Annotated in this window: 411 protein-coding genes, 11 tRNA genes, 6 rRNA genes, 3 pseudogenes and 1 riboswitch (2 of these 432 cut by a window edge); of the genes and pseudogenes, 268 read left to right on the forward strand and 163 right to left on the reverse strand. The window is 39.3% G+C overall.

Annotated features, from left to right (window positions below; translation table 11 throughout):
- Together dnaK and grpE are read right to left on the reverse strand one after the other, a co-directional pair.
- On the reverse strand, nt 1-988 hold the 5' portion of the coding sequence (gene dnaK / locus CQZ96_RS13750) for a molecular chaperone DnaK (protein ID WP_004719012.1). 956 nt of this gene lie to the left of the window's left edge; the window shows 988 of its 1944 coding nt (coding positions 1-988); its start codon is at nt 986-988; its stop codon lies off the left edge, out of view.
- 166 nt (nt 989-1154) lie between these two features.
- Nucleotides 1155-1694 (reverse strand): nucleotide exchange factor GrpE, encoded by a 540-nt coding sequence (gene grpE, locus CQZ96_RS13755; RefSeq protein ID WP_004719014.1) that lies wholly within the window; start codon nt 1692-1694, stop codon nt 1155-1157.
- A gap of 845 nt (nt 1695-2539) precedes the next feature.
- Between grpE and CQZ96_RS13760 the strand changes: the two genes are divergently transcribed.
- Nucleotides 2540-2806, forward strand: coding sequence for a hypothetical protein (locus tag CQZ96_RS13760; RefSeq protein WP_004719017.1), 267 nt, complete (start codon nt 2540-2542; stop codon nt 2804-2806).
- 76 nt (nt 2807-2882) lie between these two features.
- On the opposite strand, the gene CQZ96_RS13765 is transcribed toward CQZ96_RS13760, so the two are convergent.
- On the reverse strand, nt 2883-3890 hold the full coding sequence (locus CQZ96_RS13765; RefSeq protein ID WP_105714720.1) for a putative solute-binding protein: 1008 nt from the start codon (nt 3888-3890) through the stop codon (nt 2883-2885).
- 373 nt (nt 3891-4263) lie between these two features.
- Between CQZ96_RS13765 and tauA the strand changes: the two genes are divergently transcribed.
- From tauA to CQZ96_RS13830, 13 genes are all read left to right on the forward strand, one after another.
- Nucleotides 4264-5253: a taurine ABC transporter substrate-binding protein gene (gene tauA / locus CQZ96_RS13770; RefSeq protein WP_056515465.1), complete on the forward strand. Its 990-nt coding sequence runs from the start codon at nt 4264-4266 to the stop codon at nt 5251-5253.
- Nucleotides 5254-5271: 18 nt separating this feature from the next.
- Entirely contained in the window at nt 5272-6096 is an 825-nt protein-coding gene (tauB, locus tag CQZ96_RS13775; protein ID WP_105714721.1) for a taurine ABC transporter ATP-binding subunit, read from the forward strand.
- Complete coding sequence (tauC, locus tag CQZ96_RS13780) at nt 6096-6938, forward strand: taurine ABC transporter permease TauC (RefSeq protein ID WP_105714722.1); 843 nt, start codon at nt 6096-6098, stop codon at nt 6936-6938. The genes tauB and tauC overlap by 1 nt, the downstream gene beginning before the upstream one ends.
- A 101-nt stretch (nt 6939-7039) precedes the next feature.
- Nucleotides 7040-7903 carry a taurine dioxygenase gene (gene tauD / locus CQZ96_RS13785; protein WP_105714723.1) on the forward strand — a complete coding sequence of 288 codons (864 nt, stop codon included), beginning with the start codon at nt 7040-7042 and terminating at the stop codon, nt 7901-7903.
- 298 nt (nt 7904-8201) lie between these two features.
- Nucleotides 8202-10103 (forward strand): 5'-nucleotidase C-terminal domain-containing protein, encoded by a 1902-nt coding sequence (locus tag CQZ96_RS13790; protein WP_105714724.1) that lies wholly within the window; start codon nt 8202-8204, stop codon nt 10101-10103.
- 535 nt (nt 10104-10638) lie between these two features.
- The gene (locus CQZ96_RS13795) at nt 10639-12762 is read left to right on the forward strand and encodes an AAA family ATPase (RefSeq protein WP_105714725.1); all 2124 of its coding nucleotides are present in this window, start codon (nt 10639-10641) and stop codon (nt 12760-12762) included.
- Between the two features lie 587 nt (nt 12763-13349).
- Nucleotides 13350-14888: ribosomal RNA gene (locus tag CQZ96_RS13800) — 16S ribosomal RNA — on the forward strand.
- 59 nt (nt 14889-14947) lie between these two features.
- A tRNA-Ile gene (locus CQZ96_RS13805) sits at nt 14948-15024 on the forward strand.
- 44 nt (nt 15025-15068) lie between these two features.
- A tRNA-Ala gene (locus CQZ96_RS13810) sits at nt 15069-15144 on the forward strand.
- Between the two features lie 337 nt (nt 15145-15481).
- Nucleotides 15482-18372: ribosomal RNA gene (locus CQZ96_RS13815) — 23S ribosomal RNA — on the forward strand.
- Nucleotides 18373-18539: 167 nt separating this feature from the next.
- Nucleotides 18540-18654: ribosomal RNA gene (rrf, locus tag CQZ96_RS13820) — 5S ribosomal RNA — on the forward strand.
- Together the 16S, 23S and 5S rRNA genes with 2 tRNA genes alongside form the textbook arrangement of a ribosomal RNA operon.
- Nucleotides 18655-18808: 154 nt before the next feature.
- Nucleotides 18809-19207 (forward strand): hypothetical protein, encoded by a 399-nt coding sequence (locus tag CQZ96_RS13825; RefSeq protein ID WP_105714156.1) that lies wholly within the window; start codon nt 18809-18811, stop codon nt 19205-19207.
- Nucleotides 19208-19226: 19 nt separating this feature from the next.
- Complete coding sequence (locus tag CQZ96_RS13830; RefSeq protein ID WP_105714157.1) at nt 19227-19538, forward strand: ankyrin repeat domain-containing protein; 312 nt, start codon at nt 19227-19229, stop codon at nt 19536-19538.
- 266 nt (nt 19539-19804) lie between these two features.
- On the opposite strand, the gene CQZ96_RS13835 is transcribed toward CQZ96_RS13830, so the two are convergent.
- Genes CQZ96_RS13835 through tssH form a run of 6 tightly spaced genes read right to left on the reverse strand, consistent with a single transcriptional unit; the run spans nt 19805 to nt 27374 of the window.
- A complete protein-coding gene (locus tag CQZ96_RS13835; protein ID WP_004723569.1) occupies nt 19805-20788 on the reverse strand; it encodes a M15 family metallopeptidase in 984 nt (327 codons plus the stop codon).
- A complete protein-coding gene (locus CQZ96_RS13840) occupies nt 20785-21381 on the reverse strand; it encodes a hypothetical protein (protein ID WP_105714158.1) in 597 nt (198 codons plus the stop codon). The genes CQZ96_RS13835 and CQZ96_RS13840 overlap by 4 nt, the downstream gene beginning before the upstream one ends.
- A gap of 11 nt (nt 21382-21392) precedes the next feature.
- Nucleotides 21393-22193, reverse strand: coding sequence for a type IVB secretion system protein IcmH/DotU (gene icmH / locus CQZ96_RS13845; protein WP_004723567.1), 801 nt, complete (start codon nt 22191-22193; stop codon nt 21393-21395).
- Between the two features lie 14 nt (nt 22194-22207).
- The gene (tssK, locus tag CQZ96_RS13850) at nt 22208-23572 is read right to left on the reverse strand and encodes a type VI secretion system baseplate subunit TssK (RefSeq protein ID WP_105714159.1); all 1365 of its coding nucleotides are present in this window, start codon (nt 23570-23572) and stop codon (nt 22208-22210) included.
- 6 nt (nt 23573-23578) lie between these two features.
- A complete protein-coding gene (gene tssA, locus CQZ96_RS13855) occupies nt 23579-24682 on the reverse strand; it encodes a type VI secretion system protein TssA (RefSeq protein ID WP_004723563.1) in 1104 nt (367 codons plus the stop codon).
- A 19-nt stretch (nt 24683-24701) separates the two neighbouring features.
- A complete protein-coding gene (gene tssH, locus CQZ96_RS13860; RefSeq protein ID WP_105714160.1) occupies nt 24702-27374 on the reverse strand; it encodes a type VI secretion system ATPase TssH in 2673 nt (890 codons plus the stop codon).
- A 365-nt stretch (nt 27375-27739) separates the two neighbouring features.
- On the opposite strand from tssH, the gene CQZ96_RS13865 reads away from it, so the two are divergent.
- The 13 genes and pseudogenes from CQZ96_RS13865 (at nt 27740) to CQZ96_RS13920 (ending at nt 41666) form a co-directional block, all read left to right on the forward strand.
- On the forward strand, nt 27740-28384 hold the full coding sequence (locus CQZ96_RS13865) for a hypothetical protein (RefSeq protein ID WP_004723561.1): 645 nt from the start codon (nt 27740-27742) through the stop codon (nt 28382-28384).
- 29 nt (nt 28385-28413) lie between these two features.
- Nucleotides 28414-28923, forward strand: a complete 510-nt coding sequence (tssB, locus tag CQZ96_RS13870) for a type VI secretion system contractile sheath small subunit (RefSeq protein ID WP_004723560.1) — start codon at nt 28414-28416, stop codon at nt 28921-28923.
- On the forward strand, nt 28916-30397 hold the full coding sequence (gene tssC / locus CQZ96_RS13875; RefSeq protein ID WP_004823591.1) for a type VI secretion system contractile sheath large subunit: 1482 nt from the start codon (nt 28916-28918) through the stop codon (nt 30395-30397). The genes tssB and tssC overlap by 8 nt, the downstream gene beginning before the upstream one ends.
- A 46-nt stretch (nt 30398-30443) precedes the next feature.
- Nucleotides 30444-30947 carry an Hcp family type VI secretion system effector gene (locus CQZ96_RS13880; protein ID WP_004723558.1) on the forward strand — a complete coding sequence of 168 codons (504 nt, stop codon included), beginning with the start codon at nt 30444-30446 and terminating at the stop codon, nt 30945-30947.
- Between the two features lie 63 nt (nt 30948-31010).
- Nucleotides 31011-31484 carry a type VI secretion system baseplate subunit TssE gene (gene tssE, locus CQZ96_RS13885; protein ID WP_004723556.1) on the forward strand — a complete coding sequence of 158 codons (474 nt, stop codon included), beginning with the start codon at nt 31011-31013 and terminating at the stop codon, nt 31482-31484.
- A gap of 17 nt (nt 31485-31501) precedes the next feature.
- Nucleotides 31502-33310, forward strand: a complete 1809-nt coding sequence (gene tssF / locus CQZ96_RS13890; protein WP_105714161.1) for a type VI secretion system baseplate subunit TssF — start codon at nt 31502-31504, stop codon at nt 33308-33310.
- The gene (tssG, locus tag CQZ96_RS13895) at nt 33274-34266 is read left to right on the forward strand and encodes a type VI secretion system baseplate subunit TssG (protein WP_105714162.1); all 993 of its coding nucleotides are present in this window, start codon (nt 33274-33276) and stop codon (nt 34264-34266) included. The genes tssF and tssG overlap by 37 nt, the downstream gene beginning before the upstream one ends.
- Complete coding sequence (locus CQZ96_RS13900; RefSeq protein ID WP_105714163.1) at nt 34267-35658, forward strand: hypothetical protein; 1392 nt, start codon at nt 34267-34269, stop codon at nt 35656-35658. It begins immediately after the preceding gene.
- Between the two features lie 34 nt (nt 35659-35692).
- Nucleotides 35693-39598 carry a type VI secretion system membrane subunit TssM gene (gene tssM / locus CQZ96_RS13905; protein WP_105714164.1) on the forward strand — a complete coding sequence of 1302 codons (3906 nt, stop codon included), beginning with the start codon at nt 35693-35695 and terminating at the stop codon, nt 39596-39598.
- A 34-nt stretch (nt 39599-39632) separates the two neighbouring features.
- Nucleotides 39633-40029 (forward strand): annotated as a pseudogene (gene tagF, locus CQZ96_RS21915) (type VI secretion system-associated protein TagF); the annotation flags it as partial.
- Between the two features lie 71 nt (nt 40030-40100).
- A pseudogene (locus CQZ96_RS21920) lies at nt 40101-40592 on the forward strand (type VI secretion system-associated protein TagF); the annotation flags it as partial.
- Nucleotides 40593-40596: 4 nt separating this feature from the next.
- Nucleotides 40597-41361: an OmpA family protein gene (locus tag CQZ96_RS13915; RefSeq protein ID WP_392389720.1), complete on the forward strand. Its 765-nt coding sequence runs from the start codon at nt 40597-40599 to the stop codon at nt 41359-41361.
- Nucleotides 41362-41399: 38 nt separating this feature from the next.
- Nucleotides 41400-41666: a PAAR domain-containing protein gene (locus tag CQZ96_RS13920; protein WP_004723549.1), complete on the forward strand. Its 267-nt coding sequence runs from the start codon at nt 41400-41402 to the stop codon at nt 41664-41666.
- 226 nt (nt 41667-41892) lie between these two features.
- Here the strand turns inward: CQZ96_RS13920 and CQZ96_RS13925 are convergent, their stop codons facing one another.
- Nucleotides 41893-42435 (reverse strand): NADPH-dependent FMN reductase, encoded by a 543-nt coding sequence (locus CQZ96_RS13925; protein WP_004723548.1) that lies wholly within the window; start codon nt 42433-42435, stop codon nt 41893-41895.
- A 158-nt stretch (nt 42436-42593) separates the two neighbouring features.
- Here CQZ96_RS13925 and CQZ96_RS13930 point away from each other — a divergent pair, with 158 nt between their 5' ends.
- Complete coding sequence (locus tag CQZ96_RS13930) at nt 42594-43160, forward strand: 5'-nucleosidase (protein ID WP_105714167.1); 567 nt, start codon at nt 42594-42596, stop codon at nt 43158-43160.
- A gap of 103 nt (nt 43161-43263) precedes the next feature.
- On the opposite strand, the gene CQZ96_RS13935 is transcribed toward CQZ96_RS13930, so the two are convergent.
- From CQZ96_RS13935 to ubiG, 14 genes are all read right to left on the reverse strand, one after another.
- Nucleotides 43264-43878 (reverse strand): TetR/AcrR family transcriptional regulator, encoded by a 615-nt coding sequence (locus tag CQZ96_RS13935; RefSeq protein WP_016539535.1) that lies wholly within the window; start codon nt 43876-43878, stop codon nt 43264-43266.
- A gap of 791 nt (nt 43879-44669) precedes the next feature.
- Nucleotides 44670-45467, reverse strand: a complete 798-nt coding sequence (locus CQZ96_RS13940; RefSeq protein WP_105714168.1) for an ATP-binding cassette domain-containing protein — start codon at nt 45465-45467, stop codon at nt 44670-44672.
- Between the two features lie 9 nt (nt 45468-45476).
- Entirely contained in the window at nt 45477-46298 is an 822-nt protein-coding gene (gene ssuC / locus CQZ96_RS13945) for an aliphatic sulfonate ABC transporter permease SsuC (protein WP_004723544.1), read from the reverse strand.
- Nucleotides 46295-47464, reverse strand: a complete 1170-nt coding sequence (gene ssuD, locus CQZ96_RS13950) for an FMNH2-dependent alkanesulfonate monooxygenase (RefSeq protein ID WP_004723543.1) — start codon at nt 47462-47464, stop codon at nt 46295-46297. The genes ssuC and ssuD overlap by 4 nt, the downstream gene beginning before the upstream one ends.
- 22 nt (nt 47465-47486) lie before the next feature.
- A complete protein-coding gene (locus tag CQZ96_RS13955) occupies nt 47487-48419 on the reverse strand; it encodes a sulfonate ABC transporter substrate-binding protein (protein WP_085942780.1) in 933 nt (310 codons plus the stop codon).
- Nucleotides 48420-48513: 94 nt separating this feature from the next.
- Nucleotides 48514-49473: a sulfonate ABC transporter substrate-binding protein gene (locus tag CQZ96_RS13960; protein WP_105714170.1), complete on the reverse strand. Its 960-nt coding sequence runs from the start codon at nt 49471-49473 to the stop codon at nt 48514-48516.
- A gap of 335 nt (nt 49474-49808) precedes the next feature.
- Entirely contained in the window at nt 49809-51164 is a 1356-nt protein-coding gene (gene argA, locus CQZ96_RS13965; RefSeq protein WP_034618293.1) for an amino-acid N-acetyltransferase, read from the reverse strand.
- 420 nt (nt 51165-51584) lie between these two features.
- A complete protein-coding gene (locus tag CQZ96_RS13970) occupies nt 51585-51947 on the reverse strand; it encodes an RcnB family protein (protein WP_105714171.1) in 363 nt (120 codons plus the stop codon).
- 193 nt (nt 51948-52140) lie between these two features.
- Nucleotides 52141-52437, reverse strand: a complete 297-nt coding sequence (locus tag CQZ96_RS13975; RefSeq protein WP_004723538.1) for an RcnB family protein — start codon at nt 52435-52437, stop codon at nt 52141-52143.
- 206 nt (nt 52438-52643) lie between these two features.
- Nucleotides 52644-53045 (reverse strand): RcnB family protein, encoded by a 402-nt coding sequence (locus CQZ96_RS13980; RefSeq protein WP_004723537.1) that lies wholly within the window; start codon nt 53043-53045, stop codon nt 52644-52646.
- A 281-nt stretch (nt 53046-53326) separates the two neighbouring features.
- Nucleotides 53327-53482, reverse strand: coding sequence for a hypothetical protein (locus tag CQZ96_RS13985; protein ID WP_004723536.1), 156 nt, complete (start codon nt 53480-53482; stop codon nt 53327-53329).
- Nucleotides 53483-53697: 215 nt separating this feature from the next.
- Nucleotides 53698-54444 carry a YciK family oxidoreductase gene (locus CQZ96_RS13990; RefSeq protein WP_004723535.1) on the reverse strand — a complete coding sequence of 249 codons (747 nt, stop codon included), beginning with the start codon at nt 54442-54444 and terminating at the stop codon, nt 53698-53700.
- 261 nt (nt 54445-54705) lie between these two features.
- Nucleotides 54706-55380, reverse strand: coding sequence for an HAD family hydrolase (locus CQZ96_RS13995; RefSeq protein WP_166782866.1), 675 nt, complete (start codon nt 55378-55380; stop codon nt 54706-54708).
- On the reverse strand, nt 55377-56090 hold the full coding sequence (ubiG, locus tag CQZ96_RS14000; protein WP_004723533.1) for a bifunctional 2-polyprenyl-6-hydroxyphenol methylase/3-demethylubiquinol 3-O-methyltransferase UbiG: 714 nt from the start codon (nt 56088-56090) through the stop codon (nt 55377-55379). The genes CQZ96_RS13995 and ubiG overlap by 4 nt, the downstream gene beginning before the upstream one ends.
- A 229-nt stretch (nt 56091-56319) precedes the next feature.
- Between ubiG and CQZ96_RS14005 the strand changes: the two genes are divergently transcribed.
- Entirely contained in the window at nt 56320-56937 is a 618-nt protein-coding gene (locus tag CQZ96_RS14005; RefSeq protein ID WP_004723532.1) for a thiol:disulfide interchange protein DsbA/DsbL, read from the forward strand.
- 71 nt (nt 56938-57008) lie between these two features.
- Here CQZ96_RS14005 and CQZ96_RS14010 read toward each other — a convergent pair whose 3' ends face one another.
- Nucleotides 57009-57653, reverse strand: coding sequence for a TetR family transcriptional regulator (locus tag CQZ96_RS14010; protein ID WP_004723531.1), 645 nt, complete (start codon nt 57651-57653; stop codon nt 57009-57011).
- A 174-nt stretch (nt 57654-57827) separates the two neighbouring features.
- Here CQZ96_RS14010 and CQZ96_RS14015 point away from each other — a divergent pair, with 174 nt between their 5' ends.
- Both CQZ96_RS14015 and CQZ96_RS14020 read left to right on the forward strand, forming a co-directional pair.
- Nucleotides 57828-58850: a ferredoxin reductase gene (locus tag CQZ96_RS14015; protein WP_105714173.1), complete on the forward strand. Its 1023-nt coding sequence runs from the start codon at nt 57828-57830 to the stop codon at nt 58848-58850.
- Between the two features lie 119 nt (nt 58851-58969).
- The gene (locus CQZ96_RS14020; RefSeq protein ID WP_105714174.1) at nt 58970-60109 is read left to right on the forward strand and encodes an acyl-CoA desaturase; all 1140 of its coding nucleotides are present in this window, start codon (nt 58970-58972) and stop codon (nt 60107-60109) included.
- A 330-nt stretch (nt 60110-60439) separates the two neighbouring features.
- Here the strand turns inward: CQZ96_RS14020 and CQZ96_RS14025 are convergent, their stop codons facing one another.
- Entirely contained in the window at nt 60440-61000 is a 561-nt protein-coding gene (locus CQZ96_RS14025; RefSeq protein WP_146113220.1) for an immunity 26/phosphotriesterase HocA family protein, read from the reverse strand.
- Between the two features lie 157 nt (nt 61001-61157).
- Here CQZ96_RS14025 and rph point away from each other — a divergent pair, with 157 nt between their 5' ends.
- The 4 genes from rph (at nt 61158) to CQZ96_RS14040 (ending at nt 64824) form a co-directional block, all read left to right on the forward strand.
- Nucleotides 61158-61874: a ribonuclease PH gene (gene rph, locus CQZ96_RS14030; RefSeq protein WP_004723527.1), complete on the forward strand. Its 717-nt coding sequence runs from the start codon at nt 61158-61160 to the stop codon at nt 61872-61874.
- A 219-nt stretch (nt 61875-62093) separates the two neighbouring features.
- The gene (locus tag CQZ96_RS21820) at nt 62094-62222 is read left to right on the forward strand and encodes a hypothetical protein (RefSeq protein ID WP_004723525.1); all 129 of its coding nucleotides are present in this window, start codon (nt 62094-62096) and stop codon (nt 62220-62222) included.
- Nucleotides 62223-62242: 20 nt separating this feature from the next.
- Nucleotides 62243-64423, forward strand: a complete 2181-nt coding sequence (locus CQZ96_RS14035) for a phosphocholine-specific phospholipase C (RefSeq protein ID WP_105714176.1) — start codon at nt 62243-62245, stop codon at nt 64421-64423.
- A 248-nt stretch (nt 64424-64671) separates the two neighbouring features.
- On the forward strand, nt 64672-64824 hold the full coding sequence (locus tag CQZ96_RS14040) for a hypothetical protein (RefSeq protein ID WP_166782862.1): 153 nt from the start codon (nt 64672-64674) through the stop codon (nt 64822-64824).
- 26 nt (nt 64825-64850) lie between these two features.
- On the opposite strand, the gene CQZ96_RS14045 is transcribed toward CQZ96_RS14040, so the two are convergent.
- The 3 genes from CQZ96_RS14045 to nadC all read right to left on the reverse strand — a co-directional run bounded on the left by CQZ96_RS14045 (nt 64851) and on the right by nadC (nt 69061).
- Nucleotides 64851-66728 (reverse strand): LTA synthase family protein, encoded by a 1878-nt coding sequence (locus CQZ96_RS14045; protein ID WP_105714177.1) that lies wholly within the window; start codon nt 66726-66728, stop codon nt 64851-64853.
- Between the two features lie 172 nt (nt 66729-66900).
- Complete coding sequence (locus CQZ96_RS14050; protein WP_105714178.1) at nt 66901-68064, reverse strand: tetratricopeptide repeat protein; 1164 nt, start codon at nt 68062-68064, stop codon at nt 66901-66903.
- Nucleotides 68065-68215: 151 nt separating this feature from the next.
- The gene (gene nadC / locus CQZ96_RS14055; RefSeq protein ID WP_105714179.1) at nt 68216-69061 is read right to left on the reverse strand and encodes a carboxylating nicotinate-nucleotide diphosphorylase; all 846 of its coding nucleotides are present in this window, start codon (nt 69059-69061) and stop codon (nt 68216-68218) included.
- 488 nt (nt 69062-69549) lie between these two features.
- Here nadC and ampD point away from each other — a divergent pair, with 488 nt between their 5' ends.
- Both ampD and murJ read left to right on the forward strand, forming a co-directional pair.
- Nucleotides 69550-70137 (forward strand): 1,6-anhydro-N-acetylmuramyl-L-alanine amidase AmpD, encoded by a 588-nt coding sequence (ampD, locus tag CQZ96_RS14060; protein ID WP_105714180.1) that lies wholly within the window; start codon nt 69550-69552, stop codon nt 70135-70137.
- A gap of 74 nt (nt 70138-70211) precedes the next feature.
- Complete coding sequence (gene murJ / locus CQZ96_RS14065; RefSeq protein ID WP_171066920.1) at nt 70212-71762, forward strand: murein biosynthesis integral membrane protein MurJ; 1551 nt, start codon at nt 70212-70214, stop codon at nt 71760-71762.
- 265 nt (nt 71763-72027) lie between these two features.
- Here murJ and CQZ96_RS14070 read toward each other — a convergent pair whose 3' ends face one another.
- The 5 genes from CQZ96_RS14070 to CQZ96_RS14090 all read right to left on the reverse strand — a co-directional run bounded on the left by CQZ96_RS14070 (nt 72028) and on the right by CQZ96_RS14090 (nt 77416).
- On the reverse strand, nt 72028-72717 hold the full coding sequence (locus CQZ96_RS14070; RefSeq protein WP_105714181.1) for an FKBP-type peptidyl-prolyl cis-trans isomerase: 690 nt from the start codon (nt 72715-72717) through the stop codon (nt 72028-72030).
- Nucleotides 72718-72763: 46 nt separating this feature from the next.
- Nucleotides 72764-73471 carry an FKBP-type peptidyl-prolyl cis-trans isomerase gene (locus tag CQZ96_RS14075; protein WP_004723516.1) on the reverse strand — a complete coding sequence of 236 codons (708 nt, stop codon included), beginning with the start codon at nt 73469-73471 and terminating at the stop codon, nt 72764-72766.
- Nucleotides 73472-73661: 190 nt separating this feature from the next.
- Entirely contained in the window at nt 73662-75857 is a 2196-nt protein-coding gene (locus tag CQZ96_RS14080) for a polysaccharide biosynthesis tyrosine autokinase (RefSeq protein WP_105714182.1), read from the reverse strand.
- A gap of 21 nt (nt 75858-75878) precedes the next feature.
- Nucleotides 75879-76307, reverse strand: coding sequence for a low molecular weight protein-tyrosine-phosphatase (locus CQZ96_RS14085; protein ID WP_105714183.1), 429 nt, complete (start codon nt 76305-76307; stop codon nt 75879-75881).
- Nucleotides 76307-77416 (reverse strand): polysaccharide biosynthesis/export family protein, encoded by a 1110-nt coding sequence (locus CQZ96_RS14090; RefSeq protein WP_105714184.1) that lies wholly within the window; start codon nt 77414-77416, stop codon nt 76307-76309. The genes CQZ96_RS14085 and CQZ96_RS14090 overlap by 1 nt, the downstream gene beginning before the upstream one ends.
- A 482-nt stretch (nt 77417-77898) precedes the next feature.
- Here CQZ96_RS14090 and pseB point away from each other — a divergent pair, with 482 nt between their 5' ends.
- The 16 genes from pseB to galE all read left to right on the forward strand — a co-directional run bounded on the left by pseB (nt 77899) and on the right by galE (nt 94363).
- Nucleotides 77899-78897 carry a UDP-N-acetylglucosamine 4,6-dehydratase (inverting) gene (gene pseB / locus CQZ96_RS14095; RefSeq protein WP_105714185.1) on the forward strand — a complete coding sequence of 333 codons (999 nt, stop codon included), beginning with the start codon at nt 77899-77901 and terminating at the stop codon, nt 78895-78897.
- A gap of 1 nt (nt 78898) precedes the next feature.
- Nucleotides 78899-80059, forward strand: coding sequence for a UDP-4-amino-4,6-dideoxy-N-acetyl-beta-L-altrosamine transaminase (pseC, locus tag CQZ96_RS14100; protein WP_105714186.1), 1161 nt, complete (start codon nt 78899-78901; stop codon nt 80057-80059).
- A 2-nt stretch (nt 80060-80061) separates the two neighbouring features.
- Entirely contained in the window at nt 80062-80754 is a 693-nt protein-coding gene (gene pseF, locus CQZ96_RS14105; protein WP_105714187.1) for a pseudaminic acid cytidylyltransferase, read from the forward strand.
- A 3-nt stretch (nt 80755-80757) separates the two neighbouring features.
- On the forward strand, nt 80758-81855 hold the full coding sequence (pseG, locus tag CQZ96_RS14110) for a UDP-2,4-diacetamido-2,4,6-trideoxy-beta-L-altropyranose hydrolase (protein WP_105714188.1): 1098 nt from the start codon (nt 80758-80760) through the stop codon (nt 81853-81855).
- A complete protein-coding gene (pseH, locus tag CQZ96_RS14115) occupies nt 81849-82364 on the forward strand; it encodes a UDP-4-amino-4,6-dideoxy-N-acetyl-beta-L-altrosamine N-acetyltransferase (RefSeq protein ID WP_105714189.1) in 516 nt (171 codons plus the stop codon). Before pseG ends, pseH begins: the two co-directional genes overlap by 7 nt.
- A gap of 1 nt (nt 82365) precedes the next feature.
- Nucleotides 82366-83418, forward strand: a complete 1053-nt coding sequence (pseI, locus tag CQZ96_RS14120; RefSeq protein WP_105714190.1) for a pseudaminic acid synthase — start codon at nt 82366-82368, stop codon at nt 83416-83418.
- A 14-nt stretch (nt 83419-83432) separates the two neighbouring features.
- Nucleotides 83433-84644, forward strand: a complete 1212-nt coding sequence (locus CQZ96_RS14125; RefSeq protein ID WP_228722812.1) for a lipopolysaccharide biosynthesis protein — start codon at nt 83433-83435, stop codon at nt 84642-84644.
- Nucleotides 84645-84650: 6 nt separating this feature from the next.
- A complete protein-coding gene (locus CQZ96_RS14130; protein WP_105714192.1) occupies nt 84651-86084 on the forward strand; it encodes a capsular biosynthesis protein in 1434 nt (477 codons plus the stop codon).
- Between the two features lie 142 nt (nt 86085-86226).
- Nucleotides 86227-87207 carry an EpsG family protein gene (locus CQZ96_RS14135; protein ID WP_105714193.1) on the forward strand — a complete coding sequence of 327 codons (981 nt, stop codon included), beginning with the start codon at nt 86227-86229 and terminating at the stop codon, nt 87205-87207.
- A gap of 3 nt (nt 87208-87210) precedes the next feature.
- Nucleotides 87211-88017, forward strand: coding sequence for a beta-1,6-N-acetylglucosaminyltransferase (locus CQZ96_RS14140; protein ID WP_105714194.1), 807 nt, complete (start codon nt 87211-87213; stop codon nt 88015-88017).
- A gap of 9 nt (nt 88018-88026) precedes the next feature.
- The gene (locus CQZ96_RS14145; RefSeq protein ID WP_105714195.1) at nt 88027-88857 is read left to right on the forward strand and encodes a glycosyltransferase; all 831 of its coding nucleotides are present in this window, start codon (nt 88027-88029) and stop codon (nt 88855-88857) included.
- Between the two features lie 16 nt (nt 88858-88873).
- A complete protein-coding gene (locus tag CQZ96_RS14150; protein ID WP_105714196.1) occupies nt 88874-89494 on the forward strand; it encodes a sugar transferase in 621 nt (206 codons plus the stop codon).
- 24 nt (nt 89495-89518) lie between these two features.
- On the forward strand, nt 89519-90394 hold the full coding sequence (gene galU, locus CQZ96_RS14155; protein WP_105714197.1) for a UTP--glucose-1-phosphate uridylyltransferase GalU: 876 nt from the start codon (nt 89519-89521) through the stop codon (nt 90392-90394).
- Between the two features lie 14 nt (nt 90395-90408).
- Nucleotides 90409-91668, forward strand: a complete 1260-nt coding sequence (locus CQZ96_RS14160) for a nucleotide sugar dehydrogenase (protein WP_105714198.1) — start codon at nt 90409-90411, stop codon at nt 91666-91668.
- On the forward strand, nt 91665-93326 hold the full coding sequence (pgi, locus tag CQZ96_RS14165; RefSeq protein WP_105714199.1) for a glucose-6-phosphate isomerase: 1662 nt from the start codon (nt 91665-91667) through the stop codon (nt 93324-93326). The genes CQZ96_RS14160 and pgi overlap by 4 nt, the downstream gene beginning before the upstream one ends.
- 17 nt (nt 93327-93343) lie before the next feature.
- Nucleotides 93344-94363 carry a UDP-glucose 4-epimerase GalE gene (galE, locus tag CQZ96_RS14170; protein ID WP_105714200.1) on the forward strand — a complete coding sequence of 340 codons (1020 nt, stop codon included), beginning with the start codon at nt 93344-93346 and terminating at the stop codon, nt 94361-94363.
- A 55-nt stretch (nt 94364-94418) separates the two neighbouring features.
- Here the strand turns inward: galE and CQZ96_RS14175 are convergent, their stop codons facing one another.
- Nucleotides 94419-95789, reverse strand: coding sequence for a phosphomannomutase CpsG (locus CQZ96_RS14175; protein ID WP_105714201.1), 1371 nt, complete (start codon nt 95787-95789; stop codon nt 94419-94421).
- Between the two features lie 416 nt (nt 95790-96205).
- Here CQZ96_RS14175 and CQZ96_RS14180 point away from each other — a divergent pair, with 416 nt between their 5' ends.
- Genes CQZ96_RS14180 through CQZ96_RS14190 form a run of 3 tightly spaced genes read left to right on the forward strand, consistent with a single transcriptional unit; the run spans nt 96206 to nt 101156 of the window.
- On the forward strand, nt 96206-97771 hold the full coding sequence (locus CQZ96_RS14180; protein ID WP_105714202.1) for a TolC family protein: 1566 nt from the start codon (nt 96206-96208) through the stop codon (nt 97769-97771).
- Nucleotides 97768-99903 (forward strand): type I secretion system permease/ATPase, encoded by a 2136-nt coding sequence (locus CQZ96_RS14185; protein WP_105714203.1) that lies wholly within the window; start codon nt 97768-97770, stop codon nt 99901-99903. The genes CQZ96_RS14180 and CQZ96_RS14185 overlap by 4 nt, the downstream gene beginning before the upstream one ends.
- Nucleotides 99900-101156, forward strand: coding sequence for an HlyD family type I secretion periplasmic adaptor subunit (locus CQZ96_RS14190; RefSeq protein ID WP_105714204.1), 1257 nt, complete (start codon nt 99900-99902; stop codon nt 101154-101156). The genes CQZ96_RS14185 and CQZ96_RS14190 overlap by 4 nt, the downstream gene beginning before the upstream one ends.
- 182 nt (nt 101157-101338) lie before the next feature.
- Here CQZ96_RS14190 and CQZ96_RS14195 read toward each other — a convergent pair.
- The 3 genes from CQZ96_RS14195 to CQZ96_RS14205 all read right to left on the reverse strand — a co-directional run bounded on the left by CQZ96_RS14195 (nt 101339) and on the right by CQZ96_RS14205 (nt 101654).
- Nucleotides 101339-101414: transfer RNA gene (locus CQZ96_RS14195), tRNA-Gly, on the reverse strand.
- A 45-nt stretch (nt 101415-101459) separates the two neighbouring features.
- Nucleotides 101460-101535: transfer RNA gene (locus CQZ96_RS14200), tRNA-Gly, on the reverse strand.
- A gap of 46 nt (nt 101536-101581) precedes the next feature.
- Nucleotides 101582-101654 (reverse strand) — tRNA-Gly (locus CQZ96_RS14205).
- A gap of 217 nt (nt 101655-101871) precedes the next feature.
- Here CQZ96_RS14205 and CQZ96_RS14210 point away from each other — a divergent pair.
- From CQZ96_RS14210 to CQZ96_RS14225, 4 genes are all read left to right on the forward strand, one after another.
- On the forward strand, nt 101872-102180 hold the full coding sequence (locus tag CQZ96_RS14210; protein ID WP_004723487.1) for a BolA family protein: 309 nt from the start codon (nt 101872-101874) through the stop codon (nt 102178-102180).
- Nucleotides 102181-102197: 17 nt separating this feature from the next.
- The gene (locus tag CQZ96_RS14215; protein WP_105714205.1) at nt 102198-102590 is read left to right on the forward strand and encodes a SirB2 family protein; all 393 of its coding nucleotides are present in this window, start codon (nt 102198-102200) and stop codon (nt 102588-102590) included.
- An 85-nt stretch (nt 102591-102675) separates the two neighbouring features.
- Entirely contained in the window at nt 102676-103512 is an 837-nt protein-coding gene (locus CQZ96_RS14220; protein ID WP_004723483.1) for a ParA family protein, read from the forward strand.
- 13 nt (nt 103513-103525) lie between these two features.
- Nucleotides 103526-103939, forward strand: coding sequence for a hypothetical protein (locus tag CQZ96_RS14225; protein WP_004823650.1), 414 nt, complete (start codon nt 103526-103528; stop codon nt 103937-103939).
- Between the two features lie 66 nt (nt 103940-104005).
- Here CQZ96_RS14225 and CQZ96_RS14230 read toward each other — a convergent pair whose 3' ends face one another.
- Complete coding sequence (locus CQZ96_RS14230; protein ID WP_096735384.1) at nt 104006-104656, reverse strand: DedA family protein; 651 nt, start codon at nt 104654-104656, stop codon at nt 104006-104008.
- Between the two features lie 196 nt (nt 104657-104852).
- On the opposite strand from CQZ96_RS14230, the gene CQZ96_RS14235 reads away from it, so the two are divergent.
- The 4 genes from CQZ96_RS14235 (at nt 104853) to CQZ96_RS14250 (ending at nt 108844) form a co-directional block, all read left to right on the forward strand.
- Nucleotides 104853-105269 (forward strand): DoxX family protein, encoded by a 417-nt coding sequence (locus CQZ96_RS14235; protein WP_105714206.1) that lies wholly within the window; start codon nt 104853-104855, stop codon nt 105267-105269.
- Nucleotides 105270-105393: 124 nt separating this feature from the next.
- Entirely contained in the window at nt 105394-106020 is a 627-nt protein-coding gene (locus CQZ96_RS14240; protein WP_105714207.1) for a hypothetical protein, read from the forward strand.
- 120 nt (nt 106021-106140) lie between these two features.
- The gene (gene guaA / locus CQZ96_RS14245; protein ID WP_004823655.1) at nt 106141-107709 is read left to right on the forward strand and encodes a glutamine-hydrolyzing GMP synthase; all 1569 of its coding nucleotides are present in this window, start codon (nt 106141-106143) and stop codon (nt 107707-107709) included.
- Between the two features lie 214 nt (nt 107710-107923).
- Nucleotides 107924-108844: a restriction endonuclease gene (locus CQZ96_RS14250; protein ID WP_056518304.1), complete on the forward strand. Its 921-nt coding sequence runs from the start codon at nt 107924-107926 to the stop codon at nt 108842-108844.
- 147 nt (nt 108845-108991) lie between these two features.
- Here CQZ96_RS14250 and CQZ96_RS14255 read toward each other — a convergent pair whose 3' ends face one another.
- The gene (locus tag CQZ96_RS14255) at nt 108992-109759 is read right to left on the reverse strand and encodes a putative porin (RefSeq protein ID WP_004723476.1); all 768 of its coding nucleotides are present in this window, start codon (nt 109757-109759) and stop codon (nt 108992-108994) included.
- A gap of 485 nt (nt 109760-110244) precedes the next feature.
- Between CQZ96_RS14255 and prfB the strand changes: the two genes are divergently transcribed.
- The 5 genes from prfB (at nt 110245) to CQZ96_RS14280 (ending at nt 115282) form a co-directional block, all read left to right on the forward strand.
- Nucleotides 110245-111340, forward strand: a protein-coding gene (prfB, locus tag CQZ96_RS14260; RefSeq protein ID WP_096735380.1) for a peptide chain release factor 2 whose coding sequence is annotated in 2 segments (ribosomal slippage) — nt 110245-110316 and nt 110318-111340 — 1095 coding nt in all. Because the reading frame shifts where the segments join, the coding sequence is not laid out codon by codon here.
- A gap of 140 nt (nt 111341-111480) precedes the next feature.
- Nucleotides 111481-111780: an ArsR/SmtB family transcription factor gene (locus tag CQZ96_RS14265; protein WP_034614967.1), complete on the forward strand. Its 300-nt coding sequence runs from the start codon at nt 111481-111483 to the stop codon at nt 111778-111780.
- Nucleotides 111781-111818: 38 nt separating this feature from the next.
- Complete coding sequence (locus CQZ96_RS14270; RefSeq protein ID WP_105714208.1) at nt 111819-112877, forward strand: alkene reductase; 1059 nt, start codon at nt 111819-111821, stop codon at nt 112875-112877.
- Nucleotides 112878-113227: 350 nt separating this feature from the next.
- On the forward strand, nt 113228-114508 hold the full coding sequence (locus CQZ96_RS14275) for a 3-deoxy-D-manno-octulosonic acid transferase (RefSeq protein WP_004823664.1): 1281 nt from the start codon (nt 113228-113230) through the stop codon (nt 114506-114508).
- Between the two features lie 60 nt (nt 114509-114568).
- Nucleotides 114569-115282 (forward strand): 16S rRNA (uracil(1498)-N(3))-methyltransferase, encoded by a 714-nt coding sequence (locus tag CQZ96_RS14280; RefSeq protein ID WP_105714209.1) that lies wholly within the window; start codon nt 114569-114571, stop codon nt 115280-115282.
- On the opposite strand, the gene CQZ96_RS14285 is transcribed toward CQZ96_RS14280, so the two are convergent.
- Nucleotides 115265-116248, reverse strand: coding sequence for a mechanosensitive ion channel family protein (locus tag CQZ96_RS14285; protein WP_373868811.1), 984 nt, complete (start codon nt 116246-116248; stop codon nt 115265-115267). The genes CQZ96_RS14280 and CQZ96_RS14285 overlap by 18 nt on opposite strands.
- 146 nt (nt 116249-116394) lie before the next feature.
- Nucleotides 116395-116976 carry a DUF805 domain-containing protein gene (locus CQZ96_RS14290; protein ID WP_105714210.1) on the reverse strand — a complete coding sequence of 194 codons (582 nt, stop codon included), beginning with the start codon at nt 116974-116976 and terminating at the stop codon, nt 116395-116397.
- A 293-nt stretch (nt 116977-117269) separates the two neighbouring features.
- Between CQZ96_RS14290 and acs the strand changes: the two genes are divergently transcribed.
- Nucleotides 117270-119213 carry an acetate--CoA ligase gene (acs, locus tag CQZ96_RS14295; protein WP_105714211.1) on the forward strand — a complete coding sequence of 648 codons (1944 nt, stop codon included), beginning with the start codon at nt 117270-117272 and terminating at the stop codon, nt 119211-119213.
- Between the two features lie 168 nt (nt 119214-119381).
- Nucleotides 119382-120566 (forward strand): acyl-CoA dehydrogenase family protein, encoded by a 1185-nt coding sequence (locus tag CQZ96_RS14300; RefSeq protein ID WP_105714212.1) that lies wholly within the window; start codon nt 119382-119384, stop codon nt 120564-120566.
- Between the two features lie 214 nt (nt 120567-120780).
- On the opposite strand, the gene ampC is transcribed toward CQZ96_RS14300, so the two are convergent.
- The 3 genes from ampC to msuE form a co-directional block, all read right to left on the reverse strand.
- A complete protein-coding gene (ampC, locus tag CQZ96_RS14305) occupies nt 120781-121905 on the reverse strand; it encodes a class C beta-lactamase (protein WP_416377034.1) in 1125 nt (374 codons plus the stop codon).
- A gap of 347 nt (nt 121906-122252) precedes the next feature.
- Nucleotides 122253-123371 carry a dimethylsulfone monooxygenase SfnG gene (sfnG, locus tag CQZ96_RS14310; RefSeq protein WP_004723462.1) on the reverse strand — a complete coding sequence of 373 codons (1119 nt, stop codon included), beginning with the start codon at nt 123369-123371 and terminating at the stop codon, nt 122253-122255.
- Nucleotides 123372-123417: 46 nt separating this feature from the next.
- A complete protein-coding gene (gene msuE / locus CQZ96_RS14315) occupies nt 123418-124155 on the reverse strand; it encodes an FMN reductase (protein ID WP_004723461.1) in 738 nt (245 codons plus the stop codon).
- A 378-nt stretch (nt 124156-124533) separates the two neighbouring features.
- On the opposite strand from msuE, the gene CQZ96_RS14320 reads away from it, so the two are divergent.
- The 4 genes from CQZ96_RS14320 to CQZ96_RS14335 all read left to right on the forward strand — a co-directional run bounded on the left by CQZ96_RS14320 (nt 124534) and on the right by CQZ96_RS14335 (nt 130270).
- On the forward strand, nt 124534-125187 hold the full coding sequence (locus CQZ96_RS14320; protein WP_004823671.1) for a response regulator: 654 nt from the start codon (nt 124534-124536) through the stop codon (nt 125185-125187).
- Between the two features lie 234 nt (nt 125188-125421).
- A complete protein-coding gene (locus tag CQZ96_RS14325; protein WP_105714214.1) occupies nt 125422-126642 on the forward strand; it encodes an MFS transporter in 1221 nt (406 codons plus the stop codon).
- Nucleotides 126643-126908: 266 nt separating this feature from the next.
- Nucleotides 126909-129314, forward strand: a complete 2406-nt coding sequence (locus CQZ96_RS14330) for a YgiQ family radical SAM protein (RefSeq protein ID WP_004723458.1) — start codon at nt 126909-126911, stop codon at nt 129312-129314.
- A 431-nt stretch (nt 129315-129745) separates the two neighbouring features.
- Nucleotides 129746-130270 (forward strand): DUF2726 domain-containing protein, encoded by a 525-nt coding sequence (locus tag CQZ96_RS14335; RefSeq protein ID WP_004723457.1) that lies wholly within the window; start codon nt 129746-129748, stop codon nt 130268-130270.
- A 58-nt stretch (nt 130271-130328) separates the two neighbouring features.
- On the opposite strand, the gene CQZ96_RS14340 is transcribed toward CQZ96_RS14335, so the two are convergent.
- From CQZ96_RS14340 to argS, 7 genes are all read right to left on the reverse strand, one after another.
- Nucleotides 130329-130685: a RidA family protein gene (locus CQZ96_RS14340; protein WP_056518324.1), complete on the reverse strand. Its 357-nt coding sequence runs from the start codon at nt 130683-130685 to the stop codon at nt 130329-130331.
- 59 nt (nt 130686-130744) lie between these two features.
- The gene (locus CQZ96_RS14345; protein WP_105714215.1) at nt 130745-130969 is read right to left on the reverse strand and encodes a hypothetical protein; all 225 of its coding nucleotides are present in this window, start codon (nt 130967-130969) and stop codon (nt 130745-130747) included.
- A 69-nt stretch (nt 130970-131038) separates the two neighbouring features.
- Nucleotides 131039-132451 carry a cell envelope integrity protein CreD gene (gene creD, locus CQZ96_RS14350; protein WP_105714216.1) on the reverse strand — a complete coding sequence of 471 codons (1413 nt, stop codon included), beginning with the start codon at nt 132449-132451 and terminating at the stop codon, nt 131039-131041.
- Between the two features lie 113 nt (nt 132452-132564).
- A complete protein-coding gene (gene creC, locus CQZ96_RS14355; protein WP_105714217.1) occupies nt 132565-134028 on the reverse strand; it encodes a two-component system sensor histidine kinase CreC in 1464 nt (487 codons plus the stop codon).
- Between the two features lie 3 nt (nt 134029-134031).
- The gene (gene creB, locus CQZ96_RS14360; RefSeq protein ID WP_004723451.1) at nt 134032-134751 is read right to left on the reverse strand and encodes a two-component system response regulator CreB; all 720 of its coding nucleotides are present in this window, start codon (nt 134749-134751) and stop codon (nt 134032-134034) included.
- Between the two features lie 445 nt (nt 134752-135196).
- The gene (locus CQZ96_RS14365) at nt 135197-135790 is read right to left on the reverse strand and encodes an SPOR domain-containing protein (RefSeq protein WP_004723450.1); all 594 of its coding nucleotides are present in this window, start codon (nt 135788-135790) and stop codon (nt 135197-135199) included.
- 145 nt (nt 135791-135935) lie between these two features.
- Nucleotides 135936-137726: an arginine--tRNA ligase gene (gene argS, locus CQZ96_RS14370; RefSeq protein WP_105714218.1), complete on the reverse strand. Its 1791-nt coding sequence runs from the start codon at nt 137724-137726 to the stop codon at nt 135936-135938.
- Between the two features lie 222 nt (nt 137727-137948).
- Here argS and CQZ96_RS14375 point away from each other — a divergent pair, with 222 nt between their 5' ends.
- Nucleotides 137949-138218 carry a DUF2798 domain-containing protein gene (locus CQZ96_RS14375; protein WP_004723447.1) on the forward strand — a complete coding sequence of 90 codons (270 nt, stop codon included), beginning with the start codon at nt 137949-137951 and terminating at the stop codon, nt 138216-138218.
- 5 nt (nt 138219-138223) lie between these two features.
- Here the strand turns inward: CQZ96_RS14375 and CQZ96_RS14380 are convergent, their stop codons facing one another.
- On the reverse strand, nt 138224-138820 hold the full coding sequence (locus CQZ96_RS14380) for a hypothetical protein (RefSeq protein ID WP_056518335.1): 597 nt from the start codon (nt 138818-138820) through the stop codon (nt 138224-138226).
- 324 nt (nt 138821-139144) lie between these two features.
- On the opposite strand from CQZ96_RS14380, the gene CQZ96_RS14385 reads away from it, so the two are divergent.
- From CQZ96_RS14385 to CQZ96_RS14405, 5 genes are all read left to right on the forward strand, one after another.
- Nucleotides 139145-140842, forward strand: coding sequence for an NAD-dependent malic enzyme (locus tag CQZ96_RS14385; protein WP_105714219.1), 1698 nt, complete (start codon nt 139145-139147; stop codon nt 140840-140842).
- Nucleotides 140843-141000: 158 nt separating this feature from the next.
- Nucleotides 141001-144375, forward strand: coding sequence for a type VI secretion system Vgr family protein (locus CQZ96_RS14390; RefSeq protein ID WP_105714220.1), 3375 nt, complete (start codon nt 141001-141003; stop codon nt 144373-144375).
- 5 nt (nt 144376-144380) lie between these two features.
- Entirely contained in the window at nt 144381-144917 is a 537-nt protein-coding gene (locus CQZ96_RS14395) for a hypothetical protein (protein ID WP_105714221.1), read from the forward strand.
- Nucleotides 144914-147307 carry a M23 family metallopeptidase gene (locus tag CQZ96_RS14400; RefSeq protein WP_105714222.1) on the forward strand — a complete coding sequence of 798 codons (2394 nt, stop codon included), beginning with the start codon at nt 144914-144916 and terminating at the stop codon, nt 147305-147307. The genes CQZ96_RS14395 and CQZ96_RS14400 overlap by 4 nt, the downstream gene beginning before the upstream one ends.
- Nucleotides 147308-147317: 10 nt before the next feature.
- Nucleotides 147318-147782, forward strand: a complete 465-nt coding sequence (locus tag CQZ96_RS14405; RefSeq protein WP_105714223.1) for a hypothetical protein — start codon at nt 147318-147320, stop codon at nt 147780-147782.
- Between the two features lie 244 nt (nt 147783-148026).
- Here the strand turns inward: CQZ96_RS14405 and CQZ96_RS14410 are convergent, their stop codons facing one another.
- Nucleotides 148027-148947, reverse strand: a complete 921-nt coding sequence (locus tag CQZ96_RS14410) for a Dyp-type peroxidase (RefSeq protein ID WP_105714224.1) — start codon at nt 148945-148947, stop codon at nt 148027-148029.
- A 161-nt stretch (nt 148948-149108) separates the two neighbouring features.
- Here CQZ96_RS14410 and CQZ96_RS14415 point away from each other — a divergent pair, with 161 nt between their 5' ends.
- Together CQZ96_RS14415 and CQZ96_RS14420 are read left to right on the forward strand one after the other, a co-directional pair.
- On the forward strand, nt 149109-149729 hold the full coding sequence (locus CQZ96_RS14415) for a LysE family transporter (RefSeq protein WP_056518349.1): 621 nt from the start codon (nt 149109-149111) through the stop codon (nt 149727-149729).
- 72 nt (nt 149730-149801) lie between these two features.
- Nucleotides 149802-150422 (forward strand): LysE family translocator, encoded by a 621-nt coding sequence (locus CQZ96_RS14420; RefSeq protein WP_105714225.1) that lies wholly within the window; start codon nt 149802-149804, stop codon nt 150420-150422.
- 37 nt (nt 150423-150459) lie between these two features.
- On the opposite strand, the gene znuB is transcribed toward CQZ96_RS14420, so the two are convergent.
- The 3 genes from znuB to CQZ96_RS14435 are packed head-to-tail and all read right to left on the reverse strand — an operon-like array spanning nt 150460 to nt 152534.
- Entirely contained in the window at nt 150460-151260 is an 801-nt protein-coding gene (gene znuB, locus CQZ96_RS14425) for a zinc ABC transporter permease subunit ZnuB (protein ID WP_056518353.1), read from the reverse strand.
- Between the two features lie 3 nt (nt 151261-151263).
- Nucleotides 151264-152064: a zinc ABC transporter ATP-binding protein ZnuC gene (znuC, locus tag CQZ96_RS14430; RefSeq protein ID WP_105714226.1), complete on the reverse strand. Its 801-nt coding sequence runs from the start codon at nt 152062-152064 to the stop codon at nt 151264-151266.
- Nucleotides 152037-152534: a transcriptional repressor gene (locus tag CQZ96_RS14435; protein ID WP_004723431.1), complete on the reverse strand. Its 498-nt coding sequence runs from the start codon at nt 152532-152534 to the stop codon at nt 152037-152039. Before CQZ96_RS14435 ends, znuC begins: the two co-directional genes overlap by 28 nt.
- Before the next feature lie 138 nt (nt 152535-152672).
- Between CQZ96_RS14435 and CQZ96_RS14440 the strand changes: the two genes are divergently transcribed.
- The 10 genes from CQZ96_RS14440 (at nt 152673) to CQZ96_RS14485 (ending at nt 160882) form a co-directional block, all read left to right on the forward strand.
- Entirely contained in the window at nt 152673-153515 is an 843-nt protein-coding gene (locus CQZ96_RS14440; RefSeq protein WP_105714227.1) for a metal ABC transporter solute-binding protein, Zn/Mn family, read from the forward strand.
- Nucleotides 153516-153686: 171 nt separating this feature from the next.
- Nucleotides 153687-154085 (forward strand): ATP synthase subunit I, encoded by a 399-nt coding sequence (locus CQZ96_RS14445; protein WP_004723429.1) that lies wholly within the window; start codon nt 153687-153689, stop codon nt 154083-154085.
- Nucleotides 154086-154188: 103 nt separating this feature from the next.
- Nucleotides 154189-155064: a F0F1 ATP synthase subunit A gene (gene atpB / locus CQZ96_RS14450; RefSeq protein WP_004723427.1), complete on the forward strand. Its 876-nt coding sequence runs from the start codon at nt 154189-154191 to the stop codon at nt 155062-155064.
- Between the two features lie 83 nt (nt 155065-155147).
- On the forward strand, nt 155148-155393 hold the full coding sequence (gene atpE, locus CQZ96_RS14455; protein ID WP_000424060.1) for a F0F1 ATP synthase subunit C: 246 nt from the start codon (nt 155148-155150) through the stop codon (nt 155391-155393).
- A 39-nt stretch (nt 155394-155432) separates the two neighbouring features.
- Nucleotides 155433-155903 carry a F0F1 ATP synthase subunit B gene (locus CQZ96_RS14460; protein WP_004723424.1) on the forward strand — a complete coding sequence of 157 codons (471 nt, stop codon included), beginning with the start codon at nt 155433-155435 and terminating at the stop codon, nt 155901-155903.
- Between the two features lie 11 nt (nt 155904-155914).
- On the forward strand, nt 155915-156451 hold the full coding sequence (locus tag CQZ96_RS14465) for a F0F1 ATP synthase subunit delta (protein ID WP_004823704.1): 537 nt from the start codon (nt 155915-155917) through the stop codon (nt 156449-156451).
- A 60-nt stretch (nt 156452-156511) separates the two neighbouring features.
- Entirely contained in the window at nt 156512-158056 is a 1545-nt protein-coding gene (atpA, locus tag CQZ96_RS14470; protein ID WP_004723422.1) for a F0F1 ATP synthase subunit alpha, read from the forward strand.
- Between the two features lie 88 nt (nt 158057-158144).
- Complete coding sequence (atpG, locus tag CQZ96_RS14475; RefSeq protein ID WP_004723421.1) at nt 158145-159014, forward strand: F0F1 ATP synthase subunit gamma; 870 nt, start codon at nt 158145-158147, stop codon at nt 159012-159014.
- A gap of 26 nt (nt 159015-159040) precedes the next feature.
- On the forward strand, nt 159041-160435 hold the full coding sequence (gene atpD, locus CQZ96_RS14480; RefSeq protein ID WP_004723420.1) for a F0F1 ATP synthase subunit beta: 1395 nt from the start codon (nt 159041-159043) through the stop codon (nt 160433-160435).
- A 27-nt stretch (nt 160436-160462) separates the two neighbouring features.
- Entirely contained in the window at nt 160463-160882 is a 420-nt protein-coding gene (locus CQZ96_RS14485) for a F0F1 ATP synthase subunit epsilon (RefSeq protein WP_056518359.1), read from the forward strand.
- Nucleotides 160883-160981: 99 nt separating this feature from the next.
- Here CQZ96_RS14485 and CQZ96_RS14490 read toward each other — a convergent pair whose 3' ends face one another.
- Nucleotides 160982-161755: a tRNA(His) guanylyltransferase Thg1 family protein gene (locus CQZ96_RS14490; RefSeq protein WP_105714228.1), complete on the reverse strand. Its 774-nt coding sequence runs from the start codon at nt 161753-161755 to the stop codon at nt 160982-160984.
- A 96-nt stretch (nt 161756-161851) separates the two neighbouring features.
- On the opposite strand from CQZ96_RS14490, the gene CQZ96_RS14495 reads away from it, so the two are divergent.
- Nucleotides 161852-162151 carry a hypothetical protein gene (locus CQZ96_RS14495; RefSeq protein WP_105714229.1) on the forward strand — a complete coding sequence of 100 codons (300 nt, stop codon included), beginning with the start codon at nt 161852-161854 and terminating at the stop codon, nt 162149-162151.
- 8 nt (nt 162152-162159) lie between these two features.
- Here CQZ96_RS14495 and CQZ96_RS14500 read toward each other — a convergent pair whose 3' ends face one another.
- Complete coding sequence (locus CQZ96_RS14500; RefSeq protein WP_105714230.1) at nt 162160-162597, reverse strand: ATP-binding protein; 438 nt, start codon at nt 162595-162597, stop codon at nt 162160-162162.
- Between the two features lie 95 nt (nt 162598-162692).
- Here CQZ96_RS14500 and CQZ96_RS14505 point away from each other — a divergent pair, with 95 nt between their 5' ends.
- On the forward strand, nt 162693-163163 hold the full coding sequence (locus CQZ96_RS14505; protein WP_105714231.1) for a hypothetical protein: 471 nt from the start codon (nt 162693-162695) through the stop codon (nt 163161-163163).
- A gap of 15 nt (nt 163164-163178) precedes the next feature.
- Here the strand turns inward: CQZ96_RS14505 and CQZ96_RS14510 are convergent, their stop codons facing one another.
- From CQZ96_RS14510 to CQZ96_RS14530, 5 genes are all read right to left on the reverse strand, one after another.
- Complete coding sequence (locus CQZ96_RS14510; RefSeq protein WP_105714232.1) at nt 163179-163793, reverse strand: hypothetical protein; 615 nt, start codon at nt 163791-163793, stop codon at nt 163179-163181.
- A gap of 279 nt (nt 163794-164072) precedes the next feature.
- A complete protein-coding gene (locus CQZ96_RS14515) occupies nt 164073-164618 on the reverse strand; it encodes a glutathione peroxidase (protein ID WP_004723411.1) in 546 nt (181 codons plus the stop codon).
- Between the two features lie 154 nt (nt 164619-164772).
- Entirely contained in the window at nt 164773-165297 is a 525-nt protein-coding gene (locus CQZ96_RS14520; RefSeq protein WP_004723410.1) for a hypothetical protein, read from the reverse strand.
- Nucleotides 165298-165485: 188 nt separating this feature from the next.
- The gene (locus CQZ96_RS14525; RefSeq protein WP_105714233.1) at nt 165486-166232 is read right to left on the reverse strand and encodes a helix-turn-helix domain-containing protein; all 747 of its coding nucleotides are present in this window, start codon (nt 166230-166232) and stop codon (nt 165486-165488) included.
- A 12-nt stretch (nt 166233-166244) separates the two neighbouring features.
- Entirely contained in the window at nt 166245-167483 is a 1239-nt protein-coding gene (locus CQZ96_RS14530; protein ID WP_227515188.1) for an MFS transporter, read from the reverse strand.
- Nucleotides 167484-167632: 149 nt separating this feature from the next.
- Here CQZ96_RS14530 and CQZ96_RS14535 point away from each other — a divergent pair, with 149 nt between their 5' ends.
- On the forward strand, nt 167633-168277 hold the full coding sequence (locus tag CQZ96_RS14535; protein WP_004823720.1) for a TetR/AcrR family transcriptional regulator: 645 nt from the start codon (nt 167633-167635) through the stop codon (nt 168275-168277).
- Nucleotides 168278-168419: 142 nt separating this feature from the next.
- Nucleotides 168420-169313, forward strand: a complete 894-nt coding sequence (locus tag CQZ96_RS14540; RefSeq protein ID WP_004823721.1) for a DMT family transporter — start codon at nt 168420-168422, stop codon at nt 169311-169313.
- Between the two features lie 620 nt (nt 169314-169933).
- Here CQZ96_RS14540 and CQZ96_RS14545 read toward each other — a convergent pair.
- Genes CQZ96_RS14545 through CQZ96_RS14555 form a run of 3 tightly spaced genes read right to left on the reverse strand, consistent with a single transcriptional unit; the run spans nt 169934 to nt 172852 of the window.
- Nucleotides 169934-170503 (reverse strand): L-threonylcarbamoyladenylate synthase, encoded by a 570-nt coding sequence (locus tag CQZ96_RS14545; protein ID WP_096735350.1) that lies wholly within the window; start codon nt 170501-170503, stop codon nt 169934-169936.
- 46 nt (nt 170504-170549) lie between these two features.
- A complete protein-coding gene (gene dprA, locus CQZ96_RS14550; protein WP_105714234.1) occupies nt 170550-171677 on the reverse strand; it encodes a DNA-processing protein DprA in 1128 nt (375 codons plus the stop codon).
- A gap of 23 nt (nt 171678-171700) precedes the next feature.
- On the reverse strand, nt 171701-172852 hold the full coding sequence (locus CQZ96_RS14555; protein WP_034618195.1) for a LysM peptidoglycan-binding domain-containing protein: 1152 nt from the start codon (nt 172850-172852) through the stop codon (nt 171701-171703).
- A gap of 123 nt (nt 172853-172975) precedes the next feature.
- On the opposite strand from CQZ96_RS14555, the gene def reads away from it, so the two are divergent.
- The 4 genes from def to CQZ96_RS14575 all read left to right on the forward strand — a co-directional run bounded on the left by def (nt 172976) and on the right by CQZ96_RS14575 (nt 176507).
- Nucleotides 172976-173506 carry a peptide deformylase gene (gene def, locus CQZ96_RS14560; RefSeq protein ID WP_004723400.1) on the forward strand — a complete coding sequence of 177 codons (531 nt, stop codon included), beginning with the start codon at nt 172976-172978 and terminating at the stop codon, nt 173504-173506.
- A gap of 69 nt (nt 173507-173575) precedes the next feature.
- A complete protein-coding gene (locus tag CQZ96_RS14565) occupies nt 173576-174073 on the forward strand; it encodes a DUF2946 family protein (RefSeq protein ID WP_411909884.1) in 498 nt (165 codons plus the stop codon).
- 70 nt (nt 174074-174143) lie between these two features.
- The gene (locus CQZ96_RS14570; protein ID WP_105714236.1) at nt 174144-176222 is read left to right on the forward strand and encodes a TonB-dependent copper receptor; all 2079 of its coding nucleotides are present in this window, start codon (nt 174144-174146) and stop codon (nt 176220-176222) included.
- Nucleotides 176223-176264: 42 nt separating this feature from the next.
- A complete protein-coding gene (locus CQZ96_RS14575) occupies nt 176265-176507 on the forward strand; it encodes a hypothetical protein (protein WP_004823727.1) in 243 nt (80 codons plus the stop codon).
- Between the two features lie 122 nt (nt 176508-176629).
- On the opposite strand, the gene CQZ96_RS14580 is transcribed toward CQZ96_RS14575, so the two are convergent.
- Nucleotides 176630-177838, reverse strand: coding sequence for an oxygenase MpaB family protein (locus CQZ96_RS14580; RefSeq protein ID WP_105714237.1), 1209 nt, complete (start codon nt 177836-177838; stop codon nt 176630-176632).
- Between the two features lie 86 nt (nt 177839-177924).
- Between CQZ96_RS14580 and CQZ96_RS14585 the strand changes: the two genes are divergently transcribed.
- From CQZ96_RS14585 to CQZ96_RS14625, 9 genes are all read left to right on the forward strand, one after another.
- A complete protein-coding gene (locus CQZ96_RS14585) occupies nt 177925-178539 on the forward strand; it encodes a TetR/AcrR family transcriptional regulator (RefSeq protein WP_004723394.1) in 615 nt (204 codons plus the stop codon).
- 868 nt (nt 178540-179407) lie between these two features.
- Nucleotides 179408-180946: ribosomal RNA gene (locus CQZ96_RS14590) — 16S ribosomal RNA — on the forward strand.
- A 59-nt stretch (nt 180947-181005) separates the two neighbouring features.
- Nucleotides 181006-181082 (forward strand) — tRNA-Ile (locus CQZ96_RS14595).
- 44 nt (nt 181083-181126) lie between these two features.
- Nucleotides 181127-181202: transfer RNA gene (locus CQZ96_RS14600), tRNA-Ala, on the forward strand.
- A 337-nt stretch (nt 181203-181539) separates the two neighbouring features.
- A 23S ribosomal RNA gene (locus CQZ96_RS14605) occupies nt 181540-184430 on the forward strand.
- Nucleotides 184431-184597: 167 nt separating this feature from the next.
- Nucleotides 184598-184712 (forward strand): 5S ribosomal RNA (gene rrf, locus CQZ96_RS14610).
- Nucleotides 184713-185161: 449 nt separating this feature from the next.
- Complete coding sequence (locus CQZ96_RS14615; RefSeq protein ID WP_105713780.1) at nt 185162-186304, forward strand: PQQ-dependent sugar dehydrogenase; 1143 nt, start codon at nt 185162-185164, stop codon at nt 186302-186304.
- Nucleotides 186305-186442: 138 nt separating this feature from the next.
- Nucleotides 186443-186838 (forward strand): tautomerase family protein, encoded by a 396-nt coding sequence (locus CQZ96_RS14620; protein WP_004725218.1) that lies wholly within the window; start codon nt 186443-186445, stop codon nt 186836-186838.
- A 228-nt stretch (nt 186839-187066) separates the two neighbouring features.
- Nucleotides 187067-188311 carry an esterase-like activity of phytase family protein gene (locus tag CQZ96_RS14625; RefSeq protein ID WP_105713781.1) on the forward strand — a complete coding sequence of 415 codons (1245 nt, stop codon included), beginning with the start codon at nt 187067-187069 and terminating at the stop codon, nt 188309-188311.
- Between the two features lie 86 nt (nt 188312-188397).
- Here the strand turns inward: CQZ96_RS14625 and CQZ96_RS14630 are convergent, their stop codons facing one another.
- Together CQZ96_RS14630 and CQZ96_RS14635 are read right to left on the reverse strand one after the other, a co-directional pair.
- Complete coding sequence (locus CQZ96_RS14630) at nt 188398-189165, reverse strand: hypothetical protein (RefSeq protein WP_034612732.1); 768 nt, start codon at nt 189163-189165, stop codon at nt 188398-188400.
- Nucleotides 189166-189606: 441 nt separating this feature from the next.
- Nucleotides 189607-193098 (reverse strand): PAS domain-containing hybrid sensor histidine kinase/response regulator, encoded by a 3492-nt coding sequence (locus tag CQZ96_RS14635; protein WP_105713782.1) that lies wholly within the window; start codon nt 193096-193098, stop codon nt 189607-189609.
- 185 nt (nt 193099-193283) lie between these two features.
- Here CQZ96_RS14635 and CQZ96_RS14640 point away from each other — a divergent pair, with 185 nt between their 5' ends.
- The 4 genes from CQZ96_RS14640 (at nt 193284) to CQZ96_RS14655 (ending at nt 198367) form a co-directional block, all read left to right on the forward strand.
- The gene (locus tag CQZ96_RS14640; protein ID WP_004725226.1) at nt 193284-193616 is read left to right on the forward strand and encodes a DUF485 domain-containing protein; all 333 of its coding nucleotides are present in this window, start codon (nt 193284-193286) and stop codon (nt 193614-193616) included.
- Between the two features lies 1 nt (nt 193617).
- Entirely contained in the window at nt 193618-195333 is a 1716-nt protein-coding gene (locus tag CQZ96_RS14645) for a cation acetate symporter (protein ID WP_004816490.1), read from the forward strand.
- 218 nt (nt 195334-195551) lie between these two features.
- On the forward strand, nt 195552-196232 hold the full coding sequence (locus CQZ96_RS14650) for an ion channel (protein ID WP_105713783.1): 681 nt from the start codon (nt 195552-195554) through the stop codon (nt 196230-196232).
- 167 nt (nt 196233-196399) lie between these two features.
- The gene (locus CQZ96_RS14655) at nt 196400-198367 is read left to right on the forward strand and encodes a BCCT family transporter (protein WP_105713784.1); all 1968 of its coding nucleotides are present in this window, start codon (nt 196400-196402) and stop codon (nt 198365-198367) included.
- Between the two features lie 74 nt (nt 198368-198441).
- On the opposite strand, the gene omp33-36 is transcribed toward CQZ96_RS14655, so the two are convergent.
- On the reverse strand, nt 198442-199326 hold the full coding sequence (omp33-36, locus tag CQZ96_RS14660; protein ID WP_105713785.1) for a porin Omp33-36: 885 nt from the start codon (nt 199324-199326) through the stop codon (nt 198442-198444).
- 878 nt (nt 199327-200204) lie between these two features.
- Here omp33-36 and blaOXA point away from each other — a divergent pair.
- Nucleotides 200205-201044: an OXA-274 family carbapenem-hydrolyzing class D beta-lactamase gene (blaOXA, locus tag CQZ96_RS14665; RefSeq protein ID WP_105713786.1), complete on the forward strand. Its 840-nt coding sequence runs from the start codon at nt 200205-200207 to the stop codon at nt 201042-201044.
- Between the two features lie 285 nt (nt 201045-201329).
- Nucleotides 201330-203042, forward strand: coding sequence for a GGDEF domain-containing protein (locus tag CQZ96_RS14670; protein WP_004725238.1), 1713 nt, complete (start codon nt 201330-201332; stop codon nt 203040-203042).
- 79 nt (nt 203043-203121) lie between these two features.
- On the opposite strand, the gene CQZ96_RS14675 is transcribed toward CQZ96_RS14670, so the two are convergent.
- Together CQZ96_RS14675 and uvrA are read right to left on the reverse strand one after the other, a co-directional pair.
- Entirely contained in the window at nt 203122-203691 is a 570-nt protein-coding gene (locus tag CQZ96_RS14675; RefSeq protein WP_105713787.1) for a hypothetical protein, read from the reverse strand.
- A gap of 254 nt (nt 203692-203945) precedes the next feature.
- Complete coding sequence (gene uvrA / locus CQZ96_RS14680) at nt 203946-206777, reverse strand: excinuclease ABC subunit UvrA (protein ID WP_004816511.1); 2832 nt, start codon at nt 206775-206777, stop codon at nt 203946-203948.
- 479 nt (nt 206778-207256) lie between these two features.
- Between uvrA and CQZ96_RS14685 the strand changes: the two genes are divergently transcribed.
- Together CQZ96_RS14685 and CQZ96_RS14690 are read left to right on the forward strand one after the other, a co-directional pair.
- On the forward strand, nt 207257-208021 hold the full coding sequence (locus CQZ96_RS14685) for a hypothetical protein (protein WP_105713788.1): 765 nt from the start codon (nt 207257-207259) through the stop codon (nt 208019-208021).
- A gap of 100 nt (nt 208022-208121) precedes the next feature.
- Nucleotides 208122-208475 (forward strand): GlpM family protein, encoded by a 354-nt coding sequence (locus tag CQZ96_RS14690; protein ID WP_105713789.1) that lies wholly within the window; start codon nt 208122-208124, stop codon nt 208473-208475.
- Between the two features lie 112 nt (nt 208476-208587).
- Here CQZ96_RS14690 and CQZ96_RS14695 read toward each other — a convergent pair whose 3' ends face one another.
- Nucleotides 208588-209220 carry a TIGR00730 family Rossman fold protein gene (locus tag CQZ96_RS14695; protein ID WP_004816519.1) on the reverse strand — a complete coding sequence of 211 codons (633 nt, stop codon included), beginning with the start codon at nt 209218-209220 and terminating at the stop codon, nt 208588-208590.
- 373 nt (nt 209221-209593) lie between these two features.
- Here CQZ96_RS14695 and CQZ96_RS14700 point away from each other — a divergent pair, with 373 nt between their 5' ends.
- From CQZ96_RS14700 to CQZ96_RS14730, 7 genes are all read left to right on the forward strand, one after another.
- Nucleotides 209594-211177, forward strand: coding sequence for a TerC family protein (locus CQZ96_RS14700; RefSeq protein WP_004816521.1), 1584 nt, complete (start codon nt 209594-209596; stop codon nt 211175-211177).
- Between the two features lie 182 nt (nt 211178-211359).
- On the forward strand, nt 211360-211827 hold the full coding sequence (locus tag CQZ96_RS14705) for a YchJ family protein (protein ID WP_105713790.1): 468 nt from the start codon (nt 211360-211362) through the stop codon (nt 211825-211827).
- A gap of 61 nt (nt 211828-211888) precedes the next feature.
- Complete coding sequence (locus CQZ96_RS14710) at nt 211889-212533, forward strand: trimeric intracellular cation channel family protein (protein ID WP_004725253.1); 645 nt, start codon at nt 211889-211891, stop codon at nt 212531-212533.
- A 61-nt stretch (nt 212534-212594) separates the two neighbouring features.
- Nucleotides 212595-213098: a GNAT family N-acetyltransferase gene (locus tag CQZ96_RS14715; RefSeq protein ID WP_105713791.1), complete on the forward strand. Its 504-nt coding sequence runs from the start codon at nt 212595-212597 to the stop codon at nt 213096-213098.
- A gap of 54 nt (nt 213099-213152) precedes the next feature.
- A complete protein-coding gene (locus CQZ96_RS14720) occupies nt 213153-214472 on the forward strand; it encodes an MFS transporter (RefSeq protein ID WP_105713792.1) in 1320 nt (439 codons plus the stop codon).
- A gap of 730 nt (nt 214473-215202) precedes the next feature.
- Nucleotides 215203-217422 (forward strand): DNA topoisomerase IV subunit A, encoded by a 2220-nt coding sequence (parC, locus tag CQZ96_RS14725; protein ID WP_105713793.1) that lies wholly within the window; start codon nt 215203-215205, stop codon nt 217420-217422.
- A gap of 149 nt (nt 217423-217571) precedes the next feature.
- Nucleotides 217572-219245 (forward strand): long-chain-fatty-acid--CoA ligase, encoded by a 1674-nt coding sequence (locus CQZ96_RS14730; protein ID WP_004725264.1) that lies wholly within the window; start codon nt 217572-217574, stop codon nt 219243-219245.
- A gap of 91 nt (nt 219246-219336) precedes the next feature.
- On the opposite strand, the gene CQZ96_RS14735 is transcribed toward CQZ96_RS14730, so the two are convergent.
- Nucleotides 219337-219723 (reverse strand): hypothetical protein, encoded by a 387-nt coding sequence (locus CQZ96_RS14735; protein WP_004816535.1) that lies wholly within the window; start codon nt 219721-219723, stop codon nt 219337-219339.
- 106 nt (nt 219724-219829) lie between these two features.
- Here CQZ96_RS14735 and CQZ96_RS14740 point away from each other — a divergent pair, with 106 nt between their 5' ends.
- Both CQZ96_RS14740 and ppa read left to right on the forward strand, forming a co-directional pair.
- Nucleotides 219830-220228: an MAPEG family protein gene (locus CQZ96_RS14740; RefSeq protein ID WP_004725268.1), complete on the forward strand. Its 399-nt coding sequence runs from the start codon at nt 219830-219832 to the stop codon at nt 220226-220228.
- Between the two features lie 121 nt (nt 220229-220349).
- Nucleotides 220350-220874 carry an inorganic diphosphatase gene (gene ppa, locus CQZ96_RS14745; protein ID WP_004725270.1) on the forward strand — a complete coding sequence of 175 codons (525 nt, stop codon included), beginning with the start codon at nt 220350-220352 and terminating at the stop codon, nt 220872-220874.
- A gap of 102 nt (nt 220875-220976) precedes the next feature.
- On the opposite strand, the gene CQZ96_RS14750 is transcribed toward ppa, so the two are convergent.
- Nucleotides 220977-222302, reverse strand: a complete 1326-nt coding sequence (locus tag CQZ96_RS14750; RefSeq protein WP_056517603.1) for an OprD family outer membrane porin — start codon at nt 222300-222302, stop codon at nt 220977-220979.
- Between the two features lie 309 nt (nt 222303-222611).
- Here CQZ96_RS14750 and CQZ96_RS14755 point away from each other — a divergent pair, with 309 nt between their 5' ends.
- Together CQZ96_RS14755 and CQZ96_RS14760 are read left to right on the forward strand one after the other, a co-directional pair.
- The gene (locus tag CQZ96_RS14755; RefSeq protein WP_105713794.1) at nt 222612-223382 is read left to right on the forward strand and encodes a TorF family putative porin; all 771 of its coding nucleotides are present in this window, start codon (nt 222612-222614) and stop codon (nt 223380-223382) included.
- Nucleotides 223383-223903: 521 nt separating this feature from the next.
- Nucleotides 223904-224674: a TorF family putative porin gene (locus CQZ96_RS14760; protein ID WP_056517593.1), complete on the forward strand. Its 771-nt coding sequence runs from the start codon at nt 223904-223906 to the stop codon at nt 224672-224674.
- A gap of 65 nt (nt 224675-224739) precedes the next feature.
- On the opposite strand, the gene CQZ96_RS14765 is transcribed toward CQZ96_RS14760, so the two are convergent.
- The 3 genes from CQZ96_RS14765 to CQZ96_RS14775 form a co-directional block, all read right to left on the reverse strand.
- Nucleotides 224740-225249: a GNAT family N-acetyltransferase gene (locus tag CQZ96_RS14765; protein WP_105713796.1), complete on the reverse strand. Its 510-nt coding sequence runs from the start codon at nt 225247-225249 to the stop codon at nt 224740-224742.
- Between the two features lie 33 nt (nt 225250-225282).
- Entirely contained in the window at nt 225283-226770 is a 1488-nt protein-coding gene (locus CQZ96_RS14770) for a YifB family Mg chelatase-like AAA ATPase (protein ID WP_105713797.1), read from the reverse strand.
- A 71-nt stretch (nt 226771-226841) separates the two neighbouring features.
- A complete protein-coding gene (locus tag CQZ96_RS14775; RefSeq protein ID WP_056517583.1) occupies nt 226842-227069 on the reverse strand; it encodes an accessory factor UbiK family protein in 228 nt (75 codons plus the stop codon).
- Nucleotides 227070-227360: 291 nt separating this feature from the next.
- Between CQZ96_RS14775 and glnK the strand changes: the two genes are divergently transcribed.
- The 9 genes from glnK (at nt 227361) to ftsW (ending at nt 236458) form a co-directional block, all read left to right on the forward strand.
- Nucleotides 227361-227699 carry a P-II family nitrogen regulator gene (gene glnK, locus CQZ96_RS14780; RefSeq protein ID WP_004725283.1) on the forward strand — a complete coding sequence of 113 codons (339 nt, stop codon included), beginning with the start codon at nt 227361-227363 and terminating at the stop codon, nt 227697-227699.
- 67 nt (nt 227700-227766) lie between these two features.
- On the forward strand, nt 227767-229170 hold the full coding sequence (locus CQZ96_RS14785) for an ammonium transporter (RefSeq protein ID WP_105713798.1): 1404 nt from the start codon (nt 227767-227769) through the stop codon (nt 229168-229170).
- Between the two features lie 144 nt (nt 229171-229314).
- Complete coding sequence (gene nrdR, locus CQZ96_RS14790) at nt 229315-229779, forward strand: transcriptional regulator NrdR (protein WP_004725286.1); 465 nt, start codon at nt 229315-229317, stop codon at nt 229777-229779.
- Between the two features lie 33 nt (nt 229780-229812).
- Complete coding sequence (ribD, locus tag CQZ96_RS14795) at nt 229813-230925, forward strand: bifunctional diaminohydroxyphosphoribosylaminopyrimidine deaminase/5-amino-6-(5-phosphoribosylamino)uracil reductase RibD (protein ID WP_004725287.1); 1113 nt, start codon at nt 229813-229815, stop codon at nt 230923-230925.
- Nucleotides 230922-232226, forward strand: coding sequence for a DNA adenine methylase (locus CQZ96_RS14800; RefSeq protein ID WP_004725289.1), 1305 nt, complete (start codon nt 230922-230924; stop codon nt 232224-232226). The genes ribD and CQZ96_RS14800 overlap by 4 nt, the downstream gene beginning before the upstream one ends.
- Nucleotides 232227-232317: 91 nt before the next feature.
- Entirely contained in the window at nt 232318-232977 is a 660-nt protein-coding gene (locus CQZ96_RS14805; RefSeq protein WP_004725291.1) for a riboflavin synthase, read from the forward strand.
- 109 nt (nt 232978-233086) lie between these two features.
- Nucleotides 233087-233632 carry a VTT domain-containing protein gene (locus CQZ96_RS14810; RefSeq protein ID WP_004725292.1) on the forward strand — a complete coding sequence of 182 codons (546 nt, stop codon included), beginning with the start codon at nt 233087-233089 and terminating at the stop codon, nt 233630-233632.
- Nucleotides 233633-233891: 259 nt separating this feature from the next.
- Nucleotides 233892-235238 carry a UDP-N-acetylmuramoyl-L-alanine--D-glutamate ligase gene (gene murD, locus CQZ96_RS14815; protein WP_105713799.1) on the forward strand — a complete coding sequence of 449 codons (1347 nt, stop codon included), beginning with the start codon at nt 233892-233894 and terminating at the stop codon, nt 235236-235238.
- A gap of 23 nt (nt 235239-235261) precedes the next feature.
- Nucleotides 235262-236458 (forward strand): putative lipid II flippase FtsW, encoded by a 1197-nt coding sequence (ftsW, locus tag CQZ96_RS14820; RefSeq protein WP_004725295.1) that lies wholly within the window; start codon nt 235262-235264, stop codon nt 236456-236458.
- Between the two features lie 61 nt (nt 236459-236519).
- Here the strand turns inward: ftsW and CQZ96_RS14825 are convergent, their stop codons facing one another.
- The 8 genes from CQZ96_RS14825 to CQZ96_RS14860 form a co-directional block, all read right to left on the reverse strand.
- On the reverse strand, nt 236520-236906 hold the full coding sequence (locus tag CQZ96_RS14825; protein WP_228722723.1) for a hypothetical protein: 387 nt from the start codon (nt 236904-236906) through the stop codon (nt 236520-236522).
- A 94-nt stretch (nt 236907-237000) separates the two neighbouring features.
- Nucleotides 237001-237915, reverse strand: a complete 915-nt coding sequence (gluQRS, locus tag CQZ96_RS14830; RefSeq protein WP_105713801.1) for a tRNA glutamyl-Q(34) synthetase GluQRS — start codon at nt 237913-237915, stop codon at nt 237001-237003.
- Between the two features lie 4 nt (nt 237916-237919).
- Complete coding sequence (gene dksA, locus CQZ96_RS14835) at nt 237920-238447, reverse strand: RNA polymerase-binding protein DksA (protein WP_004725300.1); 528 nt, start codon at nt 238445-238447, stop codon at nt 237920-237922.
- A gap of 208 nt (nt 238448-238655) precedes the next feature.
- Nucleotides 238656-239465, reverse strand: a complete 810-nt coding sequence (gene cpdA, locus CQZ96_RS14840) for a 3',5'-cyclic-AMP phosphodiesterase (protein ID WP_056517571.1) — start codon at nt 239463-239465, stop codon at nt 238656-238658.
- A 9-nt stretch (nt 239466-239474) separates the two neighbouring features.
- A complete protein-coding gene (locus CQZ96_RS14845; RefSeq protein WP_105713802.1) occupies nt 239475-240095 on the reverse strand; it encodes an NUDIX domain-containing protein in 621 nt (206 codons plus the stop codon).
- A gap of 75 nt (nt 240096-240170) precedes the next feature.
- Entirely contained in the window at nt 240171-242066 is a 1896-nt protein-coding gene (gene thiC / locus CQZ96_RS14850; RefSeq protein ID WP_105713803.1) for a phosphomethylpyrimidine synthase ThiC, read from the reverse strand.
- A gap of 136 nt (nt 242067-242202) precedes the next feature.
- Nucleotides 242203-242336: riboswitch (TPP riboswitch) on the reverse strand.
- A gap of 53 nt (nt 242337-242389) precedes the next feature.
- A complete protein-coding gene (locus CQZ96_RS14855; RefSeq protein ID WP_105713804.1) occupies nt 242390-243442 on the reverse strand; it encodes a hypothetical protein in 1053 nt (350 codons plus the stop codon).
- A gap of 65 nt (nt 243443-243507) precedes the next feature.
- On the reverse strand, nt 243508-244713 hold the full coding sequence (locus CQZ96_RS14860; RefSeq protein WP_105713805.1) for a hypothetical protein: 1206 nt from the start codon (nt 244711-244713) through the stop codon (nt 243508-243510).
- Nucleotides 244714-244975: 262 nt separating this feature from the next.
- On the opposite strand from CQZ96_RS14860, the gene phoU reads away from it, so the two are divergent.
- Entirely contained in the window at nt 244976-245698 is a 723-nt protein-coding gene (phoU, locus tag CQZ96_RS14865) for a phosphate signaling complex protein PhoU (RefSeq protein ID WP_004725313.1), read from the forward strand.
- A 74-nt stretch (nt 245699-245772) separates the two neighbouring features.
- On the opposite strand, the gene CQZ96_RS14870 is transcribed toward phoU, so the two are convergent.
- Nucleotides 245773-247050: an O-acetylhomoserine aminocarboxypropyltransferase/cysteine synthase family protein gene (locus tag CQZ96_RS14870; protein ID WP_004725315.1), complete on the reverse strand. Its 1278-nt coding sequence runs from the start codon at nt 247048-247050 to the stop codon at nt 245773-245775.
- Between the two features lie 241 nt (nt 247051-247291).
- Here CQZ96_RS14870 and CQZ96_RS14875 point away from each other — a divergent pair, with 241 nt between their 5' ends.
- From CQZ96_RS14875 to ettA, 3 genes are all read left to right on the forward strand, one after another.
- The gene (locus CQZ96_RS14875; protein WP_105713806.1) at nt 247292-248866 is read left to right on the forward strand and encodes an esterase-like activity of phytase family protein; all 1575 of its coding nucleotides are present in this window, start codon (nt 247292-247294) and stop codon (nt 248864-248866) included.
- Nucleotides 248867-248935: 69 nt separating this feature from the next.
- A complete protein-coding gene (locus tag CQZ96_RS14880; RefSeq protein ID WP_105713807.1) occupies nt 248936-249808 on the forward strand; it encodes a hypothetical protein in 873 nt (290 codons plus the stop codon).
- Nucleotides 249809-249988: 180 nt separating this feature from the next.
- The gene (ettA, locus tag CQZ96_RS14885) at nt 249989-251650 is read left to right on the forward strand and encodes an energy-dependent translational throttle protein EttA (protein WP_004816581.1); all 1662 of its coding nucleotides are present in this window, start codon (nt 249989-249991) and stop codon (nt 251648-251650) included.
- A gap of 44 nt (nt 251651-251694) precedes the next feature.
- On the opposite strand, the gene CQZ96_RS14890 is transcribed toward ettA, so the two are convergent.
- On the reverse strand, nt 251695-252009 hold the full coding sequence (locus tag CQZ96_RS14890; protein ID WP_228722724.1) for a sel1 repeat family protein: 315 nt from the start codon (nt 252007-252009) through the stop codon (nt 251695-251697).
- A gap of 571 nt (nt 252010-252580) precedes the next feature.
- A complete protein-coding gene (gene hisF / locus CQZ96_RS14895; RefSeq protein ID WP_308464277.1) occupies nt 252581-253342 on the reverse strand; it encodes an imidazole glycerol phosphate synthase subunit HisF in 762 nt (253 codons plus the stop codon).
- Nucleotides 253343-253452: 110 nt separating this feature from the next.
- On the opposite strand from hisF, the gene CQZ96_RS14900 reads away from it, so the two are divergent.
- The 3 genes from CQZ96_RS14900 to CQZ96_RS14910 are packed head-to-tail and all read left to right on the forward strand — an operon-like array spanning nt 253453 to nt 255487.
- Nucleotides 253453-254403, forward strand: a complete 951-nt coding sequence (locus tag CQZ96_RS14900) for a homoserine kinase (protein WP_105713811.1) — start codon at nt 253453-253455, stop codon at nt 254401-254403.
- A gap of 21 nt (nt 254404-254424) precedes the next feature.
- Nucleotides 254425-255063, forward strand: coding sequence for a DUF1294 domain-containing protein (locus CQZ96_RS14905; RefSeq protein WP_034612616.1), 639 nt, complete (start codon nt 254425-254427; stop codon nt 255061-255063).
- A gap of 31 nt (nt 255064-255094) precedes the next feature.
- Entirely contained in the window at nt 255095-255487 is a 393-nt protein-coding gene (locus tag CQZ96_RS14910; protein ID WP_004725331.1) for a DUF4870 family protein, read from the forward strand.
- Between the two features lie 83 nt (nt 255488-255570).
- Here CQZ96_RS14910 and CQZ96_RS14915 read toward each other — a convergent pair whose 3' ends face one another.
- Nucleotides 255571-256506: a DMT family transporter gene (locus CQZ96_RS14915; protein ID WP_105713812.1), complete on the reverse strand. Its 936-nt coding sequence runs from the start codon at nt 256504-256506 to the stop codon at nt 255571-255573.
- 152 nt (nt 256507-256658) lie between these two features.
- Here CQZ96_RS14915 and CQZ96_RS14920 point away from each other — a divergent pair, with 152 nt between their 5' ends.
- On the forward strand, nt 256659-256952 hold the full coding sequence (locus CQZ96_RS14920) for an antibiotic biosynthesis monooxygenase family protein (RefSeq protein WP_105713813.1): 294 nt from the start codon (nt 256659-256661) through the stop codon (nt 256950-256952).
- Between the two features lie 91 nt (nt 256953-257043).
- Here the strand turns inward: CQZ96_RS14920 and hisA are convergent, their stop codons facing one another.
- Together hisA and CQZ96_RS14930 are read right to left on the reverse strand one after the other, a co-directional pair.
- Nucleotides 257044-257775, reverse strand: coding sequence for a 1-(5-phosphoribosyl)-5-[(5-phosphoribosylamino)methylideneamino]imidazole-4-carboxamide isomerase (hisA, locus tag CQZ96_RS14925; RefSeq protein WP_004725338.1), 732 nt, complete (start codon nt 257773-257775; stop codon nt 257044-257046).
- Nucleotides 257776-257852: 77 nt separating this feature from the next.
- Nucleotides 257853-258515, reverse strand: a complete 663-nt coding sequence (locus tag CQZ96_RS14930) for a 3'-5' exonuclease (protein ID WP_105713814.1) — start codon at nt 258513-258515, stop codon at nt 257853-257855.
- Nucleotides 258516-258639: 124 nt separating this feature from the next.
- On the opposite strand from CQZ96_RS14930, the gene CQZ96_RS14935 reads away from it, so the two are divergent.
- On the forward strand, nt 258640-259041 hold the full coding sequence (locus CQZ96_RS14935) for a transcriptional regulator (RefSeq protein ID WP_004725342.1): 402 nt from the start codon (nt 258640-258642) through the stop codon (nt 259039-259041).
- Nucleotides 259042-259082: 41 nt separating this feature from the next.
- On the opposite strand, the gene CQZ96_RS14940 is transcribed toward CQZ96_RS14935, so the two are convergent.
- The 3 genes from CQZ96_RS14940 to hisB form a co-directional block, all read right to left on the reverse strand.
- The gene (locus CQZ96_RS14940) at nt 259083-259619 is read right to left on the reverse strand and encodes a DUF805 domain-containing protein (protein ID WP_105713815.1); all 537 of its coding nucleotides are present in this window, start codon (nt 259617-259619) and stop codon (nt 259083-259085) included.
- Nucleotides 259620-259812: 193 nt separating this feature from the next.
- Complete coding sequence (gene hisH / locus CQZ96_RS14945) at nt 259813-260430, reverse strand: imidazole glycerol phosphate synthase subunit HisH (RefSeq protein ID WP_105713816.1); 618 nt, start codon at nt 260428-260430, stop codon at nt 259813-259815.
- Entirely contained in the window at nt 260430-261023 is a 594-nt protein-coding gene (hisB, locus tag CQZ96_RS14950; protein ID WP_004725347.1) for an imidazoleglycerol-phosphate dehydratase HisB, read from the reverse strand. Before hisB ends, hisH begins: the two co-directional genes overlap by 1 nt.
- Nucleotides 261024-261125: 102 nt before the next feature.
- Here hisB and CQZ96_RS14955 point away from each other — a divergent pair, with 102 nt between their 5' ends.
- The 5 genes from CQZ96_RS14955 (at nt 261126) to CQZ96_RS14975 (ending at nt 264411) form a co-directional block, all read left to right on the forward strand.
- Nucleotides 261126-261503, forward strand: coding sequence for a GNAT family N-acetyltransferase (locus tag CQZ96_RS14955; protein WP_004816597.1), 378 nt, complete (start codon nt 261126-261128; stop codon nt 261501-261503).
- A 302-nt stretch (nt 261504-261805) separates the two neighbouring features.
- Nucleotides 261806-261881 (forward strand) — tRNA-Phe (locus tag CQZ96_RS14960).
- Between the two features lie 133 nt (nt 261882-262014).
- Nucleotides 262015-262090: transfer RNA gene (locus CQZ96_RS14965), tRNA-Phe, on the forward strand.
- A 202-nt stretch (nt 262091-262292) separates the two neighbouring features.
- Nucleotides 262293-263054, forward strand: coding sequence for a class I SAM-dependent methyltransferase (locus CQZ96_RS14970; RefSeq protein WP_004816598.1), 762 nt, complete (start codon nt 262293-262295; stop codon nt 263052-263054).
- Nucleotides 263055-263139: 85 nt separating this feature from the next.
- The gene (locus tag CQZ96_RS14975) at nt 263140-264411 is read left to right on the forward strand and encodes an OmpP1/FadL family transporter (RefSeq protein ID WP_105713817.1); all 1272 of its coding nucleotides are present in this window, start codon (nt 263140-263142) and stop codon (nt 264409-264411) included.
- A gap of 45 nt (nt 264412-264456) precedes the next feature.
- Here CQZ96_RS14975 and CQZ96_RS14980 read toward each other — a convergent pair whose 3' ends face one another.
- Nucleotides 264457-264876 (reverse strand): GNAT family acetyltransferase, encoded by a 420-nt coding sequence (locus CQZ96_RS14980; RefSeq protein WP_004725355.1) that lies wholly within the window; start codon nt 264874-264876, stop codon nt 264457-264459.
- A gap of 213 nt (nt 264877-265089) precedes the next feature.
- Here CQZ96_RS14980 and CQZ96_RS14985 point away from each other — a divergent pair, with 213 nt between their 5' ends.
- Nucleotides 265090-266736, forward strand: a complete 1647-nt coding sequence (locus CQZ96_RS14985) for a GMC family oxidoreductase (protein WP_105713818.1) — start codon at nt 265090-265092, stop codon at nt 266734-266736.
- 104 nt (nt 266737-266840) lie between these two features.
- Here CQZ96_RS14985 and CQZ96_RS14990 read toward each other — a convergent pair whose 3' ends face one another.
- The 3 genes from CQZ96_RS14990 to ompR all read right to left on the reverse strand — a co-directional run bounded on the left by CQZ96_RS14990 (nt 266841) and on the right by ompR (nt 271174).
- Nucleotides 266841-268364, reverse strand: a complete 1524-nt coding sequence (locus CQZ96_RS14990) for an acetyl-CoA hydrolase/transferase family protein (RefSeq protein WP_004816606.1) — start codon at nt 268362-268364, stop codon at nt 266841-266843.
- A gap of 205 nt (nt 268365-268569) precedes the next feature.
- Complete coding sequence (locus CQZ96_RS14995; protein ID WP_004725361.1) at nt 268570-270030, reverse strand: ATP-binding protein; 1461 nt, start codon at nt 270028-270030, stop codon at nt 268570-268572.
- A 379-nt stretch (nt 270031-270409) separates the two neighbouring features.
- Nucleotides 270410-271174 (reverse strand): two-component system response regulator OmpR, encoded by a 765-nt coding sequence (gene ompR, locus CQZ96_RS15000; protein WP_004725363.1) that lies wholly within the window; start codon nt 271172-271174, stop codon nt 270410-270412.
- A gap of 183 nt (nt 271175-271357) precedes the next feature.
- On the opposite strand from ompR, the gene CQZ96_RS15005 reads away from it, so the two are divergent.
- Both CQZ96_RS15005 and CQZ96_RS15010 read left to right on the forward strand, forming a co-directional pair.
- On the forward strand, nt 271358-271777 hold the full coding sequence (locus CQZ96_RS15005) for a hypothetical protein (protein ID WP_105713819.1): 420 nt from the start codon (nt 271358-271360) through the stop codon (nt 271775-271777).
- A gap of 108 nt (nt 271778-271885) precedes the next feature.
- A complete protein-coding gene (locus CQZ96_RS15010) occupies nt 271886-274258 on the forward strand; it encodes a Tex family protein (protein WP_105713820.1) in 2373 nt (790 codons plus the stop codon).
- 49 nt (nt 274259-274307) lie between these two features.
- On the opposite strand, the gene CQZ96_RS15015 is transcribed toward CQZ96_RS15010, so the two are convergent.
- Entirely contained in the window at nt 274308-274685 is a 378-nt protein-coding gene (locus tag CQZ96_RS15015) for a MerR family transcriptional regulator (RefSeq protein WP_004725368.1), read from the reverse strand.
- 99 nt (nt 274686-274784) lie between these two features.
- Between CQZ96_RS15015 and CQZ96_RS15020 the strand changes: the two genes are divergently transcribed.
- Entirely contained in the window at nt 274785-275876 is a 1092-nt protein-coding gene (locus CQZ96_RS15020; protein ID WP_105713821.1) for an SDR family oxidoreductase, read from the forward strand.
- A 38-nt stretch (nt 275877-275914) separates the two neighbouring features.
- Here CQZ96_RS15020 and CQZ96_RS15025 read toward each other — a convergent pair whose 3' ends face one another.
- Nucleotides 275915-276670, reverse strand: coding sequence for an SDR family oxidoreductase (locus CQZ96_RS15025; RefSeq protein WP_004725372.1), 756 nt, complete (start codon nt 276668-276670; stop codon nt 275915-275917).
- Between the two features lie 105 nt (nt 276671-276775).
- Between CQZ96_RS15025 and CQZ96_RS15030 the strand changes: the two genes are divergently transcribed.
- The gene (locus tag CQZ96_RS15030; protein ID WP_004725374.1) at nt 276776-277672 is read left to right on the forward strand and encodes a LysR family transcriptional regulator; all 897 of its coding nucleotides are present in this window, start codon (nt 276776-276778) and stop codon (nt 277670-277672) included.
- 2 nt (nt 277673-277674) lie between these two features.
- Here CQZ96_RS15030 and CQZ96_RS15035 read toward each other — a convergent pair whose 3' ends face one another.
- Together CQZ96_RS15035 and CQZ96_RS15040 are read right to left on the reverse strand one after the other, a co-directional pair.
- The gene (locus CQZ96_RS15035) at nt 277675-278562 is read right to left on the reverse strand and encodes an SDR family NAD(P)-dependent oxidoreductase (protein WP_004725376.1); all 888 of its coding nucleotides are present in this window, start codon (nt 278560-278562) and stop codon (nt 277675-277677) included.
- A gap of 357 nt (nt 278563-278919) precedes the next feature.
- Entirely contained in the window at nt 278920-279273 is a 354-nt protein-coding gene (locus tag CQZ96_RS15040; protein WP_004816626.1) for an SEL1-like repeat protein, read from the reverse strand.
- A gap of 267 nt (nt 279274-279540) precedes the next feature.
- Here CQZ96_RS15040 and CQZ96_RS15045 point away from each other — a divergent pair, with 267 nt between their 5' ends.
- Genes CQZ96_RS15045 through CQZ96_RS15060 form a run of 4 tightly spaced genes read left to right on the forward strand, consistent with a single transcriptional unit; the run spans nt 279541 to nt 285927 of the window.
- Complete coding sequence (locus CQZ96_RS15045; RefSeq protein WP_004725380.1) at nt 279541-280017, forward strand: hypothetical protein; 477 nt, start codon at nt 279541-279543, stop codon at nt 280015-280017.
- A 58-nt stretch (nt 280018-280075) separates the two neighbouring features.
- Nucleotides 280076-281440 (forward strand): TolC family protein, encoded by a 1365-nt coding sequence (locus CQZ96_RS15050; RefSeq protein WP_089605281.1) that lies wholly within the window; start codon nt 280076-280078, stop codon nt 281438-281440.
- 1 nt (nt 281441) lies between these two features.
- A complete protein-coding gene (locus CQZ96_RS15055) occupies nt 281442-282746 on the forward strand; it encodes an efflux RND transporter periplasmic adaptor subunit (RefSeq protein WP_105713822.1) in 1305 nt (434 codons plus the stop codon).
- Nucleotides 282736-285927, forward strand: a complete 3192-nt coding sequence (locus CQZ96_RS15060) for an efflux RND transporter permease subunit (RefSeq protein WP_105713823.1) — start codon at nt 282736-282738, stop codon at nt 285925-285927. The genes CQZ96_RS15055 and CQZ96_RS15060 overlap by 11 nt, the downstream gene beginning before the upstream one ends.
- A 72-nt stretch (nt 285928-285999) precedes the next feature.
- On the opposite strand, the gene CQZ96_RS15065 is transcribed toward CQZ96_RS15060, so the two are convergent.
- The gene (locus CQZ96_RS15065; protein WP_004725389.1) at nt 286000-286800 is read right to left on the reverse strand and encodes a DUF4198 domain-containing protein; all 801 of its coding nucleotides are present in this window, start codon (nt 286798-286800) and stop codon (nt 286000-286002) included.
- A 152-nt stretch (nt 286801-286952) separates the two neighbouring features.
- Here CQZ96_RS15065 and CQZ96_RS15070 point away from each other — a divergent pair, with 152 nt between their 5' ends.
- Nucleotides 286953-287921 carry a cation diffusion facilitator family transporter gene (locus CQZ96_RS15070; RefSeq protein ID WP_105713824.1) on the forward strand — a complete coding sequence of 323 codons (969 nt, stop codon included), beginning with the start codon at nt 286953-286955 and terminating at the stop codon, nt 287919-287921.
- Nucleotides 287922-287961: 40 nt separating this feature from the next.
- Here the strand turns inward: CQZ96_RS15070 and CQZ96_RS15075 are convergent, their stop codons facing one another.
- The 5 genes from CQZ96_RS15075 to CQZ96_RS15095 all read right to left on the reverse strand — a co-directional run bounded on the left by CQZ96_RS15075 (nt 287962) and on the right by CQZ96_RS15095 (nt 290650).
- On the reverse strand, nt 287962-288303 hold the full coding sequence (locus CQZ96_RS15075) for a hypothetical protein (RefSeq protein ID WP_004725393.1): 342 nt from the start codon (nt 288301-288303) through the stop codon (nt 287962-287964).
- A 152-nt stretch (nt 288304-288455) separates the two neighbouring features.
- Nucleotides 288456-288531, reverse strand: a tRNA-Glu gene (locus CQZ96_RS15080).
- A gap of 26 nt (nt 288532-288557) precedes the next feature.
- Nucleotides 288558-288633, reverse strand: a tRNA-Ala gene (locus CQZ96_RS15085).
- Nucleotides 288634-288691: 58 nt separating this feature from the next.
- On the reverse strand, nt 288692-290200 hold the full coding sequence (gene gltX / locus CQZ96_RS15090) for a glutamate--tRNA ligase (RefSeq protein ID WP_004725395.1): 1509 nt from the start codon (nt 290198-290200) through the stop codon (nt 288692-288694).
- 138 nt (nt 290201-290338) lie between these two features.
- On the reverse strand, nt 290339-290650 hold the full coding sequence (locus CQZ96_RS15095) for a hypothetical protein (protein ID WP_105713825.1): 312 nt from the start codon (nt 290648-290650) through the stop codon (nt 290339-290341).
- A gap of 363 nt (nt 290651-291013) precedes the next feature.
- On the opposite strand from CQZ96_RS15095, the gene CQZ96_RS15100 reads away from it, so the two are divergent.
- From CQZ96_RS15100 to CQZ96_RS15145, 10 genes are all read left to right on the forward strand, one after another.
- Nucleotides 291014-292006, forward strand: a complete 993-nt coding sequence (locus CQZ96_RS15100; RefSeq protein WP_004725400.1) for a sulfate ABC transporter substrate-binding protein — start codon at nt 291014-291016, stop codon at nt 292004-292006.
- A 245-nt stretch (nt 292007-292251) separates the two neighbouring features.
- The gene (locus CQZ96_RS15105; RefSeq protein ID WP_004816643.1) at nt 292252-293268 is read left to right on the forward strand and encodes a sulfate ABC transporter substrate-binding protein; all 1017 of its coding nucleotides are present in this window, start codon (nt 292252-292254) and stop codon (nt 293266-293268) included.
- A gap of 99 nt (nt 293269-293367) precedes the next feature.
- A complete protein-coding gene (locus CQZ96_RS15110) occupies nt 293368-293802 on the forward strand; it encodes a GNAT family N-acetyltransferase (protein WP_105713826.1) in 435 nt (144 codons plus the stop codon).
- 173 nt (nt 293803-293975) lie between these two features.
- Nucleotides 293976-294902, forward strand: coding sequence for a 16S rRNA (cytosine(1402)-N(4))-methyltransferase RsmH (gene rsmH, locus CQZ96_RS15115; RefSeq protein ID WP_034615067.1), 927 nt, complete (start codon nt 293976-293978; stop codon nt 294900-294902).
- The gene (gene ftsL, locus CQZ96_RS15120) at nt 294899-295231 is read left to right on the forward strand and encodes a cell division protein FtsL (protein WP_004725407.1); all 333 of its coding nucleotides are present in this window, start codon (nt 294899-294901) and stop codon (nt 295229-295231) included. Before rsmH ends, ftsL begins: the two co-directional genes overlap by 4 nt.
- A 9-nt stretch (nt 295232-295240) precedes the next feature.
- Nucleotides 295241-297076 (forward strand): penicillin-binding protein PBP3, encoded by a 1836-nt coding sequence (gene ftsI / locus CQZ96_RS15125; RefSeq protein ID WP_004816649.1) that lies wholly within the window; start codon nt 295241-295243, stop codon nt 297074-297076.
- A 7-nt stretch (nt 297077-297083) separates the two neighbouring features.
- Nucleotides 297084-298580, forward strand: a complete 1497-nt coding sequence (locus CQZ96_RS15130) for a UDP-N-acetylmuramoyl-L-alanyl-D-glutamate--2,6-diaminopimelate ligase (protein WP_105713827.1) — start codon at nt 297084-297086, stop codon at nt 298578-298580.
- Nucleotides 298581-298589: 9 nt separating this feature from the next.
- A complete protein-coding gene (locus tag CQZ96_RS15135) occupies nt 298590-299999 on the forward strand; it encodes a UDP-N-acetylmuramoyl-tripeptide--D-alanyl-D-alanine ligase (protein ID WP_105713828.1) in 1410 nt (469 codons plus the stop codon).
- The gene (mraY, locus tag CQZ96_RS15140; RefSeq protein WP_056517494.1) at nt 299999-301117 is read left to right on the forward strand and encodes a phospho-N-acetylmuramoyl-pentapeptide-transferase; all 1119 of its coding nucleotides are present in this window, start codon (nt 299999-300001) and stop codon (nt 301115-301117) included. Before CQZ96_RS15135 ends, mraY begins: the two co-directional genes overlap by 1 nt.
- A 70-nt stretch (nt 301118-301187) precedes the next feature.
- Entirely contained in the window at nt 301188-301991 is an 804-nt protein-coding gene (locus tag CQZ96_RS15145) for a putative RNA methyltransferase (RefSeq protein ID WP_105713829.1), read from the forward strand.
- Between the two features lie 60 nt (nt 301992-302051).
- Here CQZ96_RS15145 and ponA read toward each other — a convergent pair whose 3' ends face one another.
- Nucleotides 302052-304595, reverse strand: coding sequence for a penicillin-binding protein PBP1a (gene ponA, locus CQZ96_RS15150; protein ID WP_105713830.1), 2544 nt, complete (start codon nt 304593-304595; stop codon nt 302052-302054).
- A 163-nt stretch (nt 304596-304758) separates the two neighbouring features.
- Between ponA and CQZ96_RS15155 the strand changes: the two genes are divergently transcribed.
- From CQZ96_RS15155 to CQZ96_RS15200, 10 genes are all read left to right on the forward strand, one after another.
- Nucleotides 304759-305817, forward strand: coding sequence for a pilus assembly protein PilM (locus tag CQZ96_RS15155; RefSeq protein WP_004816660.1), 1059 nt, complete (start codon nt 304759-304761; stop codon nt 305815-305817).
- Nucleotides 305817-306458: a PilN domain-containing protein gene (locus CQZ96_RS15160; RefSeq protein WP_105713831.1), complete on the forward strand. Its 642-nt coding sequence runs from the start codon at nt 305817-305819 to the stop codon at nt 306456-306458. Before CQZ96_RS15155 ends, CQZ96_RS15160 begins: the two co-directional genes overlap by 1 nt.
- Complete coding sequence (locus tag CQZ96_RS15165) at nt 306455-307201, forward strand: type 4a pilus biogenesis protein PilO (RefSeq protein ID WP_004725428.1); 747 nt, start codon at nt 306455-306457, stop codon at nt 307199-307201. Before CQZ96_RS15160 ends, CQZ96_RS15165 begins: the two co-directional genes overlap by 4 nt.
- The gene (locus tag CQZ96_RS15170; protein ID WP_034615053.1) at nt 307198-307728 is read left to right on the forward strand and encodes a pilus assembly protein PilP; all 531 of its coding nucleotides are present in this window, start codon (nt 307198-307200) and stop codon (nt 307726-307728) included. The genes CQZ96_RS15165 and CQZ96_RS15170 overlap by 4 nt, the downstream gene beginning before the upstream one ends.
- Nucleotides 307729-307748: 20 nt before the next feature.
- Nucleotides 307749-309926 carry a type IV pilus secretin PilQ family protein gene (gene pilQ / locus CQZ96_RS15175; RefSeq protein WP_105713832.1) on the forward strand — a complete coding sequence of 726 codons (2178 nt, stop codon included), beginning with the start codon at nt 307749-307751 and terminating at the stop codon, nt 309924-309926.
- Nucleotides 309927-309962: 36 nt separating this feature from the next.
- Nucleotides 309963-310505, forward strand: coding sequence for a shikimate kinase AroK (aroK, locus tag CQZ96_RS15180; RefSeq protein ID WP_004725433.1), 543 nt, complete (start codon nt 309963-309965; stop codon nt 310503-310505).
- Nucleotides 310506-310541: 36 nt separating this feature from the next.
- Nucleotides 310542-311621 (forward strand): 3-dehydroquinate synthase, encoded by a 1080-nt coding sequence (gene aroB / locus CQZ96_RS15185; RefSeq protein WP_105713833.1) that lies wholly within the window; start codon nt 310542-310544, stop codon nt 311619-311621.
- A 16-nt stretch (nt 311622-311637) separates the two neighbouring features.
- Entirely contained in the window at nt 311638-312504 is an 867-nt protein-coding gene (locus CQZ96_RS15190; RefSeq protein WP_105713834.1) for a hypothetical protein, read from the forward strand.
- A gap of 425 nt (nt 312505-312929) precedes the next feature.
- Nucleotides 312930-317405 carry a glutamate synthase large subunit gene (gene gltB, locus CQZ96_RS15195; RefSeq protein WP_171287926.1) on the forward strand — a complete coding sequence of 1492 codons (4476 nt, stop codon included), beginning with the start codon at nt 312930-312932 and terminating at the stop codon, nt 317403-317405.
- 90 nt (nt 317406-317495) lie between these two features.
- A complete protein-coding gene (locus CQZ96_RS15200) occupies nt 317496-318917 on the forward strand; it encodes an FAD-dependent oxidoreductase (protein ID WP_004725441.1) in 1422 nt (473 codons plus the stop codon).
- 73 nt (nt 318918-318990) lie between these two features.
- Here the strand turns inward: CQZ96_RS15200 and CQZ96_RS15205 are convergent, their stop codons facing one another.
- Complete coding sequence (locus tag CQZ96_RS15205) at nt 318991-319539, reverse strand: NAD(P)H-dependent oxidoreductase (RefSeq protein ID WP_105713836.1); 549 nt, start codon at nt 319537-319539, stop codon at nt 318991-318993.
- A gap of 90 nt (nt 319540-319629) precedes the next feature.
- Here CQZ96_RS15205 and CQZ96_RS15210 point away from each other — a divergent pair, with 90 nt between their 5' ends.
- The gene (locus CQZ96_RS15210; RefSeq protein WP_056517466.1) at nt 319630-319983 is read left to right on the forward strand and encodes a winged helix-turn-helix transcriptional regulator; all 354 of its coding nucleotides are present in this window, start codon (nt 319630-319632) and stop codon (nt 319981-319983) included.
- A 573-nt stretch (nt 319984-320556) separates the two neighbouring features.
- A complete protein-coding gene (locus tag CQZ96_RS15215; RefSeq protein ID WP_056517463.1) occupies nt 320557-321447 on the forward strand; it encodes a metal-dependent hydrolase in 891 nt (296 codons plus the stop codon).
- A 42-nt stretch (nt 321448-321489) separates the two neighbouring features.
- On the opposite strand, the gene CQZ96_RS15220 is transcribed toward CQZ96_RS15215, so the two are convergent.
- The 9 genes from CQZ96_RS15220 to CQZ96_RS15260 form a co-directional block, all read right to left on the reverse strand.
- Nucleotides 321490-322116 carry a riboflavin synthase subunit alpha gene (locus CQZ96_RS15220; RefSeq protein ID WP_105713837.1) on the reverse strand — a complete coding sequence of 209 codons (627 nt, stop codon included), beginning with the start codon at nt 322114-322116 and terminating at the stop codon, nt 321490-321492.
- Nucleotides 322117-322427: 311 nt separating this feature from the next.
- Nucleotides 322428-322808: a Na+/H+ antiporter subunit G gene (locus CQZ96_RS15225; protein ID WP_034615073.1), complete on the reverse strand. Its 381-nt coding sequence runs from the start codon at nt 322806-322808 to the stop codon at nt 322428-322430.
- A 23-nt stretch (nt 322809-322831) separates the two neighbouring features.
- Complete coding sequence (locus CQZ96_RS15230) at nt 322832-323107, reverse strand: monovalent cation/H+ antiporter subunit F (RefSeq protein WP_004725452.1); 276 nt, start codon at nt 323105-323107, stop codon at nt 322832-322834.
- Nucleotides 323104-323625 carry a Na+/H+ antiporter subunit E gene (locus CQZ96_RS15235; protein ID WP_004725454.1) on the reverse strand — a complete coding sequence of 174 codons (522 nt, stop codon included), beginning with the start codon at nt 323623-323625 and terminating at the stop codon, nt 323104-323106. Before CQZ96_RS15235 ends, CQZ96_RS15230 begins: the two co-directional genes overlap by 4 nt.
- Nucleotides 323626-325428 carry a monovalent cation/H+ antiporter subunit D gene (locus tag CQZ96_RS15240; protein WP_105713838.1) on the reverse strand — a complete coding sequence of 601 codons (1803 nt, stop codon included), beginning with the start codon at nt 325426-325428 and terminating at the stop codon, nt 323626-323628.
- Entirely contained in the window at nt 325428-325793 is a 366-nt protein-coding gene (locus tag CQZ96_RS15245) for a Na+/H+ antiporter subunit C (RefSeq protein ID WP_004725457.1), read from the reverse strand. The genes CQZ96_RS15240 and CQZ96_RS15245 overlap by 1 nt, the downstream gene beginning before the upstream one ends.
- Nucleotides 325794-325796: 3 nt before the next feature.
- The gene (locus CQZ96_RS15250; protein ID WP_105713839.1) at nt 325797-328634 is read right to left on the reverse strand and encodes a monovalent cation/H+ antiporter subunit A; all 2838 of its coding nucleotides are present in this window, start codon (nt 328632-328634) and stop codon (nt 325797-325799) included.
- A gap of 449 nt (nt 328635-329083) precedes the next feature.
- Nucleotides 329084-330457: an ATP-binding protein gene (locus tag CQZ96_RS15255; RefSeq protein WP_105713840.1), complete on the reverse strand. Its 1374-nt coding sequence runs from the start codon at nt 330455-330457 to the stop codon at nt 329084-329086.
- Between the two features lie 92 nt (nt 330458-330549).
- Nucleotides 330550-332043, reverse strand: coding sequence for a UvrD-helicase domain-containing protein (locus tag CQZ96_RS15260; RefSeq protein WP_004725463.1), 1494 nt, complete (start codon nt 332041-332043; stop codon nt 330550-330552).
- Between the two features lie 261 nt (nt 332044-332304).
- Here CQZ96_RS15260 and CQZ96_RS15265 point away from each other — a divergent pair, with 261 nt between their 5' ends.
- Entirely contained in the window at nt 332305-334302 is a 1998-nt protein-coding gene (locus tag CQZ96_RS15265) for a PhoX family protein (RefSeq protein ID WP_105713841.1), read from the forward strand.
- A 59-nt stretch (nt 334303-334361) separates the two neighbouring features.
- On the opposite strand, the gene hisIE is transcribed toward CQZ96_RS15265, so the two are convergent.
- The 7 genes from hisIE to CQZ96_RS15300 all read right to left on the reverse strand — a co-directional run bounded on the left by hisIE (nt 334362) and on the right by CQZ96_RS15300 (nt 342395).
- Complete coding sequence (hisIE, locus tag CQZ96_RS15270; RefSeq protein ID WP_105713842.1) at nt 334362-335147, reverse strand: bifunctional phosphoribosyl-AMP cyclohydrolase/phosphoribosyl-ATP diphosphatase HisIE; 786 nt, start codon at nt 335145-335147, stop codon at nt 334362-334364.
- A 166-nt stretch (nt 335148-335313) separates the two neighbouring features.
- On the reverse strand, nt 335314-336603 hold the full coding sequence (locus CQZ96_RS15275; protein WP_105713843.1) for an FAD-dependent oxidoreductase: 1290 nt from the start codon (nt 336601-336603) through the stop codon (nt 335314-335316).
- A gap of 447 nt (nt 336604-337050) precedes the next feature.
- The gene (locus CQZ96_RS15280; RefSeq protein ID WP_034616390.1) at nt 337051-338133 is read right to left on the reverse strand and encodes a patatin-like phospholipase family protein; all 1083 of its coding nucleotides are present in this window, start codon (nt 338131-338133) and stop codon (nt 337051-337053) included.
- Nucleotides 338134-338263: 130 nt separating this feature from the next.
- Nucleotides 338264-339883, reverse strand: coding sequence for an ABC1 kinase family protein (locus CQZ96_RS15285; protein WP_105713844.1), 1620 nt, complete (start codon nt 339881-339883; stop codon nt 338264-338266).
- A gap of 3 nt (nt 339884-339886) precedes the next feature.
- Entirely contained in the window at nt 339887-340558 is a 672-nt protein-coding gene (locus tag CQZ96_RS15290; RefSeq protein WP_004725474.1) for a ubiquinone biosynthesis accessory factor UbiJ, read from the reverse strand.
- Nucleotides 340559-340590: 32 nt separating this feature from the next.
- On the reverse strand, nt 340591-341535 hold the full coding sequence (gene ubiE / locus CQZ96_RS15295) for a bifunctional demethylmenaquinone methyltransferase/2-methoxy-6-polyprenyl-1,4-benzoquinol methylase UbiE (RefSeq protein WP_004725476.1): 945 nt from the start codon (nt 341533-341535) through the stop codon (nt 340591-340593).
- Between the two features lie 152 nt (nt 341536-341687).
- Complete coding sequence (locus tag CQZ96_RS15300) at nt 341688-342395, reverse strand: FFLEELY motif protein (RefSeq protein ID WP_004725477.1); 708 nt, start codon at nt 342393-342395, stop codon at nt 341688-341690.
- Nucleotides 342396-342595: 200 nt separating this feature from the next.
- On the opposite strand from CQZ96_RS15300, the gene CQZ96_RS15305 reads away from it, so the two are divergent.
- On the forward strand, nt 342596-344014 hold the full coding sequence (locus CQZ96_RS15305; RefSeq protein ID WP_004725481.1) for a hypothetical protein: 1419 nt from the start codon (nt 342596-342598) through the stop codon (nt 344012-344014).
- 116 nt (nt 344015-344130) lie between these two features.
- Here the strand turns inward: CQZ96_RS15305 and CQZ96_RS15310 are convergent, their stop codons facing one another.
- A complete protein-coding gene (locus CQZ96_RS15310) occupies nt 344131-344565 on the reverse strand; it encodes a MarR family winged helix-turn-helix transcriptional regulator (protein WP_004725483.1) in 435 nt (144 codons plus the stop codon).
- A gap of 166 nt (nt 344566-344731) precedes the next feature.
- A complete protein-coding gene (locus CQZ96_RS15315) occupies nt 344732-345769 on the reverse strand; it encodes a 2,5-dihydroxypyridine 5,6-dioxygenase (RefSeq protein WP_105713845.1) in 1038 nt (345 codons plus the stop codon).
- A gap of 229 nt (nt 345770-345998) precedes the next feature.
- Between CQZ96_RS15315 and CQZ96_RS15320 the strand changes: the two genes are divergently transcribed.
- The 7 genes from CQZ96_RS15320 to CQZ96_RS15350 all read left to right on the forward strand — a co-directional run bounded on the left by CQZ96_RS15320 (nt 345999) and on the right by CQZ96_RS15350 (nt 352836).
- The gene (locus tag CQZ96_RS15320; protein WP_004725487.1) at nt 345999-347141 is read left to right on the forward strand and encodes an FAD-dependent monooxygenase; all 1143 of its coding nucleotides are present in this window, start codon (nt 345999-346001) and stop codon (nt 347139-347141) included.
- Complete coding sequence (locus CQZ96_RS15325; RefSeq protein ID WP_004725490.1) at nt 347138-347944, forward strand: alpha/beta fold hydrolase; 807 nt, start codon at nt 347138-347140, stop codon at nt 347942-347944. The genes CQZ96_RS15320 and CQZ96_RS15325 overlap by 4 nt, the downstream gene beginning before the upstream one ends.
- Before the next feature lie 12 nt (nt 347945-347956).
- A complete protein-coding gene (locus CQZ96_RS15330; protein ID WP_004725492.1) occupies nt 347957-348712 on the forward strand; it encodes a hypothetical protein in 756 nt (251 codons plus the stop codon).
- A 10-nt stretch (nt 348713-348722) separates the two neighbouring features.
- On the forward strand, nt 348723-349361 hold the full coding sequence (locus CQZ96_RS15335; protein WP_105713846.1) for an isochorismatase family protein: 639 nt from the start codon (nt 348723-348725) through the stop codon (nt 349359-349361).
- Nucleotides 349362-349546: 185 nt separating this feature from the next.
- Entirely contained in the window at nt 349547-350863 is a 1317-nt protein-coding gene (locus tag CQZ96_RS15340) for an MFS transporter (protein WP_004725495.1), read from the forward strand.
- 56 nt (nt 350864-350919) lie between these two features.
- Nucleotides 350920-352110, forward strand: a complete 1191-nt coding sequence (locus tag CQZ96_RS15345) for a hypothetical protein (protein WP_171287927.1) — start codon at nt 350920-350922, stop codon at nt 352108-352110.
- A gap of 21 nt (nt 352111-352131) precedes the next feature.
- Nucleotides 352132-352836 carry a nitroreductase gene (locus tag CQZ96_RS15350; protein ID WP_105713848.1) on the forward strand — a complete coding sequence of 235 codons (705 nt, stop codon included), beginning with the start codon at nt 352132-352134 and terminating at the stop codon, nt 352834-352836.
- 70 nt (nt 352837-352906) lie between these two features.
- Here the strand turns inward: CQZ96_RS15350 and CQZ96_RS15355 are convergent, their stop codons facing one another.
- Nucleotides 352907-353413: a hypothetical protein gene (locus CQZ96_RS15355; protein WP_004725502.1), complete on the reverse strand. Its 507-nt coding sequence runs from the start codon at nt 353411-353413 to the stop codon at nt 352907-352909.
- A 184-nt stretch (nt 353414-353597) separates the two neighbouring features.
- Between CQZ96_RS15355 and CQZ96_RS15360 the strand changes: the two genes are divergently transcribed.
- From CQZ96_RS15360 to recD, 3 genes are all read left to right on the forward strand, one after another.
- Complete coding sequence (locus CQZ96_RS15360) at nt 353598-357371, forward strand: exodeoxyribonuclease V subunit gamma (RefSeq protein WP_105713849.1); 3774 nt, start codon at nt 353598-353600, stop codon at nt 357369-357371.
- Nucleotides 357372-357373: 2 nt separating this feature from the next.
- Nucleotides 357374-361162 carry a UvrD-helicase domain-containing protein gene (locus CQZ96_RS15365; RefSeq protein WP_105713850.1) on the forward strand — a complete coding sequence of 1263 codons (3789 nt, stop codon included), beginning with the start codon at nt 357374-357376 and terminating at the stop codon, nt 361160-361162.
- Nucleotides 361163-361258: 96 nt separating this feature from the next.
- A complete protein-coding gene (gene recD, locus CQZ96_RS15370) occupies nt 361259-363019 on the forward strand; it encodes an exodeoxyribonuclease V subunit alpha (protein ID WP_178283383.1) in 1761 nt (586 codons plus the stop codon).
- Nucleotides 363020-363653: 634 nt separating this feature from the next.
- On the opposite strand, the gene CQZ96_RS15375 is transcribed toward recD, so the two are convergent.
- The gene (locus tag CQZ96_RS15375) at nt 363654-364952 is read right to left on the reverse strand and encodes a serine hydrolase domain-containing protein (protein WP_105713852.1); all 1299 of its coding nucleotides are present in this window, start codon (nt 364950-364952) and stop codon (nt 363654-363656) included.
- Nucleotides 364953-365221: 269 nt separating this feature from the next.
- On the opposite strand from CQZ96_RS15375, the gene rpsO reads away from it, so the two are divergent.
- The 3 genes from rpsO (at nt 365222) to CQZ96_RS15390 (ending at nt 369206) form a co-directional block, all read left to right on the forward strand.
- Nucleotides 365222-365491: a 30S ribosomal protein S15 gene (gene rpsO, locus CQZ96_RS15380; RefSeq protein ID WP_004725514.1), complete on the forward strand. Its 270-nt coding sequence runs from the start codon at nt 365222-365224 to the stop codon at nt 365489-365491.
- Between the two features lie 255 nt (nt 365492-365746).
- Nucleotides 365747-367834 carry a polyribonucleotide nucleotidyltransferase gene (pnp, locus tag CQZ96_RS15385; protein WP_171066962.1) on the forward strand — a complete coding sequence of 696 codons (2088 nt, stop codon included), beginning with the start codon at nt 365747-365749 and terminating at the stop codon, nt 367832-367834.
- 148 nt (nt 367835-367982) lie between these two features.
- The gene (locus CQZ96_RS15390; protein ID WP_004725517.1) at nt 367983-369206 is read left to right on the forward strand and encodes a magnesium transporter CorA family protein; all 1224 of its coding nucleotides are present in this window, start codon (nt 367983-367985) and stop codon (nt 369204-369206) included.
- Between the two features lie 7 nt (nt 369207-369213).
- Here CQZ96_RS15390 and CQZ96_RS15395 read toward each other — a convergent pair whose 3' ends face one another.
- The 6 genes from CQZ96_RS15395 to CQZ96_RS15420 form a co-directional block, all read right to left on the reverse strand.
- Nucleotides 369214-369483: a YdcH family protein gene (locus CQZ96_RS15395; protein WP_004725519.1), complete on the reverse strand. Its 270-nt coding sequence runs from the start codon at nt 369481-369483 to the stop codon at nt 369214-369216.
- Between the two features lie 122 nt (nt 369484-369605).
- Entirely contained in the window at nt 369606-369944 is a 339-nt protein-coding gene (locus tag CQZ96_RS15400; RefSeq protein ID WP_004725521.1) for a chaperone modulator CbpM, read from the reverse strand.
- Between the two features lie 41 nt (nt 369945-369985).
- Complete coding sequence (locus CQZ96_RS15405; RefSeq protein ID WP_056517643.1) at nt 369986-370954, reverse strand: DnaJ C-terminal domain-containing protein; 969 nt, start codon at nt 370952-370954, stop codon at nt 369986-369988.
- A gap of 347 nt (nt 370955-371301) precedes the next feature.
- Nucleotides 371302-372177 (reverse strand): Hsp33 family molecular chaperone HslO, encoded by an 876-nt coding sequence (locus CQZ96_RS15410; protein WP_004725526.1) that lies wholly within the window; start codon nt 372175-372177, stop codon nt 371302-371304.
- 83 nt (nt 372178-372260) lie between these two features.
- Entirely contained in the window at nt 372261-374156 is a 1896-nt protein-coding gene (locus CQZ96_RS15415) for a monovalent cation:proton antiporter-2 (CPA2) family protein (RefSeq protein ID WP_105713853.1), read from the reverse strand.
- 277 nt (nt 374157-374433) lie between these two features.
- Nucleotides 374434-376659, reverse strand: coding sequence for a primosomal protein N' (locus CQZ96_RS15420; protein WP_105713854.1), 2226 nt, complete (start codon nt 376657-376659; stop codon nt 374434-374436).
- Between the two features lie 168 nt (nt 376660-376827).
- Between CQZ96_RS15420 and gspF the strand changes: the two genes are divergently transcribed.
- The 3 genes from gspF (at nt 376828) to CQZ96_RS15435 (ending at nt 379115) form a co-directional block, all read left to right on the forward strand.
- Nucleotides 376828-378033: a type II secretion system inner membrane protein GspF gene (gene gspF / locus CQZ96_RS15425; protein WP_004725548.1), complete on the forward strand. Its 1206-nt coding sequence runs from the start codon at nt 376828-376830 to the stop codon at nt 378031-378033.
- A gap of 39 nt (nt 378034-378072) precedes the next feature.
- Nucleotides 378073-378510, forward strand: a complete 438-nt coding sequence (gene gspG, locus CQZ96_RS15430) for a type II secretion system major pseudopilin GspG (protein WP_004725550.1) — start codon at nt 378073-378075, stop codon at nt 378508-378510.
- Between the two features lie 269 nt (nt 378511-378779).
- Nucleotides 378780-379115 carry a hypothetical protein gene (locus CQZ96_RS15435; RefSeq protein WP_004725552.1) on the forward strand — a complete coding sequence of 112 codons (336 nt, stop codon included), beginning with the start codon at nt 378780-378782 and terminating at the stop codon, nt 379113-379115.
- Between the two features lie 76 nt (nt 379116-379191).
- Here the strand turns inward: CQZ96_RS15435 and CQZ96_RS15440 are convergent, their stop codons facing one another.
- A complete protein-coding gene (locus CQZ96_RS15440) occupies nt 379192-379455 on the reverse strand; it encodes a DUF2798 domain-containing protein (RefSeq protein WP_034617824.1) in 264 nt (87 codons plus the stop codon).
- Nucleotides 379456-379804: 349 nt separating this feature from the next.
- On the opposite strand from CQZ96_RS15440, the gene CQZ96_RS15445 reads away from it, so the two are divergent.
- Nucleotides 379805-380143, forward strand: a complete 339-nt coding sequence (locus tag CQZ96_RS15445; RefSeq protein WP_105713855.1) for a tRNA-binding protein — start codon at nt 379805-379807, stop codon at nt 380141-380143.
- A 67-nt stretch (nt 380144-380210) separates the two neighbouring features.
- On the opposite strand, the gene lnt is transcribed toward CQZ96_RS15445, so the two are convergent.
- Together lnt and CQZ96_RS15455 are read right to left on the reverse strand one after the other, a co-directional pair.
- Nucleotides 380211-381770 (reverse strand): apolipoprotein N-acyltransferase, encoded by a 1560-nt coding sequence (lnt, locus tag CQZ96_RS15450; RefSeq protein ID WP_105713856.1) that lies wholly within the window; start codon nt 381768-381770, stop codon nt 380211-380213.
- The gene (locus tag CQZ96_RS15455) at nt 381767-382606 is read right to left on the reverse strand and encodes an HlyC/CorC family transporter (protein ID WP_004816763.1); all 840 of its coding nucleotides are present in this window, start codon (nt 382604-382606) and stop codon (nt 381767-381769) included. The genes lnt and CQZ96_RS15455 overlap by 4 nt, the downstream gene beginning before the upstream one ends.
- Before the next feature lie 193 nt (nt 382607-382799).
- Here CQZ96_RS15455 and tusA point away from each other — a divergent pair, with 193 nt between their 5' ends.
- The 5 genes from tusA (at nt 382800) to CQZ96_RS15480 (ending at nt 387927) form a co-directional block, all read left to right on the forward strand.
- On the forward strand, nt 382800-383057 hold the full coding sequence (tusA, locus tag CQZ96_RS15460) for a sulfurtransferase TusA (protein WP_004725563.1): 258 nt from the start codon (nt 382800-382802) through the stop codon (nt 383055-383057).
- A 242-nt stretch (nt 383058-383299) separates the two neighbouring features.
- Entirely contained in the window at nt 383300-386116 is a 2817-nt protein-coding gene (locus CQZ96_RS15465) for a type VI secretion system Vgr family protein (RefSeq protein ID WP_105713857.1), read from the forward strand.
- Nucleotides 386113-387096 (forward strand): hypothetical protein, encoded by a 984-nt coding sequence (locus CQZ96_RS15470; RefSeq protein WP_105713858.1) that lies wholly within the window; start codon nt 386113-386115, stop codon nt 387094-387096. Before CQZ96_RS15465 ends, CQZ96_RS15470 begins: the two co-directional genes overlap by 4 nt.
- Entirely contained in the window at nt 387093-387557 is a 465-nt protein-coding gene (locus CQZ96_RS15475) for a hypothetical protein (protein ID WP_004725569.1), read from the forward strand. The genes CQZ96_RS15470 and CQZ96_RS15475 overlap by 4 nt, the downstream gene beginning before the upstream one ends.
- 13 nt (nt 387558-387570) lie before the next feature.
- Nucleotides 387571-387927, forward strand: a complete 357-nt coding sequence (locus CQZ96_RS15480; RefSeq protein WP_228722725.1) for a hypothetical protein — start codon at nt 387571-387573, stop codon at nt 387925-387927.
- 206 nt (nt 387928-388133) lie between these two features.
- Here CQZ96_RS15480 and CQZ96_RS15485 read toward each other — a convergent pair whose 3' ends face one another.
- The gene (locus CQZ96_RS15485; RefSeq protein WP_004725573.1) at nt 388134-389846 is read right to left on the reverse strand and encodes an electron transfer flavoprotein-ubiquinone oxidoreductase; all 1713 of its coding nucleotides are present in this window, start codon (nt 389844-389846) and stop codon (nt 388134-388136) included.
- 203 nt (nt 389847-390049) lie between these two features.
- On the opposite strand from CQZ96_RS15485, the gene CQZ96_RS15490 reads away from it, so the two are divergent.
- The 5 genes from CQZ96_RS15490 (at nt 390050) to CQZ96_RS15510 (ending at nt 394486) form a co-directional block, all read left to right on the forward strand.
- Nucleotides 390050-390661 carry a DUF1285 domain-containing protein gene (locus CQZ96_RS15490; protein ID WP_105714603.1) on the forward strand — a complete coding sequence of 204 codons (612 nt, stop codon included), beginning with the start codon at nt 390050-390052 and terminating at the stop codon, nt 390659-390661.
- A gap of 47 nt (nt 390662-390708) precedes the next feature.
- Entirely contained in the window at nt 390709-391587 is an 879-nt protein-coding gene (gene murI / locus CQZ96_RS15495; RefSeq protein ID WP_105714606.1) for a glutamate racemase, read from the forward strand.
- 107 nt (nt 391588-391694) lie between these two features.
- The gene (locus CQZ96_RS15500) at nt 391695-392711 is read left to right on the forward strand and encodes a DUF4062 domain-containing protein (protein ID WP_004725578.1); all 1017 of its coding nucleotides are present in this window, start codon (nt 391695-391697) and stop codon (nt 392709-392711) included.
- 99 nt (nt 392712-392810) lie between these two features.
- Nucleotides 392811-393821 (forward strand): ferrochelatase, encoded by a 1011-nt coding sequence (gene hemH / locus CQZ96_RS15505; protein ID WP_105714602.1) that lies wholly within the window; start codon nt 392811-392813, stop codon nt 393819-393821.
- A 20-nt stretch (nt 393822-393841) separates the two neighbouring features.
- The gene (locus tag CQZ96_RS15510) at nt 393842-394486 is read left to right on the forward strand and encodes an MBL fold metallo-hydrolase (protein ID WP_004816786.1); all 645 of its coding nucleotides are present in this window, start codon (nt 393842-393844) and stop codon (nt 394484-394486) included.
- Nucleotides 394487-395148: 662 nt separating this feature from the next.
- Here the strand turns inward: CQZ96_RS15510 and CQZ96_RS15515 are convergent.
- Complete coding sequence (locus CQZ96_RS15515) at nt 395149-395316, reverse strand: DNA gyrase inhibitor YacG (protein ID WP_105714601.1); 168 nt, start codon at nt 395314-395316, stop codon at nt 395149-395151.
- A gap of 76 nt (nt 395317-395392) precedes the next feature.
- Here CQZ96_RS15515 and CQZ96_RS15520 point away from each other — a divergent pair, with 76 nt between their 5' ends.
- The 3 genes from CQZ96_RS15520 to CQZ96_RS15530 all read left to right on the forward strand — a co-directional run bounded on the left by CQZ96_RS15520 (nt 395393) and on the right by CQZ96_RS15530 (nt 397760).
- On the forward strand, nt 395393-396055 hold the full coding sequence (locus tag CQZ96_RS15520) for an SAM-dependent methyltransferase (RefSeq protein ID WP_171287957.1): 663 nt from the start codon (nt 395393-395395) through the stop codon (nt 396053-396055).
- Nucleotides 396045-397250: a TIGR03862 family flavoprotein gene (locus CQZ96_RS15525; protein WP_105714599.1), complete on the forward strand. Its 1206-nt coding sequence runs from the start codon at nt 396045-396047 to the stop codon at nt 397248-397250. Before CQZ96_RS15520 ends, CQZ96_RS15525 begins: the two co-directional genes overlap by 11 nt.
- Nucleotides 397251-397349: 99 nt before the next feature.
- Nucleotides 397350-397760, forward strand: coding sequence for a GFA family protein (locus CQZ96_RS15530; RefSeq protein ID WP_004816796.1), 411 nt, complete (start codon nt 397350-397352; stop codon nt 397758-397760).
- 47 nt (nt 397761-397807) lie between these two features.
- Here CQZ96_RS15530 and CQZ96_RS15535 read toward each other — a convergent pair whose 3' ends face one another.
- Nucleotides 397808-398140 (reverse strand): HopJ type III effector protein, encoded by a 333-nt coding sequence (locus CQZ96_RS15535; protein WP_105714598.1) that lies wholly within the window; start codon nt 398138-398140, stop codon nt 397808-397810.
- A 145-nt stretch (nt 398141-398285) separates the two neighbouring features.
- Between CQZ96_RS15535 and CQZ96_RS15540 the strand changes: the two genes are divergently transcribed.
- Nucleotides 398286-399134, forward strand: a complete 849-nt coding sequence (locus tag CQZ96_RS15540; protein ID WP_105714597.1) for a DUF2071 domain-containing protein — start codon at nt 398286-398288, stop codon at nt 399132-399134.
- Between the two features lie 125 nt (nt 399135-399259).
- On the forward strand, nt 399260-399640 hold the full coding sequence (gene crcB, locus CQZ96_RS15545) for a fluoride efflux transporter CrcB (protein ID WP_034616430.1): 381 nt from the start codon (nt 399260-399262) through the stop codon (nt 399638-399640).
- Between the two features lie 69 nt (nt 399641-399709).
- Here the strand turns inward: crcB and CQZ96_RS15550 are convergent, their stop codons facing one another.
- On the reverse strand, nt 399710-399958 hold the full coding sequence (locus CQZ96_RS15550) for a type B 50S ribosomal protein L31 (protein ID WP_004816804.1): 249 nt from the start codon (nt 399956-399958) through the stop codon (nt 399710-399712).
- 294 nt (nt 399959-400252) lie between these two features.
- Complete coding sequence (locus CQZ96_RS15555; RefSeq protein ID WP_105714596.1) at nt 400253-401551, reverse strand: ABC1 kinase family protein; 1299 nt, start codon at nt 401549-401551, stop codon at nt 400253-400255.
- Nucleotides 401552-401750: 199 nt separating this feature from the next.
- Between CQZ96_RS15555 and CQZ96_RS15560 the strand changes: the two genes are divergently transcribed.
- Nucleotides 401751-401966, forward strand: coding sequence for a DUF1737 domain-containing protein (locus CQZ96_RS15560; protein ID WP_034616427.1), 216 nt, complete (start codon nt 401751-401753; stop codon nt 401964-401966).
- An 81-nt stretch (nt 401967-402047) separates the two neighbouring features.
- Here the strand turns inward: CQZ96_RS15560 and CQZ96_RS15565 are convergent, their stop codons facing one another.
- Together CQZ96_RS15565 and CQZ96_RS15570 are read right to left on the reverse strand one after the other, a co-directional pair.
- A complete protein-coding gene (locus CQZ96_RS15565; RefSeq protein WP_004725601.1) occupies nt 402048-403403 on the reverse strand; it encodes an MATE family efflux transporter in 1356 nt (451 codons plus the stop codon).
- A 40-nt stretch (nt 403404-403443) separates the two neighbouring features.
- Nucleotides 403444-403905 carry a DMT family transporter gene (locus CQZ96_RS15570; protein ID WP_004725603.1) on the reverse strand — a complete coding sequence of 154 codons (462 nt, stop codon included), beginning with the start codon at nt 403903-403905 and terminating at the stop codon, nt 403444-403446.
- Nucleotides 403906-404023: 118 nt separating this feature from the next.
- Here CQZ96_RS15570 and hemW point away from each other — a divergent pair, with 118 nt between their 5' ends.
- Both hemW and CQZ96_RS15580 read left to right on the forward strand, forming a co-directional pair.
- On the forward strand, nt 404024-405178 hold the full coding sequence (gene hemW / locus CQZ96_RS15575; RefSeq protein WP_105714595.1) for a radical SAM family heme chaperone HemW: 1155 nt from the start codon (nt 404024-404026) through the stop codon (nt 405176-405178).
- 76 nt (nt 405179-405254) lie between these two features.
- The gene (locus CQZ96_RS15580; protein WP_105714594.1) at nt 405255-405740 is read left to right on the forward strand and encodes a hypothetical protein; all 486 of its coding nucleotides are present in this window, start codon (nt 405255-405257) and stop codon (nt 405738-405740) included.
- A gap of 212 nt (nt 405741-405952) precedes the next feature.
- On the opposite strand, the gene CQZ96_RS15585 is transcribed toward CQZ96_RS15580, so the two are convergent.
- Nucleotides 405953-407776: an acyl-CoA dehydrogenase C-terminal domain-containing protein gene (locus CQZ96_RS15585; protein ID WP_105714593.1), complete on the reverse strand. Its 1824-nt coding sequence runs from the start codon at nt 407774-407776 to the stop codon at nt 405953-405955.
- Nucleotides 407777-408009: 233 nt separating this feature from the next.
- On the opposite strand from CQZ96_RS15585, the gene CQZ96_RS15590 reads away from it, so the two are divergent.
- The gene (locus CQZ96_RS15590; RefSeq protein WP_105714592.1) at nt 408010-410406 is read left to right on the forward strand and encodes a hypothetical protein; all 2397 of its coding nucleotides are present in this window, start codon (nt 408010-408012) and stop codon (nt 410404-410406) included.
- Nucleotides 410407-410480: 74 nt separating this feature from the next.
- Here CQZ96_RS15590 and aroE read toward each other — a convergent pair whose 3' ends face one another.
- Complete coding sequence (gene aroE / locus CQZ96_RS15595) at nt 410481-411269, reverse strand: shikimate dehydrogenase (protein ID WP_105714591.1); 789 nt, start codon at nt 411267-411269, stop codon at nt 410481-410483.
- 197 nt (nt 411270-411466) lie between these two features.
- Between aroE and CQZ96_RS15600 the strand changes: the two genes are divergently transcribed.
- Complete coding sequence (locus CQZ96_RS15600; RefSeq protein ID WP_035371912.1) at nt 411467-411661, forward strand: hypothetical protein; 195 nt, start codon at nt 411467-411469, stop codon at nt 411659-411661.
- A gap of 286 nt (nt 411662-411947) precedes the next feature.
- Here CQZ96_RS15600 and hemF read toward each other — a convergent pair whose 3' ends face one another.
- A complete protein-coding gene (gene hemF, locus CQZ96_RS15605; RefSeq protein WP_105714590.1) occupies nt 411948-412889 on the reverse strand; it encodes an oxygen-dependent coproporphyrinogen oxidase in 942 nt (313 codons plus the stop codon).
- Nucleotides 412890-413163: 274 nt separating this feature from the next.
- Here hemF and hemN point away from each other — a divergent pair, with 274 nt between their 5' ends.
- Nucleotides 413164-414528 carry an oxygen-independent coproporphyrinogen III oxidase gene (gene hemN, locus CQZ96_RS15610; RefSeq protein WP_105714605.1) on the forward strand — a complete coding sequence of 455 codons (1365 nt, stop codon included), beginning with the start codon at nt 413164-413166 and terminating at the stop codon, nt 414526-414528.
- A 156-nt stretch (nt 414529-414684) separates the two neighbouring features.
- On the opposite strand, the gene ribA is transcribed toward hemN, so the two are convergent.
- Nucleotides 414685-415287 carry a GTP cyclohydrolase II gene (gene ribA / locus CQZ96_RS15615; protein ID WP_016539373.1) on the reverse strand — a complete coding sequence of 201 codons (603 nt, stop codon included), beginning with the start codon at nt 415285-415287 and terminating at the stop codon, nt 414685-414687.
- Nucleotides 415288-415602: 315 nt separating this feature from the next.
- On the opposite strand from ribA, the gene dxs reads away from it, so the two are divergent.
- The 8 genes from dxs to CQZ96_RS15655 all read left to right on the forward strand — a co-directional run bounded on the left by dxs (nt 415603) and on the right by CQZ96_RS15655 (nt 424704).
- A complete protein-coding gene (gene dxs / locus CQZ96_RS15620; RefSeq protein ID WP_105714589.1) occupies nt 415603-417507 on the forward strand; it encodes a 1-deoxy-D-xylulose-5-phosphate synthase in 1905 nt (634 codons plus the stop codon).
- 130 nt (nt 417508-417637) lie between these two features.
- Nucleotides 417638-418468 carry an inositol monophosphatase family protein gene (locus tag CQZ96_RS15625; protein ID WP_004725624.1) on the forward strand — a complete coding sequence of 277 codons (831 nt, stop codon included), beginning with the start codon at nt 417638-417640 and terminating at the stop codon, nt 418466-418468.
- Between the two features lie 657 nt (nt 418469-419125).
- Nucleotides 419126-421063, forward strand: coding sequence for a DEAD/DEAH box helicase (locus CQZ96_RS15630; protein ID WP_016539375.1), 1938 nt, complete (start codon nt 419126-419128; stop codon nt 421061-421063).
- A gap of 412 nt (nt 421064-421475) precedes the next feature.
- Entirely contained in the window at nt 421476-422294 is an 819-nt protein-coding gene (locus tag CQZ96_RS15635; RefSeq protein WP_004725631.1) for an ABC transporter ATP-binding protein, read from the forward strand.
- Nucleotides 422291-423070 carry a lipid asymmetry maintenance ABC transporter permease subunit MlaE gene (gene mlaE, locus CQZ96_RS15640; RefSeq protein ID WP_004725633.1) on the forward strand — a complete coding sequence of 260 codons (780 nt, stop codon included), beginning with the start codon at nt 422291-422293 and terminating at the stop codon, nt 423068-423070. Before CQZ96_RS15635 ends, mlaE begins: the two co-directional genes overlap by 4 nt.
- Entirely contained in the window at nt 423070-423747 is a 678-nt protein-coding gene (locus CQZ96_RS15645; protein WP_105714588.1) for an outer membrane lipid asymmetry maintenance protein MlaD, read from the forward strand. Before mlaE ends, CQZ96_RS15645 begins: the two co-directional genes overlap by 1 nt.
- A gap of 21 nt (nt 423748-423768) precedes the next feature.
- Entirely contained in the window at nt 423769-424389 is a 621-nt protein-coding gene (locus tag CQZ96_RS15650) for an MlaC/ttg2D family ABC transporter substrate-binding protein (RefSeq protein WP_004725637.1), read from the forward strand.
- A gap of 27 nt (nt 424390-424416) precedes the next feature.
- Complete coding sequence (locus CQZ96_RS15655; RefSeq protein WP_004725639.1) at nt 424417-424704, forward strand: anti-sigma factor antagonist; 288 nt, start codon at nt 424417-424419, stop codon at nt 424702-424704.
- 115 nt (nt 424705-424819) lie between these two features.
- On the opposite strand, the gene CQZ96_RS15660 is transcribed toward CQZ96_RS15655, so the two are convergent.
- A complete protein-coding gene (locus tag CQZ96_RS15660; protein WP_004725641.1) occupies nt 424820-425833 on the reverse strand; it encodes a magnesium and cobalt transport protein CorA in 1014 nt (337 codons plus the stop codon).
- 158 nt (nt 425834-425991) lie between these two features.
- On the opposite strand from CQZ96_RS15660, the gene CQZ96_RS15665 reads away from it, so the two are divergent.
- Both CQZ96_RS15665 and CQZ96_RS15670 read left to right on the forward strand, forming a co-directional pair.
- The gene (locus tag CQZ96_RS15665) at nt 425992-426609 is read left to right on the forward strand and encodes a TIGR00730 family Rossman fold protein (protein ID WP_105714587.1); all 618 of its coding nucleotides are present in this window, start codon (nt 425992-425994) and stop codon (nt 426607-426609) included.
- A 77-nt stretch (nt 426610-426686) separates the two neighbouring features.
- A complete protein-coding gene (locus CQZ96_RS15670) occupies nt 426687-427085 on the forward strand; it encodes an NUDIX hydrolase (RefSeq protein WP_171287956.1) in 399 nt (132 codons plus the stop codon).
- A 52-nt stretch (nt 427086-427137) separates the two neighbouring features.
- Here CQZ96_RS15670 and CQZ96_RS15675 read toward each other — a convergent pair whose 3' ends face one another.
- Together CQZ96_RS15675 and recG are read right to left on the reverse strand one after the other, a co-directional pair.
- A complete protein-coding gene (locus CQZ96_RS15675) occupies nt 427138-427767 on the reverse strand; it encodes a ComF family protein (RefSeq protein ID WP_105714586.1) in 630 nt (209 codons plus the stop codon).
- A 220-nt stretch (nt 427768-427987) separates the two neighbouring features.
- Entirely contained in the window at nt 427988-430033 is a 2046-nt protein-coding gene (recG, locus tag CQZ96_RS15680) for an ATP-dependent DNA helicase RecG (protein WP_105714585.1), read from the reverse strand.
- Between the two features lie 59 nt (nt 430034-430092).
- Here recG and CQZ96_RS15685 point away from each other — a divergent pair, with 59 nt between their 5' ends.
- A complete protein-coding gene (locus CQZ96_RS15685) occupies nt 430093-430869 on the forward strand; it encodes an NAD(P)H-binding protein (protein ID WP_105714584.1) in 777 nt (258 codons plus the stop codon).
- A 57-nt stretch (nt 430870-430926) separates the two neighbouring features.
- Nucleotides 430927-431862: an SEL1-like repeat protein gene (locus CQZ96_RS15690; RefSeq protein ID WP_105714583.1), complete on the forward strand. Its 936-nt coding sequence runs from the start codon at nt 430927-430929 to the stop codon at nt 431860-431862.
- A gap of 268 nt (nt 431863-432130) precedes the next feature.
- Here the strand turns inward: CQZ96_RS15690 and plsB are convergent, their stop codons facing one another.
- The gene (gene plsB, locus CQZ96_RS15695) at nt 432131-434716 is read right to left on the reverse strand and encodes a glycerol-3-phosphate 1-O-acyltransferase PlsB (protein ID WP_004725655.1); all 2586 of its coding nucleotides are present in this window, start codon (nt 434714-434716) and stop codon (nt 432131-432133) included.
- 288 nt (nt 434717-435004) lie between these two features.
- Between plsB and CQZ96_RS15700 the strand changes: the two genes are divergently transcribed.
- On the forward strand, nt 435005-435880 hold the full coding sequence (locus CQZ96_RS15700) for an acyl-CoA thioesterase (RefSeq protein ID WP_004725658.1): 876 nt from the start codon (nt 435005-435007) through the stop codon (nt 435878-435880).
- Nucleotides 435881-436031: 151 nt separating this feature from the next.
- Nucleotides 436032-437270 carry a dicarboxylate/amino acid:cation symporter gene (locus CQZ96_RS15705; RefSeq protein WP_004725660.1) on the forward strand — a complete coding sequence of 413 codons (1239 nt, stop codon included), beginning with the start codon at nt 436032-436034 and terminating at the stop codon, nt 437268-437270.
- A 101-nt stretch (nt 437271-437371) separates the two neighbouring features.
- Here the strand turns inward: CQZ96_RS15705 and CQZ96_RS15710 are convergent, their stop codons facing one another.
- The 6 genes from CQZ96_RS15710 to CQZ96_RS15735 form a co-directional block, all read right to left on the reverse strand.
- Nucleotides 437372-438319, reverse strand: coding sequence for a metal-dependent hydrolase (locus CQZ96_RS15710; RefSeq protein ID WP_056512178.1), 948 nt, complete (start codon nt 438317-438319; stop codon nt 437372-437374).
- A 136-nt stretch (nt 438320-438455) separates the two neighbouring features.
- A complete protein-coding gene (gene yihA / locus CQZ96_RS15715; RefSeq protein ID WP_056512180.1) occupies nt 438456-439313 on the reverse strand; it encodes a ribosome biogenesis GTP-binding protein YihA/YsxC in 858 nt (285 codons plus the stop codon).
- Between the two features lie 123 nt (nt 439314-439436).
- Nucleotides 439437-439880 (reverse strand): RrF2 family transcriptional regulator, encoded by a 444-nt coding sequence (locus CQZ96_RS15720; protein WP_105714582.1) that lies wholly within the window; start codon nt 439878-439880, stop codon nt 439437-439439.
- A gap of 94 nt (nt 439881-439974) precedes the next feature.
- Nucleotides 439975-441183 carry an NO-inducible flavohemoprotein gene (gene hmpA, locus CQZ96_RS15725; protein WP_105714581.1) on the reverse strand — a complete coding sequence of 403 codons (1209 nt, stop codon included), beginning with the start codon at nt 441181-441183 and terminating at the stop codon, nt 439975-439977.
- Between the two features lie 307 nt (nt 441184-441490).
- Nucleotides 441491-443050, reverse strand: a complete 1560-nt coding sequence (locus CQZ96_RS15730; RefSeq protein WP_105714580.1) for a helicase HerA-like domain-containing protein — start codon at nt 443048-443050, stop codon at nt 441491-441493.
- 306 nt (nt 443051-443356) lie between these two features.
- Entirely contained in the window at nt 443357-444547 is a 1191-nt protein-coding gene (locus CQZ96_RS15735) for a PLP-dependent transferase (protein WP_105714579.1), read from the reverse strand.
- A 180-nt stretch (nt 444548-444727) separates the two neighbouring features.
- Here CQZ96_RS15735 and CQZ96_RS15740 point away from each other — a divergent pair, with 180 nt between their 5' ends.
- From CQZ96_RS15740 to CQZ96_RS15885, 30 genes and pseudogenes are all read left to right on the forward strand, one after another.
- Entirely contained in the window at nt 444728-445453 is a 726-nt protein-coding gene (locus CQZ96_RS15740; protein ID WP_004725673.1) for a type 1 glutamine amidotransferase, read from the forward strand.
- A 274-nt stretch (nt 445454-445727) separates the two neighbouring features.
- Complete coding sequence (rpsJ, locus tag CQZ96_RS15745; RefSeq protein WP_004725677.1) at nt 445728-446039, forward strand: 30S ribosomal protein S10; 312 nt, start codon at nt 445728-445730, stop codon at nt 446037-446039.
- A gap of 61 nt (nt 446040-446100) precedes the next feature.
- The gene (gene rplC, locus CQZ96_RS15750; protein ID WP_004816868.1) at nt 446101-446739 is read left to right on the forward strand and encodes a 50S ribosomal protein L3; all 639 of its coding nucleotides are present in this window, start codon (nt 446101-446103) and stop codon (nt 446737-446739) included.
- 11 nt (nt 446740-446750) lie between these two features.
- Nucleotides 446751-447353 carry a 50S ribosomal protein L4 gene (gene rplD, locus CQZ96_RS15755; protein ID WP_004816870.1) on the forward strand — a complete coding sequence of 201 codons (603 nt, stop codon included), beginning with the start codon at nt 446751-446753 and terminating at the stop codon, nt 447351-447353.
- The gene (rplW, locus tag CQZ96_RS15760) at nt 447350-447670 is read left to right on the forward strand and encodes a 50S ribosomal protein L23 (RefSeq protein WP_004725684.1); all 321 of its coding nucleotides are present in this window, start codon (nt 447350-447352) and stop codon (nt 447668-447670) included. The genes rplD and rplW overlap by 4 nt, the downstream gene beginning before the upstream one ends.
- Before the next feature lie 11 nt (nt 447671-447681).
- Nucleotides 447682-448506 (forward strand): 50S ribosomal protein L2, encoded by an 825-nt coding sequence (rplB, locus tag CQZ96_RS15765; protein ID WP_004725686.1) that lies wholly within the window; start codon nt 447682-447684, stop codon nt 448504-448506.
- Nucleotides 448507-448525: 19 nt separating this feature from the next.
- Nucleotides 448526-448801, forward strand: a complete 276-nt coding sequence (gene rpsS / locus CQZ96_RS15770) for a 30S ribosomal protein S19 (RefSeq protein ID WP_004281508.1) — start codon at nt 448526-448528, stop codon at nt 448799-448801.
- Between the two features lie 9 nt (nt 448802-448810).
- A complete protein-coding gene (gene rplV / locus CQZ96_RS15775) occupies nt 448811-449140 on the forward strand; it encodes a 50S ribosomal protein L22 (RefSeq protein ID WP_004816873.1) in 330 nt (109 codons plus the stop codon).
- 1 nt (nt 449141) lies between these two features.
- Nucleotides 449142-449958: pseudogene (gene rpsC / locus CQZ96_RS15780) on the forward strand (30S ribosomal protein S3).
- Nucleotides 449898-450311, forward strand: coding sequence for a 50S ribosomal protein L16 (gene rplP, locus CQZ96_RS15785; RefSeq protein WP_004725694.1), 414 nt, complete (start codon nt 449898-449900; stop codon nt 450309-450311). The pseudogene rpsC and the gene rplP overlap by 61 nt, the downstream one beginning before the upstream one ends.
- Nucleotides 450311-450508 (forward strand): 50S ribosomal protein L29, encoded by a 198-nt coding sequence (gene rpmC / locus CQZ96_RS15790; protein ID WP_004725696.1) that lies wholly within the window; start codon nt 450311-450313, stop codon nt 450506-450508. Before rplP ends, rpmC begins: the two co-directional genes overlap by 1 nt.
- A complete protein-coding gene (rpsQ, locus tag CQZ96_RS15795) occupies nt 450505-450762 on the forward strand; it encodes a 30S ribosomal protein S17 (protein ID WP_004725698.1) in 258 nt (85 codons plus the stop codon). The genes rpmC and rpsQ overlap by 4 nt, the downstream gene beginning before the upstream one ends.
- 92 nt (nt 450763-450854) lie before the next feature.
- Nucleotides 450855-451223 carry a 50S ribosomal protein L14 gene (gene rplN, locus CQZ96_RS15800; RefSeq protein ID WP_004725701.1) on the forward strand — a complete coding sequence of 123 codons (369 nt, stop codon included), beginning with the start codon at nt 450855-450857 and terminating at the stop codon, nt 451221-451223.
- Between the two features lie 11 nt (nt 451224-451234).
- Nucleotides 451235-451552, forward strand: coding sequence for a 50S ribosomal protein L24 (rplX, locus tag CQZ96_RS15805; RefSeq protein WP_004725703.1), 318 nt, complete (start codon nt 451235-451237; stop codon nt 451550-451552).
- 16 nt (nt 451553-451568) lie between these two features.
- Nucleotides 451569-452105, forward strand: a complete 537-nt coding sequence (rplE, locus tag CQZ96_RS15810) for a 50S ribosomal protein L5 (protein ID WP_004725705.1) — start codon at nt 451569-451571, stop codon at nt 452103-452105.
- 9 nt (nt 452106-452114) lie between these two features.
- The gene (rpsN, locus tag CQZ96_RS15815; protein ID WP_004725707.1) at nt 452115-452420 is read left to right on the forward strand and encodes a 30S ribosomal protein S14; all 306 of its coding nucleotides are present in this window, start codon (nt 452115-452117) and stop codon (nt 452418-452420) included.
- 13 nt (nt 452421-452433) lie between these two features.
- Nucleotides 452434-452829, forward strand: coding sequence for a 30S ribosomal protein S8 (gene rpsH, locus CQZ96_RS15820; RefSeq protein WP_004725709.1), 396 nt, complete (start codon nt 452434-452436; stop codon nt 452827-452829).
- 13 nt (nt 452830-452842) lie between these two features.
- The gene (gene rplF / locus CQZ96_RS15825) at nt 452843-453376 is read left to right on the forward strand and encodes a 50S ribosomal protein L6 (protein ID WP_004725711.1); all 534 of its coding nucleotides are present in this window, start codon (nt 452843-452845) and stop codon (nt 453374-453376) included.
- 14 nt (nt 453377-453390) lie between these two features.
- Nucleotides 453391-453741, forward strand: a complete 351-nt coding sequence (gene rplR / locus CQZ96_RS15830) for a 50S ribosomal protein L18 (RefSeq protein WP_004725713.1) — start codon at nt 453391-453393, stop codon at nt 453739-453741.
- Between the two features lie 2 nt (nt 453742-453743).
- On the forward strand, nt 453744-454241 hold the full coding sequence (rpsE, locus tag CQZ96_RS15835; RefSeq protein WP_004725715.1) for a 30S ribosomal protein S5: 498 nt from the start codon (nt 453744-453746) through the stop codon (nt 454239-454241).
- A 6-nt stretch (nt 454242-454247) separates the two neighbouring features.
- A complete protein-coding gene (gene rpmD, locus CQZ96_RS15840) occupies nt 454248-454424 on the forward strand; it encodes a 50S ribosomal protein L30 (protein WP_004725717.1) in 177 nt (58 codons plus the stop codon).
- A gap of 3 nt (nt 454425-454427) precedes the next feature.
- Complete coding sequence (gene rplO / locus CQZ96_RS15845; RefSeq protein WP_004725719.1) at nt 454428-454868, forward strand: 50S ribosomal protein L15; 441 nt, start codon at nt 454428-454430, stop codon at nt 454866-454868.
- A 45-nt stretch (nt 454869-454913) separates the two neighbouring features.
- The gene (gene secY, locus CQZ96_RS15850) at nt 454914-456233 is read left to right on the forward strand and encodes a preprotein translocase subunit SecY (RefSeq protein WP_171066869.1); all 1320 of its coding nucleotides are present in this window, start codon (nt 454914-454916) and stop codon (nt 456231-456233) included.
- A gap of 21 nt (nt 456234-456254) precedes the next feature.
- Complete coding sequence (rpmJ, locus tag CQZ96_RS15855; RefSeq protein WP_000867907.1) at nt 456255-456371, forward strand: 50S ribosomal protein L36; 117 nt, start codon at nt 456255-456257, stop codon at nt 456369-456371.
- Between the two features lie 107 nt (nt 456372-456478).
- Nucleotides 456479-456835, forward strand: a complete 357-nt coding sequence (gene rpsM / locus CQZ96_RS15860; RefSeq protein WP_004725722.1) for a 30S ribosomal protein S13 — start codon at nt 456479-456481, stop codon at nt 456833-456835.
- Between the two features lie 19 nt (nt 456836-456854).
- Nucleotides 456855-457241 (forward strand): 30S ribosomal protein S11, encoded by a 387-nt coding sequence (gene rpsK, locus CQZ96_RS15865; RefSeq protein ID WP_001040166.1) that lies wholly within the window; start codon nt 456855-456857, stop codon nt 457239-457241.
- 12 nt (nt 457242-457253) lie between these two features.
- A complete protein-coding gene (rpsD, locus tag CQZ96_RS15870; RefSeq protein WP_004725725.1) occupies nt 457254-457877 on the forward strand; it encodes a 30S ribosomal protein S4 in 624 nt (207 codons plus the stop codon).
- A 17-nt stretch (nt 457878-457894) separates the two neighbouring features.
- A complete protein-coding gene (locus CQZ96_RS15875) occupies nt 457895-458902 on the forward strand; it encodes a DNA-directed RNA polymerase subunit alpha (RefSeq protein ID WP_004816876.1) in 1008 nt (335 codons plus the stop codon).
- 18 nt (nt 458903-458920) lie between these two features.
- Nucleotides 458921-459286, forward strand: a complete 366-nt coding sequence (gene rplQ / locus CQZ96_RS15880; RefSeq protein ID WP_004281488.1) for a 50S ribosomal protein L17 — start codon at nt 458921-458923, stop codon at nt 459284-459286.
- 199 nt (nt 459287-459485) lie between these two features.
- The gene (locus CQZ96_RS15885; protein WP_004725729.1) at nt 459486-460976 is read left to right on the forward strand and encodes a flavin-containing monooxygenase; all 1491 of its coding nucleotides are present in this window, start codon (nt 459486-459488) and stop codon (nt 460974-460976) included.
- 162 nt (nt 460977-461138) lie between these two features.
- On the opposite strand, the gene CQZ96_RS15890 is transcribed toward CQZ96_RS15885, so the two are convergent.
- Nucleotides 461139-461373, reverse strand: partial view of an acyl-CoA dehydrogenase family protein gene (locus CQZ96_RS15890; protein ID WP_004725731.1) — the 3' portion only. The gene runs 938 nt beyond the window's last position; only the last 235 of its 1173 coding nucleotides appear in the window; its start codon lies off the right edge, out of view; it ends in the stop codon at nt 461139-461141.

A 461373-nucleotide genomic window follows, 5' to 3' on the forward strand; every position in this document is an offset into this window, starting at 1 on the left:
TCGAAAGACCTGCATCTTTAAGTGCGATACGGCAAGGCTCAATTGTACGCGCAACTAAATCAGCAACTAAACCTTCTAGTTTGGCACGTGTTACATTCATCACTAAGTGTTTAGGACCAGTTGCATCCGCAGTGATGTATGGCAAGTTAATTTCAGTCGAATTAGATGAAGAAAGCTCAATTTTAGCTTTTTCAGCTGCTTCTTTTAAACGTTGTAATGCAAGTGGATCTTGTTTCAAGTTGAAGTTTTGCTCTTTCTTGAACTCTTCAACCAAATAGTCGATCAATGCATTATCAAAGTCTTCACCACCAAGGAATGTATCACCATTGGTTGACAATACTTCGATTTGTTGGTCGCCATCTAAGTCAGCGATTTCAATGATTGATACGTCAAATGTACCACCACCTAAGTCATATACAGCAACTTTACGGTCGCCTTCTTTTTTGTCCATACCGAACGCAAGTGCAGCAGCAGTTGGTTCGTTAATGATACGTTTAACTTCTAGACCAGCAATACGACCAGCATCTTTTGTTGCTTGACGTTGTGCATCATTGAAGTAAGCAGGAACTGTAATAACAGCTTCTGTTACTGTTTCACCTAAATAATCTTCCGCAGTTTTTTTCATTTTTTTCAAAATTTCTGCAGAGATCTGTTGCGGCGCAAGTTTTTTGTCGTTTACTTCAACCCAAGCATCACCATTATCAGCTTTGATGATTTTGAATGGTGCAATACCGATATCTTTTTGTACTGCTTGGTCTTGATACTTACGACCAATTAAACGCTTGATTGCGAATAATGTATTCTTAGGGTTAGTCACTGCTTGACGTTTAGCAGATTGACCCACAAGAATTTCGCCATCTTTATATGCAACGATAGAAGGTGTTGTACGGGTACCTTCAGCATTTTCAATCACTTTAACTTTATCGCCTTCAAGTACAGCAACACATGAATTCGTTGTACCTAAGTCAATACCAATAATTTTAGCCATAAATCAAATTCCTCTAAATTCTTTTGAATCCCTGATTTCCTCTTTTTGCAAAGGGGAGTTAAAAGGGATTTTCTTGTTATCCGATATGAGAGCCATTCAAAAATTTTCAAGTCATGATTTGTGAAAATTCATGAAAATATTTTTAAAAAGCTCTTATTTATTACGCTTATTGACCAACCATCACCATTGCAGGGCGAAGTAGTCGACCATTTAAGGTGTAGCCTTTTTGCAAAACTGTGCCAATTTGGTTGGCTTGTGCATTTGGATCGATCCCGACAGCTTGATGTAAGTCAGCATTAAAACCATTGGTTGTGTCTGCTTCAACAACACCGAATTTTTCTAAAGTGGTGAGAAGTGATTTCAATGTCAGTTTTACGCCTTCGAGTACAGGTGTTTCTTCATCACCACCCGCAAGAATTGCACGTTCAAGGTTGTCGACAGAATTTAATAATTCTTTCGCAAACTTTTCTAACACGATGTCTTTATGCTTTTCAGCATCACGTTGAATACGTTCTACACTTTTTTGTGCTTCATAAACTGCATTTGCAGTACGTGCTTTTTCGAGTTTTAAGCTCTCTTCAAGATGACTGATTTGAGCCTGTAAAGCTTCAACGGTAACTTCAACCTGTTCATTTTCAGCCTGAGTTTGCTGTTCGGCTTGCTCGTTTTGAATATCTTGGGCTTCTTGATTCTGCTCAGTTGCCATTGATTTACTCCGTTTAAATGGGTTCTTAAACATGTACAGTCCTTATCGGCAGCAGTTTTGCACTGTGTTCATTTTTGAACTGCCATGATCGTTTAATTCATTAATGAATAAGAAATGTGGGCGAGCCGCTAAAATTCAAGCAGTTTTAGACATTATTTAATGAAATTCAGTGAAAAAAGCGGATCTAAGAGAGAAATCTTAAAATTTAAAGATATTTTTGTTGGAATAATCATCAAATCAATGATTATTTTTTAGATTAAAAATTTAAATTTATGAGGAATTGATGCGGTTATTGCTTAAAAATGATGAGTAAATTCAAAAATTAAAATTGAATGAATAGATCAAAATACTTAACTCACATGTAAAACCGATTAAACTTATTGAAAATAAGGCTTTGCGAAAAAGCAATAATTTAATTATCATGCTTCATAGATTCTATGGCTGTAGTTTCTTTTTTTAGTTTGAACAATGTTTTTTTTAGTTTGAACAATGTTTTCATCGCTTATCCAATCTTCTTGGGTAAGCTTTTTTTTATCTTGTAAAAACCATTAACAATGTAAGTAATGCGAAACTTTTATGGTAAAAGTATATCTTTTATTAGATAGACTTTTGCCTAATCGCATTCAATCCCATCAAAAAATCCAGCGAAATGAAACAAGTATAATGAAAAATAAAATCGGTCAATCTAAATCATTGATTTAATAAACTTTGCATAACTTATACGGCAATACCTTAAAAGTCTAACCAAGCTTCAACGAAGTTTGCAGAAAAAATAGCAATCATAGTCAGCACGACAACGCAGTCCTGTGTTGCCGTTTTTTGATAGAGTGATAAAGGAATTTATGATGAAAAAATCAGGTCTTATTTTTATGCTATTGGCTGGTGTTGCGGTCATGAGTACGGCGTGTACATCAAGTGAAACAACACAAGCACCTGAAACGACCCAATCAGCACCAATGAGTTCTGCAGATCAACAACAATCGGCACAAACTTCGACGGTAGATCCGACTCAACAAGGTACTGCTGTTGAGGGTGATGCGACGATTCAGCAATCACAACCTGCTCAAGCAACCAATGACCCAAGTTTAGTTGAACAACCCTCAGCTCAGTAAATTTTAAAATAAAAAATCAGGCAATTTATGGATGCCTCCATTGCCTGATTTTTTATCAATAACTTTTGAAGAGATGTTATTCACCCGCCAAAGAACATTCAAAATTGGTTCGATCTACAGTACAACGTGCCCGTTTAAGCACTGACATCATGGTCGGATCGTAAATACCTTGTCGGGTTAAATCCATACGTCCATCTCGTAACAGCTTTTGATATTTTTCAGTATCTACTTTACTTAAATTCAAACGATATTTAGCAGGAATGCCTTCTTCTAAACGTTTGACCATACTGAATTGACGCGGAAGTTGCTTGATAAACCAGGTTCTAGAATCATTGCCAAAAGTAGCTGGGAATTTTTGAGATCTAAACACCAGATCAGCAGTAACATTAAGCACTGGAAAATTGATCAATGCACCTTTAGAGCCAAGCCCTTTTTCCATTTCTAAAGGTTTAAATGCATAGGCTGGTGCTCCCACCATTGGTACTTCACCTGTATTAAACTTCTTAATAAAATTGGAAATATCGGATGGAATAGGAATTGCTCCAACACGTTCAACCATTGCAATCTGTGCTTTGTCATACGCCAATACCGCAAATTTTTTACCTTTACCTTTTTCAATGGTATTGATGGCTCGATCATTCACAAAGATATAGGCAGGGCCAATTTGACCGATTCCACCAATTTCTATTTCTTCATTGTCTATCTTGGTTTTTAAGCGTTTTACATTACGTTTATCCAAGACAAAGGTAATCGCTTTGAGCGCAATGGCATTGGTTGGAACACCACCCAACGCATCAATAGATCCTGCGAATTTATTGTATTGGCGTGCACGCATTGTGGTGATATAGGCAGCATCACATTTACCATTTTTAAAATCTTTATCGGCAAGCTCTTCATTTTGGTAAGCAATGAGCTGGACATCGGTATTCCATGTTTTTGCAGCGAGTGCCCACTCTTCCATCATTTTATAGGATTCACCAGCTTTCCCTAATAAATCAAAAACACAGATTTCTTGTTTTGCTTGAGAGGTGCTTGATATTCCTAATAATACGATTGTAGTAAGGGCAAGAAATTCCTTTTTCATGTTATATCCTTATACTTAAAACGCGTTTTATTTATACTAAATATAGTAATTTTATTTGAATAAAAATAGAGTTTTTACTCTATTTCCGATGAATAAACCATTGAATAGCTTACTTAATGTGATTTATTTATCTTAATAAAATATTATTGTGATGTTATTTTGATATTGTTGTGATTGTTGGTGTGGGTTTAGTGGCTCCATTAAAATCTTGTTAATTTTGATCGATCTAGAAAAATAAAATAGATTTCAAGTTTTGTTAATCAATAAAACATATAAGTAAATCTAAAAAACGTATTTTTAATAATATACAAAAAAAACGTACCATGAGGCTGATTCCCATCTCTTTTTATTTATTCTAGTCCATACATTGATCATGAAATTTCAGCAACTGATTTTGCTTTGCTCAGCTATAAGTTTATATAGCTATAGTGGTTTGGCAAATGCTCGCCCTATCGTCATTGGTTATCAAACCAACATAGAACCTGCAAAAGTTGCACAGGCTGATGGTGTGTATGACAAAGTGATTGGGGAAAAACTGGATTGGCGCTTATTTAATAGTGGTGCAGAGGTTTTAACTGCATTGGCTTCTGGTTCTGTAGATATCGCACTGATTGGTTCAAGTCCGTTAGGGGCAGCTGTTGCCAATAATTTGCCCATAGAGGTGTTTTTAATTTCTACCGATCTGAAAAGTGCGGAAGCCTTAGTGGTGAGAAATGGCTCAGGAATTAATAGTCCTCAGGACTTGATTGGGAAAAAGGTGGCCACGCCATTTGCTTCGACTTCCCATTACAGTTTATTGGGGGCTTTGCAGCATTGGAATATTAAAACCAATCAAATACGGTTGTTGAACCTAAAACCAGCTGAAATTAATGCAGCATGGCGCAGAGGCGATATAGATGCAGCTTTTGTCTGGTCACCTGCACTTGCCAATATTAAGAAAACCGGCAAGGTCATCACAGATGCAGGGCAGGTTGGGCAATGGGGATCTCCTACATTTGAAGTTTGGGTAGCACGTAAAGATTTTGCACAGAAGCATCCTGAAGTCTTAGCAAAGTTTTCAACAGTAACACTGAACTATTACCAGTCTTATAACCAGAATAAAAGTCGTTGGACTGCCAACTCGGCTGAAGTGCAAAAAATTGCCAAAATTACCGGCGTAGATGCTCAAGATGTGCCAGCGCTTCTTGCTGGCGCCGCCTATCCAGATCGTCAGGCGCAATTAAGCACTCAATACCTTGGTGGGCGGACCACACAAAATATTGTCAACTCAGTGAACTTTTTAAAAGCACAAGGTCTGGTGAGAAAGGTTTCTCCAAATTATCAACAGTTTATTAACACACGTTTTATTCAAACATCGAAATAGAGATCGGAAGTATTCATCATGGCTGTATTGACTGTAGAACATGTACAAGCACAGTATCCGGGTGCTGAACAACCGGTTTTGAAAGATGTGTCATTTCAACTGGGTTCTGAGCAACTGATGGTTGCATTAGGTGCTTCAGGCAGTGGTAAAACAACCTTATTAAATCTGATTGCTGGATTTACTCAGCCACAAGCAGGCACTTTAAAACTGGATGGTGAAGCAATCGTTGCACCTAGCCGAGACCGTGGTGTGGTGTTCCAAGATGATGTTTTATTGCCTTGGCAAAATGTAGAAGACAATATTGCTTTTGGTTTAGAGCTTGCAGGGGTTGATAAAAAAACACGTCAAAACCGTGCACAAGCATTACTCAAATTGGTGAATTTAGAAGGCTTTGGTCAACGCCATATCTGGGAACTTTCAGGCGGGCAACGTCAACGGGTTGGTTTAGCGCGTGCTTTGGCTTCTGACCCTAAAATATTATTGATGGATGAACCTTTTGGTGCTTTGGATGCGTTTATTCGTGAACAAATGCAGTGCTTATTATTAGATGTTTGGAAGAGTACGTCCAAACCTACTTTCTTAATTACCCATGACATTGAAGAAGCTGTTTTTCTGGCTACAGATCTGATTATTCTTGCACCAAATCCTGGGCGAATTGTGGAAAAGCTGGAGTTGGATTTTGCTAAACGCTATGCCAATGGCGAGCCAGCACGAAGTATTAAATCAGATCCCAAGTTTATTGAAATGCGAGAGCATGTGTTGAGTTGTGTATTCATTCAAAATAATCAGGATCAATACCATGTTGCTCAGAGCGACCAAGCTCAAGTGGAAAAGGTGGAGTAATGACAGCACAATTAGACCCTAAATTGATCCCTCGTACAGTTGAATCTCAGACTGTGGCCGTGACGGTTCCACGTGAAGTCAATATTACTTTGATCAGTAGTATCACGATCATTACTTTGATTGCAATTTGGTGGCTGGTCACCACTTTAGGCTGGATTGATGCTTTATTCTTACCATCACCAACCGCCGTGTTGCAGCGTTTCAATGATTTGTTCAGCAATGGCTATATGAGTATTAGCTTGTGGAGTCATATTGGCGCAAGTTTGGGTCGTATCGGCACGGCGTTGATTGCTGCGGTTATCACTGCGATTCCAGTGGGGATTGCGATTGGTCGCAATAAAATTGTGCGGGGTATTTTAGATCCCATCATTGAGTTTTATCGTCCGATTCCACCACTGGCGTATTTACCCTTGATTGTAATTTGGTGTGGTATTGGTGAATTGTCCAAGGTGCTACTGATTTATCTGGCAATTTTTGCACCGATTGTTATCGCAACAGCAACTGGTGTCCGCTCAGTCGACCAAGCCAAAATTCGTGCTGCACAGTCTTTGGGTGCAAGCCCAATGCAAATTATTAAACATGTGGTTTTACCCAGCTCTTTACCGAGCATTTTAACTGGTATCCGTATTGGTCTTGGGGTGGGATGGTCGACTTTGGTGGCAGCAGAGTTGGTTGGTGCTTCTGAAGGTTTGGGCTTTATGGTGCAATCATCTTCACAGCTTTTGGCTACAGATGTGGTGATTGTCGGGATTTTAATTATCGCTGTGATTGCCTTTATTCTGGAAATTGGTTTACGTCGTTTGCAAAAGAAATTAGTCCCTTGGGATAAGCAATCTCAGTAAGTTATTTTTCGCTACATTTTTCGATAGCATATCGCCATATTTAGTTTTAACGTTTTAATGATGCATTGCCTTTAATACATCGTGAGATGATCGAGGAAGAAATGAACGCTGTTGTTTCAAATATTTTTAAAGTTACCCCATTAAATCCAACGATTGGTGCGCTGATTGAAGGTGTGAATTTCAATCAGCCTTTAACACCTGAACAAAAGGCTTTGATTGAAGCAGCTTTATTGAAACATCAGGTGATCTTTTTCAGAAATCAGCCGATGACTGCACAGCAACATGCAGCTTTGGCGCATCAATTTGGTCAGTTACACATCCACCCAATTTACCCCAATATTCCAGAACAACCAGAAATCATGGTTTTAGATACGGAATTAAATGATTTAAGGGATAATGCACTGTGGCATACCGATGTGACTTTTCTTGAAACACCAGCAATGGGCGCAATTTTAAGTGCAAAAAAAGTCCCTGCATGGGGTGGAGATACGCTTTGGTCAAGTGGAACAGCGGCGTTTGAAGCATTATCCAAACCGATGCAAGCGATGTTGTCTGGTTTAACTGCAACACATGATATTGCGCGTTCATTTCCAGTAGATCGTTTTGGTGGTGATCCTGCTGAATTAGAAAAGCTAGAACAGGCTAAGAAAAAACATCCTCCGATTAGCCATCCTGTGATTCGTACTCATCCTGTCACAGGTCGTAAAGCTTTATTTGTGAGTGAGGGTTTTACCACACGAATTAATGAACTCGAAGCCAAAGAAAGCGATGCTGTCTTGAAAATGTTGTTTGAACATATTCAGAAACCAGAGTTTGTAGTGCGTTGGTCATGGCAGGCCAATGATGTGGCATTTTGGGATAATCGTTGTACCTTCCACTATGCTGTTGATGATTACCGTCCTCAGCACCGTGTTATGAATCGAGCCACTTTGATGGGTGATAAACCTTTTTATCAAGCAGATTAAGGTTTAACTTGTTATAAAAACCAATCAAATTTGATTGGTTTTTTATTTTTGAAACAACTGAATTTGAATACAACTTTTTGAAACTTCAATATTTAAAAAATACATTAAAGAAAAAATCATAAAATGAGCTGTTGGTAAAAGTATCGGTATGCTGTGTTTGTCGGTGTTCACAAAACAATTTGAATATTCAAGCTCTGATGAAACCTTGTTGCTGAGCAATAATGTTTAATTATTCATCAAAATTAAACAAATGATCAACATACTAGGCCATAAATATTTATTGCTTGTTGGAAATATCATGTTGATTAATAATAAAAAGCAAATCATTTTGCTGAGTGTACTGTCTACGCTGTTGGTTGCTTGTAATGATGATAATGATCATTCAAATACTGAAAAACCAGTAGAGGCAAAAGCTTTAGAACTGAATATCTTGCATATTAATGACCATCATTCACATTTAGATGAAGAAAGCATTAAATTTAAAAGCAATGTGGGGACAGGGGATGAAGAGTTTAGTGTTGCAAGTGGTGGATTTGCACGTGTTGCAAGCTTAATTAACCAACTTGCAGTAGAAAAGAAAAATGCTTTAAAAATACATGCTGGTGATGCGATCACTGGCGATTTGTACTATAACTTAACGGATGGTAAAGCAGACGCAGATGCAATGAACACCGTTTGTTTTGATACATTTACGCCTGGTAACCATGAGTTTGATTCTAAAGATGATGGATTAAAGAAATTTATTGGTTTCTTGGATCAAAGTTCTTGTAAAGACAAAACCCAAATTTTAACGGCCAATGTCAGTTTTGGTGCATCTTCACCGTTGTATAAAACCAATCGCATTTTGAAGTCACAAGTGTTTGAAAAAGAGGGGGTTAAATTTGCAATCATTGGTTTAACGGTTGCTAAGAAAACCAAAAACTCTTCTCAACCGAATGCTGATACATTGTTTGCAGATGAAATTGAAACAGCACAAAAAGAAATAAATCAATATAAAGCACAAGGTATTAAAAATATTATTCTTCAAACCCATGTGGGATATGACTTAGACCAACAGCTGGCAAAATCACTTACCGATGTTGATGTGATTATTGGGGGTGATTCACATACCTTGTTGGGCCCTGACAGTCTTAAAAAATATGGCATGACACCTGAAGGTGCTTATCCAACACAGCTGAGAAACAAAGATGGTCAATTGGTCTGCGTCGCGCAAGCTTGGCAGTACAGTTATATCGTGGGCGATTTAAATGTGAAGTTTGACAAAAACGGGAATGTCGAAAGCTGTAGTGGAACACCACATGTACTCATTGGAAATAACTTTACCCGTACCGCCAAAGACGCAAAAGCAGTCACCGAAACTGAAAAACAAGCAATTCTGACGCAATTTAAAACAGATCAGGCCCCATTTACTGTTGTAATGCCACTACAAAAGACTTTGGATGTTTTAAAACCGTATAAGGAACAAAAGAAAAAATTTGCTCAGGAAATCGTAGGTCAAGCCACAGATAATCTCTGTTCACGTCGAGTCCCTGGTACACAACGGGATGTAAATCGTTCAACACTCGGCGATATCTGTAATAAGAATACCCATGTCGATCAACATGGTGGAGATATTCAACAAATCATTGCTGAAGCGTTTTTACAACAAGGAAAGACCTTCTTTGGCGCTGATATCTCATTCCAAAATGGTGGTGGTGTCCGTGAAGATGTTGCTTTAGGGGATGTGACAGTTGGTAAAATTTATAATGTCTTACCGTTCAAGAATACATTGTTGCGTTTAGATCTGACGGGTGCTGAAGTTAAAGCCACCTTAGAGGATGCAATAGATGGTGTGATTGCCCAGAATAATACGGGTAGCTACCCATATACTGGTGGTATGCGTTGGAATGTTGACTTTACCAAAGACAAAGGCCAGCGTCTTAACCAAATACAAGTACGTAATGCATCTGGGCAATATGAAAATCTAGATCTCAATAAGACTTACAAAGCGATCACGATTGATTTTCTTGCCAATGGTGGTGACTACTATACTACCCTGAAAACCATTACTGGTGAGCGCCGTGTGAATGTTGGCTTAGACTATGCTGAGGCTTTCCTCAAATATGCCCAAGGTTTGGCTGGTCAGACAGGTCAAAAGAAAATTAATAAATTAGCAACGGCTGAATACAGTACCCAGCTATTTATCGATAAAGCAAAATAAACTGAAACAAACAATCAAAATCCCGCTTCGGCGGGATTTTTTTCGTTGGGTCGTTAATGAAAACTGACAAAATCCTATGTTGGTGATGAATAAATAATTGCAAAAAACCATGCTTAACTTTAAAATGAGCCAAAATTTAGCCACGATGGCTTAAATAATCACAATGACAAACCTAATTTTCTTTTCACTTGCCTCAATTTGATCTTGTAACGTTGCCTTTTGACAAGATTGTTTACAACCACTGACTGGTTGCAGGATAACCATAATATCTTGATTGAACCCATCGTTTTAAGCAGGGTGCTTAAAATGTGATTTGAATCAGCTGTTAAATTCAATATTCGGGAGAAAAATCATGTTGTTTAACGTATTTCTCATTTTGGGCTTTAAATAGACCCTATACATTTTTAATCGTTTAAATTAAACGAAAATAAACCTTATTTTAAAGAATATACATGTTCTGAGGGATGACTTTGCTTGCAGAAAATGCAAATTGGAAAAAGTTTAGCCTTCGGCATGAAAAGAAAAAAGTGAATATATGAACGAATATATTAATCAACCTTTTGCACAAAATATGCATCAGGTTGACGTAGAGGATTTTGCTGAAATTTCTCCGATTGTAAAACTTTGGGCTTTTCGATTTTTGGTCGAGTTAGGTGGTGCAAAAGAATTTATTTCTGATCATTGCTTTAGTCATCAATGGATTGCAAAAAAGTTAGGTTTTTCTGAAGCATTACTTGCAGATAAGTTCGATGAGCAAGCTGCTTATAAGGAACTCAACCATTTGCATAAAAATAGCCAACAGCAAAATTTATTAGATAATTTTCAGTTCAATGCTGAGTTGCAATATAACCTAAAGTTAATACAGCAATTACTGGATTTAAATGCTGTTGAAAGCACGATTTTAGGCTTTATCGTGATGTTAAACAGTGAACAACTTTTAGATGATATTGCGGATACCATCGGTGAATTGACTGCGTCTAAAACCATACGTGCTTTGGCTGTAGTTTTAGATTTGCCTTATGAAGCAATTCGTCAGGCTTTGTCTGTACAAGGGCGTTTACATCGCAGTGGCTTAATCAGTGTTCAACAACACTATCGTAATTATTTACGTGGCAAATTGAATCTGGTGTCAAACCAATTGGCCGATAAGTTATTGGTGAAAACCAATGATGTTATGGATCTGTTTGTTGGAACCATTAATAAAAGTCAGCCTGCTGAATTAACCTTAGGGGATTATCCTCATTTACACACTGAATTGACTTTACTCCTAGCTTATTTAAAGCAAGTCAAAATGAGTAAGCAACAGGGTGTAAATATCTTCCTTTATGGCAGTTCAGGCACAGGAAAGACACAACTGTGTAAGAGCCTTGCAGATGAAATGGCGGTGCAACTTTTTGAAATCTCCTGTGAAGATGAAGATGGTGATGCAATTTCAGCCACAGGGCGTTTATGTGCGTATCGTGCAGCACAATGCATTTTCGACAGTCAATCTGCTTTATTGATGTTTGATGAAGTCGAGGATGTGTTTAATGACACCGAAAATGGTGTGGGGATGAAAAGCACTGCGCAAAGTCGTAAGGCTTGGGTCAATCGTATTTTAGAGCAAAATCGTACACCAACGATTTGGGTGTCTAATTCCGATCAGCTTGATCCTGCGTTTATACGCCGTTTTGATATGGTGCTTGAAATTAAAGTGCCACCTAAAAAGCAACGCAGAAGCTTTATCGAGCAACATTGTGGTCAAGAACTTAATCCTTTGTATCAGGAAGCCTTGGCCAATGTTGAACAATTATCTCCAGCAATTTTACGCCGTAGTTATCGTGTTGCCAAAGCGGCTCAAATGCACAATGAGCATTTAGTGATACAGGAAAGCATGACCAAATTGGTTTCCAATACCTTAAAAGCACAGGGTTACCAAGGTATTAAATTGCAAGATAGTAATGCTTTGCCCAAGTTCTATGATTTGAACTATATCAACTGTAAGGTGAATCTTGCGGAGATCGCATCAGGTATCCAGCAACATGGTTTTGGCCGTTTATGTTTATACGGAGCATCAGGAACAGGTAAAACTGCATTTGCACGATGGTTATCTGAAACCATCAATCGACCTTTACTGATTAAGCGTGGTTCAGACTTAATTTCTGCTTGGGTTGGTGAAACAGAACAGAACCTTGCTAAAGCGTTTCATGAAGCCGAAGACTTACAGGCAATTTTATTGCTGGATGAAGTAGATGGTTTATTACAAGATCGCCGCCAAGCAACCCGCTCTTGGGAAGTTTCGCAGGTAAATGAGTTTTTGGTTCAAATGGAAAGCTTTAATGGCATCGTGGTGGCGACAACCAATCGCTTTGATGAACTTGATCAAGCTGCGTTACGCCGTTTCGATTTTAAAATGCATTTTGATTTTTTAAATTATGCACAGCGTTTGGCTTTATTGGAAAATGTCTGTACACAACTCAAACTTGATGTTCATGAAGCTGATATAAAAGTAAAACTGCAATCTTTAGATCGTTTAAGTGCTGGAGACTTTGCGGTGATTGTACGACAGTCCTGTTTTCATCCTTTTGAAAATGTGGGTTCTATTCTGCAGCATTTAACAGATGAAATGACTGTAAAATATAAAAGTGCACAAAGTATAGGATTTACCGCATCAAATTGATGCGGTTTTTCTTTTTGAATCCTAATTCAGTTGAATAATGCTCAGATTTTGTGATTCGAGAGTGGAAAACAAAGCATAAAAATAACTTTAATATGAAAAAAATAATGAAAAATGCTTAAAAAATAGATAAAAAGCATAAAAAAACACTGATTTTGAGGAAAAAACGCACATCCGATAAAAAAGTTTAAAAAAAGGGGTTGTGTTGGATTGGGAATGCTGTAGAATGCACATCCATCGGCGGTGATGTTAAATAAAACTTCTGATAAATCAGGCACTTGATTAAGTTGTTAAGATTTCGAATTGAGATTTTAAGATGAGATTAGAGTTGGGTTTGTTAGAAAAAATAATTAACATTATTGATTGACTTTTTAGAGATAGAGAGTAGTATAGCCGACCTAGCTTGATGCTGACGAAGCATTGAGAAGATCATTAAGAGAATATGAAGAACAACTTGTGTGGATTTTTACTGATTGATTGATCGAAATATTATCATTGATTGATTGGTTTAAATTACTCGAAGTTTATTTGAGAGAATTTGTCAGTACATTGATGAGCCAGAATTGTGACCTTAAGTCACTAATGATTTTTAACTGAAGAGTTTGATCATGGCTCAGATTGAACGCTGGCGGCAGGCTTAACACATGCAAGTCGAGCGGGGGAGATTGCTTCGGTAATTGACCTAGCGGCGGACGGGTGAGTAATACTTAGGAATCTGCCTATTAATGGGGGACAACATCTCGAAAGGGATGCTAATACCGCATACGCCCTACGGGGGAAAGCAGGGGATCACTTGTGACCTTGCGTTAATAGATGAGCCTAAGTCGGATTAGCTAGTTGGTGGGGTAAAGGCCTACCAAGGCGACGATCTGTAGCGGGTCTGAGAGGATGATCCGCCGCACTGAGCCTGAGACACGGCTAAGCCTACTACGGGAGGAAGCAGTGGGGAATATTGTACAACGGGGGGAACCCTGATCCAGCAAGGCCGTGTGTGTGAAGAAGGCCTTATGGTTGTAAAGCACTTTAAGCGAGGAGGAGGCTCTCTTGGTTAATACCCAAGATGAGTGGACGTTACTCGCAGAATAAGCACCGGCTAACTCTGTGCCAGCAGCCGCGGTAATACAGAGGGTGCGAGCGTTAATCGGATTTACTGGGCGTAAAGCGTGCGTAGGCGGCTTTTTAAGTCGGATGTGAAATCCCCGAGCTTAACTTGGGAATTGCATTCGATACTGGGAAGCTAGAGTATGGGAGAGGATGGTAGAATTCCAGGTGTAGCGGTGAAATGCGTAGAGATCTGGAGGAATACCGATGGCGAAGGCAGCCATCTGGCCTAATACTGACGCTGAGGTACGAAAGCATGGGGAGCAAACAGGATTAGATACCCTGGTAGTCCATGCCGTAAACGATGTCTACTAGCCGTTGGGGCCTTTGAGGCTTTAGTGGCGCAGCTAACGCGATAAGTAGACCGCCTGGGGAGTACGGTCGCAAGACTAAAACTCAAATGAATTGACGGGGGCCCGCACAAGCGGTGGAGCATGTGGTTTAATTCGATGCAACGCGAAGAACCTTACCTGGTCTTGACATAGTAAGAACTTTCCAGAGATGGATTGGTGCCTTCGGGAACTTACATACAGGTGCTGCATGGCTGTCGTCAGCTCGTGTCGTGAGATGTTGGGTTAAGTCCCGCAACGAGCGCAACCCTTTTCCTTATTTGCCAGCACTTCGGGTGGGAACTTTAAGGATACTGCCAGTGACAAACTGGAGGAAGGCGGGGACGACGTCAAGTCATCATGGCCCTTACGACCAGGGCTACACACGTGCTACAATGGTCGGTACAAAGGGTTGCTACCTAGCGATAGGATGCTAATCTCAAAAAGCCGATCGTAGTCCGGATTGGAGTCTGCAACTCGACTCCATGAAGTCGGAATCGCTAGTAATCGCGGATCAGAATGCCGCGGTGAATACGTTCCCGGGCCTTGTACACACCGCCCGTCACACCATGGGAGTTTGTTGCACCAGAAGTAGGTAGTCTAACCGTAAGGAGGACGCTTACCACGGTGTGGCCGATGACTGGGGTGAAGTCGTAACAAGGTAGCCGTAGGGGAACCTGCGGCTGGATCACCTCCTTAACGAAAGATTGACGATTGGTAAGAATCCACAACAAGTTGTTCTTCATTGATGTATCTGAGGGTCTGTAGCTCAGTTGGTTAGAGCACACGCTTGATAAGCGTGGGGTCACAAGTTCAAGTCTTGTCAGACCCACCAAGTCTACTGAACACAGAAGAGCAGATATATTAAGATCTTAAGCTGGGGACTTAGCTTAGTTGGTAGAGCGCCTGCTTTGCACGCAGGAGGTCAACGGTTCGACTCCGTTAGTCTCCACCACTAATTAAAGACTAAGTGATTACAGAACTTAGTAAGCTGATAGCTTATTAAGTTCTGTGATTTATCACAGTTAACTACTCGCTGACGAGGCGGTAGTGAATCATTAACAGAATATATTTGAGTTGAAATAATTGTTTAAACTCGTTTTAGTTGATGTTAGCAAGCAATTGTTAATGTTGAGTGAAATGAGCACTAGCGATAAAACTGAATCAAGCGTTTTGGTATATGAATTAAATTGAAGCTGTATAGTGATTAAATTCACAGGCAACAAATAGAAGTGATTAAGTTCACATTGTTGATCCTCCTTGTAGGGATTAACGACTGTTTGGGGTTGTATAGTCAAGTAATTAAGTGCATGTGGTGGATGCCTTGGCAGTCAGAGGCGATGAAAGACGTAATAGCCTGCGATAAGCTTCGGGGAGGCGGCAAATATCCTGTGATCCGGAGATTTCTGAATGGGGAAACCCACTTACCATAAGGTAGGTATCGCATGATGAATACATAGTCATGCGAGGCGAACGAGGGGAAGTGAAACATCTCAGTACCCTTAGGAAAAGAAATCAATTGAGATTCCCTCAGTAGCGGCGAGCGAACGGGGATCAGCCCATTAAGTTATATGTGTTTTAGCGGAAAGCTCTGGGAAGTGCTACCGTAGAGGGTGATAGTCCCGTACACGAAAGGGCACATATAATGATGACGAGTAGGGCGAGGCACGTGAAACCTTGTCTGAATATGGGGGGACCATCCTCCAAGGCTAAATACTCCTGACTGACCGATAGTGAACCAGTACCGTGAGGGAAAGGCGAAAAGAACCCCTGTGAGGGGAGTGAAATAGATCCTGAAACCGCATGCATACAAGCAGTGGGAGCCGACTTGTTCGGTGACTGCGTACCTTTTGTATAATGGGTCAGCGACTTATATTCAGTAGCAAGGTTAACCGCATAGGGGAGCCGTAGAGAAATCGAGTCTTAATAGGGCGTTTAGTTGCTGGGTATAGACCCGAAACCGGGTGATCTATCCATGAGCAGGTTGAAGGTTGGGTAACACTAACTGGAGGACCGAACCCACTGTCGTTGAAAAGCCAGGGGATGACTTGTGGATAGGGGTGAAAGGCTAATCAAACTCGGTGATAGCTGGTTCTCCCCGAAAGCTATTTAGGTAGCGCCTCGGACGAATACCATAGGGGGTAGAGCACTGTTTCGGCTAGGGGGTCATCCCGACTTACCAAACCGATGCAAACTCCGAATACCTATGAGTACTATCCGGGAGACAGACTGCGGGTGCTAACGTCCGTAGTCAAGAGGAAAACAATCCAGACCGCCAGCTAAGGCCCCCAAATTATAGTTAAGTGGGAAACGATGTGGGAAGGCATAGACAGCTAGGAGGTTGGCTTAGAAGCAGCCACCCTTTAAAGAAAGCGTAATAGCTCACTAGTCGAGTCGGCCTGCGCGGAAGATGTAACGGGGCTAAAACTATATGCCGAAGCTGCGGATGTATACTATGTATACGTGGTAGGGGAGCGTTCTGTAAGCCGATGAAGGTGTATTGAGAAGTATGCTGGAGGTATCAGAAGTGCGAATGCTGACGTGAGTAACGACAAAACGGGTGAAAAACCCGTTCGCTGAAAGACCAAGGGTTCCAGTCCAACGTTAATCGGGGCTGGGTGAGTCGACCCCTAAGGCGAGGCCGAGAGGCGTAGTCGATGGGAAATTGGTTAATATTCCAATACTTCTGTGTAATGCGATGAGAGGACGGAGAAAGTTAAGTCAGCCTGGCGTTGGTTGTCCAGGTGAAAGGCAGTAGGCATGCATCTTAGGCAAATCCGGGGTGCTCTATGCTGAGAGCTGATAGCAAGCTAGTTTACTAGCGAAGTGGCTGATACTATGCTTCCAGGAAAAGTCTCTAAGCTTCAGTTACACAGGAATCGTACCCTAAACCGACACAGGTGGTCAGGTCGAGTAGACCAAAGCGCTTGAGAGAACTCTGCTGAAGGAACTAGGCAAAATGGTACCGTAACTTCGGGAGAAGGTACGCTGCTGACGGTGATAGGACTTGCTCCTTGAGCTATTGGCAGCCACAGAAACCAGGCCCCTGCAACTGTTTATTAAAAACATAGCACTCTGCAAACACGAAAGTGGACGTATAGGGTGTGATGCCTGCCCGGTGCTGGAAGGTTAATTGATGGGGTTAGCGTAAGCGAAGCTCTTGATCGAAGCCCCAGTAAACGGCGGCCGTAACTATAACGGTCCTAAGGTAGCGAAATTCCTTGTCGGGTAAGTTCCGACCTGCACGAATGGCATAATGATGGGGGCGCTGTCTCCAGCAGAGGCTCAGTGAAATCGAAATCGCCGTGAAGATGCGGTGTACCCGCGGCTAGACGGAAAGACCCCGTGAACCTTTACTGCAGCTTGACATTGAACTTTGATCTTACTTGTGTAGGATAGGTGGGAGGCTTTGAAGTAGTGACGCCAGTTGCTATGGAGCCATCCTTGAAATACCACCCTGGTAATATTGAGGTTCTAACTCTGTCCCGTTATCCGGGACGAGGACCATGTCTGGTGGGTAGTTTGACTGGGGCGGTCTCCTCCTAAAGAGTAACGGAGGAGTACGAAGGTGCGCTCAGCGTGGTCGGAAATCACGCGTAGAGTATAAAGGCAAAAGCGCGCTTAACTGCGAGACCCACAAGTCGAGCAGGTACGAAAGTAGGTCTTAGTGATCCGGTGGTTCTGTATGGAAGGGCCATCGCTCAACGGATAAAAGGTACTCTGGGGATAACAGGCTGATACCGCCCAAGAGTTCATATCGACGGCGGTGTTTGGCACCTCGATGTCGGCTCATCTCATCCTGGGGCTGAAGCAGGTCCCAAGGGTATGGCTGTTCGCCATTTAAAGAGGTACGCGAGCTGGGTTTAGAACGTCGTGAGACAGTTCGGTCCCTATCTACCGTGGGCGTTGGAAATTTGAGAGGATCTGCTCCTAGTACGAGAGGACCAGAGTGGACGAACCTCTGGTGTACCGGTTGTGACGCCAGTCGCATCGCCGGGTAGCTATGTTCGGAAGGGATAACCGCTGAAAGCATCTAAGCGGGAAGCCTACCTCAAGATAAGATTTCCCTAGGACTTTATGTCCTCTAAAGAGCCGTTGAAGACTACGACGTTGATAGGTTGGATGTGGAAGTGCGGTGACGCATGAAGCTGACCAATACTAATTGCTCGTGAGGCTTGACTATACAACACCCAAGCAGTTGTATATGAAGCATCATTTGATTCATAAAAGATCAAACATACTTGATTTAGTTGAAAAGCTAGTTACAATACCCAACTCAAATGTTCTGTTAAACTCATTTGGTACGAAGTAAGGCATTTAAATAAGACCCGAACAAGTCCATAACAGTTTGCTGGCGACAATAGCAAGAGTGAACCACCTGATCCCTTCCCGAACTCAGAAGTGAAACCTCTTAGCGCTGATGGTAGTGTGGGGTTACCCATGTGAGAGTAAGTCATCGCCAGCTTTTAAATCTAAAACACCCCGGTCTCTAGAGAGCGGGGTGTTTTTTTATTTACTAATTATTGTAAATATGTTTTTATTAAAATTATTGAATGTACAATTTTAATTGGATCATCTTGGTTGGATTAAGCTTTAACCTACAACAATTTAGGTACTTAATGATTTTAATTGAATATATTACCCCAATTGCTTTACTCTTAAAAAATGCAGCATTATCAAATCAAACGGTAAGTTTTGTAGAGTTTCATTCAGTTTTTCCAAAAAATACTTTTCGAGATAATGATAAGTATGACACTTTAGAAGCTGCATCTCGTGCGATGACAGAGCATGGAATTACTATATATAGTTCACTTTTATCTAAAAAAGATACAGGATGCCCAGGAATAGGCTTTTTTGATGTTTTCCGTATAAAGAAGCGAGAGAAGTATCTTGAATTAGTAGGGGATGTTTCAATTACAGGTTTATCAATTGAAGAGCAGTTGAAAATCACAATGTATGAACGAAAATGTGTGTATCAACATGCCAAGAGTATTTGGGATTTTCAAGAAGTAGGTTAATAATCAAGAGTATTTATCAATGAAACTTAACTCTTTCTCACCACTTCCTGATCATGATGAAGAACTACATCTTCCTGAACTGGTGTATGCTGCATCTTTAGGAGAGTTTGAACAGGTCGAACAACTGTTATCACAAGGTATTGACGTTAATCAAACTGATGATGAAGGCTATAGTGCGCTACAAGCTGCGGCGGAGAATGATCATTTAGATATTGTTAAATTATTGATTTCTAAAGGCGCAGACAAAGACTATAAAAGCGAATTTACCGCATTAGAGCTTGCTGAAATGGCTGAAAATCAACAGATTATTGCGTATTTAAATAGTTTATAGATTCTCAAACAATGTGATGTGAATCAGATATTCTATAGATATAAAAAGAAAACCCCATCATCCTGATGGGGTTTTCTTCGTATTGGTGTGTTAGATCTGACTCCTGTCGAATCTCACGTTCCTGATGCTCAGACGCTTTATTGTTGTTTTATGTCTGGGAAACTTCCTGTTCCCTATAACTACAGAATATAAGACTAGGCTGTGATCGTATAGATGACAATCGCTGTGATTGCTGTAAGCATTTTCCTACAAAGACAACATGGCAATTAATTTACATCAATATTATTTGCCATAAGCCCTTTGCCTTGTGCTTCAGCAATCAAGCGTTCAGCAGATTCACGATTTTTACGCAGTCCTGGCATACGGAACTCAGTATGACCATAGTCATGAATGCGTGTCCAACGTCCACCCCATGTTAAACCTACAGATTCAGCAACAACCCCATATAATTGATAGCCTTTCCATGCCCAAGGATCTCGTTCAGAAATAACAACTTTACCATCTCGTTTAAAGGCAACATCGGCAGCTAAACCAAACTGATGATAGCTTTGATAGGCTTTGGCTAAAGTCGTGGCTGTATTGCCAGATAAACGAGTTTGACGCTCTGGACTACGATAACCTTCTAAAAGCACCATTTCATAACCATGGCGCTCTTTCATGATTTTAAAGACCATCAGTAAACGCTGCTTATAACTTGGGTGCATTTTGTCCCATTTACGGTCAACCATTGCTGTATCGAAGCTGCTACGTTGATCTCCAACCCCTTCATTATCAATAGCTGATGGATTTACACTCGGGAATTGATGATTTGGAACAGGGTTGTCTCTTTCCAATATTTGTGCTTGAACAATCGCAGCATCAATTAAGCTTTCATCCACTGCAGGAGGAGGGGTTAAAACTTCACCATTTAATAGTGCATAAATTTGTGGGTCAGTTTTTCTTAAATATTCTGCTTCAACCTTTGTCGGATCAATTGGTCGTGTAAATGCAAAAACAAGAATGCTGGAAAGTAAAAAGAAACCCGCAATCAAAATCCACCATTGCTGTAAATGCCAATGGGTTTGGGTCTGATTGGCTGAGGCTGCTTGATTCATTTGTTCTGCAAAGTGCTTTGCAGAAGCCAGCTTTCTCTTACCTTGCGGTAAAAGTGCTTTAAGGTAGTCTAAGGTTTTATGTCTAATTTCATAAGACATCAGAAAAGTTAGACCAAGCACCAAAAAGATAAAGCAAATGACAACAAACAAAATCATGGTTTGTTTTCTATGACTTTACGGTCTATCGTCATTTTCACTGTACCTTCAGGGGAAGCTTCTTGCGCTTCCTCTTTTTTAGGTGCGGCTTCTTTTTCAGTAGGTTTAGCAGCAGCTTCTGGCTTTGCTTCTACTTTCGCTTTTGGTACTGGTTTTGCGGTTATTGCCGCTTGTGGTCTGGTTGCAGCTGGCGGTGGCACTGCTGGTTTCGCCTCTGGTTTTAGCATTTGTTCAAACGGAGAGGCATTCGGATTTGGGTTTTTCTGAGCGGCAACCTTATTTTCATGTTTAAAAATCTGATTGAAATCTTTTTCATTGATATGCTGCTTATATGCACCAGCATTTTCATCATGATGATTGGTTGCTGCTTCTTCAGCATGCACGTCACGTAGCTCAGGTTCTTGTGTTGCAACCGAATCTGTATTGGTACTGGCACTTTCTGTTGGGTTCATATTGATAAAAACAAAAAAGAAAATAGCAGAAATAACCATCCCAGCAATTAAACCAAGTAGAAAAACAAATGATTTCCCCAATGTTTTTTTAGCGGGTTTACTTTGTAATATACGAATAGATGTTTGTTTTTCTTGTGTCATAATTCAACCTGTCAAGGCAATTGAATAGTGATATGTGCTTGTTCAGCAGGTGCAGAAATCACATTATTAAATTTCGCAATAGAAGCATTTTCCGTCTTATTCAACATGAATTTTAGGCCAGCGAAAGCCAGTACAGCAAATAACAACAGGAAAATTAAAATCCAAACAAAGGGTAATTCTTTATGAATAATATTTTTGATTTGATCTGGTAAAGCCGCAAAAGGAGAAAAGGCAGTCTTTTTGCCTTTTAAATAATCGATTTCATCACCGACTCGTGCCACAAGATGATTTAAACTTTCAATCGATTCAATACGATACTTACCTTGGAAACCAAGCAATAAGCAATAATGAAAAACTTCGAGTGAAGCCAATCTTTCTTTACCACGAGCACGAATCAGTTCGAGAAACTCAAAGAATCGATAACCTGCAAGTTGTGAACCAAATAAAGTTAATTGAAGTGGACTGATTAACCAATGATTTTGCAGGTTAAAGAATGATGGATCTTGTTGAGTAACAATGGTTTCATCAATTAGGGCACAATATGCATATTTTGCATCATGGATATCTTCAGGAGAAAACTGCAGTTTTTTTGCTTGATGTTCAAAACGATTCAACAAGTCTAAAATTTTGTCTTTAAAGCCGTTTGCATTTTCTGGCACATACTGATTTTTCAATAAGAAAACAATATAAAATCCGTCATGTAGAAGGTCGACTAAATTGGTTGCTTGTGTGATTTTGGATTGTTGCGGTAAAGAACCTCCACCGATTTGTCCATCATCAAACAGTGAGGGGGCAATATTATTCTGGCTCATGACATACTCCTCGCTTAACCATTCATCACTGCAATTAATTCAATACTGATATCTTGGAAACCTGCAGGGACATAAATACAGATGGTCTCAGAATCAAGCATACGTTGATACATTTCATGATGTGGTTCAATTTCAAAATAATTCACACCAGAACGCACCGGGATAGCAGTTGGAATTTGGACTAAATGATGAATTGGGATTGCAGGAAGTGCCGCAACAACACGTTGTTCAACATCGACAGTATTCCCGACTTTGAAACGCAGTGGGACAATTTGAATCAGTTCATGGGTTTGCATCATGCTACTAGAAACAGCGATATAAAGTCTTGATTCTTTAGTGATTTTATCTGTTTCTAAGCTTCCGACCCAATATGATGGGCGAATTTCTTTTAGCGCAATACTGATATAACGACTTGAAATAATCGTATCGAGCAATTCGCGTAGAATTTTATCAAGCTGACTAAAGCTATCTTGCAAGTTATGATGTTGATATTGTGGCAAATGTTCAACTTCATATGCGGTCGAGAATGTCAGCAATGAACCAGTTAAACGCAGAAGTTCAAAAAATAGTTTTTCAGGGTGAATCTGCGGATTTTGTAACAGATGATTCAAGGTCGCATGAGCAGTATTCAGTGCATTGACCAACCAGAATGAAACAATATCACCCGATCTAAATTCAATGAGCTTTTGTTCATTTTCACGGTTATTGGTTTGAATCATTTTAATTTTGGCACGAACAACGTTCAATGTTCGCTTCAAATTTGCCAATAAGGTTTCATTTGACTGAATATGTAAAATTGGTGGGATATATTTTGAATCAATCTCAAAATTCCCTGAACTATGACGTCGAATTTTTCCGATAGCAAGATATAAAAAACCATCTAAATCTTGATTTGGATCTGCTTGAACATCAAAAAGTTTAAATTCAGTTCGGCGTCGAAGAAATGTAATTTCAGCAGGGGATGCATCAGTAAAAAGATCGTGAGTTTCATTCAAATATGAATGGTAGCGAGCAGGTTGTTTATCCTGTTCATCAGAGATGTTCTTTTTATTCGGTTGTAAAATAGGCAATGTTAAGTAGATTAACATTTCCCCACGCAAGTTCAGTTCATCCAATAAAATTGGTTGTGGTAACAGATCTTTGGCCGGCGCTTGGTAAATTTCACCATCCTGCCAAATCATATCGATTTGCTCTAAAGCAAGCACATGTGTGCCCAGTTGTGTTTCGTCAAATCGAAGATTTTTAATTCCATAAGGATAAGGAATCGTTGAACGAATGGTGTGGTTAAGTCGTTGTTCTTGATACGTATCTTGTAATTGGAAGTGTTGTGGTCTTAAAAATAAACCTTCACCCCAAAGAACTTTTTCTGCTTTAAACATAGATGATTACCATTCAGAAGATTCATTATTTTGGTTTACGCCCAATAATTCTTGAATAGAATCAAGGGGATTATCATTTTTAATGACTTGAGTTAACCATTCATGTAAAGGCATTTGGCTCCATTTAATTGTTTTTTGCAGCATATAACTCACAGGACTATGCGGCTCATTGGTTTGAAAGTAATCGGCAATCTCTTGTAAAACCCGCATTGCCTGTTCACGGTTTTGTAAATGGCTTTGTGGTTGAGGTTGAAATGTTTGCGCTTGTGGAATTGGAGCTGAATGCGTTGTTTCTGTTACTGGCATTGTCATTTGAGCTGGGGTATCTTCAACTGCAGCTGTATTGGTGTTGTTTCCAAATGAGTCTGCTTTATAGATTTTTTTCAGGTTCATTTGAATATTTTCAAACTGTGAATCGATACTCGCAAAACTTGGTGCTTCCAGCTCCATTAATGCATCTAATGTTTGTTTGATAATATTCCAATGCTGCAAAATTTCTTGAAATTGCTGATAATTTTGATACTGAAAAGTCCGTGAGGTATTGAATAGCGCTTGATTGAATTGATCTAATTCTAAGGACGCTTCTACACTGTCAGAATCTTCGGCTTGCTTACGACGATTATTCTGTAAATGTAAGAATTTTTCGTATTGGGCAAGTGAATAAAATGGTTGAATGTTGATGAGCGGAACATTCTTTACCAAGCTCGGTAATTGGGTGGTAAAACCTTGCAGTAAGCCTAAGCGTTGATCTAAGTCGTCATCTTCAATTTCAGGATGAATCTTTAACCAGAACTGTTCTAAAACACGGTGACTCAGTTCCAGTCCTTTGATTAAGCCTTCAAAGCCATAGAGGTTTGTCCAAGCTTCTGTAAGCCAGGTTAATAAACGAATATCTTTGGTTTTTTGCGTGAGTAATTGGATTGATTTTTCTGCAACAAATGACCAGTCGGCTTGCTTTGGCTCAGAAATCCAATCACCTTGGTCTAATAAAGGATCATCATGGGTACGTGCTTTTTTGATTTCGTGAAACTCATTGGAAAAAGATAAATCTTCTCCACACGGATGAGCATCAGAAATAGGTTCTAATAAGACGTCTAAATTTATATCCATTTTCTATACTCGTATATATTTAAGCTTCCACAACTTTTGATTTTTTGCTCGACTTTTTCTTTGCTGGCTTCGCTTGTGGATCTAATAGGTAAATGATTTCATCATCTTTAGTATCAATATGAATGACTTTTGGTATTTTTTGTTCAGCCAAAGCCACCAATATTTCAGTGGCCAAAGCAGGTAACACTGAGGCATTTAAAATGTTATCAACATTACGTGCGCCACTATCAACTTCAGTACAACGACTTAGAATTAATTCGATTAAATCATCGCTATATGTCACTTTGGTTTCATACTGCTTTTCGAGTCGTGCTGTAATTTTTCCTAGTTTATGCTCAATAATTCTGACTAATAGATCATCATGTAATGGGAAGTAAGGGACAATTCGCATACGGCCTAAGAATGCTGGCTTAAATTGTTTGTATAAGCTTGGTTTGAGTTGTTCAGTCAGCTCTTCAGCACTTGGCCATTCTTCGACAGGTTGATTTAAGCATGCCTGCATGATGGCATTTGAGCCCGTGTTTGACGTCAGTAATATCGTGGTGTTTTTAAAATCAATCACACGACCTTCACCATCTTCGAGCGTACCTTTGTCAAAAACTTGGTAGAACAGTTCTTGGACATCGCTGTGTGCTTTTTCAATCTCGTCTAATAACACAACGCTATACGGATTACGTCGAACGGCTTCAGTCAAAACACCGCCTTGACCATACCCGACATATCCTGGAGGCGCACCTTTAAGCGAAGAAACCGTATGCGCCTCTTGGTATTCAGACATATTGATGGTGATTAAATGTGACTCACCACCATAAAGTTCATTGGCAAGTGCTAAGGCAGTTTCTGTTTTACCCACACCACTTGGACCGACAAGCATGAAAACACCTTGTGGTTTATTTGGGTCTTCTAAACGTGCTTTTGATGTTTTAATACCTTGAACCAACTGATGTAGGGCATAATCTTGTCCCATCACACGTTTTTCAAGTTTTTCTTCCAGACTGAGAATTTGCTTAATTTCATCATTGACCATTTTACCAACAGGAATACCCGTCCAGTCTGAAATAATTTCATTAATAATTTGGGCATTTACACGTTCAAAGACCAATGGTTGCTGACCTTGTAGCTCAGATAGCTGCTTACGTGTACTGAGAATCTCATCTTTGTTGGAATCAGCCTGTTCAGCAGTTTCTAATGCTTGGATTTTTTGAATCAATGCCAATTCGGCTTGCCATTGTTGTTCTGTTTGCTGAATTTCTTGATCAAGCAATTCCAATGATGATGTTAATTGAGCTAAACGTTCTTCATGAATTGGCTGGTGACGGTGTTCATTTTCAATAATATTGAATTCAAGATTTAAATTATGTTGTTGTGCTTTAAGTTGATCAAGTTTGACCGGTTGAGCATTTTGGGTTAGCGCAACACGAGCCGCAGCGGTGTCAAGCACACTAATGGCTTTATCCGGGAGTTGGCGGCCACTAATATAACGATGTGAAGAATGAACAGCGGTGATAATCGCTTCATCATCAATGCGTAAATTAAAGTGATTGGCCATCACTGGAATCATGGCACGTAGCATATCGATCGCGACTTCTTCAGTCGGTTCTTCTACTTTGACCACTTGGAAACGACGACTTAAAGCAGCATCTTTTTCAAAATATTGTTTGTATTCAGCCCAAGTTGTTGCTGCAATTGTGCGTAATTCACCGCGCGCAAGTGCAGGTTTTAATAAGTTCGCAGCATCATTTTGCCCAGCTTGGCCGCCCGCACCAATCATGGTGTGAGCTTCATCAATAAACAAAATAATTGGATGAGAAGACTGTTGTACTTCTTGAATCACTTGTTTTAAGCGGTTTTCAAACTCACCTTTAACACTTGCACCCGCTTGTAACAGGCCCATATCCAAAGAGTGTAATTGGACATTTTTTAACGCATCGGGCACTTGGTTCTGTGAAATTTTTAATGCCAGACCTTCTACAACAGCCGTTTTTCCCACACCAGGTTCACCCGTTAAAATAGGGTTGTTTTGACGACGACGCATCAAGATATCAAGCATTAAACGGATTTCATATTCACGACCAATGACTGGATCAATCCCACCTTTTTGGGCTTTTTCAGTCAAATTAATGGTGAACTGATCTAATGCAGGTGTCTTTTTGCTCGAAGCGGAATTGTCTGTTGGCTGATTCTTAAGTTCAGCTTCTTGTTCTTGAGAATTTGTTGGAATATTTTCGGCGCTGTTTACACAAATTTCCAAAAATTTATGCTTCATCGTATCGATTGGAAACAGATCAAATAAGCTCGATGCTCGAATAGCAATTTGGTAAAGATCAGATGCTGTTAAAAGTGCAATCAATAAATGACCGCTTCGGATCACTGGGTCTGGTTCAGCCGAAGCAAGTAACCAAGCTTGTTCAAGAAGTCTAACAATTGATTTGGAAAAAATAGGTGTACGGGTATTTCCTTTAGGAAGTTGAGAAATACACTCTAATAAATCCGTTAAAAGTGCATCTTTTGAAATTTTGTATTTATTAAGTAGAATTTCAAGATCATTGGATTGTTGTTCTAATAATTTGACAAAAAAATGTTCGATTTCGATTTCAAAATTTTGATGGTTTACACATAAGTTGGCGGATTGTTCTAAAGATGTACGTGAAGATGCTGATAACTTTTTAATCAAAACTTTTAGATCTGTCATTTTCTGTCTCTCTCAAAAAACTTTATTTCTAGGCAAATAAATTCTAAATTTTCTAGCCTATAAATTTGGCATTAAAATTAGTATATTGAAATCAAATATTTAATAATTTTTTAAAAATCACTGGAAATATTTTACATAAAAAAAAACTTTTGTGAAGACAGGATATTATGTATATTATGCAACCAATTAAAAAAGTCATTTTTATCAAACGGTTAAAATATTGATACGAAATTTAACTTGACGAGGGTACGTTTTTTTAGTCTTATTTTTAAGTCTTTAACGAAATTGCTTAATTATACATATTTATAAAACATCAAAAGTAAATCTATTGAATAACTGAATCAAGTAAATATTGAGGTTGGATTTTGAAGAATTTTATTCCATATATTTTAGTTCTTGGCGCATCATTGGCGACTACATTTGTCTACGCGGATGATGAAATCAAACTAAAAAGATCCTGTATAAAAGATTACCCAATGGTCGAGGGAGAAACCAATCCTGAGTTGTTGGCGGTCTATTCACAATTGTGTGATAAGAAAAATAAAGACAATAAAAACAAACTGTTGGTCTCAGCGGCAGAGAAGTTTCAGCAAATTGGAAAAAATGATAAAGCCATCCAAATTGTCAATTATTTAGAAACGCAAAACATCCAAAGCAATGAATTAACGGATGTCAAATTCCTTGCAGGAATTGGCTTAGCTTCTGACGCATTGAATAAAATGCGCACACGTGAAATGAGATATTTGACTGAGGATAAAACCTATCCTGTTGCGAAAAGTTTTACTGACGCAGTTAGACAAGCAATGCCAGCAGCAGTTTTGGTTGAAAAAAATCAGGAAAGTGCCCCAGTTGTAGAGCGTGCTCGTCCACAGAAGGTAAGTCGCCCTCAGAAGAACCGTGCTACACCAACACGCTCAACGCCTGCTGCAAAACCAGCGACAAAGCCTACTGCGACGCCAGCGAAACCGAAGTCTACGTCATCAGCACCAAGACCGAACTTCCCAACATAATTTATTGCCCAAATTAATGGATAACAAAAATGTCAAAACGTGAAAGTGTACAGAAGAAATTACAGCGAATCCGACCACCACGTGTTCAACTGACTTATGATGTTGAAGTCGGTGATGGTAAAGAAATTAAAGAGTTACCTTTTGTTGTAGGTGTTTTAGGTGACTTTTCTGCTGCTTCTGAGTTAGAAAAAACTAAATTAAAAGATAAAAAATTCATTAATGTCGACTTAGAAAACATTGATGAAGTGATGGAGTCGTTGTCTCCTCGTGCCGCATATCAAGTTGAAAATACGCTGACTGAAGAGGGTGGGCGTATGTCGGTCGACTTAACCTTTAAATCGATGGAAGATTTCAGACCAGAACAAGTGGTACAACAAGTAGAACCATTGAGAAAATTAGTTGAAGCTCGTGAACGCTTAACGGATTTGAGAAACAAGATTTCAAATAGTGAGCGTTTGGAAGATTTACTTGATGAAGTCTTACAGAATACTGATCAGATTCGTAAATTAAGCGCTGAGGCGGGTCCTGAAAATGAGTAATTTACAAACCAATACTGTGCAAGATGCAGCCGTAGAAGAAGTAAGTTTACTTGATTCTATTGTGGAGCGTAGCCGCATTGCACGTAATGATGAAGAGCATGACCGTGCGAAAAGCTTGATTGGTGAATTAGCCAAAGAAGTGATGGCAGGAACAATCACTGTTTCAGAAAATATGTCTTTATCGATTGATAAGCGTATTGCTGAAATAGATGCGTTGATTTCAAAGCAGCTCAGTAAAATCATGCACAATGAGCAGTTTCAAAAAATTGAATCGACTTGGCGTGGTTTGTATTACTTCTGTCAGGAGTCACCTTCAAATCCATTGATCAAAATTCGTATGTTAAACACAACGAAAAAAGAATTGGTTAAAGATTTCCAAGGCGCGACAGATTTCGATCAAAGTACCTTATTTAAAAAAGTTTATGAAGAAGAATACGGTTCATTCGGTGGCGCACCTTATGCGACATTGATCGGTGACTTTGAGTTTGACCGTACTCCTTCAGACATGTATCTGTTAGAACAGATTTCACATGTTGCAGCAGCGGCACATGCTCCGTTTATTTCGGCAGCAAGCAGTAATATGTTAGGCCTTGAATCATTTACAGATATTGATCGTCCTCGTGACGTTTCAAAAGTATTTGAAACAGCAGAATATGTACAGTGGCGTTCTTTCCGTGAAAGCGATGACGCTCGTTATGTTGCGTTGACAATGCCACGCGTTTTAGGCCGTTTGCCTTATGATCCAAAAGAAGGTTGGGCGACTGAAGGCTTTAACTTTGTGGAAGAAGTTTCAGGGCAAAACCATGATGAATATTTGTGGATGAATGCAGCTTATGCGTTTGGTACTCGTTTGACCAATGCATTTGACCTCCATGGTTGGTGTGCTGCGATTCGCGGAGTTGAAGGTGGTGGTATGGTCGAAGGCTTACCAGTACATACTTTCAAAACCAATGATGGTGAAGTTGTATTTAAGTGCCCAACTGAAATTGCGATCACTGACCGTCGTGAGAAAGAGTTGAGTGACTTAGGTTTTATTCCACTTGTTCATTGTAAAAATACAGATTACGCAGCATTTTTTGGTGCACAGTCTACGCAAAAACCGAAGAAGTATGACAGTGATACGGCAAATGCGAACTCATCATTATCGAGCCAGATCCAATACATCATGGCAGTTTCACGAATTGCACATTATTTAAAAGCAATGATGCGAGATAAAGTCGGAAGCTTTGCTTCAGCGGGTAATGTAGAAGCATTTTTAAATGAATGGCTATCACAATACGTATTGCTTGATGATGGTGCTTCACAAGAAGCTAAAGCGCAGTATCCATTGCGTGAAGCTTCTGTAAAAGTTGTAGAGAATCCTGCAGAGCCAGGGCACTACAAGTCTGTGGTCTTCTTAAGACCGCATTTCCAGCTAGATGAGTTGTCGGTTTCTTTGCGACTTGTCACTGAGTTACCTCAGTCCTCGAATTAAAATAGAGCGTGGCTAAATAATAACTTTAAAAAATAAGGGTAATCCAATGAAAGATATATACGTTCAATTCCAAGGTAAGTACAAGGTTGATGGCGAGTCACGTGATTCTGAGCACAAAAATTGGCTAGAAGTTAATTCTTGGTCTCATAATATTCGTCAGCCGAAATCTGCGACTTCTTCAAGCGTTGGTGGTCATACTGCTGAACGTGTAGAACACTCAGATATGCTTTTTGTTAAAGATTTGGATGCAACTAGTCCAAAACTTTGGGAAGCTTGTTCTGCGGGTTATACATTTGATGAAGTTCAAATTGACTTCTACCGTGCAAATGGTGACAAACGTATTAAGTACCTTCAAATCAAACTTAAGCATGTACTTGTTTCAAGTGTAACGCCTACGGTAAATGAAGAAGGTGTTCCAACTGAAGCATTTGGTCTTAAATATGCTGCGGTTGAGTGGACTTATAATCAACAAGATATTAACGGTTCTGCTAAAGGTGCCGTTACTAAGAAATGGTCTCTTTCTAACAATACAGCATCTTACGCTGCTTAATTGTTTGTTGGAACAGATAGGGACTCGGGTCCCTATCTGTTTCATATTATTAGAATATACATTATGAATTTAGATCAACTATACCCATATGGATTTCGATCTACACTATTTGATCGTTTAATTGTTGAAGATGATTATATTAAAGGGCTTTCGATTCATGAGTTAAGAGAGTCTGTTGCTCATGATTTAGAAGATTTATTAAATACACGAATTGCCAAGCTAGATTTGGAAATCGATGATTTTCCTTTAGTGAAAAAGTCTATTGTACAATTTGGCATTATTGATTTTGTTGGGCTTTCCACAGCGAATCCAACCGATCGAGATACTATCTGCCAGTCCATAGAACAATCGATTGCTGCACATGAACCACGCTTAAAACAAATTAAAGTAGAAATGCAGTTAGATGACCAAAATGTTGGTTCGTTATGCCTAAGCATTCAAGCTTATTTAAATATCCATCCACTTTATGAACCTGTAATTTTTGATGCCTTACTTAAGCCAACAACACAGCAATATGTGATTTCTGCCAGATCTTAAAATAAAGTAGGTATGTCGTGATAGAAGAACTTTTACCGTATTATGAAAAGCAATTACAAGAATTTGGACAGCAGTCGCGTGCCTTTGCAGATAAATACCCAAAAATTGCACAACGATTATCTTTAAATCAAGAACAAATTGATGATCCACATATTGAACGCCTGATACAGGCATTTTCTTTAATTGCCGCACGTGTTGATAAAAAGTTAGCTGATAGTTACGACATCTTTACACGTTCTTTATTTGAGGTGATGTTTCCTCAATATTTACGCCATTTCCCGGCGTGTTCAGTTGTGAGTTTTGAAGACTTAAACAAGCAAAAACAATTGACAGATGTTCACATTATTCCCAAAGGAACCACTTTAAAATCGAGAAGTTTCAAAGGTGTCCAATGTGAGTTTAATACCAGTGCTGAAGTTAAATTACTACCAATCCAACTGGAAAGCCTGAGTTTCCAAACCAATCCTAGTGCACATATTCATTTAAACCAAAATGCGACATTAAATTTAAAATTTGAGTTATTAAACCCTGTTAAAAATTGGTTGAAAAATGAAAAGCTCCCCATTTATTTGGATGCCATTTCAAACTTTCCTTTGCAAGTTCTAGATCATATCTTTCATAAAGAGACCAGTTTTAGTCTTCGTATCAATCATAAAGTTGTGGCGATAAAAAATCCGTTTGAAGTGATGGGTTTTGATGAAAATGAAAGTTTATTGCCGGTTGATCAACATACCCATCATGCTTACCGATTATTAATCGAATATTTCTGCTTTCCTGAAAAGTTTAGTTATTTAAATTTGAATTTAGATTTTTTAAAATTATTAAAAGAAGAAAATCTAAGTTTTGAAGTGCAGATCCATTTAAAACTGAATTTAAATGACCAAGCCATTATTCGCAATTATTCAGAATTGAATGTGGCAAATTTTAAGTTATTTACCAGCCCTGTTGTCAATTTGTTTGAGAAGCAAGCTGAGCCACAAAAAATCAATCATAAAAACTTAGAATATCCTTTGATGACGGATGCACATCATCCTGAGTTCTATCAAGTGTATTCAATCGTTGAAATGAATTTGATCCGTGAAAAAAGCAACCAAGATCAAGTGGTTTATCCAATTTTACCTTTCTTTGCCATGAGTCATTATCACGGTGATGATATTCAGTTTTTTTATGCATTAAATCCAACCGTTTTACAAAATCAATATGTCGAAACGGGCTATTCGATTATTTCTAAACAATTAGAACCGCACAGTATTAAGTCTGATTTTGTCAGTTGTAAATTGTTATGTTCCAATCGTGAATTACCGCACGAAGCTTTGGGTCAGTCAAATAATGTCTTGAATTTGAATGACAGTACCGTTGCTCGTCGTGCATTGGTGTTAAAAAGACCTACTGCACCGTTCCAATTTGAAAAAAATAAGAATGAACAATGGCGTATTATTTCGCATCTTTCATTAAATACTTTAGCGTTAATGAAGGGTGATGCTGTCAGCCATATTAAAGAATTATTAGAGCTTTATAACCTACCAAAATCTAAAGAAAATCATTTAATTATTGATGCAATTAAAAAAATTGAGTTTGAAATCACCAATAAACTGGTTGAAGCCAAACCCTTTCCAATGTTTGTACGTGGGGTGAAGGTTTTAATGGATGTAGATGTCCAAGTTTTTAGAGGGCATAGCTTATATATTTTCAGCGAATTGATCAGTCATATCTTTAACTTAAAAGTACAGATGAACAGTTTTGTTGATGTTTTTGTTCGAGATTTAAATACAAAACAGGAGTTATACCAATGCGTACAGAACGTTGGTGGCAAGAAGCTTCTGTAATTGATGAGCTTTTTAAAACCCCGACAGCTTTTGAATTTATCCAAACCACACGATTATTTAGACATGCGCCCAATACCGCTGTTTTAAAGAATTGGTCTGACGATTTTCTTTTTGAAAGTTCATTAAATTTGAACTTCCCAAAACATGAAATTGAATTACTTGAACAACAAGACGAAAAAATCCATCTTACTAATTTGATTGTCGGTTTAACTGGTATGCAAGGCGCAATGCCGTATACTTATACCAATAAAGTGAAACAAGCACCGCGTAAACAGCGTGTTGAAGTTCAAAAATTTTTAGGCTTATTTAATCATAAGCTTACAGCTCAATTTGTTGAAGCCAGTTTAAGTTATAACCTGCCTGTACGTTATGAGGTTGAGAAAGAAAATAATTACTTAGAAATCCTGCATGCATTAAATGGTTATATTCGAACACAACATCAACAGAGTGATTTAGACGATTATTTTGCTGAATTTTCTGGGCTGATGCAGGGGCAAAACAATACAGCCCATGCACTAAAGACAATGCTGACCTGCGTATTCAATCAACAGGTTGAAGTCAAAGAATATATTACCGAAAAGTTTAAACTCGGCGATGACCAGAAAACTACATTGGGAGGCAAGCAACCCTTTTTGTTAGGTGTAAATACTTTTTGTGGAGAAACGATTCGACAAATTGATGGAAAAATTGAGATTCAAATTGGACCATTGAGCCATGCACAGTATTTAGAATTTTTACCCAAGAAAAAATTGAGTAAGAAGTTAAAGAAAATTCTGCAAAGTTGGTGTAGTCCCACCTTACTTGTCGATCTACGTTTAGTCTTGGCAAAAGAGGAAGTCCAGCCTTTACAACTGAGTTCAACAACACAAATCGGTTTGGCACAAGGTGCCTTTGTGATGCCAAAAACTCAAAGTGACAATGATGAAACGTGTTATGCACTGATTGGAGTGTCATAAGTGATCAAAATAATTTTAGGAACTTTAGTCAGCACAATATTACTGGTTTCGGTAATCGTGGTGTTTTATTGGCGTGATATCAAATATGACCCAAATGGGCAAGATTTTCTGATTTTCTTTGGGGTGATTCCAGCGGCGATTACTTTGTTAATTCTAAGCCCAATGTTGATAAAAAAGATTTATCAAAGCCGCCAAGAGAAGAAAGAACAACAAAGAATTGAGGCAGAACAAAGTTCAGAACAACAACAAACCACTGAAGCTAAAGTTGAAGAAAAAATTGAATGGGTAGACTTGAAAGTTTATTCAGCGACAAGTTTAAGTGCCTTAGGCGAAAATGAAGCACAGCTTGATCAGCTTCAAGATGTGGCAAGTCCTGAACTTGATTCGCAATTGGTCAATGGTTATGGCTTACCGATTCTTTCATTCCGTGTTCAAGAGATTGAAGAACCGTTAGAGGATGAGGCATCTAGTCTTTCCAGTCGTCAAAAGCGTATAAGTGCATTAATTCAGCAGCAATTAGAACAGAATACTGAAACTTTATATCAAATTGCAGAGCACCTAAAAAACTCAGCACTCTTTTATGATGCGAAACTTGCACATGAATATCGTATGCATCCTGCTTGGATTGACCCTCATCGTGACTATGAGGATGAGCCGATAGAACAACAGGTCGCAGAAGCAGTACCTCGACTTAATCGTTTGAATATTCATATTATTTTGCCAGAAAATTTATTCCATAGCTGGGATGAAAGTTCAGCTTCAGAATTGGTTCATCATTATCTTACTGAACTGGGCATTCTCGATCAGCAATTTGGCACTGAATATCATTATTGGGGGGAAACAACTGCGTATAAAGACTGGATTAAGTTGCTGAAAAGAACCCAACTCCTAGATGCTGAGGCATCACTGTTTATTGCAGTAGATTCAGAAATTGATCAAGAAACCATAGATGATCGGACGTGGATGACTGAAAAATATATTCCATCTGAGTATATCAGTACCTGTTGTATGACAAATACTCAGGTCGAATTGCAAAATTTACAAGCAATAAAGTATATTCGAATTGCTTTAAATTCTGATCAGGCATCTAAAACATTAAAAGAGTTGAATTTAGACCAAGCAGAACAGTTTGATCAAGAACAGCCCTTTGTCTTGGTCTTAGACGACCCATCAGAGATCAAGCTGTTAAAGAAACTTGAACAAAACTTTGCCGAAACAGCGATTGAAGCGCATCATTATCTTTACAGTAAAAATAGCCTAGGCCATACCCAACCCTTAGCCAAAGTTTTTGGTTTTATGTTGAGTTTGCACTTTAAAGATGAGTTGTACGGTTATGTTTATAGTGCTGAACATCAGCAAACCCAAGTGCTTGTTGGGACTGAGTTTGCATAGAACTTACAGATAAATTTAGAAAGAAATAGAGAAAATGATACAAACAATTTTAAGCTATGCATGGCAGTACATCACAAATCCGAAACTGGTGATTGCACTTTCGATTCTGGTGGCGCTCGTTTCTTCATATAGTGTAGTGCCGCGTCAGTACTTCTTTATGATGGTTGCAGCTTACATTCTTGGATTGGTGATTTACGGCATCTACTGGTTGATCCAGCGCCGTAAACATGCAGAACAAGGTGAAGCATTGGCTGAAGCGATTCAACAAGACACCACTGCTGAATATGGAAAACAAAAAGATAAAGAAGAATTAAATCTGATCAATCAGCAGATGAAAGATTCGATCCAATTGATTCGTAAGTCTAAATTGGGTGATAAAAGTGGTAACGCAGCACTCTATGAGTTGCCTTGGTATATGGTGATTGGTAACCCTGCTGCGGGAAAAAGCTCGGCAATTTACCATTCTGGACTAAAATTTCCCTTTGAAGAGACCCATCAAAAAGTGGTGTCTTCAGGACTCAGTGGTACCCGAAACTGCGATTGGTTTTTCTCAACAGAAGGGGTATTGCTGGATACAGCTGGTCGATACTCTGTGTATTCTGAAGACCATTCAGAATGGTTAGGCTTTTTAAATATTCTGAAAAAGAACCGCTCTAAAGCGCCGATCAATGGCTTAATTGTGATTGTTAGTGTGGCTGAGTTGGTCAGTCAAAGCCCTGAAAAATCGATCAAATTGGCGAAAAGTTTAAGAGCGCGTATTCAAGACTTAACTGAACGTTTAGAAATTTTTGCACCTGTTTATTTGGTCTTTTCTAAAATGGATTTGATTGCAGGATTCACTGAATTTTTTGAATGTTATGAATCCGCTGAGTTTGATCAAGTGTGGGGTGCGACCTTACCTTATGACTCTGAATCATCACAGAATGCTGTAGAACATTTCGAGAAGCACTACAATATTTTATATGATGGATTAAAAGGGGTCAGTACCACCCATTTAAGTCGCCGTCATGCGCAAAATATTTCACCAAGTGTGATGACTTTCCCACTTGAATTTAAGACTTTAAAACCTGTATTAAAAACGTTTATTGGTACTTTATTTGAAGAAAATCCGTATCAGTTTAAACCAGTCTTCCGTGGCTTTTACTTTACCAGTGCTTTACAAGAGGGCGTGATAGAAAGCCCGATGACGGAACAAATTGTTGATGATTTTCAGCTGACTAAAATCCCCAATAGCGAACATGGTATTCCACAAAATTCAATTTCTCAGAATCATGGCTATTTCTTAAAAGGTTTATTCTCAGAAGTCATTCTCAAAGATAAAAACTTAGTTAAACAACATATTAACCCGACCACAAAACGTAAACGTTATTTGGCGTTTATTGCATCATTATTGGGTGTTTCCATCATTTTAGGTCTATGGGTATGGTCTTATCGTAATAACCAACAATTGATTGCAGATGTTCAAGCCGATTTAAATAAAGTTGTGCAAATGGAGCAAACTTCGGGTCAAGAGCTCTCTACCCAAATCGATGCTTTACTGATTTTGCAACAACGTTTAGAGCAATTAGATGATTTTGATCAGCATCGCCCATTGAAGTTTTCGTTTGGTCTATATCAAGGCAATGACTTAAAAGAAAAATTAAAAGCTGAATATTTAAAAGGTGTGAAACAGATTGTTTTAGCGCCGAGTCAGCAAAACATTGCACAATATTTACAACGTGTAAAAGGCAATGAGCAGACGCTTAAGCAAAATCATGTCAATGTAGAAATTAAACAAGCGTCTTCGACACAGATTGCATCAGAACCTTCTGATACCAATCCACAAGATGCCTACAATGCGTTAAAAGCCTATTTGATGATGAGCAATCCACAATATATGGATGCGAGTCATTTAAGTGACCAAGTCACTCGCTTTTGGCGTTCATGGTTAGACACCAATCGTGGGCAAATGCCACGTGGCGAAATGATTCAAAAAGCTGAAAAAATATTGAGCTATTCAATGACTTTAGCCAATGATAAAAAGTTTCCAGTGTTAGAGTCTGATGCGCAATTGGTCGATCAAACCCGTCAAGTGTTGCTCTCTGTTGTACGTGGAATGCCAGCACGTGATCGCGTTTATAATGAAATTAAAATGCGCGCGGCTGTTCGATTCCCTGCGGTGACGGTGGCGCAAATTGTCGGTGAAACCAATCGTAATGTCATGCTCGGTGGTTATGCATTGCCTGGTATATTTACCCAAAAAGCATGGGATGAATATGTCGATAAAGCTATTGAAGAAGCTGCGAATAAGCCAACAGATACCAAAGATTGGGTGTTGAATAGTACCCAGTCAGATGATTTAACTTTTAGTGGTAGCCCTGACCAAATTCGTAAACAGTTAACCCAGTTGTATAAGCAAGAATATATTGCTGAATGGAAGAAGTTTATTAATGCTACCCATTATGCAAAAGGTGCTGATTTTGTTCAGCAAGCCAAGGTCATGGATGTGTTGGGTGAGCCACAAAACTCTCCAATCCGTACCTATATTGACCGTGTTGCAAAAGAAACCAGTTGGGATAATCCTGTTGTTCAAGCTGAACTGGCTGCACCACAAACTGGCTTTATTGCTTGGTTTAAGCGTAAAGTTTTAGGTCAAGGTAAAACGGATGATATCCAACGTGCATCCAATCAAGCACAAGGGCAGATTTCTCAACAATTCCAAGTATTCTACCAATTGGTCCGTAAACGTGATGATTTACAGAACAAATCACTGCTGGATGATTATTTACAGAATATGGCGCAAGTCAGAAGTAAGCTGAATGATCTACGCAGTGCAGGTGACTTTGGTCCAAGTGCTTTAGCCTTAGCGAAACTGACCATTAATGATCAAAGTTCAGTTTTCAACACCACTCAAAAAGTCGTCGATGAAAAATTGACGGTTGGTTTGGGTGAGTTGGATCAGCAAATGGTTCAAAAATTGTTGGTGAGTCCATTAACTCAATCTTTTGACAGTTTGTTGACCCCAGCACAGGACGAAATTAATAAACTTTGGACCTTGCAGGCTTTCCAACCATTTAGCCAAACACTTTCGCAAAAAGTTCCATTTAACTCTTCTGGAACCATTCAAGCGACCAGTAGTGAAATTAGCCAAATTTTTGGTGATAACGGCAGCATTTCTAAATTTGTAAAAGAAACCCTTGATCCATTCGTTATTCGTCGTGGTTATACGTTGTCATCGAAGACATGGAAAAACATGGGTATTGGTTTAAATCCTGAATTCGTGATGAATTTTGAGCAATATACCACACCAATTAATGGTGCTTCTACGGGAGCAGCAGGTGGTGCTCCAGTTGCAGCCAATCAGTCAAATTTCCAATTCTATCCAATCCCTAACAATAAATTATTGTCCTATACCATTGATATTGATGGGCAGCGCTTGGTTTATGAAAATGGCATCCAACAATGGGTTAACTTCATGTGGCCAAATCCTGGTGCAATACCGGGAGCACGTATTACTGCAATCGATTTAGATGGGCAAATCCATACCATATTTGATGAGCCGGGTGAATACGGGATCAATAAATTAATTGATAGCGCACAACGTAAGTCATTGAATGGAAGCTTTGAAATGACATGGGCAAGCAAACAAAACAGTGATTTGTTTGTGAAACTTCAATTCCGTTTAATTAGTGGTAATGCTTCAAATCCAATTGGTTCTAATCGTGGCTATGTTGGATTAAAACTGGTTGATCGAGTCACAAGTCCTAAAGCACCATTGGTTGTTGCAGCACAGGCAGCGCCTGTTACCGTAAGTGCAAACTCACCAGCAGCTTCACCATTTGGCGGTGCGACTGCACCGACAGCAGCTGCACCTAAGCCTCAGACAACCGCACCAGCAAGCCCAACTGCGGCACCTGCTGGCAATGCGGCAAATGCTGCCGGAAAAGGAGTGGCTCAATGATTCAAGGGAACGATTTGACGCGAGGGATTAAAGTATGCAAACGATAAAGTCTACACCGTTGTATTATGGAAAATGTCCCGCACGTGGTGATTTTCTGAAAACAAAAGGGCAATATTCATTGATTCAAGTGATTGATCAATGGATTACGGAAGCTTTAGAGCTTGCAATGCGAGAAGAAAATTTTAATCAAGCTTATGAATCATTAGCACCTTTAGACTTCTTTATCGCAAACCCTAAGGAAAGAATGTTTCTTGCGGCAAATATGGTGACCAGTGAAGACAGTTCTGGTCGTCAATTTCCAATGGTTTTAAGCCAGTTATTAGAAGTTGATCACCCCTTTCAAAACTTACTCTATGCGCCGTTTAAATATAAACTGGTATTGATTGATTTATTTCAAAAAAATCGAAGCATCCGAACCATTCGTGATCCTGAAGTATTGATCAATAAGCTGGGTGAAATTGATCGTGAAATACAGGTTCTACCTGAATTAAAAACGCAGGACTTTTTTGAAAATCATACCATGCATTCATTTGCACAAATGATGAAGATCACGCCTTATGAATTGGCACAAAGTATGTTGGGTTTGGGCTTATTACTACAGCCGGTGCTTAAACACGGTACCAGTAAGTTATCTAAGGTGCTTATTTTACCGATTAATAATCATAATTATTGCTATGAAATTGCTGCCTTTTGGGTCAACTTAATCGGACGCTTTTTAGAAAAAAGTAATACAGAGATCTTAATTGGTATTCTTCACCAAGAGTCTCCAATTTTATTATTTGGCTTCCAAGGGGCAGATATCACGGCTTTGAGTAATATTTTCACTCAAAATATGCAAAATGATCATTGGGTATCTTTGGTCAAACCGTTATGGATTGATGCCTATTTGGAACAGAATGCAGGTCTAGCAGCACTAGAACAGTCTTTATGTGAACGTCAATTGAGTCTGGTTCAAGGCATGAAAATTTTTAGACAAACATTTATAGATGAATAATGATATGAAAAATAAACAAGTCAAAATATTGAAAAAATTTGCGCTTATTTCTAGCTTATTTTGTTCATTCAATGTGTTTGCTGCCCCGATTGTGGTTGAAGGTGCTGTGCCGAATGACATGACCAAACAAGCAATCTTGGCGAAATTAAAAGCGGTTTATGGTGATGATCAAGTTGTTGATAAAATCCAAATTCGAGCCGTATCCGCACCGAATGGCTGGAGTGATTCGGTTACTCGTGTGATTACCCCAGATTTAAAGAAGATTAGCCAAGGTAAGCTCTCTGTACGAGGCACGCAAGTTGAATTGGTTGGGAAAATGGGTGTGCAAACTGATATTCAGCCAACCACCAGTTTATTCCAATCCTTAGTTCAACCACCTTATCGATTTAATTCACAAATTTCAGTGAATGCTGCTGAGCAATCTGTGATTGATAATGCATTAAAAAATCGAATTATTGAGTTTGAATCTGGCAAAGCCGTACTTACCCCAACAGGTACACAAATCTTAGACGAGATGGTGGTTGCATTAAATAAAGTCCAAGGTAAAAATGTTAAAATTGTGGGGCATACTGACAGCCAAGGTAATCCACAGAAGAATCAGGATTTGAGTTTGCAACGTGCTGAAGCGGTGAAGCAATACTTAACTACGAAAGGCATTGCACCGACTCGTTTAAGCACAGCTGGTCTGGGTTCAACCAAACCTGTTGCTGATAATGCAACTGAAGATGGGCGTAAAAAGAACCGCCGTATTGAGTTCGATGTTTTATAAATTTTTATTCAATAACAAAACAATAAAAGGTAGGCACTATGGCACTTCCATATATCACGTTAGGGTCACCCACGACAGGTGGTGGAAAAATTATTTCTGCTCAGTCTTCTTTTCTGATTGATGGTAAAGCGATTGCGTGTGTAGGGGATAAGGCGACCTGTCCCAAGCATAAATGTGTCGCCAGCATTGTTGCAGGTGATAATCATATGTTGGTGATGGGGAAGCCCGCTGCTCAGCATAATTCACCTTTATCTTGCGGATGTAAATGTATTGGTGATCAGTCATTAACAGTTGGGCAAAATTAAAAAGTCCAAGTTATAAAAAAAGCCCCATCATCCTGACGGGGCTTTTTCGTATTGGTTCGCTAGGTAAACTCCTGTTCTACCTCACTTCCTGATGTACAGACTGATTATTATTGTTTTATGTCTGGGAAACTTCCTGTTCCCTATGACTATAGAATAGGGGATTTGCTTCAACTTCCCTAGCCGTCAATACATGCAAGTGATGTAAGCTAAAGCGTACAATGTGATTTTAGACATTGGCATATTGGATGAGTTTGTTTACCACAGATTTGACTGCTTTATTATCAAACTCATTTCCCTCAAAGGTTTCACTCTTACCACGTTGTCCAATATCTCGCAGTTCAATGACAGCATTAGAGTCAATCATGCCAATAAAAGCACAGACTTGTTTGATTTGATCAATTGAACGTGAACCGTTGGTACCGCCATAACTGACAAAAGCCGAAGGTTTGCTCTGCCATTCTTTATAAACGAAGTCGATGGCATTTTTCAGGACAGGACTATAGCCGTGATTGTATTCTGGTGTAATGAAAATAAACGCATCTCCAGAAGCAACTTTTTTCGCCCATTCTTGCTGTTTAGGCTGATCATAGATTCCTGAGGCGGGTGAGTTTTTTCCGGCAAAGAAAGGTAAATCCCATTCTTTTAAATCTACAATTTCAACATTGAGGGTACTGAAGTCGAGTTTTTGGATTTCTTTAAGTAACCATTCTGCGACTTTAATCGCAACACGACCTTCTCGAATACTGCCCACGATGATTTGGATATTCATTTATTTTCATCTCTATTTTTCTATTAAAACATTATGCGCAATCAAGGTCATAGGTACAGTAGTGATTTGTATATGATTTTAAAATTTTGAGTTAACAATAAGATTGATCAGGATTTGAATTTCCATTCTAATAAGGAAAATTTTAATTTTGAATAGATATGAAAGACGACATTGCACTGATTATAGCTTTACCCAATGAATCTAAAGGGTTATTTGAACAAGCAGGTATCACTGTCCACTATAGCGGGATTGGCAAGATTAATGCAGCCTATACGGCATTCGATGTTATTCAAAAAACCAGCTGTAAAACCATACTGAATTTAGGTAGTGCAGGAAGTTCTTTCTTCGATGCCCATGAGTTGATTGAAGTAAAAACTTTTGTGCAACGTGATATGGATGTTTCCCCACTCGGTTTTGATGTGGGCGTTACGCCAATGGATGAGCATTTTCCAGGCGAAATTCATTTAGAATCGTATTTTCCACATTTAGCGCAGGGTGTTTGTGGTACAGGGGATAGTTTTGAAACAGGACAACCCAAAGTGAGCTGTAACTTGGTCGATATGGAAGGCTATGCACTGGCTAAAGTCTGTAAAAAATTAGATGTGCGTTTAGTTTCGATTAAATACATTACAGATGGTGCAAATGACACCGCACATTTAGATTGGGAAGATAATTTATTATTGGGTGCGCAAAAGTTGTTAAAACTATATCAGTCTATTTATTAAAGACTTAGTTTGTTTGAGTATTATATAAAGTTTAAAATTGAGTCTTGGCGACCATAGAACTCTATGGCCGTTTGCCAAAATAACCAATAAGTATATTGGATGATTAATTGCGCGGTAACACACCATATAAAGTCATATGGATTGTATGTTCAATTGCGCGTTGACACATACTTTTATTACGCAAAGTTTTACCAGTCACCATTTCAATTTGAGTACTAAAGTCTGCATAATTTTGAGTCAATGCCCAAATATTAATAATCAGCAATTCAGCATCGATTTGATCTGATATTTTACCTTGCGCCTGCCAGTTTAAAATCACTTTAGCTTTGCGTTTAAAGAGCTTTTTAAGCGGGCCTTTGAGGATCGGTAAAATATGTGGTGCGCCTTGAATCACTTCTAACGCGAAAAGTTTTGAAGCTTTAGGCTGAGTTCTAGAGATTTCAATTTTGGTCATGATGTAATGTGACAAAGCTTCTGTCGGTTCCAATTCTGACTCAAGCGACTGCAACGGTGCTAACCATTTCTGCATAACTGTCGTTAGCACTTCAACATATAAGGCTTCTTTATTTTCATAGTAGTAGAAAATATTGGATTTATGCATATCTGCTAATTGAGCGATTTCATCTAGACTTGCGCCGTTGAAACCATAGACAGAAAATACGTCAAGTGCAGCATTGAGCAGCTGCTGGCGTTTTTGAGCACTCTTTTTTTGTTCCATCGCATCTTTAATCGAAAAACTGATTATTAAATTGTACGGTAAAATGTTTGATTTGTGCACAGAAAGCAGCATTATTTTGGTATATTTCTGATAAATAATGATGAAGTTTTATTATTAAGTCGATCGTAGATCCCTATTATCTAATTTTGCACTAAACTGGAGCAAATCTTATTTTAAAATTCTGTCAGTTATGACTTAATATTTAAATTTTGTGACATTTTTTAGTATAAGGTTAATTTTTGAGTTAATTTAAAAATTAGATAATCTTAAATAGCATGATTTAATTTTCATTTAAGAAAACTGACTTGCTTTAAAATACCCAGCTCATTTTTAATCAATAGAAACAGTTGAAAACTTAAACATATTTGTGACAGCGAACATTTTCTATCCGATCAAAACGACTAAATATTCGATTTAATTATTCAAGATCAGCAACATGGTTCCGCAAGGTTGGGGTTTGTTGGCATTTCATAAATGGTTTGCGTTGTAGGTTAAAATTGAGCAGGCAAGGCATGAAACGAAGAGAATAGAGAGACTATTTTCGAGTTTCATAACGAAGACTGAGATAATTTTAGCCACAACCCTTCGGGACTTGTGTGTTTTTTGCCGCTACGTTGTTACGAACTACTCATTTAGAATGACTAAATTTCGTATTTCGCGCCTAGTATCAACTAAAAAATACACGTAGTCGCAAACATAGACGAATTGCCAGCAAACCCTAATATGTAAAGACAAAAATATTCTGCCCGACAATACCTTGCGTTGCCAACAAAAGGGTATTTTGTTGCTGTTCATGTCGCAAGCACAGCGCTAAGTACCTGTTGTTCAAGTTCTGCAAATGCCACACCTTTTTGACGTGGACGTGGTAAATCGACTTGAAACTGTTGCGCAATATGTCCTTTATCCAAAAGAATAATACGATCGGCGAGTTGAACCGCTTCACTGACATCATGGGTAACAAGGATGGTGGTAAAGCCTTGTTCTAACCATAACTTTTCAATTAAATTCTGCATTTCTAGTCGCGTCAATGCATCTAAAGCACCTAAAGGTTCATCCAGTAATAAGACTCGTGGTGTATGTGACAAAGCACGAGCAAGCGCCGTTCGTTGACGTTGTCCACCAGAAAGCTGTGATGGCCAAAGTCCAGATTTCTCCTTTAATCCAACCTTTTCTAATAATTGCTCAGCTTTAGAAAATTGGTTTTTGGCTAGACCCAATTGCACATTTTTTAGAATACTTTTCCATGGCAATAAGCGTGGATCTTGGAACATCACCCGAATATCATCTGCAATGATCCCTTCACGGAAATTTAATAAAGATTTAAATTTGATTTCACCATAACTGGGTTGTTCTAAATCGGCAATTAAACGCAGTAGGGTACTTTTACCACAACCGCTGCGTCCCACAATTGCAACGAATTCACCTGCTTCAATGTTTAAATCTAAGTCCTCAAGAACTTTAACTTCGCCATAATATTTATGCAGTTGTTCGATCGAAATTTCTGCACCAATTTTTGCTTGTTGTTCTTCAACAATCTCAGTTGGTGCCACCAAGTCATTGGCATATTGGCTAATGCTTAAATCGGTCATATCAGACTCCTATTTTTGATAACCTGCGTGCCAACGCAATAGGTATTTTTCTAAAAATTGTGCAAATACATCGGCAAGTTTGCCTAAAAGGGCATACAGCAAGATACCCACTAGCACGATATCTGTTTGTAAAAATTCACGCGCATTCATGGTCATATAACCAATTCCAGATTGTGCAGAAATTGTTTCTGCCACAATCAGCAGTACCCAAACCAACCCCAGTGAAAAGCGTAAACCCACTAAAATTGAAGGCATTGCGCCCGGTAAAATAATGTCTTTATACAATTGCCATCTGCTTAATCCATAGCTTTTTCCCATTTCTATCAATTGAGGATCAACTGAACGAATCCCATGATAGGTATTGATGTAGATCGGGAAAAACACACCGACAGCCACTAAAAAGAGTTTTGCAGACTCATCAATTCCAAACCATAAAATAACCAATGGAATCAGCGCCAATGCTGGAATATTTCGGATCATTTGCAAGGTGGTATCCAATAAGTTGGATGCAACTTTTGATGAACCATTAAGCAGTCCCAAAAATAGACCGAGCCCACCACCAACTAAGAGGCCAAGTAGCGCGCGACCAGCACTGACTTTGACGTGCTGCCAAAGCTCACCGCTGACTAAAAGTGTCCAAAACGCAGAGACTACCGCTGTCGGTGCAGGTAAAACACGGCTTTCAAGCAATCCTGTTTTAGACGCAATTTGCCAAATGACAATCAGTAAAATCGGCACAATCCAAGGCAGCAAACGCTGCCCAATTTGTTTCGTTCCACGTGAAACGGCAGTACTTTTGGCTGGAGCAGCATTGTTAATTAAGGCATTCATGCAGGCTCCTGTAATGGTTTCTTATTTTCTTCAGGGGTGTAATTATTGGCAACGATTTCGCCAAATGGTCCAGTCAAATTAGGTTGCGTGAGTTTCTTGCGTGTTTCCAACGGCAGTAATGGGAATACTAGTTCAGCAAAGCGAATAGATTCTTCCAAATGTGGGTAGCCTGAGAAAATAAAGGTATTGATGCCTAAATCTGCATATTCTTGAATACGATCTGCAACAGTCTGTGGATCACCGACCAAAGCCGTACCTGCACCACCACGAACGAGTCCAACTCCTGCCCAAAGATTTGGTGATACTTCAAGCTTACTACGATCACCATTATGTAGCTCAGCCATACGGCGCTGACCGACGGAATCCATTTGTTTAAATTTTTTCTGTGCAGCGGCGATCGTCGCATCATCTACATATTGGATCAGTTCATTGGCAGCTTGCCATGCTTGTTCATTGGTCTCACGAACAATGACATGTAAACGAATACCATAATTAAGTTGACGACCTTTGGCATCGGCTTTCGCTTTCACTACTGCAATTTTTTCTTTGACTGCAGCAGGTGGTTCGCCCCAAGTCAAATAGGTATCAACTTGCTCAGCAGCCAATTCAATCGCATCTTCAGAAGAGCCCCCAAACCAGAGTGGTGGGTAAGGCGCTTGAATCGGTGGATAAAGCAGCTTGGCATCATCTACACTTAAACGTTCGCCATGGAAGGTAAATGATTCACCTGTATGTGAACGTTTTAAAATTTCACGCCAAATCGTGGTGTATTCAGCTGCTGTTTTATAACGTGAAGCGTGGTCTTCGTATACGCCATCACCTTTCAATTCTTGCTCATCACCACCTGTAACGAGGTTGAGCAAAACCCGTCCATTGGATAGACGATCAAAAGTTGCAGCCATACGTGCCGCGAGTGCAGGTGTTGTTACACCTGGACGTAACGCAACCAAGAATTTTAAATTTTTAGTCGCATCAATCAGGCTCGCAGCAGTAATCCATGGATCTTCACATGAACGTCCCGTGGGAATGAGTACACCTTCATAGCCCAAATTATCCACAGCTACAGCAATTTGTTTCATATAAGCATGGTCAACTTGGCGAGCACCTTTGCTTGTACCTAAATAACGACTGTCACCGTGAGTAGGAATAAACCAGAAGATTTTCATTTCATTCATCCTTAGAAAAATATTATTTCGCCGTCCAAACGGCTTGTTTGATATCAATGCTGTTTGGAATAATTTTGAGTTCGCTAAAACGATTGGCCAGTTGTTGTTGATCTGCAATTACTTTTGCTGAAAGCGGTGCTGCACCCGAAGGTCTTGGACGTCGCTCAATAAAAGTTTGACTAACTTTCGGTTTTAAACCAGTACTTTGCCCGATGGCTTGTGCAGTTGCGACACGATTGGCTTGTACCCATTTATCAGCAGTATTAATTTGCTGGATAATGCCTTTAACTGCTTGAGGATATTTCTTTACAAAATCTGGCGATGCCAAATAGAAGGTATAATTTGGACTTAAACCCTGCCCTGAGGCGAGGATACGCGCTTGATCTTCAACTTGAGCAGAAGCAAAGAATGGGTCCCAAATCGCCCAAGCGTCGACAGCACCTTTTTGAAATGCAGCACGGGCATCAGCTGGGGTTAACCAAATCGGTTGAATGTCTGACCATTGCAAACCAGCTTTACGGACAGCTTGTACCAATAAATAATGTGCACTTGAGCCTTTCTGTAACGCAATACGTTTACCTTTCAACTCATTCAGTTTGGTGATTTTTGAATCTTTAGGCACTAAAATTGCCGAAGCCAACGGCTTGGCTGCTTCATAGGCAATGTAGTACAGCGGTTTATTCGCGGCTTGGGCATATACTGGTGGGGTATCGCCAGTGACACCAACATCCAGAGAACCTACAGCAAGGGCTTCTAAAATTTGAGGACCCGCAGGGAATTCATTCCAAGTGATTTTGGCATTTGGGAATTCTTTCTCATACAACTTTTGTTGTTTGGCGATTGCAAAATTAATAGAACTTTTTTGAAAGCCAATACGTAATTCTTTTACCGTTGGATCGATTGCCCACACAGAGGCTGAACCCAGCATTGCGCTACAGATCAACATCGTGGTCATGGCATGAGTCGTTGCATTGAACCATGAGGCTGTGTTTTGTTGTCCGATTTGCTGGGTCATATTGATGTCCTCTTTAACGGCGCTGTTGGCGAAATTAGTTCGCTAAAACAGCTGCTTGAATGTTGATTTTATTGGGAATAAGTTTTTGTTGATAAAAAGCATCTGCGACAGCTTGCTGTTTCTTTACCACATCGTTAGAAATTGGAGTCACACCAAAACCCATACGAGAAATTGAGGTATTCAAAATATCAAGCGGTAAGCCTGTCGGTTTTTCTAAGAGTTTTGCCGCATCGGTTTGATGTTGAGACACCCACTGCGTTGTCGTATTCAGTTCATTGACCACAATTTTTAAAACATCGGGATGTTGTTCAGCAAACTTACGATCAGCCAAATAGAATTGGTGGTTGTTGACCAAGTTTTGACCTGTCGCAATGACTTTGGCATTGAGTTGTTTTTCAGCAGCAGCAAAGAATGGATCCCAAATGACCCAAGCATCTACAGCACCTTTTTCAAAGGCAGCACGTGCATCAGCTGGTGGTAGGTAGACCACTTGAATATCATCAAGTTTTAAATGATTTGCTTCTAAAACTTTGAGTAAAAGATAATGTACATTTGAACCTTTATTCAAAACTACACGCTTACCTTTTAAATCTTGGACTGATTGAATGGCTGAATCTTTCGGCACAATTAAGGCTTCAGCCAAAGGTGCAGCAGGTTGATTGGCAACATAGACCAGATTTGAGTTTGCAGCTTGGGCGAAAATAGGCGGTGCTTCCCCAGATTCACCAAAGGCCACACTACCGACATTTAAACCTTCTAGGAGTTGAGGACCAGCAGGGAATTCAACCCATTTCACATTTACCCCTTTTTCCTTTAGGGCTTTATCTAAGTCGCCACGTGCTTTGATAATGGGCAAGACCCCATATTTTTGAAAACCGATATTTAAGGTTGTGGTTTCTTGTGGTTTTGAGCATCCAGTAAGCATCATGATGGTGGCAAGGCTAGCACTAATAAGGGTGATTTTTTTCCACGAAGGTTGAAATAAGCTCGCCATGAGTCACGATGCTCCTATAAAGTCAGAAAAAGGCATGAGCATCAGCTTAAAAGGCTTTGTATTTTCAAAAAAATAAGTTTTTAGTGATTGCTAATGAAAAAAACAGATAAATAATTAACTGCTAAGCTTAGCTGTAAATGAGAAATATAAAGTGGATATTCTATAAAAATATAATGTTATAAGAATTTGAAAATTATGATGTTATTTGTATTATTCAATCACCATATATAGATTCCACCCTCAAGAATAAGAAAATATTCTGCTTGATGGAATCTATAGCGATAAGCTTAGCAGCAAATGTGATAATTGATAGAGAATAAAAAAATTCATCAATTTTAAGCAATTGATTTTTTAAAGACCATCGAATTACGTTGATAGTTATACAGCGCTTGTCGGGCTTCGGGTAAATCATCAACATTGGCCAGTTCAAATCCATGCTCTAAGAACCAGTGTGCGGTTCGCGTGGTTAATACAAACAGTTGTTGAATACCCAATTGACGTGCATTTTCTTCTAGGAAATGCAAAATTTGGCTACCACGATTAGATTTGCGATAGCTTGGGTGTACGGCTACACAAGCAATTTCGGCCGATTGCACTTCATTGTCTGTTGATGGAATCGGGTAGAGCGCAGCACAGGCGAGAATTGTTCCATCTCGTTCAATGACGGCAAACTTTTCGATTTCATTTTCTAAACGTTCGCGTGAGCGATAGACTAAAATACCTTCATCTTCCAAAGGGCGTAATAGATTAATCAAACCGCCAACATCACCAATATTTGCCATACGAACTTCTTCATAATGGGCATCGGTGATCATGGTGCCATGTCCATCACGGGTGAAGAGCTCTTTGATCAATGCACCATCATCGCTATAGGAAAGCAGATGAACGCGATTTACGCCTTTTAGTGAGGCTTCTTTTGCATTGTGCAAATGCAAAGCGATTTCAAAATTTGAATCTTGGTATTTTTCAATATGCTTATCGAGTTGTTGCGGGGTAATTTCACGTCTCAATTGCCCGTATTCATCCATTAAGCCCTGTTGATTGCCTAAAAAAATCAATTTATCGGCTTTGATATGAATGGCCGTTTTTGTCGCAACTTCTTCCGCAAGTAAGTTAAATACTTCACCTGTGGTGGAATACCCTGTAGGGCCAAGTAACACAATATTTTGATTGCCTAAATGGCCTTGAATGGCTTCAGTATCAATCGTGCGAACTTCGCCAGTGAGTTGGAAATCGACACCATCACGAATGCCATACGGCTTTGCTGTGACAAAATTACCTGAGACCACATCAATGCGTGCGCCAAACATAGGTGAATTGGCTAGTCCCATAGACAATAAAGCTTCGATTTGTAGACGAATCGAACCAACGGCACTCATAACACAAGGCAGTGATTCACGTGTGGTGACACGACGGTTGATATGGATCGGGCTTTGAATTTTATTGTGAAGCAAGTTGGCCGTAATTTGCGGGCGAGCGCCGTGGACTAAAATGAGTCGTATGCCCAATGAATGCAGTAGCGCAATATCATGAATAATATGCTGAAAATTTTCATGTTCAACAGCTTCACCACCAAACATCAATACAAAAGTTTTACCACGATGGGCATTGATATAGGGTGCAGAGTGACGAAACCAATGCACGTATTCTTGCGTTGTGCTTTGTATTGTTTCTAAACTGTCGGTTTGCATGCCTATCTCAGTATTGATGATTGCGATACAGCGATTCTAAACAAAAATAGTGCAAGAATAATAGTCAAAATAAAAAAAGCACTCGAACGTGGGAGGACGAGTGCAAAAGGGTCATATGCGTGTTGCGATTCACATTGGATTATTGAGTTAAAAACCAAATATTTTAAGGATTACTGTTCATTGAAATTACACAAGTTAATCTTTTCATTTTGAACAATTTAATGAGGATATTTGTCTTTCCTAACTAACTCAATAATTAACCAGTTCAGATTCAATCTAATCGTAAAATATAGAGAAACTATGGAGATATAAATGAAAGTATGTAGTTTATTTATTTGCCCAATCAATTAGATTTTAATCATATTCTCAAAATATGAAAAAACCCAAGCTGAGTTGGGTTTAAAAGTTAAAATATCGACATTAACCAATCACACGAATAATACGATTATTTCGCTCATTTACCAGCACATAATCACCATTTACTTTATACCATTGCTGATATCTTCCAGGTTTAGGTAACTGGCGGTAGTTTTTATAATTGACATGATAACGCGAAGAATTGAATTGAGTCGGGAAGTATTGCCCTGAGCGCCAGCGCTGACTCGAATTTACTCGGTTGTCATAATGGTTGTTGTTATTCCAACGATTGTCATGTTTATGATCCCAATGGCTTTGTTGATAGCGATTGTGATCATTTCGATGATAATCATGCGGTGCAGCCATCGCAGACGTTGCAATCAGCGCACTCATCGATAAAGCCAGTGTCGTTAAGATATTTTTCATTTGATTCACCTGAATTGAACTTTTGTCCTTTGATGTAATTAAATTACTCAATAATTTGAGATAAACGGTGAGCAAGATTTAGGTGAATTGTGAAATGTATGAAGACTTGATGAAGAGACCCATTGAGGTTTTTCTTTTCATAAATAAAAAAGCCCAAAAAAGAATTTGGGCTGTAAATATCGTAGTTTGGATATTATCGAATCACACGGATAATATGGTGGTTGCGTTCATTAACCAGTACATAACGACCATCTACTTTATACCAGCGTTCAAATTTAGCCGGTTGATGCAGGTTTTTGTATGCACGATAATCATTCACATAATAGCGATTGTCATGATAACGATCAGGTAAAATTACACCTTCTCGCCATTCAAATTTTTCATGTGATGCAACAGGGCGATGATTTTGACCATGATCCCAGTCAGCCATTGCTGAAGTAGCAACTAAGGCACTGAGTGATAGTGTGATTGCGCTTAGAACTTTTCTCATTTGAATCGACCTTTTCAGACAGATGCTTTATCCGATTATTCAAATTACACTTTAAGTTAAGATAAAAAATGGAGAAATATCATCTAATTGTCAATTTTATGGAGATTTATGGAATTTTTTAAAAACAGATTGGAATGATGAAATTTAGACAAAAAAAAGCTCAAACAAAAAGGTGTTTGAGCCTATGAAACCAAAATATTTAAAAACTACATCCCTCGGATATTCACAATATTATTATTGTCTGAGTCGACCAAGATATAGTCATTGTTGATCTTATACCATTGTTGATTACGTGAAGGCTTTGGAAGATTTTCATCTTTATAATCAACTTTGTAACTATTACCACGATAATGTTGTGGCATTACATAACCCATTTGCCATTTGTGCTGTTGCAAACGTTTTACACCACGTTCTTCACGTTCACGACGTTGTTCTTGAATGTTGTCATCATCATTACCACGATCACGATGATTGCGTCCACGATCTCCACGTTCGCTTTTGCCACGATCAAAACCATTGTCATTGTCAAAATGAGGACCTGCACTGCTGATCTGAGCCGTCAACAGCGTTGATAAAGAGATGGCGATGATCGCTAAAATCTTTTTCATAATCGTCCTCGCTTATTCAATATGTTTATTTTGACCTCACTACTGTACTGCTAAATTGCAGAGAAACTGTGAAGAAAGTTCAGTTTTTCATTTAAAATGACAGACATAATAAAAACATATTTCTGTAAAAGTGAAAAGAGTTATTGCAAAGCTTTGAGCTGTAATGCATCGCAGCAAATTTTTTTAAGCGGAATGTGTGACTAAAAAATGTAAATATTTATGAAAATAAACTTGTATGCAGGCTTAGAGAGATGACCCCACTATAAATTGAGCCTGAATGATTAATACCACTGCTGATTCATCTCCTTTAAATAATTGATTGCTTTGATCATCTCTTTGGCTTGATGAGCATCATCTAAGGCCTGAATAAACTGATTTGGAAGCTGTAATTGTTCGATAGAACGAATCATCTCTACTTTATGTTTTAAATCTTTCATAAAAAAACGCCTCAAATTGATCTGCTTAACTTGAGTAACACTATAGAGGAAGCATTATGATTTAAGAAACTGAATAAAGTTATAGTTTTTATTGGGTAAAGCGATTTTGATGTGGGCTTTTATTAAATTTTTATTTTGACTCTGTGATCAATATTTTAAATGACAGTATCTCTTATGATTTTCTCCACGCTTCGAAAAGCGCGGAGAAACAGACCCTAATCTTGTGCGTCGATACTCTCACCATTCAACGCAAGGCTATCATCTCCCATGAGGTAGAGATAAGCAGGCATGATGGCTTCAGGTGATGGTAAAACCTTTGGATCTTCATCAGGATAAGCTTTGGCACGCATAGCGGTACGGGTCCCACCTGGGTTGATACAATTATATCGAATATTTGGATAAGTATTTTCTTTGGCAAATATTTTACTGACCGCTTCAATCGCAATCTTTGAAACCGAGTAAGCGCCCCATTGCGCACGTGCTTCACGTCCTACACCAGAGCTGGCAAAAACGACTGATGCATTTTCTGATTTTTCCAGTAAAGGTAGTAATTCTTGGGTGAGCACAAAGGGTGCACGTAAATTCACCGCCATCACATCATCCCAAACCTCTTCTGGATAATGTGCCAACTCAACACGCTCTCCTAAGATTCCGGCATTATGCAAAATACCATCTAAGCGGCCAAATTGTTGCTCTAGAGTATCGACAAGCAGTTCATAGTCACGTGAAGAGGCAGTAGAAAGCTGCAAAGGAAGAATGGCAGGTTGCGGGGCACCAAGTGATTCAATTTCATCATAAATGACTTCAAGTTTATTGAGCGTGCGACCATGTAACACGACTGTTGCGCCGTGTAAGGCGTAGCTGAGCGCAGCTGCACGTCCAATACCGTCTCCCGCACCCGTAATAAGGATAATTTTATCCTTCAATAAATCTGGGCGAGGTTGATATTCTGAATACTTCATGGGAGACCTCCTATAGTTGTTATGATGTCATTTAGGCTTTGGACGCAATGTCGTTACCCAATCAAACAATGTTTCTCATCATTTAGAATGATTAAATTTTATATGTCTTACTTTGCACTGTTGGAAAAGAACTGCTTCTCGTAAAGCGAGCCGAAGTGCCAACAGAGCTATCTTCTATATAAAAACATTGAAACATCATATTCAAGATGTTTCAGTGTTATTTATCATGTTGTTGGGTAAATTGAATGATTTTCTTGAACTTTAACTATTCACAAGTTTTCGAATAACTTGATGTAATTCATCGACATTCTCTACGATACAGTCGGCTTGCCAAGCATTTAAATCATCTTTGTACTGTAATGGTAAATAACCATATGCTGCGAGGATTGTATACATTTGCGCATTACGTCCTGCATCAATATCGCGCGGATGATCACCCACATAAATACATTGTTCAGGTGCAATCTCAATTTGCTTTGCCGCCAGATACATTGGCTCAGGATCTGGTTTGGTCTGAGCGACATCTTCAGGACAGACCAGAACAGCGCAACGTTGTGTGAGGTTCAATGCGTTCAATAATGATTCACTTAACCAACGTGGTTTATTGGTCACAATACCCCAAGGGATCTGTTGGCTTTCTAACTCTGCCAAAAGTGGATACATACCAGCAAACAGGTCTGTGTCTACAGCAATGTCATCACCATACTGATCTAAAAAGCGTTGGCGATGTGCCAGAAAGACTGGATCATCTACTTCAAGCTCTGGATAAACCAGTTTTACCATTGCGCGTGCACCCTCAGAAACCTGAGTGCGGATCAAATCCGCATCAACCACTGCGCGTCCTTCTTCTCGACACATATTTTGAATAATACGGATAAAATCCGCAGCCGTATCAATCAGTGTTCCGTCTAAATCAAAAAGAACAGCTTGCATCAAACACCTTCATTCACAGTATAAACCATGTAATTCACATCAACATTGGGCGCAAGCCAGTAATGCTTTGTGAGTGGGTTGTAGTGTAAGCCAGTCATATCTTTAAGTTTTAAACCTGAGTTACGAATGTCATCTGCAAGTTCAGACGGTTTAATAAATTTATGATAATCATGGGTGCCTTTTTTCAATAAACGTAATACATATTCCGCACCAATAATTGCGAATAAATAAGACTTAGGATTACGGTTAATTGTTGAGAAAAACACATGACCATTTGGTTTAACTAACTTTTGACACGCTTGGATGATGGATGCTGGGTCAGGAACATGTTCTAGCATTTCCATACATGTAACAATATCGTATTGTCCTGCTTGTTCTTCTGCGAGTTGTTCCACAGGAACCTGGCGATATTCAATATTTTGAACATTTTCTTGTTCAGCGTGTAAGCGAGCCACATTCAATGGCGCTGCCCCCATATCGATACCTAAAACATCGGCACCACGACGCGCCATACTTTCAGCCAAAATCCCGCCGCCACAGCCCACATCAAGAATCTTTTTGCCTGTAAGACCATTGGCATGTTCATCAACCCAGTTTAAACGCAGTGGATTGATTTGATGTAAAGGTCTGAACTCAGAGTGTTGATCCCACCATAAAGCAGCAAGTGCTTCAAATTTAGCAATTTCCTGTGGATCAACATTAAGTTGCGACATGCCGGGCACCTCTAAGTAAATTGTTTTAATCAAAAATTAAGTTCAGTTATGCTAGTGTTTGTTAACACTTCGTCTATTTATGAAATATCAACAGACCCTAGTGTAACCATAAATCCAGAAAAAGCGATGAATCGTGTAAAAAACTTCACAGAAGGAAAACGATTTTCCCATATTTGTTTTATAGTGAATGCATAAGCTATACGAGATGACTACGAGGACAATAAAGTCAATGAAAAAATTTATTTTAGGTGGCATGACTGCCATGGTGATGGCGTTTTCTGTAAATGCCATGGCTGCCGATTTTGTTGCAGGTAAAGATTATACCGTGGTGCAAAACCCAGGAAAAGTTTCAGTTCCTGGTAAAATTGAAGTACGTGAGTTTTTTTGGTATGGATGCCCTCACTGCTTTACATTAGAACCGCATATGCAAGCGTGGTTAAAGAAGATCCCTAAAGATGTTAACTTTATCCGTACACCTGCAGCAATGAATCCATTATGGGAACAAGGTGCTCGTGCATATTATGTGAGTGAAGCATTGGGTGTACGTAAACGTACGCATTTGCCTTTATTCCATACCAATCATGCAGGTAATCAGCAAGTTCTACAAAAAGATGCTTTTGCTAAATTCTTTACTCAGTACGGTGTGCCTGAGGCGAAATTTAACAGTATGTATAGTTCTTTTGCGATCACTGCAAAAATTGCTGAATCAAATCAATTGGCACAACAGTACCAGCTTTCAGGGGTGCCTGCTGTTGTGGTAAATGGTAAATATGTGGTTCAAGGTGAAGATGGTAAAGTGACGCAAGTTGTTGACTATCTGATCAATAAAGAACGTAAAGCCAAATAAGCTTTGCTGTTTTTAAAACCCGCAATTGAATTGCGGGTTTTTTTATTGTTAGTGATAAGGGGGGAGATAAATTAAGCTTTATCTCGGTCCCAATTTTCGATGCCTTTAAAAATTAAGCGGATTTGCGTCACCGATTGTTTTTTAAGCACCATTTTTTGTAACTCAAGTTCTATGCCAGAGTATTGGCGAGATAAGTTGATCCATGACATTGCCCAAGTAAAAGATAAATTAATCAAAATATTGGTGATCACTTTTAAATCATTTTCATCATGAAAATTTGCGATAACTTCAAACTTCTTTAACGCGTTGGCAAGGTCATCGTTTAGGAAGTCAATTTCACGGGCGATGGCTTTACGCACCACTTCTGAACCACCCCAACGTTCCGCAATCATAAAAATCCATTGTTGCGAACTGCTGTCTACAGCCTCAAAAAACAGCGCCATGCTGGTTTTGGTTTTCGCTTCAGGATGCGCTAGGCCTTTGCCTAATTGATGTAGGACATTTTTTAAATAAAGCGCAACTTGATCCACCAGCTCTTTGCCCAACTCATCCATATCTTGGAAATGGCGATAAAACGCTGTCGGAACCAAACCAACTTCACGGGCAACTTCTCGCAAACTGATACTCGAAAATGAACGACCCGATGTGCTTAAGGTTAAAGCAGCATCAAGTAAAGCCTGACGGCTTTGCTGTTTTCGTTCATCGCGTATCGACATTCTGGTATCCAAAGATTTTTGTTGTGATGAGTCTATCAAAAATAAAAACAAATTAAACGACGAATGTCAGTGTACAGGTGTTGACTGAATTTAAAAAATGATTATAGTGTACATATGTTCACTAAAAGAACGTTTGTTCACTCAATAAATAGCAAGCACAAAGAGGAACGTCACATGAGTAGCTATATGCAGTATCAGCCAGAATGGGTTCGTGAGGATTTTGTCGATTTTATCGCTGAAAAAATCAATCCTGTTTGGGCTTGGAAAAAGGTAAAAGCCACGATTATTAAAACTCGTGCATTAAGCCCTGATTTTTATCAAATTCAATTACGTCCAAATCGTAATTTTAAGCATCAGCAGTTTAAAGCGGGACAATCTGTTCTTGTCACTGTTGAAATTGCGGGTGTGCGTCAACAACGTAGTTATTCTGTGGTTAAATTTTTGAATAATGGCGATATGATCATTGCTGTAAAACAGCAGGGTAAAGTCTCCAATGCACTGAGCCAGATGGCTTTTGGTCGCATTGTTGAACTGTCACAAGCTCAGGGTGATTTTGTTTTAGCTCAAGACGCGTCACCATTGTTATTGATTGCGTCAGGCAGTGGAATTACCGCAATCCATTCTTTATTGCTTGAAGCACTTAAAGATTCAAATCGTCCAATTGATTTAATTTATTTTAGTCGTGATGAGGCTTTTCATACAGATCTAGAACAGCTTTATCAGCAACATGCGTTGTTGAATTATCACTATATTCACACCGCTCAGCAAAAGCAGCATTTAACTGTCGAGTTATTGGAAAGTTTGGTTCCTGATTTTAAGCAGCGTCAAAGCTATGCGTGTGGTGCAAGTGCAATGATGCAAAGCATCAATCAAATTTTTCAAGATTTGAATATCGCAGATCGTTTGAAACAAGAGTATTTCCAGATTGCGGTAGATGAAAGCCTAGAAGCACAACCGATTGTTTTTTTACGCTCACAACAAGAGTTTGCTGCGAAATCAAACCTACTTGAAAGTGCTGAACAAGCGGGATTAAAGCCAACTCATGGTTGTCGTATGGGGATTTGTAATACCTGTACCTGTACCAAAGTGAGTGGTTCGACCAAAAATATGCTGACAGGTGAAATTGACCATGCTTCCAATACACAGATCAAATTGTGTATCAGCCAAGCGATAAGCCCAGTGGTTATTAATCTGTAAATTAAAACAATCATTTCAATAAATTTAAACAACTTCTCGGTCTGTTGAACCTAGGCGTAGGAAGTTGTACCCAAAATTCAGCTAAGGCTTCTAAAAATGAAGCGCTGAGGAGCAAGACAATGAATATGTCAGTTACTTTTCCAAACAGTAAGTCGAAACATTTAAACCCAGAACAAACCGCAGAATTTGGTCGCCGTGTTGATGAAATCCGTCGTGAAATCATGGACAGTTTAGGTGAACAAGACGCCAAGTATATTTATAAAATCCGTAATTTTGTTCGTTATAGTGAAATTGCTTCACGTGCTATGTTGATGTTTGGTGGATGGATTCCACCTGTTTGGGTGGTGGGCACGGGATTGTTGGGGATTTCCAAAATCGTGGAAAATATGGAGCTGGGTCATAATGTTATGCATGGTCAATTCGATTGGTTAAATGACCCAAGTTTGAATGGTGCAAACTACGACTGGGATACCATGGCAACAGGTGATGATTGGAAATATACACATAATTATGTGCATCACACCTATACCAATATTGTGGGTAAGGATCATGATGTGGGTTATGGTTTACTCCGCGTTAGTGAATCACAAAAATGGGAACCGCGCTTTTTGTTTAACATCCCTTTAGCGATTCAATTGATGGTGTTTTTTGAATGGTATGTTGGCTTACAAAATCTACATTTGGAAGATGCACTGATCTATAAAACAAAAACCTGGAAGCAGGTCTGGGCAGATGCGGCAAAATTTCGTAAAAAAGCTCGCCGTCAAATTTTAAAAGATTATGTGTTTTTTCCTGTGATTGCAGGACCCAATGCTTTACCTGTTTTAGCTGGGAATGCCATTGCCAATGTGATCCGCAGTTTGTGGTCTTCAGCGGTGATTTTTAATGGTCATTTCACTGAAGATGCAGAGACTTTTGAAGCTGACAATGTGGAAAATGAAACCCGTGCTGAGTGGTATTTACGTCAGATTCGTGGTTCTAGTAACTTTACTGGAACAGAGTGGTTGCATATTTTGAGTGGGAATTTAAGTCATCAGATTGAACATCATTTGTTCCCTGATATGCCAGCCAATCGTTATTCAGAAGCTGCTCCAAAAATTAGAGCTTTATGTGCAGAATATGGTATCAATTATAATGAAGCAGATTTCCTGAAACAATTTGGCAGTGTATGGGTGCGTTTAGCCAAATGCTCTTTGCCAAATAGTCTGACAGCAACCATTACTCAGTCTTTACAAAAGTTGAAGGGTATTTTTGCTTAAACAAAGTTTTTGCGATGTGTAAGCATTGGTGTTGCTAAGGTGTTTATCTCGCTTCATTCAACTGGTGCAATAGCTGTTGAAAATAGCTTCTCAATTGTTGTTAGAAGAACCTTATTGAGTTAGATAAGGTTCTTCTATTGCTTTTAAAGTGAAGTTTAAATTCGGTGATTTTTAATTTTTTGTATAAGCTAAGTTATGTAAGTTTGAGAATATTTTTAAGGTATTTAATAAACATATTTCCTTATACGAAATTTAAGCATCAACAAGTCATTGTCTTTCAAACATCGTTTTATTATACCTTTTCTTTTGCAGAGTTATGCTTAAAATCTATTAGGAAACAATAGGTTTAAGTCGTAATTGCTCGACCCATACATTAGGAACACCATTAAAGTAGTCTCGTAATCTATCCTCTACATGTTCAGGGTCCCATACTGCTGCACGTTCGAAATCTTTCACCTCTTCATATGTTGCGGGGAATTCAAAGCAATCTTTATCTTTTTCAAAATACACGGAAATACTTTTATCAAAGGGATCTTGCTTAAAAAAATAAACTTGCTCCTTTAATTCATCACTAACAGCGTAATTATCAATGAAATTCCATTTTTTTGACTTAAATGCATACTTCATTACACAAACTTTAAATAAGATTTTTTGAGAAACAATACGGTTTAGATCTTGTTCTAAGTTTTTTGTTTTTAGTTCATAGAATCCCATCAGTATCGAGTTTAAAACTACACCATAGCCATACAAAGAATCATCTAATTCAATTCCAAATACATCACCTTCTTTTATACGTCTACGCCTTTTTTGATTTACCATCAATATATAGTTCCAAATAGCTAAATAATTTTTGAATGTATTAAATTTATCATCGTTTATTACTTGGTCCAAAAGTAAAGTTCTTTTAGTCGTCGATTTATATTCGAATGATCCCAAAGTTGATAGTTAAATCACCCAATTTCAAAAACCACCATCTTGTAACAAAACCATCTCTCTTGGATCTGTTATAATAAGTCGCAATATTTTTTGAATCCCATAAGGACAAGCTATGCGTATCGACCAACGTGCATTAGATCAATTACGTGAAGTTAAAATTACCCGTAACTACACCCGTTATGCGGAAGGTTCAGTATTGGTTGAATTTGGTCATACAAAAGTGCTGTGTACTGCAAGTATTGACAATTCAGTGCCACGTTTCCTAAAAGGTCAGGGCCAAGGCTGGGTGACTGCAGAATACGGTATGTTGCCACGTTCTACCCATACACGTAGCGACCGTGAAGCTGCTCGCGGTAAGCAATCTGGTCGTACTCAAGAAATTCAACGTTTGATTGGTCGTAGCTTACGTGCAATGGTGGATTTGAAAAAATTGGGTGAAAACACCATTACCATCGACTGCGATGTGATTCAGGCAGATGGTGGTACACGTACTGCTGCAATTACGGGTGCTGCGGTTGCATTAATTGATGCTATGAATGTACTTCTTGAGAAAAAGAAAATTAAGCATGATCCATTAAAAGGGCTTGTTGCTGCGATTTCTGTCGGCATGTATCAAGATGAAGTATTGCTTGATCTTTGCTATGAAGAAGATTCTAACTGTCAAACTGACTTGAATGTGGTGATGACTCAAGCAGGTGAGTTTATTGAAATTCAAGGGACTGCAGAAGAAAAACCATTTACACGCGCTCAATCCAATGCAATGCTTGAAATGGCTGAAAAAGGTATTCAGGAATTGGTAAAAAAACAACAAGAAGCGCTTGGTTGGTAATTCGAAAATATTGATATATTTTTATAAACAAAACGCATCTTCGGATGCGTTTTTTATTGCATAAAATGATTTTAACCTAATTCGGTTATTTATAAATTAAAACAAATATTTGATATTCATAATTTTTTAAAAAGTATTCATCAAACTGCCATAAAAACTTCACTCTAGCGTCATAGCAGTTGTATTGACTATCCCTACCTTTATTTCATGGATAGGACAATGCAAAATTTTTTGCTGATTTTAGTGACCAGTCTGAGTGTCTTACTCAGTGCTTGTAATGATGATAATGAAAGCTCAACGACGAATCCACAGCCACCCGCTGCGTGTAAAGTACATTGCGCACCATAATAAAAAATAAGGAAATAGAGATGAACCGTCGTGATTTTTTAGTCAATTCAACAAAAACAATATTTGGTACAGCCGCTTTAGCCAGCTTTCCAGCCAGCATCCAAAAAGCTTTAGCCATTGACGCCAAAGTCGAAACAGGCACGATTAAAGATGTAAAACATGTCATCATTTTGACGCAAGAAAATCGCTCGTTTGATAATTATTTTGGAACGTTAAAAGGAGTTCGTGGATTTGGTGATCGTTTTACCATTCCGCTATCCGACAACCGTAAGATTTGGGAACAATACGATAAAGATAAGAATAAAATCTTTCCCTATCATTTAGACAGTACTCGCGGTAATGCACAACGTGTTAGTGGTACGCCACACTCATGGACAGATGGACAATTTGCTTGGAACCATGGCCGTATGGGCAATTGGGTACAGTATAAACAACCCCAATCTATGGGATATTACAAACAAAAAGAAGTTGAATTTCAGTTCTCACTTGCCAACGCCTTTACCCTGTGTGATGCATATCATTGTGCAATGCATACTGGAACCAATTCGAATCGTATGTTCTTATGGACAGGTTCAAATGGTCCGAAAGCTGCGGGTGTTGCCAGTGTCGTCAATGACTTGGACAGTATTGGTGCATCAAGCACAGGCTATGATTGGACAACCTATCCTGAGCGCCTACAACAAGCGGGTGTGACGTGGAAAGTTTATCAAAATATGCCCGATAACTTTACCGACAATCCTTTGGCTGGCTTTAAACAATATCGCCGTGCCAATGAATTATCAGGTAAACCTGTAAACAATGACAGCACGTGTCCTGCTTATGATCCTGCCATTGATGCAATACAACCGTTGTATAAAGGGATTGCCAATACGATGCCTGATGGCGGATTTCTCGCTTCATTTAAAGATGATATTGCCAAAGGTCAATTACCTCAAGTCAGCTGGATGGTTGCACCTGCAGCCTATAGTGAGCATCCAGGACCATCAAGCCCTGTACAAGGTGCTTGGTACATTCAGGAAGTTTTAAATGCTTTAACGGAAAACCCTGCGATTTGGAGTCAAACGGTTTTATTGGTCAACTTTGATGAAAATGATGGCTTTTTTGACCACGTTCCATCACCAAGCGCACCTTCAAAAGATGCTTCAGGTGTGATGCAAGGTAAAACCACCTTGAGTGATGAACAAATCTCATATGAATACGCCACGCACCCCAAAGCTTCAGCAGGACAACCTAACTTTACTGATCCTAAAGTCAGCAATGGTGTGGGGGTTTATGGTCCAGGAATACGCGTACCCATGTATGTGATTTCTCCCTGGAGCCGTGGTGGTTGGGTAAATTCACAGGTTTTTGATCATTCGTCTGTTATTCGTTTCTTAGAGCAACGTTTTGGCGTGCAAGAACCGAATATTAGTCCATATCGCCGTGCTGTATGTGGTGATTTAACAACAGCTTTTGACTTTAAAAATCCAAATACCACAGCTATTTCGGACTTGATGGGTAAAAAAACCAAGAATGATGCAGATGCGATTCGTAATGCGCAAGCGCTATTGCCGCCGGTTTCCCGTCCTTTAAGTCAGGTCTATCCTGTTCAAGAGTTAGGAACACGATTGTCTCGGGCATTGCCTTATATTTTACATAGTAGTGCGAAAGTTGATGTGGCAACAAAAACGGTGAAGTTAATGTTCTCTAATACCGGAACACACGCCGCAGTTTTCCATGTTTATGACAAATTGAATTTAGACGCGATTCCTCGTCGTTATATGGTTGAAGCAGGCAAGCAATTGGACGATGTATGGAACGCTTCAAATGGACTATATGATTTATGGGTATTGGGTCCAAATGGCTTCCATCGTGGCTTTGCAGGAGATTTAGTCAAGTCTGCACAAATAGATGCATTGCCAGAAGTGCGTGTATGTGTTGAAGAGTGTGATCCTAAACTCTATTTAAAAGTTCGTAATGACGCTGCGAAAACAGCAAAATTGACAGTAAAAGCCAATGCTTATCTACCCAATAAGACATGGAATATCGAAACGGCTTCTACAGAAAAGGAGTTGAATTGGAATATGTCTGATTTCGGTGGTTGGTATGATTTTACTGTAACAATAGAGGGTGATAGCACCTTTAAACGCCGTTTTGCTGGGCGTATTGAAACGGGTAAAGACTCATTTTCTGACCCTTATATGGGATTTATAGAATCTTAATTTTAAATAGCTGAATTTTTATGATTTAAATAAGGTGCGAATTGCACCTTATTTTTAGTTGATAGAAGATTTTTAGTTGATAGAAGGCCACATAATTTGCGCAAACTTACATGATTAAGATTCCAATCATCTATTTACGTCAATAGATACATAAATCAGCTGAAATCCCTTGTTTCGTATACAGACTCTACAAATCTTTTCATCAACCGATATTTAGAATATTTCAAACTTTAGCAAATGGCAGGCTTATGAAAATACTCATTGTTCTATTCGCAGTGATTACCTTTGTATTGATGGCTGGAGATCCACGCCGTGAAGATTTCGAAAGCAAAGAATTTGACGCAAAAAATAATGAACCGCAACAACATGCTGAACAGCAGCATGATCAAGAAGACTCTTGAGAACCTTCTTGATCATTTGGATAGGACTAGCTTTCAGCTTTTGATTTTAACATCTGATAAGTGAAATTCTTACCATTTAGCACATCCATATTCATGTCTTTATACTGTTGTAGAATCTCTGTTTGATCAAATTCACAAGATTTTTGCGTTTGCGTCCCTGTTTGATGAACAGTGCTATAACAAGAACCCACCTTATTTACAAAAGCATAGTAAGGTGAAAGGGGAATATGCGCAGCTTCTAATACTTTGGGTGCTAAGAAATGTGCCGCCACAAAAGGCCCTTTAAATTGCTTTTGATCAATCGGGAAATTTGCCCAAACTGCAAGTGGTGTTTCAAAGAAGCGAACATCTTTTTTCTCAGCTTTTTCTTGCGCTGATTTAAAGAAGCCATACTCATCGTAAACGCTTTGTAAGTTGGGTAAATGGTCACCAAAGAAAATCACAATTGTTGGGCGATCAAGCTGTTTAACATGCTCAATCAGGGTTTTAAATTTATCGTCAGCACGTTGCATACCCGTTAAATAAGTATTCAGCGCGCGTTTACTGTTCTCACTCACACCATCTTTGGTGATTTTAAAATGGTCTTTACCAAAGCGATCATCACTGTACATTGGATGATTTTCAACACTGATCGCATAGATAAATTGCGGTTTATCCGTATTTTTAAGCTGATTTTCAATGCTGTTATAAATCAAATCATCAGTAGCCCAACCCGCAGCATTGATATATTTGGCGCGGTCAGCCATGTTGATCATATTTTCAATTGAAGTAAAACGGTTAAAACCTAGATTTTGATAAACTGCGCTACGGTTATAAAAATATTTGCCGTTGTTATGCATTGCAGTTGTTTCATAACCCAATGTATTCAAATACATTGGTAATGAATAAGTTGGACGTTTTAATTTTGATACATAAGCCAGTTCATTATGATTTAAATAGGTATTTAGACTGGTTAACACTTCAAACTCAACGTTAGCAGTTCCTCCACCAAAACTTGGAGACAATAAGCTAGAAACCTGATTTTTATTAATCGTTGGGGTGATGTTAGGTGGAATGCTTTTGTCTAATTTTCTGGCATCCCAATGCGACTCGCTCATCACAAAAACGATATTTGGCAATTGTTTTTGTTGTGACGGATCATCTGATGCTAGATTCGCTGTAGATTCTTCATCATGTTCAACCGCCATCGGTTGATAAAAAGCAGCAACTTTTTCTTCAGGAATAACTTGTGTTTGGAAAATTTTATTGTTTAAGCCATCTACGGTTTTGGAAAAGAAGAAGGTCGAAAAACCTAAGTATTTAATGGTTAGATGATCACCAATCCAGTCACCACGGGTATTGGGTAGATATTTTGCATATTGGCAAATTGAATTTTTTGCTGCATTGGCACAAGCTTCACTAAAATTATTTTTAAAATTCGCAGTGATAAAGAAACCAAGGATGGCAAAAGATAAAATGCTGTTTGTCAGGAGAAGAGGCTTCGTCCCTAATTTTTCTTTTTTATAGAGAAATACAAATAGTCCAATAAACACCACAATTGCTGCAAAGACTGCAATTTTGAGCATGATTGGAGAGGCGATAAAGGTTTCTTTAAATAATAAAAAATCACTAGGAACTAAACTTGCAGAAAGATATTGCTCTTTCTTGATATTGATAAAGCTCAGTAAAAAAATAATAAATTGACTAAGTAAAATGGTCGCAAAGGTTTTTCTTAGGATTAAATAAAATAAACTAATAAAGGCGTAGTTTAAGAGAATTGAAAAGCCATATTTATACAGACGTGGTTTTAGATAGATGTCACGTAATTGAAAGAAACGCGTGATATCTTCTTGATATAAGAAAAAAGCAAATACAGATAAAAAAGCGACAAGTAAAAACAAAACTTGTTGTTTCAAAGTCTTCATTGGCCTAATTACAGGAATGTATTGGAAGCCAAAGATTATAGGCTTATTCAGACGGCTTTTCTATGTAAAAACTGCTTGTTTTGTAAGCAAAATTAAAACTAATCAATAAAAAATAGCAAACTAAAGCATCAACGTTGCCCAAAGAATGTAGATATCCTTTGGGCAATTTTTTTTACTGGCTTACACGTTGTATCGCTTCATCATAAGTCGCGCTTGGTTTGTATTGATTGGCCAATTGGTAATGTTGCTTAGCTTGGGCATAATCTTGATTATTTTCATAGATTTTACCCATATTATAGTGAGAATAAGCTTTGGTATTGTTATTGGTTGCCAAAGCAATGGCTTTTTGATTTGCCCATAAAGCTTCTGAGGAACGATTGAGCTTTTGATAAGCAACAGCAAGATTACTATAGGTCTGGCCAACATTTGGATTGTAGTCGATAGACTGTTGATAGAGCATTGCAGCTTGTTCAATCTGGTTGTTTTGATAGGCTTTATCCGCACTTAAATTAAGTGTCTTGGCTCGTTTTTGCGCATCTGCTGAGACAGGAACGATATTTACCCGAGTGGTTTGATTTTGATAATTTGATACTGTTGAACCCACTTGGCTTGCGTTAACTGTGGTTCCTGAAATACGATTGATGTCTTGAATTTCACCTTCAGGGCTAATGCGGAATACAGTCCATAGATTACCCGTTTGACCAGTCGGAATATAATAAGAACGAATCAGTGATTCACCTGCATAGACCATGACTTTGGCTTGGCTATTGGATAAGTTGGCCGTAGTTGGTTGAGTGCGATCAGAATAGTCATGTACTGAATACACATAATATTGACCTTCTAAACGTTTATCGATAGTGACGGTTTCAGGACCATAAGAGTCGGTGTCATCCACATCCAGATTTGCAGCCAAACCTTGTTTACTGTCCCAATATACATGCTGATTTTTATAACTTAAGTGTGAATCGAGATCTAAAGGGTTTTGCCCCCAATTCAGTACAATTCGCATACTGTTGAGATCTTTGAGTACAGGACTTAAGGCGTAGGTCATACCATCACATGGACATTTTGCAACCAGTGTTGAATAACCTGATTTTTTGATAATCAGTAAATTATCTGAACTGTCTATAGTATTACTATTGACTGCGGCTCGGCCGCTTGTATTGGTAGAACTTGAGGCAGAGCGCTCACCATTTTTTTGCAAAATCACTTCCGCATTGGCAATATTTTGATCTTTCACTGTTGCACTTAACACATGCACATTGACGGTGTCTGCATGGCTCAAGATCGGAATAATGGATGCGAATAGTGATGAATATAAAATATGTTTTTTCATTGTTTATCTCTTTTGTTGGTGCACATAATTTGATTGTTATTTAGAAGATCTTTTGCATAAAATTAGCTGATTATTTATTGACTCATCGTTTTATTTTGTAATAAAAAAAGCAGTATATAGATACTGCTTCATGGCTCATATGATTGAGTGATTAGTCATTAAATCGCATAGATAAATCAATCGCTTTAACATCTTTGGTCAATACACCCATCGAAATATAGTCAACACCTGTTTGTGCAACTTGACTTAAATTCTCAAGAGTAATATTTCCAGAAGCTTCTAATTTACAGCGCCCTGCAACATGTTTAACCGCATCAATCATTTGTTGTTGGCTAAAATTATCTAGCATGACGATATCGGCTTTGGCTTCAAGTGCTTGATTCAGTTCATCCCATGTTTCAACTTCGACTTCAACAGGCTTACCTGGTGCGATTTGATGCGCTTTGGCAATTGCTTGAGCAATACCACCGGCAGCCATGATGTGATTCTCTTTAATTAAGAACGCATCGAATAAACCAAGGCGGTGGTTTTGACCGCCACCTACAGCAACTGCATACTTTTGTGCAATCCGTAAACCCGGCAAAGTTTTACGCGTATCTAATAATTTGGTTGCTGTACCTTCTAGATATTTTACGTATTCAGCCGTTTTGGTTGCGACTGCAGACAGGGTTTGCACAAAGTTTAATGCAGGACGCTCAACAGTCAGCAAACTACGCGCAGAACCTGCCAATTTATAAATAGTTTCATTGGCTTTGACCCAGTCACCATCATTTTTAAGCCAAGTAATCTGTACGCTTGGATCATAAGCCTTGATCAGAGCATCGACCCAAGGTTGTCCCGCCAAGACCATATCTTCACGCGAAATGATCGTGGCTGTCGCTTGCTCATCTTCTGGTGTGAGTAGGGCAGTAATATCAGCATCGCCAATATCTTCTTGGAGTGCTTGTTGAATATTAATTTGAATAGATTGTTCAAGCAAAGATTCAGGTATGCTCATGGATATCCCTATTTTAGTCACCCTTAAAAACTGAGCGATATATTAGCACTGTCATTGCAAGTTTGAAGAAGTTTTTATTTTATACAGATTAGGATCTGTTAACATTTCATAAATAGTTTGCGTTGTAGGTTCAAATTAAGCACGAGATGTATACATCGTAAAACATGAATGAGAATAGTGAGACTATTTTTAAGTTTCGTAACGCAAACTGAGATGATTTTAGTCATAACTTGAACAAGAATAAAGCATTACTTTATTCGTAGTGAAAGTCGAAGCTGAGGACTAGAGTCTTTTTTGCCGCTACATGTTACCTTGCGAAACGATGTTTCTCATCATTTAGAATGACTAAATTTCGTATTTCGTGCCTTGTATCGCCTAAAAAATACTCGTCGTCGCAAACATAGACGAATTGTCAACAGACCCGAGAGTACACTAAAATATTGAAAATCAGCTTTATTGAAAATAGAAAAATTCTGTAGGAATAAGATATGCAATCTGCACCACAGTTTCAGGTCGTAAATGGTCAATTGATTGGCGCAAGACAAGTCCCATCACCCAACTATAATCAACGTCCTGAAAATACAGAGATTCAGCTGATTGTGATTCACAATATTAGTTTGCCACCGTCACAATTTGGTGGTGGTTATATTGAACAGTTTTTTCAAAATCAACTGGATTGGTCAGTCCATCCTTATTTTCAAACCATTGAGGGTATGCAGGTTTCTGCACATTTGCTGATTTTAAGAACTGGTGAAATTATACAGTTTGTTAATTTTAATGATCGAGCTTGGCATGCCGGACGTTCAGCTTATCTAGGTAAAGTTGAGTGTAATGACTATTCAATTGGGATTGAACTTGAAGGAAGTGATGATAGCGATTTTGAAGCGATCCAATATCAACAACTGGTTGATGTGGTTGCCACTTTGCAACACGCTTATCCAAAAACTGATCATCATTTAACAGGACACTCTGATATTGCATCAGGACGAAAAACTGATCCTGGACCACATTTTCAATGGCAGCAATTTAGAGAAAGTTTGAATCAGAAAAAATTAAAAGTAGAACAAGTGAAGTAAATAAGTGTCTGTTTATGATTTAACAACGCAATTTTAAGAATATTTAATTACAATAGCGACTTTATTTTAACTAGGTGAATACGATGGCGCTGTGGCGATCCACCTTTATTGTCAGTGCAATGACCATGTTGTCACGAGTCTTGGGCTTAGTCCGAGATATGGTTTTGCTCAATGTGTTTGGGGCAGGTAAGGATTTTGACACCTTTGTGGTTGCTTTTCGTATTCCCAATTTTTTCAGGCGTTTATTTGCAGAAGGGGCTTTTTCACAAGCCTTTATCCCGGTACTCACCGAATATAAAACTACAAAACTGCATGCGGAAGTACAGATTCTGATTAGTCGTGTGTTTGGCTGTTTGTTAATGGTGATGTCACTGTTAACCTTAATCAGTATGATCATTGCGCCTGTGATCTTGTATGTCTATGCACCTGGTTTTCATAATGATCCTGCAAAATTTGATCTGGCTGTAGATATGTTTCGTTTAACGATTCCCTATCTGATGTTTATGTCATTGACTGCATTTGCTAGCAGTATTTTGAATAGTTATGGATCTTTTGCTTCGCCAGCGTTTTCGCCTGTATTACTCAACGTGGCAATGATTGCTGGTGCTTGGTGGTTAGCCCCGCATATGGCTCAACCGATCATGGCTTTAGGATGGGCTGTGGTTGCAGCAGGGGTTTTACAACTTGCGATTCAAATACCTGAATTATGGAATAAAAAATTACTGATTCCACCTAAAGTTGATTTTAAACATGAGGGTGTAGATCGAATTTTAAAACTGATGTTGCCCGCTTTATTTGGTGTATCAGTCACTCAGATTAACTTATTACTAAATACAATTTGGGCGTCATTCATGCAAGATGGTTCGGTGTCATGGTTATATAGTGCCGAACGGATGACCGAGTTACCACTTGGATTGATTGGTGTTGCTATTGGTACCGTGATTCTTCCGTCTCTTTCTGTGAGTAAAGCAGAACAAGATCAGGCCAAGTTTCGTAGAATGTTGGATTGGGCTGCACGCGTGATTGTCTTGGTGGGTGTGCCAGCCAGTATCGCTTTGTTCATGTTATCTACGCCGATCATTCAAGCGCTTTTCCAGCATGGTGCTTTTGATGCACGTGATACGCAAATGACCGCTATGGCACTGCAATGTATGAGTGGCGGTGTACTGGCATTTATGTTGATTAAAGTTTTTGCACCAGGTTTTTATGCCATTCAGGACACTAAAACACCTGTACGTGTCGGCTTAATGGCGGTTGCAGCCAATGCGATTTTAAACATTATCTTTATTGGTATTTTTAAATTGATTGATTGGCAAGCTGAGCATATGGCCTTAGCCATTGCTTCTTCAGGCTCAGCTTTGGTCAATGCAGGGATGTTATATTTTTATTTACATAAGAAAAATATTTTCCGTTTTGGTGCGCACTGGAAAAAATTATTCGTTCAATTTGCCATTGCCAATATCGTAATGATTGGCGCGCTATGGTTTGCTTTAAATTGGTATGATGGTACAGCTTCGCAATGGCTTCGAATTCTTGAAGTTGTCGGGTTATGTTTAGTCGGTATTGTGGCTTATGGCATTGCTCTACTTGCAGCAGGTTTTAGACCAAGACATTTAAAGCACTAAATTAAGGCCAATCAACAGAATATAAATGAGATAGCTTTTACTTTGAGCATCATTCAATCATATATGCTGTATCTAGTGCATGGTGACAAGGATGTCATCATAGCGTGTGGGATAGAATTTAAATTCTAAATATAAAATACAGTACTGTAAGCTTTATAGATGTATGAATTTACTTCTATGAAATGCGATAAGATTTCTTATTAGAGTATAAAAAACATCGCAATTGAGCGATGCTTTTTATTTTTAAAACTATTTCGCATTGAAACTAAGGTAAAACTTTTAGAAGTTCTACATCAAAAATTAATGTGCTGTTTGGGCCAATCGCATCACCCGCACCAATCTCGCCGTAGGCAAGTTTTGCTGGAATAAAGAAACGATATTTCGCGCCTTCTTTCATCAGTTGCAAACCTTCAGTCCAACCTTGAATCACTTGGCTAACTTGAAATTCTACCGCTTCATTTCGTGCAAAAGAACTGTCAAATACAGTGCCATCCAATAAACGACCTTCATAGTTTACAGAGACTTTAGATTTTGCAGAGGGTGATTTTCCAGTACCTTGTTGTAAAACACTATACTGCAAACCGCTTGGGCGAGTAATTACACCTGTTTTCTTCGCATTTTCTACAAGAAAAGCTTCACCTTGTTTGGCACTTACATCTGCAGCTTGTTTAAACTCTAGCATTTGTTTTGCTTCAGTTTGCTGTTTATATTGTGCAAGTGCTTTTGCCATCTCTTCATCAGTTAAGCTTGCTTTCTGACCTGTAGAGCCTTCTTTGATGCCTTGGATAAAGGCATTTAAATTAATTTGTTTTAAGGTATCGGCATTGGTACGTCCCATGACATAACCATAGCTATACCCAAGTTGATCTTGTTGAGAGCTTTTATTGTTAATCGGTGCTGAGAAAGCTGCGCTACTCAGCAGACTAAGACTAAGCACAATAAGTGTTTTTTTCATAATTAAAATCCAAAAAAGGAGAGTAAATCTCTCCTTTTCTTAAATGTTATTTAACTTTAACAAGTTCAACATCAAAAATTAAAGTGCTGTTTGGAGGAATTGTTCCAGGAACACCTTGTTCACCATAAGCCAATTTTGCAGGAATATATAAGGTTGCTTTACCGCCTTCCTTCATGAGTTGTAAACCTTCAGTCCAACCTGGAATCACTTGATTTAAAGGAAACTCAACGGGTTGACCACGATCATATGAACTGTCGAATACTTTGCCATCTAACAACTGACCTTTGTAATGTACCGTGACTTGTGAAGTAGCAGCAGGCTGTTTACCCGTACCTTCTTTGGTGATTTTATATTGCAATCCTGAAGCTGTTGTTTTAACACCTTCTTTTTTCGCATTTTCAGCTAAGAATGAGTCATTTGATGAAGCTGTTTCTTTGCTTTGTTGTAATTGCTTTTGTTGCATTTCTTTTTGGAAGTCAACATACGCAGCTTGTAATTCTTCATCTGTATAGGCACGTTGTTTTTTAGCATGGCCGTCACGAATACCGCTGATAAATGTATTCACATCGACTTCAGGTGGCGTTTGGCTCGCAACTTCATAACCAAGTGCATAACTGATTTTTTCTACAGGTTTAGCATTTTTTGACATTGAATGACTGTTTACATCAGCAGGATGTTGAGATGCATAATAAACAGGTACAAGTGCAGCACCACCTAAGATTACAGCAATTGCGATGGGTAAGGCTTTACTCATAAAAATTTCCAAATTTTAATCTTTTAAGAGGCTAATTTGATCATTAGCATAATCTGCTCAAGCATATAACTTCTTCATCATAAACGATATAGTTATCTGATGACGACAACTAAAAATATACAGTTATATTGACCAAAATATTGGCACAAAAAAGCCAGATTCAATCTGGCTTTTTCTTCATTATTTGATATTAATCATCTTTGGATGAGGTGTAAGCATAAGCATAATTATAGCCATAATTACCGCCTACATTTGCTCGGACATCATTGAGAATAATACCATTCACTTTACTTCCCGCTTGTTCAAAGCGAGTGATGGTTAATTCAAGTTCTTTCATCTGTGTTTTTGCATAACGTGCAACTACAAGATTGACACCTGCAAATTGGGAAACGATGATGCCATCAGTTACCGCCAAGATAGGTGGGGTATCGATAATAATATGATCATATTGTTGAGAAAGTTGTTCTAATAACTCACTAAAACGATCTGAACTCAACATTTCAGATGAATGACTATTATTTTTACCACGTGGCAGAAAATCTAAATGATTTACAGTGTTTGAATGGACAATACATTGCTCAAGGGTACTTTGACCTGACAAATATTCCGTTAAACCAGGAGAGGTGTCATGACTAAAATATTTATGTAAATAGCCTTTGCGTATATCTGCATCAATCAATAAAACTTTCTTATTGCCTTGTGCAAAAATCGCGGCGAGGTTGGTTGAGATAAATGATTTACCAATTTCCGGAGCAGGTCCAGAAACCGCAATAATATTATTTTTGGCTGTGTTTAGCGCAAAATGAATCGTGGTACGAATGCTACGTAAGCTTTCAATGGCAATATCTTCACTATTTTTAGCAGCGAGAATAGGGATCGATTTCTTTTTTCTCAGCAATTGTACGCGGCTTTCTTGAATTGGAGAACGAGGGACAGTGGCGTAGACCGGTAAATCAAGTTCGTTTTCAATGCGAGTTGAGTCTTTGATTCCTGATGAAAGTAGATTGCGCAATAATGCGATGAGAACACCAATAAATCCACCAACAAAAATTGAAAGAATTAACACAATCAATTTTCTTGGTTTAATCGGTTTAAAAGGTTCTACAGCTGTATCAATAATACGCACATTGCCGATTTCACCTGCTTTGACAATTTTTAATTGCTGATAACTGTTTAATAGAGAGGTATAGAGCTCGGTATTGACTTTAACATCACGATAGAGTTGTAAATACAGACGTTGAGTTTCAGGCAAACGTTTAATTGCTTGATTAATCTCTGTCGATTTCTTATCAATAGCAGCCAGCTGTGCATTGATTTCCGCCATCAATGGGTGATCAGATGTATATTTTGCAGAATATTCAGCTTGTTTTTGCTTTAACTCGATCTGCATTTTTTCCAATTCAACATTCTGCTTGAGCATCAACTCCGCTTCTTGAGTGACATCAACCGTATTATATTGTTCACGGAATCTATTAAATTTAATCTCAGATTCTTCAAGCTGCTGTTTAAGTTCTGGCAGTTGTTGATCCAGAAAACTTAATGTTTGTTTAGATTCTAAAGTTTTGCGTTCAATATTCTGTTCGTGATAGACGTTCAGGATATTATTAAGAACTTGAGTAATATGCTGTTGATCATTTCCATTATAACTCAGACCAATGACACCCGTCATTTTGCCTTTTTCAGCAACAGTATAATTCTCTTGAAGTGCTTTCATTGCTGAAGGGAGAGAAAGTTTAGTAACGGTAAAGTCTTGTTGGAATGGATTTAGACTATTGATTTGAACCAACCACAATCCTTTATTGTCTTGGGCTTTGTTGAGTTGATTGAGTGTGCCTCGAAATATAACTTGGTCTTTATAGGTTAAACTAAACTGATTTTTATTTATAAATTGTAACGTGAGATTTTTATCATAATAATATTCAGGGACATCTAGTTTTAGTATAGAAAAGCTAGATTGATCTTTTTGAAAACTGACTGCCTTGGTACTATAGCTGAGCTGAGTTTTTTCGTTAGAAATTAATTTATGTAAAAAATTATCCGCATTGTCTTGAATTTGGATATTTAAATTTAAATTCTGAATTACTTTACCAAGGACAAGTCGTGAATTTAAAATTTCAATTTCAGCATCAGCTGGTGATTTTTGTCCTAAGCCACCTGCAACATCTTTTAACTCACCCATGAGAGCAGCTGATGCTGCACTTTTACCTTCTTCGACCTGAACTAGTGCATCTGTAGAATAGACAGGTGATGTGACGCGTAAATAAAGCAGAGCGCAAATTAAGGTTAAAATGACACAAAGTGCAATCACTTTCCATTGAGCAATTAAAGAGAAAAACAACTCTTTTAAGTCAATCGTATCATCATTAGTTTTTGAATTTTGGTTCATAGGTAAACAACTAATTAAAATTTAGAGATGTGATTGCCAGTCATTGGCATAAACTTGGATATTTTTACATGTTTCATCAAAAAAAGCTTGATCATGTTGATATGGGTCTGGCACATTTTGACCCTGCCAGTGCCCTAAACGAAATACTTTACCTTTGGCAAAAGGCCATTTTTGTTCGATATGCTGTGATTGGTTTTTACTCATCACTAGAATAAGATCAGCTTTTTTAATCAACTCCGCATTAATTTGTCGTGCAACATGGGAGCGCATATCAATATTTAAAGCATCCATACAAGCTATGGCTTTATCATCTGCGGAATGGCCGACCATTGCAGAAAGCCCTGCTGACTTTATATTTAAATCTGGATAGTTTTGCCTTAAAAAGAATTCTGCCATTGGACTACGACAGATATTCCCTACGCACACCACCAATATATTTTGGAATTGCATTATTGTCCTAAGCGATCAATGTTATATAAGGCATTAGAAAAAGGAATGATTTGGTTGATTACACGTTGCCAGCGAGTTAATCCTGTTGCATCTATATAGACGATATCATTTTTTTGCATCGTAAATTGATTAGCAAGTGCAAAGTTTCCAAAACTGCTTAAATTCAGTTGATAAACGGAAGATGCTTGGCTATTGATATCTGTACGCATGACATAAATACGTGCAGCGCTAGCAGAGTTTGGATTAATGCCTCCACTCTCCCCAAGTACATCACTTAAGGTCATACCTTGATCACGTAGAGCGATTGCCTGAGTACGGCTTGACTCACCTAAAACATATAGCTTTTGATCTTGTTTGGTATTCACAAAAATTGTGTCATTCGGTTGAATGAGTAGATTATGTAGAGATAAACCTTGTTTTTCTAATTGAATGGTATTGAGGTTATAAGTTTGACCATCGCGAATCAATTGAATATTGGTATTGTCACCGGTTTGCGTATTGATACCTCCAGCCTGACCTAATGCAGTGTAGATACTGATCGGCTGGTCATTTAAAGTATATTGGCCACTTTTCACAACTTGACCATTCACAAAGTACCGTTTTCCCTCATAGGATATAACACGTACGATCACATCTGGCGTTTTTAAATATCGTGCAAATAGTTTGCGCATTTCATTGTTGATTTCAACTAAACTTTTGCCTACTGCACGATATGAGCCAATTAAAGGTGCTTGTATATAACCATTTTGGTCAATCTGAAAACCATTTGCTAACACAGATGTATTATTGGTCATTTGAGTTACAGGAGGGGTTATTTCAGGGTATGCCCATAATTGTATAGATAGGATGTCACCAGGGCTTAACCGGTAAATTGTATTTCTTTGATTAAATAGGGAAACAATATCGTTTGAATTATTATTTTTAGAAAACCCTATAGTTGAAATATTCTCTTGTGTGAGTTGCACTACATTTAGCTTAGCGCCTTGATCTGTTTGATAAACCCCTTCTTCAGGAACATCATAAGTTTGAAGTCCAGAAGTGATTGCACAACCAGTAAATGAAACAGAAATTGCTAAAATTGTAAAAAGTGAGGTGCATCGATACTTCACATTCAAAACCCTTCGTTATATTACAGCATTAATTTAGACTCAATTATAGATGATGATTCTATTCTATAATTTAATTAATGCCTATGATTAATATGTATTAGTTTTTATGTCAGTTTTGAAAACTTAGACATCAACTGGTTGTATAAAATAACAAATAATATACAAGATCTTAGCGTAAATAAAAAAAGTAGTTGATATCTTTGTTTCAGCGGTTTTTTATTGTATTTAAGCGACTTTACTTTATTGTACGCAAGTAGAAACAAATATGATGGAACTTGAACAGTGACACTTTGTAGTATTTTTACATGAAGTAGTAGGTTGGCTGTAATTTTTCACTGAAATGCTGGTAGGCCTTATTGCTATTATTGTAATATATGCATTCATGACAATCGATTTAGTATAATATTCACATATTATTGTTCTATGTAGATAGTGTCTTTTTAGAATTTAAAGTTAATTGAAAGCAAAAAACAGAGGAAATAATGTTAGAAGGTTCTACTATACTCGTAACAGGTGGTACAGGCTCTTTTGGGAATACCTTTATCCCAATGACTTTAGAAAAATATAATCCTAAAAAAATAATCATTTTTTCTCGTGATGAAATGAAGCAATGGGAAATGGCAAAAAAATTTAAAGATGATAGTCGTGTACGTTTTTTTATTGGCGATGTAAGAGATAAAGAACGTCTTTATCGTGCTTTGGATGGTGTGGATTATGTAGTACATGCTGCTGCAACCAAAATTGTACCTACTGCTGAATATAACCCTTTTGAATGTATTAAAACAAACATCAACGGGGCTATGAACGTAATTGATGCTTGTATAGATAAGAAAGTAAAAGGTGTAGTTGCTTTGTCAACAGACAAAGCAAGTAGTCCAATTAATTTATATGGTGCGACTAAACTTGCATCTGATAAATTGTTCGTGGCAGGCAATGCCTACTCTGGTGAGCATGGAACAAAATTCTCTGTAGTTCGATATGGTAATGTTATGGGTTCTCGTGGTTCGGTTATCCCATTTTTTATGTCGATCAAAGATAAAGGTGTTCTACCAATTACAGATGATCGTATGACGCGATTTATGATCTCTTTAGAACAGGGTGTTGAGCTTGTTTGGCATGCTTTTGAAGATATGGTTGGAGGGGAAATTTATGTAAAAAAAATCCCTTCAATGAAAGTAACTACATTGGCATCAGTTGTTGCACCAGAAGCTAAACAGGAAGTTGTTGGTATTCGACCTGGTGAGAAATTGCATGAGCAAATGATCAGTGTGGAAGACTCTTACTACACTTATGAATATCCAGAGCATTATAAAATTTTGCCAGTGATTAATGATTGGGCTGAAACAAAAGAACGTATTAAAGATGGTACAAAAGTCCCAGAAGGTTTTCATTATTCAAGTGATAATAATGCTGAGTGGATGAGTAATGTAGAATTACAAGCTTGGTTAGTAAAAAATGCTGAAAAAATAGGTAATATTTAAAATGTTTATCCCTTATGGCAGACAAAATATAAGTCAAGCAGATGTTGATTCAGTAGTTCAAGTTTTGAAATCTGACTTTTTAACTCAAGGTCCTCAAGTTCCATTATTTGAAAATACTGTTGCTAAATTTGTTGGAGCAAAATATGCGTTAGCAATGAATAGCGCAACTTCTGCTTTACATGTGGCTTGTTTGGCTTTGGGATTAAAAAAAGGAGATGTCCTTTGGACATCTCCAATTACTTTTGTTGCTTCTGCAAACTGTGCTTTATACTGTGATGCAGAAGTAGATTTTGTGGATATTGATCCTGATACATATAATCTCTCTGTTGATGCATTAAAAACAAAACTGGAAATTGCGAAACAGCAAAATAAATTACCAAAAATTGTTGTGCCAGTTCATTTATGTGGTCAACCTTGTGATATGGAAAAGATACATGCATTATCTAAAGAGTATGGGTTTCATATCATTGAGGATGCATCACATGCAATTGGTGGTAAGTATAAAGACCAGTATATTGGTTCTAATCAATATTCAGATATTACGATTTTTAGCTTCCATCCAGTTAAAATTATTACAACTGCAGAAGGTGGAATGGCACTGACCAATAACGAAGAGCTTGCCAAAAAAATGGATTTATTTAGGAGCCATGGTGTAACCAGAAATCCTGAATTAATGACTAAACCTTCTGAAGGTCCTTGGTACTATCAACAGGTCGAGCTGGGCTACAATTATCGCATGACTGAATTACAGGCAGCGTTGGGCGTTACACAATTGGCCCGCTTAGTAACTTTTGTTGCTAAGCGACACGAGATTGCTACAAAATATAATGAATTATTAAAAGATTTGCCCCTAATTGTTCCATATCAATTACCAGACACATATTCTGGGCTGCATTTATATGTAATTCGTTTAAAGCAAAAAGAGTTAAGTAAAGACCGCAAAGAAATTTTTGAAGCATTGCGAGGAAAAGGTATCGGCGTAAATGTGCATTATATTCCTGTGCATACTCAGCCTTATTATGAGAAGCTAGGCTTTAAGCAAGGTGATTTCCCTGAAGCAGAAGCTTATTACGAGGCCGCTATTAGTTTACCGATGTTTCCTGATTTGAATGATGAGCAAATCCAGTATATCTATCAAACACTAAAAGATGTTTTGGTATAACAATGCAACTGGCTGTTATTCCTGCACGAGGTGGAAGCAAAAGAATTCCTCGTAAAAACATTAAAGACTTTTATGGTAAGCCGATGATCGCATGGTCTATAGAGGCTGCACTGAAAAGTGAATGTTTTGATGAGGTTTGGGTTTCAACTGATGATGGGGAAATTGCAGATATTGCAAGACAATATGGAGCGAAAATTCCATTCATGCGGCCTGCTTACTTGTCCGATGATTTTACAACAACTGCTGATGTCATGCAGCATGCAACACACGCTTTTGCACAATTGCAGGGACAACGACCAGATTATGTCTGTTGCCTATATGCAACAGCACCATTTGTACAGACTGATGATTTGCAAACTGGGCTTAAGTTGTTGCAAAACCATCCACTAGATTATGCATTTAGTGCAACAACATTTGCGTTTCCGATTCAAAGAGCAATTAAATTAAATCAAGATGGAAATGTTGAGATGTTCCAACCTGAAAACTTTAATAAACGCTCTCAAGACTTGGAAGAGGCATGGCATGATGCTGGCCAGTTTTATTGGGGAACTGCACAGGCATGGTTAGACAAGTCTGTAATTTTCTCTAATAGATCAAGAATTGTTGAATTATCTAGAACACGGGTTCAGGATATTGATACTCCAGATGACTGGCATCGTGCAGAGTTGATGGCACAATTATTATTAGACGTATAAACGATGAAGTTTTGTTTTCGATCTGACGCATCTTTGCAAATTGGTTCAGGGCATGTGGTACGTTGTTTAACGATAGCAGATGCTTTGGCTAGGCATGGACACGAGGTCTATTTTATTTGTCGTGAGCATCACGGTAATTTAATTGAGTTTGTTAGACAACGTGGCTATGCCGTCTATACCTTACCTGAGCCTGTGCTTAATACCAGTTTTGAGTTGCCCGAATACCAACGCTGGTTAGGGGTAACAGAGCAAAAAGATGCTCAAGAAACATTAGCAATTTTAACTGAACAGCCTGTAGATTGGATTATTGTTGATCATTATGCTTTGTCCGCAGTATGGCAACAAGTTATTCGTCAGCAAGCTGAACGTATTGCCGTAATTGATGACTTGGCAAATCGTTTACATGATGCTGATATCATTTTGGATTGTGGCTTAGCACATACATCTTCAGATTATGAGAAATTAAATAATCGTAAATGCCATTATTTAATGGGACCGCGCTATGCTTTATTGCGTCCCGAATTTCGTAGCAAACGATTATGGCTAGAGCAGCATCCAAAAACATATCACCATGATAAGTTAAAAATTTTGGTGAATTTAGGTGGAATAGATAAAGATAACTTAACCGGCAGCGTGTTGGACGTTTTATCACGTAGTCCACAGCAACAGCATTTATCTATTACTGTCGTAATGGGGGTAAATGCACCTTGGAAAGAGTCTATTCTGGAGCAATCAAAGAATTTACCATTCAGCAATCATATTTTGATTAATGCCAATAATATGGCAGATTTAATGCTTGAGCATGATTTAGCAATCGGTGCTGCTGGTAGTACAGCTTGGGAACGAAGCTGTTTAGGCCTGCCCACAATTATGATTTGTATGGCAGATAATCAGAAAATGATAGCAAAATATTTACATGATCTGGGGGTAACGATCTCCCTAGATCAAACAGAAATTGATGCAAAGCTATTACAAATATTACAACAGTTTGATCAAGAACGATTGCAACTCATGCATCAAAAGGCCTTATCTATTACGGATGGTATTGGCACAGATTTATTGTTGCAAATTATTTTTTCTGAGGAATTTAATGCATGTTAGATCTAAAAGATGCACAGCTCAGAGTATTGAGTGATGATGATCTGGAAATGGTACTGCAATGGCGTAACCATGATGATATTCGCAAGTGGATGGTTAATTCGGATGTAATTGCTTTAAGCAACCATCTTGCTTGGTTTGAGAGAAATAAGAATAGAACTGACCGCTTGTTCTATATTTTTGAATATCAGCAGCGACCGCAAGGCTACATCTCTTTTATTGCTATTCCAAATAGTACGGTATATGAATGGGGCTTCTATGTGAAACCTGATGCAGAGAAGGGAATGGGGCATTTATTGGGGAGTGCTGCATTAACCTTTGCATTTGAAGAGCTTGGATTCGATAAGATTTTTGGTCAGGTTTTGGCATTTAATGAAAAATCATTAAGTTTCCATAAAAAAATGGGTTTTGTCCAAGAGGGTTTGTTGAGAAAACATTTCAAAGATCATCGAGGTACATTTGATATATATCAGTTTGGTTTGCTACAAGCAGAATGGTTAGAGGGTAAGTGAAATGAGCAAAAAAATTACAATTAATAATCGTGATATTGGTACAGGCTTTCCACCGTATATTATTGCTGAGCTTTCTGCAAATCATAATGGCAGCTTAGATACGGCACTCAAAATTATTGAAGAAGCCAAACGCTGTGGTGCCGATGCGATTAAATTACAAACTTATAGTGCAGATACCATCACACTGAATAGCCAAACTGAAGAGTTTATGATTCGTGGTGGTTTATGGGATGGCCAATCTTTATATGAACTTTATCAAAAAGCTCAAATGCCATGGGAATGGCATAAGCCACTTTTTGAACATGCACATGCTTTAGATATCACGATTTTTAGTTCTCCATTTGATAAAACAGCAGTAGATTTACTTGAAGAGCTGAATGCCCCTGCATATAAAATTGCTTCTTTTGAAGCGGTGGACTTGCCATTAATTAAATATGTGGCTTCTACAGGGAAGCCAATGATTATTTCTACAGGAATGGCAGACAAAGACGAGATTGGTGAGGCAATTCAAGCTGCTTATGATGGTGGTTGTAAAGAGCTTGTGGTTCTACACTGTGTAAGCGGTTATCCTGCACCTGCAGAAGATTATAATCTATACACCATGGCTGATATGGCAAAATCTTTTAATGTGCCAGTCGGACTTTCTGACCATACACTAGATAATACGACTGCAATTACGTCTGTTGCTTTGGGTGCATGTCTCATCGAAAAGCATTTTACGCTAGATCGTAAAGGGGGCGGGCCAGATGATAGCTTCTCTTTAGAGCCAAAAGAACTACAGCAGTTGTGTCAAGGTGCTAAAACGGCTTGGCAAGCACTGGGCAGTGTAGATTACGGTAGAAAGTCTAGTGAACAAGGAAATGCTCAATTTAGGCGCTCACTTTATTTTGTCAAAGATTTAAAAGCTGGTGATATTATTGATGAAACATGTATCCGTAGTGTGCGTCCAGGTTATGGTTTATCACCTAAATTTTATGATGAGCTTTTAGGTAAAAAAGTAAATCAGGATATAAGTGAAAATACGCCAGTAAAGTTAGAAATTATCAGTAAATGATTTCCAGCTTGAAAATGGCACCATTCATAAACTTGTCTATTAGAGCATTAACGCTTCTGGGCAAGTTTATTTTGCTTTTTTATATGGCAAAATTTCTCAATCCAGAGGAGGTTGGTGTTTATGGTCTATTCGTAGTACTAGTGAGTTACTCATTATATGCTGTAGGATTTGATTTCTATACTTTTTCTACACGAGAGCTTGTACTAAAAGAAAAAAAGGAATGGGGCGGTTTTTTAAAAAGTCAAAGTTTTTTAATATTTTTTTCCTATATTGCTATATTACCGATAATTCTTTTTTTTGCGAGTTACTCTATACCGCCTAAATGGTTATTTTTTCTTGGGTTTTTGATTGCTTTAGAACATTTGAATCAAGAACTCATGCGACTTTTAATCATTGATAAAAAAATGGTATTGGCAAATAATTTGCTTTTTATTAGAGCGGGTCTTTGGTGTTACGTTATCATTGGGTGTATGATTTTTTCACTGGTTGAAAAGCAACTCAATAATATTTTGTATGCTTGGATAGGCTTTGACTTAATAGCTTTGATCGTAGGCTTGTTAGCTTTAAAGAAAGGGCTGGTATTTAATAAGAGTCAAAAAATACAGATAGAATGGTTGAAAAATGGATTAAAAACTTGTATCCCTTTATTGATTTCTACTCTGATTTTAAGGGCTATAACAACTGTAGATAGGCTTTGGTTGGAGCAACTAGAAGGTCTTGAGGTCATAGCTGCATATTCGCTATTTATTGGCTTAACGAATGCAATTATCAGTTTTCTAGAAACTGGAGTTTTCTCTTTTATTTATCCTAAAATGATTCAGGAGAATGATAATAGTGCAAATTTTAGATTGCTCGTCAGAAAAATGCTTCTACAGTCATTAGGACTTTCTTTATGTATATCTTTAGTATTAGTAATTAGTTTTCCTTACTTTTTAAATTGGATTGGTAAGGATTTGTACTATACATATAAAAATATCTTCTATGTTGTACTATTCGCTAACTTTATATATTGCATCAGTATGGTTCCCCATTACGTATTGTATGCAAAACATAAAGATATGAAAATTATCATATCGCATGTTATAGGGTTAGGAGTATTTATATTATCTACCCTAGCTTTTATAGCAGGTGGGGTTCCGGTTGCTGTGGCCTATGGCCTATGTTGTGCTTTTATTTCAATATTGATAATAAAGGCGATTTTCTCATTCGAAAAAGATCAGGTCTGATAAGCGATGAATTTTTTAATACTTATAAACTCTGCTCCAAATTATAAATATTTCTATCATGCATTAGCTAAAGAAATAGAAAGTCGAGGGCACAAGATTTATTTTGCTATTGATTCACATCGTTCTAAATATCTTGAACCTTTGGCTGAGTTGGACAATAGTAAAAATAGTTTCTTTTTTGATAGTTATTTAGAAAATAATTTTAATAAAGATTTAGTAATTAAGGAGTTTGATGACCAAGGTTATTGGGGGGATTATTTTTACTCAGATTATGATCGATTCCTAACACATGACTTTAATTTGAATAAAGATAAAAACTATTGGCTCAATGTAAAAGTTAATTTAGATTTGTTTTTTGAAGAAATTATTAAAGATAAACATATAGACTTTGTTTTATATGAAAATATTTCAAATAGTTTTGCTTATGCTGCCTATTTGCAATGTGAGAAACTTGGTAAGAAGTATATTGGTTTAATGGGGTCACGCCTACCAAATCATTTTGAAATTCAAAATTCAATTATAGATGGTGAAGTGGAAAAGATAGAAGAATTGGCTAAAAAACCAATAACACAAGATGAAATAGATTGGTTTGAAAGCTATAAAAAAAGTATCGTTGATATTCAGCCTGACTATATGATGCAGAATGGCTTAGATAATGTTGCAATTTCTCGTATAGTGAAACTTAGTAAATTTCTAAAAGCATTGCGTCTACTTACTATAGGTTTTAAATATAAGCATTATTACGATTATCAGTTTGGTAATCCATTTATGGTACCTGTTAAGGCAATAAAGGTAAATCTGAGGAGATATATTAATACAAAAAAATCTCAAAAATTTTATATAAATAATGATGAATTAGAAATTTTTTCATCTAAAGAAAGATTTTATGTTTATCCAATACATTTTCATCCAGAGTCTTCGACCTCTGTTTTAGCACCGGAATATACAAATGAATATTCTAATGTTGTGAATATTGCCAATAATCTACCTTTTGGGACATATTTATATGTAAAGGATCATAAAAGTGCAAAAGGTGTACAGGGTGTTGAATTTTATAAAAAAATAAGTGCACTACCTAATGTTCGGCTAGTTAACTTTGATATAAATATTAAAAAATTAATTTTAAAGTCAGTAGGTGTAATTACTGTTAATAGTACAGCGGGTTATGAGGCATTACTTCTTGATAAGCCTGTTTACTTGTTTGGTAGAGTTTTTTATGAAAACTTTAAAAATGTATATAAATTACAAGGTTTTAAATGTCTAAGAAATTGCTTTATTCATAGTTTAGATAACAGATTACGAGAAAATTTAAATGATTTTGTAGCTTATAAGCGATATTGCAGTCAAGGAATGCTAATAATTAAGAATAGTTATGATGCAAATGATGAGGTAGGGGTCTCTAATATTGTAGATGAAATTTTATTTAAAATAAATAGTTAATAGGCGTGAGGGTTCTAATGTGTTTTTTAAATTAAATATTCTCTTGTTGGGTTTATGATCTTAATTTTTTAATCAGTTTAAGAACATAGATTGTAATATTTTGACTTTGAAGATTTATAAATCTTAGAGGTAGGACTAATAAATGACGTTATTTACGTATTGTTTTCTTTGTTTAATAACATTTTGTTTTGTTTTTGTTCAAAAAAAACATTTCCTAAATTATGTTTTTATTCTGTTATGTTTAATAGGCTGGTCAGTTGTTACTAGGTTGAACTCAATTCAACAAGATTTGGTCGTGTATTCTGAGGTCATGACATATAATTGGGATTTTTACAAAAGTTTTTATGTATTGAGAGAACCTGTTTACTGGATTATTAGTAAAATTTTTTATGATTTTTTAAAACAACCAAAACTTGTATTCTTTGTTTGGGATGTTATTGTTTTTGTTTCTCTTGTATATGTATCTTATAAGAAGGGTATAAAGCCATATTTTATATTGGTATTCATGTTGTTTTTTCCTAACGTGATGGGCTTTTTAAATGTTTATAGGCAATATATATCGACAATATTTCTTTTCTTGTCTTTCTTACTCGTTTATGAAAACCATTTGAAGTCAAAATTCCTTTACCTGATTTCCTTTTTAACTCATAATGTTGGAGCTATTTTTTTACCTCTTATATTTGTTAGAAAAAAATTTTTCCAAGGGAAATTTATTTTAGCTGCAGTTTTCTCTTTAGTCTCAATGATATTACTATCGGGGTCGAAATCTGAGGTCGATACTGGTGAAACACCACCATTACTCTTTTTTGCTGTTATTTGTGCTGGGATGCTGATATTTTTGGCATTGAATAAACTAATACTATATAGGAAAAACATAGATTTATATTATGTAAATGTGTATTGCATATTTGTATCTTTATTTTCGATTTTATTTTTATCTGATGCACCAGCCAAAAGAATTTGTATGATCGCTTTAATTTTTTTATTGTATTCAATCTATTGGTTTATTGAGGATAATAAAAAAAATCTTCTTTTTTTTAGGTTTCTTTTGGTTTTTTTTGCATTAATACCAACTTTTATGTTTCCATCGGTTTTTAATATGCTTTTATATATTGGTGATTGATTTATGAAATCTTTTTTGATTTTGGCACATAAAAATATTGAACATGTATATAAGTTAGCATCAAATATGCCGAATGCTAACTTCTATATTCATGTTGATTTAAAGGCTGATATTAATAAAATAAGAAAGGATATTTCTAATATTGAGAATGTTTTTTTTGTAGAAAACCGTGTGGATATTAAATGGGCTGGGTTTAGTATGGTGCAAGCTACCCTTAATTTAATGAAATATGCTATACTACATGATGAAAATAATGAGTATTTTCATTTAATTAGTGGCGATGATGTTATTTTAACTAATACCTTTACTTGGGATGACTCTCAAATTTATATGGAATGTCTGGAATCAAAACCGCATCGTTATCGAATGCGATTTAATGCTCCTCATGCAGATACTCTATATCAAAGAAGTATTTTAGGTAAATTTTTAACTCAATGTTATAAAGTTTTAGATAAAATTTTTCCAACAAATGAAAAAACATATTTTGGTAGCCAGTGGTTTTCCATTCGTCGTGAGCAATTACAAATAATTTTAAATTCAATTTCTATAGATGATATAGATTTTTTTAGAAAGAAGCTTTGCCCAGATGAGCATTTCTTTCAATATCTAGTGATAAAAAATTCATTGTTAACTAGTATTTCTCCTTTAGGGAATAGGAGGTCTATAATTTTTGATGCGAATTATCAACATGGATCTAGTCCAATATTTTTGACGGCTAAACACCTCTTACAGGCTAAAGCAGAGGGTCATTGGTTTGCGAGAAAAGTTGAACAAAAAGTAATGTATGAATTCTATAAGATAGGTAAATAAAAGATCAGTATGAATTTTTCGATTCTATTGTCCTTATACCATAAGGAAAAATCTGAATATCTAGACCTGTGTTTTGACAGTATTTGGTTACAACAAGTACTGAAACCTACAGAAATTGTATTGGTACTCGATGGTCCCATAGGAGGAGAACTTACTGCTTGTGTACAAAAGTGGCAGTCAAAAATAGATGATGTTTTAAAAATTATTGCACTTCCTCAAAATGTTGGGCTGGGAAAAGCATTAAACGAAGGTTTAAAACATTGTTCCAATGAATGGGTTTTCCGGATGGATACAGATGATATTTGCACTCCTGATCGGTTTGAGAGTCAGATTGACTTTATAAAAAAGCACCCAGATGTGGTCTTATTTGGTGGGCAAGTCTTAGAATTTGAAAATGAACCAAATGATTCTCAAGTTTTAAAAGCTGTACCAACAACAAATGAAGAAATTCGACAGTTTGCACAAAAACGTTGTCCGTTTAATCATATGACTGTGGCATATAAGAAATCTATAATAAATGAGCTAGGTGGATATCAACATCATTTATTTATGGAGGATTATAATCTTTGGTTACGTGTTATTGGTGCTGGTTACTTAGTAGCAAACTTGCCAGATATAGTGCTCTATGCACGTGTAGGTAATGGTATGCATTCACGCCGTAAGGGTTTAGAATATATAAAAAGTGAAAAACAGTTACTAGATTTAAAAAAAGAACTTAAGTTACAAAATCCAATTCATGGTAACATCTTATTTCTAATAAGATCAGCACTTAGGTTGGTACCTAGTTCACTGTTAGGAAAATTTTATAATACTTTTCTGCGGAAAAAAGTTACAAAATAGAGTGGTAAATTAAGTAATGAAACGATTGGTAGATATAGTTATATCATTGACGGCATTAATAATTTTGTCGCCTATTTTTTTGTTAGTCGCTTACAAAGTACGTAAAAACCTAGGATCTCCTATTTTTTTCTATCAAGAGCGTCCTGGCAAAAATGGTAAGCTTTTTAAAATGATGAAGTTCCGTTCCATGAAAGACGCCAATGATGCGAATGGTAATCCCTTACCCGATGAGCAACGGATCACGCCTTTTGGGCAGAAATTACGTTCAACGAGTTTGGATGAAATGCCTCAACTGATTAATGTTTTAAAAGGTGATATGAGTGTGGTTGGTCCACGACCAATGCTAAAAGAATTTGTTGAACTTTATTCACCTGAACAAGCACGTCGTTTAGAAGTCCGTCCAGGTATGACAGGGCTAGCTCAAGTTAGTGGTCGTAATGAACTTGATTATGAAGAACGTTTTAAATGTGATGTTTGGTATGTCGATCATCATAATGTGTTTGTGGACTTTAAAATTATGTTTAAAACGGTTTCTGTGATGACAAATCGGGAAGGTATTAATGCCCCTGGTCATGTAGGTCCTTCCCTATTTAAGGGCAATGATACACAAACTAAAAATGATGAAGTAAAATCTTAAAATATTGAGTTAAAGTTGTAAATCATGATTAAAAAAGCCATTCTTCCTGTTGCTGGGTTAGGTACTCGTTTTCTACCTGCAAGTAAATCAATTCCTAAAGAAATGGTCACAGTGGTTGACCGTCCTGCAATTGAGTATGTTGTTAAAGAAGCTGTAGCTGCTGGAATTGAACAAATCATTTTAGTGACACATTCTTCCAAAGCATCCATAGAAAATTATTTTGATCGTAATTTTGAACTGGAAACAACCTTAGAAAATAAGAAAAAAATTGATCTACTTAAAGAAATTACTGAAATTTTACCTAAACATGTCAGTGTGGTGAGTGTACGCCAGCCTCAACCATTGGGTTTAGGCCATGCTGTTTTATGTGCGAAATCAGTAATTGGAAATGATGACTTTGCTGTGTTATTGCCAGATGTTTTGGTCAAAGAAGATAGTACAGAAAATGATTTAGCGCGAATGATTCATCGTTTTAATACGTCTAAAGCATCGCAAATTATGGTAGAGGCGGTTCCTGATCATCTTGTTGATCAATATGGTATTGTGGATGTTGCGTCTTCACCTGTTGAGGGTGAAAGTATCGTGATGAAAGGGATTGTCGAAAAGCCTGCAGTTGGTAGTGCACCTTCAAATTTATCAGTGGTGGGTCGTTATGTACTGCCTGCTAAGATTATGCAGTTATTAGAACAGACACCTAAAGGTGCGGGTAATGAAATCCAATTGACGGATGCGATCGCAGCTTTACAAAAATTGGAAAATGTCGAAGCGTATCGTATGAAAGGTCAAACTTTCGACTGTGGTAGTAAAATTGGTTATTTAAAAGCAGTATTACACTATGCTGTGGAGCATCCTAAGTTGGGTGAAGAATTTAAACAGCTTATCAAAGAATTGAATTTATAATAATTGGATCTGATATGAATATTTGTGTATTTGGCACAACACTCCAAGCTGGCGTACTCGCTGGCTTGTTTGCTGAATATGGGCACCACGTGTATTGGTGTCCCCAAGTAGGCGTTGATCATCAATCTTCAGTACACTACCAAGATGAAGATTTAAATCAACTCATTCAAAAACAGATTAAGAACAATTCAATTCAATTGGTCGGGTTAAAACAACTTCAATTACAAAGTGAAGTTTTTTTATTTAGTTTTAATCCTTCTGAATTTGATCAAGCCAAACACTTGGCTGAAGAATTAAAACGTTTTCCTATTATTCATCCAAGACTGATGGTCAATGGTTCTACATTCGGTTTACAAGGTACTGAAGAACTAAAACAAATTTTAGTGGCTGATCATTGGGCTTATTTGCCAGACACCATTCAAGAAGGTAATGCGATTCAAAGTTTTATCGACCTAAAGCAGGTGATTGTAGGGGTAGATCAATCTGCGACACAGCAGCTCATCAAAGAATTATTAAGACCTTTTTTTCAGTTAAAACATCAATATTTGTTTATGCCATTTTTAGATGCAGAATTTACCAAGCTGAGTATTTCAGGCATGTTGGCAACACGCATCAGCTATATGAATGATATGGCGCAAGTCGCTGAAAAATTAAATATTGATATTCATAATGTTAAACAGGGATTAGCATCTGATAGTCGAATTGGCGCATCATATTTATCTGCAGGTGCCGGTTTTGGTGGAGAAAATTTCTCTCATGATATTTTAACCTTAACCGGTACAGTGGCAGGATCAGGGATCAAAAGCCAATTGCTGGATCAGGTTTGGAATATCAATGAACAACAAAAAGAAATTTTATTTAGAAAACTCTGGAATTACTATCAAGGGCAGTTAACAGGTAAAGTTGTGGCGATTTGGGGGGCTTCTTTTAAAGAAAATACCTCGAGTATTGAGAACTCACCGATTCATGCCATGCTTGCAGCACTTTGGGCGCAAGGTGCAATTGTACAGTTGCATGATCCTCAGGCCTTAGAGCGGGTAGCCAATTTCTATGGCGAACGCGCTGATTTGATTTTATGTCATGATCAATACCAAGCAGTAGAAAATGCACATGCATTGTGTTTATTGACGGCTTGGAAGCAATATTGGAGTCCTGATTATTCACAACTTTTACAGAAAATGGCCCATCCTTTGATTCTCGATGGTCGTAATATGTTAGATCCAGATTTCGTCAAAGCACAAGGTTTTGCTTATCAGGGTGTAGGGCGAGTATGACAAATTCTATATTAGACAATGACCAAAGAGAGCAGCATTTAGCACGATTGCAAAATCTTGCTACAGAACAACAGCAATTGCGTTTAACTGATTTATTTGAACAAGATCTACAGCGTTTTGACAAGTTCTCAGTACATTTCAATCAACTGAGTTTTGATTATAGTAAACATCGCATTGACCAAAATGCATGTGATGCCTTGTTTAAATTTGCAGATTCAAAACAATTAACACAATGGATCAAACGTTTATTTACCGAAGAATCGATCAATTATACGGAAGACCGAGCAGCAATGCATTGGGCACTGCGCTTACCGAAACATGATCAAGATTACCCTGAACTGGCTGAATTGGTACATCAACAATTAGATCGAATGTATCAGCTTGTCGATAAAGTCCATGCAGGGCAATGTCGTGGTTCTACAGGTGAAGTGATTCAAGATGTGGTCAATATCGGTGTGGGTGGTTCTGACTTGGGACCATTGATGGTGAGTCATGCATTATCAGACTATAAAGTCAGTACTGCTAAACCATTAAAAGTACATTTCGTTTCAACTATGGATGGTAGTCAGCTTTCTGATTTACTACATCAATTACGCCCTGAAACCACCTTATTTATTATTTCGTCCAAGTCTTTTGGAACCATTGATACTTTATCTAATGCTCAAACAGTTCGTCAGTGGTTAGAAAAAGATTTGGGTACGCAAAACAGTGTGATCCAACATCATTTTATTGGGGTTTCAACCAAGCCTGAGAAAATGACAGAATGGGGAATCGCACCAGAAAACCAGTTCTTACTTTGGGATTGGGTCGGTGGTCGTTACTCGTTGTGGTCATGTATTGGTTTACCGATTGCATTGCAGATCGGTGTTGATGGGTTTAAGCAATTGCTTGCAGGCGCTTATGCGATTGATCAGCATTTCCAAAAAGCTTCATTTGCACAAAATATTCCTGTATTGATGGGTTTACTTGGAGTCTGGAATAATAATTTTTTAAATATTCAGACCCATGCAGTATTGCCTTATGATGGTCGTCTAAAATATTTTGCTTCTTATTTACAGCAACTTGAGATGGAATCGAATGGAAAGTCGATTCAAAGAAATAATGAAAAAGTAGAGTTAAACACCTGCCCAATTGTTTGGGGTGAAGTGGGGCCAAATGCGCAACATGCTTTTTATCAGCTCTTGCATCAAGGAACACATGCGGTCAGTTGTGATTTTATTGCGCCGGTACAGCGTTATAATTCGAATCAATTTACCTATGCTGAAAGTGCAGAATCCTTAATTGAGCAACATCATTTGGCTTTATCCAATTGCTTGGCGCAGTCGCGATTATTGGCTTTTGGTAATACAGCATTAAATGCCAATGAATTATCAGACTTACCTGTATATAAACAATATGAAGGCAATCAACCAAGCTCAACGCTATTGTTACAAGAACTAAGCCCTTATAGTTTAGGGATGCTGATTGCATTGTATGAACATAAGGTGTTTGTACAATCGGTTATTTGGAATATTAATCCATTTGATCAATGGGGGGTAGAAAAAGGCAAAGAAATTGCCAATCAATTACTCCCTATCCTCAATGGTAAAGAAAAAGACGTGTCTCAACTGGATGCTTCAACACAAGGTTTAATCAAGATCTTGCTGGGCAAAGAATAGATATACTGGAAAAATTTATGGCAAATATTTTAGTAACAGGTGGTGCAGGTTATATTGGATCACATACCTGTGTGGAGCTACTTGAGGCTGGGCATGAGGTTGTTGTTCTAGATAATCTATCAAATAGCTCAGAAGAATCATTAAAGCGTGTTCAAGAGCTGACTGGGAAAACACTGAAATTTGTTCAAGGTGATATTCGTTATCAAAATGATTTAGACCAAGTTTTTTCAAACCATAAAATCGATGCTGTGATTCATTTTGCTGGTTTAAAAGCAGTGGGTGAAAGTCAACAAATTCCACTAACTTACTTTGATCATAATATTGCGGGATCTGTACAGTTGGCACAAGCGATGCAAAGAGCGGGTGTCTTTAATTTAGTTTTTAGCTCATCTGCAACTGTATATGATGAAGCGAATATTTCACCTTTAGATGAAAATATGCCAACAGGTATGCCTTCAAATAACTATGGTTATACCAAGTTAATCGTTGAGCAATTGTTGGAAAAACTATCAATTGCGGATGAGCGCTGGTCAATTGCTTTATTACGTTATTTTAATCCTGTTGGTGCGCATAAGAGTGGCCGTATTGGTGAAGACCCACAAGGTATTCCAAATAATTTAATGCCTTATGTCACTCAAGTTGCTGTTGGGCGTCGTGATAAACTTTCGATTTATGGTGATGATTACGACACTGTAGATGGTACAGGGGTACGTGACTATATCCATGTGGTTGACTTAGCCAATGCGCATTTATGTGCTTTAAACAACCGCTTATCTGCTCAAGGTTGCCGTGCTTGGAACATTGGTACAGGAAATGGTTCATCTGTCCTTGAAGTGAAGAACACTTTCGAACAGGTAAATGGTGTTTCTGTTGCATATGAAATTGCACCGCGTCGTTCGGGAGATGTCGCAACTTCATTTGCAAATAATGTACGTGCAATGAAAGAATTAGGTTGGACGCCAAAATATACTTTAGAAGATATGTTGACAGACAGTTGGAATTGGCAAAAACAAAATCCAACAGGCTATCAAGTATAAATTTAACAGTAAAAAATAGGCGCATTAAGCGCCTATTTTTTATCGCCATTTAAAACTAACCCTGAATCAACTGAGTTAACTCATCTACATAGTCTTGCATTGGTTTTGGATTTTTATCTGCACGGCTTTCAATATTTAAGCGTAATAATGGCTCAGTATTGGATGCACGAACATTTAAACGCCATGCACCAAAATCAAGGCTAACACCATCTGTTTGATCAATTGCAGGGTTTAAATCAGCAAAATGATCAAAGATTTTTTGAATGGTTTTTTGTGTATCTTCAACTTTAAAGTTGATTTCACCACTGCACGGGAAACGTTCAATCATCCCTTCGACCAGACTGGATAACGATTGTTGGGTTTCTGATACCACTAAAATCGCCAATAACCAAGGGATCATCCCACTGTCACAGTAAGCAAAATCACGGAAATAGTGATGTGCACTCATCTCTCCGCCATAAGCTGCATTGTGTTCGCGCATCACATCTTTAATAAAAGCATGTCCAGATTTAGATTGAACGGCAATACCATTATATTGCTCAATGATATCCAGTGTGTTCCAGACTAAGCGAGGATCATGTACGATTTTTTCACCGGCTTGTTTTAACAAGAAGGCTTGAGCTAATAATCCGACTATATAATAACCTTCAATAAATTGCCCTTTTTCGTCAAATAAGAAACAACGGTCAAAGTCACCATCCCACGCAATTCCCATATCCGCATGGTGTATTAAAACTGCATTGCGGGTGCTATCTCGATTTTCCACCAAGATTGGATTAGGAATACCATTTGGGAAAGTACCATCTGGATGATTATGGATTTTAATAAACTCTACTGGGATATTGAGCGCTTTGAATTTTTCTTCGATTGCATCAACAACATGACCTGCTGCGCCATTGCCCGCATTCATCACCAGTTTAAGCGGGCGGATTTTGCTCGGGTCAATATAGGTGAGTAGGTGTTCAATAAACTCAGGGAGGATATTATATTTTTGAGTTGTACCCTTTTTCTCAACTTCAATGAACTGTTCAGATTCAGCCAACGATTGGATATCTTTTAGTCCTGTATCTGCACTGATTGGTCGAGCATTTTCACGAACCAATTTCATACCATTGTAATCCATCGGATTATGGCTTGCTGTGATTTCAATACCACCCTGAACATCGAGATGAAAAGCAGCAAAGTAAACTTCTTCTGTCCCCGTCATGCCAAGATCAAGAACATCTACCCCAGCATCATTTAAACCACGAATCGTTGCTTGTTTTAACGCTTCGCTGGTTAAACGGACATCACAACCAATGACAACAGTTTTGGGTTGATAGATTTGACCATAAGCACGGCCTACTTTATAAGCGATTTCTTCATTTAGCTCTGTGCCAAGTTTGCCTCGAATATCATAGGCTTTGAAACAAGTCAGTTTATTCATGTTCATCTTTATATTGTTTAAGGTTGGCTGGTAGTGAAACATCATTTTAACCTTAAAGTGTATAAGAAATTATATTGGAAGATGTAAATTTAGTTTGAAATGCAAAATTGAATACGTTTCTATTACATCAAGCTTATTTTTAATAACGTGTTTGCTCATCAATGATAATTTGCACATTGTGGATTTACAGCTTTTGAGATGATCTATGTGGAATTTTATAATTCATGTGATAATAGTCACATTTTTTCACTGTTAGTATTTGAATTTAAAATATTTTATTAAAGAAATTTAACTTTAAAAAGTAAAAATAAGCATTTGATTAGATTTTATAATGTGTAGAATAGAAATGAGGTAGGGAAATAATTCAAAATAATTCAATACCGATAATTAAAAGCTTTTCTAGGTGCCATTCGCGAATGTTAATAGCAAAAAAGCCCACTATATTGTTAAAAAGTTTGAGTGCTGTGAGTTTATTGGTTCTATTGCAGAACAATGGTTATACACAAGAAACAAGCTACTTAAAAAATATCAAAGAAGGTGTGACAGGGTTGATAAAACCCAAGGATGATCAGTCATTTAGAACTGTCCAGCTCAAGGATTTGACCGATTTTAAATATCAACCCGATGCATATATAGGCAATCAGAATCAACTCCCTGTTGTAAAGCTATATACTGGACAAAAGGCTTCGCTCAATAATTTATATTTAGAACAAGCGCAAACACAAACAACCCATGCGTATTCAAACCAAGCAAAAATCTTAAGTCTTGAAGATGCGATTCAGATTGCAGTAAAAAGAAACCCCAATATTGCTCAAACAATTTCAACACTGGCAGGACAAAATGCCAATATTGATGTGGCAAAAGCGCAATATTACCCACAGTTAAAAGCGGGTATGAATACAGGTGATTTTACCTCCAATGATAAAGGTCGCCAATTGTATTCAGTTGAAGCCAATCAACTGCTTTATGACTTTGGTAAAGTAAAATCCAGTGTCACCACGCAACAAAATAAATTGGCAGTTGAACAAGCCAATGTATTAATCAGTATTGATGATATATCGACCCAAACCGCACGAGATATTTTATCCTTACTGCGCTATCGCAATATTATCAAAATAGCGCAAGATCAATTTAATGGGGTTAGTCGTTTACATGAGATTGCACGCTTAAGAGCAGACGCAGGAATTAGTAGCAATGCCGATCCTGTGCAAGCACAAAGCTATGTTGAGTATGCACGTTCCTACTTAATTACTCAGCAAAATTTTTTAAAACAACAAGAACAAAAATTACGCACATTATTGGGTTTTGATGTGAGTCAAATGGATTTTAATATTCCTGATGAGTTTGTAAAACAGTCTGGTCTTTATGATGACCCTGAAATGAATACCATTCCTACAATGATCGCAGCAAAAGCAGAGATTGATGTTGCGCAGAGTCAGAAGAAGCAAACCCAATTGAGTGCTTATCCCACAATTTCATTGGTGGGATCAGTCAGTAAAGCATTGAATGGTCAAAATCCAAATACCGGTTTAGAAAATGATACCGATGGTTCTGTTGGCGTGCAGATGTCCAGTAATTTTTATCAAGGTGGTGCACTGGGATCTCAAGTCAAGGCTGCAAATTTTGCTGAACAGGCTGCACGTGCAAAGTTGAATGCAACTTACCTAGATATTATGGATCAAACACAAATTGCACGAGAAAGTATTGAAAACACGGATAAGCAAATTTGGGTTCTATTGGATCGGGAACGTTCAACAGCAAAAACCCGTGAGCTGTATGAAGAACAATATAAATTAGGCAAGCGTTCGATCTTAGATTTATTAAGTTCAGAACAATCCTATCAAAGTTCAAGAATAGAAAGGGAAGCGGCACGCTTTGATATCTATGACACGATCGCGGTGTATATCAAGGTAACCGGTAAAAGTAGAAATGCTTATCATTTAAATAACATTCAAATTCAGGGGTTTGAAGTTCAACCATGAATACAAAAACATTAAATTATCAACCCTGGTTACAAGCGATCATTACGGTTGCGCAGCATTATCGAATGCAACCTGCTGAAGAACAAATTCGTCTGCAACTGGATTGGAATAAATACACAAATATTGACGACATGTTGTCCATTATTACCCGTCAAGTGGGTTTGAATGTTCGCAAAGCAGACTTTAGCACGGATGTACTGAATCCATGGCGATTACCCGTTGTTGTTGAATTTAATAATGGTCAAGTTGCGGTTATCGAGAAAGTCGACAATGAGGGCAATGCAAGTTTACAGTTAAGTGGTGATCAAGGTCTTTCACAAACTTTTAATTTGCATGAACTTCAAGCCAATGCCAGTCGTGTTTATATTTTTCGACCAGAAACATCGATTCCCGATGCACGTGTTGATGAATATATCAAACCTTATGAAAAAAGCTGGTTCTGGGACATCGTTTTAAAAGATTGGAAACGTTATACCGACATCATGGTTGCTTCAATGATTGCCAATATTCTGGCATTGGCGACCATTATTTTCTCTATGCAAGTCTATGACCGAGTTGTGCCTTCTCAATCTATTCCAACCTTGTGGGTACTCGCGGGTGGGGTGTTGATTGCAGCTGTTTTTGAGTTTGTGTTGCGCATCGCACGGGTTTATTTGTCAGACATTATTGGTAAGCGTGCAGATCTCAAGATTTCAGACCGCGTTTTTGGTCATGCACTGCGGATCCGTAATAAAGATCGCGCCCGCTCAACAGGTTCGTTTATCTCACAGATTCGTGAACTTGAAGGCGTTCGTGAATTGGTGACCTCAACAACGATCAGTGCAATTGCTGACTTACCGTTTTTCTTCCTGTTTTTAGCGATCTTTTGGATTATCGGGGGCAACATCTTTTGGGTGATGTTACTGGTTGTACCATTGATGATTATTCCTGGCTTCTTGGTGCAGAAAAAGTTGGCTCAGTTGGCCACTGAAGGGATGCGAGAGTCTGCGATTCGCAACGCGATTTTGGTCGAAGCGGTTCAAGGTATTGAGGATATCAAGTTATTACGTGCTGAAGCTAGATTTCAAAATCAATGGAATCACATGAATGAAGTGTCTGCAGATGTCAGTATGCGGCAACGTAAAATTGTGGGTTGGTTAAATGCTTGGACACAAAAAATTCAAGGACTGACTTATGCAATTGTAGTTTTAGTGGGTTGTTTTGCGGTGATGAAAGGCGATATGACCACGGGGGCTTTGGTGGCATGTTCGATTTTATCTTCGCGTATGCTTGCACCGATTTCACAAGTCACAGGTGTACTCGGTCGTTGGCAGCAAGCCAAAGTGGCTAAAAATGGTTTAGATGAGTTGATGCAAAAGCCAGTAGACCGCCCTGATCGAGCACAATTGATTCAGCGTAAAGTCCTCTCAGGTGATTATGATTTTAAAGGTGTGGTATTTAAATATACTGAAGATGATCCACGGCCAACTTTGGTCATTCCGCAGTTAAAAATCCATGCAGGTGAAAAAGTTGCAATTCTTGGGCGTAATGGGGCAGGGAAATCTAGCTTATTACAGCTACTTTCAGGAATGCAATTGCCAGTACAAGGCAAGATCAGTTTGGATGGTGTCGATCAATCTTTGCTTGATCCCGATGATATTCGTCGTGATATGGCATTGCTGAATCAAAATGCGCATCTATTTTTTGGGACCATCCGTGAAAATTTAACTTTGGGTGCACCATTGGCAAGTAATGATGAAATTATCCGTGCATTACAAATCACCAATGCTCTAGAAATCGTGGAACAAAAAAAGGAAGGTCTAGATCATCTTATTCTTGAAGGTGGTGTAGGATTTTCTGGTGGTCAGAAACAAGCACTGCTACTCACACGATTGTTGCTCCGAAATCCAAATATTGTGTTGTTGGATGAACCGACTGCTTCGATTGATGATGTTTCTGAAAAAGTATTGATACAGCATTTAAAAGAATGGCTAGGTCATCGGACCTTAGTGGTGGCGACGCATCGTCCTGCTGTTTTGCAACTTGTTGATCGTATTATCGTTGTGCATGAAGGGAAGATTATCAAAGATGGGCCACGTGATGCCATTCTAAATCCTGCACAGCAAGCAAATGCAGGAGGGAGTTCAACATGAGCCAAGAAAAAAATGACCAAAATATCACAGTTCAAGAGGCTGAATCTGCTCAAGTTGATCATGCATCCAATATTTTACAGCGGCCAACCAATCCCTCTGCGTTAAAGTTCTCAGAACCACCGTTACCCAAATCCACATTTATTATTTGGATTGTTGCCATCGGTCTGCTGGCTTTCTTGATTTGGGCTTGTGTATTCAAGTTGGAAGAAGTTTCTACAGGAACAGGTAAAGTTGTTCCTTCATCCAAAGAACAGACGATTCAATCTTTAGATGGTGGTGTGTTGACCAGCTTGGATGTTAAAGAGGGAGATATTATTCAAAAGGGGCAGACGCTTGCGCAAATTGACCCTACTCGATTTGAGTCCCAAGTCGGTGAAAGCCAAATGAAATTACTTGCGACATTGGCTACAGCAGCACGTTTAGAGGCTGAGGTGAATGGTACCGCAATCAAGTTTCCAAAAGAGGTTTTGGTCGTTCCTGCTTTGGTGAGAGAGGAAAGTGCACTATATACTTCGCGTCGCGCAAATTTGGATGAATCAATTACTGGTTTAAAACACGCATTGTCTTTGGTTCAAAATGAATTGCAAATGACGCAACCTTTGGTGGCGAAAGGTGCTGCTTCTGAGGTTGAAGTGTTGCGTTTAAAACGAGATATCAATAATTTTGAAAATCAAATTAACGATAAGCGGAATGACTACTATGTAAAGTCACGTGAAGAATTGGCACGAGCCAATGCCGATATTCAATCATTACAGCAAGTTGTTGCTGGTCGTAATGATTCAGTGAAACGCTCTACTTTTAAAGCGCCTGTACGTGGTGTGATAAAAGAAATTGCGGTGACAACCATTGGCGGAGTTATTCCACAAAATGGTAAATTGATGACCATTGTACCGATTGATGAGCAGTTATTGATTGAAGCACGCATTTCGCCACGAGATATTGCATTTATTCATCCAGGCCAACCTGCATTGGTAAAAATCACGGCATATGATTATTCAATTTATGGTGGCTTGGAAGGGAAAGTGACGGTGATTTCTCCTGATACCATCCGCGATGAAGTTAAACAAGATCAGTTCTACTATCGAGTCTATATTCGGACCGATAAAGATAAATTGACCAATAAGGCGGGGAAATCTTTCTCAATAACGCCAGGTATGGTGGCAACGGTAGATATTCGTACTGGTCAAAAAACAATTATTGAATACTTGTTGAAACCGTTTAATAAAGCCAAAGAAGCGTTAAGAGAACGATAATTGCATCACATGGTGATTATTTTAAAAACCAATCTTCGGATTGGTTTTTTTGTGTTTTTATAGTTTTGTGATCAACACGCTGATTGAGTGAATATTGTCTCTAGTGTGTAAGTATATGCTGATGATTTATAAACCAATAATGCAAAAAAAGCCCCAATCTTTCGATCAGGGCTTTTTAAATTTGGAGCGGGAAAGGAGACTCGAACTCCCGACCCCAACCTTGGCAAGGTTATGCTCTACCAACTGAGCTATTCCCGCGGAGTCTGTCCAATTTTTTAAATAAAAAACTGAATAAAAAAATTTTGGAGCGGGAAAGGAGACTCGAACTCCCGACCCCAACCTTGGCAAGGTTATGCTCTACCAACTGAGCTATTCCCGCGGAGTCTGTCCAATTTTTTAAATAAAAAACTGAATAAAAAAATTTGAGCGGGAAAGGAGACTCGAACTCCCGACCCCAACCTTGGCAAGGTTATGCTCTACCAACTGAGCTATTCCCGCATGCGGTGTATAATACATCAACAGATGGTAGGGTCAAGATTTTTCTGCAAAGGAAAACACTAATTGCATAAAATAAAGACATTTTTATGAAAAAACTTCAAAATTCAATTTAAAAAAATCAAATCGAACAGCAAAAGCTTTGCTGAACACACAGCGATGCTCAAAGAATCCGCTATACTATGTCATTCACCCATTGATCGATCTCTAAGGAATCAGCATGAGTTTAGAACAACAATTGATTGAAAGTTTAAATCAACTTGAGCCATCACATTTAGAAGTGATCAATGAGTCTGCTGGTCATGGCGGGTATTTTCCTGGAAAAGAGTCTCATTTTAAAGTGATCATTGTCAGTGAACAATTTGCAGGATTACGTTTGGTACAACGCCACCAAAAAGTGTACGCAGAAGCCAAAGCCTTACTCAGTCCTGGAAAAATTCATGCCTTAGCGATCCATGCTTATCTTCCAAGTGAGTGGCAAGGTCAAGCCCCAGCAAGTCCAGACTGCGCTCATGCACCTAAAGTATAAAGTGCAGAGTAATTAAAATGGATACACATTTACTGATCAAAATCATTCATATGACCAGTGTTGGGTTATTAATCTTGGTTTTTGTTTTACGCGCTTCAACATTATTTATTGGAACACACAACCAGCAGCCGAATCCTAAAGGGCGGGTGGTTTTTGTTGCCCTGCAACATCTTTCCCTCACCGTGGTTATATTTACAGGGCTAACTTTATTGATTATGAACGATTTTAAAGTGCAGCCTTGGTTCTATGCGAAAATTATTTTGTTTATGGTTTTCCTTTCCTCACAAATAAAAGCCTATAAAAAGGATGATACAGTTCTTTTAACACAACGCAGAGCAGGTTTAGTGATTGGCGGAATTGCCTTGTTTGCAACTTTAGTTCTGGTCGTGCTTAAACCAGTTTTTAGTTGATTGTTAGACATGAATTTCACACTTGTATAGCGTCTAGGTTAAACTAGATACAAGTTTAAAAATAATGATAGCTTAGGGAACTTGTATGCTAACTCGTGTGGTATTTAACCAAAAAGGCGGTGTAGGAAAATCAAGTATTACGGTGAATCTTGCTGCGATTAGTGCGTATCAAGGTTTTAAAACATTGGTGATTGATTTAGATCCTCAAGCAAATTCTAGTCAATATCTTTTGGGTGATGACGCCACCTATTCTGCTGAAAAAACGGCATTAGAACCGAATATTGAAAACTTTTTTAATGACGTACTTGGGAATCATCAACAAAAAGGATTGATTGGCAATGCCATTGGTAGTCTTTTAAAAACAAAAAATAAAGGTTTTGAGCAATATATTCATCGTTCACCTTTTAAAGATTTGGATGTATTACCCGCCAGCCCGAGCTTAGGCGAGTTAGAGCATGCGTTAGAATCAAAGCATAAAATTTATAAGTTACGTGATGCGATTCAGACCTTAACCAGTCAATATGAGCGTATTTATATTGATACACCGCCAGCATTTAACTTTTTTACCTTATCGGCACTGATCTCAGCGGATCGTGTTCTGATTCCGTTTGATTGTGATGTGTTTTCAAAACGCGCATTACAGACGCTTATTCAAAATGTCATTGAAACTCAAGATGATCATAATGATCGACTTGAAATCGAAGGGATTGTGGTCAATCAATATCAAGCTCAGGCAAAATTACCACGCGAAGTGGTACAACAGCTTAAAGATGAAGGTTTACCAGTTTTAGAAAATATGTTGCCACCTTCTGTATTAATGAAAGAATCGCATCATAAAAATCTGCCATTAATTCATTTGGCTACAGATCATAAATTGACTCAAGCCTATCAATCATTGTTCAATGAGATTGATAAAAAATAATTTCGAGATCGTGATGAAATCATTGAAAATGACTTCTGTTAAATTATCAGTCGTTGCCTTAACGGCGCTTGTCGTATCTGCTTGTACGACGACGGTTAAACCCACTTATGTGTCGCCTACGCAGTATCAGGCGATGAACTGTTTGCAATTGACGACAGAATTTAATCGTATTCAACAATACATTAATAATGGTGTACAACCTGCGAAACGTACAGGCGTAGGTGTTGGACTCGGTGTCGGTGGTGGTTGGGGCAGCGGTGGCTGGGGTTGGGGGATTGGTCCAAGTATTTCTGTAAACTTAGGGCAATCTTCAAATACCAAAAATACTGAGCTTTCCCGACTGTATGGTGAGCAAGATGCCTTGTCTCAGGCGGCTCAATTTAAGAACTGCCCTTACGTCCCTAAACGTCAGGAAGTTAAAAAATAACGGGTTTTACCCCACAAAAAAGCCGATTTTAGAAATCGGCTTTTTTGTCAGCTTTAAATATGCTGTTTATTGATTATTGGGCATTTTATTTTTATTAAAAAATTTATGACGTATATAACCAATCACACCAGGCAGCACACTGAGAATAATGATACCGAAAACCAAATGGGTGAAATTATCTTTCACAATTGGCATATTCCCGAATAAATAACCCAAGGTAATAAACGAGCCAACCCAGCAAATTGCACCGACTGCATTATAGGTTAAGAAATATTTATAATTCATGCTTCCTGCACCCGCAACAAAGGGTGCAAAAGTACGAGCAAAAGGGATAAAACGGGCAAAAATAATGGTTTTTCCACCATGCTTTTCAAAAAACTGTGATGTTTTCAGCAAGTGTTGTTTATTGATAAACTTAGAATCAATTTCAAAAACACGCGGTCCGACATATTTCCCGATATGATAATTGAGGGTATCGCCGAGCACTGCCGCAATAAATAGCAGAATGATTAAAACCACAGGATCCATTGCACCCGTCGAAGCAGCTAAAGCGCCGGCAGCAAAAAGTAAGCTATCCCCGGGCAGGAATGGCATTACCACGAGACCTGTTTCAACAAAAATAATCAGGAATAAAATTCCATACACCCAGATACCATAATTTCTAATAAATTCAAACAGGTGTTCGTCTACGTGCAAAATAAAGTCAATCAGATCCATAAGGCAGAAACTATGCGAATTGGTGCACAAATCCTAGCAGTGTGAGTTATGAAAGTCAGTATTAAAAAGTAATTTTTTAAAACTTATTATTGTTCTTAATTTGCAACGATGAGTTTGGTTTTTAAGTATTTAACTTGAAATGTTTAGTGATTAATATGTATACATCTTCAGAACGAAATACAAATTAGGTCAGACCATGTTTAATCCAAATGTTGTTGTTAAAAATATTGTGAATCAACCCACCACCAATGCGAGCATAGCATTGATTGCACGTATTCTTATGGCATATATCTTTCTTGTTGCAGGTTGGGGAAAAATCACGGCTTACAGTGCAACTGTCGGTTATATGGAATCAATGGGTGTACCAGGTGCCATGTTACCTTTAACCATTCTGGTTGAGTTCGGTGGTGGTTTGGCATTGTTATTTGGTTTTCAGGCACGCTTTGCAGCATTTGGTTTGGGCGTATTTAGTTTGATTACTGCATTCCTATTTCATGGTGGTGAAGCAGATGCGATTAACTTTATGAAAAACTTCGCAATGGCAGGTGGTTTGTTTTTCTTGATGTTGCATGGTGCAGGGAAATTGAGTCTTGATCATGTAATAGAAAAATAATTTAAACATTAATAAAGCTTTGAAAAGCCAGATCTGTATCTGGCTTTTTTGTGTGTTCATTTAGCCTTATTCAAATGGATCAATTGGTTTATGCTATCTAAAAATATTCAATTCAGTTTTAACAATGAAAAAAGAAATTCTAGACAGAATAAAAGCACTGGGCGGTAATATTGATCAAGTCAAAGGTGTGTCATGGATTGATGATCTGTGCGCTATTACCTTTAATACCGTTTTATATGAACGGCCTCAGGATACACCTTGGGCGGCAGCCGATGATCAAGAACCAATTTATGGTTTGGGTGACTATATTGATCAACATCAAGCCGAGCTAGATCTAAATCCAGATGGATTTTTTAATCAACTGATTCAAGAGTATTATCAGTTAACAGAAGAAGGGCGCGGACAAACCTTTTGGCAAGCTGTGCACTTTACTCCATATCAAGCTGGTACAGCTGATTTTGATGAATGGAACCGTGATTTTTTAGAGGATGATATTGATCTCAAAGCAGTGATTCAGCTGACCCAAAATCCAAAACCTGATTTTCTACAGTTGTTTTATCGTTATAGCTTCCCTGATCGATACTATATCTGCTTGTCTGATCCAGACCCTGAAAATCCAACATTATTTGGCACAGATCATGAGGTGTTTTTTACAGAAGTGACCGACGAAGGCTCCTTAGAAGATTTTTTAAATCGCTGTATGACCCCCAGTGAACTGATTAGCATCATTAAAGCCAAAATGAACCTATAAGCTGATTATTTAAAATGATTTTTTAGAAAGCTAAGGAACTTGATTGAATGGAGTGCGTACGGCTTATAAAAATGATAGAATATGGCGCTTATATTCGTTTGCCTGCATAGTTGTTGACTCATGACTACCAATACTCAAATTACTGAAGATCGTATCCTTATCTTGGATTTCGGTTCTCAATATAGCCAGCTTATTGCACGCCGTGTACGTGAAGCTGGTGTATATTCTGAAATGTATGCTTTTGATATGTCTGAAGAAGACATTCGCGCGTTTAATCCGAACGGTATCATCTTGTCTGGTGGTCCTGAAAGTGTGCATGAGGAAGGTAGTCCACGTGCGCCAGAAGTTGTGTTCAACTTGGGTGTACCTGTATTGGGGATCTGCTATGGTCTGCAAACCATGTCAGAACAACTTGGCGGTAAAGTAGAGCCAGGTACTGTACATGAATTTGGTTATGCAGCAGTTGACGTTTTAGTACGTGATCAATTGCTTGGTGATTTAAATGATGGTGATGACAAACTCAATGTTTGGATGAGCCACGGTGACAAAGTTTCTGCGATTCCAGCAGGTTTTAAAGTGACTGCAAGCACACCAAGCTGCCCATTTGCTGCAGTGAGTGATGAAACGCGCCGTTTCTACGGGGTGCAATTCCACCCAGAAGTGACACATACTGCCAAAGGCGCAGAGTTACTGTCTAACTTCGTTCACAGCATTTGTGGTTGTCGTAATCTTTGGAATTCTGAAAACATTATTGATTTACGTGTTGAACAATTACGTGAACAAATTGGTGATCAAAAAGTTCTTTTAGGTCTTTCAGGTGGTGTTGACTCATCTGTAGTTGCAGCATTGTTGCATAAAGCAATCGGTGACCAACTGACCTGTGTATTTGTAGACAATGGCTTACTTCGTTTAAACGAAGGTGAGCAAGTGATGGACATGTTTGCGAAAAACATGGGGATCCGTGTGATTCGTGCTGATGCAGAAGAACGTTTCTTATCTGCACTTGCAGGCGAAGTTGATCCTGAGAAAAAACGTAAAATCATTGGTCGTGAATTCATCGAAGTTTTTGCTGAAGAAGCGCGTAAGCTTGATGGCGTAAACTTCCTTGCGCAAGGTACGATTTACCCTGACGTGATTGAGTCTGCGGCAACTAAAAATGGTAAAGCGCATGTGATTAAATCACACCATAATGTGGGTGGTTTACCAGAAGATTTAGCATTTGAATTGGTTGAGCCAATTCGTGACCTATTTAAAGATGAAGTACGTCGTTTAGGTACAACTTTAGGTTTACCACATGAAATGCTTTATCGTCATCCATTCCCAGGTCCAGGTTTGGGCGTGCGCATCTTGGGTGAAGTGAAAAAAGAATATGCTGATATTCTTCGTCTTGCTGATGACATCTTTATGCAAGAGCTTCGTGCAAGTGGTTGGTATGATAAAACTGCACAAGCATTTGCAGTATTCCAACCAGTAAAATCGGTGGGTGTTGTGGGTGATGGCCGTCGTTATGCATGGGTCATTGCACTTCGTGCCGTGGAAACTGTTGACTTTATGACAGCTCGTTTTGCTCATCTGCCATATGAGTTGGTTGATAAAATCTCGACACGTATCATGAATGAAATTAAAGATGTTTCTCGTGTGGTGTATGACGTTTCTTCTAAACCACCAGCAACAATTGAATGGGAGTAATTCAGGGATTTCAAGAGGCGAAGCTTCTTGCCTGAATTACGCCAAGGGCTATGCCCGCGGCAGCAGGGTTTCAAAATGCAACGTATTTTGCTGATTTTACGCCAAGGGCTATGCTTACGGTAGAATTCGATACATTATTTTAAAAAGAGCGCTTAGGCGCTCTTTTTCTTTTATACTTGAATTATTTAAAGCAAAAAATATTAAGAGAAATAGAATGTCTTTGCCTAATCATCAGGAATTAATGCTACCACTATTGAAACTCCTCAATACGCAAGGGCAAGCCATCCAAATTAGTCAAGTTGGTAAATTGTTGGCAGAACAATCAAATTTGACTACGGATGAATTAAATCAAATGATTCCGAGTGGGAAAAGAACAGTTTTTTATGATCGTGTGGGATGGGCCAAAACATATTTGGTTAAAGCAGGCTTAGTTAATCAGCCTGATTGGGGGATGTGTGAATTATCTGAAGAAGCGAAAAAATTAGATTTAAATATATTAGATAAAATAGATAATAATTTTTTAATGCGTTATGAAAGTTTTCGTGAGTTCAAGGTTCCAACAAAAATAAGGCAGAATAAAGAAAAGATTATTTGTATTGAAGAAAATGATGATATTGAAACACCTGAGGAATCATTACAAAGAATTAATGAAATACTACTTACCAATTTAAAAGATGATTTATTGAATTTGATTCAGACAAAAAATCCATATTTTTTTGAAAGATTAGTTGTCGATTTACTGGTTGCTATGGGCTATGGCGGCTCACATCAAGATGCGGCCCAAGCCATTGGTAAAACAAGTGACGGCGGGATTGATGGAATTATTAGTGAAGATCGTTTAGGTCTAGATAAAATTTATATTCAAGCCAAACGTTGGAAAAACACTGTTGGACGACCAGATATTCAACAATTTAAAGGCGCTTTAGCAGATCAAGTCGCCAAAAAAGGGGTGTTTATTACAACCTCAAATTTTAGTAAGGAGGCTGTTGAATCTGCAAAGAAATCGGGAATTGTTTTAATTGATGGAGATAAATTGACTTCTTTAATGATTGAATTTGGTTTAGGTGTTCAGGTTGAAAGAAGCTTTAATATTTATAAGATAGATCAAGATCGGTTTGATGAAGATAATTTTTAGAAGTGTTTAAAAGAATTTTAATATTCTGACATTTACTACAAATTTATTAAAACGTATTTACTTAATGATGTATACACATATAAAAAAAGCCAGTCAATTGACTGGCTTTTGTTGCTCCAAAAGAGCGATTGCTAAATAGATTTAAACTTAGAAACGGTATCCAGCACGAACACCGTAAGTGTTGTAGTCATCACCAAAACCTACACGACCTTCTAAGCTAACGTTTTGATTAAAGAATTTCTTCGCAGAAATACCCCATTCATCACGATCAGTTAAATCATTGTTGTAGTAGTCAGCACCTACACTTAAGGTCTTATCTAAATACAAGTCACCACGTACTTTGTACTCATCCAAGTCACCAAATGCACCAAATGCTTCAAAGTTAGCATCATATTGACCAACTTTAGTTACATATTTAGCACGTACAGTTGGGTCTGCGCCGTCATCACCATTTTTAACATCATAACCTGTCACACCAAGTGCAAGTAATAAACCAGGAGCTGGTAAATAACCCACTTCAGCGCCATAAGTCGTTACTTTATTGTCGATGTTGGTGTTATCAACTTCAAGTTCATCACGACCTACACGACCACTTACATAGAAGTCTGAGTTAGGTACATAGTATTCAAGACCCGCACCATATTGGCTGTCTTTTACACCATCATTTTTGGCATAATTTACATTGGCTTTTACATTACTTGCGCGATCTAAGAACGCAGCCTCATTAAGCGGTGAATTACGAGTTTGTACTGGTTTGAAATAATAAGTACCATCTACACCAAAGCTATGAGTTGCATCAAAATTATCTGGATCATTATATGTATATGAACCACCAACTTCGGCTTGGTAAGCATGTGCAGTGCCAGTTAAAGCGGCTACGGAAAAGATTGCAGATGCGATTGCTAATTTTTTCATGGAATTCGCCCCTATGAAGAATTGATTGATTTATACATGTTTAGTTACAATTTTGAGTCTAGGGCAAATATAAAAATCGTCAACCATGCTATGGTAACCGGAATGTAATATTAGTGAGTTTATGTAACAATTTTGATTTAAGTTATTGAAAATAAATGTATAAAACTTATGTGTTGTTTTATTAAAATTGTGTAGATAGTGTGGATATTGGTACGCTTTGAGTAAGGGTTGGACATAATTTGTAATAAAAAAGCTTTCAGAAATTAAAATACTCTTAAGCAAATGATCAATTGTAGAATTTATAAACATAAGCTTTGACTACGATAAGACGATCTTTCTGATTGCAAAAAAGCAATTCATCTTATTTCTCTTGTTACAGCATTTTTGAGCTGTAGATTGATCTATAAAATGCCATATCTCAACTTTTTCCACTCTGTGGTAGAATGCGTGCGAATTAAAAGACGTCAAATGTGAGATTAAAACTCGTGGAAATTAATCCTTATCTAGTTCAGCTAAAAGACTTAAATGACCGTGGTCTAACACTACGGGGGTATCTTTGACTACGATCTAAAGAAAGAGCGTTTAGAAGAGGTTCTCCGCGAGTTAGAAGATCCAGCGATCTGGAATGATCAAAGCCGTGCTCAGGCGATGGCAAAAGAAAAAGGCGAGCTTGAAAACGTGATCAACGTTTTAGAAGGCTTGGCGACACAGCTTGATGATGCACAAGCCATGCTTGATCTTGCTGTTGAAGCAGATGATGAAAGCTTATTGGCAGATGTTCAGTCGGAATTGACTGCAGCGGAAGAAGAGTTAGCAAAACTTGAATTCCGTCGTATGTTTAGTAATCCAATGGACCCAAATCCATGTTATGTGGAAATTCAAGCTGGTTCAGGCGGTACTGAAGCACAAGATTGGGCTTCAATGCTGTTACGTATGTATATGCGTTGGATCGAACGTCATGGCTTTAAAGCAGAATTGATGGAAGAATCAGATGGTGATGTTGCAGGGATTAAATCTGCAACAATCCGTGTTGAAGGCGAGTATGCTTATGGTTGGTTACGTACCGAATCTGGCGTACACCGTTTAGTGCGTAAGTCACCATTTGACTCAGGTAATCGCCGTCATACCTCATTCTCGGCAGTATTTGTATCACCTGAAGTGGACGATAATATTGAAATTGATATTAATCCTGCTGACGTGCGTACAGATACATATCGTGCATCTGGTGCAGGCGGTCAGCATATTAACAAAACTGACTCAGCAGTACGTTTGACTCACGCACCAACTGGGATTGTGGTGGCATGTCAGAACCAGCGTTCACAACATGCAAACCGTGATCATGCTTGGAAACAATTACGTGCAAAATTGTACGAATTGGAAATGAGTAAACGTAATGAAGCTGCTCAAGCACTTGAAGATTCAAAATCGGATATTGGCTGGGGCAGTCAGATTCGTTCATATGTACTGGATGACTCTCGTATTAAAGATTTGCGTACTGGTGTTGAGAACTCGAACACGGGTGCAGTATTGGATGGCGATCTAGATAAATTTATTGAAGCCAGCTTAAAACAAGGTCTTTAATTTAAATTTTTAACAAAAGCAAAGCTTTATCTGTATTTTTGCAATATATCTAAAAAAATCGATATTAAAATCGAAAAAATGCGATATATTGGATGCAAAGATGCTGAATGGAGCTTTGCTCTGAATTGAATGTGTCTAAGATGGATATTGATTTAATTTCTAAAGCATTAGCGAATCCGACTCGCCGACAGATTTTGGAATGGCTTAAGAAGCCACAACAATATTTGTCGGAAGAGCAGTGCGGTGGCTTTGGTCGTGGTGTGTGCGCAGGGAATATCGAGAAGCTCGGTAATGTCTCTCAATCTACGATGTCAAATCATTTGTCTGTTTTGCAACAGTCAGGATTAATTCAGGCCGAGAAATATGGTCAATGGTCATATTTCTCGCGTAATGAAGCTTTAATTCAGCAATATATTGATTATTTACAAAACTCGCTTTAACGCCTGATTTCAATCAGAAAGCGAGTGATGAGGCAAATATGGCTGAACTTAACTCTCCCCTTGTACTTGGCGATTTACATTTAAATAATCGTGTCGTAATGGCGCCTTTAACCCGTAGCCGTGCTACCGCTGATCGGGTACCCACGGCAATCATGGCTGAGCACTATGCACAGCGTGCCAGTGCGGGTTTAATCATTTCTGAAGCAACGGTGATTTCAGAACAAGCCAATGGTTATTTAAATACACCAGGGCTATTTACCGATGCACAAGTTGAGGGCTGGAAGTCTGTAACCCAAGCGGTTCATGATCAAGGTGGTTTGATTGTGGCGCAGTTATGGCATGTGGGACGTGTCTCACATCCAGATTTACTCGATGGTGAAACGCCTGTATCTGCAAGTGCAATACAACAAGCAGGACAAGTCAGCTTATTACGTCCAAAACGTGATTATGTCGTGCCACGCCCTTTGGAAATCTCTGAAATTCATACCATCACCGAACAGTTTAAACAGGCTGCAATTAAAGCCAAGGCGGCTGGTTTTGATGGCGTTGAATTACATGCTGCCAACGGCTACCTGATTGATCAGTTCTTACAAAGTTCAACCAATCACCGTGAAGATGAATATGGTGGTTCTGTTGAAAACCGCGCACGTCTTTTACTTGAAGTCATGGATGCTTTAATTGAAGTATGGGGCGCAGGCCGTGTGGGCATACATTTAGCGCCTCGTGGCGATGAGCATGATATGGGGGATGCTGATCCACGTGAAACCTTTGGTTATGTCTTGGAACAATTAGGTAAACGTAAAATTGCGTTCTTCTTTACACGTGAATATTTAGCCGATGACAGTATCAGCGAATATATGAAGCGACGTTCAAACGGTGTGCCATATATTGCCAATATGCGTTTAAGCCGTGAGGATGCAATTAAACTCTTGGCATCAGGTCAAGCAGATGCGGTGTCTTTCGGTAAAGCTTATATTGCCAATCCTGATTTGTATGAACGTCTGATTCAAGACGCACCTTTGAATGAATTGGTGTTTGAAAATATGATTGGTTCACAAACTGCGGAAGGCTATATTGATTATCCTGCTTTGGGATAAAACAAAGACTGTATTTTCTCTGGATGTGAATGGAATACCCATTCACATCCACAACTCTGATAAATTTAACAAGTTTTCTTTTTGCATCGTTGACTCTTACAAGGCATATCTATTGTACATGGCATGGATATCGCCATTGGTTAAGGCGTACAACACTACCTCTTAACCAATAAGCTTTTTTTCATCCCTGTAAAGCCAAGTTTTGCTAGCGTTGTTGCTGGTTGATGGATCAGATTTGCTCTAGCATGCGGTCGACTACCTTGCTGACAACAAATCGTTAAATATTATTCATTAACAACTGAATATGGCTCTGTTATATTTGCCCATTCATCTATATTGAGACATTCTGTTTGGCTACTCCTTTTTGGTATAACACAGCACTTAAAATCGTTAAGCCTTTGTATCAATGGCGTATCAAAAAACGTGCGAAAGATAGCGCAGAATACCAACAAGAATGTCTTGAGCGCTTTGGCCCCTTTCAAGATGTAAAGAATCAGCATGCCATTTGGTTTCATTGTGTTTCAGTCGGAGAAACCAATGCTGCTCAGCCTTTAATCGAACATTATTTAAAAGCAGGTCATGCTGTTTTAGTCACCAATACGACAAAAACAGGTCAAGCACGTGCCAAATCGTTATTCTTAAAAGCACCTTATCAAGCATTATTTCAAGCGGTATATTTGCCTGCCGATCAGCGCTATTTAGTTGCTGATTTTTATCAGAAATACCAACCCAAATTGCTGATTTTGGTTGAAACTGAACTATGGCCAAATCTTATTGACCTAGCTCAACAGTTTAAAGTGCCTTGTATTTTAGTGAATGCACGGCTTTCAGAAAAATCTGCCAAAGGCTATGCCAAAGTTCCAAGCCTAACCCGTCCAATGCTACAGAAATTAGATCAGTTATTGGCGCAAGATGTTGCAACGCAGCAACGCTTTATTGATCTAGGTATACCACAAAATAAAACACAAGTACTTGGAAGTATTAAATTTGATATTTCTGCACCTGAACAATTTATCCATAAAGCACAACAGTTGCAGCAGGACTGGAATTTAGCAAATCGAAAAATCATCACCATCGCCAGTACACACGCACCTGAAGAAGAAAAATTATTTCTCGCATTTAAAACCTATTTAGAACAATATCCAGATTGGTTGTTAATCGTTGTCCCGCGCCATCCTGAACGTTTTGATGAGGTTTTTGCTGCTGCACAAAGTTTAAATTTAACAACACAGCGTCGTAGCTTAGAGCAAGCAATCGAGTCGAATACCCAAGTCTATTTGGCAGACAGTATGGGTGAAATGTGGCTGTGGTATGCATTGAGTCAGGCATGTTTTGTTGGTGGGTCGTTAAATGAACCCGGTGGTGGACATAATATTTTAGAAGCTATGGTTTTAGATGTACCCACCGTGATTGGACCGCATTATTTTAATTTTCAAGCCATTGTGGATGAGTTCTTACAGGCAGATGCCTTAAAAGTGGGGCAAACTGTTGATGAGGTGGTTCAGTTATTGGTGCGCTGTTTGGAAGATCAAGCTTTTGCCCAGCAATTAAGCCAGCATGCGATTGATGTTTTAAAGCGTAATCAGGGTTCTTTATACAAACATATTGCAGTGATTGATCAGTATTTATAATTTATACATTGTTGATGAATAAACACCATCAGCTAAAAGTGAAACGAACCAGAATTTTTTATGAACATCGTCCTTCTTGATCCTCGTCAAACACAAGCTGAAACTTGGACAATCAGTTCAAAAAGGCAAGTTGAACATTTGCACACGCATCTTGCTGCCAAAGTTGGAGATACGCTTAAGGTTGGCGTTGAGGGTGCCAGTCGTTATTTAACTGAAATTGTTGATATTTCAGAACATACGATTTTACTTCGACCGATTCAAGAAGAGCCTGTTCCAGCAAAATTGCCCGTAACTTTAATTGTGGCATTACCACGCCCCAAAGTGTTACGCCGCTTAATTATGGATGCGGTGACACTGGGGGTAGAAAAATTAATTTTGATTCATAGTTATCGGGTTGATAAAAGTTATTGGCAAAGCCCTTTTTTACAGCAAATTGATCATTACATTACCTTGGGATTAGAACAGGCGGGGGATACCATCGCTCCTCAAATTGAACTTTACAAACGCTTTAAACCCTTTGTTGAAGATGTCTTACCTAGCTTCATTACGCCACAAAATCCTGCTTATGTGGCACATCCGTATACTGAACAGAAAATGCCATTTGCTATCGATCATTCATGTACTGTGATTATTGGACCCGAAGGTGGTTTTATACCTTATGAGGTGGATTTACTGATAAAAAACGGCTGCCAAGCAGTGAGCTTAGGCAACCGTATTTTGCGTACTGAAACCGCGATCCCTTATGTATTGGGGCGCTTATTTAGCACGAGCTGATTCGATGTCATCCGCTGATGGATCACCGCGGTAGACTTTGACTTCCTGAACAGGATAAGGAATCGAAATATTATTATCCGCAAAGGCTTCAAGCACACGTTCTTGAATTTCACTGATCGAAGCCGCAGTAACCACTTGCGTGGTATCTACCCACCAACGAACGGTTAAATTGACAGAGAAATCCGCCAAAGCAGAAACATTCACAGTAAAGCCCGGCTGGCTTAAAATACGTTGATCTTTATCAAGCAATTTAAGAATAATGTCTTTGGCTTTCTGTACATCATCTTCATAACCAATCCCAACCACAAACTCACAACGACGGCGTTGGTAAGCGGTATTTACCGTCACGGCACTGGTATACACAGTTGCGTTTGGAATCACGATACGTCGCCCATCAGGAGAACGTAAAAAAGTTGCACGAATTTGAATATCTTCGACAGTACCTTCCATATTGTTGACAATGATGTCATCACCAATCTTGAACGGTTCACCCAAAAGAATCAAAATTCCAGAAAGTAGATTTTGGAAAATATCTTTAAATGCAAAACCAATCGCGACCGAACCAATCCCCAAAGCACTCATCAGTTGAGCAGGAGTAAAGCCTGGAATTGCAATGACCATGGCAATTAAGAAACCAAAAAAGATAATTGCGGTACTGCCGACACGATTCAGTACCAGAACTAAATTTTGGCGAGTATAAGTACGGTTTTCGAGTGTTCTACGGACAAAGAATTTAAAAAGCTTAGACAACAACCAGAAAATAGTGATGACGATCAGCGCAATACATAAATATGGCATACGCTCCCAAAAACCATCAACAAACTTGTCGATGGTTGAGTATGCGTCTTTATATTTTTCAGTATGTTGAATCACTGTTTGTGCAGTTTTTTCGCCTGCAGAATGGATCAATTGAGTCGTGTCTTGCGCAACGGTACTCAATGCATTTGCTTCTTCAGCCACAATCATGTCCAATAAAATAATTGGCATATTTTGCCTGAAATTTCAAAGAAGTTAAGCTTTGATTACAGTTTTTCTTATGACGGACAAATAAAAATAATATTTGTGAATCAATATTCAACTCATGTTAAGGCATCATTAAGGATTAATTCTTCTTAAAAATATTTAGTCCCTTTTTCAATGATTGTTGTTGGATTTTCAATTTCTCCAGTCCCCAGCATAAATGACACCACACTTATAGAGCTAACTAAGCTGATGATAAAGCCTATTAGCATGAGCCAAGCCATTAATTTTTCAATAAAAGTCGATGGACGTGGGTGACCAAAACGATTGGCGCGATTACAACCACGTGCAAGGAGTAAATACAGCAGCATCAAGAATTGCACAATGGGAATCAGCAATAACAGAATAAACCAACCAGATTTATTACGATCATGCAGCCTGCGAATAATCACAACCATCATTCCATATAAATAAAGACAGCTGAGTGCGAGGTAAGTGAACTGTCCTAATCCTGAAATCGAATTTATCGCATGTTGGCTGAATTGCAGTGAATGTAAATTCACAATGCCAAAGACTAGACCGAGGGCAAGCAATGCAATGGTAAAAATGAGATGCAAAAATCCAAACCAAGCAATATAACTCAAACGATTAAAGCGGCCTTGAGTGGAAAGGGGATAATCTACTGGTGATACTTGATGCTTTGAAAAAAAAGTCGACGATTCTTGTATTTGCATGACGATCGCGTCCAGCTGAATGAGTTCGGTAAGGAAATGTTTTTTTCTGAAAAAAACCATATGCACTTCTGACTACAAATTATAAGATCAAAAAAACTCCATAGATATTGAAAATTCGAATATTTTGGCAAATGACTTAAGATTTTCCGATGGTTAAAGTGACCCCCGTGTCTACGACCAAAGCACAATTGTTAACCGAAATGCGCTATCGTAATACTGAACACATGCAGCAAATAAAATCAAGAACGTAGGCATACATCTCGTGATGAGGTGAAAAATCAAGGAAGCAGAATATGAATGAAATCTATCCAGTTCCAGAACAATTTGTTAAAACAGCAAGGACCAATGAACAAGAATACTTCGATCGTTATCAACAGTCAGTAGAGCATCCAGATGAGTTTTGGGCAGAGGCTGCAAAGAAATTGGACTGGATTAAGCCATTTACTCAAGTAAAAAACACCAGCTATGACAAAGATAATTTTAAAATTGAATGGTTTGCAGATGGGCAACTGAATGTCAGTGCCAACTGTTTAGATCGTCATTTAAAAGAGCACCCACTGAAACCTGCGATTATTTGGGAGGGGGATCATCCATCTCGCCATAAAATCATTTCTTTTGAAGAACTGCATGATGAAGTGTGTCGTTTTGCCAATGTTTTAAAGAAAAATGGAATCGGGAAAGGTGATCGAGTCATTTTGTATATGCCGATGATCCCTGAAGCTGCGATTGCCATGCTGGCCTGTACCCGAATAGGGGCAGTGCATTGTGTGGTATTTGGTGGATTCTCTCCAGACTCATTGGCAAGTCGGATAGACGACAGTCAAGCCAAATTGGTGATTACTGCTGACCAAGGTATGCGTGGTGGTAAAACGATCCCGTTAAAAGAGAATGTAGATGCCGCATTGGCGCTGGATGGAACCACTTCCGTTGAAAAAATGATTGTGGTGCATAGAACAGGCCATCCAATAACAATGCAGGAGGGGCGTGACCTGTGGTATCACATGGAAATTATGACGGTCACAGATATCTGTCCGCCAGAACCGATGAATGCCGAAGATCCTTTATTTATTTTATATACGTCTGGATCAACAGGAAAGCCTAAAGGAGTGTTACATACTACGGGTGGTTATTTAACTTATGTCAATTCAACTTTCCGTGAAGTTTTTGATATTAAACAAGATGATGTGTTCTGGTGTACCGCAGATGTGGGTTGGATTACGGGGCATTCTTATGTGCTTTATGGACCATTATCCAATGGTACAACCACTGTCATGTCCGAAGGTATCCCACAATATCCAACATGGGCACGCACAGGGCATATTGTAGATAAGCATAACATTACCATTCTCTATACTGCACCAACAGCGATCCGCGCCATGATGCGTGAAGGTGATGCTTTTGTGCGTGAAAGTGACCGTAGCAGTTTGCGTCTATTGGGTACCGTGGGTGAGCCGATTAATCCAGAAGCATGGAATTGGTACTATACCGTTGTCGGTGAAAGTCGTTGTCCAATTGTGGATACATGGTGGCAAACTGAAACAGGCGGTATTTTAATTTCGCCACTGCCGGGCGCAACTCCACTTAAACCGGGTTCGGCCACTCGTCCATTGTTTGGTGTACAACCGGCATTGGTTGATGCTGAGGGTCAAGAACTTGAAGGTGAAGCAGAAGGCAATTTGATTATTAAGAATTCTTGGCCGGGGCAAATGCGGACCATTTGGGGCGATCCTGAGCGATTTATTGAAGCATATTTCTCGACCTATTCAGGCAGTTATTTTACTGGTGATGGTGCGCGCCGTGATAAAGATGGTTATTACTGGATTACAGGCCGTGTAGATGATGTTCTGAATGTTTCGGGTCACCGTTTGGGCACTGCTGAAATTGAAAGTGCCTTAGTTGCGCATGCAAAAGTCGCTGAATCAGCTGTTGTCGGTATGCCACATGAGATTAAAGGGCAAGGCATAGCGGCTTATGTGACCTTGCAGGCCGGTGAAGCTGAAACTGAAGAATTACGTAAAGAATTGGTCAGTTGGGTGCGTAAAGTGCTGGGACCTGTGGCAACACCTGATGCAATTTATTGGGCACCTGCTTTACCAAAAACCCGTTCTGGAAAAATCATGCGACGCATTTTAAGAAAAATTGCTGCCAATGAGTTAGATAGTTTAGGCGATACTTCTACTTTGGCTGATCCCGGTGTGGTAGATCAGTTGATTGCAGAGGTTAAGGCCAATTCTTAGTGATTGAAGTCTCTTGATTTTGCTAGCCAAAAGTTGAATACCTTTAGAGAAATTCTAGCGGTATTTTTTGTTATTGATTTTCAAACCACAGAATAAGTAATGCAGGCATTGAGATAAGGAAATCTTACTTGATTTGATAAGCTCAAGGCACTGGGAATAAGAGTAAATATGATGAATGCACCTCAACAGGCGTTAAACCTTTCTGCTTTAGCAACGGCAAAGCAATTGGCAGAACAATTTGCGCAGACTGCTGCTGAGCGTGATAAAGCAGGTGGTAATCCGAAGCTGGAACGGGATTTGATTCGTCAAAGTGGCTTATTGGGACTGTCTATTCCACAACAATATGGCGGGCAAGGAGCAAACTGGAAAACAATTTTCCAGACCATTCAAAGTATTGCACAAGTCGATAGTTCCTTAGCACATGTATATGGCTTTCATCATTTACTAATCGCCACTGTGCAGTTATTTGCTCAGCCTCAACAATATTCGTCATGGTTTGAACACACCGCCCGCAATAACTTGTTTTGGGGCAATACTTTAAACCCTTTAGATCAGCGCACGAAGGTACAACAACTCACTGAGAACGACTTTATTTTTCATGGTGATAAAAGCTTTTGCTCAGGATCAATAGATTCAGACATACTGCTTTGTTCGGGCTTTAATGATGCTGGAAAATTACTGATAGCTGTGATCCCAACACGTCGAGAAGGGGTCAGTTTTTTAGGCGATTGGAATAATATGGGGCAGCGCCAAACAGATAGCGGTACCAGTCATTTTGAACAGGTCAAAATTCACAAAGATGAGTTATTGTTAAATCCAGGACCATTAAGTACACCTTACTCCAGTTTACGACCTTTGATCGCGCAATTGATTTTTGTGCATCTGTTTTTAGGCGTTGCTGAAGGTGCCTTTGACCTTGCAAGACAAACAATACAAAGTCAGAAAGCATGGTCAACGTCTTTGGCTGAAAATGCGGTGAATGATCCATTTACCCAGAAGCATTTTGCTGAGTTTTATGTACAGCTTGAAAGTGTACGTTTACTTGCCGATAAAGCCATTGCAGCATTGCAAACGGCTTGGAATATTGGTGAGCAATTAACAGCAGAACAACGTGGTGAAGTCTCAATTGCTATTGCGACTGCAAAAATTGCTGCAACCAATAGCTCATTGTTTATAACACAGAATATTTTTCAAGTAATGGGTGCTAGAGCGACAACAACCAAATTAAATTTAGATCGTTTTTGGCGAAATGTCCGTACTCAGACTTTGCATGATCCGATTGATTATAAGTATCAGGAAGTAGGGGAATGGGTATTGACTGGAAAAGTGCCTGATCCAAGTTTTTACGCTTGAACCTAAGCCGACCGATGACATTTTATAGACGTTCATTCCTAGCGCTTTAGCGTTGGTATTGCCATAGCTTAGATTGAAAAAAACTGTGTTGGATAAGGGGTAGCTGTTATACCCCTACCAACAGCGACAATTATATTGCCATGCAATAGATACAACATGAATGATCTAACAATGCACAAAGCTAAAGCCTAGCCCGATCTGATGTGTTTCAGCATCAAGAATTGGATTTTTGCTTTAAGCTATTGAGCACTTCATACGCTGCCTTAATTCGCTCAGCATTGGGAATTTTTTTATTCATTAACATCACCAAGCCAAAGTTCTCTTGTGGAATATAAATAACATAGGTCCCAAAACCATTGGTAGAGCCAGTTTTATGAAAGACTCTTGAACCAGTCTTCACGAGGGTTTTTTCAACAGGGTTAGATTGCATCACAACCCGATCAGAATTGCTTTCTAATAGTGTGTTTAATGTAGCTGGGTAGCTGAACGATTCCCAGCCAAGGGCTTGGGTCATACCACCCATTTTAAAGTAACCCGTATGTGTTGCTAGAATTGCAGGTTTAATCGCTGCTTTGGCTTGATCTGGATTTAAGTTTAAATTTAAAAAATGTAGCATGTCAGGTAGGCTAGATTTCACCCCATAGGCTTGCGCATCAAAAGCGCCAGCAGTGACCCGAAGCGGGTGATTATTTTGATCATAACCAAAAGCATAGTTGCCTTGTTGTGCTTTAGGAACTTGGACATAAGTATGTTGGAGTTCTAGTTTGGGGAAGATCACTTGCTCTAATAAGGCGCTAAAAGGCATGTTCATGGCTTTAGCGGTCGCTTCACCGAATAGCCCTATGCTTGGATTAGAATATTGTCGAAATTGACCAATCGGGTTTTTGACTTTCCAATCTTGAAAATATTGAAGTGTTTGCGCATCTGTTTTTATTTGATCAGGAAATTGCAATGGAAGATTACCACTGGTGTAGGTGGCCAATTCTAAGAGTGTGACTTGATTAATGTCTGAGTTTTTTAATGCGGGTATATATTTACCAGGATGGTCTTGAAGAGAAATTTTGCCTAAATTTTCTGTATAAGTGCCTGCTGTTGCAGTAAATATCTTACTGACTGAGCCTAGTTCAAAAAGGGTATTTTTATTTACGGCTTTCGCATTCGCAAGTGATTGTACGCCGTAGTATTTTTCATAACTTTTCCCGTTATACAAAACACCTATTGCCATACCAGGCACTGCATAAGTTTTCATTAATGGCTGAAATGCAGTATTCATCGCAGTTTCAACCTTTATAGACGTTGCAGGTATCTCATTGGCGTTTACATAGGTCGTCAAGCTCATACTGCCGATGAGGACGCAAAATATCGTTTTTGTTTTATTTAAAACTACCATGCCCACTTTTTCCATCTATGCTACAAAAAGGGCGTATTTTAAGGTTGAAAGAAATTTTTTCCAAGATTGCGGTTGTTGAGTATATGTATAGAACAAATACACTCGATGATTCAATAAAACAAAAGTTGGCTAATGTATGTAAGGATAATTGTACTGATTTATACGATTCTATTTTTTATAAATGCTTTTTATTTATTCTAAAAAAAATCCCTCAAGCCGAGTCAAGAGGGAAAGCTGCAAAGCTGTTTTAGTTATTTATTGTTGTTTTCACAGCACCATCGATGAAGAGATAGGCCTTAAGCTGATTTTGCAGTAATTTGATCTTTTTGCGCTTCTTCAATTTGACGAACCAAAGGCAAGACCTTTTCACCGAAATATTCAACTTCTTCGATGAAATGTAAAAAGCCAGATAACACCAGATCTACGCCTACATTTTTGAGTGCAACAATACGTTCAGCAATTTGTTGCGGTGTACCAATCAGATTGGTTTTAAAGCCATCGTTATATTGCACCAAGTCTTCAAATGTTGATTTTGCCCAATTACCTTCACCTTCTTTAGATGCCGCGCCCGCTTCACGGGTTGCATCGCCAAAGGCATTGACTGCTTCAACATTGGCTTGGTCAATAATCTCTTGCAACACCGCTTTTGCTTCTTCTTCAGTGTCACGAGCAATGATAAAAGCATTGACCCCGATTTTGACTGAGTGGTTATTTAGCTTGGCTTTTTCACGAATATCATCGATTTGTTTTTTGAGTTCCTCAGGTGTATTGCCATTGGTGAAATACCAATCTGAAACACGCGAAGCCATGTCACGTGCAGCACGTGAACTTCCACCTTGGAATACTTCAATATGGGGTTTTTGCAAAGGCTTTGGTTTTAAAGTGTAGTCTTTAAACTGATAATATTTACCATCAAAACTATAATTATCTGTCGTCCAAATACCTTTTAAAGTACGAATAAATTCTTCAGAACGAACATAGCGTTCATCATGTTCAGGCCATGGCTCACCAATGGCATCAAACTCGCCACGGAACCAGCCACTTACGACATTAATCGCAATACGCCCATTGGTCAGGTAATCAATGGTCGCCAACTGTTTTGCGGCTAAAACAGGTTTCCATGGTCCCGGAAGAATTGCTGCAATTACTTTTAATTTTTCAGTCTTGGCTAAAAGTGCATGACTAAAACTCACAGATTCATGTTGATTTTCAGCGCCATAACCTGCGGTAAAACGAATTTGGGTGAGGGCATATTCAAAACCACTTTTTTCGGCAGCTTGTGCCAAACGTACATTGTAGTCATAGCTCCAGTCTGTACGTTGTTCAATATTACTGACCACTAAGCCGCCACTGACATTGGGAACCCAATAGGCAAATCGAATTGCTTGACCATTATTCGATGAAAACTGTGACATATCATAACCCTCAATTTTTTATGATTTATTCATAACAAGGTTGCGTTTAAGCAACCTGTGATTGTGGTGTTTTGGATTTTGCATGTAGACGAGACTCTGCCGCATCCAAGTCTGGTATCGCCGCGGAAGGAAGCACATCATCTTGCTCAATCTGTTTGTTGATGCCTAAATTTTGATTGGCTTGTTCCGTTTTGGCTTTCACCACTTCTGCTCGCTGACCTTTTGCAGGCGCCCATTCTAAAATTGGCAATGCACGTGCAACAGCTAAAGTGATACGGTCTTGGATGTGTTCACTTTTAATGGTGTACTCAGGCGTAAAATCACGATCTGTTGCATAGACACCAATAGGCAGCGTTTGCGCTTGAAAGAAGCTAAATAATGGACGTAACTGATGCTCTAGAACTAAAGCATGACGGTCACTACCACCCGATGCAGCAAGCAATACAGGAACATCGACTAGCGCTGTTTGTTCAACAAAATCAAAGAAATGTTTAAATAAACCAGTAAATGATGCACGATAAACAGGTGTTCCCACGATGAGCGCATCTGCTGCTTCTACGGCAGCTAAGTCATCTTGAACACGTTGTGGCAGTTGGTTGCGATAAATTGCGCCCCCTAACAAATGGCCTATTTCACTGAATTTAATAAAATGAACATGAATCGGTGTTGCCTGACCCAGCTCATCTAAAATCGCTTGCACTAAACTTTCGGTTTTTGAAGGGTTATTTAATCCCCCTGAAACAGCAACAATATTTAATGGTTTTTGTTGAGTATAAATAGACATGTTGGCAACCTAATAAATTGAATCTCGGAATGCCATTCATTAATCTATATTTGACGAAGCAGTGTAAAATAATGAAAAACAGATTGGTTATCTGTTTTTAAGATAAACCACAAAGCCTTTGAATAATGCACGATTTCGTCTTTTAAGTATTTGAAGTTAAATAATATTCTTAAAATGAATAAGTAATTCATTTTTAACTGTTTATTTTATATTTAAAAGTGATATTCAAATCTTAATTTCGATAAATGACCTAAAGATTGTAGGGAATTTTAATTAAAGCCGACAAATTATTCAAAAATTCGTTAATATTTACGTATCCTAAATAGCAATAGTGCGGTTAGAATGAAATAACTGCGCTAGAGATCTCTCGCTTCGCTTATGAATATTTTAATCGTTGATGATCATCCACTGTTTCGCCATGCGTTAATTCAGGCGGTTCGTTATAGTTTGCCACAGGCTCAAATTAGTGAAACTGCGGCTGTTAATGAATTTTATGAGCGTTTGGAAAATGGTCCAGAACCAGATCTCGTCTTGTTGGATTTAAATCTGCCAGGCGCATCGGGTTTCTCTGCATTGGTACATGTTCGTGCACAGTATCCTGCACTTCCTATTATTGTGGTTTCTGCTCACGAAGATGCGTCCATTATTCAACGTGCAATTGCACATGGCGCAATGGGCTATATTCCTAAATCTGCGCATCCAAGCCATATTGGGGAAGCAATTCGCCAAGTGCTGGATGGTGATATTTGGTTACCGCCAAACTTACCTGCAGCGAATATGAATTTTGACCCGCGTGCCGCAGATGAAACAGCTTTAGCTGAACGTATTCAATCGTTAACACCACAACAGTTCCGTGTATTAATGATGGTTGCAGAAGGTTTATTGAATAAGCAAATTGCTTATGAACTTGATGTTTCGGAAGCGACTATTAAAGCGCATGTGACGGCAATTTTCCGTAAATTAGGTGTACAGAACCGTACTCAAGCGGTACTCGCAATCAATGCACTAAATATTGAAGAACGAAAAGTTTAAGATTCTTGCGGGTTAAATTTAACTTCAATATATTGAAAAATTACGAGAAGAGTGTATTAAAAATATGCTCTTTTTTATTTTCTGATTTCTGCATTTACTCATGTAATTTTATTCTAAATCAAATATTTAAAATTCATATCTGACTTGAATCATCAAGGGATTGTCTGCAATAAAACTTTAGCTTTTATCAAGAGTTAAAAATAGGCGTATACTGAACGGACATGAGGAATAATTATGTCTGAAGCACCTGAATCTACAGCTTATATTGAGTATGGCACTCGGCCTTTTATCGCAATTTTACTTTCATTGTTTTTAGCTGGCTTTGCTGTATTTTCATCGTTGTACTGTGTTCAGCCGATGATGCCGTTTTTGGCAAGTTTTTTTCATGTTACGCCAACCCATAGTAGTTTCCCGCTTTCATTTTCCACCATTGCCTTAGCCTTAGGGCTTCTTTTTGCAGGACTGATTTCAGATCGTTATGGTCGTAAGCAGATCATGGCCATTTCTTTATTTTCCACCGCAAGCTTATTAGTGCTAAGTTCGTTTTTACCGTATTGGGAAATATTCCTTGCAACACGTATGATGATTGGCTTGGCTGTTAGTGGTGTTGCTTCTGTAGCAATGACCTATATCGGTGAAGAAATTGCACAAAAAGATGTTGGCTTTGCCATGGGGCTGTATATTTCAGGGACAGCAATAGGGGGAATGGGCGGGCGTTTGATTGCAGGGGTATTGCTGGATTATATCTCTTGGCAAACTGCGACGATGATTATTGGTCTACTTAATTTATTGATCGCGATTACATTTTACATAGCCTTACCTGCCTCTAAACACTTTAAATCTTATCCCATTCAATTCACACGTTTTATCGAATCCTTTAAGAAAAATCTTTCTGACCCAAAGCTGAGACTATTGTTTGTCGAAGGTTTTATTCTGATGGGATGCTTTGTGACCGTGTTTAATTACATGAGTTATCATCTGTTAGAAAAACCTTTTGAATTGTCACAAACATGGATTGGTTTAATCTCGATTGCCTATTTATCTGGCATTTATAGTTCACCTCGTGCAGCCAGTTGGAGTCGTCAATTTGGACGAGGTAAAGTGCTGATTGTGATGTTCTCAAGCATGATTCTGGGGTTATGGATGATGCTGATTCCATCACTATGGGTGATTTTGATTGGCCTATTGATTTTTACTTTCTCATTTTTTGCCGCCCATTCCACATCAAGCAGTTGGGTATCAGTACAATCCTTACAATATCGTGCAGTCGGCTCTTCGCTTTATCTATTTTGTTATTATCTTGGTTCAAGTTTCTTGGGTAGCAGTAGTGGTTTAGTCTGGGAAAAATATGGATGGTTTGGCCTAACAGTTACGATGACTTGCGTACTTTGTATTGGGCTCTTGGTGGCTTTAAAATTAAATCAAACACAGCATAAAGATCAGGTAAAAGTATGAGCGGCTGCATCTAAATAGCGTTAAATAAACTTTTCTATTCAATTTCTCTGCGCTTTTAAACAATGCACCATAATGAGTAAATTTTCTTTTTTAACGTATGACGAATATCTTTAACATCTTAAAAAGCTATCAATAACAGACTAAATAGAAGACCAAGAAGAAATGTTTACTTTTTAATCAAACAACATGAGTAAAATTCATGGTAAAATGATCAACTTTCATTTTAGATCTCTCCCGATCGCCAACTGCCAATCGAGAAACTCATCATGTCGACCGCTTATACTGCTCAGACAGCGCCTACTGCGTTGTTTGATTATGACAAATATTGGGCATCGTGCTTTGAACCAGCACCATTTTTGCCAATGTCACGCGAGGAGATGGATCAACTCGGTTGGGATAGTTGTGACTTTATTCTGGTATGTGGTGACGCTTATATCGATCATCCATCGTTCTGTTCAGGAATTATTGGCCGAACGCTTGAAGCACAGGGTTTCCGTGTCGGGATTATTGCACAACCAGATTGGACTTCTGCTGAAGCATTTAAAGTGCTAGGTAAACCGAATATTGCATGGGGTGTGACCGCGGGTAATATGGATTCTATGATCAACCGCTATACGGCTGACCGTAAAATCCGTTCTGATGATGCATATTCACCAGATAATCTACCCAATAAACGTCCTGACCGTGCTGCAACTGTATATTGTCAGCGTTGTCGTGAAGCATTTCCTGATGTACCCGTATTATTGGGCGGTATCGAAGCATCATTACGCCGTATTGCACATTATGATTACTGGTCAGACAAAGTTCGTCGTTCAGTGCTGATGGATTCCAAAGCAGACTTATTGATGTATGGCAATGGTGAACGGTCTGTTGTTGAAGTTATGCATCGTCTTGCCAAAGGCGAAAAAATTCATGAAATCACCGATGTTCGTGGTACTGCATTTATCGTCAATAAAATTAATCGTGTTTCTAAAGCCAAGTTTGTCGAAATTGCATCGAATGATGTCGATGCGATTGGTCGTGTTGATCCAATCATCAATCCTTATGTGATGACTGAAGATTTAGATGGTTGTGAAATTGAACAAGGCAAAGGAAATTCTTTAACCCAATATCAAAATTTCCAAAAAGAATTGGTGGCAAATCCTGTTGTTCGTGAAGGTGATCAACTGGATGAGAATACCCAGATTGTACGGTTACTGCCGACATCTAAAGCAATTAAACATAAATTACCGCCGCGTGAATTGGCTGTGATTCGTTTGCCTGCTTTTGAAGAAGTGGCAACGGATCCTGTACTTTATGCACATACCAACCGCATCTTGCATCTTGAAACCAATCCGGGGAATGCTCGTGCATTGGTACAAAAGCATGGTGAACGTGATGTATGGTTAAATGCACCACCGATTCCATTGACCACCGAAGAAATGGATTATGTGTTTGACTTGCCTTATGCGCGTCTACCACATCCAGCTTATGGTGAAGCGCGTTTCCCTGCATTTGATATGATCAAATTCTCTGTAAATATCATGCGTGGTTGTTTTGGTGGTTGTACATTCTGTTCGATTACCGAACATGAAGGTCGTATTATTCAAAACCGTTCAGAAGAATCAATTTTACGTGAAGTTGAAAAAATTCGTGATACAGCCCCAGGTTTTACAGGCATCATTTCAGATTTAGGTGGTCCAACTGCAAACATGTATCGCTTGCAATGTAAAGATCCTGAGATTGAAAAGAACTGTCGTAAACCTTCTTGTGTGTATCCAGGTGTATGTCAAAATTTACATACCGACCATGCACCACTTACTCAACTTTATCGCAAAGCACGTTCATTAAAAGGCATCAAAAAGATTCTGATTGGTTCAGGCTTACGTTATGACCTTGCGGTATTGAACCCTGAATATGTCAAAGAACTGGTTCAACACCATGTTGGCGGTTATTTAAAAATTGCACCAGAACATACCGAGAAAGGTCCATTATCGAAGATGATGAAACCGGGAATCGGGACCTATGATCGCTTTAAACAGATGTTTGATCGTTTTAGTAAGGAAGCGGGTAAAGAACAGTATTTAATCCCGTACTTTATTGCTGCGCATCCGGGAACGACTGATTATGACATGATGAATCTTGCGATCTGGCTTAAGAAAAATGGCTTCCGTGCCGATCAGGTGCAAACCTTTTATCCATCACCAATGGCGACCGCGACCACGATGTATCACACGGGGAAAAACCCGTTGGCCAAAGTGGCTCGTTATACCGAAAGTGTGGATATTGTAAAAGGTGAAAAGCGTCGTCGTTTACACAAAGCCTTCTTGCGTTACCATGATCCAAACAACTGGCCATTACTACGTGATGCATTACGTGAAATGGGCCGGGTAGATTTGATTGGTAACTCTAAGCATCATCTGATTCCAACTTACCAACCGCAAGGAACTGAAGGGCAATACCAATCTGCGCGTAAGAAAAATTCGACTGTTGACGGTGATTCGCAAAAGCGTACTGGGGATAGCCGTAATTCACAGGCGAAAACTCAATCGCGTCCTTCCAATACCAAAAAGCGTCCTGAGCGTGGTCAAATATTGACACAACATACAGGTTTACCGCCGCGCGAAACAGGTGATAAAAAACCATTTTCTGGAAATGGCAAAGCAAAGTCTAAGCCAAAAAGCAGAGCTTAGTTGCTGTTTGAGAAAGTAATAAGAAAGGATGCCTAAGCATCCTTTCTTAAATTAGCAATTGAATAATAAAAATACCTAACTGTGGATAAGTGTCTGTAAACTGTTGAAAACTTTAGTGTACTAAAAACACACAATTCTCGAATATCATTGTCCTACAATAGTACGCAAGATTCATTAAATTCAGTTGTATTCGCATTCAATACGCGATATATATGAGGTGTAATTCAATTCATTTGGTTGAAATACTAAGTGAATAAAACAAATAATAGTTCAATAAATAAGTTAAAAATGTGATTTATTTGAGTATTTTGAAAAAGCAAATATGAGAATGCGTCTGGCATATTACAAAATTGAACTGATTAAAAATAGTATCTTTGATACACAAGAACTGGTCGTAGACCAAATTATAATAAAGAATTAGGAAATGAAAAATGGACATGATAATCGTTGCGAGTTTGATATTACTTGCTGTCGTGATTGCCGCTGCTTATAAAGGATTGAAAAATAAGCAACAAGCAGATAGTGCTTTACGAAGAAGAGCAGTATTTAACTCACATGAACAAATTACGTTTACGCGTTTAAAAGAAATTTTACCTGAAGCCAATATCTTGGCTCATGTATCTTTTGATGCCTTGTTAACGACAAAATATTTACATACACGTCGTAAGTATCAGCAAATGTTTGCAGACTTTGTTGTGCTGGACAAAGATTATAAAGTTTTAGCTGTGATTGCTTTAGATGATATCAATGCGATTAAGCGCTCGAATCAAAATACCTATGAAGATGCCTTGTTACAGTCGGCAGGTTATCGTGTGATTCGTTATATGGGGATTCCAGAGTATCAGGATTTGCGAGAAGATTTTTTAACAGAATTTTCAGAAATGAGCCATTCGCAAATGTTGGAGGAACATGTACTGGGGAAGTTTGATCTGTACTCAAATCGCGCATATAGCTAAGCAAAAAATGCATGTTTAAACATGCATTTTTTAGTTCATTCAAAATTTAGTATTGAGCTTATTCTGGTTTGACCGCAACAACCGTCATTTCAACTAAAACATCAGGTCGATAAAGCTTTGCTTCTACACAAGTTCTCGGCAGAGCTTGCATATCTGAACACCATGCATCCCAGATTTCGTTCATTCCTGCATAATCATTTTCGATGTCTTTTAAAAAAATCATCACAGACATAATATGTTTTTTATCTGTGCCCGCATCTGCAAGAAAACGATCAATGATATCTAAGGTCTGTTGAGTTTGCCCTTTGATATCCAAACTTAAATCCGTAGCCAATTGACCCGCCAAGTGAACTAAATTTCCCGAAATTGCAATTTCGGAAAAGCGTTTTTCTACGTGCAAACGTTGTACAGTCATGATCATTCTCAAAGTTTGTTTATGTTTTAAATTTTACGTCATCATTTACAATCTGCAAATTAACTTTGTTGCTTGTTGGTGAATTTATCTATACGAATGAGGATTTTATACTTAAAAATAATCAAACAGTTATATTCTGGGCAAATAATGAAATTGCCTAAATTTAAAAATTGAATCTGCGCGTCACGTAACTGATTTAAACAAAATGCAATCGAACATTGCAGAGGACAAAGTTGTTGCAACTGCTTAAAGTGTTGCTGCTCCTGTGGTATGGAAATATTCATTGAAATACCTATTATTTAGAATCTATTTTTAAGCCAGTGAATCGCTTTGAGCTATTCACTGTGCCGTTATCAAGCTTGCGGAGGCGTATAGGGTTTGAGTTTTTGCTCAGGCTTATTGTTGATTTGATACCAGTCGATATGCCGTGTAATAAACATCACCACAGCAAGTAAAACAAATGAAATGATAGAGCCAATTAGGAAGGTTTTGCCTGAAGATTGCAACAGCATATACATCACGGCATAAAGTGAACTCAGGATAATGCTGAATAGGCCAGCGGCTTTAAAACCTTTCATCACATAGTATAAGTACCAGCTCATTAGCCCGACACAGGCAATTCCAGCAACGAAATAAGCCCATGCAAAGGCATAGTATTCACTGATCGAAAGCAGTAAAACAAAGAACACCACTTGAGCCATCGCCACCAAAGAATATTGAATGGGGTGAATCCGTAAGCTTTTAAGCACTTCAAAGAGAAAGAAACAAGCAAAGGTGATGATGATAATCACGATACCGTATTTAATCGCACGATCTGTTTGTGTATAGACATTGACTGATTCTAGGAATTCTGTTGATAAACCAATACTTTGACTAGGTTCACCCATATAAGCTGGCTCTTGTGCAAAATAGCCATTACTAAACTGGCGAATACACTCATTGTTGTCGCAATCAATCAATTTACTGATGTTTTGATGACCTAGAGCAATATTTTTCCATTGTGCGGTGAATTGTTGCGGTGTACTGGTTTTTGCAAAGGGTAAGTTTTGTCCTGAATATTTGGTATCCGCCCAATTGCCTTTGGCCTGATAAGTGACACTACGACTGGTTGGGATCAGGGTGAATTTTCCCAGACCCGTAATATTGGCGGTTAAATCAAAAGTGAAACCATTTTGAATGGCATTGATTAATTCAGGATACTTTTTTGCAGGAACATACATAAAGTCAAAACCAGAACTGTTACTGCCTTGAGCACTCATTTCAAAAGCATAACTTTTATTGAGCATGTTTAAGTTCGGTTGGGTATCTAAGCCGCGAGGATCATGTACAGGGAAGATAATTTCAGCTCGTTCCCATTGGTAATCTTTCTTTTCAAGTGTTGGTTTTTGGAATACGCCTTTGGCCATGAGATTTGCGGTGTAGCTAATTGCTCGATAGATGGTGCGTTTATAAGTGTTGTCAGAAACATTAAAGTTGGATGACCACTGCGTGCTGTCAGCACTGATATATAGCCATTGTTCCTCAGTACACAAATAGGCCACCTTCTTTTCATCGAGGCAGTTTTTTTGCTCATTGTAGGGCACACGGATATACGGTGAAATCACGGTTTGAGGGCTAATATTGTTTTGTGCAATTTCTTTCAGAAATGCCCGTTGATAATCTTGTCGCTCTGAGACCAGACTGGTAATAAAGAGTAAGCCTATCCCAAATAAGGCAACTAAAATTGCGATTGCAATAATTTTGAATGTAATAAAGTTGGATCGCATCACTGTTTTCCTTCGCCGTTGTTTGTTGTCAGTGTTGAGTGTGCGAAACAGCAATGTGCTTTGTTTGAGGCGTATAGGTTTTTTATATGAATTTTAAGTGAAGTTTGGTCGTGCTAAGGCAATTGAATTTTTACCAATACACCCTTTTGGTGGGGTTGTAAAATGGTGATTTCATTTCCTTGAATATTGCCAATGTGAATCTGTCCATGGTGTTGTTCAATGACTTGTTTAACAATGCTCAGTCCAATACCAGAACTGCGTTGTTGGCTAATCGGACGAGGCAAGGAAAAATAAGTATCAAACACTTGCGTGAGTGCATAATCTGGAATCCATTCGCCCTCATTAAAAACCTGTAATTCTATCTGCTGGTGTGTTTGACGATGAAGCCGAATCAGGATTTTTGCTGAATCTGTGGAAAAATCCAGCGCATTATCTAAAATATTGGCAAGGGTTTGTTGAATCCAAAATCGATCTGCACGAAGCATACAATTGGCTTCAATATCCAGTAAACACTGGATTTTTTTGGCTTGAATTTGACTGGCATGCTGGTCTAAAGTCTGTTGAATCAGTTCAGATAAATTGAAATCTTGCATTTCAATTTGATGTTTAGATTTTTCCAGACGGGTCAATAAGAGCATTCGATCAATCAGGCTACGTAAGCGCTGGCTTTGTTCATGAATATGCGTGGCAAATTGTTGTTGATCATTTAGTGGTAAATCTTCTTTGAGTAGTTCTGCACTGGCTTGAATTGCGGTAAGCGGACTTTTGAGTTCATGGGTCAGTGTATTGACATAGTGTTCCACATAAGCACGATCTTCGAGTTTTTCTCGCATATTTTCAACTGCTTGAGCAACTTGATTGAGTTCTTTTGCCGAACGAAAATAGGGGGTTTGATTGACAGGTGCAAGTGCCTGCGCGTATTTACGGACACGGTCAATACTGTGTTTTAGCCAATAGGCCACCAAACTGGCAAGAAACAGACTGAGTAATGTAATCCAAGCGGCTTGTCGGATCAGCTGATTTTCAGCGCGCTGAATATAAGGTTGTACTGAAATATTGGGCTTTCCAATACTGACAACGCCAATCAATTGCTGTTGTTGACCAACTTGATAATAGATTGGCGCTGCGATAAACATAGTGCTGCTATTGCTGTCCTTTTCATAACTGCGTGTAGAGCGAACGCCGTATTTTCCCTTTAAGGTCAGGTAAACATCATTCCATCGTGAGTAATCTTGTCCTGTAGCGATACCTTGTGAGTCATAAATGACGATACCTTTGTTGTCGGTAATATAGATTTGTTGATTGATTTCATTTTTATTATGTTTCCAGATCGTGGCATTGAGTTTTCGATTCAGCGCTTTTTGAATTTTTTCATCAAACTGAACGGTACTGACTTTATTTTCATAGACATCTTCAGCCACTAACATCGCGATAATATTAGCATTTTCCGCAAGGGTATCTTCTACGACCTGTCGAACATTGGGCTTTACTTGTTGATTGAAGGTATAAGACATAAACCATAAACCCAGCAAGATGATCAATCCAAAGAAGAACCAAATACGAATAAAAATGGACATGGTTTATCCTTGCCTTTTTAAACTATAGCCAAAGCCTCGATGGGTTTCGATCGGGTCTTGCTCAGGAGAGATCTGCTTGAGTTTATTGCGAATACTTTTGATATGGGTATCGACTGTTCTTTCTAAACTATGCTCAGGGTGCTCCCATACATGATCCATCAATTGTTGACGGCTAAACACCTGTTCAGGGCGTTGAATCAATAATTTAAGTAAGCGATATTCATAGCGAGTCAGCTGCAGTATTGTGCCTAAGTAATGAATTTGCAAAGCCTCATCATTGCATTGCCAAACTTTAGCTGGCGTTGTAGAAAGCTGTGTATTTGGCTGTGAGGTGTGCTGTAACTGATTTTGTATCTCCATTCTGCGCCAAATGGCTTTAATCCGAGACACAATTTCACGCGAACTAAATGGCTTGGTACAGTAGTCATCTGCGCCAATTTCTAAACCCACAATACGATCTATTTCATCATCTCGTGCGGTTAAAAATAGCAAGGGTGTGTGATTAAAGAGACGAATTTTTTTGCAGACGTCAAAACCATTTAAATCAGGTAATCCAACATCTAAAATAATAAAATCAAAGGGTTTCTGTTGAATAAAATCAATGGCTTGCAGGCCTGAATTGGCCCAAGTCACTTGCCAGTCTTCTCGTTCAAGTGCGTAACGTAACGGCATAAGAATAGCAGCATCATCTTCTACACATAAAATCTGTTTTTTATTATTCATTGCATTTAAAAACTCATAATCTCAATAGGAGTGTACTCAAATTGAAATACTTAGGCGAATGAATTTTCAGTGAAGTTTAGATGAACTGTTTTATTGTTTGAAATTGGCTGAATGCCTGTTGGTGTGGGCTTTTACCCATGTGAATTTCTGAGCGCCCTGTAATCTTCGGATTTGATCGTCACGCCAATCACAGGACAGCAAATCAAAAGTATTGGTGACTTTTGATATCTCGGCAACGACATGGGTAATGTATTGCGGAAAATAGATTACTCTAATTTTGATCAATTTGGGTAAATTTTTATCGAATTATATTTCTTTTGAGTAAAAAGTATTCAATTTGTCCGCATATCTAAATAAGGTTAAAAAACGATTTTGAAGAATAAAACAGGATGCCAAAGCATCCTGTTTTAACGATTGATTAATCAGGCCATGCCTGAAAATTGGATCAGCGTTTAACTACAATAGAGTCAATACCGCTATGTTGTAAGGTTTGTTGGGCAATCACTGCTGCATTTTGTGATTCATAAGGGCCTGAAATCACACGATACCAAGTTTTTCCAGCTTCTGTGCTTTGAACCACATCGGCAGATAAACCATTTAAGATAATTTCAGCACGACGTGCATCAGCAGCATCAGGATCATCATAACTACGAACTTGAAGGATATATTCAGGTTGAACAGGTGTTGTACGTTCAGCATTTACACCGACATCCACATTTTCAGATTGAGAGGGCGCTTCAACAATTACAGGTTGTTGTTGATTTCTGCTTTCAGGAACAGCTTGTTCAGGAATAGGGGTAACCTGTTGTTGGGGTAACAGATCATAAAAACGATAGTCTTTGTTGGTATCTTCTTGATAATGCTCAGACGTGATTTCGTTTTTGGGTTGGACGGGCGCCCACGGTTTCCAGAGCATCAGTGCGACACCAAAACTTAACACGATTAAAATGACGACAAGCATCCCTAACCATTTAGGAATCAATGGTTGTTTAGGTTTGGTTGGCCTTTCTGAAACACCGCGTTGCGTTTTTCCAAACACGTGGAACCCTCTTATTATGTATTGCTTAGATCGTGTTCAAGCATAGTTTTGCTTGAACACGATGTAAAGTAATGATTTATTACACACTTCAATGCTTACGTTGAGCCAGACCTTGGTCTTGGGAACATGTAAAGCAATTCTTGACTTACATACTTTCAGGTGCAGATACACCCAATAATTCAAGACCATTATGTAAGACTTGTTTGATATTTGCTGAAAGCAATAAACGGGCTTGAGTCAATTCCGCATCATCACCCAATACTTTATTCTCGTTGTACCAACCATGGAATAAAGCAGCAAGTTCTTTCAAATAATTACCAACTTGATGTGGTTCATAATTATTTGCAGCGCGAATAAGGACTTCAGGATAAGCCGCGAGTTTCGCTAAAATTTCAGTTTCAGCATCAAGTTGTAATTTTGCAGCAAATTGACGTGCATTTTCAGTATCAAATTGAATATTTGTTGTTGCTGCTTTTTCTAACATACGGCAAATACGAGCATGTGCATATTGAATATAATACACGGCATTGTCTTTGCTTTGAGATACTGCTAAATCTAAATCGAAATCAATGTGCTGTTCAGATTTACGCATCACATAATAAAAACGAGCTGCATCATTGCCGACTTCTTTACGAAGATCACGCAATGTCACGAATTGACCTGAACGAGATGACATTTGTACCATCTCACCACCACGCCATAAGCTGACGAACTGCACTAAAAGTACCGTCAATTTAGATGAGTCATAGCCTATCGCGTCAATTGCAGCTTTAACACGTGCAATATAGCCATGGTGGTCTGAACCCCAAATATCAACAAGGTCAGTAAAGCCACGTTGTAATTTATTTAAATGATAGGCAATGTCAGAGGCAAAGTACGTGGTTTGTCCATTACGACGTTTGACTACACGGTCTTTTTCATCACCAAATTCAGTTGATTTAAACCAAATGTTGCCATCTTTTTCATAAAGAAAACCACGTTGGTCTAATGTTTGTAAGGCTTCATCAATTTTTTCAGCCAAAGATGCTTCACTAAACCAGTGATTAAACGTTACGCCAAACTCACCAAGGTCATCTTTAATGTCATCTAAAATGGCATGTAAAGCTGCTTGATGGAATACACGATAACCTTCACCCACTAAAGCTTGTGAGTTGTGAATTAAGCCATCAATGTGCTTTTCTTTATCGCCTGAAATAACCACTTTATTGCCATCGGCATCAAGCTCTTCAGCATATTGCACATCTTCAGGAACATCTTTGTAAACATCAGCCACACTACGTACATAAGCATCAGCATGTTTGTCGATGATACCTTGGGCGATTTCTTTAACGTAATCCCCTTGATAAGCATTTTTAGGGAAAACTAAAGTTTGGCCGCTTAATTCTAAATAACGTAAATAAGTTGATGTGGCGAGGATGTCCATTTGACGGCCAGCATCATTGACATAATATTCACGTTCAACTTTGGCACCTGTTGCTTCAAGTAAGTTTGCAACAGTCATACCATATGCAGCACCACGACCATGACCTACATGCAGGCTAGAGGTTGGGTTGGCAGAAACGAATTCAACCTGAATTTTCTTGGCTGCATTTGCTTGGGTTTTACCAAATTGTTCTTTTTGGGCTTGGATTTGATCCAGCACAGTAAAGCGTTGATCGGCATTTAAAAAGAAGTTGATAAAACCCGGACCTGCAATTTCAGCTTTGGCAATATCGACTACTTCGGGTAAATTTGCCAAAATTTTCTCTGCAAGATCACGTGGTTTCATACCAGCAACTTTAGCGCCCATCATGGCAATGTTTGATGCGAAATCACCGTGGCTTCGGTCTTTAGTTCGCGTTAAAACACTCGTGTTTTTCCAGTCAGATGGAAGAGTCCCTTCAGCTTGTAGGGATTGCACTGCATGATCAAGAGCTGCTTGTATGGCCGTATTCATAATCTATAGAGAAATAAATGTCGCAGAAAAACGCTAAATATAGCAAATTTTGCGCCTTTTAGGTGAATGCATTTGTATAGAATAAAACTTATTCGATAAGAAAAATGGCAGTATGCTCGATTTCACTCTTTATAAATGTGGTTAAGGTTACGTGGAAGGATTAATTGTTTCAGGTTCATTAAAGGAATAAAATGTGTCCTGTTTGTAAATTTAGAGCGATATATGTCAAATACTCCGCCCACAATTATTGGCAATATCCCAAAACTCCCTGCAAAATTTGCAGCATGGATTATGCCGTTGTTCTTATCTTGTTTAATGAGTGGCATGGTGTCATTGATTAATATGTTGATCAATGTGGGTTTGATTAACGGATTTTGGGTCAAATGGCTTGCTGCATGGATGGTATCATGGGCTGTGGCATATCCTGTGGTTCTGATTGTTTTACCCTTAGTACGACGTTTAACCGCCGTATTTGTGGATATGCCTAAATAATGGATCTACTCTTTACATGTGACAGGCTTGCTAAGCAATTCAGCATGGCCATTTGTAAAGGTATAAAGTTTGGAATTGTTAAAGATTTTAATCACTTTGGCTTTACTCAGTGCCGTTTTAAATGTCGGCATTTTTTTCGCATTGACTAAGTCAAATGGATTGCCATAGTTTTTATTGTCGATTAAGAATTGAACCTGACCGGTTTGCGCATCATGTGCTTTAAGCAGCTCTTTACCATCTTTATCTTCAATCGCAAAACCAGACTTCTGCGAAGGAATCTTACAATTCAAACGCAAATATAGGACGTTTCCATCACTGGATTTGTTTTGTAAGGTGTAAATACCTTGAAGATCATTTTCAATATAGACCCATTGTCCAGTGGGCATATTGATCTTCATTTGTTCTAGTTTTTCGAGGGTGGCTTTACTGACATCAACCACGCCTTGTTGATCAACTTCTGGGATTTTGGCTTCGCCTAAGCCCACCATGCTTTTGACTTTTTCAGTGGTTTTAGAAACACCAGAAGAGACTTTTTTTGCAGTTTGGCAGCCAGTACATGCAATGACTGTGCTAAGAAGGAGTAGAGAGATCTTTGTGTTCATTGTTATTGGTTTAGCTTCATCGTATTTTAAACAAAATAAATCTAAACAGAAAAAAAATCAATGATTGGTCAAAATTGCGTACAAATATGCAGTTTTAATGGCGTGATCATGGCTCATTATTTTAGGGCAAAATATGAAATTAGATAAAAACCAGAATTTGATCAGTAAAACTGAGAATAATTTATCATTCTGTAAAATACTTTGAATATCATTATCACGTATCTAAATACCCATTTAGTCAAAAATAGGCTTAAGCTTGTATCAGACCAAAGTCGTAGCTTAGCAAAAGATAGAAGCAGGCAGTCTGCTTCAATGAGAATGGAAATGCCAACGGAAACCCTGAAAAAATATCCTCTATATATTCATTATGCAGGTAATGCCTTATTAGAGCTGCCTTTATTAAATAAAGGTTCAGCCTTCACAGAAGAAGAACGAACTCAATTTAACTTACACGGTTTAATTCCTCATGTGATCGAAAGTATCGAGGAACAAAGTCAACGTTCATACCAACAGTTCTGTTCTTTCAGTGAAGCGATCAATAAGCATATTTATTTACGAAATATTCAAGACACCAATGAAACGCTGTTTTACCACCTGATTGAAAACCACTTAAGTGAGATGATGCCGATTATCTATACACCGACAGTGGGTGAAGCATGTCAGCGTTTCTCCGATATTTATCGCCGTCATCGTGGAGTATTTCTTTCCTATCCTGACCGTAAATACATTGATGAAATCATTCACAACGTAAACCGTAAAAATGTCAAAGTGATAGTGATCACAGATGGTGAGCGTATTCTTGGTTTAGGCGACCAAGGTATTGGCGGTATGGGAATTCCAATTGGAAAACTGTCTCTTTACACCGCATGTGGTGGTATTAGTCCAGCCTATACATTGCCGATTACCATAGATGTGGGAACCAATAATCAACAATTATTGAATGACCCGATTTATATGGGATGGTCACAACCTCGTGTTAGTGCGGATGAATACTATGAATTTGTCGATGAAGTGATTGCAGCGGTCAAACGTCGTTGGCCAAAAGCACTGATTCAATTCGAAGATTTTGCGCAAAAAAATGCCATGCCTTTACTTGAAAAATACCGTGATAAGATTTGTTGTTTTAATGACGATATTCAAGGAACAGCGGCAGTTTGCGTCGGCACTTTAATTGCTGCGAGTAGAGCCGCAGGTAAACAACTCAAAGATCAGAAAATTACCTTCTTAGGGGCTGGTTCAGCAGGTTGTGGTATTGCAGAACAAATTATTGCACAGATGGTTGCTGAAGGCCTGACGGATGCTGAAGCGCGTGCCAAAGTATTTATGGTGGATCGTTTTGGTTTAATCACTGAAAATCAACCAAACTTATTGGATTTCCAACGTAAACTTGCGCAGAAACCTGAAGATGTTGCACATTGGGGCAATGCTGAGGAAATCATTTCACTGCTTGATGTTGTGAAAAATGCCAAACCAACCGTATTGATTGGGGTATCGGGTCAACCGGGTTTATTTACAGAAGAAATCATTAAAACGCTGGCTGAAAACTGTGAATATCCGATTGTATTGCCTTTATCCAACCCAACTTCACGAGTTGAAGCCGTGCCAGCTGATATTATTCAATGGACAGATGGTAAAGCATTGATTGCGACAGGCAGTCCATTTACACCTGTGAATTATCATGGTGAAACCTATCAGATTTCACAGTGCAATAACTCTTATATCTTCCCCGGTATTGGTTTGGGTGTGGTAGCAGTTCAAGCAACCCGTGTTACAGACAATATGTTGATGGCTTCAAGTTCAGCTTTGGCTGATTGTTCACCGAAGTTGCAAGATATCCACGCAGATTTATTGCCTGATTTAAATGAATTGCAGAAAGTATCTAAAATTATCGCGTTTAAAGTTGCCAAAGCCGCTATTCAAGATGGTGTAGCACCGATGATCAGTGATGAGCAATTGCTAGAAAGTATTGAACAGAACTTCTGGAAACCAGAATATCGTGATTATAAACGTGTTCCGTTTTAACTTTTATTGATAGGTCATGAAGATAAAAAGGGAAATTACTAGATAATTTCCCTTTTTTTAAAAGAAATATTGATTAAAAAATATAACAATTTATCGGTGTCTTTTTTTGAATTTTTAATTAAAATGACGATACTTGTAATTAAATATCAATAACTAAAATGCTGAAAAATATTACGACCTTACTTGAAAGCTTTGGCTTGGGACTACAAACACGAGCGATCCACGTTCAATTCTCAAATCAAGCCTTAAACAGCAGTGTATTCTTGCAATGCATTCAGGGGCAGCAACAGATTAATCAAGGCTTAAAGGCAGAATTACTCTGCCTTTCAACCAATGCGCATATTGCTTTAAAACAATTTATCGGGTGTCAGGTTGCAGTTGATCAAGTCACCGATTTTGGTGAATTGTACCGAACCACTGGAATTGTAACAGGGGCAAGCCAAGGGCAGAGTGATGGGGCGTTAAGTGTTTATAAATTAACGCTTGAAGATGCAACCAGTCTTTGGCATAAGCGTCGTAATAGCCGTGTTTTTATGAACAAAAGTGTTCTGGAAATATCAGAAATCTTATTTAAAGAGTGGCAAGCGAAAAGTGCCTTATTTTCTGCCAGTTTAAGTCTGGACAGTAGTGGTTTAAAAAAACAATACGATATCCGTCCTTTTGTAATGCAAGCCAATGAAACGGATTATGAGTTTTTAACTCGCTTGTGGCGCAGTGAAGGTATTAACTGGTTAGTTGATGAATCTGTACGAATTGTGCCTATTTCGGCAACGCAGATTCAGGCACAGAAATTACGTCTGATTGATGACAATACGCAATATGAGGCAATGCCTAGACGAAGTATTCGCTTCCATCGCAGTCATGCAACAGAACGCTTTGACACGATCACCAGCCTCATCGCTCAGCGCTCAATTCAATCAACAGCAATACAAGTACAACGTTGGCAAGCGGATAGCCTTTTACAAGATCAAGGTGATAGTCAGTTAAGTAATCACCAACATAGTGATCAACAAGACAATGAAACTTTAAGTTTAGAGCAGGCTTGGACAATTAGCCCGGCTTGGACCAGTGATCTCAATGGCGAAGACCAAACAACAGTTTCCAGTTCAGCTCAAGTTGATAAATTAAATACCCAACTAACACAATACCAAGAATTACAGTCCAAATATTTTACCGCAACCAGTTCAGTGCGTGATGCGCAAGTTGGCTATTGGTTTGAACTAAGAGAACATCCTGAAATTGATCAACATGATGGTTCGGATCGTGAGTTCTTAATCTTAGGTAAGACTTTTTACAATCAAAATAACTTACCCAAAGAGTTACAAGATCAGTTATCCAAGCTGCTTAATTTAAATTACTGGAATCATTTAATTAAAGACCAGCGTCAAGCCAATGAGTTGTCCTTGGTGCGCCGTAGAATTCCGATCGTTCCTGAGTATAACCCTTTAGCACATAGACCTTCTGCATTTCCACAACGTGCCAAAGTGGTTGGCCCGCAAGGCGAAACGATTTATGTCGATCAATGGGGGCGGATCAAAGTTCGTTTCCTCTTTACCCGTACCGATGACAATAGTCATGATGGTGGTGCAGGCTCGAATGACAATGATACAGACTCAGCTTGGGTTGATGTATTGACCTCTTGGGCGGGAGAAGGTTATGGCACAAGATTCCACCCACGAATTGGTGAAATTGTAGTCATTGATTTCTTTGATGGCAATGTCGACCGTCCATTTGTGATGGGACGTTTACATGAAGCAGAACGTCATCAAACCATGTTTGATATCAAAGGCCAGTTGCCTGATACCAAAAAATTAAGCGGTATTCGCTCATCGGAAGTGGGTGGATCAGGTTTTAACCAGCTACGATTTGATGACACCACAGGCCAAATCAGCACACAGCTACAAAGTAGTCATGCAGCGACACAACTTAATCTCGGGAACTTAAGTCACCCGAAAGATAAGGAAACCAGCAATGGGCGTGGCGAAGGTTTTGAGTTAAGAACCGATGCTTATGGTGCCATGCGTGCAGGCAAAGGCATGCTTATCACGACGTATGCCCAAGAAAATGCGATTGCAGACCACTTAGAAGCAGCACAAGCGCAGTCCTTGTTAAATCAAGGTGCAGAAAGTATGAAAGTGCTGAGTGAAATAGCAGTCAAACAACAAACGGATGCCTTGAATGTTGTCAATCGTTTGCCGAAACTGATTAATTCTTTAGAACTAAAAGGTGCAAATCAGGCTTTACAGGCAACCGTGGGTTTATTTAAAAATGCTGTGGGTAGTGATCCAATTTCAGCACTGAAAAACAGTGGTGATTTTATTGAGGACATCCAGAAATTTGGTAAAGATACCAAGAATATTGTAGATGAATTTAAAGACTTTTTTAATGATTCCAAAGAGTCGATTGAGAACTTAAAGAGTTTTATTGAAAATATTGAAGAACATGGTTCGGATGTTTTAAAAGGTAAATTAACCAGTTTAAAGGACAAGTTTGATTCAGAACCGTTATCCGCTTTAAAAGACGTGGGTAAGGTAATTGCCAATGTTGAAATTAAGGATTTTGATTTAACCAGTGTTTGTGGAACTTTTAATAAAGGCAGTAAATTGGATGTGAATCCGATGCAGGCTTTAGGCTCCTTACAGGGCTTTATGGAGAGTTATACAAAAGACTTAGAAAATAGTGGTGATAGTGCCAAACAAGAGCAAGGTAAGATCTTTCGTCAGGCATTGATGTTACTGGCTTCACCCAATGGGATTGCACTGACAACCCCAGAAGACATTGTCTTACAAGCTTCACAAGATATTGCTGAAAGTGCGCAAGGCTCAATTAATTTAAGTGCACAGAAGAATATTGTCGGTCATGCACAAGATAAGATCAGCTTGTTTGCAGCACAGAAAGGTTTAAGTGCTTTTGCTGCAAAGGGTCCGATCAAAGTTCAGGCGCAGGATGACTTGATTGAAATCATTGCGAAGAAAGTGATTAAACTGATCGCGACTGAAGATAAGATTGAGCTGACCAGTTCTAAAGAAATTGACTTAAAAGCAGGTGGTACTCAGTTGGTTATCAATGGTAGTGGTGTCTTTATTAAAACTGGTGGAAAGTTTGAAGTGAAGTCGGGGCAACAGTTGTTTACCAGTGGGGCAACAGTGAATGCGCAGTTACCTAAAATGCCTGAGAGTGGAATATTTAGTCGACGTTTTGATTTTGGTGATATTTTTAATTTAGAAGATTTGAAAGATGAAATTAGATTCAAAGTCATAAACAAAACAAAGAATACAGAATATATTGGGATATTGGATGAAATGGGACGCACACCAAGAATATTTAGTGATTCGTCAGATAATGTTGAAATTCAATTTATTAGTAGTAATGAAGACGAAAGTATTATACCTACAAAGGAATTAGATGAAGATCTTTATAATCATGATACTGGGGATTTAGTAGATGATGGAATTCATAGTCAGCTTGAAGAAGCTTTAGACGATGAATATAAAGATGACTTAGAAGATGATTTTAATAAATTTGGAGTATAAGAGAGATGAAACGCAGTCTAATATTAGTGTTGAGCACATTTATTTCAATCCAATCTTTCGCTGAAGAAAATGCTTGTGAAAAAATTTGGGATATCTTCAAAAATAAGAATGAAAGTATCAAAATTGATAAAAGTAATGTCCCATGTAAACAAATTTGGGAAGATGTCAATAAAGCAAAACTTGTAAAGACTATTAGCTTAAATCCAAAAGATGCTCAATGGATGTCAACAGGAGAGTGCCAAGTTATTGAAGTGAATAAAAATAAATACCAAGTTTATTATGCTTATCTGAAAAATGACCATAGTGATATAAGAATCATTAATGATGCTAATGGTAATTATTTTTCATATTTTAGAAATTTAGGCCGCTATGATATGTTTGAAGATAAGTTTTCTCCAACAAAAAAAGCAAATAAAAATGGTGTTGAGTTAAGTTGTCCAGGATTGGGTAATTTTGAGAAATTAAAACCTATTTTAAGCTCATATATCAATAATAAAAAAATTGATATTAAGAGATTTAGTTTTGAGGACTTAAATAAATGAAAAATGGTAAATCTATAAATCAAAAATCTTATCCATTAACCCGATATGGATTTATTTGTGCCGTTTCAAGAAAAGAATCTTCATCAGATTTAAGCCTGCCTTTAACTGCATCTGTAAACATTGATGCAAGTAAAATAAAAAATTCTCTGGGTTATATTGGTTTTTTTCAATTTGGTGAAGCTGCACTTATCGATCTGGGCTATTATAAGCATTGGGATAATAATTCTGATAAAACTAAAGCAAATGATTGGACAGGCAGTTGGGTTGGGCACAATGGTGTTAATTCTTTATCAGATTTTTTGAAATCCCCAGCTAAGCAAATTCAGATCATTGGAGAATGGATAGACCTTCTTTGCAAACGATTAAGAAATAGAAGCTTTAATGAATATTATGGAAAAATAATAAATGGAATTGAAATTACTGAATCGGGCGCTATTGCAGGGGCTCATTTAGTTGGTGAAGGGGGATTAGGTTCTTTTTTAGGTGTACCAGGTTTTAAGGGAAACTATAAAGAATCAGATGGGAATAAAGTTCATATTAGTAAATATATAGATATGTTCAACCATTATGACTTAGAAAGCTGTTGCAGTAGAAAAATATATATATCATTAAAAAATCAAATAGGGCAAATAGCAAAAAATAAAAAAGTAACTATTGAATCTGAATATAGTGGTAAGTTTAAACAATCTAAGTTTATTGTAAATGCAGAGTCAGATGAGCAAGGACTATTACCTGTTATTATTAGACATCCAGGCAGTAAAATTGTCATTAAGGCAGATGGTAAGCAATCGACAGTTATCACACAGGCCCCTGATAAAAAGCAATCTATTGAACTAAGTGTAAGTGAAGATATTAAAGTCCAATCTGTGTTACAAAAACCTGCTGAACCAGAACTAAAACAAGAAAAAGTTGTCGTTATTGAACAGAAAACGGATGCTTCTAAGAAAGATGAGGTGAAAACAGAGGATTCTAAAGATATAAAATTTGATATATCTATAATAGAAAGTGACACAAATAGAAAAATAACGAATATGAAGTTTTTTGTAAGATATAAAGGTAAAATCAAAGAACATATTTCTGATGGTTCAGGAATAAAAACTGGTCTGATTGCGGAAGAGGGTGAGAGTTTAGATATATTAGTAAATGGTAGTAAAGGTTATCAAAAATTAAAAACAATACCTATAACTAAAGGAATAGAAAATAGCTGTATATCAGTCCCATTAGGGCTTGTAAGCGTAAAATTGAAGATACATGATAGTAATGGTAAGGTTGTAAAAAACAATAAGTTTTTTGTCTCATATAGAGGTAGAGAAATAGAAAAAACAACAGATTCTAATGGCTTTATTCAGTTAAAAATGTTAAATGCATTTGTGTATAAGCTATTGCTTTCAAATAAAAAACCTGTTTTGACGTTAAGAAATGATCCAAGTATTTCAGTAATCAATGTGAACTTAAATCCTGCTGCTACAATAATACAGATGCCGCCAGTGGCTTCAAATACTCCAACAAAGACAGTACCAGCAAAAACAGCACCAGCGAAAGAAACACCAGCTAAGAATGAAGAGAGCTTTGTTGATTATTTAATTGATTTTATTCCTTCACTAGGAAAAACAGAGAATGTCCATACAGAGAAAAATGGTAATCCATTAACAAAGCAATATGGTAGTGATGTTTCATTCACTATAAAAACAATAAATAAAGGAACAGGTAAGGAAGAGAACCTCCCCTATTCGATAAATTACAATGGAGCAAAAAGAACGCACTATACAGGGCAAGATGGAGTTGGATTAAAAAAACATAGAGGAGAGGATGGAAAGAAAATAGAAATTCTTGTAGATATAAATGGAAAAGATCAAGTTCTCTATTCTGCAACTCTAAAAACCCCTATGCCAGTCATTGAAATAAGAATAGATAAGCCAAAAGATGATGGATCATATTTATTCCCGCTAAAAACTCGGACAAACTCGTATAAAAAAGGCTTTGCTCGATTTGGTTCTAATCGAAGTGGGGGAAAACGAAAACATGCTGGATGTGATCTTTATGCTTCTGCCGGGACAGAAATTAGAGCAATGGCAGATGGTATTGTAAAAAATGTTTACTACTTTTATGACAACACTGATGCCATTGAGATAGTCCATCAAAAGCATATCATTCGCTATGGCGAAGTTAAAAAAGGTAAAGCTTTAGTAAAAGCTGGAGATAAAGTTGTAAAAGGTCAGGTAATTGCCCATGTTGGTAGCTTAACAACAAAAGGTATTCCAAGTATGATGTTGCATTTGGAAATGTACTCAAATCCAAGTAATAAAGGCACTTTAAGCGGTACAAGTGTCTATAAACGGCGTTCGGACTTAGTTGATCCAACACCATTTTTAGATAGCGCATCATTATGAGCATTCAGTCATGAAGAATATTTATATCTTAATTTTTATAAGTGCTTTAATTGCATGTAGCGATAAAAACCAAGATAAAGCACAAAGTAGTTCAAATAACGAACCAAATGTAATGCAGGCAGACGTGCATGAACAACAATCTTCAACTACAAGTGAGGCTTTACCTGTAAGCGAATCAAAAGTAGTTGCAGATAATGTGGCTGTGACAAAAGATAGTGTTCAAACAAATCAAATTTCTTGCTCAAATCAAAATATTACAGAATGGTATGGTTTTGATGAAGCTGCTGCTGAACCGAAATGTGAAGTGGTCAAGAATTTTAAACTGCCATCCTATAAGTGTGATGTCTCTAAAAATGCCTTTGGTGCTGATAAGGATGCTATTTTATTAGAAAACCAAGACCAGCGGATTTTCGTTTATTCAGACTCTAAGGATTGCAATGAAATGTTAGAAATACGTAATTCTAACGCTCCATAAAATGGACGCTCTAAAGTCTATATGCTGAGGTTTATTTGCATGATAAGTTGCAATATTTAGTATTCAAAATTAGTAATCGTTTTTTGTCTTTGTAGAATGTTTGGATGAAAATAACTAATTGGTAATCAGTGTATTGTTATTATTGTAAACACTTAGGTTGGGTGAACAGAAAAGCTGATCAAAGTCAGCTTTTCTGTATTCAAGAGATAGATCATTCAAAGTTAAACGTAGCTTCTTTCTTATTTTAGTCTTCCAAAATTTCTTCCAACACTTCTTCATTCGGTGCAAAGAAATAAGCACCATCCATAGGTGTTACAAAGTGCAGCAAACGGTCATGAATCCCATCGCCTTGAGTACCAAACATATTGACTAGCATACGATCAATACGGGTTAAGTCTTTGGTATAGGCAATAAAAAATAGACCTTGCTCGCCTTGACCATCGCCATAAGGAAGAGAGTGACGTAGGATTTCTAATTCTTCACCTTCATTATCTTCAATGACAACACGAGCAATATGGGCATTTTCAGGTTTGTGTTCATCGTCCATTTCAATACTTTCTAATTTAGAACGACCAATCACATTTTCCTGTGCATCAACTTTTAAACGTTTCCACTTTTCAAGCTCGTGTACATAACGTTGTGCAAAAATAAAAGAACCATCTTCAAAAATACCTGAATCTTCACCTAATAACGCAGTCTCAGCACGATCATCAGGGAATTGAGGATTTTCAGTACCATCAATAAACCCAGTGAGATCACGACCATCAAGATAACGGAAGCACACCCGCTCATCCAGAACCTCAACTTGATTTTGGATGCCATCAAAAAAGGATTGGCTAAGCGCAAAGCAAATATCTGTACGTGCAGACGCGATATGAATCAGAACATCAGCAGGAACCACTGGCATCTCAAATGCGCCTTGAATCGGTTCTAACTGCTTAAACCCTTCAGGAGTTGTATGATAAAGTTTTGCCCAAAGTTCAGGACCAAAAGCGATTGAGGTTTTAATTTCAGCATCAGGGTGTTGGGTAATTAAACGATCACGTGTACTTAACAACGCATTGAGTTGTTTTTTTAAGCCATCAATAGACAGATTTTTTAAATTTAAAACAATGAAACGAGCATGATTAGAAGGTAAAGGTAGAATTACAGATTGGGCTGTCATATGGTGATGGCTCCTCAATTTTTATTTATCAGCCCCTTATTGTGCATGATCAAGCAACAGCTGAATAGTAAAGTCTTATGCTTTTTACCAATTAAATTAATCGAAATGTATCGTTTTAAAACCGTTATAATAGCGTGTTAAAAGTTTTCTATCTTTTTGTTATGTCGTATCAAGTCTGGTTTGCCTATATGTTGGCGTGCTGGGTGATCAGTATTTCACCTGGTGCGGGTGCGATCGCGTCTATGTCGAGCGGTTTAAATTATGGTTTTCGCCGTGGTTATTGGAATGCAATCGGTTTACAACTGGCATTGTTGGTTCAAATTGCGATTGTCGCAGCAGGTGTTGGGGTATTGTTTGCAACTACACCGCTGGCATTTTTCGTGGTGAAATGGTTTGGGGTTTTATATTTATTGTATTTAGCCTACATACAATGGACAACGAAAACACAGTCGATAGATATCCCGACTGAGCAACCGACAAAATCTATTCCCAAGCTGATCTTATATGGCTTTATTGTCAATATCAGTAATCCAAAAGCCATCGTCTTTTTACTTGCTGTTTTGCCACAGTTTCTAGACTTGTCTAAACCACAATGGATTCAGTATGTGATTATGGCAGCGACCATGATCACGATTGATTTGATAGTCATGGCTGGTTATACGGGATTGGCAGCCAAAGTGTTAAGACTATTAAAATCACCAAAACAACAAAAATATATGAACCGTACCTTTGCTGTCTTGTTTAGTTGTGCTGCTGGCTTATTAAGTCTGGTTCACCAATAACAACATAGGCGATTAACTGAGTCATATATTAGAGATTTGACCCTATAAATAAGCCATTGTTTCGAGGTTACTTTGAATTATTTAGAATTTTATCTGTATGCCATTAGTGTGATTATCATGATTGCAACGCCTGGTCCAGTCATGATCTTGGTTGCAAGTGCAGGTTTAAAAGGTGGCTACCGACAGTCTTTACTGACCATTATTGGGACAAATTTGGCTTCTTTGGTACTTATCACAGCCTCTATTTTAATTTTAAAAGGCATGTTTAGTGTCAATGAAACCCTTTTCTTGATCATTAAAGTTTTAGGATGTCTTTATATTGCCTATCTAGGTTATGGAATTCTAAAAGAAGTATTATCCCAGCAGGAGCATCAACTCAATACGATGTTGTCGCCTGTGGATGGTGGGCTAAGCAAAGGCTTTTTAGTGGGTATCTCAAATCCTAAAGATATCATTTTCTTTTCATCATTTTTTCCGCAGTTTATTCATATTCATGCTGATATAAATACCAGTCTAGTCATCTTAGTCGTGACATGGATTATTTTAGATTTTCTCACGTTATCTTTGGTCTATCTGTCGTTTAATAAGCTTTCTAAAAGTCAAATTTATCCAAAAATATTAGGGCTTTGCGGATTAATTCTGATTGTCATTGCTGTATATGGTTTATATGTTTCGTTAAAAAGCATAGTTTAAATATTGAGTGCGGCTAAAGATGGAAATGATTGATTCATCAAGCCATCTTTCTTACTTTCATTACACAGAAAATCACAGCAAACAGCAAAGACATGGTTAATACGATGCTCAGACCTGTAGAGATGTTCAGAGCTGCACTTGACCATAACCCCACAGTCACACCAATTTGAGCAATCACAAATGCCCCAATCACCATTTGTTTCGGTGAGTGCGAAATAAGACGTGAAGCCAGTGCTGGAATAACCAATAACGCACCCATCAATAACGAACCAACGGCACGTAAAGCGAGTACGGTGAATAAAGCCAATAACAACATAAAAATTAAGCGCTGCCATTTGGCGTTTACGCCTTCACTTACCGCAATATCTGGATCAATCGCAATTTGAATTTGTGCTTGCCAGTAACGGTAGAGGACAGCTAAAGCAACAATAATCACAGTTGCAAAAATCGGTAGGTCTGACCACTCAATTGTTAATAAATCGCCAAATAAATAACTTAATAACTCAGGACGTAATGCGGGTAAATGTTGAATTAACAATAGCCCAGAACAAAGTAAGGTCGCAGCACATAATGCAAGTAAGGCGTCATTGGGTAAACGCGGGTCATGTAAAACCCAAAGTACAGCCACCAAGAGTATCGCAGTAAAGGTAACACCGACCCAAAGCGGTAAAGTTAAAACAGCAGCTAACGCAACACCAAGCAAGGTACCATGCGCCATCGTGTCAGCAAAAAAAGACATTCTGCGCCATAGCATCAAACAACCTAGTGGCGCTGTTAAAAACACTAAAAGTGTTCCCATAATCCATGCAGGTAACAGTAATTCTAACCATTCCATCATGGTTTAAGCTTCCGGTTCTGGGTGAATGTGTGGATGTGGGCCATGTTCACAAGTTTTGGCGGAGTCACCATGTGCACAATGGTCATGATGGTGTTGGTAAAAAGCGTGGTATTTTCCAAAAGTATCACCAAACAAAGCTTGATATTCTGGATGCTGCTGAATACTGTCAGGTAAACCACTACAGCAAATGTGCTTATTTAAACAGACAACTCGCTGAGTGCCTTGCATGACCCATTGTAAATCATGAGACACAATTAAAATGGCGCAACCATAACGTTGTGGCAGGCTACGCACATATTCATACAATTCAGCTTCAGATTGAATATCTAAACCTTGCATAGGTTCATCTAAAACTAAAATATCGGGTTGGCGTAATAAAGCGCGCGCCAATAAAACCCGCTGACGTTCACCACCTGAAAGTTGTTGTACTTTGGCGTACTCTAATTTGGCAATACCAGTATCTCGAATGATTTCAGCTTTAATGGCCTTATCACATTTCTCAAGATCCAGTAGATCTTTAACTCTTAAAGGCAGACTATGAGAGGGGTTAAATTTTTGTGGTACATACGCCAGTTTAATATTTTTTGAGCTGATAATTTTGCCCGCATTGGGTTTTAAAATACCCAATAATACTTTGATCAGGGTTGATTTGCCTGCGCCATTGGGACCAATAAGCGTGACAATTTCTTTTTCTTGTAATGAAAAATCTATATTTTTTAGAATGTCACGATCATCAATTCGGACATTAATTTGTTGCAGTTGAACGAGAGGGGAGTTTACGCTTTGTTCGAGCACTGCTGACATATTCCTGAAATCTCAATAATACTGTGATGTGCATTGAAGTGATCTGACGCTGCTAAGTGGTTTAATTCTTGAATTAAACCTTTTGCTGAAGCTTCTTTCACTGTATGACATTCAGTGCAAATTAAAAATGCGGCTTGATGTCCTTCACGTGGGTGACAACAAGGGATATAAGCATTAATAGAGGTTAAACGATGAATAAAACCTTTTTCTAAGAGAAAATCTAAGGTTCTATACACAGTAGGTGGTGCAGCTGGACGTTCTGCAGCACCTTTCATCTTGGCTAAAAGATCATAAGCACCTACAGGACCTGAGGCATTCAAAATTAATTCAAGTACTTCTTTACGCAAAGGGGTAAGGCGGGCACCTGAGGTTGCACAAAGGCTTTCTGCTTCTGATAAACGAGCTTCTACATTGAGATGATCGTGTACACCATGCAAAGTATCATGCTGCTCGTGTGAACATAAGCTCATATCAGACCTCAAAACTTGTTATTTGAATGGAAGAGAATCGCAAATATTAACATGAAGCTCTATCAACTTACGAATGGCGTAGGTATTTTTTAACTTCTGTTATACTATAACATAAATTTTTTTTGGTAATACACTCCCATGAATCGCATTATCGCCTTTTGCTTATGTGCATTATTTATTAGTGTCACTTGGGCTCAAGCGCCTTTAGTGGTATCAACTCATCCTATTTATTTGATTGCAAAAGAAATAACTGAAGGCATAGAAGAGCCTGTTTTGCTTTTGGGAAATCAAACGGGGCATGATGTGCAACTTACACCAGATAATCGCAAAACGATTATGGAGGCTTCATTGGTGATTTGGCTGGGAAAAGAACATGAAGCACCTTTGGAAAAGGTTCTAGGTGAGAATACAAAGGCGATTTCAATACTCAATTCAGGTATTATTCAAGCACTTCCTTTAAGAAGTCCAAAAGGTGTTGCACTGAAAGATACGATTGATACACATGTGTGGTTAGATCCAAATAATGCTGTACGTATCGGTTTCTTTATTGCAGCCTTACGTTCACAACAACATCCAGAAAATAAAGCAGCATATTGGAATAATGCGAAGAAGTTTGCCAGTGAAATGCTGCGCGTTTCACAGAAAAGTATCAGTGCTGGTAGCGCACGTCCATACTGGGCTTATCATGATGCTTACCAATATTTAGAACGTTCATTAAACTTAAAATTTGCAGGTGCGATGACAGATGATCCGCATGTTGCGCCGACCGTGACTCAAATCAAGTTTTTAAATGACACGCGACCTTACAAAAAAATGTGCTTGCTGGCAGAAGGCAGCGCAAGCCCAAGTCAGTACCGAAAATTGGGTGAAATTTCATTTCAAGCGGTAGACGAAACTTTGGCTAAACAACAAGATTTTGTGGTTGCATGGCAGACTTTGGCTCAACAAACACAAGCTTGCGTACTTAATGCACGGAAATGATGCAAAAATTAATCAACAATTGTTCATATGCAAAGCAACCTGTATATCGAAAAAAACACGACTAAGGTCGGGAAAAGATTGCATGTTCAGGGGTGTAACTCTATAATGCCTGCGATTAAAAACGATCATCAGCTAAACTTGTCAAGCATTTATGCTGTGAGTGGATAAAAAATGAGCCAAACTAGTCGCTTGATTGACCGACGATTAGCAAAAGCTTTGGTCTATTTGCAAGCGTTTATGATTCCTGTTTCAGCCTTGGTAGCGTGGGTCTTGAAAGACTCGACTGCGGCTCTGAGTGCAGCGTTAGGTGCACTGATATGTTGGCTTGCCAGTTGTTATTTTTCTTGGCAGTCGTTTCGAGCAGCAGGGGCGCGTGCTTCAAAACAGGTTCTTTCGAACATGTATAGAGGCTTAATGGGCAAATTTGCAATTGTGATCGTTGGTTTCATTTTAATTTTATGCAATGTCAAACCGTTATCTCCGGTGGCATTGTTTTGTGGTTTTATTCTCGTTCAAGCGATGTCGTGGATTGCACCTTTTTGGGTAGCACGGCAACAAAAACGAGTATAAGCGCAGCAGAAATTGAAAATTTTTTTGGGGATTAACGAGATATCATGCAGCACGCGATATTCGTTAACTCTATTTATTATTTGACATTGACCAGGTGTGATTTATGGCTGCTGAAGAACATGCCCTGACTTCGACCGAGTATATCAAGCATCACTTGACCAATATGACCTATGGCAAAATGCCAGATGGTACTTGGAAATTGGCTGAAAGTGGTGCAGAAGCTCAACAGATGGGGTTCACTGCTATCCACTTGGATTCAATGGGTTGGTCAATTGGCCTTGGTGTGATTTTCTGTTTGATATTCTGGTGCGTAGCGAAAGCTGCAAACTCTGGTGTTCCTACCAAGTTCCAGTCTGCAATCGAAATGATTATCGAGTTTGTTGACTCAAGTGTTCGTGATACGTTTCATGGTAAATCACGTTTAATTGCGCCTTTAGCCTTGACCATTTTCGTGTGGATTTTCCTCATGAATGCGATGGACTTAATTCCTGTTGACTGGATTCCGTATACAGCTCAATTGATTGGTGCAAACGTATTTGGTATGGACCCTCACCACGTTTACTTCAAGGTTGTTCCATCTACAGACCCTAACATTACCCTTGGTATGTCTTTGTCTGTATTTGCGTTGATCTTGTTCTATAGTATTCGTGAAAAAGGCATCGGCGGTTTCGTTGGTGAATTGGCACTTAACCCATTTAATCCAAGTAACCCAGTTGCAAAAGCGTTATTGATTCCAGTGAACTTAATTCTAGAATTAGTAACATTCCTTGCACGTCCAATTTCATTGGCACTCCGATTATTCGGTAACATGTATGCGGGTGAGTTAATCTTCATTCTTATCGCGTTGTTACCTTTCTGGATCCAGTGGGCGTTGTCTGTGCCTTGGGCTATCTTCCACATTCTTGTTATTACATTGCAAGCCTTCATTTTCATGATGCTAACAATCGTATACTTGAGCATGGCAAGCGAAAAACATTAATGGTATTGCCTAACTGTCATCCGGTGGTTAGGTATAATTTTTTTACTTTAATTTGGTATAAACCTAACCTCTGAGGAATTATCATGGAACTCACTTTAGGTCTAGTTGCAATTGCATCTGCTATCTTGATCGCTTTTGGTGCTTTAGGTACTGCGATTGGTTTTGGTCTTTTAGGCGGCCGTTTCCTTGAAGCTGTTGCTCGTCAACCAGAATTGGCTCCACAACTTCAAACTCGTATGTTCTTAATCGCAGGTCTTCTTGATGCTGTGCCTATGATCGGTGTTGGTATTGGCTTGTTCTTCATCTTCGCTAATCCATTTGTAGGTTAATCAGCTTAATTCCGAAATTCACTATTTGAGGAATTTGCAATGAATATCAACCTCACATTGTTTGGCCAAGCGATTGCATTTGCGATATTTGTCGCATTCTGCATGAAGTTTGTATGGCCACCACTAATCAATGCGATTAGTGAGCGTCAGCGTAAAATCGCTGATGGCTTAAATGCTGCAGAGAAAGCGAAAGCTGATCTTGCTGATGCACAAGCACAAGTTAAGCAAGAAATTGATGCGGCGAAAGCACAAGCGGCTCAATTGATCGAACAAGCGAACCGTCGTGCGGCACAATTGGTCGAAGAAGCGCGTACTCAAGCATCTGCTGAAGGTGAGCGTATTCGTCAACAAGCGAAAGATGCTGTTGACCAAGACATCAATTCTGCTCGTGAAGAATTACGTCAACAAGTTGCTGCTCTTGCAGTTGCTGGTGCAGAGAAAATTCTGAACCAACAAGTTGACGCAGAAGCTCATAATGCCATGCTGAATCAGCTGGCTGCTAAACTTTAAGAGAGGCGAATATGGCTGAATTCTTGACGTTGGCACGCCCATACGCTAAAGCAGCATTTGCTTATGCATCTGAGCAAAATGCAACTGACGCTTGGTCAAATGCATTACAACTGCTCAGTGCTGCGGTGCAAGATGAAGCATTCTCCGCTTATTTAAATCGCCCTGAGTTGACACCTGCAGAGCAGGTTGATCTTTTTGCGAAAGTTTTAGGTAATGAACAAACTGCGGCTGTGTCAAACTTTTTGACACTTCTTGCAGACAATGGCCGTTTAGCATTGTTACCTGAAATTGACACAGAATTTGAGCAACTCAAATCGCAAAATAACAACACTGTAGATGTTGTGATTGAATCCGCTTTTCCATTGGATTCAGTACAAGAACAGAAGTTGGCTCATGCGTTAGAAAAACGCTTGAACAGCGCTGTGAAAGTTACAGTTGAAGTAAATCCAGCATTGATTGCTGGTGTTGTTATTCGTGCAGGCGACCAAGTGATAGATGATTCTGCGCTTAGCAAGCTTGAAAAAATGCGGACTCGTCTTCTAGCGTAATTGTTAAAAATAACTACGTCTAAAGAAGACTGAACTTTAAAAAGATTGAGGTATAGCGCAATGCAACAACTGAATCCATCCGAGATCAGTGCGCTCATTAAACAGCGTATCGGCGATCTGGACACCAGCGCGACCGCTAAGAACGAAGGGACCATTGTTATGGTTTCCGACGGTATTGTGCGTATTCACGGCCTTGCTGATGCAATGTACGGTGAAATGATCGAATTCGACGGCGGCTTATTTGGTATGGCACTGAACCTAGAACAGGATTCAGTGGGTGCCGTTGTCTTAGGTAACTACTTAAGCCTTCAAGAAGGTCAAAAAGCTCGTTGCACAGGTCGTGTATTAGAAGTTCCGGTTGGTCCAGAACTTTTAGGCCGTGTAGTAGATGCTTTGGGTAACCCGATTGATGGTAAAGGCCCTATTGATGCAAAACTTACTGATGCTGTTGAAAAAGTAGCACCAGGTGTAATTTGGCGTCAATCAGTGGATCAACCTGTACAAACTGGTTATAAATCAGTAGATACAATGATCCCTGTTGGTCGTGGTCAGCGTGAGTTGATCATCGGTGACCGTCAAACTGGTAAAACAGCAATGGCGATCGATGCGATCATTGCTCAAAAACAATCAGGCATTAAGTGTGTATACGTTGCGATTGGTCAAAAACAATCAACAATTGCAAACGTAGTACGTAAGCTTGAAGAAACTGGCGCTATGGCGTACACAACTGTTGTAGCAGCTGCTGCAGCTGATCCTGCAGCAATGCAGTATCTTGCTCCATATGCTGGTTGTACAATGGGCGAGTACTTCCGTGACCGCGGTGAAGACGCACTTATCATTTATGATGACTTGTCTAAACAAGCTGTTGCTTACCGTCAAATTTCATTGCTTCTTCGTCGTCCACCAGGTCGTGAAGCTTACCCAGGTGACGTGTTCTATCTTCATTCACGTCTACTTGAACGTGCTTCTCGTGTATCTGCTGACTATGTTGAGAAATTCACTAATGGTGAAGTTAAAGGCCAAACTGGTTCATTAACTGCATTGCCAATTATTGAAACTCAAGCGGGTGACGTATCTGCATTCGTACCGACAAACGTAATTTCGATTACTGATGGTCAGATCTTCTTAGAAACATCATTATTCAACGCAGGTATTCGTCCTGCTGTGAACGCGGGTATCTCTGTATCGCGTGTTGGTGGTTCTGCTCAAACGAAGATCATCAAAAAATTGTCTGGTGGTATCCGTACTGCTTTGGCGCAATACCGTGAATTGGCAGCATTTGCTCAGTTCGCTTCTGACCTTGATGAAGCAACTCGTAAGCAACTTGAACATGGTCAACGTGTAACTGAATTAATGAAGCAAAAACAATATGCTCCATATTCAATTGCTGACCAAGCTGTTTCAATTTATGCATCTAACGAAGGCTACATGGCTGACGTTGAAGTGAAGAAAATCGTAGACTTTGATACTGCGTTAATTTCTTACTTCCGTTCAGAACATGCTGCGTTAATGCAAAACATCGATGAAACTGGTAACTACGACAAAGACATCGAAGCTGCAATCAAAGCAGGTATTGAAAGCTTTAAAGCGACTCAAACTTACTAATTTCAATGTATGTTGTTGTTAGTTATGGTTTGGTTCACGGATCAACCTTCGGAAGCTCGAAAGGGCTTTCGAATACTAGGTTAAGCGTATGGCAAATTTAAAAGAAATTCGCGCCAAAGTAGCTAGTATCAAAAGCACGCAAAAGATTACTCGCGCGATGCAAATGGTAGCAGCTTCTAAGATGCGTCGTGCGCAAGAGCGCATGGCTCAGGGCCGTCCGTATGCCGAAAATATGCACCGTGTAATTGCTCATTTGGTCCAAGCGAATCCTGAATACAAACATCGCTATATGGTTGAACGCCCTGTAAAACGCGTTGGCTATATCATTGTTTCTTCAGATCGTGGTCTTGCTGGTGGTTTGAACATTAACTTGTTCAAAAAAGTGGTAAAACACGTACAACAGCAACAAGAGCAGTCAATTGAAGTTCAATTTGCTTTAATTGGTCAAAAAGCGGTTTCGTTTTTTAAAAACTACGGCGGTAAAGTACTTGGCGCAACTACGCAAGTAGGTGATGCTCCAAGTCTTGAACAGTTAACTGGTTCTGTACAGGTGATGTTAGATGCATTTGATAAAGGCGAGTTAGATCGTATTTATCTTGTGTCAAACGGCTTTGTCAATGCCATGACTCAAAACCAAAAAATCGAACAACTTGTTCCATTAGCTGCGGCTGATACGGACGAGGATCTTAACCGCCAATATGGTTGGGATTATCTATATGAACCAGAAGCTGAAGAGCTTTTAAATGGTTTATTGGTTCGTTACATTGAGTCTATGGTTTATCAAGGTGTGATTGAAAACATCGCATGTGAGCAGTCTGCTCGTATGGTTGCAATGAAAGCTGCAACTGACAACGCAGGTGATCTTATCAAGAGCCTACAACTCATTTATAACAAGCTGCGTCAAGCCGCGATTACTCAGGAAATTTCTGAGATCGTTGGTGGTGCCGCTGCCGTTTAACATTATTTTGAATTGAGGAGACAGCAATGAGTAGCGGTCGTATCATTCAGATCATCGGCGCGGTTATCGACGTCGAGTTTGAACGCAATAGCGTTCCTAAGATCTATGACGCTCTCCAAGTTGACGGTACTGAAACTACTTTAGAAGTTCAGCAACAACTTGGTGATGGTGTAGTTCGTACCATCGCAATGGGATCTACAGAAGGTCTTAAACGTGGTCTAAACGTATCTAATACTGGTGCACCTATTTCTGTACCTGTAGGTACTGCATGTTTAGGTCGTATCATGGACGTTCTTGGTCGCCCAATCGACGAAGCTGGTCCAGTTGCGACTGAAGCGCGTTTGCCGATTCACCGTCAAGCACCTTCTTATGCTGAACAAGCTGCTTCTACTGACCTTTTAGAAACTGGTATTAAAGTCATTGACTTACTTTGCCCGTTTGCTAAAGGTGGTAAAGTTGGTTTATTCGGTGGTGCCGGTGTTGGTAAAACTGTAAACATGATGGAATTGATCAACAACATCGCGAAAGCTCACTCAGGTTTATCTGTGTTTGCTGGTGTTGGTGAGCGTACTCGTGAAGGTAATGACTTCTACCACGAGATGAAAGATTCTAACGTTCTTGACAAAGTAGCAATGGTCTACGGTCAGATGAATGAGCCACCGGGTAACCGTTTACGCGTAGCGTTAACTGGTTTGACCATGGCTGAATACTTCCGTGATGAGAAAGATGAAAACGGTAAAGGCCGTGACGTATTGTTGTTCGTTGACAACATTTACCGTTACACATTGGCTGGTACTGAAGTATCTGCTCTTTTAGGTCGTATGCCATCTGCAGTAGGTTACCAACCGACGCTTGCAGAAGAGATGGGTGTTCTTCAAGAACGTATTACATCGACTAAGTCTGGTTCGATTACATCTATCCAAGCGGTATATGTACCTGCCGATGACTTAACAGATCCATCGCCTGCAACTACATTTGCTCATTTAGATGCAACTGTAGTATTGAGCCGTGACATCGCATCTTCTGGTATTTACCCAGCGATCGATCCACTTGACTCTACTTCACGTCAGTTAGATCCACTTGTTGTTGGTGCTGAGCATTATGAAATTGCACGTTCTGTACAGAACGTATTGCAACGTTATAAAGAGCTTAAAGACATCATCGCAATCTTGGGTATGGACGAGTTAGCAGAAGAAGATAAGTTGATTGTTTACCGTGCGCGTAAAATCCAACGTTTCTTCTCTCAACCGTTCCACGTAGCTGAAGTGTTTACTGGTGCTCCTGGTAAACTTGTACCACTTAAAGAAACAATTCGTGGCTTTAAAGGTCTTCTAGCTGGTGAATACGATCACATCCCAGAACAAGCGTTCTATATGGTTGGTGGTATTGACGAAGTGATCGCTAAAGCCGAGAAGCTTTAATTAGCAACTCTAATTTAGGAGATTCACATGTCGACTATGCAATGTGATGTTGTAAGTGTTAATGAGTCTTTGTACTCAGGCACTGTGACAATGCTTATCGCAAAAGGTGCTGGCGGTGAATTGGGTATCATGCCTGGTCACGCTCCGTTAGTCACCTTACTCAAGCCGGGCGCAATTCGCGTTCTGCTTGAAAACGGTACAGAAGAGTTAATCTATGTATCTGGTGGTGTTCTAGAAGTTCAACCGCATGTTGTTACTGTGCTTGCAGATACTGCAGTTCGTGCTGACAACTTAGATGAAGCTGCAATTCTTGAAGCACGTAAAAATGCTGAACAATTGCTTGCAAATCAAAAAAGCGATTTGGACTCTGCTGCTGCTTTGGCTGCTCTTGCAGAAACTGCTGCTCAGTTGGAAACCATTCGCAAAATCAAAAACCGCGCGCTATAAGACGCAGTTTGAGATTGAAAAACCACCCGTGAGGGTGGTTTTTTTATGCGATTAATTTATGGAGGGTTCAAATTTATAACAACTCATCATGCTAGAAACTTATCCTTGGGGAGTGTCCAATAAAAATTGTGTTTGTATAAAATGACTATAATCATCCCCCAAAGGTAATTCATAGTCTTTAAAAATGTGTCGACGAGTTGATACTGTCGACTGTTTAGTTTTTGGATTAAAACCAATTTTTTCAATATCTTTCCAATATAAACCTGTGCCACGCTTTTGCCATGATGGCAATTCATTGAAGTTAATGTCACGGCTAAAGAGTAAATCATGCTTCTCTTGGCGAGATAATCCTTTTACTTGGTTGGTTGCATTTTTTACATTTTCTCCTTCCTTGCGCAACATCCAATAGCAATGTGCATTGAGTGCGTTGCGATGAGCATCTTCATGACGCCAACGAAAATAATCTTCAACAGTTTTTGCATTGGGCAGTATACAAATTCGAGCATCAAAAGTTGCCATCTCACCATGTAACACACTGAACTTTGCACTGGCTTCTGCGGCTAAAATAGAAATGATTTTTCGTGTTTTACGATTAAAGCTGTCATCTTTTAAATGAAACAGTAAGGAGATTTCATCGCTTTGTGTATAGCCATAAATAATATTAAAGCCACATTGCATTAAGTGAGCTGTTGTTTCGACCATCAAGTCCCTAAAACGAAGATCAAAGGGCGCTTCAAATTTCCAAATATCTTTGGTGAGTTTGGTAAAGCCACGTCCATCCAAACGCACAACGATATATTGTTCTGGTGGTACACAGAAATCATAAGCTGTTTCATAAACACGTAATCGTGTATCTAGATCATCAAATCTCATGGTTAAACTTCTTCGTTATTCTCATGCTAAAGTTATATTTCATCACTGACTAGTTTTAGCATAATCTAAACAATAAAAAAGGAGATATAGAAGACAATGCACCTCATCGAACAACAAGCGCACTTTTGGGAACTTTATCAAACGCAAGATGACTACTATCTCAGTATTGCCGTAGATATGAGTTCTGTTGTTTCATGTTGGGATATTTATTTAACCGAAGTAGAAATTCTGGCGTATCAGAACAAAGGTCGAATTGCGATCGAAGATTTGGCAAGTTCAATTGTGGCTGAAACCTATCGTGGAGATTTTTCCAATATAGCAGCTCGTAAGGTACCTAAAGAAATACAACAACAGATGCAAACCGCATTTAAAACATGGCGGTTGGCTCAACATTAAATTTTTATTCAGTTATGAGTAATTGAAAAGCCATTATTTTCTATCATATTTACTTTAAACAGCGCATCAAAACCTTCTGAACGATTCGGGACTTCTAATTTATAAAAGGTGGCTTTAACGCCTTTTTCAGCAATATTGGCTTTACCCTCACGTTGTGCATTACGCTGTAAAGTGCTGTCTAGATCCGTTTCAAAATAATATGAAATGACCTCGAAGTCAGCAGTTTTGGCAAGTTGAATATAACGGGCTCGATCGGCTTTGCTCATGTTGGTGTTATCTATCACGATTTTGGTTTTAGAGGCTATAGCTGCTTCAAACAGTATCTTTTCACGATGGCGTGTTTTTAGCATATCGAGATTGATACGTAGATGTGTATGGTAAAAATACTGTTGATAAAAAGTAGATTTACCCGAAGCTTGTACGCCTGTGAATAAAATCAGTTGCATGAAACACTACAAAAATACAGTTAATCTGCTATTAAATCATGTTCATGAACTTTGCTACAATCCATTCATTGTTGTAGAAAACCAATAAACTTAAAATGAAAAAATTAGTTCAATGTCGGTATTTATTTTCAATACTTCTACTGAGTGCTGTTTCAGCATGTCAAAGTCAATTTGTCACTACACCCAATTCACCCACTGAAGCAAGTTTGGTGGCAAATTCAGTGGGAAATGGTTTAGAAACAGAGTTAGATATCGATTATGTTGTCGCATTTAAAAATTTGAAAATGGCCTATGGGCAATGTGTTGCGTTTACTGGCGAAAAAGATTTTGTCTTTACCGACAATCGACTAGAACGAGATTTAGAAATGGGAACCTTGTTTACCCGTACAGAGGGTGGGGCCTATTTATCAAAAACCTTGGTGGAATCCATTGGAAAGAATAAAACCCGTTTAACGCTATTTTTACCCGCAAGTTATAAGTCTGCTCAAGCTCGTTTTAAGTTAGATGCTAAACGCGCGCTAGGACAAGATCGATCATGTAATGTCGCAAAGCCAAGCCAAGGCTGATCTGTTCAAATCTAATTAACTCTGTTCAGTGGCTTGCTCTGTATTTGATTCAGGAATCATCATGCCTGCCAGTTTAAGCATATCTAGTTGGATGGTATTCATTTGTTGTTCGATTTTCTTAAAATCAACTTTTGAAATGTCTAAATCACCGTTTAACAGTGCTGAGTTAAGCACTTGCTTATTGGCTTGTAGCACTTGTTGGCGGATACTATCAATCTCTTGGCTTTTTAAATCTAATGAAATCAATGCTGTGTTAAAGCCTTGTAGTTCACGAGTCAATGTTTTGACAGATTGTTGTAGTTCAGCTTGATTTTGTGATTGTATCGCTTGTTGTAAATTAGATTGGCTTTGCTGTAATTTTTCAACATAGTCACCAGTTTTCAGCTGTACGTTGGCAACATCACGTGCGATATAAAACATATTGCCTTGTTTTAAATCTTCAGTACTTTTTGCTGTTGATTGATTATTATTATTTGAGTCGGATGTATTCTCACTCATTTGCGCAGTTTCAATCGCTTGAGCGTCATCTTGTTGACGTGATTGTTCAGCTGCTTGATTACAGCCTAGCAGTAACATGCCAGAAATAAAAATAACAAAAGGCAAAACCGCACCTTGTAAAAGCTTTTTCATCGTTGTCCAAAAGTAATTTAATCGGTTATGAATTCACTATAATTTGCAAAAGTGTAGAGATTGAGGATTGTTGCAAAGGACATACAGTCTGTAACTTTAGAGATTCATTTCTACTCAAACAAAAGCAAAAAGAATGCATTTTTAGCACGCTATTGAAGGTTGTCGAAATTTTAAATTGTGAATAAAGCTAGAGGGAGTTTTGATCGAAAATATAAAATTTTCGATCAAAACTGCAAAATATAAAAATTTATTTAAAGCATAGTGCTTTTAATGCTCAATCTATTTTGCTAATTCAGCTTCAATCGCAGATGTAATTCGTGGATCATCAGCAGTGATATCTGGTGCAAAACGTGCCACGATTTCGCCATTTTTACCGATTAAGAATTTTTCAAAGTTCCAAAGGACTTCAGGTTTTGGGTTTGGTGTTAGGCCATAATCGACTAAGTCTTTCCACCAAGGACCTTCACCAATACGTTCAGGGATTGCATGAATTAAGCTGTCATAAAGTGGATGTTTATCATCACCAGCAACTGAAATTTTAGCAAAAAGCGGGAAGTCGACATTGTAAGTTAAAGAGCAAAATTGCTCGATTTCATCATTTGTTCCAGGCTCTTGCGCAAGAAAGTTATTTGCAGGAAAGCCGAGGATTTCTAAACCTTGATCTTTCTTTTCAGTATATAGTTTTTCTAAACCTTCATATTGTGGAGTAAGGCCACATTTAGATGCAACGTTAACGATTAAAAGAACTTTACCTTGATATTGATTCAAGGTCGTCGCTTCACCTTTGATGGTATTGACTGGGATGTCATAAACGGAATTGCTCATAGGGGTATCCTTAAAAATCAAAAGACAGTGATTAGAAATATGTCTAATGTTTTAGCGATATTCCAAGATTTCAGCAAGTTACATTTGTATATAAGTGTAATAAAAAAAGCAGATCATAGGATCTGCTTTTAAAAACTGCATCAAATTTAATCGATTATGGTGCAGCGTTTGCTTTGGCTTGAAGTGCTTGCATTTCAGTTAACAGGCTTTGTTGTAACTCAGTACCTTTCTTTTGAAGTTCCATGATTTTTTGTGGATCTGGTGAAGTCGCTAAACCAGCTTCAGACATTTCAACGCCTAGGTTATTTGACTCTTTCATTTTGTCACGTACAGACGCAACTTCAGTACTTTTAAGTGCTAAACCATCAAGATCTTTGTTGAAACCATCCACATAAGTTTTCATTTTATCGACAACACCTTTCAGTGCATCTTTATCACCCTTTTGTGCAGCTTGCATCACTTCTGTTTGGAAGTTCAATGCTTCTTTAGCTTTCGCTGTAGACATTGTTTGAAGTGCAGTTAAATCGCTTTTGATATCAGCAGTATTGTTGGTACTTAAAGAAACCGCAGCTGCAGCAGGTTTGTTCTCAGTTCCTGAAGCTGAATCAGCTGGTTTTTTATCACATGCAGTTAAAGCAAACGCTGAAGCACATAGTGTAGCTAGTAGTAATTTTTTCATTTATTCGAACCCTTCATTATTTAAAATTCTTATGAATTTGACGGTAATATATACAAATTCAAAAAGTTATATGCTTAATCTAGAGCATAAGATGCAAAATGCACAATTTTAAGGCAATTTTCTATAGTATTTTTGTATATAAACTTATCAGTAAAGCGGAATTAGGCTGCTTGAAAAATACCCCAATCTTAAAGATTTCGCATTTGTGCTGGGGTTTGATGAGTGTAACGCTTAAAAAACTCAATGAAGCTGGACGTATGTTGATAGCCGAGGTCTAAGCTAATTTTTTTAATTGAGACGCCTTGTTGGATCAATGAAATTGCATAAATAATCTTGGCGCGATTACGCCATTCAGACAGCGAAAGTTTAAGGTGCTCTTGGCTAAGTCTAAGTGCATGCCGTTCAGTAATCTGAAAAGTATCGAGAATTTCCTGAAGGCTTTGGGGGAAGCGTGTTGTATCCGACAAATGCTCAAGAATAGGCTTGAGTGTGGGATGGTTGGTTTGCGGTAAATAATGCTCATAACACACACTATTTTGGATTTGATCGACCAACAGTTCTAATAAGTGTTGATAATAGGGAGATGATGGAATCCCTTGTTTCTGCTGCTCTAAAACTTCTTCAATGGTATGACGTAAAAAAGGGCGAATACTTAAAGTCTTTGTGCTTTGGGATAAGCTTTGACAAAGCTGAGGATGAATACGGATACAGATGTAATGCGTCAGTTGATCATCCACAGCTGTACAACAATGTTCGGTTTGCGGCGGAATCCACAAACCATAACTTGGTGGAGACAGATAGGTTTGTTCTGCGACATTGAGTTCTAAAGTCCCATTTAAACTCAAATTAAAATCACCCCATAAATTTGAATGGGGTGTCACTACATCATGCTTTTGGTAGAAAAATTCTTCTACAGAAATCAGCGCTGAATACATAGTTGAAAAGACTTAACTCTCACATTGAATGGCAGTGTTTTCAGCTTTGGGGTTATTTAATCCACGACTCAGCGTGAAGATTGAAATAAAGGCCAAAAGGATAAAACTCAGTACACTATACAATAAAATGTTGGCATTAAAATGGTCAACAACATAGCCACCGATTAATGCACCTGTTGCAATCATCACTTGGAAGAAACCAACAAATAACGGCATGCCTTTTTCTACAGCTTGAGGGGCGTGTAAAAACATCCAAATATTGGCAGTGGTTGGAAATGCACCAAATGCAAAGCCCCAAAGCGCTGTAAGAATAAAGGCGCCTGATGGATGAATGGCAAATAGAGGAAAGCCAAAGAATACAACCGCAAAACAGATGGCAACGAATGCAAAGGTATAACGTACATTCAAATTACCGCTATAACCAGCAAAAGCATTCCCAAAGATACCTGCGATACCAAATAATAACAGTAGAGAACTGATGGTAGCGCTGTCAAAGCCTGCTGAATTTTTAAAGAACGGGGTCAGATAGCTATATGATGAAAAATGAGCTAAACCAATCAACAAAATAATAATCAAACCTTGTCTGGCTTTACTGATTCTTAGCAATGCAGGTAAGTCTTTAAAATGAATGGCAGATTCTGGTTTTAAACTTGGGATAAATTTAATTCCCAACAGTAAAACAACGAAGCCGATGGCGGAGGTAATTCCAAATGATGTTCGCCAGCCATATGCATCACTTAGCCATGTCCCAATCGGTACACCAAGAACAGTGGCTAAAGTTACCCCAGCCATGACAGTTGCTGTTGCTTTCGCAATAGGTAAATGGCTTGGTGCTAAACGACCACTTAAGGCAATCGCAGTCGCCCAAAATCCACCAATTGCAAATCCAAGAATGAAACGGCTCAGCAATAAAATTTCAAAAGTTGATGCAATTGCAGTGATGGCATTGGCAAACACCATCGTTGCAGACAGGGCTAGGAGTAAGTAACGTCGATCTAAATTTTTGACTAGAACGGGAAGGAGTGGTGCTGCTATGGCGGCCATGATCCCTGGGAGAGTGATCATCAAACCCGCTGTACCAACAGATACATGCAAATCACTGGAAATGTCGTTGAGGACACCAATTGGGAGAAACTCACTGGTGACCAAAGCAAAAGCAGTAATTGCAACGGTTAATAGCGCCAACCAGCTCCCTTGGCTACTGGGGGGAATCTCAGAGGACTGTGGTTCTGAAACTTCTGATTGCATCATATTCATGAAGATATATTCCTGCTGTAAAGCGAAAGCATATGGAGGTATTTTTTAATTCATTAACGATCGTTATAAAAATAAAATATTTGATTAATTTTGTGTTGTCAATTAATTTAATAATGTTCGTTATAAAAATATATGTGAAAGTTATGGCTGATTCTGAAAAACATGCTTTAGTCGCTGAAAAACAAGCACCTAAGCGTGGGCGTGGTCGTCCTAAATGTTTTGATGAACAACAAGCGCTACAAAAAGCCATGTTGTTGTTCTGGGAATATGGCTATGAATCCACATCGATGAGCGATTTAACCAAAGCCTTAAATCTTACTGCACCCAGTATATATAGTAGTTTTGGAGATAAATCACAGTTGTTTCATGCCTGTTTGGAATACTACTTAAAGCATGAGGCATGTCCTTTGGAGGTTATTTTTCAACAAGCCAAAACAGCAAAAATCGCCATTGAAATTTATTTGTATGAAAACCTTAAAAAATTGGTTCAACAAAATAAACCGACGGGTTGTATGTTGGTTACCGCAACCATGAATTGTTCACAAGAACATGCACCGATTCAGCATGATCTTTTGCTGAAAAGACAACAAGTCAAAGAAAATATCTACCAACGTTTGCAACAGGGTGTCAAAGAAGGTGACTTAAACCCACACGCCAATATTCAAGCGATGACAGATTATTATTCAACGGTGATTCAAGGTTTAACCATGCAAGCCCGTGATGGGGTTAGTGCTGAACAGTTACAAAGTGTGGTGACTTTAGCAATCAAAACTTGGGAATTATTCTAGGTTTAAAAACGCATAAAATAGCATTTGTCTGAAAAGCCCTATAGATGTCTGAAATGCCATATTTAAATTTATTCCGACTTCATCGATAATCATTTCCAGATCCTATTCGACAGTCAAAATTATGTATAGCAATTCAAAACCCATGTGGTGGGCAATCAGTTTACCGATCATTGCAGTATTGATTTGGTCAATGAATATTGCAGTTACACGTTATGTTTCGGATTATATTTCACCTGTCAGTATTAGCTTTTATCGCTGGTTAGTGGCATTTATTATTTTGACCCCATTTATGTTGCCCCAAGTGTGGAAGCAACGACATTTGGTTAAACAACATTTTATGCAATTTGTGGTGCTGAGTGCTTTTGGTATGTTCTTGTATCAAGGCTTGGCATATAGCGCAGCGCATTACACCACAGCAACCAATATGGGCATTATCAACGCCTTTATTCCAGTATTTACCATTTTTGTTTCGATTCTTATTTTACGTGAAATTCCCAATCGCTTCGCTGTTGTCGGCAGTATCTTGTCTTTTCTTGGTTTACTGTATGTGATTGGCCGAGGGGATTTTAGCAACTTGACTCAATTGGCAGGGCACTCTGGTGATTTGATCATGGTCTTGGCTGTGTTCTTTTATGCTTTTTATGGGGTCTTTCTAAAAAAATGGCAATTGAAAGTTCCATTATTGCTGAGCCTCTATGTGCAAATTGCGTTGACCTTGGTCTACCATTTACCATTTGTGCTTTATTATGGCATTGATGCGATTAACCAAGGCAATGTCGCTAGCGTTTTATATGCGGGTATATTACCTTCTCTTGTTGCACCTTTATTGTGGATGATGGCTGTGCAATATCTAGGTCCAAATCGAACCAGCATTTTTATGAATTTAATGCCAGTATTTACTGCAATCATTGCCTACTTCTGGTTGCATGAGGCCTGGACGATGTCGCATACGATTGGTGGTATTGTCATTTTAGTGGGAATTGCATTGGCACAAAAAAAGTCACTTAGTGTCAAAAAAAGTACATTATTGAGTTAAAATTTAAAGTGTTTTGAGTGAAAAGTGTTCATTTAAAACTTTATTTTTTACGCTTTTTAAGTATTAAATCTGAGCAAAATTTGTTTTTGAATTAGTGATTTAACTATTGAAAATTCAAATAGTAAAACAAATTTAAACACTTAGTTTTATTATTGAAATTCAAGTCATTTGCAATTCACTCAAATGAACAGATATTGTTCAGAAGAATATATTTGTATTCAAAAAAAATTTATAGGATAATATTTTCATCGTAGCGAATTAAGAATTTCTTAATTAAATTGTTCTACACTGAATTTTTCATACCCTCTGGATGTGTTTAACGCATCCTTTTTTATACTCAGCCAACCCTATATGTGGCTGAGTTTTTTTTTGTCTTTTTATTGGCAATATTGAGGGTCTGTTGAAAATTCGTCTACGCCTTGCGCTGCAAACAAAGCAATGCTTTGTTCTTGCTCAGGGTTGTGGCTAAAATTATCTCAGCCTTCGTTATGAAACTCGAAAATAGTCTCGCTATTCTCTTCGTTTCCTGCCTTGCCTGCTCAATTTTAACCTACAACGCAAGCCATTTATGAAATTCCAACAGGCCCTGAACCCATGTTTGAATGAATATTTTAACGTGTTTAAGCCCGAATCACTTGTGCTGTAGATGCGTCAATGATTTTGCTTGGTTCGCGACTTAAACCAAGATCGCCGTTTAAATAATTCAATTCCGAACCAAAATATTGACTGGCTTGTTGTAAAGATCTTGCTGGTTCTAAACCTGCCGAATTTGCACTGGTCGACACAATAAAGCCATTAAAGGCATTACATAAGGCAATGCACAAAGGGTGATTGGTTACACGAACCGCAACCTGAGCATGCTGGCCTTTAATCCATTGTGGAATTTTATCATCAGCTGGAAGTAGCCAAGTTGTTGCACGTTCTGTTCTAGAGCGTTGCGTCCATGATTGAATGATTTGTTCACGAATAATAGGGTCAATTTCTGTTAATAGATGCTCAACTTGTGAGAGCTGTCCTGCCAATAAAATTACGCCTTTCTCTATAGGGCGTTGTTTAAGCCTTAAAATTTCTAAAAAAGCCTGTTCATTGAACGGATCACAGCCTAAACCCCATACTGCCTCTGTTGGATAAGCCAAGACTTTACCTTGTTGAAGAATTTGTGCAGCTTCAGCAACTGAGGTTGTAATCATCTATGTTTACCTTGCCATTTCGTGGAATAAGCCACTATTGTGAACCTTAATAACTGACTCGGCAACGTAAGTACAGCCCAGATTGTTGAATACAGTGACCCAAAAGTTCTAATTCCATAAGATCGCTTGTGAGTTGTGCAATGTCTAAATTTGCGTTTTGAGCAAGCGTATCTAAGTCTTGCCCAATCCAATCCAGCAATTGATACAGCTTAAATAAATGCTCGGGAATTTCTGGCATTGGGGAGAGTGATTCAGACTGTTGTGCACAATGCCATTGGGTGGGAAGTGCTAAATCTTCAACAATCTGTTCTGGATGATCAACCAGAATGGCCCCTTCACGAATGAGCTGATGACATCCTTGATGATGCTCTCCATAAATATGCCCTGGAATTGCAAAAATCACTTTACCTTGTTCTGCGGCAGCTTGCGCCGTAATCAGTGAACCACTACCCAGTTGTGCTTCTGCGACAACAACACCTAAGCTCAAACCACTCACGATCCGATTTCGATAGGGAAAATTGCGCTGAATAGGCTGAGTTTCTGGCAGGTATTCAGTCAAAATCGTTCCTGAATGCTGCAAAATTTGTTCTTGTAACTGTCTATTTTGACTAGGATAAACCAGATCTAAGCCTGTACCGATCACCGCAATGGTTCGATGGTGTTTTAGTCCACCCATATGTGCAGCGGCATCAATTCCCAGTGCTAGGCCACTGGTAATAAAAAAGCCCTTTTCACTCAAATAGTAAGCAAAATCATAAGCCACTTGTTTGCCATGCGGACTTGGCTTTCGGCTACCCACGATGGCGATTTGCGGTTGACTTAGATTCTGAAATGCACCTTTACCAAATAGAATTGGTGGATGATCAGGATAAGGTAGCAGTTGTTGAGGATAATGAGGGTCGGTATCTAAAAGAATAAAATCTGTATGTTGTTGAATTTTATCGAAGCAAACTTGAAATTTGGATTGCCCAAGCGCAGTGAAAAATTCACTGGCTCTTTCAAGATGGTTTTTATGAATTTTGGCTTCAGACCAGCGGTTTAAATTTTCAGCTTGCAGCGCTTTTGCGATAGAACCAAAATGTGTTTCTAATTTATGAAAAGCGCTGAGCGAATGTTGAACCAAATACCAAAGTCTGATGGCATCATATTGGTCATTGGATATTTGCTTCAACATATTTAAATCACATCATGAAAAACTTAGTTATCTGCAATTGCAGGTGGTTTAATTTCAGCACCCATTTTAATTGGTAAATTACTTTCCAAAATATAGGCATAGCTGAGGTGATCAAAACTCTTAAAGATCATCAGTGTACCAATTTTTTGACTTGGTAATTTCACAGACTCTTTAGTTTTTGGGTCACGGACTGTTTCACCTTGTTGGTAAATACTAAAGACTTGCCCAGGTTTAGCACCTTGTAAGCTACCACGGTCAATGGTGACTACACTATATTGCGCTGCTGTACCAATTGAACCTTGTACACGAACCACTTTACCGCCATTGCTGACTTCATTGGTGGTGGTTGGATAGAACAAACTCGGCAATTCAGCATCATAGCTTGGTAGGACATAGTCGCCCTTACGCACTTCAGCATTATAACTTTTGGTTAACTCTAGGGTGGTGACATCATTTTCACCAGCCGCCGCAGTTGCAGAAGCAACCTCAGTTAACTCCATGCCCGCATTAAACTTTTTGCCTTCAGCATTGAGGAATGTATAGGGTTTGCCTTCACGATAGATCCCATAACGTTGACCCACGACTAAGCCATTTCCACGCGCATAAACGGTTTGTCCTGCACCCGTAATCACACGATTATCAGCAGCACCGATGGTATAAGGGATGTTCTGTAAAGATTCAGGATTGACCACAATACTGTGTTCTAACCACGGTTGAATATCTGATAATGGAATCACTGAAATCGCATTATTTAAGGATTCAACGCGTATTTGAGGGCGTAAAGATGTTCCACCTTGATGACGACGGATAATTCCATCACAACCATCACCTTCATCTACACCAATCAATGGGCGACCATCTAAAGTACACAACAATAATTTATCGCCTGGATAAATCCAATGTGGATTTTTAACATGCTTATTGCTTGCCCAGATTTCAGGCCAGCGCCAAGGCTTGCTTAAAAATTTCCCCGCAATATCCCATAAAGTATCACCACGTTTCACCACATAGACATTGGGGGCACTGGATTTCAGTGCAGGTGGATTGGTATTTGGACTTGCGTGTGTGATTTCCATGTAAGTGAATCCTGCACTTAAACATAGTGTTACAGCAAGTAATTGTTTCTTGAACCCCTTGGCATGAAAGTTCGTTATGCCAGTTAAAACCTTTTTCATTATCATAATTCCTAAAATTATGTCTCTATATGCGTTATAATACGCATATTACACACATTTTTTTAATGAAGCATATTCTTCATTTAGTTTTAAGATCAATGGCATAGCAACAGAGGGTACAGTATGGCCTTATTACCTATTTTAAGTTTTCCTGATCCCCGTTTACGCACCATTGCAAAACCTGTCGATGTGGTAACTGATGAAATTCGCCAGTTAGCAGCAGACATGTTTGAAACCATGTATGAAGCGCCAGGTATTGGTCTGGCTGCTACACAGGTCGATCAGCATATTCAGCTTATCGTAATGGATCTGTCTGAAGACAAAGACCAACCTATGGTGTTCATTAACCCCAAAATAACACCGCTTACAGAAGAAACCTTATCTTATGAGGAAGGCTGTCTATCTGTTCCTCAAATATACGATAAAGTTGAGCGTCCGTCACGAGTTAAAATTGAAGCAATTAACCTTGAAGGTCAAGCTTTTGAAGTCGAAGCGGATGATCTATTGGCGGTATGTATTCAACATGAAATGGATCACTTAAACGGTAAATTATTTGTGGATTACTTATCCCCTTTAAAGCGTCAACGTGCGCGTGAAAAAGTGGAAAAAGTGGTTCGTCAGCGTGAAAAGCAAAAAGTTCCAGCAAAACGTTGATCTGAGTCAGTTGAATTTTAAAAACTTTTAAAATTTTCCTGTATAACAAAGCCCAATTTTGTTTGGGCTTTGTTATACTCTGGCTCGAAAAATGTTGAGACGAACGTTTTGTTGAGAATAGGTTTACTGCTCGGTTTTACCGCAGTTTTTTTACAGATTGCTGTATTTTTACAGCCTTTGCTACCGAAGCAATATCAAATTGCGCCGGTCTGTGAAACTATTACTCAAGCTTTAGTACAAAGTCATTTCTACGAAAAGCATCAACATAGCACCCATCATCAACATCAATCTGCACATGAAGCTGCCAGTCATGACCATCTATTGGCCCATGCTGAACATGCAGCGCCAGAGCAACCAAGTTCACATCACCATGATGCGGGTCACCAGTGCCAATACTGTACAGTCTATGGCAATTTGGTTTTACCTCCTGAACTTGAAATCAAAGAAATATTAGATCGTATCCAAGTGCGACTGGTTGCATTTCAAAAAGCATTTCGACATGTCTATTTTGTATTGCAACGTTTGTTTCTACTTCCCCAAGGGCGAGCCCCGCCACTTTTTGCATAAATCAAAAACTTAATTTTTAGGGTCTTCATTGACTCCAGCCTTGTTTAATTTATGATTTAAGAGAAAGAAAATGGCTCAACCTCAATTCTTTTTACAGCCTTTAGCGGCTGCGGTTTGTGTTGCTTGTTATTCTACAGCGGCATTTGCACACGATCAGGAACATGCATCTCAACTTGCTCCAATCGTGGTTACAGCACAGTTAAATAATGATGCCAATGGTTTGATTATTCATGCTGATCCAAAACAGCCGATTCAACCTGTACCTGCTACAGATGGTGCTGATTATTTGCAAAGTATTGCAGGCTTTAATTCAATTAAAAGCGGTGGAACCAATGGAGATGTCACATTCCGCGGCATGTTTGGTTCACGGATTAAAATTTTAACAGATGGTACCGAAAATTTAGGTGCATGCCCTGCACGCATGGATGCACCTACATCGTATATTCAACCCGAAAGTTTTGACCGTATTTCGGTGGTAAAGGGACCTCAGACGGTTCAATATGCCAATACAGGTTCAGCAGCCACGGTGATTTTTGAACGTCAAAAACCAACCTTAACAGATGATAAAAATTATCAAGGTCAAGCCAGTGTTTTAGTCGGTTCTTTTGGACGTTTGGATCACAATATTGAAGCTGCTGTAGGTGACAGTAAAAAATACATGCGTATCAATGCCAATCGTTCTGAGTCAAACAGCTATGAGGATGGTGATGGCAATAAAGTGCCTTCTTCTTGGGAGCGCTGGAATACTGATTTAGCCTTAGGCTGGACACCCGATGAAGATACATGGGTTGAACTGACGGGTGGTAAAGCCGATGGTGAGGCTGAATACGCAGGCCGAACCATGGATGGTTCTCAATTTGCACGTGAAAGCTTAGGCTTACGAGTTGAAAAGAAGAATTTAAGCCCTGTGATTAAAAAGCTCGAAGGGCAAGTGAACTATAGTTATAACGACCATATTATGGATAACTTTAGTTTACGTACTCCACCATTGGCAGAAATGACACATGGTGGCATGAAGATGTTGATGCCAAACCCAATGGCAATGCAGGTGACACGTCGTACTTTAAATAGCCGTTTAGCCATGACCAGTGAATGGGATAAGCTCAGTTTAATTACTGGGGTGGATTCTCAGCTGAACAAACATGGCGGCAGTATGTCATCACCGACCATGCCATCCATGAATGTTGCATTTAGAGAGGATATGCGCTTCCAATCTTATGGTGCTTTCGGAGAAATGACCTATCAATTCAATGATGCTTATAAATTGGTGACAGGTGCACGAATTGATCAAGTTAAAATTGATGCATTAAAACTGAATGATCAACGTAAAGAAACTTTGCCAAGTGCATTTATTCGTTTAGAAAATCAATCTCCTGAACATAATGCCAAATCTTATATTGGTTTAGGTTATGTGGAACGTGTTCCAGATTATTGGGAGCTATTCAGTACTGCACATGGTAATACTGGTATGTCTAAACCGACGTTTAATGATCTAAACACTGAAAAAACTTTACAGTTGGATCTCGGTTATCAATACCAACATGATGCATTGAGTGTATGGACATCTGCTTATGCTGGACTTATTAATGACTTTATTTTATTGAGTTATCATAATCATCCAACGGGCGGGATGGATGGACATAGTCATGGTTCATCATTTAGTGCGGGTGCAAAAAATGTCGATGCAACTATTGCGGGTGCTGAAGCGGGGATCGGTTATCAATTTACTGATGCGATTCAAGCGGATTTAAGTGCAATGTATGCATGGGGCGAAAATACCGATACACATAAACCATTGCCACAAATTGCGCCTTTAGAAGGTCGTTTGAATTTACGTTATGTTCAAGATAAATATTCTTTAGGTTTATTATGGCGTGCAGTGGCGAAACAAGATCGTATTAGCTTAAATCAAGGTAATATTGTCGGTTACGACACTGGTGAAAGTAAAAGCTTTACCACCTTGGCATTGAATGCGTCATATAACATTCAAAAAGATCTAAATCTTGCTGTTGGTGTCGACAATGTCTTAGATAAAACCTATACCGAGCATTTAAACAAATTGGGTGTAGGTGCGGATGGTCAAGTCGGCACTCAACAATTTAATAATACAGGGCGTAATTATTGGGCTCGTATTAGCATGAAATTTTAATTGATTTAAAACTGATTTTTTACAGAAATATGAGGATGTTCTATGAGTAATGACAGTAATAAGTTGTCACCTGAAAAATCGTTTTGGGGATGGAAGTTGCTGATTATCGCAATTATTTTAAGCTGTATTTTTATGGGAATCTTCTATTTGGCGATTACCAACGAGCCTGACTATATGCCAAGCCAAAAACAGAATGCAGCTCAGCAACATGATATGTCTAAGATGAGTCATGAAAGTATGCCAAACATGGATCAGCCAGCTTCTGAGGCAACGCATTCTCATTGATCAATGGGTAATGTGACGCGAAGTCATGTAATGTGAAACAAGGGGGAGGCCAATTGGCTTCCCTTTGTTTTTTCGAGTGTTCCTATTTAATTTAATCATGAAGTACGTATGGAGAGTAGATCTTACTGATGCATACTCGCTAATTGTTTCCCCGCATTTTGATAAAGTTCGAGTGCATATTCTTGTTCTGCACGACCATTCTGTTGCAAATATTGATCCAGTTTGTCGATATGCTTAGCGCTCCGGTAGAGCAGGGTATTTTTTGCAATTAAATAAAGCGGATACCAAGCCAAAGTACGTGGCTTGAGTCCTAGGTTTTTCATTTTACGTTGCCCAATAAAAAACTGGGTAATATCCAAGTGATTTTGATAGGCTTTTTTCTGCAAAAAAGAATTAAAGTGTTTGTAATGTCGTTCAAAAGGCTCTTTGGATAAGCTAATGGCTAAAGCTTTGCTACTTTCATCGGCTTTAGGATGGGCATCATTCATCCATTGCAGTAGTTTCCATGCGTCAGACTCTTTATTGACTAGCCATTTTTCATCTACTCCCATTAACCAGCCCGTATATTTCCAAAAATGCATGATGGCTTCTGATTCGGTTTTGCTTGGAAAAATACCAATGGCTCTGACACCGAGAAGTAACACCGCACTAAATGCGATATTGGTCATGGCTTGATCATATTGATTGATCGGCGCTCCCCAAATATCGTTATCCCAGTCTTTGGATTTATTGAGTTGATGTCGTACCAACGAATGAATAAAACGCACATAAATGGTGGAAGTAAAACCATTGTTAAAACGAGAGAAACTATCTTGTTGATTGACATCAAGCCACCATTTGTGGGTTTCAGCTAAGCGTTTTCCAGCGTATTTATGTAAAGCACCTGTCATAATTAACGGTTGATTAAAACCAGGGTATTGATAACCCGTCATTAAAGCCACATCGCGTAAAATAAAAGTACCATTTGTCCCTAAACGATGGGTAAATTTGATCGCAGTTTCAATTTTAGCTGGATCAAGCCAAGTAGGCGCTTGTTCAACCATTTTAAAAAAATCAGTTAATTCAGGGATTTCATCGGGAAGTTTATCCAAACCTTGATACAAGGCTGTTTCAAAAAGCTTTCTATTTTGTCTAGGATTGGTCATCACCCAATCCATAACTTTATCCATCGCGATATCACCAGTCTGTAAGGCTCGATTGAGTGAAAGATATTCGTCATAACTCGGTTGTAACTGCTGGTCTGTAAAATAATAAAAAAGCTTAGACTTCATATTTGTTCGTGCCATGGTCTCAAATGAGGCAAGGCGTTGAGGCTTAATTAATGTTTGCATTTTGAGCGCGACCTGATTATTGTTTAGTCAAACTCTAATATGAATAATTATTCGCATTCAATTCGCATTTTGGAGTGAACCGCAAGATGAGAAAACAACCACAACAACAACGTGCTCGGAATGTCGTAGATAGTATCTTGGAAGCAACTCAATTATGTGTTGCTGAATATGGCTTAATCAACGTCACTACACCCAAAATTTCAGAAAAATCAGGTGTCAGTGTTGGTTCTATCTATCAGTATTTTGGCAATAAAGAAGAAATTATTCAGGAGCTTTTAAGTCGTAAAAGTGAGCAGCTGGGGCTTGCGTTGAAACAGATTGCGATTAGCCAAGAAGAATTGAGCTTAGAAGAAATCATTCCACTTAGTCTTCAATTCGGTTTTGACATGATGAAAGCCGATGGTGGCTTTTTTATTGAAGTGCTTAAACATTGGCATGGCTATAACAATTCAGAAGCGGCAAAAGTGTTAGAAAAGCATTTCTATGAAGTGGGATTGTATGTATTTAGCCGTTTTTTTAATCATTGGAGTTTTGAAGTACTTAAAAATAAATCCTTTGTCATTATCAATAGTACGCTTTTTACCATGATGCGTTATGTCAGCCATAATAATTTTCTAATTTCAGAACAGCAGCTAAAAAAAGAATTAACTTTGATGATTTTGGCTTATCTAGAGCAAGGTGCCAACCCTAATTCACTTTAGGAAAATTATTTAATGGGGAGAGGGGGATTCATAGATTGTACTCGACTTATATAGACATACATCCAAATATAACTAAGGCTTGGTTTTATCGAACCCGATTTTATAGAGTTGGTTTTATAGAGTTGGTTTTATAGAGTGAGTTTTATAGCGTTGGTTTTAGCGAGTCTAAGTATTGTTTGAGTTGGGACAAGATATTGATCTCTTTATCGGGAAGAGTTCGATGCTTCTATTCAATGATAAAAGTGATCTATCTCCTTATATAGATTTTAATCGCCGTATCTCTATTAAATTGCATTTATAACAATGCTAAGGGGTATACAAGAGGCCGTTTTAGTTGTTTTAGTGAATATATGATGGGGTATTGGTTTTTTATTGCTGTGTTTTTATGCAAAAAAGCAGATTTTTAAAGAAAAAGTGCTGTTTTAGAAGAATAAATAAACAAGTGATAGATAAAATGAAAAATAATTAAAAAAAGGGGTTGTGTTGGGTAAGGAATGCTGTAGAATGCACATCCATCGGCGGTGATGTTAAATAAAACTTCTGATAAATCAGGCACTTGATTAAGTTGTTAAGATTTCGAATTGAGATTTTAAGATGAGATTAGAGTTGGGTTTGTTAGAAAAAATAATTAACATTATTGATTGACTTTTTAGAGATAGAGAGTAGTATAGCCGACCTAGCTTGATGCTGACGAAGCATTGAGAAGATCATTAAGAGAATATGAAGAACAACTTGTGTGGATTTTTACTGATTGATTGATCGAAATATTATCATTGATTGATTGGTTTAAATTACTCGAAGTTTATTTGAGAGAATTTGTCAGTACATTGATGAGCCAGAATTGTGACCTTAAGTCACTAATGATTTTTAACTGAAGAGTTTGATCATGGCTCAGATTGAACGCTGGCGGCAGGCTTAACACATGCAAGTCGAGCGGGGGAGATTGCTTCGGTAATTGACCTAGCGGCGGACGGGTGAGTAATACTTAGGAATCTGCCTATTAATGGGGGACAACATCTCGAAAGGGATGCTAATACCGCATACGCCCTACGGGGGAAAGCAGGGGATCACTTGTGACCTTGCGTTAATAGATGAGCCTAAGTCGGATTAGCTAGTTGGTGGGGTAAAGGCCTACCAAGGCGACGATCTGTAGCGGGTCTGAGAGGATGATCCGCCACACTGGGACTGAGACACGGCCCAGACTCCTACGGGAGGCAGCAGTGGGGAATATTGGACAATGGGGGGAACCCTGATCCAGCCATGCCGCGTGTGTGAAGAAGGCCTTATGGTTGTAAAGCACTTTAAGCGAGGAGGAGGCTCTCTTGGTTAATACCCAAGATGAGTGGACGTTACTCGCAGAATAAGCACCGGCTAACTCTGTGCCAGCAGCCGCGGTAATACAGAGGGTGCGAGCGTTAATCGGATTTACTGGGCGTAAAGCGTGCGTAGGCGGCTTTTTAAGTCGGATGTGAAATCCCCGAGCTTAACTTGGGAATTGCATTCGATACTGGGAAGCTAGAGTATGGGAGAGGATGGTAGAATTCCAGGTGTAGCGGTGAAATGCGTAGAGATCTGGAGGAATACCGATGGCGAAGGCAGCCATCTGGCCTAATACTGACGCTGAGGTACGAAAGCATGGGGAGCAAACAGGATTAGATACCCTGGTAGTCCATGCCGTAAACGATGTCTACTAGCCGTTGGGGCCTTTGAGGCTTTAGTGGCGCAGCTAACGCGATAAGTAGACCGCCTGGGGAGTACGGTCGCAAGACTAAAACTCAAATGAATTGACGGGGGCCCGCACAAGCGGTGGAGCATGTGGTTTAATTCGATGCAACGCGAAGAACCTTACCTGGTCTTGACATAGTAAGAACTTTCCAGAGATGGATTGGTGCCTTCGGGAACTTACATACAGGTGCTGCATGGCTGTCGTCAGCTCGTGTCGTGAGATGTTGGGTTAAGTCCCGCAACGAGCGCAACCCTTTTCCTTATTTGCCAGCACTTCGGGTGGGAACTTTAAGGATACTGCCAGTGACAAACTGGAGGAAGGCGGGGACGACGTCAAGTCATCATGGCCCTTACGACCAGGGCTACACACGTGCTACAATGGTCGGTACAAAGGGTTGCTACCTAGCGATAGGATGCTAATCTCAAAAAGCCGATCGTAGTCCGGATTGGAGTCTGCAACTCGACTCCATGAAGTCGGAATCGCTAGTAATCGCGGATCAGAATGCCGCGGTGAATACGTTCCCGGGCCTTGTACACACCGCCCGTCACACCATGGGAGTTTGTTGCACCAGAAGTAGGTAGTCTAACCGTAAGGAGGACGCTTACCACGGTGTGGCCGATGACTGGGGTGAAGTCGTAACAAGGTAGCCGTAGGGGAACCTGCGGCTGGATCACCTCCTTAACGAAAGATTGACGATTGGTAAGAATCCACAACAAGTTGTTCTTCATTGATGTATCTGAGGGTCTGTAGCTCAGTTGGTTAGAGCACACGCTTGATAAGCGTGGGGTCACAAGTTCAAGTCTTGTCAGACCCACCAAGTCTACTGAACACAGAAGAGCAGATATATTAAGATCTTAAGCTGGGGACTTAGCTTAGTTGGTAGAGCGCCTGCTTTGCACGCAGGAGGTCAACGGTTCGACTCCGTTAGTCTCCACCACTAATTAAAGACTAAGTGATTACAGAACTTAGTAAGCTGATAGCTTATTAAGTTCTGTGATTTATCACAGTTAACTACTCGCTGACGAGGCGGTAGTGAATCATTAACAGAATATATTTGAGTTGAAATAATTGTTTAAACTCGTTTTAGTTGATGTTAGCAAGCAATTGTTAATGTTGAGTGAAATGAGCACTAGCGATAAAACTGAATCAAGCGTTTTGGTATATGAATTAAATTGAAGCTGTATAGTGATTAAATTCACAGGCAACAAATAGAAGTGATTAAGTTCACATTGTTGATCCTCCTTGTAGGGATTAACGACTGTTTGGGGTTGTATAGTCAAGTAATTAAGTGCATGTGGTGGATGCCTTGGCAGTCAGAGGCGATGAAAGACGTAATAGCCTGCGATAAGCTTCGGGGAGGCGGCAAATATCCTGTGATCCGGAGATTTCTGAATGGGGAAACCCACTTACCATAAGGTAGGTATCGCATGATGAATACATAGTCATGCGAGGCGAACGAGGGGAAGTGAAACATCTCAGTACCCTTAGGAAAAGAAATCAATTGAGATTCCCTCAGTAGCGGCGAGCGAACGGGGATCAGCCCATTAAGTTATATGTGTTTTAGCGGAAAGCTCTGGGAAGTGCTACCGTAGAGGGTGATAGTCCCGTACACGAAAGGGCACATATAATGATGACGAGTAGGGCGAGGCACGTGAAACCTTGTCTGAATATGGGGGGACCATCCTCCAAGGCTAAATACTCCTGACTGACCGATAGTGAACCAGTACCGTGAGGGAAAGGCGAAAAGAACCCCTGTGAGGGGAGTGAAATAGATCCTGAAACCGCATGCATACAAGCAGTGGGAGCCGACTTGTTCGGTGACTGCGTACCTTTTGTATAATGGGTCAGCGACTTATATTCAGTAGCAAGGTTAACCGCATAGGGGAGCCGTAGAGAAATCGAGTCTTAATAGGGCGTTTAGTTGCTGGGTATAGACCCGAAACCGGGTGATCTATCCATGAGCAGGTTGAAGGTTGGGTAACACTAACTGGAGGACCGAACCCACTGTCGTTGAAAAGCCAGGGGATGACTTGTGGATAGGGGTGAAAGGCTAATCAAACTCGGTGATAGCTGGTTCTCCCCGAAAGCTATTTAGGTAGCGCCTCGGACGAATACCATAGGGGGTAGAGCACTGTTTCGGCTAGGGGGTCATCCCGACTTACCAAACCGATGCAAACTCCGAATACCTATGAGTACTATCCGGGAGACAGACTGCGGGTGCTAACGTCCGTAGTCAAGAGGAAAACAATCCAGACCGCCAGCTAAGGCCCCCAAATTATAGTTAAGTGGGAAACGATGTGGGAAGGCATAGACAGCTAGGAGGTTGGCTTAGAAGCAGCCACCCTTTAAAGAAAGCGTAATAGCTCACTAGTCGAGTCGGCCTGCGCGGAAGATGTAACGGGGCTAAAACTATATGCCGAAGCTGCGGATGTATACTATGTATACGTGGTAGGGGAGCGTTCTGTAAGCCGATGAAGGTGTATTGAGAAGTATGCTGGAGGTATCAGAAGTGCGAATGCTGACGTGAGTAACGACAAAACGGGTGAAAAACCCGTTCGCTGAAAGACCAAGGGTTCCAGTCCAACGTTAATCGGGGCTGGGTGAGTCGACCCCTAAGGCGAGGCCGAGAGGCGTAGTCGATGGGAAATTGGTTAATATTCCAATACTTCTGTGTAATGCGATGAGAGGACGGAGAAAGTTAAGTCAGCCTGGCGTTGGTTGTCCAGGTGAAAGGCAGTAGGCATGCATCTTAGGCAAATCCGGGGTGCTCTATGCTGAGAGCTGATAGCAAGCTAGTTTACTAGCGAAGTGGCTGATACTATGCTTCCAGGAAAAGTCTCTAAGCTTCAGTTACACAGGAATCGTACCCTAAACCGACACAGGTGGTCAGGTCGAGTAGACCAAAGCGCTTGAGAGAACTCTGCTGAAGGAACTAGGCAAAATGGTACCGTAACTTCGGGAGAAGGTACGCTGCTGACGGTGATAGGACTTGCTCCTTGAGCTATTGGCAGCCACAGAAACCAGGCCCCTGCAACTGTTTATTAAAAACATAGCACTCTGCAAACACGAAAGTGGACGTATAGGGTGTGATGCCTGCCCGGTGCTGGAAGGTTAATTGATGGGGTTAGCGTAAGCGAAGCTCTTGATCGAAGCCCCAGTAAACGGCGGCCGTAACTATAACGGTCCTAAGGTAGCGAAATTCCTTGTCGGGTAAGTTCCGACCTGCACGAATGGCATAATGATGGGGGCGCTGTCTCCAGCAGAGGCTCAGTGAAATCGAAATCGCCGTGAAGATGCGGTGTACCCGCGGCTAGACGGAAAGACCCCGTGAACCTTTACTGCAGCTTGACATTGAACTTTGATCTTACTTGTGTAGGATAGGTGGGAGGCTTTGAAGTAGTGACGCCAGTTGCTATGGAGCCATCCTTGAAATACCACCCTGGTAATATTGAGGTTCTAACTCTGTCCCGTTATCCGGGACGAGGACCATGTCTGGTGGGTAGTTTGACTGGGGCGGTCTCCTCCTAAAGAGTAACGGAGGAGTACGAAGGTGCGCTCAGCGTGGTCGGAAATCACGCGTAGAGTATAAAGGCAAAAGCGCGCTTAACTGCGAGACCCACAAGTCGAGCAGGTACGAAAGTAGGTCTTAGTGATCCGGTGGTTCTGTATGGAAGGGCCATCGCTCAACGGATAAAAGGTACTCTGGGGATAACAGGCTGATACCGCCCAAGAGTTCAGATCGACGGCGGTGTTTGGCACCGGGATTTCGGCACATCTCATCCTGGTGCTGCAGCATGTCCCAAGGGTATGGCTGTTCGCCATTTAAAGAGGTACGCGAGCAGGGTTTAGAACGGCGTGAGACAGTTCGGTCCCTATCTACCGTGGGCGTTGGAAATTTGAGAGGATCTGCTCCTAGTACGAGAGGACCAGAGTGGACGAACCTCTGGTGTACCGGTTGTGACGCCAGTCGCATCGCCGGGTAGCTATGTTCGGAAGGGATAACCGCTGAAAGCATCTAAGCGGGAAGCCTACCTCAAGATAAGATTTCCCTAGGACTTTATGTCCTCTAAAGAGCCGTTGAAGACTACGACGTTGATAGGTTGGATGTGGAAGTGCGGTGACGCATGAAGCTGACCAATACTAATTGCTCGTGAGGCTTGACTATACAACACCCAAGCAGTTGTATATGAAGCATCATTTGATTCATAAAAGATCAAACATACTTGATTTAGTTGAAAAGCTAGTTACAATACCCAACTCAAATGTTCTGTTAAACTCATTTGGTACGAAGTAAGGCATTTAAATAAGACCCGAACAAGTCCATAACAGTTTGCTGGCGACAATAGCAAGAGTGAACCACCTGATCCCTTCCCGAACTCAGAAGTGAAACCTCTTAGCGCTGATGGTAGTGTGGGGTTACCCATGTGAGAGTAAGTCATCGCCAGCTTTTAAATCTAAAACACCCCGGTCTCTAGAGAGCGGGGTGTTTTTTATGTGCGGTGTTGATGGGCATGATGAAATATAAATCTGCGCAAGAATTGAAGTGCATAAATGACTGAAAATAAATATATTTTTGTAGATGCAAAAAGAAAACCCCATCATCCTGATGGGGTTTTCTTCGTATTGGTGTGTTAGATTTGACTCCTGTCGAATCTCACGTCCTGTGTGTTTTCTTATTCTCAATGAGACTTCCTGTCTCTTTATGTTTGCTATGATAAGTGCAATGTCTAGGTCCGTATATTCGCTAATCACTGCGATTGTTGTAGGTTAAAGCTTACAAGATGATCCAATTAAAAATTAAGGCCCAATTCGCTCAGTTACCAATATGAAATGGTGAGATGGATACTTTTGTTTAAAATAAATCGATAAGTCATAACAATATTGAGGGAATCTAAAATGAAGGCTTTTCGACAGTGCTTAATCTATTTACCTCTATTGCTCAGCAGTAGCTTGTTGAGTGCATGTAATGCTCAAAATAATCAAACCACTACAGCAAATTCGCTGATCAACCAGACCTATCAGATCCAAAAAGTAGCGACATTTGATGAACCTTGGGCAATGGCTGAGTTGGCTGATGGTCGTTTACTGATTACCGAAAGGAGAGGAAAGCTAAAACTGTTTGATCCTTCCACATTGAAAAGTATAGAAATTTTAGAGGTTCCCCAAGTGGCTTATGGTGGACAAGGTGGCTTAGGTGATATTGTTTTACATCCTGATTTTGCAAACAATCATCAAATTTATTTAAGTTATGCCGAAACAGGAAAAGGGGGATATGGTGCGGTTGTGATTCGTGGTGAATTAAATCTACAAGAGAAAAATCCTCGAATAATCAATATTAAAAGAATCTGGGAGCAAGTTCCTAAGGTTTCAGGACAAGGGCATTATGCACATCGAATGATTTTTGCAAAGGATGGTAAGCTCTGGATTAGTTCTGGTGAACGCCAGAAATTTGATCCTGCTCAAGATATGAATTCAAACTTAGGAAAAGTTTTAAGACTGAATGATGATGGTACTGTTGTTGCAGATAATCCATTTACTCAACAAGGTGAGATTGCAAAACAAGTATGGTCGTTGGGTCATCGTAATCCATTGGGTATGGCTTTTGATGCGAAGGATCAATTGTGGGTGGTTGAAATGGGGCCTAAAGGAGGAGATGAGTTAAATCTGATTAAGAAGGGCGAAAATTATGGTTACCCGATTGTTTCCAATGGTGATCATTATTCAGGAAAACCCATTCCCGATCATGCGACGCGTCCTGAATTTAAGGCGCCAGAAATCAGTTGGACACCAGTAATATCACCCTCCAGTTTGGTCTTTTATCAAGATGAATTATTCCCGAAATGGAATCATAAAGCCTTGATTGGTGGGTTATCTTCAGAAGCGATTATTGTGGTTGATACTGAATCGAAGCCTGTCCGTGAGGTACAGCGTTTAAACATGCAGCAACGCATTCGAGATATCCATCCTGCCCATAATGGTTCGATTTGGGTTTTGGAAGATGGGAAAAATGCGGGGCTATTAAGATTGTTACCTAAGTAAAAAATTAATTTAATTCAATGGATTATTATATTATTGAAAAGATGTGGAAGCAGCTGAATTGATATCAGTTGAATTGTTAGGGTTGTCTATAAATTATGCTATTCTTTCGATTTAAAATAATATAAATCGAGAACAATAATGCCAGCAACTACAATTGAAGTTCGTTATCAATATTCTGTAGCACAAGAAGTGGGCTTAATCGATGCTGTTCATCATGCATTGGTGAGCGCTTTTAAAATTCCTGAATATGATCGTGATATTCGTTTATTGGTACATGAACCACATCGCTTTCAATGTCCACCGAATAAGCTTTATCCTGAAAAATTTACCCTGATTCGTATTGATTGTTTTGCTGGGCGTACACTGGATACCAAGCGAAATTTGTATCGCAGTATTGTAGAGAATCTATCTGTATTAGGGATTCCCAAAGATCATATCAAAATTTTATTAAGAGAAATTCCCGCTGAAAATTGGGGAATCCGTGGTGGTCAAGCTGCCTGTGATGTGGATTTGGGTTTCGATATTCAAGTCTAGCTCAACCTAATATGAATCAAAGTAGATGGAATAGATTACTCCGTTGTTAATATTATTTAAATTCAATATGTTAATTCAGCTGACGCGCGCTTATACGGTGGAGTATATGCTGAGTGAAGCATATCTACGTATATCATCAAACTGACGCAGTATTGTCATTGAAATGACCTCAAAATGTCATGCTATTGGTTTCTAATAAAGCTCATTTAAATCAATAAAAAGACCTTTATGAAAAAAATTGCTTATTCTGTTTTAGCGTTAGGCGTATTGGCTTTAACCGCATGCAATGATGATGACAAGGATTTCTCATTTGAACCATCTGTCACCGTACCGACCTTGGTTTCATTTGCCAAACTTGATGTCGAAACTTATGCAACTGGTCCAAACTCAGGTGCCTTTGTAAAGGGCGCCAATGGCATATTCCCGCCTTTTAAAGGTCAGCCAGTTCAAGGCTTTTCGGGTGCTGTAAAGAACGGTGATGGCACTTATATGGTCATGGCAGACAATGGCTTTGGTACACAAGACAATTCATCTGACTTTTTACTCCGTGTTTATCAAGTAAAACCTGATTTTCGGACGAAATCGGCAGGATCTGCAAAAGTTCAAGTGATGAGCTTTATTCAGCTTCGTGATCCCAATAAATTAATACCATTTTCAATCATCAATCAAAACAGCACAGATCGTTTACTCACTGGGGCAGATTTTGATCCTGAATCGATTCAACGTACTGCGGATGGTACCTATTGGATTGGTGATGAATTTGGACCATATTTACTGCATTTTGATAAAGATGGAATACTGCTTGATGCGCCGATTGCATTACCTCATCCATTGAAAGCTGGTGTGGAATTGCGTTCTCCGCAAAATCAATTCAATAAAGCCAACATAAATTATGTAGAGCCTTTGGTTCAGCAAAGCGGTGGCTTTGAAGGAATGGCATTGTCTAAGGATGGTCAATATTTATATCCTTTGTTAGAAAAACCGTTAAAAGGCGAGACCACACAACAGTTGCTTATCTCACAATTTGATGTGAAGAAGAAAGCGTATACTGGGCGATATTATTATTTTACCTTGAATGCCAAGGCGACCAATATTGGTGACTTCCAAATGTTTGATGATAAGTCTGGCATTATCATTGAGCGTGATGCGAGTCAAAACAAGTTAGATGGTTATAAGAAGCTGATTCAAATTGAATTAGGGGATTCTGGGAAAGCGGTAAAACGTTCTGACTTAGTTGATCTTATGAATATCGCCAACCCGAATAATCTCTATGGTACAGCGCGTGATGGAGATATTGGTACAGCAACAACTTTTGCTTTTCCATTTGAAACCATTGAAGATGTGATTATTGAAAATAAAAATACTTTAACTGTTTTAAATGACAATAACTTTCCAGGTTCATCAGGACGAAATGCAAAGCGTGCGGATGATAATGAAATTATTCAGATTAAATTGCCTAAAGCATTGTATTAATACGCAATAAAATGTAGTGATGCTTCACTCTAATAGAAAGCCAGTCAATTGACTGGCTTTCTTTATACATCATTCAAGCATGAGGATTAAGCTAAACAGTCTTGTTTAGAAACTTGATCAGGGCAGCCCAATGGGTTTAAAGCACATTTTAAATCTTCAATTTGTTCATGGGTGACATAGCCTTTAGATTTTAGGTAATCTGCTACTCGGTCATCACGTAGACTTAAGAAAGCTGCATCATAAACACCTAAATCTACAAATAAAGCAGCCGCTTCTAAGCTATTAAAACGGTCTAGAAAAACATCATTGCCATACATTAGGAAAACATGGTCGTAATCTGCATGTGCATCGATTTTTAAACGAGCTGCCAATGTTGTCGGTGAGGTTTTGATAAAAAGCAAATCTGATAATTCATCAAATTGGGTCATATCTAAGATATTTTCGCCGGTTTTTACTTTACCTAACCATGCTTTAAAGACCAGTACCGCACCGCCACGCAGTAACATGCTCCACACTTGATGACGAACTTCATCATTTAAACATTCGCATTCATCTTCGAGACGTTGAACCAGTTTTTCTTCTTGTTGCGCTAATTTATCAAACAGACCTAAGCCTTGAGGATGGTAAGCAACAGGGGTAAATACATCAAATTTTAATTCCTCAAACACTTGAAGTGCTAAAGGCACAGCTGCTTGATAAATCGTGTTGAGTGCTTGGATTTGTGTGTCGTGGAGTTTGCTGTGTTTAAAAAGATCTTGCCAATCAATTTCAGGCAAGATTGCATTTGCACCATATTGACGATGAAATTGTTGAGCTTGGTGTAGCCCATGTGGAACAGTTTCTGAAATATTCATGGTTAAAAATCCTATTTAAAATTGAATTCAAGCGCTGTTTTTGTTTTCCTAAACATGAGCGTGATTTTGTCTTGAAGTAATTTTTGATTTATCTGAGATGCAATAGGAATACGACTAAAGTTGTAGATAGGGTAAAAAGTGTTTTTTTATTTTTTAAAATCATATAAATAGAAAATTGTAACTAACTATACAAGTGTATATTTACTATTTTGATGTTATTTGCCATAGAAAAGAGGGCTTTGAAGTTTTTAGTCAATAAATGGGTTCAAGTTTTGCTATTTTTTGAATGCTTTTGCACAAAGCTTAAAAAAAATTGCTATTCCACTTAAAAAATTGCGTTACAAAACCTCTAGAATGCAACGATCTAGAGGTTGTAAATGTTTCAAAACATTAAAGAAGAACGTGATCAATAAACTGAAAAGGGTTGAACGTAGTGGAAGATTATTTAGAAATCTTCAAGCCAGATAACCATGCCCGAAGAGAAGCAGGTTTCAATGGTTTCTTCAACAACACCACGTTGAGGTCTTTAACACGTTCTGGTAATTCAGGATCAGAATCTGCAGTAATCAGTGCTGAAGGAACATTTTCCTGACGGTTTTCGACAATAAAATCTAAGCCAATTTTGCCATGATTTAAATGCTGATCAACCAGCCAGACTTGAATATTTTCTTTTTGAATAATTTCCAAAGCTTGTTCAGGTTCAGTGGCTTTAAAGACTTGATAACCCCATTTGGTCAGTAGCGTTGCCATACCCTCTAAAATCGTATCATCATTGTCCAAACACAAGATTTTATAAGCTTTGGCTTTTAATGGTACCGCTTGTACAGGTGATGAAACCACTTTAGGTGCTGCTACCATTGGTACATCAATCATAAAGCATGAGCCTTTACCTAGTTCAGAGTAAACATGCACAGGATAATCAAGCAAACTGGTCATACGTTGGACGATTGCCAAACCAAGCCCTAGGCCTTGCTCACCCCATGGCGAGGTATGTCCACAACGCTCAAACTCTTGAAACAGCTTAATGCGTTGCTCTTCTGCAATCCCTGGGCCGGTATCCCAGACACCGATACGGATATGATTTGGGCGATTAGACGCGCGTAATACACCAACAATCACACGTCCGCGAGCAGTATAACGTAAGGCATTGCTGACAAAATTTTGGATGATACGACGGATCCATTGTGGGTCGGTATCAATCCAGAATTGGGCATCATGGACACGCAATTGGATATTGCGTTGTGCGGCGATTGATTTAAATTGCAGTTCTAAATCACTTAATAAATCATGCAGTGGATAAGCTTGGCGTTTCGGTTGAATTGAACCACCTTCCAGTCGTGCAATATCCAAAAGGGCAGACAACATGCTTTCGGCACCATGTAAGGCACGATCAAGTTGTTGTAAGGTTTTACGATCTTCATCCGATTGTACGCTTTGTTCTAAAGCAGTACTGAATAAGCGTGCTGCATGCATCGGTTGAAGTAAATCGTGACTGGCTGCTGCAATAAAGCGGCTTTTTGACATATTGGCTTTGTCGGCTTGCTCACGTGCCAGTTGTTGTTCAGATAAGGCATTTGCAAGCTGTTGGGTACGATCAGACACGCGTGCTTCAAGTACCGCTTCATTTTCACGGAATGCAGTAATGTCTGCAAAGGTCGTAACAAAACCACCACCTTCAATGGGATTACCACGCATTTGAATCACACGGCCATCTTTACGAATCCGTTCAAACTCATGTGCGCTACCAACTTTCATCCAATGAATTCGCTTACGTACATGTTCTTCTACCGAGCCTGGACCACATTCGCCACGCTCTGCGTTATAACGAATCAAATCGGCAATTGGGCAGCCGACATAGACTAAATCTTTTGGATAATCAAACAGCTTTAAATATTGATTGTTCCACGCGACCAAACACATGTTTTCATCAACCACACTCACGCCTTGGGTCATGTGGTCAATCATGGTCATGATAAGATTTTGGTTAAAGCGTTGCCATTGTGACGCTTGGTCGAGAATATTTGCCACTTGGCCCAATGCCAAGCCATTATTGACCATAGCCGTGGTGAGTAATGTCCGTGCAGAGGCTGCCCCGATTGTGCCTGCGAGGTATTGTTCAGTGAACCGCCACCACATCCCATTGGCACTGCTATTTTCATTGAGCACCACATTGTTCATGGTACAAAATTGCTGAAAGGCATGGGTTGCTGGCCCTTCACCAGTAATCCGTTTGGCTAGTGCAATCAGATCACCAACTTTAAGTTTAGCGACATCATGGTGTAAATAATTAATATCGGTAGAGGTATTTTGTGCAGGTAAGGGCTTGGTTTCATAATAGAAAAAGCTTTCTGCCTGTATTTGTTCAGCAATACTAGGACGATAAATACGAGAGACCCAAATATATAAGGTAATATTTAAACCAAGTGCCCAGATTACACCATGAGTAAGCGGGGCAAAAGATTCAAAACCAAATAAGGCTTCTGGTCTTAACCATTCAATATTTAAAGGTCCAAACATCAAAAATTGATGTGCAAACTGGCTATATTCAACAGGTAAGCTACGTAAAATCGTTGGCAATAATAAGGTATATGACCAAAGGATAAAGCCTACAACCAAGCCTGCATAAACCCCTTGGCGACTTCCGCCACGCCAGTATAAACCACCAATTAAAGCCGGCGAAAATTGTGCAACCGCACTAAAAGCCAATAACCCAAAGGTAGATAATTGGTCAATATCATTAAAGAAGTGGAAGAATAAAAATCCGAGTAACATTACCGCTAAAATACACACACGACGGGTAAATTTAAGTACCTGTGGTAAGCGTTTGTCATGACGAGAAAGAATGCCAAACTTCCATAGAGAAGGCATAATCAAGTCATTACTGAGCATGATGGACAGTGCCACAGAAGAGACTAATAGCATACCTGTTGATGCTGAAAAACCGCCTAAAAATGCCAGTAAAGATAACCAGTCTTGGTTATAACTAATCGGTAAAGAGAGTACTGCAACATCAGGAATGGTCAGATACTTAGGTGCTGCATGCAGTGCCCAACTGGCAATTGGAATAATGGCAATAATGGTCAGAATCAAATATGCCGCAAACCACCGTCTTGCACCACGTATATGTTTTTCATCGCGTAATTCAACCACGGCCACATGGAACTGACGTGGTAAACAGATAATCGCCAATGAAGCGAGCAATGTTTGAACCCAGAAAGTGTCTGGCACACCAAACAGTTGTACTTCATGAAAAGTCTTTTGCACATCCTGTGAGATTTGTACAATATTTTGTGGATGATCAAAAATAAAGAAAAAGGCCACGCAGAGCAGGGCAAATAGTTTTACAAATGATTCAAAAGCAACGGCAAGCATTAAACCGCCATGTTGTTCGGTATTGGCAATTTGTCTTGTGCCAAACATCATGGCCAAGATCGCCAATACAGCGGTAAGACCAAGCACACCATTGGTGGTGGTGGAGACCACTTGAGTATTGTGATCGAGCATGACGGAAGCGCTAAGCGCAATGGCGCGTAATTGTAGTGCTAAGTAAGGAATGATGGCGATTACAGCTAAGATGGTCACTAAGGACGCTAATGTTCCACTTTTACCATAACGTGCTGCGACAAAGTCGGCAATCGAAGAAATCGCATGATGTTGTCGAACGCGGCCTAAACGGCGCCAAATGTCATAACCCAGCCAGACAAATAATAAAGGTCCTAAATAAATCGGCAGGAAAATAATCCCCTCACGTACTGCAGCACCTGTTGCTCCATAAAACGTCCAAGATGAGCAATATACCCCCAATGTTAGACTAAAGAGAAGCATCCTGCCGCGCGTGCTTAATCGACTCGCATGCTTCTCACCAAAGAAGGCGCAAACGAATAGAATGAGGATGTAAAGGGCCAGAACCCCTATAATTAACCAACTGTTCATAAGGACTACAGTATAAAAAGCTGTGCCTATAATAGCGCATACATGAACTGTCTCGTTTATTTTGCTCAAAATTTAACGACCAAAGTCTAAGTTACGAGAACCCCACAATATTGTTAATTTTGACCATGTAAAAAAAGACTAAAAAAAGCAACCAGCGTTCTGGTCGCTTATCAAGGAGCATGGTTATGGATGAGAGACAGGTAGAGGCGATTCTACAAAATCCAAAATTCAAGGAAATGGTTGCTAAAAAAAGTAAATTAAGCTGGACATTAACTGCAATTATGTTGTTCGTTTATGTTGGATTTATGCTTTTAGTTGGCTATAACAAAGAATTTTTAATGAGTTCATTTAGTGGTGGTATCACCACTTGGGGAATTCCTTTAGGTCTAGGAATTATTGTTTTATCTTTCGTATTGTGTGGTGTGTACTCATATATTGCCAACAATAAATTGGATCAATTGAATGCAGATGCAATGAAAGAAGTCGAAGCAATCGCCCACGAAAAAGGACTGCACTAAGATGAAATGGAACTCTTTAAAGACTAAAGCAGCTCTTGCATCTACTGCACTGCTTTCTACTGTTGCACAAGCAGGCCCAGATTTAGGTGAAGCTCAGCAGCAAGCGACCAACTGGCATGCAATCATTATGTTTGCAATTTTTGTTGGTTTAACTTTATTTATTACCAAATGGGCTGCAAAACAAACCACCAATACTGCAGACTTCTATACCGCTGGTGGTGGTATCTCTGGTTTCCAAAATGGTTTAGCGATTGCAGGTGACTATATGTCTGCTGCATCGTTCTTGGGTATTTCTGCATTGGTGTTTAGCTCAGGCTTTGATGGCTTGCTTTATTCACTGGGTTTCATGGTTGGCTGGCCAATCGTATTGTTCTTGGTTGCTGAGCGCCTACGTAACTTAGGTAAATATAACCTGTCTGACGTGGTTTCGTTCCGTTTAGAAGAAAAACCAGTACGTACACTTGCAGCAATCAGTTCGCTTGTTGTTGTGGCTTTCTATTTGATTGCTCAAATGGTGGGTGCTGGTCAGCTGATCAAACTGTTATTTGGTTTGAACTATAACATCGCAGTTGTGATTGTTGGTCTTCTGATGATGGCTTACGTGATCTTCGGTGGCATGTTGGCAACAACTTGGGTACAGATCATTAAAGCAGTGATGTTACTTTCAGGTGCAACATTCATGGCGTTCATGGTGATGCATTCTGTCGGTTATAGCTTCTCTGAAATGTTCAGACAGTCTATTGATGTATTTGCAAAAGTACATGATGTCAGTCTTGATGATGCAACCAAAATTATGGGACCAGGCAGTTTGGCGAAAAACCCACTCGATGCTTTGTCACTTGGTTTAGCACTCATGTTTGGTACAGCAGGTTTACCACACATTCTTATGCGTTTCTTTACAGTTAAAGATGCTAAAGAAGCTCGTAAATCTGTGGTTGTTGCAACAGGCTTCATTGGTTACTTCTACTTATTAACTTTCATTATCGGTTTCGGTGCGATCCTTTTCGTATCAAACAACCCACAATTTATTGATGTTGCTAAAATGGCTGTGACTGGCAAACTAGAATTAGTTGGCGGTAACAACATGGCAGCGGTACACCTTGCAGATGCAGTGGGTGGCGATCTGTTCATGGGCTTTATTTCAGCAGTTGCATTCGCAACGATTCTTGCGGTAGTTGCAGGTTTGACACTGTCAGGTGCTTCAGCAATTTCACATGACTTGTACGCAAACGTACTGAAAAAAGGTCAAACAACCCCTGAATCTGAATTACGTATGTCGAAGATTGCAACACTTGGTCTTGCGATTTTTGCGATGATTTTAGGTATTTTGTTCGAGAAGCAAAACGTTGCCTTCATGGTGGGTTTAGCATTCTCTGTCGCGGCGTGTGCAAACTTCCCAGTATTGGTTCTTTCAATGTTCTGGAAAGGCTTAACTACACGTGGTGCTGTTGTAGGTGGTGTTGTCGGTCTAGTGACAGCGGTGACTTTAATTATCTTGTCTAAAGCAGTTTGGGTAGATACATTAAAAATCTCTGATACTCCGATCAACTCATTCAATGGTCCTGCAATCTTTGCCATGCCATTAGCATTCATCTGCTGCTGGTTATTCTCTGTGACAGACAAATCTGCACGTGCAGAAGCAGAGCGCAAAGCATTTGATGCACAGTTTGTACGTTCACAAACAGGTATTGGTATCTCTGGTGCTTCAGATCACTAAGTGATTTGAGATCAGCTTAAAAAACACCTTTTCGAAGGTGTTTTTTTATGGGCGATGCAAAGCCAGAACTCCATCATCCCAGTTTTAGCTTTTGAGCGATATAAAGCTTGTTTGATGCTGATTGATCAGTTGAATGATCACGAAAAATTGAAAGGATTTAAGAAACCCCATGAATATGTTAATTTGAATGTTTAAAAGAACAATCAGAATCAGAAAATATGCGTTCAATGATCGAATTTTGGAAAGGTTTTAAACAATTACCGTCAGCATGGTTATTGTTGGTCCAACTGCTTATTTTAGTTTTATCTGTCTATACCAATGCCAGCAGAAGTTATCAAATTTTAACTTGGTTACTCGGTGTCTCTGCATTACTGATTATTGCCAAAGTGATTCGACAAACACCGACATTTACACTGTTGGGCTTAACTTTTGTCACGGGGGCATTTGTACTGTCCTTTCTGATGCTGATCGGTTTTCATTCTGTTACTTTGCAAATCTTTGCACATTCATTTGAAGCAGCTGCTTATTTTTGTGCAGCATATGGCCTAATCCGCTATATGTTTGCAGATCGTTATTTAACCAAAGATGAACTGTTTGCTGCGGGTGCGGTATTTACCCTGATCGCATGGGGATTTGCCTTCTTATACAGTATCTGTCAATTGATGGTTCCACAGAGCTTTCAAAACCCAAATCATGTTGCAGACTACCAATCTTGGCTGGATTTATTGTTCATTAGTTTTAGTCTGCAATCGGCAACAGGATTGTCCGATTTGATTCCTGTTGCGCCTGCTGCACGGGTGATTTCAATGTTGCAAATGTTCTGTGGCGTGATGTATTTTGCCCTGATCGTCTCACGGATGATTGCCCTGCAATATATTGAAAATAAACCAAAATCATGAACTAATGATCTTGTTACATTTAGTAAATTGTTGAAAATGTTAATTTAAATTATAATGTGGCCTGAATCCAATCGCTGTTCTACAGGATTCGTCTTTTTTCACACCTGTGAATGCCTTTTTTTGACTTTAAAAAGTCTGTCCATTGAGTATAAAAACCTGGGGGAAATATGCCTTCCAAAAAAATCACTTGGTTTGACAATGTCAATCCAAATGTTTTCTTGAGCACTGTTGGAATTATTGCGCTTTTTTTAGCCGTTGTTGTCTTTGCACCAAATGCCTTTGAACTGATTACTCAAAGGATGAACCGCTGGATCACCGATTCATTTAGTTGGTTCTATGTTTTATCTGTCGCAATATTTTTAATTGTGCTGATTTTTATTGCCTTTTCTGACATGGGTAAAATCAAACTTGGACCTGATCATAGTCAGCCTGAGTATAGTAATGGGTCATGGTTTGCCATGCTATTTACTGCGGGTATGGGGATCGGGTTAATGTTCTTCAGTGTTGCAGAACCTGTCATGCATTATGTCAATCCACCTGCTGGTGATCCACAAACCATTGAATCTGCACAAGAAGCAATGAGAATTACCTTTTTTCATTGGGGCTTACATGCTTGGGCTATCTATGCAGTTGTTGGCTTAACGCTGGCTTATTTTGCTTTTCGCTATAACTTGCCACTCAAAGTTCGTTCGGGTTTGTTTCCGATTATTGGTCAACGAATTCATGGCCCAATCGGAGATGCGGTCGATACTTTTGCCACCATTGGTACGGTATTTGGTGTGGCTACCACGTTAGGATTTGGGGTAACGCAAATTAACTCTGGCTTAAATTATTTATTTGGCTGGGAAAGTAATATTAGCACCCAAATCTTTTTGATTATTGTGGTGAGTACGCTGGCTTCGTTGTCGGTTTTCCTCGGATTAGACAAAGGAATTAAACGACTCTCTGAACTGAATCTGATTTTAGCTTTGGTATTGTTAGGCTTTGTATTCCTCGCCAGTTCCAGTATTTATATCCTACAAGCAACCATTCAAAACGCTGGACAATATATTTCGAATTTGTTTAGCATGACCTTTAATTTATATGCTTATCAATCAAATGGCTGGATTGGTGGTTGGACCATCATGTATTGGGCATGGTGGATTTCTTGGTCACCATTTGTTGGTATGTTTATTGCGCGTGTTTCAAAAGGTCGAACCATTCGAGAGTTTATTGTTGGGGTACTGCTTATTCCGACAGGCTTTACCTTGATCTGGATGGGTTTTATTGGCAATGCTGCCTTGTTCAGTATTATGGAACAAGGGCAGGTTGGGCTAATTTCTGCGGTACAAAAAGATTCATCAGTTGCATTGTTTGAATTTTTAACCCATCTGCCTTTTTCAGGTGTGTTTAGTCTTATTGCAACACTGCTGGTGGTCTTGTTCTTCGTTACCTCCGCGGATTCTGGTGCATTGGTGACCGATTATCTCACTGCGAAAACAGAAAATTCGCCGATATGGCAACGCTTGTTCTGGACTGTTTTAATGGCGGTCTTGTCGATCATTCTTTTAATGGTTGGTGGGCTAGGCGCGCTACAATCGGCCACCATGATGAGTGCACTACCATTCACTTTTATTATGCTGCTGTTGTGTTGGGGCTTAGTCAAAGCATTGCGCTTAGATGTCACCAAAATGCAGGCTTTACAAGTGGCAAGAATCACGCCGAGAGCTGTGCAAAACCCACGCAGCTGGCAGCAACGTTTAGGCTTAATCATGCACTATCCGCATACGCTGGCTGAAGTACAACACTATATTCAGGTTGATGTGATTAAGGCTTTTGAAAGTATTCGTTTTGAGTTTAAACGCCGTGATTTAAATGTGGTGACTAAAGAAACTGAAGACGGTGTTCAACTGAGTGTGGATCATCATGATGAGTTCAATTTTATCTATAAAGTCATTGCACGCAAAATGGTTGCGCCAAGCTTTATGATGAATGAAGAACATCAGGAAACCGATGATTTTTATCAAGCAGAAATATTTTTAAGAGAAGGTGGTCAAAACTATGATGTGATGGAGTGGACGCAAGAAGACTTGATTCAAGACATCATTGACCAATATGAACGTCATCTACATTTCTTAAATGTACTGAGAAACTAAGTTGTTTATTTAAAAACAAAGGCAATAAAAAAGGACTCGTATGAGTCCTTTTTTTGATTCAATTTCTAAGCAACTTAGAAACGGAATTTAGCGTTTAAGCCAACAGTTTGCGTATCACCAACATAGGCAACAGGTTGATCTTTTTTCGCTTCGTAGTTTGCATTTACGTAGCTTGCACCAACTGCAATCGCAGGAGTGATGAAGTAGTTTACGTTTGCACCCCAAGCTGAATCTGGAGAACCTTCGTAGCTAGATGCTGCGTAAGAAGCACCAACGCTTAATTGTGGGTTCAAATAGAAATCAGTTTTGAACTGGTATGCAGTCGCATCACCATAGATAATGCCTGATTCAAACGCTAAAGACATATTTGTACCGTCAATACCGCCAACGTATTTAGCACGTGCAGTGATTGCGTCTTGGTCTTCACCAATTGTTGCAGCTTCAGCAGTCGCTTTAGCAACGCCGTTACCCATAACATTGAATGCATCTAAAGCAACTTGGTCAGCAACGTTAGTATAACCAACAGCGACTAAGAAGTTTTGAGTAGGAAGAGCACCCACTTCTAATGCAAAACGATCGCCTTGATCATTTGACCAGCCATTTTTACCGTCAAGGATTGTGTGGCTATAAGAAGCACTTGCATATGCAGGTACATATGGAGTAGGAACATAAAGTTCAGCTTTAGCGCCGTAGTTATGTGCAACTACATCAGCGTCTAATTCGCCATAGTTATATGCTAAAGAAACATTCGAAGCTTGGTTTAAGAACGCCGCTTCAGCCAATGGACCTTTTGAAGAGTCAACATTTTTGAAGTAGTAAGTACCTTGCAAACCGCCAGTGAAATCTTTGTCATTTACAGTTGTATCGATATACTCTGATTGACCTTGAATTTCAAATTGGTATGCTTGAGCGCCGGTCATGGCTAATAATAAAGCAGTGGCTAAACCGAGTTTTTTCATAATCTTTTCCAATAGGAGAAATTGGTGAAACAGACGGCATTGTATTGTAACAAGATATTAAGTCAATGACGTTTAAGGCCGCTGTTTACAAAGTAGATACATGAAATTTACATTGTTTAAAAAACGTACATTTGAACAGCTTTACGTCAACCTGGAAAAAAACTTAATTAGAACAACAGACTAAATTCAGACAAAAGTTTTATTTCATATAAAACAGAGATCAAATTGTTAAATTAATACATTTATTTTATTGTTTATTTGTGTTTTTTGATCGATATTACCGATGGTTGTTTTGCGATCAATGTCAAGAAAATGTCATTAAATTCTGCTTATTTTTAGAATTAATTTGTGATTGTATAATCATTTCATGTGAATATTGTTGTTTTATTCTCAATTATTTATAAAAACGATAATTAATTTATATCCGATCAATTTAATAGGTTTTACAAAGTAAAAGATATTTTGGATAATGAGTCAATAAAGTTCATTCATTTTAAATGAATTTTTTTGAGATTTTGAGTTTATATGCCCAGCTTTCCCCAAGGTTGGGCTTTTTTTATTTAAAAATTCAAAGCAAATCGCATTAAATAGATCATAAAAATATTGCACCAATATATAGCATAAATAAGCAAAAGATGAATTATGTTGGCATGATTCTTGCCAAAAAAAATCCCAATTTTCAAAGAAAACTGGGATTTTTCGCCAAAATCTGGAGCAAATCAATAAATTCTGCTGAGGAATATTAATAAATTGCCCTAATGAGGTGCATTATGCACCAATATATTGCACATGTAAATATTTTCTTACATTCAATTTAAAAAATAATTCATGGGCTCATCTACACTATTTCAGATAGAGTCGATGCCTAAGTAAAGTTTATGAGTAATAACATATTTAAAATAAAAAGCAGTGTATTGATCATCCTGAGTAGTTTGGCTTTTTCAGGTTGTGTTTCGAAGCTTAATTTGTATGATCCAGCTTCATCACAAAGAACAAGTGAAATTCCGTTGTTGTTTAATTATGCGCAAACTCAAGCCGTCTTTGTGACTTATGACGGAACTCAATTTAAACGCTATGGGAATGATTTAAATAGAGCCAAGACTGCGTATATTCCAGCCTCTACTTTTAAAATGTTGAATGCCTTAATTGGTTTGCAACATGCGAAAACGACAAATACAGAAGTATTTAAGTGGAATGGTGAAAAAAGATCTTTTCCCGCATGGGAAAAAGATATGACCTTGGCACAAGCAATGCAGGCTTCCGCCGTACCTGTATATCAGGAGTTGGCACGACGTATTGGTTTGGATTTGATGAGTCAAGAAGTCAAACGTGTTGGTTTTGGTAATACACAAATTGGTCAACAGGTGGATAATTTCTGGTTGGTTGGTCCATTGAAAATCACCCCAGAGCAAGAAGCTAAATTTGCTTATCAATTGGCAAAGAAAACATTGCCTTTTGATGATGCTGTACAACAGCAAGTCAAAGATATGCTTTATGTCGAAAGACGTGGTGATTCCAAGCTCTATGCCAAAAGTGGCTGGGGAATGGATGTTGAGCCACAAGTGGGTTGGTATACAGGATGGATAGAACAGCCGAATGGTCAGATCACCGCTTTTGCTTTAAATATGCACATGCAGACAGGAGATGATCCTGCCGAACGTAAGCAACTGACATTAAGTATCTTAGATAAATTAGGCTTATTCTTTTATTTGAGATAAATGCAGTAGGTAAAAAAATGCCCAGTTTATTGGGGGAAACTGGGCAATAAAAAAGATATATTTTCAAATAATGAGAATTTCTATCTGAGTCTAATTTTATGCAAATTCTATTTATATGTAAAATGTGAATTTTGAATATTACTCATCTATAAAAACGATAATATAAAGCAGTTGAACGCTGTAGATTAAACTTGATTATGTGGAGTAGTTTATGTGTATATATTCTATAATATAAACAAAATTTTTTAGCTTTATTACGATATAACTTCCCACAGGACCATGGTGATGGTGCATGAACTCAGATCAGAACAAATAAGCACGCGTTTGCTTATCCTCATGTCAGTCATCATTTTGTCTGTTTTGTTAATTGCTGTTCCACAAATCATCAGTAATTATCGAGAGTATAGCCGAGCAAATCGAGCTTTAGTCAATATTCAAGCCTTGCAAGTTTTTGCTGAAACATCCAATAAAATTTCACGGGAAAGAGCGCCAACAAATAAAGCAATGTCGAGCTCGACAGCAAATTTTCCAGACAGAATAAAAGAATTGCAGGACTATCGTAAGGACGTAGATCAACAGATTAATTTAACCGTAGAGACCTTAAACAAGGCGGGGTTTACCAGTTTGGCGGATCAAGTAGATGTTCAATTAAGACATGATTTGAACATCGCCCGTAAACAAGTCGATGCTTATTTAGCCTTGCCGTTAAAAGAACGTAATTCAGTGCAAATGGATCAAGTGATTCAGGGAATGTTTCGGGCATGGGACAGTTGTAGAGCCATGTTGCAGCAATTAATTAACCATTCAAAAAAGAATAATAGCGATGTGACGGATTATGCTTCAATTGTGCTGATATTGGCTGATTTACGTGATCAATCTGGACGAGTCGCGTCCAATATCATGGCACCCCTAAGCTTTTCCGAACCATTGCCTGAATATAACAAAGCACGCTCATTACAAACGCAAGAACAGGTTAAATATTTATGGCGTTTGATGGATACCATGCAAATAGAATCCTTAAAAACCCCTGAGTATCTTTATTTATATGGTCAAGTAAAAACTCAATTTATTGACCAAGGTTTACCCATTGTAAATCGTTTGGTGCAAGAGAGTAGAAATCAGCAGCCTTATTTTTTAACGGCAAACCAACTGACAGATGCAATCGTGGATAAGTTTACCACGGTGGTAAATTTACAAAAATATCTACTTGAAACCCACGCCTTAAGTGCGCGTCATCGAATGGAATCGGAGCAACGTCAATTTTTTATCACTTTATTTATTTCTCTTTTGTCATTGTCGGTAGCAGTTTTTACGATGTTATATACACGTAAAAAGTTATTTGAACCCTTGATATATGCAAGAAATATGATCTTAGAGTTATCACAAGTTCAAGAGCGTGATTATATAGGTGCAGCTTCGATACAAACCAAAGAGGTGCATACCCTAACCGATGCATTGGATAAATTAAAAGAAATGCTCAAGCAACGCGATGCTTTTGAATTTCAATTACAAAATAGTGCCAACACCGACAGCTTAACCGGTGTTTCAAATCGACTCGCTTTAGAGGTTTATTTAAAAAATATCGCAACACAACCTGATCGCTTTCAAGAGTTGACCTTGATCATGGTGGATATTGATAATTTTAAATATGTGAATGATCGCTTTGGACATATTTTAGGTGATTCGGTTATTGTTGAAATTGCTCGATGTTTAAAAGCAAATATTGCGCAATCCGATTTAATTGTACGTTTTGGTGGTGATGAGTTTTTGATTTTAATTGATCGCATCCAATGGGATTGGGCATTACAAATTTCTGAAAGTATTTTGGCTGATGTATCACGGTTAAATTTTAATAGTTCGATGTCTAACGAACAGCTGAATGTTTCTGTCAGTATTGGCGTGGCAACAGGGGCTGAAAGTTGGGAAGCTTTGTTTAATCGGGCAGATGCATCGCTATTTAAAGCCAAAGCACAAGGTCGAAATAAAGTTGTGGGATGATCGATAGGGTATCTTGATGATGATTAACCCGTTTGAAAATGTTGATTTATCGTCAGCATTTAATGATAAAAATACTGAATTATTTTGAAGTGACTTTAAGCAACTCAGCATACAATTGATTTAAAAATCGTTGCTGTTCGGCATTGTCTTTAAAGTAGCGTTGATAAAGCACACTACAGCTTTCCACATCAACAATATTACTTGGATTAAATGACCAATCCTCTGTATTTTTAATACTAATCCCTAGATCATCACCACAACGTTGCCACTGTTTGGAGAAGCCAGATTTTTGATTGGGAGCAAGCTGCTTAAATTCTGCGTTAAGGCTAAAGCCGCGCATTTCTGAGTTGCTGAATTTGTTGATCGCACTGATTGGCACACCAGCCCATATAATGGTTTGTCCACTCGGCAATGAGATGCCTTTCAGTTTACTTTCATTCATTAACTGACTTTGTCTGCCTGTTTTAAAGCCCTGTTTTTCATAGGCCAAAGTTGAGCCAGCAGGAAGCTGTATTTTTTTAATCAGTAAGGGTTGGGTGGTTATAAAATAAGGATTGTCGGGTCTGCCATTACCACCCGCAATGTTTATGCTACAACTGCTGAGTAAACAGATACTTGGGACTAAAAGGCATGAGTAAAGAAGCTTCATAAGGAAAATATCCTGTGCTATGCATTGATCTTGCCTTGTTTAAATTAGAAATGCAAAATTTGCTTTAAAAAATCCCAAAATTAAGCAGATGATTATTGAAATATAGGATGAAAAAAGGCTGAGAATCTGAGTTTTATAAAAATTATATGAGCTATTTAATTTCGAGCTTAGCTGATTAATCTCCTCCTAAGTCCTGTGGGATAAAGAGAGAAACTCCCTCCTTATTTAAAGGAGGGAAGGGAAGATGCAGTGAATTACTTTAACAACGGCTTTAAGAATTTCGCTGTATGTGAAACTTTAGATTTCACCACCTGTTCTGGGGTACCTTCCGCAATAATCTGACCACCACCTGCACCACCTTCAGGGCCTAAATCAATCACCCAGTCCGCCGTCTTAATCACATCGAGATTATGCTCAATCACAACAATGGTATTGCCCTTATTGCGTAGTTCATGAAGAATATCGAGCAGTTTGGCAATATCGTGGAAATGCAAACCAGTGGTTGGTTCATCCAGTACATACAAGGTTTTACCTGTATCACGCTTTGCTAGCTCACGTGCCAGTTTGACTCGTTGCGCTTCACCACCAGATAACGTTGTTGCAGACTGACCTAAGCGGATATAGCCTAACCCGACTTGGTTTAAGGTTTCCAAACGACGGTGAATCACAGGGATTGCATCAAAGAAATGCATCGCATCTTCGACAGTCATTTCCAATACATCAGAAATATTTTTGCCTTTATAACCAACTTCCAAAGTTTCACGGTTATAGCGCTGACCATGGCAGTTATCACAAGGCACGTACATATCGGGTAAGAAGTGCATGGCAACTTTGATCATACCATCCCCCTCACACACCTCACAGCGCCCGCCTTTGACGTTAAATGAGAAACGACCTGCAGCATAACCACGGGCTTTGGCTTCAGGGGTTTGTGCAAACAATTCACGAATCGGGGTAAACAAACCGGTATATGTCGCTGGGTTGGAACGTGGAGTACGTCCAATAGGGCTTTGGTCAATGTCTACCACTTTATCAAGGAACTGTAAGCCATCAATCGAATCAAACTTTTCAGCAGTTAAGGTGGTTGCACCATTTAATTGCGTTGCAGCAAGTGGTAACAGGGTACGGTTAATTAAGGTTGATTTACCTGAACCCGAAACACCTGTCACACAAGTCATCACACCTAAAGGAATCGTCAAATCAACATTTTGTAAGTTATGCCCTGATGCGCCCATCAGTTTAATTTGTTCTTCAGGCTTAGGTGGTTTAACCCGCTCTTTGGGCACCGCAATTTTTAACTTACCAGATAGGTATTTTCCTGTCAGTGAGTTCTCATTGGCTGCGAGTTCATCATAGGTTCCCTCGGCAATGATATGACCGCCATGTACACCAGCCCCCGGACCGATATCAATAATATGGTCTGCTGCACGAATTGCATCTTCATCATGCTCAACCACTAAAACTGTATTACCCAGATCACGCAAACGAACCAGTGTTTCAAGTAAACGATCATTATCACGTTGGTGTAAACCAATGGATGGCTCATCTAAAACGTACATCACCCCCATTAGACCAGCACCAATTTGTGAGGCTAGGCGGATACGTTGTGCTTCACCACCTGAAAGCGTTTCAGCAGAGCGAGACAGGCTTAAATAATTTAAACCGACTGATACAAGAAAGTGCAAACGCTCGCGAATTTCTTTAAAAATCTTATCGGCAATTTCACCTTTGGCACCTTCAAGATTTAAATCTTGATAGTAGCTTTCAGCATCACCAATCGACATTTTGGTAATTTGGGCAATAGTTTTGTCTTTAACACGCACATGACGTGAAATTTCATTTAAACGTGAACCGCCACAAGCATCACAAGCGGCATTGGATAAATACTGCGCCAGATCATCACGGACATAATTAGATTCAGTTTCACGATAACGACGCTCTAAATGAGGCAAAATGCCTTCAAAAGGTTGTACACGATTGTGTTTACGACCACGCTCATCGATATAGCTAAGATCGACTTTTTCTTTTCCTGTACCATAAAGAAATTTCTTTTTTGTATCAGCATCGAGTTCATTCCAAGGCGTGTCTAAAGAAAACCCAAAATGATCTGCAACTTTCTGAATCATGCTGTAATAGTATGGACGTTGTCTGTCCCAGCCGCGGATTGCGCCTTGGCTAATAGAAACATCTGGACTTGGAATGAGTTTTTCAGCACTGAAATGACTACGAGTACCTAAACCGTCGCAGACAGGACAGGCACCAAATGGATTATTGAACGAGAACAAACGTGGTTCGAGTTCAGCAACAGCACGGTCGCATTCAGGGCATGAATGTTTTGCTGAAAATACACGGTCAGGATGTTCACCACCCATCCACGATAAAATCGCCAGATCACTGCCTAAACGTAAGGCTGTTTCAAAGCTTTCGGCAATTCGGTTACCTAAGTCATCACGGACTTTAAAGCGGTCAACCACAACTTCAATGGTGTGCTTTTTCTTTTTATCGAGTTCTGGTGGTGTATCGATATCAATCACTTCACCATCCACGCGCGCGCGGACAAAACCTTGGCTTTGTAATTGCTCAAACAGGTTGCTGTATTCGCCTTTACGCTCACGAACAACTGGTGCAAGGAGCATCAACGCTGTACCTTCTTCCAGTCCTTTCACTGCATCGACCATTTCAGAAACAGTTTGTGCAACCATCGGCAAGTCATGCTCTGGGCAGTAAGGTGTACCAACGCGTGCATAGAGTAAACGTAAATAGTCGTAGATTTCAGTAATGGTTCCCACGGTTGAACGTGGGTTATGGCTGGTAGATTTCTGTTCAATCGCAATCGCAGGGCTTAAACCTTCAATTGAATCAACTTCAGGCTTTTCCATTTGTGAAAGGAACTGACGTGCATAAGCAGATAAAGATTCGACATAACGGCGCTGACCCTCTGCATATAAGGTATCGAAAGCCAGAGATGATTTCCCTGAGCCTGAGAGTCCTGTGATGACCACAAACTTGTCACGTGGAATATCGAGTGACACATTTTTTAAATTATGGGTACGTGCGCCTCGAATACGGATATGACTTTGACTCATAAAAGCTTTCTCGAAATTATGCGAATTAAAGGGGTATATGATAGCGATTTAATTTTGTTCAAGCTGTAAAAAATAGTTTTTAAACGACAAATTGTGTCATGTAACTGACCATTTAAAACTGTGATGGAGTTTGAGTTTTTGAATAAAATAATAAGATTCATATGTTTATGATAGTTTTAAACAATTCTTAGGGTCGCATTCAGCTACTTTAAAATCAAAGCTATAATTTATTTAAAATAAGTCATTGAAGAAAAATGAGATATGCAGTCAGTTTTTTGATGCTGTGCTGATTTCTGAATACTTATTTCGATATTGCATAGGGTAGAACGAATAAACCAGATCAGCTTCAAGATTGGTCCTGTGATGCAATCAATAACCACTTATCTAAAAAAGAGAATTGTTAGACAAGGTTTCTGTGATTAACCATTGTTTTTATTATAAAATATGTGATATCTATCGCACTTGTGGAGGGCTTGAAAATGAATATACGAAAAATTATATCAGTTATTTGTTTTGCATTTTCTTGCAATGTCTTGGCTGGCGAGACTTCACAAGTTTTATTTGATCAAGTGTTAAATTTAAAACCCAATCAATTGTACGAATTAGAATTAGAAGATGTACAAGCGGGGGATCAGATTTGGACCGCGGTTTATTTGGTTGGGCGACAAAATTATCCGGGACTTACTGCAAAAGTTGAGTTTGTCATGGACAATCAAGGTTTGTTAAATAAAGCCAATCCAAGTGAGCATGCTGTATACCAAGCACTGATCGCAGAAAATTTGACGCAAACTAATCAATATTCATTCAAGCAATTCAAAGGCTTAAAGACATTCATTGAAGATACGTCAGAACAGCTGATTACAGATCCAATATTGGAAAAAACAGATAGCATTCGTATTTATAGTCAAGTGAATGATTGGATCCCTGAATACAACACTTATGAACCCACCAAAGTGAAATTTGGCATTCAAAACCCTTTGGATTTTGACATTGTTGCGGCTTATGTTTTGGTGGGCAAAGGCGAAAAGCCTGCTGAACTCAGTGAATTAAATTTTAAAAATATTCAACCCACTTATGCCTCACCTTTACCGCCAGTACAAGCCAATTTTACCCAAGCTGAAGTGAATAAATCTGAGACTCACTTGAGTAGAAATGAGCTAAAGTTTATCTTTTTTATACTGATGGCTATTGTTATGGGCTTGGTTGCTTTTATTAACCGTGGCAAATTAAAACGCGCTTTTTAAACGCGTAACTTCTACGTCACTAAATTTCTAATATTTTAGATTTCAAATTTACACGCTTGGCGTAAACTCTTGCACTGATCATGTGTTCGAGTAATTTTAGATGTTGTCCTTATTTTTGAAATGTATTCTGGGTGCAGCAGTGGTTTTGTTGATTTCAATTCTTTCAAAAAGTAAGGCATTTTATATTGCAGGTTTAGTCCCACTTTTTCCAACATTTGCATTGATCGCACATGTGATTGTAGCGCAGGAAAAAGGTGCTGAAGCTTTAAAGCAAACAGCATTATTCGGGCTGTGGTCATTGATTCCGTATCTCATTTATTTGCTCACGGTCTATTTACTGGCAACTAAGCTTTCGATGTGGTCTTGTTTAGGGATTGCAACGTTATGCTGGATTGTAGCTGCTGCGGTTTTGATTTATGCATGGCAATTGTTTCAGAATGGATCGATTTTATGATTTATTGAATTAATAAAAAAGAGTTGCAATGAATACTTTTGAGTTGATTGTAAAGTTAATGAGCCTTTGATCAAGGCTCATTTTTTAAGGATATATTTTAATAATCAGCTGTTTAAACAATAAACTGTTTTGGGCTTTCTAGGTTCTTAATGGCATTGTAAATTTGATCTGCATGATTACACACAATCAGTTTTGCCCGATGTTGAGGCGGTAAAAAACCTTCAATAACAGCATGGTCTAATTGCGCAATCAAATGGTCATAGAAACCATTGACGTTATATAACATCATCGGTTTTTGATGTTGATTCAATTGTCCCCATGTCGCGACTTCTAGAATTTCCTCAAAGGTACCAAAGCCACCTGGCAGTGCGACAAAAGCACTTGCACGTTCAGCCATCATTGCTTTACGTTCATGCATGTTTTGCACAATATGTAATTCTGTTAATTGGTTATGGGCAATTTCATAATCCAGCATAAATTCGGGAATAACACCAACAACATCACCACCATGTTCCGTGACCGTATCTGCAACTTGGCCCATTAAGCCAATACTTGCACCACCATAGACGATTCCAAAACCTTGTTCTGCGATGCCTTGGGCAAGTTGGATGGCTTTTTCTCGATAGGTAGGGTTATTTCCAGGTCGGGAGCCACAATAGAGAGCGATTAAACATTGTGTGGCTTTATGTTGTTGTTGATCTAATTCGAAAGGTTTATTCATCATTACAGGCAATACACTATTCATAATTTATTTTTTCACCTTAACTTATCATGTTCTTATACATTTCTACTACTTTAAGTAAGAAATGTGACAAAAACATGTTGTGTTATCGGCGCTTTTGCAATGATTTGTATCGCTTTGATTTTGTATTTAATTTTAGGTAAATCAGTAAAAATCCTGATAAATGAGATGAAATTCCTGTCTGGATTGCCTATAATTAACGCTTATTTATCAACAAATGAATCATCATGGGTAGTGGTTGTAGTCGCTCCGAAAATGCACAATCTTTAGACAAAATAATAGTTCAAAATACACTAAAGTTTTCTTCTCAATTCCGAAATTTACAGTTCTCACATGCTGAAAATAGCTATTGCACATTTTCAATGGAGCAAGATCAATGATACTTGAGTGGATGTCTGATCCTTCTGCATGGGTTGGTCTTGCAACTTTAGTTGTTTTAGAAATCGTTTTGGGTATTGATAACCTTGTATTTATTGCAATTTTGGCAGAAAAGCTTCCGCCTGAACAACGTGATAAAGCAAGGATTATTGGGCTTTTACTTGCTCTCTGTATGCGGATGGTGTTACTGGCATCTATTGCATGGGTGGTGACATTAACCGAACCATTATTCCATCTCTTTGAGCATGCTTTTTCTGGGCGTGATCTGATCTTGCTGTTTGGTGGTGTGTTCTTATTGTTTAAAGGCACAATGGAACTACATGAGCGCCTTGAAGGTGGTCAGGATCTTAAAGAAGAAAATCCTGTACATGCTGTATTTTGGATGGTCATTGTTCAAATTGTTGTTTTAGATGCAGTATTCTCCCTCGATAGTGTGATCACCGCTGTGGGAATGGTGAAAGAACTTTCAGTGATGATGATCGCTGTGGTGATTGCTGTAGCTATTATGCTGTGGGCATCAAAAGCCTTGATGGACTTTGTCAATAAGCACCCGACAGTAGTGATTCTATGTCTTGGCTTTTTGATGATGATTGGTTTTTCATTGATCGTCGAAGGTTTTGGTTATCACATTCCAAAAGGTTACTTATATGCAGCGATTGGTTTCTCGGTACTGATCGAGTTTATGAACCAAACCATGCGTAAAAACCAAGAGAAAATGGTGACAACGACCGACTTACGTTTCCGTACAGCTTCAGCAGTCTTGAAAATGTTAGGTGGAAAAAGTGCCGATAGTCAAAATGGTAAAGCGGATGATGTGATCGCAACACAAGCACTGGCAGATGAAATTTTTGATGATGAAAATGGCGCTTACCATAGTGTTATGGTTCAAGGGGTCTTGGGACTATCAGAACGTCCTGTAAAATCGGTCATGACACCGCGCCCTGAATTAGAATGGTTAGATTTGGATGAAGACGAAGCCAGCATTAAAGAAAATTTGATGGCAATGTCACATTCACGTTTAATTTTGGCCCATGGTGAATTGGATAATATTGCGGGTATTGTTTTAACCCATAAAGTTTTAAATGATTATATCGAAACGGGTGTTTTAAATTTTGAAAAACACTTACGCGAACCTGTGATTGTGCATGAAAATGCGCAAGTATTGATGGTGATGGAGCAACTTCGTCAGGCACCCTTACAAATGGCGATTGTATTAAATGAATATGGGTCAATTGAAGGGATTGCAACGCCGATTGATGTGCTTGAAGCAATCGCAGGCGAGTTCCCTGATGAAGATGAACTAGAAGCTGCTGCGGAAAGTCTTGAAGATGGTTCGTTGATCCTTGAAGGTTCAACCGATATTCGTCATGTTTCTTTGCTGTTAGGTCGTGATTTAGTCGATGAGTCAGAACAATACTCAACCCTTTCGGGTTATATCTTGTTCCATCTCGGGCGTTTGCCTGAAAATGGTCAAAAGCTTCAAGTCGATGGTTATGAGTTTGAAGTGGTAACGATGGATGGGCATAAGATTGAGAAGGTGCATATTATGGCATTAACAAAATCTAAAGATGCTGAGTCCTAATGGATTTGTTGTAATGAAGCCAGTCGAAAGACTGGCTTCTTGCTATCTGGTCATTGCGAATAATGATTTAAACCATATCGTTAAAATGATGTCCAGATGACATCATTCATATTGAAAGAATAGGTTTCGATTTCCTGCTGGGTTGGATTATCATTGAACCTATTCAGATCTTGAGTATTTTCATGTCCAATCTATCCTGTCCATGTGGTTCAGTGCTTTATGCTGAATGTTGTCAGCCGCTACATTTGGGTCAGAACAAAGCCAAGACAGCGGCACAGTTGATGCGTTCGCGTTATAGCGCTTTTGCCAAACATGAGATTGATTATATTGTTCAGACCACTGCGCTTGGACAGCAGCAAGCTTTGGATGTTAAAGCGATTTCAGACTGGAGCAAAGCCAATCAATGGCTCAGTCTTGAAGTGGTGCAAGCCCAAGAAAAGCTCGATAAAAATCATGCTCAAGTTGAATTTAAAGCACATTTCCACGATGGTCAGCAGGCTCAAATACACCATGAAGTTTCACACTTTGTCCAGCATGCTGGTGTATGGTATTTCTTAGATCCAACCACAGATCAGCCTATCACCATGAAACAGCCATGTATTTGTGGATCCGCCAAAAAATTTAAGCAATGTTGCGCACAATTTTTATAACTTTTAGTTCATTTTTGACTTAAAATAGCGCGCATCTTTTCCCATCAGTGGATGAAGGGCAATGTTACTGACGATTATTTATATTATAGCCATTACAGCAGAAGCCATGACTGGAGCGTTGTCCGCAGGACGACGCAGTATGGACTGGTTTGGGGTGATACTGATTGCCTGTGTCACTGCACTCGGTGGTGGTTCTGTGCGAGATGTTTTACTTGGACATTATCCACTGACTTGGGTCAAACATCCTGAATACCTTGTTCTGACATGCTGTGCTGCCTTTGTCACCATTATTATTGCTAAATGGATGAAGCATTTACATTCAATTTTCTTATTGTTGGATGCTTTAGGCTTAATTGGTTTTACCATTATTGGCTGTCAAATTGCCTTGCAAATGGGACATGGTTTTGTGGTTTCCGCCGTTGCTGGGGTGTTAACAGGGGTATCTGGTGGTATTCTACGAGATATTCTGTGTAACGATGTTCCGTTGGTATTCCGTCGTGAACTGTATGCGTCGATTTCCTTTGTTGCAGTGATTTTCTATTGGTTCTGTATAGATTTCGGTTTATCGCTTGAAATTACCGTGGTTTCTACTTTAGTTTTTGGTTTTGCATTACGTTGTGTGGCGATTTATTTTGGTTTGGAAATGCCGAAATTTATCTATAAAGATGATGATGAACAATCGGCATCTTCTAAAGATGAGTCCTAAGGATAGATGCTTGAACAGCAGTTATTGATTGTGAATCTCTGCATTTAACTTTGAGCTTGGTATGTCATATCAGATTCATCAAAATATTAAACTTGAAAAATTTACTGACCTAGATTTTGCTGTGTATTTTGAATTGGTCAAAAATATTAAAGTCATGCAAATGATTACCGAGCGAGCATTAACGCTTGAGGAAGCGCATACCGAATTTGCCAAGATTTTATCCAAGAATGCCTATGATGTGGCATTGGGAAATTATAAAATTCTTGATGCTCAAACAAATCACTTTATCGGTTTAGCTAAACTCGAGTTGGATCAGCCAACAGCAACAACTGCGGAATTGGGTTATATGCTTTTACCCGAATATTGGGGGAAAGGTATTGCCAGTCAAGTTGTTACATTTTTAATTGAGCATGCAAAACAACAAGCATATTTAAAGGATCTCATGGCTATTATTGATCCCGAAAATATAGCTTCAAGAAAAATATTGATAAACAATGGTTTCCATTCTCAAGAGTTTAAAGATTTTGACGGACTAGCAGGAGAAATTCTGCTGTTCAGTCTTTAAAATTAAACAGCGAGCCAAAGTTGTTTCTGCTTTTACATATTTGTTGAGTGCATTATGGATTTAGTATCACGTGTACAACGCTTACCCATAGGTAAATTTCACTATACCTTACTCTGGGTGATCGGACTGGGCTGGATGTTTGATGCCATGGATACAGGACTGATCTCCTTTATTCTCACCAAAATGGCAGAAGAATGGCAAATGACCCCTACTGAAAAAGGTTGGGTGGTCTCCATTGGCTTTGTAGGTATGGCAATTGGTGCTGTATTTTCAGGTGGCTTGGCTGATCGAATTGGTCGTAGAACAGTCTTTGCGATTACCTTAGTGACCTATAGCATTGCAACCGCGTTATGTGCTTTTGCACCGAATCTGACTTGGTTATTGGTATTCCGTTTTATTGTCGGCTTAGGGCTGGGTGGGCAACTTCCTGTGGCGGTGACTTTGGTCAGCGAATATATCCCCGCTCAAGTACGTGGTCGATTTATTGTACTTTTAGAAAGTTTTTGGGGACTTGGCTGGCTTGTTGCCGCGCTTATTTCTTATTTTGTGATTCCTGATTATGGTTGGCATATTGCATTTTTGATTGGTGGTTTACCTGCAATTTATGTTTTTATGATTCTCAAAAAAGTGCCTGAATCGGTCCCTTATTTGATTAATCGTGGACGAATTGAAGAAGCCCATGCACTGGTACAGAAACTGGAACGGCAGTGTGGTGTAGAAGTGATTGAAACCATTGAAGTCAAATCTGTTTCAGCAAAACAAACGATTTCATTTTCACAGCTTTGGTCAGGTGCTTTTGCACGTCGTACTTTGATGCTGTGGTTGATTTGGTTTGGTATCGTCTATTCTTATTATGGCATTTTTACTTGGTTACCAAGTTTGCTGGTCAAGCAGGGCTATACCATTGTGCAGTCATTTGAATATGTACTCGGGATGATTTTGGCACAATTACCGGGTTATGTGGCTGCGGCTTGGTTGGTGGAAAAGCTTGGACGTAAAGCAACCCTCGCTGGTTTTATTGGTCTGTGTGCGCTTTCTGCTTACTTCTTTGGTCAAGCAACCTCAGTCAATATGATTATGTTGTGGGGATGCTTAATGTCGTTCTTTAATTTGGGTGCATGGGGGGTTTTATATACTTATACGCCTGAACAATATCCAACCAATATTCGTGCTTTTGGCTCAGGCTGGGCATCTGCAATCGGTCGTATGGGGGGGATTGTCGCACCGTTGGTGGTGACCCATATGATGGTGGCAAGTGATGGGTTTAGTTCAGTCTTTATGATGTTTACGATTGTACTTTTCGCTGTTGCCGCTGTGGTTTTGATCTTGGGTGAAGAAACCAAAGGTAAGACCTTAGAAGAGATTGGGTTATAGTCGTTTATTGAAATATATAAAAACATAGCGCTAAAAAAATGATAACAAAGAAAAAGTATACAATGGCTGATATAGGGTTAATCTTACCTCTCAGCCATTTTAATTTCTCTAACGTTAAAATTAAAAAACCAATCATTTATAGAGATATTATGCAATAGATCAGACCAATATTGAGGGCGAAATAATGAAAAGTAAAATTGGATTAAGCTTTTGTATTGTTTATCTTTTGCTTACCGCATTTTGCCTTTATATCGCATTAGATCCAATGACGGATAACAAAGGAAACTTTGTTTTCTTACAATTACCCATAGGTTTTCAAGTGTCGGCATTTAATGCAATTGGATTAGGCCCTTTATTCGATCGGTTGTCTTGGACGCAAGCGTATAGCTTCGTAGTTCCTGTTACTTTGCTGCTTCTATATGGGATCGGGTGGTTGTTGAGTTCGAGCATCCATTCTATACAAACGCGAAATGGACCACTTCAATAAGTTTCAGCATTTATAAATTTCATTTGAAATAAAGCGCATACCCCAATTTAAAAATAGCAGTTTAAATAAAAGTTGCTCATTTCTTAAAAAATGGATAATTTTACGTCATTAGAAAGATCTTAAGACGCAATTTGTCGTTGTAGGGTACACTTGCACTTGTGTAGTCAGACCCTGCGACTTAGCATAAGAACGTAGATACAAAACATTTATTTAGAACGCACTTATTTAGGATAAAAGGTTGTTATGACAAGCCTTGCGCATCATGCGACAGAAAATCGTTCCGTAGCAGAATTTACTGAACAAGCTTACCTCAACTATGCCATGTACGTGATTATGGATCGTGCATTGCCACACATTAGTGATGGTTTAAAACCTGTACAACGCCGTATCGTTTATGCGATGAGCGAATTGGGATTAAAACCAAGTGGTAAGCCGAAAAAGTCTGCACGTACAGTCGGTGATGTATTGGGTAAATACCATCCGCATGGTGACTCAGCCTGTTATGAGGCCATGGTGTTGATGGCACAGCCATTTAGTTATCGTTACCCATTTATTGAAGGGCAAGGGAACTGGGGTTCGCCTGATGATCCTAAATCATTCGCAGCCATGCGTTATACCGAAGCCAAACTTTCTCCTTATAGTGATTTGTTACTTTCTGAATTAGGTCAAGGGACCTGTGATTGGCAAGATAACTTTGATGGTTCAATGAAAGAGCCAGTCAATTTACCAGCGCGTGTACCAAATATTTTACTCAATGGTACCACTGGAATTGCAGTGGGAATGGCAACGGATATTCCGCCACACAATTTACGTGAAGTGGTTAAAGGTACGATTGCTTTAATCCGTAATCCAAACTTAACAGATGAAAAAATTGCAGAATATATTCCTGCACCAGACTTACCGACCAAAGCAGAAATTATTACACCACGTGATGAATTATTAAAAATTCAAATGACTGGGCGTGGTAGCTATCGTACCCGTGCAGTATATACCATTGAAAAAAATGAAATTATCATCACTGAGCTGCCATATCAAGTTTCTGGCTCGAAAGTCATCACGCAAATTGCAGATCAAATGCAAGCCAAAAAACTGCCATTGGTCAGTGACTTACGTGATGAATCAGACCATAAAAACCCAACACGTTTGGTGATTGTATTACGTTCAAATCGTATCGATGCCGATGCAGTCATGAGTCATTTGTTTGCGACAACCGATTTAGAGTCGAGCTATCGTGTCAATATGAACATGATCGGTGCTGATGGTCGTCCACAAGTCAAATCAATCCGTCGCATTTTATTAGAATGGATTGAAATTCGTAAGAGTACTGTCACACGTCGTCTGCAATATCATCTGAATAAAATTGAAAAGCGCCTACATATTCTTGGTGGTTTGATCATTGCGTATTTGAACATTGATGAAGTGATCAAAATTATTCGTGAAGAAGATCAACCTAAACCCGTGTTGATGATGCGTTTCAATATTGATGAAGTTCAGGCAGAAGCAATTTTAGAGCTTAAGTTACGCCATTTGGCAAAACTTGAAGAAATGGAAATGCGCCGTGAGCAAGAAGAACTTGAGGCCAGAGCAGCGGTGATTCGTGAACAACTTGCAAATCCAGAGTCATTAAAATCTTTGATTATCGAAGAACTTAAAGATGATGCGAAGAAGTTTGGTGATGATCGTCGTTCACCGATTGTGCAACGTGAAGAATCACAGGCCATTAGTGAACAAGATTTAATGCCTGCTGAAGCGGTAACGGTGATCCTTTCTGAGGCGGGTTGGGTTCGTGCAGCCAAAGGTCATGATATTGATGTTGAAAAATTAAATTTCCGTGCCGGTGACCAGTACTTAAGTTCAGCACAAGGTAAGTCGAATCAGAAAGTATATATTTTAGATGAAACTGGACGAAGTTATGCTTTGGCCATCAATAGTTTGCCATCGGCGCGTGGTTTAGGAGAACCGTTGAGTTCAAAACTTTCTCCAGCCAATGGTGTGGGCTTTATGCAAGTCCTGATTGAAGATGAAGAAAAAGAAATAGTTGCTGTAAGTTCAAAAGGTTATGGCTTTAAATCGCAAGCTAAACAATTGGACACCAATGCCAAAGCAGGTAAAACATTCCTGACTGTTGCTGAAAATGCGACAGCAATGCCAATCGAAGTCGTTGAAAACCATACTCATTTGGCTATACTCAGCTCAGCAGGACGCCTACTTTTAATTGAATTATCTGACTTGCCAACGCTCAATAAAGGTAAAGGAAATAAGTTGATACAACTTGAAACTAATGAGTCTGTTCAGTTTATGTTAACTTTGAATTTAGATGAAGTAATACAAGTGCTTGCAGGGCAGCAACAATTAAAATTAAAAGGGGAAGATTTACAGAAATATATCGGTAAACGCGCATCAAAAGGTCAATTGTTACCGCGCGGATATCAAAAAGCAAATAAACTGTTGATTCAAAGATAAAACTAGCATCCTTGGATTGAAATACGTTATATATGCAAAGTGTTCGTGAAAATGGATGCAATATTGAGCACAAAGAAGCCAAAAAATTATGTTCAATATTGAGAAAAACAGTTTAAAACTAAGGATTACTGATTGGAGATTATGGCATTATGGAAAAAGTTTGGTTCGCTGAATATCAAAAAACTGGGATTCCAGAAACAGTAGAATTGCCACAGGAAAATAGCTCTCTTATTGATATTTTTGAGCGTAATTTCCAAAAATTTGGTTCACGTGATGCCTTTATCTTCATGGATAAAGTGATGTCATTCAGTGATCTTGAATTGGCAAGCCGTAAATTTGCAACTTATTTGCAAAGTTTAGGTTTGGCAAAAGGTTCACGTGTTGCAGTGATGATGCCTAACGTCCTTCAGTATCCAGTTGTCGCTTTAGGTGTACTCCGTGCAGGTTTGGTACTTGTGAATGTGAATCCACTTTATACAGCACGTGAATTAGAACACCAACTTAATGATTCAGGCGCTGAAGCGTTGGTCATTGTTGAAAACTTTGCGACTGTTTATCAAGCGATTATTGGTAAAACACCAGTAAAACATGTTGTCATTGCTTCGGTTGGCGATATGTTAGGTACCTTAAAAGGTACTTTGGTTAATTTTGTTTTACGTAAAGTGCGTAAACAAATTCCAGATTGGAATATTCCAGGACATACTAAGTTTAATGCTGCATTGGCAAAAGTAAGTCCAAGTAATTATAAACGTCCAACCATGACCCTCAGTGATACTGCTGTACTTCAGTACACAGGCGGTACTACGGGTGTTTCAAAAGGAGCGGAACTTACCCACCGTAACTTAGTTGCAAACTTGTTGCAATGTGACGGTATTTTCCAAAGTAAATTTGGCCAAGGTGATGGCGCTAAAGATGATCGTATCTTCTGTGCTTTACCGCTTTATCACATCTTCGCATTTATGGTTTGTGCGATGTATGGTATGTATAAAGGTCAGGCAAATATTCTGATTCCAAATCCACGTGATTTACCTGCAGTGATTAAAGAATTACGTAAATACCAACCAGGTTTCTTCCCTGCGGTAAATACCTTGTTTAATGCGCTGGTGCATAATGAAGAATTTAGACAGCTCGACTTCAGTAAGTTAAAAATGGCGATGGGCGGTGGTATGGCCGTGTTACCGTCAACTGCTGAAGAATGGAAAAAAGTTACAGGAACCATCATTATTGAAGGTTATGGTTTATCTGAAACTTCTCCAGTCGCAACTGCAAACCCACCTGCAACGACTGAGTTTAGTGGCACAATTGGTATTCCTTTACCACTGACGGATGTTGCGATCTTAGATGATGATGGCAATCATTTGTCACAAGGCGAGCAGGGTGAAATCTCAATTCGTGGTCCTCAAGTCATGAAAGGCTATTGGAATCGTCCAGATGAAACTGCAAAAGTCATGACAGCTGACGGTTATTTCCGTACAGGTGATATTGGGATCATGGATACCCGTGGTTATTTCAAAATTGTCGATCGTAAGAAAGACATGATTTTAGTATCTGGTTTCAACGTCTATCCTTCTGAAATTGAAGAAGTGATTGCGCAACATCCTAAAGTGCTTGAAGTGGCTGCAATTGGCGTACCTGATGAAAAATCTGGTGAAGTGCCAAAACTATTTGTAGTGAAAAAAGATCCATCTTTAACCACTGAAGAAGTTCTTGAATATGCAAAAGAAAACCTAACCGGTTATAAACGTCCGCGTTATGTTGAGTTTATGGATGATTTACCAAAATCAAATGTAGGTAAAATCCTACGTAAAGATTTACGTAAATAATTGAAAAATTAAAGATAAAAAAGCGCCAATAGTGGCGCTTTTTTATCTTCGATGTAAAGTAATCGATCGCTTTATGCGGTGATTTCAACATTTATTTTTTGTGAGAACGAATATACCAACCATCAATATAGGGGCGGCTTAAGCCAACAATTGCTGTAAAGGTTAGCATAGTGCCCATTTGACGCCCTAGTGCAGAAGGATGAATACTGCCATAGCTAAAATAAATATCGATTAAACAGTATACGACAATAATAGCTAACCAAAAGTATAGATTCATACGCTTTATACCAACGGCAAAAAAAGCCACCACCAAAACAATGAGCGTTCCCAAGGTGGATTGCCAATTGTAATTTGCACAAATCACGCACAAGAGAAAAGCCAAAATTGGCAATACAATTTTAAGAATACGATCAATCTCCGCTTGTTGATGGCGCTGCTTTTCTAAAACCTCAAACAATTCATTTTGATCTGGTTGCACGTTATTGTCCTCACTACACAATTTTGCAAAACTCTGCATTTAACAAAAAATATTCTGTTCATGCCATGCTATGATAACTCGCATTAACACTTCATGAGAAAAAATCATGTCTGGGATAGATGGCATCATATATTTAATTCTAATTGCCTGTTTACTTCCTTATGTTTTTACCATTATTGCAAAAGCGTCTGGTGGTTTTAAAGCTGCTGATAATCAGAATCCCCGTGAATTTTTAGCCAAAACCACAGGTTTGGCTGCACGTGCCAATGCAGTACAACAGAATAGTTTTGAGAGCTTACCTTTATTTATTGCTGCGATTTTAATGGCAGAGTATATGGTGGTATCACAACATCTGATTATGATGTTAGGCATCGCGTATATTGTGTTACGCATTATTTATGGAATTTGCTATCTGGCGAATATTTCAGCGCTACGTACCATTATTTGGGCTTTGTCCTTAGCTTGCCCAATTATTTTATTGTTATTGGTTATTCGAATCGTCTAAACAGTTTTCGATGAAATTCATTCATTTTGATGATGCAAAATGTATAATCCGCATCTGTTTGCGCAATTTAGCGTTATAATCGACAAGATTTTAAATAAGACCTCACTTGAAAGAGTATCCTATGAGCTATAGCAATATTCCTGCTGGTAAAGATGCACCAAATGACATCTACGTAATTATCGAAATCCCAGCAAATGCTGCACCGATTAAATATGAAGTAGATAAAGATTCAGATGCTTTATTTGTAGATCGTTTCATGGGTACAGCGATGTTCTACCCAGCGAACTATGGTTATGTACCAAATACATTGTCTGAAGATGGTGACCCATTAGACGTATTGGTTGTAACTCCACACCCATTGGTACATGGTTCAGTGATTCGTTGTCGTCCTGTTGGTAAATTAAACATGGAAGATGATGGTGGTATTGATGCGAAACTGATCGCAGTTCCACATGACAAATTGACTCCGCTTTATAAAGATGTGAAAGAATATTCAGATCTTCCTGCATTATTATTGAATCAAATTGAACATTTCTTTGCACATTACAAAGACTTAGAGCCTGGTAAATGGGTTAAATTAACAGGTTGGGAAAGTTCAGAAGTTGCAAAAGCTGAAGTCTTAAAAGCAATCGAAGCTGCAAAATAAGCCAGATTAAAACGTGGTTTGAAGATTGAAAAATGTTCAAACCCATAAAAAAACCTGCATGATTCAATGCAGGTTTTTTTGTTTCTGTGGATTTATTCTAAATTAGAAAAATTTCACAGGAATATCTAAGAAAATACGCCATTCATTGGTATCACCAATATAGACAGGATTATATGCTTCACTTGCACGGTAGTAAGAGTGACGTAGACGTAAGCTCGCATCTTTTGCAAAACCACTTTGCATGGTGTATTTCACCTGATTAAAGAATTCACGTTCTTGTGCATCATCAGTTACATTACGGACTTTAATATCCCAACCATAAACAAATGCTGTGGTCCAATTTAAGCCAGCAACACCATAATTGCTAAAGTCTAGGTTATATTGAACTTGTGCTGATTTTTCATGGTTACCAATAAAATCAGACATATAAGAGTTTGGTAGATAAATACTTTGGAAACCGTCAGCATTTTGACCATAGTCATAGCCCACATCACCTGTATTTTGTTGGTAAGCCAACATCACAGTGTGCGGACCTTGATTATAAGTAGAAGACAATGCCCAGATATTATTGGTTTTTTCTACGCCTGCTTTACCTGTATTTGCATAATCCGCATCAACAGGACCTGTTGCAGAATAGGTATTGGCATTTTTATCAAACTTGGTGTGATAACCACTGAAATCAAAAGTTAAAGAACTTTGATTTGCCAATGGGTATTTATAATTGGCATTGATATAATGACGTTCTAACGCATTTTTAGAATCTAAACCATAATAAGACGCGCTAAGCTGGTCATCAAATTTGTATTTAGCACCCCAAACAATCGCATCATCTAATTTATTACCATCAGTCTTGATCTGATCAGACATTTGGTCTTTGGTGAATTTACCAGCAACAAGTTCTAAATTTTTAATTTCATGGCTGGTTAATAACGTACCTGTAAAATATTCAGGAACAAGACGCGTTGTATTACTTGCAAGTACAGGTAAGTCGAGAACTTGCGTACCATAACGTACAGTTGTATTTGAGAAACGAGCTTTTACGTTTGCGCCACCACGTGCCCAATGATCATATGGATCAACTCGTCCATTTGCGTCTCTTGCACCATTATTTTTGAGTGCAATCATATTATTGCCAGCATGGGTGTTTGGACCGATTTTAAAAGAACCATCACCAACTACACCAACACCGAAACCGACGATACCTTGAGTGAAGCCAGAATCTAAGTCAACAATTGCCGTTTGTGCAAATGAGCTTTGATCGTCAATACCATGTTTTTTATCACGAAGAATATAACCTGTACGAAATAATACAGAACCTTTGGCATCTTCAACGAACCCTTTTGCATCACTTTGTTCGCTAGCAAATGTAGGGGATATTAGAACCGCGTTAATTAATACAGCTAAAGTAAGTTTTGGAGCATTCAACATGAATTGCCTCGTGAACGAGAATAGATTGCACTGACTGATCGAATTCAGAACAGATTGTGGATGAATTGTATATTTAATCTATAAAAAGGGAATCTCTTTTGCTTAAAAATATTACATTTCTGTAATGTTTTACACAATATTAATTTCTTTTCTTATGAAAAAAAGTTCTAAAGAATTGTTAAAATGCTGATTTTATGTGAAATATGAAATAAATTGAAAAATATGCCGAATTTATGTCCATGTTTTTTACCAAAAATTTAAAAACACAGTAAAATTCGCCTTTATTTATACGCCCATCCGTTTGTCATCATGAACTCACTTATTTCTAAACTGTTATGGGCAATGCCTATTTGTATCGCGTCGTGCCCGGCATTTGCTGAAGAAGCAAATGTCTTGGTTGAAAATGGTACGATCTCTGGAAATGTGGGACTGGTATCCAAGTACATTTATCGAGGTGGAGTTGAAAATGATGATGTCGCTGTGCAAGGCGGTTTAAGTTATGCACATAAAAGTGGCATCACGGTGGGGTATTGGGGTTCTACACTGAGCTACAACCCTGCAGATGATACGCAAGATCATGGTTTTGAAAATAATTTTTATTTAGCTTATGCTCAAGAAATTGCGCAAAATTGGAGCTATAACTTAAAAACCACTGCATATGTTTATCATAAAGGCGGTACTGTTTATGCGGATCAAGCAGATCATCGTAAAACCACCTATACCGATCTATCTGCTGAGCTGAGTTATAAAAATTTAACCGCAGGTGCTTCAGTGATGTTAGCCGATGCATCCTCTGCCAATGCGGGTGATATTTATCTCAGCATTGCGTATCATCATGCTTTGGCTCAAGATTTTATTTTCAACACGGCTATTGGTGCATCTCTATATAACAGTCATCATGATGACAGTATTGTGCAGACAGAACAGGATTTTGCGTTAAGTGAAATGCGCTTGGGGCTCAGTAAAGTCATTGCTAATACAGGTGTTTCAGCTTCATTAGACTATGTAATTGGTGGTAAAGACCGTTTAGGTGAAGATTATAAGGACAATTTGGTATTTGGTTTGACTTATAGTTTTTAAGATTAACTTATAGTTTTTAAGATGAATATGAGTGAGTTATTTTATCTTCCTTATTTTATCAAAGTGTATGACCGAAGATAGGGCATGCACTTTTTTTAGGCATTTTTTAAAATGTGTGCTTTTTTTGAGCAAAAGAACAATATGCACCACTAAAATCATCTTACATGAAAAGCGTAAAGCAATATTTATACGCTTTTTATGACAACAATAAAGCACGTTATAGAAAATTTACGCTTAGATTTTTCATACTACTTTGCATTAAAACCATGCTTAAAGTAGGTCAGTATGAATCAGTTCCATCAAGTGATGCTTGAAATAGCATATGTTCAACAACTGAAGAATAAGAAAAATCATCCACAATCTTTTAATTTTAAACTATTGATTATCAATAGATTGCTGAATATTTCTGAATTTTATAAACAGCTTGAATTTCATCTTGGCATGGCAATTGCTAATTGCTTAGGGAGTTCATCAAATTTTAGCATAACAAATAAACATCATATGATGGGGGAGCACTCAAGATGAAATTCTCAACTAAAGCACTAACATTGGCAGTTCTATCGTCTACAGCAACAATAGCAATGGCGGAGGATACGACGCTTTCACAATTAGGTTTAAGTTTTTCAGGCAGTGCTGCTTTAACGAGTGACTACCGTTTTCGTGGTGTTACTCAAGCTCAAAATGATCCAGCTGTGCAAGCAACTTTTGCATTGACACATTCTTCTGGTTTGTATGCGGGTGTATTTGGTTCAAATGTGAATTTTGGCGGTCCAGATCCACATTTAGAGCTTGACCCTTATATTGGTTATTCTACAGCACTTGAAGGTTTTGCGAGCAAGCCAGTTCTAGATGTCGGTCTTTGGTATTATAACTACCCAAGTGCAAGTGATTTAAATTGGTTAGAACTGTACGGTAAATTAACCTTTAAAAATGCATTTACGGAAGGTGATAGCATTCTTACCAATATTAACTATACCAATGATTATGCTGGCGCAGATGCGAGTAGCTGGAATGTGAATGCAGGCTATTCAGTACCATTTGGTTCTACAGGTTTTGGTGGTGTTGCGAATGTCGGTTATACCGTTGTTACAGATGACGATAAATATAACTTCAATGGCGATGATAATTATGTGGACTGGAAAGTAGGCGTAACTTATGTACCAAAATCAATTCCAAGTCTGACAGCAGAACTCGCTGCGATTGGTACAAATACGGATACAGACGGTTTAACTAATGTAGCAAAACGAGCTGTTGAAACAGGTGCAGTGTTTACTTTAACTAAAGCGTTCTAAGCGCAAATTAAAATCTATAAAGGTGACCATGAGTCACCTTTATTTTTTGCGATTTTGAAATCAAATTAGGCTTTCACTTCAAATGCTGGATGATATTTTACCGTTCCTTGTGGAATGCTTTGGTTAAAAGCAAGGACTTGAAAATATTCAGCAGGCACACCTTCAAGGATCAAATTGGCGTGTGGCTGAAAGCTAAATTTGGAATAATAGGCGGGATCTCCAAGCACCACACATCCTGCGGCATTGAATTGTTGTAACTGCTGTAATGCGTGGTGGATTAAAGCTTTGCCAACACCTTGTTGTTGATATTCTGGTGCAACTGAAATTGGACCTAAACCATACCAATGTTGTGCACCAGAAGAAATTTCAACAGGTGAAATTGCCACATGCCCAATAATCTGTTCATCCAATTCAGCAACAATGGAAATGGTTAATTGATTTGCATCCCTGAGTGCATTGACGATCAAGTGTTCAGTATGGTCGGTATGCGCTGCATTTAGAAAAGCCAGTTGAGTGAGATTGAAAATATTTTCAATGTCGTCTGCATATTCGTTGCGTAAGGTTAAATTTAGCATGTTATTTATCTTCTATACGTCATAGCTTGGATTCTAAGATTGAGTTCCCCGATATGACAAGGCTTCGGTTAAATGGGCACTTTGGATTTGTTCACTTTGAGCTAAATCTGCAATGGTCCTTGAAACACGTAAAATACGATGATATGCCCGTGCAGATAAATTCAAACGTTGTTGTGCCATTTCGAGCATTTGCTTGGATGTTTCATCTAAAATCACATATTTTTCTAAGTCTTTTGGCGATAAGCTGTGATTTAAATGCCCTTGTCTTTGGATTTGAAAATCACACGCATCAATTACCCGTTCCCGTACTGTTGCTGAATCTTCGACAGGCGTTTGATCCTGTAATTCTTGTGCTTTTAATGGTGGCACATCGATATGGAGATCAATACGATCCAATAATGGACCTGAAATTCGGTTTTGATACCGTTTAATTGCTTCGGCAGAACATTGGCAGCGACTGTCTTGGTTAAATGCATAACCACAAGGGCAGGGGTTCATTGCTGCAATCAATTGAAAGTTTGCAGGAAATGTAATTTGGCGCGATGCTCTAGAAATAATGATTTCTTTAGATTCAAGTGGTTGCCTTAAAACCTCTAACACTTTTTTGTCAAACTCAGGCAATTCATCTAAAAATAATACACCTAAGTGCGCCAGCGTAATTTCTCCGGGTTTTGGATTTGAACCGCCACCGACGAGAGCGATTGCAGACGCGGTATGGTGCGGGGCGCGAAATGGGCGCTGTCCAAAATGGTGTTTAGTCTTGGCAATTGAATAAATACTGGCAACTTCAAGATTTTCTTGTGGATTTAAGGCTGGCAAAATACTTGGTAAGCGTGAAGCTAACAGGGTTTTACCTGTACCCGGTGGCCCTTTAAATAAAAGGGAATGTCCACCTGCTGCTGAAATTTCTAAAGCGCGTCGTGGGCGTAATTGCCCTTTGACATCTGCCAAATCAAATTTATAGGCATTGTTTTGCTGTACTTTTTGCCGAACAGTTACATCAATTTTTTGTAGGTTTAAGAAATGCTCACAGACTTGTTTTAAGTGCTGTGCAGCAAACACCTGAAACTCAGGCAATTGTGCTGCTTCTGCGGCATTTTCCTGTGGCAACATCAATTGATGCTTGGCCATTTGACATGCCATCGCAATGGTTAATGTTCCCGTGCTGGGCCTTAAGTGCCCATCCAGTGCCAACTCACCAATAAACTCAAAATGATCTGTGACATTTTCGGGAAGTTGCCCTGTGGCAATCAAGATACCAAGTGCAATGGGCAGATCTAAACGAGAGCCATCTTTGGGCAGATCCGCAGGTGCGAGATTGATGGTTAAGCGTTTGCTTGGGAATTGATAACCACTGTTAATGATGGCAGATCGAACGCGATCTTTACTTTCACGAACTGCAGCTTCAGCTAAGCCAACAATTGTTAAAGAAGGAAGCCCTGCACTAACATGGACCTCAACTTCAATTAAAGGTGCATGTAGCCCGAGCAAGCCTCGGGTATAAATTTTTGCTAAAGACATTGTTGTTTTCCACTTGTGCTTTATTTTTAATCATTATTATATTTTTTGCACCAATAATGTGCAAATTTAGTTTACTTTTTATCCTGAATCAGTATCTCAAGTGCTTTGACCTGTTCTTGTAAATCGGTCAAGCGTAAATTGGCATTATTTAGTGCAGTCTTTTGGCGTTCAATTTCGTCTTTTGAAACGATATCCATTTTAGAAATGGCTTCATTAAGTAAGGCGCGTAAATTATGTTCTATGTCTTTTTTAGGCTGATCGACCTGTTCTAAAATTGCTTGTAATAATGTTTCAATCATGAGGAATCCAAATGAGTAATGTTCTTTGCCTAGTGTAACATCGCGTATTCATTTTATTTAAGTAATTTTTTATCCGATGCTTAAAGCATGATGTCTCCTATAATTTAGCAGTGAAATCTAAAAAAACACGCAATATTATGTGTTTTTTAAAGTTGCAACTTCACCTAAGTATATACAATAGGTTATAAAGGCAATGCATGTTGATTGAATTAATCACCCCAACCATTAATAAGATTGGCATGAAAATTGAACATAAAACCTTACTGGTGAAATAAGCCGAAGGAAAACAATATGAAGCTCGTAACTGCAATTGTAAAACCGTTTAAATTAGATGACGTGCGTGAAGCACTGTCTGATATAGGCGTTCAAGGGATTACCGTAACTGAAGTTAAAGGTTTTGGTCGTCAAAAGGGGCATACTGAACTTTATCGTGGCGCTGAGTATGTTGTTGATTTTCTGCCTAAAGTGAAAATCGAAATCGCAATCAGTGATGACATGGTAGATTCAGTGATTGAATCTATTACACGCGTTGCTAGCACTGGTAAAATTGGTGATGGAAAAATTTTCGTGACTAATTTAGAGCAAGTAATTCGTATTCGTACAGGTGAAACAGGTCCAGACGCTGTTTAATTTGGCACGAAGATTGCTGGTTATGTATATCAATACATAACTCACAAAATTAGGTTGGGGGATACGAATGAAAAAAATGCTATTAGCGCTCAGCCTGTCTGGCGCACTTCTTGGCGGATCAGTTGCGTGGGCAGAAGAAAACGTAGCTGAGCCTGCATCTACAGCTGTTGCAACGGCAAGTGATGTGACTGCAACAGTCGCCGATACATCGGCAACCGTTGCGCCTGAAACGGTGACTGCCGCAGCTGCTCCAGCAGAGGCAGAAAAACCAACTTTAAATACAGGTGATACAGCGTGGATTCTTGTATCTACAGCACTTGTATTACTGATGACAATTCCCGGTTTAGCATTATTCTACGGCGGTATGGTTCGTAAGAAAAATGTGCTTGCCACCATGGCGCAAAGCTTTACTGCCGCAGCAGTGGTCAGCATCGTATGGGTGGTCATTGGTTATTCACTTGCATTTGGTTCTGGTAACGCTTTTATTGGTGGTTTCGATAAAATCATGTTATCTGGAATTACAACAGATGCGCTGAGTGGCACAATTCCAGAAATTCTTTTCGTTATTTTCCAAATGACTTTTGCGATTATTACCGTTGCCATTATCAGTGGTTCTGTGGCTGATCGTATGAAATTCAGTGCTTGGATCACATTTATTACGATTTGGGTCATTATTGTTTATGCACCGATTGCACACTGGGTATGGGGTGGTGGCTGGTTAATGAATGATGGCGCGCTTGATTTTGCTGGTGGTACTGTTGTTCATATTAACTCGGGTGTTGCTGGTCTAGTTGCTGCGTATTTACTGGGTAAACGTATGGGCTTAGGCAAAGAATCTATGGCACCACATAACTTAACTTTAACTGTATTGGGTGCAAGCTTGGTATGGGTCGGTTGGTTTGGTTTCAATGGTGGTTCTGCTTTAGGTGCCAATGGTTCAGCAGCGTATGCTTTGGTCACAACTCAAATCGCAGCCTCAGCGGCAGCAATTGCTTGGTTAGTGGTTGAAAAAATTGTTCGTGGTAAAGGTTCAGTATTGGGTGCAGCATCGGGTGCAGTTGCTGGTCTGGTTGTGATTACGCCAGCGGCAGGTTTTGTGACAGTAAGCGGTGCGTTGATCATGGGCTTAATCGGTGGTGTAGTGTGCTTCTGGGGGATCTCTGGTCTTAAACGTATCCTTAAAGCAGATGACTCATTGGATGCATTTGGTTTACATGGTGTAGGTGGTATTGTTGGTGCGATTTTAACAGCAGTATTTGCCAGCTCATTCATTATGGGCGACAAAGCACCGACAGATGTTATGCATCAATTATGGGTACAAGTTGAAGGTGTGTTAGCAACAATCGCATACTCAGCAGTTGTGACCTTTATCCTACTTAAAATTATCGATGTGGTGATTGGGATCCGTGTTGAATCTGATGATGAACGTATGGGTCTTGATTTAAGCCAACATGGCGAACGTATCGAATAATCAATCTAATTAGAATAATAACTATATATAGTATAAAACAGCCCGTAAGGGCTGTTTTTTTTCCATATCTTGCGAAAGGCTCAACAAAATCAGGTTTTTTTGCTACACTAGATGAAATCATGAATTTTGTTCAATAAAACCACTATGCATTGTCCATTTTGCAACGCTGCAGATAGTAAAGTAATCGACTCTCGTTTGGCCGCTGAAGGTAGCCAGATTCGTCGACGTCGTGAATGTATCAGTTGTGGCGAACGTTTTACGACATTTGAAAGTTATGAAGTGGTCATGCCACGCGTGACCAAGTCAGATGGTAAAAATGAACCGTTTGACGAAGCAAAATTACGACGTTCTTTAATGCACGCTTTACAAAAAAGACCCGTGACTCAAGAACAGATTGAAACCGTCATTAGTGATATTCAATTGCAAATTCGCCGCCTCGGTGAACGTGATGTACGTTCACGCACCATTGGTGAAATTGTCATGAAATCGTTGTTTGCATTGGATCATGTGGCTTATGTGCGTTTTGCGTCGGTGTATCAAGATTTCCAAGATATTGATGCGTTTCGTCATCAAATTGAACAAATGCAAGATCGTGGGCAAGACCACTAATTTTATTTTTGAACGTTATTGATTAGGAATTTTATGTCTGAGTTTGATTCAAATTCTAAACCCGAAGATTATGTCAACATAGATCAGGTTTGGATGCAGAAAGCAATTGAGCTCGCGAAGCTTGGACAATATTCCACACGACCAAACCCGAACGTCGGTTGTGTCATTGTAAAAGATGGGCAATGGGTGGGAGAGGGTTTTCATCCTAGAGCTGGTCAGCCACACGCCGAAGTTTTTGCCATGCGTCAAGCAGGCGAGTCTGCCAAGGGCGCAACCGCGTATGTCACTTTGGAACCTTGTGCGCATTATGGCCGTACACCACCTTGTGCTAAAGGCTTGGTTGAAGCGGGTGTCAGCAAAGTTGTTATTGCATGTGCTGATCCAAATCCTTTGGTGGCGGGAAAAGGCGTGGATATTTTACGCCAGGCAGGGATTGAGGTTGAAACAGGGGTTTGTGAGCAACAAGCGGCTCAACTCAATCAAGGCTTTTTAAAAGCAATGGCAACGGGTGTGCCTTATGTGCGGTTAAAGGTTGCGTCAAGTTTAGATGGCCGTACAGCAATGGCGTCTGGTGAGTCTAAATGGATCACTGGGGCTGAATCACGTCAAGATGTTCAGCATTGGCGGGCTATTTCAGGTGCAGTGATTACCGGGATCGATACCATTTTGGCAGATGACCCTCAATTAAATGTGCGTTCATTGGGTGATATTGATATTGCAACGATTGTCCAGCCTAAGCGGGTGATTTTAGACCGACAAGGGCGTTTGCCACTCAATGCTCAAATTCTTAGCGCGCCTGAAACAGTGATGGTCATGGGACCATTTCGTCAAGAACTTGCCAAGCTGGGCGTGGTACAATTAGAAGTACAATCTTTAAAAGATTTGCTTACGACTTTAAAAGATTTCCAAATTTACGATGTGTTGGTTGAAGCAGGTGCGACATTATCCACTGCATTTTTGCAGGAAAAACTGGTGGATGAATTAATCAGTTATGTTGCGCCAACCTTTTTAGGACAATCAGCACGTGCCATGTTCAATGCCGAATTTGAAACGATGGCACAACAATTACGTTTTAAGTTACAAGATGTTCATCAGTTTGGTGATGACATTCGCTTAAGACTTATCCCTTCACAAGAGTCAGTATGAATCCAGAGTCAACATCATCGGTTTACCATAAACGTCGTCATGCTGCGCGTACAACAGATGAATATCTTTTTCATCAGTTGGTTCCCTATCTGGGAAACAAACGTCGTTTGTTGCATCTGATTCTTGAAGCGCTTGAAATCACAGGTACTTTGAATCCTAAGGGTAAACGCGCCCCGATTTTTGCCGATTTTTTTGCAGGCAGTGGGGTGGTTTCACGTTTAGCACGTCAAAATGGCTATCGGGTGATTGCCAATGATTGGGAACCGTATAGCCATGCATTAAATCATGCCATTTTGGCATGCACAGATGCACCTGCATTTAAAGAATTGGGTGGGTATCAAAAAGCCATCGATTATTTAAACCGCTTGCCTGAAGTGAAAGGATGGGTTACGCATAACCTTTGTCCGCGGAATGATGAAATTTATGACCCTGCACGAGACCGTTTGTTTTTTAAACGCCGTAATGGGATGCGTATAGATGCAATTCGCCAGCAAATTGCCACTTGGCAAGCACAGGGTGCAATTGACGATGTAGAAATGAGTGCCTTATTGGCACCTTTGCTCTATTCAGCAAGTTTTGTCAGTAATACCAGCGGTGTATTTAAAAGCTTCCATCATGGTTGGGGCGGTAAGACCCAAACTGCGTTGGAACGGATTGAGTCGTTATTGTGGCTTACACCGAGTCGCTTTAGTGAAGTCGGGCAAAATAAGCAGAAAACACCGATGGCAGAAGTGTGGTGTGTAGATGCACAGCACTTGGCAAATCAAATGAGTGGTTTTGAAGTCGATGTGGCTTATCTAGATCCACCGTATAACCAACATGCCTATAGTAGTAATTATCATGTACTCAACTCGCTAACACTGTGGGATCAAGTTGATTTACCGACACCAGATACCAAAGGTTTTAAAAGTGGGATTGACCGTGCATGGCGTAAAGAACGCCCAAGTCCTTATAATTCTTCTAAGCATGCACAAGAAGCTTATGAGAATTTGTTGGAAACTATTAATGCGCGTTATATTCTCACCAGTTACTCAACCGATGGAAATATTGAGGCCAAAGACTTATTGGCGGCCAATCTGAAACGTGGCAAAGTCACCTTATTGACTCAGGATGTGCCTCGTTATCGTGTCAGTAAACAGCGTCAGTCTGAACGCGCACGTGTGCTTGAGTTTATTGTAATCACCGATACCCATGCTAAGTCTGGACCACCATTGCGTCAGCTGTTGGGTCAACTCTATCATTTTGCAGAATTGGGTGGTGTGGATACCTCAGGTGTAAGTACGCAACTGGCCTTATGGTAAGAATGCACCTTTGCCTTTAAAATATGGGCAAATGCAAAATAAACACGATTGAACTTCATCAGTTCCTCTCACTGCAGCAGTAGGTAGAATTATGTTCACAGGTATCATTGAAAGTTTGGGTAAAGTCGAAAGTTTACAAAATGTAGGCGGTGATGTGCGCTTACGTATTCAGACAGACTTGGATATGTCAGATGTACATTTGGGCGACTCTATTGCAACCAATGGGATTTGTTTAACTGTGATCGACTGGGGTGAAAACTGGTACGCTGCTGATGTGTCCCGTGAAAGCTTAAATCGTTCGACTTTAGCAAGTTGGAAAGCGGGGCAGGCGGTCAATGTAGAAAAAGCAATGTTGCCAACAACACGCTTCGGTGGACATATCGTCAGTGGACATGTCGATGCTGTGGGTGAAATCACCGTAGTGCGTTCAGATGCTCGCTCACTGTATTTCGAAGTCACTGCACCTGTTGAAATTGCTAAATATTTGGCTGAAAAAGGTTCTGTGACTGTAGATGGAATTAGCCTCACCATCAATCATTTACGTGGAAATATCTTAAGTTTAAATTTAATTCCACATACTGCTGAACGGACCAATATTGGAACGTGGAAAGTGGGCTCTCAAGTGAATTTAGAAGTCGATGTATTGGCACGTTATATAGAAAGATTGTTACTTGGTGATAAAGCTGCTGAGCCAAAAGCAGAGTCTAAACTCAGTATGGAATTTCTGGCAGCCAATGGTTTTTTAAAATAAATAAAAACCAAAACCGATTAAAAAAAGCCTAATTTATTTAGGCCTTTTAATATATACATGATTAAATTAGGCTAATATATCGTGAATTCTTCTGTAAGAGAGTTGAGTATTGCTTGAATTTTTATTGCATTTAGAACAATTATTGCCCACTTTTTTAGAAAATTACGGGCTGTGGATTTATGCCATTTTGTTTCTAATCATTTTTGCAGAAACTGGCTCAGTCTTTATGTTTTTTCTCCCAGGCGATAGTTTATTGATCGCTGTCGGTGCTTTATGTTCTACCGCTGAATCTGTGCATTTGCACTATATGGGTGTGTTGCTGATTATTGCTTCAATTTTGGGGTATATGGTGAACTATTATACGGGACGTGCGCTGGGTTTTAAGTTTTTCCACGCGCATTCACGTTGGTTTAAGCCTGAATATATTAAAAAGACCAACCATTATTTTGAAAAGCATGGCGGGAAAACCATTCTGGTTGCCCGTTTTGTGCCTTTTGTTCGTTCTTTTGCTCCTTTTGCAGCGGGTGCAGGGCATATGAAAATGCCTGTATTCATGTTGTATAACATTTTAGGCGGATGGATTTGGATTGCGCTGTTACTTGGTGCGGGTTATGGCGCGGGCAATTTATTATCCTTACTGCTCGATTCATTTTAATCAGATTCAAACAGTCATAAACTGCCCCGATGAATAAGCCGAATGCTGATCCTCAACATTCGTCTTATTCATATTGAGAATAGAATAAAACCACGGGTGGTTTTATTTAAGAAATCAGCTGTATTTATTAAAATAATCTGCTGCTATTTTTACGCACTGACACAAAAAAATATCCAGAAAGTGCAAACAGAAAAAGCTTTCAAATCGCCAAAGTGCTAACATTTTGCAAGTTTTAAAATCTTAATGCTGGTGAGCAAAAATGTTAATACAACGTGGTGGGTTAAAAGTTGTGGCTGGGCTTGGAATTTCAGGCGTTTCAGCCGTAAATTTTCTTCATGAAAATGGCTACCGTGTTGCAGTCACAGATTCTCGTGAAGTTCCACCAGGACATGAGCAAATTCCAGCAACAGTTCAAACCAGCTTTGGTCAACTCGATCAAGATTTACTTTTACAAGCTGAAGAAATTGTCATTAGCCCGGGGTTAGATCCTCAGTTGCCAGCAATTCAAGCTGCGATTGCAAAAGGTATTCCCGTCATCAGTGAAATTCAAATTCTCCGCCGTGCTACAGATAAACCGATTGTGGCGATTACTGGTTCAAATGCAAAAAGTACCGTGACCACTTTGATTGGTTTAATGGCACAAGATGCAGGGGTTAAGGTTGCTGTAGGGGGTAACTTGGGTCGTCCTGCTTTGGATTTAACCCATGATGATCCAGATGTTTATATCCTTGAACTTTCCAGCTTTCAATTGGAAGCAACCTCAAGTTTAAATGCAGAAGTGGCTGTGGTCTTGAACATGAGTGAAGATCACTTGGACCGCCATGGGGATATGGCAGGTTACCATGCGGCAAAACATCGTATTTTCCAAGGTGTGAAAAAAGTCGTATATAACCGTGATGATTCATTGACTCGCCCATTGGTGCCAGATGTCACACCGATGCAAAGCTTTGGGCTCAATGCACCTGATTTAAAACAATACGGTATTCTAAGAGAAGATAACGGTACGATTTGGTTAGCGCGAGGTCGTGAACGTCTACTCAAAAGTTCAGAGATGTATATCCAAGGAACGCATAATGTTGCCAATGCTTTGGCATGTTTAGCTTTGGGTGAAGCGATTGGTTTACCAATGGACAAAATGCTTGAAACCTTAAAAACCTTTAAAGGTTTAGAGCACCGTTGCGAATTCGTTAAAGAAGTGAATGGCGTTCGTTATTATAATGATTCTAAAGGTACCAATATCGGTGCAACTTTAGCGGCATTGGACGGTTTAGGTGCTGCAATTGAAGCCCAAGGTGGTCAGGTTGCAATTATTTTGGGTGGTCAGGGCAAAGGGCAGGACTTTACTGCACTACGTGAGTCTCTGCAAAAATATGCCAAAGTTGCGGTACTGATGGGTGAAGATCGCTCAATCATTGAAAATGCTATTGCAGGGACAACAACGCTGCTACATGCAGCATCTTTGCAACAAGCTGTAGAACTTTGTCAACAACATACGCATGCGCAAGATGTAGTGCTATTATCACCTGCATGTGCAAGCTTTGATATGTTTACAGGCTATCCTGAGCGTGGTCATCGCTTTGTTGAATATGTAAATGCTCTAAACTAAAAAGAATCATAAGGAAATAAAGTATGGCTGGGTTAGCTCAGACGACTATAAGTAAGATTCACCAAGTGTATGATCGCTGGATGCCAAAATTGCCGGCAGAGATTACACCGCGTAATGTACTGATATTTTGCGTCATTTCATTGTTGTGTATTGGTACGGTGATGGTGGCTTCGGCTTCAATGCCTTATGCCGAACGAATGCATGAAAACGAATTTCACTATGTGATTCGTCATGCAATTTCGATCGTGGTGGCTTTTGTTGCGGCGGCAATTACCTATCGAGTTTCACTCAACCTTTGGTTTAAAAATACCTTTCCATTGTGGTTGATCACCATTGCTTTATTACTCGCCGTCTTGGTGGTGGGTACAGAAGTCAATGGTTCAACACGCTGGATTCGTGTAGGTGGATTTACCTTGCAGGCAACCGAAGTCGCCAAGGTGATGATGGCCATATTTACCGCAGACTATGTGGTTCGTCGTGCTGAAGAGGTCCGTAATAATATTAAGGGCTTGGTACGTCTAGGTGTGGTGATGTTGCTGACGGTCGGACTAATTATTGCAGAGCCTGACTTAGGGGCAACAGTGGTGATTGCTGTTTCGATGCTGGGTGTGTTCTTCTTGGCTGGTGCACCCATGATCCAGTTCGGCTTTGCATTTGGTGCGATTCTGGTGGCATTTGTATCCTTAATCGTGTTTGAACCATATCGTTATGAACGCTTAATGTCATTCTCAAACCCTTGGGCTGATCCTTTGGGCTCTGGTTATCAATTGTCGAATGCCTTGATGGCCTTTGGTCGTGGTGAATGGTTTGGGGTGGGCTTAGGGCATAGTATTCAAAAAATGTCTTATCTGCCTGAAGCACATACTGACTTTATGTTGGCAATTTTAGGTGAAGAATTCGGTTTCTTTGGTATTTCGACCGTTTTGCTGCTCTCATTTGTGATGTTGATTTGCTGTATTCGTATCGGTCAGCGTGCGCTCAATCATCAATATTTGCGCGCAGGTTACTTGGCTTACGGGATCAGTATTATTTTCTTATTACAGATCTTGGTGAATGCTGGTATGAATATGGGCATGTTGCCGACCAAGGGGCTAACGCTTCCATTTATTAGTTATGGTGGTTCATCTTTAATTATGTGTGCGGTGATGATCAGTTTAATTCTCAAAATTGATGCAACCACCAAGGATGCCAATCCAGCGCGAGAAGAGTCTAGTTTTTAATTTTTTATTGAACTTAAATAGACAAGCCATTTGATCACAAATGGCTTTTTTTATGGGTGATTTAGTTTGGATTTTGCGTATTGCAATATTTTAATGCCGATTGGGTGGTCTTAAATTTTACCCAATCCCAAGTTTGATAACCAGACTCACTCAGTCGTAATACATCTATCGCTGTTGGGGAATAATAAAACGAAGTTTCCAATACATCATTGGCATAAATCTTGATCTGATGTTTTCCAGCGGTATTTGCAAGTTTAAGTTTGATTGGGGTTTTGTGATCGACCTTCATGATTGCAGAGCGATCGACTTGAACTGAATAAGTTGGTAATGGTTTACCCCATTGTTCACGTGGTGCGCCACTCATTTCATCAATAACAGCAGTTTTAGAAATCGGGGAAATACATAAAATTGCCATTTGTGCATAGACCTCGGTGAGGCCTGTGATCATGAGAAAACTCAGCGTTATTAGATTTTTTAAAAGGTTCATCTCAATCCTGAATGATGTTGGTATTCTTATGTTGGTATTGTTGCTTAATCAGGGATTACTGATAAATGGATTGTAGCGTTGTCCCTTGAGGAATGCGAGAAATATCCCATTGAGCGACAGCTTGAGCCAACATGAGATCTGGCTGATCTAGGTCTACTGGAGCTTGTCCAAGTGCTATAATCGCTTGTAACAGCAATTCAGGTGCATGTTTGAGATCAAGCGCTTGCGCAAGGTTTTGTTTAGAGAGTTTCTGCCCCAAATGATTCATGGCGAGGGGTAAGTGCATATATTCAAGAGCTGGGTAACCTAAAAGCTGTCCTAGCCACATTTGACGTTCAGTATTATCCAATAAATCCGCACCACGCACGACATGGCTGATTTCTTGTAAATAATCATCGACAACGACTGCCAGTTGATAATTGATAATGCCATCACGACGCTTTAGTACAAAGTCACCCAAATCGCGTTGTAAGTTCGCGCAATGTTGTCCTTGCAAGCGGTCATTGAAACAAATGTTTTGATCAGAAACTTTTACACGAATGGCTTGGTCTTGAAAGTCGAGCTGTTTGTCTCGGCAGGTGCCAGCATAGATATGATTTGAGCCTAATATTTTACGGGTACATTCACAGGCATAAACGAAATGTTTTTGTTTGAGTTGTTCGATTACAGATTGATAAATGTCTAAGCGATGTCGTTGATAAATGATTTCATCATCAGATTGGAAGCCAAAAGCATCTAGGCACTTTAAAATATGCTGTTCACTATCTGGGTAAATACGAGGGATATCCGTGTCTTCGATGCGGACGATCCATTGCCCATGATGAGCTTTAGCGTCGCAATAACTCGCGACAGCGGTCACTAAGGAGCCAAAATGTAATGGCCCTGTGGGGGAGGGTGCAAACCGACCTTTGTAGGCAGTACTCTTCCTCCCTCCCTTTGGAAAAGAGAGGGTTGGGGAGGAATTTGACACAGTATTAACCGTTATTTTGCTTCTCTTTGATCTCTGCAAGGGTTTTACAGTCGATACATAAAGTTGCAGTTGGTCGTGCTTCTAAACGGCGTAAACCAATTTCGATACCGCAAGTTTCACAGAAACCATAGTCATCATTTTTAATCGCTTCAATAGATTGCTCTATTTTACGAATAAGTTTACGTTCACGGTCACGAGTACGTAATTCAATGGCAAACTCTTCTTCTTGCGTCGCACGGTCATTTACATCAGGTAAAGAAGAAGATTCATCTTGCATTGTATTTAGGGTGCGATCCACTTCCGACATCAATTCTGCTTTCCATGCCAGCAAAATTTTACGAAAATGTTCGAGTTGCCCCTCAGACATGTATTCTTCATTTTTCTTTGGCTGATAAGGCTCGATACCGAATAGACTTGCTGTAGTACCGTTTTCATTGGTCTTCGGCTTGGTTTTACGCACTCGCTTTACAGACTTGTCATCTGCAATTGCTGTTTGTTCTTCCAAGACTTGATTTTGGTTGTCATTCGCCATAAAGGGCATTCCTCATCATATACGTATTATCTATACGCAAAAAATATGGTGATATGCAAGTATTTTTATCACTACCAACAGAATGAATCTATCGGGGGCGTCATCATATAGATTTTTTTACCAAGATGAAAGTCACCTAACCCTGAATTCGACTTTCTGCATATCTCGTTGGACGAATAACTTAATAGAAAAAAACCAAAATGAAAAGCTAGTAACCTGAAATTTCTTCATTAATTGTAACTTTGAAGTGATCCAATCGGTGTACAGCGGTCTCAAATTCACCATTGGCTTTTAAATGTAAGCAACGGTAACCAGGCGCAATCGGATCAAATGAAAACTCTTGGCTGAGGGGTTTAAATTGTACACACGTCGCAGGAGTAGAAATAAACTGTATTCCATTCCATACATTATAGGATTCTTGATGAACATGACCATGTAACACGGCTTTGATGTTATCAAAGGGTTCGAGTACGGCTTTTAATTCATCGGCATTTTTGAGCTTATGTTGATCGAGCCATTTGGAATGCATATCAAAAGGATTGTGATGACAGGCGATAAGGATAAACTTGTCACGCAATTGTTCCAATAGCCGTTTTAGATGGACCAATTGTTCCGTTTGAATGTTTCCATCGGTACGTCCACCCACAGCACTATTCAGCAAAATGATACGCCATTGATCTAACTCAATCACTGCTGGAATAGGTTCTGGCGAATGGAACGGGAACAAGTTTATATTGTCGTGATTTCCCGGAATTTGATAAAAATCGACACCAAAACGCTGCATATATTCTAAATAGCGCGCATAAGTTTCTGGAAATGCAGCTTGAGCCAAATCACCAGTATGTAAAATCAGATCGATATTTTTATAACGTTGCTGAATATCATCCATGACGGCATGAAAGCTTTCTTCAGGATTAATCCCGACAAACTCTGCATCAGGTTTATCCATCAGGTGTGTATCTGTGATTTGGATAATCACTCTATCTTTATCTGTTTGCGGCAATATCTCTGATTGCATGCCTTTCCCCTAGACATCTTCAAATGCATGCAAGTGCTGTTGTAGCCATTGCAAAGCCATAATCACAGGTGCATTTTTTAAACGATTACTTTTTAATAATAGACTCAAATCTGAATAATTAATGATATGAAGTTGGATATTTTCACCTTCATCTGGCATACCAAACACACCACCTTCAGCAGGTAATGCGGCTTGCGCTACATAGAGATGAAATATTTCATCACATGCACCAGCAGATGGATAGAAGCTAAACAGGTGTTTGATTTGGTTTAATTCACATCCAGATTCTTCGATGCTTTCCCGTCGAATGCAACTTTCTGGAGATTCATCTCCATCAAGTACGCCTGCAATGATTTCGAGTTGCCAAGGTGAAATTTCATCATCAATTGCCCCCACACGAAACTGTTCAATCAATGCAAATTTTTGTTGTTGATCATTATAAATCAGTACACCAGCAGCTTCTTTACGGCGAATTAATTCACGTTGAATGGCTGAGGTATATTCAGTTTGATTAAATAATCGGTGTCGCAAGCTCACTTTTTCGACTTGAACAAAACCTTTAAAGGCATATTCACGAGATTGTATTTCTACATCATTATGGGTGTAGGTTGCTTGCTGAATGATGTTCATGTGCACAGTTAGGATGAAACATATTCACTTCATCCTAACTGAGAAATAGTGAAAGACAAAAGTTTTTTTTAATCTTTACACTTTATGGTACAACTTTTGCCCTTGTTCCTGATAAACGGATTTCATGGTTTTGAGACCATCTTCTATAAGCGTTTCGCTATTTACAGGGTGGGCTGCATTTTGTTGATTTTGTGCATAATCTCGCACGTTTTGGGTGATTTTCATCGAACAGAACTTAGGTCCGCACATTGAACAGAAGTGTGCTGACTTATGTGCTTCTTTAGGCATGGTTTCATCATGCATTGATCTTGCAGTATCAGGATCTAAGCTGAGATTGAATTGATCTTCCCAACGGAACTCAAAGCGTGCTTTAGATAAAGCATTGTCACGAACTTGTGCGCCCGGATGACCTTTGGCTAAATCCGCCGCATGGGCTGCGATTTTATAGGTGATAATCCCGTCTTTAACATCTTTCTTATTGGGCAGACCCAAATGCTCTTTAGGGGTCACATAACACAACATTGCAGTGCCGTACCAACCAATCATCGCTGCACCAATCGCAGAGGTAATATGGTCATAGCCCGGAGCAATATCGGTGGTGAGGGGCCCAAGAGTATAGAAAGGTGCTTCCTGACAAACTTCAAGTTGCAAGTCCATATTTTCTTTGACCATATGCATTGGAACATGGCCTGGTCCTTCGATCATGACCTGAACATCATGTTTCCATGCCCGATGGGTCAGTTCACCTAAAGTGCGTAATTCTGAAAATTGTGCTTCATCATTGGCATCCTGAATACAGCCCGGACGTAAACCATCGCCTAAGCTGAAAGACACATCATAGGCTTTCATGATTTCGCAGATTTCATCAAAATGCGTATAGAGGAAGTTTTCTTCATGATGCGCCAAACACCATTGCGCCATGATCGAACCACCGCGTGATACGATCCCCGTTAAACGATTGGCTGTCATCGGCACATAACGTAATAAGACCCCGGCATGGATGGTGAAATAATCGACACCTTGCTCAGCTTGTTCAATCAGAGTGTCTTTAAAGATTTCCCATGTCAGGTCTTCAGCAACACCATCGACTTTCTCAAGTGCTTGATAAATTGGTACTGTACCAATTGGAACTGGTGAGTTGCGGATAATCCATTCACGGGTTTCATGGATATTTTTACCCGTTGATAAGTCCATGATGGTGTCAGCACCCCAACGGGTTGCCCAGGTCATTTTCGACACTTCTTCATCAATCGATGAACCCAAAGCTGAGTTGCCAATATTGGCATTGATTTTTACCAAGAAATTACGCCCAATGATCATGGGTTCGCATTCAGGATGGTTAATATTGGCTGGAATAATGGCACGACCTTCAGCGACTTCTTTACGCACAAATTCAGGGGTAATCTCCATGAGGTTGTGTGCACCAAAATTTTGTCCTGCATGTTGGCGCATATCGACACCTTCATGCTGGCGCTGATTTTCACGAATCGCAATGTATTGCATTTCAGGCGTGATGATGCCTTGTTTGGCATAATGCATTTGTGTGACATTGTTGCCTGTTTTTGCACGACGTGGTTTTTGAATATGGGCAAAACGGATTTCAGCAGTACGAATATCTTTCAGACGTTCTTGGCCAAATTTAGAGGTTAAGCTGGCTAAATGCTCAGTATCAGCACGTTCTTCAATCCAAGTTTCACGGACATTGGGTAAGCCTTTATTCAAATCAATGTGTACGTTGGGATCGGTATAAACACCTGAAGTATCATAGACCATAATTGGTGGATTTTTTTCACCACCAAGGCCTGTCGGAGTATCCGTGAGTTCAATTTCACGCATCGGTACTTGAATATCTGGGCGTGAACCTTGAATATAAACTTTTTTAGATGCGGGTAAAATTCGAGTCAGATCTTTGGCTTCTTGCTCGTGTTGAGCCAATTGATCAGCAGGGGATAGATTCGTTAATTGGTTCATTACAATGATCCTTATGAATGACATCAACGAATCAAGCACGACCAAAAACGGTGGCAAATCTAGTCTATTTTATCTGCTAAATCCATCATCAGAATAAAGCGGTAATGCGACAAAAATAGATAAACTATGGGCTGTCAGTTTTTAGATGCTTGATTCCTACGCAGGTCTTAACCTGATCAGGTTCAACGGTACTTTAGTTTAAGTTTTGGCAAGGAGATGCAAAACTGACTAAATCTCAGCGAGGAATTACTCGCGCTCCGTCAAGCGATGTCCAAATCTTAGCATGTTCTCATTGAAAATATGCTGGCATGCCGATATCAATTTCAATTATTTTTTTGAGCTAGAATTTCCTCAACAGATTTTCTGACTTTTTGTTCAAATGCCTCACGTTGTGCCCTGATCTCTTGCTGTTCAGGTGAGTTATCTTCAGGATACTGGCTAGATGGTTTTGGCATTTGCTGCCAAAGCGTTTCACTTGCGTTGATTAAATTCACAAATTTCTGTGCAGCTGGGCGACTTGCAGTTTTACTTTTTGCAATTTTTTCAATCGCTTTGATTGCTTGTTCATCTGCAATTTTATCGTCATCGAACCAGAGCGTGCGGGTGTTATCCTCGCCTTGAAAAAGTGCACTACGGTATTGTTCAATGTTCTCTATGACCTGAGGTTTAAAATGGTTGTTGGGGTAATCTTTATTGAACTTTTCCCAATATAACAATCGATTGGCCACCTCATCAAAACTAATTGCTAGCCCTGCGTCCATAATATAGTTGGCACCTGTATACTCTTTACGGATCTGTTTAAAGTAAACCTGATCTGATTTTTCTAAATAGGGTGCAAAAATATCCAGATCATATTGTGGATGCTGTACAAAGGTGTATTCACCTTCACCGATATAAAATTTTGCTAAATATAAGTCCTTTGCATGATCAACTAAATATTTCTCACGCGGTTTTAACTTTTTATACAGTTCTTGTTTTTGTTGAGCTGTCATAGACTGACCGTCTGCAAGTGTATCGGTCATATATTGAAAGACTTCAGGTGAGGCATCGGTGATGAGTTTTTGATAAATGTTTTCAATTTTTGCTTGCCATTGATAACGTGTTTTTAACGGTGCAGATGCGAGGCATTTTTTTAGTAATTGATTGAGGTCATTTAAATCTTCAACGATGACCTTTTTTTCTAATTTTTTGATGCTTGTATCTATCTCGTTACAGTCTTGTGGAAGTGCTGGTATTTCAGCTGTACTGGTCTGAGTCGCTTTAGAAGCTGCTTTAGTTGTCTCAATTGTTTGATTGTTCTCGTGCTTTTGGCAAGCGCTGAATAGGGTACACAGGCAGAGTGTTGTGAGTGATAGATGTTGTTTTAAAGCTTTCATAGTATGACTGTTGTTGTGTATTTTTGAATGTCACAAGGATAATAAAAATTGAGCTAAAATAACATCTAACTGTTAGAACAAATCGCATCACTAAAGCAATCTTTTTTAACATGCTTAAAGTCGATCGGGCTTAAATTTAGATATTGATTGAGCTGGGACAGCGCCAATAATTGAGGGATATTTTCCAGTTTAGTGCGTTCTTTTTCACTAATTTGAATTTTTTGCTGTCTTTGCTCTTTGCTCATCGCTAAAAAATGAACAAACTTCTTGGCCTGAGCTGAAAGCTCACCATCATTGGATTTTGCCAAGCGTTCAATCACCAACCAGCTGGCTGCATCGATATCAGTTTGATTTTCAAAACTGGTCGATATAGGTGCTTCTTCAGTGCCTAAAAACAATAGACTACTATAGGCATTTTTTAAGAACTGCGCATCATGTAAAAAAGGGCTAGTGGGATAAGTTTGTAGATATTCTTGCCAAAACTTAGCTCTTTTTGCAATTTCTTCAGCATCAATATCGGGTTTATGGTTTTTAAAAAGCGGTTTGGTATTTTGATCTGCAAGATTTTCGATAAAAACTTGTTCAGGTGCAGTCAGATATGGGGCGAAAACTTTGGCTAAATATTGCGGGCTTCTCCGATAGACAATTTTATCATCTGTTTGTTCGCTCAGCTCAATATAAGCTTGGCCTTTGTGACGTAATAAATATTGGTCACGTAGATTAAGTTGTTCAAATTTACTCTGTTGAATAGTGGGGTATGCAGCTTGATCTAAAGCATAGTTTTCAAATGCTTGCTGTTGTTCTGAAGTGCGCTCAATCTGTAAAAATTGTTGATACATACGTTTCGACTGATGCATCAATTCCATTTGTTCCGCAGGTTTCATCAAAGGTAAACACATACGAATATCTTGATTGACTTGTTCTATCGCAAGCGTGGTTCTTTTTGCGTTGATTGCCAGCATCTCATTTTTGAGATTTTGGCAAATTTGGGTTAAATCAGGAATAGGATTTTCTTTTTGTGGCGCTTCTTTAGATTCTTTGACAATGTCGGTTGTGGGTTTTTGACACGCGATAACCACCATGCAACTCAAGATAACGAGTATGCCTGAAATGAGAAAATGAAGGATATTGCGAGGAAATTTCATTCGACCAGCATTTAAAAGAAGCTCAATTTTGTTCGATGCCATTGTCGCTGAATCGAGGCTAAATAAATGAAATATTTTGTAGTTTTGTGATAATGAAACGTTACTTTTTGCAAGAAACTGAGTCATGTGTCTGATTTAAGATCTGCAAAAATTAACCTGAGTACAGCATCGTGAATTTGCGATAAATGGATGCTCACAGCAAAGTTACATATGTAAATTCAGCAAATTGTAGTAGTATCTTTACTCTAAATTGCTTTGATCAGAAGTGAAATGAGCGATATTGAGAAATTCATTTGAAAGAAAAATACTTGTCATAAAACATTCATAATGAATATGCTTTAATATTAACCCATAAAAATAGTTTTTGTTGCGTGTGGAGCATCTGACCTTGAGCCCAAGTAATCCTGTATTAAACCATCATATATCTTCTCAATTTAATGAGGACTTACAGGATGTGAATACCAAATTTATGACCATGGGCGGTTTGGTAGAACAACAAGTCGCAAATGCAGTGCATGCGTTATTGGATACCAATGCCAATATGGCGATTGATGTTCAATTCCAAGACAATACAGTTAATCGTTATGAACGAGAAATTGATGAAGCACTGACTTTGATTTTGGCGCGTCGTCATCCAGCTGCAATCGACTTACGTATGGTGATTGCCATGAGTAAAGCCAATACCGATTTAGAACGTATTGGTGATGAAGCTGCAAAAATTGCCCGTATTGCACAGACTTTATGTGAAGAGGGCGAGTCTCCGCGTGGCTATATGGAAACACGGCACATTGGCAATCAAGTGCGTGTCATGATTCATGATGCTTTAGATGCTTTTGCGCGTGTGGATGCAGAACAGGCATTAAAAGTTTTGTTGGCCGATGCAGATATTGACCGTGAATATCAATCTGCGACGCGCACACTGATGACCTATATGATTGAAGATCCACGTCATATTAGTCGTGTCATCAATGTGATGTGGGTATTGCGTTCACTAGAGCGAATTGGTGACCATGCCCGTAATATCTCAGAACAAGTCATTTATATGGCAAAAGGTTTTGATGCGCGACATACCAGTGTTGAAGAGATTGAACAAAAAGTTCAAGGTAAATAATTGAATTTATAAATAAAAAGACCTGAATGATTCAGGTCTTTTTATTTGGAAAACTTAAGATCACAAAAAGAAAATTACACTTGAGCAAGTGCTTGTTCTAAGTCTGCAATCAAATCATCAATATGTTCAATCCCCACAGATAAACGCACCATATCAATACTCACGCCTGCTGCTTTTAGCTCTGTTTCATTCAGTTGACGATGCGTGGTAGTTGCTGGATGACAGGCTAAACTTTTTGCATCACCAATATTCACTAGGCGAGTAAACAGCTGTAATGCATCGATAAAACGGGTGCCACCTTCACGACCATCTTCAACACCAAAAGACAGAATTGCAGACGGTTTACCTTTGACGTACTTTTGTGCCAAAGCATGTTGTGGATGATCTTTTAAGCCAGCATAGTTGACCCATTTTACTTTTGGGTGTGCCTGTAAATATTCAGCAACTTTTTGTGCATTTTCAGTATGGCGTTCCATACGCAAATTCAGTGTTTCTAAGCCTTGTAAAATTAAGAATACGCTGAGCGGGCTGATTGCTGCGCCTGTATTTCTTAATGGAACAACACGTGCACGGGCGATATATGCCGCAGCACCCAAAGCTTCTACATAGTTCACCCCATGATAACTTGGATCTGGGGTATTTAAGACTTTGAAGCGCTCGGGATATTTGCCCCAAGGGAATTTACCGCTATCGACAATCGCGCCACCAATCGAATTACCATGACCGCCAATATACTTGGTCAATGAATGCACCACGATATCTGCACCATGTTCAAAAGGTTTCAGTAGGGCAGGTGTTGCAACGGTATTATCCACAATCACGGGTACACCATATTCGTGTGCGATTTTAGCAATGGCATCTAGGTCAATAATATTACCTAGCGGATTGCCAATCGACTCAACGAAAACCAATTTGGTTTTTTCATCAATCAAGCCGCGCAATGCTTCAGGATCTTGGTAATCAAAGAAACGCACTTCAATGCCTTGTTTTGGCAACGTGTGGGCAAATAAATTATATGTTCCACCATAGAGTGTTGAAACCGATGCAATATTGTCACCTGCTTCTGCAATGGTCTGGATAGAATAGGTGATCGCAGACATACCCGAAGCCAATGCTAAAGCACCAATACCGCCTTCAAGCGCACTCAGACGTTGCTCAAGCACAGCGGTCGTTGGGTTCATGATCCGTGTATAAATATTACCCTGAACTTTCAGGTCAAATAGATCCGCACCATGTTGGGTATTATCAAAGGCATAAGAGGTGGTCTGATAAATTGGAACGGCGACCGCTTTAGTGGTTGCTTCTGGTTCATAGCCTGCATGTATGGCAAGAGTTTCGTCTTTATATGTCATGTTCTTCCGTCAACTTTTTATTAAATTTCAATAGAGTGTAACAAATAAATATATGAAGTAAACAAGGGTTTATATATTTTAAAATCATAAAAACAGATAAAGCCAACAATGCAGCCTGAGATAAATTGAGTTTCAGCGAGGAAAAACAGACCGAATATCGCTGAGTTTGTGAGCTGTCATTGTGGTGTCATTTGCTGAAACTAGCATAACAAATTCCATAAATTCAGTTATTAAAAACACAATGAAAAAAGCAGCAATAAATAAACTGACCTGCCATAAAAGCACTTTAACTTTAGTCCTCTGTAGTTTACTGGGTTTGACCGCATGTTCTGATGATGATCAAGATTTAACAACACAGAAGACCTTAACCCAAAATATAACATTAGCGTTTGGTGATGAAGCCTGTGTAATGGGGGGGACACGTATTCAGAGCGGTTTAGATCGCAATGAAAATGGCAAACTTGAAACCAGTGAAATCACTAAAACAGAAAACAGTTGTAAGCCCAATTTGTTTGCACAAGGTGTAGCATTACCGTTTAATGTATTGGGACGATACCCTGCGAATGGTACGACCATTGATAGCACATTTGATATTCGTCAGGGTGGTTTTGGTTCTGATGTTGCTGCGCATCCAAGCAATAAAAAGCAATTCTATGCATTGACCGATCGGGGGCCAAATGCAGACTTTACTGATAAATTATATGGCGCAGGTAAGGTTTTTGCCATTCCAGACTATGTGCCGAAAATTGGTTTATTTGAAGTTCAAGACAATGGCACTGTGAAATTAATTAAAACCATCAATTTAAAAGATCGCGATGGAAAAGACATCACGGGATTACCCAATACTTCTGCTTTAGGCGGCACAGGGGAAACACCGTATGATGTCAATGGGAAAGTGATTACTGTAGATCCAACCAAGCCATACGATGTGGTGAATAATCCAATTAGACTGGATGATTATGGCTTGGATAGTGAAGGGATCACTGCACTTAACGATGGTACGTTCTGGGTCAGCGATGAATATGGACCACATATTGTGCATTATGATGCCAATGGTAAAGAAATAGGGCGTATCAACCCATTTAAGGCTGATAAACGCAATAATTGGACTTTGCCAAATGAGTTTAGCTATCGCCGTGCCAATCGAGGGATGGAAGGCTTAACCATTAGCCCAGACCAAAAAACTTTGGTTGGGATTATGCAATCGACCATGAGTTTACCGAATAAAAATGTCAATAAATCAACGTTGACGCGTATTGTGACGATTAATCTGGAAACAGGCAAAGTCGCACAATATTTATATCAGCAAGAGATAGCTGAAAATTCAAACTCTGCCATTATTGCCCTCAGTGCAACACAATTTCTGGTTTTAGAACGAGATGGATTGTTTTATAAAGATACGCCCAATGTGATGAAAAATGTCTATCGTATTGATTTAAGCAAAGCCACCAATTTAGAAGATATTCAAACACAAAATGATGTCAAACAAGATGAAAAGCTTGGTTTAACCATTGCGGGCAAGACCTTAGAAGAATACCAATTGGATAAAGGCTGGGACGGTTTAAAAGCATTTAATATTGTTCCAGCACCTAAAACATTGGTACTGGATATGGGGAAAGCGGTTAAATATCCACATGATAAAATGGAAGGTCTGTGGTTGATCAATAGTACGACACTTGGGATTTTAAATGATGACGATATGGGGCTTTGGAATAATGCCAAAGGTATGGAGCCAAAGTATCTGGATGCGGCGCGTACACGTATTGATATCAATACCTTGTACATCATGGATAAATTGAATTTAAAAGGCCAATAATTGCATAACAACAGCCGCCCAAGAGGCGGCTTTTTCTATCAGCATCATTTAAAAATAATAGGTTCCTCAATGAAAAAAATAGCCATTCTCACCGTTTTAACGAGTTTAATGACTGCAACTGTTTGGGCTGTACCGCAAGTGACATCACGTGAATATAAGTTGTTGTTACAGCCAGACAAATTTAGCTATGCCAATGAGTCCGCCAACGTAAATAGCTATATGCAACAAGCCAAAACGGTTATTGCCCAGCAAATTAACCGTACAGTTTCAGGAACGATGCGCTTAGACAAACAACGCCAAATACGTTTTTATGATTCACCCAGCAGCTGCCTACTCAATAATATGGGCTATAGCTTTCGAGAACGGACTGAAAACGGAGCATCTGAAGTGACGCTTAAATTTAGAAGCTATGATCATTATCTGTCTGATTTTGCAGATTTGAGTAGCTCGACTGCAGGAGCCAAAACTAAGCTTGAAGATGATATCACGCAAACAGCAACACAAGGGTTTTTGGTGGGGTCCAGTAAATCCACCACAGTGGCAAATACACGGACAATCAATAAGTTTTTAGACATCCATACGCATTTTCCAAAATTTAAAGAAACCTTTGCCATCAGTGATAATCAGCTGTTATCACCTGTAGGTGGACTCACCCTTTATGAACGAAGTTATCGTGGGGTCAGCATTGATTTAGGCGAGTTTGATGCAGAGGTAGATATGAGTTTATGGTATACCCAAGCACCTTATGCAGGATTAAAACCTGCTGTAGTTGAAGTCTCGTTTAAGTACCAAGACCCAAATGCAAATTACACCAATAAGGTTGTACAACGTGCTGCCATTAGTTTTTCTGCTTTGAAAACATTGTCAAACTACAATGCACCAAGTTCAACTCAAACCAAGACGCAATTTGTATATCAGTATCAGCCGAATTTTTGTTCGTGATCATGTGTGAGGTCGCGATTTGATTGCATGTATTGGTGTGGAAAAATGTTTTCTTGATGCTTTTAAAATATCTCAATCAATTGGACAAATCTGAACAAAAATAGATAAATTCAGCGTATAATTGACGGTATTTATTTATTCGCATTTTGCGAATTTCTATTCATTATAGAGGAGTCCTACGTGGCCCAATATATTTACACGATGAACCGTGTGTCGAAGATGGTTCCGCCTAAGCGCGAAATCCTAAAAGACATCTCTTTATCATTTTTCCCAGGTGCAAAAATTGGTGTACTTGGTTTAAACGGTGCAGGTAAATCTACCCTACTCCGTATTATGGCTGGCGTAGATAAAGATTTCTCAGGTGAAGCTCGTGCGCAACCAGGTATTAAAATCGGTTATCTAGAGCAAGAACCACCATTAGATCCAAATAAAGATGTGCGTGGAAACGTTGAAGATGGTTTACGTGAACCATTAGATGCATTGGCACGTTTAGATGAAGTTTTTGCTGAATATGCAGCTGAAGATGCTGACTTTGATGCACTTGCAAAAGAGCAAGAGAAATTAGAAGCAATTATCCATGCTTGGGATGCACACAACCTTAGCAACCAAATGGATCAAGCTGCAGCAGCATTGAATCTTCCAGCATGGGATTCTGACGTAAGCTTACTTTCAGGTGGTGAACGTCGTCGTGTAGCATTGTGTCGTTTGTTATTGTCTAAACCAGACATGTTATTGCTGGACGAACCGACTAACCATTTGGATGCAGAATCTGTATCTTGGTTAGAACGTTTCTTAAAAGACTTTGCCGGTACAATCGTTGCGATTACCCATGACCGTTATTTCTTGGATAACGTTGCAGAGTGGATTCTTGAGCTTGACCGTGGACATGGTATTCCTTACCAAGGTAACTATTCTTCTTGGTTGGAACAAAAGAATGCACGTTTAGAGCAGGAAAATAAACAAGAAGAATCTTTTGCTAAAGCATTGAAAAAAGAATTGGAATGGGTTCGTTCAAATGCTAAAGGTCAGCAAAAGAAAAACAAAGCACGTATGGAGCGCTTTGAGGAGCTGAACTCACGTGAGTTCCAACAACGTAATGAAACCTCTGAAATCTATATTCCACCTGGTCCACGCCTAGGGAATAAGGTTGTAGAAGTTGAAGGCATCAGCAAATCGTTTGATGGTCGTCTACTTTATGAAAACTTATCGTTCACAGTACCACCAACTGCGATTGTTGGTATCGTTGGTCCAAACGGTGCAGGTAAAACCACTTTATTCCGTATGATGACAGGCGAACAGCAACCTGATACCGGTACAGTTGTATTGGGTGAGTCTGTAAAAGTTGCTTATGTTGGTCAGATTCGTGACACTTTAGATAACAATAAAACAGTTTGGGAAGAAGTTTCTGGCGGTTTAGATATCTTAAGAATTGGCGAATACGAGATCGCATCTCGTGCCTATATCGGTCGCTTTAACTTTAAAGGTCAAGATCAGCAAAAACGTGTTGGTGAATTGTCAGGGGGTGAACGTAACCGTTTACAACTTGCGAAGATCCTTCAGATGGGCGCCAATGTGATCTTACTGGATGAGCCATCAAACGACTTGGATATTGAAACTTTACGTGCGCTAGAGGATGCAATTCTTGTATTCCCTGGTACTGTCATGGTGGTATCGCATGACCGTTGGTTCCTTGACCGTATTGCTACACATATCTTGTCGTTTGAAAATGAACAGCCAGAATTCTACGAAGGTAACTATGCTGAATATGAAGCATATCGTTTAGCGCGTTTGGGCGATGCAGCTGTGCAAAAACGTACCAAATACAAAAAAATTGGTGGTTAATCACTAATTTGGTAGATCAAAAAACCAGCTTTCGAGCTGGTTTTTTATTGTACATAAAGCCGATAAAGTTGGTGTTGTGCTTCGAGATGACCTTGATTGGCGGCAAGCAACAACCATTTGTATGCATTCTTTTTATCTGGCGATAGGCCGAGCTGGCCTTGTAGGTAAATCATGCCCAATTTATATTGGGCCGTGCTATATCCTTTAAGTGCTGAATGTAAAAAATACCAAATCGCGTTGCGTTGATATTTTTGGATTTTTTCATTTAATCGCTGATCTAAATCAAGAGGGTCACGCTGGTTGAGTGCCAGATGTTCATAACTGGTTGCGCGGTGGTAAGTATGCATTGATTCAGACATTTTAAATGCATGATAGGAACTGGAATAATGGTATTTATATCGGATGATTTGCTTGAGTTTCCGTATTATTTTTATTAAATCCATAATGACTCACACTTATTTTTATGAAATTTTCACTATAAGATTAAAGGAAATAACCAGAATAAGTAATCCCAATAACCATGATTTTTTTTCATATAAAAGTATTGCTAAAGTGGTTCGAGATAAATCATTTATTCAATTTTTGATGGCAGTAGGCTTCTTTGAAATTTTTTTAAAACTATAAATCAATAAAAAGCCCCCTCATCCTAGCCTTCTCCCAAAAGGAGAAGGGACTTTCAATACCAATATGATTCACTCTAAATGATCGTTTTTTGATTGATGAACTAGGCCTATTGAGTTTAAGGCTTGGTACTTTGTATAAAATGAGCTATGAGGAGCTATTTAAAATCATATGGATTGTTTATCAGTTTTATCTTGGTGTTTTAATTCTCGGTATTTTAATTTTTGCTATTTGAATCAGGCTAAATCAATTGCATATATAAAAGAATGTCAAAAAAACATTCTTCTATATATGGGCGTTCACAATCAATTAAAGACGCATTTCAATCCCTTGTTTAGCAAGGTATTGTTTCGCTTCAGGAATAGAGTATTGACCAAAATGGAATATCGAGGCTGCCAATACAGCATCGGCACCACCTTTTAAAATACCATCTGCTAAATGTTGTAAATTACCCACACCACCTGACGCAATGGTTGGAATGGTGACACGATCATTGATTTGACGCATTAAGCCAATGTCATAGCCCGCTTTAGTCCCATCTGCATCCATAGAGGTAACCAATAATTCACCTGCACCGAATTCTGCCATTTTGACCGCCCATTCAATCGCATCTATGCCTGTTGGTTTACGACCACCATGGGTGAAAATTTCCCATTTATTTTCACCGGTTCTTTTCGCATCGATTGCTACAACAATACATTGTGCACCAAAGCGCTGAGACGCTTCTTGAACGAACTCAGGATTAAATACCGCAGCAGAGTTGATGCTGACTTTATCTGCGCCTGCATTTAATAACAAACGAATATCTTCAACTTTACGAACACCGCCACCGACTGTAAGTGGAACAAACACACTTTCAGCCATACGTTCAACCGTACGGTAAGTGGTATCTCGGCCATTTGATGTTGCGGTAATGTCTAAAAAGGTGATTTCATCTGCACCTTGCTCATTATAACGACGGGCAACTTCTACAGGATCTCCTGCATCACGGATATCCAGAAACTGGACACCTTTCACCACACGACCATTATCTACGTCCAGGCAAGGAATAATACGTTTAGCGAGCATAATTTTTTCCAAAAATAACAGGCGATTATGAAAGTTCGTGACTTAGGTGCTACACCTCGATAGTCGAAGCGGTTATTCTATCAAACTTATGTAAGTTTTTTCGCAGGTTTTCTATGTCGGTTTATACCACTTTGAGTTTAAAAGAAGTTCAACACTTTGCAGCACCTTATGGATTAGAGGTGGTTGAACTTAAACCAATTCAAGGCGGTGTGCAAAATACCAACTATTTTATCATTTGTGCTGATGGAACACAGTTTGTATTAACATTATTTGAAAATATGGATGCACAAGCAGCAGGGGAGTTAATTCCTGTCTTAGAACACTTGGGGCAACAAGGTTTGGCAGTTCCTGTTCCGTTAAAACATAGCGGTCAGTCGATTCATAGCTTAAAAGATAAACCTGCACAAATTGCGCCACGGATGTCAGGTAAACATCCGATGCCTTCTACAATCGCTCAAGTTGAGCAAATTGCTGTAGCACAGGCCAAAATGCATGTGGCGTTACAAGACTTCCCATTACAGCGTCAAGTGGCGCGTGATCATGCCTATTGGTATAACGTTGCTCAACAAATTAAACCGACTTTGGATGTGGCGGATAGCGCTTTGCTGAATAACCTTTTAGGTTTATATGAAGCACTGACCATGATGTATCCAAATCGACCTAAAGGTTTTATTCATTCGGATTTGTTCCGTGACAATACTTTGTTTGAAGGCGATGAGTTAAAAGGCATTCTTGATTTTTATGAAATGAATCAAGATGAATTACTTTTTGATATTGCGATTACCTTAAATGACTTTTGTACAGAATATCCAAGTGTTCGCTTGAATGAAGCCAAAGCAACGGCTTTCTTAAATGCATATACCTCGATTCGTCCCCTGACTGAAGATGAAAGAGCTTGTTTAGAGTTATATTTGGCTATGGCCGCAGGTCGCTTTTGGATGATGCGTTTACAAATCGCTCAGATGAATGCCGCTGAAGCACGCACTGGTGACGATATTTTGCAGAAAAATCCGCAAGAAATGCGTAATATGTTGATTGAAAGATTAAAGTTCGTGGCTGCTTAATAGCTTTTTGTGGGAAATAAAATGCGTGATCAAGGTCGTTTAGTTGAATGGTTCGATGATAAAGGCTATGGCTTTATTCAACCAAATGATGGTGTAAAAGATCGCGTATTTTTACACATCAAAGATTTTGCACAAAAAGGGCCACGCCCAATCGTGGGCTGTGCCCTTGAATATGTGGTGCAATTAGACGGCCAAGGGCGTTATAAAGCAAAACAAGTCACATATTTAAAAGCCACACAAATGGCGAAAGTGACAAGCCAGCAAGCGGCTAAAGCCAAGCAGTTGCATGCAGCAAAGCAGGCTAAATTACAGCCGATGCAAATTTTGTGCGCTGTTTATATTATTGCTTTGGCAATTTTGAGCATAAGCGGTTTGCTCAATGGCATGTTTATTCTTTTTGTCAGTATTATCAATGTGATGACCTATTGGTTTTATGCACAAGATAAAGAAGCTGCGCAGAGCAATCAGCGTCGTGTTCCTGAAAATACCCTGCATATTTTAGCTTTTTTAGGTGGTTGGCCTGCAGCTTGGTTAGCACAGCAACGCTTACGACATAAAACACAAAAACAACCCTTTAAAAAGATTTATTTGTGTACCATATTCTTTAATATTTTATTGATTTTATGGTTAATTTCGCCTTTGAATATGTTTAAGATTTAAACGGGCGTTAGCAAATTTAAAAGGGCTTACAATGAATAATTATGTTGATCCAAATAATAGTAAATCTCTGACTTTAATTTTATATATCCTTTATATTGTTGCAATTTTTTCTGCGGGAATTCTTGCAATCATTGCATTGATTATCAATTATGTAAAATTGAATTCGGTCCGTGGTACGATTTTCGAAAGTCATTTTAGATGGCAAATTCGCACTTTTTGGTGGTATTTAGTCTGGACGGTAATTGCATTTATTCCGTTTATTTTTCTATTTTTCACCATGGATAATGTCAACGCCTTTGCTGGTGTAGCCGTGGGTGCTACGATTTTTTGTGCTGCCACTTTATTTATTTCTTGGATATGGATTGTCTATCGGGCCATTCGAGGCATTATTGCGCTGAATGATGATCAAGCCTTACCGATATAACTGAATCAATAATGCTTGATGGATCTTGTTCCCGAGCAATACAGCTTGATCAAAACGTAATTTTAGTGAAAACAGCGTTCTGATTAAGAGCGCTGTTTTTCTATCTCAACTGAGTTTTCTTTAAGCTGTCGTTTGTATAAAAATTTGGGTCTCCATTCACTGATGATCACCCCCAATACCACAAGTAAACCACCAAAAAGAGCCAGTAAAGGTAAGCGTTCACCTGCAATTCTGCCAAATAAAGCTGCCCAAACTGGTTCGCCAGCATAAATCACGGCAGCTTGAGACGGATCGACAGAACGTTGTGCCCAATTCATCGTCAATTGTAATAAAGCACTGGTTAAGCCCAGTCCAACAGCAAGCATCACCAATTGCCACGAAAAGGCTGGAATATGCAGCTCACCCACAAAAGGCATACTGGCAAATGAAATCAATGAAGCAAAGGCAAGCTGAATCACCGTTACACGCTGTATATTGACCTTCCCTGCAAAGTGCCCGATGAGAATAATCTCCATAGCAATTGCAAACGAGCCAACTAATGTAATGATTTGCCCCGTATTTAAATCAATGTGATGAAAACCATTTCCTGTCAAAAAAATTAAACCGATAAACGCCAGTAAAACACCAAGCCAAGTCATGATATGTGGTCTTTTGCGAAAAATCATCCAGATAAGAATCGGCACAAGGGGCACATATAATGCTGTTAAAAATGCAGACTCACTGCTGCTGATGGTTTGCATACCGACAGTTTGCGAGCCATACCCTGCGGCAATCATGCCGCCAATCAGTGCACCAGCGATGAGTTCTTTTAAATTGATACCTTTTAGATATTTATAAGACAGTAATCCAACAGCAAGGGTCGCTGCAGCAAAACGACAACCGACAAAAAAAATAGGGGAACTATAGTTTAGGGCATAATGTACAATGACAAATGTACCACCCCAAATCATGGTCATCAGGATCAGTGCAATTTGAGGCGTTCTGGACTTTAAAAATAAAGCGAGGGGAGAGGAAGACATAAAATAAAGTAATGTAGAAGAGCAGGGCTATTTTACGCGAAAGCACAGTATTGTGCAGATGTTAAGCGGAGTAATCGGGTATTTAAATCACTCAATTGTCATGCAGTCGTGCTAGCATATTGAATTAAAATTTTGATAAAGAGAAATAAATCATGGTGATCGAACAGGCTTTATTTCATATTGTTGATGGTCAACAAATGGCTTTTGAAAAGAAATTTTATGAATTATCAGACACCTTCCGGAATGCCCAAGGTTGTGAAAAATTTAAATTGATCCGTGGTATAGAAGACAACCAAAAATATATTCTACAAATTCACTGGATTGATCTTAAAACCCATACAGATGTTTTTATGAAAACAGATGAATTTAAACAGTGGTTTACGGCAATGAAACCCTTTTCAGCAAGTAAAATTGAAATGCAACATTTTGAAAATACATTGGTTTAAATATCGATATGTTGATTTAAAGACCACTTTTTAACGCATAAAAAAGAGAACATCTAAGTTCTCTTTTTTTAATCAGATCTAGGCTGGGAAATTAAAAGCCTTGTTCATCCAATAACAGCTGCGCTTCACGTAGGTTTAATGTGCCTTCGTAAATTGCACGACCTGTGATCGCACCTAAAATACCCGGTTTACCTTTTAAATTACGCACATCATCCAGATTAGTTACACCGCCTGAGGCGATCACTGGAAGACCTGAGTATTGTGCGAGATTTACTGTCTGTTCAACATTGACACCCTGCATCATACCGTCACGTGCGATATCGGTATAAACAATACTCGATACACCGGCATCTGCAAAACGTTTTGCAAGATCAGTGGCTTTTACATCAGTGACATTTGCCCAGCCATCAGTTGCAACCATACCATTGATCGCATCAATACCGACAATAATGTGTCCCGCAAACTTCTTACAGGCTTCTTCAACAAATTCAGGATTTTGAACTGCTTTGGTCCCGATGATGACAAAAGAAACGCCCGCATCTAAATAATGTTCGATTGTTTCCAAAGAGCGAATACCACCGCCAATCTGGATTGGCAGTTCAGGCTGTGCTTTTGCAATTGCTTCAACGACAGGTTTATGAATTGGTGTTCCAGCAAAAGCCCCATTCAAATCAACCAAATGCAAACGACGAGCGCCTTCATTTACCCAATGCTGTGCTGTTGCAACAGGATCATCAGAAAATACGGTATCGTCTTCCATACGACCTTGTTTTAAACGAACACATTTACCATCTTTCAGGTCAATTGCCGGGATGATCAGCATGCTTTCGCTCCTTGCTTAATCTCAATGAAGAATTTATTGATCTTCATCTTAGCAAAAACTTGATCAATTTCTAAGTGTCAGTTTAGGCTTTTATTGGCGCGAATGCTCAATTTAAGCTGAGTATGTGCAATCGTGTCAGGTATTAAATCTAAATCCAGTAAGGCTTCGAAAATTAAGAGTGCGGCATAGGCATCGGCTGCAGCATATTCAATTTGTGGTGTTGTGAGGATTTTACGTGCCCAATTTGAGGTGCTAATAGATTTACTTTTAGGGAAATTGACTTGGAATAGCAATGCCATAGCATTTTTAATTCCTAAAGGATTATTGAAGCCAAAACTCGAAAAGCATTTTGAAAGTTCGATGACACTGTTGAGTTGCATGCCTTTTTTACGGAATAAATGTGCATCATTTTTTAAGCCAAAACCAACTTTAATCTGATCAGGATTTTCAAAAAAGGTCGCTAAAAAAGCCAAAATATCTGGTGAAACTTGAAATAAATAGGCTTTTTCAAATGTCGCCAGTTGAATAAGATGTGGGCCAGTTTGAATTTCACCTTTATTAAAGGTAGGTTTGGACTCAGTATCGAAACCAAAAATGTGCGCTGTTTTTAATTCTGCTTCAATTGCTTGGCATTGTTGCAAGCTATTAATCACAACAATGTTACTCAAAGGCAAATTTTGAAAACGGGGAAAGCTCTGAATTTGTTCTTTACTAGGAAGTTGCTGAGTTTGAATATTCACAAATTTAAGCTCACAAATTTTAGTCGACCAGTTTAAGCATTAAAAATATTAACCATATTGTGTTATAACAAACTTTGAATAAAAGATGATAGTTTTGTGGGTCAAAAACACAGGAATAAATTGTATGGTTGAAAAAGATGATGATCTTTTTATAGAAGGCGCCAAGCGTTTAAAGCAATTAATTCAGGATAAAAATATAAAAGCCAGTGATATTGTTAACGTACTGGAAACTTCAAAAGGAACCATGACCAAATGGTTGCAAAACTCAACACCGTCGAGTGCGCAAAGCTTAATTGAATTGGCGCGTTTAGTTGGGATGACTGAACGCTGGAATATGGAATCTAAACAGCAAGATAAAGCAGATCTGGTGACCAAAGCGTATGCTGAGTCTGAATTGGATTTAAGCCATGTCACCATGGAACAATTGATTAACGAAATTAAAGACCGTTATGCAGCTTTAAATTTAAAGGCAGATATTAAAATTAGTGTTGAGCCATTAGAAGGTGGTTTTGTCACCAAAGAGTAAAATAACCACCTTATAAAAATAGGGTGGTTATTTCGGCTGATTTATTCAGATTGATTGATTTGTTGTTGATATTGCTGAAATTGTTGCGCTTGGTCAAGGTAACTTTGATATGCTGGGATTGCTGTAACTGCAAGAATTAGAATACTAATCGGGAAGATCACAATATAAATCCAAGCCAATACTTTTTCCCAACCACGAGTAATTCGAGGTGCGCCATAGTTATTTGTCCCAGCATCTCCTTTTGCACAGCTTAAATAAACAAAAAAGAATAAATTCACCAAAGGTAAAAGCATAAGAAGAGATAACCAGCCACTTTGGTTTTTGTCATGTAAGCGACGAGTTGTAAAAATAAAGCTAAAGTAGATCACTGCGATATAAATAATAATCGCAACTGTGCCGAGAATAAAGATGAGCGTATTTGAAGGTGAGTTACTTAAAGCTGGGATGAATAGTGCAGCGATAATACCCAGTACAAACATAGATAGACCCAACAGCATATTCCAGCCCAAATAGGATAATCGACCAAAACGGCCACTGGCACTTAAAGCTGAATCATTGGTTTGAAAATTAGAAGACATTGTTATGTTCCTAGAATGAATTAAGGTTTTTAAATCAATTTTTAAAATCAATTGTTGGATTTTTATTCAATTTGGTTGAATCATAATAAACAGACGATAAAAAATAAAGTCAAAATAGAATAAAAAAATCAAGCCAATCGCAATTGGCTTGATTTTTAGAGATATAAATCGGGATGAAATTGACCTGAATAAATCAGATTTTCCATTCCACAAAGTTTTTCAGTAACTGTAAACCTGCTGTATGGCTCTTTTCAGGATGGAACTGTGTCGCAAATAAATTTTCTTTATGAATAGCCGTACAGAACTGCAAACCATAATCACATGTTGCAGCAACAAGAGACGGGGCTTTGGGTTCGACATAATAGCTATGTACAAAGTAAAAACGGCTATCTTGATCAATATCTTTCCACATCGGATGATTTGGATCTGCCTGATGGACTTGGTTCCAGCCCATATGAGGGACTTTTAAGCCGTCCATATCTGGAAAATGTTTTACCACACCTTCAAAAATACCCAGCGCTTGAGTGCCTGCATTTTCTTCTGACGATTCAAGCAAAGCTTGCATGCCAACACAAATGGCAAGTACCGGTTTATTAAACGCAGCATGGCGCACAACCTCATCAATACCTGCTTCATGCATCCCCTGCATACAATCACGCATTGCACCTACACCCGGAAATACGATTTTATCTGCCTGAGCGATTAATTTTGGATCATTTGTGACATCTACAGTTGCGCCAACATGTTCGAGTGCTTTGGCTGCTGAATGAAGATTTCCCATGCCATAGTCAAGAAGGGCAATACGGGTCATTACAAGGTTCCTTTCGTCGATGCAACAGTATTTTCTGCACGCGGATCAACTTCACACGCCATGCGAAGCGCACGTGCAAATGCTTTAAAAACACTTTCAATTTGGTGATGGCTATTTTTGCCTTTTAAATTGTCAATGTGCAAAGTCATTAAAGCGTGATTTACAAAGCCTTGGAAAAACTCGGAAAATAAATCCACATCAAAACTGCCGATACGGGCACGTGTAAATGGGATATCCATCCATAAACCTGGACGACCTGATAAATCAACCACGACACGGCTTAAAGCTTCATCAAGTGGTGCATAGAAATGACCATAACGTTTTAAGCCTTTTTTATCACCGAGTGCTTGCGCAAATGCTTGGCCTAGTGTGATTCCACAGTCTTCTACAGTATGGTGATCATCGATTTCTAAGTCGCCATCACAATGAATATCGATGTCAAATAAACCATGACGCTTGATTTGATCAACCATATGGTCTAAAAAGGGAACACCTGTATTGAGCGTGCCTTGACCAGTACCATCAAGATTCACACGAACTCGAATTTTAGTTTCGTTGGTGTTTCTTACCACTTCACTGATACGTTGCGCCATAGACACGTTCCTCAAAAAACGTCAAAAATTAAAAGTTTGATGTAAATATATTTCGCTGTGACGAAAGTGACAGCATATTAGATTGCTCAGGAGGGTTAATCAATGCCTATTACCGTACATGCTAAAACTTCACTAGAAAATGAAGAAGTTCGCGATCAGCTTGAGCGATTATATGACACCAGTCCCGAGTTTGGGGATGGTCATGATGCCATAGAACAACTTGAGCAAAACTTGGCTCATTATACCTTACTTTATGTCGCAGAATTTAATACAAAGATTATTGGTGCGTTATGGTGTACGGGACAAGGTGAAAGTCGGACTTTGGAAAATATTGTGGTGCATCCTGCTAACCGCGGACGCGGCGTTGCAGAACGTTTGGTCGAAGAAGTTTGTCGTATCGAGGAAGAAAAGGGCATTAAAAACTTTGAGCCGGGCTGTGGAGCAATCCATCGTTGTTTAGCTCACTTAGGTAAAATCTAAGATTATCTTGGATCTTTGACCAATTTAAGCAACCTGATCAGATTGCTTTTTTATTTGACTATTTTTTCAGAACTATAAGTTTGAGCAGATCTCAGCAGCATATTGCAGTCACGACCAAAACACTTTGGGGGAAAAATTAAATTAAGCGTGCCAAAATTTGCCCTCTAAAGCTGAAAAACGCATAAAAAACAGCCTTATTTAGAATAAATAGGCGGTTTTTGTTGTAAAAATAAACTATTGAATGATTTTAGTGATTTCAATGCTTGACGACTAAACCATTAAATTGTTTAATACGCCCCATCGGCGTGATAGCTCAGTAGGTAGAGCAACGGATTGAAAATCCGTGTGTCCCCAGTTCGATCCTGGGTCTCGCCACCATATTTAAAAATCTTTGAGATTTCAATCCCTGATCCCATCAGGGATTTTTTTTGGGTAAAAAATATTCGGTTGAATAAAAAAGTCATGATTTTTATTGACTATTGAACTGAGATACGGCTTAATACACCGCATCGGCGTGATAGCTCAGTAGGTAGAGCAACGGATTGAAAATCCGTGTGTCCCCAGTTCGATCCTGGGTCTCGCCACCATATTTGAAAAACCTCAAACCTTGTTTGGGGTTTTTTATTGCCTGCTTTTTATCATCAATTAAAAAATAGATGCTCATCATTAAAAACAGCATGCTATTGAGAATGCGTAAATTGAACTCATTGTCTTACAAAATATCTTGCCATGGACTATAAATATCGTAAGATAAACCTTTGGTAAGTGAAATAGATTGTTATAAGAACAATGAAAGATTTATTTTCATCAGGCAGCCAGCTTTATCAGCAAGCTCGACCGAGTTATCCGCAAGAAGTGGTTCAGGAAATTTTAAATCATGTTCCAGAGCGCGGTTTTGCTTGGGATTGTGGTGCGGGTTCAGGTCAATTTACTCAATTGCTTAGCCCTTATTTCGATCATGTTGTTGCAACAGATATGAGCGAAAAACAATTAAACCTTGCGCCTTATTTCGACAATGTGAGCTATCAAGTCCAATCTGCAGAACAGACTTCATTTACAGCACAAAGTTTTGATTTGATTTCTGTTGCTCAGGCCATTCATTGGTTTGATTTTGATGGCTTTTATAAAGAAGTTGAACGCACATTAAAACCACAAGGTATTCTTGCTGTAATCGGTTACGGCTTAATTCATGTCGAAAATGCAGCCATCAATACCATGATTCAAAACTTATATGCTGAAAAATTAGATGGTTATTGGGATGCAGAGCGCCGTTATATCGATGAAGAATATAAAACCATTCCCTTTCCTTTTGATGAAATAAACGTTGCTGAGTTTAAGATGCAGTACCAGTGGTCCTCTGCACAACTGTTAAAGTATTTATCGACCTGGTCTGCAATTAAACACTATTGCGAAAGAAATCAGGATCATCCATTACTTGATCTAGCTGAAGCATTAACCAGCGAGCTTGCAGATCTAACCATCACATTCCCAGTTTTTTTAAGAGTGGGTAAAATTAAAAAATCAAAGAAAAAATGCTTTATGCACAAATAAAATAAGGATCGCATTTTATCTTTGATTACAATAGATATAGCTAACAATATACTTACTTATATATTATTTAAAAGTAAGATAAATCATGAAAGCTCCAGTTAGAATAGTATCCATTGCTGTATGGCTATCGGCGTTCAGCGCTACATCTTTTGCAACGACAGGCTATTTTATGCATGGCTATGGGGTAAAAGCCCAAGGCAATGCAGGGACCTCAATCGCTCAATTTCAAGATGCATTAACGATTGCCAATAACCCAGCAGGCTTAAGCTGGATTGGTGATCGTATTGATGTGGGTGCAACCGTGTTTTCACCGGATCGTTCAGCTGAGATTACCGCGAATCAAATGCCACAAGCTTATCCCAACGCCAATGGTCAATATGATGGCAATGGACGCAAATATTTTGTACTCCCAGAGCTTGCATTCAACCATCAAATCAATGATCAAGTTGCTTTAGGTTTAGCAATATATGGGAATGGTGGAATGAATACGGGATATAAAAATAATCCATTTGCAGCATTTGGCAACAGTGGAACAGCAGGAGTGGATTTAACACAAGTTTTTATTACTCCAGCAGTTGCTTGGAAATATTCAGAAAATCAATCTATCGGCATTGCAACCAATATTCTCTATCAACGTTTTGAAGCACGGGGAATTGCTGGGTTTAGCGGATTTTCAGCCGATGCTTCAAATTTAAGTAATCGTGGAAAAGATGCTGCGACTGGCATTGGTGCACGTATCGGTTGGGCTGGAAAATTCTTTGATCAACGCTTAACCTTAGGTGCAAATTATTCTTCAAAAATTAATGCAGATCGCTTTGATCGATATCGTGGGTTATTTGCTGAACGAGGTGACTTTGATGTTCCTGAAAGTTATGGTGTGGGTGTAGCTGTCAAAATCACACCTCTATTAACAGTGGCTGCGGATGTACAACGAATTAACTATTCGGATGTGAAATCGGTAGGAAATCCTTTTGATCTTGCACAATTACAACAAGGTCATGCTTTTGGTTCACCACAAGGGCCAGGGTTTGGCTGGAATGATATCAATATCTATAAACTGGGTGTGTCTTATCAAGCCCATCCAAAGCTCACACTAAGAGCCGGTTATAGTCATAATGATCAACCGATTCCAGACAGTGAAGTGTTTTTAAATATTCTTGCTCCTGGGGTAATTCAAGACCACCTCAGCGTGGGTGCAACTTGGAATTTCGATCAACATCAAGAAATCAGTATTGCCTATACACATGCCTTAGAAGATGAAGTAAAAGGCAAAATTTCCCCTGCGTTTGGTGGTGGTGAAGCGAAACTCAAAATGAGTCAGGACATTTTAGGGCTGTCATATGGCTATAAATTCTAAGTTTTTCTGTCAATCGCCATGAAAGCAGATGGATTCGACAGATTTTTAATCTGAAATAAGACGTTTACCCAAACACACGACTTCGATTTCTTCATAGCCGAGTTGCTCATAAAAGCTTTGTACATCAATATTATCCTTACGGATTAACAGTTGCAGTTTGGGGCAACCTAATGCAACTAAACGCTTTTCAAGTTGTTGTATCAATGCAGTTGCAACACCATTACGTTGATCATGAGGATGGACAGCAAGATAATTGACCCAGCCCCGATGCCCATCATAGCCCCCCATAACCGTAGCGATCAATTGTTCATCTTTGACCGCCAATAGAAACAATCCGTCTTTTTGTGCGACTTTACGGAAGATATCAATTTCTGGGTTGTTCCAAGGACGGGTTAAATCGCAGACTTCCCACAGTGCGATGACTTCATCTAAATCGGTTTCTTGAAACTGTCTGATAATAAACATAGAATTTTTATCTCTTGTTTTTTAAAACAATCTTTACAGCAGATTAATATAAAAAGCCTCAGTTGATAAGTTTATTTTTTAGACAATACGTAAATAATTTTTGTTGAGTTTGTTAACTTATAAAAACGCGATAGGCTGAGAATAGTGATTTTTTATTGATTGAAAGTGTGCATAATAATGGAGGCATAATTTAAAACAAAAAAGGAACTTCACGTGAATAAACAGGAATTTGATTATATTATTATCGGTGGTGGAAGCTCAGGCTGTGTGTTGGCTGGGCGTTTATCAGAAAACCCGCAAGTTTCTGTTTGTCTACTTGAAGCAGGGGGGGCAGGTGAGGGTTGGAAAGTAGAAGTTCCTTGTGCAGCAGTGATTAGCATTCCAACCAAGATCAATAACTGGGCCTTTGAAACTGTACCGCAAAATGGCTTAAATGGTCGTAAAGGCTATCAGCCTCGTGGAAAATGCTTAGGTGGCTCGTCAGCAATTAATGCCATGGTGTATATCCGTGGGCATCGACAAGATTATGATGATTGGGCAGCCTTAGGCAATACTGGTTGGTCATATGATGAAGTCTTGCCTTATTTTATTAAGTCTGAAAATAACCAAAGAATTAAAAATCAATATCATGGCAATGCTGGACCACTTTCAGTTATTGATTTACGCAGTGATAATCCCTTACAGCAAAAATATATCGCAGCCGCCAAAGAGCAGGGTTATCGAATTCTGGATGACTTCAATGGAGAAGAGCAGGAAGGTTTAGGCGTTTATCAAGTGACCCATATCAATGGGGAGCGTTGTAGTTCCGCACGGGCTTATTTATTTCCTCACCGAGATCGTCAAAATTTAACGGTTGAAACCCATGCACAAACTCAGCGAATCTTGATTGAAAATGGCGTGGCTGTTGGGGTGGAATACAAGCAGGGTGGTCAGCTGAAACAAATCTTTGCACGTCGAGAAGTGTTATTGAGTGCGGGAGCGATGCAGTCGCCACAGATTCTGATGTTGTCAGGTGTTGGCGACCAACAAGAACTTGCGCAACATGGCATTGAGGTGAAACAGCATTTACCTGGTGTAGGGAAAAATTTTCACGATCATCCTGATTTTATTTTTGGTTATAAAGTCAGTGAAATTCAAGGCACCTTTGGCTTATCTATTCCAGGTTCAATTGATCTATTTAAACAAATTAGGCGTTATCGTAAAGAACGCCGTGGTTTGATGACTACGAATTTTGCTGAGTGTGGCGGTTTTATTAAAAGTTCAAATGAGCAAAGTCTACCGAATTTACAATTACATTTTGTGATTGCACTGGTGGATAACCATGCACGAACGATGCACACAGGGCATGGTATTTCCTGTCATGTCTGCCTTTTAAATCCAGTCAGCCGGGGCTCGATTAAGATAAGTGGGCCAAGTATCGATGATCCTTTATTGATTGATCCGAATTTTTATGGTGAAGAATCTGATTTAGAAGAAATGGTAAAAGGCTTTAAACTCACTCAGAAATTAATGCAATCTGATGCTTTTAAAAGCATGATTAAAGAAGATTTATTTACAGCCACGGTAAAAACAGATGAGGACATTCGCCAAGTTTTAAGAGATCGCTCAGATACCGTTTATCACCCTGTGGGAAGTTGTAAAATGGGGGTAGACGATATGGCTGTGGTTGATCCACGGTTACTGGTTTATGGTATTCAAAACCTGCGTGTGGTCGATGCGTCAATCATGCCAAAAGTGGTGAATGGCAATACCAATGCCCCTGCAATTATGATTGCAGAGAAAGCGGTTGAGATGATTAATCAGGACCAAGCTGGTGTGGCGTTTATTGAAAAGAAAGATAAAGTGCGTGTTGCAATCTGAGTCTTTAGATATTTAAAAATCAGTGGGTGGGCATTCAAACCCAAATAAGCCCATAAAAAAACGCCCTGAAGGGCGTTTTTACTTTTTACATCAGATTTAAAATCTTATGCAGATTTTTTAGCTTGATCTTCTAAAGAAGCAAGCATATGGCCTGTTTCTTCAAAGTTATAGTGCCAAGAAAGTGCTTCGCGAAGAATATGCGGCGTTTGACCGCCTTTTTCACATGCACGATCAAAGTAATCATTCAATGCATCACGATACATTGGGTGAGCACAGTTGTTGATGACTGCACGAGCACGTTCACGAGGCGCTAAACCACGTAAGTCAGCAAGACCTTGTTCAGTCACGAGAATATCAACATCATGCTCAGCATGGTCGATATGTGAAGCAAATGGAACAACAGAAGAGATGTCGCCACCTTTTGCAATTGATTTGGTCACGAAGATTGCTAAATGTGCATTACGTGCGAAATCACCTGAACCACCAATACCATTCATCATCTTGGTACCGCAGACATGGGTCGAGTTGACGTTGCCGTAAATATCGAACTCAAGTGCAGTATTGATCCCGATGATGCCTAAGCGGCGAACCAATTCAGGATGGTTTGAAATCTCTTGTGGACGTAGAACCAGTTTGTCTTTGTATTGTTCTAGGTTGTTAAATACTTTTTCGCCATATTTAGCAGAAAGGGTAATTGATGAACCTGAAGCAAACTTCATTTTACCCGCATCAATCAATTCGAAAGTACAGTCTTGCAGTACTTCTGAATACATCACCAAATCTTCAAAGTTAGAATCTTTAAGACCAGTTAATACCGCATTGGCAATCGAACCGATGCCTGCTTGTAAAGGACCAAGATTCGAAGGTAAACGACCTTCTTCAACTTCTTTTTCAAAGAATGCGATTAAGTGGTTGGCAATACCTTGAGTTTCATCATCTGGTAGTGTCACTGTTGATGGAGAATCATGATATTCGTTGTTAATTACGATACCCACGATTTTTGCAGGATCAATATTGATTGCAGGTGTACCAATACGTTGATCAACATGCGTCAAAGGAATTGCTTGACGTGTTGGACGGTAAGTTGGGATATAAATATCGTGTAAGCCTTCAAAAGCAGGGCTTAAGTTGGTGTTGATTTCAACAATCACTTTTTCAGCAAAAATTGCAAAGCTTGCAGAGTTACCCACAGATGTTGTTGGAATGATGCCACCATCTTCAGTAATCGCAATCGCTTCAATCACCGCAACATCAGGTTTTTTCAACTGGAGGTTACGCATTTGCTCAACAGTTTCAGACAAATGCTGATCGATGAACATCACTTCACCATTGTTGATGGCTTTACGTAAAGTGTTATCGACTTGGAATGGTAAACGACGCGCAAGTACACCAGCTTCAGTTAATTGTTTGTCTAGATCATTACCTAAACTTGCACCTGTGATTAAAGTAATCTTCAACGGATTCACTTTGGCTTGTTTTACCAGCGCTAAAGGTACAGCTTTTGCTTCACCTGCACGAGTAAATCCACTCATCCCCACAGTCATCCCATCTTGGATAAAAGTTGCAGCTTGTTCTGCGCTCATGACTTTGTCATGGAGAGATGCTAAACGAATACGATCTAAAGACATGGTTTACGCTCAATTCTTGTTCAAAACTAGACGGATTGTACCGCCCTCAAACTGAATTGTGCATGCCTCTAATGCTAAGGTCTAATTTTTTCAATAAATGCAGGTATAAATTCTGGTGATGGTTTTTAAGTTGTTATTTATTAATAAAATAATGATGGCTGTTTGTTAAATAAACAAAGTTAAGTGCTGGTTTATTGAGCAATCACTAAAAGTGATCACTCAAACTTTGTTTGATTTTTTGAATTGGATTTGTAGGTATCGATTCTTCCTCAACTTTTATTGAAGTTGGTAGTGAAATGATGGCTTGTAGCCCGCCTTCTGGACGGTTGGAAATCAACAGTTCACCTTGATGAATATCCACAATTCGTTTGACGATGGCCAAACCTAGACCACTCCCTTGCACCGTACGTGCGGCATCACCACGCACAAACGGTTGCATAAGCCCTTCAATTTGGTCTTCGGGAATTCCTTCACCATTGTCTGCTACACAGATTTTAATATGCTCATCTTCAACAAAAGCACTGAGTTCAATCGGTTCTGCCCCATAGCGTTTTGAGTTGTTGATGAGATTGCCAATCAGGCGTTTTAACGACAGTGAACGTGCAGTAATGATCGGTAATTCTTGCGGTGTAAACTGAATATCTAAGGGTTTAAACTGAATGATTAATTCTTGTAGCAAAGCATTGATATTGGTTTCTTGAAGCTCCTCATCTGAACCATCACGCATATAGGAAATAAACTGGCTTAAAATGGCATCCATATCATCGACATCATAAATCAAACCTTCTTTTAAAAAGTCATCATCAGACATCATCTCCGCACTTAAACGGATCCGTGTCAGCGGTGTTCTTAAATCATGAGAAATACCCGCCAACATGATTTGGCGATCACGTTCAGTTTGTTCAAGTGTATACACCATCTGGTTAAAAGCTTGATTCACCTCACGAATTTCTTGTGGTCCGTGATTGGTTTCCAAGTAGGGAGCCTTTCCTGTTTTACTGTAGTTATTTGCTGCATGTTGTAAGCGACGTAACGGGCGGTTGAGCTGTCTAACCAGTGTCAGGATGATCGCTGCGGCAATCAGTGGAATACCCAATAACCAGGCTAAAATCAGTTCAGGACTATAGTTAGCATAGGTATTGAGAGGTTCACGGACCCAATTGCCATTCATTTCAGGGGTTTGAACCCAAATGCGCGGACTGGGTTTAAACTGGAAATAAACCGTCACATCTTTGATTTTTAATTCTTGAGCAAGCTGGTTCTCAATACGATTGGTAAAGAAATCTGCAATAATTTTGTCTTTTACATTTGGGTATTCTTTGGGATCTGTAACATATTCAACGCCAACCCGTTGCTTTAACCATTCGTCAATATCGAGTTGTATTTCGTCATGGTAAATCTGCAAGCGCGGATTATTGACCATTTCCAGTTCAACTGCCAAAAATCGTGCATGTTGTTGAATTTCAGGTAAATAAAGCGTTTTCCAGAAAAACCACAGTGACATAAATAGGCTAAAGAACACCACGAATACCACCAATACTGTGGTGCGCATTGCCGCTGAACGAGGTTTGACTTTATCGAGGAAGCGTTCCCAAGGTGTACGTTTGCGTTCTTTGTAGGTGACAAAGTCGGTAAATTCTTGTGGGTCTATGGGTTCTAATTTCACAGGAGCATTCCAATCTGTGCGATATTCTTAATCTATGGATTTCAGTTTAAAGGATGGCAGATTTATCGCAATATTAAAAATTTTAGGTTGCTAGGCTTTAACTTATTTATTGTCATAAATACTCAGATTAAAATATTTAAACTCAACAAAATAATAGACTTATTGCATTGAGATCAAACAGTTTTTGTAGAGTCGCCCAATATGCTTATATTTAAAATACCAGTGAAATCATAAGTAAATAAGTGTAGCTCTAGGGCAAAGCCATCAAGACTATTATTTAGGATGAATAAATATGGATAAAAAAATACTGGACACATGCAAAACCAAGTATGTGACCAGTACTTTTGAAACTGATTCATGCTATCGAATCAAGATCTATTTATTCCGCACCATCTGGAACGAACACATAACCTACGCCCCAAACTGTTTGAATATAACGTGCGCGTGCAGGGTTTTCTTCAATCAAACGACGTAAGCGAGAAACTTGAACATCGATTGAACGTTCCATTGCACCCCATTCACGACCACGTGCAAGATTCATCAACTTGTCACGTGTTAATGGTTCGCGTGGATGTTGAACTAATGCCTTCAAGACCGCAAACTCACCTGTGGTTAATGTGACAACTTGCCCTTCACGCGTCAGGGTACGTGTTGATAAATCTAAAGACCAAGGGCCGAAAGACACAACTTCTACGTTTTGACTTGGTGCACCTGGAACTTCACGGACTTGACGACGTAATACGGCACGAATACGTGCTAATAACTCATTTGGATTAAATGGTTTAGGCAAATAATCATCCGCACCAGCTTCTAAGCCAGCAATACGGTCAGAGTCACTGCCTCGTGCGGTCAGCATGATGACAGGTGTATCTATATTTGATGAGCGTAAACGTCTACAAATGCTTAAACCATCTTCTACAGGAAGCATAAAGTCTAAAACGATGAGTGAAAATAACTCACGTTGTAATAGGCGATCCATCTGCGTTGCGTCGTGGGCCGTTTTTACCACAAAGCCTTTATCTTCAAGGAAACGCTGTAAAAGGGTACGTAAACGCACATCATCATCGACTACTAAAATGCGTTCGACGCGGTCAGTTTCGTTATGTACGATATCTGTATTTTCAGCAGGTACAACCAAACTCATGATGTACTCCCTTAATGTTGTAAATTATAAATATTCGTCAATCTCAGTATACTGCCTAAGCTCTTGTTAAGACTATGTATCAAATTGCTCAAAAATACAATTTTCAGGCTGTTTTGAAACCAAAAAACAACATCTATAACGATTTAAGATGATTCTATGTTTATAAATAAAAAGATATACCATATGCAAATGAAAGTTTTATGTATTTTGGCAATAAGTTTTGCTTTAAGTGCATGTATTAGCCGACTTTCCAGACCTGAAATCTCAGGACAAGTGATTGACCAATTTGACCAACCGATTGATCAGGTTCAAGTTGGTGAAACGCAAACAGATATGCAGGGTAACTTTCGACTCAAGGAGCGACGCTATGCTGCATTTTTGCTGAAAGAAATCATGTATATGGAAGCACCACCAATATTTGTACAAGAGCGTCTAAGTAAACAGGGTTATCAGCCATGTGATTTGCAATATTTCAATTCTCATGGCGGTGGACAGCGCAAAGGTGCACAGTGGAAAGTTGGAAAAATTATTTTACAAAGCAATTTAAATGCAGCAAAGCAGGATGAAATACCCGATTGCACTGTAAAAACTCAAGAAAAATGATCTTTTATCACTTTTTTCACTGCTAATTTGCAAAACAATTGTGGATTTTATGGTCTTGGTCTTTATAATCACTAACTTTTAGTCCTTATCCTTGTGGAATTAAACACGATGACTGACTTAGTTCAGCAGTTGGCAAGTGAACTTGCCGTACGTCCAAACCAAGTAGAAGCTGCCATTAAACTGATAGATGAAGGCTCTAGTGTTCCATTTATTGCACGTTACCGTAAAGAAGTAACGCAAGGCTTAGACGACATCCAATTACGCCAACTTGATACACGCCTTGTTTATCTACGTGATTTATTTGAACGCCGTGAAAAAGTAATCGAATCATTAAAAGAACAAAATAAGCTCTCTGATGACTTACTTGCTCGGGTAAATGGCGCTGAAACAAAAAATGCATTAGAAGAACTTTACGCACCGTACCGTCCAAAACGTACCAGTAAATCATTCAAAGCGAGAGAAGCAGGATTAGGGGAATTTGCTGAGAAAATTATCGCAGAGCAAATTGATCCGGCTGAAGCTTTGGCTGGTTTTAGCCATGAAGAATACCCAGATGTTGAAAGCCAATTAGACGCGATTCAACACATCATCATTGATGACTGGGCACAAAATATTTCATTAACCACGGAACTTAAATCAACATTTGCTAAAACAGCGGTGTTAAAAAGTTTAGTGGCATCTGATGAGAAAAAAGAAGTCGGTAAGAAATTTCGTGATTACTTTGATTTCTCTGAAAATTTAAATAAAGTTCCTTCGCATCGTTTATTGGCAATGCTACGTGGCCGCCAAGAAAATGTATTGGGTCTTAAAGTTGATGGTGATGATCATGCACCACTTGCACGTATTGAAACTGAATACGCGCTTGAAAGTGTTCAGCCACAAGCACGTCAAGATTTCTTAAAGCAAATCGCAAAGCTGTTTTGGTTAGGTAAAATTCGCCCGACGATTGAGCATTCTTTGTTGACTGAAAAACGCCTTGCAGCTGAATCAGAAGCAATGGACGTGTTTGCAGAAAACTTACGTCATTTATTGCTCTCTGCACCTGCAGGTTCACGTACAACTTTAGGTGTTGATCCTGGTATTCGTACAGGGGTGAAACTGGCGGTTGTTTCAAACTCAGGTGATGTGCTTGCACATAGCACGATTTATCCATTTGCACCAAAAGAAGATAAAGCAGGTTCGATTGCTGAGCTTGTACGTCTTTGCCGTGAATTTAATGTGGATTTAATCGCGATTGGCAATGGTACTGCGAGTCGTGAAACTGAAGCTGTTGTTGCAGAAATGATGGCTGAAAATGCGGATCTTACATTGACGCGTGTTTCAGTGAGCGAAGCGGGCGCATCTGTTTACTCAGCATCAGAATTGGCTTCTGCTGAACTGCCTGAGCTTGATGTTGCGATTCGTGGTGCTGTTTCAATTGCCCGTCGTTTACAAGACCCATTGGCTGAACTGGTAAAAATTGATCCTAAATCTATCGGTGTAGGTCAATATCAGCATGATGTGAATCAAACCAATTTGGCAAAAACATTGGATGCTGTGGTTGAAGACTGTGTGAATGCGGTGGGTGTAGATGTAAATACAGCCTCTCCAGCAATCTTGGGCTATATCGCAGGTTTAAATAAAGCCATTGCACAGCAAATTGTAGATTACCGTAAAGAAAATGGTCGTTTTGACAATCGTCAAGCATTGAAAAATGTACCACGTTTAGGCGAGCGCACATTTGAGCAAGCTGCTGGTTTCTTACGTATTCAAGATGGCTCAGAACCTTTAGATGCATCATCTGTTCACCCTGAATCGTATGGTTTGGTCAACAAAATTGTTGAAGCGAAAGCGACCACAGTGAAAGATATCATTGGTAATACTGAAATTATTCGTCAAGTGAAAGCAGAAGATTTTGCTGACGAAAAATTTGGTCTACCGACGATTCAAGATGTGTTAAGCGAGTTGGAAAAACCAGGTCGTGACCCTCGTCCAGAATTCCGTACAGCAAAATTCCGTGAAGATATCACGGAAGTCAGTCAATTGACTGAAGGGATGCAGCTTGAGGGTGTGATTACCAATGTGACTAACTTCGGTGCATTCGTCGATGTTGGTGTGCATCAAGATGGTCTAATACATATTTCAGAACTTGCCAATGAATTTGTTTCTGATCCACATAAAGTGGTGAAACCAGGGCAAATCGTACAAGTACGTGTGTTGACAGTAGATGCTGAGCGAAATCGTGTGAATTTATCGATGCGCCCAGAAGGTTCGGAAGCACCAGCTAAAGCACCACGTCAAAAGCGTGAGTTCAATAACAATGAACAACGTGGTGAGCGTAAGCCTCAGGGTAAACGTCCACAGCAAGGTCGTCCAAACCATGACAATAAAGACAAAGCACCACGTCATGACAAGAAACCACAAGCAGCTAAACCTCAAGAAAACAAAATTGGTGGTTTAGGTGCGTTGTTATTACAAGCAGGGATTAAAGGATCTAAATAAGCCTTAATTTCTCCATAAAGAAACCGCCGTAAGGCGGTTTCTTTATGGATTAGACAATTGCGGAAAGATCACAATCTTTTTTAAATGGACATGCTTCCCCGACCACAAGATTTTCAAGTAGATTTTGAATATTTTGCAATTGGAGAATTTTTTCACCAATGACACTGAGCTTGTCTTTTAAAATCATATGAAATTGTTCTGCTGGAATTTCATTAACGTTGACCAAGTCTAAAATCTGTTTAATTTCAGCCAAAGTAAAACCTAAATTTTTAGCGACTTGAATCAGTTGTAATTGCTGTAAGTCTTGTTTTGAATAATCCTTATAACCATTATTTCGTGTCAATGGGCGGATAAGATCAAGCTTTTCATAAAAACGAATGGTATCCCGACTGAGATTTAATTGCTCTGATAATTCACCGATTAACATCACTTGCTCCAAATTTTATGTATTTGCAAGAAACACTTGACTGTGGAGTGTACTCCATCCTTTAGCTTAAGTGCGAGCATATAAAGGGTGTATAAAGTGATGCAAAATAATCAAAGTGTAGAAAAAGTTGCCTTGGTGGTTGGTGCAACAGGGTTTATTGGTAAATTTCTTGTAGCACGATTACTTCAAAGCAATGACCAAGTTTTTGCCTTGTGTCGTCGTCTCGATCAGCAAGAGCTGAGTTTGAGAACGTGGCTAGAAAAACAAGGAATAAGTCATCAAAAATTATTCTGTCTACAAGGCGATGTTACCTTGCCTGATTTGGGTATTTCAGCTGAAGATTGGAAACGGCTTGCTAAGGTAAATTATTTATTTAATACCAGTGCATTATTTGCATGGAATCTTTCGACACAACAGGCAAGGGAAGTCAATGTTAGAGGCTTAATCAATTTACTTGAATGCGTAAACGAGCATTGCCAATTGAAACGGGCAATTCATCTTTCTGGCTATATGTTGACACTCACTCAGCACTTACAAGATGCTGGGGTCTGTTTAGAAAATATCGAGAGTACGAATTGGGGGCGGGTGTACCAAAAACTGGGTGCTTATGAGGCTTCTAAAATTGAAGCTCATTTTGCTTGGGTAAAATGCGCTCAACAGTTGAAAATTGATTGGACAGTAATCCATCCAGCAACAGTGGTAGGGGATGAAAATTCTGGCGAAATTGCAGAAAACCAGCCAATTGCTCACCTGATTACCCAGCTTAAACAGGGTAAAATGACCGCAATTCCTGCAACTCCTCAGCATTATTTACCTTTGGTTTCAGTGACCATGTTGGTCAATGCGATATTCAAAGCATCACAGGATCAACTCACAATTCACCAAGATATATTGATTGCCAATCCTATTCAGATTTCTTTACAAGCTCTTATTGACAATGCGGCTCACAGATTAAATCTAAAAGCGCCGCAATATTTTGTTTCGCTACACATCTTAAAATTGATTTTAAAATGGAAGTGGCTTGCTCAAAAGCTGGATCTATCTGCTGAGATGTTGAGCTTCATCCGAACTGAGCAATTAAATATGGATCAGTTTTTAACATTAAATCAGAAATGGCAAATACCAGAAACCAATCTTAAACAGACCATTGCTCTGACTGCAGAATGGGTGGATCGGAATCATCAGTTCTAGTAATAAATTGCCCATTTCAATAAATGGGCAGTTTATTATTAACGTGTTGTATAACCACCATTGGCAAAAATAGTTTGACCTGTAATCCACCAACCCTCTGTCACTAAAAAGCGTACCAAAGGTTCAATATCTTCAATCTTGGTTAGACCACCCAGTGCAGAGGCAGATTTATGATAGGCCACGGCTTCAGGCGCTTCTTGACCATAGAAAAATGGTGTATCCATTGGACCCGGTGCAACAGCAGTGACGGAAATACCACGATCGCCGTACTCTTTCGATGCTGCACGTGTATAGTGCTCCACAGGTGCTTTTAAGCCTTCATAGGTTGAATATAATCCTGTGTAGGCTGCTAAAAGACTGGTCACGATAGAACAAATTTTTCCACCATTGTTAAGATGTTTACCCGCAGATTGGATGAAGAAATAGGCAATTTTATTGTTAATGTCATTCATTGAATCAAACTCTTGTTCTGTTGTTTCAATCAATGGTTTTTTAAGTACGCGTCCTACGGTATTAATCGCGATATCGACACCACCAAAGATTTCTTTGGCTTTGATGAACAATGTTTCGATATTTTGAATATTAGAGAGGTCTGCTTGTATCAACGTTGCATTAACACCAAGTTGTTCAACGGCTTTGAGTGTTTCTTCTGCATCTTTTTGGGTTTCTAGGCTGTTGTAGTGAATGACAAGATTTGCTCCTTGTTCTGCAAATTTTCGCGCGATCAGACCACCTAGGTTTTTAGCGCCACCCGTAATAATCACTGTTTTATCTTTTAAGCTATGCTGCATCATTTTTATTCTCCAATTTTGATAAATGATGCTGAAATTCTAAAAGCTATTTTTTGTTCTAAATAGTGATTAGAATCGAATAGATTGTTTGAAAAAGTTGAATAATAAATGGATAAAATTGACCGGCTAAAAATTTTTTGCTTAGTTGCGGAAAAGCATTCATTTGCCCAAGTCGCTAAAACGCTGGATTTACCACGTTCAACAATTACCTATGCAATACAAGGCTTAGAAAAAGAATATCAAGTATTGTTATTTAATCGAACCACACGAAAAGTTAACTTAACCAATGATGGGGTTCAGTTTCTTAAAGAAGTTCAACAATTGATTTTTCAGGCTGAAGGGCTAAATAAGTTTAAATTAAAAAACCGTCAATATAAGGGACAAGTTAAAATTGGCTTACCGTTAAGAATTTCAACGCAATATCTTCTTCCTTATCTGCATGAATTCTATGCAAAGTATCCGAATATTAAAGTCTCAATTTATAGCCACGATCATTATTCAGATTTAATTGAACAACGATTGGATTGTGTGCTTCGTGTTGGAAATGTGATGAATGAAAATCTAATTGTGAGGCCTATCACAGAGGTTGATTTATATACGGTGGCTGCTCCAGAATACTTAAATACATTGGAGAATGCTTTAGAAACAGAACCGTTAAATCAGCATATTATGATCGGTTATCAAATGAAAAATATGGATTCAGATTTTGGAAGTCTGGTTTTTAAAGATACCCAGATCAAACTTCCTTATCAACTTTCAGTTGAGGATACCGAAAGTTATTTACATGCGGGCTTGCAGGGGTTGGGGATTATTCAGATTCCAGCTTTTGATGCAATCCCGTTTATCGAGACCAAAAGATTAACCAGAATATTTGAGCACGAAGCATGTCTAAAAATACCCATCAATTTTCTTTTTTTAGAAAGAAAGTATCGACCAGTATATTTCCAATTCTTTATTGATTGGTTGGAAAGCTTACTCAAGCGTAAACTTTCCATGACATCTTAAGCTTACCAATGCTCACCTGGGAACAAACGCGCATATGCTCTTTGTACCAGATTCAATTTTTGTGGCTCACCCACAGACGCAGTAGAACTTGGGAACAAATTAAAGCCAATTGACATTAATTTGTTATTGATTCCAGGCGCAATCGAATAAGTAATAGAAGCTAAACGGCCTAAGTTTGTCGCAACTTTCTTCGGTCGTTTCACAATCGCATATGCCACTAAATCTGCTGCTTGTTCAGGCGAAAGTGTTGGTACATATTTATAAATTTTAGTCGGTGCAATCATCGGCGTGCGGACTAAAGGCATATAAACTGAAGTAATCGCAATTTTATGTGAATGTACTTCCGCAGATAAACAACGGCTAAATGCATCCAATGCTGCTTTTGATGCAACATAAGCAGAGAAGCGAGTTGCATTCGCCAAAACACCAATTGAACTGATATTGATAATTTGACCGTCTTTACGAACCATCATTTGCGGTAAAATATTCAAAACTAAACGAACTGCGCCAAAGTAATTCAGCTGCATCGTACGTTCAAAATCATGGAAACGGTCAACAGATTCATGTACCGCGCGGCGAATCGAGCGACCTGCGTTATTGATCAAAATATCAATATGATCAACAGAGGCAATGATTTGTTTAGACACTTCATCAATAGCATCCATATCATTTAGGTCGCAAGGGAAAATATCAGCCTGCCCACCTTCAGCCTGAATTTCAGCTTGAACTTCTTTCAATGTTTCTTCAGTACGAGACACTAAAAGTACATGTGCACCTGCTGCTGCGAGTTTTTTTGCAACCGTTAAACCGATACCACTAGATGCACCTGTGATTAGTGCAATTTTACCTTGAACCTTTTTTTGAAAAAGTTGCTCTAATTTTTGATTCATAGCTATTTTCCTGATTCTACTGGCATAAATATATGCTGTATTTTTTGTTTCGGGTGATTGGGTCTTTGTTTAAAAGATGATCACTTTTGTTGGAAGGCAATAATATACAAAAAAAATAAAAATACTAGTATTAAGTAACTGAATTTATAAAATATTTTTAGAGTAAATACTCTATTATATTTTTACTTATTTCGTGATTTTTACCATATAAAAATGAGTATTAAAAGCAAAAAATCAATCTTGTTGTATAAAACATAACCAAATAAATTCACTTGAAAATTTGAATATATTTTTAAGTAAACAGAGTTTATTTCAACTCTGTTTATAGGTGGATATATGTAATATTTTTATCATGATTTATGAAAAAGCAAGCTCATCATATGCTTTTTTTAATTGTTCTTTGGCGTGGGTATGACCTTGATGTGCAGCTTGTTCAAGCCACTTTTCTGCATGACTATAACTTCGGTCTAACCCAAGTTGTCCATTTAAGTAGCTGAGTCCCATTTTATACTGAGCTTCTTGATCTCCACGTAAAGCAGCTCTTAAGTAGCACCACATAGCATTACGATTTGCGATTTCATCTAAACTTAGATTTTGATCTTCAAAATGATGTGCTTGCGCTTTTTCGAGAGCAGCTTCGGAAGCATTCTGTTCAAATGCCCGGCGAGATGTTGAATCTCCTAAAAAACGGTTAAAAATATGTACCAACATATACAACCTCCTTGCTAATCCATTAACAAAGTAAAAGAGACTGCTAATCACAAAAAAATGATTAGATATAATTAATCTAGCTGATTTTTTTCACTTTGCAAATAGTTAAATGTAATTTGTCAATTGCGATTTTTACACATTTGTTAAAAAATACATTATTTAACAAACCAACAATTTTTATTTAAAAGATTAAATCACGCACTGTAATTTTATTACATTGAGAAAATTTGCTATATTTAGGTTGTTTTTTGATTTCGGATAGAATCTGTGAAACGCTCAAGTGTTTTCATCACAGTCTTGCTTAGTTTGTTTATGTTCCAAAGTCTTTGGAATGTAGCGGCGGCTTTTTGTGATCATGAAAATACTGCGCTTCCATCACAAAGATTAATTAGTCAGCATTTTGGGCACCATAATGCGCCTGATTGTACTCAAGATCAGCAACAGCATCCGCAGCTATTGGATGTGTATGGGATAGATAAACCGATTTCTGATCAGTCCGCGTCAAAACAATTATCAGCACACCAACATGATGTGCGTTCCAATGATTTCCTTAATCATATAAATGATGATCATCGTGACCATTTGCCTTCCTTTGCGCATTTTATTGTGGTTGATGATCAGCAACAAACAGCGCAGCCTAAGTTTATAGGCTACCCTGAATCCCGCTTTATTGGCTGGAATAATTTGTACCAGTCACCCGATCTATATTTGCCTAATCCTCCGCCTCTCTCATCCCCGCTATAAGGTGGGGTAGCCAAAAAGATTGCCCACCGCTAATGGTTTAATTTAGTGGGGCATTTTTATGTCAAAAGAAATACGTAATTTAGTACAAAAGCCTGTATTTGGTTTTAGACCGTCTTTGCTCGGTGCACTGATGTTGAGTGTGATGTCATCTCTTAGTTGGGCAGACAACCCATCTCAAGCATTAACGTTACAACAGGCAATTGCAAAAACTGAGCAATATCAGCAAACGCAGAACGTCTGGCAAACACAGCAACAAATTGCAACGGCGAACATCAAACAAGCAAAACTGTGGACAAATCCAGAGTTATCCGTATCGCAAACGGGTTTTGGTTCCAATCAAGATCAAGAGCTTTCAATTGGTGTTTCTCAACGATTGGATATTTTTGGTGAACGTAAGTCAGCACAGAGGTTGGCACAACTTTCAAAAGATCAAAGTGACTTAAATCAGCGGATTTATCAGGCTCAACTTGAATTGGCTGTGAAATACCAATGGTCACAGCTCGCGATTTTTGAGTTAGAACGCAACGTGGTTCAAGAGCAGCTCAACGTCAGTGAAGAAAATCTGAATGCGATTCAGAAGCGCTATCAAGCCGGGAGTGTCGCTCAGGTTGATGTAGATCGTGCCAGACTGAGTCATGCAGAAAATGCTCGCTTATATCGTCAAGCCGATTTGCAGGTGCAAGTTGCCAAGCAGCAATTGTCCAACCTTTGGGGGGATGCTGATAAATCGATTCGTATCGGTTTAAATCCTCAATCTTTATGGCCGTCTTCGACACACCAACAGGTACAAGAATATCTCGCGGACAATCTTTTTGAAAAATCACGTCAGTTACAGGTGTTGCAAGCAAAAGCGACAGTGGCGCAATTAAAAGCTTCGGCACGGCCTAATCCGACTGTGAATTTAGGTGTGAATCGTACTCGATCACCTGAAACCTCGACTGACAATGCTTTAGTTGTGGGGGTCTCTATCCCATTGAATATTTTCAACCGCCAGCAATACGGTGTGCAAATTGCGCAAGCAAAGCAGGATTTACTCAGTAGACAACAGGAGTTTTATCTCCGCCAAAATGCTTTGCAGGTGGGAACATTGTTGACTGAATTGCAAGGACTGGAAGTACAGTTTAAAGCAGTCGATGAGTCTCAGATTCCGCTTGCAGCTCAGGTTCAACGTAAAACTTTGCAGGGGTTTACTGTCGGTAAATTTGCCGTTAACGATGTGCAACTCGCAACGTTACAGTTGCAAGAAGTGCGTTTGAGAAAAGTGCAATTATTAAAAGATGGCTGGCAACGTGCCATTGAAGCGGAAAGTCTGAGTCTCGGTATTGAACCAAGTCAAATCATGGCAAAAGACGCTTTAGCACAGATCAATCAGAGTTTATGGCAGGAAACACAAGCTTTACCAATCGTGGGCGGGGGAAATTAATATGCTGAATCAATTTAAATCTTTTAAACTTCAGAAAGGCAAAATTTCTCAACGCCTACTGATCATCATTACTATTGTAATGACTGCTCTTATTGCCATGGGGTTGTTCTTTTCAACCAAAAAAGGCACGAGCAAAGAAGGCGGTGAAAAAGAAGCAGAACATGCTGAAGAAGGACATTCACATGATGAAAATGCTAAGGGAACCACCAAAGATGGTTCCGAAGAAGCGAAGCACAGTGAAGAAGAGGGTGGCGAGAAAGAGAATGCTGAAGCCATTAGTCTGACCGCGCAACAGATTACTGAACAAGGAATCAAACTTGCTAAAGTAGAGATGGGCACTGTTACCAAATCAGCTTCTTATCCTGCAAAGGTTATGGTCAATACCGACCGTCAAGCACATGTATCACCTGCATTTAGTGGGCAGGTGGTTGCAGTCAATGTTGAGTTGGGACAGCGTGTGCAAAAAGGGCAGGCATTGGCGACATTGGTGGTGCCTGATTTGGTTGATCAGCAGGCGAATTTACAGGTCGCACAAACAAGCTTAGAGCTGGCACGTCAGGACTATGAACGAGAGCGGCAGTTATGGTCACAAGGTATTTCTGCCAAGCAGGATTATCAACGAGCTTACAATGCCTATAAGCAAGCACAGATTCAGGTACAAGCCACCAGATCTCGTTTATCTGCTTTTGGTGCCTCATCGAGCAGTAATGGTCGTTATGTTCTCACAGCACCAATTGCAGGCATTATCAGTAAAAAAGACTTGGTTATGGGTGAAAATGTACAGCTTGCCAGCCAGTTATTTATCATCGATCAACTGGATCAGCTATGGCTTGAATTTATTGTACCAAGTTCTGAATTCTCAGCGATTGCACCAAATCAACAGCTGGAATTTAAGTCACTGCAAACGGGGAATACCTTTAAAGCACAGATTCAAAGTTTAAATAGTGAAGCTGATGTGCAGACTGGACGTTTACAAGTGCGTGCCAAAGTATTGTCGAATGCGGCTGAATTACGTCCGAATTTGATGGTCAATGTTCAGCTACAACAGCAAGGCACTGCTCAAGCATTGCGTGTACTCAAAAGTGCCATACAGAAAGTTGAAGGAAAGGATATTGTTTTCGTTTCCAGTGAACATGACAAGAAAATCGAGTTTACTGCACAGCCTGTTGTACTGGGTCAGGTATCCGGTGATGGTCAGTGGGTTGAAGTGAAGTCTGGTCTGACTCAAGGTCAGCAATATGCAGGTCAGGGTAGCTTTTTGCTGAAATCTGAATTGGAAAAAGGAGAGGCGAGCCATGGGCATTAATGATTCTTCTGATTCTAAGTTAGATCTCGATGCGGATTCAGCATTACCTCAACCTGAAGGTTTATTTGATCGACTGATTCAATTTTCGATTAAAAATGCCATTTGGGTCATGCTGTTTATTGTGGCATGGATTGGCGTGGGGATTTACGGTTATCAAAAATTACCGATTGATGCTGTACCCGATATCACCAATACCCAAGTGCAAGTGAATACCCAAGCGGCTGGTTTTACTGCATTAGAAGTTGAGCAAAGGATTACCTATCCCATCGAAACTGCGATGGCGGGTTTACCTAAGCTAGAGTTGACCCGTTCTATTTCCCGTTATGGTTTATCGCAAGTGACCATTATTTTTAAAGATGGGACGGATATTTATTGGGCACGACAACAGATTAATCAACGCTTACAAGAAGCCCAAACCGAACTACCAGATGATATTGCACCGACAATGTCCCCTGTATCGACAGGGCTAGGGGAGATTTATCAGTGGGTGATCAAGGCTGAGCCGAATGCGAAAAAACCTGATGGTACGCCCTATACTGCGATGGATTTACGTGAAATGCAGGACTGGATTGTACGACCACAGTTACAGCGTGTTCCCGGCGTTGCAGAGGTCAACTCCATTGGTGGCTTCAATAAAACCTATGTGGTCACGCCCGATTTAAATCGTTTGCAACAATTACAAATCCCTGTCAGTGATCTACAAAACGCTTTAACTGGAAACAATGAAAACCGTGGTGCTGGTTTTGTTGAAACTAATGGGCAGCAATTGACAGTACGTGTTCCAGGAACCTTGAACAATATTGAAGATATTCAAAATGTAAGTATCGGCAATAAAAATGGTTTTCCGATCCGAGTTGCAGATGTAGCGACTGTTTCGATTGGACATGATCTACGTACAGGTGGTGCAACTTACAATGGCGAGGAAACAGTACTCGGTATCGCCATGATGATGATGGGTGAAAATAGCCGTACTGTGGCGAAATCAGTGGATGCCAAAATCAAGGAAGTCCAGCAATCTTTACCGAAAGGTATTGTGATTCAAACCGTATATGACCGGACAGCTTTGGTCGAGCGTGCGATTAGTACAGTACAGAAGAACCTTGTAGAAGGGGCAATTCTGGTTATTGTTATTCTGTTCCTATTTCTTGGTAATTTCCGTGCCGCGTTAATTACTGCGTGTGTAATTCCGTTATCGATGCTGTTTACTTTGGCGGGTATGGCTGAGCAGAAAATTAGTGCCAATCTGATGAGCTTAGGCGCACTAGATTTCGGGATTATTGTGGATGGTGCGGTCGTTATTGTTGAAAACTGTATTCGGCGACTGGCAGAGGCACAGCATGCAAAAGGCAGATTACTCTCACGAGCAGAACGTTTTAAAGAAGTTTTTCTTGCGGCTAAACAGGCACGTCGCCCTTTAATCTTTGGTCAATTAATTATTCTAGTGGTGTACTTGCCTATTTTCGCTCTGTCTGGTGTTGAAGCAAAGCTCTTTCACCCAATGGCTATGACGGTGGTATTGGCACTGGTGGGTGCAATCATTCTTTCGGTTACTTTTGTCCCTGCTGCAGTGGCTTTATTTGTTAATGGTGAAGTTAAAGAAACAGAAAGTCGCTGGATGCTGTGGTTAAAGCAAAAATATGAAAAACTACTCAATTTAGCCTATAACTTTAGAATGTTAGTCGTCACCCTTGCGGTGAGTATTCTGTTTTTAACAGGTGTGCTTGCCACTCAAATTGGTAGTGAATTTGCACCCACCTTGAGTGAGGGCGATTTTGCAGTACAACAAATGCGTTCACCAAGTACTGGCCTAGAGCAGTCTTTACGTATGCAGGAGAATACTGAAAAGTTATTGCTCAAAGAGTTTCCAGAAATCAAAGCTATATTTGCCCGTACAGGGACGGCAGAAGTGGCAACAGATGTCATGCCGCCTAATATTTCCGATGCTGTGGTGCTGTTAAAGCCACGTGATGAATGGAAGAATCCAAAGCAAACAATTGATGAGCTACGTCAACGTATGATTGCATTTCTTGGTACATTACCCGGAAATAATAGTGAGTTTTCTCAACCGATTGAGCTGCGTTTCAACGAATTAATTTCTGGTGTGCGAAGTGATGTGGGGATCAAGATTTTTGGCGATGATATGGAGGTGTTGAATCAGCAAGCCACTAAGATTGCACAACAAATCAAAGGGATTACTGGCGCAACTGCCGTCAATGTGGAACAGACTTCAGGCCTACCACTTTTAAATGTTGAAGTGAACAAAGCCGCGGCAGCGCAATATGGTCTGTCGGTGAGAGCGATTCAAGACTTGGTGGCAACCAGTGTCGGCGGGCAGAATGTTGGTCAGATCTTACAAGGTGACCGCCGTTTCGACTTTGTGATTCGTCTGGATGATGCTCAACGTACACCTGAACATCTGGCCGTTTTACCTATTCAAACACCGAATGGTGGTCTAATCCAACTTCAGGATGTGGCTAAAGTTGAAAATATCCTCGGTATTAATCAGGTTAGTCGTGAAAATGGTAAACGTCGTGTCGTTGTGACCGCTAATGTCGAAGGGCGCGATTTGGGCTCATTTGTCACCGAATTACAATCGACTTTGGCGAAGCAGGAAATGCCTGCGGGATATTGGTTGAGTTATGGCGGACAGTTCGAAAACCTAACCTCTGCGAAGGCACGTATGCAGCTGGTCGTTCCACTGGCGCTGATAACTATTTTTGTGCTGTTGATGGCCGTTTTCCATAACTTTAAGGAAAGTTTGCTGGTATTTACTGGTGTTCCATTTGCACTGTGTGGTGGTTTGATTGCACTGTGGCTTCGCGGTATACCATTGTCGATGTCTGCAGGTGTGGGCTTTATCGCGCTCTCAGGTGTGGCGGTATTAAATGGTTTGGTAATGTTGACCTTTATTAAGGAATTACGTCAACAACTGGATGTTTATCAGGCCACATGGCAAGGTGCAATTTTACGTTTAAGGCCCGTATTGATGACGGCTTGTGTGGCATCGTTAGGTTTTGTGCCGATGGCGTTGGCTACAGGGACAGGTGCGGAAGTTCAGCGTCCACTGGCAACCGTGGTGATTGGCGGCATCATGTCATCCACCTTACTGACTTTGGTGATTTTACCGGTGATTTATCGCTGGATGAATGAACGTAAAGTTAAAGCACAAATGGATGGTTGATCGTTAATTTAAAAATAACCTCACCGTTCTTAGCCAAGAAGGGTGAGGCATTGAAACTGTATAGACAGTTTATTATTGGCTAACAGGCAATACACCTAAACTAATGATGGTGTAATTTTGATTTACAGGTTGAGTGGTTTGGTTAAATGCTTCACTGATTTCAAGCAGATATTGCCCTGAATAAGGAAAAGTGACTGTCGCTGAACCATCTTGAGCAACCGGAACTTTTTGCGCTTGTTTATCGGTTTGCCCTTGAGCACGGATGAGCAGTTCAGCATTTTTGAGTGCTTGTCCTGATTTTTTAATCAAGATTTGTACAGGTTGCTGCGCAGTAATGCTGTTGGGGTGGGTTTTAAATTCGACTTGTATTGCAGCATCAGTGTTGTTTTGAATAGGTGACGTTTTTTCTTTAGAAATATAGCTTTGGATTGACCATTCTCGGTTAATGGTGATCGGTACAGGCGGTTTCTTAAAGTCAGCAGGAATCACATATTCGCGCTCAGCGATCTTACCTGCTTTCTCAGCAGGGACATCAAAAAGCATTTTCCATTCTTTATTATGTTGGACATATTTGAGTGGGAAAGACGCTTTGCTGAACAGGTGATAGGTGCCTGCTTGTGGTAAGGCTAAGTCAAACACCGTAGCCGATTTTAAAGTGCTTGCAGCTTCAACTTGTAATTTGCTTTGATCTGGTTGAATCACGTTGAGCGCGGTTTGTTTCATGGCATGTTCTGCATTTAGTGCTTCTTCAGCATAGGATGCAATCACTGGGATTTGTGTATTTGTGGTGTTATAGCCCAGAGGTGCAACATAGGGTTCATGTGCATAACTATAAGAGCAAAGAAGTACAGAAAGGTAGAGGTATTTTTTCATTGTCGATATTCCATTAACAGGGGTATTTGAACTGTGGAAAATATAGTCGCCATTATATAGAAGAAACCTTATTATTGATAATAATAATTATTATCAATAATAAATAGAAAAAATATTCAATATTTTGATAAAACAAAATCAGAGGTATGAACATGAGTGAACAACAAGGGCATGATCATAGTCATGCTGTCGTCACAGAAGGAAATGTAAAAAAACTAACCTTTGCATTGGCGTTAACCAGTACCTTTCTAATTGTTGAAGTGATTGCGGGTTTCATGACGCAAAGCTTGGCTTTATTGTCCGATGCAGCACATATGTTTACTGATGCAGCAGCATTGGCAATTGCATTGGTTGCCATCAAAATTGGTAAATTACCCGCAGATGATAAACGGACCTTTGGCTATCAGCGTTTTGAAATTTTAGCAGCGCTGTTTAATGCCATGATGCTGTTTGTGGTTGCAATTTATATTCTCTATGAGGCGTATCAGCGCTTTAGCCAACCCCCTGAAATTCAGAGTGTCGGTATGATGGTTGTGGCGGTTATTGGGTTGGTGATTAACCTCATTTCAATGAAGATTTTATTCTCCAGTTCAAAGGAAAGCCTCAATATAAAAGGTGCTTATCTGGAAGTGTTAAGTGATGCACTGGGTTCTGTGGGGGTGATCATCGGGGGCGCAATTATTTATTTCACCGGCTGGATGTGGGTGGATACGATTATTGCTGTACTCATTGGCTTTTGGGTCTTACCAAGAACATGGGTTCTGCTAAAACAAAGTATCAATATCTTACTGGAAGGTGTGCCTGAGGAAATTGATATTGAAAAATTACGTAATGATCTTTTATCGGTTAAAGGTGTAGAAAGTATTCATCAACTTAAGGTTTGGGCCATTACATCTAAAAATGTGCATCTGACAGTACATTTATTTGCACCAGAAGCGGATCGGAATCAACTGTATCAACAGGTCATGGAAATGCTCAGCCATCAACATGGGATTACTGAGATGACGCTACAAATTGAAGACAATGAGTGTATGGTGCATTCGCATGAATCAGATGGGCATGATCACAGTAATGCTGATGATGACACACATACAGATGAAGCAAAAAACCATTCACATTAAGGTGAATGGTTTGATTTGAACATGAGGCAAAGCTGAAGGATTAGATTTGCCACTCATGATTGCAGTCACGGCACTTCCAGCTTTTATTGGCTTGCATAAATGATTGCATTGATATTTTAAAATCAGGCAGATCACGCCAAAACATTACCCCTGCAATCACAGCTGCAATGAAGACCACAACTGTTGCAATTTGCAATGTTTGACCTGCACCGTTGCTGAAAATCCACATCACAATACTAATGACGACCAGTAACAACAAAATAAACAGTAACGGAATCAAAAATACCAAGCTTTTTGGAACAACAGGACGTACAGCAGGCGTATTCCCATGGGTAACAGGCAAGATTTTTCGACTTTGGCACTTTGGACATTGGTATTGCATGGTGGCTCCACATTTATAATCTAAGCATATTCTAATCGTTCTATTTTAGAATGCAAAAAAGACTGAATAGCAGCTTAAAAGCAAAATTTAGGCAATAAAAAACCCAAGTCATTATGCTTGGGCTTTTTACAAAGATGTCGCCATCTTGAATATGGCGTCCCTACGGGGATTCGAACCCCGGTTACCGCCGTGAAAGGGCGATGTCCTAGGCCTCTAGACGATAGGGACAAGTGAGGCAACACAGGTAAAACTTTTGGTGGAGTCAAGGAGGATCGAACTCCTGACCTCTACAATGCCATTGTAGCGCTCTACCAACTGAGCTATAACCCCCAGTCTGTGTGAGCGCAATATTAGGGATATTGCGCTCACACGTCAACAGAAAATTTAATTAAGCTTCATCAACTGCATCATTTTTCGGCAATTTGATGCTTTCGTTCAGTTTTTCCCAAACTTTTGCTTCTTTTTTGCTCGGGCCACCCACAATTTCAAGTGCATGACGTAAACGGGCAAAGGTTAAATCCGGGCCAATGGTGACCATCGATTGCATCACAGGAGTAGATGATGTTGAACCAGCAATTGCGATAAAGAATGCTGGCATGAAATCACGGAGTTTGATTTCCATTTGATTCGCTAAATCCATCAATGTTTGGCTCACAGTATCGTTGTTCCAGGTAAACAAGCTTTCTAAACGCCAAATTGCAAATTGTAAGCTTTGACGAACTTGTTCTTCAGTCAACTTTTTGCTGTCAAATTGCTCTTTGGTCAATGTTGGGAATTGATTGAAGTAAAAACCAGCCCAATTTACTGCTTCAGACAGTAAGTTAATACGTGGTTGAATGGCCGCAGCAATATCTTCTAAGGTTTGGCGATCAGATTTCCAAGCCAAAAGTGTATTTAACAGTTCAGCAGGGCTGAGTGCTTTGATCCATTGTCCATTGAGCCAGTTTAGTTTTTCAACATCAAAAATTGGACCACCCAAAGACACACGTTGAATATCAAAGTGTTCAATCATTTCAGCCAAAGAGAATTTTTCTCTTTCATCTGGCATTGACCAACCCATACGGCCTAAATAGTTTAGTAACGCTTCAGGCAGCACACCGATGTCTTTATAGTAGTTGATTGAGGTTGGATTTTTACGTTTAGACAATTTTGACTTGTCTGGGTTACGCAACAATGGCATATGGCACAATGTTGGCATGTCCCAACCAAAATATTGGTAGAGCAACTGGTGTTTTGGTGCAGATGGAATCCATTCTTCACCACGAATCACATGGGTGATTTCCATTAAATGGTCATCGACTACATTGGCTAAATGATAAGTTGGCAAACCATCTGTTTTGAGTAGAATTTGCATGTCGACTTGCGCCCAAGGAATCTCCACTTCACCACGAAGTAAGTCATTGAATTGGCAAACGCCTTCTTCAGGGACTTTCATACGGATCACATGGGCTTCACCCGCAGCCAAACGCTGTTGTACCTCTTCTGGGGAAAGTTTTAGGCCACGACCGTCATAACCAGGGGTTTCACCACGGGCTTGTTGTTCAGCACGCATTTGATCAAGCTCTTCCGCCGTTGCGAAACAGTAAAAGGCATGACCTTTTTCAACAAGTTCTAAAGCATATTGTTTATAGATTCCCATTCGCTCAGATTGGCGATAAGGAGCATGAGGTCCGCCGATATCAGGCCCTTCTGACCAATTTAAACCTAACCAACGCAGCGAATCTAAAATCATTTTTTCAGATTCAGGGGTTGAGCGGAGTTGGTCAGTATCTTCAATACGAAGAATAAATTCGCCACCATGTTGTTGTGCAAAGCATAAATTAAACAAGGCGATATAGGCAGTGCCTACATGCGGAAAACCAGTTGGAGAGGGTGCAATACGAGTACGGACTTTCATAACTAAATATTATTCAGAATGTAAATTGAAACTATTATAACGAAAAAGCCCAACTGCTTAAGGGTTAATTCACCAATAAACGATTGGGCTTCTAAATTCTTTTGAGGAGCGTAGAATTTATTTTTCTAAATCAAATTTTTACAAAGTATGCGGTTGGAATAAAGCTTGTACAAAACAAGAAAATTTTTGATGTTGTTCAGCTAAAAAGTTTTGTGAGGCTGTGGTTTTAATCGACGTTAAAACTTTAAGCTGATCTTTATCTGAGATCAGTTTATTCTCGCCACGCTTTTGTTGATTGAGCGCTTTTTCAATCGGTGATTGTTTATCTACCACAACAATTAATGATTGTATTGGCTTGGTCGTATCTTTAATTGCAGCAGTATGGCCTGTTTGTGCCATCACTGTGAGTCCTAGACTTAAGCCCAAGATCTTTAAATAAGAATTATTCATTCCATCGGCTCCCCTTGACGGTCAAATTTTTGTTCTTGAACATGTTTATTGTAGCAAAACAACTTACAAAAAGCATAACTACGTCACATTTTTTAATAATACTACACAAAAAATGTTTAAAAAACAATCATTGAAACGAAATGTAATATTTTAATTGATAACATATAAATGTGGATGAATCGTGAAGAATTCAAGTTTAGGTTAATTTGTGTAAAAAATATACTCAATAATTTACATGAGTAATACACATTTTTAGATATCTTAAATTATGAATAAGATAGTTTAAATATTTATAAGTAATTGATTGTTAAATTAAAACAATAAAAATATAGTGCTTCTAAATCATTAGAAACCGAGAAAGAAATGAAAAAACTACTGCTTTTAAGTGCGATCAGTTTAATCGTCACAGGGAATGCTTATGCAGCGAAAGAATTTTTAAATGTATCTTACGATCCTACCCGTGAATTTTATCAAGAATATAACAAGAGTTTTGGTCAATTTTGGAAATCAAAAACAGGTCAAGATATTGAATTTAAGCAGTCTCATGGCGGTTCTGGTAAGCAAGCACGCTCAGTGGTAGATGGTTTGCAAGCAGATGTGGTGACACTGGCTTTGGCTAATGATATTGATGAAATTGTCAATGCGGGTCTGATTGAAAAAGGCTGGCAAAAAGAATTTCCAAATAATTCTGCACCCTACACATCTACCGTTGTTTTTTTAGTGCGTAAAGGCAATCCCAAAGCAATTAAAGATTGGAATGATTTGGTAAAACCTGGGGTTGAAATTATCACACCAAACCCTAAAACAGGCGGTGCGCCGCGTTGGATTTATTTATCAGCGTGGGGCTATGCATTAAAACAACCGGGTGGCAATGATGCAAAAGCGCGTGAATTAGTCAAACAAATATATAAAAATGTCAAAGTGTTAGATTCAGGCGCACGTGGCTCGCTCACAACATTTGCGGATCGTGGTATTGGCGATGTTTTGTTGTCTTGGGAAAATGAAGCAATTTTGGCGACGTCTGGTCCAGATAAAGATAAATATCAAATTATTTATCCATCCATTTCAATCCTAGCTGAGCCTTCAGTCGCAATCGTCGATAAAGTGGTTGATAAAGATGGTAATCGTAATTTAGCGAAAGGCTATTTAAATTATCTTTATTCACCTGTAGGGCAGGACTTGGCAGCAAAATATAATTTCCGTCCGCGTAATGCCAAAGCTGCGGGCAAATATGCGGCAAAATTTCCAAAAATTAAACTCTTTACCATAGATCAAGTTTTTGGTGGTTGGGCAAAAGCGCAAAAAACCCATTTTGCCAATGGGGGAATTTACGATCAATTTACGGCTGAAAAGTAATTTGAATCAAATACAAACAAGTCCTCTTTGATCAAAGGGGGCTTTTTTTAGCCTTATACTTTTGTGATGAAAATAAATAAAACAGACAAAATATAAACCACAGCAATGTTGAGCGCTTTCATCAATTAAAACAATAGATTGATTTTTAATCTGTGCTGAGTTTGCTGGTATTTCGCTTTTTGATTGAAGTTTATTCGCTTATTTCATATATTTAGAATAATTTTAGCGATGTTAGCACTCATAATATGAAAACTAATTTTAAAGCACTGATGAGTGCTGTGGTTATTGCGACGGGATTAACTGTTGCAACGACAGCAAGTTATGCTGCTGACCGTGAATTTTTAAATGTGTCTTATGATGCAACGCGTGAGTTTTATGATGAGTTTAATAAATCATTTGGTGCTTACTGGAAATCTCGTACAGGCAAGACTGTTGATTTTAAACAATCGCATGGTGGTTCGGGAAAACAAGCGCGTGCTGTGGTTGATGGCTTAAAAGGTGATGTGGTGACCTTAGCTTTGGCCAATGATATCAATGAAATTGTGAAATCAGGTCAAATTAATCCGGGTTGGGAAAAAGAATTTCCAAATAACTCAGCACCGTATACGTCTACCGTTGTATTTTTGGTACGCAAAGGCAATCCCAAAGGTATCAAAGATTGGACAGATTTGACCAAACCTGGTGTACAAATCATTACCCCTAATCCTAAAACAGGCGGTTTACCACGCTGGATCTATCTCTCAGCTTGGGGCTATGCACTTAAACAACCGGGTGGTAATGATGCTAAAGCACGTGAGTTTGTTTCTAAGATGTACCATAACGTAAAAGTTATGGATCCAGCTGCACGTGCATCGATGACCACATTTGCTGAACGTGGGATTGGTGATGTTTTACTGACTTGGGAAAATGAAGCCATGGTGAGTAAGAAAGCATCTGGCAATAAATTTGATATTGTCTATCCATCGATGTCAATTTTGACTGAACCGTCAGTGGCAATTGTTGATAAAACAGTAGAGAAGAATGGCAATAAATGGTTAGCAACGGGTTATATTAACTATTTGTATTCTCCAATAGGTCAAGATATGGCAGCACGTCATTTCTATCGCCCGCGCAATGCAAAAATCTTAGCTAAATATTCCAATCAATTCCCTGAACTGAAAACATTTACCATTGATGAAGTCTTTGGTGGTTGGGCAAAAGCACAGCAGACGCACTTTGCCAATGGCGGTGTTTTCGATCAGATTTATAATAGCAAGCGCTGAGCATCAACTATTTTGATTGAAAAAACCTCCTTTTTAGGAGGTTTTTTCAATCTGTTATGAATCAGTTAGACTAATCAAAGTGAGTAATCAATTTAAACTATGGATATTACGCTAAGGCTTGCGACTGAAAATGATATTGAGGTTATTTTTGATATACGAACGTCAGTCAAAGAAAACCATTTGTCAAAACAACAACTGACTGAACTGGGTATCACTGAGTCGGTCATATTGGATTTAATTCAAAATACTTCGACTGTCTGGCTTGCAGAACTGCAGCATCAAGTATGTGGTTTTTCGATCGCAGATTTAACCGACGGCAGCGTATTTGCCATGTTTGTCCACCCGGATTTTGAAGCCAAAGGTGTCGGAACTGCACTTTTGAAAAAAGCAGAAGATTTATTATTTGAATACTTTCAAGAAATTTGCTTGGAAACTGATCAAAAAAGTCGTGCTTTTGAATTTTATCTCCGACAAGGTTGGCGTGTTTCAGCGTATTTTGACAATGGTGATGTGAAAATGCTCAAGACACGATAACGCTTTGTCGCAGGATGGATGAGCTATTTTTTGTACTGAACTTTTATAAAAAGCACTTTAAAACGGTTTTCTCTATAAAAAGTAATATTTCCCTACAAAAAGTCGTTTGGAGCTTTGGCAAAACAAGGTAATAATGTGCAGTTACTTTTTTTGCTTAAACTGAAATCATAATTATGTCTCATATTTCTGTATTACTACATGAAACTGTCGATGCTTTACTTGCAGATCGCAATACAGGAATTTACGTGGATGGGACATTTGGACGTGGTGGACACACCCGTTTATTGTTGTCTAAGTTAGATGAACATTCAAAAGTTTATGCTTTTGATAAAGACCCACAAGCATTAGAAGTGGCATATCAGTTAGAAAAAGAAGATCCTCGTTTTAAAATTATTCATGCCAGTTTTGCAGATTTACAACAAGAATTAAATCAATTGGATATTTATCAAGTCGATGGGATTATGGCAGATTTAGGGGTGTCATCACCACAGCTAGATCAAGCAGACCGTGGTTTTAGTTTTATGAAAGATGGACCACTTGATATGCGTATGGATAATTCTCAAGGACAAACAGCTGCAGATTGGCTAGTGGATGTAGACGAAGAACATTTGGCTAATGTGATTTTTCAATATGGTGAGGAACGTTATAGTCGTCGTATTGCACGTGCGATTAAGCAAGCAGGTTATATTGAAACCACTGGAAAATTAGCGGAAATTGTGAAAGTTGCGCATCCTAAGTGGGAAAAGAATAAACATGCTGCAACACGGACGTTCCAAGCTATTCGTATTGAAATTAATAAAGAACTCGATGACGTACATACCTTTTTACCTCAAGCCGTAGATTTGTTAAAATCAAATGCACGTTTGGCAGTCATTAGTTTCCATTCACTTGAAGACCGGATTATTAAACAATTTATTCAAAAAGAATCAACGTTGCCAGAAGATAATGGCTGGGGATTACCTCAAAAAGTACAAGATACACGTCGACTGAAAAAAGTTGACAGAGTTCGTGCCAGTGAGGAAGAAGTCAAAGCCAATCCTCGCTCACGTAGTGCTTGGCTTCGAGTTGCAGAACGCTTAGAACAAAAAGGCGCAGAATGAAACAAGAAATTATAGAAGAATCAAGTCATAAGCTGGCAATAAAAAAAGCGATTGTTTATGGCGTATTGGTTGTCGCAGTGTTGATCAGTGCCTTTATGGTGGTGTTGCAAGTCTTTGCTTATCGTCATGATTTTCGTGATTTAAATAGTTATATGCGTGAACGTGAAGATATCAATGCGGAATGGGGACGTTTGCTCATTGAACAACAAACATTTGGTGCAACTGCGCAAATAGGAACACGCGCAGTAACACAATTGAGAATGTATTCACCGCCAGCTGCGCAAACAGTTGTCATTTCATTACCAACTGAATCAGAGCAGAAGAAGTAAGGCATCTGTATGGCAGATAAGCAAACTAAACCGACTCGGCAGCCACGTAAAAAGCAGCCATCCATTACCCAGAAAAGTACTGTATCGATAGATATGTGGCGCTTCTATTTAATGTGGGGCGTGGTGCTTTTATGTTTTGTCGGCTTGGTCGGACGTGCATTTTATGTGCAAGTGATTAATAAAGACTTTTTACAAAATAAAGCCAATGCCAACATTCTACGTTCTGAAACATTAAAAGCCATGCGTGGTGTGATTAGTGATCGTCATGGCGTGCCTTTGGCAATCAGTTCTCCAATCATGAAAGTGGTGATTGATCCACGTGAATATTTTGAGACTAAAAAACAGTTTGATACCATCACGGCTGAATTACAGAAGACACCCAACAGTCGTAAACTCAAACGCCAATTGCCTGATGAAAATTTAAATTTAGATGAATTGGCAGATGCGGTTGGTCTTGATCGTGCCGACTTAAAAAAACGTTTAAATGAACGTCCACGTTCTCGTTATTTGGTACTTAAAAAAGAAGTTCCGCCACCACAAGCAGATTTTATTACCCAACATAAATTTGCTGGCGTTTATGCCGAGAAAACCTATAAACGTTATTATCCTCAACCACAACCCAATGCACAAATTATTGGTCTCACCAATAGTGAAGGGACGGGGATTGAAGGTTTAGAGATGCAGTTAAACTCCCGTCTGGCTGGTGAAGATGGTGAGCAAAAGATTTCTCGTGATAAACATGGTAACCGTATTACCACCCCGGAAGTTGTAAAAGAAGTGAAAGCTGGGGAGAACATTACCTTAAGTATCGATTCACGTTTGCAATATATTATGTATCGTGAGTTGACTGCGGTGGGTGTTGCCAATAATGCACGTTCTGCTTCTGCAATTGCTGTGGATGTAAAAACGGGCGAAATTCTGGCTATGGCGAGTTGGCCTTCTTATAACCCCAACGATAAAAATGGCTTAAGTAATAAAGATGCCATGCGTAACCGTGGTGCAATTGACATGTTTGAACCGGGTTCAACCATGAAACCTTTTACCATTGCAGCAGGTTTGGAAAGTGGCAAATATACCCCAAACTCGGTGATTAGTACCAGCCCAGGTTCGATGCGTTTAGGTTCACATACCATTCGTGATACGCATAACTATGGTTCGTTGACCGTCACTGGTGTGATTATTAAATCCTCGAACGTCGGTTCGGCAAAAATTGCTTTGTCCTTACCAAAAGAAACCTTACCAAGTTTCTTTAGAAAGGTCGGTTTTGGTCAGCGTTCGGCAGTTAAATTCCCAGGTGAGAGTGGAGGTTTAGTGCTTCCACCTGAAAAGTTAAATTCTTCGCAAATTGGTACAATGGCTTATGGCTATGGTCTAAATGCTACGATTTTACAGTTGGCACAAGGCTATGCAATGTTGGCCAATCATGGTGTGGAATATCCTTTAAGTCTCTATAAATTAAACGATCAGCCCAAAGGCAAACAGGTTTTAGCGCCTAAAATTGCTGATGAAGTTTTGTTGATGTTAGAGCAAGTTACGATGCCTGGTGGTACTGCAAAACAAGCTAATATTCCTGGTTATCGCGTGGGTGGTAAAACAGGTACAGCACACAAGTTGCGCCCTGACCATAGAGGTTATTCGAATACTGAATACCGTGCTTTATTTGCTGGTGTGGCACCGATTAGTGATCCTCGTTTGGCGGTTATTGTTGTAGTCGAAAATCCGCGTGGACAATACTATGGTGGTTTGGTTGCCGCTCCAGTGTTTGCCCGAATTATGCAAGAATCTTTACGTTTAATGAATGTGCCTTTAGATAAACCTCTTGAAACGGCTAAGGCCAAGCCATAGGTAAACTATAATGATTAATTTTCAAGATATTTATAAAGTTGATAATACAAAGGCTTGGATGTCTGAGTCATTTAATGGCTTTTCTCTAGATAGTCGTTATGTACAACAAGGGCAAATTTTTATTGCTTTGACCAGTTATTCGCAACCAGAAAAAACCACACAATTTGCTCAAATCGCTTTAGATAAAGGCGCATTGGGCATTATTAGTGAAACAGATTTAGGCTTTGAATCAGCATTGATCTGCCCAGATGTGCGTCAGTTGATGGGACAATGGCAAAAACAATATTTACAAGCGACATCTCCTGTAAAAGCTGCGCGAATTCTTGCAGTCACGGGAACCAATGGTAAAACCACAATTTCACGCCTCGTTGCTGAATTACTGGCATTACAAAATAAAAAATGTGCAGTGATGGGAACGACGGGGAACGGGATTCTGCCAAACCTAGAAGCATCTTCGCATACCACTTTAGATGCGTTGCATTTACAAAATCTTCTGCATGATTTTGCTATGCAAGGTGCTGAATTCGCTTCAATTGAGGCAAGCTCGCATGGTTTGGAACAAGGTCGTTTAAATGGTTGTGATATTGAGATTGCTGCATATAGTAATCTGAGTCGAGATCATTTGGATTATCACGGGACGCTTGAAGCCTATGCTGAAGCAAAAGCGTTACTGTTTAAATTTGCTGCATTAAAAGTTGCAGTAATTAACATAGATGATGCGCATGCAGACCTAATGATGAATGCTGCAAGCAGCAATCTGTCACATCCGAAAGTATTGACTTATTCAACCTCTAAAGCGGCTGATTACCAAGTATTTGGGATTAAATATAGTCTAGATGGGGCAACATTCCATCTCAAAACAGCTAAAGCTGAATTTACAGTAAATAGCCCATTGCTTGGGCATTTTAATATTGAAAATTTGGTGGCCAGTTTAATTGTTGCTGAACAAGCAGGTTTTGATTTAAAACAACTTATCGCAACCGTACCTAATTTGAAAGGTGCACCTGGACGTATGCAGGTGATTCGTGATCAGGATCGTCTGTTTGTGGTGGATTATGCACATACACCAGATGCTTTAACTCAGGTTTTAAAAACCTTGAAACGCCATGTTGAAAATCAGCTTTGGGCCGTCTTTGGTTGTGGCGGTGATCGTGATCGCGGTAAACGCCCATTAATGACCAAAGCAGCTTTGGAACAAGCCAATCCTGTGATTATCACATCAGATAATCCGCGTACAGAAAATCCTGAGCAAATTTTTGCCGATATGAAGCATGAAATTGATTTTAGCCAGCATGAGGTTCACGAAATTCGTGATCGCCGTGAAGCAATCAAATATGCAGTAAAGCATGCCCAATCAGGTGATATTGTTGTGATTGCCGGAAAAGGGCATGAAAATTATCAAGAAATTGATGGTGTTCGTCATTGGTTTGACGATGTCGTTGAAGTGCAATCGGCAATAGACGCACAACACCATAAACCCAATTCAGCTTATCCAGCTCATTAGGAATAAGAGATGCACACCTCTACCACCAGTACTGTGCCTTTGGAGCTATGGTCAGCAGCACAACTTGCTGAAGCAACTCAAGGTTATTGGTATTTAGATCAAGCACCACAAGGTGAAATTAAACGTATTTTGACTGATTCACGTCATGCTGAATTAGGTGATGCTTTTTTGGCGCTCAAAGGTGAGCGTTTTGATGCACATGATTTTGTTGCCCAAGTGGCTGAGAATGGCTGTCAAATTGCCATCGTGAGCCATCCTGTTGATGTAAATATCTGTCAACTTGTCGTGGCAGATACACGTTTGGCATTGGGGCATTTAGGCGCGTATCGTCGTGCTCAACATCCACAATTAAAAGTGATTGCACTTACAGGCAGTAGTGGTAAGACCACCACCAAAGAGATGTTGGGGAGTATTCTTTCACGTCTAGCGCCGACCTTGATTACACGTGGCAATTTAAATAATGATCTTGGTGTGCCAATGATGCTATTGGAGCTGCGTTCAGAGCATCAATATGCGGTGATGGAACTTGGTGCAAGCCATCAAGGTGAAATTGATTACACCTCAAATCTTGTACAGCCACATGTTGCTGGTATTTTAAATATTGGAACTGCGCATTTAGGCGAATTTGGTGGACGTGATGGAATTTGCTGTGCCAAATCTGAAATTTACCGTCATATTGATCAAGCTGGAACAGCAATTGTTCCTGCTCAGGATGATTTTACCGATACGATTCGCCAAGTGGTAGACACTGAGCAAGTGTTAAGTTTTGGACAGGGTGGCGAGGTCTTTGCAACAGATGTTCAGTTATACGCACAGTCTGCAATCTTTACCCTTAATACGCCTCAAGGTGCAAGAACCGTCAATCTTCCTTTTGCAGGTGAACATAATGTCCATAATGCAGAAGCAGCGGCAGCATTTGCCTTAGCGATTGGTGTTGGTTTAGACGATATTGTGATCGGCTTGGAGTCGGCACAAGGTGCAAAAGGGCGTTTGAATTTTATTCATAAGCACAAGCATTTATTTATTGATGATACCTATAATGCCAACCCGACTTCAATGCGTGCAGCAGCTGAAGTGCTTGCGCAACAGCAAGGGATCAAAGTGATGGTGATTGGCGATATTGGTGAACTAGGCGATACTGCTGCGCAGCAACACTATATGTTGGGTCGTGATCTGGTTTCAGTGGATGGGATTCAATTTGTTGTTGCAGTAGGTGAGTTTGCTCCTGCTACACAAGAAGGTGCGCGAAGCACTCAATATGGTAAAAAATTACAAGCTTTTCTTAGCCAAGAACAAGCTTTACCTTTATTGTTAAGTTTAATTGCAACACATCAACCACAGTCCATGAGTTTCCTGTTTAAAGGTTCTCGCTATACCCATATGGAAACGTTGATGGCTGATTTGATGGAGAAAGTTTAATGCTGTATTGGTTATTTCAACACTTGGCGGGTTATGAGAACGCGTTCCAAGTTGTTCGATACTTATCGTTACGAGCATTGCTCAGTGTATTGACTGCACTTGCGATTGGTTGGGCCTTGGGACCAGTAATGATCCGTAAATTACAAGCGCTCAAATATGGTCAGGCTGTTAGTTCATATGCACCTGAAAATCATGCCAAAAAAATGGGTACACCGACAATGGGCGGGATTTTAATTCTGCTTTCGATCGGGATCAGTACCTTGCTTTGGGCAGATTTATCCAATCCTTATGTATGGATTGTCTTGGCTGTTATGGTGATCTTTGGTGCTGTAGGTTGGGCAGATGATTGGATTAAAGTCCGTTATAAAGACAATGCAGGCTTACCTGCCAAGAAGAAATTCTTTTGGACTTCTGTTGGTTCCTTGGGGGCGGGTATTGCGTTATATGTCATTGCAACTCAGCAAGACAGCCCCGTACATACAGCGAATATGCTGGATTTGTTGATACCATTTTTTAAAAATCTGAGTATTCCATTGTCCTCAATTCCATTAGGTATTGGATTCATTATTTTTACCTATCTGGTAATCAATGGTGGATCAAATGCAGTGAATTTGACCGATGGTTTAGATGGTCTTGCGATCATGCCGATTGTTTTGGTTGCCGCAGGTTTAGGTGTTTTTGCATACTTGGCAGGTGATATACGCTTTGCCAATTATTTACATATTCCCTATGTAAAATATACCTCTGAGCTGGTGATTATTTGTGCTGCAATGATTGGAGCGGGTTTAGCATTTCTTTGGTACAACGCGCATCCTGCCCAAGTCTTTATGGGAGATGTCGGTGCATTATCATTGGGTGCAATGCTGGGCACTATCGCGGTAATGGTTCGCCAAGAGATCGTCTTTGCAATTATGGGCGGTGTCTTTGTTGTAGAAGCGATCTCGGTATTCTTGCAAATCGGATCATTACGTATGCGGAATAAACGTGTATTTCTTATGGCGCCGTTGCATCATCATTATGAGAAAAAAGGCTGGCGTGAGACTCAAGTAGTGATCCGTTTTTGGATTATCACAATTATGCTGGTAGTTTTAGGTCTAATGACATTAAAATTACGTTAAGCCAAAGTGATTTGAAAAGTCGGCATTAGCCGGCTTTTTTATGGCCTAAAAATATCTTTTGGAGAATACAATGAATTTGTTGATGTGCCCTGTATGTCGTGAGGCATTGAGCCTATCGGATCGGACTTGGCGCTGTGTAAATAATCATAGCTATGATGTGGCAAAACAAGGCTATGTGAATTTACATGTAGTACAACATAAGCATAGTAAAAATCCAGGGGATACGCCTGAATCTGTACAAGCACGCCGTGGATTTTTAAGTGGTGGATTTTATGCACCTTTACAGCAAGCCGTTGTTGAGAAAATTCGTGAGTTACGTGTTGAAAACCTGCTGGATATCGGCTGTGGTGAAGGCTACTATACCGATGCAATGCAACATCAAGTGATGCAATGTATTGGGGTTGATATTGCAAAAAATGCGGTTCAAGTTGCTGCAAAACTCAATAAAGATGTGACATGGATTGTGGGAACAGGAGCGACCTTACCAGTGTTGGATCATTCGATTGATTTGTGTACCAGCTTATTTAGCCCGATCCCAGAAGAAGAAATACTCCGAGTGCTTAAGCCGAAGGCTTATTTGATGGTGGTAACACCTGCACCAGAGCATTTATATGGGATGCGTGAGGGCTTGTTTGATGAAGTTAAAGCCCATGAACCGCAAAAGTTTGTCACGCAATTACAGGCATCTTTTGAATTAATAGAGCAGCCGATTATCGAAACGACGTTTGAGCTGGATCAAGCACAACTCAAAAACCTGATTGCGATGACCCCTTATGCTTATAAAGCAAAACCTGAAAAGCGGTTAGTTTTAGAAGCACAAGCTAAAACGATGTTAAAGGCAGCCTTTCAAATTTATATTTTTCAGAAAAAATAATAGAAATTTAAGCCATAAAAAATGCCATCAATTGATGGCATTTTTTATTTGAGAAACTAATTATTGAACTTCATTAATCAAATTCTCAAGAGAATCACTTTCTCGTTTTGCACTGCCTTGATTCATTGCAGGCGGTGTTACTTTGTTCGGTTTTAGCGGTTGATCTGAACTTTCATCAGGTAAGTCTTCAAAGTCATTTGATGAATTACGTGATGGTGTAACAGGTGCAGGTTTAAAGATTGGACGGGCTAAAGGCGGTGATGAACCATTGCCTTCATTTTGAGTAGCACCTTCAACTTGTGTCTGATTACGTTCTTCACGAGAGATTGGTGCTTTGGCATTTTTATCAAAATGTACCCAAGCAGATGGTGTGTCTTTTAAGGCTTTACCCATAAAGCCGGTCCAAACTGGAAGCGCTGCGATCCCACCAAATTCACGACGACCAAGTGTTGAAGGCTGGTCAAAACCGACCCAAGCAATCGCAACTAATTTGCCGTTGAAACCTGCAAACCACGCATCTTTAGCATCATTGGTTGTTCCTGTTTTACCGCCAATGTCATCGCGACCAATTTTAAGTGCTGCACGACCAGTACCATGCACAATCACATCACGAAGAATATTTGCCATATCAAAAGCAGATTGTGATTTTAAAATTCGTTGTGCTTGACGATATTTACTTTGTTCTTCTTTGCTTAATGGAGTTTGAGCCTCATCCACTGTAAGGTTTGCACCTTCAATGACTTCATCATCAGGGGTGATGGCTTGAGTATCGGCTACCGTCTCTTTTTGATTGATACATGGAATACACGCATATTCAGGCGCTGCTTCATAAATGGTTTTGCCATAAGCATCTTCAATACGGCTGATGAAATGCGGTTGAATACGATATCCACCATTGGCAATTGCTGCATAGCCAGTTGCCATTTGAACTGGAAGTACTTGTGGGGTCCCGAGCGCAATCGTAAAGTTACGTGGGATTTGATCTTCTTGTAGGCCAAAATCCATCAATAATTGGCGCGCACGTTCTACACCTACACTTTGTAATAAACGTACAGATACCGTATTACGAGATAAGTACAATGCACGTCGTAAAGGAATCATACCCAAATAACGACCATCTGAGTTTCTTGGTGACCAACGACCAATTGTAATAGGGCTATCATTGACCATGGTATAAGGAGTCATACCACGTTCAAGCGCCAGTGCATAGACGAATGGCTTAATGGTTGAACCTGGTTGACGCCAACCTTGTATTGCGCGGTTAAATTTAGATTGGTAAAAGTTGTATCCACCCACCACAGCTTCAATTGAACCATCATTCGGGTTGATTGCAATGAGTTGACCTTGTGCTTTCGGTGTTTGAACCAACGACCACGCGGTTTTATTTTCATTGGGACGTAAGCGAATAATATCTTTAACACTTACAATCTGCGAAGCACGGCTTGGTGCCCCACCAACAGCATTGGCATTGATATATTTTCTTGCCCAAGACATACCTGACCAAGGCACAGTCACTGTTGAACCATCTTGCATTTTGGCATCAAAACTATTGCTGCCTACCTTGATGACTTCAGCAGGGTAGGTATTGGCATAAGCAATGAATTCTTTTAAAGGTTTATCATGTGCTTCAGCACCACGCCATCCATGACGACGATCATAATCTTCCAAGCCTTTTTGTACTGCATCTTCTGCATATTGTTGGCGTTTGCTGTTGACTGTTGTATAAACTTTATAACCCGAATCAATTGCTTGTTCACCAAACTTTTCAACCAATTCTGAGCGAACCATTTCACCTACATAGGGAAATCGATTACTTAAGCCTCGATCAGGCATACTCAGATTAATCGGCTCAGCGACAGCTTTTTCGTATTCTGCTTGTTTAAGATAGCCAAGTTGTAACATGCGGCCAAGAATCCAGTTACGGCGTTCTAAGGCGCGTTCAGGGTTAACCACAGGATTGTATTTTGATGGTGCTTTGGGTAAGCCCGCAATCATCGCCATTTGTGCAACACTGAGTTGATCTAAGCTTTTGTCATAATAAATTTTGGCAGCAGCAGCAATACCATAAGCATTTTTACCCAAAAAGATTTTATTGACATATAAAGATAAAATTTCTTCTTTCGATAGATTTTGTTCTATTTTACGTGCCAAAAAAACTTCGGTAAGTTTGCGTTTAAGTGTTCGTTCAGGTGATAAATAATAATTTTTAGCCACCTGCATGGTAATTGTTGAGCCACCTGTTTGTACATTTGACCCAGTGACACTTTCACTCACTGCACGCCCTAAGCCTTTAAAGCTAATTCCGCTATGTTCGAAGAACGATGAATCTTCAGCAGCAAGGAAGGCATGAATGAAATGTGGTGGGATCTGATTGTACTCAACAGGCACCGAAAGCTTGCCACCATATTCAGCGATCAGCTGATTATCTGCTGAATAAACTTGCAAAGGTTTAAGCAATGGCGCCTTTTTTAAAGAGCTCATTTCTGGTAGTGATGGGGCAATATATAGATACATTCCATAAAAGCCCATCGGAATTGCGACTAAAATAATGATAATCAGCAAAAAAAAGGGATGAATATAACCTGAACAAGATAGCTTTTTCATAACAAGTAAGTTTTAATAATAGCTAATGGCAAACTAATTGCGTTCAGTATAGCTTCTCATGTGATGGATTGTTAGATGGGATATTGTATCTGTAAAAAATTAAGACCAAATGCAGTCGGTTTGTGTTATTTATTGGGGATAAAAAAATAATAGGAAATCAATCGTGCTTAGACTATATCGTAAGCCAAATAAGGGGTTAATAGGAGTAGATATTAGTTCTACTACTGTAAAGATTTTAGAGCTCTCTGTTAAGAACGGTCGTTACTGGGTTGAAAGTTATGGATTAAGTCCACTGCTTGATGGGAGTGTTGTTGAAAAAAACATTCTTAATCCTGAAGCAGTTGCTGATGCGTTGGAAAGGGCTGTCAATATTGGCAATCCTCAATCGCAAAATGTTGCGGTTGCTGTACCTACATCTATGGTGATTCACAAAATCATCGAAATGGATGCCGATATGTCGGACGAGGAAAGAGAAGTTCAGATTCGAATGGATGCTGAACAATATATCCCTTTCCCGCTGGATGAAGTCAGTTTAGATTTTGAAGTGTTAAAAGATAAGCTAGCAAATCCAAATCGAGTCAATGTGTTACTTGTTGCAACACGTGCAGAGAATATTGATTCTCGTGTTGAAGTTTTAGAAATCGCAGGCTTATCACCTAAAATTGCAGATGTAGAAAGTTATGCAATTGAGCGTGCTTTTGATGTCTTTTCCGATACCTTACCAATCGGTGTAAATCTTGTGGGTATCTTGGATATCGGCCATACCATGACCACCTTGTCTGTGATGCAAAATGGCAAGATCATTTATACCCGAGAGCAAGTTTTTGGTGGTAAGCAGCTGACTCAAGATGTACAGAACCGCTATGGCTTATCTTATGACGAAGCTGGTCGGGCCAAAAAAGATCGGACTTTACCTGACGATTTTGAAACAGAAGTCTTAATGCCGTTTTTAGAAGCAGTGGTACAACAAGCTGCTCGTTCATTACAGTTTTTCTTTTCATCTTCTCAGTTTAACGAGATCGACCATATTTTATTGGCGGGTGGTAATGCCAATATTCCTGGGTTGGCAAAATTATTACAACAAAAACTCGGTTATCGGGTCACGATTGCAAACCCTTTCTTGCAGATGGGGTTTTCACCACAAATTGACTTAAAAAAAATAGAAAATGATGCACCTTCTTTAATGGTTGCGTGTGGTTTGGCTTTGAGGAGTTTTGATTAATGGCAAAGATTAACTTACTCCCTTGGCGTGATGAGCTAAGAGAACAGAAGAAGAAGCAATTTGTTGCAATATGTGTTGGGGTTGCACTGATTGGCTTAGTTATAGTGTTATTGGCGTGGTTCTATTTTGATCATAAGTTAGAAGATCAGGAGCAAGCCAATCAATTGGTGACCAGTACCAATCAAAATTTAGATACGCAATTAAAAACTTTAGATGGTTTACAAGAACGTCGTAATGCCATTATTGAACGGATGAAACTGATTCAAGGCTTACAAGGTCAACGTCCTGTGATTGTTCGCCTCGTTGATGAATTGGTTCGGATTGTCCCTGCACAAATGTACATCACAAAATTTAGTCGTGTGGGCGATAAATTTACCATTGAGGGGAAAGCTGAAAGTCCAAACACAGTTGCTGAATTGTTGCGTGGATTAGAAGCTTCTGAATGGTATCGAAATGCGTTTATGAATTCATTCTTAGCCGCAGATGAAAATAAAAATAAAGAACAGACTTCGGTGATTCCTCGTGTGGAAGAATCATATGGAAGTTTTGTTGTGACTGTAGATATCGGTGAAATAGCAGCGACTGCAGATGGGGATACAACTAAAGCTGAACAAGTTCCAGCTGCTGGGGGTGCAAAATGAGTCGTGAAGATTTTGAGCAATTAGAATCATCTGTAAATGATGCTCCAAAAAAGAACAAGATGACCGTTGAGAAGTTTTTTCAACAGTTTAATACCTTGGATATGAATAACTATGGCAGTTGGCCTCTATCCGTTAAAGTCACCTGTTGGGTATTCTTGTTTTTTTTGGTGTGTGCAATTGGCTATTTTTTAGCAATTAGACCTAAATTAGATGCAATTGATCAAGCGCGTACAGTTGAACAAAACTTATTAAATGAATTTAAAGAAAAGGATTCTAAATTAAGAAACTTGCAGCAATATCAAGCGCAATTGCAACAAATGGAAGCAAATTTTAATCAGCAATTAGAACAGCTTCCTAAAGAAACTGAAATTCCGAGTCTGGTTGAAGACATTAACGTGACAGGAGTAAGTTCTGGTTTGAAATTTAAGAATATCAAATTAGAACCAGAAGTGAAGCAGGAGTTCTTTATTGAGCAGCCAATTTCGATTGATGCAACAGGGGATTATCATTCATTCGGCAGTTTTGCAAGTAGTCTGGCGGCGTTACCACGTATTGTCACTTTGCATGATTTCACAATTACAGGAACACCTAGCCAAGATAAAAAATCTGATGTGCCAGTGATTGACTATACAATTAAAGCAAAAACCTATCGCTATATCGGTGCTGATGAGCAGAAGATAAATAAATCTGTCAATACTGCTGCGCAGACAACGACACCTCAGCAAGGAGGGACGCCACAATGAAACAGCTCAGTAAAATAGTTTGTGGAATCTCATTTGCAATGCTTTTAGTGGGGTGTGATTCTAGAATTGATGCCGTTAATCAAGAGATGGCAAATATTCGAAATCAGCAACCACTGCCGATTGAACCTGCACCAGTATTCAATCCTGTACCGAGTTTTAATTATTCAGCCCAACAATTACGCAGCCCATTTTTGCCAAATTCATTGGCAAATGAATTAAAAATCATGTCAGGCAAGCGTGTCTACCCGAATTTTTCAAGACAGCCACAGCCACTTGAAAGCTATCCTTTAGAGTCATTAACACTGAAAGGGAGTATGAAAGGGGCCGTTGGGCAAACAGTGGGTTTGATTCAAACACCTGATGGTGAGATTGAGCGGGTACAACTTGGCAATTACATGGGCATGAATCAGGGGCGAATTATTGAGATTACGCCGACCCGTATTGATTTATTGGAAATTGTTCCAGATGGTCGAGACGGTTATATAGAAAGACCACGGAGTCTAGTTCTAATCGGTCCAATAGATTAAAACGGAATAAAGGAATAAAAATGAAAAAGAGTTTGAAAAATATCTTTAACGGGGATGGTAAGTTTATGAATAGTCAACTTCGTCAATTTACTATGGCGGCAGTGTCAATTGCGATTATGCAGGTTGCAGCAGCACAAACAACCATGACCAATATTGTACCGATGAAAATACCGGGGCAAGGTACAGAAATTCGGGTGATGTTTAATGGCTTACCGCCACAGCCTCAAGCCTATCAATTGGATAATCCATCTCGACTGATTTTGGATTTTGATCAGGCGAAGCAAACGATCAATCAGCCGTCTATTGCTGTGGCAAGTGAAGAAGCGTCGACGGTGGATATTACGGCCGATGATCAACGTTCACGCTTAACGGTAAATTTAAAAAATAGTGGTTCTTTTACAACACGTGTTGAAGGGAATACCTTTATTTTAAAGATTAACAATGCCAATCAAGCTGCTGCTTTACCGACTTATGCCTCATCTGCATCTACGCTGAATAAGCAAAATCAAGGCATCGCAGATATCGGTTTTCAGCGTGGCAATGCTGGCGAAGGCCAGGTTATTGTAAATCTGTCAGGTGCAAATACACCTGTAGATGTACAGCAACAGGGCAGTAAAGTTGTTATTCGAACCTTAGGAAATAAAATTCCTGCACATTTAATTCGTCGTTTAAATGTCAATGATTTTGCAACCCCAGTTTCTTCTGTGGATGCTTATAATGATGGTTCAAATGGCGTGATTACCATTCAATCTGCTGGTAGCTATGAATATATGGCCTTCCAAGCGGAAAATAAACTGACCGTGAGTTTAAAACGTCCTGTAGAAAATAAAGTAAATCGCCCAAGTTCAAGTCAGTCTTATACCGGTAAGAAAATCTCGCTGGATTTTCAAGATATCGAAGTACGCCGTGTGCTACAGCTGCTTGCTGATTTTACCAGTATTAATATGGTGGCTGCAGATTCAGTTCAAGGTAATATTACTTTACGTTTAAAAGATGTACCTTGGGATCAGGCCTTAGATATTATTTTAAAAACCAAGAATTTAGACAAGCGTCGTAATGGTAGTGTGATTTGGATTGCACCTGTCACCGAGCTGATTAAAGCTGAAGAAGATGAAGCAAAAGCGATTGCACAAAGTGTCAAATTAGCGCCAATTCAAACTGAATATATTCAACTCAGTTATGCTAAAGTTGCAGAAGTTCTTAAATTATTACAGGACTCTAGAAATCCTAAAGGTGCGCAGGCGAATAATACCACGAATACAGATTCTTTAGCTTTAGAAAGTCTACTCAGCTTAAGAGGGAGTGCGGTTGCAGATACACGAACAAATACATTAATTATTAATGATACTGCAAATAATATTGATAAAATTCGTAAAATGATTGATTTGGTAGATATTTCGGTAAAACAAGTCATGGTTGAAGCACGTATTGTTCGAGCAACAACGGATTTTACCAAAGAAATGGGTGTGAAATGGGGGATTTTATCCCAAGGGATTAACAAGAATAATGACTTGCTGGTTGGAGGAAGCGATAAGACATTATGGGATTTACGAACTCCAGATGATGATGGGAAATATACTATTACTCGGCCCGATAATTTAAATGTCGATCTTGGTGTCACCACGGCGGGCGCAAGCAAAATTGCATTTGGTTTAATTAGTATGTCTGATTTTATGTTGGATCTAGAATTGTCAGCTTTACAATCTGATGGTTATGGTGAAGTGATTTCAACACCAAAAGTGATGACGGCGGATAAGCAAAAAGCCAAAGTTTCATCAGGTCAAGAAATTCCTTATCAAACAACATCAACAGCAGGAGGCGCTGCAACTGCAACCACGGAATTTAAAGATGCATTATTGAGTTTGGATGTTACACCAAGTATTACCCCAGATGGTAAGGTGCAAATGCAATTGAATATTACCAGTGATTCACGTGGTGGGGTGGCACCGAATGGTGAAATCATTTTGAATAAAAATGAGATCAATACCAATGTCTTGGTAGATAATGGTGAGACAGTTGTTTTGGGGGGGATTTTTGAACAAGAAACTACATCAAGTCAAACCAAGGTGCCTTTCCTGGGAGATATCCCTTATCTAGGGCGATTATTTAGAAAAGATGTAAAGTCTGATAATAAACGAGAATTACTAATCTTTGTGACACCAAGAATTGTTAATGACAGTCGTACCAGAAATCATTAATATACTTTCAATGAAAGCAATTCGATAGGTGACTCCTTGCCAAGCAAAGAGTTGGAAACCCTACCAAATATTTATTTGGTAGGGCCCATGGGAGCAGGAAAAACAACAGTTGGCAGGCATCTAGCGGAACTGTTAAGTCGTGAGTTTTTAGACAGCGATCATGAAATAGAAAGAAAAACTGGGGCATCTATTCCTTGGATTTTTGAAAAAGAAGGCGAACAAGGTTTCCGTACAAGAGAAACAATCGTGATTGATGAACTCACATCAAAAAAAAATTTAGTGGTTGCAACAGGTGGTGGTGCTGTTACTCAAGCCATGAATCGAGAATATCTCAAGCATAGAGGTATTGTGATTTATTTATATACCCCTGTAGAAATCCAATTATTACGTACACATCGAGATAAAAATCGTCCTTTATTGCAAGTCGAGAATCCTGAGCAAAAGTTAAAGGATCTACTTAAAGCACGAGATCCACTGTATAGAGATGTTGCACATTATATTATTGAAACCAATCAGGGTGCTGCGCGAGATTTAGCGCTGAGAATATTGCAACTGATCGTTTCAAAAGAAATTATTTAGTCAGTAAATTATCATTCATTGTTATTTGGCAGAATCATGCAAACTTTACATGTTGAACTGGGTGAACGTCGTTATCCAATCTTTATTGGTAGTCATTTGAATCCTCAAGAATTGCTTGAACCTTATATTCAAGGGCATCAAGTGATGATTGTTACAAATACCACAGTTCAGCCTTTGTATTTGTCGCACTATGTTGAAGCAATTCAACAATTGGGGAAGCAGGTTGTAACATGTGTTTTACCTGATGGTGAGAAATATAAAGATATCCAGCACCTTAATTTGATTTTTGATGCTTTGCTTCAAGCTGGTTTTAATCGTGATTGTACGGTTTTGGCTTTAGGTGGTGGGGTGATTGGTGATATGGCAGGTTTTGCTTCCGCCTGTTTCCAACGAGGCGTATATTTTATCCAAGTTCCGACCACATTATTGTCTCAAGTGGATTCGAGTGTTGGTGGGAAAACTGGAATTAATCACCCTTTAGGCAAAAATATGATTGGTGCATTTCAGCAACCTCAAGTGGTTTTGGCTGATATGGCACAACTCAAAACCTTGCCTGAACGTGAGCTTTCAGCAGGTTTGGCTGAGGTGATTAAATATGCGTTACTGGGTGATTTAGACTTTTTAGTATGGTTAGAAGAGCATATGGATGGGCTGATTGCCCAAAATCCAGAATTATTGGCTGAAGCGGTTTACCGTTCTTGTGCGCATAAAGCAAGAATTGTGGCCAATGATGAAAAAGAGCAAGGTGAACGTGCCTTGTTAAATTTAGGTCATACTTTTGGTCATGCCATTGAATCATATCTTGGTTATGGGGTGTGGTTGCATGGAGAAGCAATTGCAACGGGTATGGTGATGGCTGCTGATTTATCCCAGCGTATGGGATGGATTTCATCAGATGATCTGGAACGTACAAAAAAAATCATACAACGTGCCCAATTACCTGTAGCATGTCCTAAAATTCCGCTCGATGAATTTTTGGCATATATGTCACATGATAAAAAAGTATTAAATGGCCAACTTCGTTTAATATTGATAAAACAACTCGGCCAAGCCATCATCACTAAAGATTTTGATGTTGAGTTGATGAAACAAGCGATTCTCGCGAATCAGTTATAGAAAAGGTTAGTTCCAAATGGCAGCAATTCGTACAAATTGGCAAAATATTCGACAATATATTTGGTTGGTTGGTGGATTAATCTGTCTTTTGGTCGCACTGGTTTTTTGGGCAGTGACCGACACCAAAGATTTGGTCACTGTGGTCAATCCGATTGAAGAGTCCCAAGTTCAAATTCAACCTGAAAAAGTTGCCGCAACATCGCATTTAGGTGCTTTGATGGATGAAGTACGTCCACTTGAAATGACCACACGTATTGTGACTGCGGGTAGCCATGATGCAGAATTTCGTGGTACAAAGTTTTTTCAAGAAAATAAGAAAGCTTGGTCGATAGAGTTATTTAAGACCTCGGATGAAGATGTCATCCTGGGATTTTTACAGAAACAAGCGGATCGTAAAAATTTTATTTATTTCCGTTTAAGCGGTGAAGATCAAGCAGAGCAATATGTTTTAGCCTATGGTCTATTTAAAAGTGATGATCAGGCCAAGAGCCAGTTACAACAATTAAATTTAAAACTGCCTGCATCTATCCATCCACAAGCGATCCAGTTTGAAAAATATAGTGCTTTAGTTAATGATCTGGGCTCAGATGAAATGGCAAGTGCAAATAAACTCTATCAAGTGAAATTAAAATCTGCACCTTTACCTGTAGTTGATGAAACGCTATTGGCTCAAGCAAAATCAGCATTGTCATCTTTAACGGGTTCAACTCCTGCAAATCAGACCACAAAAACTACAATTACGCGTCGTGATGCATCTGGCAATGTGGTAGATGTACAAAAGTCGCAATCTCGTGCTCAGCCTTCAGGCAACAACAAAGAGCCAACAGGTGCTACTGCTGATAAAAAACCAGCTGAACATGAAGTTAGTGATCCATTTAATTAAAATTAGCTCTAAAATGAAGCAGAATTAATTATTTAATTTTATATTTGCACAAAAATGGTGCTATAAATGCCTTTATAAGACGCTTAGAATTTTAAAGAATATCTTTATTTCACTATCTTTTAGTGATTTGGTGAACAAAAATAAAATTTGGCATATTTTTTGCTTTATTGTTGCGCTAATTGAGTTGATTGTCCCTGTTTTGGAGCGAAATGATTCAGTTGGTGTGCGATTTAAGTCTGGTTGAGTGCTTTATTTCAGTGCGGAAGTTGTAAAACAATCTTGCAATTAAAGTAAAAACAGACTGGTATTCGATTCTGACTAAGTGGTTTACTTGGGCTAAGAAAATACTTAAAAATCGTAATTGAGTGTTCGAATGTTTTTCGCCCTTTCATGGGCCTATGTAGAAAGAAGGGTACGCTATGCACATGCCATCGCCTAACACTGTAGCTCCCGCTCAAGGTTTATACCAACCGGATGAGTTTAAAGATAACTGTGGTTTCGGCTTGATTGCCCATATGCAGGGTGATGCGAGTCATGATTTAGTCAAGACCGCGATTCATAGTCTAAGCTGTATGACGCACCGTGGTGGTATTGCCGCAGATGGTAAGACCGGTGATGGTTGTGGCTTGCTCTTGGCTATGCCTAAAGCATTCTTCCGTGAAGAAGCAAAAAAGATCAGTGACATTACACTGAGTGAAATTTTTGCGGTCGGGACGATATTTTTAAATTTAGATCCAGCACTTGCGGCTCATGCAAAGCAAATTCTAACCCATGAAATTGAAGAAGAAGGTTGCCGAGTCATTGGTTGGCGTATCGTTCCAACCAATAATGATGCCTTGGGTTCAATCGCAATGCAGTCTTTACCTGCATTTGAACAAATTTTTGTCAATTGCCCAATGGGTGTGACTGAGGTTGAATTTAACCGTAAGTTACTTATGGCACGTCGTCGTGCAGAACAACAATTAACAGCTGATCCATATTTTTATGTGACTACACTGTGTTCTACAGTGATCACCTATAAAGGCTTAATGATGCCTGCATATATTGCAGAATTCTATACAGACCTTGCTGATGAACGTTTGGACTCACACATTGTTGTATTCCATCAACGTTTCTCAACCAATACTTTACCCCGTTGGCCATTGGCACAGCCGTTCCGTTATTTGGCACATAATGGTGAAATTAACACCATTACTGCAAACCGTAACTGGGCAGTGGCACGTACACCAAAATTTGAAAACCCATTATTGCCAGGCATTACTGAACTGAGTCCAATTGTAAACCGTACAGGCTCAGACTCATCAAGTATGGACAATATGCTTGAGTTGCTAGTTGGTGGCGGGATGGATTTATTCCGTGCATTACGTATGCTTGTTCCACCAGCGTGGCAAAACGTTGAAACATTAGATGCTGATTTACGTGCGTTTTATGAATTCAACTCTAAGCATATGGAAGCTTGGGACGGTCCTGCGGGTCTGGTGATCCAAGATGGTCGTCATGCAATTTGTATGTTAGACCGTAATGGCTTACGTCCGGCACGTTGGGTGATCACTAAAAATGGTTATATCACTCTGGCATCAGAAATTGGTGTGTGGGGTTATGAACCTGAAGATGTGATCTCTAAAGGCCGTGTAGGTCCTGGTCAAATTCTTGTGATTGATACATTGACTGGAAAATTGCTCGATACTAAAGATGTGAGCAATCATCTGAAAAAAATGCGTCCTTACCGTGAATGGTTACGTGAAAACTCAGTTCGCTTACAAGGTAGTCCAGAGCTTGAAGAGTATTTATGTGATCAAGGCTTAAAAGGTGATGACCTTAAAGCGGCTCAAAAAATGTTTATGGTGACATTTGAAGAGCGTGATCAACTGCTTCGTCCAATCGCTGAAAGCGGACAGGAAGCTGTCGGTTCAATGGGTGATGATACACCAATGGCGGTATTGTCTCGTCAAGTACGTCATGTGACAGATTATTTCCGTCAACAATTTGCGCAAGTGACCAATCCACCGATTGACCCATTACGTGAATCAATCGTTATGTCATTGGAAACCTGCTTTGGTCGTGAGCAAAATGTATTTGAACAAGGTCCAGAGCATGCAGATCGTTTAATTGTATCGAGCCCTGTACTGTCAAACTCTAAAATGCATCAGATTCGTACCCTTGGTCGTAAAGGTTACGAAATTGCAGATATTGATTTGAATTATCCTGTAGTTGAAGGTCTTGAAGCCGCGATTTCACGTATTTGTGAAGAAGCTGCACAAGCGATTCGTGATGGTAAAACCTTATTGGTCATTTCAGATCGTAAAATCCGTGAAGGCTTTTTACCGGCAAATGCTGCAATGGTGACGGGTGCAATTCATCACTTCTTGATTAATGCTGGTTTACGTACCGATGCAAACATCATTGTTGAAACTGCACTTGCACGTGATGCACATCAGTTTGCCGTGATCTTAGGTTTTGGTGCAACTGCGATTTACCCTTATTTGGCTTATGATGTGATCAACGATTTGATTGCAAAAGGTGAGTTATTAGGTGATCCGATTCATGCTCAAGCGAATTTCCGTAAAGGTATTGATAAAGGGTTGCTTAAAGTCCTTTCAAAAATGGGGATTTCAACAGTCGCATCTTATCGTGGTGGACAGTTATTTGAAGCAGTCGGTTTATCTGAAGAAGTTGTTAGTAAGTGCTTCACAGGTGTGCCAAGTCGTATTAAAGGTGCAACATTCATTGACCTTGAAAATGACTTGAAAAAACTAGCAGACATTGCTTGGAAAGCGCGTAAGCCAATTGAACAAGGTGGTTTGCTCAAGTTTGTCTTTGATAAGGAATACCACGCATTTAATCCAGATGTGATCAATGCGTTGCATAAATCTGTACGTTCAGGGAATTATGCTGACTTTAAAGAATACGCAGAGTTGGTGAACACACGTCCAATTGCAACGATTCGTGACTTATTAAAACTCAAAACTGATCATTCTATTCCATTAGAAGCAGTTGAATCAGTAGAAGAAATTCTGCCACGTTTTGACTCTGCTGGTATGTCTTTAGGTGCATTGTCACCGGAGGCACATGAAGCCATTGCGATCGCAATGAATACAATCGGTGGTCGTTCAAACTCGGGTGAGGGTGGTGAAGATCCTGCACGTTATGGCACTATTCGTAACTCTAAAATTAAGCAAATTGCTTCAGGTCGTTTTGGTGTAACACCTGCATATTTAACATCTGCTGAAGTGTTACAGATCAAAGTAGCGCAAGGTGCAAAACCAGGTGAAGGCGGTCAGTTACCGGGCGGTAAAGTGAATGGCTTAATTGCGCGTTTACGCTACTCGGTTCCAGGTGTGACTTTGATTTCACCACCACCACACCATGATATTTATTCTATTGAAGATTTATCACAGCTGATCTTTGACTTGAAGCAAGTCAATCCACAAGCCATGGTGTCTGTGAAGTTAGTATCAGAGCCAGGGGTGGGAACAATTGCAGCAGGTGTTGCAAAAGCCTATGCAGATTTCATTACCATTTCTGGATATGACGGTGGTACAGCGGCTTCACCTTTATCCTCTATTCATCATGCGGGTTCACCATGGGAATTGGGTCTTTCAGAAGCGCATCAAGCACTTCGTGTCAATGACCTGCGTGGTAAAGTACGTGTACAAACTGATGGTGGTTTGAAAACAGGTTTAGATGTGGTTAAAGCTGCGATTTTAGGTGCGGAGAGCTTTGGTTTTGGTTCTACCCCAATGATCGCGCTTGGATGTAAATACCTGCGTATTTGTCACTTAAATAACTGTGCAACAGGTGTGGCAACTCAGCAAGATCATTTACGTCAAGAGCATTATATTGGCGAGCCAGAAATGCTGATTAATTTCTTCCACTTTATTGCGGAAGAAACACGTGAATGGTTGGCTGCTTTAGGTGTTGCATCATTGAAAGATTTGATCGGTCGTACTGATCTACTTGAGATGTTGCCAGGTGAAACGGATAAACATGCGCATTTAGATTTAAGTGCATTGTTAGAGTCGCACCCATCTGCGGAAGGCAAAGCGCAATATTGCCAAGTACAAGGCAATGAACCATTTGATAAAGGTATTCTTGCTGAGAAAATGGTGGCAGAAATGTTGCCTGCGATTGAAGCAAGTACCGGTGGTGAGTTCCATTTTACTGTGGGCAACTGTGACCGTTCAATTGGTGCGCGTCTTTCAGGTGAAATTGCCAAACGTTATGGCAACCTCAGTATGGAAGCACATCCTGTTAAAGTGAATTTAAAAGGAACTGCGGGTCAGTCATTGGGTGTTTGGAATGCGGGTGGTTTGCATATCAGCCTTGAAGGTGATGCAAACGACTATGTGGGCAAAGGTATGGCAGGTGGTCGAGTATCGATCTTCCCACCAAAAGGTTCACCATTCCAAACTCAAGAAACGGCAATTATCGGCAATACCTGTTTGTACGGTGCGACAGGCGGTAAATTATTTGCTGCGGGTACAGCGGGCGAGCGTTTTGCTGTACGTAACTCTGGCGCGTTTGCGGTCATTGAAGGTGCAGGCGACCATTGCTGTGAATATATGACAGGCGGTATCGTGACTGTACTGGGTAAAGTTGGACACAACTTTGGTGCAGGTATGACGGGTGGTTTTGCTTATGTACTTGACTTAGATAACGACTTTGTTGATTACTACAACCACGAATTGATTGAATTAAACCGTATTTCTACAGAAGCGATGGAAGAACATCAAGAATTCTTACTTCGTATCTTAGATGAACACATTGCTGAAACAGGTAGTGCTTGGGCGTACAAGATTCGCAACGAGTTTGATTTCTATAGCCGTAAATTCTGGCTGGTGAAACCAAAAGCGGCTAATTTACAAACGCTTTTGAAAACAACTCAAGCAGATCCACAATAATTCCACTACTCAAATTTTAGGTAGGTGTGGATAACTTCGCAGATATACACAAGCGAATGAAGTTATCCACGCTCACCCACGGAGAGAGACATGGCTGAACGCCTGAATAATGACTTTCAATTTCTGGATGTAGCACGCCAAGATCCAGAGAAAAAAGATATTAATGTCCGCAAAGCAGAGTTTGTGGAAATTTATAAACCTTTTACAGCGGAAGTTGCAGCAAACCAGACCCACCGTTGTTTAGGCTGTGGTAACCCGTATTGTGAATGGAAATGTCCCGTACATAACTATATTCCAAACTGGTTAAAACTGATTGCAGAAGGACGTATTTTCCAAGCAGCTGAGCTTTGCCATCAAACCAACACTTTGCCTGAAGTATGTGGTCGGGTATGTCCGCAAGACCGTTTATGTGAGGGTGCTTGTACCCTGAATGATGGTTTTGGTGCTGTGACCATTGGTAATGCCGAAAAATATATCAACGATACTGCCTTTGCTTTGGGCTGGCGTCCAGATATGTCATCGGTAAAATGGACCAACAAAAAAGTTGCCATTATTGGTGCAGGTCCAGCAGGCTTAGGTTGTGCAGATATTTTAGTCCGTAATGGAGTAAAACCTGTTGTATTTGACAAGCGTCCTGAAATTGGTGGATTGCTTACATTTGGTATTCCAGAATTCAAAATGGAAAAAGATGTAATGAAACGCCGCCGTGAAATTTTCACAGGCATGGGTGTTGAATTCCGCTTAAATACTGAAATTGGTACAGATATCACTATCGATCAATTGCTTGCTGATTATGATGCTGTATTTATGGGTATGGGAACCTATACCTATATGAAAGGTGGCTTTGCAGGTGAAGATTTTGATGGTGTCTATGATGCACTGGATTTCTTGATTGCAAATGTTAATCGTACACAAGGCTGGGAAAAAGATCCATCTGAATACATTAGTGTTCAGGGCAAAAAAGTCATCGTTTTAGGTGGTGGTGATACTGCAATGGACTGTAACCGTACTTCAATCCGTCAGGGTGCAGAGTCAGTGACTTGTGCTTACCGTCGTGATGAAGAAAATATGCCAGGTTCACGTCGTGAAGTGAAGAATGCGCGTGAAGAAGGGGTAGACTTCCAGTTCAACCGTCAGCCAATCGAAATCGTCGGTGAAAACGGTAAAGTGACGGGTGTAAAAGTTGTGACTACCCAGCTGGGTGACCCAGATAGCCGTGGTCGTCGTAGCCCTGAACCGATTCCAGGCTCTGAAGAAGTTTTACCCGCAGATGCGGTATTGCTGGCTTTTGGTTTCCGTACCAGCCCAGCAGAATGGTTTGCAGGTGCAAATATTGGGTTAGATGGTTCTGGCCGAGTCATTGCAGCTGAAAAACAACAATTTAAATTCCAGACCTCTAACCCAAAAATCTTTGCGGGCGGAGATATGGTACGTGGTTCTGATTTGGTGGTGACTGCAATCTGGGAAGGTCGTGAAGCTGCTGAAGGAATTTTGGATTATCTTGATGTTTAATTTTAGACATTAAATAACATCTATTTAAGAGCCCGCAGTCATGCGGGCTTTTTAATGCAGCAAAATCAAAAATTTAATCTGTGCGAATTGCTTGCAGATACTGATTTAACATTAAACTATGTTGTTTTGCCCGAGCTCTGATTTCAGTATGTGTATGCCCTAAAACAGTTGAAATATTATATAAGAACACGGGTTTTAAATATTCCATTCCGGTATAAAGTGCTGATTTTTGAATTGGAGATAAAAAGTCTTCCAGTAATGAATGCTGCTGTTCCGTACTAAAATTCTGCTCAGGTTGGCCAATGGTCATACTCAGCAAAAGCTTTTTATTTTTAAGCTTGTCTCCTTGGGAACCATAGGCGAATTGATAGGTAAATACTTGATCAAACCAAATTTTTAAAATGGCAGGTATACTGAACCAGTACATAGGACATTGTAAAATGATCAGCTCATGCCTTAATAGTGCACTTTGTTCAGCAGCAATATCGATTTGATAATCTGGATATAAATCATGAATATGGCGAATTTCTAAATCAGTTTGAGTTCTTGATAATTCATCGACAATGGTTTTATTTGCGACAGATTCAGTAAAACTGGGATGCGCTAAAATCAGTAATGCCATCTTGGTTTTTCCCACTATAAAAATTATAGTGAATATAAATATTATAGTTTTTATGTACAATAACTATCCATTTTGATAGCTGGCAGAAAAATGAATACTGAGCAAAACACCTGTGAAGTGACTTTTCACGATAAGACTTATCATTGTCCGATTAGTATGGTGATGGATTTAATCGGTGGGAAATGGAAAACAGTGATTCTTTATTATCTAAAGGAGGAGTCAAAACGCTTTAATCAACTTAAGCGTGATATGCCAGATATCACAGAAATGACCTTAAGTTTGCAACTCAAGCAACTGGAAAAGAATGGTTTTATTTCCAGAACCGTATTTGGTGACAAGCCTCCAGTCAAAGTGGTGTATGAATTAACTGCATTTGGTCAAACATTTATTCCTGTACTGGACGCTTTATCTGCTTGGGCACATGGCTTTTCAGAGCAAAACTGATTCAAAGTGGAGGCATTGAAATAAGTAGTTTTAATGGTTAAATCGGCTATGGAAAAGCGACGAAAAGTGCAATTTAGCAATAAAATTTGCCAATCACACTAAAGCAACAATTTGTTTTTTTAATAGAAAAAAGTTCCTAGACGAATCATATTTGTTTGGGTTCTATAAAACACATGCTTTTTTGTTGAATGTTTATATGACGTTGCAAGCATAAATATTTATAAATTGAGTTCTAATTTTGAATGGATCCTATGTGATTGTTTTAAAAATGAAAACACAACTCAACCTGATTGAAAAATGTCATTTAAGTCAATAAAAGCATGCTTATAAATCTCGATTTTAGGCTTTGTGTAAACGATAAAGCACTTTTTTGTGAATATAAGAAATATATTTATTTTTAATAAGTTTAATTATATCAATAGATTATGTTTTTAATTTTTTTAGATTTTCAATTAAGCCATGTGTTTTTTTGAAAATGATATTTTAGGTCAACTGTGTGGATGATTCTGCAATATACAAATATTGAGATTGTGCCAATATAGCTTAAATTCAGACAAATGTAGGATTATCCTTATGTCAACAGTTCAAGCGACGGCAGAAAAATCATATTTAAATCGTCCTAAAGCTATTGGTATTAAAGTCCGTAAACCAAGCTTTAACCCAAAAGCAATTCGCAGACATTTTTTTGCGAATTCTCCTGTGATGTCACATTTATTGACTGCGCTTTCTTCAACATTTCCGATTGGTGAGCAGTTCTTTGTACATAGTGTGCGTAATGTACGTGACAAAATCACGGATGAAAAATTGCAAGCGCAAATTGCAGCATTTATTGGTCAAGAGGCCATGCACTCCAAAGCCCATACGGAATTTAATGATGCATGGCGCCGTGATGATTATAACTTAGACAGTTTTCAAGCATGGTTAGCACGTCGAGATGCACTGATTAAAAGTGTACATCCAAAATTACAACTTGCAGTTACCGCGGCTTTTGAGCATTTTACTGCATTATTGGGTGGCTATATTCTTCGTCATCCTGAAGTTTTAAGCACTCTGGATGATGATGCGGTTAAACTTTGGGTATGGCATGCAATCGAAGAAATTGAGCATCGTGCAGTGGCATTTGATGTATATCAGGCGATTTATAAAGATGATCGGACTCGTCGTACAGTGATGCGTAATGTGACTACGGGTTTTGCAAGTTTAACGTTTTATTCGGCTACCCGTTTGTTTATGCAAGACTGGAGAAAAAGTTTACCTAAAGTGCCGCAAAATATCTTTGGGGTATATATGATTTCTAAAATGTTGATTTCATTGATTCCTGAATATTTATCTTATTACAAATCTGACTTTCATCCTGATGAAATTGATTATTCGAAGATTGTGGCGTACTGGAAAGAAAAGCTGGCAGATGATTATGGAATGGAAAGTTTCCAAGATGAAGTGCACCTGCCGTTATATAGTTAAGACAATCTTTTAGATCAAAGGGCCAATTTAGAAAATTGGCTTTTAGTCTTCTTGCTGACGTTGATGGATATTTTCTAAAGTATCGACCATAGTGCGGGTCATTTGGTCAATTTCATAATTGAGTTTGCCACCAATTTGGACATGTTTAAATGTCGTCAAACGTAAGGTTTCTGGGATTAAATCCACTGAAATTTCATTGGTTTTCCGATCTACGCGATTGACCGTCAAGCTGCAACCTTGCAGTCCAATAAAGCCCTTTTTAAAGAAGTATTTGATATTGTCATCTGGAATAACGATATCAATGTGTAGCGTTTCACCGGTATGAACCACATCTTTAATGGTTGCCATACCTTCGATATGCCCAAAAATATTGTGCCCACCGTTTTCCATGCCTGCTTTGATAGATCTTTCGATATTGACTTCATCACCAATTTTTAAAAATTGTAATGTAGTGAGAGAAGTGGTCAGTGCTGAAACATCAAATGAGGCTATATTTGCAACAGCATCAAAACTTGTTGCGGTTAGGCATGTCCCATCGATTGCAACACTGGCACCAATAAAAACATTGTTAAAAAAGCCATTTTCATTGGAAATATAAAGGGTTGTAAAATTATCACCTTGTTGGATGTTTACAACTTTTTCTAAGCCTTGAACGATACCTGTATACATCGCTGATCTCTTTTATTTAGCTGATTTTTATTGTACAGATTTCATTGAAGAGGACTAGGGCTGAATTTTAGATTTATGTTGTATAGAAGAGCCAAACATCATACTTAGATGACTTTTTAAAAGAGAATGAATATAGCAGTAAGGTTTGCACAGGCTTATTTTATAGGGAAAAGTTTATATAGCTAGATGAGAATGTATTTCAGACGATTTAAGCTTGGTTGTGGCTTAAATTGGACTAAGTCAGTATGCACCTAGACCCAGTCCAATTTAATTTAGCTAACCAACCAATCAACAATTAGTCAGAAAATGAATCAAATCTTATCTTTAAACTGTTTTATGATTTTTTGACGTTGCCATGGTAAAGGACGATTAATCGCTTCAGGTACATCACCAGAGGTTGAACGCAGACGTAAATGAATTGCTGCCTGCGCAATTAAGTTTGCTGATACTGGGGCTGTAATAAAGGCAAGCAGGGTGATCAATAACTCTGCAAAACCTAAACGACTGTTAAACGCTGCGTAAATCATCCCCGCGATTAAAAAGCTGCCTAAGCCCAAGGTACTGGATTTGGTCGGTGCATGTAGACGCATAAATAAGTCTGGTAATTTGACCATACCTATGCCACCCACCAAGGTAAAAAATGCACCGACAATCAAGAAGAATGAAACGATGATTTCCATGACAATTTGCATATTATTTTCCATGTACTTTCTCCTTAATCAACCACATGACCCGTTGTAAAATAACGAGCCAGTGCAGCAGTTGAAACAAAGCCCAGCATTGCAACCAATAATGCGCCTTCAAACATTGAAGTGCTTGCCCAATAAATACCAAGAATGACAACTAAGCAGGTTGCATTTAAAAACAATGTATCCAATGCCAGTAATCGATCTACGATAGAAGGGCCCATCACCAAACGAATCAAACATAACAACATAGAGATGGTCACAGCGAGCAGGCAAATGCCAAGTGCATAAGGTAAAATACTCATGAACGTGCTCCTCGTTGCAGGTCAAAGATTTCGATTAACGGAACTTCATAGCGGGTTTTAATGGCTTGAATTTCTGCATCTACATCATCACAACTTAGTGCATGAACCAAAATATCGCCACGTTCTTGATCAATTCCAGCACTGACTGTACCTGGTGTGGTGGTAATGATCATCGCCAGTAAAGTATTGACATGTTCATGGTCAGTTTCCAATGGAACTCGAAACCATTTTGGGGTGAGATTTTTGGTTGGGCCTAAGACTTGTTTAGCAACTTTAATATTGCTGACGATGATGTCCCATAGCACCACAAAAAATAATTGAATGGCGCTTTTCCAATGAATATTGGGTGTATGAATGATAAAGGGTTGAATCAGTTTAGGAATGATTAATCCCAAACTGATTGCCACAACAAAATCAAAGCTTTCAGCACTATGGTTCAACATAAGCCAACTCATTGCCACAATCACCGACACAAAAGGATGCGGTAAAATACGAGCGAATAATGATTTATTTTGCATTTATTGCTCCATAGGCTTGAGTTGAGCATTTTCAACATGTTGTTGCTGTTCTTGCCCCTGAATTTGGCGTTGCTTAAATTCAGAGATATGTTCGCCTTTTAGGGTTTCTGGGCTAATGATATAGGGAATATAGTGTGCATTTGGATCAACCATTTCACCATTGTATTTTGTTTCAGGTACATAGTGCGGATCGAAAGGTTGTACACTGATAGTTTCACCATGCCCATCCAATTTTAAAATACGCTGTTGATAAAGTGATGCATCAGAAACTTGCAGCGCTGTTTTTTCAACATAATTTAAAATTGGAGCAGCACAAACCACATAGACAATCAGTCCTGCCAGTAGTAGGTAAACACTTTTGTCATTGCGTGCAGGGGCTTGCTCGGGTAAGTCCTGATAAGCTGTATAAGCCTCTTCTTTCGGATTGTCCTCAGGTGTCGTCGCTCGCCAAAACAGGATAAATCCGACTCGTGTAAATGCCAGAATACTTAAAAAACTGACAATCAAGATAATCGCAATAATCCAGCCTTGTGCAGACAAGTTTGCAGTTGCCTGTAAGATTAAGACTTTGCCTAAAAAACCACTAAATGGCGGCAAACCTGCCATCATCAAAGCGATAAGAAAGAACGTCATGGCAATGACTTTGTCTTGCTTCATCTTTGGCGCGACTTTGAGATGATCTTTCATTGCACCGCGTTGTGAGGTAATCCAACCACAGAGCAAATAGAACGAAGCGGCAATGATGGTGCTGTGAACGAGGTAGTACAATCCAGCAGCCCATGCTGGTGTGTTAAACATGGCAATGGCAACTAAAATCGTTCCGACTGAGGATAACACCATAAAGCCAACGAAGCGGCGTAAGCGTTCAGCTGCGAGTGCACCGATCACACCATATAATGATGTGACTAAACCAATTGGCAATAAGTAATTGCTAAAGATCGTTTGACCAAGCTCATCATTAAAGACAGTACCATTGACCCGTAAAATTGCATACACACCCACTTTGGTCATGATGGTGAAAATAGCAGCAACAGGTGTCGCGGCAACAGCATAGGTTTTTGGCAACCAGAAACCCACAGGTAACATGGCTGCTTTGATGCCAAATACCACAAATAGAAGCAAACCACCTGCTATAGCAAGACGATGTTGATCATGTTCCAAGGTTGGTAATAAACGGCCGACATCGGCCATATTCAAACTGCCCACACTGCCATAAATCATACCTAAACCGATGAGGAATAGGGCAGAAGCCAGTAAGTTGATGGTGACGTAGTGAATGCCTAATTGGAAACGGGCTTTGCCTTGACCATGTAACAGCAAGACATAAGACGCCATCAGTAATATTTCAAAGAATACAAACAGGTTAAATAAGTCACCTGTTAAGAATGCACCAGTCAGACCCATTAAAAGAAGATGGAACATGGCATGAAAATAACGCCCACGTTCATCCCATTCTTTGCTGGCAAACCACAATATAGGCGCTGCAAGTGTGTAGGTGAGAACCAGCATTAACGCCGATAAGCGATCCAGGACCAAGACAATCCCAAATGGTGCAGACCATTCAGCAAGTTGATAAACAAAGATTTTCCCAGTATTGGCTTGAATCAGGTAAGCAATCGCAGTGGCGAGTCCAAGGATAACCGAGATTAAGCTAATACCACGGCGCCAAGGTTGTCGCCAATCATGTTTTAAAGCGCCTGAACCAGGATTGCCTAATAAAATCAGCATAAAGCCTGTAAATGCAGGAATTAAAATACTCAGGATTGGAGAATGAGCATACCAAAAATCTAAAAAGCTGGTCATTATGGCTCATCCTCACGTGGGTCAAAATTACTCGGTTCCTCTTTGGTGTCTACATGGTCTGTCCCAGACTCATAACGACTGCGTAATGCCAATTGAACGATAAAAGCAGTCGTTGCAAAGCCAATGACAATTGCGGTTAGCACTAAAGCTTGAGGCAAAGGGTCAGTGACTTTGCTGGCTTGGGTTAAAATCGCAGGTGAACTGATTTGTATTCTCCCCATCGAAAACAGGAAGATATTGACTGCATAGCCAATCATGGCTAATCCAAGAACGACTGGAAAGGTACGTGCACGAAGAATCAGATAAATTCCTGAGGCAACCAATAATCCAATCGCAGATGCAATTAAAAATTCTAAACTGATCATGCATTACTCCTTGGGTACTGGACCAGACATGCTTGAATGTCTAGAGTCGCCTAAAACAGAAATGAGTAACATTGCTGCACCAACAACCGTGACGTATACGCCAAGGTCAAATCCGGCAGCAGAGGCAAGATGGAATTTGCCAAATAGTCCTGATTCCACATAAATATGTGCGCTGGTAAGAAACGGACGTGCCCAGAACCATGAAGCCAGACCTGAAAGCCCAGCAATGATTAGCCCTAAACCAATCCAGATTTCGTATAAACGACCAGATTGAGCACGCAGCATTTTTTCAGCCTGATCTTGTCCAATCGCGATATATTGGATCACCAAGGCCATGGAGGTAATTAAGCCTGCAATAAAGCCGCCACCTGGATAATTATGTCCTCGTAGGAAAATATACAGACTTACCACAAGTGCGATCGGCAGTACCCATGAAGCCGTCATACGGAACATCAACGGCGATGGATTGAAACGATAGCTCAGACCTTGAGTGATCGTGGTGCCATGAGCACGCATCCCATCCATCATGCACAGCGCACCAATGGCTGCGATACCCAATACGGCAATTTCACCAAAGGTATCGAAACCACGGAAATCAACCAGAATGACATTGACGATGTTTGAGCCACCGCCTAACGGAATTGACTGCTGAACAAAGAACCATGAAATCGAGTTATGATCACGTGTCATGATTAACCAGGTAATCCAACCAATACCAATGCCGCCACCAATTGCAATGACTGCGTCACGCCAACGACGGGTTTGGCTGGACTCATAAGGGGTCAATTGAGGAAGCAGTGATAAGCTCATCAATAGCAGAACAGTCGTGACAACATCCACGGTAATTTGTGTCAGTGCTAAGTCTGGCGCAGAGAGTGTGATGAAAATCATCGTCACGACCAAACCAATTGCACCACTAATCAGAACCGCTTTGATACGTTCATGGTGGAACCACAGCATCATCCAGCAGGCGGAGAATAATAACAGCCATAACACGATTGCAGTAAAGGGTGCATGTGTGAGTTCACGTGTTCCTGTAGTTAAATTTTGGTTGATCAATGGCGTGGCAACCACGGCAATACTTAAGGCCAAAATCCACAATAAATAATTTTGTAATGAGCCAGTTTCAGTCTTTTTCTTAATTTTGCGTGAAATCAGCAAGAGATTTTTAAGGAAATCTTCAAATAATAATTTGCCTTGGAAACGACCTAAGCGTGGATCAAGATCAATTTCACGAATTCGCCCGCCTTTGGCCAAGGCGAAATAGAAAATCACACCACCAATTAAGGCAATTGCACTCATCAGTAACGGTAAATTAAAACCATGCCAGATGGCTAAATGAACCCCTTCAAAACTGGTAATTTGTGTTGATGCGCGTGTTCCCGCATTGACAATGTTTTCAACCAACAGTGCAGGAATGATCCCCACTAAAATACATAAAGTTGCCAATATGATTGCTGGAATTCGCATACCGATTGGCGGCTCATGGGCATTTTTATTGGGAACATTAGGCCCCACATCACCATCAAAAAATACGCCATGTACCAGACGAACCGAGTAAGCAACCGCAAATAAACCTGCCAATGTTGCAACAATCGCTGCTAACACAACATAGCCACCAGATAAGTTTGCCAATAACTCAGTAAAGAACATTTCTTTCGAGATAAAGCCATTTGTCAAAGGTACACCTGCCATACTTGCAGCGGTAATCATGGTTAATGTTGCTGTGAATGGAAGAAGTTGCCAAAGCCCACTTAATTTTCTTAAATCCCGTGTACCAGACTCATGGTCAATGATCCCAGCGAGCATAAATAATGCCGCTTTAAAGGTTGCATGATTGATGATATGGAAAACTGCAGCAGCCACTGCTAAAGGTGAGCCTATACCCAAAAGGCACATGATCAGACCTAAATGACTGATGGTTGAATAAGCCAATAAGCCTTTTAAATCTTCTTTAAAGATGGCAAAAAATGCTGCCATACATAAGGTCAGCAGACCAATTGTGGTGACAAGATTATGGAACAGTGCCGAGCCAACAAAGATTGGCAATAAGCGTGCAACCAGAAAAATCCCTGCTTTTACCATAGTTGCTGAATGCAGATAGGCTGAGACAGGGGTTGGTGCTGCCATGGCATTAGGCAGCCAGAAATGGAACGGGAATTGCGCACTTTTGGTAAAAGCACCCAATAAAATCAACAATAAAGCGGGAACAAATAAACCACTATTTTGAATTGTACTCGCCATCATGGTGAGTTGGTCAATTTGATAGGTTCCTGCGATTTGACCAATCAGAATAAATCCACCCAGCATGGCTAAGCCACCCATACCTGTGATGGTGAGTGCCATCCGTGCACCACGTTGCGCGGCGTCGTAGTTACTCCAATAGCCTACTAACAAGAATGATGAAATACTGGTCAATTCCCAAAAAACCAATAAAATAATTAAATTATTCGATAAAGAAATACCCAACATTGCGGCCATAAACAGCATCAACAATGCATAGAGCTTACTCAGAGAATTTTTTGGGTTTAGATAATAATAGGCATAGATATAAATCAGTGTGCCGATCCCCGTGATCAGCAATGAAAAAATTAAACTTAACGCATCTAATCGGAAACTAAAATCAATACCAATTTGAGGTAGCCATTGCCACTGCTCTAAAACGGCTTGTCCACTTAATACTGTTTTCGCTTGAGTCAGCAGCAGGATAAAACTGCTTAAACTGACCCCGATTGCCCCTAAGGCTGTTACCCCGCGAGAGAATTGCTTCAGCCACAGAACAACGATAGTGCCAAGTATTAATGGTAAAAGAATAATAATCGGAAGCACACGCGTATCCATTGTCGTGAATAGGTCGTGAAACCTATGTGAATCTTATCTTTCAAGGATTTGAGGAATGCAAGGAACAGTCCAATAACTTAAATCTTGAAAGCCGAATTAAATTAGTAATTAAAAAATGAGTTGTGTTGCGCAACTTGAGAAAGCGATTAGAAAATCAATTTGCATTGAAAAATCTAATTTAAATTGATTTTTTCATCTTATTACATGAGTAGAATAACATCAATTTATTTTGTCATTTTTTACGCAAACATTTGTAATTATACGCTTCATGTGACTTTTTGCTGCTTGAAAAGCATGCGGTAACAATCAATCTAGTACATTTGGAACTTAATAGAACAATGAATATGAACGTGAATATATTCATGATTTGAGAATGGAGTATAAAAGACAGTGTTTCACAATTGATGATCATTCACTGTCTGCTATTGACGGGTTTAGGCTGAGGTTTTTTATAATAAGAACTTATGTGACGTTTGGTCATCACCAGACTGCATTAAACGTTTTAATTCGGTCTTTTGTTCTTCACTCAGGTGTTTAAACTGCTCAAAAAGCTGTTGAACATTTACTGGCAGATTGGGTTCAGGTTCAAGCAAATCCTGTTCAGCGCTTTTGGGAACTTCTTTGAGCAAGTTTGCATAAATATCTTGGTATTCTTGCCATACTTTATTGCTCTGAATTTCATAAAGCTTTTTATTGTCCAGTTTAAAACATTGATATTCGTCGGCTTGCTCAAGCAGCTCTTCATGACTGGCTGTGGCAATGATCTGTAAACGAGGAAAGGCTTGATTTAAACGATCGAGAATCAGTTGTAGGCCAAATTGATCTAAATCAACATCAATTTGATCAATCAGTAAGATGCCTTCACCTTCTTCACAAGGATAAAGACTTAAAGGATTGAGTATGCACATGCGACGTACCAAATCACCGACTAAGGCCAGCCAATTTTTAACCGTATTTGACAGTTGTGAGTAAGTCAGACTTTGATTTTTATAAGTGACCATCAATTGTAATTTGGGTTGATATTCTAAATAGAGATCTGTGACTTCAGGAAGGACGATACTTAAGCTTTGCTTTAAGGCTTTTAAGCTGGGTGCATGTAACTGAGAACGGGCTTGAAATAAAATACTTTGAAAATCCTCATCGCTTTGATTTGAAGATTCTTTTTGTGCTAAAACACTTTGAAAAAGTTGCGCGATTTGTGCATTTTCGATATCACTGATTTCGCGAAACCATTCGAAAAATCGTGCAAAGGTGGTATATGGAATCGGTACTAATTCATAGGCATTGTGCGCTTGTAAAATAATAGGATTATTTTTATTGAGAATATTCACTTCATTTACAAATCGTTCAGCAGGGTAGTAGGCAATTAAAGGTAAGCCTTGAACAGGATCTTTTTTGAGCACTAGATTATAACGTTCTACCAATTGTTCGAGTTGTACTAAGTCAACTTTACTCAGACCAACACCAGAACTATTTAAGGTTTTATATAATTGCCAATGACAACTTTGTGGATCTTGTTCTGCTGTTGCAGTGCTTTCTGCGAGTTGACCAAACTCTATTGGGAAACTGATTTTAACATCTATTTTGGATTGCACTCGATCTTGCATAATGTCTTGGTCGAGCATTACCACACCAGGTGTGCGCAAATCTTTTAGACGTGCAGGAAACCAAGTCAAAGCTTGGTAAATATTTTTAATAATTGCCGTTTTTCCACTGGCTTGTTCGCCAACAATTAAACTGATTGGTTTGTTTTTATAATTAAAATCTATTTTTAAATCAGCAAAATGGTATGTATGGCGAAAATGAATTGCTGCTAGTTTCATAGGATACCTGAAAATTGACTGACAGCATAAAAAGCTGTTGATATTTTCACCTTGCGATTTTTTCGCTGTGACAGATGAATTGGTCAAAAACCTTATGCTGTTGCTTTATTTTTAAATGGCGCTTTTACTTTCAATTGTTGCACGAGATCATAGATGTGATGAATATTTAAGCTGACCTTTGCCCGTGTACAGGCGACATATAACAGTCTTAATTCTTCATCGCTGATTTTATGTTCTAAACCGTTTATTTTAAATTGGTAATCATCTTCGATATGCACACGATTCCATTCTAGCCCTTTGGCCTTATGTGCAGTTGAAATCACATAATCAGCTTGCTCTATTGGAGTTATTTTAGCAAGTGCTTTTTTGAGCGGTTCCGTACCGTGATCGTCAACCAATTTGACTAAGGGTTTGATATCACTACCATCGTTGGTTTCACAATATTCATGTACATCATGCCAAGAGTTAAACCAAGCCAGTTCAGGTACATCAACAACACGTTTGCCTTGTTTAAGTAAACTTGCTGCATCAACAAAACGATTGAGTTTTGCATGATCGGCTTGTAGTCCAACTTTATCGCCTTGCACGAGACCAGAAAGAAGCAACTCCATTGCACGTGCATTGGTGCGACATAAAATCGCATCACGCATTTTGGTATGTGGTTTATTGACCACGCTCGATTTCATTTCAGGGTTGCCCAATAAAGGCACAGTTTCATCCAATGCACCGAGCAAATGATTGGCAACATCTGCAATCGCATCACCAAAACGGAATGAAGTGGTTAAACGAGATTCAGGGAGTGGCATTTGTTGCATGGCATTGACCGCACCACGCCATGCATAAATTTGTTGATGTGCATCACCCACATAAATCACTTGGGTATTACGTTGGCGCAATAAAATACCAAGCATTAATGGATCTGCATCTTGTGCTTCATCAAAGAGTACATAATCTGCTGGAATAAATGGATCTGACAATGCCCAGAGTTTTAAATAAATATCATGGCCTATGCCTGCTTGATGATTGGTATCAATCGACTCTAACCAACGTCTTTCTACAGCAGGGTAAAGATGTTTTTGTAAAGACTCGATATCATCTGCATGCAGCCAACTTGGTGCTTGGATATGACGTGGTGCTGGATATTGTGAGCTGGTCGAGCAGAAATAGCTTACAGCATTGGCAACTAAACTCGCCAAACGGCTGGGCATTAGCACATATTTTTCATAACGCCCGCCCATTAAACGTCTAAGCGTAATCGGTTCGAGACGATACTCTTTGGCAATAAAGCTGGGACTTAAACGCGGCAGGCGTAATTTATCGGTTACTCCACGCGACACACTACGAAACGCCAAAGAGTGGAAGGTGCGGCAATCTACATTTTGATGAAATTTATTCTGTGCTTCTGTGGCAATTGCCTTATTAAAAGCCAAATACATCCCACGGCGCTCCGTCATCGCATCACTGATTAACTGCAAAGTCGTGGTTTTACCTGTGCCAGCATAGGCAATCACTTTAAATGATTGTCCTTTTTTCGCTTCTGCGATTGCAAAGCTTTGCTCAGATGTGGGTGTAAAAGAATAAGGCACAGTATTTATAAAATCTTATTAGCTTGAAAATTCAATATGGGACAGAGTATAGCAAAAATTGCTCAGCACTAGGGTGAAATCTAACAAGATGTTATTTAAACGACTATGCTAAGAATCTGCGGGGCGTATCCTGATCATTTTTATCATAATATGAGGTATTGGGGCTTTTGTCTTTAAAATGACTTAAAAGTGAAACTAGATTGTCATAACTGCTTTCTAAACTGAGCACGGGAAAATTCTAAAACATATTCGGATAAAGTTATGACAAATTCAGCCAGCCGACATACACGCCGTGAAGTGCTTACTTGGTTAGCCAGCATTCCATTTCTTCCACTTGGGGCAATGGCAACTTCAGCCACACTAGCAGGTTGTAACGATGATGATAAAAATACTGCAGTTAAACCGCCGATCAATCCAGCTAAATTAAAATCTGCAACATTTACGCCAATGGATGCACCAACATTGGCAAATGCAGCAGCAATGGCAACAACAACAGTTGCTTCTGGATTAGCTGTAACTTGGGATGACAATAGCAAGACTGACTACAAACTTGCCTATAAGACCTTCTTCCAAACAGGCGATATGATCAGTGATGGAAAAGGTGGGAAGATCTTGGCTGGTGGTTATTATGATATTAAAAACCAACCAATTATGGATAAATCTGTAGCTGGCAAAGAACGTCAATTCTTTTCAGATTGCCCAGATGGTACTTCTTTATTGACAGTGAAAGATGCCAAGGTTGATGGTGTAAAAGGCAATCCAGTATTTGCGGTGGTGCAATTTGAATATACCACTCGTGATTTAGCTGGCAATGATATGTATGGTAAATTGCCATCACCAATTGGGGTAATTTCACTGGATCAAGATCCAAAAACAGGTCATTTAACTTTAGTTAAATATCATAATGTCGATATGTCTAAAGCACATGGTTTATGGATTACGTGTGGTGCAAGTTTATCGCCTTGGGGTACACACCTTTCAAGTGAAGAATACGAGCCAGATGCATTTGGTCAGGGCTTAGGCACTGATATGGCAACAATGAAAGCCTATAGTAAAAACGTCTATGGTGATGAAACCTCTGCGAAACCGTACAACTATGGACATTTGCCTGAAATTACAGTGAACAAAGATGGTACAGGTACTGCAAAAAAACATTATTGTTTAGGTCGTATCTCACATGAACTGATCCAAGTTATGCCAGATAATCGTACTGCGTTAATGGGTGATGACTATACCAATGGTGGTTTGTTTATGTTTGTTGCAGATAAAGAAAAAGACTTATCTGCGGGAACATTGTATGTTGCGAAGTATTTGAATGAGTTGAATGAAACCTCAACGGCACAAATTCAATGGATTAAATTGGGTCATGCAACTAGCCAAGAAATTGAAGATTTGGTGAATGTTAGAAATATTCAACCAACAGAGATCATGGAAAGCTTGGACAAAGATCCACAAGATGCAAGCTATACTAAAATCATTCTACAAAAGAAAACCATTTGGGTGAAAGTTAAGCCCGGGATGGAAAAAGCAGCGGCATTCTTAGAAACCCATCGTTATGCAGCTTTGATGGGCGGTAGTATGGCATTTACAAAAATGGAAGGCACAACAGTCAATGCCAAAGACAAAGTTGCTTATTCTGCTTTAGCCAATATTCAAGATTCAATGATCAAAGGCAATGCGGCTTGGGTCGATACGCATAACGTGTCATTCGCTAAGAAAATTTCAGCAGGTGGAATTGTTGCACATGATCTAGCAGGTTCTAAGAGTGATAAATCAGGTAGTCCAATCGTCAGTGAGTGGGTACCTTATCAATCGCATATGCTGTTAATCGGTAAGGATATTGATGCGGCTACTGATCCACTAGGTATTGGTAATACTTCTGATCCAAACACGATTGCAAGTGCAGATAACTTAAAGTTCTCTGAAACATTCCGTACCTTATTCATTGGTGAAGACAGTGGTAACCATGTGAATAACTACTTATGGGCGTATAACGTAGACACCAAGAAATTAGATCGTATTCTTTCTTGCCCAGCAGGTGCTGAATCTACAGGTTTACATGCAGTCGATTCAATCAATGGTTGGACTTATATTATGAGTAACTTCCAGCATCCAGGGGATTGGGGTTCTTTACATAGTAAGGTTCAAGCAACTTTAGATCCTTTGATTCGTGCGAATTATAAAGACCGTTTTGCAGCAGCAGTGGGTTATTTAACAGCAGACCCGATTGCCCCTTCGGTTGAGAAAAAATCTTCTTAATTTCGATTTTTGAATAAAAAAGGCAGCGAAATTTCGCTGCCTTTTTTATAAATCCCAAATTAATGATCTCGATTGGCTTTTTCAACTAAGCCAGAAAGCCCTTGACGGCGTGCAAGCTCGTTGAGTACCAATTGCACATCCAACTCAAAATAGCCAAGCATCACAATGGTATGGAACCATAGATCTGCAACTTCATAGATCAGATCATTTTTATGATCTTCACACGCTTCAGATTTAAAATCTTTTGCGGCAATGATGGTTTCAATACTTTCTTCACCAATTTTCTCTAAGATTTTATTTAAACCTTTGTGGTAAAGCTTTGCCACATAAGAAGAATCTGGATCAGCTGCTTTACGTTCAGCCATCATTTTGCCTAAATAACCCAATACTTCGACCTGTTCAGCCTGCGCATTGGATGTATTCATGGCAATGCTATGCGGATTCGATGAAGGTTTTTCACCGTATATTGCATTTGGATCTTTTAATTGTGCATCGACAATTTCCCAACCAGTTGCAGTGAGCTTGCGATAGAAGCAAGACTCTCGACCTGTATGGCAGGCGATTCCACCATGCTGTTCGATTTGTAAGACGATGACATCTGCATCACAGTCTAAACGGATTTCGTAAACCGTTTGAAAATGGCCAGACTCTTCGCCTTTAAACCATAATTTATTTCGTGAACGAGAAAAATAAACGCCCTGCATTTTTTCAGCAGTCAGTTGTAATGCTTCACGGTTCATCCATGCCACCATCAAAATACGTCCAGTTTGATGATGTTGTGCAATAGCAGGAATAAGTCCTTGTTCGTTAAATTTTACTTCATCGAGCCATTGCAGATTGTTCATAGGATTTCACCAAGTTATAAAAAGAAAGAGCGCTACGTTGACATGGCAGCGGTTGTATAGTGTACGTTATTTCCAGCATTTTAGGAAAATATTGATTATGGATTGAGTCGAGATTAAAACGCTTGTTCACACTTTAAAATTACAGAATGGGTAACTTGAGTGCACATTATTTTTCTCTTACCAAAGACGATCGAGCAATATCTTCATACTTCATTTGACTAAACATACCCGATTTTAATCCCGACACAGTGATTGCCATTTCTTTACGAAAATAAGGGATACGGTACATCCATGAGAAGCTTAGATCTCGTAAACCGCCTGCCCACCAAAGATCAGACTGGTATAGGGGCGTCAGTAAACGGCTTAAAAATTGATAGAATGCAGATGAGCTTTTGCGATGTTGGTGATAGCACTGCCATAGCTTTGCATAATCGATCGTTTGATTGTTTCGGGCAACTTGAACTGCTTGTCCCAAAGCCCATGCATCTAAAAGCGCCATATTTGCACCTTGCCCCAGCTGCGGGCTCATGGCATGTGCAGCATCTCCAATGATACCGATACGTCCTTGACCAAATTTAGACAGCACTACATCGCGATAATGGGCAGAAAGCCATTGTTGTTTTTCTTCAGGATTGGCGATCACTTGCTCTAACCATTCAGCAGCGGGCTTCCAGCGTTTGGATAGCGCTTTTAACCAATCTGTACGGGCTTGTTGATGAGGTAAAAAATTTCCAAGCTGGTCGGTTGGAAGACTCCAGAAGATACTGGAAAGTCGTTGCTTGGGCTGAGTGGGAATTGCGCCTGTAGGTAAGATTCCCATCATGATCTTGGAGCGATCATAAAATTGGTGCAAAATTTGAGTATCGAGCTGCAAACATTCAGGCACAATGGTCCATTTCGCGCCCCAAGGGTAGGCTTGATCGATTTTAACCCATTCGATCGGTCTTAATTGGCTTCGTGCACCATTGGCAACAATAACGCTATCAAAGACTTCATCAAAAGCTTCACCATTGACCTGACCGAAAACTCGGATTTCATCTGCTGATTCTTTAAGTTTTTCAATATCGGCATTCATGTGCCAAGTAATCAGCTCAGGAAATTCATGGCATTTATTTTGTAAAACATGACATAAGCTTGCTCGATGGATACCTAAACCATAAAAATCGGGATGGGCTTGGGCATAATGACTATCTACCAGTTTAAAACCATTGGCAAGTTGTCCCTCTAAGCCTGTGACCATTGCACCGAGTTTAACCGCATCATCAAGCACACCTAAGTGCTCAAAAACTGCAAGTCCAGACGGTTGAAGCAATAAGCCAGCACCAACAGGTTCAAGCCCAGATACTTTCTCAAAAATAGTAACCTGAATATTTTGTTGTGCGAGTAAAATTGCAGTAGCAAGCCCTGCTGTTCCTGCACCGACGATGGCAAATTTTGGCGTTTTAGTTTGATTCATTATTAAAGTAAGTGCTTTGAATGATTTAAATTTAACAAAAAGCAGGGAATTAACAAGCAGAAATTTGAATCAAGCTCTTTATTTACTAGGGTTGTGGTTAAAATTATCTCAGCCTACGTTATGAAACTCGAAAATAGTCTCGCTATTCTCTTCGTTTCCTGCTTTACGACGTATACGTCTCATGCTCAATTTTAACCTACAACGCAAACCATTTATGAAATGTCAACAGACCCTAATGGATCTTAGCCAAAAATCAACACCTATAGACCAGGCCAGACATGGGTTAAATTCAATGCAAAATACATGATTTAAAGCTTGAGCCATGACTGACTGGCTCATGTCTCAGGCTTATATCTCAAGTCATTGAGAATGCTGTTGTGATGTATTTAAGCTGTTGGAAATTATATTTATTCACCGCTTGATGAGGTGGTCAATGGGGGGTAATAATTATAAATCTAACATCACTTCAGCAAAATTTTGTTTCTCCAGCATTTCTAAAAACTCATCACCTAGTCGCTGACTTTCTGCCACAGACTGCTTCCACAATTGTTTTCGCTTCTGATCATCCAGACCTTTCATCACAAAATCTTTACGATCCGGTAAACGTCCTAAAGGCAAAGATTTTAAATAGTCTTGAGAAGGCGAGATCAGTAAAGTCCGTGCTTGGTTTGCAGGATTGGCGGTGCGAGATTTAAACATTTTGTCAAACCAGCCTGGGATGATGCTGTCGGCAAAATGTGGATATAAAACAATCCCTTTACTCTCAAAAGGTAAATCGATGTGATAGTCGATCAAACCACCATCTCGATACGCGCCTTGTGGCGCATCGGCAATATTTTTTACCGCAGGTGTAACTGCAGGAATCGAACCTGAGGCCATCAACCAATCCGCAACATTGTGCTGATTAAAATTTAAATAATGAGTTTTAAAAGCGTCATCCTGAATTTTAAATTGTGGGAACTGTGCAGGCTGACAGATGACCCGTTGCATAAATTTATTCAGATGGTTTCTTGAAATTGCATTACTGCCGATAATGCCGAGTAAGGAACTATACAGGGCAAGCTTTTGATCACTTTGAAATAAATGTTCTGCTTTGGCTGCGATAATCGTAAGGTGATATTCGGGATGTTCGACCAATTTTTGGCTGTGTTGGTCTAAAATGCTGTACAGCATCTCGCGAGATATTTTCTCAATCTCTGCAATGGTCATCTTTTTATGAAAGGGCAAGTTGATATATAACTCTGCCAAACGCTCAGGACCGAGTTGTTCACCTTGCGCTAAAATTCCAGCAAAGCGCCATGCACCAACAGATGAGCCAATTAAAAAACGTCGTTGTTTGGCACGTTGTAGAAAATCACCGAAAATCGCCTGATCCAAGCCCATTAAACCAATGCCTTTAGGGCCACCAGCTGCGCCGGGAATCATATCGACTTGATGTGCAGATAAGCCTTCTTGTTGTATGTGTTGTTTGGCGAGTGAGCCTGCACGCAAGGTGATTGCTGCAGGGCGTTTTTGTAGAATTTGGGTCATAATTTCACTCACTCAAACGAATATTTTTTATTTTAGAGTGCGTGATAGATTGAACAATGGCGAGAGCTGTCACTCGGTGACTTAGCAGTCATAGACAAAAAAGCCTATTCATTGAATAGGCTGAATTGCATTATTTGGCAATCCGCCAAACTGCTAAAACAGTGGTCAAGACAATCAAGACAATTGAAATATACCACGGTGCAATGATTGCAATAGAAAGCAAAATAGCCATGATGCTACCGAAAATCCAGCTACGTTTTTGTTGTTGTTCCACCTCTAAACGCATCATTTGCAACTCATGCAGTTGTTTAGCATGCCATGCAGATTGATTTTTTAAACCATTTAAGCTGTCAACCATCAAGGTTGGGAAATCCTGTGCGCCTAAAAGTAAATCAGGAATTTTCTGTCCTAACTCTTTTAAGTTTTTCTGAGGATTCATTTGTGCTTTTACCCATTCGGTGAGAATCGGTTTTGCCAGTTTCCAAATGTCGAGTTCAGGATATAAATCGGTACCTAAACCTTCCACATGTACCAACGTTTTGAGTAATAACATCAATTGTGGTGGAATTTCTAAATGGAAACGACGCGCAATGTCCATGACTTGAATCAAGATACCCGCAAAGTCCAATTCATGCATCGGTTTAGACACCATTGGTCCAACAGTGCGGCGCATTTCACGGGATAGCGCATCTTGATCGGTACCCGGTGGAATCCAGCCCGCCTGATGCACAATTTGAATCAGTTGTAAGAAGTCGCTGTTCATGACCGCAAGCAACATACGTGCAACGGTCATTTGATCTTGTTTAGATAGCTCACCCATAATTGCACAGTCAAGGGCAATATAACGAGGGTGGCTTGGATTTAATGTTTCAACAAATACGTTGCCGGGATGCATGTCGGCATGGAAGAAATTGTCACGAAATACTTGCGTAAAGAAAATCGTTAAACCCTTTTCAGCAAGATCTTTACGATCCATTCCGAGCTTTTCAAAGGTTTCAATATCCGAAATGGGAACGCCAGTGATCCGCTCAGCAACCATAACATCTTTGCTGTCCATATAGACTTCAGGCACATACATCATGCTTGAACCCGTGAAGTAATGACGCATACGACGGGTATTATCTGCTTCTAGTGTAAGATCCAGTTCATTTAAGATCACTTGACGATAATTCTGGATGATTTCAGACAAATGCACTGCACGAGCTGCTTCAAGCCGTTTTTCTAAGCTTGCTCCAAGCCATTGCAGAATCTCAAAATCCTGTAGAATCTGACTGCGAATATCTGGACGAGTGACTTTCACCACCACTTCACGACCATCATGGAGCGCAGCAGTATGGACTTGTGCAATAGATGCAGCAGCCAAAGGTTGCTCATCAAAACGGGCAAAAATTGTAGAAATATTGGCTTTCAGTGATTGCTCAATACGCGCTTTTGCAATATTGACCTCGAAGGGTTTAACCCGATCTTGTAATAAAACCAATTGTTGTAAAATTTCAGGTGGAATTAAATCACGACGCGTAGAAAGTAATTGCCCTAGCTTAATTGCTAAAGGCCCCATTTCTTCTAATGCTTCTTTAAGCTTGAGCGGGTTTTTACGTTCTTTGCTTGACCATGCCGCAGGGTGTAAGCGAATTAAAGCTAAAGCATGCCGAGCTTTTTCAGGTAATTCTTCCGCAGGGACCAGTGTGTCGAGTCTATAGTGCGCGGCGATGCGCCAAAGTTCGAATAAACGGGCAATATGCGGAATCATATATTAAATTACCTGATCTTGATTTTGAGTAAAGTGAGATTGAAGTTGCTGAATTTTTGCTTCAAGTCGGTCAATATTTTGGTTCAGTTGACGGGTATCTTGTTGCAGATCATCCATTTGCCAACGCGGAGCCAATACCCCCGTATCTTCTTTTAAAAAGTCTTCTACAAAAAATAAATGACTTTGCAGTGAGCGTTTGAGATGCTTTGGCGCCAGTTGGATTTTGCCAATTTCATGCGCGAGTGCAGGACCAATCCACGGGCTAAGCTGGGCTGCCAAATCAGGCTCAAGCTGTTGGATAATATTTTGAATATCCTGTAACAGGTGATAATCACCTTGTAGGGGAATATTGCCAATATCATCCGCAACAAATAATTTAGCCAATTCAACAACATTCTTTACATGTAATGTTGCTGTCGCTTCTGCAATCGCAACATTTTTGTCAAAAGGACGTTGTTCAAAAATTGAAGGTGTTTCGCTTTTACCAGTCACAGTCGGTTCAAGACGGATTTTATTTTGATCAAAGTAAACATCGACAGAAAGCTGAGGCGTATCCATCACGACACGTAACAGTTTGCCTTGTAACTGATTAAATTGGATGCGGGTAATTGCATCCAAATTAATAAACTGATTGATTAATCGTTCAACTGCACCGAGTGCCAGAATTGACCACATAATTCAACCTTGCTTGTTATATCTTGGGGAAATTACAGTTTAAAGCCACGGTGTACCGCCACAATACCACCGGTTAAATTGTGGTAATCACAGTTTTGGAAACCAGCATTTTCCATCATACCTTTTAAGGTACGTTGGTCTGGATGCATACGAATAGATTCGGCCAAATACTTATAACTTTCTGCATCATTGGCAACAACTTTGCCCATAAATGGTAAAGCCGTGAAAGAATAGAAGTCATATAGCTTTGAAAATGGTTCAAATACTGGTTTTGAGAACTCAAGTATCAATAAACGACCACCTGGCTTTAATACACGATACATCGCTTGGAGTGCAGCATCTTTATCGGTCACGTTACGTAGACCAAAGCTGATAGTGAGCAAGTCAAAACTATTGTCTGCAAAGGGCTCTAAGGTTTCAGCATTGGCCAATACAAAATCAACATTGGTACAGCCAGCATCAATCAAACGATCACGACCAACATTCAACATGGACTCGTTAATATCGGATAAAACCACATGACCTGTTGGACCAACTTCACGGCTGAAAACTTTGGCTAAGTCACCTGTACCGCCTGCAATATCAAGCACGTGCTGACCACGACGTACACCTGACATATTAATCGCAAAGCGTTTCCAGAGGCGGTGAATACCAAATGACATTAAATCATTCATAATGTCGTATTTGCTTGCGACAGAATGGAAGACTTCAGCGACTTTTTGCGCTTTTTCTTCACTATTAACAGTTTTGTAGCCGAAATGCGTGGTTGCACCGACATTACCAGTATTGGCACCACGGGGTAGGTTGTATTTTGGCACAGTCCCAGAAACTGGCGTATCTACCAGTTGTTGCTGCAAGGACTGTTGTTGACCTTGTGGAGTACCTTGCGGTAATGGTTCTGTTAGAAATGGACTCACTTTGTCTGTATTCGTTGCCGTTTCAGCAGGGGCTGTAGGCTTTTGGTTTTCATTCGACATTTGAGTCACTCCTGAACACAAAAATGGGAAATTTTATATTGCTCTGCATAATGACAGATTCTGCATAATTTTGCAGTCCTCATCATGAAATTGTTATGAATAATATACAAAAACCGATCTTAGAGATCGGTTTGATACAGCCAAAAATTAAATTAATCCTGAAATGGATTGGGATCTCCAGCATGCACTTTTTCGACAATATCACGTTCTTTTAGGGTAAATGCATGGATAAAATCAGCTGCAGATTTCATCGGTTTCATCGCAATAAAACCTTCGCCAATAAAGTCATACATCAATTCAAATTTATATTTGATTGCAGTGCCTTTACACATTTTAAATGCAGTATGCATAATGAATGAACGCATGTATTTGTCTAGTGCACCACCCAAATCATCCAATAAACCCAGCTGTTGTTGACGGGCTTCTGCTTGATCTAATTTCAGCAAGGTCAGTCGCATCATTTCATCATCAATCACTTGATCAACAGGGTAATCCTTGAGTAATTGTGCCGCGACTTGTTCATCGAGTTGCATAGCAAGTACCGCCAATCCAACAGATTTTAAACCGGTCTTAATGGCATTTTCAGGGAGAATTTTTTCTGCTTTATGTGCATATTTTAATAAACGTTCAATCTGTATCGCCAAATCATCAAATTCAGGTCCACCATATAAGCGGTTGATAAAATATTTTGCCATCAATTGATTTTCTTTTTGATTGAATAGCGCATGATGAGTCTTTTCAATACGCATTTTTAACCAGTCTTGTGCTTCATGCAGGCGTTTTTCTAGAATTGGGTCAGTGTGATAACTCAATTGTTGATATTGTTCTAAAAGCTGATCAAGTGCAGCAAGTTTTGACATACAAAAACTCTAGATTTCGTTTAGTAACAGCATAAAGGCAGTTGGCACGTATCACTATGACAAAAGTTAAAAAACAATAGAGAAATATGGTCAGTGGCTTTTTAAATAGCCAATATCAAAGATTTTATACAGAAAAATAATATAACTCTATTTTAGGGAATGGGTATACTCAGTTGAAGTTTCAGACCATAGAGAAGCAGATGATTGAAGAACAATTAGCGTTTGCATTACGTGATGAAGAAGAGTTATCCGTTGATCTGATTGAGGCACAATATGCCTTAAAGAATTCTAAAGATAAAAATAATGCCAAAAGCTTGGTTATTTTAGTCAGTGGTATCGAGCTTGCGGGGAAAGGGGAAGCGGTTAAACAATTACGTGAATGGGTTGATCCTCGCTACTTACGGGTTAAAGCAGATCCAGCCAGTTTATTTAGTAGTAAACAAAGTTTTTGGCAGCCTTATGCACGGCACATTCCATCAGAAGGGCAAATTCAGTTGTTTTTTGGCAATTGGTACAGTGACTTATTGTCAACAGCGATGCATGTTTCTAAACCCTTAGATGAAACCTTGTTCGATACCTATATTGAAAATATGCGTGCTTATGAACAAGACCTAAAAAATAATCATGTCGATGTGATTAAAATCTGGTTTGATCTACCATGGAAAAGCTTACAAAAGCGTTTAGATTCAATGGATGCGTCTGAACAGCGTTGGCATAAGTTAATGGGTTTGGATTGGCGGAATAAAAAACAATACGACATTGTGCAAAAATTACGTCAACGTTTTACTGATGATTGGTATGTGATTGATTGCGAAGATTGTGTTGCACGAGATCAACAATTTGCTCAGTATATTTTGCAAGCGTTAAAGCAGTTGCCTCGACATAAAACAGCGGTGAGAACCAAGTGGAAACAGGCAACTGTACCTGAGTCGTTATTGCAACCCGCGACAGAAGAACTGGATAAAGACCAATACAAAGCTGAATTAAAGAAATTAACCAAAAAAGTGTCGGAAGCGCTACGCAATGATTCACGCAATGTCATTATTACCTTTGAAGGCATGGATGCAGCTGGTAAAGGTGGGGCAATCAAGCGGATTGTGAAAAATCTTGATCCACGTGAATACGAGATTTATACCATTGCTGCACCAGAACAGTATGAATTGCGTCGACCCTATTTATGGCGGTTTTGGACCAAGATTCAACCCGAGGAAAAGATCAGTATTTTTGATCGTACTTGGTATGGTCGAGTATTGGTTGAACGTATTGAAGGCTTTGCCAAGCCCGCGGAATGGCAACGTGCCTATGATGAAATTAATCGCTTTGAAAAAGATTTAACCGATAATCAAACCGTGTTGGTTAAATTTTGGTTGGCAATCAGCAAAGATGAACAAGAAGCACGTTTTAAAGCACGTGAACAAACACCGCATAAACGCTTTAAAATTACCCCTGATGACTGGCGAAATCGTGGACACTGGGACGATTATTTAAATGCTGCTGCGGATATGTTTGAACGAACTGATACCGAGTATGCGCCGTGGCATGTGGTTGCGACCAATGATAAGTACACAGCACGTATTCAAATCCTTAAAACGATTTTAAAGCAGTTAAAAGCGGATTGATTGTTTGCTAGTAACAGCTAAGTTGAGGTTATAAACAGTATCGCACTAAAGAATAGATGCTCTTATTCTACGCTTTAGTGTGATACCTATCATAATGATCAATGGGGCAAAAGATCCTAATCTAATGGATGCCCCAGAATTTTTTTAAGTAAAAATTTTAAAGCAATTTTTTCGGCGGGATTTAATGCGGCTAGGGTTAAATCACTAATACTTGCCGCAATTGGAATCGCTTGCGAAAGCTCTTGGATGCCCGATGGTGTAATATGAATCAGCACCTTGCGTTTGTCATGTTGATCAGGATCTTGTGAAATAAAAAGCTTGTCTTTTAATCGCTGGATAATGCCACGAATGGTTGCTTGGTCGATACCGGTTTCCTCAACCAGTTCTTTTTGTGAACATTCTTTTAATTTATTAATGGCATAAAGTACAGCGAACTGAACCGAAGTGAGGCGAGTTTCATCCAAACTTTGTTGAAAAATCGTTAAATGATGAAAGTAAGTCCGTCTAAGTAAATATCCCACTTGTTCTTCAATTACATATTCATCATTCATGTTTGACTTCTTTATCATGTGAGGAAAATTAGACCCGAAGATTTAAAATATTGAAGATTTTTAAAAACTTTAATAGGGCTAGTATAAAGGGATTGCATAAAAATAACGACCATAATGCTACTTGGTCGTTATGCTTTGGTTGAGTTTTAGTGGCTCGTTTTTAGCGTTAACTAAGCGCTATAGGAACGCCTTGATCAACAACCACTAAATCATCGAGTTTCACTGTGCAGTTACGAAGTGGAATATCCATATGACATGGTGTCTTGCGGCTACCACCTACTTCTGTGTTGGGTCCCGTTGAAAATAAAAAGTTACCATTAAAAGCACGTGCATCCATACACATTCCATCATTTTTATCATGCAAACCCATCGCTGTCCATTGTGCTCGAGGTTGTAAGCCCCAACCAATGTGTGAAATTCCATACACCTCTGGATCATTAAAATATTTCATATAATCACGAAGATATTCTGCTTCAAATCCACCATGAATTTGAGTAATTACCCCCTTTTCGATTTCTAAAGTGACTCTTTCACGGGCATAGGTTTTAAAGGGTAATAAAATATCACCAATATCTAAAACCAAGATGCCTTCTGCCATATTTTCATTGGGCCAAGTGAATAAGAAACCACTCGGCCAGTGATCCCAGCGCCCAACTTCGTCAGCAAAGCCATATTCAGTTACAGCAGGGTATTGCCCAAGCGGAGCATAAAAATCTGTGCCTGCCTTTGAGGTTACATGCATACTTTTCGCTTTCTTTAAGTATTTTTCAGCAGTTTGAACCCGATGTTTGTCTTCTTGTGTGGGCAGCATACGAGCGAGAATTTCTGGGGGTTCCACGGCCAGTAAAATTCGTGTTCCTGTTTTTAAAATCTGTTCTTGTTCTGGTGAGTGCAGCAACATCATGGTGTCGATGATGAGGTCGACAGATTCAAGTGCTTGTTGTGCAGCAAAATTACCCGTTAATGCAGTATCACCACAATAAGCGGTCATATCGTTCCCCATGGCTTGGGGGTGATTAAATGAAGGTAATTCTAAAATAAACACTTTAGCTTTTAACCGACATGCTGCATCAAGTGCGGCTTGAACGGTTTGTTGATGTGAATAATGACTTTTTAAAATCGCCACACTTTGTGTTTCATCGACCTTGGATAAGGTTAAAACATGCTCAAACATTTGGGTCAGTTCAGTGTTATTTACAGGCATGATGGTGCTCCTTTTTCATCGCTGTTTTTTGTATTTTTAAAGAGTATACACTTTGATAATGCAAAATGTACATTTATTACGTCATTGTAATTAAATTAATTATTAAGAATAAACAAATATTTAATTGATTTTATGGGTTGAGATTTGTTTGAGAATTTAAAGTGTATAGACTTTAATATTATCGTGAGGTATATCTATTAAAAGAAAAATTTGTTTGATGGAGTAAACAATGAATAAAGCAAAAAAAATTGCAGTGATTGGTGCAGGTCTTGGTGGCGCTTCAATGGGGCTACTGCTACAGAGAGCGGGTTTTGATGTTGATGTCTATGAACAAGCAACAGAATTTTCTCGTTTAGGTGCTGGTATTCATATTGGCCCAAACATTATGAAAATCTTTCGAGAAATGGGCTTGGAGCAAGACTTGGAAGACATGGGATGTCATCCAACGCATTGGGTCAGCCGCGATGGAAATACCGCAGACTATATGTCCAATGTCAGTTTGACCGGGTACGGGGCGACCTATATCACGATTCATCGTGGTGATATGCATGCTCGACAAATCGAAGCTTTACAGCAAGACAAATTACATTTTGCCAAGCGCTTAAGTGCTGTTGTTCAAAAGTTAGATGGGATAACGCTAAGCTTTGAAGATGGCACCGTGAGTGATGTTGATATTGTGATTGGTGCTGATGGGATTAACTCAAAAATCCGAGAAATCATTCTTGGACCAGAAGCACCTTTATACAGTGGCTGGGTTGCGCACCGTGCCATGATTAAAGGAGAACAATTAGAGAAATTAAAACAGCAATTTGATTTAGATGACTGTGTCAAATGGTGGTATGAGGATCGTCATATGATGGCCTATTACACCACTAAAGAACGTGATGAGTACTACTTTGTTACAGGTGTGCCTCATCCAGCATGGGATTTCCAAGGGCAAAGTTTTGTACCATGTTCAAAACAAGAACTATTTGAAACATTTAAAGATTTTCATCCAACCATCCAAGCCATGATTGAAGCCAGTGAAGATATTACCAAGTGGCCATTAAACAATCGTAATCCATTACCGATATGGAGCAATGGCCGTATGGTGTTGCTCGGTGATGCTTGTCACCCCATGAAACCGCATATGGCACAAGGCGCAGGTATGGCGATTGAAGATGCCGCAATGCTCACGCGTTGTTTGCTGCAAACAGGTTTAGACAACTATCAAGAGGCGTTCAAATTATATGAACAAAATCGTAAACAACGTGCCAGTCGAGTGCAAGAAGTTTCCAATGCCAATACCTTCTTAAAAAGCCAAGAAGATCCAACTTGGGTGTATGGATATGATGTATATGCACAAGCGTTAAATGAGGAGGAGACCGTATGAGTCAATTCCTGTATGGGTCAAATGTAGCGGCCAATCAAGTCCGTTTACATTATCTTCGTTATGGTGGGAAAGGGCATGCTTTGGTGTTGATCCCCGGGATTACCAGTCCTGCCATTACCTGGGGATTTGTAGCGGAGAAATTAGCTCAATTTTTTGATGTCTATGTTTTGGATATTCGAGGCAGAGGCTTGTCTTCTTCGGGGGAGCATCTGCAATATGACACTGATACCTGCGCACAAGATATTCTGGATTTTGTTAAAAAATTAGACTTGGAATCTTATTATTTGGTTGGGCACTCGATGGGTGCGCGTTTTGCGATTCGCTGTGCTGCATTTGAGCCCAAAGGTTTGAAAAAAATAGTCTTAATTGATCCTCCTGTCTCAGGTCCAGGACGGCGTGCTTACCCGAGCCAGCTATCCTGGTATGTCGACTCTATTCAGCAATCTATTCAGGGTATGAATGCGGAAGACATGAAGCAATATTGCCCATCTTGGACTTTAGCGCAAAGACAATTGCGCGCAGAGTGGCTACATAGTTGTTATTTACCAGCCGTTATCAAGTCTTTTCATGATTTTCATCATATTGATATTCATCAATATATCCCAAAAGTCAAAGTGCCAACTTTATTGATGGTGGCTGGCAAAGGTGATGTGATCTTGGCAGGCGATATTGCAGAAATCCAATTGCTTAATTCACGAATTTTGGTGAATTGTGTGAAAAATGCAGGGCATATGATTCCTTGGGATGATTTAAATGGGTTCTTAGCAGGCTTTTCAGATTTTTTAGAACAGAGGCTTATTTAAGGAGGAATGATCATGCAAAGAATTTATAGAATTGGTCAAATCGTACCCAGTTCCAATACCACGATGGAAACTGAAATTCCAGCGATGTTGAAAGCACGTCAACTGATTCGTCCTGAAACATTTACCTTTCATTCTAGCCGTATGCGGATGAAACATGTCAAGAAAGAAGAGCTTGTGGCAATGGATGCGCAGTCTGATCGTTGTGCTTTAGAACTTTCAGATGCCAAGGTGGATGTCTTGGGATATGCCTGTCTGGTTGCGATTATGTCCATGGGCATCGGTTATCACCGTGAGTCAGAAAAACGTCTACATCAAGTCACGGTTGATAATGATGCTGCAGCGCCTGTAGTCACCAGTGCGGGGGCTTTGGTTGACTGTTTGAAACTGATGAAGGCGAAAAAAATCGTTGTTGTTACGCCGTATATGAAACCCTTAACTGAATTGGTGGTGAATTACATTGGTGAAGAGGGTTTTGAAATCTTAGATTATGTGGCCTTAGAAATCGCTGACAACATTGCTGTTGCACAACATGATCCAGCTCAATTACCCAACATTGTGCAAAAGCTGAATTACCAAGATGCAGATGTGATTGTGCTTTCAGCATGTGTACAAATGCAGTCACTTTCTGCAGTCGCTAAAGTTGAGGCACTCACGGGTAAGCCCGTGATTTCAGCGGCAATCGCAACAACCTATCAGATGCTTAAAGCAATGGATTTAGAGCCGATTGTACCGGGTGCTGGTGCATTGCTCTCTGGCGCATATGCATAAGGAGTGTGGAATGAAGCAACAATCCCTGAATGATAATTATCAAGGTGTGTGGGGAAATCGAATTGGCTTTGGCAAGAAACCTGTGCTGTTGTTGGTCGATTTTATCCAGTCTTATATTACAGCATCTGAGCCTTTATATGCGCCAGATGTGATTACCGCAGTTCAAGAAACTGAAGCGGTTTTAGCACTGGCACGTGAACAGAATATTTTAGTGATTCACACCAATATTCTTTATCACGCTAAAAATCAAATTGACGGAGGAATGTGGGTAAAAAAATCACCTGTAATGGCAGCGATGACGGTGGATAATTCAGCCACTCAATTTTGTCCACAAGTTCAACCACTCGACACTGAATTGGTGATCACTAAAAATTATGCAAGTGCTTTTTTTGCAACAAGTTTGTCATCGGTTTTAAACGCTGAGGCGATAGATACCGTGATTATAGTGGGCTGTTCGACCAGTGGGTGTGTTCGCGCAACAGCAGTGGATGCTGTGCAACATGGATTTAGAACCATTGTGATCCGTGACTGTGTTGGGGATCGTCATCGTGAACCGCATGAAGCCAATCTGTTTGATATCGATAGTAAGTATGGAGATGTTGTATCAAAACAAGAAGTCTTGAATTATTTCACTCAAAACAAAAATTGATGACTGATACAACTAAAAATTATGGATGTTAGGGTAATAAAAAACCAAGGATAGAATGGTTTTTGGTGATGCATTAAAACAAAAGAGAATGTGCAGATCATCAGTGACATAAAAGCTTTGTTCATTTTGTTCTAAGTATTACAAGAAAAACAACTCACTTGGTTTGTGATCTAAAGGAGTTAGATATGTCTACCAGTGTTGTAAAACCACAAGAAATTTACCCTGAACAAGAGGTTCAGGTTTATAAAAAAGTGATTTGGAAACTGATTCCATTCCTGTGTTTCTGTTATATCGCAGCCTATTTAGACCGAATTAATGTCGGGATTGCCAAATTACACATGTTAAATGATGTGAACTTGAGTGAGGCTGCGTTTGGGTTAGGTGCAGGACTTTTTTTTGTTGGCTATATTATTTTTGAAGTACCCAGTAACTTGGTTCTGGAAAAGGTCGGCGCAAAAATTTGGATTGCGCGCATTATGATTACATGGGGGATTCTGTCTGGTTTAACCATGTTTGTGACGACACCGATGCAGTTTTATGCGCTGAGGTTTCTGCTCGGTGCTGCGGAAGCAGGCTTTTTACCCGGGGTTTTGTATTATTTAACCACGTGGTTCCCAACATATTATCGCGCTAAGATCATTGCCTTATTTATGATTGGTTTACCTTTGGCGGTGATTATTGGTAGTCCGCTTTCAGGTTGGATCATGACCACCTTTGATCAAGTTTATGGCTGGGCAGGTTGGCAGTGGCTGTTCTTTTTAGAGGCACTTCCAAGTGTGATCTTGGGTATTTTGACATTTAAAATGTTACCGAATCACTTTTCTAAGGCCAAATGGCTCAATGATGCTGAAAAATCAATCCTTGAAAAAAATCTCAATAAAGATTTAGAAGGCAATGACTCTGCTAAACAAAAGCATAGTTTTAAAGATGGATTTTTCAATACCAATATCCTGAAACTCGGTGCAATTAATTTTTCGATGTTGCTGTGTACCTATTCTATGGGCTTTTGGTTGCCGACATTTATTAAAACCACTGGGGTCGCCAACTTATTAAATATCGGTTTACTGGTTGCCATTCCAAGTATTGTTGGTTTGATTGCAATGTTAGTCATTGGGCGGAGTTCAGATAAATATAGAGAGCGTCGTTGGCATATGGTCGTACCATTTATTTTTGGTGCAGTCGCACTGTTTTTAACCACAATGTTTAGTACCAATATTGTCATGACCTTGATTTTGTTCTCGATTGCTGCGATTGCGACCACAGGCACCATCCCCGTGTTCTTTAGTCTTCCTGCAACTTTTTTATCAGGAACTGCGGCGGCGACAGGGTTTGCACTGGCGTGTTCTATTGCCAACATTGCCGGCTTAGTCAGTAACACTTTGGTGGGGTATGCCATTCAGATTACCGGTAAACCAGAAGGCGCACTCATCGTGTTCTCAGCATGTTTATTGTTGAGTTGCTTCATTGTGCTGTCTTTGCCTAAAACTTTAGTAAACAAATAAATTAAAAAAATTGAATGGCAATGCGTTCGGGAGAACAAATTGCTGAGGAGGTTCTCATGTTAAAAATTAAATATTTAGGATTAATCATATCGAGTTTGATCTCATTTCAAGCCTATGCCAATGCACAACCTTCACCGTTCCAATGGGAAACTGAAGATGGTTTAAAACAATTGAAATTAGGCGGTTTTGTCCGAACCAATTATCGTGATGAGCGATGGGAAAGCCCCAATAATGGCAAGTTTTTGTTTGATAATGCTCGTTTAAATATTAAGGGTAAATATGACCAATTTTATTTGGATGTAAGTTATGCCTTCCAAAGTGATCATAAACGTTCTGTTGAACATGGTTTTGTCGGCTATAAGCCTGATGACAATAATGATTTTCAGGCCGGAATTATTTATAAGCCTTTTGGAATTTATCCATTCCCAGAGCATGCCTGGACTTTCCCTATTCCATTTTTCTTAGGATTTGCCGACAGTGTAGCACCGGGATTGAGTTGGAAAAACACCTCGCCAACCCATGATTTTAGCGTGGCGTATATGCCAATCATGAGTCCAGGCAATATTCGTTACTCGCCTGAGTCTGGTTCGGCGGATAAATTGGATAATGTGCTGCCTCACCAACAACAATATCTTAACGAAAAAAGAAATCAGCTCAATCTACGTTATGCCCATAAAATGGATTTGGAATTTGGTAAACAGGAGTTTGGTGTGAGTGGGGCATATTCACAATTGCGTAATAAAGCGACGGATAAAAATGGCGATTATTATGCATTTGGAGTGCATGGCTTAAACAATTACGAAAAATGGAATGTGCAAACTTCAGCGATTCGCTATAAATATGATGCAAAAAACCCAGAGGGTTTAAATAATGATCAAATTTTAATGCAAGCGAATGGTATAACACCTGCTTATTTTGTCGCAGCTGAAGGGACGATTGGTTCATTTAATATCGGTTATACCCAACCTGTGCAAACCAAGTATTTTCCGAATTTAAAAACTGTAAAATTCTATAATGATTATAGTGTGTTATGGAAAGACAAAGCCGGCTGGGATCGCTCGCAAATGGACACCTTTGGAGTGCAGTTTAATGCAATGCCTTTCTTAATTTGGGTGGACGGAAGTGTCGGGAAGAATGTCAATGTGTTGGGTGGGGCTAAAAACTCAACTGGCTATACCTCGACGAATTCGGACTATAGCAATGACTGGAAATTTAGGTGGAATATCAACGTCGGATATAACTTTTAGTCTTGACCTATGAGGGAATAAATGGAATTGACAGCCAATAATCTGGTCGAAGCAGTGATTTTAAATCGACATTCTGTGCGTGCATTTACAGATCAGGCTGTAGATCCTGAGATCATTCAGGATCTGCTGCGAAAAGCCAGTTACGCACCTTCTGGAACCAATACGCAACCGTGGAAAGTCTATGTGGTTCAGGGCAATAGCAAATTGAGGATTAGCCAACAAGTGATTGCAGCGGCGGATTCCATTTATTCTGGTCAAAGTTCAAGAAGCGAATTTAGCGCCCCTTATCTTTATTATCCTGAGCAATGGTTTGAACCGTATATGAGCCGTAGACGGGAGAATGGTTGGGGTATGTATGCTGTACTGGGCATTAGCAAACAACAACGACAGGAAATGCATCAACAACAGCTTCGAAATTTTAAGTTTTTTGATGCGCCTGTCGGTTTATTTTTTACCACGCATCGTCAATTAGAAGCGGGCGCAAAAATGGCGATCGCCATGTTGATGCAAAATATTATGTTACTTGCAAAAGCGCAGGGCTTAGACACCTGTCCCCAAGCATCATGGAATGATTATCATAAGATTATTATGCCAATTTTAGGTGCTGCAGATGATGAGCAGTTGGTCTGTGGCATGTCTTTAGGCTATGCCGAAGTGAATGAAAAAATTAATTCTTTTCATCCCTCACGACTCAGTCTTGAAGAATTTGCAGTATTTTTACAATGAATAAAAATAAAGAGATATCAGCTGATATCTCTTTATTTTACTGAATATAGATCTTAAAGTATGGCAGTGCTTAGCTCACTAACTTTTGGGTTTGTTTATTTTGAATATTTTTGGCTAATTTATAACATTCATCTACATGTGCTTCGGCAACTTTCTTCATCACAATATAGCCTAAACTTGCTGCAATGATTGAGCCACCCAATGGGATAAACTTGGTCACTTGTTTGGTAATGATTTTAGCCGCCATATTATTTAATGATGCCTTTACCGCAGTACGCGCAACCACTAAACCTGAAAACTCAAAACCACGTTTGCGTAATTCATTCCAATGAATTTTCTTGGTTGCAGGATCATAAACACTGATTTGATCTGGTGCTAAACCAAAGCGGGCATTGATTTCAGGAATTAGAAGCGACAGCATCCCGACATCAATCACCACATCTAAAAACGGAACAGGAATCACTGCAACGCCAGCAGAGACATAAGAGCGCTTTTTCACTTGCTCCAAGCATTCATCACGAATTTGTTCTAAGTTTAAGCTTGGATCGATTGCGTCTGGAAGTTTATCAATTTTCATAAAACAATTACCTTTGTTTCAAGCTTTTTCTCATATTTTTGAAAATGCATGTTTAAGCTTGAAATTGTGAAGTTATTTCCAAATAATGTTTTAAAAATGCCATAGTATGGTGTTGTTGTATAGTGGCGAATGTTTATGTTTTGTGCATAAACGTAGACAATAGAAGATTGAAAGTTGAGGGATTATGGCCATTCATGTGATTCAAAGCCAACGCATTGATGTCTTGGTGCAAGGGCTTTTGCAAAATACCATTCGGCCATCTAAGAATCCTTTTGCAGTCTTGCAAACACAACATTTTATTGTCCCAAGCCCTGCGGTACAAGAATGGTTGAGCCAACGTATTGCTGAACAACAAGGCATTAGTGCCAACAGCCAATTTCATCAACGTATTCGTGGTTTTCAGTGGTTTGCTTATCAGCAAGTTTTAGACGACAAAGACAAAGTCCGTAAAGCCAATATTCCGCGTTTGATTATGAAGTGGCGAATTTATCAAACGTTGAAAAGTTTTATTGAGCAGGATGAAAATAGCTTAGCCCAAGATCATCCTTTGCATGGCATTATCCAGCGTATTTATGATGCAGCCTCGCAACTGGAACAAGGTTTAGAGAAGCAACTCAAAAAACAAAGTATGTTGTATTGGGTCTCTGAACAAGTGTCAAAATTGTTCAGTCACTACATGCTGTATCGTGGGGACTGTCAACGCGGTTGCCAACAGAACAATGGACAAGCATGTAGTTGCCCAAGCAATTGGTTAGGGCAGTGGGGACGTGGTCAAGCACTTAATCTCGAACAACAATTCTTTAAAACCAATCAACAAATTTCAGCATTTACTTTAAATCAAGCACAAGAGCTGGAAACTTGGCAACGTTGGCTGTGGCAACATACATTTCATGACGATTTTATTGAAATGCAAAGTATTGATCATGATTTTTGGCAAATCATGGATGATGACCTACAACGCCCTCAAGCCTTAAAAAAATTACCCAGCCAGCTGATTATCTTTACTTTATTGGATTTGCCACCGAGTCAATTACAGTTTTTAAGACGACTGGGACAATATTTGGATGTGGTGATTTTACATTACAACCCATCACAAGAATATTGGGCAGATAGTGTCGATCCAAACTGGAAAAAACAATATGACTTACGGGTAAAGGCGCGTTTTGTCAGTAAATATCCCAAAGCGACCGATGCAGATATTCAAAAGTTTTTTGATGAATTTACTTTGAATTTTAATGCAGAAATTCGTGAATCACGACATCCATTATTAACCCGTTTTGGTAAACAAGCCCGTGATCACTTTTCGATCTTATCTAATCTGTCTTCAGGTGAAGAAGGACAATGGGTGGATGCCTTTGTCGATGAAGAACCGATTCATTTATTAAGTAAATTACAATCAGATATTCTGTATTTGGTTGAGCCTGAACCGCATGCTTATCCAATTGCCAAAACGGATGACTCAATTCAAGTCCATGTGTGTCATTCGTCTTTACGACAGCTTGAAGTGTTAAAAGACCAGTTGGTTGCTTGGCTGATGAAAAGCACTGTTGAACAGCCACATCGGCCAAGTGATGTTTTGGTGTTAGTGCCAGATTTAAAACAAATTGAACCACTTATTCGCAGTGTATTTCCACACACACCAAACCAAGACAGTATTTATCTGCCAGTGAAGATTGCTGGAGTAACGCAACTGGATGCCAATAACGCTTGGCGAGCCGTTTTAGGTCGTATTCAATTGGTGGAAGGTCGTTTTAGTGTTGAGGATTTTGCAGATTGGTTAAGTTTAAATGCCACGCAATTACGTTATGGTCTGGATATTTCAAATACAGAAAGAATGATTGAGTTATTGATCAATGCTGGGTTTAAACGTGGTCTAGATGCACAACATTTACGACGATCTTTAAGTCAGGATGATGAAGATTTTCGTTTTAGTTTTAAATTTGCTCTTGATCGTTTGGCTTTAGGTATTGCGATTCCAGAGCATACGATTTTTGAAAATACCCTAAGTTATGCCCAAATTTTGCAAAGTGATTTTGAGTTAGTGGCTAAACTGATTCAGATTTATCAAGATTTTGATGTGCGCCGTGACTGGATGATTGCGCATGAGTTGGGGAAAAATACCACGTTAAAATGCAATGTTGAGGCGTGGTTAAAACTACTGATGCAAGACATTGTTGAGTTTGAACAAGCCGGTGTTGAGTCGTTAAAAGTCGTACGTGAAATTGTCAAAAAACAAGAGCGTATGCTGACTTTAGCCAGTTTTTATGATGAACATGCGCAACCCATCCTTAAAAATATTTATTTACCTTTACCCTATCTATTGAATGAGATTCAAAATTTATTAGAAGGTCAAATCGATCAGGCTTTACCGACAGGTCAGATTACCTTTAGCCAAATTGGCCAGATTCGTCCTTTGCCTTATAAGTTGATCGTCCTGTTAAATTTGGATGGGGGTAAATTTCCAGATCGGAATGTACATTTGCCCTTTGATTTAATGCAAATTCTCAAGCCGCAATTGGGGGATCGTTCCCGTCTTGATGATGATCAAGGGGCTTTTCTAGATGCTTTATTAGTGGCGCAGGAAAATCTATGGTTATTCTATAATGGCTTTGATGTGAGTGATGGTGAAGTTCGGGAGCCATCCAGCGTGTTACAGGAATTGATCAACCATATTGCCCTGATTGCTCAATCTGAAACGGCATTATCTACGGATAATAAAGATATCAGTCCTGTTATGATTGAGCTTAAGGGGGTTCAAGTCCCTGAACATTTGCAGTGCTTATATCATATTCATACTTTACAACCTTTTGATCCAAATGGTTTTGAGTCAACAACACCGCTTCGTTTTCAAGATCAATGGTTCAATGTTGCACAACAAATCCGTCAAGCGGAAATGCTTGCTAAACGTGAGGCTTGGGCAAATACACAATATCCTGTTGTTCAAGAAGAGCTCACTGTTTTGGATGCGCGACAGTGGATTCAAGATATCACTTTCCCAGCACAGTTATATTTAAAAACTTTATGCGTAGAGAATCTGCGCGCAGAAGATATTCCCGCAATGAACGAACCCTTAATTCTGGATGGTTTGGCACGTTATCAGATTCGAGATTTCTTACAGAAACAATCGGCTCATTCTGCCGAAGATAATTGGTCTCAAGAGATTGGATTACTGCAGAATCAATTACCCATTGGCAAGGTTCAGCACAGCGCATGGCAAATCAGTTTGGCGGAGCAAGACAGTTTAAAAGAGCGTTTACAGCGTTATGCTGCTGATGTGACGTTGACAACGCAACGCCAATGGCGAATTGACGCTGGTTTGGTTATGAATATCACAGTACCTCAGCAAGCAGGGCAGCATTGGGTGAGTTTGGATGCATCAAGCGGTCGTGCTAAACGTCGTGCCAAAGTTTGGTTAGAATATTTACTCTGGTTAAGCTATTTAAATGTCGATGCTGAAAAGTCTAAAACGCTACAACGTATTGCGGTATTTAGTGATGTCACGATTATCAGTACCGGGTTAAGTTCAGAACAGGCGAAAGCATATTTATTGCCGTGGTTTAAAGCATTTGCCTATGCCCAATCGGAACCTTTAGTTTTGCCCGCGGCTTTGTTACTAAAACCCGCTGAAAATAATAAGCAGTTGCAATGGTCACTCGGGACTATTGAAGCTGGCTTAGCTGAACATAGTTTAAATGAACATGGTTCAAATGCGGATACACAACATCATGTGGAAAGCATGTTGATCGATAACTTTGCAGATCTTTTAAATGAATGGAATAAAAGCGATGCGTTTCTAACTTATGATTTGACTGAAATGGAATGGAGTAAAAAGCATCGGGATTGGCAATTTATTTTGCAAGAGCAAGATGCGACCGCATTGTTAAAACATGCTTGTGATCATTTTGGCTATGCGTTGTATCAGCCGATTTATCAGCATCAATTTGTTGCGGAGGAATAAACATGACTTCCGTAAATTCACAGTTACCAGCAGCACAAAACGGCACAGCCAAAAAAGTTTCGATTCAGCCGATTGAAGATATGCAATTTGCTGGATTGCACTGGATCGAAGCTTCTGCAGGTACAGGCAAAACCTATACGCTCTCAAGCTTGATGGTGCGGATTTTTTTAGAAAAATACTTACCGAGCCAAGTCATTGCGACCACATTTACCCGTAAAGCTGCGGCAGAATTGAAAACACGTATTCGCTTACGATTACAGGAAACATACCGCTATTTTGATTCGTGTCGAGAATTAACCGAAGCGCAAGTCTTGACCAAAGCAGCCCAAGAGTCAGATCCATTATTTTCTAAAGTGTTAAAGATGTTTGCCTCACGGATTGCGTATGCCTGTGAACGCTTGAAATTGGTGATTGATCAGCTGGATGAACTTTTTGTTGGGACTTTAGACAGTTTTAGTCAGAAATTACTGCGTGAGTTTGCTTTTGAAAGTGGCAAAATCGAGCGGGCTGAAATTACTGATGATGCGAAAAGTTATAGCCAGCAATTGATTCATGATGTACTTCGCGCATGGATTCAAAAACAGCCTCAAGATATTGTAGACAGCTTGATGTTTGCGGGCGAGTTACATGGTGTCGATTATTATGCTGCAACGGTGGAACAAAGCTTAAATTTTGCCTCGGCAAATTTTATTGAGCCTAAATTTTCCAATGCAGATGTTCAGCTATTCCAACAGGCGATTGAACAGCTTGCCAAGATTCAACTGGATCAATTGCTGACTTTGCAAAGTTATTATTTATTGGATGGTGAGTTTTATAAATTTGCGAATGGGACAAAATTTAGAAATGATCGATTGAATCGTATTTTTGCCAAGAGCTTGCCGCGAATTATTCAAACCCTACAACAGCATGACTATAAGCATTATCTAAGTTCAAAGCTGAGTGCTGAAAAGTCCGACTTTGCAACCTTGATTAAGGTGATTCGGGAGCAGCAAATTTTTAAAAAAGCGGCACCTGAAAATGTACAATCCGATTTTTATCAACACACGCTTATTCAACAATTACTCAGTATCTATGCGCAGATTGAGATATATGAAAATCAACTGCTTGGAACCAATACATTCTTAAAATACTATTTGGCAAAAGAAGTTAAAACACGTTTACCTCAAGTGTTACAGCAAAAGGGTGAAACCACTTTTGCACAACAAATTCGTACCCTTGCAGAGGCTTTGCAAGGCGAACAAGGTCAGCGTTTTGCGACCTTTGTTCATACGCGTTATCCACTGATTCTGGTCGATGAATTTCAGGATACCAACCAAGATCAAGATGATATGTTGGCACAAATTTGGCGGCATCCCAACCGTGTCAAACAGGGTTGTATGATCATGGTCGGAGACCGTAAACAGGCGATTTATGGTTTCCGTGGTGGGGACATGTTGACCTTTTTAAAAGCGCATCAGGATGTGTTTGGCAAAGCAGGGCATGAATATAATCTGATTTTTAATCATCGCTCAGTCAAGCCTTTGGTTGAAGTGGTTGATGCCTTATTTCAACGCCAAATGGATTTTGGTGAACAGGTCTGGTATACCCCAGTACAAGCAGGTCCTCGTCCGCATCCCGATTTACTGGATCAAGGTCATGTCAATCCACAGCCTTTAAGGTGGATCAAGCTTGAAGATAAAAATCAAGAAGCTGAACAAGTGGCATGGAAAATTCGCGAGCTACTGAATCAGGGTATTCAAGGTAGTTTATATTTTATTGAAAAATCAGTGCATCGTGCAGTAGATGAAAATGATATCGCCATCCTCTCTAAAAACCATGATGGCTTAGATAAAGCACAATCCGCGCTGGAATTTTTAGGGATTCGAACCAGTCGCCCCTCGAAAAAAAGTGTCTTTGAAAGTCAGATAGCAGGTGATGTTGGGGCTGTGCTTGCTGCAATTTTGCATCCTTATAATGAAGCCAAAGTAAAACGGGCTTTGTTAAGCCGCCTGATCGGCTTTGATTTAAAAGCATTGATTGCCTTGGAACAGCATGCTGATGGTTTGAGTGTTTATATTGAACTGTTCGATCAGATTCGTGAGCTGTGGCTCAATCAAGGGTTTTTAACAGCTTGGCAATATCTGCTTAACCAATTTTCTGTCTGGACAAAATTGGTGGAAAAACACAGTCGTGACAATGAACGTGTGGTGGTGAATTTACGTCATTTAACAGAGTTATTGAGTCAGCACAGTGAAGATTATCAAGGTGCACAAAATCTTTATCATTGGTATTTAAAACAACTGACTTCACCGATGGAGAGAGAGTGGGAGATGGAACGGAAACTGTCCAATGAGGCAGGGGTTCAGTTGATGACCATTCACCAATCCAAAGGGCTTGAATTTAAGTTTGTGTTTTTATTGGGCGCTGATAAAGACTTTAAAGAGATCAATAAAACGCTGAATTTCTCGACGGTTGAACAGCTGAATGTACGAACAGGGCAGAATGAACAACAGCGTGTGGTGGCGATCAATGATGCCAATCTACTCGATAAAAAAGACATTGAGCAGCACAATGAGCGCGCTTTAGCAGAACATCACCGGTTGTGGTATGTGGCATTGACCCGTGCCAGTTATCGGGTGTACGCGATGCTGAGTGATGTAAAGGAAAAATCTACAACAGGACTGGCATTTTGGCGTGGTCAGGGCGCAAATACGTTTCAGCATACTGGAACTGCCATGCAAGCGTTATTGACCGAACGCCCACCACGTTTAGAAAAACCCAAGAGCGAAGTCCAATTGCCTTTACTTGCACAAGCCTTTCCTACTCAACGTTTTTATCCGCGGGGTAAAACCAGTTTTAGTGCTTTGGCTCAGCATTTAACTCGGCAACAAATTCAGGATGCTTTGGCCGTTTCTGAACAAAAACAGGATCGAGCAGAAGATGAAATTCAACAACCCATTGTTGAAATCATTACAGATGTCGTTCTTACTCAACCGCTTGCATGGATCAAAGCCAATTTCCCAATGGGTACAATTGCAGGAAATTTCCTGCATGAAATTTTTGAGCATATTGATTTTAAAGATACGCATTATTGGCGTTTGGAAATACGTCGTCGCTTTAAAAATGATTATTCAAGTTTATGGACGGAGTTACTGGAAAAATATCAGCAGGCTTTTCTCAACGACAATTCGAGTGAGGGCGTTTCTCAAACAGAACACGCTGTAGAAGAGACGCTGATTGATTGGATGGCTGAGTGGCTACAGGATGTTTTATCGACTCCGATTCTCAGTCATTTTAAAATGGGGCAACTTGAACCACATGAGCATTTAGCTGAGTTTCCATTTTATCTGGCCCTTTCAGATCGAGTTTTGGCAATTAAACGTATACATCAATTGTTTGATGAGCATGCCATTGCAATGCCTGAGTTTAAAGATGCCAATTCAGCACGTTATTTAAATGGGTCAATTGATTTGGTGTTTTTTGATGGTCAGCAATATCATATCGCCGATTATAAAAGTAATTTTTTGGGTGTAGATCAGCAAAGTTATTCATTTGAAGCTGTTCAGGACAGCATGTCGCATGCCAGTTATTGGCTACAGGCATCTTTGTATTTGGTGGCATTGCATCGTTATTTGAAAATCCAGCTGGAAGATTATCAAATTGATCGTGATCTGGGAGGCGCAACCTATTTGTATTTACGTGGTATGAATGGTCAAAGTGGACAAGGTTACTACTTCTGGCGACCCACGACGGAATTTATTTTAAGACTTGATGCCATATTGGGCTATTTTACTGAGGATAAATCCAGTTGAATCGTGTGAATAGTTGCTTGAACATCTTTGCAAACAATAAGTTATTCTGTGGATAACTCTGTTGAAAACCTTGTAGATAACTCTGAGGATAACCGTGTGGAAAATAAACAGGATTTAGAAAGCCAAGTCCCGCAATGGATTGAGACATGGAGTAAATACATTTTAGCGCAGTATTCCACAGCTTCAGGATTAGATGAACAGACACTTGAATTAGTACAAGAAATTTTATTGGCAACCACACAAGGGGATAGCTGTATCTCCGCTGAGGCGCAAAACACTGCCTTATTAAAGCCATTGATTGTAGAGCCTACTATTGTAGAACATGGTTTAGCTGAAACAGTGGTTGCACCATTTGTGCAACAGCATGGCTTGATTTATCTATATCGTTATTGGCAACTTGAGCGCCGTTTGGCGATACAAGTGACACGGTTAAAACAGCAGAAGATTCAACCTGTTGATGTTGTTGCATTTGATCAGCTTCTCACCGATCCACATCAAAAAGCTGCCTTAACTATGGTGGCAGGCAATGCTTTTAATATTATTACCGGCGGACCAGGTACAGGTAAAACTTATACCTTGGCCAGAATCATTGCAGTATTGCAGCAAACCATTCCTGATATTCGTATTGCAATGGCTGCGCCCACAGGCAAAGCCGCACAGAGAATGGGGGAAGCACTACAAAAATCATTGAGTGATCCAAAACTACACAGTTTTGGACTGAACCAACATCAATTTAATCCCATGACCTTACATCGGTTATTGGGCTTGGGAAATCAGCATATTCCTCGTTTTAATCTGCGACAGCCATTGCCTTATGATGTGATCGTGGTTGATGAAGCATCGATGCTAGATTTAAATTTAGCTACGATGTTATTTGAGGCGATTCCTGAACATTGCCGTTTAATTCTTTTGGGTGATGCCAATCAGTTGGCTTCTGTAGATGTCGGTTCGGTGTTGGCAGATTTACAGAACATACAATCATTACAGCATAATCGGGCCAATCTACAGACCAGTCAACGCTTTAAAGATGGTGCTTTAATTGGAAAAATGGCGCAGTTTATTCAAACGCAGAAAAATCAAAGTATAGACCGTGCAGAATTATTGGCGAATTTTGAGCAAGAGATTGTTGAGGCGAGTGCGCTTAAACCAGTTGAACTCAAAGCAAATATGCAAGATGTAATTCAGCTTGAATATCTGCCTGAAAAGATTTTGCCAGCAGATTTAATGCAGTATTACCAAAAACTCAGTTTAGGTTTTCAAGCTTATTTTCAAAGTTTAAACAGCTATCTGATGGCCGAAGAGCCTCATCATCAAATTGAAGCGGTGACACAAGCATTTGACCTATATCGTATTTTAACGGCTGTTCGGCATGGTGCATTGGGATTGAATAGCTTAAACCATGAAATGGAAAAAGCATTATTTGAATATCTTCCAACATTGGCTCGTTATGGTGATTGGTATGTTGGGCGTCCTGTGATGATGAGCTATAACGATTATCAACTTGGTCTTTCCAATGGAGATATCGGAATTTGTCTAAAACATCGCCAGCATGCTGATCAATTTGAAGTCTATTTCCCCAGTTTAGACAAATGGATTGCTGCAACGCGTTTGCCTAAATCGATGCAAACCGCTTTTGTTTTAACCATTCATAAATCTCAGGGCTCAGAATTCACCCATACCGCCGTAGTTTTGGATGTTGCAGCAACACGTTTGTTGAGCCAAGAGTTGATTTATACCGCCATCACACGGGCCAAATCAGTGGTGGGTTTACTGGTTGATCGACAAGCATTTATCCACGCTTTAGACACTGCCACAACCAGAATGAGTGGATTGGTTAGCATGATTAACACGGCATAGTTATTTTGTAGTTTTTATTGATAATTTATCTCTATGTACGAAATTGCTTACATGAATTCGAGAGATTTGCGCATAGAGCTTCTTGTTACTTTTTGAGATGATGAAGCCATAAAGAACTCAGCAAGGATCGTTGAGTAAAATCGCAAAATAATAACAATTTAAAGTCGTGAGACTGCGAACTTACATGAAAGTAAGTGATAAGAGGAAACTTACAGCCGCTAAGCCTTGTAGTTTTGGGAGAGACTACAGGGCTTTTTTATTGAAATTAAATTCTGAATTTTTTACTTCAAAGAGAATCAAATTATTTAAATTTAGTAGGTTTTTTAAAACGCTACAGCCATTGCCTCTGTGTACGTTATTTCTCACATAATCTTGCGGTAAATGCGACTTCTGTTCAATGTCTGTCACAGGCATAATAAGTCACATAAGGACATAATTAGTCACATGGTTGTGAAATAAGTGTCATGTACAAAAACAAAAACTGCTTAGGGTACAAGCAAATACTATAAATAAGATAAGCACAATAACTAAACAAGAAACTACAGCGCAAAGGAAAAGCCCTAAGAGTAATCTTAGGGCTTTTTCATATTTTATCTGTTGCGTTTAAACCAAAACCGCTGTTTAAACTGACAATTTAAACCAATTCGGTTTCTGTTCGATCTGTGCCAAATAATGCTCGACGTTGTGTTTTAGGGATTTTAGGACACTGGCTAGAAATTTGATAAAGCGTTTGTGCCAGAGCAGGAATATGTGTTCCAACTACAGCTTTGCCTGTATTTAAAATACTGACGCTAATATCACGCTCTGGATCAGCCCAGCAGAGAATATTGGAAAAGCCTAAATGACCAAAAGCTTGGCCCGTCATTGGCCCAAATATACCCACTGGGTTACTGCCGAGCATAGGCCCTAAGGCATAGCGCATTGGTGCAAGCAAGGTTCGGTCGATGTTGGTGGTTGAGGTAGGCAAAGTTGCACGAAATACCGTTTCAGGACTCATGATTTGCTTGCCGTTATATTGACCGCCATTCAATAACATCTCAAAGAAGCGATTGGCTTGTTCAGCACTGGTGTAAATATTGCCCGCAGGGCATACCGTATCCATAAAGCGTGGATCATTGGTCACATCGACAGCAAGCTGTAAGCCGCCACCGAGCACATGGTTTAAATATAAGTCTGTGCCGAGTTTAGGGTGTACACCAGTCGGGTAATTTAAAGCAACTTGATCTCTATATTCTGGTTTTAAGCCATAGTTAAAAAACTGCATATCCATCGGTTTTTCAATCTGTTCATGTAAAAACTGACGAATATCTTGTCCTGTTACCCGTTCAATCAATTCACCTAAAATATAGCCTGCAGTAACAGCGTGATAAGCCAAATGCGTACCAGCAGGTGAAATGGGTTGTGCAGCGTAAAGGTGTTGTAAAATTTGATCTTTGTCAAAAAGCAGTTCTGGGGTGACTTCCATTTCTATCCGTGGAATTCCACCACGGTGGGACAATAAATGGAAAATTGTGGCACGGCGCTTGCCATTTTGTGCATATTCAGGAATGTAATAACTGATTGGATCTAACAGATTGATTGCACCTGTTTCATCTAACATGTGAATCAACATTGCTGTAATTATTTTTGATGCTGAAAATAGGCAAATCGGGGTGTCTGGATTAGCAAGTACCGCATCTGAAGCCAGACCATCAGCAGAATTACCTGACGCATAACCCAGACTACGATTGAGAATAATCTCGCCTTTGCGTCTTAAGCACATGGTGATCAGGGGATGGTTGCCTGTTTGATACAGGTTTTCAATACTTTGCCAAATCTTTTCAATTTGTTGTTGGGTCATCCCTCCCAGTTCTGGAGAAACTTCATTTTTGCGCTGCGTGATACTGCTTAAGTCCTTGGGTACATAGCAGGTATTGGTTGAAAACAATTTCACAATCTTTTTCCATGATTATTTTTATTCCACGGCAGTGTGAACTGAGTTGAGCATGATGTCAGTGTCCCAATTGCCATGCGATTTGTAAAAAAAATGCAATAGTTTTGCAATTAAGCCTTATGGCGTATGGTTGTACGATATTTTTGCAATCTCACCCCACTTCCTTTAAAATAGGCGACTGCTGTAGTGATGCACGGCAGTTAAATTGATTTTGAAGAATCAATTTGATTTGTATCAAATATTTAAATTAAGCATCTCGGAGAAATCGAATGGCTTTAACAAACGCAGATCGCGCAGAGATCGTTGCAAAATTCGCTCGTGCTGAAAATGACACTGGTTCACCTGAAGTACAAGTTGCTTTATTGACTGCTCAAATCAATGATTTGCAAGGTCACTTTAAAGAACACAAACACGACCATCATAGCCGTCGTGGTTTGATCCGTATGGTTAACCAACGTCGTAAGCTTCTTGACTATCTTAAAGGTAAAGATGCTACTCGTTACAGCGATTTGATTGCTGCTTTAGGTTTACGTCGTTAATTCGATTTAAACTTTTATTTTCGGATTATTGCATGCTGAATGCTGTACTGATGAAAACTAAAGTCTATCCAGTATTTATTGGATAAAAGGGAAGGGGCGAATATTCGCTCCTTCTTCGTGTTTAAAATTAGTCTAACTAAAGATTTATTGTCTAGTGAGGTCGGCTTCTAAGCTTTGTCATTTATGCGGTTGATGTGAATGCCAAACCTTAGGGGTCTCCACTAGAATAAAATTAGGAAACAAAAATACATGTCAATGTTTAATGTTATTCGTAAAGAATTTCAATATGGTCAACATCAAGTTGTACTAGAAACAGGTCGTGTTGCTCGTCAAGCAAACACGGTTCTTATTACAATGGGGGGCGTAACAGTACTGGTTGCTGTTGTTGCACAACCTACTGCTAAAGCGGGTCAAGACTTCTTCCCACTTACAGTTAACTATCAAGAAAAACAATATGCTGCGGGTCGTATCCCTGGTGGTTATGGTAAGCGTGAAGGCCGTGCTTCAGAAGCAGAAACTTTAATTTCTCGTTTAATTGACCGTCCAATTCGTCCGTTGTTCCCAGAAGGCTATTACAACGAGATCCAAGTTACTGCGACAGTTGTGTCTTCAGACAAAACTATGGATGCTGACATTGCTGCAATGTTAGGTACTTCGGCTGCACTTGCAATCGCTGGTACACCTTTCCGTGGTCCAATCGGTGGTGCACGTGTTGGTTTGATCAATGGCGAATATGTTCTTAACCCAAATTTAGAACAACTTGCTCAATCTGACCTTGACCTTGTAGTTGCAGGTACAGAATCTGCAGTATTGATGGTTGAATCTGAAGCAAAAGAACTTTCAGAAGACCAAATGTTAGGCGCTGTGCTTTTCGGTCATGACGAAATGCAAATTGCAATCCAAGCGATTAAAGAGTTTGCTGCTGCCGCTGGTGCAACAGAATCAACTTGGACTGCTCCAGTTAAAAACGAAGATCTTCGTACAAAATTAAAAGACGCATTTGAAGCTAAAATCTCTGAAGCGTATACCATTGCTGTTAAGCATGACCGTTATGCTGCTTTAGATGCACTTCAAGCTGAAGCAACTGCTCAATTCGTTCCTGAAAATGACGAAGCTGGCATTGCAGATGACTTAAACGAATTATTCGAAGATCTTAAATACCGTACTGTACGTGACAACATCCTTTCAGGAAAACCACGTATCGATGGTCGTGATACTAAAACTGTTCGTGGATTAGACGTACAAGTGGGTGTGTTAGATCGTGCTCATGGTTCATCATTATTTACACGTGGTGAAACTCAGGCGTTGGTTACAACGACTTTGGGTAATACTCGTGATGCGTTGATGGTTGATACCTTGTCTGGTACAAAAACTGACAACTTCATGTTGCATTACAACTTCCCTGCATATTCTGTAGGTGAAACAGGTCGTGAATCTGGTCCTAAGCGTCGTGAAATTGGTCATGGTCGTTTAGCACGTCGTGGTGTACAAGCCGTTCTTCCACCAGCTGATCGCTTCCCGTATGTGATTCGTATTGTATCTGACATTACTGAATCAAATGGTTCATCTTCAATGGCTTCTGTATGTGGTGCTTCATTATCACTTATGGATGCGGGTGTTCCTCTTAAAGCGCCAGTTGCTGGTATCGCAATGGGTCTAGTAAAAGAAGGCGAGCGTTTTGCTGTTCTTTCTGACATCTTAGGTGATGAAGATCACTTAGGTGATATGGACTTTAAAGTTGCTGGTTCTGCAAATGGTATTACTGCGCTTCAAATGGATATCAAAATCGAAGGTATCACAGAAGAAATTATGGAAGTTGCGTTGAATCAAGCCTATGCAGGTCGTATGCATATTCTTAATGCAATGAACCAAGTGATTTCACGTGCACGTCCTGAAATTTCTATGCATGCGCCAACATTCCAAGTGATCAACATCAATCCTGATAAGATCCGTGATGTGATTGGTAAAGGTGGTGCGACAATCCGTCAAATCACAGAAGAAACAAAAGCAGCGATTGATATCGAAGATAACGGTACTGTACGTGTATTTGGTGAAACGAAAGCGGCTGCTCAAGCTGCGATTGCAAAAATCCAAGCGCTTACTGCTGAAGTTGAACCAGGTAAAATCTATGCTGGTCGCGTGATTCGTATCGTTGAATTTGGTGCGTTTGTAAATATCATGCCAGGTACAGATGGTTTACTTCACATCTCGCAAATTTCAAACGAACGCGTTGCAAACGTGACTGATATCTTGGCTGAAGGTCAAGACGTTAAAGTTCAAGTTGCTGACGTAGACAACCGTGGTCGTATTAAATTAACCATGAAAGATGTAGACCAAGCATAATATTTGCAAGGTTTAAATCCTTTAGGGTTTGATTAAAATTTAATACAGAAAAGACTGCCTTGTGCTTCGCCAAAGTTACAACTTTGGCTTGCTCAGGGCTTTTTTTATGGCATGATGCATAACAATAAAGACCAAAAATATCGTGAATATGCAAAGCTTTTATTTTTTTCAACACACAGATGAACCTTATACCTGTATACAAAAAGAACCTGTTTTTAATGCAGAGCAGCAATTTGTCTGGGTGGATTGTACCCGTGAAGATGTGGTCAATCGTGCTGAGCTATGGCAAAAAGAAATCTATAATGCGACCGAAATTCATCTCAATGAATACCATATTCGAGATATTTTAAATATCGAACATCCATGCGCATTTGATGCAATGGAAGATTATGATTTATTGATTTTTCGTAAATTAATTACCCCAGATGATCAAATCGATAGTGGCGAAGATGCCCTTGAACAGCATGATCGTGTTTTTGGTTTGGCGTCCTCGCCAGTCAGTTTTATTATTACTTCACAAGCTTTAATCACCATTCATGAAAAGGGCAACCATGCCTTTGAAAGTTATCTTGCACGTATTTTCAATATCATGAATAAGAGTTTAGAAGAACAAAATAAACCACGTAAATTACCGACTACGCCTTTAGATTTAGCACTACGCTTGTTGAATAGTATGATTGATGGCTATTTGGATTTACGTAATCCTCTGTCTCGTCGGGTTGAATTCTGGCAACAAGAACTTTTGCAAGGCAATCGCCGCTTTACCAAGTGGCATCAACTGTTTCAGGAAAATCTGGTTTTTCAACAAATTGAAAATTTGTGCGAAGAACAAATAGATTCCCTACAGGAACTTCGAGATGAAATTGTTGAAAACTATGCACATTTAAAAGGTAAAAAGCGCACTGAAAAGCAAGATATTATGTTGGTTCGCGTGGATGATCTGGTTAGCCATGTTGAGCGTATTCAAAAATATACGGTACGCTTAAGTACGGCGATTCAAACTGCAATAGATTTACATTTTTCTGCCATCGCCAATCAAACCAATGAGAATATGCGAATTCTTGCGATTATTACTGCAGTGTTTGCGCCATTGACCTTATTAACAGGGGTATATGGAATGAATTTTGAGTTCATTCCAGGTCTACGTAGCCCGATAGGTTTCTGGGTGATGCTGGGTGTGATGTTGGGCTGTACGATTGGGCTGTTAATCTATTTTTACCGCCGTCATTTGGTTGGACGTGGTGAAAGAAGTGTGATTGATATGTTGGCACAACAACATAAAAATCAGCACGTCAATTTACTTTGGTTTTTAGATTATGAACCGATCAAACAAACCATGAAAGAAGTCGAAAAAATCACAAAACTGAAATAATTAAGCATTATTCTAGTTGAGGATTTATCTGAGCTGTCTTTTGTAAAATTAAGTAGAGTTGATCTTTTAATCTTAATTTTTTCCGCTTGAGCTGCTCAATATTTTCATGAATATGATTGAGTGGATCAAGCTCAAGGTGACTGATTTCACGATCAAGTTCATCGTGGTCAATCAAAAGTTTAGCAAAATGCGGATCTTCTTGTTTTAAACTACACATGAGATCGCGGTGTTCTGGGAACATGTGTTTCAACTTTTTATTCATTACTTTCGAATTCATCAGAGCTCATTAACCTCTTTGTCAGAAAATTCTAAACGAAAAAACAAAAACGGAGAGACAAGTTCTCCATCATGACAGGTTAAATATTAACCTGTCACTAGGCATTAACATTTTGAAATGAATTAATGAGTATGAAGGTGAAGATGTTTGACTTGTTTACGCAATTGTTGAACTTCATCAAGTAAATCCATCATCATTGCAACGGCAGATAAACTGGCTTCAAAGTCACGTTGTAAACGATAAGCACGACGTGCGCGTGAGATGTCTTCTCCAAAAAATTGATGAATACGGTCTTCAGGACGTGCAGGTAAAATTTCATATTCAAGCAATTGCAAAATCCAATCCGGACTTTGACCGCATGCCTCAGCAAAGTGCTTGAGATCTAGATTTAGGTTTTCATCCACGATTTCTGCATCATGGAAACCGTCATAGACAATTTCACGATATTGAATAGTTGTCATGATTGCTCTCCTTTAGCAAGGCTATGTTGGTATCTATAAAATTATGAACGGGGATTAAAGTCAGTAAAAGCATCAGCAAATTGTTGATAGGCTTTTTGCTGTGTTTCGCTGGTTGCTTTGGGATAAACAATATTGATCACCAAATAAAGATGACCTGGGGTTTTATGCGGTATCCCTTTGTCTTTTAAACGGAGTTGCTGATTGGGTTTGGCATTTTGTGGCACAGTAACTTTTACTTTACCTGCTGGGGTATCAATTTCAATACTTTGACCAAGTGCTGCTTCCCAAGGTGTGACATCAACGGTGTAATAGACATCAGCACCTTCAACACGGATACGGTCAGTGTCTTGGTATTGGATCTCAATATAAAGATCGCCATTTTCACCACCGTTAATTCCAGCTTGTCCTTGTTTTGCAAGACGGATTTGCTGACCTTCTTTCATGCCTTTGGGGATTTTAACTTGGAGGGTTTTCCGTTGTACCTCGGGTTCACCATAGGCATTATAGGTTGGGATTTGTAAGGTGATACTCTGAGTCGCGCCTTCATAACCAATGCTTACAGGAATTTCAATACTGGCATGTTGATCTTCACCCTTATAGCTGCGCTGTTGCTGAGAGCCGCGTTGCCCAAAATCTTGTTGATGTCCACCGCCAAAACCGCCACCGAAACGTCCAAATAGATCTTCAAAACCACTAAAATCTTGTCCACCACTGCTACTGTATGAACGATGGAATTGGCTACCATCAAAACCACTTTGTCCTGTAGATTGCCCTCCAAACCCACCTGTATTGGCATAAGGATTGTCGAGTTCAAAATCGTATTGCTTTTTCTTTTCTTCATTACTTAAGGTGTCGTAGGCGACATTGATGGTCTGCATTTTTGCTTCAGCATCGGCTTCTTTACTCACGTCAGGATGATATTTACGTGCGAGTTTTCGATAAGCTTTCTTAATTTCGTCTGGTGTCGCATTTCTAGAAACACCTAAATCTTCATAATAATTTTTTGCCATACTTAAGGTCATTATTTTGTTTAACTTTATTCTAGTTTTATGCCTTTTTGGCTGCAGATGGAAGAGCAACTTAGTGTGGTTATTGTTTCAAAACTTATCTAGCACAAAAGCCCACTTATTGCTGATAAAGGTGGTGTTTCATGTTCTATGGGCTTTGTGTGTTCGGGTTGGTGCTTTGGATAAGTAAATGACGATTCTAAATAGCTATTCAACCTTTTAATTTATAAAACTTGCTGATTATGCTTTGAATTTTAATTGGAAAAAAAGAGCAAACTGAATTTGCTCTTTTCTTGGTAAAAATCGATAGTTAAATTTCTGCAAACTTAAACCATTCAGATCTTAATAGATTAACTCAAATGCTCACCAAACAGATTCAAAGCTTCTTTTGCAGTGAACTGATATTTTTTATTGCAAAATTGGCAATCCATTTCAATTGGATTTTGAATTTCTAGGGTTTCTTTGACCGCATCTAGACCAATCTGGATCAATGCATTTTTGCATTTATCGCGTGAACAGGTGCAATTGAATTGAAGCTGTTCAACGTCTGGCAGACGAACTTCTTCTTCATTGTATAAACGGTAAAGAATTTCTTGTGCGGTTAAATCCGTCAATTCTTCAGGCTTTAAGGTCTGCGTCAACATAATCAAACGTGGCCATAAATCTTCATCTACACGTTGTTGTTCTTCTTCATTATTACGAGGTAATAACTGAATCAGTAATCCGCCTGCATTGTGATGGGTGCTTGCCAAGACAATACGTGTTGGAATTTGTGCAGAAAGGTCATAATACTGCATTAAACAAGCCGCAAGCGTTGGTTGATCAAGTGGCACAATCCCTTGATAACGCTCACCAAATTCAGGTTCAATATTGATAAATAAAACAGGTTGTTGCAACGTGCTGAGCACAGTACTGCTGTCTTCACTCAACATAAAATGCGGATCTTCTTCATAGTCTGCAAGTGCACGTACATCACCTAAATGGTTGCATTCAGCCATCGCCCATTTGAATGTACCTTGTGCTTGAATTTGTAAGCTAATACGTCCTTTAATTTTTAATGTGCTTGCAAGTAATGCTGTTGCACTCAACATTTCACCCAATAAAATGCGCACAGCAGGCGCATAATTACGCTGCGATAGAATCGTTTGTAGTGCTGTATCTAAATGTACAATTTCACCACGTACAGGGCTATCTTCAATATAAAAACGTTGACGTAAATCAGACATAAAATTCTCCAAATCCCTGTTTAGATGGTGGCGATATTATAAATCACAAGTTTATTTCACCTGAAAAACGGTGCATCTTAAAGTTAATTTTCGTCATCACGCATAATATTAATACGATCATGCTTGGCATGTGTGGTTTGAGCTTTTGCTGTGGGTCTTTCTAAGCCTGATTCATCCAAATCTGGAACATCTTTGTATTGTTCAGGATTGTGGTTTTCAACTTGCGCATCGCTTTCAAACAGGTGCTCAAGCTCCGAAATAAAGTCCCGATAGCTTTCAAAAAGCTTTTGCTCATCGGTATAAATACGCTGTTGACGTGTTAACAGTTCTTCATCGTAGTTTCTAAATAGCTCAACACTATCATAAGCCTCTTGTTTACTCATGCCCAGTTCACACAATGCTCGATAACCCATACCCAAGGACGTTAAATAGGTTTCACGCCAAATATGTTTAACTCCGACATCACGCAGGAGGTGCATGTGATAACGATCTCGTGCTCGAACCAATAAGGTAAGGTTTGGATAATTGAGCAAAATATGTCGCGCAACATTCATTGAATCTTCAACATTATCAATTGCCAATACAAAAACCTTGGCCTGCTCAATTCCGGCTGCACGGAGTAAATCGGGTTGAGTCACATCGCCATAATACAAAGTACCACCATAGCGTCGAACAAAATCAATTTTTTGTAAATTATTATCAATGGCGGTAAAGGTAAAATGACGGATACGCGCCAAACGAGCAACAATTTGCCCTACACGACCAAAACCAGCGACAATAAGAGCAGGGTGTTCGTTGGGAATCTCATCATATTTGGGTGCACTGTCTCTATTGATTAAGGGCAATACTTGCGTACTTACCAACCAAAAGAAGATGGGGGTCAGTACCATGGATAAGGTCACAATTAAGGTGATGGGCTCCATGATTGCTTCAGCCAGTACTTTTTCGCTTTTTGCCACGTTTAATACCACAAAGGCAAATTCACCCCCTTGGGCTAAACAGGTTGCGACCATTAAACTATTGGTCCAACTCATTTTTTTATAACGTGCAATGGCTGCCATCACGATCATTTTGATCAGAATTAAACTGACTGCGCCACCAATAATCAGTAATGGCATATCTGCAATTAACGAGATTTGTGTGGTCATTCCCACCGTCATAAAAAATAAACCGAGCAATAAACCTTTAAAGGGCGCAATACTGGCTTCAAGCTCATGACGGAATTCAGAGTCAGCCAGAAGCACACCTGTTAAAAAAGCGCCTAAGGTTGTGCTGATCCCGAGTGTATCCATCAACAACACCACACCCAGCACGATAAATAGGCCAACGGCTGTGATCAGTTCTGTTGCACCACTTTTTGCCACAAAGCGGAAAAAAGGTCGCATCACATAACGACTAAATAGAAATAAACCTGTGAACGTGGCGATAATCGCAGCAAAGTAAGCAACACCATGATGACTTGATTCGCTACCCGCTAAGAGAGGGATGATGGCGAGTAGGGGGATTGCAGCAATATCCTGAAAAAGTAAAATCGAAAAGGATTGCTGACCATGAGTGGTATTGAGTTGTTGTTTTTCTTCCAAAAGCTGTAAAACAAAGGCGGTTGAAGAAAGTGCTAAGGCAAAACCAATCACAAAACTTGCGGGGAGTGATTGTTGAAAGATTAAATAGATGGTTCCCATCAGCACCAAACCAGTAACCCCGACCTGTAAACTTCCCATCACAAAAATGGATTGGCGCATTTCCCATAAACGCTGTGGGCGAAGTTCTAAACCAATCAGGAACATCAGTAAAATCACCCCAAATTCTGCAAGGTGCATGATTTCCTCTGGATCATTGGCGATGTTAAACGCGCTTGGACCTAGAAGTATTCCTGTAAATAAGTAACCCAGTACGGTGGCAATACCGAGTTTTTTCCCTAGAGGAACCAGAATTAATGCTGCACCAAGGAAGATGGTGATTTGGAGTAACAGTGACATTCACTTGCCTTAAGTTTTTTTCTTTCTTTAGAAATTGTAGCGTGATTTTGTGATTGACTTGGAGATATTTATTGAGAAATTGTCTTTTTACCCAATAAAAATTTAAAAATGATTAGCGAGGTAAGGGGGTGGTTCTATAGGCTCACTTAACGATGACATGCTTATCGCCATGTAGTAGCTACATTGTGCATAGCTAAACGATGCAAAATGCAGAAGCGGTTTAAGTGAGACTCGGTTCATTCTCTCGATTTGTATAGCAATAAGCTAAATTAAGACTTTAACTCAACTCTTGCGGATCAACATCTATGGTGACTTTCATCGTAGAGGGTTTGCTATGTAACAGCTGTTGCCACCATTGACGAATATAAAAATGCATTTTTGCCCGATCTTGAGAAAGCAAAACCACATGGGCTTGGTAACGACCTGCTTTACGCTCCATCGGAGCTGGAATCGGTCCCCAAATATCAATTAAATTCTCTTCAGCAGTTTGTCTAAGGAGCTGCGTCATTTCAGTCAAAAACTTTAAATTTTCTTCCTGATGCTTTGAATCACAACGGATCAAAGCTGTATAACGAAAGGGTGGAAGTAGTGCGGCTTGGCGATCTTTTAAGGTTTGTTTGGCAAAGGTCCGATAGTCATTATGAATCAAGGTGTTTAATAACGGATGATCCGGTCTTAGGGTTTGTAAATAGACTTCACCCTTCATTTCACCACGACCCGCACGACCTGCAACTTGAATAATTAATTGCGCAGTACGTTCTGTGGCACGGAAATCCACACTCAACAAACCTGCATCAATATCCAAAATTGCCACTAAGGTGACATAAGGAAAGTGATGTCCTTTTGCCAGCATTTGAGTGCCAAGTAAAATGGTCGGTTCACTTTTTTGGATTTGATCATAAATCTTTTGCCAACTACCAACCCGACTGGTTGAGTCACGATCTACGCGCAAGACGGGGAAGTGAGGGAACAGCTCATTCAAGGTTTCTTCAACTTTGGCAGTTCCCATGCCAATTGGCTTTAATTGTTGTTGATTGCATTGAGGGCAAGCATCAGGCATACGATTAATCGTGCCACAATGGTGACAATGTAAATGCTGATAAGGCTTTAAATGCAGGGTAAAGTGAGCATCGCAGTTGGGGCAATTGGCCTGCCAACCACAGCTTTCACAGATAAGCACAGGGGCATAACCGCGGCGATTTAAAAAAATCAGAACTTGTTCTTTTTTCTCTAAACGTTTTTTGATTTCAGCAATCAAAACATCACTTAAGCCATGCTGTTTTTTTGCCACTTTTAAATCAATCAAATGCATTTTCGGCATGATTGCGGCACCAGCACGTTGATTTAACTCAATCCGTGTCAGCTTTTCTTGGCGAGCAAGATAATAACTGTCGATGCTTGGTGTGGCCGAACCTAAAATAATCGGGCAATTTTCTAAATGTGCACGATACATGGCCACATCGCGAGCATGATAGCGGAAGCCTTCTTGCTGTTTAAACGAAAGATCATGCTCTTCATCTAAAATAATCAAACCCAAATGCGGCAAAGGCGTATAAATTGCAGAACGTGTACCTAAAATAATAGAGGCTTTGCCCGTTTGCGCATGCTGCCATGCTTGTAAACGTTTAGTGTCATTTAACCCTGAATGTAGTAAGGCAATATTGCAATGAAAACGTGATTGGAAACGGCTGATGGTTTGTGGGGTTAAGCCAATTTCAGGCACTAAAACCAGAACTTGTTTGCCTTGTTTAAGTACTTCATGCATCACTTGCAAATAAACTTCGGTTTTACCACTCCCAGTTAAACCATCCAGTAGAAACGCTTGATATTTTTTTTGCGCTTTTAAAATCGCTTGAATGGCTTTCTTCTGATCGTCATTTGGCGTGAGTGGCATCTGTGCCAATTGCACAGGTTCTGGCGTGACATTTTGTGGTTCTAAATCACAATGAACAATGTCTTTTTTCTCAAGGACTTTGAGTGTGGCTGTTTCAACACCACTTAAATTAAGAATGTTTTCCTGTGTCCCTTTCGGGTGTAGCTTTAAAATTTTATAGGCTTCTTGTTGTTTTTCAGAACGCTTAACTTTGTCTTCGGCATGTAAGTCTAAAAGTTTCCAGATACGTGCCAATAAATTATAAGGTTTACCTTGGCGTAATAAGGTAGGTAACGCCGTTTGAATCACTTCACCGATAGGAAATTGATAATATTGTGATGACCATGTCAATAAACTTAAAACTTTACTGTCTAGAATGGCCTGTTCATCTAACAGTTCAGTAATGGCTTTGAGTTTAAAATGAGAATCCACAGGTTCATCAATCGGTACTTTCTTGACAATAACACCAATCAGATTTTGTCTGCCAAAAGACACTGCAACACGCGCACCGACTTCAGCTTGCGCATATTGTTCAGCGGTGACTTGGTAATCAAAGCAGTCATTCAAATAGACTGGAACAGCAACTTGAATACGATAAATCGTCTGTGGCGTAGCAAGGGTATTCGACATTTTTAATTTAGTGACTCATTAATTTAGTGAGGCTGTGATGAAATTGTTTCATGTCCAGATTCGGCTTGTGTTAGAGTGTAACAGTCATCTATAAACATGAATATGAATGATTTATAGGGTATGACGCAACAGCGTAATCAAAAAATTTTGGAAAACTAGAGCATAATAATGCCAGCATATCAATTTACTGCAATTGATGCTTCAGGAAAGCAGCAAAAAGGCGTGTTAGAGGGAGATTCAGCACGCCAGATTCGACAACAACTACGGGACAAGGAATTGATTCCTGTCACAGTGGATGCTGTTGAACAAAAAGATAAAAATAAAAGTTCAGGATTTTTTCAACGTAAATTCTCGGCTTATGATCTGGCCTTAATGACACGTCAACTTTCTGTTTTGGTCGCTGCTGCGATTCCTTTAGAGGAAGCATTACGAGCAGTTGCCAAACAAAGTGAAAAAGTGCATGTACAAAATCTTTTACTTTCGGCACGTTCAAAAGTGCTTGAAGGGCACTCTTTGGCTCAAGCGATGCAACAAACAGGACGCTTTCCAGATTTGTATATTGCGACTGTTGCTGCGGGTGAACGTTCAGGACATTTAGATTTAATTTTAGATCAATTATCTGATTACACCGAAAACCGCTTTGCCATGCAAAAGAAAATTCAAGGTGCGATGATCTATCCAATCATCTTGATGTTTATGTCTTTTGCGATTGTGATGGGGTTAATGACGTATGTTGTTCCAGACATTGTTAAAACCTTTGACCAAAGTAAGCAAGCCTTGCCATGGATCACTGTGGCGTTAATGAAAGCCAGTGAGATTATTCGGCAGGCTTGGCCCTTTATGCTGGTGTTTAGTGTGGTTGGGATCTTTTTATTAATTCGATTCCTGCGAACTTCTGCGGGGCACTATGCTTTTGATCGTTTAACACTCAGATTGCCATTATTTGGTAAATTATCTCGTGGTATAAATGCAGCGCGTTTTGCCAGTACCTTATCTATTCTTACCCAATCAGGCGTGCCATTGGTTGATGCTTTAAAAATTGGAGCAGCGGTGAGTAGCAATTGGGTGATACGAGATGCTGTTAATATTGCAGCAGAGAAAGTCACAGAAGGTGGAAATCTTGCAACACAATTGGAGCGTTGTGGTTATTTCCCACCGATGATGGTACAAATGATTAAAAGCGGTGAAGCTTCGGGTGAGTTAGATCGAATGTTAAGCCGTGCATCAGATATGCAGGATCGAGAAGTATCCTCATTTATTTCAACATTATTGGCTTTACTGGAACCCTTAATGTTGGTGTTTATGGCTGGTATTGTTTTGGTTATTGTGATTGCAGTCATGTTGCCAATCGTCAATATGAACAATATGATTTAAGCCAATTATTTTTATAAAGAATATATAGAGAGTAAGCAGATGCAACGAAAGATGAATAGGACTCGTCAGTCAGGTTTTACCTTAATTGAAGTGATGGTTGTGATTGTTATTTTAGGCGTACTTGCAGCATTGATCGTACCCAATGTGATGGGACGTGGTGAAAAAGCCAAAGTTGACACCACTAAAATTGCATTAAAAGGTGTAGCGGGTGCTTTAGACCAGTATAAACTGGACAATGGGCGTTATCCGACAAGCCAAGAAGGTGGTTTAGACGCGCTTGTAAATCAACCTGCAACGGCTAAAAACTGGTTACCTGGTGGTTATGTTAAAGGTGGTTATCCGAAAGACAGTTGGGAAAATGATATTCAATATGTGATCCCTGGTTCTGAAGGTCGTAAATTTGATTTATATTCGTTTGGTGCCGATGGTAAACAAGGTGGTGAAGGAAATGATGCAGATATTTATTACCAACCTTAATTGAAGATTATTTATGGGATTAATCACTTCATTTAATCGAGTTAATAAATCTTGAGTGAAGTGATAATCTTTCTTGTTTGCTAAAGTGTATTTAATTTATTGAAATATAACAGCTATTTAAAATAACGATGTTTGAGAGTTATAATAAGAATTATTCCCATATTTAATAGTTACAAGAAAGTTAAATTGTGTATAAAAATAGACTTTTTATTTAATTAAAAGCTTGCATAATAGTTCTCAGGGCAATCTGAATTGCTTAGGAGGATGAGATGAAAGCATTATTATTACCAGATGAAATCAGCCAATTTCATTGGACTATGCTCAAATCTGTTCTTTTAATTTTGAGCCTATTACCGATTAGCCAGTTTTTTCTCAATATTTGGCAAGTTGCCGATGCCAATAGCCAGATCATGATTGGTTTTATGGCGATTAGCGTATTTAGTGCATTATCTATTATTAGTTTTTATAATGCCTTAAATTTGACAGTATTTCAGTTAAAAACTGAATTCTCATCATTATTAGAACAATATTTAGTACGTTCATATCGTTATGTGCCAATGTTATTTTTAGCTGCAATGATGTCTTATTTGGTGACTCAACTTTAGTTGAAATATCATGGAAAACCGAGGGTATAATCCTCGGTTTTTTTGCACTACAATTTAATGATTCAGGTTTATTCAACTAAGTCGGCTGAACCAGGCTCATGGTGATTTTGCGCACAATAGGTAAGATAAACAGTAACACTGGAAAGGCAATCAGCCAAGAAATCCCCCAAGCTGAAAGCCATGTGTATAGCGAAAAATTCTCAAAACCCATGCTTCTGAATGTACTGATACATGAAACAATAAATGTCATGATAATAGACAGTAACAAAGGTAAAACAATCGCTGCATAGCGATGTGGAATCTTTTTAAAATTAAAATAAGATGATTTAGAATTTTGCATTTTTTACTCCGTAAACCAACAAACGCCAGTGCCGAACCAAAATATTAAAATCTTGATTTAAATAGCCCCAAGCCTTGTTGGAGATATGTTGGCACGTTGATTGACGTAAACGTTTACGACTTTATGATCAGCGAAAATAATTTAGCATAAACTTGAAAAAAATATAATAAAAAATGCGCCGAAAATATTTTCAATTTCGTTTTGATAGGGCTTGGATTGAGTCTGGATTGAACATGATTGTCTTTTTAACAGGATCATTTGTCTGTTTTGTATAAGGTTGATCGCTTTAAATTTATCTAAAATGATTTTATCTCTTGAGATGAATTGATAAAAATACGAGGACTCAGCAATGCAACAAATAGAATGGAATGATTTTCTTAAAGTAGAGTTACGGGTAGGAAAAATTATTCAAGCCGAAGTGTTTGAGAAAGCGCGAAATCCTGCTTATATTTTGCATGTTGATTTTGGTGAAGTGCTTGGTGTAAAGAAATCGAGTGCGCAAATTACCAACCTGTATCAACCTGAAGATTTAATTGGGAAGCTTGTGGTTGCTGTTGTGAACTTTCCAAAAAAACAAATTGGACCGATTCAATCAGAGTGTTTAGTGACGGGTTTCCATAATCAAGATGGGCATGTGACGTTGTGTGTGCCTGATGCAAATGTGCCATTGGGCACAAAGTTACTTTAATGATTGAATCAAGCGCTTTGTTGAAGCTAACCTCATCTCCTTAAACCAGAGATGAGGGATTCAAGCATTAACGTCTAGATTTAAAGCTAATATCGACTGCTTTCGGTCGATAGATCCAGCCTAAAATTAATAATAAGAGGGATAGCAATAAAATAGGGTAATCGCTAAAGCGGGTGTACCAAGTTTCACCTTGCATGGCTGGTAAATCACCACGAAGCACAGCTTTTTGATCTACAGGGGCTTGTTTTACAATATGCCCATTGTGGTCAATAAATGCTGTTACGCCTGTATTGGTTGCACGAATAAACCAACGTCCATTTTCCTTGGCACGCATTTGCACCATTTGAAGATGTTGTAATGGGCCTGCTGTACCGGTGAACCAAGCATCATTAGAAACAGTCACTAAAAAGTCACTATTAATCGCATTTCGTCGAGTGAGATTCGGATAGGCCACTTCATAACAAATGGCTGCAGCTAAATCATGTCCTTTAATATTAAAAGGTTTCTGATTGGATGCACCTTGGGAAAATCCACTCATGGATGGATCATTTTGTAGCGCAGGTAACACCCAAGCCAATAATCCTGAAAGTGGAATATATTCACCAAAAGGCACCAGACGTTGTTTTTTATATAAGCCTGAAGAATCCGCGCCAGAAGCCATCATACTGTTGTAGTACATTGGATAGCCATTTTTCTGCGATTCTTTTAAGTCCCAATAAGGAATACCCGTTACCCATGCTGTGCCTGAACTTTTGGCTTGTTGATCCATCATATCCAAGAATTGTTGAATATCTGTTTGGAACAGTGGAATCGAGGATTCTGGCCAAATAATCAGATCACGCCCCCATTCAGTACGGCTTAAATTGACGTAAATTTCTAAGGTTTTAACCTGATATTCAGTCAACCATTTTAAATCTTGCGGAATATTGCCTTGAATCAAAGAAACGGAGAGCGGCTTTTCTGCTTTCGGTTGTACGAAAGTGATAAACGATGCGCCCCATGCGCCAAGGATTAAAATGATTGCAGGAAAGATCCAAAAGACTTTTCTATTTAAAATTTCAACCAATGCACAAGCAAGGATAATCACAACAAAAGATACTGCAAACACACCAAAAAGTGGAGCATAGCCATCTAAGAGTCGTTCAGTGAATGCGTAACCTGCAAATAACCATGGAAAACCAGTAAAGACCCAAGTCTTCGACCATTCAAAAATAACCCACAAAGGAGCGAAAGTTAATGGCGTTTCAGGAAAGAATCTACGATATACCCAAGTCTGAATCGCGGTAAAAAGCCCCATGACAATGGCCATGATGGCGATCATCAAGACACTTAATACAGCATTGGTATCTCCATACACATGAATCGATGTATAGAGCCAGAATGCGCCAACAAACCATAGGCCAAAACCATAGCTTAAGCCAATCGCAAATGCTTGGCGTGGTGTACGGCTTTTTAAGCAAGCATACAGCAGCGCAGGCGATAAAATTGCCAACCACCACCAATAATAAGGCGCCAGTGCTAAACTGAACACTGCGCCTGACATTAACGAAATCAATAATGGGAAAATGAAGGGCAGCTGTTTTTGTTGTTGTGATGAATTTAACAGCTTGTCAAAGTATGCTCTCATTTATGTACAGCTCGAATCAGATGAATAGTGCGTGCATCTGCTTCAATAATTGTAAATTCCCAATCTTCAAGCTCAACCACTTGGCCTTGAAGATCACTCACTAGACCAATTTCTTGAAGCAGTAATCCGCCCATAGTCTCTACTTCATCGTCAGGAAATTCAGCATCTAAAACATTGTTAAAATGTTCGATTGGTGTAAGTGCTTGCACAATCCATGTATTGGCTGTGGTATGGGTTGTATCTGGAATGATAAATTGCGCTTCTTCGTCAACGTTATCATGCTCATCTTCAATTTCGCCGACAATCTCTTCCAGAATATCTTCTAAAGTGACCAGACCTGCTGTTGAACCATATTCATCAATTACAATGGCAATATGGGTTTGAGTGTTTTTTAACATTCTCAAAACTTGGTCGGATCGTGCACTTTCTGGGACAAATAATGGCTGACGCATTAACGCATGCACATCGACAACAGATGAGCGATCAGTTAAAAAGGGTAAAAGATCTTTAGCAAGTAAAATACCCACCACGTTTTCAGGCTGATCAGAAGAGAAAACAGGGAAACGTGAATGTGCGGATTCAATAAGAATATCTAAAATATCAAGAAGTTGATCATCTTCTTGCAAACTGACCATCGCTGTGCGCGGAGTCATGACTTCACGGATTTTTGTTGCAGGAAGGTCTAATACGCCTTCTAACATTGCAACAGTATCGGGTTCTAAAAAACGACGTGAATCTTGTACTAATTTTAGCAGTTCATCCCGGGTTTCTGGCGCTGTTCCTAACCATTTGCGTAAGCCACGCATTCCCCACGATGGGCCTGATTCCTCGTGCATGATCTTTCCTAAAGACGCTTAATATCTAGTAAATGTTTTTTTATCATACCGAAGAAAACACAGATGTCTATCTATTAAATAAGGTAAATAGATGAATGTATGTGTCATATTATAGATATATTGCAAGCCTTATTCATTATTTGAGTTTGTGTTAAAATTATTGATTGATTTCGCTTCTTTTTGAGAATAGATAATGTCTGAACCGATGCCTACAGCAAGCATTCAATTAAACACGCGTGGACTACGTTGTCCTGAGCCTGTAATGATGTTGCATCAAGCAATTCGTAAATCTAAATCAGGTGATGTCGTTGAAGTATTTGCAACTGATAATTCAACCTCTTGGGACATTCCTAAATTTTGTATGCATCTCGGTCATGAGTTGATTTTACAAGAAGAAGTACTAGATGATGCTGGAAATAAGGAATTTCATTATTTAGTGAAGAAAGGTTAAAAGATCATGATGGGTGGAAATCAGTCTATGTTATATGTAATGATTTCCCTTTTATTGATTTAAGAATATTGAAATTTATTTAGTCTGTTTTTAATGGCTAATAAATTTATGTTATATGTAATTTATTGAATTTTAATAATTATATTATGGATATTAAATCATTTTACAAAATTAAAAATGACAGAATTTTGACTTATGATTATAATCTAAACATATTTTTTAATAATAATTAACTCATTCAAATGAACAGCTTAGTAAATAGCATTTATAAAATATTGGATCAGCTTGGACTAAACGCACAAAAACGAGCCTTGCATATCCAATTTAGCAATACAGACTTAAACAACCAAGTCTTCTTACAACGTATAGATGGACAACATGGTCTAAACCAAGGTGTGTCTGTTGAACTGATTTGCCTTGCCACTTCGGCTGTGATTCCCCTTAAACAATTTATCGGTAGCCAAGTGGCCATTGATCAAGTCACAGATCATGGACAACTGTTTCGTAGCACAGGGGTGATTACTGAGGCCGCACAAGGGCAGAGTGATGGCGCACTCACGCTATATAAACTCAAACTCGAAGATGCCACTTCACTGTGGCATAAACGCCGTAACAGCCGAGTGTTTATGAATAAGTCGGTTGTGCAAGTCATAGAAACGCTGTTTAAAGAATGGCAAGACAAAAGCCCACTGTTTGCCTCCAGTCTAAGCCTCGACAAAAGTGGTCTTAAAAAAGATTACGATATTCGACCATTCATTATGCAGAGCAACGAAAGTGACTATGCATTTTTAAGCCGCTTGATGCGCAGTGAAGGGATTAACTGGTTAATTGATGAAGCGCAATTGATTGTGCCTAATTCTGCGACTCAAATTCAGCCACAAAAACTGCGCTTGGTGGATGACAATAGCGAATACAAAGCGCTAGAACGAAGAAAGATCCGCTTCCATCGCAGCAGTGCCACAGAACAACAAGACAGCATCACCAGCTTTATCGGGCAACGTAGCTTACAACCCACTGCTGTCCATGTACAACGCTGGCAAGCAGATGCGTTAGAGCAAGAAGAAGGTGCAGGCAGTGTTCAAAGCAAACACCAGCACAGTCAAAATCAGAACAATGCCAGTCTCGGTTTAGAACAAGCTTGGCATATCAGTCCAGCATGGATTCAAGACCTAAATGGTGAAGATCAAGCAACCGCGTCAAATAACAATCAGATTGAAAAGATTAACCAAAACCTCAGTCATTATTACGATGCTCAATCCAAGCAATTTATAGCCAACTCCACTGTACGTGATGCACAAGTAGGTTACTGGTTTGAGTTAAACGAACACCCAGAAATAGATCAACACAGTGGCTCAGACAAAGAGTTTCTGATCACGTCAAAGACATTCTATAACCAAAACAACTTACCCAAAGATCTGAGCGAGCAAATCAATCGCTTGCTCCAACAGAGCAATTGGGTCAATTCAAATGTAGACTCAAACAACCCAGAGCGCCAAGCCAATCAATTGGTACTACAACGTCGTAATATCACCACTGTTCCTGAATACCACCCACTACAACACCGCCCTAGTACCCATCCACAACGAGCCAAAGTGGTTGGGCCAAGTGGAGAAGAAATCCATGTCGATGAATGGGGGCGCATTAAAGTTCGCTTCCTATTTACCCGCAATGAAGATCATAGTCATGATGGTGGTGCAGGGAGCAATGACAACGACACCGATTCCGCTTGGGTGGATGTACTGACCCCGTGGGCAGGTGAAGGCTATGGTGCGCGGTTCTTACCGAGGATTGGTGAGATTGTGGTGATAGATTTCTTTGATGGTAATATTGACCGACCATTTGTGGTGGGGCGGATCCATGAAGCACAACGAAGTCCAACTAAATTTGATGACAAAGGCCAATTGCCTGACACCAAAAAACTGGCAGGGATCAAAAGTCGAGAAGTTAAAGGTAGTGGCTATGGCCAACTGAGATTTGACGATACCACTGACCAAATCAGCAGTCAGCTACAAAGCAGTCACGGTGCGAGTCAACTTAACCTCGGTAACCTGAGTCATCCTAAAGAAACTGATACCAGTGAAGGACGAGGCGAAGGCTTTGAACTAAGAACAGACCAATGGGGAGCAGTGCGTGCAGGGCAGGGTCTACTACTGAGTACCCATGCTCAAGATTCAGCCTCAGGTAATCATCTTGATGCAACAGCCGCGAAAAGTCAGTTAGAAAGTAGTCTAAATAATTCTAAGGCCTTAAGTGAAGTTGCCAAAAATCAGCAAACTGATCCTTTAGAAAATTTAGATCATTTGAAATCTTTTATTTCTTATTTGGAAAAAGATGAATCCAGTGAAGCAAAAAGCCAAGCAGATACCTTTAAGCAAGCTCTCATGTTATTGGCCTCACCCAATTCGGTTGCGCTTGCTACTAATGAAGATCTACATCTTTCTGCCGATCGACAAATCTATGAAACTGCGGGTGATAGTATTCAATTGAGTACGCAAAAGAATTTAGTTGCACATGCACAATCAAAGATCAGTCTTTTTGCGGCACAAGAAGGGGCAAGATTATTTGCAGGGAAAGGTAAGGTTGAAATCCAAGCACAAGGCGATGGTGCGGATTTGATTGCGCGTAAAGGTATTCAAATTATTTCGACGGAAGAAAAAATCGAGATTAAAGCGGATAAGAAAATTATTTTGATTGCAGATGGTTCGCAAGTTGAAATTAGTAGTGCAGGTGTTTTACCGACCACTGCGGGTAAGTTTGAGAGTAAGGCGGGGCAGCATAAGTTTTTGGGTGGGCAAAAAATAGATGCAAAAATAGAAGAGTTACCACTGTTAGGCTTAAATTATTTAAGTTTTTTTGCTACTGATAAAAAAGGAAATAAGTTACCAGCTGGAACGGGTTATGTTTTATATGGTTCAGATGGTAGTGTAATGACTGGTAAATTATCTGAAGATGGATTTATTAAGACTCCTCCATCAAGTGAACCGAAAGAGTATACAATTATTCTGGATGACCCTCGATTTGATATAGAAAATAAAAATATTGAGGAGGATGAATTGTGATAACTGCCAGATTGAAATTAGTCGTTGATAGTCCAATTCTTTGGCCACATATTAAGTATAGAATGTTTAGTTTAAAACGAGGCTGGTTAGATAGCTCTCCTCAAAGTTTTGAAGTGAAAAATAATGGTGCGTATGGAATAACCAAAATTTATGATTGTTTTAAAGACGAAAAATTGAGTTGTGAAGTAGTATATGGACCTAATAAAAAAGTAAATTTTAAAGTATTAGCATTAGAAAAAGGTTCATTTGATCAATCAACACAAAAACTTCCTAGCTCAACCTCAACACAAAATCCAGATTTTTCAAATAAAAGCGATGTTAAAATTCCACCAAAACCTATACCCAAGGCAATTATTTTTTTTATAGGTGGGGCTGGGGATAAAAAAGCATATGCAGGGAGTGGGCCAAATAGAAATGTTATATATGTGCTAAAAGATTATTATAATCAATCAGCTAAGGAGCTTACGGAAGTTGAAAATGAATTGGTGATTGCAAATCGAGGAGAAACTTATTTAGGGTATTATGAAATTTATAAGATGAAAGATATTCAAAAAAATGTAATCGAAAAAATACCGAATAAAGATGTTTTAGTCTATATTATTGGTCACAGTTTAGGTGGATGGAATGGAGCACATCTTTCAAGTATTTTAACTAAACAAGGTTATAAAATAGAAATGCTTATAACATTAGATCCTGTAGGAACAAATGTTGAAGTTAGTGTAATATCAGATATTTATTGGAAATATCCTGTAGTTAATGCAAAAACATGGATTAATATAAGTTGCTCACCGAAAAGTTATAATTTTAGTGATCTTGTAGCAGATGTAGGGGGACAATGGAGACCCAAAAAGGGTCCTACGTATAATGTAGAAACAACAGCTAATCATGTGGATGCAGAGTTAATTTTAGACACAAAAGTAGTCGGAGATTTAACTGGATTAAATTTATTAATGGCTTCTCTAAAGAGTAATTTGAAATGAAAAAAATAAATAAATTTAAATTTTTTTTAGCTTTGTTATTCTTAAGTGGGTGCACAAACTCAAATGATATCATTATAAAATATAGTGATGCCAGCTTGGATTCTAATAATAATATTAATTTAAAGTTTGAAGCTAATAAAGATTTTTCAAATCGTGGAAGCAATGAAACTGGTAGTTACATATATTGTGCATTAGATGATACTTTTAATGTAAATAATGGAAATTTTGAACCTGATGAAAACTTAAATGCTTTGGAAGGAGTGATTTCAAGAACTGAGCATGCGAAGTTCAATAAACAAACACAAATGTATAGTTACAATGTCCTTTTAATGCATACGAAAAAACCTGAATTTTCAAATGTTAAAAGAAATATTAACTGTAAGGTTTTTACAGCAAAAATTTTTGGCGGGCTTAAACACTCTAATGTTATTGAAATACCTTATAAAATATTAGCGAAATAGACTTAATTTAGAAATGAAAATTATATATTTATTTCCAATATTTTTTATATTAGGCTGCAGTCATCAAATAAAGATTGAACCTAATAGTTTGCCAGAAATGAAGTATGGCGAGAAATACGATAATAGAATAGAAATTGAGAAGCTAAATATATTTGGTGAACTTGTTATTAAAACAGATTTGCCTGATAACTCAGGTATTAATATAGAAAAAGTAGGGGAGAATGACTTTCTTTATCAAAATTCTATAAGAATATATGGAGTACCTAAAGTTAAAGGTAATTATTATATTTTATTAGATGGTAATTTTAGAGGTGGAACTTTTGGTGGGATGACTAATTTTAAGAAAAAATATGATGTCATCATAAAATAACACATAATGATTTTACGCAAAAAATAAGCTTATTTGGATAGTATTAGAGTGGTGAGTGATTTCTATCAATAGAATAAAAGTGTTAATAATAAAATAACATTAAATCCAAGAGCTTTATTTGTAGATTGGATTGCAATGAGAAGCTTAAGAGATTCAGTAAGTTAAGTATTTAAAGATAAAAAACCCGCCGAAGCGGGTTTATTGATTTACATATTCGGGTAGTTTGGACCACCGCCACCCTCAGGTGTTACCCATGTGATATTCTGAGATGGATCTTTGATATCACAAGTCTTACAGTGAACACAGTTCGCAGCATTAATCTGGAAGCGCTTAGAACCATCATCATTTTCCATAATCTCGTAAACACCAGCAGGGCAGTAGCGTTGAGCAGGCTCATCCCATTTCGGTAAGTTGACATTGACTGGAATTGAAGCATCTGTCAGCTTTAAGTGCGCTGGCTGATTTTCTTCATGTACAGTATTCGATACAAATACAGAAGATAAACGGTCAAAGGTTAATTTACCGTCTGGCTTTGGATAAGTTGGTTTAAATGTCGCAGCATCTACAGTTTTTAATGCACTAAAGTCAGGTGCAAGGTCATGTAGGGTAAATGGCACTTTAAAGATATTTTGATCGATAAAGTTAAATGCACCACCCATCCATAAACCGAATTTATGCATTGCTGGGCCAAAGTTACGTGAACGATGTAACTCTTCTTTTAACCAACTGTTGTTGAATTTGTCAGTATAGGCAGTCAATTCTTTAGCAAAGAAATCTTCGCCTTCAGCGACACGCGCAACCGCTAAATCACCACCTTTCTCATGACCTGCTTGAATTGCTTCAAATACAGCTTCACCGCACAACATACCCGATTTCATCGCAGTATGAGAGCCTTTGATTTTAGCAAAGTTTAAGAAACCAGCATCATCACCAATTAAGCAACCGCCTGGGAAGGTCAATTTAGGTAGTGAGTTTAGACCACCTTTAACAACTGCACGTGCGCCATAAGAAATACGCTTACCACCTTCAAGATATTGCTTGATCAGTGGATGTGTTTTCCAACGTTGCATTTCAGCAAAAGGATACATGTGTGGATTTTCATAAGATAAATCGACAATCATACCCAAGGTCACTTGGTTATTTTCAGCGTGATATAACCACCAGCCGCCCGAAGAACCCGTTTCTGCCAAAGGCCAGCCTGAACCATGCATCACTAAACCTGGTTTATGTTTTGCAGGGTCGATTTCCCAAAGTTCTTTGATCCCGATACCGTAATGTTGCGGATCAGCATCTTGATCTAAGTTGTATTTTGCAATCAGACGTTTACCAAGGTGTCCACGGCAACCTTCTGCAAAAATTGTGTATTTTGCATGAAGCTCGTAACCAGGGGTAAAGTTATGAGTAGGTTCACCATCTTTACCAATACCCATATCACCAGTTTGGATGCCTTTTACAGAACCATCTTCATGATAAAGGATTTCTGAGGCAGCAAAGCCAGGGAAGATAGAAACTTCTAACTCTTCCGCTTTTTGACCTAACCAACGCACTACATTACCCAATGAAATAACATAGTTACCATCATTGTGCATGGTTTTAGGAACCATCCAATGCGGTGCTTCTTGTGACTTTTCAGCAGACATGAGGAAATAAGTTTTGTCCTCAGTCACAGGTACATTTAAAGGTGCACCTTGTTCTTTCCAGTCAGGGAAAAGTTCATTGATTGCACGCGGTTCAAGTACAGCACCAGAAAGGATATGCGCACCAACTTCAGAGCCTTTTTCAACCACACAGACGGAAAGGTCTGGAAGATTGTTTTCAAGAGCTAATTGACGAATTTTAATCGCAGCAGAAAGACCCGCAGGGCCTGCGCCTACGATCACTACGTCAAACTCCATCGATTCGCGTTCGATGTGTTCCATGTAGGACTCCTCATATTTCTAAGGGTGGCAACCGTGAGCATTTATTGGGAATTAATAAATCGGTGCTGCCATGAGTGTTCTAAAAATTCCGTGATACGAATTAATGCTCGTACCAATAATATATTTTGCGCTAGTATAGTTAGAAACCTTAATCTAGCCAATTGGCTGAGTCGTATTATTTTTAAGTCAGCAAGGCATAAACCATGGTAAATCAAAATAATTCAACATCAGCGGCTCAAAATCAGCCAGATTCTGATAATAAAAACTTAATGAGCATTGCACAATACTTAAAAGATGTACAGGCGGGTCACAAAAGGTCAATACCCCCTTTAGAGCAGTGGCAGCCAAAGCATTGTGGCAAAATGGATTTGACGGTAAAAGCCAATGGAGAATGGTGGCACGAAGGTCAATTGATCAAACGCCAAGCGCTTTTAGACCTGTTTACAAAAGTACTTTGGAAAGAAGACGGAAAGTTCTATTTAAAAACCCCAGTTGAACAGATTGAAATTCAAGTTGAGGATGAACCTTTATTGGTCAATCAAATTGATCAAGTGAATCTCGATGGACAGGTCTATCTACAAGTTACCACCACCAATCAAGACATTACACTGATTGATCCAGAACACCCTATTTTTATGCGTGAATATCAAGGTGAGTTAAGACCTTATGTACATGTTCGTTTCGGGATAAATGCCTTGATTCAACGTTCTGCTTTTTTCCATCTGATTGAATATGGGAAATTGCTTGAAAATGCACAAGGAGATACCATTTTATCTTTAGAAAGTGGTGATTTTCACTTGCAATTAGGGACTTGAGGTTTAATCTTGTTAATTATTTTTACCGTATGCCAATAGTGGATCAAATGAGCGCGATTCTTCCTCTCTCTCCTCTAGAAAATCCAATGCCAAAAGCCTTGGCAGATGCCCCGATTGGTATTTTTGATTCAGGTATCGGTGGGCTTTCTATTGCACAGGAAATTGCCAATTATTTGCCAAATGAACGTATTGTTTATTATGCCGATACTGCACATGTCCCTTATGGCCCCCGTACGGATCAAAATATCCGTGAATTAACTGCACAAGCAATTGAATGGTTATATCGTCAAGGTTGTAAAATCGCAGTTGTAGCATGTAATACCGCTTCAGCATTTAGTCTGGATTATTTACGTGATCATTATGGTGAAAACTTTCCTATTGTTGGACTGGTGCCTGCTTTAAAACCAGCAGTGCTACAAACCCAGTCTAAAGTGGTTTCAGTTTTGGCTACACCTGCCACTTTTCGTGGAAAATTGATCAAAGATGTGATGCAGCGTTTTGCAGAACCTGCCAATGTTGAAGTACTGACGATTACCAATCTTGAACTGGTTCCCTTGATTGAATCTGGACGTTATAACAGTTTGGAATGCAAACATAGCCTGCAAAAGGTTTTAGATCCAGTCATTGCCAAAGGTTCAGATTATTTGGTGTTGGGCTGCACCCATTACCCTTATTTAAAACAGAGTATTCAAGAATTATACGGTCCACAGCTTAACTTAATTGATTCTGGATTAGCGGTTGCACGACAAACGGCGCGTATATTGTTAAAAAATGAGTTAATATCAAGCAACTTGCAAGAAAAAGGGGTGCGTTTACAATGTTTTGTGAGTGGGGGAAATGCAAAACAATTAGAAAATGTCATCAAACATCTAATACAACCAAAAATTACATGGTCTGTAGAAAATATTGTTGAAAAACTCGGCTAATTCTTTCAATATTGAACAGATTTAATATATTTTCATAAGTGTAGGGCATATCAAACTTAAAGCTCATGGATGGATTTAAGTAGGGTGTGACAAGAATGGGTTAACCTATGCTCGATAAACGGTATCAAGTTTTTATTACAACATCTGGCAAAGAAATGCAGCCAGAACGGATGGTCGTGTCACAAACCCTTATAGGGATGGGGTTTTTTTCTTGGGGATTAGAACAACGGACACCATTAAGTACCGCATTTGCACGTCGTCAGATAGATGACTGTGATTACGTTTTATTGTTGTTGGGGAGTCAATATGGTGAGCAATCTGTTTCAGGGGTGAGTTATCTACATCTTGAATATATTTATGCGGTGACCAAACAGAAACCAATTATTGTATTTATGCATGAGAGTCCTGAATTTCGCGAACCGCATTTAAAAGAAGAAAGTACGCTGCTAAAAGAAAAGTTTAATGAATTTAGACATCAACTACAAAAAGAAGTTGAGCAAGTCGTTACTTATCGAACTTTACGAGATTTAGAACTTGCGGTACGTTCATATATGCCACAAATGCTAGAGCGCTATCCTGTTGTAGGATGGGTAAGACCTCAGAATATTCAAGTCTTACAAGATGAGATTGATCGTTTAAAAGCAAAGTTGGCGCATGTTTCCGTAGAGCAAGGGAAAAAAGAAGCAGATCCATTTTTAACTTTACCCAAAGTTTCATTGCATGAAGTGTTTAATTTTGATTATCGAATGCATGCCTATCAAGATGGTAATTTTAAAGAGTTATCGCCAGTGCGTGAGATGACTTGGGCAGAGCTGTTAAAAATTTTATCGGTTGAATTTAGACAACCGACGTCTGAGGATTTTTTCTCTAAAGTCTTAAACGAATATTTGAATAATACGGGTTTAACCGACGCACAAGTGGTGATGCCACGTGCCCATGCTGTGTCTAGAGCGCAGATTAATGTGCGTTCCTTGCATACGATTAAGCAGCAAGTCCGTCAAAATGAATGGATCATCCCTGTGGGGCGTGATGATCGTCAGCGTATGCTATGGCAGATGACGGATAAATGCGTGAAACTGCTTGAAAGTTCACAACGTATTAGCAGTCGTTCGTCAATTTTTTAAATCAAATAAATTGAGTGAGTTAAGATAAAAAATTTTGTTTAGATAAAGACTCTGTTAAGCTGATCATTTGAGATAAACTATTCTGTAAATCGGGTGAAAATGTCTTTATCTAAACCTAAAGTCCTGATTATTATTGCTAATTTAGGGACACCAGATGCGCCTACTGCTCCAGCTGTTCGGGCTTTTTTAAAGCAGTTTTTATCAGATCAGCGCGTGATCGAAATTCCCAAAATTTTATGGGCAATTATTTTAAATGCATTTGTTCTGCCTTTTCGACCAAAGCGTGTTGCCGAAGCTTATGCACAAGTCTGGTCAAATGATTCACCGATGCGTGAAATTCTATTTGAACAAGTTGGATCATTACAAAAAAAATTAATAAGTACGAATGCTGATTTAGATTTAGATATTGTGCCAGCAATGACCTATGGGCGACCGGGTATCGATGCTGTTTTGAATGATGCGAAAACCAAGCATTATGACCATATTATTCTTTTCCCGCTTTTTCCTCAGTACTCGGCAACATCAACAGCCCCTTTATATGATGCCGTTGCACAATGGTTGTTAAAGCAACGCAATATTCCGGGTTTAAGTTTTATTCGAGATTATTATCAACACCCACTTTATATTCAGGCGCTAGCCAACAGTGTGCGTGATTATCAGCAGCAATATGGACCAGCAGCTAAACTGTTGATGTCTTTTCACGGGATCCCACAGCCTTATGCAGATAAAGGTGATCCTTATGCAGAGCGTTGTCGGATCACTGCACTTAAGGTAGCTCAGGCGTTGAATTTAAAAGACGACCAATGGGCGATCAGTTTCCAATCTCGTTTTGGCAAACAAGAATGGGTAAAACCGTATACCGACCAGCTATTGCAAGAGTGGGCAGCGCAAGGCGTCGAATCTGTTCAAGTGCTGAGTCCTGCATTTTCGGCAGATTGTTTAGAAACCTTGGAAGAGCTGGCGATTCAAAATGCTGAATTGTTTTTAAAGGCAGGTGGTCAACACTATGCTTACATTCCGGCATTAAATAGCCGTGCGGATCATATTGACTTATTTGAGCAACTTTTACAGACTCAATTGAATACACTCAAGTTTCATTTACAGGTATAGGGTTTTTTAGGAAAATTATCATGTTACAAGTCAAGATTGTACCCGTTACTGCATTCGCCCAAAATTGTTCTATTGTTTGGGATTCTGAAACCAAAGAAGCGGTATTGATTGATGCTGGTGGTGAGCCTGAGAAATTAAAACAAGAAGTTGAAGCATTAGGACTGACAGTCAAAGCATTATGGTTAACACATGGTCATTTGGACCATGCAGGTGCGGTAGGTGCATTGGTCAAAGAATGGAATGTGCCTGTGATTGGTCCGCATAAAGAAGACCTGTTTTGGTTAGAAATGATTCAAGACGTATCTGCCCGTTATGGATTTCCAATTCCTGAGCCTGTTCATGTCAATCAATGGTTAGAGGGGGGCGAAAAGCTAAGCTTAGGGGATGAAGAGTTTGAAGTGCGTTTTGCACCAGGACATACACCAGGCCACGTCATTTTTTACAATGCCAAATATGGTGTGCTTTGGACAGGAGATGTACTGTTTAAAGGTTCAATTGGCCGTACTGACTTTCCAAAAGGCAACCATCAACAGCTCTTAGATTCAATTCAGCGTGAATGTTTTACCCTGCCTGATGAAACTCAATTTATTTCAGGGCATGGTCCAATGAGTACCATTGGTTTTGAAAAGCAACACAATCCTTTTGTAGCAAGTAAAGCGGGTTAAGTATTCGCTGTCTGGCTTTATAGTAAAAATAAGAAATGAAAAATGGTGAAGTAATCAATGTTTTACTCACCATTTTTGTTTTAAATGTATATTTTATTAATGATTCAACATTTAGTAAGAATCTGTAATAGTAACGTGAATGATCTGAGTGAAAACAGTTCATAGAACGATGCTGTTTATGCTCATCTTTAAATAATTCCTGCAAAAGTCATTCATCTCATCATTGAAATAATATGCGTGGAGAATGAGAAAATTAAATTACTCAATAATAGTGTTAAATTGATTTAAATCACCGCTCCTTTACCATTTCTAATTTGACTAATAAGATGACTATTGCAAATAGAATTCCAACTACGATAAGAGAAAAATCGAGAGCATATACTCCAATAAAAGTAAAAAATGCACATAAAATTGCAAGGATGGCGACAAAAAATTTTAAGCCTATAGGCACCTTAATACTCCAAGTTTCATTATAAATTGAAACTAATCAGATTTTTATATATAAAGTGTGAAATGAAACATGCAGTATCATATCGCTATACAGATCCAAAAATAAATAGTTATTGTAAAGTTTAAGTATAATTTTATTTAATTGTTTCTAATGAAAAGGGTGCGTTTAAGTATGTTAAGTCAGTGATGATTACATAAATTTGTCACACAGCTTAAGAATCCTCTGCTTGCGGTGCGTCTTCTGTAGGTAGGGTATATTCATCATTGGCCCATGCACCTAAATCAATCAGTTTGCAACGCTCAGAGCAAAATGGACGGGATTCATTACCTTCCCATGTAGAAGGCTCACCGCAGCGAGGGCAAGGAAAAGTTTTAGACATATGGAAATCCTCATTTAAAAAAAGCAAAAACCGTAAAGAGTTGTTAAACTTGTGAACGATTTCTTGTTAGTTTGATCTGATTATGTCGATTCGTCAATTTCAAGCACAGCGTATGCATGCTCCTCGTGATTTTCAATGTATTGAAAATAACCCAATTTGTGTAGAAATTGGGGCTGGAAAGGGCAAACATGCCTTGCTCTTTTCTGAACAGCACCCTGAACTGAAATTGATTGCGATAGAAAGAACCCGTGAAAAATTTATTGCAATGCAAAAACAGCATCAGTTGGAAGGTCAAACAAATTTAACCCCTATTCATGCTGATGCATTACCGTGGGTGGTGCATGCACTTTATCCCAATCAGGTACAACAGTTTTTTATTCTCTATCCAAATCCAGAACCGCATAATCCTGCGCAACGCTGGTTAAATATGCCTTTTTTTGAATTTCTGATTTCTAGATTATCTCCAAATGGCAGCATCACTTTAGCCAGTAATATTCCTGAATATATTGCTGAAGCAGAACAGCAACTAAAAGATGTTTGGAAGCTGCCTTATGAAAAACAAACGATTGCATCAGATTCAGCACGTACCCATTTTGAAATTAAATATTTAGAACGTGGTGAATTGTGTCAGCAATTGATTATTACTAAACCTGAGCATTATCAAACCCGTTTTGATGAGGTCGGACCACGTCAGGGTAAAAGTGTTGAAAACTTATCAGAGTCGTCTGATGTCAATTAAGAAAATTGCCATTATTGGGGCAGGACCAGCAGGTTTAATGGCTGCAGATGTTTTAAGCCAATCTACAGCTGATTATGAGGTTCATGTTTTTGAACAGAAACCTTCTGCTGCACGTAAATTTTTGATGGCTGGAAAGACAGGGCTGAATATTTCCCATGCAGAAGCATTTGAACAATTTATTCAACGTTATGATCATGCGGAATGGTTAAGACCTTGGGTTGAAAAGTGGGATGCGACTTGGATTCAAAATTGGATGCATCGTTTAGGGATTGAATCCTATGTGGGCAGTTCAGGACGAATTTTCCCTGTAGAAATGAAGGCTGCGCCTTTGTTACGTGCTTGGTTAAAGCAATTGGCAGCGCAGCACGTTCAATTTCATTATCGCCATCAAATAATAGATTTAAAGCAGCAACAACTCGAAATTCTTGATCGCAGGAACAATCAAGCACAGCTTTTGAATTTTGATGCGATTATTCTGGCTTGTGGTGCTGTGTCATGGTCACGTTTAGGCAGTGACGGTGCATGGCAAAAGTGGTTGCCTGCTTCTGAAATTGAGACATTTCAAGCGAGTAATGCCGGTGTGGTTCGGGCATGGTCGAATTATATGCAACCTGTCTTTGGTCAGCCTCTTAAACGTGTAGACGCTTGGGTGGGGAGTTCTGCAAAGACACAAGGTGATATTGTGATTACCCATTATGGGCTAGAAAGTGGTCTCATCTATAAGCAGGGGCGATTATTACGTCAGTTGGTACAGCACAATCAACCGATGTCGATTTATTTAGACTTGTTACCTGATCAAACTGTTCAACAGCTTACACAGAAATTACAGCCGTCCAAAAAGCAATCCAGTACCAACATCTGGCGCAAAGCAGGTTTAGATGCAGTAAAGGCCAATCTGATTCGTGAATTGGTAGATAAATCAGTTTGGAACACTCCTGAAAAACTCGCACAACAGATTAAGCATTTAAAAATTGAGCTTGAGGGATTTCGTCCGATTGAAGAAGCGATCAGTTGTGCCGGTGGTGTAAAGCAAGCCGTATTAACACAGCATTTACAACTAAAATCCAATCCCCATGTATTTTGCTGTGGTGAAATGCTGGACTGGGATGCCCCGACAGGAGGATATTTATTGACTGCGTGTTTTGCGACAGGGCGTGCTGCGGGTGAGGGTGTACATCAATATCTCAATAGATGAGATTAGGCAAAAAAAATGATGGTGTTTTGATTAAAAACGCGACTTTTATGCTAGTTTGATGCTATTGCCAATAGCCTTTGAAATAGGGAGATTTTCTCAATGTCTGCTGAAAAAATATATACAGGAAGTTGTTTGTGTGACGGTATTCACTATGAGATTCATGGTGAAATTGGAGCGGTGATCGAGTGTCATTGCCAACGTTGTCGTAAAGCAAATGGCACAGCATTTGCGACCAATGCGCCAATTCAAAAAGCAGATTTTAAAATTACCAAAGGTGAGGAATTACTGAAAAAATTTGCATCGACAGCAACAACAACACGTTGTTTCTGCCAAGAATGTGGCTCACCGATCATCAGTATTAAAGCAGAGACACCAGATACCTATCGTTTAAGAATTGGAACTTTAGATACAGCTTTAGAACAGAAGCCAACAATGCATATTTTTACTGCTTATAAAGCAGAGTGGGATACGATTTGTGACGGTTTACCTCAATATGATGAGCGCCCATAACTGTGTAGAAAGGGATCGAATAGATCCCTGACTTGATTGTGTTGTTGTTATTTTGCAGTTAAAGCATTGCCTTCAAATTTGATGCCATTCCAGCCATTTTGCATAAATTGGCGAATGTTCTGATGGTCTGTTGCATCAGGTGTTGCCAAAACAGCAGCATAATGCTCTGCAAATAGATTCAGTGTTTGTTGTTGATCTAAATCATTTAATTGTGCAAAAGAAAAAACTTTGGCACTGCCTTGGTTTTCTGTGGCAGCATTATACTGTTGACCATTTTGGAATGCAGTCGGTGTGTGGGTATAACGTGCTTCAATATGATTGATGACATCTGCAAATTTTGCATTGCCTGCTTGAAGTTGTTTCAATAATTCTTGAGCCATGATGTGAAAATTCCGTGTTAAATCGTGCCAATATCATAGCCTATGGTTAAATAATTCAGTAATGCTATTTAATATTTTGAGATGGGCCATTCTTTAACCATATTTGCTAAAATAACAGCATCGAAATCCATAAAAATAGGTCGGTATGAATCGTCATAATATTAAAAATCAAGATTCAAACTTTATTTTGAGCCTGATCGGTCTTTTTGCTGAACGCCCATTATTATTAAAACTACGCCGTATCTTGATGGGTTTTATTCCTTTCCTACAGTTACAAAGTCAGGTCAAGAATATTGTGTATTTGTCGTGGTTGGTGGATATAGATCAAGTTCGTTCACGCTATCCACAGCCTATTCAGTTATGGGAAAAGCAAGGGAAAACGATTTTTACCATACTGACATATCAGCATGAACATTTTGGTTTTTCTTTTTTAGGTCCATTACGCAAATTGATGCCATCACCGAAACAAAGCAATTGGCGCTTTTATATTGCCCCTACACAACAGGATAAAACGGTGATTTTCGAGCAAGTTGTGATTGACCAGCAACTTTATGTTTTGAGTGGGCGTTTGGCAAGTGATGCGATGCCAGCACAATATGCAAAGAAATTTGTTCATCGAGTCTCTGAACAGCTGATTCAAACAGAACTCGAACTTGATCCAGTTTATCAATTATCCAGCGCGGTTCAAATCAATACAGATCCGCGCTTGCCTGAGGCGTGGCAAAATTTATTCTCTTCATGGGATGAGGCCATTCAATATCTGGCTGAACAAGACCATGCATGGGTCGAATGGGGCGATCAACCTGAAAAACTATCACAAGGGGATATTGAAATGCCTTTTGATTTTAGTCAGGTTCTGCCTGCGCAAGTGCTTAATATTGCTTGCCCCTTGCTACAACAATGGGGTGTTCGTGAACAAGATGTATTTGCCTTTGTTGTGCCAACTTTGGACTTTTATGTCAGAAATGAGTTGCCACTTAAATTAGATCGTTAAGCTTCTCCATGTTAATCTGTGGATAACTATCCGCTTATACACAAGCTGCTTATAAACAAGCTGAGCTGTAAAAAATCGGATGGTGGGTAAATGCGTTTTTTAAAAAGTTTTAAGGATGTCTAAACATGAATTGGCTATTGGTCGCATGCGGTGGGGCAATTGGTGCAAGTTTACGTTATGGTGCAGGATTTATTATTTCTAAACCACATAGCCTATTCCCTTGGACAACATGGTCGATCAATATCTTGGGCTGTTTCTTGGCTGGGATTTTTTTTGCTTTTACCCAGCGCTATCCTATTTTACAGAATGAAACTCGATTATTTTTAATGGTTGGAATCCTCGGCGGTTTTACAACTTTTTCCAGTTTTGGTCTGGAAACATTCCAGCTGATTCGGCAGGGACAGTTTCCAATCGCTTTGGCTTATACTGTTTCTAGTGTGATCGTTGGTGTGATCTGTTTAGCGATTGGCTTTTATATTTTTCAAATGCTTTTATCCACAAAATAATGTGCAATATTCAAAATGAAAAAGCCTAAGCTGAGGGAAGCTTAGGCTTAGACACAACATACAGTTCAATTAACGTTTAAAACGGGCAAAGCGCTTATTGAAGTTGGCAATACGACCTTCATTGCTTGCCTGACGAATTTCACCTGTATAGAAAGGATGTGAAGCACTGGATATATCGAGTGTGACATAAGGATATTGTGTGCCTTCATATTCTTTGGTGTTTGTTGTCTTGATGGTGCTACCAATAACAAAGTATGCATTGGCATTGGTGTCATGAAATAACACTTGACGATATTCTGGGTGGATACCTTGGCGCATGGTTTTAACCTCTAATTATTTAAACATTGTGTAATGTTATAATATTACATTTAACTTGTAAAGTACTTCATTTGATACGTATTCATGTTGTATATCGAACTTGGAAAAAAGTGAGATAAAAAAGAAGCCTAAGCAGGAGGATCTGGCTTAGACTTCAAATATAAGTTTAATGTAAAGTTTTATCCTTAAAATTAGATGAAGTGCATAACGAAATTTTTTAAAATGAATGCATTGATCATGTCACTTTTAAATGAATTGGATGCAATCGACTTCAATAAAAAACATCAATACAACTTAGTCTTGTAAAGGCACCAGCTCTTCAAAGAGATCTTTTAAATTATCATTGACTTTAAGTTGAATCAGATTCCAGTATTGTCCTGAAATCGTACGATTTACCATTAAAGTATCTGGCGATGGTTTGAATACATCCCAATACTTCAATGATTTTTTCACCAGTTTGATGCCATCATGATGTGCTGAATTTTCAGCAAAATCATAATGTGTAGTCAGCGGTCGTAATAAAATTTCAAGCCATGCCTCATACAATTCTACGGGAAACTTACCTTTTTCAGCTAACGCATCTAAAACCGTTAAATGCTCTTCAATTGTCACAATATCTTGTTTTCGTGCAGCTCTGACCAAGGCTTTAAAATGAGTAATGATTTCATTGGATAAGGTTTTTACACCGCCAAAGTCGTAAATGATCACACTGCCATCTTCACGGAAAGCAAAGTTGCCAGGATGAGGGTCGCAATGGAAACGTTTTAAGAAGAAAATTTGTTGACCCAATGCCAAGATTAAGCGGCGACCAATTTCATTGCGCACAGATAAATCCCAAGTACTTGCAGTTTCAATACTTTCACCTTTTTCAAGGCTTAGGGTTAAGATGCGACGACTCGAATAGTCTGTAAACACTTTGGGAATAATAATTTTTGTGTCCAAAGCTTGATGGAATATTCTAAAAACTTGCAAGTTTTGTGCCTCAATTTCGTAATTGAGTTCTTCATGTAAGCTGTCTTGAATCTCTTTAAATAAGCGATCTTGTAATTTTTTATCTACTTTTAAAACACCCATTAAGCGTAATGCCAAACGAACCTGTTTTAAGTCACTTTCACAAGCTTCATCTACCCCAGGATATTGTACTTTGACCACAACTTCAGTGCCATTTTTTAACATGGCTTTGTGGACTTGACCAATAGATGCTGCTGCGAAGGGTTGTTCATCAAAATGCAGAAAGGTTTGATCAATCGGTTTGCCTAGCTCGCGTTCTACTTGTTGTTTAATTTCAGCAAATGGCATTGCAGGCGCTTGACGTTGCAATTTAGCAATTGCCCGTGCGACTTCAGGTGGAAAGATATCTTTATATTGCGAGGCGATTTGACCAACTTTCATCACAGCACCTTTCATTTCTCCTAAGGTATCTGCAATTTGAACACCAATATCTTGGAACAGCTTACTACGCGCTTCATTTTTTTGTTCTTCATCCGCATTAAAGTTACGAATTGAATTTGATACCGTTTTCGTCGCGATACTTGCAGTCATACTCGCAAGTTTCATAAAGCGGCGACCTGGGGTACTGGTACTTTTCGACATTCGTAACCATCCTTTAATTGGGATTAGACGTTTAATTCATTTTGATCATAGGCGACTATTGTTAAACTGCCTACTCTAATTTGTTAAGCGTTTGTTTCTACTTGGCTATTTTTAATCTTAAAATACCCAGCACGCTATCGGTTTCTTCTCAGTAGTTTTGGATTAAAATATTCTTCAATATTTTAATCGTTGTTGGATCATGAAAGTTTATCGTTATTTAACTGGTAAGGATGATGTGAATTTCTGTGCACGGGTCAGTAAAGCTTTAAATGACGGCTATGAGTTATATGGTTCTCCGACGATGACATTTAATGGGACTGATGTCATTGTCGGGCAAGCCATTGTAAAAGAGGTTGGCAATGAATCTGAGATGTCTGAAAAGTTTCAGCAAGCCTATCAGCTTCAATCTGAGTAAAATAAAGGACACTTATAAAAAAATGCTGTATTTAAACAGCATTATTTTTAGGTAAACGCATTAAATATAAACGTTTCTAATTTAAGCCTGACTCAACCTTTTATTGTTCATATACAGACGCGTCAATAATAAAACACAGGCAATGGTCAGTCCGATAATCAGTCCTGTCCATACCCCAGCGGCGCCCATATCGGTATAGCGTGCTAAATAAATCCCAACAGGGAAAGCGATGATCCAGTAGGCCAGCATGGTGATCCACATTGGGCCTTTGGTATCTTGCATTCCACGTAAACAGCCCGCAGCACTGACTTGCCATGCATCCATAAGTTGGTAGCCAATCGCAAATAAAATTAAATATATTGCTGCTTGGGAAACATCATAGTCACTGGTATAAACGGACACAATTTGAGGGCGTAGAATTAACAGGAGTAACATGGTGATGCAGGCAAATAAGGTACTGGTCATTAATCCAACTTTCTGGACTTTACGCATCGCATACCAATTCTTTTCGCCAAAATAAGTCCCTGTACGAATGGTCAGCGCTAAAGCCAATGACATCGGAATCATAAACAATTGTGATGTTATGGATAAGGCAATTTGATGTGCTGCAACGGTAACTTCACCAAGCGGACTGAGTACAATTGCACCTGTACTGAAAATACTGACCTCAAAGAAAATCGCCAAACCAATTGGTAATCCCAGTTTGAGGATACGTTTAATCAGTACGCGGTCTATTTTCTCAAACATATTTAAGGGTTGTGTGGCTTGGTAGCGTTTGGCTTTTAAAATATAGATGCTAATCGTGATGAACATGATCCACTGCAACAAGGCTGTTGCAAAACCACAGCCAGCACTTCCCAAGTGTGGAATCGGCCCAATTCCATACATAAAAATAAAGTTCAGCGGAATTTGTACCACAAGCGCAACAAGGCTAATCACTGTGACAGGACGAGGGTAGCCTAAAGCTTCGGAATAGCCCCGCAATGTTGAATACATGGTAAAAGCAGGCATCCCAAAAGCAATCGCATGTAAGAACAAGCTGGCTTTAGGTAATAAAGATTCAGGCACACCAACCAAAGGCAACAATAAAGGAATGATCTGTAAAACCAGCATGCCAATAATACCCAGCAATAAGGCAACCCATAAAGACTGACGAACAATCGAAGGGATGTTTTCTGGGGTGCGTGCGCCGTTGGCTTCTGCCACTAAAGGCGTGGTTGCGATCATGATGCCACTAAACAGCAGCATGACTGGAATCCATAAACCTACACCAACAGCAATTGCGGCAAGATCTTCGGGAGACATATGCCCAGCCATAATGGTATCAATCAATCCAAAGCCTGCTGCAGCAAACTGAGTGATTAAAATTGGGAGCATTAAGTTAAAAAGTTGCTTTAATTCAAAGCGGGTAGTTGTGGCTTTTATCGATGCAGACACAGTAAATACTCGTTTTAAATGTGCTTAGAAAATAGATTGGTTAGCGTTGTAGAGTGAGAAGCACACCTATAAAAATCACCACGCCACCTAAAAGACGTTGCCAGTTTACTGGCGTTTTATCTGTACCCAGTAGTCCAAATTGGTCAACGATCATCGACATTGCAATTTGTCCAAAAATGATTAAGCCTGACAGGGTTAAAAAACCCAGTTTCGGTGCAGTATAAATGCTCATACTGATTGCATAAACACCTAAGCAGCCACCTAGCCAAAGATACCAAGGTATCACCGCTAAACTTGAAAGGGTTGGTCTCTGTTCAGCTTGCACAATCACCAAAATAGCGAGCAATAGTGTACCAACTAAAAAGGATAAAAGGGCAGCTTGTAATGGCGAATGCAGATATTCGCGCAATTGAGTATTGATAGCGGTTTGAAAGGTCATGGCAATGCCAATACCCATGGTGAGTGGTAAAAGGAACAATAATTGACTCGATAATTTCAGCATTCTTCTTCATCTACTTTTATTGTTAATGTTCAGTCTAAAGCAAATTGATGACTTGTTCTAATCGGATGGTAGAAGTCATGTTAAAATAATCACTCTCTAAACTTGTTCTGAGCCTTCTTTGACTGATTTAACACCTCAAAATATACCTTTGTCGCTTTATATCCATATGCCGTGGTGTGTCCGTAAGTGTCCGTATTGTGACTTTAACTCACATGCTGTACCCGATGGGAAGCTCTCTTTAGATTTAGAGCAAGAATATTTATTGGCACTGGTTGAAGATTTTAAAACCCAAGTGGATTTTGCTCAGGGACGTAAAATTTATAGTGTGTTTATTGGTGGTGGAACTCCGTCATTGATTTCTGCACAAGGTTATCAGTGGCTTTTTACCCAGTTAAAAGCTTTAGTCCCGTTTGAGCAGGATTGTGAAATTACTTTGGAAGCCAATCCAGGGACGGTTGAACATGATCCTTTTGCAGATTATTTAGATGTTGGAATTAATCGTTTATCGCTTGGGGTACAAAGTTTTAATCCTGATCATCTAACAAAGCTGGGCCGTATCCATTCCAATGATGATGCTGTTTCCGCCATTCAACATGCCAAACAAGCGGGTTTTCAACGGGTTAACGTAGATTTGATGCATGGTTTGCCAGAACAGACTTTAGAACAAGCCTTGTATGACTTAAAACTTGCAGTTGAAAATGGGGCAACCCATATTTCATGGTATCAATTGACCATTGAACCGAATACGGTTTTTTTCCGCACTCAACCTATTTTGCCTGTAGATGATGTTCTGGAAACCATTCAAGAACAGGGTGAGCAATATTTAAAGGCCAATGGCTTTATCAATTATGAAGTGTCTGCATGGCGTAAAGAAAAACCGTCATCACATAATTTAAATTATTGGCAATTTGGCGATTATTTAGCGATTGGGGCAGGAGCACATGGCAAAATTACCCAAGCTGATGGCGTATACCGTTTTCAAAAAACCCGTTTGCCTAAAGACTACTTAGCCAAAGTGCCGGCTGAACATTTGCAATTGAAACGTATTGAAAAACAAGACATGCCTTTTGAATTTATGATGAATGCTTTACGTTTAAATGAGGGTGTTCATGCCCAAATGTATCCTGAACGTACAGGATTGAATTTGTCTGATTTAGATCAGGTGATTGGTTCATTAAAACAGCGTAAATTGATGTTGAATGATGAAACACAGTTGGCGTGTACAGCGCAAGGTCATGTATTTTTAAATTCTGTGCTGGAAGAGTTTCTATAAATCTACAGCACAACAATTTAGCTTTTGTTATGATCTGACTTAAAACAATAATCTATTAAAAGTTAAGGTCATCACAATGAATAAGTTTCTAATCAGTATGTTATTTGCTGTGGCAAGCCTATCGCTGGCATATGCAAAAAACGTTGTCCCTCAATTTAGCGACTATCCTGTGAAAGCTGTGTATACAGGCAAGACCGCGAAACTTGATCTTTCAGATCCAAGTGCCAATATGTTTCGTACTCGACTAAGAGATGCATTAACACAAAAACCAGATTTTGCCGGTGAATATGTCACCACCATGTGGGGCTGTGGCGGGGGATGTAGAGTCTATTCTTTTGTCAATAAACGTACGGGTCAGCTTTTAGCGGATGGCTTTGGTGGTGAGGAACGGACTGAAGATGTGATTGCAACACGTTCAAACAGCCGTCTCTTAGTCACACAAGAAGAGCATATGGATCAAAACTATGCAGTGGATCAAGTAACTACACGTTTTTATGTGCTCGAAAAAAATCGATTTAAGTTGATTAAAACCATTACTCAACCCGCTTCTAGAACTCAATAGTAGGGGATGACAGAGTTTTTTGTTGGCTTTTAAACAGATCAATTTTTAAAAGCATTAAAGCGATTGCTTAAGGGCATCTTTAAGTTACGGGTTTTTAAGACTGTGATTTCGATAAAAGTGAATGAATATCACTATAGTGCAGCTTGCACTGTTATATCTTAAAAACAAAAGAGCGCCGTAGCGCTCTTTTGTTTTTTCAGAAATTTTAAATTTTAGTAATCAAAACTAAAGTGTTCTGCATCAAGTGCCATCATGGTACGAGATGGATTCACCATAGACTCAGCATGACCTTGTGAACGTGGTAATAATTGTTCAAAGTAGAAATCTGCAAGTTTGATTTTTGCTTTATAGAACTCAGGAACTTCAGCACCGTTACCAGACGCTAATTTTTCAGAAGCGACTGCTGCTTGTTGTGCCCAGTAGTAAGCCATCATTGCATAACCAGAGAACATCAAGAAATCGACAGAAGCAGACGATACGATTTCACGGTCTTTACGTGCTGCAAGCATGATACGAACAGTCAAAGCATTCCATTGCGCACAGATCTTGGTTAAATCCCATGCAAAACGACGCATATATTTGTTACGTGCATGTTGACCACAGAATTTCAAGATTTCAGCGGTGTATTCACGAACCACTTTACCTTTAGATGAAAGCAGCACTTTACGACCAATTAAATCAAGTGCTTGAATACCTGTTGTACCTTCATACAAAGTCGCGATACGCGCATCACGTGCAATTTGTTCCATGCCATGCTCTTTGATATAGCCATGACCACCAAACACTTGCATACCCAAATTCGCAGATTCAAGCCCCATTTCTGTTAAGAAACCTTTGAGAATCGGGGTGTAGAAACCAAGCTTATCATCATATTCTTCAAATTTTGCTTGATCACCTTGTAACATTGCATCGGTCATTTTATCTGCAAGCTGAGCTGCATGATAAATCATTGCACGACCGCCTTCTGCAAATGCTTTTTGAGTCAAAAGCATACGACGTACATCGGCATGGTGAATGATTGCGTCAGCCACTTTATCTGGTTCTTTTTTACCAGATAGGGCACGCATAGACATACGGTCTTTTGCGTATGGTAACGCACCTTGGAATGATAATTCCGCGTGAGCAAGGCCTTGTACAGCAGTACCTATACGCGCTGTGTTCATGAAGGTGAACATTGCATGTAAGCCTTTATTCACTTCACCAATCAAATAACCTGTTGCGCCATCAAAGTTCAATACTGCAGTTGCAGATGCACGAATCCCCATTTTGTGTTCAATAGAACCACAAGTCACAGGATTACGTTCACCCACTGTACCTTCAGCTGTAGGGATGAATTTAGGCACAATAAATAATGAAATACCTTTGGTACCTGCTGGTGCATCTGGAAGACGCGCAAGAACGATATGGATAATGTTTTCAGTTAAATCATGTTCACCGGCAGAGATGAAGATTTTTGTCCCTGTAATTGCATAAGTACCATCAGCATTAGGTTCAGCTTTAGTTTTTACTTGACCTAAGTCTGTACCACATTGTGGTTCAGTCAAACACATTGTTCCTGACCATGTACCTGCAGTCAGGTGTGGCATATAGGTATTTTTTTGTTCGTCTGTACCAAATTGCAAAATGGTATTCATACAACCCATGCTCAAACCTGGGTACATGGTGAATGACCAGTTTGCAGTCCCCATCATTTCAGATTTGATCAGGTTTAATGACATCGGCAAACCTTGGCCACCAAACTCTTCAGGATAAGACAGACCTTGCCAGCCACCTTGAATAAATTGGTTATAGGCTTCTTTAAAACCTTTTGGTGTCGTGACTTCACCATCTTTAAAATGACAACCTTCTTCGTCGCCAGATTGATTCAGTGGAGAAAGTACATTTTCACAAAAATCTGCAGCACCTTCTAAAATCATATCGACAGTATCAGCATCGGCATTTTCGCCAATTGATAGTGTTTTATAATGTGCAGAATAGTCAAAAACTTCATTCATTAAAAAACGTATGTCACGGAGCGGCGCTTTATATGCTGGCATGTGTTTAATCCTAATTTAAAAATAGTTTTGGATTTTCAATCTATAGCTTCATTATTCATAATCATATGGGAATTACATTGATAAGACTCTCTAAAAAAATTGTCAGAAATGCGAATTTGGTAGAAAAAGCACATGTGAATTTGTTGATTTTTTGATAGTCTTGTACACTTTGTTTTTTATTGTTTCCTTGTTATTTTTATTGTCATTATAATATTCAAGTGGGTAGAACTATCATGCATTTAAAAAAATTAACATTGTGTCTATTGGGTTTGAGTTTATCGGCATGTTCTACACATGTGATTAAAAGCAATGCTTTAAATGCAGATCAAGACGCTCCGCAACGCGCAATTCAAGGTTTGAATGCCTTGTATGAATATCCGAATTTTGATTATCGTGGACAAGTCAAGGTTCGACTTGATAGCGTTCAGAAAGCCAACGCAGCTGATACAAAGCAATTAGATCCTACAATTGAAAAAAAGGTCAATCAGTATCTAAGAGATCAAAAAATTAAATTAACCGATGCACAGAAAAAAGAACTTTATCAAGCAATTGCTAAGCAAGATTCTAAGTATTCAAATCGCTTTGTTGGTATGGGCGCAGATGTTGTACAAAATATCGTGAATGATTTACAGATTCGTTATGATGGAACTGTGAATTATCGTCAGAAAATGGCATCGTTTAACTTAGAAACGCAGTATAAAAAACCCAACCTTTCTGTGGAAATGCGTGTTCCTACAGTATTGGATCTCAATAATTATAAATTTTATACCCATATTTTTTCTTTAATGCCTTATTTGGCCAATTCACAAGATCAGAATAAATATGCCTATTATGATTTTTCTAAATACAAAGATGATATTGCCAAGGTGAATGGAAAAGCCTTGGTTGAGTTTCTTAAACAATCAGGCGCAACTTCTTATTTGATTGCTTCCCCGAATCAAATTGAAAATCTCGCGGTGAGTTCAGCTGAGAAGCAAGCGGGTATCGTCGAAAAAATCCGCTTAACTACCAGCATTGAAGAAATGTTTTTGCAAGGGCAATTGTATTCTACAGTGAATCGTCAATATTTCATGAATTCAGTGCTTGGATTGAGTCCTACAAATATTGCAAAACTCTTAGATACTGCTGGAGAAAGCCATTCAAGCGATGCTGCTAACGAGGCGGCACAAGCTGCAATGAAAGCAGTAGAAGAAGCTTCAGCGGGGATCAGTACTGATGATGCGGGTGTGGTTGATGCCGCTAGTGCCATGTATCAACTTTATAGTGCAGTCAATCGTCAATCTCATGAAGCGTCTGAAGAAGAGGTGGACGCTGTTTATGCAGATGCACAAGACGCGGCTAAAAAAGCAGTTGAAGATGATGAAGACTATGCCACTAGCCAAGCTTCTGATGTTGCCGATCAGGAAGATGATAGCGTTGAAGCTGAGTCTGAAGACGCATCAGCAGAGCGTCAGAAAATTTTAACTGAACAACAATGTGAAGATTTAACAAAAGCAAAAGCTAATCCACGTTTTGGTGATGTGGAATATTGTCAGTATCATTATGAAGTTGATGTTTTAAGTGCTGAACCAAAGGATGATGCATCTTCAGCCAGTAAAGCTTTACAGCAGCAAAGTAATGCAGCGCTTGTCAAAACCTTTACAGGCTATGCCAAAGACCAGTTGGTTGATGCTCAACAATTTAAACAATTGTGGAATCAACATCATACTGAAGTTGAAGCCAGTTTGCCGCCTAAAAACAAACGTAATCCTTTAATCGTCGATCTGACTTTAGATAACAACGGTCGGGCGGTAAAAGCAGATTATGATTTGGGTGTGGATTTTGATAAATTAAATCGTAAACTGAATGTTAAGATGGATATGCAATTCCTTAATTATGGAAATGCCAGCAAGATCGATCAGAGTGTTTTACAGCAAGCCAAACCATTTAAAGATATCTTTAAAGGCAGCATTATGGAGCAAGCTGTAGGCGGTATTGCGGGTGTTTCAGGTGATCATTCAGAACAAAAATACTTAACTTTAGATGAGCGTTTAGCACAGTTGGCTGAACAGGTGTTTGCACAAACGGGTTCCTATGAAAAAACCTATAAAGCCGTATTTATTGCCAAACTGACTGCAGAAAAACCTGAGCTAATCAAACAATATTCTGCTCAAGATTTACAAGAAATTGCGACGGTCTACGCTTATTCTTATTCTGATGAAGAGATTTACAATCCGAAAGGTCAGGCTTTAAAACAGATCCAAGCTTTACAGAAAAAGCATCATTTGGAAGACGACCACCAATATGATGATGGACTTGGAAATGCTGTTGATGAGATCGTGGCTAAAGTCTGGAAAGATAAACAAAGTGTTTTAGAAATTCAGAATTTAGTCAAAAAATACAAAACCACTGAAGCCGTTTTTGCGCAATATTATATGCAGAAGTTTGAAGCGGAAAATGAGATTGAAAAAGGGCAACGTGCTGACTTTATCAAAACAGCGAAGATTTTAGCCAAGTCTTATACTGCGTTTAAACGCAATAAATTTAACGATCAAGTTGTTGCTGGCTTAGATCAAGACGCGACTGAATTTATTGATTATGATTTATTTAAGCAAACCTATCAGATCTTGAGTGATGCCAAGTTAAAGTAATTGATCTTGGTGTTGTTAAAAAGAACCTCAATTGAGGTTCTTTTTTATGGATCTTTTAAAACTGTATATCTTGATTAAAGAAAATCTTTTAAATTCGGGCGAACCCCATTCCAAATATAAAATGCTTCTATGGCTTGCCCAACCAACATCCCGAAGCCTTCTGAGCTTGGAATCTGGCGCGCTTTGGCTTGATCGATAAAGCTTGAAGGTTTGCCATAGGCCATTTCATAAGCATGGTGAAAGGTTAAAGTTTCAGGAAGAATCAGTGCATCACCCGTTAAGCTTGCCGAAGTCGCATTGATAACAAGATCAAATTGCCCATCTAATTCATCTAGGCTACAAGCGGAAAGTTCTGCTTCAGGAACAGCGCTTTGTAAATCTGCCACCAATTGTTCCGCACGTGAACGGGTACGGTTGGCAATCACAATCTTTTTAGCTCCCGCTTTTACCAGAGGGTAAACCACACCGCGAGTTGCACCGCCTGCACCAATAATCAAAATATCTGCGTTGTCTAAAGTCCAGTCTAGCGCTTTAATCGCATCGACTAAACCTTGTCCATCCGTATTGTCACCATGCAATACCCCGTTTTCCATCCAAAGCGTATTGACTGCCTTGGCGATTTTTGCACGTTCTGTCAGTTGTTGGCATAAGGCAAAAGCTTGTTCTTTAAATGGCACAGTAACATTCATACCTACACCATTGTGAGCAAAGAATTCAGTTACACTTGTGGTAAAGCCATCGAGTGGAGCAAGACGTTTTACATAGTTGAGATCAATACCAGTCTTTTCTGCAAAGGCATGGTGTAGTTCAGGTGAACGAGAGTGTTCAATCGGATTTCCAATGACTGCGAAAAGTTTACTCATGCCAAATGTCCAAGTATTGATTGTGTTGATTTTTAGAGAATGTCGACAATATACGTGAAAATGGATGACACAACCAAATTATATGCGGTTTAGCTTATGCTAAAATTTGAATAAATTGATGATTTAGAGCGTTTTTTTAATCGCGCTAAAGCTTGTTTTTAAGAGGAAGGTTTTGAGGGAAATGTTGTGCTTCAAAAATGATGCTTTATGGATTGCAAACTGACTCTAAGAAATCAAGAAAAATCATAGCAAAAACAACGAGAAAACCAGCAGATAAAACAACACTAGAAGTAATTGAGATACTGTCAGAAAGAAGGTCTTTGGAAATGATGGTGGTTGAAATGGAGCATGCTAATAAAAATAAAATACTGAATGAAAGACTAACCTTGTGATTTTCTAATAAATTCCTCATACCTACCTCTGGTTTCTACTGCTATAATATTCTTTAAACGCTAAGACTTTTTTCAAAAAAATTAAGGAAATTTTAAGGTTGGTATCTTAGCTCAAGTTTGAGCATATATTAAATTAAAAAAGTATTCTTATCGTGAATTATTCTCATTTTAATTGTGAGTAAATCTTTCAAGCGTTATTTTCTCAGAAGTATTCAGCGGTTTAAGTGAAAAAGCTATCTTGAATGAAAGATAGCTTTTTAAACGATGAAGCATAAATGGCGGGAGATTATTTTAATATCGACAACCAGTCTTTAGGCTTTAAATAATGATCAGTGAGGCATTTTTCTGGGCTATTTTCATCCCATTCTGGGCGATAAGACCAAGCTGCAAGCGGTGGCATGCTGACCAGAATAGATTCAATTCGACCACCAGTTTGTAAGCCAAATAAAGTCCCGCGATCATAAACCAAATTATATTCAACATAGCGACCACGACGATACAGTTGGAAGTCTCGTTGGGCTTGTGTAAATGATTTATCCTGATTTCTTTGGAAAATAGGCAAAATAGCATTTAAATAACCATTAGCGACCGCTTGGATATATTCAAAGCATTTTTCAAAATCCCATTGATTTAAATCATCAAAAAACAAACCCCCAATACCACGTTGTTCATCACGATGTTTTAAATAGAAATAATCATCACACCATTGTTTATGTTCCGCATAAATTTCTTCACCAAACGGTGCGCACAGATCAAATGCTGTTTGGTGCCAAGATAAAACGTCTTCATCATTTGGGTAAAAAGGCGTGAGGTCAAAACCACCACCAAACCACCAAATTGGTGCTTGTCCTTCAGGTTCTGCAACAAATAGCCGTACATTGGCGTGAGATGTTGGAACATTGGGATTTGTTGGATGAATGACCAAAGAAACACCCAAGGCTTGTGCTTTGGCTCCAGCAATTGCTGGATGTCGTTCTGTTGCTGAAGCTGGCAGTTTGGAAATGTTGATGTGAGAAAACATCACCCCGCCTTTTTCGATCACAGTACCATTCTGTAGAACACGTGAACGACCACCACCGCCTTCAGGGCGTTGCCAGTCATCAATTTCAAATGTTGCAGTGCCGTGGCCTAATTTTTCTTGTTGCTCTAGGGCAGAGCAGATTCGAGCTTGTAAATCTGTTAGGAAATCACGAACACGTTGAATATCTGCAGAAGTCGGGTTTTGCATGATCATCCTCAAAGGAGAATTGAAAAATTTTCTACATCAAAACATAAAACGCTAAAAAAACAAAACCAAGTCATCATAAAGGCATGTTTTGAACTTGGTGTGAATGAATCGAATGAGCCTAAAAAATCTTTGGATATCGCGGATACACGCTAGGCAATCCCGAGCAATTCGCTAGGTTGAAATCTATCTTTAAGCTCAGCACAATGTATTGAGGATAAATTCAATTTTTGGGTTTATTTCATTTTGAATGTTAATTGCGTATCGAGCAGTGAATATGAGTTGTTCCTTGATTCAAAAATACAATGTTGCTGGACCCCGTTATACCAGTTATCCAACGGTTCCATATTGGGAGGAGGCATCATTTTCGCTGCAACAATGGAAACAGACCTTAAAGCGCTCTTTTGATGAGTCTAATCACGTTGAAGGCATCAGTCTTTATATTCATTTACCATTTTGTGAAAGTCTATGTACATTTTGCGGATGCCATAAAAAAGTCACGAAACGGCATGATGTTGAACAACCCTATATTCAAGCCGTTTTAAAAGAATGGGACTTATATTGTCAGTTGTTAGCAGACAGACCCATCATTAAAGAAATCCATTTGGGTGGTGGAACACCAACATTTTTTTCAGTTAAGCATTTACAACAATTAATTAAGGGTATTTTAGCCAAAGCCAATATTGCGGCTGGTTATGAATTTAGTTTTGAAGGGCATCCTAATAATACCACGCGAGAACACTTACAAGCCTTGTATGAGCTCGGTTTTCGCCGTGTCAGCTATGGGGTGCAAGACTATAATGAGACTGTTCAGAAGGCCATTCATCGTGTCCAGCCCTTTGAAAATGTAGAAAGAGTGACGCAATGGGCACGTGACATTGGCTATACATCGATTTCCCATGATCTGGTTTTTGGTTTGCCATTTCAAAATTTAGCAGATGTGTTGCATACCATTGATTTGACTAATACGTTAATGCCAGATCGCTTGGCTTTTTATAGTTATGCGCATGTGCCTTGGATTAAGGGCAATGGACAGCGTGGGTTTAAAGATCATGATGTGCCCAAAGATGGAATGAAGCGAACCCTGTATGAAGAAGGGAAAAAGCAACTTTTAGCCCATGGTTATCATGAGATTGGAATGGATCATTTTGCTTTAGATCGAGATGAGATGTATCAAGCATTTCATGCAGGTACTTTGCATCGTAATTTTATGGGCTATACCTCATCAAAAACACAAGTCATGATCGGATTGGGCCTATCTTCAATCAGTGATAGTTGGTATAGCTTTGCACAGAATGAGAAAAATTTAGAAGCCTATTACAGCTCTCTTGAAAATGATGAAATTCCTGTGGTGAAAGGGCATGTGTTAAGTGTCGAAGATTTAAAGATTCGTCAGCATATTTTGAATTTGATGTGTACCTTTCAAACCTCTTGGTCAGATCAAACGATGGATTTTGCTGAGCGTGGTGATGTGATTCAACAGCTTGTTGAAATGCAGCATGATGGTTTATTGAACATTGAAGCGGATCGGATTGTGATCACGGAGCAAGGGAAGCCTTTTGTCCGTAATATTTGTATGGCGTTTGATTTGCATTTAAAGCGTAGAAAGCCTGAAACGCAAATTTTCTCGATGACGATTTGATATCAATTAATTAAGCTGATTTTGTATCAACTTGAGTCATACATGTTGGTTCTATCGAGGGGCGACAGGGATGTCGCCCCATTGTGTGTTGAACTAGGACTGAGCTCTCACTTCACCGAAGATCTGATCACTTGTATCTAAGCAAGACGTCTATGATTAAAAATCATCTTTCTCATACATATGTGACATACGATCATGTTTGGTTTTTAAATAATCTTCATTGAACTTATTTAAGCCCACTGTCAACGGTACACGGTCTAATACATCAATACCTAAATCTGTTAAAGCTTTTAATTTTAATGGATTGTTGGTAATTAGCCTGACTTGTTTAACCTGTAAATGATCGAGCATGATGCTACACATATCATATTTACGTGCATCAGCAGGTAGGTTTAACAATAAATTTGCATCAACGGTATCATGCCCTTGATCTTGCAAAGCATAAGCACGGATTTTATTGGTCAAACCAATACCACGACCTTCTTGGCGCAAATATAAAATCACACCTTGGCCTGCATCATTCATCATTTTCATGGTGTTGTGCAATTGAGGGCCACAGTCACATTTTAATGAACCAAAGGCATCGCCAGTTAAACATTCTGAATGAATACGAACTAAAACGGGGTTTGTAGGCGCGATTTCTAAACCCTTAGAAAGAGCAACATGCTCTTCACCTGTTTGTGGATCTTGAAATACAGAAATTTTAAAATCACCATAAGCAGTGGGTAATTTTGAAGTGGCAACAAACTCTATTGACACAGAATCTTCCATCTATTTGTTTAGAAATTGGCTAAAGTATAGCGTAATGCTTGGACATTGGTAGGTTTGTAAAGCATGTTTTTATAGATAACATTGCTATAAAAATTTCTTTTTTGTATAAAGCACACGATAATAGTTGATATATAGATAGATTATTCATGATAATTGACACCAAGAGCACACTTGCTGACTTGGAAGTTCCAATGACGCATCATTATAAATGTGGCTGATTGAATGTGATATCATTGCTTCTCACAATCATGCTAACCCGTTTACCTAGCTAGATTTGCCAGGCTTTAGAAGGCTTTGCCACATATGTTGTATACCGAAATACCTAGTCATCGTCCTGTTACGCCTTTGTTGAATGAAATTAATCATCCTCAACAATTACGTCAGTTTGAGCAAAGCCAATTGCCGCAGGTCGCAGACGAATTGCGTCAATTTATTTTGTATGCTGCTGGACAAAGTGGCGGGCATTTTGGTGCAAACCTTGGCGTTATAGAATTAACAGTCGCCTTACACTATTGTTTTGAAACTCCACGAGATCGTTTAGTTTGGGATGTGGGCCATCAGGCGTATCCACATAAAGTCCTTACAGGACGCCGTGAGCAATTGATGACCATCCGTTCTAAAGATGGATTGGCGGCTTTTCCAGCACGGGATGAATCTGAATTTGACACTTTTGGTGTAGGACATTCATCGACTGCAATTTCTGCTGGCTTGGGTATGGCTTTGGCACGTCGTTATCAAAAAGACCCTTGTGAAGTTGTTGCCATCGTTGGTGATGGTGCGATGACTGCTGGAATGGCATTTGAAGCCATGAATGATGCAGTGGCGCATAATGCTGATTTGATGGTGGTGCTCAATGACAATGATATGTCGATTTCATGTAGCACGGGTGGTTTTGCAAAGCATTTAGCTGCAATTTGGGAACAAGGGCAATTCATCAATATTGATGAAGAAGGGCAAGCTTTTGTACAGGATTGCCCTGAATGGAACTACAACTCTCGTTTACATCAATCTGCGACTGATGCTGCGGATAATCTATTTAAAGCCATTGGTTTTGATTATTTTGGCCCATTTGATGGCCATGATGTGGAGCAATTGGTACAAGTCTTTAATGCGCTGAAAAAGCGTAAAGGGCCACGCCTGATCCATGTCTATACCGTGAAAGGTAAGGGTTTTGCACCTGCTGAAGCGGATCAAATTAAATATCATGCGATTGGCAAAATTAATGCATCAGCAACTAAAAATCTAGCGCCAAAATATTCAGATGTATTTGGGCAATGGCTTTGTGATGAAGCTGCACAAGACGACAGATTACTCGCAATTACGCCTGCCATGTGTGAAGGCTCAGGCATGGTACAGTTTGCTAAACAATTTCCAGAGCGTTACTTTGATGTTGCAATTGCAGAACAGCATGCCGTGACATTAGCTGCGGGTATGGCATGTGAAGGATTGAAGCCAGTTGTGGCGATTTATTCAACCTTCCTGCAACGCGGTTATGACCAATTGATTCATGATGTTGCTTTACAAAATCTTGATGTGACCTTTGGTATTGATCGTGCAGGTTTAGTCGGCGAAGATGGTCCTACGCATGCTGGTGCGTATGATTATGCTTATATGCGTACCGTACCCAATATGGTGATCATGGCGCCAAAAGACGAAAACGAATGTCGTCAAATGTTGCATACAGCATATCTATACAAAGGCCCAACTGCAGTACGTTATCCACGCGGTAATGGTTTAGGTGTAGAAATTCAACAACAGTTGATTGAGCTGGAAATTGGTAAAGCTGAAGTATTGTTAGAACTCAATACTGAACACGAAGAAGGTGTTACGATTTTGGCCTTTGGTAGTCGAGTTCAACCTGCGCTTGAATCAGCCAAACAACTGGCACCAAAGTTGGATATTGCAATTCGTGTGATCAATATGCGTTTTGTGAAACCATTGGATGAACAAATTATTCGTGATTTAGCAGACAAAACTCACTTATTTGTAACTGTTGAAGAACATGCTGTAATGGCGGGTGCAGGTAGTGCGGTCAATGAGTTCTTGGCACAGGCGCAAATTGTGAAGCCAATTTTAAACCTAGGTTTACCTGATGAATTCCTCGCACAAGCAAGCCATTCTGAAATGCTCCAAGACTGTGGTTTAGATGTAAAAGGTATTCAAAACTCGATTGAACAGGCTTGGTTAAAGCTGGTACAACACGTTTAACCTCATGTAAAAGTTAAAGTTGTAAAATTTTAGCAACAAAATTTCCCAAAAAGCGCCGATATTTGCTAAAATGTCGGCGCTTTTATGCATTATTCTTTATCAGTATCTTCAAATTTGTAGTGGGTGTTCAATGGAACCTATGGTGGTGATGGCTGCGCGTGCGGCTCAGTTAGTTGGTCAAGAGCTTTTAAAAGCGCATCAAAATCGTCATAAACTCGATCTACAAGTCGAAGAAAAAGGTATTGATGGTCCAGTAACTCGTGTAGATCGTTATATCGAGCAGTTGACTATTGATACGCTTCGTAAAAGTTATAAAAATCACAGCTTCCTTGGTGAAGAGTTTGGGCTACAAGAAGGTAAAGGTCACGATGCTGATTGGTGTTGGGTGATTGATCCTCTTGATGGTACTTTAAACTTTATCAATGCTTTCCCACATTTCTGTGTATCTATTGCAGTTCAACATAAAGGTGTAACTCAACACGGTGTTATCTATGACCCTGTGAAAGATGAGCTATTCTCTGCAAGCCGTGGTCGTGGCGCAATGTTGAATCAACGTCGTATTCGTGTGAATGTTAAAGACAGCCTTGAAAATACCTTTATGGGTGTAGGTCATGCTTACCGCGCTAAACGTAATGGTGAGATTGTTTCTTATGCGAAAAACCATTTTGAATCATTATTAAATGTAACTGAAGCTGGCGCACAATATCGTCGTGCAGGTTCTGCTGCATTGGACTTGGCTTATGTTGCGGCTGGTCGTTTAGATGGTTATTTTGAACTCGGTTTAAAACCTTGGGATATCGCAGCAGGCGAGCTTATGGTGAAAGAAGCGGGTGGTACAGTCGTTGATGCTCGTGGTGGTTCAGATTCTATGGAAAATGGTCAAGTGATTGCGTGTTCTATGAAAATGTTAAAACCATTGATGCAAGCTGTTGTTCCTGCTTGGGGTGAAGCTGCGAAGTAATTTATACTTGTGTAGATTGAGTTTTAAAAAGCCTTCATCTTTATGAGGGCTTTTTTATGGGTTGCGATTTAATGCGATACTATCAATAGTGAATGTCGTTGTTTAAACTTTCGTGATTGCAAGACTTAGCGAATAGTACTTATATAAAAATAATACAACTTATTGGGGGACGCTAAGAGTGCATATCATTGGCAATCCAATACGATTATTCTAGGCGAGTTTACCGTGGAGTGTTTAGCGGTAGCTGTAGCAGATATTTTTGAGGATGAAAGTTTAGCTGTAGATCAAGTTTTTTATTTAATTCCTGATGATAATGAATGACTTAATACAATACAGGAAAAAACAATAAAACTTCGTGACATTATTATAAATTCTGCTATACTCTGCGCACGCACTAAATTTCGTTCATTACCTGAACATTTCTCTTCTATATTGTGTATGCGCGTCCGGTCCAAAGAGAGGACAATATTTCGCGCCCCACCCAATCGCTTAAGCGATTCCTTCAGGTTGCGGCTGTTATCAAATGTGCGTTATACGCATCGTCGTTCTCGGATCGCCGCTGATTCTATATTTTCAGCGATTATTGCTGTGCCGCTTTTTGCCGATGTCCATCAGACCATATATTAATGGAGCACCCACATTAGGGTGAATATCTCTATGAGCAAAACTTTTGCTGAATTTTCATTAGACGAGTCGCTACAGAAAGCACTCGAGAGTCTTGGTTTTACTACGCCGACTCCTGTTCAAGAACTATCTATTCCAGCGGCTTTAGAAGGAAAAGACCTTCTAGTATCAAGCCAAACTGGTTCTGGTAAAACTGCTGCATTCTTACTCCCTACGTTAAACGCTTTAGCTGGTCAAGATACTTTTGTACCATTTAAAGATCGTATGAAAGCAGTAACTCAACCAAATATCTTGGTGATTTCACCTACTCGTGAACTTGCACAACAAGTATGTCAAGATGCGATTGCATTTGTACGCCATATGAAAGGTGTACGTGTTGCAGCAATCATGGGTGGTATGCCTTTTGGTAAGCAAATCCAACAATTAAAAGGTGCACAAGTTGTTGTTGCGACTCCAGGTCGTTTACTTGATCTTGTAAACCGTCGTCAAATTAAACTTGATTTAGTTGATGCTTTAATCGTCGATGAAGCTGACCGTATGCTTGACTTAGGTTTCTCTGAAGACCTAGAAGCAATCAGCGATTTAGCTTTAAATCGTAAACAAACATTAATGTTCTCTGCAACATTTGCACCACGTATCATTAATCTTGCTGAACGCATGATGAACGAACCTGAACGTATTGCAATTGAAACAGGTCATTCTACAAATACTGATATTACCCAAACTTTACATTGGACTGATGGCTTCGAGCATAAGAAAAAATTGCTTACGCATTGGTTAAATGAAGAAGACGTAGATCAAGCAGTTGTATTTGCTTCAACTCAAGAAGATACAGATATGCTTGCTGAAGAGCTTGCAGAAGCTGGTCTTTCAGTTGTTGCGCTTCATGGTGCTATGCCACAAACTGTACGTAACCGTCGTTTACGCAGTATCCGTGAAGGTCGTGCAAAAATTCTTGTTGCTACAGACGTAGCTGCTCGTGGTCTTGACGTACCAACAATCTCTCACGTAATTAACTTCGGTCTTCCAATGAAGAATGAAGATTATGTGCATCGTATTGGTCGTACAGGTCGTGCGGGTCGTACTGGTAAAGCAATCACTTTAGCAACTTACCGTGAACGCGGTAAGATCCGTGCTTTAGAAGATTATTTAGAAGCGCGTTTAAGTGTTTCTGAAATCGAAGGTTTAGAGCCATCTCCACCTCCAGCTCGCGGTAGTCGTGATGGTGGCGGTCGTGGTCGTAGTAACGGTGGCGGTCGTCGTGAAGGCGGTCGTGGCGGTTTCGGCGGTGGTCGTCGTTTTGAAGGTGAATCAAACTTCAAACGTCGTGAAGGCGGTGATGATCGTCCACGTCGTAGCTTCGATGACAAACCACGTGGTGATCGTCCATCTTATGGTGATGATCGTCCTAAGCGTGATTTTGGTGATCGTCCACCACGCCGTGAAGGTGGTTTCGGTGATCGTCCACAACGTTCATTCGGTGGTGAAGATCGTCCTAAGCGTGATTTTGGTGATCGTCCACCACGTCGTGAAGGTGGCTTCGGTGACCGTCCACAACGTTCATTCGGTGGCGAAGATCGTCCTAAGCGTGATTTCAACTCTGATCGTCCACGTCGTGAAGGCGGTTTTAACGATAAACCTCGTTTTAACTCGAATGATGACAACCGTGGCAACAGCGTAGATTACAAACCACGTCGTGAAGGCAGTTTTGCTGATCGTCCTAAGCGTGATTTTGGTGATCGTCCACCACGCCGTGAAGGTGGTTTCGGTGACCGTCCACAACGTTCTTTCGGTGATGATCGTCCTAAGCGTACATTCGGTGGTGAAGACCGTCCGAAGCGTGAATTTAATTCAGATCGTCCTAAACGTGCGTTTGGCGGTGAAGATCGTCCTAAGCGTGAATTTGGTGGTGAAGACCGTCCAAAGCGTGAATTCAATGCAGACCGTCCGCGTCGCAAATTCAACGATTAATTAGATATTTTTAATAAAAAACCAGCCTAAAGGCTGGTTTTTTATTGCAAGTTGAAAAGTATTTGGTAGAATAAAGTGTGACATAGTTCAATTTATTTAATAAAACAGTTAGACTTAACTTATGAAAAATTGAATCTAATAAAGTTGATGATTTCTTTGAGGTAATTATGTTATATATGTTCTCACTTTTATTGATCTCAAATGTTGGGTACTTTTTTTATAGCCTGCTTTTTAGATAATCTATTTGCTCATTAAATAAAATTTAAAAGTAAAAAACTAAAAAAATAGCCCAAGTAACCTTGTTTATAAAGATGAATATTCTTTATGATTTTTTATTATCTTTTAATTACAAAACATATAGATATTTAAGAGTATAGTATGTGGGCTGATAAATGCAGGAAAAAGTTCAGCTATGAATAAACACAGTCATTCCGAAGCTGAAGCTTTAATTGAAGTCAAAAATTTAAGTTTTAACCGAGGTGAACGCGTTATCTACGATAATGTGAGTTTGCAGATTCGTCGTGGGCAAATTACCGCAATCATGGGACCATCTGGAACGGGTAAAACAACCTTATTACGGCTCATTGGTGGTCAGCTTAGCCCAGATGCTGGTGAAGTACGACTTGATGGGAAAAACATTGCTTCGATGTCACGTAATGAGCTTTTTGCTGCACGTGCGCGTATGGGGATGTTATTTCAGAGTGGTGCGTTATTTACCGACATGACCGTCTATGAAAATGTTGCTTTTCCAATTCGCGCACATACAAAATTACCAGAAAATTTAATTGCTGAGTTGGTGGCGCTAAAATTAGAGTCGGTTGGTTTGCGTGGTGCTGAAAAGTTGATGCCCGCAGAACTTTCTGGCGGGATGAATCGACGCGTGGCGCTTGCTCGTGCGATTGCGCTTGACCCAGACTTGATTATGTATGACGAACCCTTTGCTGGGCAAGATCCGATTGTGATGGGGGTTTTGACCCGATTAATTCGATCATTACGTGATGCTTTAGATCTAACAACAATTATTGTTTCACATGATGTTGATGAAACATTATCAATTGCTGACTATATTTACGTTGTGGCTGAAGGTAAGGTGCAAGGCGAGGGGACACCTGAGCAATTGCAACAACACGCTTCTCCATTTGTACAGCAATTTTTAACAGGTTCGGTTGAAGGTCCTGTTGATTATCAATTTAGTCATCAAGCCTATTTAAGTAATGAGGTTAGTTCATGAATGCTATTGCCTTATTGGGTAGACGCGTTCTAGAACGTGTTCAGGGCATTGGTGTTGCAATGCTCATGTTGTTGCGCATTTTATTCTCTTTGCCAACAATACTTGGTGTAAAACTTTTCATTTATCAGATGTATCGAGTAGGCGTACTGTCTTTATTGATCATTGCTGTATCTGGTCTGTTCATCGGTGCAGTACTCGGTTTGCAGATGTATAACATCTTGGTCACTTTTGGTAGTGAAGCCATGTTGGGCGCGGCTGTGGCTTTAACCTTGTTACGTGAACTCGCGCCTGTTGTGGCAGCCTTGCTTTTTGCTGGTCGTGCTGGCTCTGCTTTGACTGCTGAAATTGGCCTAATGAAGGCAACTGAACAATTATCCAGTATGGAAATGATTGGTGTTGATCCGTTAAAGCGTGTGATTTCTCCACGTTTATGGGCAGGTATTGTCAGTTTACCGATGCTGTCTGTGATCTTTGCTGCGATTGGTATTATGGGTGGCAAAATGGTCGGTGTTGATTTTCTTGGCGCAGACGAAGGCTCATACTGGAGTGGTATTCTGAGTAGCACCCAGTTTATGAAAGATGTGTTTAACGGGACCATCATTAAAAGTTTAGTATTCGCTTTAATTTGTACTTGGATTGCGGTGTATCAAGGTTATGCTTGTGAACCAACATCTGAAGGTATCGCAACATCTACGACACGTACTGTTGTGTATTCATCGTTATGTGTTTTAGGTTTTGATTTCGTGTTGACTGCGGTCATGTTCGGAGGTGTTTAATGAAATCACGTGCTAGTGAGCTGACCGTCGGTATTTTTGTCATCATTTTTGGTCTTGCTCTATTCTTTTTAGCTATGAAAGTGAGTGGTTTGGTCGGTACAAACTTAAAAGACAGTTATGAAATGACTGCAACATTCGACAATGTGAATGGTTTAAAACCGCGTGCCAAAGTGACCATGAGCGGTGTTAAAATTGGACAAGTTGATGCGATTACACTTGATCCTGTAACACGTCATGCAACGGTTAGATTCGATTTGGATGGTTCATTGACCACCTTCAATGCAGAACAGTTGAAAAAAGTAAAAGAAAATGCGCTAGGTGATTTACATTACAGTGCTGATTATCAGGCTGCGACACCTGAGAAACAAAAAGAAATGGAAACGCAACTGTTAGGTAACATGAAATCCATCACAAATATTGATGAAGATGCTTACATAATGGTCGCAACCAATGGTCTTTTAGGCGAAAAATATTTGAAAATCGTACCAGGCGGCGGCATTAACTACATTAAACGTGGTGAAAGCATTGAAAATACCCAAGGTACGATGGATCTAGAAGATTTGATTACCAAATTTATTACGGGTGGTGCAGGAAAATCATCAACTGGCACATCGGAAGCTAAAGATGCATCTGCATCCACTGAAACAACTGATGCTCAAACTTCATTTGTTGAATAGGCATTAGAGGAGTTATTGAAAATGAACATGCTGTTAAAACAAACTTTTACTGCAACTATTTTGGCAACTATGGTGGCGACTGCGGCTCAAGCTGCTCCAGCAGAAGCACCACCAGCATTTGTTAAACGTGTTGCTGATGGCCTGATTTCGCGCTTAAAAGCAGATCAAGGTAAATTGCAAAACCCTGCTACTGTGAAAGCGATTGTTCGCCAAAACCTTGATCCTTATGTGGATGGTCAAGCGTTTACACGTATTGTGATGGGAACTTATGCAAATAGCAGTACCCCTGCTCAACGTGCGCAATTTGAACAAAACTTCCGTAATACTTTGATTGAGAATTATGGTAGCGCATTTGCGAAGTATTCAAATCAATCGTATTCAATGCGTCCGTATAAGGCAACCAACAGCAAGTTTCCTGTCGTTACTTTAGACTTCAATAACAATGGTGAAAAGATCCCTGTATCTTTCCAATTGTCTGATGCAGGTAGCCAATGGAAAGTACGTAATTTGAATGTGTCTGGTATCGATCTAGGTTTGCAATTCCGTAACCAATTTGCTGCGAACGTGCAACGTAATGGCGGCAATATTGATAAAGCAATTGCAACATTCAAGCCTGATGCAGACGCTGCTGTTAAGAAGTAAGCTCATAACATAGATAGGTGCAAGCGAGTGATTGAATTTAAAAATCAGGAATTATATGTTAGCGGTAAAATTGCTTACGAGAATGCTGAAAGCTATTATTTAAATGGTTTGAAAGTGATTCAAAATGAGAAAAATTTTCCAATAACTGTGAATCTATCACAGCTTGAACATGGCAGTACCCTTGCTTTATCTGTGTTTGTGCAGTGGTTACGTCAAACACCAAATCTTCAGGGACTCCAGTTTAAAGCAGTGCCTGAAAAGATGATGAAAATTATTCAAGCTTGCCATTTGCAAGATGACTTGAAATTAATTTAGCCTATGCAAGATTGATGTAAAAAAGCACCTAAAGGTGCTTTTTTATTAACTCATTTTTCTTTCTGCTTTGAGCAGTGCTAAATCTCAACTCAATCCAATAAGGGGAATGCAGTATTTAAATCCATTTCTTCCATCTAAAGTAAGCCAAAGGCCCCACAAAGAAAGCAATTAAGATGGTAATCACCACATAAAAGCTCCAGTGGCCATGGGCAAATGGCAGAATCTCAGTGTTCATCCCATAAATACTGGCAATCAACATCGGTGGAGCAAGCATGCTGGGTAAGATGGAGAAGCGACGAATGGTATCGTTCTGTTCAGTGTTAATAAATCCAGAGGTGGTATCAAGCAAGAATCGTACTTTTTGGAACAAGAACGCATCATGTTCTACAAGGGAACGTACATCCTCACTTAACTCTCGAATATCTGCATCATAGATATGGCTCCCCAATGCGCGAGGACGAGACAAAAAGGTTAAGACACGACGTAAGTCAATCAGACAAAGTTGCGCTTTTCCAAGCATATCTTCCTTTTGTGCTAAACGGGTAATCATGTCATCTAAATCTAAAATCATTTCACGATGACGTACGTTGAGGACTTCTGTGGAATATAACTCTAAGTCTTTGTGGATATCTTCTAAGATATCCGCAAGCTCATCTAGTTTTGCTTCTAATAAGCCTAAAAGAATCCATGTCGGATCTTTGTATTCAATTTCATAGTCATTACGGCGTGCACGTGCGCGAAAGGCACGAAAGGCAACCAGCTTTTCACCACGTAAGGTAAATAAGCGGTCTTTATGCAAAATGAATGCAACCGTTTGCACATTGGCAAGCATGTTTGAAGTATCTTCGGGATCGCCTTCAACTTGGTAATTTTTATTTTTTGTTAAAAAATAAGTACTGATATGTAGAATCCCATCATCATCACGGTAGAATCGTGCAGAGGATGAAATGTCTTCTAAAGATTTAAGAGTTGGTAAATTTTGCTGGTAAGCATCTAGAACCCATTCTTGTTCTTCTTGTGAAGGTGCAATGAGGTCAACCCATACCAATTCAGGATGTAGGTCGAATCCACCATTAATTGTTGCATCTTCTAAGCTACCGCGCTCAGTGGCGTAAAAGGCTTCAAGCATTATGTCTTTTCTCCCTTGCGCAGTGTGGTGTCGATTTGATGTGTGTATTTTAGACAAGGATTTTAGGAAAAACACTCATTACATTGCTGTTTTGTAAAAAAAATCTTGATTGGTCGTCTGCATTTTTAGCATGACAAAATTAAAGTTAGGTTAAATTTATGAATTCTATTGCTATTTTTTGTGGTTCATCATTAGGTACGGATCAAATTTTTGCTCATGTTGCAGAGCTGACTGGTGAAACAATCGCCAAGCAAGGGAAAACTTTGGTCTATGGTGGTGGCCGTTCAGGCTTAATGGGCATCGTCGCTGACAGTGCTTTGGCAGCAGGAGGCAAAGTGATTGGTGTGATCCCTCAGGGATTGGTCGATCGTGAATTGGCACATCCAGATTTGACCGAGCTGTATATTGTTAAAAATATGCATGAACGTAAAACAAAAATGTCTGAACTTTCCGATGGCTTTATTGCATTGCCTGGTGGTGCAGGAACCATTGAAGAAATTTTTGAGCAATGGACGTGGGCACAATTGGGAATTCATTTAAAACCTTGTGCATTTTTAAATGTTGAAGGTTTTTATGATGATTTATTGAAATTTATTCAACTCACGACAGACAAAGGTTTTTCTAAAGCGCGTTTTACAGATCAGTTGATTGATTCTGCCTCGATCGAAGAAATTCTAACTCAGTTTAGTCACTATCAAGCGCCAGAACCAAAATGGGGCGTAAAAGAACGTGAAGAATTGGTTAAATTAGATCAAGCAGATCGTACATTTGGTTAAAAACTAAAACACAATATATTGTTTTTAAATTTATTGCTGTCACAATATATTGTGTTTTTATTCTATTTTTAAATCTTATGAATGTAATTACTGTCGCGGCAGCTGTGATTTTGAATGATAAAAATCAATTGCTGTTGGTGAGAAAGCAAAATACACAATTTTTTATGCAGGTTGGTGGAAAGCTTGAGCCCAATGAACCACCAGAGCAGACCATGTTGCGTGAGATTTTAGAAGAAATTAGTGTTCAAGCAGAGATTACTCAGTTTATTGGGCGTTTTGAAACAAAAGCAGCCAATGAAACAGACTTTCAATTGGTGAGTTATCTCTATCAAGTTGACCTAGAGCAAACACCAAAAATTAATGCAGAAATTGCTGAAATGAAATGGATTGATTTGGATGATGCGCAAACGCTTTTAGCACCATTGACCAAAGAGATCGTCATCCCATGGTGTAAAGCAAATTTAATCCATTCATAATTTTCGCTATGTTTGCTTCACAGTATTTGTATCGCTGAGCGATGATGAAAATTTATTGAGCTGCGGCAATACAGACACTATAAATCTGCTGGCAGCCTAAGTTTTCTAACGCATGGGTTAAAGCATGAATTGAACTGCCTGTGGTCACGACATCGTCAATAATCAGTACTTTTTTATATTTTCTTTTTTCTGTTTTGATCATTTTAAATTGATATTCAATATTTTCTAAGCGCTCAATTCTACTTAAACCTTTTTGTGAGTGTTGCGCCTCTCGAATCACGGGTTGCCATACCGGGATATTTAATTGCCTTGCCATGATTTTGGCAATAATCAGCATTTGATTGTAGCCGCGTTCTTTTAAACGAGCAGTAGAAATTGGCATAGGGACAATGGCTTGAATTTTAGGTAGGTTTAAATTCAATAAACTTTGTGCCAATAGTGTCTGATATTGCAGTTGTTGTTCATATTTATAGACTTGGATGATGCGATCAATTGGGAAGTCGTAACGGTGAGCACAAAGAATCTGGTGTTGATGCCGTTCTATATGCTGCTTATACCAAGGAAGTTCGTTCCAACACGTGTTACAAAGGGAATGCTGTTGTTGTCGGTCTATTCCACAAAGGAGGCAAGGGGAAAGGCTTTGTATGCTTTTATGGAGAAGTTGATTGATAAATTGGAGCATGCTCTGTTCTATTTTTTATTTGGGATTAATTTCGCATAGTGTGTTGAATAGATCAATAGCAGATTTTTATTAAGCTTTATATCGCTTAATCTTCATATCAGCATGTTATGACAACCTCCATGTCATCATTTGTGGGTATAGATTTTGATAAGCGTCGTTAGACTGAATGAATCAAACATCTGAGCTATGATGTCTATGCATGGATGTTCTAAATAAATGTTTAGACATAGGCATATCTCGGCGCTTCAGGTAACCAGCGTTTTAATAAAGCTTCAGCATTTTCTGGATCATCTTTTAGTACTTGACTGGCAACATAATGTGCTTGATTAAGTAAATGATCATCTCGTTCTAGCTTGGCGACACGGAAACCCAAATCTCCTGTTTGCTTGGTGCCCAGTAATTCACCCGGCCCTCGGATTTCTAAGTCTTTTTCTGCAATGATAAAACCGTCATTGGTTTCACGCATGATACGTAAACGTTCTTGGCCATTTTGTGATAAAGGATGTTTATAGAGTAGGGCGCAGAAACTTGCGGTTGCACCACGACCGACACGACCACGTAACTGATGCAACTGAGACAGGCCTAAGCGTTCAGCATTTTCAATCACCATAATGGAAGCGTTTGGAACATCGACCCCGACTTCAATCACTGTCGTTGCAATCAGCAGTTGCAATTCATTGTCTTTGAATTGTTGCATGACCAGTTGCTTCTCATCGGCTTTCATTTTTCCATGGACTAAGCCAATATTAATCTCTGGAAAGCGATCTTTAATCTCTTGATAGGTGGCTTCTGCGGCTTGAGCATCGAGAGTTTCTGATTGTTCGACCAGAGTACAGACCCAATACGCCTGTTTACCCTCAGCACAGTTGGTGGTGATACGATTCAGCACTTCTTCGCGTCTATCAAGTGGAATCGTGACTGTTTGAATGGGAGTACGTCCAGGAGGCAATTCATCAATCACTGAGGTATCTAGGTCACCATAGGCAGACATTGCCAGTGTGCGAGGGATTGGTGTTGCCGTCATGACCAGTTGGTGTGGCGTGGTGTTATCCACGCCTTTATTACGTAAAGCTAGGCGTTGATCTACCCCGAAACGATGTTGTTCATCAATAATCACGAGACCAAGTTTGGAAAATTCAACATTGTCCTGAAATAAAGCATGGGTACCCACCACAATATTGGCAGTTCCATCCTTAATGGTTTGTTCAGCCGCAGCGCGTGCTTTGCCTTTTTGTTTGCCTGAAAGCCATGATACATTTAAACCGAGTGGCTCAAACCATTTCTTAAAATTGATATAGTGCTGTTCAGCTAAAATTTCAGTCGGTGCCATCAGCGCCACTTGCCAGCCTTCTTCCAAAATATGACAAGCCGCAACACCTGCAACCAATGTTTTACCTGCACCTACATCGCCCTGAACCAGTCGCAACATAGGTTTGTTTTGTTTTAAATCTTTGGCAATTTCGTTTGATACACGTTTTTGTGCATTGGTCATTTCAAAAGGTAAGCTTGCCAATAAGGCTTTTGCAAATTTTTTACTGGTTGAAAATGCTGGCGCTGCAATTTGTTGAATATAAGCACGTCGGGTCAATAGGCTGATTTGATGTGCAACCAATTCTTCAAAAATTAAACGTTGTTGAGCAGGGTGAGAGCCTTGTGAAAGTTGTAGCATATTGGCATTTACAGGAGGGTGATGAATATACTCCAGCGCCTGTTTAAGCGCGTAACCATTGGTGAACTTTTCAGGTAATAACTCAGGTAAAGCATCGGCATGCTGGTTTAAAGCTTGCTTAACGTATTCACGTAATTTGGGTTGGGTTAAGCCTTCGGTGGCAGGGTAAATTGCTGTCAGTTGCGTTTTAGGGAGTGCTGTATGTTCAGTAATTAACTGGATCTCAGGATGGTAAAGTTCAAGGCCTCGAGCGCCAACACGAACTTCCCCAAAGATTCTTAAACGATTACCCGCTTTAGCACGATCTGTGAGTGCTTTATAGATATGATAGAAGCGTAAAGTAACTTTGCCAAAATCATCTTGCAATAAAATCGCCATCGATTTGCGTTTACCGGGTGGCATATCGATTGATCTGACCACGCCTTCCATGAGATAACTACGACCGACTTGTAATTGGTTCATGGGAATGATCGTGCTACGATCTTCATAATCACGTGGCAAATGAAACAGCAAATCATCTGTGGTGAAAATATTTAGTTTTTCAAGTAAAGCAGCGGCGGCATTGCCAACCCCTTGCAATTGATGGACGGCAGCCATGTCCCCTCAACTTAAGTTTGATTGATTTTGAAAATCGGTTTCAAAGAATAGGTCGTGTAATGCATATTCTATTTATTGGTTATGGTAAAACATCGCAACGTGTTGCCAAACAATTATTTCAGCAAGATCACCAAATTACCACAGTTAGCCGAAGTGCGAAAGATGATGATTTCGCACAACATTTGATTCAAGACATTCAACAACTCGATTTAGCGCAAATTCAGCCTGTCGATGTGGTGTATGTATTGCTCGCGCCATCTCGAAATTCTCCGCTAAGTGCTATCGAAAATTATCAACAAACCTATGTCGATTCGGTGCAGCCGATTGTGAGAGCTTTAAAAGACCATCCGCTCAAACGAATTATTGTGGTTTCATCGACACGTGTTTATGGGGAAAACCGTGGTGAACGTATTGATGATGAGTCTGTGCTTATTCCAAGTGATCAACAGGGGCAGTTGTTATTGGAAATGGAACAGCGATGGCAACAGGCTTATCCATCTAAATGTGTGATAGTGCGCCCAACTGGGATTTATGGCACATCCGTTGCTCGCATGGTTAAACTTGCAGAAACCACACAAAGCTATCCCAATATTCATTGGTCAAATCGAATCCATATAGATGACCTTGCACATTTCTTAGCGCATTTGCTTCACGTGGAACATTCAGAAAAATCATATATTTGTACAAATAATCAACCGCTACCATTGCATGAGAAAATTTTAAATATTCAACGTGAGTTGAATTTACCAGAGTTGGTTTTGGAAAGCGAAAAGGAAACAGGTAAAAGAATTTTTGCGGAGAGGATTGATAAATTAGGATTTAAGTTGGAATATTAAAATTGCTTTAGTGATTTTATAAAATAATATCGTATTTTATTTAAGGTTTAATATTGAATGAAAATTAAAAAATTAATTACAGGGCTACTTTTATGTATTTTGACAGATATTGTTTATGCAGATGAATCAGATAATTTTCTTATAACAGTAATAGCATTGTCAGGAGACGCAGAAGCCCAGAATCGACTTGGTTTACTTTATCAGAATGGTATCTATGTTCCTAGAGATTCAGTTAAAGCATTTGAGTGGATTGAAAAATCTGCTAAACAAGGAGATAAAGTCGCACAATTTAACTTAGGAAATATGTATTTAAATGGATATGGCATTGAACAAAATTATTCGAAAGCATATGAAAGCTATAAAGCCGCAGCTGACCAAGATTATTTTATGGCTCAAATTGCATTAGGATTAATGTATAAAAATGGAATGGGAGTCGATAAAGACATTGATATAGCAAAAAAGTGGTTTCTATTAGCTGCTAATAAGGGATATCCTCAAGCGCAATACTCACTTGCTCTTCTCTTGTTTGATAGTGGTGAAAAATACCAAAATTATAATGAAGCTTTCGAGTGGTCAAATAAAGCAGCTAAGCACGGTTACTCAGAAGCATATAATCTTTTAGGATTGATGTACGATAATGGAAAAGGTGTGACCCAAAACTATAAAAAAGCTTTTGAATATTATATAAAAGCTGCAAATATGGGAAGTGCTGATGCTCAAAACAATGTGGGTGATATGTATGATACCGGACGTGGTGTAGGTCAGGATTATGTAAAAGCTAAAGAGTGGTATTTAAAAGCAATAGACCGTAATAATACTACAGCTAAATATAATTTGGCAGCTATGTATGAAAAAGGAAATGGCGTAATTCAGGATAAAACTGTAGCAATTGAATTGTATTCTGAAGTTGCTGAGCAGGGTGATGAAGATGCTCAAGCAGCATTAATAAGATTGAAATCTGAGCTTGATTTAGAAAGTTCCAAAGATAATTAAATTTCAGTCGGCTTTGGAGGGGGTAAATGAAGTAGGGATGTGGATTGTTGCAGAACGAATGTTGGCAACAGGATTTAAATTAATACATTAAGAAAGCTATAAAGCGTATGAATAAAAATGATCAGCAGATGATGAATATAAATGTGATCTGAGCAGTGAGATATTCTTTGATGGAAATATTCAAATTTTGAGAAGTTTCCTTTCTTGATCGCAGAGGGCTAGGTAATCATCCCACCCTTCCCCAAAAAAGGGGAAGGGGTTTTGACATTTATTTTTTCTTCCGTTTTAAACGCTTCTTGGCTTGTTGAGCGGCTAAAGCATCTAGAGCTTCTTTTAACTCTTCATCTGTAAATGAGGTGATATGGTGAAGCATTTGCAAAGTTACATCATCAAGCACCAAATTGGCATATTGCGCAACATTTCTAAACTGCTCATCAAAAACAATGGCATGGTCTTCATTGGTTTTGATATAGCCTTGTTCAGTTAAGACTTTCATAAAACTTTGGAATAACGCTTTGTCAAAGAACTCAGGTGAGTTGAACTCATACAATACAGATAAACGTTGTCCAACCAAGTGACTTAATTCTTCAACTTGGCGAATCGAGATATTTCCAGAGCCACGTTGAGTAATTAAAGCCAGCGTCATGTAATAACGTTCAAGACTTTGACGTACTGGAGCAGCTAAAACAGCCAATTGATTATGGTCTTCTGAGTTTGGCGCAGGGCTGAAAATAAAATCTTCATCATCGACAAAAATTAAATTCGCTTGAGCCAAAGCATCGACATATTCAGTCACTTGAGCCTTGATTTCACTATCTTTCCATTTTAAGAACAACTCTGCTTTTAAGAATGGATAAAGGGTACGAATCACATTAAGTAAATCAGACTTACTGATCTTGCCATTATGTTCGACCAATGCTGCGACCAGCGACGGTAAAACAAAGGCATGCAAAATGTTATTGCGGAAGTAAGTCAGTAAAATTGCTTGATTATCTTCAATGGCAATAATATCGCCAAGGACGTGCTGGACACGTTTAATCAATTTCAGTTTCATACCATAGGCAATGATTTCTTTACCTGATAATGGCGTGACCTGAGTGCGGCTGTCATAAGGATTTGCAGTTAATAACTTGCGATATGTATCAAGCTGTTTAATGCAGATTTCTTCATCAAGTGTGTGTTTTGGAGTTGCCAATAAAATCAGTGACAATAAAGAAACAGGGTTGATCACCACAGCACGGTTGATATTTTCCAGAATCGCATTTGCCGAGCTGGTTACTGCATCTGAGACTTCTTGCGGGATTGGATCATCATTATGTTCAATGGTGATTTGATCAGCGCCATGTGCTTTGAGTAAGTCATCTAAGAAAACAGGTTCACCAAAATTGACATGCACTTTACCAAAAATACGCTCAATTTTTTTCAGGGTTTGCAAGATTCCCCAAATGGATTCAGCTTCTTTTGGCTTACCATTCATTTCGCCCACATAAGTTGCGCCTTCCATCAAGCGCTCATAACCGACATAGGTTGGGATAAAGACAATCGGTTTGGCACGGCCGCGCAAATGACCATGTACCGTCATTGCGAGCATGCCAGTTTTTGGGGGTAACAAACGTCCAGTTCGAGAACGACCACCTTCAATAAAGTATTCAAGAGGTGTGTTTCTAGACAGGATGCTAAATAAATATTCTTTAAATACCGATGTATAAAGTGCATTGCCGCGGAATGAACGACGGATAAAGAATGCACCGCCTCCACGCAGTAATTGACCGACAAATGGCATGTTAAGGTTATCGCCGGCAGCAATATACGGCACCATCAAACCACGTTTATAAATCACATAAGACAATAACAAGTAATCGATATGGCTACGGTGACAAGGCGTATAAATCACTTCATAGTCTTTGACTAACTCACGCACAGTATTGAAGTTATGTACTTCAACGCCGTCATAAAGTTGTGTCCATAGACGAGTCAAAGCCATATCTGCAAAGCGTACAGCCGATGCAGAATAGTCGGATGCAATTTCATTTACAAAACCAATTGCTTTATGTTCAGCATCAATCATGCTGATTTTTGAGCGAATACTTTCTTTACGAATTGCATCCTGTACATCAGGGGCTTTAATCAGTGATTGCATGACATTACGGCGATCAGATAAATCTGGACCGAGAATGACCTCACGCTGACGATCTAAGTAGTCATTTAATTGGTTGACAATATAAGTGGCTGGTGAAATATTGGGATGATCAATTTTCGCATGATCGACCAAAGCTCTAAGTGATTGCGCTTCATGGAATTCAAGGAATGACTGTCGACCATGTAAACCAATGTTCATCAATTGTTTAACTTTACTTGGCGTTGCCCAAGTGTCAGTAAATAACAGCTTAAACCAAGAGTCTTCTTTATCTGGTGAACGTCCCCACAGTACTGTAACTGGGATCAATTCAATATCTAAATCAGCATTTTGATCAAGTGATTCAATCAGTCTAACTAAACGCGGCGGATAAGCATGCGTAGGGGGATTAAAATAATTGTTTTCATCTTGGTGTTGTAAAAATAAAATCGCAGCTTTTTCGCGACTATTGCCAATCATTAATGGGTCAAGTGCAGGAGGAAGCTGCAAACGACGTGTTTCACCATCAACAACTAAAGCGTTACTTCGTGAGTAATTCTGTAGAACATAGCAGACAACTTTTTGAGTTGTGGGCTGAATGAGCTCAGAATTTTCAGTTGAAGGGTCTAAAGGTTGAGCTTCTGTAGGAACCTCTCCAAGAACATGTGGTGTTACCACAAGGTCAAGTATTTTACTCGAAAGTCGACGATACATTTGACCAAAGCCACTCTTGGACATAAATACTCCTAGCCAATGGTGAATCACGCAATAAAGCGGATAAAAAATATTTTCTGTAATTAAAGCACAGAACAGTATGTCATTTTCTGACAAACTGCGGGTCGCTTGTCAGATTTTATCGTTAAAAAACGTATTTTAAACAATCCATCAGCACAAGAGAAGTGACAATACAGTTTATGAAAATTTAATGTTTCTCTCAGGACTTATGGCAAAATAGAGTTAAATCTCTAAAATATGGATACTTTGTTCTATCCATTGGAATGAAGTCAGTATATAGAAAGGTCACTTATGAATGCTTTAACCCAAGAGCTTGTAGAGCTTTTAACCCTTGAAAAACTTGAAGAACATATTTTTCGTGGTCAAAGTCGAAATTTAGTTGGTAAGCGTGTTTTTGGTGGGCAAGTTTTAGGACAAGCACTGCGGGCAGCATCATATACCGCTGATCGCCCCGTACATTCTTTACATGCATACTTCCTATATGGCGGTGATATCAATGCCCCAATCATTTATGAGGTTGATCGGTTACGTGATGGCAAAAGCTTCTTAAGTCGTCAAGTACGTGCAATCCAGCATGGGCGTACCATTTTTTCTGCAATGGTGTCATTTGCAACACCTGAAGAAGGCTTGAATTATCAAATTGCTGAGCCAGAATATCCGGCACCTGATGAATTAAAAGCTGAGCAAGAGCTTAAAGAAAATTTAATCAGTTTTATCCCGGAAAATATTCGCGCTGCATTTATGCGTCCACGTCAGGTAGAAATTCGTCCGATCAATGTGACCAATCCATTTCAACCACAACCTGAAGCGCCGTCTTATGCACATTACTTGCGTACGCATGAGCCATTAGCTGCAGAACAGGCGGATGATATTTCCTTAAATCAGGCAATTGTTGCGTTTTATTCGGACTATACCTTGATGATGACTGCTTTGCGCCCACATGGTCTCAATTACCTCTCGCCAAGTTTACAATGTGCCAGTATCGATCATACGATCTATTTCCATAAACCAGTAAAAGCAGATGATTGGATGCTTTACGATATGGATGCAACAGTTAGTGCAAATTCACGCGGTCTGAATTTTGGTCGTATGTGGCAAAATGGCGAATTGGTTTGTAGTACGGTGCAAGAAGGTTTGATGCGAGTACGTGAAATCGAAAACCAATAAGATTTTATACTGATACTCAAATCCTAGAAATAAGCCATCACCTATGATGGCTTTTCTATTTTTTAGCAGAGCTTGTGACAAAAAAATGCTCGATTCTAAATAACTTCAATGGCATAGTTCAACGTGTAAATATTTATAATAGTCAGCGAAGATGAGTTTAAATACCCAAATTTTTATTGCAGCCATTCTTGGTGTGGCATTTGGATTTTTATTAAATCAATTCCCCAATACTCAATTTTTAGATGCCAGCATTTATGGTTTGAGCATCGCCAGTAGTATTTTTATTGGTTTATTGAAAATGCTTTTGGTTCCCCTTATTTTTAGTTCAATCTTGGTGGGTGTTTCAAACTTAGAAGCGGGCAGTCAACTCAGTCGAGTTTGGAAAATAACCTTGGCTTGTTGTGTGACCACAACGACATTGGCACTTATTCTCGGTTTAGCCTCGACACATCTATTCAATGTAGGACAAGGTGTGGACATTGCAATGTTTCAAGATGCAATGAATCAACATAAAAGCCCAGATTCACTGACACCCAGCTCGTTTTTAACCAATTTTATTCAAAATACTCTCATCAATCCATTTAAAGCATTTAGTGACGGCAATGTTTTGGCAGTCGTGCTGTTTGCTTTGTTATTGGGTTTGGCACTGGTACATGGTGGAGAGCGTTTTAATTCAATCAAACAACTGGCGCGTCAGTTTTTTGACATCATGATGATGTTAGTGGGTTGGGTGATGAAAGTTGCGCCAATTGGTATTTTTGCTTTGATGGCAAAGCTGATTGCAACAGAAGACATCTCTATTTTAAGCCGTCTTGCTGAGTTTGCTATTGTTGTTACGGGAACCACGATATTTCATGGTGTTGTGGTTCTGCCATTATTGTTATGGATCTTTGGAAAAATGGATCCGATTACCTTTTTTAAAGGAACGCGTGCAGCATTAATTACAGCATTTGCAACCAGTTCAAGTTCTGCAACCATGCCTTTGAGTTTAAAGTGTACTCAAGAAAATTTAGGTGTACGTCCACAAATTGCAGGCTTTGTGATTCCTTTCGGTTCTCAGTTGAACATGGATGGAACAGCACTTTATGAAGCAGCAGCAGCGCTTTTTATTGCTAATTTAATGGGTTTAGAGTTATCAATTACCCAACAAGTGATTGTCTGTCTGACTGCGATGATTGCTTCATTGGGCGCACCGGGTATTCCAAGTGCGGGCATGGTCACCATGATCATGGTGCTACAATCTGTGGGATTACCAGCAGAGGCAATTGCGATTCTTCTGCCAATTGATCGTATTCTCGATACTGTACGTACCGTAGTGAATGTACAAGGGGATATGATGATTAGTGTGGTTGTTGACCGAAATACCAAAGATATGGAAAGTCCAACTTAGTGCATGGTTAGGATCTTGTTCTAAAAGATTGACCCAAAAAAAGCAGGATCTAAATCCTGCTTTTTTTATTTGATTTCAGTATTGATTAGTTTTAACAGTTATTATGCTGCAACTCTAGGCAATGCACGTTTTGCTGCAGGGGATTGATCCAAATAAGCAATTGCATCTTCTGTTTTAGCTTCATGTACTGGATCATACCAAGGCATTAAATAGCCCAATTGCTGTGAAACCAACCATAATGGATGTGGCATTAAGCGATTATCTGATTGTGCGATACTCGCCCATTCACGCCAAATCCAAGGCTTATAAAAAGCAGGCTTTTTATCTGCATAACGTGGGTCTTGTCCCATGATATGTGCAGCACCATCAACCCATAAGCCCAATACAGCGGCAATCACGATAACACTTTGATAATAACGAGAAATATAACCACCGCCCAAATGGCGATAAAGATCAAAAGCCACTGTACGGTGTTCAATCTCTTCGGCACCATGCCATTTGACTAAATCAAGCATATTTGGATCTGCACCCAATTCCGCCCATTTTTTATTATAAAGCGCATATTTACCCAACACACATGTCATATGTTCAACAGTGGCGACGATACCTAAGCGGAACAAATCCCATTGATGATCGAGGACTTTGGGTACTTTAAAGCCGAGTGGTTGATCTGCAAGTAATTTGCCAAACAAGAAATCCATAATCTCAAGATTACGTTGAATATCAATATTACGCACAGTTAAGTATTCTTTATTTGCCGAAGCATGTGCTTGAGCATGCATCGCTTCTTGGCGGATAAAGGCACGAACATCTTCAGCTAATTTTTCATCTGTGATTTTGGGTAAAACACGATTGTATAAACGGCAAAACCAAAATTCACCTGCTGGAAGAATATTGTTAATTTCATTGATAAAGTAGCTGACAAATGGCTGATTTGGAATCCAATCGACAGGGGTATCTTGCCATTCAAATTTCACTTTACGTGGTTTGATGTGGTACTGAATAGACGATCCAATCCGACTGTTCTTTAATTTAGCGAGTAACTTCATCACAGTGTCCTAATTTTTCTTTGGTGATTTCACACTTTATTATTCAAGTATAAAAAAATGTCCTAAATAGTTATTAGCAATTTAGGACATTCCAGTATCAATATGTGATGAATTTTGTTAGACAAGACTTTTTTATTTATACTTGTGGATTTTCATCTACATTTCCATCAATATTTTCACTATTGAATTCGGATTCTTGGTCTTGATCAATGAACTCATCATCCAAATCATCTTCAGTGGCTTCAGGAATTGCATCAATATCAAAATCTAAAGTTTTGTCTAAGGTGTAATTTAAGCGACCTGCCATAATTGACGCAAGTTCTTCTAGGCCTTGTTTATTGAGTGATGAAAACAGTTGTATAGAAAAATTCAACTTCATTTTCTTCAATTGTTGTTGTACATCTAACAATACTTTACTGGCAGGACCACGGTTGAGTTTGTCGGATTTAGTCAACAGTACATGCACAAACAAGTGACGTGAATATGCCCACTCCAACATCATCACATCGAAGTGTTGTAAAGGGTGGCGAATATCCATGAGTAGAACCAGACCTTGTAAACTTTTTCGATGAATCAAATAATTCTCAAGTTCTTTTTGCCAGACAATTTTCATTGCTTCAGGTACAGCCGCATAACCATAACCTGGTAAATCGACAAGGCGCTGATCTGGATTACCTAAACTAAAAAAGTTAATCATTTGCGTACGGCCAGGTCTTTTCGACGCGCGTGCCAATTGCTTTTGATTGGTCAATGCATTGATAGCACTTGATTTTCCTGCATTTGAACGGCCTGCAAAGGCAACTTCATAACCAGTATCTTCTACACAAAGATTCAGTTTAGGCGCACTCATTAGAAATTCAGCTTTACGCAACCAGTTCAAAGATGAAGTTGAGTATTCTGAAATCGCAGGATCAGCCTTTTTTTCATAACTGATTTTTTGTTTAGGGGCGCTTGAGGTCTTACTATTTTTAGACTTTCCACTGCTGCGATGCATATTTCAACTTCAATAAACGGATAAACAAAGTGCATTATAAAGGAAGTCGGAGGTTCAAGCGAATTTTGATCGTGTTAACTGAAATATTGGCTATTAAGATGCTGGGCGATGAGCTTTTGTGACTTAAACATTGAGATTGGGAATAGGCGAGTTTACGATCTTTGGATGTTGTGGTGGCGCATTGAGAACATCGGCAATAGTATAGTGATCTAGGCTTTGATAAAACTGTTCAACGGCCTGATCTAAAATACCCTTTAAGCCGCAGCGTGGACGTAGCACACAAGGTGGCGTATTGCACTCTACAATTTGTGCATCACGTTGGAGAATTCGTACAATATATCCTAAGCGAAATTCTAAGATATCTGGGTTTAAGCGCAAACCACCGCCTTTACCTCGTGTGGTAATCAACCAACCTTGTTTTCCCATAAAATGCACAATTTTGACCAAGTGATTTTCTGAAACATGTAAATCTTCTGCAATTTCAGCAATCGTATAAGGCACATCTTTTGGAGGCGCGATGTACATTAAGATGCGCAGGGCATAGTCGGTAAATTTATTTAGTTGCATGTAGGCTGCTCATCTATGGGTAAAGATGTATCTCATCCTGAAATAAATAAGGCCAGTCTATCATAGACCAGCCTTATAAAGAACGGATGTAGATTTAGATACCTGCACCACCCGTACCAAACGCTTCACTATGAATTTGTTCAGGTTTAATACCACGAGCCACCAATGCTTGGTGTTGTTGTTGCATAAATGGTATTGGGCCACAAAGATAATAATCAGCATTGGCTGGGAGTAGTGCTGTATCAACCGTTGCCAAGTCTAAACGACCAGCCACATCATAGTCCTCACCTATAATATCACCGCTATGTGGGAACTCATAAGCTGTAAATGTACTGAGACGTGGGAATTTAGTTTTTTGCTCTTGAATATGTTGTTTCATCGCATGTACTTGGCTACTGCGACATGCATGAATAAAGCTAGCCGGTTGAGGCATGTCTAAAGTCACCAATTGGTTAAGCATTGCAATCATTGGGGTTAAACCTACACCCGCACTAATGAAGACATTACGTTTGCTACTATCAATCAGGTAGAAGTTACCTGTTGGGGCAGATACTTCAATTTCTGAACCTTCAGCTAAGCCATGTAAAGTGTTTGATACCCAACCACTTGCTAATTCACCTTTTTCATCTTCACGTTTAACTGAAATACGTAAATAATCTGCTTGTGGACTTGTCGACAGTGTGTATTGACGTGGTTGTTTTAAGCCTAGCGCTTCAACAAATACGCGCACTGAAATATATTGACCCGCTTCATATTTAGGTAATGCGCCACCATCAACTGGTGCAAGATAGAAAGAGGTAATTTCTTCGCTTTCATTCACTTTTTTAGCGATTTTAAATTTACGCCAGCCTAACCAGCTGCCTTGAGTTTGTTGGTGCTGCTCATAAATCGCTTTTTCAGTACTGATAAATAGATCGGCCAATTGCCCATAAGCTGCAGCCCATGCGTCAATCAATGGATCTTCCATCGAAATAGTTAATACTTCACTAATTGAATGTAATAGGTTTTCACCGACAATGTTGTAATCAGGTGCTTGAATATTCAGACTGACATGTTTATGGGCAATCAGTTCAACCACAGGCAAAAGTACTGAAGGATCTTCAATATTTTCAGCATATGCTAAAACAGCACCAGCCAAGGCTTGAGCCTGCGCACCACTACGTTGATGCCCCATGTTAAAGGTTTCTTTTAATTCAGGATTATTGCCGAGCATACGGTTATAAAAATAACCAGTAAGTGCTACACCATTTTCGCGAAGAACAGGAACTGTTGCTTTTACAAGGTCAATTTGCTGCGGAGTCATTGTTGATCTCTCTTGGCTGTCATTTATAAGATGTATTTAAAATATACCTTATAAAATGTATTTGCAATACACCTTTAAGAAAAACACATAAAATAATTATGGTTTATTTTGAATTTAAGCTTTATTGATTGAAATCATTGAATTTATTTTTAAGCTTTTTTAGATGAATTTTTTGAATAAGTTTTTAGATATGTTTAGCGGGCTTGATAAGCGGGATAAGCGAATAAAAACATAAGCAAGAACATGCGCTATAAAATGAGGAATAAAAAAGGAGCGCTAACGCTCCTCATATTTGTGTTTAAAAGAATTAACGCCCACCAAATAATGAACCTAACAAACCGCGGACCAGTTTTTGCCCTGTAGGACCGCCTAAGGTTCTTGCGGCACTTTTAGCAAAAGTTCCGATCACATCTTGAGTTAGTTTGGCACGTGCAGCTGCAGCTTTTGCTTCCTCTTTTTCTAAGCGTTCTTGCTCTTTGGCTTGTTGCTTATCGAGAGTCTGTTGTTGCTTTGTGAGCTCTTCTAATTGCTTGGCTTGTTGTGCCACTGCATCAAAAGCCACCTGTTGTTGTGAGCTATCAGAAACTTTACGTTGTAGCATTTCATAAGCGCTATCACGATCCACTTCATTGTCATAAACACCCGCAACAATACTTTGCGCCATCAATGCTTTTCGTTCATCTAAAGTAATTGGGCTAAATGATGAGTAGGGTGGCATCACCATCGCTCGTTCAACCACTTGAGGTGTACCTTGTTCATCTAAGCAACTAATAAGCGCTTCACCGACAGCCAGTTCTGTAATTGCTTGATCTACTTTAAACTCTGGATTAGCGCGGAAGGTATCAGCCGCAGTTTTTACTGCTTTTTGATCTTTAGGGGTAAACGCGCGTAAGGCATGTTGTACACGGTTGCCCAGTTGTCCTAAAACATTTTCTGGGATATCTAATGGGCTTTGTGAGATGAAATAAATTCCGACACCTTTAGAGCGAATTAGACGGACCACTTGTTGAATTTTTTCTTGTAATGCTGGGCTGGCATTATCAAAGAGCAAATGCGCTTCATCAAAAAAGAACACCAATTTTGGCTTATCTAAGTCACCGACTTCAGGTAACTTTTCAAATAATTCTGAAAGCATCCAAAGCAGGAAGGTCGCATAGAGCTTTGGTGTGTTCATCAGCTTATCCGCAGCCAATAGGTTGATATAACCATGCCCATTGGCATCAGTTTGGATAAAATCCATAATATCAAGGCTTGGCTCACCAAAGAAACGTTGACCGCCCTGATCACCTAAGGCCAATAGATTGCGCTGAATAGCACCTAAACTTGCAGGTGAGAGATTGCCGTATTCTGCTTTTAAAGCAGCCGCATTTTCACTGACATAGGTCAGCATGGCTTTTAAATCTTTAAAATCAATTAACAGTAAGCCTTGATCATCTGCAACACGGAACACCGCTGAAAGCACACCTTCTTGAGTGTCATTTAAATTCAGCATTTGCGAAAGTAACAGTGGGCCAATTTCAGAGACTGTGGTACGGATCGGATGTCCTTGCTCACCAAATAAATCCCAAAAAATAGTCGGTGACGCAGCAAAAGGAACACTGTCTACTCCTAAGCTTTTAATGCGTTCTTCGAACTTAGGATTGGTTGAACCTGCTTTGGCTATACTGGAAACATCCCCTTTGGCATCGGCAAGAAATACAGGTACACCAATCCGTGAAAAACTTTCAGCAAGCACTTTAAGGGTAATGGTTTTACCTGTACCTGTGGCGCCTGCAATTAAACCATGACGGTTAGCAAATTGTGAGTGTAATACAATATCTTGTGTTGTATCTGAAGTTTTTTTTGCGATGACGATTGGTGTGCCCATTGTTATTCCTATAGCTTTAATTTGAGTTTGGATGTTCTTCATCTGACTCAATATTTATATCATTGTTGTTATACAAAATTGCATTAAATGATGATGTTGTAAATCTGTTTTTATTGTTGAATATGAATGTAGGGGGAGTGCGGATTATGTCTTGAAATGCACAGGAAATAAGTGAAATCTAAAAATGATCTTTCCACTTAATAATCTCCGCTATTAATCGTGTTTAGATGTGAGTATAGGGCCCTTGCCATCACTTGATATAGCAGAGACCCAGATATTATGTATTAAGTATGCTTACTTGAAATATTAAGCCTGAATGACTTGAAGTGCTTTTTGAATATCTTGGATTAAATCGTCTGGATGTTCTAAGCCAATACAGAAACGAACCAATAGACCTTGCTGTAGATGTGCGCGTTCTAAATGACGCATGTCAGTCAGATTATAAATCATAACTAAGCTGACAGGACCGCCCCAACTAAAACCAAGTTTAAATAAAGATAAATGATCACAAAACTTTCGGATTTTGTTTATATCAAACTCAGGTTTAAAAATAACACTAACAAGACCAGCACTTTGTCCTGTTTGGCAGGTTTGGTTCCAATAGGTATGGCTTATATTGTCAGAATCCGCAGGGTGTAAAACTTGGGCAAACGCATTTTGATTCTTTAACCAATTTAAAATCTTTAGAGCACTTTGAGACTGATGCTCATAACGAATTTGCATTGAGGCCAAACTGCGTTGTACTTGTGCAGCATCATCACCTGAAATCGCGATACCTTGAATGGCGTGCATACGGAACAGCTTATGATGTAAAGCTTTATCTTGAGTGACCACAGATCCCATTAAAATATCACCACCACCACTCGGGTATTTGGTTAAGGCGTGTACACTGATATCTACACTTAAATGTTCATGACTAAAATTAAAGGCATTAAACGCTAGGCCAGCTCCCCAGGTATTGTCCAAAGCCGTGAGGATATTTTTTGCTTTGGCTTTTTTGACTAAATTAACAAGATCAGGAAATTCAAGTGTGACTGAACCTGCGGCTTCTAACCAAATCAGTTTGGCATTTTCATTGGGTTGGAATGTGTCTGCATCGATAGGATTATAAACTTGAACGATAATGCCATAACTTTTTTCAAGATGACGTAGATGTTCCATGTTGGGACCATAGATATTGTCTGCAACCCAGACTTCATCTCCATGACTTAAAAAACATGAATTGACTAGATTAATCGCAGATAAACCACTAGGTGCAAGTAAACAATATTCACCACCTTCTATTTGGGCAATGTGATCGCCTAAGGTAAACGTTGTCGGTGTGCCATGTGTGCCGTAACTATAGTCATAACGATCTGTCCAATGGCGATTAAATAGTGCATCGGTATTTTCAAATATAATTGTTGACGCACGAAATAGGGGAGGCTGTATTGTATTTATATATTGTGGTGCTTTACGAGAAGAATGAATTAAAGCAGTAACTGGTTTTTGTTTCACAGGAATACTCAATTTTTGTTAATAGCTGGACTAAAGTAAGCAAAACATAATCGCTCAGTGACGAAAAGCAATAAATTGTGAAAAATAATAAATAAAATTGATATTGGCTTCATTTTTGCATTTATCCAACTATGTTTTGTGATTTGTAGCGTAATTGATACAACAAGAATAGGTGATAACATGAAAAAACTTAAAGTGCATTATTTTCAGCATATTGCAGGTGAAGGCTTTGGTAGCTGTTATGAGTATTTAAAAGCAATGGGCGCAGAAATTACTGCAACAGAATTTTTTGCTTTACCCACAGATTCACAATTAGAAATAGAAGCTTTGCCGCATGTCAATGATGTGGATTTACTCATCATTATGGGTGGGGAGATGAGTGTAAATGATGAAGCCAACTATCCTTGGTTAAAGGTCGAAAAACGATGGATACGCCGTTATTTGGCTTCGGAAAAGCCCGCAATCGGCCTGTGTTTGGGTGGGCAGTTGATAGCCAATGCTCTAGGTGCCAATGTTCGGCGTAATACTGTGCAAGAGATTGGCTGGACCTTGGTTAATAAAAGCAACCATGTGCCAGAAGGTTATTTCCAATTGCCTGAGCGGGTCAATGTCATGCAATGGCATAGTGAGACCTTTGATATTCCTAAAGGCGCAATTCGTTTGGCGGAGAATCCAGCATGTCCCAACCAACTTTATCAAATTGGCAAAAATGTATTGGGGTTTCAGTTCCATCCAGAAATCACCCCGCATAGCCTAAAAATCTTCATTGAGCATGAAGAAGAAGATATGGTGTTTAGTGGAGTACACAGTCAATCATTATTGAAGCTAAAAAAATCGCAACAAACGGATTATGTGATTGGGAATCAGTTGCTCAATCATGCGATTGACTACGTTTTAAGGGTTTAAGCTGGTGTTTAAATAATAAGCGCTTTATTTATAATTAATTACTCAAAAAAAGGTAAAAATGTCCAAATAAGTTTGCTTAAGTGTTAAACAATCGTTATAATGAGCGACCCTCCGATATGGTGGGGTGAATGGCGAAGAAAGTCATTCAGATCGTTACAGTCGTGGCATCGATCACGACCTTAGTGATTTTCACTGCCTTTGACACTTACCTTATTTAGTGGGGTGAGATGCGTCAAGGGTGATTCTTTATATATTTGGCTTGGAGTTAACTGGTATGTCTAACCAGAGAATTCGTATCCGTCTTAAGTCTTTTGATCATCGTTTAATTGATCAATCTTCTCAAGAGATCGTAGAAACAGCAAAACGTACTGGCGCACAAGTGTGTGGTCCAATTCCGATGCCTACTCGCATCGAACGTTTTAACGTTTTAACATCACCACACGTGAACAAAGATGCGCGTGACCAATATGAAATCCGCACATATAAACGTTTGATCGACATCGTTCAACCTACAGATAAGACTGTAGATGCGTTGATGAAGTTGGATCTTGCAGCTGGTGTTGATGTTCAGATCGCATTGGGTTAAGGCTTTCGGTTAATTAACGCTCTATAAGTTAATTAGGCCGCTTTTTTAGAGGTTTATGCACATGGCTATTGGTTTAGTCGGTCGCAAGTGCGGTATGACACGTATCTTTACAGATGCTGGTGTTTCTGTGCCTGTAACAGTGATTGAGGTTGATCCTAACCGTATCACTCAAATCAAAACGCTTGAAACTGATGGTTATCAAGCGATTCAAATCACTACTGGTGAACGTCGCGAATCTCGCGTAACAAATGCTCAGAAAGGTCACTTTGCGAAAGCTGGTGTTGCTGCTGGTCGTTTAGTTAAAGAATTCCGCGTTGCAGAAGCTGATCTTGAAGGTCGTGAAGTTGGTGGCACTATCGGTGTTGATTTGTTCGCAGTAGGTCAAGTTGTTGACGTTACTGGTCAATCAAAAGGTAAAGGCTTCCAGGGTGGTGTTAAGCGTTGGAACTTCCGTACGCAAGATGCTACACATGGTAACTCAGTATCTCACCGTGTAATTGGTTCTACAGGTCAAAACCAGACTCCTGGTCGCGTGTTCAAAGGCAAAAAAATGCCTGGTCACTTAGGTGATGATCGCGTAACTGTACAAGGTCTTGAAATTGTATCTATCGACGCAGAACGTTCAGTTCTTGTTGTTAAAGGTGCGATTCCTGGTGCTACTGGTGGCGACGTTATCGTTCGTCCTACGATCAAGGCCTGAGGGGAAATAACGTGAATTTAAAAACTGTTTCCGGCTCTGCTGTTGAATTGTCTGAAGTTGCTTTCGGACGTGAATTTAATGAAGCTCTTGTACACCAAGTTGTTACAGCTTATTTAGCTGGTGGTCGTCAAGGCTCTAAAGCTCAGAAGTCACGTGCAGACGTTTCTGGCGGTGGTAAAAAACCATTCCGTCAAAAAGGTACTGGCCGCGCTCGTGCTGGTTCTATTCGTAGCCCAATCTGGGTTGGTGGTGGTAAAACTTTTGCTGCTCGTCCACAAGATTGGTCTCAAAAAGTAAACCGCAAAATGTACCGCGGTGCAATGCAATGTATCTTAGCTGAACTTGTTCGCCAAGATCGTCTTGTATTGGTTGAAGAGTTTGCAGTTGAAGCTCCAAAAACTAAAGAATTGCTTGCAAAACTAAACGGCTTGAACGCTACTCGCGCATTAATCGTTACTGAAGCTGTAGATGAAAATCTATATTTAGCTGCTCGTAACCTTCCACACGTTGATGTGGTTGATGCTGCTGGGATCGATCCTGTTGGCTTGATCGCGTTTGATAAAGTTGTTATGTCTGTTGCGGCTGCTAAGAAGATTGAGGTAGAACTCGGATGAACAACGAACGTATCTATCAAGTCCTAAAAGGGCCTGTTTTTTCAGAAAAAGCACAAGTTCTAGGCGAAACTGCTGGTGTTCAAGTTTTTAAAGTTGCTATCGATGCAAACAAACTTGAAATCAAAAAAGCAGTAGAGCAATTATTTGGTGTAGAAGTTGTTAAAGTTAACACGACTATCACTAAAGGTAAGACTAAACGCTTTGGTAAAACATTAGGACGTCGTTCTGATGTTAAAAAAGCATACGTCACCCTGAAAGCTGGCCAAGATGTTGAAATGGCTGACTTGGGCGATACCGCTGAAAGCACAGCGGAATAAGGACGAAAATTATGCCAATTCAAAAATGTAAGCCAACGTCTCCAGGACGTCGCTTTGTAGAGAAGGTGGTTCATAATCATCTTCACAAAGGCGCGCCTTATGCACCGTTGGTTGAAGCTAAAAAACGTACTGGTGGTCGTAATAATAACGGTCACATTACAACTCGTCACGTTGGTGGTGGTCATAAACAAAACTACCGTATCGTTGACTTCAAACGTAACAAAGACGGCATCCCTGCTGTAGTTGAACGTATTGAATACGATCCTAACCGTACATCACATATTGCTTTATTGAAATATGCTGACGGTGAACGTCGTTATATTATTGCTGCTAAAGGCTTACGTGCTGGCGATAAAGTACAATCTGGTAACGATGCTCCAATTCGTCCAGGTAACTGCTTACCGCTTCGTAATATGCCTATCGGTTCTACATTACATAACATTGAGCTTAAAATCGGTAAAGGTGCACAATTAGTGCGTTCTGCTGGTACTTCTGCTCAGTTGTTGGGTCGTGACGGTTCTTACGCAATTATTCGTCTTCGTTCAGGCGAAATGCGTAAAGTACACGTTGAATGTCGCGCTGTGTTAGGTGAAGTATCTAACTCAGAAAGCAACCTTCGTTCACTTGGTAAAGCAGGTGCTGCACGCTGGCGTGGTGTTCGTCCTACCGTTCGTGGTATGGCGATGAACCCAGTTGACCATCCACATGGTGGTGGTGAAGGGCGTAACAAAGGTATTCAACCTGTAAGCCCATGGGGTCAAAAAGCTAAAGGGTACAAAACTCGTACCAATAAGCGTACGACTAAGATGATCATTCGCGACCGTCGCGTTAAGTAACAAGTAAAGGAATCTGACAATGCCTCGTTCTCTGAAAAAAGGCCCATTCGTCGATGCGCACTTGTTCGCTAAGGTTGAAGCGGCTATCGCGGCTAATAACCGTAAGCCGATCAAAACTTGGTCGCGTCGTTCGATGATCCTCCCGGATTTTGTTGGTTTAACAATTTCTGTACATAATGGTCGTAACCATGTTCCAGTGATCGTATCTGAACATATGGTTGGTCACAAACTCGGTGAATTCGCGCCAACTCGTACCTATCGTGGTCACGGTGTTGACAAGAAGTCTAAACGTTAAGGTGCTATGATGGAAGTTACTGCTAAATTACGCGGTGCCGCTATCTCGGCACAAAAAACTCGTTTGGTTGCAGACCTAATCCGTGGCAAATCTATTGCTCACGCGCTTAATATCTTAAACTTCAGCAACAAAAAAGCTGCAGTTGTAGTGAAAAAAGCATTGGAATCTGCAATTGCAAACGCTGAACACAATAACAGTTTAGATGTAGACGACCTTAAGGTTACTACGATTTACGTTGATGAAGGCACTAGCCTTAAACGTATTATGCCACGTGCTAAAGGCCGTGCAGATCGTATTACTAAGCGTACTTGTCACATTACCGTTAAGGTAGGGGTTTGATATGGGTCAGAAGGTTCATCCAATCGGTATCCGCCTTGGTGTTGTAAAACGTCATAACGCCAACTGGTATGCGAGTCCGAAACAATACGCTGAATACTTGCTTAAAGATCTTCAAGTTCGTGAGTTTTTAACTAAAAAACTTAAAAGCGCGATGATCAGCAATATTCTTATCGAACGTCCTACAGGCGCTGCTAAGGTAACAATTAGCACTGCTCGTCCAGGTATCGTTATCGGTAAAAAAGGCGAAGACATTGAGAAATTACAGCGTGAACTTACCAAGATTATGGGTGTTCCAGCGCAAGTAAGCATCAACGAAATCGATCGCCCAGACTTAGACGCTCGTTTAGTTGCTGAAGCAATTGCTTCACAATTAGAGAAACGTGTAATGTTCCGTCGTGCTATGAAGCGTGCGGTTCAAAACACTATGCGTGCTGGTGCTAAAGGTATCAAAGTTGAAGTTTCTGGTCGTTTAGGTGGTGCAGAAATTGCACGTACTGAATGGTATCGTGAAGGTCGTGTACCTTTACATACACTTCGTGCTGACATCGACTATGCAACTATGCGCGCTGAAACTACTTACGGTACGATTGGTGTTAAAGTTTGGATTTTCCGTGGTGAGATCTTAGGTGGCATGAAACAAGTCATGAACCCTGCTCCTGCTGAAGAACGTCCAGCTAAACGCGGTCGCGGTCGTGGTGAAGGTCAAGAGCGTCGTGGTCGTCGCAATGATCGTTCTGCTGAAAAAGGAGAATAATCCATGTTGCAACCTAAACGTACTAAATTCCGTAAGGTGCAAAAAGGCCGTAACACTGGTCTAGCGCATCGTGGTAGCACAGTATCTTTCGGTACAATCGCACTTAAATCTGTTGAGCGTGGTCAAATGACTGCTCGTCAAATCGAAGCTGCGCGTCGTACAATTAGCCGTCGTGTTAAACGTGGTGGTAAGATCTTTATCCGTGTTTTCCCAGACAAACCAATTACTGAAAAACCATTAGAAGTTCGTATGGGTAAAGGTAAAGGTTCTGTGGAATACTGGGTTTGCCAAATCAAACCAGGTAAGATCTTGTACGAAATGGATGGTGTTAGTGAAGAATTGGCACGCGAAGCGTTTACGCTTGCAGCTGCTAAGCTTCCATTTAAAACCACTATCGTTACTAAGACGGTGATGTAATGAAAACTAAAGATCTACGTGAAAAATCGGTAGAAGAGTTGGCAGCTTTGCTTGATGAGCAACAGCTTAACCAATTCCGTCTTCGTATGGCGAAAGCAACTGGTCAATTGGGTAAATCGCATGAAGTTGCGTTAACTCGTAAGACTATTGCTCGTATCAAGACCCTCCTTACCGAAAAACAGGGGAACGCACAATGAGTGAGCAAACAGTTCGCACGTTAACAGGCAAAGTAGTAAGTGACAAAATGGACAAGTCTATTGTTGTACTTATTGAACGCCGCGTTCAACACCCGTTGTATGGCAAATCAATCCGCCGTTCAACAAAATTACACGCTCATGATGAGAACAACACTGCTAAAACTGGCGATGTTGTAACCATTAAAGAAAGCCGCCCAATTTCAAAAACTAAAGCTTGGACTTTAGTGGAAGTTATTGAAGCAGCTGCTGAGTAATTAGACGTTCTTGTTGCATCATCGGTCAATTTCGAGTACTCTTTGAGCCTTTCGAAATTGCGACCGGTGATGCTCGGTTTTGGAGTAGGGCAATGATTCAGACCGAAAGTATGCTAGACGTAGCAGACAACAGTGGTGCTCGCCGCGTACAATGTATTAAAGTACTTGGTGGTTCACATCGTCGTTATGCTTCTGTTGGCGACATTATTAAAGTTACTGTAAAAGAAGCAATTCCGCGTGGCCGTGTTAAAAAAGGTGACGTGATGAATGCAGTTGTAGTTCGTACTAAATTCGGTATTCGTCGTCCAGACGGTTCTGTGATCCGTTTCGATGATAATGCTGCAGTTATCTTGAACAACAACAAGGCTCCGATTGCCACTCGTATTTTCGGACCAGTGACTCGTGAACTTCGTACTGAACAGTTCATGAAAATCATTTCATTGGCTCCTGAAGTTCTATAATAGAGGCAATCATGGCTAAGATTAGAAAAGGCGATCAAGTAATTGTGATCGCAGGTAAAGAAAAAGGCAAACAGGGTACTGTTTTGTCTGTTTCAAATGACCAAGTTAAGGTTGAAGGCCTTAATTTAGTTAAGAAGCATCAAAAGCCGAACCGTGCAACAGGTGCTGAAGGCGCTATTGTTACACAAGAAGCTTCGCTTCATATTTCAAACGTGGCAGTTTTTAATGCTGCAACCCAAAAGGCTGACCGTGTTGGTTACCAAGTGATTGAAGGCGTGAAAACTCGCGTTTACAAATCAAATGGTGAATCAGTGGCGGTAGCGAAGTAATAGGTTGAACTAGGCTATGGCCAGACTTAAAACACGTTATAACGACGAAATCCGAGCTAAGTTGAAAGAAGAACTTGGTTTGGGCAATGTGATGGAAATTCCTCGCATTACTAAAATCACCATCAACATGGGTGTTGGTGCAGCTTCAGCTGACAAGAAATTGTTAGATGGCGCTTTGGCGGATATGCAAGCTATTGCTGGTCAAAAACCAGTTCTTACATTAGCGCGCAAATCAATCGCTGGTTTTAAAATCCGTGATGGTTGGCCGATTGGTTGTAAAGTAACTTTACGCGGCGAACAAATGTACGAATTCTTAGACCGTTTGATCTCTATCGCTATCCCTCGTATTCGTGACTTCCGCGGTTTTTCTGCGAAATCATTCGATGGTCGTGGTAATTATTCAATGGGTCTCAAGGAACAAATTATGTTCCCTGAAATCGATTTTGATAAGATCGATCGTATTCGTGGTATGGATATTACTATCACTACGACTGCTCGTACTGATGACGAAGGCCGTGCGCTAATCCGTGCATTCGGCTTCCCGTTCAAATAAGAGGTCGATATGGCTAAGAAAAGTATGATTAATCGCGAATTGAAACGCGAAACTACAGTTGCTAAATACGCTGCAAAACGTGCTGAATTAAAAGCTACGATTGCAAACGTAAATGCATCTGATGAAGAACGTTTCGAAGCGATGATGAAGTTACAAGCATTACCACGTAATGCGTCTCCAGTACGTCTTCGTAACCGTTGTGGTTTAACTGGTCGTCCTCATGGTTACTTCCGTAAGTTCGGCTTAAGCCGTAACAAATTACGTGACACAGTAATGCAGGGTGATGTACCGGGCGTTGTTAAGGCAAGCTGGTAAGGAGCGACTATAAATGAGTATGCAAGATACCGTTGCCGACATGCTAACACGTGTTCGTAACGCACAAATGGCAAAGAAACAAACTGTTTCTATGCCTAATTCTAAGTTGAAAGTTGCAATTGCAAACGTACTTCAACAAGAAGGTTACATTTCAAATGTAGAAGTTGCTGATCTTGAAGGCAAAGCTACTTTGACAATTACTTTAAAATATTTTGAAGGCAAACCAGTTATCGAAACTGTGAAACGCGTAAGCCGTCCAGGTCTACGTCAGTATCGCGGTAAAGATGCACTTCCGAGCGTTAAGCAAGGTTTAGGTATTGCAATTGTTTCTACAAGCAAAGGCATCATGACTGATCGCGCTGCACGTGCTGCAGGCGTTGGTGGTGAAGTTATTGCTTTTGTTTCTTAATAGGTGATTCCTCATGTCTCGTGTGGCTAAAGCCCCAGTAACTGTACCTAACGGTGTAGCAGTTACTCAGAACGGCCGGCAGGTCGAAGTGAAAGGCAGCAAAGGTACGTTGTCTTTCAACCTGCATGCGCTGGTCGAGCTTAAACAGGAAGAAGGTCAACTTCATATTGCTCCAGTTAAAGAATCTCGCGATTCTTGGATGCAAGCTGGTACTGCTCGCGCTGTTCTTAATAACCTTGTAAAAGGTGTTAATGAAGGCTTCGAACGTAAGTTACAACTTATCGGTGTTGGTTATAAAGCTGCGGTTAAAGGTACAGTTGTGAACCTTAACCTTGGTTATTCTCACCCGATTGATTACGCTCTTCCTGAAGGTGTAACTGCTGAAACTCCGACTGCTACTGAAATCATTTTGAAATCAGCTAACAAGCAATTGTTAGGTCAAGTTGCTGCAGAAATCCGTGGTTATCGTCCACCAGAGCCGTATAAAGGTAAAGGTGTTCGCTATTCTGACGAAGTTGTTCTTCGTAAAGAAGCTAAGAAGAAATAAGGCGCGAGGTTCTTATGAACGAAAAGAAACAATCCCGTTTGCGTCGTGCGAAAAGCACACGCTTGCACATTCGTGCATTGGGTGCGACTCGCTTGTGTGTAAACCGCACGCCGCGTCACATCTATGCTCAAGTTATTTCTGCAGATGGTGGCAAAGTATTAGCGCAAGCTTCTACTTTGGATGCATCTTTACGTAGCGGAACTACAGGTAATGTAGATTCAGCTACTAAAGTAGGTGCTTTAATCGCAGAACGTGCAAAGGCTGCTGGTGTAACTAAAGTTGCATTTGACCGTTCTGGTTTTAAATATCATGGTCGTATCAAAGCCTTGGCTGATGCTGCTCGTGAAAACGGCTTGGAGTTCTAATCATGGCTAAAGTTGAACAAAACGAAGGTCTTGTTGAAAAGCTGGTTGCCGTTGATCGTGTAGCCAAAGTTGTTAAGGGTGGTCGTATCTTCTCTTTCACAGCATTAACTGTTGTGGGTGATGGTAATGGTCGTGTAGGTTTTGGTCGCGGTAAAGCGCGTGAAGTTCCAGCTGCTATTTCTAAAGCACTTGAAGCTGCACGCCGCAACATGATCACTGTTGATCTTGTTGATGGTACTGTACAACATCCTATTCATGCTCGTCATGGCGCTAGCCGTGTTTACATGCAACCTGCATCTGAAGGTACTGGCGTAATCGCTGGTGGTTCTATGCGCGCAGTTTTAGAAGCTGCTGGTGTACGTAACGTATTGACGAAATGTTATGGTTCTACTAACGCGGCTAACGTTGTAAATGCAACTTTTAATGGTTTACGTGATATGACGTCTCCTGAGAAAGTTGCTGCTAAACGTGGTCTTTCAGTAGAACAAATTTTAGGGTAATCAATCATGAAAACGATTAAAGTTACCCAGACTAAATCTTCTTCGCATCGTTTGAAAAATCACAAACTTTGCCTACAAGGTTTAGGTCTGCGTCGTATTGGTCATACAGTAGAAGTAATAGATACACCTTCTAACCGTGGTATGATCAACAAAGTCTACTATATGGTTAGTGTAGAGGAATAAGCCATGACTCTGCGTTTAAATGAGCTTGCACCTGCTGAAGGTGCAAAACGTGATAATCGTCGTTTAGGCCGTGGTATCGGTTCTGGTGTCGGTAAGACTGGTGGCCGTGGTGTCAAAGGTCAGAAATCACGTAAAAGTGGTGGCGTTCGTCCAGGCTTTGAAGGTGGTCAAACTGCGTTATATCGTCGTTTACCTAAATTCGGTTTCACAAGCCAATTGGCTTTGAAAACTGCTGAAGTACGTTTGTCTGAACTTGCTAAAGTTGAAGGTGATATTATTTCACTTGAAACTTTGAAAGCTGCGAATGTTGTACGTAAAGATATGTTGCGTGCTCGTGTTGTTCTTTCTGGTGAAATCACTCGTGCATTCACTGTTCAAGGTGTTGCATTGACTAAAGGCGCTAAAGCTGCTCTTGAAGCTGCTGGCGGTAAAGTCGAGGAGTAATCGCGAGTGACTATGTCTCCTAGTTCTTCAGGTCATGTTAACATGATGAAAGGTCAACCATTTCATGTGAAATATCGTGAAATTATTCGCCGATTAATGTTCTTGATTGGTGCATTGGTAGTCTTTCGACTAGGAGCGCATATTCCGCTGCCAGGTATTGATAATGTTGCTCTAGAACGTTTTTTCAAAGCTAATGAAGGTACTTTTTTAGGTTTGTTTAACATGTTCTCGGGTGGAGCATTAGAACGAATGTCCATTCTGGCGTTAGGTATCATGCCGTACATTTCTGCATCTATTATTGTGCAGTTAATGTCGACCGTGGTGCCTTCGTTAGAAGCATTGAAGAAAGAAGGCGAGCAAGGTAAGCGTAAGATTAATCAATATACGCGTTACGGCACCCTTTTACTTGCATTAGTCCAAGGTATCGGGATGTGTGCTGGTCTAATCAGTCAAGGTATTACTTTGACTTCAGGACTGGCTTTTTACATTCCAGCGCTAACATCGTTAGTTGCAGGTACCATGTTCTTAATGTGGTTAGGTGAGCAAATTACTGAACGCGGTGTTGGTAACGGTATCTCAATGATTATCTTTGCAGGTATTGTTGCTGGTTTACCAAACTTAGTGATCCAAGCATTTACTTCGGTAGATAATGGCCAATCAAGTTTAATTGGTTTGGCTATCTTTGGATTGCTATCAGTTGCTGTTTTAGCAGCGATTGTGTTTATTGAAAAAGCTCAACGTCGTATACCTGTGAACTATGCTCAAAAACAGCAAGGTCGTCGTGTATTCACTGCACAGCAAACGCATTTGCCATTGAAGATCAACATGGCAGGGGTTATTCCAGCAATTTTCGCAAGTTCGTTATTGTTGTTCCCTGCAAGTTTAGGTCAATGGTTAGGCAGTGCTGATCCAAATGCAGGAATTGTAAAACGTAGCCTACAAGATTTGGCATTGGTATTATCGCCTGGACAACCGTTGTATTTAGTGCTCTTCGGTGCGTTAATTATCTTTTTCTGTTATTTCTATACGGCGCTTGTTTTTAGCCCGAAAGAAGTATCAGAGAACTTGAAACGCAGTGGAGCTTATGTACCTGGTATTCGCCCAGGTGAGCAAACTGCTCGTTACTTAGATCATATTCTTAATCGTTTGACGTTTATTGGTGCAATCTACATTACAGTCATCTGTTTAATGCCGATGATTTTACAAAGTTCTTTTGGTATTCCATTCCATTTGGGTGGTACCTCATTACTTATCGTAGTTGTTGTTGTTATGGACTTTATGGCTCAGCTTCAAGCCCATTTGACATCACATCAGTATGACGATCAATCGTTAATGAGAAAAACGACTGCTCATCCTAAGGGATAAGCGCACTTAGAAGGTTTCATCATGAAAGTACAAGCTTCTGTAAAGAAAATTTGTGGTAGCTGTAAAGTTATCCGTCGTAATGGGGTTATTCGCGTAATTTGCAGCGCAGAACCTCGTCATAAGCAGCGTCAAGGTTAATTTAATTAAGACCTGTTGATTTCAGTAGGCTAATTAGGTTATTATCCGCCCCTCAAGATTTTTGTGGGGCGGTTGATTATCTCTACTGCCTTTTTGGAGAAATTTGAATGGCTCGTATTGCCGGTGTAAACATTCCGGATAACAAGCATGCTGTTATCTCTCTCACGTATATTTTTGGTATTGGCCGCCACACAGCTAAAAACATTTTAGCTGCTGCAGGTATTACGACTACTACTAAAATTCGTGAATTAGATGATGCTCAGCTTGATGCGATTCGTGCAGAAGTTGCTAAGGTTCCGACCGAAGGTGACTTACGTCGCGAAATTTCTATGAACATTAAACGTTTAATGGATTTAGGCTGCTACCGCGGTCTTCGTCATCGTCGCAGCTTGCCTGTTCGCGGACAACGCACCAAAACTAACGCACGTACCCGTAAAGGTCCGCGCAAACCTATTAAGAAATAAGATTTCTGGAAGCTAAAAGATGGCTAAAGATACTCGCACACGCAAGAAGGTCACTCGTACCGTCTCTGAAGGTGTTGCACACATTCACGCTTCTTTTAATAACACCATTGTTACGATTACTGATCGTCAAGGTAATGCATTGGCTTGGGCTACTTCAGGTGGACAAGGCTTCCGTGGATCACGTAAATCAACTCCGTTTGCTGCTCAGGTAGCTGCTGAAGTTGCTGGTAAAGCTGCTTTAGATTACGGTTTGAAAAACTTGGACGTCCTTGTAAAAGGTCCTGGTCCAGGTCGTGAATCTGCGGTTCGTGCATTAGGTGCAGTGGGTTATAAAATTAACAGCATTACCGACGTGACACCGATTCCGCACAACGGTTGCCGTCCACCTAAAAAACGTCGCGTGTAAGGAGAAACATTCATGGCTCGTTATATTGGTCCAAAATGCAAACTCTCTCGCCGCGAAGGGACAGACCTGCAATTAAAATCTGGCGTTAAACCATTTGACGTCAAAACAAAAAAATCTGCTAAAGCTCCTGGTCAACATGGCCAAAGCCGTGCTAAACAATCAGAGTATTCACTACAATTACGTGAAAAACAAAAAGTACGTCGCATGTACGGTGTTTTAGAGCGTCAATTTAGTAACTACTACAAAGAAGCTGCTCGTGTTAAAGGCGCAACAGGTGAAAACTTGTTGAAATTGCTTGAAAGCCGCCTCGATAACGTTGTTTATCGCATGGGTTTTGGTTCTACACGTGCAGAAGCTCGTCAGCTGGTATCTCACCGTTCAATCACTTTAAATGGTCGTCGTGTTAACATCGCGTCTATCCAAGTTAAAGCGGGCGACGTGATTGCAGTTCACGAAAGCGCTAAACAACAATTACGTATCAAAAACGCAATTGAATTAGCTGCTCAACGTGGAACAGCTGCTTGGATTGAAGTAGATCATTCAAAACTTGAAGGTACATTTAAAGCTGCACCAGATCGTTCTGATTTACCTGCTGAAATCAACGAAAGCTTGATTGTAGAATTGTATTCTAAATAATCCTTGAGGTAGCAATAATGACGCGTACTGCAAACGAGTTTCTAACTCCGCAAGCGATCAAGGTCGAAGCGGCAAGCGGGACCTCGGCAAAAGTGATTCTTGAACCATTAGAGCGTGGCTTTGGTCATACTCTTGGTAATGCTTTACGTCGCATCCTTTTGTCTTCTTTACCTGGCGCAGCCGTGGTTGAAGTAGAGATAGAGGGTGTCGAGCACGAGTACAGTACTTTAGAAGGCTTGCAGCAGGACATCGTCGAGCTCTTGCTGAACCTAAAAGGATTGTCTATTAAGCTGTTCGATCAAAACGAAGCATATTTGACATTGGAAAAACAAGGTCCTGGCGATGTAACTGCTGCTGACCTTCGTTTACCACATAATGTTGAAGTGGTTAACCCTGAACATCTGATTGGTACTTTAAGTGCTTCAGGCTCATTAAAAATGCGCTTGAAAGTTTCTCAAGGTCGTGGTTATGAAACTTCTGACTCACGTTTCCCTGAAGGCGAAACGCGTCCTGTAGGTCGTCTACAGTTAGATGCTTCTTATAGCCCGATTAAACGTGTGTCTTACACAGTTGAAAATGCTCGTGTAGAACAACGTACTGACCTTGATAAGCTCGTCATTGATCTTGAAACGAATGGAACTGTAGATCCTGAAGAAGCTATCCGCAAAGCGGCAACAATCTTGCAACAACAAATTGCAATTTTTGTTGATCTTCAGAAAGATCAAGCTCCAGTTGCTCAAGAGCCACGTGAAGAAGTTGATCCAATCTTGCTTCGTCCAGTTGATGATCTAGAGCTTACTGTTCGTTCTGCTAACTGTTTGAAAGCAGAAAATATTTACTACATTGGTGATCTAGTACAGCGTACTGAGGTTGAGTTGCTTAAAACTCCTAACCTTGGTAAAAAATCGCTTACTGAGATCAAAGATGTTCTGGCTTCTAAGGGCTTACAGCTCGGCATGCGTTTAGAGAACTGGCCACCAGCTAGTCTCCGTATGGACGATCGTTTCGCCTATCGTAGCCGTTAATTAAGTAGGACTATCACCATGCGTCATCGTAATAGTGGTGTGAAATTAGGCCGTACCAGCAGCCATCGTAAAGCGATGTTTCAAAACATGGCTAATTCTTTGTTTGAGCATGAGTTAATTAAAACTACTGTGCCTAAAGCAAAAGAGTTACGTCGTGTAGCTGAGCCTTTAATCACTTTAGCTAAAAACGATACTGTAGCAAACCGTCGTTTGGCGTTTGCTCGTACTCGTTCAGCAGCAACAGTTGGTAAATTATTTACCGTTCTTGGCCCTCGTTACAAAGAACGTAACGGCGGTTATCTACGTGTTCTTAAAGCTGGTTTCCGTGCAGGTGATGCTGCACCGATGGCTTATGTAGAACTTGTGGATCGTGAAGTAAACTAATTACTCACGTCACAGAACAATCGGTTGTTCGAAAAAGGTCGGTGTTTCACCGGCCTTTTTTTATGCCTTTTTGTTGGACAATTTATGGTTTTGTCCCAAATTGACTTAAATTTCGTCAGAAAAATGCAAACTTGACATTGCGTATTGTCAGATTTGTGCTTTAATAAAAAAGTACTCTTAAAAAGGTTATAAAAACAACATGGAAAAGCAAGTTGATATTCTTATCGTTGGTGCAGGTATCTCTGGTATTGGTGTAGCTGCGCATCTTTCAAAACACTCACCACAACGTTCATTTGAAATTATTGAGCGTCGTGAGAGCTTCGGTGGTACTTGGGATTTATTTAAATATCCGGGTATCCGTTCCGATTCAGATATGTCTACTTTTGGGTTTAATTTTAAACCATGGCAAAAAGCCAATGTCTTGGCAGATGGCGCTTCGATTAAAGGCTATGTTGCTGAAGTTGTCGATGAATTTAAATTAAAAGATAAAATTCATTTTAATCAACGTGTACGTACTGCAAATTATGATTCATCAATTAAAAAATGGGTCGTACAAATTGAAGATGAAAATCAAAAACTCAATACGTGGGTTGCAAACTTTGTAATCGGGTGTACGGGTTATTATAATTATGACCAAGGTTATCAACCTGATTATCCAGGTAAAAATGATTTTAAAGGCGAATTTATTAACCCACAATTTTGGCCTGAAAACTTAGATTATACGGGTAAAAAAGTAGTGATTATTGGTAGTGGTGCAACAGCTATTACCTTAGTGCCTGCGATGTCAAAAGGTGGAGCAGGGCATGTGACCATGTTGCAACGTTCACCAACCTATATTGCTTCAATCCCATCTATTGATTTTGTTTATGACAAAATGCGTAAGGTTTTACCTGAAGATGTGGCATATAAGTTAACCCGTGCACGTAATATTGGTATGCAACGCGGTATTTATGCGCTTGCACAAAAACAACCGAAGTTACTGCGTAAGTTCTTACTCAAATCGATTGAAATGCAATTAAAAGGTAAAGTGGATATGAAACATTTTACCCCAACCTATAATCCGTGGGATCAGCGGTTATGTGTTGTGCCAGATGGTGACTTATTTAAGATTTTACGTTCTGGTAAAGCCAGCGTTGAAACAGATCAAATTGAGAAAATTACCGCAACAGGTATCCAATTAAAATCTGGTAAGCATTTAGATGCGGATATCATTGTTTCAGCAACAGGTTTAGAAATCCAAATCTTGGGTGGTATCAAAGCTACAATTGATAATAAACCAATGAATACATCTCAACACATGCTGTATCAGGGTGTGATGGTTAGCGATGTGCCAAATATGGCAATGATCATTGGTTATATCAACGCATCATGGACATTAAAAGTTGATATCGCAGGTGAGTATATTTGCCGTCTTGTAAACTATATGGACAAGAAGGGCTATGACGAAGTTATTCCTCAAGGTGATGCAACTGAATTGATGGAAGATACGGTGATGGGTAGTTTAAGCTCAGGGTATATTGCTCGTGCGGCGGATGTGATGCCAAAACAAGGTAAGCATGCACCTTGGAAAGTGTCGAATAACTATTTAGCAGATCGTAAAGAACTTAAAAATGCCAAGTTTGAAGATGGTGTTTTAAAATTTCATAAGCGTGAAGCGCAACTCGCAAAAAAGCCTAAACTGGTTTCTTAATCAAACCTAGAAGCAACCAAACTAAGAAATAGCAAAATAAACAAGCTATGAAATAAACAAGGAGCGAAAGCTCCTTATTTATTGCGACATAAAAATTGATTTAAAAAGAATGCTTGGTGATAGAAAAAGGAGCCAAAGCTCCTTTAACAATGATCAGATAAATTATAAAGAACGGGAAATCAGTTCTTTCATAATCTCGTTTGTACCTGCATAAATACGATTTGCCCGATTATCGATATAAGCGCGTGCAATTGGATATTCCAGCATATAACCATAACCACCATGTAATTGAAGGCATTCATCAACCACATTAGAGAATACTTCTGAAATTTTGTATTTTGCGGCAGCTGCAGCATCAACACCTAATGTACCTTCAAGTTGTAATTCCATACAACGG

The organism is Acinetobacter sp. MYb10 (assembly GCF_002980175.2).
GTDB lineage: Bacteria > Pseudomonadota > Gammaproteobacteria > Pseudomonadales > Moraxellaceae > Acinetobacter > Acinetobacter guillouiae.

What these genes read in the sequence shown, in the direction of transcription:
- CQZ96_RS15035 (WP_004725376.1), bottom strand. Translation starts at nt 278,562, where the DNA reads ATGAATCAAAAATTAGAGCAACTTTTTCAAAAAAAGGTTCAAGGTAAA.
- dksA (WP_004725300.1), bottom strand. Translation starts at nt 238,447, where the DNA reads ATGGCGAATGACAACCAAAATCAAGTCTTGGAAGAACAAACAGCAATT.
- nrdR (WP_004725286.1), top strand. Translation starts at nt 229,315, where the DNA reads ATGCATTGTCCATTTTGCAACGCTGCAGATAGTAAAGTAATCGACTCT.
- CQZ96_RS15515 (WP_105714601.1), bottom strand. Translation starts at nt 395,316, where the DNA reads ATGTCTAAAACTTTTCCTTGCCCTCGCTGCGGTGAGCCTTCTACATGG.
- CQZ96_RS15580 (WP_105714594.1), top strand. Translation starts at nt 405,255, where the DNA reads ATGAATAAGTTTCTAATCAGTATGTTATTTGCTGTGGCAAGCCTATCG.
- CQZ96_RS13970 (WP_105714171.1), bottom strand. Translation starts at nt 51,947, where the DNA reads ATGAAAAATATCTTAACGACACTGGCTTTATCGATGAGTGCGCTGATT.
- CQZ96_RS14955 (WP_004816597.1), top strand. Translation starts at nt 261,126, where the DNA reads ATGCCTATTACCGTACATGCTAAAACTTCACTAGAAAATGAAGAAGTT.
- ftsI (WP_004816649.1), top strand. Translation starts at nt 295,241, where the DNA reads ATGGCAGATAAGCAAACTAAACCGACTCGGCAGCCACGTAAAAAGCAG.
- CQZ96_RS15300 (WP_004725477.1), bottom strand. Translation starts at nt 342,395, where the DNA reads ATGTCAAAACTTGCTGCACTTGATCAGCTTTTAGAACAATATCAACAA.
- CQZ96_RS15235 (WP_004725454.1), bottom strand. Translation starts at nt 323,625, where the DNA reads ATGCAAAATAAATCATTATTCGCTCGTATTTTACCGCATCCTTTTGTG.
- CQZ96_RS15025 (WP_004725372.1), bottom strand. Translation starts at nt 276,670, where the DNA reads ATGATGCAGCATAGCTTAAAAGATAAAACAGTGATTATTACGGGTGGC.
- CQZ96_RS15215 (WP_056517463.1), top strand. Translation starts at nt 320,557, where the DNA reads ATGTCAACAGTTCAAGCGACGGCAGAAAAATCATATTTAAATCGTCCT.
- CQZ96_RS13840 (WP_105714158.1), bottom strand. Translation starts at nt 21,381, where the DNA reads ATGACACAAGAAAAACAAACATCTATTCGTATATTACAAAGTAAACCC.
- rpsM (WP_004725722.1), top strand. Translation starts at nt 456,479, where the DNA reads ATGGCTCGTATTGCCGGTGTAAACATTCCGGATAACAAGCATGCTGTT.
- rplB (WP_004725686.1), top strand. Translation starts at nt 447,682, where the DNA reads ATGCCAATTCAAAAATGTAAGCCAACGTCTCCAGGACGTCGCTTTGTA.
- rpsN (WP_004725707.1), top strand. Translation starts at nt 452,115, where the DNA reads ATGGCTAAGAAAAGTATGATTAATCGCGAATTGAAACGCGAAACTACA.
- CQZ96_RS14585 (WP_004723394.1), top strand. Translation starts at nt 177,925, where the DNA reads ATGAGAAAACAACCACAACAACAACGTGCTCGGAATGTCGTAGATAGT.
- CQZ96_RS14535 (WP_004823720.1), top strand. Translation starts at nt 167,633, where the DNA reads ATGGCTGATTCTGAAAAACATGCTTTAGTCGCTGAAAAACAAGCACCT.
- CQZ96_RS15280 (WP_034616390.1), bottom strand. Translation starts at nt 338,133, where the DNA reads ATGACCCAAATTCTACAAAAACGCCCTGCAGCAATCACCTTGCGTGCA.
- CQZ96_RS15330 (WP_004725492.1), top strand. Translation starts at nt 347,957, where the DNA reads ATGCAAAGAATTTATAGAATTGGTCAAATCGTACCCAGTTCCAATACC.
- aroE (WP_105714591.1), bottom strand. Translation starts at nt 411,269, where the DNA reads ATGAGTAAACTTTTCGCAGTCATTGGAAATCCGATTGAACACTCTCGT.
- CQZ96_RS14975 (WP_105713817.1), top strand. Translation starts at nt 263,140, where the DNA reads ATGAAAGCTCCAGTTAGAATAGTATCCATTGCTGTATGGCTATCGGCG.
- CQZ96_RS14445 (WP_004723429.1), top strand. Translation starts at nt 153,687, where the DNA reads ATGAGCCAAACTAGTCGCTTGATTGACCGACGATTAGCAAAAGCTTTG.
- CQZ96_RS14650 (WP_105713783.1), top strand. Translation starts at nt 195,552, where the DNA reads ATGCGTTCAATGATCGAATTTTGGAAAGGTTTTAAACAATTACCGTCA.
- atpE (WP_000424060.1), top strand. Translation starts at nt 155,148, where the DNA reads ATGGAACTCACTTTAGGTCTAGTTGCAATTGCATCTGCTATCTTGATC.
- gspG (WP_004725550.1), top strand. Translation starts at nt 378,073, where the DNA reads ATGCAACGAAAGATGAATAGGACTCGTCAGTCAGGTTTTACCTTAATT.
- CQZ96_RS14050 (WP_105714178.1), bottom strand. Translation starts at nt 68,064, where the DNA reads ATGAAAAAACATATTTTATATTCATCACTATTCGCATCCATTATTCCG.
- CQZ96_RS13920 (WP_004723549.1), top strand. Translation starts at nt 41,400, where the DNA reads ATGGCACTTCCATATATCACGTTAGGGTCACCCACGACAGGTGGTGGA.
- CQZ96_RS15540 (WP_105714597.1), top strand. Translation starts at nt 398,286, where the DNA reads ATGAATCGTCATAATATTAAAAATCAAGATTCAAACTTTATTTTGAGC.
- CQZ96_RS14300 (WP_105714212.1), top strand. Translation starts at nt 119,382, where the DNA reads ATGATGAATGCACCTCAACAGGCGTTAAACCTTTCTGCTTTAGCAACG.
- hemF (WP_105714590.1), bottom strand. Translation starts at nt 412,889, where the DNA reads ATGCAAAACCCGACTTCTGCAGATATTCAACGTGTTCGTGATTTCCTA.
- rplQ (WP_004281488.1), top strand. Translation starts at nt 458,921, where the DNA reads ATGCGTCATCGTAATAGTGGTGTGAAATTAGGCCGTACCAGCAGCCAT.
- CQZ96_RS15705 (WP_004725660.1), top strand. Translation starts at nt 436,032, where the DNA reads ATGAGTTTAAATACCCAAATTTTTATTGCAGCCATTCTTGGTGTGGCA.
- CQZ96_RS15740 (WP_004725673.1), top strand. Translation starts at nt 444,728, where the DNA reads ATGAAAAAACTTAAAGTGCATTATTTTCAGCATATTGCAGGTGAAGGC.
- pseG (WP_105714188.1), top strand. Translation starts at nt 80,758, where the DNA reads ATGAAGTTTTGTTTTCGATCTGACGCATCTTTGCAAATTGGTTCAGGG.
- gltX (WP_004725395.1), bottom strand. Translation starts at nt 290,200, where the DNA reads ATGAAAGTCCGTACTCGTATTGCACCCTCTCCAACTGGTTTTCCGCAT.
- CQZ96_RS15720 (WP_105714582.1), bottom strand. Translation starts at nt 439,880, where the DNA reads ATGCAACTAAATAAATTTACCGACTATGCCCTGCGCATCTTAATGTAC.
- CQZ96_RS15555 (WP_105714596.1), bottom strand. Translation starts at nt 401,551, where the DNA reads ATGTCGAAAAGTACCAGTACCCCAGGTCGCCGCTTTATGAAACTTGCG.
- CQZ96_RS14495 (WP_105714229.1), top strand. Translation starts at nt 161,852, where the DNA reads ATGCACCTCATCGAACAACAAGCGCACTTTTGGGAACTTTATCAAACG.
- tusA (WP_004725563.1), top strand. Translation starts at nt 382,800, where the DNA reads ATGTCTGAACCGATGCCTACAGCAAGCATTCAATTAAACACGCGTGGA.
- pnp (WP_171066962.1), top strand. Translation starts at nt 365,747, where the DNA reads ATGTTTAATGTTATTCGTAAAGAATTTCAATATGGTCAACATCAAGTT.
- CQZ96_RS14135 (WP_105714193.1), top strand. Translation starts at nt 86,227, where the DNA reads ATGACGTTATTTACGTATTGTTTTCTTTGTTTAATAACATTTTGTTTT.
- tssG (WP_105714162.1), top strand. Translation starts at nt 33,274, where the DNA reads ATGCGTACAGAACGTTGGTGGCAAGAAGCTTCTGTAATTGATGAGCTT.
- CQZ96_RS14075 (WP_004723516.1), bottom strand. Translation starts at nt 73,471, where the DNA reads ATGAGTAAAGCCTTACCCATCGCAATTGCTGTAATCTTAGGTGGTGCT.
- CQZ96_RS15700 (WP_004725658.1), top strand. Translation starts at nt 435,005, where the DNA reads ATGAATGCTTTAACCCAAGAGCTTGTAGAGCTTTTAACCCTTGAAAAA.
- gspF (WP_004725548.1), top strand. Translation starts at nt 376,828, where the DNA reads ATGCCAGCATATCAATTTACTGCAATTGATGCTTCAGGAAAGCAGCAA.
- ribD (WP_004725287.1), top strand. Translation starts at nt 229,813, where the DNA reads ATGTCTGAGTTTGATTCAAATTCTAAACCCGAAGATTATGTCAACATA.
- nadC (WP_105714179.1), bottom strand. Translation starts at nt 69,061, where the DNA reads ATGAGCATACCTGAATCTTTGCTTGAACAATCTATTCAAATTAATATT.
- CQZ96_RS15105 (WP_004816643.1), top strand. Translation starts at nt 292,252, where the DNA reads ATGAAAACTAATTTTAAAGCACTGATGAGTGCTGTGGTTATTGCGACG.
- uvrA (WP_004816511.1), bottom strand. Translation starts at nt 206,777, where the DNA reads ATGAGTCAAAGTCATATCCGTATTCGAGGCGCACGTACCCATAATTTA.
- CQZ96_RS13880 (WP_004723558.1), top strand. Translation starts at nt 30,444, where the DNA reads ATGAAAGATATATACGTTCAATTCCAAGGTAAGTACAAGGTTGATGGC.
- CQZ96_RS14640 (WP_004725226.1), top strand. Translation starts at nt 193,284, where the DNA reads ATGGATGAGAGACAGGTAGAGGCGATTCTACAAAATCCAAAATTCAAG.
- CQZ96_RS14215 (WP_105714205.1), top strand. Translation starts at nt 102,198, where the DNA reads ATGGATACACATTTACTGATCAAAATCATTCATATGACCAGTGTTGGG.
- CQZ96_RS14325 (WP_105714214.1), top strand. Translation starts at nt 125,422, where the DNA reads ATGTCTGAAGCACCTGAATCTACAGCTTATATTGAGTATGGCACTCGG.
- pseI (WP_105714190.1), top strand. Translation starts at nt 82,366, where the DNA reads ATGAGCAAAAAAATTACAATTAATAATCGTGATATTGGTACAGGCTTT.
- CQZ96_RS21820 (WP_004723525.1), top strand. Translation starts at nt 62,094, where the DNA reads ATGCAAAATTTTTTGCTGATTTTAGTGACCAGTCTGAGTGTCTTACTC.
- CQZ96_RS14290 (WP_105714210.1), bottom strand. Translation starts at nt 116,976, where the DNA reads ATGCAAATACAAGAATCGTCGACTTTTTTTTCAAAGCATCAAGTATCA.
- hisIE (WP_105713842.1), bottom strand. Translation starts at nt 335,147, where the DNA reads ATGAACAATCTGCAATGGCTCGATGAAGTAAAATTTAACGAACAAGGA.
- crcB (WP_034616430.1), top strand. Translation starts at nt 399,260, where the DNA reads ATGAATTGGCTATTGGTCGCATGCGGTGGGGCAATTGGTGCAAGTTTA.
- CQZ96_RS15525 (WP_105714599.1), top strand. Translation starts at nt 396,045, where the DNA reads ATGTCAATTAAGAAAATTGCCATTATTGGGGCAGGACCAGCAGGTTTA.
- CQZ96_RS14720 (WP_105713792.1), top strand. Translation starts at nt 213,153, where the DNA reads ATGGATTTAGTATCACGTGTACAACGCTTACCCATAGGTAAATTTCAC.
- CQZ96_RS15095 (WP_105713825.1), bottom strand. Translation starts at nt 290,650, where the DNA reads ATGAATAATTCTTATTTAAAGATCTTGGGCTTAAGTCTAGGACTCACA.
- CQZ96_RS14280 (WP_105714209.1), top strand. Translation starts at nt 114,569, where the DNA reads ATGAACATCGTCCTTCTTGATCCTCGTCAAACACAAGCTGAAACTTGG.
- tauB (WP_105714721.1), top strand. Translation starts at nt 5,272, where the DNA reads ATGGCTGTATTGACTGTAGAACATGTACAAGCACAGTATCCGGGTGCT.
- CQZ96_RS15410 (WP_004725526.1), bottom strand. Translation starts at nt 372,177, where the DNA reads ATGTCTGATTTACGTCAACGTTTTTATATTGAAGATAGCCCTGTACGT.
- CQZ96_RS13935 (WP_016539535.1), bottom strand. Translation starts at nt 43,878, where the DNA reads ATGGAACAAAAAAAGAGTGCTCAAAAACGCCAGCAGCTGCTCAATGCT.
- CQZ96_RS14970 (WP_004816598.1), top strand. Translation starts at nt 262,293, where the DNA reads ATGAAAGATTTATTTTCATCAGGCAGCCAGCTTTATCAGCAAGCTCGA.
- CQZ96_RS15485 (WP_004725573.1), bottom strand. Translation starts at nt 389,846, where the DNA reads ATGGAACACATCGAACGCGAATCGATGGAGTTTGACGTAGTGATCGTA.
- ssuC (WP_004723544.1), bottom strand. Translation starts at nt 46,298, where the DNA reads ATGAATGCCTTAATTAACAATGCTGCTCCAGCCAAAAGTACTGCCGTT.
- CQZ96_RS15535 (WP_105714598.1), bottom strand. Translation starts at nt 398,140, where the DNA reads ATGGCTCAAGAATTATTGAAACAACTTCAAGCAGGCAATGCAAAATTT.
- CQZ96_RS14675 (WP_105713787.1), bottom strand. Translation starts at nt 203,691, where the DNA reads ATGAAGCTTCTTTACTCATGCCTTTTAGTCCCAAGTATCTGTTTACTC.
- msuE (WP_004723461.1), bottom strand. Translation starts at nt 124,155, where the DNA reads ATGTCTATTTATACTCAACAAAAACCATTAAATATTGTTGCTGTTTCA.
- CQZ96_RS14160 (WP_105714198.1), top strand. Translation starts at nt 90,409, where the DNA reads ATGAATATTTGTGTATTTGGCACAACACTCCAAGCTGGCGTACTCGCT.
- CQZ96_RS13915 (WP_392389720.1), top strand. Translation starts at nt 40,597, where the DNA reads ATGAAAAATAAACAAGTCAAAATATTGAAAAAATTTGCGCTTATTTCT.
- CQZ96_RS14710 (WP_004725253.1), top strand. Translation starts at nt 211,889, where the DNA reads ATGTTACTGACGATTATTTATATTATAGCCATTACAGCAGAAGCCATG.
- CQZ96_RS15220 (WP_105713837.1), bottom strand. Translation starts at nt 322,116, where the DNA reads ATGTATACAGGTATCGTTCAAGGCTTAGAAAAAGTTGTAAACATCCAA.
- tssM (WP_105714164.1), top strand. Translation starts at nt 35,693, where the DNA reads ATGATACAAACAATTTTAAGCTATGCATGGCAGTACATCACAAATCCG.
- CQZ96_RS14800 (WP_004725289.1), top strand. Translation starts at nt 230,922, where the DNA reads ATGAATCCAGAGTCAACATCATCGGTTTACCATAAACGTCGTCATGCT.
- CQZ96_RS13960 (WP_105714170.1), bottom strand. Translation starts at nt 49,473, where the DNA reads ATGGCGAGCTTATTTCAACCTTCGTGGAAAAAAATCACCCTTATTAGT.
- CQZ96_RS14490 (WP_105714228.1), bottom strand. Translation starts at nt 161,755, where the DNA reads ATGAGATTTGATGATCTAGATACACGATTACGTGTTTATGAAACAGCT.
- CQZ96_RS14500 (WP_105714230.1), bottom strand. Translation starts at nt 162,597, where the DNA reads ATGCAACTGATTTTATTCACAGGCGTACAAGCTTCGGGTAAATCTACT.
- CQZ96_RS15360 (WP_105713849.1), top strand. Translation starts at nt 353,598, where the DNA reads ATGGCCATTCATGTGATTCAAAGCCAACGCATTGATGTCTTGGTGCAA.
- CQZ96_RS14755 (WP_105713794.1), top strand. Translation starts at nt 222,612, where the DNA reads ATGAACTCACTTATTTCTAAACTGTTATGGGCAATGCCTATTTGTATC.
- CQZ96_RS14670 (WP_004725238.1), top strand. Translation starts at nt 201,330, where the DNA reads ATGGTGCATGAACTCAGATCAGAACAAATAAGCACGCGTTTGCTTATC.
- pseB (WP_105714185.1), top strand. Translation starts at nt 77,899, where the DNA reads ATGTTAGAAGGTTCTACTATACTCGTAACAGGTGGTACAGGCTCTTTT.
- CQZ96_RS14150 (WP_105714196.1), top strand. Translation starts at nt 88,874, where the DNA reads ATGAAACGATTGGTAGATATAGTTATATCATTGACGGCATTAATAATT.
- CQZ96_RS15685 (WP_105714584.1), top strand. Translation starts at nt 430,093, where the DNA reads ATGCATATTCTATTTATTGGTTATGGTAAAACATCGCAACGTGTTGCC.
- CQZ96_RS15645 (WP_105714588.1), top strand. Translation starts at nt 423,070, where the DNA reads ATGAAATCACGTGCTAGTGAGCTGACCGTCGGTATTTTTGTCATCATT.
- CQZ96_RS14750 (WP_056517603.1), bottom strand. Translation starts at nt 222,302, where the DNA reads ATGTTGAATGCTCCAAAACTTACTTTAGCTGTATTAATTAACGCGGTT.
- CQZ96_RS14255 (WP_004723476.1), bottom strand. Translation starts at nt 109,759, where the DNA reads ATGAAAAAATTAGCAATCGCATCTGCAATCTTTTCCGTAGCCGCTTTA.
- CQZ96_RS14085 (WP_105714183.1), bottom strand. Translation starts at nt 76,307, where the DNA reads ATGCAATTCCAAAATATATTGGTGGTGTGCGTAGGGAATATCTGTCGT.
- mlaE (WP_004725633.1), top strand. Translation starts at nt 422,291, where the DNA reads ATGAATGCTATTGCCTTATTGGGTAGACGCGTTCTAGAACGTGTTCAG.
- CQZ96_RS15480 (WP_228722725.1), top strand. Translation starts at nt 387,571, where the DNA reads ATGAAAATTATATATTTATTTCCAATATTTTTTATATTAGGCTGCAGT.
- CQZ96_RS13980 (WP_004723537.1), bottom strand. Translation starts at nt 53,045, where the DNA reads ATGAAAAAGATTTTAGCGATCATCGCCATCTCTTTATCAACGCTGTTG.
- CQZ96_RS14225 (WP_004823650.1), top strand. Translation starts at nt 103,526, where the DNA reads ATGAAATCATTGAAAATGACTTCTGTTAAATTATCAGTCGTTGCCTTA.
- ubiG (WP_004723533.1), bottom strand. Translation starts at nt 56,090, where the DNA reads ATGTCGCAACTTAATGTTGATCCACAGGAAATTGCTAAATTTGAAGCA.
- CQZ96_RS15110 (WP_105713826.1), top strand. Translation starts at nt 293,368, where the DNA reads ATGGATATTACGCTAAGGCTTGCGACTGAAAATGATATTGAGGTTATT.
- tauA (WP_056515465.1), top strand. Translation starts at nt 4,264, where the DNA reads ATGAAATTTCAGCAACTGATTTTGCTTTGCTCAGCTATAAGTTTATAT.
- CQZ96_RS15415 (WP_105713853.1), bottom strand. Translation starts at nt 374,156, where the DNA reads ATGTCACTGTTACTCCAAATCACCATCTTCCTTGGTGCAGCATTAATT.
- CQZ96_RS14705 (WP_105713790.1), top strand. Translation starts at nt 211,360, where the DNA reads ATGTCCAATCTATCCTGTCCATGTGGTTCAGTGCTTTATGCTGAATGT.
- CQZ96_RS14520 (WP_004723410.1), bottom strand. Translation starts at nt 165,297, where the DNA reads ATGAAAAAATTACTACTAGCTACACTATGTGCTTCAGCGTTTGCTTTA.
- CQZ96_RS15335 (WP_105713846.1), top strand. Translation starts at nt 348,723, where the DNA reads ATGAAGCAACAATCCCTGAATGATAATTATCAAGGTGTGTGGGGAAAT.
- mraY (WP_056517494.1), top strand. Translation starts at nt 299,999, where the DNA reads ATGCTGTATTGGTTATTTCAACACTTGGCGGGTTATGAGAACGCGTTC.
- guaA (WP_004823655.1), top strand. Translation starts at nt 106,141, where the DNA reads ATGACTACCAATACTCAAATTACTGAAGATCGTATCCTTATCTTGGAT.
- yihA (WP_056512180.1), bottom strand. Translation starts at nt 439,313, where the DNA reads ATGCATCGCAGCAGTGGAAAGTCTAAAAATAGTAAGACCTCAAGCGCC.
- CQZ96_RS14510 (WP_105714232.1), bottom strand. Translation starts at nt 163,793, where the DNA reads ATGAAAAAGCTTTTACAAGGTGCGGTTTTGCCTTTTGTTATTTTTATT.
- CQZ96_RS15065 (WP_004725389.1), bottom strand. Translation starts at nt 286,800, where the DNA reads ATGAAAAAATACCTCTACCTTTCTGTACTTCTTTGCTCTTATAGTTAT.
- CQZ96_RS14875 (WP_105713806.1), top strand. Translation starts at nt 247,292, where the DNA reads ATGAAAAAAGCAGCAATAAATAAACTGACCTGCCATAAAAGCACTTTA.
- argS (WP_105714218.1), bottom strand. Translation starts at nt 137,726, where the DNA reads ATGAATACGGCCATACAAGCAGCTCTTGATCATGCAGTGCAATCCCTA.
- hisH (WP_105713816.1), bottom strand. Translation starts at nt 260,430, where the DNA reads ATGACCCGTATTGCCCTTCTTGACTATGGCATGGGAAATCTTCATTCA.
- CQZ96_RS14130 (WP_105714192.1), top strand. Translation starts at nt 84,651, where the DNA reads ATGAATTTTTTAATACTTATAAACTCTGCTCCAAATTATAAATATTTC.
- CQZ96_RS15625 (WP_004725624.1), top strand. Translation starts at nt 417,638, where the DNA reads ATGGAACCTATGGTGGTGATGGCTGCGCGTGCGGCTCAGTTAGTTGGT.
- CQZ96_RS15050 (WP_089605281.1), top strand. Translation starts at nt 280,076, where the DNA reads ATGTCAAAAGAAATACGTAATTTAGTACAAAAGCCTGTATTTGGTTTT.
- CQZ96_RS14715 (WP_105713791.1), top strand. Translation starts at nt 212,595, where the DNA reads ATGTCATATCAGATTCATCAAAATATTAAACTTGAAAAATTTACTGAC.
- grpE (WP_004719014.1), bottom strand. Translation starts at nt 1,694, where the DNA reads ATGGCAACTGAGCAGAATCAAGAAGCCCAAGATATTCAAAACGAGCAA.
- hemH (WP_105714602.1), top strand. Translation starts at nt 392,811, where the DNA reads ATGTCTTTATCTAAACCTAAAGTCCTGATTATTATTGCTAATTTAGGG.
- CQZ96_RS14905 (WP_034612616.1), top strand. Translation starts at nt 254,425, where the DNA reads ATGCGTGATCAAGGTCGTTTAGTTGAATGGTTCGATGATAAAGGCTAT.
- CQZ96_RS14410 (WP_105714224.1), bottom strand. Translation starts at nt 148,947, where the DNA reads ATGACAGCCCAATCTGTAATTCTACCTTTACCTTCTAATCATGCTCGT.
- CQZ96_RS14990 (WP_004816606.1), bottom strand. Translation starts at nt 268,364, where the DNA reads ATGTCTTTAGATCGTATTCGTTTAGCATCTCTCCATGACAAAGTCATG.
- ampD (WP_105714180.1), top strand. Translation starts at nt 69,550, where the DNA reads ATGCAATCTGCACCACAGTTTCAGGTCGTAAATGGTCAATTGATTGGC.
- rpmC (WP_004725696.1), top strand. Translation starts at nt 450,311, where the DNA reads ATGAAAACTAAAGATCTACGTGAAAAATCGGTAGAAGAGTTGGCAGCT.
- rpsH (WP_004725709.1), top strand. Translation starts at nt 452,434, where the DNA reads ATGAGTATGCAAGATACCGTTGCCGACATGCTAACACGTGTTCGTAAC.
- argA (WP_034618293.1), bottom strand. Translation starts at nt 51,164, where the DNA reads ATGCAAACCGACAGTTTAGAAACAATACAAAGCACAACGCAAGAATAC.
- atpA (WP_004723422.1), top strand. Translation starts at nt 156,512, where the DNA reads ATGCAACAACTGAATCCATCCGAGATCAGTGCGCTCATTAAACAGCGT.
- rph (WP_004723527.1), top strand. Translation starts at nt 61,158, where the DNA reads ATGCGTATCGACCAACGTGCATTAGATCAATTACGTGAAGTTAAAATT.
- hemN (WP_105714605.1), top strand. Translation starts at nt 413,164, where the DNA reads ATGAGTTGTTCCTTGATTCAAAAATACAATGTTGCTGGACCCCGTTAT.
- CQZ96_RS14405 (WP_105714223.1), top strand. Translation starts at nt 147,318, where the DNA reads ATGAAGAATATTTATATCTTAATTTTTATAAGTGCTTTAATTGCATGT.
- CQZ96_RS15435 (WP_004725552.1), top strand. Translation starts at nt 378,780, where the DNA reads ATGAAAGCATTATTATTACCAGATGAAATCAGCCAATTTCATTGGACT.
- CQZ96_RS14190 (WP_105714204.1), top strand. Translation starts at nt 99,900, where the DNA reads ATGAGCCAAGAAAAAAATGACCAAAATATCACAGTTCAAGAGGCTGAA.
- creC (WP_105714217.1), bottom strand. Translation starts at nt 134,028, where the DNA reads ATGTCCATTTTTATTCGTATTTGGTTCTTCTTTGGATTGATCATCTTG.
- CQZ96_RS15265 (WP_105713841.1), top strand. Translation starts at nt 332,305, where the DNA reads ATGACAAATTCAGCCAGCCGACATACACGCCGTGAAGTGCTTACTTGG.
- CQZ96_RS15440 (WP_034617824.1), bottom strand. Translation starts at nt 379,455, where the DNA reads ATGCAAAATTCTAAATCATCTTATTTTAATTTTAAAAAGATTCCACAT.
- CQZ96_RS14270 (WP_105714208.1), top strand. Translation starts at nt 111,819, where the DNA reads ATGGCTGAACTTAACTCTCCCCTTGTACTTGGCGATTTACATTTAAAT.
- icmH (WP_004723567.1), bottom strand. Translation starts at nt 22,193, where the DNA reads ATGAGCCAGAATAATATTGCCCCCTCACTGTTTGATGATGGACAAATC.
- pilQ (WP_105713832.1), top strand. Translation starts at nt 307,749, where the DNA reads ATGAAAAAGAGTTTGAAAAATATCTTTAACGGGGATGGTAAGTTTATG.
- CQZ96_RS13765 (WP_105714720.1), bottom strand. Translation starts at nt 3,890, where the DNA reads ATGAAAAAGGAATTTCTTGCCCTTACTACAATCGTATTATTAGGAATA.
- CQZ96_RS14915 (WP_105713812.1), bottom strand. Translation starts at nt 256,506, where the DNA reads ATGTCTTCCTCTCCCCTCGCTTTATTTTTAAAGTCCAGAACGCCTCAA.
- CQZ96_RS14375 (WP_004723447.1), top strand. Translation starts at nt 137,949, where the DNA reads ATGTCAAATACTCCGCCCACAATTATTGGCAATATCCCAAAACTCCCT.
- rpsE (WP_004725715.1), top strand. Translation starts at nt 453,744, where the DNA reads ATGGCTAAAGTTGAACAAAACGAAGGTCTTGTTGAAAAGCTGGTTGCC.
- galE (WP_105714200.1), top strand. Translation starts at nt 93,344, where the DNA reads ATGGCAAATATTTTAGTAACAGGTGGTGCAGGTTATATTGGATCACAT.
- rplF (WP_004725711.1), top strand. Translation starts at nt 452,843, where the DNA reads ATGTCTCGTGTGGCTAAAGCCCCAGTAACTGTACCTAACGGTGTAGCA.
- CQZ96_RS15005 (WP_105713819.1), top strand. Translation starts at nt 271,358, where the DNA reads ATGCAAATGAAAGTTTTATGTATTTTGGCAATAAGTTTTGCTTTAAGT.
- CQZ96_RS14460 (WP_004723424.1), top strand. Translation starts at nt 155,433, where the DNA reads ATGAATATCAACCTCACATTGTTTGGCCAAGCGATTGCATTTGCGATA.
- CQZ96_RS15530 (WP_004816796.1), top strand. Translation starts at nt 397,350, where the DNA reads ATGTCTGCTGAAAAAATATATACAGGAAGTTGTTTGTGTGACGGTATT.
- rplO (WP_004725719.1), top strand. Translation starts at nt 454,428, where the DNA reads ATGACTCTGCGTTTAAATGAGCTTGCACCTGCTGAAGGTGCAAAACGT.
- gltB (WP_171287926.1), top strand. Translation starts at nt 312,930, where the DNA reads ATGCCATCGCCTAACACTGTAGCTCCCGCTCAAGGTTTATACCAACCG.
- rpsD (WP_004725725.1), top strand. Translation starts at nt 457,254, where the DNA reads ATGGCTCGTTATATTGGTCCAAAATGCAAACTCTCTCGCCGCGAAGGG.
- CQZ96_RS15135 (WP_105713828.1), top strand. Translation starts at nt 298,590, where the DNA reads ATGCACACCTCTACCACCAGTACTGTGCCTTTGGAGCTATGGTCAGCA.
- hmpA (WP_105714581.1), bottom strand. Translation starts at nt 441,183, where the DNA reads ATGACTCCGCAGCAAATTGACCTTGTAAAAGCAACAGTTCCTGTTCTT.
- tssB (WP_004723560.1), top strand. Translation starts at nt 28,414, where the DNA reads ATGTCAAAACGTGAAAGTGTACAGAAGAAATTACAGCGAATCCGACCA.
- CQZ96_RS15690 (WP_105714583.1), top strand. Translation starts at nt 430,927, where the DNA reads ATGAAAATTAAAAAATTAATTACAGGGCTACTTTTATGTATTTTGACA.
- CQZ96_RS15055 (WP_105713822.1), top strand. Translation starts at nt 281,442, where the DNA reads ATGCTGAATCAATTTAAATCTTTTAAACTTCAGAAAGGCAAAATTTCT.
- CQZ96_RS15355 (WP_004725502.1), bottom strand. Translation starts at nt 353,413, where the DNA reads ATGAAAATTGATAAACTTCCAGACGCAATCGATCCAAGCTTAAACTTA.
- CQZ96_RS15255 (WP_105713840.1), bottom strand. Translation starts at nt 330,457, where the DNA reads ATGAAACTAGCAGCAATTCATTTTCGCCATACATACCATTTTGCTGAT.
- CQZ96_RS15015 (WP_004725368.1), bottom strand. Translation starts at nt 274,685, where the DNA reads ATGTTAATCGGTGAATTATCAGAGCAATTAAATCTCAGTCGGGATACC.
- CQZ96_RS13940 (WP_105714168.1), bottom strand. Translation starts at nt 45,467, where the DNA reads ATGACCGATTTAAGCATTAGCCAATATGCCAATGACTTGGTGGCACCA.
- CQZ96_RS14505 (WP_105714231.1), top strand. Translation starts at nt 162,693, where the DNA reads ATGAAAAAATTAGTTCAATGTCGGTATTTATTTTCAATACTTCTACTG.
- acs (WP_105714211.1), top strand. Translation starts at nt 117,270, where the DNA reads ATGAATGAAATCTATCCAGTTCCAGAACAATTTGTTAAAACAGCAAGG.
- murI (WP_105714606.1), top strand. Translation starts at nt 390,709, where the DNA reads ATGAGCGCGATTCTTCCTCTCTCTCCTCTAGAAAATCCAATGCCAAAA.
- rsmH (WP_034615067.1), top strand. Translation starts at nt 293,976, where the DNA reads ATGTCTCATATTTCTGTATTACTACATGAAACTGTCGATGCTTTACTT.
- rplV (WP_004816873.1), top strand. Translation starts at nt 448,811, where the DNA reads ATGGAAGTTACTGCTAAATTACGCGGTGCCGCTATCTCGGCACAAAAA.
- blaOXA (WP_105713786.1), top strand. Translation starts at nt 200,205, where the DNA reads ATGAGTAATAACATATTTAAAATAAAAAGCAGTGTATTGATCATCCTG.
- CQZ96_RS15200 (WP_004725441.1), top strand. Translation starts at nt 317,496, where the DNA reads ATGGCTGAACGCCTGAATAATGACTTTCAATTTCTGGATGTAGCACGC.
- plsB (WP_004725655.1), bottom strand. Translation starts at nt 434,716, where the DNA reads ATGTCCAAGAGTGGCTTTGGTCAAATGTATCGTCGACTTTCGAGTAAA.
- sfnG (WP_004723462.1), bottom strand. Translation starts at nt 123,371, where the DNA reads ATGTCACAGTTTTCATCGAATAATGGTCAAGCAATTCGATTTGCCTAT.
- CQZ96_RS14805 (WP_004725291.1), top strand. Translation starts at nt 232,318, where the DNA reads ATGTTCACAGGTATCATTGAAAGTTTGGGTAAAGTCGAAAGTTTACAA.
- CQZ96_RS13990 (WP_004723535.1), bottom strand. Translation starts at nt 54,444, where the DNA reads ATGAAGTATTCAGAATATCAACCTCGCCCAGATTTATTGAAGGATAAA.
- rpsQ (WP_004725698.1), top strand. Translation starts at nt 450,505, where the DNA reads ATGAGTGAGCAAACAGTTCGCACGTTAACAGGCAAAGTAGTAAGTGAC.
- CQZ96_RS15345 (WP_171287927.1), top strand. Translation starts at nt 350,920, where the DNA reads ATGTTAAAAATTAAATATTTAGGATTAATCATATCGAGTTTGATCTCA.
- tauD (WP_105714723.1), top strand. Translation starts at nt 7,040, where the DNA reads ATGAACGCTGTTGTTTCAAATATTTTTAAAGTTACCCCATTAAATCCA.
- CQZ96_RS14145 (WP_105714195.1), top strand. Translation starts at nt 88,027, where the DNA reads ATGAATTTTTCGATTCTATTGTCCTTATACCATAAGGAAAAATCTGAA.
- CQZ96_RS14880 (WP_105713807.1), top strand. Translation starts at nt 248,936, where the DNA reads ATGAAAAAAATAGCCATTCTCACCGTTTTAACGAGTTTAATGACTGCA.
- CQZ96_RS14770 (WP_105713797.1), bottom strand. Translation starts at nt 226,770, where the DNA reads ATGTCTTTAGCAAAAATTTATACCCGAGGCTTGCTCGGGCTACATGCA.
- CQZ96_RS15240 (WP_105713838.1), bottom strand. Translation starts at nt 325,428, where the DNA reads ATGACCAGCTTTTTAGATTTTTGGTATGCTCATTCTCCAATCCTGAGT.
- CQZ96_RS14525 (WP_105714233.1), bottom strand. Translation starts at nt 166,232, where the DNA reads ATGTATTCAGCGCTGATTTCTGTAGAAGAATTTTTCTACCAAAAGCAT.
- rplC (WP_004816868.1), top strand. Translation starts at nt 446,101, where the DNA reads ATGGCTATTGGTTTAGTCGGTCGCAAGTGCGGTATGACACGTATCTTT.
- rplR (WP_004725713.1), top strand. Translation starts at nt 453,391, where the DNA reads ATGAACGAAAAGAAACAATCCCGTTTGCGTCGTGCGAAAAGCACACGC.
- ppa (WP_004725270.1), top strand. Translation starts at nt 220,350, where the DNA reads ATGAGCTATAGCAATATTCCTGCTGGTAAAGATGCACCAAATGACATC.
- CQZ96_RS14240 (WP_105714207.1), top strand. Translation starts at nt 105,394, where the DNA reads ATGAAAAAAGAAATTCTAGACAGAATAAAAGCACTGGGCGGTAATATT.
- CQZ96_RS15885 (WP_004725729.1), top strand. Translation starts at nt 459,486, where the DNA reads ATGGAAAAGCAAGTTGATATTCTTATCGTTGGTGCAGGTATCTCTGGT.
- pseH (WP_105714189.1), top strand. Translation starts at nt 81,849, where the DNA reads ATGTTAGATCTAAAAGATGCACAGCTCAGAGTATTGAGTGATGATGAT.
- ftsL (WP_004725407.1), top strand. Translation starts at nt 294,899, where the DNA reads ATGAAACAAGAAATTATAGAAGAATCAAGTCATAAGCTGGCAATAAAA.
- CQZ96_RS13930 (WP_105714167.1), top strand. Translation starts at nt 42,594, where the DNA reads ATGAAAGACGACATTGCACTGATTATAGCTTTACCCAATGAATCTAAA.
- creD (WP_105714216.1), bottom strand. Translation starts at nt 132,451, where the DNA reads ATGCGATCCAACTTTATTACATTCAAAATTATTGCAATCGCAATTTTA.
- thiC (WP_105713803.1), bottom strand. Translation starts at nt 242,066, where the DNA reads ATGAACCAATTAACGAATCTATCCCCTGCTGATCAATTGGCTCAACAC.
- CQZ96_RS14765 (WP_105713796.1), bottom strand. Translation starts at nt 225,249, where the DNA reads ATGCTAAATTTAACCTTACGCAACGAATATGCAGACGACATTGAAAAT.
- CQZ96_RS14235 (WP_105714206.1), top strand. Translation starts at nt 104,853, where the DNA reads ATGTTTAATCCAAATGTTGTTGTTAAAAATATTGTGAATCAACCCACC.
- CQZ96_RS15340 (WP_004725495.1), top strand. Translation starts at nt 349,547, where the DNA reads ATGTCTACCAGTGTTGTAAAACCACAAGAAATTTACCCTGAACAAGAG.
- CQZ96_RS14855 (WP_105713804.1), bottom strand. Translation starts at nt 243,442, where the DNA reads ATGAAAGCTTTAAAACAACATCTATCACTCACAACACTCTGCCTGTGT.
- tssH (WP_105714160.1), bottom strand. Translation starts at nt 27,374, where the DNA reads ATGACAGATCTAAAAGTTTTGATTAAAAAGTTATCAGCATCTTCACGT.
- CQZ96_RS14230 (WP_096735384.1), bottom strand. Translation starts at nt 104,656, where the DNA reads ATGGATCTGATTGACTTTATTTTGCACGTAGACGAACACCTGTTTGAA.
- CQZ96_RS15730 (WP_105714580.1), bottom strand. Translation starts at nt 443,050, where the DNA reads ATGGGCACACCAATCGTCATCGCAAAAAAAACTTCAGATACAACACAA.
- CQZ96_RS14730 (WP_004725264.1), top strand. Translation starts at nt 217,572, where the DNA reads ATGGAAAAAGTTTGGTTCGCTGAATATCAAAAAACTGGGATTCCAGAA.
- ubiE (WP_004725476.1), bottom strand. Translation starts at nt 341,535, where the DNA reads ATGTCGAATGAAAACCAAAAGCCTACAGCCCCTGCTGAAACGGCAACG.
- CQZ96_RS15405 (WP_056517643.1), bottom strand. Translation starts at nt 370,954, where the DNA reads ATGGCAAAAAATTATTATGAAGATTTAGGTGTTTCTAGAAATGCGACA.
- CQZ96_RS14380 (WP_056518335.1), bottom strand. Translation starts at nt 138,820, where the DNA reads ATGAACACAAAGATCTCTCTACTCCTTCTTAGCACAGTCATTGCATGT.
- CQZ96_RS14775 (WP_056517583.1), bottom strand. Translation starts at nt 227,069, where the DNA reads ATGATTGAAACATTATTACAAGCAATTTTAGAACAGGTCGATCAGCCT.
- CQZ96_RS14220 (WP_004723483.1), top strand. Translation starts at nt 102,676, where the DNA reads ATGCTAACTCGTGTGGTATTTAACCAAAAAGGCGGTGTAGGAAAATCA.
- CQZ96_RS14385 (WP_105714219.1), top strand. Translation starts at nt 139,145, where the DNA reads ATGCCAACGGAAACCCTGAAAAAATATCCTCTATATATTCATTATGCA.
- rplP (WP_004725694.1), top strand. Translation starts at nt 449,898, where the DNA reads ATGTTGCAACCTAAACGTACTAAATTCCGTAAGGTGCAAAAAGGCCGT.
- CQZ96_RS14345 (WP_105714215.1), bottom strand. Translation starts at nt 130,969, where the DNA reads ATGAATATTTCCATACCACAGGAGCAGCAACACTTTAAGCAGTTGCAA.
- tssK (WP_105714159.1), bottom strand. Translation starts at nt 23,572, where the DNA reads ATGTTTAAAGCAGAAAAAGTTCTTTGGGGTGAAGGTTTATTTTTAAGA.
- tssE (WP_004723556.1), top strand. Translation starts at nt 31,011, where the DNA reads ATGAATTTAGATCAACTATACCCATATGGATTTCGATCTACACTATTT.
- rpsK (WP_001040166.1), top strand. Translation starts at nt 456,855, where the DNA reads ATGGCTAAAGATACTCGCACACGCAAGAAGGTCACTCGTACCGTCTCT.
- CQZ96_RS14920 (WP_105713813.1), top strand. Translation starts at nt 256,659, where the DNA reads ATGGTGATCGAACAGGCTTTATTTCATATTGTTGATGGTCAACAAATG.
- CQZ96_RS14140 (WP_105714194.1), top strand. Translation starts at nt 87,211, where the DNA reads ATGAAATCTTTTTTGATTTTGGCACATAAAAATATTGAACATGTATAT.
- CQZ96_RS14395 (WP_105714221.1), top strand. Translation starts at nt 144,381, where the DNA reads ATGAAACGCAGTCTAATATTAGTGTTGAGCACATTTATTTCAATCCAA.
- dxs (WP_105714589.1), top strand. Translation starts at nt 415,603, where the DNA reads ATGTTGTATACCGAAATACCTAGTCATCGTCCTGTTACGCCTTTGTTG.
- rplX (WP_004725703.1), top strand. Translation starts at nt 451,235, where the DNA reads ATGGCTAAGATTAGAAAAGGCGATCAAGTAATTGTGATCGCAGGTAAA.
- CQZ96_RS14555 (WP_034618195.1), bottom strand. Translation starts at nt 172,852, where the DNA reads ATGAAAAAGGTTTTAACTGGCATAACGAACTTTCATGCCAAGGGGTTC.
- CQZ96_RS15075 (WP_004725393.1), bottom strand. Translation starts at nt 288,303, where the DNA reads ATGCAATACCAATGTCCAAAGTGCCAAAGTCGAAAAATCTTGCCTGTT.
- CQZ96_RS15190 (WP_105713834.1), top strand. Translation starts at nt 311,638, where the DNA reads ATGGCAGCAATTCGTACAAATTGGCAAAATATTCGACAATATATTTGG.
- CQZ96_RS15205 (WP_105713836.1), bottom strand. Translation starts at nt 319,539, where the DNA reads ATGGCATTACTGATTTTAGCGCATCCCAGTTTTACTGAATCTGTCGCA.
- CQZ96_RS15365 (WP_105713850.1), top strand. Translation starts at nt 357,374, where the DNA reads ATGACTTCCGTAAATTCACAGTTACCAGCAGCACAAAACGGCACAGCC.
- CQZ96_RS15290 (WP_004725474.1), bottom strand. Translation starts at nt 340,558, where the DNA reads ATGTGGTCAATTCTGGCACTCGGTGCAGTTGAACGATTAATCAATCAG.
- CQZ96_RS14635 (WP_105713782.1), bottom strand. Translation starts at nt 193,098, where the DNA reads ATGAACAGTTGGTTAATTATAGGGGTTCTGGCCCTTTACATCCTCATT.
- glnK (WP_004725283.1), top strand. Translation starts at nt 227,361, where the DNA reads ATGAAGCTCGTAACTGCAATTGTAAAACCGTTTAAATTAGATGACGTG.
- CQZ96_RS15445 (WP_105713855.1), top strand. Translation starts at nt 379,805, where the DNA reads ATGCAACAAATAGAATGGAATGATTTTCTTAAAGTAGAGTTACGGGTA.
- CQZ96_RS14435 (WP_004723431.1), bottom strand. Translation starts at nt 152,534, where the DNA reads ATGAGCTTATGTTCACACGAGCAGCATGATACTTTGCATGGTGTACAC.
- CQZ96_RS14415 (WP_056518349.1), top strand. Translation starts at nt 149,109, where the DNA reads ATGTCGTATCAAGTCTGGTTTGCCTATATGTTGGCGTGCTGGGTGATC.
- CQZ96_RS15675 (WP_105714586.1), bottom strand. Translation starts at nt 427,767, where the DNA reads ATGCTCCAATTTATCAATCAACTTCTCCATAAAAGCATACAAAGCCTT.
- CQZ96_RS14010 (WP_004723531.1), bottom strand. Translation starts at nt 57,653, where the DNA reads ATGTCGATACGCGATGAACGAAAACAGCAAAGCCGTCAGGCTTTACTT.
- CQZ96_RS14210 (WP_004723487.1), top strand. Translation starts at nt 101,872, where the DNA reads ATGAGTTTAGAACAACAATTGATTGAAAGTTTAAATCAACTTGAGCCA.
- CQZ96_RS14125 (WP_228722812.1), top strand. Translation starts at nt 83,433, where the DNA reads ATGGCACCATTCATAAACTTGTCTATTAGAGCATTAACGCTTCTGGGC.
- rpsJ (WP_004725677.1), top strand. Translation starts at nt 445,728, where the DNA reads ATGTCTAACCAGAGAATTCGTATCCGTCTTAAGTCTTTTGATCATCGT.
- hisB (WP_004725347.1), bottom strand. Translation starts at nt 261,023, where the DNA reads ATGGCGCAACGTATCAGTGAAGTGGTAAGAAACACCAACGAAACTAAA.
- recG (WP_105714585.1), bottom strand. Translation starts at nt 430,033, where the DNA reads ATGGCTGCCGTCCATCAATTGCAAGGGGTTGGCAATGCCGCCGCTGCT.
- CQZ96_RS15305 (WP_004725481.1), top strand. Translation starts at nt 342,596, where the DNA reads ATGATTGAAGAACAATTAGCGTTTGCATTACGTGATGAAGAAGAGTTA.
- CQZ96_RS14320 (WP_004823671.1), top strand. Translation starts at nt 124,534, where the DNA reads ATGAATATTTTAATCGTTGATGATCATCCACTGTTTCGCCATGCGTTA.
- CQZ96_RS13830 (WP_105714157.1), top strand. Translation starts at nt 19,227, where the DNA reads ATGAAACTTAACTCTTTCTCACCACTTCCTGATCATGATGAAGAACTA.
- CQZ96_RS13925 (WP_004723548.1), bottom strand. Translation starts at nt 42,435, where the DNA reads ATGAATATCCAAATCATCGTGGGCAGTATTCGAGAAGGTCGTGTTGCG.
- CQZ96_RS14645 (WP_004816490.1), top strand. Translation starts at nt 193,618, where the DNA reads ATGAAATGGAACTCTTTAAAGACTAAAGCAGCTCTTGCATCTACTGCA.
- CQZ96_RS14760 (WP_056517593.1), top strand. Translation starts at nt 223,904, where the DNA reads ATGAAATTCTCAACTAAAGCACTAACATTGGCAGTTCTATCGTCTACA.
- CQZ96_RS15100 (WP_004725400.1), top strand. Translation starts at nt 291,014, where the DNA reads ATGAAAAAACTACTGCTTTTAAGTGCGATCAGTTTAATCGTCACAGGG.
- CQZ96_RS15145 (WP_105713829.1), top strand. Translation starts at nt 301,188, where the DNA reads ATGAATTTGTTGATGTGCCCTGTATGTCGTGAGGCATTGAGCCTATCG.
- aroB (WP_105713833.1), top strand. Translation starts at nt 310,542, where the DNA reads ATGCAAACTTTACATGTTGAACTGGGTGAACGTCGTTATCCAATCTTT.
- CQZ96_RS14825 (WP_228722723.1), bottom strand. Translation starts at nt 236,906, where the DNA reads ATGATCACAGGCCTCACCGAGGTCTATGCACAAATGGCAATTTTATGT.
- rpsO (WP_004725514.1), top strand. Translation starts at nt 365,222, where the DNA reads ATGGCTTTAACAAACGCAGATCGCGCAGAGATCGTTGCAAAATTCGCT.
- CQZ96_RS14910 (WP_004725331.1), top strand. Translation starts at nt 255,095, where the DNA reads ATGAATAATTATGTTGATCCAAATAATAGTAAATCTCTGACTTTAATT.
- CQZ96_RS15245 (WP_004725457.1), bottom strand. Translation starts at nt 325,793, where the DNA reads ATGATCAGTTTAGAATTTTTAATTGCATCTGCGATTGGATTATTGGTT.
- def (WP_004723400.1), top strand. Translation starts at nt 172,976, where the DNA reads ATGGCCTTATTACCTATTTTAAGTTTTCCTGATCCCCGTTTACGCACC.
- CQZ96_RS15315 (WP_105713845.1), bottom strand. Translation starts at nt 345,769, where the DNA reads ATGCCTGTAAATAACACTGAACTGACCCAAATGTTTGAGCATGTTTTA.
- CQZ96_RS15630 (WP_016539375.1), top strand. Translation starts at nt 419,126, where the DNA reads ATGAGCAAAACTTTTGCTGAATTTTCATTAGACGAGTCGCTACAGAAA.
- cpdA (WP_056517571.1), bottom strand. Translation starts at nt 239,465, where the DNA reads ATGCAATCAGAGATATTGCCGCAAACAGATAAAGATAGAGTGATTATC.
- CQZ96_RS14695 (WP_004816519.1), bottom strand. Translation starts at nt 209,220, where the DNA reads ATGAATAGTGTATTGCCTGTAATGATGAATAAACCTTTCGAATTAGAT.
- rplE (WP_004725705.1), top strand. Translation starts at nt 451,569, where the DNA reads ATGGCCAGACTTAAAACACGTTATAACGACGAAATCCGAGCTAAGTTG.
- CQZ96_RS15070 (WP_105713824.1), top strand. Translation starts at nt 286,953, where the DNA reads ATGAGTGAACAACAAGGGCATGATCATAGTCATGCTGTCGTCACAGAA.
- CQZ96_RS14630 (WP_034612732.1), bottom strand. Translation starts at nt 189,165, where the DNA reads ATGAATATTTCAGAAACTGTTCCACATGGGCTACACCAAGCTCAACAA.
- CQZ96_RS15670 (WP_171287956.1), top strand. Translation starts at nt 426,687, where the DNA reads ATGAATGTAATTACTGTCGCGGCAGCTGTGATTTTGAATGATAAAAAT.
- CQZ96_RS14015 (WP_105714173.1), top strand. Translation starts at nt 57,828, where the DNA reads ATGAGTAGCTATATGCAGTATCAGCCAGAATGGGTTCGTGAGGATTTT.
- CQZ96_RS15635 (WP_004725631.1), top strand. Translation starts at nt 421,476, where the DNA reads ATGAATAAACACAGTCATTCCGAAGCTGAAGCTTTAATTGAAGTCAAA.
- CQZ96_RS15320 (WP_004725487.1), top strand. Translation starts at nt 345,999, where the DNA reads ATGAATAAAGCAAAAAAAATTGCAGTGATTGGTGCAGGTCTTGGTGGC.
- ampC (WP_416377034.1), bottom strand. Translation starts at nt 121,905, where the DNA reads ATGAGCTTGACGACCTATGTAAACGCCAATGAGATACCTGCAACGTCT.
- CQZ96_RS14070 (WP_105714181.1), bottom strand. Translation starts at nt 72,717, where the DNA reads ATGAAAAAAACACTTATTGTGCTTAGTCTTAGTCTGCTGAGTAGCGCA.
- CQZ96_RS13825 (WP_105714156.1), top strand. Translation starts at nt 18,809, where the DNA reads ATGATTTTAATTGAATATATTACCCCAATTGCTTTACTCTTAAAAAAT.
- CQZ96_RS15160 (WP_105713831.1), top strand. Translation starts at nt 305,817, where the DNA reads ATGGCAAAGATTAACTTACTCCCTTGGCGTGATGAGCTAAGAGAACAG.
- CQZ96_RS14390 (WP_105714220.1), top strand. Translation starts at nt 141,001, where the DNA reads ATGCTGAAAAATATTACGACCTTACTTGAAAGCTTTGGCTTGGGACTA.
- CQZ96_RS14175 (WP_105714201.1), bottom strand. Translation starts at nt 95,789, where the DNA reads ATGAATAAACTGACTTGTTTCAAAGCCTATGATATTCGAGGCAAACTT.
- hisA (WP_004725338.1), bottom strand. Translation starts at nt 257,775, where the DNA reads ATGCTGATCATCCCGGCAATTGACCTGAAAGATGGTAAATGTGTTCGT.
- CQZ96_RS14845 (WP_105713802.1), bottom strand. Translation starts at nt 240,095, where the DNA reads ATGAACATCATTCAGCAAGCAACCTACACCCATAATGATGTAGAAATA.
- CQZ96_RS15310 (WP_004725483.1), bottom strand. Translation starts at nt 344,565, where the DNA reads ATGAATGATGAATATGTAATTGAAGAACAAGTGGGATATTTACTTAGA.
- parC (WP_105713793.1), top strand. Translation starts at nt 215,203, where the DNA reads ATGACAAGCCTTGCGCATCATGCGACAGAAAATCGTTCCGTAGCAGAA.
- CQZ96_RS14690 (WP_105713789.1), top strand. Translation starts at nt 208,122, where the DNA reads ATGTTGTCCTTATTTTTGAAATGTATTCTGGGTGCAGCAGTGGTTTTG.
- CQZ96_RS15010 (WP_105713820.1), top strand. Translation starts at nt 271,886, where the DNA reads ATGACTGACTTAGTTCAGCAGTTGGCAAGTGAACTTGCCGTACGTCCA.
- CQZ96_RS13955 (WP_085942780.1), bottom strand. Translation starts at nt 48,419, where the DNA reads ATGACCACGATGTTGATCTGTAGCGCAATGCTGGGTTCAGCCTCTGTG.
- rpmJ (WP_000867907.1), top strand. Translation starts at nt 456,255, where the DNA reads ATGAAAGTACAAGCTTCTGTAAAGAAAATTTGTGGTAGCTGTAAAGTT.
- CQZ96_RS14900 (WP_105713811.1), top strand. Translation starts at nt 253,453, where the DNA reads ATGTCGGTTTATACCACTTTGAGTTTAAAAGAAGTTCAACACTTTGCA.
- CQZ96_RS14890 (WP_228722724.1), bottom strand. Translation starts at nt 252,009, where the DNA reads ATGTCTGAATCAATGCATACTTACCACCGCGCAACCAGTTATGAACAT.
- CQZ96_RS13760 (WP_004719017.1), top strand. Translation starts at nt 2,540, where the DNA reads ATGAAAAAATCAGGTCTTATTTTTATGCTATTGGCTGGTGTTGCGGTC.
- CQZ96_RS14870 (WP_004725315.1), bottom strand. Translation starts at nt 247,050, where the DNA reads ATGACATATAAAGACGAAACTCTTGCCATACATGCAGGCTATGAACCA.
- omp33-36 (WP_105713785.1), bottom strand. Translation starts at nt 199,326, where the DNA reads ATGAAAAAACTCGGTTTAGCCACTGCTTTATTATTAGCCATGACCGGC.
- CQZ96_RS15420 (WP_105713854.1), bottom strand. Translation starts at nt 376,659, where the DNA reads ATGTCGAATACCCTTGCTACGCCACAGACGATTTATCGTATTCAAGTT.
- CQZ96_RS15500 (WP_004725578.1), top strand. Translation starts at nt 391,695, where the DNA reads ATGCTCGATAAACGGTATCAAGTTTTTATTACAACATCTGGCAAAGAA.
- CQZ96_RS14040 (WP_166782862.1), top strand. Translation starts at nt 64,672, where the DNA reads ATGAAAATACTCATTGTTCTATTCGCAGTGATTACCTTTGTATTGATG.
- CQZ96_RS14485 (WP_056518359.1), top strand. Translation starts at nt 160,463, where the DNA reads ATGTCGACTATGCAATGTGATGTTGTAAGTGTTAATGAGTCTTTGTAC.
- CQZ96_RS14035 (WP_105714176.1), top strand. Translation starts at nt 62,243, where the DNA reads ATGAACCGTCGTGATTTTTTAGTCAATTCAACAAAAACAATATTTGGT.
- CQZ96_RS14250 (WP_056518304.1), top strand. Translation starts at nt 107,924, where the DNA reads ATGTCTTTGCCTAATCATCAGGAATTAATGCTACCACTATTGAAACTC.
- rpsS (WP_004281508.1), top strand. Translation starts at nt 448,526, where the DNA reads ATGCCTCGTTCTCTGAAAAAAGGCCCATTCGTCGATGCGCACTTGTTC.
- rplN (WP_004725701.1), top strand. Translation starts at nt 450,855, where the DNA reads ATGATTCAGACCGAAAGTATGCTAGACGTAGCAGACAACAGTGGTGCT.
- tauC (WP_105714722.1), top strand. Translation starts at nt 6,096, where the DNA reads ATGACAGCACAATTAGACCCTAAATTGATCCCTCGTACAGTTGAATCT.
- CQZ96_RS14980 (WP_004725355.1), bottom strand. Translation starts at nt 264,876, where the DNA reads ATGTTTATTATCAGACAGTTTCAAGAAACCGATTTAGATGAAGTCATC.
- pgi (WP_105714199.1), top strand. Translation starts at nt 91,665, where the DNA reads ATGACAAATTCTATATTAGACAATGACCAAAGAGAGCAGCATTTAGCA.
- CQZ96_RS15710 (WP_056512178.1), bottom strand. Translation starts at nt 438,319, where the DNA reads ATGAAGTTACTCGCTAAATTAAAGAACAGTCGGATTGGATCGTCTATT.
- CQZ96_RS15550 (WP_004816804.1), bottom strand. Translation starts at nt 399,958, where the DNA reads ATGCGCCAAGGTATCCACCCAGAATATCGTCAAGTGTTATTTCATGAC.
- CQZ96_RS14575 (WP_004823727.1), top strand. Translation starts at nt 176,265, where the DNA reads ATGAGTAATGACAGTAATAAGTTGTCACCTGAAAAATCGTTTTGGGGA.
- CQZ96_RS15660 (WP_004725641.1), bottom strand. Translation starts at nt 425,833, where the DNA reads ATGCTTGAAGCCTTTTACGCCACTGAGCGCGGTAGCTTAGAAGATGCA.
- secY (WP_171066869.1), top strand. Translation starts at nt 454,914, where the DNA reads ATGAAAGGTCAACCATTTCATGTGAAATATCGTGAAATTATTCGCCGA.
- CQZ96_RS14020 (WP_105714174.1), top strand. Translation starts at nt 58,970, where the DNA reads ATGAATATGTCAGTTACTTTTCCAAACAGTAAGTCGAAACATTTAAAC.
- CQZ96_RS15600 (WP_035371912.1), top strand. Translation starts at nt 411,467, where the DNA reads ATGATGCTTTATGGATTGCAAACTGACTCTAAGAAATCAAGAAAAATC.
- CQZ96_RS14330 (WP_004723458.1), top strand. Translation starts at nt 126,909, where the DNA reads ATGTCGACCGCTTATACTGCTCAGACAGCGCCTACTGCGTTGTTTGAT.
- CQZ96_RS15020 (WP_105713821.1), top strand. Translation starts at nt 274,785, where the DNA reads ATGCAAAATAATCAAAGTGTAGAAAAAGTTGCCTTGGTGGTTGGTGCA.
- CQZ96_RS15560 (WP_034616427.1), top strand. Translation starts at nt 401,751, where the DNA reads ATGAAAGTTTATCGTTATTTAACTGGTAAGGATGATGTGAATTTCTGT.
- znuC (WP_105714226.1), bottom strand. Translation starts at nt 152,064, where the DNA reads ATGTCAGCAGTGCTCGAACAAAGCGTAAACTCCCCTCTCGTTCAACTG.
- CQZ96_RS15325 (WP_004725490.1), top strand. Translation starts at nt 347,138, where the DNA reads ATGAGTCAATTCCTGTATGGGTCAAATGTAGCGGCCAATCAAGTCCGT.
- CQZ96_RS14860 (WP_105713805.1), bottom strand. Translation starts at nt 244,713, where the DNA reads ATGACTCAGTTTCTTGCAAAAAGTAACGTTTCATTATCACAAAACTAC.
- CQZ96_RS15390 (WP_004725517.1), top strand. Translation starts at nt 367,983, where the DNA reads ATGCAAAGCTTTTATTTTTTTCAACACACAGATGAACCTTATACCTGT.
- CQZ96_RS14740 (WP_004725268.1), top strand. Translation starts at nt 219,830, where the DNA reads ATGTCTGGGATAGATGGCATCATATATTTAATTCTAATTGCCTGTTTA.
- CQZ96_RS14005 (WP_004723532.1), top strand. Translation starts at nt 56,320, where the DNA reads ATGAAAAAATTTATTTTAGGTGGCATGACTGCCATGGTGATGGCGTTT.
- CQZ96_RS13975 (WP_004723538.1), bottom strand. Translation starts at nt 52,437, where the DNA reads ATGAGAAAAGTTCTAAGCGCAATCACACTATCACTCAGTGCCTTAGTT.
- CQZ96_RS14515 (WP_004723411.1), bottom strand. Translation starts at nt 164,618, where the DNA reads ATGAGCAATTCCGTTTATGACATCCCAGTCAATACCATCAAAGGTGAA.
- CQZ96_RS15455 (WP_004816763.1), bottom strand. Translation starts at nt 382,606, where the DNA reads ATGCACGAGGAATCAGGCCCATCGTGGGGAATGCGTGGCTTACGCAAA.
- CQZ96_RS14285 (WP_373868811.1), bottom strand. Translation starts at nt 116,248, where the DNA reads ATGATTGTGGCTGAAGAAGCAAATGCATTGAGTACCGTTGCGCAAGAC.
- CQZ96_RS15585 (WP_105714593.1), bottom strand. Translation starts at nt 407,776, where the DNA reads ATGCCAGCATATAAAGCGCCGCTCCGTGACATACGTTTTTTAATGAAT.
- CQZ96_RS14440 (WP_105714227.1), top strand. Translation starts at nt 152,673, where the DNA reads ATGAATCGCATTATCGCCTTTTGCTTATGTGCATTATTTATTAGTGTC.
- CQZ96_RS15395 (WP_004725519.1), bottom strand. Translation starts at nt 369,483, where the DNA reads ATGAATTCGAAAGTAATGAATAAAAAGTTGAAACACATGTTCCCAGAA.
- CQZ96_RS14580 (WP_105714237.1), bottom strand. Translation starts at nt 177,838, where the DNA reads ATGCAAACATTAATTAAGCCTCAACGCCTTGCCTCATTTGAGACCATG.
- ftsW (WP_004725295.1), top strand. Translation starts at nt 235,262, where the DNA reads ATGGCTGGGTTAGCTCAGACGACTATAAGTAAGATTCACCAAGTGTAT.
- CQZ96_RS14625 (WP_105713781.1), top strand. Translation starts at nt 187,067, where the DNA reads ATGAAAAAAATTGCTTATTCTGTTTTAGCGTTAGGCGTATTGGCTTTA.
- CQZ96_RS13790 (WP_105714724.1), top strand. Translation starts at nt 8,202, where the DNA reads ATGTTGATTAATAATAAAAAGCAAATCATTTTGCTGAGTGTACTGTCT.
- CQZ96_RS13795 (WP_105714725.1), top strand. Translation starts at nt 10,639, where the DNA reads ATGAACGAATATATTAATCAACCTTTTGCACAAAATATGCATCAGGTT.
- CQZ96_RS14530 (WP_227515188.1), bottom strand. Translation starts at nt 167,483, where the DNA reads ATGATGCAATCAGAAGTTTCAGAACCACAGTCCTCTGAGATTCCCCCC.
- CQZ96_RS14655 (WP_105713784.1), top strand. Translation starts at nt 196,400, where the DNA reads ATGCCTTCCAAAAAAATCACTTGGTTTGACAATGTCAATCCAAATGTT.
- CQZ96_RS13835 (WP_004723569.1), bottom strand. Translation starts at nt 20,788, where the DNA reads ATGATTTTGTTTGTTGTCATTTGCTTTATCTTTTTGGTGCTTGGTCTA.
- CQZ96_RS15875 (WP_004816876.1), top strand. Translation starts at nt 457,895, where the DNA reads ATGACGCGTACTGCAAACGAGTTTCTAACTCCGCAAGCGATCAAGGTC.
- atpD (WP_004723420.1), top strand. Translation starts at nt 159,041, where the DNA reads ATGAGTAGCGGTCGTATCATTCAGATCATCGGCGCGGTTATCGACGTC.
- CQZ96_RS15650 (WP_004725637.1), top strand. Translation starts at nt 423,769, where the DNA reads ATGAACATGCTGTTAAAACAAACTTTTACTGCAACTATTTTGGCAACT.
- CQZ96_RS14785 (WP_105713798.1), top strand. Translation starts at nt 227,767, where the DNA reads ATGAAAAAAATGCTATTAGCGCTCAGCCTGTCTGGCGCACTTCTTGGC.
- CQZ96_RS14045 (WP_105714177.1), bottom strand. Translation starts at nt 66,728, where the DNA reads ATGAAGACTTTGAAACAACAAGTTTTGTTTTTACTTGTCGCTTTTTTA.
- CQZ96_RS15040 (WP_004816626.1), bottom strand. Translation starts at nt 279,273, where the DNA reads ATGTTGGTACATATTTTTAACCGTTTTTTAGGAGATTCAACATCTCGC.
- creB (WP_004723451.1), bottom strand. Translation starts at nt 134,751, where the DNA reads ATGAATAATAAAAAACAGATTTTATGTGTAGAAGATGATGCTGCTATT.
- ompR (WP_004725363.1), bottom strand. Translation starts at nt 271,174, where the DNA reads ATGAGTTTGGTTGTACCTGCTGAAAATACAGATATCGTACATAACGAA.
- CQZ96_RS14185 (WP_105714203.1), top strand. Translation starts at nt 97,768, where the DNA reads ATGAATACAAAAACATTAAATTATCAACCCTGGTTACAAGCGATCATT.
- CQZ96_RS14340 (WP_056518324.1), bottom strand. Translation starts at nt 130,685, where the DNA reads ATGACTGTACAACGTTTGCACGTAGAAAAACGCTTTTCCGAAATTGCA.
- CQZ96_RS14615 (WP_105713780.1), top strand. Translation starts at nt 185,162, where the DNA reads ATGAAGGCTTTTCGACAGTGCTTAATCTATTTACCTCTATTGCTCAGC.
- CQZ96_RS15490 (WP_105714603.1), top strand. Translation starts at nt 390,050, where the DNA reads ATGGTAAATCAAAATAATTCAACATCAGCGGCTCAAAATCAGCCAGAT.
- CQZ96_RS15400 (WP_004725521.1), bottom strand. Translation starts at nt 369,944, where the DNA reads ATGACAACTATTCAATATCGTGAAATTGTCTATGACGGTTTCCATGAT.
- rplW (WP_004725684.1), top strand. Translation starts at nt 447,350, where the DNA reads ATGAACAACGAACGTATCTATCAAGTCCTAAAAGGGCCTGTTTTTTCA.
- CQZ96_RS15060 (WP_105713823.1), top strand. Translation starts at nt 282,736, where the DNA reads ATGGGCATTAATGATTCTTCTGATTCTAAGTTAGATCTCGATGCGGAT.
- CQZ96_RS15170 (WP_034615053.1), top strand. Translation starts at nt 307,198, where the DNA reads ATGAAACAGCTCAGTAAAATAGTTTGTGGAATCTCATTTGCAATGCTT.
- CQZ96_RS15350 (WP_105713848.1), top strand. Translation starts at nt 352,132, where the DNA reads ATGGAATTGACAGCCAATAATCTGGTCGAAGCAGTGATTTTAAATCGA.
- CQZ96_RS15510 (WP_004816786.1), top strand. Translation starts at nt 393,842, where the DNA reads ATGTTACAAGTCAAGATTGTACCCGTTACTGCATTCGCCCAAAATTGT.
- CQZ96_RS14540 (WP_004823721.1), top strand. Translation starts at nt 168,420, where the DNA reads ATGTGGTGGGCAATCAGTTTACCGATCATTGCAGTATTGATTTGGTCA.
- CQZ96_RS14080 (WP_105714182.1), bottom strand. Translation starts at nt 75,857, where the DNA reads ATGAACCAAAATTCAAAAACTAATGATGATACGATTGACTTAAAAGAG.
- CQZ96_RS14700 (WP_004816521.1), top strand. Translation starts at nt 209,594, where the DNA reads ATGATACTTGAGTGGATGTCTGATCCTTCTGCATGGGTTGGTCTTGCA.
- CQZ96_RS14465 (WP_004823704.1), top strand. Translation starts at nt 155,915, where the DNA reads ATGGCTGAATTCTTGACGTTGGCACGCCCATACGCTAAAGCAGCATTT.
- CQZ96_RS15665 (WP_105714587.1), top strand. Translation starts at nt 425,992, where the DNA reads ATGAATTCTATTGCTATTTTTTGTGGTTCATCATTAGGTACGGATCAA.
- murD (WP_105713799.1), top strand. Translation starts at nt 233,892, where the DNA reads ATGTTAATACAACGTGGTGGGTTAAAAGTTGTGGCTGGGCTTGGAATT.
- CQZ96_RS14620 (WP_004725218.1), top strand. Translation starts at nt 186,443, where the DNA reads ATGCCAGCAACTACAATTGAAGTTCGTTATCAATATTCTGTAGCACAA.
- CQZ96_RS15250 (WP_105713839.1), bottom strand. Translation starts at nt 328,634, where the DNA reads ATGGATACGCGTGTGCTTCCGATTATTATTCTTTTACCATTAATACTT.
- pseF (WP_105714187.1), top strand. Translation starts at nt 80,062, where the DNA reads ATGCAACTGGCTGTTATTCCTGCACGAGGTGGAAGCAAAAGAATTCCT.
- ssuD (WP_004723543.1), bottom strand. Translation starts at nt 47,464, where the DNA reads ATGAAAATCTTCTGGTTTATTCCTACTCACGGTGACAGTCGTTATTTA.
- CQZ96_RS15275 (WP_105713843.1), bottom strand. Translation starts at nt 336,603, where the DNA reads ATGAATCAAACTAAAACGCCAAAATTTGCCATCGTCGGTGCAGGAACA.
- CQZ96_RS14570 (WP_105714236.1), top strand. Translation starts at nt 174,144, where the DNA reads ATGGCTCAACCTCAATTCTTTTTACAGCCTTTAGCGGCTGCGGTTTGT.
- pseC (WP_105714186.1), top strand. Translation starts at nt 78,899, where the DNA reads ATGTTTATCCCTTATGGCAGACAAAATATAAGTCAAGCAGATGTTGAT.
- znuB (WP_056518353.1), bottom strand. Translation starts at nt 151,260, where the DNA reads ATGATGGAATGGTTAGAATTACTGTTACCTGCATGGATTATGGGAACA.
- CQZ96_RS15285 (WP_105713844.1), bottom strand. Translation starts at nt 339,883, where the DNA reads ATGATTCCGCATATTGCCCGTTTATTCGAACTTTGGCGCATCGCCGCG.
- CQZ96_RS15225 (WP_034615073.1), bottom strand. Translation starts at nt 322,808, where the DNA reads ATGCAAATTGTCATGGAAATCATCGTTTCATTCTTCTTGATTGTCGGT.
- CQZ96_RS14935 (WP_004725342.1), top strand. Translation starts at nt 258,640, where the DNA reads ATGGTTGAAAAAGATGATGATCTTTTTATAGAAGGCGCCAAGCGTTTA.
- tssC (WP_004823591.1), top strand. Translation starts at nt 28,916, where the DNA reads ATGAGTAATTTACAAACCAATACTGTGCAAGATGCAGCCGTAGAAGAA.
- CQZ96_RS14335 (WP_004723457.1), top strand. Translation starts at nt 129,746, where the DNA reads ATGGACATGATAATCGTTGCGAGTTTGATATTACTTGCTGTCGTGATT.
- CQZ96_RS14545 (WP_096735350.1), bottom strand. Translation starts at nt 170,503, where the DNA reads ATGATTACAACCTCAGTTGCTGAAGCTGCACAAATTCTTCAACAAGGT.
- dprA (WP_105714234.1), bottom strand. Translation starts at nt 171,677, where the DNA reads ATGTTGAAGCAAATATCCAATGACCAATATGATGCCATCAGACTTTGG.
- CQZ96_RS15165 (WP_004725428.1), top strand. Translation starts at nt 306,455, where the DNA reads ATGAGTCGTGAAGATTTTGAGCAATTAGAATCATCTGTAAATGATGCT.
- ponA (WP_105713830.1), bottom strand. Translation starts at nt 304,595, where the DNA reads ATGAAAAAGCTATCTTGTTCAGGTTATATTCATCCCTTTTTTTTGCTG.
- atpG (WP_004723421.1), top strand. Translation starts at nt 158,145, where the DNA reads ATGGCAAATTTAAAAGAAATTCGCGCCAAAGTAGCTAGTATCAAAAGC.
- rpmD (WP_004725717.1), top strand. Translation starts at nt 454,248, where the DNA reads ATGAAAACGATTAAAGTTACCCAGACTAAATCTTCTTCGCATCGTTTG.
- tssA (WP_004723563.1), bottom strand. Translation starts at nt 24,682, where the DNA reads ATGGATATAAATTTAGACGTCTTATTAGAACCTATTTCTGATGCTCAT.
- CQZ96_RS15465 (WP_105713857.1), top strand. Translation starts at nt 383,300, where the DNA reads ATGAACAGCTTAGTAAATAGCATTTATAAAATATTGGATCAGCTTGGA.
- CQZ96_RS15030 (WP_004725374.1), top strand. Translation starts at nt 276,776, where the DNA reads ATGGATAAAATTGACCGGCTAAAAATTTTTTGCTTAGTTGCGGAAAAG.
- CQZ96_RS14400 (WP_105714222.1), top strand. Translation starts at nt 144,914, where the DNA reads ATGAAAAATGGTAAATCTATAAATCAAAAATCTTATCCATTAACCCGA.
- CQZ96_RS15475 (WP_004725569.1), top strand. Translation starts at nt 387,093, where the DNA reads ATGAAAAAAATAAATAAATTTAAATTTTTTTTAGCTTTGTTATTCTTA.
- CQZ96_RS15210 (WP_056517466.1), top strand. Translation starts at nt 319,630, where the DNA reads ATGAATACTGAGCAAAACACCTGTGAAGTGACTTTTCACGATAAGACT.
- CQZ96_RS14685 (WP_105713788.1), top strand. Translation starts at nt 207,257, where the DNA reads ATGAATATACGAAAAATTATATCAGTTATTTGTTTTGCATTTTCTTGC.
- galU (WP_105714197.1), top strand. Translation starts at nt 89,519, where the DNA reads ATGATTAAAAAAGCCATTCTTCCTGTTGCTGGGTTAGGTACTCGTTTT.
- CQZ96_RS14265 (WP_034614967.1), top strand. Translation starts at nt 111,481, where the DNA reads ATGGATATTGATTTAATTTCTAAAGCATTAGCGAATCCGACTCGCCGA.
- lnt (WP_105713856.1), bottom strand. Translation starts at nt 381,770, where the DNA reads ATGAGAGCATACTTTGACAAGCTGTTAAATTCATCACAACAACAAAAA.
- atpB (WP_004723427.1), top strand. Translation starts at nt 154,189, where the DNA reads ATGGCTGCTGAAGAACATGCCCTGACTTCGACCGAGTATATCAAGCAT.
- CQZ96_RS14940 (WP_105713815.1), bottom strand. Translation starts at nt 259,619, where the DNA reads ATGTCTTCTAATTTTCAAACCAATGATTCAGCTTTAAGTGCCAGTGGC.
- CQZ96_RS15230 (WP_004725452.1), bottom strand. Translation starts at nt 323,107, where the DNA reads ATGAGTATTTTACCTTATGCACTTGGCATTTGCCTGCTCGCTGTGACC.
- CQZ96_RS15570 (WP_004725603.1), bottom strand. Translation starts at nt 403,905, where the DNA reads ATGCTGAAATTATCGAGTCAATTATTGTTCCTTTTACCACTCACCATG.
- CQZ96_RS14180 (WP_105714202.1), top strand. Translation starts at nt 96,206, where the DNA reads ATGTTAATAGCAAAAAAGCCCACTATATTGTTAAAAAGTTTGAGTGCT.
- CQZ96_RS13985 (WP_004723536.1), bottom strand. Translation starts at nt 53,482, where the DNA reads ATGAAAGATTTAAAACATAAAGTAGAGATGATTCGTTCTATCGAACAA.
- CQZ96_RS15590 (WP_105714592.1), top strand. Translation starts at nt 408,010, where the DNA reads ATGCATTTAAAAAAATTAACATTGTGTCTATTGGGTTTGAGTTTATCG.